This is a genomic window from Pseudomonas sp. ADAK13 (assembly GCF_012935715.1).
Lineage (GTDB): Bacteria > Pseudomonadota > Gammaproteobacteria > Pseudomonadales > Pseudomonadaceae > Aquipseudomonas.
Window position 1 is genome coordinate 3021931 of record NZ_CP052860.1, and the last position, 461373, is coordinate 3483303.

Annotated in this window: 410 protein-coding genes, 7 tRNA genes, 3 rRNA genes, 1 other RNA gene and 7 pseudogenes (2 of these 428 cut by a window edge); 239 read left to right on the forward strand and 189 right to left on the reverse strand. The window is 60.2% G+C overall.

Features of this window, described 5'->3' with window-relative positions:
- The 4 genes from HKK54_RS13945 to HKK54_RS13960 form a co-directional block, all read right to left on the reverse strand.
- A protein-coding gene (locus HKK54_RS13945; RefSeq protein WP_169387033.1) for an ArnT family glycosyltransferase crosses the window boundary here: on the reverse strand, positions 1 to 1322 show its 5' portion. The gene continues 136 nt to the left of window position 1, outside the view; only the first 1322 of its 1458 coding nucleotides appear in the window; it begins with the start codon at positions 1320 to 1322; its stop codon lies off the left edge, out of view.
- Between the two features lie 111 nt (positions 1323 to 1433).
- Positions 1434 to 1982 (reverse strand): nucleotidyltransferase family protein, encoded by a 549-nt coding sequence (locus HKK54_RS13950; RefSeq protein WP_169387034.1) that lies wholly within the window; start codon positions 1980 to 1982, stop codon positions 1434 to 1436.
- Positions 1979 to 2488, reverse strand: a complete 510-nt coding sequence (locus HKK54_RS13955; protein WP_169387035.1) for a hypothetical protein — start codon at positions 2486 to 2488, stop codon at positions 1979 to 1981. The genes HKK54_RS13950 and HKK54_RS13955 overlap by 4 nt, the downstream gene beginning before the upstream one ends.
- Positions 2489 to 2598: 110 nt before the next feature.
- A complete protein-coding gene (locus HKK54_RS13960) occupies positions 2599 to 2886 on the reverse strand; it encodes a DUF6124 family protein (RefSeq protein WP_169387036.1) in 288 nt (95 codons plus the stop codon).
- Positions 2887 to 3735: 849 nt separating this feature from the next.
- On the opposite strand from HKK54_RS13960, the gene HKK54_RS13965 reads away from it, so the two are divergent.
- Positions 3736 to 4602: a hypothetical protein gene (locus HKK54_RS13965; protein ID WP_169387037.1), complete on the forward strand. Its 867-nt coding sequence runs from the start codon at positions 3736 to 3738 to the stop codon at positions 4600 to 4602.
- Entirely contained in the window at positions 4580 to 5002 is a 423-nt protein-coding gene (locus tag HKK54_RS13970) for a hypothetical protein (protein ID WP_169387038.1), read from the forward strand. The genes HKK54_RS13965 and HKK54_RS13970 overlap by 23 nt, the downstream gene beginning before the upstream one ends.
- 899 nt (positions 5003 to 5901) lie before the next feature.
- Here HKK54_RS13970 and HKK54_RS13975 read toward each other — a convergent pair.
- The 4 genes from HKK54_RS13975 to HKK54_RS13990 form a co-directional block, all read right to left on the reverse strand.
- On the reverse strand, positions 5902 to 11769 hold the full coding sequence (locus HKK54_RS13975; RefSeq protein ID WP_169387039.1) for a DEAD/DEAH box helicase: 5868 nt from the start codon (positions 11767 to 11769) through the stop codon (positions 5902 to 5904).
- Between the two features lie 12 nt (positions 11770 to 11781).
- On the reverse strand, positions 11782 to 13818 hold the full coding sequence (locus HKK54_RS13980; RefSeq protein ID WP_237151062.1) for a hypothetical protein: 2037 nt from the start codon (positions 13816 to 13818) through the stop codon (positions 11782 to 11784).
- Between the two features lie 81 nt (positions 13819 to 13899).
- Positions 13900 to 16440, reverse strand: coding sequence for a hypothetical protein (locus HKK54_RS13985; protein WP_169387040.1), 2541 nt, complete (start codon positions 16438 to 16440; stop codon positions 13900 to 13902).
- A 262-nt stretch (positions 16441 to 16702) separates the two neighbouring features.
- Positions 16703 to 17923 carry a DNA cytosine methyltransferase gene (locus HKK54_RS13990; protein WP_169387041.1) on the reverse strand — a complete coding sequence of 407 codons (1221 nt, stop codon included), beginning with the start codon at positions 17921 to 17923 and terminating at the stop codon, positions 16703 to 16705.
- Between the two features lie 594 nt (positions 17924 to 18517).
- On the opposite strand from HKK54_RS13990, the gene HKK54_RS13995 reads away from it, so the two are divergent.
- The 11 genes from HKK54_RS13995 to HKK54_RS14040 all read left to right on the forward strand — a co-directional run bounded on the left by HKK54_RS13995 (position 18518) and on the right by HKK54_RS14040 (position 31154).
- Entirely contained in the window at positions 18518 to 19054 is a 537-nt protein-coding gene (locus HKK54_RS13995; RefSeq protein WP_169387042.1) for a LasR-specific antiactivator QslA, read from the forward strand.
- Positions 19055 to 20121: 1067 nt separating this feature from the next.
- Positions 20122 to 21522: a YfjI family protein gene (locus HKK54_RS14000; protein WP_169387043.1), complete on the forward strand. Its 1401-nt coding sequence runs from the start codon at positions 20122 to 20124 to the stop codon at positions 21520 to 21522.
- The gene (locus HKK54_RS14005) at positions 21515 to 21868 is read left to right on the forward strand and encodes a hypothetical protein (RefSeq protein ID WP_169387044.1); all 354 of its coding nucleotides are present in this window, start codon (positions 21515 to 21517) and stop codon (positions 21866 to 21868) included. Before HKK54_RS14000 ends, HKK54_RS14005 begins: the two co-directional genes overlap by 8 nt.
- Entirely contained in the window at positions 21852 to 22832 is a 981-nt protein-coding gene (locus HKK54_RS14010) for an integrase domain-containing protein (protein WP_169387045.1), read from the forward strand. Before HKK54_RS14005 ends, HKK54_RS14010 begins: the two co-directional genes overlap by 17 nt.
- On the forward strand, positions 22829 to 23119 hold the full coding sequence (locus HKK54_RS33600; RefSeq protein WP_237151063.1) for a hypothetical protein: 291 nt from the start codon (positions 22829 to 22831) through the stop codon (positions 23117 to 23119). The genes HKK54_RS14010 and HKK54_RS33600 overlap by 4 nt, the downstream gene beginning before the upstream one ends.
- Before the next feature lie 439 nt (positions 23120 to 23558).
- The gene (locus HKK54_RS14015; protein WP_178120983.1) at positions 23559 to 25016 is read left to right on the forward strand and encodes a 4-hydroxyphenylacetate 3-hydroxylase family protein; all 1458 of its coding nucleotides are present in this window, start codon (positions 23559 to 23561) and stop codon (positions 25014 to 25016) included.
- A 112-nt stretch (positions 25017 to 25128) separates the two neighbouring features.
- Positions 25129 to 26349 (forward strand): M24 family metallopeptidase, encoded by a 1221-nt coding sequence (locus tag HKK54_RS14020; RefSeq protein WP_169387046.1) that lies wholly within the window; start codon positions 25129 to 25131, stop codon positions 26347 to 26349.
- A gap of 20 nt (positions 26350 to 26369) precedes the next feature.
- Positions 26370 to 27401, forward strand: coding sequence for a pyridoxal-phosphate dependent enzyme (locus tag HKK54_RS14025; RefSeq protein ID WP_169387047.1), 1032 nt, complete (start codon positions 26370 to 26372; stop codon positions 27399 to 27401).
- A 54-nt stretch (positions 27402 to 27455) separates the two neighbouring features.
- Positions 27456 to 27962 (forward strand): flavin reductase, encoded by a 507-nt coding sequence (locus HKK54_RS14030; RefSeq protein ID WP_169387048.1) that lies wholly within the window; start codon positions 27456 to 27458, stop codon positions 27960 to 27962.
- Positions 27963 to 28027: 65 nt separating this feature from the next.
- Positions 28028 to 29884 (forward strand): asparagine synthase (glutamine-hydrolyzing), encoded by a 1857-nt coding sequence (gene asnB, locus HKK54_RS14035; RefSeq protein WP_169387049.1) that lies wholly within the window; start codon positions 28028 to 28030, stop codon positions 29882 to 29884.
- A 136-nt stretch (positions 29885 to 30020) separates the two neighbouring features.
- On the forward strand, positions 30021 to 31154 hold the full coding sequence (locus tag HKK54_RS14040; protein WP_237151064.1) for an MFS transporter: 1134 nt from the start codon (positions 30021 to 30023) through the stop codon (positions 31152 to 31154).
- A gap of 367 nt (positions 31155 to 31521) precedes the next feature.
- On the opposite strand, the gene HKK54_RS14045 is transcribed toward HKK54_RS14040, so the two are convergent.
- The 5 genes from HKK54_RS14045 to HKK54_RS14065 form a co-directional block, all read right to left on the reverse strand.
- Positions 31522 to 32778 (reverse strand): integrase domain-containing protein, encoded by a 1257-nt coding sequence (locus tag HKK54_RS14045; protein ID WP_169387051.1) that lies wholly within the window; start codon positions 32776 to 32778, stop codon positions 31522 to 31524.
- Positions 32779 to 32965: 187 nt separating this feature from the next.
- Positions 32966 to 33359: a transfer-messenger RNA gene (gene ssrA / locus HKK54_RS14050) on the reverse strand.
- A 103-nt stretch (positions 33360 to 33462) separates the two neighbouring features.
- A complete protein-coding gene (locus tag HKK54_RS14055; RefSeq protein ID WP_008436825.1) occupies positions 33463 to 33747 on the reverse strand; it encodes a hypothetical protein in 285 nt (94 codons plus the stop codon).
- Positions 33748 to 33933: 186 nt separating this feature from the next.
- The gene (locus HKK54_RS14060; RefSeq protein ID WP_169387052.1) at positions 33934 to 36744 is read right to left on the reverse strand and encodes an FAD-binding and (Fe-S)-binding domain-containing protein; all 2811 of its coding nucleotides are present in this window, start codon (positions 36742 to 36744) and stop codon (positions 33934 to 33936) included.
- Between the two features lie 70 nt (positions 36745 to 36814).
- Entirely contained in the window at positions 36815 to 38509 is a 1695-nt protein-coding gene (locus tag HKK54_RS14065; RefSeq protein WP_010174290.1) for a lactate permease LctP family transporter, read from the reverse strand.
- A gap of 261 nt (positions 38510 to 38770) precedes the next feature.
- Between HKK54_RS14065 and HKK54_RS14070 the strand changes: the two genes are divergently transcribed.
- Positions 38771 to 39538, forward strand: coding sequence for an FCD domain-containing protein (locus HKK54_RS14070; protein ID WP_010174292.1), 768 nt, complete (start codon positions 38771 to 38773; stop codon positions 39536 to 39538).
- Positions 39539 to 39593: 55 nt separating this feature from the next.
- Here the strand turns inward: HKK54_RS14070 and smpB are convergent, their stop codons facing one another.
- Entirely contained in the window at positions 39594 to 40076 is a 483-nt protein-coding gene (gene smpB, locus HKK54_RS14075) for an SsrA-binding protein SmpB (RefSeq protein ID WP_169387053.1), read from the reverse strand.
- Positions 40077 to 40244: 168 nt separating this feature from the next.
- Here smpB and HKK54_RS14080 point away from each other — a divergent pair, with 168 nt between their 5' ends.
- Together HKK54_RS14080 and HKK54_RS14085 are read left to right on the forward strand one after the other, a co-directional pair.
- Positions 40245 to 40679 (forward strand): type II toxin-antitoxin system RatA family toxin, encoded by a 435-nt coding sequence (locus HKK54_RS14080; RefSeq protein ID WP_003212236.1) that lies wholly within the window; start codon positions 40245 to 40247, stop codon positions 40677 to 40679.
- A complete protein-coding gene (locus HKK54_RS14085) occupies positions 40672 to 40986 on the forward strand; it encodes an RnfH family protein (RefSeq protein WP_169387054.1) in 315 nt (104 codons plus the stop codon). Before HKK54_RS14080 ends, HKK54_RS14085 begins: the two co-directional genes overlap by 8 nt.
- Before the next feature lie 62 nt (positions 40987 to 41048).
- Here HKK54_RS14085 and HKK54_RS14090 read toward each other — a convergent pair whose 3' ends face one another.
- Positions 41049 to 41576: an outer membrane protein assembly factor BamE gene (locus HKK54_RS14090; RefSeq protein WP_010174297.1), complete on the reverse strand. Its 528-nt coding sequence runs from the start codon at positions 41574 to 41576 to the stop codon at positions 41049 to 41051.
- A gap of 98 nt (positions 41577 to 41674) precedes the next feature.
- Here HKK54_RS14090 and fur point away from each other — a divergent pair, with 98 nt between their 5' ends.
- Positions 41675 to 42079: a ferric iron uptake transcriptional regulator gene (gene fur / locus HKK54_RS14095; RefSeq protein WP_010174299.1), complete on the forward strand. Its 405-nt coding sequence runs from the start codon at positions 41675 to 41677 to the stop codon at positions 42077 to 42079.
- Between the two features lie 98 nt (positions 42080 to 42177).
- Here the strand turns inward: fur and recN are convergent, their stop codons facing one another.
- On the reverse strand, positions 42178 to 43851 hold the full coding sequence (gene recN / locus HKK54_RS14100; RefSeq protein ID WP_169387055.1) for a DNA repair protein RecN: 1674 nt from the start codon (positions 43849 to 43851) through the stop codon (positions 42178 to 42180).
- A gap of 253 nt (positions 43852 to 44104) precedes the next feature.
- On the opposite strand from recN, the gene grpE reads away from it, so the two are divergent.
- The 8 genes from grpE (at position 44105) to HKK54_RS14140 (ending at position 54571) form a co-directional block, all read left to right on the forward strand.
- Positions 44105 to 44665, forward strand: a complete 561-nt coding sequence (gene grpE, locus HKK54_RS14105) for a nucleotide exchange factor GrpE (RefSeq protein ID WP_003212224.1) — start codon at positions 44105 to 44107, stop codon at positions 44663 to 44665.
- Between the two features lie 102 nt (positions 44666 to 44767).
- On the forward strand, positions 44768 to 46684 hold the full coding sequence (gene dnaK / locus HKK54_RS14110; RefSeq protein WP_003212222.1) for a molecular chaperone DnaK: 1917 nt from the start codon (positions 44768 to 44770) through the stop codon (positions 46682 to 46684).
- A gap of 316 nt (positions 46685 to 47000) precedes the next feature.
- A complete protein-coding gene (gene dnaJ, locus HKK54_RS14115) occupies positions 47001 to 48125 on the forward strand; it encodes a molecular chaperone DnaJ (protein WP_010174305.1) in 1125 nt (374 codons plus the stop codon).
- Between the two features lie 10 nt (positions 48126 to 48135).
- Positions 48136 to 48942: a 4-hydroxy-tetrahydrodipicolinate reductase gene (gene dapB, locus HKK54_RS14120; RefSeq protein WP_010174307.1), complete on the forward strand. Its 807-nt coding sequence runs from the start codon at positions 48136 to 48138 to the stop codon at positions 48940 to 48942.
- Between the two features lie 259 nt (positions 48943 to 49201).
- Positions 49202 to 50338 carry a glutamine-hydrolyzing carbamoyl-phosphate synthase small subunit gene (carA, locus tag HKK54_RS14125; RefSeq protein ID WP_169387056.1) on the forward strand — a complete coding sequence of 379 codons (1137 nt, stop codon included), beginning with the start codon at positions 49202 to 49204 and terminating at the stop codon, positions 50336 to 50338.
- 105 nt (positions 50339 to 50443) lie between these two features.
- Positions 50444 to 53665 carry a carbamoyl-phosphate synthase large subunit gene (gene carB / locus HKK54_RS14130; protein ID WP_010174311.1) on the forward strand — a complete coding sequence of 1074 codons (3222 nt, stop codon included), beginning with the start codon at positions 50444 to 50446 and terminating at the stop codon, positions 53663 to 53665.
- The gene (greA, locus tag HKK54_RS14135; RefSeq protein WP_010174313.1) at positions 53662 to 54138 is read left to right on the forward strand and encodes a transcription elongation factor GreA; all 477 of its coding nucleotides are present in this window, start codon (positions 53662 to 53664) and stop codon (positions 54136 to 54138) included. Before carB ends, greA begins: the two co-directional genes overlap by 4 nt.
- A 28-nt stretch (positions 54139 to 54166) precedes the next feature.
- A complete protein-coding gene (locus HKK54_RS14140) occupies positions 54167 to 54571 on the forward strand; it encodes a hypothetical protein (protein ID WP_010174315.1) in 405 nt (134 codons plus the stop codon).
- Between the two features lie 8 nt (positions 54572 to 54579).
- On the opposite strand, the gene HKK54_RS14145 is transcribed toward HKK54_RS14140, so the two are convergent.
- Complete coding sequence (locus HKK54_RS14145) at positions 54580 to 54888, reverse strand: YhbY family RNA-binding protein (protein ID WP_010174318.1); 309 nt, start codon at positions 54886 to 54888, stop codon at positions 54580 to 54582.
- Positions 54889 to 54993: 105 nt separating this feature from the next.
- Between HKK54_RS14145 and rlmE the strand changes: the two genes are divergently transcribed.
- From rlmE to HKK54_RS14225, 16 genes are all read left to right on the forward strand, one after another.
- Positions 54994 to 55644 (forward strand): 23S rRNA (uridine(2552)-2'-O)-methyltransferase RlmE, encoded by a 651-nt coding sequence (gene rlmE / locus HKK54_RS14150; RefSeq protein WP_003212203.1) that lies wholly within the window; start codon positions 54994 to 54996, stop codon positions 55642 to 55644.
- A gap of 200 nt (positions 55645 to 55844) precedes the next feature.
- On the forward strand, positions 55845 to 57755 hold the full coding sequence (gene ftsH, locus HKK54_RS14155) for an ATP-dependent zinc metalloprotease FtsH (protein ID WP_010174320.1): 1911 nt from the start codon (positions 55845 to 55847) through the stop codon (positions 57753 to 57755).
- Between the two features lie 8 nt (positions 57756 to 57763).
- Complete coding sequence (folP, locus tag HKK54_RS14160) at positions 57764 to 58615, forward strand: dihydropteroate synthase (protein ID WP_169387057.1); 852 nt, start codon at positions 57764 to 57766, stop codon at positions 58613 to 58615.
- Between the two features lie 16 nt (positions 58616 to 58631).
- Entirely contained in the window at positions 58632 to 59969 is a 1338-nt protein-coding gene (glmM, locus tag HKK54_RS14165; RefSeq protein WP_010174324.1) for a phosphoglucosamine mutase, read from the forward strand.
- Positions 59970 to 60035: 66 nt separating this feature from the next.
- Entirely contained in the window at positions 60036 to 60791 is a 756-nt protein-coding gene (gene tpiA, locus HKK54_RS14170) for a triose-phosphate isomerase (protein WP_010174326.1), read from the forward strand.
- 4 nt (positions 60792 to 60795) lie between these two features.
- Complete coding sequence (gene secG, locus HKK54_RS14175; RefSeq protein ID WP_026078118.1) at positions 60796 to 61179, forward strand: preprotein translocase subunit SecG; 384 nt, start codon at positions 60796 to 60798, stop codon at positions 61177 to 61179.
- A gap of 21 nt (positions 61180 to 61200) precedes the next feature.
- A tRNA-Leu gene (locus HKK54_RS14180) sits at positions 61201 to 61286 on the forward strand.
- 96 nt (positions 61287 to 61382) lie between these two features.
- Positions 61383 to 61459: transfer RNA gene (locus HKK54_RS14185), tRNA-Met, on the forward strand.
- Positions 61460 to 61599: 140 nt separating this feature from the next.
- Complete coding sequence (gene rimP, locus HKK54_RS14190) at positions 61600 to 62058, forward strand: ribosome maturation factor RimP (RefSeq protein ID WP_003235029.1); 459 nt, start codon at positions 61600 to 61602, stop codon at positions 62056 to 62058.
- A 47-nt stretch (positions 62059 to 62105) separates the two neighbouring features.
- Entirely contained in the window at positions 62106 to 63587 is a 1482-nt protein-coding gene (nusA, locus tag HKK54_RS14195; protein WP_003212187.1) for a transcription termination factor NusA, read from the forward strand.
- A 27-nt stretch (positions 63588 to 63614) separates the two neighbouring features.
- Complete coding sequence (infB, locus tag HKK54_RS14200) at positions 63615 to 66137, forward strand: translation initiation factor IF-2 (protein ID WP_010174338.1); 2523 nt, start codon at positions 63615 to 63617, stop codon at positions 66135 to 66137.
- 159 nt (positions 66138 to 66296) lie between these two features.
- Positions 66297 to 66698, forward strand: a complete 402-nt coding sequence (rbfA, locus tag HKK54_RS14205) for a 30S ribosome-binding factor RbfA (RefSeq protein ID WP_003212184.1) — start codon at positions 66297 to 66299, stop codon at positions 66696 to 66698.
- A 3-nt stretch (positions 66699 to 66701) separates the two neighbouring features.
- Positions 66702 to 67619: a tRNA pseudouridine(55) synthase TruB gene (gene truB / locus HKK54_RS14210; protein WP_003212182.1), complete on the forward strand. Its 918-nt coding sequence runs from the start codon at positions 66702 to 66704 to the stop codon at positions 67617 to 67619.
- Positions 67620 to 67734: 115 nt separating this feature from the next.
- Positions 67735 to 68004, forward strand: coding sequence for a 30S ribosomal protein S15 (gene rpsO, locus HKK54_RS14215; RefSeq protein ID WP_003177875.1), 270 nt, complete (start codon positions 67735 to 67737; stop codon positions 68002 to 68004).
- 194 nt (positions 68005 to 68198) lie between these two features.
- A complete protein-coding gene (gene pnp, locus HKK54_RS14220; RefSeq protein ID WP_010174346.1) occupies positions 68199 to 70304 on the forward strand; it encodes a polyribonucleotide nucleotidyltransferase in 2106 nt (701 codons plus the stop codon).
- Positions 70305 to 70600: 296 nt separating this feature from the next.
- A complete protein-coding gene (locus HKK54_RS14225) occupies positions 70601 to 70948 on the forward strand; it encodes a BON domain-containing protein (RefSeq protein ID WP_010174348.1) in 348 nt (115 codons plus the stop codon).
- Between the two features lie 273 nt (positions 70949 to 71221).
- Here the strand turns inward: HKK54_RS14225 and HKK54_RS14230 are convergent, their stop codons facing one another.
- The 14 genes from HKK54_RS14230 to dksA all read right to left on the reverse strand — a co-directional run bounded on the left by HKK54_RS14230 (position 71222) and on the right by dksA (position 90665).
- Complete coding sequence (locus HKK54_RS14230) at positions 71222 to 74155, reverse strand: DUF748 domain-containing protein (protein ID WP_169387058.1); 2934 nt, start codon at positions 74153 to 74155, stop codon at positions 71222 to 71224.
- A gap of 108 nt (positions 74156 to 74263) precedes the next feature.
- Positions 74264 to 75280 (reverse strand): class I SAM-dependent rRNA methyltransferase, encoded by a 1017-nt coding sequence (locus HKK54_RS14235; RefSeq protein WP_169387059.1) that lies wholly within the window; start codon positions 75278 to 75280, stop codon positions 74264 to 74266.
- A 43-nt stretch (positions 75281 to 75323) separates the two neighbouring features.
- A complete protein-coding gene (locus tag HKK54_RS14240; RefSeq protein WP_169387060.1) occupies positions 75324 to 76199 on the reverse strand; it encodes an oxygenase MpaB family protein in 876 nt (291 codons plus the stop codon).
- 6 nt (positions 76200 to 76205) lie between these two features.
- Entirely contained in the window at positions 76206 to 78143 is a 1938-nt protein-coding gene (gene acs, locus HKK54_RS14245) for an acetate--CoA ligase (RefSeq protein ID WP_169387061.1), read from the reverse strand.
- Positions 78144 to 78248: 105 nt separating this feature from the next.
- On the reverse strand, positions 78249 to 79913 hold the full coding sequence (gene pgi / locus HKK54_RS14250) for a glucose-6-phosphate isomerase (RefSeq protein ID WP_010174359.1): 1665 nt from the start codon (positions 79911 to 79913) through the stop codon (positions 78249 to 78251).
- Between the two features lie 225 nt (positions 79914 to 80138).
- Entirely contained in the window at positions 80139 to 80990 is an 852-nt protein-coding gene (gene panC, locus HKK54_RS14255; protein ID WP_169387062.1) for a pantoate--beta-alanine ligase, read from the reverse strand.
- Positions 80987 to 81787: a 3-methyl-2-oxobutanoate hydroxymethyltransferase gene (gene panB / locus HKK54_RS14260; protein WP_010174364.1), complete on the reverse strand. Its 801-nt coding sequence runs from the start codon at positions 81785 to 81787 to the stop codon at positions 80987 to 80989. Before panB ends, panC begins: the two co-directional genes overlap by 4 nt.
- A 215-nt stretch (positions 81788 to 82002) precedes the next feature.
- Positions 82003 to 82500, reverse strand: coding sequence for a 2-amino-4-hydroxy-6-hydroxymethyldihydropteridine diphosphokinase (gene folK, locus HKK54_RS14265; protein WP_010174366.1), 498 nt, complete (start codon positions 82498 to 82500; stop codon positions 82003 to 82005).
- Between the two features lie 4 nt (positions 82501 to 82504).
- Entirely contained in the window at positions 82505 to 83911 is a 1407-nt protein-coding gene (locus HKK54_RS14270) for a polynucleotide adenylyltransferase PcnB (RefSeq protein WP_010174368.1), read from the reverse strand.
- A 711-nt stretch (positions 83912 to 84622) separates the two neighbouring features.
- Entirely contained in the window at positions 84623 to 86059 is a 1437-nt protein-coding gene (locus HKK54_RS14275) for a sigma-54-dependent transcriptional regulator (protein ID WP_010174370.1), read from the reverse strand.
- A 22-nt stretch (positions 86060 to 86081) separates the two neighbouring features.
- The gene (locus HKK54_RS14280) at positions 86082 to 89036 is read right to left on the reverse strand and encodes a sensor histidine kinase (protein ID WP_029616058.1); all 2955 of its coding nucleotides are present in this window, start codon (positions 89034 to 89036) and stop codon (positions 86082 to 86084) included.
- Entirely contained in the window at positions 89020 to 89196 is a 177-nt protein-coding gene (locus HKK54_RS14285) for a hypothetical protein (protein ID WP_003176118.1), read from the reverse strand. Before HKK54_RS14285 ends, HKK54_RS14280 begins: the two co-directional genes overlap by 17 nt.
- Positions 89197 to 89258: 62 nt before the next feature.
- Positions 89259 to 90146: a tRNA glutamyl-Q(34) synthetase GluQRS gene (gene gluQRS, locus HKK54_RS14290; RefSeq protein ID WP_169387063.1), complete on the reverse strand. Its 888-nt coding sequence runs from the start codon at positions 90144 to 90146 to the stop codon at positions 89259 to 89261.
- An 84-nt stretch (positions 90147 to 90230) separates the two neighbouring features.
- The gene (gene dksA, locus HKK54_RS14295) at positions 90231 to 90665 is read right to left on the reverse strand and encodes an RNA polymerase-binding protein DksA (RefSeq protein ID WP_010174401.1); all 435 of its coding nucleotides are present in this window, start codon (positions 90663 to 90665) and stop codon (positions 90231 to 90233) included.
- Positions 90666 to 90986: 321 nt separating this feature from the next.
- Between dksA and HKK54_RS14300 the strand changes: the two genes are divergently transcribed.
- The gene (locus HKK54_RS14300; RefSeq protein WP_169387064.1) at positions 90987 to 92159 is read left to right on the forward strand and encodes a pyridoxal phosphate-dependent aminotransferase; all 1173 of its coding nucleotides are present in this window, start codon (positions 90987 to 90989) and stop codon (positions 92157 to 92159) included.
- Positions 92159 to 92872, forward strand: coding sequence for a DNA/RNA nuclease SfsA (sfsA, locus tag HKK54_RS14305; protein WP_010174405.1), 714 nt, complete (start codon positions 92159 to 92161; stop codon positions 92870 to 92872). Before HKK54_RS14300 ends, sfsA begins: the two co-directional genes overlap by 1 nt.
- Here the strand turns inward: sfsA and HKK54_RS14310 are convergent.
- Positions 92869 to 93186 carry a Rieske (2Fe-2S) protein gene (locus HKK54_RS14310; RefSeq protein ID WP_010174407.1) on the reverse strand — a complete coding sequence of 106 codons (318 nt, stop codon included), beginning with the start codon at positions 93184 to 93186 and terminating at the stop codon, positions 92869 to 92871. The two genes, sfsA and HKK54_RS14310, sit on opposite strands and share 4 nt — an antisense overlap.
- 206 nt (positions 93187 to 93392) lie before the next feature.
- On the opposite strand from HKK54_RS14310, the gene HKK54_RS14315 reads away from it, so the two are divergent.
- From HKK54_RS14315 to HKK54_RS14325, 3 genes are read left to right on the forward strand one after another with little or no spacing between them, the layout of a single operon-like run.
- The gene (locus HKK54_RS14315; RefSeq protein WP_169387065.1) at positions 93393 to 94271 is read left to right on the forward strand and encodes a heme/hemin ABC transporter substrate-binding protein; all 879 of its coding nucleotides are present in this window, start codon (positions 93393 to 93395) and stop codon (positions 94269 to 94271) included.
- A 50-nt stretch (positions 94272 to 94321) separates the two neighbouring features.
- Entirely contained in the window at positions 94322 to 95305 is a 984-nt protein-coding gene (locus tag HKK54_RS14320) for a FecCD family ABC transporter permease (RefSeq protein ID WP_177325012.1), read from the forward strand.
- Positions 95305 to 96072: a heme ABC transporter ATP-binding protein gene (locus HKK54_RS14325; RefSeq protein ID WP_169387066.1), complete on the forward strand. Its 768-nt coding sequence runs from the start codon at positions 95305 to 95307 to the stop codon at positions 96070 to 96072. The genes HKK54_RS14320 and HKK54_RS14325 overlap by 1 nt, the downstream gene beginning before the upstream one ends.
- A gap of 247 nt (positions 96073 to 96319) precedes the next feature.
- On the opposite strand, the gene HKK54_RS14330 is transcribed toward HKK54_RS14325, so the two are convergent.
- From HKK54_RS14330 to HKK54_RS14340, 3 genes are all read right to left on the reverse strand, one after another.
- Positions 96320 to 96592, reverse strand: a complete 273-nt coding sequence (locus HKK54_RS14330) for a TfoX/Sxy family protein (RefSeq protein WP_010174414.1) — start codon at positions 96590 to 96592, stop codon at positions 96320 to 96322.
- 197 nt (positions 96593 to 96789) lie between these two features.
- Positions 96790 to 97134 carry a pentapeptide repeat-containing protein gene (locus HKK54_RS14335; protein ID WP_169387067.1) on the reverse strand — a complete coding sequence of 115 codons (345 nt, stop codon included), beginning with the start codon at positions 97132 to 97134 and terminating at the stop codon, positions 96790 to 96792.
- 94 nt (positions 97135 to 97228) lie between these two features.
- Positions 97229 to 98785: a bifunctional aminoglycoside phosphotransferase/ATP-binding protein gene (locus HKK54_RS14340; protein ID WP_169387068.1), complete on the reverse strand. Its 1557-nt coding sequence runs from the start codon at positions 98783 to 98785 to the stop codon at positions 97229 to 97231.
- 118 nt (positions 98786 to 98903) lie between these two features.
- On the opposite strand from HKK54_RS14340, the gene mrcB reads away from it, so the two are divergent.
- The 17 genes from mrcB (at position 98904) to HKK54_RS14425 (ending at position 118231) form a co-directional block, all read left to right on the forward strand.
- Entirely contained in the window at positions 98904 to 101228 is a 2325-nt protein-coding gene (gene mrcB / locus HKK54_RS14345) for a penicillin-binding protein 1B (protein WP_169387069.1), read from the forward strand.
- 16 nt (positions 101229 to 101244) lie between these two features.
- Entirely contained in the window at positions 101245 to 101985 is a 741-nt protein-coding gene (locus HKK54_RS14350) for a tetratricopeptide repeat protein (protein WP_010174422.1), read from the forward strand.
- Positions 101985 to 102314 (forward strand): YqcC family protein, encoded by a 330-nt coding sequence (locus HKK54_RS14355; protein WP_169387070.1) that lies wholly within the window; start codon positions 101985 to 101987, stop codon positions 102312 to 102314. The genes HKK54_RS14350 and HKK54_RS14355 overlap by 1 nt, the downstream gene beginning before the upstream one ends.
- 431 nt (positions 102315 to 102745) lie before the next feature.
- Positions 102746 to 104470 carry an acetolactate synthase 3 large subunit gene (locus HKK54_RS14360; protein ID WP_010174427.1) on the forward strand — a complete coding sequence of 575 codons (1725 nt, stop codon included), beginning with the start codon at positions 102746 to 102748 and terminating at the stop codon, positions 104468 to 104470.
- 2 nt (positions 104471 to 104472) lie between these two features.
- Positions 104473 to 104964 (forward strand): acetolactate synthase small subunit, encoded by a 492-nt coding sequence (gene ilvN, locus HKK54_RS14365; RefSeq protein ID WP_003176102.1) that lies wholly within the window; start codon positions 104473 to 104475, stop codon positions 104962 to 104964.
- 50 nt (positions 104965 to 105014) lie between these two features.
- Positions 105015 to 106031: a ketol-acid reductoisomerase gene (gene ilvC, locus HKK54_RS14370; RefSeq protein WP_003212125.1), complete on the forward strand. Its 1017-nt coding sequence runs from the start codon at positions 105015 to 105017 to the stop codon at positions 106029 to 106031.
- 144 nt (positions 106032 to 106175) lie between these two features.
- Complete coding sequence (pssA, locus tag HKK54_RS14375; RefSeq protein ID WP_003212123.1) at positions 106176 to 107033, forward strand: CDP-diacylglycerol--serine O-phosphatidyltransferase; 858 nt, start codon at positions 106176 to 106178, stop codon at positions 107031 to 107033.
- Between the two features lie 64 nt (positions 107034 to 107097).
- Positions 107098 to 108111: a protein-methionine-sulfoxide reductase catalytic subunit MsrP gene (gene msrP / locus HKK54_RS14380; protein WP_010174439.1), complete on the forward strand. Its 1014-nt coding sequence runs from the start codon at positions 107098 to 107100 to the stop codon at positions 108109 to 108111.
- Positions 108111 to 108731, forward strand: a complete 621-nt coding sequence (gene msrQ, locus HKK54_RS14385) for a protein-methionine-sulfoxide reductase heme-binding subunit MsrQ (RefSeq protein WP_169387071.1) — start codon at positions 108111 to 108113, stop codon at positions 108729 to 108731. Before msrP ends, msrQ begins: the two co-directional genes overlap by 1 nt.
- 544 nt (positions 108732 to 109275) lie before the next feature.
- Positions 109276 to 110812, forward strand: a 16S ribosomal RNA gene (locus HKK54_RS14390).
- A gap of 83 nt (positions 110813 to 110895) precedes the next feature.
- Positions 110896 to 110972: transfer RNA gene (locus HKK54_RS14395), tRNA-Ile, on the forward strand.
- Between the two features lie 30 nt (positions 110973 to 111002).
- Positions 111003 to 111078: transfer RNA gene (locus tag HKK54_RS14400), tRNA-Ala, on the forward strand.
- A 246-nt stretch (positions 111079 to 111324) separates the two neighbouring features.
- Positions 111325 to 114218: ribosomal RNA gene (locus tag HKK54_RS14405) — 23S ribosomal RNA — on the forward strand.
- Between the two features lie 156 nt (positions 114219 to 114374).
- A 5S ribosomal RNA gene (rrf, locus tag HKK54_RS14410) occupies positions 114375 to 114490 on the forward strand.
- Together the 16S, 23S and 5S rRNA genes with 2 tRNA genes alongside form the textbook arrangement of a ribosomal RNA operon.
- Before the next feature lie 175 nt (positions 114491 to 114665).
- A complete protein-coding gene (locus HKK54_RS14415; RefSeq protein ID WP_010177104.1) occupies positions 114666 to 115325 on the forward strand; it encodes a paraquat-inducible protein A in 660 nt (219 codons plus the stop codon).
- Complete coding sequence (locus HKK54_RS14420) at positions 115312 to 115935, forward strand: paraquat-inducible protein A (RefSeq protein WP_010177103.1); 624 nt, start codon at positions 115312 to 115314, stop codon at positions 115933 to 115935. The genes HKK54_RS14415 and HKK54_RS14420 overlap by 14 nt, the downstream gene beginning before the upstream one ends.
- On the forward strand, positions 115928 to 118231 hold the full coding sequence (locus HKK54_RS14425; RefSeq protein ID WP_010177102.1) for a PqiB family protein: 2304 nt from the start codon (positions 115928 to 115930) through the stop codon (positions 118229 to 118231). Before HKK54_RS14420 ends, HKK54_RS14425 begins: the two co-directional genes overlap by 8 nt.
- Positions 118232 to 118418: 187 nt before the next feature.
- Here the strand turns inward: HKK54_RS14425 and mksF are convergent, their stop codons facing one another.
- From mksF to mksB, 3 genes are read right to left on the reverse strand one after another with little or no spacing between them, the layout of a single operon-like run.
- Positions 118419 to 121259, reverse strand: a complete 2841-nt coding sequence (gene mksF, locus HKK54_RS14430; RefSeq protein ID WP_169387072.1) for an Mks condensin complex protein MksF — start codon at positions 121257 to 121259, stop codon at positions 118419 to 118421.
- A complete protein-coding gene (mksE, locus tag HKK54_RS14435) occupies positions 121256 to 121963 on the reverse strand; it encodes an Mks condensin complex protein MksE (RefSeq protein WP_169387073.1) in 708 nt (235 codons plus the stop codon). Before mksE ends, mksF begins: the two co-directional genes overlap by 4 nt.
- Complete coding sequence (gene mksB, locus HKK54_RS14440; protein WP_169387074.1) at positions 121953 to 123230, reverse strand: Mks condensin complex protein MksB; 1278 nt, start codon at positions 123228 to 123230, stop codon at positions 121953 to 121955. The genes mksE and mksB overlap by 11 nt, the downstream gene beginning before the upstream one ends.
- 206 nt (positions 123231 to 123436) lie before the next feature.
- Between mksB and HKK54_RS14445 the strand changes: the two genes are divergently transcribed.
- Both HKK54_RS14445 and rimI read left to right on the forward strand, forming a co-directional pair.
- Positions 123437 to 124174: a hypothetical protein gene (locus HKK54_RS14445; RefSeq protein ID WP_050543234.1), complete on the forward strand. Its 738-nt coding sequence runs from the start codon at positions 123437 to 123439 to the stop codon at positions 124172 to 124174.
- Positions 124167 to 124619, forward strand: a complete 453-nt coding sequence (rimI, locus tag HKK54_RS14450) for a ribosomal protein S18-alanine N-acetyltransferase (RefSeq protein WP_003214382.1) — start codon at positions 124167 to 124169, stop codon at positions 124617 to 124619. The genes HKK54_RS14445 and rimI overlap by 8 nt, the downstream gene beginning before the upstream one ends.
- A 9-nt stretch (positions 124620 to 124628) precedes the next feature.
- Here rimI and HKK54_RS14455 read toward each other — a convergent pair whose 3' ends face one another.
- Positions 124629 to 125033, reverse strand: a complete 405-nt coding sequence (locus HKK54_RS14455; protein ID WP_010177096.1) for a hypothetical protein — start codon at positions 125031 to 125033, stop codon at positions 124629 to 124631.
- 151 nt (positions 125034 to 125184) lie between these two features.
- Here HKK54_RS14455 and can point away from each other — a divergent pair, with 151 nt between their 5' ends.
- The gene (gene can, locus HKK54_RS14460) at positions 125185 to 125829 is read left to right on the forward strand and encodes a carbonate dehydratase (protein ID WP_003214385.1); all 645 of its coding nucleotides are present in this window, start codon (positions 125185 to 125187) and stop codon (positions 125827 to 125829) included.
- Here can and HKK54_RS14465 read toward each other — a convergent pair.
- The 5 genes from HKK54_RS14465 to HKK54_RS14485 form a co-directional block, all read right to left on the reverse strand.
- Positions 125826 to 126350 carry an SET domain-containing protein-lysine N-methyltransferase gene (locus HKK54_RS14465; protein ID WP_169387075.1) on the reverse strand — a complete coding sequence of 175 codons (525 nt, stop codon included), beginning with the start codon at positions 126348 to 126350 and terminating at the stop codon, positions 125826 to 125828. The genes can and HKK54_RS14465 overlap by 4 nt on opposite strands.
- 171 nt (positions 126351 to 126521) lie before the next feature.
- Positions 126522 to 127691 (reverse strand): hypothetical protein, encoded by a 1170-nt coding sequence (locus HKK54_RS14470; RefSeq protein ID WP_169387076.1) that lies wholly within the window; start codon positions 127689 to 127691, stop codon positions 126522 to 126524.
- A 122-nt stretch (positions 127692 to 127813) separates the two neighbouring features.
- On the reverse strand, positions 127814 to 129514 hold the full coding sequence (gene acpA / locus HKK54_RS14475) for an acid phosphatase (protein WP_010177092.1): 1701 nt from the start codon (positions 129512 to 129514) through the stop codon (positions 127814 to 127816).
- 101 nt (positions 129515 to 129615) lie between these two features.
- Positions 129616 to 129936, reverse strand: coding sequence for a hypothetical protein (locus HKK54_RS14480; RefSeq protein WP_010177091.1), 321 nt, complete (start codon positions 129934 to 129936; stop codon positions 129616 to 129618).
- 138 nt (positions 129937 to 130074) lie between these two features.
- Complete coding sequence (locus HKK54_RS14485) at positions 130075 to 131493, reverse strand: short-chain fatty acid transporter (RefSeq protein ID WP_169387077.1); 1419 nt, start codon at positions 131491 to 131493, stop codon at positions 130075 to 130077.
- A 188-nt stretch (positions 131494 to 131681) separates the two neighbouring features.
- On the opposite strand from HKK54_RS14485, the gene HKK54_RS14490 reads away from it, so the two are divergent.
- Positions 131682 to 132965, forward strand: a complete 1284-nt coding sequence (locus tag HKK54_RS14490) for an MFS transporter (protein ID WP_169387078.1) — start codon at positions 131682 to 131684, stop codon at positions 132963 to 132965.
- 114 nt (positions 132966 to 133079) lie between these two features.
- On the opposite strand, the gene HKK54_RS14495 is transcribed toward HKK54_RS14490, so the two are convergent.
- Complete coding sequence (locus HKK54_RS14495) at positions 133080 to 134450, reverse strand: GntT/GntP/DsdX family permease (protein ID WP_008437508.1); 1371 nt, start codon at positions 134448 to 134450, stop codon at positions 133080 to 133082.
- Positions 134451 to 134667: 217 nt separating this feature from the next.
- Between HKK54_RS14495 and HKK54_RS14500 the strand changes: the two genes are divergently transcribed.
- The gene (locus tag HKK54_RS14500; protein ID WP_169387079.1) at positions 134668 to 135573 is read left to right on the forward strand and encodes a cation diffusion facilitator family transporter; all 906 of its coding nucleotides are present in this window, start codon (positions 134668 to 134670) and stop codon (positions 135571 to 135573) included.
- A 3-nt stretch (positions 135574 to 135576) separates the two neighbouring features.
- Here HKK54_RS14500 and HKK54_RS14505 read toward each other — a convergent pair whose 3' ends face one another.
- Positions 135577 to 136251: a heavy metal response regulator transcription factor gene (locus tag HKK54_RS14505; RefSeq protein ID WP_010177086.1), complete on the reverse strand. Its 675-nt coding sequence runs from the start codon at positions 136249 to 136251 to the stop codon at positions 135577 to 135579.
- A gap of 161 nt (positions 136252 to 136412) precedes the next feature.
- Between HKK54_RS14505 and HKK54_RS14510 the strand changes: the two genes are divergently transcribed.
- From HKK54_RS14510 to HKK54_RS14520, 3 genes are read left to right on the forward strand one after another with little or no spacing between them, the layout of a single operon-like run.
- Positions 136413 to 137657 (forward strand): TolC family protein, encoded by a 1245-nt coding sequence (locus HKK54_RS14510; RefSeq protein WP_169387080.1) that lies wholly within the window; start codon positions 136413 to 136415, stop codon positions 137655 to 137657.
- An 18-nt stretch (positions 137658 to 137675) separates the two neighbouring features.
- A complete protein-coding gene (locus tag HKK54_RS14515; protein WP_169387081.1) occupies positions 137676 to 138788 on the forward strand; it encodes an efflux RND transporter periplasmic adaptor subunit in 1113 nt (370 codons plus the stop codon).
- A gap of 18 nt (positions 138789 to 138806) precedes the next feature.
- Positions 138807 to 141959, forward strand: a complete 3153-nt coding sequence (locus HKK54_RS14520; RefSeq protein ID WP_169387082.1) for a CusA/CzcA family heavy metal efflux RND transporter — start codon at positions 138807 to 138809, stop codon at positions 141957 to 141959.
- A 168-nt stretch (positions 141960 to 142127) separates the two neighbouring features.
- On the opposite strand, the gene HKK54_RS14525 is transcribed toward HKK54_RS14520, so the two are convergent.
- From HKK54_RS14525 to HKK54_RS14540, 4 genes are all read right to left on the reverse strand, one after another.
- A complete protein-coding gene (locus HKK54_RS14525) occupies positions 142128 to 143510 on the reverse strand; it encodes a heavy metal sensor histidine kinase (protein WP_169387083.1) in 1383 nt (460 codons plus the stop codon).
- On the reverse strand, positions 143507 to 144181 hold the full coding sequence (locus HKK54_RS14530; protein WP_169387084.1) for a heavy metal response regulator transcription factor: 675 nt from the start codon (positions 144179 to 144181) through the stop codon (positions 143507 to 143509). The genes HKK54_RS14525 and HKK54_RS14530 overlap by 4 nt, the downstream gene beginning before the upstream one ends.
- A 218-nt stretch (positions 144182 to 144399) precedes the next feature.
- Positions 144400 to 144585 (reverse strand): hypothetical protein, encoded by a 186-nt coding sequence (locus tag HKK54_RS14535; protein WP_010177080.1) that lies wholly within the window; start codon positions 144583 to 144585, stop codon positions 144400 to 144402.
- A gap of 160 nt (positions 144586 to 144745) precedes the next feature.
- Entirely contained in the window at positions 144746 to 146074 is a 1329-nt protein-coding gene (locus HKK54_RS14540) for an OprD family porin (RefSeq protein WP_169387085.1), read from the reverse strand.
- 238 nt (positions 146075 to 146312) lie between these two features.
- On the opposite strand from HKK54_RS14540, the gene HKK54_RS14545 reads away from it, so the two are divergent.
- From HKK54_RS14545 to HKK54_RS14555, 4 genes and pseudogenes are all read left to right on the forward strand, one after another.
- The gene (locus HKK54_RS14545) at positions 146313 to 146645 is read left to right on the forward strand and encodes a DUF2790 domain-containing protein (protein WP_010177078.1); all 333 of its coding nucleotides are present in this window, start codon (positions 146313 to 146315) and stop codon (positions 146643 to 146645) included.
- A gap of 198 nt (positions 146646 to 146843) precedes the next feature.
- Positions 146844 to 147527, forward strand: a pseudogene (locus tag HKK54_RS33995) (PAS domain-containing protein); the annotation flags it as partial.
- A 108-nt stretch (positions 147528 to 147635) separates the two neighbouring features.
- Positions 147636 to 148067 (forward strand): annotated as a pseudogene (locus tag HKK54_RS34000) (methyl-accepting chemotaxis protein); the annotation flags it as partial.
- 53 nt (positions 148068 to 148120) lie between these two features.
- Positions 148121 to 148699 (forward strand): flavin reductase family protein, encoded by a 579-nt coding sequence (locus HKK54_RS14555; RefSeq protein WP_010177076.1) that lies wholly within the window; start codon positions 148121 to 148123, stop codon positions 148697 to 148699.
- A gap of 240 nt (positions 148700 to 148939) precedes the next feature.
- Here the strand turns inward: HKK54_RS14555 and HKK54_RS14560 are convergent, their stop codons facing one another.
- Entirely contained in the window at positions 148940 to 149824 is an 885-nt protein-coding gene (locus HKK54_RS14560; RefSeq protein ID WP_169387086.1) for a LysR family transcriptional regulator, read from the reverse strand.
- A 121-nt stretch (positions 149825 to 149945) separates the two neighbouring features.
- Here HKK54_RS14560 and HKK54_RS14565 point away from each other — a divergent pair, with 121 nt between their 5' ends.
- Positions 149946 to 151316 carry an MFS transporter gene (locus HKK54_RS14565; protein ID WP_169389288.1) on the forward strand — a complete coding sequence of 457 codons (1371 nt, stop codon included), beginning with the start codon at positions 149946 to 149948 and terminating at the stop codon, positions 151314 to 151316.
- 177 nt (positions 151317 to 151493) lie between these two features.
- Here the strand turns inward: HKK54_RS14565 and HKK54_RS14570 are convergent, their stop codons facing one another.
- A complete protein-coding gene (locus tag HKK54_RS14570) occupies positions 151494 to 152297 on the reverse strand; it encodes an AraC family transcriptional regulator (RefSeq protein WP_169387087.1) in 804 nt (267 codons plus the stop codon).
- Between the two features lie 204 nt (positions 152298 to 152501).
- On the opposite strand from HKK54_RS14570, the gene HKK54_RS14575 reads away from it, so the two are divergent.
- Genes HKK54_RS14575 through ddlA form a run of 4 tightly spaced genes read left to right on the forward strand, consistent with a single transcriptional unit; the run spans position 152502 to position 155097 of the window.
- Positions 152502 to 153056, forward strand: a complete 555-nt coding sequence (locus HKK54_RS14575; protein ID WP_010177072.1) for a DUF2975 domain-containing protein — start codon at positions 152502 to 152504, stop codon at positions 153054 to 153056.
- Positions 153057 to 153063: 7 nt separating this feature from the next.
- The gene (locus HKK54_RS14580; RefSeq protein ID WP_010177071.1) at positions 153064 to 153279 is read left to right on the forward strand and encodes a helix-turn-helix domain-containing protein; all 216 of its coding nucleotides are present in this window, start codon (positions 153064 to 153066) and stop codon (positions 153277 to 153279) included.
- A 41-nt stretch (positions 153280 to 153320) separates the two neighbouring features.
- Entirely contained in the window at positions 153321 to 153959 is a 639-nt protein-coding gene (locus HKK54_RS14585; RefSeq protein ID WP_010177070.1) for a LysE family transporter, read from the forward strand.
- A gap of 43 nt (positions 153960 to 154002) precedes the next feature.
- Complete coding sequence (gene ddlA, locus HKK54_RS14590) at positions 154003 to 155097, forward strand: D-alanine--D-alanine ligase (protein ID WP_010177069.1); 1095 nt, start codon at positions 154003 to 154005, stop codon at positions 155095 to 155097.
- Positions 155098 to 155110: 13 nt separating this feature from the next.
- On the opposite strand, the gene HKK54_RS14595 is transcribed toward ddlA, so the two are convergent.
- The 4 genes from HKK54_RS14595 to ggt form a co-directional block, all read right to left on the reverse strand.
- Complete coding sequence (locus HKK54_RS14595; protein ID WP_010177068.1) at positions 155111 to 155425, reverse strand: helix-turn-helix domain-containing protein; 315 nt, start codon at positions 155423 to 155425, stop codon at positions 155111 to 155113.
- Positions 155412 to 155732 carry a transcriptional regulator gene (locus tag HKK54_RS14600; protein WP_169387088.1) on the reverse strand — a complete coding sequence of 107 codons (321 nt, stop codon included), beginning with the start codon at positions 155730 to 155732 and terminating at the stop codon, positions 155412 to 155414. Before HKK54_RS14600 ends, HKK54_RS14595 begins: the two co-directional genes overlap by 14 nt.
- 158 nt (positions 155733 to 155890) lie before the next feature.
- Positions 155891 to 156613, reverse strand: coding sequence for a polyphenol oxidase family protein (locus HKK54_RS14605; RefSeq protein ID WP_169387089.1), 723 nt, complete (start codon positions 156611 to 156613; stop codon positions 155891 to 155893).
- Positions 156614 to 156636: 23 nt separating this feature from the next.
- Positions 156637 to 158463 carry a gamma-glutamyltransferase gene (ggt, locus tag HKK54_RS14610; protein WP_169387090.1) on the reverse strand — a complete coding sequence of 609 codons (1827 nt, stop codon included), beginning with the start codon at positions 158461 to 158463 and terminating at the stop codon, positions 156637 to 156639.
- Positions 158464 to 158658: 195 nt separating this feature from the next.
- Here ggt and HKK54_RS14615 point away from each other — a divergent pair, with 195 nt between their 5' ends.
- On the forward strand, positions 158659 to 159549 hold the full coding sequence (locus HKK54_RS14615; protein ID WP_237151083.1) for a bifunctional helix-turn-helix transcriptional regulator/GNAT family N-acetyltransferase: 891 nt from the start codon (positions 158659 to 158661) through the stop codon (positions 159547 to 159549).
- Positions 159550 to 159593: 44 nt separating this feature from the next.
- Here the strand turns inward: HKK54_RS14615 and fabI are convergent.
- Positions 159594 to 159866: pseudogene (fabI, locus tag HKK54_RS14620) on the reverse strand (enoyl-ACP reductase FabI); the annotation flags it as partial.
- 164 nt (positions 159867 to 160030) lie between these two features.
- On the opposite strand from fabI, the gene HKK54_RS14625 reads away from it, so the two are divergent.
- On the forward strand, positions 160031 to 160582 hold the full coding sequence (locus tag HKK54_RS14625; RefSeq protein WP_169387092.1) for a hypothetical protein: 552 nt from the start codon (positions 160031 to 160033) through the stop codon (positions 160580 to 160582).
- 35 nt (positions 160583 to 160617) lie between these two features.
- Positions 160618 to 161229, forward strand: a complete 612-nt coding sequence (locus HKK54_RS14630) for a hypothetical protein (RefSeq protein WP_169387093.1) — start codon at positions 160618 to 160620, stop codon at positions 161227 to 161229.
- Between the two features lie 5 nt (positions 161230 to 161234).
- On the opposite strand, the gene rimJ is transcribed toward HKK54_RS14630, so the two are convergent.
- The 3 genes from rimJ to HKK54_RS14645 all read right to left on the reverse strand — a co-directional run bounded on the left by rimJ (position 161235) and on the right by HKK54_RS14645 (position 162524).
- Entirely contained in the window at positions 161235 to 161789 is a 555-nt protein-coding gene (gene rimJ, locus HKK54_RS14635) for a ribosomal protein S5-alanine N-acetyltransferase (protein WP_169387094.1), read from the reverse strand.
- Between the two features lie 84 nt (positions 161790 to 161873).
- Positions 161874 to 161950: transfer RNA gene (locus HKK54_RS14640), tRNA-Met, on the reverse strand.
- A gap of 253 nt (positions 161951 to 162203) precedes the next feature.
- Positions 162204 to 162524: a DUF6124 family protein gene (locus HKK54_RS14645; RefSeq protein WP_010177056.1), complete on the reverse strand. Its 321-nt coding sequence runs from the start codon at positions 162522 to 162524 to the stop codon at positions 162204 to 162206.
- Positions 162525 to 162950: 426 nt separating this feature from the next.
- On the opposite strand from HKK54_RS14645, the gene HKK54_RS14650 reads away from it, so the two are divergent.
- Positions 162951 to 164168, forward strand: a complete 1218-nt coding sequence (locus tag HKK54_RS14650; RefSeq protein WP_169387095.1) for an MFS transporter — start codon at positions 162951 to 162953, stop codon at positions 164166 to 164168.
- A gap of 108 nt (positions 164169 to 164276) precedes the next feature.
- Here the strand turns inward: HKK54_RS14650 and HKK54_RS33605 are convergent.
- Positions 164277 to 164396: pseudogene (locus HKK54_RS33605) on the reverse strand (sigma factor-like helix-turn-helix DNA-binding protein); the annotation flags it as partial.
- Positions 164397 to 164520: 124 nt separating this feature from the next.
- On the opposite strand from HKK54_RS33605, the gene HKK54_RS14660 reads away from it, so the two are divergent.
- On the forward strand, positions 164521 to 164745 hold the full coding sequence (locus tag HKK54_RS14660; RefSeq protein WP_169387096.1) for a hypothetical protein: 225 nt from the start codon (positions 164521 to 164523) through the stop codon (positions 164743 to 164745).
- A gap of 367 nt (positions 164746 to 165112) precedes the next feature.
- On the opposite strand, the gene ychF is transcribed toward HKK54_RS14660, so the two are convergent.
- From ychF to HKK54_RS14700, 8 genes are all read right to left on the reverse strand, one after another.
- Positions 165113 to 166213, reverse strand: a complete 1101-nt coding sequence (gene ychF, locus HKK54_RS14665; RefSeq protein WP_010177033.1) for a redox-regulated ATPase YchF — start codon at positions 166211 to 166213, stop codon at positions 165113 to 165115.
- 23 nt (positions 166214 to 166236) lie between these two features.
- On the reverse strand, positions 166237 to 166821 hold the full coding sequence (gene pth, locus HKK54_RS14670) for an aminoacyl-tRNA hydrolase (RefSeq protein WP_003208389.1): 585 nt from the start codon (positions 166819 to 166821) through the stop codon (positions 166237 to 166239).
- A gap of 165 nt (positions 166822 to 166986) precedes the next feature.
- Positions 166987 to 167586, reverse strand: a complete 600-nt coding sequence (locus HKK54_RS14675) for a 50S ribosomal protein L25/general stress protein Ctc (RefSeq protein ID WP_010177032.1) — start codon at positions 167584 to 167586, stop codon at positions 166987 to 166989.
- Positions 167587 to 167724: 138 nt separating this feature from the next.
- Positions 167725 to 168666, reverse strand: a complete 942-nt coding sequence (locus tag HKK54_RS14680; RefSeq protein ID WP_003208392.1) for a ribose-phosphate pyrophosphokinase — start codon at positions 168664 to 168666, stop codon at positions 167725 to 167727.
- Positions 168667 to 168711: 45 nt separating this feature from the next.
- Positions 168712 to 168786: transfer RNA gene (locus tag HKK54_RS14685), tRNA-Gln, on the reverse strand.
- A 36-nt stretch (positions 168787 to 168822) separates the two neighbouring features.
- Positions 168823 to 169674, reverse strand: a complete 852-nt coding sequence (ispE, locus tag HKK54_RS14690; RefSeq protein ID WP_169387097.1) for a 4-(cytidine 5'-diphospho)-2-C-methyl-D-erythritol kinase — start codon at positions 169672 to 169674, stop codon at positions 168823 to 168825.
- A gap of 1 nt (position 169675) precedes the next feature.
- Complete coding sequence (gene lolB / locus HKK54_RS14695; protein WP_008432261.1) at positions 169676 to 170293, reverse strand: lipoprotein insertase outer membrane protein LolB; 618 nt, start codon at positions 170291 to 170293, stop codon at positions 169676 to 169678.
- A gap of 4 nt (positions 170294 to 170297) precedes the next feature.
- On the reverse strand, positions 170298 to 172022 hold the full coding sequence (locus tag HKK54_RS14700; protein ID WP_169387098.1) for a tetratricopeptide repeat protein: 1725 nt from the start codon (positions 172020 to 172022) through the stop codon (positions 170298 to 170300).
- A 274-nt stretch (positions 172023 to 172296) separates the two neighbouring features.
- Here HKK54_RS14700 and hemA point away from each other — a divergent pair, with 274 nt between their 5' ends.
- The 6 genes from hemA to HKK54_RS14730 all read left to right on the forward strand — a co-directional run bounded on the left by hemA (position 172297) and on the right by HKK54_RS14730 (position 177662).
- Positions 172297 to 173586, forward strand: coding sequence for a glutamyl-tRNA reductase (hemA, locus tag HKK54_RS14705; RefSeq protein WP_008432265.1), 1290 nt, complete (start codon positions 172297 to 172299; stop codon positions 173584 to 173586).
- The gene (gene prfA, locus HKK54_RS14710; protein WP_169387099.1) at positions 173583 to 174665 is read left to right on the forward strand and encodes a peptide chain release factor 1; all 1083 of its coding nucleotides are present in this window, start codon (positions 173583 to 173585) and stop codon (positions 174663 to 174665) included. The genes hemA and prfA overlap by 4 nt, the downstream gene beginning before the upstream one ends.
- The gene (prmC, locus tag HKK54_RS14715) at positions 174666 to 175493 is read left to right on the forward strand and encodes a peptide chain release factor N(5)-glutamine methyltransferase (RefSeq protein WP_169387100.1); all 828 of its coding nucleotides are present in this window, start codon (positions 174666 to 174668) and stop codon (positions 175491 to 175493) included.
- Positions 175490 to 176245 carry a molybdopterin-synthase adenylyltransferase MoeB gene (locus HKK54_RS14720; protein WP_169387101.1) on the forward strand — a complete coding sequence of 252 codons (756 nt, stop codon included), beginning with the start codon at positions 175490 to 175492 and terminating at the stop codon, positions 176243 to 176245. Before prmC ends, HKK54_RS14720 begins: the two co-directional genes overlap by 4 nt.
- Entirely contained in the window at positions 176238 to 177032 is a 795-nt protein-coding gene (murI, locus tag HKK54_RS14725; RefSeq protein ID WP_169387102.1) for a glutamate racemase, read from the forward strand. The genes HKK54_RS14720 and murI overlap by 8 nt, the downstream gene beginning before the upstream one ends.
- 111 nt (positions 177033 to 177143) lie before the next feature.
- Positions 177144 to 177662: an acyloxyacyl hydrolase gene (locus HKK54_RS14730; protein ID WP_169387103.1), complete on the forward strand. Its 519-nt coding sequence runs from the start codon at positions 177144 to 177146 to the stop codon at positions 177660 to 177662.
- A gap of 134 nt (positions 177663 to 177796) precedes the next feature.
- Here HKK54_RS14730 and HKK54_RS14735 read toward each other — a convergent pair whose 3' ends face one another.
- From HKK54_RS14735 to HKK54_RS14790, 12 genes are all read right to left on the reverse strand, one after another.
- Positions 177797 to 178102 carry a YkgJ family cysteine cluster protein gene (locus HKK54_RS14735; RefSeq protein ID WP_003208416.1) on the reverse strand — a complete coding sequence of 102 codons (306 nt, stop codon included), beginning with the start codon at positions 178100 to 178102 and terminating at the stop codon, positions 177797 to 177799.
- Between the two features lie 54 nt (positions 178103 to 178156).
- Positions 178157 to 178648, reverse strand: a complete 492-nt coding sequence (locus tag HKK54_RS14740; RefSeq protein WP_010177021.1) for a DUF2878 domain-containing protein — start codon at positions 178646 to 178648, stop codon at positions 178157 to 178159.
- Complete coding sequence (locus HKK54_RS14745) at positions 178641 to 179912, reverse strand: SAM-dependent methyltransferase (RefSeq protein WP_010177020.1); 1272 nt, start codon at positions 179910 to 179912, stop codon at positions 178641 to 178643. Before HKK54_RS14745 ends, HKK54_RS14740 begins: the two co-directional genes overlap by 8 nt.
- Complete coding sequence (locus HKK54_RS14750) at positions 179899 to 180705, reverse strand: DUF1365 domain-containing protein (RefSeq protein WP_010177019.1); 807 nt, start codon at positions 180703 to 180705, stop codon at positions 179899 to 179901. The genes HKK54_RS14745 and HKK54_RS14750 overlap by 14 nt, the downstream gene beginning before the upstream one ends.
- Complete coding sequence (locus tag HKK54_RS14755; RefSeq protein ID WP_010177018.1) at positions 180702 to 181949, reverse strand: NAD(P)/FAD-dependent oxidoreductase; 1248 nt, start codon at positions 181947 to 181949, stop codon at positions 180702 to 180704. Before HKK54_RS14755 ends, HKK54_RS14750 begins: the two co-directional genes overlap by 4 nt.
- Entirely contained in the window at positions 181946 to 182728 is a 783-nt protein-coding gene (locus tag HKK54_RS14760; protein WP_010177017.1) for an SDR family NAD(P)-dependent oxidoreductase, read from the reverse strand. The genes HKK54_RS14755 and HKK54_RS14760 overlap by 4 nt, the downstream gene beginning before the upstream one ends.
- The gene (locus HKK54_RS14765; RefSeq protein WP_169387104.1) at positions 182725 to 183147 is read right to left on the reverse strand and encodes a nuclear transport factor 2 family protein; all 423 of its coding nucleotides are present in this window, start codon (positions 183145 to 183147) and stop codon (positions 182725 to 182727) included. The genes HKK54_RS14760 and HKK54_RS14765 overlap by 4 nt, the downstream gene beginning before the upstream one ends.
- Positions 183140 to 184585, reverse strand: coding sequence for a deoxyribodipyrimidine photo-lyase (phrB, locus tag HKK54_RS14770; RefSeq protein ID WP_169387105.1), 1446 nt, complete (start codon positions 184583 to 184585; stop codon positions 183140 to 183142). Before phrB ends, HKK54_RS14765 begins: the two co-directional genes overlap by 8 nt.
- Positions 184586 to 185524, reverse strand: a complete 939-nt coding sequence (locus HKK54_RS14775; RefSeq protein ID WP_010177013.1) for a MerR family transcriptional regulator — start codon at positions 185522 to 185524, stop codon at positions 184586 to 184588. It abuts the gene before it with no gap.
- Between the two features lie 3 nt (positions 185525 to 185527).
- Positions 185528 to 186499: a YbgA family protein gene (locus tag HKK54_RS14780; RefSeq protein ID WP_237151065.1), complete on the reverse strand. Its 972-nt coding sequence runs from the start codon at positions 186497 to 186499 to the stop codon at positions 185528 to 185530.
- 113 nt (positions 186500 to 186612) lie between these two features.
- The gene (locus HKK54_RS14785) at positions 186613 to 186828 is read right to left on the reverse strand and encodes a TIGR02450 family Trp-rich protein (protein ID WP_010177011.1); all 216 of its coding nucleotides are present in this window, start codon (positions 186826 to 186828) and stop codon (positions 186613 to 186615) included.
- Positions 186825 to 187811, reverse strand: coding sequence for an NAD(P)/FAD-dependent oxidoreductase (locus tag HKK54_RS14790; RefSeq protein ID WP_010177010.1), 987 nt, complete (start codon positions 187809 to 187811; stop codon positions 186825 to 186827). The genes HKK54_RS14785 and HKK54_RS14790 overlap by 4 nt, the downstream gene beginning before the upstream one ends.
- A 209-nt stretch (positions 187812 to 188020) precedes the next feature.
- Here HKK54_RS14790 and HKK54_RS14795 point away from each other — a divergent pair, with 209 nt between their 5' ends.
- Together HKK54_RS14795 and hemH are read left to right on the forward strand one after the other, a co-directional pair.
- Positions 188021 to 188920, forward strand: coding sequence for a TIGR01777 family oxidoreductase (locus HKK54_RS14795; protein WP_169387106.1), 900 nt, complete (start codon positions 188021 to 188023; stop codon positions 188918 to 188920).
- Between the two features lie 14 nt (positions 188921 to 188934).
- The gene (gene hemH, locus HKK54_RS14800) at positions 188935 to 189960 is read left to right on the forward strand and encodes a ferrochelatase (protein WP_010177008.1); all 1026 of its coding nucleotides are present in this window, start codon (positions 188935 to 188937) and stop codon (positions 189958 to 189960) included.
- Between the two features lie 133 nt (positions 189961 to 190093).
- Here the strand turns inward: hemH and HKK54_RS14805 are convergent, their stop codons facing one another.
- The 3 genes from HKK54_RS14805 to algW all read right to left on the reverse strand — a co-directional run bounded on the left by HKK54_RS14805 (position 190094) and on the right by algW (position 194201).
- Positions 190094 to 190813 (reverse strand): DUF4198 domain-containing protein, encoded by a 720-nt coding sequence (locus HKK54_RS14805; protein ID WP_169387107.1) that lies wholly within the window; start codon positions 190811 to 190813, stop codon positions 190094 to 190096.
- 13 nt (positions 190814 to 190826) lie between these two features.
- Positions 190827 to 192938 (reverse strand): TonB-dependent siderophore receptor, encoded by a 2112-nt coding sequence (locus tag HKK54_RS14810; protein ID WP_169387108.1) that lies wholly within the window; start codon positions 192936 to 192938, stop codon positions 190827 to 190829.
- A 108-nt stretch (positions 192939 to 193046) separates the two neighbouring features.
- Positions 193047 to 194201 carry a Do family serine endopeptidase AlgW gene (gene algW, locus HKK54_RS14815; RefSeq protein ID WP_010177003.1) on the reverse strand — a complete coding sequence of 385 codons (1155 nt, stop codon included), beginning with the start codon at positions 194199 to 194201 and terminating at the stop codon, positions 193047 to 193049.
- Between the two features lie 103 nt (positions 194202 to 194304).
- Between algW and HKK54_RS14820 the strand changes: the two genes are divergently transcribed.
- The 3 genes from HKK54_RS14820 to cysN all read left to right on the forward strand — a co-directional run bounded on the left by HKK54_RS14820 (position 194305) and on the right by cysN (position 198072).
- Positions 194305 to 195063 (forward strand): Nif3-like dinuclear metal center hexameric protein, encoded by a 759-nt coding sequence (locus tag HKK54_RS14820; protein WP_010177002.1) that lies wholly within the window; start codon positions 194305 to 194307, stop codon positions 195061 to 195063.
- Positions 195064 to 195246: 183 nt separating this feature from the next.
- Positions 195247 to 196164 (forward strand): sulfate adenylyltransferase subunit CysD, encoded by a 918-nt coding sequence (cysD, locus tag HKK54_RS14825; protein WP_005784641.1) that lies wholly within the window; start codon positions 195247 to 195249, stop codon positions 196162 to 196164.
- 9 nt (positions 196165 to 196173) lie between these two features.
- Positions 196174 to 198072, forward strand: a complete 1899-nt coding sequence (gene cysN / locus HKK54_RS14830; RefSeq protein WP_169387109.1) for a sulfate adenylyltransferase subunit CysN — start codon at positions 196174 to 196176, stop codon at positions 198070 to 198072.
- Positions 198073 to 198180: 108 nt separating this feature from the next.
- Here cysN and HKK54_RS14835 read toward each other — a convergent pair whose 3' ends face one another.
- Genes HKK54_RS14835 through HKK54_RS14845 form a run of 3 tightly spaced genes read right to left on the reverse strand, consistent with a single transcriptional unit; the run spans position 198181 to position 201579 of the window.
- Positions 198181 to 199080: an acyltransferase gene (locus HKK54_RS14835; RefSeq protein ID WP_169387110.1), complete on the reverse strand. Its 900-nt coding sequence runs from the start codon at positions 199078 to 199080 to the stop codon at positions 198181 to 198183.
- Positions 199081 to 201180, reverse strand: a complete 2100-nt coding sequence (gene pta, locus HKK54_RS14840) for a phosphate acetyltransferase (protein ID WP_010176998.1) — start codon at positions 201178 to 201180, stop codon at positions 199081 to 199083.
- Positions 201181 to 201240: 60 nt separating this feature from the next.
- Positions 201241 to 201579, reverse strand: a complete 339-nt coding sequence (locus HKK54_RS14845) for a DUF3565 domain-containing protein (RefSeq protein WP_003208456.1) — start codon at positions 201577 to 201579, stop codon at positions 201241 to 201243.
- Between HKK54_RS14845 and HKK54_RS14850 the strand changes: the two genes are divergently transcribed.
- The 3 genes from HKK54_RS14850 to HKK54_RS14860 all read left to right on the forward strand — a co-directional run bounded on the left by HKK54_RS14850 (position 201548) and on the right by HKK54_RS14860 (position 204040).
- On the forward strand, positions 201548 to 202033 hold the full coding sequence (locus HKK54_RS14850; RefSeq protein ID WP_003208457.1) for an FKBP-type peptidyl-prolyl cis-trans isomerase: 486 nt from the start codon (positions 201548 to 201550) through the stop codon (positions 202031 to 202033). The two genes, HKK54_RS14845 and HKK54_RS14850, sit on opposite strands and share 32 nt — an antisense overlap.
- Positions 202034 to 202168: 135 nt before the next feature.
- Entirely contained in the window at positions 202169 to 202651 is a 483-nt protein-coding gene (locus HKK54_RS14855) for a glutathione peroxidase (protein ID WP_010176997.1), read from the forward strand.
- A 285-nt stretch (positions 202652 to 202936) separates the two neighbouring features.
- Positions 202937 to 204040, forward strand: a complete 1104-nt coding sequence (locus HKK54_RS14860) for an NADH:flavin oxidoreductase (RefSeq protein ID WP_010176996.1) — start codon at positions 202937 to 202939, stop codon at positions 204038 to 204040.
- On the opposite strand, the gene HKK54_RS14865 is transcribed toward HKK54_RS14860, so the two are convergent.
- Together HKK54_RS14865 and cysZ are read right to left on the reverse strand one after the other, a co-directional pair.
- The gene (locus tag HKK54_RS14865) at positions 204009 to 205211 is read right to left on the reverse strand and encodes a glycosyltransferase family 4 protein (RefSeq protein ID WP_169387111.1); all 1203 of its coding nucleotides are present in this window, start codon (positions 205209 to 205211) and stop codon (positions 204009 to 204011) included. The genes HKK54_RS14860 and HKK54_RS14865 overlap by 32 nt on opposite strands.
- A 64-nt stretch (positions 205212 to 205275) precedes the next feature.
- Positions 205276 to 206031 carry a sulfate transporter CysZ gene (gene cysZ, locus HKK54_RS14870; protein ID WP_010176994.1) on the reverse strand — a complete coding sequence of 252 codons (756 nt, stop codon included), beginning with the start codon at positions 206029 to 206031 and terminating at the stop codon, positions 205276 to 205278.
- A 293-nt stretch (positions 206032 to 206324) separates the two neighbouring features.
- Here cysZ and trxB point away from each other — a divergent pair, with 293 nt between their 5' ends.
- Complete coding sequence (gene trxB, locus HKK54_RS14875) at positions 206325 to 207287, forward strand: thioredoxin-disulfide reductase (protein ID WP_010176992.1); 963 nt, start codon at positions 206325 to 206327, stop codon at positions 207285 to 207287.
- Positions 207288 to 207473: 186 nt separating this feature from the next.
- Here the strand turns inward: trxB and HKK54_RS14880 are convergent, their stop codons facing one another.
- The 6 genes from HKK54_RS14880 to HKK54_RS14905 are packed head-to-tail and all read right to left on the reverse strand — an operon-like array spanning position 207474 to position 210410.
- Positions 207474 to 207812 (reverse strand): HopJ type III effector protein, encoded by a 339-nt coding sequence (locus tag HKK54_RS14880; RefSeq protein WP_169387112.1) that lies wholly within the window; start codon positions 207810 to 207812, stop codon positions 207474 to 207476.
- Positions 207805 to 208101 (reverse strand): DUF1244 domain-containing protein, encoded by a 297-nt coding sequence (locus HKK54_RS14885; RefSeq protein ID WP_010176990.1) that lies wholly within the window; start codon positions 208099 to 208101, stop codon positions 207805 to 207807. Before HKK54_RS14885 ends, HKK54_RS14880 begins: the two co-directional genes overlap by 8 nt.
- A gap of 25 nt (positions 208102 to 208126) precedes the next feature.
- Complete coding sequence (gene folX / locus HKK54_RS14890) at positions 208127 to 208498, reverse strand: dihydroneopterin triphosphate 2'-epimerase (RefSeq protein ID WP_010176989.1); 372 nt, start codon at positions 208496 to 208498, stop codon at positions 208127 to 208129.
- 2 nt (positions 208499 to 208500) lie between these two features.
- Positions 208501 to 209061: a GTP cyclohydrolase I FolE gene (folE, locus tag HKK54_RS14895; protein ID WP_010176988.1), complete on the reverse strand. Its 561-nt coding sequence runs from the start codon at positions 209059 to 209061 to the stop codon at positions 208501 to 208503.
- A 20-nt stretch (positions 209062 to 209081) separates the two neighbouring features.
- A complete protein-coding gene (gene folM, locus HKK54_RS14900; RefSeq protein WP_010176987.1) occupies positions 209082 to 209792 on the reverse strand; it encodes a dihydromonapterin reductase in 711 nt (236 codons plus the stop codon).
- Between the two features lie 57 nt (positions 209793 to 209849).
- Positions 209850 to 210410 carry an antibiotic biosynthesis monooxygenase gene (locus HKK54_RS14905; RefSeq protein WP_010176986.1) on the reverse strand — a complete coding sequence of 187 codons (561 nt, stop codon included), beginning with the start codon at positions 210408 to 210410 and terminating at the stop codon, positions 209850 to 209852.
- Between the two features lie 215 nt (positions 210411 to 210625).
- Between HKK54_RS14905 and HKK54_RS14910 the strand changes: the two genes are divergently transcribed.
- Positions 210626 to 211582, forward strand: a complete 957-nt coding sequence (locus HKK54_RS14910; RefSeq protein ID WP_029616184.1) for a MerR family transcriptional regulator — start codon at positions 210626 to 210628, stop codon at positions 211580 to 211582.
- Between the two features lie 2 nt (positions 211583 to 211584).
- Here the strand turns inward: HKK54_RS14910 and HKK54_RS14915 are convergent, their stop codons facing one another.
- Both HKK54_RS14915 and HKK54_RS14920 read right to left on the reverse strand, forming a co-directional pair.
- A complete protein-coding gene (locus HKK54_RS14915; RefSeq protein WP_010176983.1) occupies positions 211585 to 212190 on the reverse strand; it encodes a hypothetical protein in 606 nt (201 codons plus the stop codon).
- Positions 212191 to 212248: 58 nt separating this feature from the next.
- Entirely contained in the window at positions 212249 to 212716 is a 468-nt protein-coding gene (locus tag HKK54_RS14920; RefSeq protein ID WP_010176982.1) for a PAS domain-containing protein, read from the reverse strand.
- Between the two features lie 113 nt (positions 212717 to 212829).
- On the opposite strand from HKK54_RS14920, the gene HKK54_RS14925 reads away from it, so the two are divergent.
- Positions 212830 to 213285: a flavodoxin gene (locus tag HKK54_RS14925; RefSeq protein WP_003208486.1), complete on the forward strand. Its 456-nt coding sequence runs from the start codon at positions 212830 to 212832 to the stop codon at positions 213283 to 213285.
- Here the strand turns inward: HKK54_RS14925 and HKK54_RS14930 are convergent.
- A complete protein-coding gene (locus HKK54_RS14930) occupies positions 213266 to 214162 on the reverse strand; it encodes a LysR family transcriptional regulator (RefSeq protein WP_010176980.1) in 897 nt (298 codons plus the stop codon). The two genes, HKK54_RS14925 and HKK54_RS14930, sit on opposite strands and share 20 nt — an antisense overlap.
- Before the next feature lie 99 nt (positions 214163 to 214261).
- Here HKK54_RS14930 and HKK54_RS14935 point away from each other — a divergent pair, with 99 nt between their 5' ends.
- The 8 genes from HKK54_RS14935 to HKK54_RS14970 all read left to right on the forward strand — a co-directional run bounded on the left by HKK54_RS14935 (position 214262) and on the right by HKK54_RS14970 (position 225489).
- The gene (locus HKK54_RS14935) at positions 214262 to 214648 is read left to right on the forward strand and encodes a CidA/LrgA family protein (protein WP_010176979.1); all 387 of its coding nucleotides are present in this window, start codon (positions 214262 to 214264) and stop codon (positions 214646 to 214648) included.
- Positions 214638 to 215324: an LrgB family protein gene (locus HKK54_RS14940; protein ID WP_010176978.1), complete on the forward strand. Its 687-nt coding sequence runs from the start codon at positions 214638 to 214640 to the stop codon at positions 215322 to 215324. The genes HKK54_RS14935 and HKK54_RS14940 overlap by 11 nt, the downstream gene beginning before the upstream one ends.
- Positions 215325 to 215489: 165 nt before the next feature.
- Complete coding sequence (locus HKK54_RS14945; protein ID WP_169387113.1) at positions 215490 to 216272, forward strand: class II aldolase/adducin family protein; 783 nt, start codon at positions 215490 to 215492, stop codon at positions 216270 to 216272.
- Positions 216272 to 217174 carry an alpha/beta fold hydrolase gene (locus HKK54_RS14950; protein WP_010176976.1) on the forward strand — a complete coding sequence of 301 codons (903 nt, stop codon included), beginning with the start codon at positions 216272 to 216274 and terminating at the stop codon, positions 217172 to 217174. The genes HKK54_RS14945 and HKK54_RS14950 overlap by 1 nt, the downstream gene beginning before the upstream one ends.
- Positions 217175 to 218144: 970 nt before the next feature.
- Entirely contained in the window at positions 218145 to 219056 is a 912-nt protein-coding gene (locus tag HKK54_RS14955) for an SDR family oxidoreductase (RefSeq protein WP_169387114.1), read from the forward strand.
- 484 nt (positions 219057 to 219540) lie between these two features.
- Positions 219541 to 221331, forward strand: a complete 1791-nt coding sequence (locus HKK54_RS14960) for a DUF1302 domain-containing protein (RefSeq protein ID WP_029616183.1) — start codon at positions 219541 to 219543, stop codon at positions 221329 to 221331.
- A gap of 26 nt (positions 221332 to 221357) precedes the next feature.
- A complete protein-coding gene (locus tag HKK54_RS14965; RefSeq protein ID WP_010176972.1) occupies positions 221358 to 222725 on the forward strand; it encodes a DUF1329 domain-containing protein in 1368 nt (455 codons plus the stop codon).
- A 274-nt stretch (positions 222726 to 222999) separates the two neighbouring features.
- On the forward strand, positions 223000 to 225489 hold the full coding sequence (locus HKK54_RS14970) for a LuxR C-terminal-related transcriptional regulator (RefSeq protein WP_169387115.1): 2490 nt from the start codon (positions 223000 to 223002) through the stop codon (positions 225487 to 225489).
- A 135-nt stretch (positions 225490 to 225624) separates the two neighbouring features.
- On the opposite strand, the gene HKK54_RS14975 is transcribed toward HKK54_RS14970, so the two are convergent.
- Positions 225625 to 226416 (reverse strand): IclR family transcriptional regulator, encoded by a 792-nt coding sequence (locus HKK54_RS14975; RefSeq protein ID WP_169387116.1) that lies wholly within the window; start codon positions 226414 to 226416, stop codon positions 225625 to 225627.
- Between the two features lie 119 nt (positions 226417 to 226535).
- On the opposite strand from HKK54_RS14975, the gene hmgA reads away from it, so the two are divergent.
- From hmgA to HKK54_RS14995, 4 genes are all read left to right on the forward strand, one after another.
- Positions 226536 to 227819, forward strand: a complete 1284-nt coding sequence (gene hmgA, locus HKK54_RS14980; RefSeq protein ID WP_169387117.1) for a homogentisate 1,2-dioxygenase — start codon at positions 226536 to 226538, stop codon at positions 227817 to 227819.
- 3 nt (positions 227820 to 227822) lie between these two features.
- The gene (gene fahA, locus HKK54_RS14985) at positions 227823 to 229109 is read left to right on the forward strand and encodes a fumarylacetoacetase (protein WP_169387118.1); all 1287 of its coding nucleotides are present in this window, start codon (positions 227823 to 227825) and stop codon (positions 229107 to 229109) included.
- A gap of 12 nt (positions 229110 to 229121) precedes the next feature.
- Positions 229122 to 229766: a maleylacetoacetate isomerase gene (gene maiA, locus HKK54_RS14990; protein WP_010176967.1), complete on the forward strand. Its 645-nt coding sequence runs from the start codon at positions 229122 to 229124 to the stop codon at positions 229764 to 229766.
- 146 nt (positions 229767 to 229912) lie between these two features.
- Positions 229913 to 231280, forward strand: coding sequence for an MFS transporter (locus HKK54_RS14995; protein WP_169387119.1), 1368 nt, complete (start codon positions 229913 to 229915; stop codon positions 231278 to 231280).
- On the opposite strand, the gene HKK54_RS15000 is transcribed toward HKK54_RS14995, so the two are convergent.
- Positions 231251 to 232075: a class I SAM-dependent methyltransferase gene (locus HKK54_RS15000; protein ID WP_169387120.1), complete on the reverse strand. Its 825-nt coding sequence runs from the start codon at positions 232073 to 232075 to the stop codon at positions 231251 to 231253. The genes HKK54_RS14995 and HKK54_RS15000 overlap by 30 nt on opposite strands.
- A 42-nt stretch (positions 232076 to 232117) precedes the next feature.
- Complete coding sequence (locus tag HKK54_RS15005; protein WP_010176964.1) at positions 232118 to 232921, reverse strand: SirB1 family protein; 804 nt, start codon at positions 232919 to 232921, stop codon at positions 232118 to 232120.
- Between the two features lie 186 nt (positions 232922 to 233107).
- On the opposite strand from HKK54_RS15005, the gene HKK54_RS15010 reads away from it, so the two are divergent.
- Positions 233108 to 234127 (forward strand): Leu/Phe/Val dehydrogenase, encoded by a 1020-nt coding sequence (locus HKK54_RS15010; protein ID WP_010176963.1) that lies wholly within the window; start codon positions 233108 to 233110, stop codon positions 234125 to 234127.
- A gap of 6 nt (positions 234128 to 234133) precedes the next feature.
- Here HKK54_RS15010 and HKK54_RS15015 read toward each other — a convergent pair whose 3' ends face one another.
- On the reverse strand, positions 234134 to 235441 hold the full coding sequence (locus HKK54_RS15015; protein WP_169387121.1) for an acetamidase/formamidase family protein: 1308 nt from the start codon (positions 235439 to 235441) through the stop codon (positions 234134 to 234136).
- A 204-nt stretch (positions 235442 to 235645) separates the two neighbouring features.
- Between HKK54_RS15015 and HKK54_RS15020 the strand changes: the two genes are divergently transcribed.
- Positions 235646 to 236365 (forward strand): dienelactone hydrolase family protein, encoded by a 720-nt coding sequence (locus tag HKK54_RS15020; RefSeq protein ID WP_010176961.1) that lies wholly within the window; start codon positions 235646 to 235648, stop codon positions 236363 to 236365.
- Between the two features lie 268 nt (positions 236366 to 236633).
- Here the strand turns inward: HKK54_RS15020 and HKK54_RS15025 are convergent, their stop codons facing one another.
- Entirely contained in the window at positions 236634 to 236894 is a 261-nt protein-coding gene (locus HKK54_RS15025; protein WP_169387122.1) for a YebG family protein, read from the reverse strand.
- Positions 236895 to 237200: 306 nt separating this feature from the next.
- Here HKK54_RS15025 and HKK54_RS15030 point away from each other — a divergent pair, with 306 nt between their 5' ends.
- Together HKK54_RS15030 and HKK54_RS15040 are read left to right on the forward strand one after the other, a co-directional pair.
- Positions 237201 to 237458 carry a DUF6124 family protein gene (locus tag HKK54_RS15030; RefSeq protein WP_169387123.1) on the forward strand — a complete coding sequence of 86 codons (258 nt, stop codon included), beginning with the start codon at positions 237201 to 237203 and terminating at the stop codon, positions 237456 to 237458.
- A gap of 300 nt (positions 237459 to 237758) precedes the next feature.
- Positions 237759 to 238247, forward strand: a complete 489-nt coding sequence (locus HKK54_RS15040; RefSeq protein WP_003212783.1) for a phosphate-starvation-inducible protein PsiE — start codon at positions 237759 to 237761, stop codon at positions 238245 to 238247.
- On the opposite strand, the gene HKK54_RS15045 is transcribed toward HKK54_RS15040, so the two are convergent.
- From HKK54_RS15045 to HKK54_RS15055, 3 genes are all read right to left on the reverse strand, one after another.
- The gene (locus tag HKK54_RS15045) at positions 238244 to 238561 is read right to left on the reverse strand and encodes a DUF3509 domain-containing protein (protein WP_010176956.1); all 318 of its coding nucleotides are present in this window, start codon (positions 238559 to 238561) and stop codon (positions 238244 to 238246) included. The genes HKK54_RS15040 and HKK54_RS15045 overlap by 4 nt on opposite strands.
- Positions 238562 to 238867: 306 nt before the next feature.
- Positions 238868 to 240163: a serine/threonine transporter gene (locus HKK54_RS15050; protein ID WP_169387124.1), complete on the reverse strand. Its 1296-nt coding sequence runs from the start codon at positions 240161 to 240163 to the stop codon at positions 238868 to 238870.
- A gap of 60 nt (positions 240164 to 240223) precedes the next feature.
- Positions 240224 to 241600: an L-serine ammonia-lyase gene (locus HKK54_RS15055; RefSeq protein WP_169387125.1), complete on the reverse strand. Its 1377-nt coding sequence runs from the start codon at positions 241598 to 241600 to the stop codon at positions 240224 to 240226.
- 137 nt (positions 241601 to 241737) lie between these two features.
- Between HKK54_RS15055 and HKK54_RS15060 the strand changes: the two genes are divergently transcribed.
- Together HKK54_RS15060 and HKK54_RS15065 are read left to right on the forward strand one after the other, a co-directional pair.
- The gene (locus HKK54_RS15060; protein ID WP_010176953.1) at positions 241738 to 242685 is read left to right on the forward strand and encodes a LysR substrate-binding domain-containing protein; all 948 of its coding nucleotides are present in this window, start codon (positions 241738 to 241740) and stop codon (positions 242683 to 242685) included.
- A gap of 211 nt (positions 242686 to 242896) precedes the next feature.
- A complete protein-coding gene (locus HKK54_RS15065; RefSeq protein WP_010176952.1) occupies positions 242897 to 243307 on the forward strand; it encodes an HPF/RaiA family ribosome-associated protein in 411 nt (136 codons plus the stop codon).
- A 71-nt stretch (positions 243308 to 243378) separates the two neighbouring features.
- Here the strand turns inward: HKK54_RS15065 and HKK54_RS15070 are convergent, their stop codons facing one another.
- Complete coding sequence (locus HKK54_RS15070; RefSeq protein ID WP_169387126.1) at positions 243379 to 244887, reverse strand: MFS transporter; 1509 nt, start codon at positions 244885 to 244887, stop codon at positions 243379 to 243381.
- A 104-nt stretch (positions 244888 to 244991) separates the two neighbouring features.
- On the opposite strand from HKK54_RS15070, the gene HKK54_RS15075 reads away from it, so the two are divergent.
- Positions 244992 to 245864 carry a LysR family transcriptional regulator gene (locus HKK54_RS15075; protein WP_169387127.1) on the forward strand — a complete coding sequence of 291 codons (873 nt, stop codon included), beginning with the start codon at positions 244992 to 244994 and terminating at the stop codon, positions 245862 to 245864.
- Here HKK54_RS15075 and fecA read toward each other — a convergent pair whose 3' ends face one another.
- From fecA to HKK54_RS15090, 3 genes are all read right to left on the reverse strand, one after another.
- A complete protein-coding gene (gene fecA, locus HKK54_RS15080; protein WP_169387128.1) occupies positions 245865 to 248210 on the reverse strand; it encodes a TonB-dependent Fe(3+) dicitrate receptor FecA in 2346 nt (781 codons plus the stop codon).
- A 90-nt stretch (positions 248211 to 248300) separates the two neighbouring features.
- Complete coding sequence (locus HKK54_RS15085) at positions 248301 to 249242, reverse strand: FecR domain-containing protein (protein ID WP_169387129.1); 942 nt, start codon at positions 249240 to 249242, stop codon at positions 248301 to 248303.
- Positions 249239 to 249727 carry a sigma-70 family RNA polymerase sigma factor gene (locus tag HKK54_RS15090; protein ID WP_169387130.1) on the reverse strand — a complete coding sequence of 163 codons (489 nt, stop codon included), beginning with the start codon at positions 249725 to 249727 and terminating at the stop codon, positions 249239 to 249241. The genes HKK54_RS15085 and HKK54_RS15090 overlap by 4 nt, the downstream gene beginning before the upstream one ends.
- Before the next feature lie 159 nt (positions 249728 to 249886).
- On the opposite strand from HKK54_RS15090, the gene HKK54_RS15095 reads away from it, so the two are divergent.
- From HKK54_RS15095 to HKK54_RS15120, 6 genes are all read left to right on the forward strand, one after another.
- Entirely contained in the window at positions 249887 to 250189 is a 303-nt protein-coding gene (locus tag HKK54_RS15095) for a DUF3649 domain-containing protein (protein WP_010176946.1), read from the forward strand.
- The gene (locus tag HKK54_RS15100; protein ID WP_169387131.1) at positions 250186 to 251760 is read left to right on the forward strand and encodes a PepSY-associated TM helix domain-containing protein; all 1575 of its coding nucleotides are present in this window, start codon (positions 250186 to 250188) and stop codon (positions 251758 to 251760) included. The genes HKK54_RS15095 and HKK54_RS15100 overlap by 4 nt, the downstream gene beginning before the upstream one ends.
- Positions 251761 to 252087 (forward strand): DUF3325 domain-containing protein, encoded by a 327-nt coding sequence (locus HKK54_RS15105; protein WP_169387132.1) that lies wholly within the window; start codon positions 251761 to 251763, stop codon positions 252085 to 252087.
- Positions 252088 to 252095: 8 nt separating this feature from the next.
- A complete protein-coding gene (locus HKK54_RS15110) occupies positions 252096 to 252659 on the forward strand; it encodes an RNA polymerase sigma factor (RefSeq protein WP_442962324.1) in 564 nt (187 codons plus the stop codon).
- Positions 252656 to 253645 carry a FecR family protein gene (locus HKK54_RS15115; RefSeq protein WP_169387134.1) on the forward strand — a complete coding sequence of 330 codons (990 nt, stop codon included), beginning with the start codon at positions 252656 to 252658 and terminating at the stop codon, positions 253643 to 253645. The genes HKK54_RS15110 and HKK54_RS15115 overlap by 4 nt, the downstream gene beginning before the upstream one ends.
- 273 nt (positions 253646 to 253918) lie before the next feature.
- Positions 253919 to 256159 carry a TonB-dependent receptor gene (locus HKK54_RS15120; RefSeq protein WP_010176941.1) on the forward strand — a complete coding sequence of 747 codons (2241 nt, stop codon included), beginning with the start codon at positions 253919 to 253921 and terminating at the stop codon, positions 256157 to 256159.
- 151 nt (positions 256160 to 256310) lie between these two features.
- Here HKK54_RS15120 and HKK54_RS15125 read toward each other — a convergent pair whose 3' ends face one another.
- Both HKK54_RS15125 and yejK read right to left on the reverse strand, forming a co-directional pair.
- A complete protein-coding gene (locus HKK54_RS15125) occupies positions 256311 to 256661 on the reverse strand; it encodes a glutaredoxin family protein (protein WP_169387135.1) in 351 nt (116 codons plus the stop codon).
- Positions 256661 to 257665: a nucleoid-associated protein YejK gene (gene yejK / locus HKK54_RS15130; RefSeq protein WP_010176940.1), complete on the reverse strand. Its 1005-nt coding sequence runs from the start codon at positions 257663 to 257665 to the stop codon at positions 256661 to 256663. Before yejK ends, HKK54_RS15125 begins: the two co-directional genes overlap by 1 nt.
- A 397-nt stretch (positions 257666 to 258062) precedes the next feature.
- On the opposite strand from yejK, the gene HKK54_RS15135 reads away from it, so the two are divergent.
- The gene (locus HKK54_RS15135; protein WP_003212743.1) at positions 258063 to 258344 is read left to right on the forward strand and encodes an HU family DNA-binding protein; all 282 of its coding nucleotides are present in this window, start codon (positions 258063 to 258065) and stop codon (positions 258342 to 258344) included.
- A gap of 65 nt (positions 258345 to 258409) precedes the next feature.
- On the opposite strand, the gene rlmF is transcribed toward HKK54_RS15135, so the two are convergent.
- From rlmF to HKK54_RS15160, 5 genes are all read right to left on the reverse strand, one after another.
- Entirely contained in the window at positions 258410 to 259432 is a 1023-nt protein-coding gene (gene rlmF / locus HKK54_RS15140; RefSeq protein WP_010176939.1) for a 23S rRNA (adenine(1618)-N(6))-methyltransferase RlmF, read from the reverse strand.
- Positions 259433 to 259679: 247 nt separating this feature from the next.
- Positions 259680 to 262526 (reverse strand): valine--tRNA ligase, encoded by a 2847-nt coding sequence (locus HKK54_RS15145; protein WP_169387136.1) that lies wholly within the window; start codon positions 262524 to 262526, stop codon positions 259680 to 259682.
- Positions 262527 to 262629: 103 nt separating this feature from the next.
- Positions 262630 to 263034 (reverse strand): DNA polymerase III subunit chi, encoded by a 405-nt coding sequence (locus HKK54_RS15150; protein WP_169389291.1) that lies wholly within the window; start codon positions 263032 to 263034, stop codon positions 262630 to 262632.
- Positions 263035 to 263041: 7 nt separating this feature from the next.
- Positions 263042 to 263470 carry a DNA polymerase III subunit chi gene (locus HKK54_RS15155; protein WP_169387137.1) on the reverse strand — a complete coding sequence of 143 codons (429 nt, stop codon included), beginning with the start codon at positions 263468 to 263470 and terminating at the stop codon, positions 263042 to 263044.
- Positions 263471 to 263596: 126 nt separating this feature from the next.
- Positions 263597 to 265087 (reverse strand): leucyl aminopeptidase, encoded by a 1491-nt coding sequence (locus HKK54_RS15160; RefSeq protein WP_010176935.1) that lies wholly within the window; start codon positions 265085 to 265087, stop codon positions 263597 to 263599.
- Positions 265088 to 265369: 282 nt separating this feature from the next.
- On the opposite strand from HKK54_RS15160, the gene lptF reads away from it, so the two are divergent.
- The 11 genes from lptF (at position 265370) to tadA (ending at position 277075) form a co-directional block, all read left to right on the forward strand.
- Entirely contained in the window at positions 265370 to 266488 is a 1119-nt protein-coding gene (lptF, locus tag HKK54_RS15165) for an LPS export ABC transporter permease LptF (RefSeq protein WP_010176934.1), read from the forward strand.
- A complete protein-coding gene (gene lptG, locus HKK54_RS15170) occupies positions 266481 to 267560 on the forward strand; it encodes an LPS export ABC transporter permease LptG (RefSeq protein ID WP_169387138.1) in 1080 nt (359 codons plus the stop codon). Before lptF ends, lptG begins: the two co-directional genes overlap by 8 nt.
- 152 nt (positions 267561 to 267712) lie before the next feature.
- Positions 267713 to 269512 (forward strand): translation elongation factor 4, encoded by a 1800-nt coding sequence (gene lepA, locus HKK54_RS15175; RefSeq protein WP_029616179.1) that lies wholly within the window; start codon positions 267713 to 267715, stop codon positions 269510 to 269512.
- Between the two features lie 5 nt (positions 269513 to 269517).
- On the forward strand, positions 269518 to 270372 hold the full coding sequence (gene lepB / locus HKK54_RS15180; protein ID WP_003210437.1) for a signal peptidase I: 855 nt from the start codon (positions 269518 to 269520) through the stop codon (positions 270370 to 270372).
- A 147-nt stretch (positions 270373 to 270519) separates the two neighbouring features.
- A complete protein-coding gene (gene rnc, locus HKK54_RS15185; RefSeq protein WP_003210434.1) occupies positions 270520 to 271209 on the forward strand; it encodes a ribonuclease III in 690 nt (229 codons plus the stop codon).
- The gene (era, locus tag HKK54_RS15190; RefSeq protein ID WP_003210432.1) at positions 271202 to 272104 is read left to right on the forward strand and encodes a GTPase Era; all 903 of its coding nucleotides are present in this window, start codon (positions 271202 to 271204) and stop codon (positions 272102 to 272104) included. The genes rnc and era overlap by 8 nt, the downstream gene beginning before the upstream one ends.
- A gap of 184 nt (positions 272105 to 272288) precedes the next feature.
- The gene (gene recO / locus HKK54_RS15195) at positions 272289 to 272978 is read left to right on the forward strand and encodes a DNA repair protein RecO (RefSeq protein ID WP_010176931.1); all 690 of its coding nucleotides are present in this window, start codon (positions 272289 to 272291) and stop codon (positions 272976 to 272978) included.
- A 52-nt stretch (positions 272979 to 273030) separates the two neighbouring features.
- Positions 273031 to 273774, forward strand: a complete 744-nt coding sequence (gene pdxJ, locus HKK54_RS15200; RefSeq protein ID WP_010176930.1) for a pyridoxine 5'-phosphate synthase — start codon at positions 273031 to 273033, stop codon at positions 273772 to 273774.
- Positions 273775 to 274110: 336 nt separating this feature from the next.
- Positions 274111 to 275058, forward strand: a complete 948-nt coding sequence (locus tag HKK54_RS15205) for an IS110 family transposase (protein WP_169387139.1) — start codon at positions 274111 to 274113, stop codon at positions 275056 to 275058.
- Between the two features lie 143 nt (positions 275059 to 275201).
- Entirely contained in the window at positions 275202 to 276584 is a 1383-nt protein-coding gene (locus HKK54_RS15210; RefSeq protein ID WP_169387140.1) for a multicopper oxidase family protein, read from the forward strand.
- Entirely contained in the window at positions 276584 to 277075 is a 492-nt protein-coding gene (gene tadA, locus HKK54_RS15215; RefSeq protein WP_010176928.1) for a tRNA adenosine(34) deaminase TadA, read from the forward strand. The genes HKK54_RS15210 and tadA overlap by 1 nt, the downstream gene beginning before the upstream one ends.
- Positions 277076 to 277213: 138 nt before the next feature.
- Here the strand turns inward: tadA and cmoB are convergent, their stop codons facing one another.
- From cmoB to HKK54_RS15245, 6 genes are all read right to left on the reverse strand, one after another.
- On the reverse strand, positions 277214 to 278170 hold the full coding sequence (gene cmoB, locus HKK54_RS15220; protein ID WP_010176927.1) for a tRNA 5-methoxyuridine(34)/uridine 5-oxyacetic acid(34) synthase CmoB: 957 nt from the start codon (positions 278168 to 278170) through the stop codon (positions 277214 to 277216).
- Positions 278167 to 278910, reverse strand: coding sequence for a carboxy-S-adenosyl-L-methionine synthase CmoA (gene cmoA, locus HKK54_RS15225; protein ID WP_010176926.1), 744 nt, complete (start codon positions 278908 to 278910; stop codon positions 278167 to 278169). Before cmoA ends, cmoB begins: the two co-directional genes overlap by 4 nt.
- 36 nt (positions 278911 to 278946) lie before the next feature.
- Positions 278947 to 279603, reverse strand: a complete 657-nt coding sequence (locus HKK54_RS15230) for a lysoplasmalogenase (protein WP_029616177.1) — start codon at positions 279601 to 279603, stop codon at positions 278947 to 278949.
- 1 nt (position 279604) lies between these two features.
- The gene (locus HKK54_RS15235; protein WP_010176924.1) at positions 279605 to 279997 is read right to left on the reverse strand and encodes a protease inhibitor I42 family protein; all 393 of its coding nucleotides are present in this window, start codon (positions 279995 to 279997) and stop codon (positions 279605 to 279607) included.
- Positions 279998 to 280156: 159 nt separating this feature from the next.
- A complete protein-coding gene (lon, locus tag HKK54_RS15240; protein WP_010176923.1) occupies positions 280157 to 282577 on the reverse strand; it encodes an endopeptidase La in 2421 nt (806 codons plus the stop codon).
- A 130-nt stretch (positions 282578 to 282707) separates the two neighbouring features.
- The gene (locus tag HKK54_RS15245; protein ID WP_010176922.1) at positions 282708 to 283697 is read right to left on the reverse strand and encodes a GntR family transcriptional regulator; all 990 of its coding nucleotides are present in this window, start codon (positions 283695 to 283697) and stop codon (positions 282708 to 282710) included.
- Positions 283698 to 284033: 336 nt separating this feature from the next.
- Here HKK54_RS15245 and HKK54_RS15250 point away from each other — a divergent pair, with 336 nt between their 5' ends.
- The 10 genes and pseudogenes from HKK54_RS15250 to HKK54_RS15295 all read left to right on the forward strand — a co-directional run bounded on the left by HKK54_RS15250 (position 284034) and on the right by HKK54_RS15295 (position 294768).
- Positions 284034 to 285377, forward strand: coding sequence for an amidase (locus HKK54_RS15250; protein ID WP_169387141.1), 1344 nt, complete (start codon positions 284034 to 284036; stop codon positions 285375 to 285377).
- An 11-nt stretch (positions 285378 to 285388) separates the two neighbouring features.
- Positions 285389 to 286267: a polysaccharide deacetylase family protein gene (locus HKK54_RS15255; RefSeq protein WP_010176920.1), complete on the forward strand. Its 879-nt coding sequence runs from the start codon at positions 285389 to 285391 to the stop codon at positions 286265 to 286267.
- 42 nt (positions 286268 to 286309) lie between these two features.
- A complete protein-coding gene (locus tag HKK54_RS15260) occupies positions 286310 to 287650 on the forward strand; it encodes an MFS transporter (RefSeq protein WP_010176919.1) in 1341 nt (446 codons plus the stop codon).
- Between the two features lie 11 nt (positions 287651 to 287661).
- Entirely contained in the window at positions 287662 to 288423 is a 762-nt protein-coding gene (locus HKK54_RS15265; protein ID WP_010176918.1) for an SDR family NAD(P)-dependent oxidoreductase, read from the forward strand.
- A gap of 169 nt (positions 288424 to 288592) precedes the next feature.
- Positions 288593 to 288889: pseudogene (locus HKK54_RS15270) on the forward strand (SDR family NAD(P)-dependent oxidoreductase); the annotation flags it as partial.
- A 53-nt stretch (positions 288890 to 288942) separates the two neighbouring features.
- Positions 288943 to 289692, forward strand: coding sequence for an SDR family NAD(P)-dependent oxidoreductase (locus tag HKK54_RS15275; protein ID WP_010176917.1), 750 nt, complete (start codon positions 288943 to 288945; stop codon positions 289690 to 289692).
- A 13-nt stretch (positions 289693 to 289705) separates the two neighbouring features.
- Entirely contained in the window at positions 289706 to 289999 is a 294-nt protein-coding gene (locus HKK54_RS15280) for a hypothetical protein (protein ID WP_169387142.1), read from the forward strand.
- An 85-nt stretch (positions 290000 to 290084) separates the two neighbouring features.
- On the forward strand, positions 290085 to 291059 hold the full coding sequence (locus HKK54_RS15285; RefSeq protein WP_169387143.1) for a CobW family GTP-binding protein: 975 nt from the start codon (positions 290085 to 290087) through the stop codon (positions 291057 to 291059).
- Positions 291056 to 292228: an ABC transporter substrate-binding protein gene (locus tag HKK54_RS15290; RefSeq protein WP_010176914.1), complete on the forward strand. Its 1173-nt coding sequence runs from the start codon at positions 291056 to 291058 to the stop codon at positions 292226 to 292228. Before HKK54_RS15285 ends, HKK54_RS15290 begins: the two co-directional genes overlap by 4 nt.
- 203 nt (positions 292229 to 292431) lie before the next feature.
- A complete protein-coding gene (locus HKK54_RS15295; RefSeq protein ID WP_010176913.1) occupies positions 292432 to 294768 on the forward strand; it encodes a putative bifunctional diguanylate cyclase/phosphodiesterase in 2337 nt (778 codons plus the stop codon).
- A 31-nt stretch (positions 294769 to 294799) separates the two neighbouring features.
- Here HKK54_RS15295 and HKK54_RS15300 read toward each other — a convergent pair whose 3' ends face one another.
- The 4 genes from HKK54_RS15300 to HKK54_RS15315 form a co-directional block, all read right to left on the reverse strand.
- Positions 294800 to 296224 carry a pyridoxal phosphate-dependent decarboxylase family protein gene (locus HKK54_RS15300; RefSeq protein ID WP_169387144.1) on the reverse strand — a complete coding sequence of 475 codons (1425 nt, stop codon included), beginning with the start codon at positions 296222 to 296224 and terminating at the stop codon, positions 294800 to 294802.
- Between the two features lie 33 nt (positions 296225 to 296257).
- Positions 296258 to 297115, reverse strand: a complete 858-nt coding sequence (locus HKK54_RS15305; protein ID WP_169387145.1) for a 2OG-Fe(II) oxygenase — start codon at positions 297113 to 297115, stop codon at positions 296258 to 296260.
- Positions 297116 to 297325: 210 nt separating this feature from the next.
- Entirely contained in the window at positions 297326 to 299743 is a 2418-nt protein-coding gene (locus HKK54_RS15310) for a glucose/quinate/shikimate family membrane-bound PQQ-dependent dehydrogenase (protein ID WP_169387146.1), read from the reverse strand.
- A gap of 101 nt (positions 299744 to 299844) precedes the next feature.
- Complete coding sequence (locus tag HKK54_RS15315; RefSeq protein WP_169387147.1) at positions 299845 to 301182, reverse strand: carbohydrate porin; 1338 nt, start codon at positions 301180 to 301182, stop codon at positions 299845 to 299847.
- Between HKK54_RS15315 and HKK54_RS33610 the strand changes: the two genes are divergently transcribed.
- The gene (locus HKK54_RS33610; protein ID WP_237151066.1) at positions 301168 to 301863 is read left to right on the forward strand and encodes a CCDC90 family protein; all 696 of its coding nucleotides are present in this window, start codon (positions 301168 to 301170) and stop codon (positions 301861 to 301863) included. The two genes, HKK54_RS15315 and HKK54_RS33610, sit on opposite strands and share 15 nt — an antisense overlap.
- 44 nt (positions 301864 to 301907) lie before the next feature.
- On the opposite strand, the gene HKK54_RS15325 is transcribed toward HKK54_RS33610, so the two are convergent.
- The gene (locus HKK54_RS15325; protein WP_010176909.1) at positions 301908 to 303158 is read right to left on the reverse strand and encodes a 2-aminoadipate transaminase; all 1251 of its coding nucleotides are present in this window, start codon (positions 303156 to 303158) and stop codon (positions 301908 to 301910) included.
- 89 nt (positions 303159 to 303247) lie between these two features.
- Complete coding sequence (locus tag HKK54_RS15330; protein ID WP_207201799.1) at positions 303248 to 304114, reverse strand: LysR substrate-binding domain-containing protein; 867 nt, start codon at positions 304112 to 304114, stop codon at positions 303248 to 303250.
- 195 nt (positions 304115 to 304309) lie between these two features.
- On the opposite strand from HKK54_RS15330, the gene HKK54_RS15335 reads away from it, so the two are divergent.
- Positions 304310 to 305338 carry an amino acid ABC transporter substrate-binding protein gene (locus HKK54_RS15335; protein ID WP_010176907.1) on the forward strand — a complete coding sequence of 343 codons (1029 nt, stop codon included), beginning with the start codon at positions 304310 to 304312 and terminating at the stop codon, positions 305336 to 305338.
- A 4-nt stretch (positions 305339 to 305342) separates the two neighbouring features.
- Here the strand turns inward: HKK54_RS15335 and HKK54_RS15340 are convergent, their stop codons facing one another.
- From HKK54_RS15340 to HKK54_RS15360, 5 genes are all read right to left on the reverse strand, one after another.
- A complete protein-coding gene (locus HKK54_RS15340; RefSeq protein ID WP_029616175.1) occupies positions 305343 to 306356 on the reverse strand; it encodes a sensor domain-containing diguanylate cyclase in 1014 nt (337 codons plus the stop codon).
- A 182-nt stretch (positions 306357 to 306538) separates the two neighbouring features.
- Complete coding sequence (locus HKK54_RS15345) at positions 306539 to 306847, reverse strand: helix-turn-helix domain-containing protein (RefSeq protein ID WP_010176905.1); 309 nt, start codon at positions 306845 to 306847, stop codon at positions 306539 to 306541.
- 320 nt (positions 306848 to 307167) lie between these two features.
- Positions 307168 to 309066: an alkaline phosphatase D family protein gene (locus HKK54_RS15350; RefSeq protein ID WP_169389292.1), complete on the reverse strand. Its 1899-nt coding sequence runs from the start codon at positions 309064 to 309066 to the stop codon at positions 307168 to 307170.
- A 137-nt stretch (positions 309067 to 309203) separates the two neighbouring features.
- Positions 309204 to 309449, reverse strand: a complete 246-nt coding sequence (locus HKK54_RS15355) for a hypothetical protein (protein ID WP_169387148.1) — start codon at positions 309447 to 309449, stop codon at positions 309204 to 309206.
- The gene (locus tag HKK54_RS15360) at positions 309439 to 310227 is read right to left on the reverse strand and encodes an MlaA family lipoprotein (RefSeq protein WP_010176902.1); all 789 of its coding nucleotides are present in this window, start codon (positions 310225 to 310227) and stop codon (positions 309439 to 309441) included. The genes HKK54_RS15355 and HKK54_RS15360 overlap by 11 nt, the downstream gene beginning before the upstream one ends.
- A 164-nt stretch (positions 310228 to 310391) precedes the next feature.
- Between HKK54_RS15360 and HKK54_RS15365 the strand changes: the two genes are divergently transcribed.
- A complete protein-coding gene (locus HKK54_RS15365) occupies positions 310392 to 311102 on the forward strand; it encodes a response regulator (RefSeq protein WP_029616173.1) in 711 nt (236 codons plus the stop codon).
- Positions 311099 to 312418 carry an ATP-binding protein gene (locus HKK54_RS15370; protein WP_010176900.1) on the forward strand — a complete coding sequence of 440 codons (1320 nt, stop codon included), beginning with the start codon at positions 311099 to 311101 and terminating at the stop codon, positions 312416 to 312418. Before HKK54_RS15365 ends, HKK54_RS15370 begins: the two co-directional genes overlap by 4 nt.
- A gap of 14 nt (positions 312419 to 312432) precedes the next feature.
- Here HKK54_RS15370 and HKK54_RS15375 read toward each other — a convergent pair whose 3' ends face one another.
- The 4 genes from HKK54_RS15375 to HKK54_RS15390 all read right to left on the reverse strand — a co-directional run bounded on the left by HKK54_RS15375 (position 312433) and on the right by HKK54_RS15390 (position 316067).
- The gene (locus HKK54_RS15375) at positions 312433 to 312609 is read right to left on the reverse strand and encodes a hypothetical protein (RefSeq protein WP_169387149.1); all 177 of its coding nucleotides are present in this window, start codon (positions 312607 to 312609) and stop codon (positions 312433 to 312435) included.
- A gap of 139 nt (positions 312610 to 312748) precedes the next feature.
- A complete protein-coding gene (locus HKK54_RS15380; RefSeq protein WP_169387150.1) occupies positions 312749 to 314977 on the reverse strand; it encodes an ATP-binding protein in 2229 nt (742 codons plus the stop codon).
- Positions 314974 to 315588, reverse strand: coding sequence for a biliverdin-producing heme oxygenase (locus HKK54_RS15385; RefSeq protein ID WP_169387151.1), 615 nt, complete (start codon positions 315586 to 315588; stop codon positions 314974 to 314976). Before HKK54_RS15385 ends, HKK54_RS15380 begins: the two co-directional genes overlap by 4 nt.
- A 101-nt stretch (positions 315589 to 315689) precedes the next feature.
- Complete coding sequence (locus HKK54_RS15390) at positions 315690 to 316067, reverse strand: response regulator (RefSeq protein ID WP_169387152.1); 378 nt, start codon at positions 316065 to 316067, stop codon at positions 315690 to 315692.
- A 164-nt stretch (positions 316068 to 316231) separates the two neighbouring features.
- On the opposite strand from HKK54_RS15390, the gene HKK54_RS15395 reads away from it, so the two are divergent.
- From HKK54_RS15395 to HKK54_RS15405, 3 genes are read left to right on the forward strand one after another with little or no spacing between them, the layout of a single operon-like run.
- Positions 316232 to 316756: a demethoxyubiquinone hydroxylase family protein gene (locus HKK54_RS15395; protein WP_237151067.1), complete on the forward strand. Its 525-nt coding sequence runs from the start codon at positions 316232 to 316234 to the stop codon at positions 316754 to 316756.
- Between the two features lie 14 nt (positions 316757 to 316770).
- Complete coding sequence (locus HKK54_RS15400) at positions 316771 to 317292, forward strand: GNAT family N-acetyltransferase (RefSeq protein ID WP_169389293.1); 522 nt, start codon at positions 316771 to 316773, stop codon at positions 317290 to 317292.
- Between the two features lie 27 nt (positions 317293 to 317319).
- Positions 317320 to 317703: a c-type cytochrome gene (locus HKK54_RS15405; protein ID WP_169387153.1), complete on the forward strand. Its 384-nt coding sequence runs from the start codon at positions 317320 to 317322 to the stop codon at positions 317701 to 317703.
- Here HKK54_RS15405 and HKK54_RS15410 read toward each other — a convergent pair.
- Positions 317642 to 318625, reverse strand: coding sequence for an AraC family transcriptional regulator (locus HKK54_RS15410; protein ID WP_202026892.1), 984 nt, complete (start codon positions 318623 to 318625; stop codon positions 317642 to 317644). The genes HKK54_RS15405 and HKK54_RS15410 overlap by 62 nt on opposite strands.
- 97 nt (positions 318626 to 318722) lie before the next feature.
- On the opposite strand from HKK54_RS15410, the gene HKK54_RS15415 reads away from it, so the two are divergent.
- The gene (locus HKK54_RS15415) at positions 318723 to 319688 is read left to right on the forward strand and encodes an oxidoreductase (protein ID WP_169387154.1); all 966 of its coding nucleotides are present in this window, start codon (positions 318723 to 318725) and stop codon (positions 319686 to 319688) included.
- 39 nt (positions 319689 to 319727) lie between these two features.
- Here the strand turns inward: HKK54_RS15415 and phnX are convergent, their stop codons facing one another.
- The 9 genes from phnX to HKK54_RS15460 all read right to left on the reverse strand — a co-directional run bounded on the left by phnX (position 319728) and on the right by HKK54_RS15460 (position 328879).
- Positions 319728 to 320555, reverse strand: coding sequence for a phosphonoacetaldehyde hydrolase (gene phnX / locus HKK54_RS15420; RefSeq protein ID WP_169387155.1), 828 nt, complete (start codon positions 320553 to 320555; stop codon positions 319728 to 319730).
- Positions 320556 to 320643: 88 nt separating this feature from the next.
- Entirely contained in the window at positions 320644 to 321516 is an 873-nt protein-coding gene (locus HKK54_RS15425) for a LysR substrate-binding domain-containing protein (RefSeq protein WP_169387156.1), read from the reverse strand.
- A gap of 36 nt (positions 321517 to 321552) precedes the next feature.
- Complete coding sequence (locus tag HKK54_RS15430) at positions 321553 to 322848, reverse strand: MFS transporter (protein ID WP_010176888.1); 1296 nt, start codon at positions 322846 to 322848, stop codon at positions 321553 to 321555.
- Positions 322849 to 322941: 93 nt separating this feature from the next.
- Positions 322942 to 324033, reverse strand: a complete 1092-nt coding sequence (gene psrA / locus HKK54_RS15435) for an iron-containing alcohol dehydrogenase PsrA (RefSeq protein ID WP_169387157.1) — start codon at positions 324031 to 324033, stop codon at positions 322942 to 322944.
- A gap of 126 nt (positions 324034 to 324159) precedes the next feature.
- Complete coding sequence (locus HKK54_RS15440; RefSeq protein ID WP_169387158.1) at positions 324160 to 326178, reverse strand: LTA synthase family protein; 2019 nt, start codon at positions 326176 to 326178, stop codon at positions 324160 to 324162.
- A complete protein-coding gene (locus HKK54_RS15445) occupies positions 326178 to 326777 on the reverse strand; it encodes a hypothetical protein (protein ID WP_169387159.1) in 600 nt (199 codons plus the stop codon). Before HKK54_RS15445 ends, HKK54_RS15440 begins: the two co-directional genes overlap by 1 nt.
- Entirely contained in the window at positions 326777 to 328030 is a 1254-nt protein-coding gene (locus HKK54_RS15450; protein ID WP_178121024.1) for a sialidase family protein, read from the reverse strand. The genes HKK54_RS15445 and HKK54_RS15450 overlap by 1 nt, the downstream gene beginning before the upstream one ends.
- 37 nt (positions 328031 to 328067) lie before the next feature.
- Positions 328068 to 328613 (reverse strand): cytochrome b/b6 domain-containing protein, encoded by a 546-nt coding sequence (locus HKK54_RS15455; protein WP_169387161.1) that lies wholly within the window; start codon positions 328611 to 328613, stop codon positions 328068 to 328070.
- Positions 328613 to 328879, reverse strand: coding sequence for a PepSY domain-containing protein (locus tag HKK54_RS15460; RefSeq protein ID WP_010176882.1), 267 nt, complete (start codon positions 328877 to 328879; stop codon positions 328613 to 328615). The genes HKK54_RS15455 and HKK54_RS15460 overlap by 1 nt, the downstream gene beginning before the upstream one ends.
- A gap of 146 nt (positions 328880 to 329025) precedes the next feature.
- On the opposite strand from HKK54_RS15460, the gene HKK54_RS15465 reads away from it, so the two are divergent.
- Positions 329026 to 329688, forward strand: coding sequence for a response regulator (locus HKK54_RS15465; RefSeq protein ID WP_010176881.1), 663 nt, complete (start codon positions 329026 to 329028; stop codon positions 329686 to 329688).
- Entirely contained in the window at positions 329685 to 331082 is a 1398-nt protein-coding gene (locus HKK54_RS15470; RefSeq protein ID WP_169387162.1) for a sensor histidine kinase, read from the forward strand. The genes HKK54_RS15465 and HKK54_RS15470 overlap by 4 nt, the downstream gene beginning before the upstream one ends.
- Here the strand turns inward: HKK54_RS15470 and HKK54_RS15475 are convergent.
- The 5 genes from HKK54_RS15475 to HKK54_RS15495 form a co-directional block, all read right to left on the reverse strand.
- The gene (locus tag HKK54_RS15475; protein WP_169387163.1) at positions 331039 to 331509 is read right to left on the reverse strand and encodes a hypothetical protein; all 471 of its coding nucleotides are present in this window, start codon (positions 331507 to 331509) and stop codon (positions 331039 to 331041) included. The two genes, HKK54_RS15470 and HKK54_RS15475, sit on opposite strands and share 44 nt — an antisense overlap.
- Positions 331510 to 331518: 9 nt before the next feature.
- Positions 331519 to 331797, reverse strand: a complete 279-nt coding sequence (locus tag HKK54_RS15480) for a colicin E3-like toxin immunity protein (protein ID WP_169387164.1) — start codon at positions 331795 to 331797, stop codon at positions 331519 to 331521.
- Between the two features lie 13 nt (positions 331798 to 331810).
- Positions 331811 to 332974, reverse strand: a complete 1164-nt coding sequence (locus tag HKK54_RS15485; protein ID WP_169387165.1) for an S-type pyocin domain-containing protein — start codon at positions 332972 to 332974, stop codon at positions 331811 to 331813.
- Positions 332975 to 333099: 125 nt separating this feature from the next.
- Positions 333100 to 333420 carry a DUF6966 domain-containing protein gene (locus HKK54_RS15490; protein ID WP_169387166.1) on the reverse strand — a complete coding sequence of 107 codons (321 nt, stop codon included), beginning with the start codon at positions 333418 to 333420 and terminating at the stop codon, positions 333100 to 333102.
- 37 nt (positions 333421 to 333457) lie between these two features.
- Complete coding sequence (locus HKK54_RS15495; RefSeq protein ID WP_010176876.1) at positions 333458 to 333826, reverse strand: PH domain-containing protein; 369 nt, start codon at positions 333824 to 333826, stop codon at positions 333458 to 333460.
- Positions 333827 to 333971: 145 nt separating this feature from the next.
- Between HKK54_RS15495 and HKK54_RS15500 the strand changes: the two genes are divergently transcribed.
- Positions 333972 to 334607, forward strand: a complete 636-nt coding sequence (locus HKK54_RS15500) for a LysE family translocator (RefSeq protein ID WP_003210319.1) — start codon at positions 333972 to 333974, stop codon at positions 334605 to 334607.
- On the opposite strand, the gene HKK54_RS15505 is transcribed toward HKK54_RS15500, so the two are convergent.
- A complete protein-coding gene (locus tag HKK54_RS15505) occupies positions 334604 to 334933 on the reverse strand; it encodes a hypothetical protein (protein ID WP_010176875.1) in 330 nt (109 codons plus the stop codon). The genes HKK54_RS15500 and HKK54_RS15505 overlap by 4 nt on opposite strands.
- A gap of 94 nt (positions 334934 to 335027) precedes the next feature.
- Positions 335028 to 335112 (reverse strand) — tRNA-Leu (locus HKK54_RS15510).
- 108 nt (positions 335113 to 335220) lie between these two features.
- Between HKK54_RS15510 and queA the strand changes: the two genes are divergently transcribed.
- The 6 genes from queA (at position 335221) to HKK54_RS15540 (ending at position 341300) form a co-directional block, all read left to right on the forward strand.
- Entirely contained in the window at positions 335221 to 336270 is a 1050-nt protein-coding gene (gene queA / locus HKK54_RS15515; protein WP_169387167.1) for a tRNA preQ1(34) S-adenosylmethionine ribosyltransferase-isomerase QueA, read from the forward strand.
- Positions 336271 to 336275: 5 nt separating this feature from the next.
- Positions 336276 to 337391: a tRNA guanosine(34) transglycosylase Tgt gene (tgt, locus tag HKK54_RS15520; RefSeq protein ID WP_010176873.1), complete on the forward strand. Its 1116-nt coding sequence runs from the start codon at positions 336276 to 336278 to the stop codon at positions 337389 to 337391.
- Between the two features lie 43 nt (positions 337392 to 337434).
- Positions 337435 to 337773: a preprotein translocase subunit YajC gene (gene yajC / locus HKK54_RS15525; RefSeq protein WP_003175975.1), complete on the forward strand. Its 339-nt coding sequence runs from the start codon at positions 337435 to 337437 to the stop codon at positions 337771 to 337773.
- 62 nt (positions 337774 to 337835) lie between these two features.
- Positions 337836 to 339704: a protein translocase subunit SecD gene (gene secD / locus HKK54_RS15530; RefSeq protein ID WP_010176872.1), complete on the forward strand. Its 1869-nt coding sequence runs from the start codon at positions 337836 to 337838 to the stop codon at positions 339702 to 339704.
- Positions 339705 to 339713: 9 nt separating this feature from the next.
- Complete coding sequence (gene secF / locus HKK54_RS15535) at positions 339714 to 340628, forward strand: protein translocase subunit SecF (RefSeq protein ID WP_003210311.1); 915 nt, start codon at positions 339714 to 339716, stop codon at positions 340626 to 340628.
- A gap of 123 nt (positions 340629 to 340751) precedes the next feature.
- Complete coding sequence (locus tag HKK54_RS15540; protein WP_003210309.1) at positions 340752 to 341300, forward strand: glycine zipper 2TM domain-containing protein; 549 nt, start codon at positions 340752 to 340754, stop codon at positions 341298 to 341300.
- A gap of 51 nt (positions 341301 to 341351) precedes the next feature.
- Here HKK54_RS15540 and suhB read toward each other — a convergent pair whose 3' ends face one another.
- The gene (suhB, locus tag HKK54_RS15545; protein ID WP_003175971.1) at positions 341352 to 342167 is read right to left on the reverse strand and encodes a type III secretion system regulator SuhB; all 816 of its coding nucleotides are present in this window, start codon (positions 342165 to 342167) and stop codon (positions 341352 to 341354) included.
- Positions 342168 to 342312: 145 nt separating this feature from the next.
- On the opposite strand from suhB, the gene trmJ reads away from it, so the two are divergent.
- From trmJ to HKK54_RS15650, 21 genes are all read left to right on the forward strand, one after another.
- Positions 342313 to 343083, forward strand: coding sequence for a tRNA (cytosine(32)/uridine(32)-2'-O)-methyltransferase TrmJ (gene trmJ / locus HKK54_RS15550; protein WP_122720278.1), 771 nt, complete (start codon positions 342313 to 342315; stop codon positions 343081 to 343083).
- A gap of 2 nt (positions 343084 to 343085) precedes the next feature.
- On the forward strand, positions 343086 to 343868 hold the full coding sequence (gene cysE, locus HKK54_RS15555) for a serine O-acetyltransferase (protein ID WP_010176870.1): 783 nt from the start codon (positions 343086 to 343088) through the stop codon (positions 343866 to 343868).
- Between the two features lie 298 nt (positions 343869 to 344166).
- Positions 344167 to 344658 carry a Fe-S cluster assembly transcriptional regulator IscR gene (iscR, locus tag HKK54_RS15560; protein WP_003210305.1) on the forward strand — a complete coding sequence of 164 codons (492 nt, stop codon included), beginning with the start codon at positions 344167 to 344169 and terminating at the stop codon, positions 344656 to 344658.
- 50 nt (positions 344659 to 344708) lie between these two features.
- Entirely contained in the window at positions 344709 to 345923 is a 1215-nt protein-coding gene (locus HKK54_RS15565) for an IscS subfamily cysteine desulfurase (RefSeq protein WP_008438290.1), read from the forward strand.
- Between the two features lie 102 nt (positions 345924 to 346025).
- The gene (gene iscU, locus HKK54_RS15570) at positions 346026 to 346412 is read left to right on the forward strand and encodes a Fe-S cluster assembly scaffold IscU (protein ID WP_003175965.1); all 387 of its coding nucleotides are present in this window, start codon (positions 346026 to 346028) and stop codon (positions 346410 to 346412) included.
- Between the two features lie 28 nt (positions 346413 to 346440).
- Positions 346441 to 346764 carry an iron-sulfur cluster assembly protein IscA gene (gene iscA / locus HKK54_RS15575; protein WP_003209680.1) on the forward strand — a complete coding sequence of 108 codons (324 nt, stop codon included), beginning with the start codon at positions 346441 to 346443 and terminating at the stop codon, positions 346762 to 346764.
- An 8-nt stretch (positions 346765 to 346772) separates the two neighbouring features.
- A complete protein-coding gene (gene hscB, locus HKK54_RS15580; RefSeq protein WP_010176869.1) occupies positions 346773 to 347294 on the forward strand; it encodes a co-chaperone HscB in 522 nt (173 codons plus the stop codon).
- 51 nt (positions 347295 to 347345) lie between these two features.
- A complete protein-coding gene (gene hscA, locus HKK54_RS15585) occupies positions 347346 to 349208 on the forward strand; it encodes a Fe-S protein assembly chaperone HscA (protein ID WP_169387168.1) in 1863 nt (620 codons plus the stop codon).
- 3 nt (positions 349209 to 349211) lie between these two features.
- A complete protein-coding gene (gene fdx, locus HKK54_RS15590) occupies positions 349212 to 349553 on the forward strand; it encodes an ISC system 2Fe-2S type ferredoxin (RefSeq protein ID WP_010176867.1) in 342 nt (113 codons plus the stop codon).
- 14 nt (positions 349554 to 349567) lie between these two features.
- Positions 349568 to 349768: a Fe-S cluster assembly protein IscX gene (iscX, locus tag HKK54_RS15595; protein WP_010176866.1), complete on the forward strand. Its 201-nt coding sequence runs from the start codon at positions 349568 to 349570 to the stop codon at positions 349766 to 349768.
- A 90-nt stretch (positions 349769 to 349858) separates the two neighbouring features.
- Entirely contained in the window at positions 349859 to 350284 is a 426-nt protein-coding gene (ndk, locus tag HKK54_RS15600; RefSeq protein WP_003175956.1) for a nucleoside-diphosphate kinase, read from the forward strand.
- 30 nt (positions 350285 to 350314) lie between these two features.
- Complete coding sequence (rlmN, locus tag HKK54_RS15605) at positions 350315 to 351463, forward strand: 23S rRNA (adenine(2503)-C(2))-methyltransferase RlmN (protein ID WP_003209670.1); 1149 nt, start codon at positions 350315 to 350317, stop codon at positions 351461 to 351463.
- 12 nt (positions 351464 to 351475) lie between these two features.
- Positions 351476 to 352234 carry a type IV pilus biogenesis/stability protein PilW gene (gene pilW / locus HKK54_RS15610; protein WP_169387169.1) on the forward strand — a complete coding sequence of 253 codons (759 nt, stop codon included), beginning with the start codon at positions 351476 to 351478 and terminating at the stop codon, positions 352232 to 352234.
- Entirely contained in the window at positions 352234 to 353247 is a 1014-nt protein-coding gene (locus HKK54_RS15615; protein WP_169387170.1) for a RodZ domain-containing protein, read from the forward strand. The genes pilW and HKK54_RS15615 overlap by 1 nt, the downstream gene beginning before the upstream one ends.
- 4 nt (positions 353248 to 353251) lie before the next feature.
- On the forward strand, positions 353252 to 354361 hold the full coding sequence (ispG, locus tag HKK54_RS15620) for a flavodoxin-dependent (E)-4-hydroxy-3-methylbut-2-enyl-diphosphate synthase (protein WP_003209666.1): 1110 nt from the start codon (positions 353252 to 353254) through the stop codon (positions 354359 to 354361).
- A gap of 23 nt (positions 354362 to 354384) precedes the next feature.
- The gene (gene hisS, locus HKK54_RS15625; RefSeq protein WP_169387171.1) at positions 354385 to 355674 is read left to right on the forward strand and encodes a histidine--tRNA ligase; all 1290 of its coding nucleotides are present in this window, start codon (positions 354385 to 354387) and stop codon (positions 355672 to 355674) included.
- Between the two features lie 40 nt (positions 355675 to 355714).
- Positions 355715 to 356356 carry a YfgM family protein gene (locus tag HKK54_RS15630; protein WP_010176862.1) on the forward strand — a complete coding sequence of 214 codons (642 nt, stop codon included), beginning with the start codon at positions 355715 to 355717 and terminating at the stop codon, positions 356354 to 356356.
- Positions 356349 to 357500 (forward strand): outer membrane protein assembly factor BamB, encoded by a 1152-nt coding sequence (gene bamB / locus HKK54_RS15635; protein ID WP_029616169.1) that lies wholly within the window; start codon positions 356349 to 356351, stop codon positions 357498 to 357500. The genes HKK54_RS15630 and bamB overlap by 8 nt, the downstream gene beginning before the upstream one ends.
- A 139-nt stretch (positions 357501 to 357639) precedes the next feature.
- Entirely contained in the window at positions 357640 to 359109 is a 1470-nt protein-coding gene (gene der / locus HKK54_RS15640; RefSeq protein ID WP_003209661.1) for a ribosome biogenesis GTPase Der, read from the forward strand.
- A gap of 108 nt (positions 359110 to 359217) precedes the next feature.
- Positions 359218 to 360366 carry a pyridoxal phosphate-dependent aminotransferase gene (locus HKK54_RS15645; RefSeq protein ID WP_010176860.1) on the forward strand — a complete coding sequence of 383 codons (1149 nt, stop codon included), beginning with the start codon at positions 359218 to 359220 and terminating at the stop codon, positions 360364 to 360366.
- A complete protein-coding gene (locus HKK54_RS15650) occupies positions 360354 to 361145 on the forward strand; it encodes an amidohydrolase (RefSeq protein WP_010176859.1) in 792 nt (263 codons plus the stop codon). The genes HKK54_RS15645 and HKK54_RS15650 overlap by 13 nt, the downstream gene beginning before the upstream one ends.
- Before the next feature lie 202 nt (positions 361146 to 361347).
- Here the strand turns inward: HKK54_RS15650 and leuA are convergent, their stop codons facing one another.
- The 5 genes from leuA to HKK54_RS15675 all read right to left on the reverse strand — a co-directional run bounded on the left by leuA (position 361348) and on the right by HKK54_RS15675 (position 370717).
- On the reverse strand, positions 361348 to 363027 hold the full coding sequence (leuA, locus tag HKK54_RS15655; RefSeq protein ID WP_010176858.1) for a 2-isopropylmalate synthase: 1680 nt from the start codon (positions 363025 to 363027) through the stop codon (positions 361348 to 361350).
- Positions 363028 to 363401: 374 nt separating this feature from the next.
- On the reverse strand, positions 363402 to 367313 hold the full coding sequence (locus HKK54_RS15660) for a membrane-targeted effector domain-containing toxin (RefSeq protein WP_237151068.1): 3912 nt from the start codon (positions 367311 to 367313) through the stop codon (positions 363402 to 363404).
- A gap of 298 nt (positions 367314 to 367611) precedes the next feature.
- Positions 367612 to 368433: a peptidoglycan DD-metalloendopeptidase family protein gene (locus HKK54_RS15665; protein WP_010176856.1), complete on the reverse strand. Its 822-nt coding sequence runs from the start codon at positions 368431 to 368433 to the stop codon at positions 367612 to 367614.
- A 3-nt stretch (positions 368434 to 368436) separates the two neighbouring features.
- Positions 368437 to 369816: an exodeoxyribonuclease VII large subunit gene (gene xseA, locus HKK54_RS15670; RefSeq protein ID WP_169387173.1), complete on the reverse strand. Its 1380-nt coding sequence runs from the start codon at positions 369814 to 369816 to the stop codon at positions 368437 to 368439.
- A 10-nt stretch (positions 369817 to 369826) separates the two neighbouring features.
- Positions 369827 to 370717, reverse strand: a complete 891-nt coding sequence (locus HKK54_RS15675; protein ID WP_010176854.1) for a LysR family transcriptional regulator — start codon at positions 370715 to 370717, stop codon at positions 369827 to 369829.
- Positions 370718 to 370816: 99 nt separating this feature from the next.
- Between HKK54_RS15675 and HKK54_RS15680 the strand changes: the two genes are divergently transcribed.
- The 4 genes from HKK54_RS15680 (at position 370817) to guaA (ending at position 375566) form a co-directional block, all read left to right on the forward strand.
- The gene (locus tag HKK54_RS15680) at positions 370817 to 371584 is read left to right on the forward strand and encodes a sulfite exporter TauE/SafE family protein (RefSeq protein WP_169387174.1); all 768 of its coding nucleotides are present in this window, start codon (positions 370817 to 370819) and stop codon (positions 371582 to 371584) included.
- 144 nt (positions 371585 to 371728) lie between these two features.
- Positions 371729 to 372277 (forward strand): hypothetical protein, encoded by a 549-nt coding sequence (locus tag HKK54_RS15685; protein WP_003209647.1) that lies wholly within the window; start codon positions 371729 to 371731, stop codon positions 372275 to 372277.
- Between the two features lie 160 nt (positions 372278 to 372437).
- Entirely contained in the window at positions 372438 to 373907 is a 1470-nt protein-coding gene (guaB, locus tag HKK54_RS15690; protein ID WP_010176852.1) for an IMP dehydrogenase, read from the forward strand.
- An 81-nt stretch (positions 373908 to 373988) separates the two neighbouring features.
- On the forward strand, positions 373989 to 375566 hold the full coding sequence (gene guaA, locus HKK54_RS15695) for a glutamine-hydrolyzing GMP synthase (protein ID WP_017134673.1): 1578 nt from the start codon (positions 373989 to 373991) through the stop codon (positions 375564 to 375566).
- A gap of 74 nt (positions 375567 to 375640) precedes the next feature.
- Here the strand turns inward: guaA and treR are convergent, their stop codons facing one another.
- A complete protein-coding gene (treR, locus tag HKK54_RS15700; protein ID WP_169387175.1) occupies positions 375641 to 376345 on the reverse strand; it encodes a trehalose operon repressor in 705 nt (234 codons plus the stop codon).
- A gap of 318 nt (positions 376346 to 376663) precedes the next feature.
- Here treR and treP point away from each other — a divergent pair, with 318 nt between their 5' ends.
- From treP to HKK54_RS15725, 5 genes are all read left to right on the forward strand, one after another.
- On the forward strand, positions 376664 to 378106 hold the full coding sequence (gene treP / locus HKK54_RS15705) for a PTS system trehalose-specific EIIBC component (RefSeq protein ID WP_169387176.1): 1443 nt from the start codon (positions 376664 to 376666) through the stop codon (positions 378104 to 378106).
- Positions 378107 to 378171: 65 nt separating this feature from the next.
- Complete coding sequence (gene treC, locus HKK54_RS15710) at positions 378172 to 379818, forward strand: alpha,alpha-phosphotrehalase (RefSeq protein ID WP_169387177.1); 1647 nt, start codon at positions 378172 to 378174, stop codon at positions 379816 to 379818.
- A 75-nt stretch (positions 379819 to 379893) separates the two neighbouring features.
- Positions 379894 to 381114: a maltoporin gene (locus HKK54_RS15715; RefSeq protein WP_169387178.1), complete on the forward strand. Its 1221-nt coding sequence runs from the start codon at positions 379894 to 379896 to the stop codon at positions 381112 to 381114.
- A gap of 129 nt (positions 381115 to 381243) precedes the next feature.
- Entirely contained in the window at positions 381244 to 383775 is a 2532-nt protein-coding gene (gene ptsP, locus HKK54_RS15720) for a phosphoenolpyruvate--protein phosphotransferase (RefSeq protein ID WP_169387179.1), read from the forward strand.
- A gap of 1 nt (position 383776) precedes the next feature.
- Positions 383777 to 384061, forward strand: coding sequence for a PTS transporter subunit EIIB (locus tag HKK54_RS15725; RefSeq protein WP_169387180.1), 285 nt, complete (start codon positions 383777 to 383779; stop codon positions 384059 to 384061).
- A 166-nt stretch (positions 384062 to 384227) separates the two neighbouring features.
- Here the strand turns inward: HKK54_RS15725 and mltF are convergent, their stop codons facing one another.
- Entirely contained in the window at positions 384228 to 385688 is a 1461-nt protein-coding gene (mltF, locus tag HKK54_RS15730) for a membrane-bound lytic murein transglycosylase MltF (protein WP_169387181.1), read from the reverse strand.
- Positions 385689 to 385975: 287 nt separating this feature from the next.
- Between mltF and purL the strand changes: the two genes are divergently transcribed.
- The 3 genes and pseudogenes from purL to HKK54_RS15745 form a co-directional block, all read left to right on the forward strand.
- On the forward strand, positions 385976 to 389872 hold the full coding sequence (gene purL, locus HKK54_RS15735; protein WP_169387182.1) for a phosphoribosylformylglycinamidine synthase: 3897 nt from the start codon (positions 385976 to 385978) through the stop codon (positions 389870 to 389872).
- A gap of 4 nt (positions 389873 to 389876) precedes the next feature.
- Positions 389877 to 390188, forward strand: coding sequence for an NGG1p interacting factor NIF3 (locus HKK54_RS15740; protein ID WP_169387183.1), 312 nt, complete (start codon positions 389877 to 389879; stop codon positions 390186 to 390188).
- A gap of 108 nt (positions 390189 to 390296) precedes the next feature.
- Positions 390297 to 390482, forward strand: a pseudogene (locus HKK54_RS15745) (DUF6124 family protein); the annotation flags it as partial.
- Positions 390483 to 390670: 188 nt separating this feature from the next.
- Here HKK54_RS15745 and HKK54_RS15750 read toward each other — a convergent pair.
- The 6 genes and pseudogenes from HKK54_RS15750 to HKK54_RS15775 form a co-directional block, all read right to left on the reverse strand.
- Positions 390671 to 390853, reverse strand: a pseudogene (locus HKK54_RS15750) (PTS N-acetyl-D-glucosamine transporter); the annotation flags it as partial.
- A gap of 224 nt (positions 390854 to 391077) precedes the next feature.
- On the reverse strand, positions 391078 to 392736 hold the full coding sequence (gene nagE / locus HKK54_RS15755) for an N-acetylglucosamine-specific PTS transporter subunit IIBC (protein WP_442962336.1): 1659 nt from the start codon (positions 392734 to 392736) through the stop codon (positions 391078 to 391080).
- Positions 392737 to 392810: 74 nt separating this feature from the next.
- Complete coding sequence (gene ptsP / locus HKK54_RS15760) at positions 392811 to 395318, reverse strand: phosphoenolpyruvate--protein phosphotransferase (protein WP_169387185.1); 2508 nt, start codon at positions 395316 to 395318, stop codon at positions 392811 to 392813.
- Between the two features lie 36 nt (positions 395319 to 395354).
- On the reverse strand, positions 395355 to 396377 hold the full coding sequence (locus tag HKK54_RS15765; RefSeq protein ID WP_029616167.1) for an SIS domain-containing protein: 1023 nt from the start codon (positions 396375 to 396377) through the stop codon (positions 395355 to 395357).
- Complete coding sequence (nagA, locus tag HKK54_RS15770; RefSeq protein WP_169387186.1) at positions 396358 to 397464, reverse strand: N-acetylglucosamine-6-phosphate deacetylase; 1107 nt, start codon at positions 397462 to 397464, stop codon at positions 396358 to 396360. Before nagA ends, HKK54_RS15765 begins: the two co-directional genes overlap by 20 nt.
- Positions 397465 to 397474: 10 nt before the next feature.
- Entirely contained in the window at positions 397475 to 398233 is a 759-nt protein-coding gene (locus HKK54_RS15775; protein ID WP_010176837.1) for a GntR family transcriptional regulator, read from the reverse strand.
- Position 398234: 1 nt separating this feature from the next.
- Between HKK54_RS15775 and HKK54_RS15780 the strand changes: the two genes are divergently transcribed.
- Positions 398235 to 398606, forward strand: coding sequence for a hypothetical protein (locus tag HKK54_RS15780; RefSeq protein ID WP_169387187.1), 372 nt, complete (start codon positions 398235 to 398237; stop codon positions 398604 to 398606).
- A gap of 28 nt (positions 398607 to 398634) precedes the next feature.
- Here the strand turns inward: HKK54_RS15780 and HKK54_RS15785 are convergent, their stop codons facing one another.
- The 3 genes from HKK54_RS15785 to HKK54_RS15795 form a co-directional block, all read right to left on the reverse strand.
- Positions 398635 to 399879 carry a YncE family protein gene (locus tag HKK54_RS15785; RefSeq protein ID WP_169387188.1) on the reverse strand — a complete coding sequence of 415 codons (1245 nt, stop codon included), beginning with the start codon at positions 399877 to 399879 and terminating at the stop codon, positions 398635 to 398637.
- Between the two features lie 129 nt (positions 399880 to 400008).
- Entirely contained in the window at positions 400009 to 400512 is a 504-nt protein-coding gene (locus HKK54_RS15790) for a L,D-transpeptidase family protein (protein WP_010176835.1), read from the reverse strand.
- Positions 400513 to 400555: 43 nt separating this feature from the next.
- On the reverse strand, positions 400556 to 401104 hold the full coding sequence (locus HKK54_RS15795) for an NUDIX hydrolase (RefSeq protein WP_003209606.1): 549 nt from the start codon (positions 401102 to 401104) through the stop codon (positions 400556 to 400558).
- Positions 401105 to 401250: 146 nt separating this feature from the next.
- Between HKK54_RS15795 and HKK54_RS15800 the strand changes: the two genes are divergently transcribed.
- From HKK54_RS15800 to purT, 5 genes are all read left to right on the forward strand, one after another.
- On the forward strand, positions 401251 to 401853 hold the full coding sequence (locus tag HKK54_RS15800) for a CoA pyrophosphatase (RefSeq protein ID WP_010176834.1): 603 nt from the start codon (positions 401251 to 401253) through the stop codon (positions 401851 to 401853).
- Between the two features lie 39 nt (positions 401854 to 401892).
- On the forward strand, positions 401893 to 402417 hold the full coding sequence (locus HKK54_RS15805; RefSeq protein ID WP_010176833.1) for a gamma carbonic anhydrase family protein: 525 nt from the start codon (positions 401893 to 401895) through the stop codon (positions 402415 to 402417).
- Positions 402414 to 402629, forward strand: coding sequence for a DUF1289 domain-containing protein (locus HKK54_RS15810; protein WP_169387189.1), 216 nt, complete (start codon positions 402414 to 402416; stop codon positions 402627 to 402629). Before HKK54_RS15805 ends, HKK54_RS15810 begins: the two co-directional genes overlap by 4 nt.
- Positions 402630 to 402816: 187 nt before the next feature.
- Complete coding sequence (locus HKK54_RS15815; RefSeq protein WP_003209599.1) at positions 402817 to 403284, forward strand: hypothetical protein; 468 nt, start codon at positions 402817 to 402819, stop codon at positions 403282 to 403284.
- Positions 403285 to 403354: 70 nt separating this feature from the next.
- Positions 403355 to 404536, forward strand: a complete 1182-nt coding sequence (gene purT, locus HKK54_RS15820; RefSeq protein ID WP_169387190.1) for a formate-dependent phosphoribosylglycinamide formyltransferase — start codon at positions 403355 to 403357, stop codon at positions 404534 to 404536.
- A gap of 95 nt (positions 404537 to 404631) precedes the next feature.
- On the opposite strand, the gene HKK54_RS15825 is transcribed toward purT, so the two are convergent.
- The 3 genes from HKK54_RS15825 to HKK54_RS15835 all read right to left on the reverse strand — a co-directional run bounded on the left by HKK54_RS15825 (position 404632) and on the right by HKK54_RS15835 (position 408228).
- Complete coding sequence (locus tag HKK54_RS15825; RefSeq protein WP_010176830.1) at positions 404632 to 405942, reverse strand: MFS transporter; 1311 nt, start codon at positions 405940 to 405942, stop codon at positions 404632 to 404634.
- 222 nt (positions 405943 to 406164) lie between these two features.
- The gene (locus tag HKK54_RS15830) at positions 406165 to 407403 is read right to left on the reverse strand and encodes a transporter associated domain-containing protein (protein WP_169387191.1); all 1239 of its coding nucleotides are present in this window, start codon (positions 407401 to 407403) and stop codon (positions 406165 to 406167) included.
- 12 nt (positions 407404 to 407415) lie between these two features.
- Complete coding sequence (locus tag HKK54_RS15835; RefSeq protein WP_010176828.1) at positions 407416 to 408228, reverse strand: cytochrome C assembly family protein; 813 nt, start codon at positions 408226 to 408228, stop codon at positions 407416 to 407418.
- A 234-nt stretch (positions 408229 to 408462) separates the two neighbouring features.
- Here HKK54_RS15835 and ffh point away from each other — a divergent pair, with 234 nt between their 5' ends.
- The 11 genes from ffh to HKK54_RS15890 all read left to right on the forward strand — a co-directional run bounded on the left by ffh (position 408463) and on the right by HKK54_RS15890 (position 421845).
- Positions 408463 to 409839: a signal recognition particle protein gene (gene ffh / locus HKK54_RS15840; protein WP_003209589.1), complete on the forward strand. Its 1377-nt coding sequence runs from the start codon at positions 408463 to 408465 to the stop codon at positions 409837 to 409839.
- A gap of 250 nt (positions 409840 to 410089) precedes the next feature.
- Positions 410090 to 410341, forward strand: coding sequence for a 30S ribosomal protein S16 (rpsP, locus tag HKK54_RS15845; RefSeq protein WP_003209587.1), 252 nt, complete (start codon positions 410090 to 410092; stop codon positions 410339 to 410341).
- Positions 410342 to 410346: 5 nt separating this feature from the next.
- Entirely contained in the window at positions 410347 to 410883 is a 537-nt protein-coding gene (gene rimM, locus HKK54_RS15850) for a ribosome maturation factor RimM (RefSeq protein WP_003175898.1), read from the forward strand.
- 43 nt (positions 410884 to 410926) lie between these two features.
- Complete coding sequence (gene trmD, locus HKK54_RS15855; RefSeq protein ID WP_237151084.1) at positions 410927 to 411637, forward strand: tRNA (guanosine(37)-N1)-methyltransferase TrmD; 711 nt, start codon at positions 410927 to 410929, stop codon at positions 411635 to 411637.
- A 45-nt stretch (positions 411638 to 411682) separates the two neighbouring features.
- Positions 411683 to 412033, forward strand: a complete 351-nt coding sequence (gene rplS, locus HKK54_RS15860) for a 50S ribosomal protein L19 (protein WP_003175895.1) — start codon at positions 411683 to 411685, stop codon at positions 412031 to 412033.
- A gap of 111 nt (positions 412034 to 412144) precedes the next feature.
- Positions 412145 to 413041 carry a site-specific tyrosine recombinase XerD gene (xerD, locus tag HKK54_RS15865; RefSeq protein WP_010176826.1) on the forward strand — a complete coding sequence of 299 codons (897 nt, stop codon included), beginning with the start codon at positions 412145 to 412147 and terminating at the stop codon, positions 413039 to 413041.
- Between the two features lie 154 nt (positions 413042 to 413195).
- A complete protein-coding gene (gene dsbC, locus HKK54_RS15870; RefSeq protein ID WP_003209582.1) occupies positions 413196 to 413927 on the forward strand; it encodes a bifunctional protein-disulfide isomerase/oxidoreductase DsbC in 732 nt (243 codons plus the stop codon).
- Between the two features lie 127 nt (positions 413928 to 414054).
- Positions 414055 to 415359, forward strand: coding sequence for a homoserine dehydrogenase (locus HKK54_RS15875; RefSeq protein WP_010176825.1), 1305 nt, complete (start codon positions 414055 to 414057; stop codon positions 415357 to 415359).
- A gap of 67 nt (positions 415360 to 415426) precedes the next feature.
- Positions 415427 to 416836 carry a threonine synthase gene (gene thrC / locus HKK54_RS15880; protein ID WP_169387192.1) on the forward strand — a complete coding sequence of 470 codons (1410 nt, stop codon included), beginning with the start codon at positions 415427 to 415429 and terminating at the stop codon, positions 416834 to 416836.
- 142 nt (positions 416837 to 416978) lie between these two features.
- Positions 416979 to 420527, forward strand: coding sequence for a transporter substrate-binding domain-containing protein (locus tag HKK54_RS15885; protein WP_237151070.1), 3549 nt, complete (start codon positions 416979 to 416981; stop codon positions 420525 to 420527).
- A gap of 73 nt (positions 420528 to 420600) precedes the next feature.
- Positions 420601 to 421845 (forward strand): EAL domain-containing response regulator, encoded by a 1245-nt coding sequence (locus HKK54_RS15890; RefSeq protein WP_169387194.1) that lies wholly within the window; start codon positions 420601 to 420603, stop codon positions 421843 to 421845.
- On the opposite strand, the gene HKK54_RS15895 is transcribed toward HKK54_RS15890, so the two are convergent.
- Positions 421814 to 422467: a response regulator transcription factor gene (locus HKK54_RS15895; RefSeq protein WP_169387195.1), complete on the reverse strand. Its 654-nt coding sequence runs from the start codon at positions 422465 to 422467 to the stop codon at positions 421814 to 421816. The genes HKK54_RS15890 and HKK54_RS15895 overlap by 32 nt on opposite strands.
- Before the next feature lie 148 nt (positions 422468 to 422615).
- Positions 422616 to 422816: a hypothetical protein gene (locus HKK54_RS15900; RefSeq protein WP_010176820.1), complete on the reverse strand. Its 201-nt coding sequence runs from the start codon at positions 422814 to 422816 to the stop codon at positions 422616 to 422618.
- Between the two features lie 293 nt (positions 422817 to 423109).
- Here HKK54_RS15900 and HKK54_RS15905 point away from each other — a divergent pair, with 293 nt between their 5' ends.
- Complete coding sequence (locus HKK54_RS15905) at positions 423110 to 423394, forward strand: DUF3509 domain-containing protein (protein WP_010176819.1); 285 nt, start codon at positions 423110 to 423112, stop codon at positions 423392 to 423394.
- 171 nt (positions 423395 to 423565) lie between these two features.
- On the opposite strand, the gene HKK54_RS15910 is transcribed toward HKK54_RS15905, so the two are convergent.
- On the reverse strand, positions 423566 to 424444 hold the full coding sequence (locus HKK54_RS15910) for a TIGR02285 family protein (RefSeq protein ID WP_169387196.1): 879 nt from the start codon (positions 424442 to 424444) through the stop codon (positions 423566 to 423568).
- On the reverse strand, positions 424444 to 425643 hold the full coding sequence (locus tag HKK54_RS15915) for a CaiB/BaiF CoA transferase family protein (protein WP_169387197.1): 1200 nt from the start codon (positions 425641 to 425643) through the stop codon (positions 424444 to 424446). Before HKK54_RS15915 ends, HKK54_RS15910 begins: the two co-directional genes overlap by 1 nt.
- A gap of 148 nt (positions 425644 to 425791) precedes the next feature.
- On the opposite strand from HKK54_RS15915, the gene HKK54_RS15920 reads away from it, so the two are divergent.
- The 6 genes from HKK54_RS15920 (at position 425792) to HKK54_RS15945 (ending at position 430994) form a co-directional block, all read left to right on the forward strand.
- Complete coding sequence (locus HKK54_RS15920; protein WP_003209567.1) at positions 425792 to 426334, forward strand: YaeQ family protein; 543 nt, start codon at positions 425792 to 425794, stop codon at positions 426332 to 426334.
- Positions 426335 to 426537: 203 nt separating this feature from the next.
- Positions 426538 to 428247, forward strand: coding sequence for a single-stranded-DNA-specific exonuclease RecJ (gene recJ / locus HKK54_RS15925; RefSeq protein ID WP_010176816.1), 1710 nt, complete (start codon positions 426538 to 426540; stop codon positions 428245 to 428247).
- Positions 428248 to 428398: 151 nt separating this feature from the next.
- On the forward strand, positions 428399 to 429505 hold the full coding sequence (locus HKK54_RS15930; protein WP_169387198.1) for an NADH:flavin oxidoreductase/NADH oxidase: 1107 nt from the start codon (positions 428399 to 428401) through the stop codon (positions 429503 to 429505).
- An 81-nt stretch (positions 429506 to 429586) separates the two neighbouring features.
- A complete protein-coding gene (locus tag HKK54_RS15935) occupies positions 429587 to 430087 on the forward strand; it encodes an AAA family ATPase (RefSeq protein ID WP_010176814.1) in 501 nt (166 codons plus the stop codon).
- Complete coding sequence (locus tag HKK54_RS15940; protein ID WP_010176813.1) at positions 430071 to 430607, forward strand: GNAT family N-acetyltransferase; 537 nt, start codon at positions 430071 to 430073, stop codon at positions 430605 to 430607. Before HKK54_RS15935 ends, HKK54_RS15940 begins: the two co-directional genes overlap by 17 nt.
- Before the next feature lie 201 nt (positions 430608 to 430808).
- A complete protein-coding gene (locus tag HKK54_RS15945) occupies positions 430809 to 430994 on the forward strand; it encodes a hypothetical protein (RefSeq protein ID WP_029616165.1) in 186 nt (61 codons plus the stop codon).
- Between the two features lie 45 nt (positions 430995 to 431039).
- On the opposite strand, the gene HKK54_RS15950 is transcribed toward HKK54_RS15945, so the two are convergent.
- The 9 genes from HKK54_RS15950 to HKK54_RS15990 form a co-directional block, all read right to left on the reverse strand.
- Positions 431040 to 432665: a glucan biosynthesis protein D gene (locus HKK54_RS15950; protein WP_010176811.1), complete on the reverse strand. Its 1626-nt coding sequence runs from the start codon at positions 432663 to 432665 to the stop codon at positions 431040 to 431042.
- A 384-nt stretch (positions 432666 to 433049) separates the two neighbouring features.
- The gene (locus tag HKK54_RS15955; protein WP_169387199.1) at positions 433050 to 434912 is read right to left on the reverse strand and encodes an NAD(P)-binding protein; all 1863 of its coding nucleotides are present in this window, start codon (positions 434910 to 434912) and stop codon (positions 433050 to 433052) included.
- Positions 434913 to 435003: 91 nt separating this feature from the next.
- On the reverse strand, positions 435004 to 436428 hold the full coding sequence (locus HKK54_RS15960; RefSeq protein ID WP_010176809.1) for a gamma-aminobutyraldehyde dehydrogenase: 1425 nt from the start codon (positions 436426 to 436428) through the stop codon (positions 435004 to 435006).
- Between the two features lie 21 nt (positions 436429 to 436449).
- Positions 436450 to 437259, reverse strand: a complete 810-nt coding sequence (locus HKK54_RS15965) for an ABC transporter permease (RefSeq protein ID WP_003209553.1) — start codon at positions 437257 to 437259, stop codon at positions 436450 to 436452.
- On the reverse strand, positions 437249 to 438178 hold the full coding sequence (locus tag HKK54_RS15970; protein ID WP_003209552.1) for an ABC transporter permease: 930 nt from the start codon (positions 438176 to 438178) through the stop codon (positions 437249 to 437251). Before HKK54_RS15970 ends, HKK54_RS15965 begins: the two co-directional genes overlap by 11 nt.
- 1 nt (position 438179) lies before the next feature.
- Positions 438180 to 439214 carry an ABC transporter ATP-binding protein gene (locus HKK54_RS15975; RefSeq protein WP_169387200.1) on the reverse strand — a complete coding sequence of 345 codons (1035 nt, stop codon included), beginning with the start codon at positions 439212 to 439214 and terminating at the stop codon, positions 438180 to 438182.
- 179 nt (positions 439215 to 439393) lie between these two features.
- Positions 439394 to 440545, reverse strand: coding sequence for a putative ABC transporter substrate-binding protein YdcS (gene ydcS / locus HKK54_RS15980; RefSeq protein ID WP_003209550.1), 1152 nt, complete (start codon positions 440543 to 440545; stop codon positions 439394 to 439396).
- A 72-nt stretch (positions 440546 to 440617) separates the two neighbouring features.
- The gene (locus HKK54_RS15985) at positions 440618 to 442075 is read right to left on the reverse strand and encodes a gamma-aminobutyraldehyde dehydrogenase (protein WP_178120984.1); all 1458 of its coding nucleotides are present in this window, start codon (positions 442073 to 442075) and stop codon (positions 440618 to 440620) included.
- 133 nt (positions 442076 to 442208) lie between these two features.
- Positions 442209 to 443120, reverse strand: a complete 912-nt coding sequence (locus HKK54_RS15990; protein ID WP_003209548.1) for a LysR family transcriptional regulator — start codon at positions 443118 to 443120, stop codon at positions 442209 to 442211.
- Positions 443121 to 443288: 168 nt separating this feature from the next.
- On the opposite strand from HKK54_RS15990, the gene HKK54_RS15995 reads away from it, so the two are divergent.
- From HKK54_RS15995 to HKK54_RS16070, 16 genes are all read left to right on the forward strand, one after another.
- Complete coding sequence (locus HKK54_RS15995; RefSeq protein WP_010176804.1) at positions 443289 to 444002, forward strand: tellurite resistance TerB family protein; 714 nt, start codon at positions 443289 to 443291, stop codon at positions 444000 to 444002.
- A gap of 924 nt (positions 444003 to 444926) precedes the next feature.
- A complete protein-coding gene (locus HKK54_RS16000) occupies positions 444927 to 446549 on the forward strand; it encodes a methyl-accepting chemotaxis protein (RefSeq protein WP_169387202.1) in 1623 nt (540 codons plus the stop codon).
- Positions 446549 to 447061 (forward strand): chemotaxis protein CheW, encoded by a 513-nt coding sequence (locus tag HKK54_RS16005; protein WP_169387203.1) that lies wholly within the window; start codon positions 446549 to 446551, stop codon positions 447059 to 447061. The genes HKK54_RS16000 and HKK54_RS16005 overlap by 1 nt, the downstream gene beginning before the upstream one ends.
- On the forward strand, positions 447061 to 448323 hold the full coding sequence (locus HKK54_RS16010; RefSeq protein WP_169387204.1) for a CheR family methyltransferase: 1263 nt from the start codon (positions 447061 to 447063) through the stop codon (positions 448321 to 448323). The genes HKK54_RS16005 and HKK54_RS16010 overlap by 1 nt, the downstream gene beginning before the upstream one ends.
- Positions 448320 to 449006 (forward strand): chemotaxis protein CheW, encoded by a 687-nt coding sequence (locus tag HKK54_RS16015; protein WP_010176800.1) that lies wholly within the window; start codon positions 448320 to 448322, stop codon positions 449004 to 449006. Before HKK54_RS16010 ends, HKK54_RS16015 begins: the two co-directional genes overlap by 4 nt.
- Entirely contained in the window at positions 449003 to 451300 is a 2298-nt protein-coding gene (locus HKK54_RS16020; protein WP_169387205.1) for a hybrid sensor histidine kinase/response regulator, read from the forward strand. The genes HKK54_RS16015 and HKK54_RS16020 overlap by 4 nt, the downstream gene beginning before the upstream one ends.
- Positions 451297 to 452307, forward strand: coding sequence for a chemotaxis response regulator protein-glutamate methylesterase (locus HKK54_RS16025; RefSeq protein WP_169387206.1), 1011 nt, complete (start codon positions 451297 to 451299; stop codon positions 452305 to 452307). Before HKK54_RS16020 ends, HKK54_RS16025 begins: the two co-directional genes overlap by 4 nt.
- A 51-nt stretch (positions 452308 to 452358) precedes the next feature.
- A complete protein-coding gene (locus HKK54_RS16030) occupies positions 452359 to 453360 on the forward strand; it encodes a diguanylate cyclase (RefSeq protein ID WP_169387207.1) in 1002 nt (333 codons plus the stop codon).
- Between the two features lie 291 nt (positions 453361 to 453651).
- Positions 453652 to 454747 (forward strand): peptide chain release factor 2 gene (gene prfB / locus HKK54_RS16035; protein ID WP_141629576.1). Its coding sequence is split into 2 segments (ribosomal slippage): positions 453652 to 453723 and positions 453725 to 454747, totalling 1095 coding nucleotides; the frame shifts between segments, so codons are not numbered across the junction.
- 76 nt (positions 454748 to 454823) lie between these two features.
- Entirely contained in the window at positions 454824 to 456323 is a 1500-nt protein-coding gene (gene lysS, locus HKK54_RS16040; protein ID WP_010176794.1) for a lysine--tRNA ligase, read from the forward strand.
- Between the two features lie 152 nt (positions 456324 to 456475).
- On the forward strand, positions 456476 to 457192 hold the full coding sequence (locus tag HKK54_RS16045) for a TetR/AcrR family transcriptional regulator (RefSeq protein WP_023659125.1): 717 nt from the start codon (positions 456476 to 456478) through the stop codon (positions 457190 to 457192).
- Positions 457193 to 457208: 16 nt separating this feature from the next.
- The gene (locus HKK54_RS16050) at positions 457209 to 457757 is read left to right on the forward strand and encodes a hypothetical protein (protein WP_169387208.1); all 549 of its coding nucleotides are present in this window, start codon (positions 457209 to 457211) and stop codon (positions 457755 to 457757) included.
- Positions 457758 to 457778: 21 nt separating this feature from the next.
- Positions 457779 to 459056, forward strand: coding sequence for a flavohemoglobin expression-modulating QEGLA motif protein (locus HKK54_RS16055; RefSeq protein ID WP_010176791.1), 1278 nt, complete (start codon positions 457779 to 457781; stop codon positions 459054 to 459056).
- A 157-nt stretch (positions 459057 to 459213) separates the two neighbouring features.
- Positions 459214 to 460119, forward strand: a complete 906-nt coding sequence (locus HKK54_RS16060) for an alpha/beta hydrolase (RefSeq protein ID WP_169387209.1) — start codon at positions 459214 to 459216, stop codon at positions 460117 to 460119.
- Complete coding sequence (locus HKK54_RS16065; RefSeq protein WP_003219233.1) at positions 460116 to 460442, forward strand: hypothetical protein; 327 nt, start codon at positions 460116 to 460118, stop codon at positions 460440 to 460442. Before HKK54_RS16060 ends, HKK54_RS16065 begins: the two co-directional genes overlap by 4 nt.
- Positions 460443 to 460544: 102 nt before the next feature.
- Entirely contained in the window at positions 460545 to 460790 is a 246-nt protein-coding gene (locus HKK54_RS16070; RefSeq protein WP_141629575.1) for a hypothetical protein, read from the forward strand.
- Positions 460791 to 460886: 96 nt separating this feature from the next.
- On the opposite strand, the gene HKK54_RS16075 is transcribed toward HKK54_RS16070, so the two are convergent.
- A protein-coding gene (locus HKK54_RS16075) for an OmpA family protein (protein WP_169387210.1) crosses the window boundary here: on the reverse strand, positions 460887 to 461373 show its 3' portion. The gene runs 299 nt beyond the window's last position; the window shows 487 of its 786 coding nt (coding positions 300–786); the start codon falls outside the window, past its right edge; its stop codon occupies positions 460887 to 460889.

A 461373-nucleotide genomic window follows, 5' to 3' on the forward strand; every position in this document is an offset into this window, starting at 1 on the left:
TCCGGCGTCTGCAGAATCGTCAAATAGGCCTGCATGTAGAACACCCCGGCGCCGGCGATTCGCTCGTTGGCCTGATACAGCACCACTTCCTTGCCTTGCGCCTGCATCGCCTGGATCTGGCTGATCACCGGTACAAACGACTGGCGCTTATCGGCCTTTGGCGCGTACCAGAAAGCAGCGATCAGGTAGCAGGCAATCACCACGACGAAAAAGCCACCTACCAGGCCACGGCGATGTTCATAAACATGTTCGGCGACGTGGGAGACCTGTCCGCGACTTTTCAGCCAGCCCAGCAGCACGCCGCCATACTCGGCGGCCAGCACCGCAGCAGCGGGTGTCAGCGCCATCAGGTAAACCGTGCGCTTGCTGGAGGCCAACGTCAGCAAGGTGAATTGCGCTACCAGCCACACGCAGAAAAACAGCCGGTAGCGGTTACGCACCAGGCTTTTGCGGAAGTGCCACAGCCCCAGGTACACCAGGATGTTCCACGGCAAAAACGCTTCGGGCAACTTGACGATGTAGTAATAGAACGGCTCGTAGTGACCGGCTTCGACAAACGAGCCGCTGAAACGCCCGACGCTGTTGGTCAGCAGCACTTCACGTACCGCTTGCAGCCCGTCGCGCTGGTACAGGAAACCCAGCCAGATCATCAGCGGCACCAGCGCCAGCAGCGTGAACAGCCCGGGTTTGATCCAGTCGCCCAGCTTGAATCGTTTGTCCATCAGGCTGGTGCTGGCCAAATAAACAAAGATCACGATGCCCGGCATGGCCAGGCCCAGCACACCTTTGCTCAACGTAGCGATCACCATCCCCAGACTGAACAGCAACCAGGTGCCCAGGTTGGAACTGTCGCGCTCCGACTCGGGGCGGTTCGCCTGATAGAACGCCAGCAGGGCCGTGGTGACCCCGAGGGTGAGCAGCGAGTCTTCACCCACGCCGCGCACGTTGCTCCAGTAACTGGCCATGGTCGCCAGCATCAACGCCGCGATAAACGCCAGGGTCTTGGGCCGGCCAAACTTGCGCAGCATCCCGTACAGCAGCATCACACTGAACAGCCCGGCAAACGCCGACGCCAGGCGCACCGCCCAGGTGGTGCCGCCAAACAGACGGATCGCCCCGGCGTCGAGCCACAGACTCAGCGGTGGTTTCTCAAGGAACGGTTCACGAAACAATCGCGGCACCACCCAGTCGTTATCCAGATGCATGGCCATGGCAATCCCCGCCACACGGGCCTCGGTCGAGCCTTGCAACTCGTGATTGCCAAGGGCAAAGAAAAACAACAGCGCAGCAAGCAGGAGCAGCAGAGGAGCGGAACGCGTCATGGATTCTGGCTACCGGGGCAGGGGACCGTTCGGGGGAACAGTCCGGGCGATCGGTGAGTATACGAGGGCGATTCTTAATAATTCGTGAATGAATGTGAGGTTTTCGCAAGGTCAGGGCTGTTTCAGCAGTGGCCAGCGGGTTAGCCAGCGTTTGGAGGCGATGCGTTGTTGGTAAATGGCGTGTTTTTCTTGGGTGAAGCGGTGTGTGGGGTTGAGTTGGAGGTTGAACAGGTCATCCAGGCCGAGAGGGGCTGATACTTCGCACAGGTCTTCTGCGCTTCTTCTGACGGCTACGGCGGTGGCCGTCTCTGGCCAGAAGCGCATGGCGTCGCTGGCGTTGCAGTAGGGCGCGTCGCCGTTGCGCAGGTGCATGCGGGCCTGGTTTTTGACTGACCAGTCGATAGAGGGTTCTGCTGCGCATAACAGCGCTTCGAGGCGGCGGTCTTCGGCGGGGTCGGTGCAGGTGGCGTCGAACCACAGTACGTCGACGTCGCCGGTCAGTGGTGACAGGGGGCGACCGTGCAGGTGATCCCACACGGCGTTGCGTACGAAGCCGGCGCCGATCCAGCAGTCGGGGAGGGCGAGGGAGCGGACGACGGCCAGTAAGTGCCAGCGTAAAGGATCGCTGCTGATCAGTGTCTGGAGGGCTTTCTCGCTCAAAGGATTACGGCCTCTTTTACAACGATCCCCAGGTCATTGCTGACTTTCACCACTCTTACTTCATCGCGATGACCGATCCACGTGGGGCGGCAGATTTTAATCGTCTTATTCAGCTCAGCATCGAAGACCGTGATTCCGCTGCAGCTTTTACTTCCGCCCGACGAATATTCGTAGTGAGCCGTATAGCTGCTGCGGGTGCCGCCTGAACATAAAATGGCCAACGAAAACAGCGTCACCGATAACAGCGTGCATAGGATGAACATCCCGGCAAACGCCTTAAACAGGGTCCATTTTTTTTCGAGCTGCAGCTGAGGTTTTCTTACACGCCAGACAATCACGGACGCAGCCAGGGTCAGGACGAGCGATACGGATAAACAGGCTTTCCCAGCGATCGGCTTGAAGTGGATGGCCGGCGAAATGCTGAACTGCCATATAAAGAGCAGGGCCAAAAGAAGCTGTACGCCCAGCACGACAGGTATCAGGTAGGCGTAGGAATTCTTGTTCACTGCGGCACACATCCTTATGTTTCAACAAAGGTGGGGCTTATCTTAAAAGAAAATAGACCCTCACCTTTTTCTTGCTGTTGGGGTACTCAAGCGGATCGCTATGTTCCCTGTCAGGAAACGGTCCTTTCCGCAGCTACTGAATCTGCCGTTGGCGCAAGAATGTCCAGTGCGCGCGTCACCAGCAACTCACCCAGAACGCTCAATTGCTGGGTGGCCAGAAGTTTATGGCGAAAGGCGCCATCAAGCTCGAAAGCCAGGTCGGTCGTGAGCGCGTTCAGTGAGGCGAGGGTTTCGCAGGCTTGTACCAGCAGGGTTTCGGGGTCGATGTTTTGGGCGATACAGAAGATATCTGTGCCGGATTGGCTCGGGCATGGGGGGTTGGGGCTGTGCTTTATCATGACTGCAACTCCTTGATTGGTGGAGTCGCCAGACATCGCTGCTAAACGAAAAGGGTGGCGACTGTGCACGGGTTAGCAGACCAGGAATCAAGGAACCCAGCGCACTCGAAAGTGCCCCACGCACAGCCGCCATAACGCGGACTAGCGAACGCGGATGCTCGCTTGAACGGATGGTGGCATTGCATGCCTTGATATTAACCGAGCTGCTAAACCCGGTCGCTGATTTTGCAGCGACGTTTCAAGGCTAGTCGTGTCGATTGATGAGCACCAGTTCACCAAGGGCGCGATGTCTTGCGGGAAAAATCCGAAGGCTCATTCGGCGGTGTGTTTTCAGGAGCCCAGAAACAACAAAACCCGTACAAGGCGGGTTTTGGTGGTGCTTCGTATATGGTGGGCCGGGGTAAGTTGAATTGTTATTACAACTTATTGATATTACTGCTGAAAAAATTATTTTTTATATTTATGGAATACCATTTGGAATACCCCTTTTCCGAGTAGAGGTGCGTCTCCGTCTGTTCACAACTCACATTCTTCGGGACTCATATGTCTCGAGCCAGCACATTAATTTTTTCTAATGATTTCTGCATAGTGCATCAGAGTCTGCCAGCTGACACATATTGCAGATGAGGTTGAAATGATCGATACTGTTATTATGTACAGTGTTTCAGCGCTGACGACTCTTTGTGCTGGGCTCTAGGGCAGTCGGCAAGGATGATGCGAGATTTGAGCTTCCCTGACGCTGGTGGGGACATTTTGCCACTATCGGCGGTAGAGGTTATCCTCCCCGACCCGCTTGATCGTACCGCCTATTTGGTAGACGTTTTCCCATCCTCAAGGAAGTAGTTAGGAATGCACGAGACGCTAAGAATAAAAATTGACTTTTTGAAGGAGCGCCAACGGCCAGCTGAAATTTTCCAGGCTATGAGTAGTTATATTGAGGCCTACGAAGCGATAGGCCAAGTCATGGTCGGAAGCCTTGGTGTGCAGGGAGAATTCGCTCTTCGGCTCGAAGATGTCGAGACCGGTTCAGTTGCTAGTGTGCTCAAGGCCGTTCCTGGACGTCTTAAGGGATGGTTCGAGACTGCTGTTTTTGAATCAAGCATGAAGTTAGCGGAAGACCTAGCCGGTCTCGAAAGTACTACTACTGAAGAGGAGGTTGATCAGCTAGCTTCAGGAGTTGAAGCTGAGCTATCTAAGTTTAATGATGAACAGCTGTTTGCCCCAAAAATTGATCGAAAAGCTTTTGCACACGCATTGAATAAATTGTCAGAAGCAAATAAGAGGCTGCTTCCTGAGGAGAGCGCTTCGGCCAGCATCGTTGAGTCGGAAAATATCACAGCTATCAATACCCACTGGCGTTTTAACGCCAATCCCAAAGAGATGTTTCAAGGAACGACTGAAACTAAAGGCTGCGTGGATAAACTTTACGTCAGAGCGCCAGTAAACATCGGTAAAGGAGCTTGGGCTATGCTCAGCGCCAGTACGAATAATCGCTACAATGCCAAGATCACTGACATGCTGTGGCTTGAGCAGTACCAGGATGGCTCTATAGCACCTATTGGTCCCAGAGACGTTATGGAGGCTGAGGTTTCAATTGAGATTTACTCTCCGCCTCCGGGGAAAGGTAAACCCTTCATTTCGGGTGCGAAAGTCGTAAGAGTTTTGCAAATTCACCGCGATGTTGGATTACAGCATGAAACAAAACCTCTCTTCTAAAAAACGAAATACGATGTGGGCGGAGCTTTTTTCCGAGTACATCTTCATAGTTACACCTTTTGTCTTTCTTGTGGCGATTAAGCTGTATACATCGTCTTGGAAAGATATTTTACTAGCGCCTGATTGGTCGTTAGTGTCCTGTATTATTTTTGGCCAGATTGCGGTGAGAATGTCTCGATCTGCAATTAAATATCGCACCGCGGATGACACGCAGTTTGGACTTTATTCGGCGAAGCGATTTTTCTTAGTTGCAATGTCTTTGCTGTTTTACTTTGGGATGGTGGCGCAGCCCACGATATATCTTGGATGGGGGCAGCTGGTTTTATTTTTAATGGCTAGCTATTTTCATTTTAAAGACGGTCTTGCCGCTCGAATTCTTGAGGGACGTGTCAAAATTTAGTTTTTATCTTGGGAGCGTCGAAGTGCGGGCTGATTATGGCTAGGATGAATAAGGCCACAAGCGAATCGTTGGTACTAAATTAACTTGCGTCGGCGTATATCACTAATTTGACGAATCATGTTCGGATCGTTCCCGGTCCAAATAGACAGCTGGAAACAGTACCGGATCGTAAAAAATGGCGTCCAGCACGTCGATTCCATATTCTACATAAACATATTTGCCGAGCTGTGTCAGGGCTAAGGTCTTAATTCGACGGATATGTTCTGATATGCACCAGTATTCGTCATGGGCGAGCAAGTCGCGTAGGTAGTGATTCGCAGCGCGAATTGCAATCTTGACCCGCACTGATTCCCGGTGCGGTCGATCCTGCCAGTACGCGAATAGCTTAAACAAACGCACCTTCAGGCATGTGATTGGGGTCGATGACGGCGACCTGCACACCTTCGATCATAAATATTTTCTTTGCTTTAAATCGAATAGCAATTGGAAAACATCAGAAATAGACGTCCATTAATCTCACGGTTGAATAGCATCCGTGCAGTGACCTTCTGTGGTAGGCAGTGTCCGCTGACTGTAGACACGAGAAGTGTGCCTACGGTTAGCAACGTCTGAGGATTTCTAGGAGTGGGCCCACTCAAATTCAGGAAGATGGAATCAGACCATCACCCTCGACGTTCCAATTCGCTATGGGGCGGGGGATTGAGATGTCTTTTCGTGTGTCTATGCCAGAGTGTTACATAGCAATGAACTGGATACGAGATGGTGGCAGCCTCCCATATTCTTAGAAAATACAGCCGCTTCCGGTCACTAGGGAAGCGGCTATTTTTATGATGGGCGCAGACATGGTGTCATGTCACATCTGCTTTTCGCGCTTTCCCGATGGAAAGGGCCTAAATATCTCAGCGAGCTTTCATCCAACTGGCCATGGCTTTGAGAGGGCGTCGCTCTAAGTTGAAAGTATCAACGAAGCGTAACTCTGGCGACCAGTCATTTCCCAGTAGGTCAGATAGCGCGCTAGTCTCTAAACTCCAAAGTGGGTGAACAATCACGTATCGGGTTTCACCGCTGCCTTTACGTTCCAGCAGGAAAGGTAGCCCCGAATGGCTCAGTTTGCCGGGAGTTAAGACCCCGGGGCGCATCTGAGCAATGTTTTCTGCTAACCATTCGGCTCGTTCACGCCAGCCTAGGATCTCTGGATAGGCCGCATCCCGCGCGTCTAGGCCACATGAGTAATCCGGCGTGACCATTGAACGTAGATAGGATAATCCCAAGCGCCAATCAAGAAGACCATGATATCGGCGGTTACCAAATCGCTGAATACAACGGTAGCACGACGTATGGCATTGAGCTGAGTGATCCCCATCTGCCGACATACTAAGAAAATCTAGAAGCGGCCATTGATCGTGTTTTTCCAAGGCATCGTGAAGTATATCTAGAATTTTCGGTCGCGAGCCGCCAGGAACCGTTTCACCTAAACGGCGGCAGAGGCCTGATCCATTGATTAGCGTGTCGGCGATCTGTAGGAGAGGTTTTCCGGAACGCACGCGCGGTTCCAGCGCCTCAAACTCATCGGCAGAAACGTCGAGTTCTAGTGCAGCCTTTTGGACTAGTATTTGCGTCGCACTAATCGCAGCAGCTCGGATTGAAAGACGATCATATTTACCTCGTCGCGCTACGTGTGCCAGATCAAGCCGAAAATCAAACCGCCCCAATTCAAGCTGAACAGATTCTGTCTGCTTGCATGAGATCAATCCAAATCGAGGTAATGGATTTCCGATATTTCCCCAGCGAGCCAGTCCTCCACTTGTGCCGCGAGCATTTCCGAGCCAGCCGGCCTCATAAGCCTGGAGCTCACCATCAATTTTAGGGGGCTTTGTGCTGCCCGACGGTATAGTGACCCTCAGATCTGAAGCTTCCTGAACAAGGAAGCCTTCCCCATCTCCATCAATATTTGCGACCCCGTCGTTCATCTGCATGATCGTTATGCCGGCACCGTGCATTACAGTTATGTTCCCATGTTCCAGTCGATCACCTGGACTCACTAAGGTAGCCATGCTGCGAACGGACATTCGCCCAACGTCTTCTTCGCCGTCTTTTGGATTAAAGTCAGTCCGAAATCCAGAGGGAGTTACATATCGTTTCAGTTCTTCAGGAAGAATTTCCGCTTGGCAGTCATCACACCTAAGCGATGCTTGTGGTATCAAATCTCTCCTTGTTGCTGAGCCGCAGTCTTTACAAATAGCTACCCAAGTTTCAGTCTCATACCAACGGGAAAGCGCCCTTATCGATAGATCATTTTTTTTGAAACCCTGAGGAGTAGATAGACTCCCAGTAAAGCCGACAACACGATGCTTCTGCTTATCTTTGACTAGCACCGCACCTGGTGCATACTCGAATACAGCAAGATCAAGGTCACGATCCATAGTGGACCACTCGTAATCCTCTGTAGCGCCTACTTTTATAGAACGAAGGCCCAGGTATAGGTTACGAACACGCGTAGGCATACCATACATAGGTAATAATCCCCACTCAGCCAAGAAGCGTGCAAGTCCCATCTCCGAATTTGGTGCGTACGCTTTAAGGTCGTCGATTTCTTTAATCAGAATATTGACGTCAGATTTGTTTTTGAGGCGATTTTGCTGTTCTGGATCAAAGGATGCTGTTGTAATAAAACTATTACGTTCAGTGATGGTTGTGGTAAGTGCATTATGCAGGCGCCGAGGCCAGTTCGCCGCGGTATTATGAAAATAATCTTGAGTTGATATATATTCACCGTGAACATCAGGCGGCATTACTAGATCGCCTGGATATAGATCGCCAGCTTTTGCACACTCATTACGTAAGTATTTGAATGCGGCACGCAACCAGTTCTTGCGTACTAAACGCAGAGGAATGGGGTCGTGACCAGTAGCAAGGAAAGGTGGGGGCGGTGCGTCGCCAGTAATCGCACGTGGGTGCGCGAAATAATACGCGTCATGACTTCGACCGCGACAGAAGGTAATGACCAGTGAGAATGCTTGACCTCGGCGGCCAGCACGACCAACTCGCTGTTGATAATTGAATCTCTGTGGAGGCATGTTAGCCTGATATACACTCTGCAAGGCTCCTATGTCGATTCCAACCTCCATAGTGGTCGTGACAGATAGCATGTCGATCTCTTGAGCTCGCTTTTGTATTTCACTTTCGCCATCAACAAAGATCCCTTTGAACTTGCGTAGGCGATCCGAAAAATCATCCGTTTGCCCTGTCAGCTCTTCCACGCGCAGACGGAATCGGGCAACTTTTTCTTGTTGCCCACGAACAATCCGGCGACCTAGAAAATTATTACGCCACAACTCTCCTGCTTGCCCCGTCGCCTGCTCGGCAAGTCCTTCTCCGCAGCGAGTACACCTTCCCGGTCCACGGTGAAGATGTACTCGCTCGCAATTGCTGCAGCGCCAATAAGGGTCGTCTTCCTTCGCTATTTTAAGAAATAACTTTCCGACATGGATTATGCCGCTTGGATACCCTAAATTTGAGAACTCATTGAGAATGCTACTAAGGCCATCGATTGAACCGCCTGGAAATACAACCTGGGCAAATCGATGTACTCGTTTATTCTTTATGTCAGTGCCTGAAAGCCATTCTACTACGTCATCGCCTTTAACAAATTTATTATCCAAAACACGATAGGCCCCAGCAAAAACCCGTAACCACGCATCGAGCCGGTCAGCTTTTTCATCATTTCCGTCCATGATGGACGGATATGCCAATCCGGTTTCCTCCAATGCAAAAAAAGTGTTTGCAAAAATTACGTCGTCGATAAGTTCGTATTGGCCTTTAAGTATGTCAGCGTTAAGATCAGCTTTTTGAACGTCGTTTAACTTATGGGAGTAAGCTGATTTCCCTTCGTGCTGAACAAACAAATCGTGCCAAATTTTCCCTTGGAAATGTTTCTTTCCCAAACGATCAAATGGATGGACGCCGAGAGAGACAAAGTCGGATGTAAGGGCCCCAAGACTAGAGTCAGAGCTGCACTGAAGGAGTTTACTGAGGGAAACCCTGTCGCTGTTTTTCTGCGTTCCTGAGGTTATTTGCTTGGTAAACTTTTCGGCAAGCAATTCCATTTCCGACTGCTTCGTAACAAGCGACTGCATAAGCTGCCCAAATTCGAGTGGATCGATCCATTCTTCTTTCGACTTCTTAACCATTTCTCTCGCTGCATTTACTAAGACTTCACGCCGTAGATCTCGCAGATGCAGAGTCTCGATCTCTAACGCCTGATTAGCTGCATCCTGTCGGCTGTCAGAAAAAACAATACCTTTTGGTTCAGCCCCAATCGCGTGCAATAATTCGAAAAGCTCGGTAGCAACCAGTTGAGAGGTTTTAGTCACACCTGTTCTGAATGCTCGAATTGGCGAACGTGAGCGGCTGAAAATCGGGCGGTTGGAGTAATCGGTGCCACATTTCGGACAGCAGAACGGCTGGGCCATTAGAGGTCCCGTGATTTTACCGTTACGACCTTTCACTGCTGTCTCTTGCTGACGATATAAATAACCTCCAATGTGTCCGGAGGGAACATCTGGTTTAATAGACACCAGTCCTGTTTCTGGATTTAAACTTGCAGCCTCCCAGTCATCATAATCTCGATCCGAGGCCGCCCACTGCACCCTGCGAGGCCAAAATACGGCAAACTCATCAAGTGTCATTTTGTCGTAGTATTCAGAACCTACCTTCTCAGGCATATTGTCTAAGTCTGCCGCAGAAGGAAGAAGCTCTGTCTCTATACCGTCTGCGACTTTTTGACCTCGTTGGCCGCCGATCAAAAGATCCCCACAGGCCTCACAGTACAGCAACTCAAACAATCGGCGGCCTCGCCCTCCGTCTATTCGAGGCTTCGCGTGGGTTACGCCACGCTCCACGGTAAAGTCCTCGAACACTGGGGTAATACCGTCAAGCGTGACTGAAGCGAAAAGTCCTTCAATATTTCGGATAAACGTGTGCACGCGAAAGGCTGTAGTGGTGGGAGAAACACTCGAATCCCACGCACCTGATTCCGGGAGCGCGCGAGCCAATAGTAGTCCTCGCAATGCCTTGTCTTCATCACCGGAATCGGGGAGGAAGATACGACTGCCCAAATCTTTCGCTGACGTAGCGCGAACGTCGCTTCCTTCACGGCAGGCTTGCGTCAATACAGCGGCAGCTAACTCGGCTAATGCTTTGACTCGGTCGGCAGCTCCACCTGAGGTACTCCCCAAAGCTCTAGCTGCGTGCTCCACAGCGGGGTTGAGCGCTTCAGCATTAGAAATTCTAGCGACGAACCCGTCTTTGCCTCTTAACGCGGCTTCGAATAAATCAACAAAGGGCTGAGCTTTGATCAACCCTCCAGAAAACTCCGGTAAGTGTGGAGTACCCACGACAATACAGTCTCGCCAGAACTCAGGATCAATGGCACCCGGATCATTTGCGTTTTGGCTCGTACCATATGGAGCGAATAGATCGCGCAGATAAACAAGCGACTGTGCTCCAAGACTCCCGTCTATTGGCATAGACGCGGAGGAGGCGAGTAAGCGCAATTTGTATCGATGAGCTGGTTGGTCAAGTCCCAATCGTTGAATAAGCGTCTTAACTAAAAATGCTGTCTCGGTACCTGCTGAGCCGCGAATTAAGTGCAATTCATCGAATACAAGATAAAAGTAAGAGTCATCATTACTCAACAGCCAGTCTCGCGTCTTAGTGAAAACAGATTCCTCTACTTCTCGCGAGAGCATTGTGCCAAGCATGGAGGCGTTCGTAACCAGAATATCTGGTGGATCTGCCTGCATGTCCCAACGCGAAAGCATTTCACCACCGTCCACGGAAGGGAAGATGTAACGAGTCTTATCTGAAGCCTTTTTCCCCTCTTCGTTAGTTAACTCTGCCTGGCAGTCAAAGGCGAGCGCAGCATCCTGATCACGCTTGAAACCCTGCATAGCATCTCGCAGCCGCGTAATGCGCCGGGTGCGACGCTGTTTCTCCTCTTTATTGTCGGCAATGCGCGGATGACACTCAAAGCCGGTAACAGGCGTGGAGCTGGTGTACTGGCCGAAGTAAAGTCGATTGCCTTTGAAGCGCTCTTGCATCACCTCTCTTGCATCGTCAGAGTCTAGTGTTTTTCGGAGGCGTTGCATTTGGTCCTCTACCAAGGCGTTCATCGGGTAGATCACCAAAGCTCTGACCGCACTTGGACGATTTTCACCATGTCTCCGGGCGGACCACTGCCCTTTATCTTCCAGCCACCAATTTTTCTTTAGATACTCGCTGTCAGGGGCAGCCCAAGACACTGCCTCATTAGTAATTGCAGCTAGTACCGGCAACATGAAGCTTTCTGTTTTTCCGCTGCCGGTACGAGATGTTACGATACCGGGCTTGCCCGGCAGCAATCCGCGCCTTAGCATTTCGACCTGATGGTCGTAAGGTGCAAATAAGGATTTTCGTCTAATCTCGCCCTCGCAACGCGCACCTTGGAATAGCCCGGAAAGCGCTAGCTCGACGAAGGCTCGCCTGCCGTCTTTACTGATCGGCGCGAGCGGACCATCATCCAACTGTGCAAGCTGCTCAAGATTCTTTGAGTGCGACTGATAGCGCAGTACCGGCTCGATAAATGGATCGGTAGCCAACACGTCGACCGTCATCAGAAGCTTCCGACGCGCCTCCGCTGCCGCTTTATTAGAAATGCGGAAACTTGTCTCAACATAGTTGATGACAAAATCTTGGATTCGACGGAAACCACCAATTGGGTCTAACACAGACTCATCTCCTTATGACTTTGATTTCATGCGCCCAGACTGGCCAGACTGATTAATGAAAAATTCGGCAAGAGCTAATGGAATTTGTTCGTATTGATTTCCTGGGTTCAAACGGATCCACTCCGTTGCCGCTCGGGCTAGTCGCAATGAACTTGCCAGTGTGAGCTGGTTTGCAAACCGCGCAACCGTCACCATCGCTGGAGAGACATCCCCGCTACGCGCTCCCGGATCAAGCTGTCGAATATTGCTGGGTGCGAAAACAACCAGCGCCAAGGCCGCCCCCGAAGGAGTAATCGCCCCACTGACGTCGATCCAGGGCGCTTGGCTCCGAATTGCCTGAGCCTCTTCACATTCATCGTCTTCAACCGTTGTGCAAACAAGAAAGCGCCTTGGCAATTCACCCCGACGGCAGCGGTCCGAGAGCGCCGGTAGCCAGAAACGGGCACCAGATCGCTCAGCATGTTCGATAATGGCAAGTACAGTTGTAGGTGACTGTCCGCAGGTGAGTTCTAGTCCATGAGTTAGGCTTGTCGGGAGCTGTGTGCCTGCTCGAAGCCAAAGATCTTCAAAGGTAATTACAGTTGGGTCGGCCTCCAGGCGCATCGATCGTCCGGAAGACAGTAACGTCTCGGCAGTAAGAAGAAAATCCTGCGCTTCCAGTCCATGAATTACCGGCACTTCACCGGCCAGCATCAATGCAAGAAACTGGGACATTCGCTCTTTACCTACAGGCGTAAGTAGCATGCAGCTCGTGATGGCTTGTTGCATGTCCCCGACGCTGAGGATCGGAACGGTCTGCGGCGGATTGAAGCGCAGCACAGACTCAAGCTTGACACTCTTCGGCACCTGGATAGAGGCAGCCTGCTCTTGGAGCGTAGTAATCTCCAGGACTGCTTTAGACTCAAGCAATCGAAGGTCCGACAGGGTAGTTTGGCTGTCCTCTATTTGGGTGCTTAGTGTTCTCAGTTCTCCGAGTGTCGTCTCGCGTTGTGCCGCAAGGATGTCCAAGCCTTGCTGCAGGTTACCGCGCTGCATCTCGAGTTCGCCCTCCATTTCCGCTTGGCGAGCGGCAATCCCGTCGCTCATTGCCAGCAAATTGGAAGTCATATCTTGATTGAGTTGAAGACTCAGTGCGTCGCGCTGCTCAGCCTCAAGCAACTTCAACTCAGAATCAACTGCCAACAAACGCTGTTCGCGTAGTGCGTTAATCTCCCTCTCTAGCTTAATCGAGAGGGAGGCAAAGATGGATCCTCGCTCCTGCTCGGCGATCAATTGAGTTTCGCTTTCAAGACGAGAGCGCAACCGTGGATCAGCCAAAAGCGCTTCAGTCAGTTCCCCAAGTAGTTCTTTGTCAGCCAATAAGCGCTTAGCTAGCTCACCTGATCTCGCGTTTTGTTGGGCTGCAAGGCGATCTACCAGACCGGTCCCTACTTGGCCGGTTGCCTCGTCAGCATGGCGCTTCAACCAATCTATGACTGTGTCAGCACGTGAGTCGTGCACAGCTGCCATAGCGCGCACAATTCGCTTAATGTAATCCTCGTCAGATGCCCAATCTAATTCCTCAAGGCATTCTCCGCCTCTTTTTAGCTCGTAGAGTCCAACATCAGCACCATCTGACGGCACGCTATGCAAATACTCGGGTTCGTAGGCATAGACATTGAAACTGCCGCCAGTCGCCATACGGTACCGATTGTCTGATGAGCGCATGAGGCCGAGCATGAGGATGCGATCTCCGGCATAGCGAATCACCCAATTGCCGCTATGACTTGGTCCATCTAAGCCATCCACAGTCAAACGACTACGCAGTACTTCAAGACTGCCGATATCCTGGAGGTCAAAAAAGGGTATCAGGTGGCGGTAGGTCGAAGCCTTCCATTTCCCACGTGGCTCTCTTTGAGCTACCTGAAAGATAATCCAATCATTTATATGGTGTTCTGAGATGTTCTTTAAGCGAACTTCCACCTCGCCCATTTTTGGAAAAAGCTTTTGTGGATTATCGAGAAGCGACCATCCTTCTTCTGACCTAATGGCAACCACTTTCACTGCCATATTGACATCATGTCGTTTTACGCATTGCCCGATATACCACGCCAAGTTTGCCGCCATGGTGAACCTGATTCCAAATAAATACTAAATTGAGGTTGAACCGTTACGCCACTGTAGACGCAAACGACCTGAGGAGCGACGAGTGACGCCAATAAGGCTCAGCTTAGCCTGCTGCGGGCCATGGAATGAACCGCCAATGCAACCGGGAAGTAGCCTATCTAGCCAGCACACCATCTCGCGATTCGCGGGATATATATATTCCCAGCTAGAAGGCCCCCCATTGCGTAGCATTCGCCGGCGCGTTTCTGCAGCTAGTGCGTCGGGAAGTCCGCCCTCGCGCGTTGTAAGGACGATTAGGTCTTGTTCGGGACTCCATTTAAACAATGGCTTTCGGGCCAGAGCATAGGCCGAGACGATGGCTGCTGTATGCGAGAAATAGTGACGTATGAGCCCATTATGTTCGACGCTGTATACATCGTGGTCACGCTTGCCGGTATGAGTCAGGCGCACTAGACGAACGCTCTCTTGAGTTTCGTCAATAGATACAAAACGACCTTTCGTCCAAGACCAGGCTCTAGTCTGTTCGTAGTGCAGGGCCTGATGCGGTGTTTCCACAAACGCTAGCGGTTTCTCAGATGGCGATAAAGATTCGCTATCGAAGCGCCATCCAAGACGCTTGGCAATGGCTTGACCTTGAACGTTCTGCGCACCGAATAGAGGCACGGCCCAATCTGTAACGCCTAAACGTCGGAAGGGAATCCCGCCCAGTCCTTCAGCAGCTAGCTTGAAGTCGTCAACCATTCGCGTGCAAAGTGCACCTTCCACCAGCACTAAAGTCCTCCCATCGAGATGAACCTCGATGATCACTGGTTCCCTTAATGTCCAAACTCGTCCTTTCCAGCCGCTACGTAGACGCGGCTCAACAATGCCCGCATCTCTGAGGCTACGCAAAAGCAGCCAAGGACTCATAACATCGTCGGCACATCTGAGGAGCGCAATAATCTGCGCCTCCTCCCATCCGCTTTGTCCGCTTGCGTAGACCGCCTCAAGAAGATCTACACAGGCGGGCTCACCCAACTCCCAGCCCAATATGTCCTGAGTACTAACATCGACAGGAAGGCTCTGCTCCGAAATCCAGTCCTTTAATGGCGATAATTTGTAGCGTGCGCCGTCGAGCATCGGGTGAACAAAAGCATTGCGGACGAATTGCAGGCGAATATTCCATGGGGCTTGTTCTTCACCGCGAAGCTTTACAGGATGAATGAAGAAGGCGCCATCAATTGATTTAGGGGCTCTGAGCTGCCCCTTCTCAATTTTCAGCAAACAGCCCGATCCTCGTGGCAATGCATCCCGTATTACATAGTCACAGGTATCGGAATCGAGACTTGGGAAGAAACGAGGACGGCCCAGCCATATACCACCGCTACGAATGCCGCCAGACAGACACGGTCGTACGATCAACTCCTTCTTGGAAGGAAACAGGTTTGCTTGTTTAAGCGCATCCTTGAGCACTTCAAAAGACAGAGGATTAGTTGTGACCGCCCAATCACCACTAGTTGCAAGGGGCCCCAGTCGATCACCTATTTTTCGTTTATGCCTATCAGCAATAGCGATATGCAACCCGAACGCTGAATCGCGTGCCTCGGGCTCTGCTCGCCAACGGCCCGCACCGATCAAGCGGAAGAACACTATCCCCAATGAGCCGGCTGTCGACAAGTTCTCGCTATTTTCAGCGCCGACTGCAACCAGCGCACTATTTAGAGTAGTGAAAGGCGCAACCTCGCTGTGCTCATCACGATAGGCAAAAAAAAGCGCGCACTTATCTGCGTCAAAAAGCATCTCGATCGTGACAGTACTGCGTGCCGGACGACCAATAAGGGTGGAAGCACGCTCCAGGAGTCGCCAGAAGCGAAGGTCGCCCAAGGCGCGGCGTTGCAAATAGTAAGCGCCACGAAACTCTTCAAACGCGTTGCGAAGCCCCCAAGAGGCACGATCATCCACCAGTTCTCTCGGAAACGCTGCGATGCTGATGTGCAGATCTCTATTTGCTCCTGGATGACCCTGACAGAAGTTGGTTACAAGCTTCAGATCTGCCTTGCTCGGAAAGGACAGGCGACGTGTATAACCTATATGTGTCCAATTGCCGGGGTCTGGCAAGACTAGGCGGCGAAACGGTTCGCCTGCTTGAATGCGCTTGTCCAGCCATCGCTCCAAACCCTCCCACATCAGAGCAATGCCTCGCAGGTTGTAGACAGTAGTATTAACCCCAAGCCATTTCACAAGCTTATGACGATATTCACCGCTCTGCGGTGCATTCCCCTCTAGCAGATTGTCGATCAGCAACGTGAATGCCAGGTAGGAAAAGCAGTTGGGCACATTGTTATTTTCAAACCGCTGAGCACCGTCGCGAAGCGAATCCATCAATAGAGGATCACGCGACAGCATTTTGCGGAAGAGCTCTTCAACCGTTGCTTCGTTGCCGCGCTCGGCACCGCAAGCGAGGGTCAACGTGCTCGAGGTGACTTCAAAGGCCCGGATTGGGCTAGCATCGCCATTTGGGCCAATCGCCAGAAAATAATCGACGAGACGCTTCTCCCAAGCGTCAAAAGTACCTGGCAAATCCACTTGATTTCATCCTTGTCGAAATGTAAAACCCAGCTGAATTGAGAACAGCATTTCCATAGGTCTGCCAGATTTTTTGTAACACGAATTTCTACGACGTTCGATTGCTGTCATCGGAACATATTAGGACAGTACAAACTGTACGCCATCTGCCACGATTTAAAAACGCCGTCTACTCATTTTTGAGCATAAGTAACTGAATGTTGCGGCAAGAGGGTCTTGCCGGATTTGTAACCCCCTTATTTCAGAGATCCCATTGAATCAGTCAGGCGAATGCGGCCGCCTGCTTTGCGGCTCCTTCAAAATCGCGCACAATGTCTTCCCGAGCAGCCAGAATTAGAGGCTCAAGCAGTCGCTCAGCGAGAAATCGCACAGGGGGGACAGCGACACCATCCCCTATAACTTTAAAAGCATGTTGATAAGCTTCAGGCAATACGTAGGTATCTTCTAGTCCCATCAACGCTGCGGCCTCCTGAATTGAAAGCAGGCGAGTTCTAACTTGACCATTTCCTGCCACAATTATCCTTGAACGTGAGCCACCACCTCTCGGCGTTCTTAGGCAACCCAAGACGTCAGAGAAAGTTATCTCCGCGCGCTGCTTATTGATGTCCCCCTCTCTTCGCATTCGATAATAAAGGCTACCAACGCTGACATTTTTAGCAGCCATAGCTTTCTCAAGACGTGCTACATGAATGGGAGTCATCCTACTTATTATTTTTGTGGTTTCCTCAGGTGTATGCCAATCAATTCCTTCAAGTTTAACAATGCTCTGTAGAGCATTTTTCTTTAGAGTTGGAACTAATCCCAAATCCCACCAAACCCAGTCTGCATGTATCTGCGGAGATAATGATCTGTATGCACGCATCAAAGTCGGCGTATGCCAAGACTCCGTTGCCATTTCACGATAAAGGTGGCGCGGAGTGTCAATGTTACGTAGCACAGCAATAATGAACACCCGAGGGCGAGATTGGGGCAAAAAGTGTCTGGTATCAATAACTACGGCGCCGTAGCGGTATCCAATTTCACCAAGGCGTGAGCAAATCGCGGAAAAGTCACGCCCACCCTCAAGAGACAGCAAGCCTACGACATTTTCTAATACTAATAGTCGGGGTTGACGTGACTCTTGGCGGAGCCCATCAATCAACTCAAGAAAGGGCCATAAGGCACCAGATCTTGTAACTCCCTCGCTACCAGTATTTCCAATGCCTAAACCATTTCCAGCTACAGATAAATCCTGACAAGGAAATGATGCCCAAGCTAAGTCGACGTGGACTTTCAAGTCCTCAATTTTAACTTCGTGAATATCACGGTTATCAAAATGACTATCTCCCCAGTTTTTTTTATATGTTGTAGCTTTGATCCGATCCATGTCGTTGGCAAACATGCACTCCCACTCGTCACCAAGACCCGATCGAGCCATTCCTCCGCCTGCGAAAAATTCAAAGAAACTATATTTTTCGCTTGTTTTGTCACTGGTATCTAACATCGATCTGGATCTCAGCCTGCCAATTTTATCTGGAAAATAATCTGTTGCTTTTTAGAAGCAGCGCATAGCGTGCAGCTTTATATCGTTCGCCACCAGCTAAGTCGACTCTATCAGCGTGGACGGAATTTGTAGTCGCTACTTTAGACCTGATGCGGTAGATCTGCCATCCGCCAGTAAACGTTAGCTTCTTGCCATCAGATTTCATTCGGTTTCTGAGCTTATTGGTGCCGCACTATTGTTTTGTTCCGGCTTCACATTTACGCTTTGCTCCGTCGCGGTCAATCCCGTGGCCGGGTGTCAGAACCTGAATTGTTCGAGGCGCATAGCGCCATAGCCAGCGATTAAGTGCTTACAGAGGCTTAGCTGCTGCTTTTCTATGGCGGTCCGTGCGGGGCAGGCTTCGGCCTGGCCGGTTCCCTCGGACGCCGGTTTCTGACCCCCGTACGGTCCGCCACCCATTTCGTGTCAGAACGGCTGGGTGGTCGGCTCCTTAACTGTCCGAGGAGATAAGGAAAATGACCTGTCCCCCTTTTAAGCTCGTGCGCCGCCTTTGCCGTTTTTTTAGTACCGCAAACTATCTCGGAGTATTTCGTGATGTTTGATCTCTCGCTTCTCATAGGCCTCCCCAAACCCAACAGCATCGATACCGCGTTGCTTACCCCTGAAGATGCCGCGATTAAACTACGGCAGGCTGCAACTCTTCGGCTTAATGGAGCCCAGAGTATCCTGCTTCATTTTCCGCAAGACGTTGAGTTGGCGGTAGAGTTGTTGGATGACGCGGCAGTGCTGTTCGACAAAGCATTCCGATACCTGTCGGGTATCCCTGCTCAGCGCGTTCATCAACAGATTGGTGAATACGTCTCTGTCTCGTCCGCTGAAGGCTGTCCCGGTATCCGAACACCATGGGGCAATGAATTTCGCCCGATGATTGAGGATGGCGTTCGATGCGCTGAGGCCTGGCTCGATGGCTCATCGTTGCCGCTGTGGTGGGCACTGGCGCAAAACCGAAAGCATCATCGTGCAGGTGATCCCCAAGAAGCATTTGAAGCAGGCTTTCTGCTGCGATTGCAGCAGACGCTGACCATGCGACGTGAAGCCGTCACCTCTCAATCAACCAGCTTTGATGCCTGAGTCTGTAATTGACGTTTGAGATTTTCTTTTCCCGTCAAACCCACCGGTCAAGCGATCTTTGATCGCGCTGATCGGAGGGTTCACTCGCTTTTTTTGAAGCCACGTCGTGCCACCGTCTCATTTTGATATCTGATTAGCGCCACACATTCTTTTACCGTCGTTAATCGCCCGCGATTCTACTAAGCGCAGCGCCGTTTAAGTGTCAGGACGGATCGTTTCTTCGAGGCGTGGATCTAGGTGTAGCGACATCGGCGACACCGGCGACAACCCATGCAGACCGGGCCTGGAGCGTGGCGACACAAGTGGCGACAGTCGCCACTTTCTGAGCGCATTGGCCGGGACGCTTGACCGCCTTTTCGAGTGGGTATAAAAATTGGTGCACGGATCGCTGTCGTTGACAGCACCTGCCCAGGTAGCCAGAACCTTTAAGGCTACGCCCCTCGCGTGGTGGTTCTTCCCCAAGTGCGATTAGCGTCCGGCGGCTCGCACGGTCACTCCCCAAGAGTGATGGATGCCTACTCGACCAATCTGCCCGCTGCGGCAGACGATGGATCTACCTCGCTGCATTGCAGCAACCTCACCTCTTGGCACACTTCGCTGCGCCAGACCGCGCCCGTCTCTTTCTCTTGGAAAGAGACGGGCGCTCGTACCACTGCTGCAAGCCACGTCTTACAAGGCATTGCCGCAACTCTCCTCGTGACAATCGGCCTGACAAATTCGATTCGTCGCCATCCGCAACGACACAGCCACCGGTGCCGCAGCCCATGGAAAGGCTGCACCTGACTGACAGTCAGGCATGCCCCAGGCGTCGATGTTGTTGCCTTCTCCCGCTCAGGATCTCTAGGTGCCGAACTCGTCAGTCGGTACAGCCTTCACCCGCCCGCATCTTCGGAAGCGTCTAAGGAGGCCAGATTCATGGGGTCATGCCCTTGCTCCCGGTCGTAAGGAGTCGTTCGTTCCACGTCAGTGAACACCTCACAGGCCGCAGGGGCCTTGATCCCTGATAACACTCAACAGTCGTGGCGGGACTACGTGAGGATAACCAGCAATGAACGAGGAGAGGGCCCATGCAGCAGTTAGATCCGAAGCTTGAACTACCACGACCACCTCGACCGCTGATCGAGTCGAATCCCTTATCCCAGCCTTATCCGTTGCAGGCACTGGGTGGGATTCTTGGGCCTGCGGTGGAGCGCATGGCCGAGGTTATCGGTGTGCCCCAGGCATTGGCTGCACAATCGGTGTTGGCTGCCTCGGCGCTGGCCACCCAAGGACATGCGGGCTTACAACTCGACGGGAGAAACTATCCCCTGTCGCTGTACCTGATCACAGTGGCCGCATCCGGTGATCGCAAGACCGCGGCAGATCGATGTGCATTGCTGCCTGCACGGCAATGGGAGCGTGAGCAGTGGCAGCGCTACCGCGAACAGCTTGCTCGGTACCGTGCCGCACAGCGACAAGCGCAGCGTATCAATCCTGCCGATCCCGCCCCCACAAACAGCGTACCGCTTGAAGCGGAGCCTTCGGCCCCTCGGCTGATCACCACAGATCCGACGATTGAGGCCCTGATCAAGGGGCTCTGTCACGACCTGCCCAGCATGGGCCTGTTCTGTGACGAAGGCGGGCAGTTCCTAGGCAGCAGCACCATGAGTCGGGACAACCGTTTAAAAGCGGTCACGACCTTGTCGTCACTCTGGGACGGTAGCCCGATTGATCGCGCGCGCTCCATGGCCGGCGAAAGCCTACGGGCTTATGAGCGGCGCTTGAGCCTGCACCTGATGCTGCAACCGTATTTGGCCATGCAGTTACTCAGTGATCCGTTGCTGCAGGGGCAAGGCATTCTCGGACGCTGCCTGATGACCTGGCCCACCAGCCTGGCCGGGCAACGTAGCTACCAGGCTGTCGACTTGTCCAAAGACGCCGCCCTCAAGCGCTATCATCACCGCCTTTCGGCTCTGTTTTATCAGCCTTGGTCACTTTCCGCTGACGGAGCCCTGCAGCTGTCAAAGCTGGTTCTCAGTCCTCTGGCGCGTCGTCGCTGGATTGATTTGCATGATGCTATCGAAGCTCAACTGGGGGAGTTTGGCGAGCTGGCCAGCGTACGGCCCAGCGGATCAAAGGCCGCCGATAACCTGCTGCGCGTCGCCGGCATTCTTGCAGTTGTGGAGGAGAGCAGTGTCGTGGAGGTCGACCATATCCAGCGGGCCTCGGCCTTAGTTGGCTACTACCTCACCGAGATCCAGCGCCTGACCGAGCAGGAGCCGGTGTGCCGGGTAAAAGAAGAGGCGGACCGGCTGTTGCGTTGGCTGCAGGTCAAGGATTGGAAACGCTTCAGTATTCGAGATCTGAATCGCAACGGTCCCCGCTTTGCCCGCAAGAGCAGTCGTCATGCCGCAAAGCTGCTGGTCGAGTTGATTGATCATCAGTGGTTGATCTCCGATGGCCACACCTTTGAGGTGCGCCATGTTTAATCTTGATGAAGCGTTGCGCAACCATCTGGCTCAGCGTCAAAAGGAGCCCAAAGCGCGATTTGTCGCCGCTACTGTCGCCACTTTGTCGCCACGCTCAAAACTAGGCAGGACAAGGGTTGTCGCCGCTGTCGCCAGTGTCGCCACCACCCATAAAGCTATCGCCTCTACGACAGCCATTATTCAATGGTTGAAAGAGGAGGGTGCGCATCTTTACGTCACCGACAACACGCTGTGTTTTCGCCCGACTGATTGGGCTCAGTTCGCGATTGTAAGTGCGCACTGGCGAGCCCTTTTGCATGATCTCGCGGCAGTCGATCAAGAACAGAAAAATGGCTCGGGTCGGTAAGCGAGCGGGGCGCAATTTCGGCTTCGGTCGCCAGCTTAGCTATGCTGGACCGCAAGCACTGAAAGACCTGTTTGGCGACGGCCATTTTGCTACCGTCAAAGCCCACAGTGATCGCTGGCAGGCGTTCGTGCATTGGTGTCGATCCGATGAAGGACCGAGGGTCAACGACGCGCGCCAGATAGATCGCGAGATCCTCATGCGGTACGCCGTCCACGTGCGGGAGCAGGTTGATCAGGGCAACGTCGGCATTGCCACCGCGCAGAACCGACTGTCCAGCGTGAACCGAACGATGGCCGCACTGCGCGGTGATCAGTACGTCAAAATCCCGAGTCCGAGTAAGGCGCTGGGCTTGCAGCGCTCAAGTGTGCGTAGTGAGGCTCCGCAAGGCCAAGACCGTACGCAGGTCAAGTTGATCGCCCGGGCGCTGTCAGATCGTCAGCAATCGAGGGTGAGTGCCATTGTGCTCCTCGCCCGTGAGACTGGTATGCGCCTGCGCGAAGCGATCCTGGCCGATCTGCCCCGACTGCAACGTGAGGTTCGGCAACTGGGCAAGATCAACATCCAGGATGGCACCAAAGGTGGTCGATCAGGGGCCTCGGCACCGCGCTGGATTACGGTAACGGATCAAGTTCGCGATGCCCTGGATTGGGCCAGCGCGACCTCACCCAGTGGCAGCCGGAATTTGTTGGCGCCCGACGAAAGCTACAAAGACTTTATGCAGGCAGTTGTGCGACCGGCACGGGACATCCTGCATGAGCATGGATTGAAAGGTTTTCATGAACTGCGGGCGGCTTATGCCTGTGAGCGCTATGAGCAATTGACCGGTTTCCCTGCACCCGTTAATGGCGCGGGTGGTCATCAAAAAGATCGAGAGCTTGATCAGCGTGCACGACAGCAGATCAGCCACGAATTGGGACATAACCGCATCGATGTGGTGAGTGCCTACATCGGAGGTCGGCGATGACGGCCGAGTTCGACATAGCGTTGTTCCTGCGCCCCGTGCTCAAAGGTGCACATGCCACGCAGCAGCGGCACATCAGGCAAGCAGAAAGGATGCACGAGGTGATTCGTGAGCGCTGGGGCTGTGCGACTCCTTGGTCCTGGAAGGAAAAGCACGTGAGATGGTTTCTGAAGCACTACCTGCGAAGCTCAGCACCAGCGACCGTCTACTACTATGAATTAACAGCAGGGTTGATTCGCTGCAGAAGGCACGAGCTTGATTGGTTGAATAGAATGCCAGCGCCTCTTTGAAATGGTGCCGCACCTTTTTGGGGGGGCGATGATCTTTATATGGATATTATTGGTGCGCCCATTGGGTGCCACCGCTATCGAGATGTGACTCGGAGAATAACCTAATTTAAGGTGGCTCTGCATTAATGCAGTTTGACAGTGCCTTTGAGCGTTCTACGAAAAAATACGAAATACTTCAAAGAACTTTCCTTGTTCTGCGCTTAAATGGTGCAAATCCTGACCTCAGGATGCACCAATAGGGTGAAAAAAGTGCGTAAATGATGTGAGTGCTCAAAGAGATTCTTTCAAAAAAAGGAGTGAGATTTTAATCGCTGCTGAATCGATTTTTTGTCAATGTAAATCAATGTCTTAAATGAGCGGGTTGAAGGTTCACAGTGTTAACTGAGTCCTAAGTGTTCTTTGGGGGGTTTACAGACGATCCAAATCTCAGTAGCTTTTTATGCATGAGATTTTAATGACAGGGAAAGTTATGAGTAATCCTAGGGATGCATATCTCAAGCGTTTGGTCGCACCTCGAAACATTTGGTTGAATGGTAGGAAAGTAAATAATGTTCTCCAAGAGCCTGCGTTTCAGGGGGCTATTGACATTACACTGTCCTATTACGATATGTTGGAAGGTCCAGACTTTCACTTCGATTACAAGGGCAGTCCTGCCGCAATAAGCTTGATGGTTCCAAATACTGTCGATGATCTAGCACGCAAACGTAATGCTTATAAAAAAGTGGCTGATAGTTCATTCGGGATGTTGGGGCGAACTCCCGATTTTATCAATGCCGGGTTGAGCGCTATGTGTTCTCATGCGACGTTCTTCGGGCGTGATGAATATGCGGATTACTCAGCCAATGTTATTGATTTCTATGACCGTTGCGCCAAAGAGCATTTGTTCGTCGGTCACGGTGCTATCAACCCGCAGATTGATCGTTCCAAGCCCATGGGGCTTCAGTCCAACCTGTACGCTGGCGTCAAATGCGTAAACGTCAGTGATCAGGGGATCGAAGTCAGCGGTGCCAAAATGATTGTGACCCTTGCTCCCATCGCTGATCAATTACTGATCTTCAACATGCCCGGACTGACTGAGCATGACGCCGATTATGCGCTGGCTTTCGCTGTCCCGACCGACGCGCATGGCTTGAAGATTATTTGTCGCAAGAGCCTAGTACATCCCGAATCTTCTGAGTTCGATTATCCGCTGTCGAGCAAAATGGATGAGATAGACGCCTATCTGGTGTTTGATCAGGTGCGTATTTCTTGGTCTGATGTGTTCATCTTTCGCGACATTGCCAAATCCAATCAATTCTACGACGTGACTCGCACTCGCCATCATACTGGTCACCAAGGGGTTGTCCGGGGGCTAGCCAAGGCCGAGCTGCTGATTGGCGTTGCGGACAGTCTTGCTCGCAACCTAGGTCTTTCCTCCTACATTAATGTCCAGGAACAACTGGGGGAACTCACCACCGCCTATGAGCTTATCCGCGGTGCCGTAATACTCTCTGAACTCGAAGCTCAAGTTGACGCCGAAGGCGTGTGTAACCCAAGTATTCACGCGATCCAGGCAATTCGCTGTCATTTTCCGAAGTGGTACCAGAAAATGTTGCAGACAGTTCAGTCCCTAGCGGCGGGCTCAATGCTGGCCGTGCCTCACGGTGATGACTTTCATAATGAGAACGAAGCATGCCTGCAACAGGCGTTGCAAAATCCGTTTTTGTCACCGTTGGACAGGGGCAAGCTACTCAACTTGGCCTGGGATGTAAGCGGCGATGGTTTTGGTCAGCGTCAAATGATCTATGAAACCTACCATGCTGGCGATCCCATGCGTATTGCTGCTGCGCACTACAGCAACTACAACAAGCAAGCCATGTCGGACTCGGTGGAGCGTGCGCTTAAAGGCAATCACTAGCTCGTATATATAGGTGGTCGGCCTGGTACGTAATATTATATTAAGTTTTCAGTTTTATGTGTGCCTGTGTCGTCGGTTGCATGATATTTGAAGTCAAAGGAGCTGACTGTTCGTGATTTATAATCTTGGCAAACTCTCCAGTGTCTTGGATTCGCAAGATATTGATATGTTGTTAGTGTCCACTCGCGAAAATATCAACTACTTCACGGGTGTCAGGCCCGTGATCAAGGAATTGAATCCCTATTATGGCGAATGCTACCTCGTCATTTGTCGGCAGCGTCCAGATGTTGTGCATATCGTGCATTCTTGTGGAGAGTGCGATCAGATTACCGAGTCTAAAACCCCCATAGGCCTTGTTCGCACCTACGGTACTTTCTATCGCGAGTTACCCGATGCCAGCGTATTGCGCGGGGACGAAGTCGCCATTCATACATGGACCAGCAACTCGGCTCGTCACTCGAATGCCCAACAGGCGCTTTTTTCTCTGTTGCAAGAATTGGGTCTCACACCGTCGACCCGGGTCGGTTGTGACGAGGACGGCATTGCCCACTCCACCCTGACCTCAATGCAGGAACAGTTCGGTCGAGACACTCTCGTTCTGGCATCAGCACTGATCCGACAGATACGCCGAGTCAAGACCCCTTATGAGGTCGAGATGCTGACCTTGGCGGCCCGCTGTAACGAAGCGGCGATCAAACAGGTGACAGACGCGGTGCATGTGGGCATCAGCGAGGTGCAAATCGGCAAGATCTTCGAGTCCGCCGTAGTCGACCTTGGCGGCCGCCCTGAGCTAACGATGATTAAGATTGGTCGTGACGCTGTCGGCGGGCAGCGCCAACAGAGGGCAGACATTACCTTGCAGCGTGGCGACCTGCTCTGGTTCGACTCCAACACTCGATATCAAGGGTTCTGGGCAGACTTGGCGAGGGTCTACGCCTATGGTGACGTCACCGATGCGACAGCTCGGCGCTATGTCGCGTTGCGTGAAGGGATGCTCCACGCAGAGCGGTTGATCAGGCCCGGGATGTCCGGCAAGGACGTCTTCAACATGACCATGGAATGCGTGAGAAGCAACGGATTTCCTGAATACAGGCGTCATCACGTCGGGCATGGCATAGGCCACGAGGCCTATGAGCGGCCGATCCTGGCCCCTGGCGAAGACGCGCTGGTTGAGCAGGGCATGGTGATCTCGGTAGAGACGCCTTATTACGAGTTCGGCCTAGGAGCCTTGCACCTTGAGGATCCATTACTCATCGGTGTCGAGGGCAACACTTTTCTGACCATGGATCCGTGTCCCGAGCTTGGGATTATCGCTACGTCATCGTTTCGATAGGAAATGAAGGGAGTCGCCTTGTGAAGAGCATTTTGGAAACCATTGGATCGTGTCCAGTCCTTGAGCTTTCCCACTCGCTGGTGCCCAGCGGCAAGAAGCTCTATTTGAAGCTGGAGCAATTTAACCCCAACCACAGCATCAAGGATCGGACCGCCTTGGGCCTAGTGCTGGCAGCCCTGGAGTCCGGTCTTCTGGCGCCTGGTGGCACCTTGATCGAATCCACCTCCGGCAATCTCGGCAAATCCCTGGCGATGATCGGCGCGGCGATGGGCTTGAAAGTGATCGTGGTGGTCGACCCTAAGGTTAGCTCTAGTGCGATCAATTGGTACAAAGCCTATGGCGCGCAGGTTGACTTGGTGACAGCGCCGGACGGTCAGGGAGGCTATCAACGCGCGCGGATCGAAAGGGTCCAGCAACTACTGCACGAGTACCCCGGTGCCTACTGGCCCAACCAGTATGACAATCCGCATAACCCGGCTTATCACGAGAAGGTCTCGGCCAAGGAGTTCGCCAGTCTCGATTACGACGTGTTAGCCGGCTGCGTCAGCACGGGTGGGCATCTGTCCGGTATCGCCAGGGGGATCAAGATCGAACGCCCGCAGGTCAAGGTCCTGGCGTGCGATGTGGTGGGGTCTGCGGTTCTGGGTGGGGCATTTTCGCCTTACTTGCTCAATGGTGTCGGCCTGGCCTGGCGCTCGGCCAATACCCACCTGGATTGCTTTGACTACCACAGCTTGATTGATGATCACCATGCGATCTCGATGTGCCGGATTCTGGCCCGTGAAAACGGTTTGCTGCTGGGCGGTTCGGCAGGGCTGGTGGCCTACGGCGCGCTGCAATGCCTGTATGGCTCCTCGGCGAAAAGTGTCCTGGCAATTATGCCTGACAGCGGCACGAACTACCTCGATACGCTGTATGACGACCGTTGGGTGGACGAAAAACAGATCAAGTTGTACGGCGTCGAGGCAATGCGCCAAGACCTGCAGGCCAGCGATTTCAAAAGGTCCAGGCCGGGAGTGGATGCCGAGCATTTGGCTTCAATGAGCTATTGAGGCGCGACACCTCCATTTGCGTTTCGTTTGCCTGTTCGTCCATGAGGATGCTGCATGTTTGACTTCATTCAAACCGAGGCCATACCCCGGCAGGATTATCACGACGGCATGGCTAGGCTCGCGGCAGGCGTCTGCATCATCACTACGCGCGTCAATGGTCGTCCTGAAGGCATGACCGCCACGTCCGTCTGCAGCGTATCGGATACTCCGCCGACGTTGTTGGTATGCCTCAATCAACGGTCGAGCACTTTCCAGGCGTGTCTGCAGAGCGAAATATTGAGCGTCAATGTACTGGGCCCCCATGCCGCTGAGCTGAGCGAGATATTCGCCAAACCCCGCAGCGCTGTCGAAAAGTTCTCTTTTGGCCAATGGCATACCGGGACCACAGGCTCGCCCTTACTCACGGATGCATTGGTGACTTTTGATTGCCGGATTGTCGCCACTCACCGTGTTCACTCCCACGGAGTGCTGTTCTGCGAGCCGGTGAGTGTGCAGGTAGGTAGTACACAGGAGGGGTTGGGCTACTTCAACCGGCGCTTCATTCGCCTGGCGGCGCTATGAGCCGGCATGCGCTTTTTTAATTGTTCGATGCTTAACGAGTTTCCCTAACACCAGGAGATAACACTATGTGCGGAATGGCGGGTTGGCTTTCTTACTCAAGGGATCTGAGGCAGCACCGGGACACTGTCCAGCGAATGACCGATACCATGTCCCTGCGCGGTCCTGACGGTGAAGGCTTGTGGATCGAGGGGCCAATTGCCCTGGGCCATCGACGTTTGTCGGTGATCGATCTGGAGGGAGGCAGGCAACCCATGGCTGCCAACCAGCCGGGTCACGACAACGATGTAGCGGTCATCAGCTATGTTGGTGAGGTCTACAATTTTCGCGAGTTGCGTGCTGAGTTGGTGAGTAAAGGGCATCATTTCAAAACCAACAGTGATACCGAAGTGGTGTTGCGGGCCTATGTCGAATGGGGAGAACAGTTTGCCGAGCGCCTGAATGGCATGTACGGTTTTGCCTTGTGGGATATACGCAAACAAGAGCTGCTGTTGGTCCGTGACCGGATGGGCGTTAAGCCGCTGTTCTACTTTCCTACCGCTGATGGCGTGATCTTCGGCTCGGAGCCCAAGGCCATCCTGGCCAACGCCCTGGTGCCCCGGCGAATCCAGGCCGACGGCATGCGCGAGCTGTTGGAACTGGTCAAGACGCCGGGGCAGGCGATCTTCGCGGGCATGCGAGAGGTGCTGCCCGGTGAGATTGTCAAGGTCAACCGCGATGGCATCAAGACTCGCCGTTATTGGCAACTAGAAGCCCGCGAGCACGGTGATTCGCTGCAGCAAACCATCCAGCATACCCGTGATTTGCTCGAAGACATTGTAGATCGCCAGATGATCACCGATGTGCCTCTGTGCGTGCTGCTGTCGGGCGGTCTGGATTCTTCGACCATCACATCCCTGGCCTCCAAAAAGCTGTTGGCCCAGGGCAAGGAAAATGTGCGTACGTTCTCCCTCGACTTCAAAGACCACGGTGAAGAGTTCGTTAGTGATGGCTTCCGCCTGACCCCCGACACACCCTTTGTCTGGGACTTGGTCAAGTGGGTGGACTCCAATCACGGCCAGATCATCCTAGACAGCCGAGAGTTGGCCGATCCGGCATTGCGTCTTGCCGTCGTCCGCGCGCTTGACTTGCCGCCGGCCTATTGGGGGGACCTTTATCCTTCGCTTTACCGCCTTTTTGAGGAAGTGCGTAAACAATCCACGGTTGCACTGTCTGGCGAGGCCGCAGACGAGGTCTTCGGTGGGTACCGCTGGTTCCATGACCCGGCTGCCATTCCCGCCGATACCTTCCCGTGGATGTCCATGGCGACGGTCAAGTTGTTCGACGGCAAGAACCTGTTTGATCAGGGCTTGCTGACGAAACTGGATATGCCCGCTTTCGTGCAAGACAGCTACCGTCAAGCACTCGATGCGGTGCCGGAATTGCCGGGAGAGGACGCTACCAACCGGCGGATGCGCCAGATCACCCATATTCACCTGACTCGTTACGTGCAGTCCCTGCTGGACCGCAAGGACCGTATGAGCATGGCGGTGGGGCTCGAACTTCGGGTGCCGTTCTGTGATCACCGGTTGGTTGAGTATGCCTTCAATATTCCCTGGGAAATGAAAACCTTCGACGGCCGGGAGAAGAGTATCTTGCGTGCGGCGGCACGGGACTTGCTTCCGGATTCCATCGTGCAACGAATCAAAAACCCTTATCCGGCAACCCAGGATCCGGCCTACGAAAAAGAATTGCGTTCGGCCATGTCCAGTATCGCGGCGGACCCGAATGCACCGGTGCGCCAGCTATTGGATCTGGGCCGAGTCAAGGACACGCTGGGCAGGGAGGCGGGGAAAGTCTCCCCGTTGCACGAACGCATGGGCATGGAGCGGGTGGTTGGCATGAACAGCTGGCTCGCCGAGTATGATGTGTCCGTGGATATCTAACGCAGAAGGTTTGGAACCCACCCGCGCAGCGCCGGCGACGCGAGTGGGTTCACGATGACTCAGCAGTGAACAGGGATGGACATTACCAATGGTCAGCTCAGCCTTGCGGATATGGTGTGCAGTTAGTGTGTTGTGTATGGCCTCGTTCACGATGGTGACGTCCGAGTTCGCCCCCATTGGTTTGTTGTCGCAGATATCATCCGACCTGGGTCAAACCCCGTCCACCGTCGGGTTGACGGTGACGCTGTACGCATGGATCGGGGCTGCCAGTGGCTTGTTATCCAACTGGCTGAACCGCTGGATTCCCCGCAAGACGCTGCTGATCGCGTTGATGCTGATACTGGCCGTATCCAACGGCCTGGCGGCGTTATCCCCCGAATTTTCGACGCTGCTAGGCGCTCGCGCCTTCGGCGCATTGGCTCATGGTGTGTTTTGGGCAATCGTGGCTGCCACTGCCGCGCATATTGTGCCCCTGCATCGCATGGGGCTAGCCACTTCGATCGTGTTGGGCGGCATTACGATCGCCACGGTCATGGGCGTTCCGTTGATCAATCTGGTGGGCCAATACGATGGTTGGCGCACGGCCTTTGTTTGCCTGGCGTTGATGTGTGTTGCCAGCGCTGGTGCGATAGCACTGGTGCTTCCCTCCATGCAGATTCATTCGCTTGCCAGGGGGGTAGGTTTTGCATCGGTACTGCGGCGGAAGGACCTGTTGATCACTTACGTCATCACCGGGTTGACTGCGGCTGCGCATTTTGGTGCCTACACTTTCGTCGAGCCGTTTATTGGCCAGGTACCTGGGATTACGACGTACTTGATTGCTGTCTTGCTATTCGCCTTCGGGGCCGCAGGTTTCCTGGGTAATCTGCTTAGTGCGCTCTTTATTGATCGCTACTTGAGCGCTTTCATTCTGATAGCGTTGATTGCGATGGCATTGGCCTTGGTTACCTTGGGCATTTACGGTCCTCTTCTGGGTATCGCGCCGGTGGTTGTCTTGCTGGTGATCTGGGGGGTGGCCATTTCCGCTTTGTTTACCGGCCTGCAGACCTGGGTCTTGAGGATTGCCGGTGATCACACGGTACCGGCCACAGCAATCCATACAGCTGTACTGAATAGCGCGATCGGGCTGGGTGTGATTATCGGCGGAGAAGCGCTGAATGTGGCCGGCTTCAAGGGGGCGATGCTATCGGCCAGCGTGGTGATTGTCCCTGCCATCGTCCTGATGGTTGCCGCAGGAGTCCGCGCTCGGACAGAACCCGTGTTCTTGTGAAACGGGAGGACGCTGATATCTCAGTTGCAAAGGCTTAGACGGGCAGATTAGATCGCCCCTTCAAAACGGTCACCCGCCTGCAAGTGGCCACCGGCGTGTTCTTAGGTATCATCTGGGCTATTAAAACCGTGATCGCGGGATCCTCGAGCTGGAACAGTTGGGTCATCGGCGGAGGGTGGAAATTGCTCTCTTGAGGTGAGTACGGCCTTTACAATAGGTTAGATGTTTAGCCGTTCGCCGTCTTTTAAAAGTGAGCCCCTGCACACGGGAATGCGGAGCCTTCCCGTGTGCAGGGGCTTGGCATGAGTAGCACAGCAAGCAGACGATTTGGCGACAGTCGCCAACTCTATCGCCGTCCAGTGATCCCTCAGCGTATCGGGACGACATTGTGATCCCTGATTTGATTGATGGCAGATGCCGACAGGCTGCCGGTGGCCGCCTTCTGGATATGTTCACTCCACCAAGCCATCATTGGGCGCCGGCGTTCGATGTAATCCGCCCGGTTATAAGCGCTTCGAACTTCGTCCTTATCGACATGCGCCAGCGCGACTTCGATTAGCTCCGGATCCCATCCATGCTCGTTGAGGATTGTGCTGGCCATGGAGCGCATGCCGTGGCTGACCAAACGGTCCTGAAAGCCCATTCGTTTCAACGCCATGTTTGCTGTTTGGCTATTCGCGTGGGTGCGCGGGTTCCTATCTGACGGGAACACATATTCCCTGTGGCCGCTATGGGACTTAAGCGTCTCCAATAACGAGAGTGCATGTTCGGTAAGCGGGATTATGTGCGGACGACGCTTTTTCATTCGCTCCGCAGGGATTGTCCAGATGCATTTGTCGAAGTCGATATCTGCCCATCGGGTGGTCGCCGCTTCGGAGGGGCGGGTCATGGTATGAAGCTGCCATTCGATCAGGCAGCGGGTGGTCCGCTTGATGCTGGCGTTCGCGATTTCCATCATGAGTTCCGGAAGCTCGTCAGGTGCTAGCGCGGCCATATTCTCTTTCTTGGGTTTCTTGAAAACCGCCCGAATGCCGCTGAGGGGGTTGGCAAAGATCATCCCGGAATTGACTCCATAGGTCATGATCTCGTTAAGGCGTTGGCTCACTCGCTTAACCGTCTCGAGGCTGCCTTTTGCCTCAATTGGGCGAAGGAGCTTAATGACCATCGGAGCATTCACTTCCGATAACGGCGTTGATCTCATGGTTGGAAATACATGCAGTGTGAGCGAGCGCCAGATGTCTTCGGCATACGCTGGCGTGACCGAGTCCTTCTTCAGTTCGAACCAGGCGGTAGCGACGTTCTCGAACGTGTGCTCCGTTTCCGCTCGTTTGGCTTCTAGCAGCTCATTGCGTTGAGCTTTGGGGTCGATGCCTTGCGCAAGCAGCTCTCTGGCCTCAACGGTTTTCTTTCGCGCTTGCGCAAGAGAAACCTCGGGATAAGAGCCGAGTGCCATGTTGATTCGATTCTTGGTGACGGGGTGCCGGTAGTTGAAATTCCACTGCATTGAGCGATTGACCCTGACTCGCAGCTGGAGCCCGTCGCCATCGGTGAGGACGTAATCCTTGTCTTTCGGTTTGACCGCCTTGAGCTGGCGGTCGGAGAGGCGGGTGGTTTGAGCGCACATGAGAAGTACTCCATGACACCTTTTGGTATTCCCAAGATTAGCTCCGGGTAGCCGGGAATACCATTGGGAATACCAAACCGCCTGGAACTCAAAAAACCTGGAAAGCCCCCCGCAGCCCTGAAACCCCCGTATTCACTGGATTTCAGGCACAAAAAAAGACGTCCGTGGACGTCTTTAGATGATCAAGTGGTGGAGCCGGGGGGATTTGAACCCCCGTCCGCCAGTACTCCGCTGTCGGTACTACATGCGTAGCCGTTTCTATTAAGTTAACCCTCAGCGACCCGAAGGGCAGGGTGCTTTGGGCGAGTTGTGTAAGTTTTAGCCGCTTCGTCCACAACGTACTGCACGGCGATTCTGTTCTATATGACAATCACTTTGGGTTTACAGACATCCCCTGGTGATTGCTGGACCCGAAGGTACCAGGAGGGAAGGGCTAAGGCTGCTTACGCAGCGAGAGCGTATTCCCCGTAGGTTTCGTCATTGGCAACTATAAGAAGTTGCAACAGTGGATTTACGAGTTCTGTTACCAACTCGGCATGCACCTAAAGTTTCGCAACCGGCGTCGAATCCTAAACGGCCCCGTGCTTGTAACTCGTTGTTTCTTAGTGAGTGACAAGCCTGTGCAGTGTACGTCAATCGGTCACAGAAGGCCAACCCGAAGGTTGGCCTTGGGCAATCAGCGAGTTACTGATTGCCGCCTTTGTCCGAGTCTTGCAGGCTTTGCAGGGCCTTGGAGGTGATCTCGATGCATTTCTTGTCATCGCCTGCGGCATGGGCCGCTTTGGCTTGGGAAACGGCGGTGTCGATTTCGCCAGATTTGCCGCTGGTGTCGGTGGCGAGCAACGCTTTACCGTTGTTGATTTTGTCCAGGTTGATTTGGCACAGATCGTCTTTTGTTCCGGCTGCAAACGCGGGGGACGCCAGCATCGCAGCGGTAATGAACAAACCAGCAAGAGCGGAACGCTTCATGGGTATCTCCTTGTGCAAATAGGGCTCGATGCTGCCGGTTTTCCGTGCAGCCAGCGAGGTCACTGATGAGCCTCGTGTGTCGAGGCCTATGCAGATGACTACGCCGGCGCGCAGGGGTTCTGTTTTGTCGCTGGATTAGTCGAAAAACCCCGAAATCATTAGGTTTTGCACCCAAAGAGGGCGGCCCTAGTGGGCGCGCGCCTGGGTTACTCGATCCACCAGGTACACCAGGCCGTGGTAATCAATTCCACCGTGTTGTGTCAGGCCAATCTCACATGTACGGCTGGTGGAGATGCCTTCGCTGCAATATTGCACGGCGTCTTTGAGGCTGCGCAGGGAGTGGGCGTTCAGCTCCGGTGTAGTGAAGCCCTTGTCGCCGGCAAAACCGCAGCAGTGAATGCCTTCGGGGATTACCACGGTTTTGCTGCAACGCCTGGCCAGGTCGATCAGCGCCTGGCTTTCTCCCAGGTGCTGGGTGCTGCAGGTGACGTGCACGGCGATTGGGGCTTCCTGGGGGGTGAAGTCGAGGCGGTCCATCAGGTGGGTGCGGATAAAACGCACGGGGTCGTAGAGGTCGAGGCGGGTTTCGGCCAGGTCCTGGACCAGGCGCAGGGTGCACGGGCTGGTGTCGCAGTAGATCGGGTCAAGTCCGCCACGGCTGGCGTGGAGCAGGGCGCCGATCAGTTCCTGGCGTTTGTGTTCGGCTTGCTCGGCGTAGCCTTTGGACGCGAAAGGCTGGCCGCAGCAGAGGTTGTCCTGATTGTCGGGAAAGACGACCTGGTAACCGGCTTTTTCCAGCAGGCCACGGGTTTTGTCGTACAGCGACATCTGTTCGTTGTCGCCGGCTGCCGGGCCCATCGCGCGTGAGACGCAGGCGGCGAGGTACACCACACGGGGGCGCTCATCGCTCACGGCGGGGCTGAAGCGGATGGCTTTTTCCGGTTGCGGCATGGCGTTGGTCCATTGGGGGATTTGCCCCTTGGACAGCCGGGTCACCGTGGCCGAGAGCTTCGTCAGTCGCGGCGCGCCCAGCAGCATGCGCGCCCCGTTGGCCACGTGCAGGGTGAAGCGCGCGCCTTGCAAGGCGGTGGCGAAATGCGTCGACAGCCATTCGGCGGTTTTCGTACGGTCGGCGTCGCGGCTGCGCAGCTTTTTCACCAGGTCGCCGGTATTGATTCCTACCGGGCAGCGCTGGGCGCAAAGCCCGGTGGCCGCACAGGTATCGATGCCTTGGTATTGATAGGCCGCTTCAAGTTCGGTGGTGTCGATACCTGCGCGCTTTTTGGCCTGGATGTCGCGCCAGATCACAATGCGCTGGCGTGGGCTCAGGGTCAGCCCCTTCGACGGGCAAACCGGCTCGCAGAAGCCACACTCGATGCACTTATCCACAAGCTCGTCGGCGGCAGGCAGCGGCTTGAGGTGCTTGAGGTGGATTTGCGGGTCTTCGCTGAGCACCACGTCGGGGTTGAGAATGCCGTTGGGGTCGAGCAAGCGCTTGAGTTGCCACATCAACTGATAGGCATCGCTGCCCCATTCCAGTTCGACGAAGGGCGCCATGTTGCGACCGGTGCCGTGTTCGGCCTTCAGCGAACCGCCAAACTCCACCGCCACCAACTGGGCGACGTCGTCCATGAACGCCTGGTAGCGTGCGACTTCTTGCGCGCTGTTGAAGCCTTGGGTGAACACGAAGTGCAGATTGCCTTCCAGGGCGTGTCCGAAAAGGATGGCCTCGTCGTAGTGATGTTTGTCGAACAACTCGATCAGGCGATTGACGCCGATGGCCAGTTGTTCCACCGGGAAGGTCACGTCTTCGATGATCACGGTGGTGCCGGTTTTACGCACGGCGCCCACGGCGGGGAAGGTGTCTTTGCGGATTGCCCACAGGCGGGCGTTTTCCACCGGGTCTTCGGTGAAGTCGACTTGTTTCTCCACCGGGAAGCGGGCCAGTGAGGCCATGATCAGCGCCAATTGCTCATGCAGCAACGAAGGCGAGGCTGCGCGGGATTCGATCAGCAGGGCGCAGGCATTTTCCGATAGCTGTTGTACGAAAGCCGGCATGCCGGGTTTGTCCTGCACCGAACGCATGCTGCGGCGGTCCAGCAGTTCGACCGCTGAAACCGGTTGGGTTTTGAGTACAGTCACGGCGTTGCAGCAGGTTTCCACATCCGGGAACACGATCAGGGCCGAGGCTTTGTTCGGGTGATCGATCACCGTGTCGTAGGTCACTGCGCTGATAAAGCCCAGGGTGCCTTCGGAGCCCACCAGCAGGTGGCTGAGGATATCCAGCGGCTCGTCGAAATCGACCAGGGCGTTGAGTGACAAGCCGGTGGTGTTTTTCAGACGGTATTTGTGGCGGATTTTTGCAGCCAATTCGGCGTTTGCCCGCGTCTCGCGACCCAGTGTTGCCAGGCGTTCAAGCAGGTCGCTGTGAAGCTGGCGAAAGGCCGAAACGCTGGCCGGGTCTTCTGTGTCCAGGCGGCTGCCATCGGCCAGTACCAGGCGAATCCCCGCCAGGGTGTGATAAGTGTTCTGGGCCGTGCCACAGCACATGCCGCTGGCATTGTTGGCGACGATGCCGCCGATCTTGCAGGCGTTGATCGATGCCGGGTCCGGTCCGATCTTGCGCCCGAAAGGCGCCAGCCAGGCGTTGGCCTGGGCGCCGATCACGCCGGGTTGCAGGCGGATTTGTGTGCCCTGGCCGCGAATCTCGCGCCCGTTCCAATTGTCCCCCAACACAATCAATACCGAGTCGCTGATGGCCTGCCCGGAAAGGCTGGTGCCCGCCGCGCGAAAGGTCACCGGGACGCGGTCGCGCTGGGCCAGTTGCAGCAGCGCCACTACTTCATCTTCCGATTCAACGCGGATCACCAACTGTGGGATCAGTCGGTAAAAGCTGGCGTCGGTGCCGAAGGCGAGGGTGGAAAGTGGATCGTCGAAACGACGATCTTTCGGGATCAGTTGTGCGGCGTCGCTCAGAAAAGCAGCAGGCAGGCTCATCGGTCCTCCAGAAATAGCAGACGCCGGAATCGCTGTCCGGCGTCGGTTCTTACCCTATTACACGCAGGACTCAGTGCACCAGCATGCCGGTGAACCAGTAGGCCTGGGCCAAGGTGATCAGCCCGACAATCGTCGCGAAAAACAGGCTGTGCTTGAGGGTGAAGCGGAACAGGTCGGATTCCTTGCCCACCAGGCCAGTGGCGGCGCACGCCACGGCGATCGACTGCGGCGAGATCATCTTGCCGGTCACGCCGCCGCTGGTGTTCGCGGCCACCAGCAAGGTGTCGTTGACGCCGATCTGGTGCGCGGTGGTCGCTTGGAGTGAGCTGAACAGGGCGTTGGATGAGGTGTCGGAGCCGGTCAGAAACACCCCTAGCCAGCCGAGGAATGGCGAGAAGAACGGGAATGCCGCGCCGGTAGCCGCCAGTACCAGGGCCATGGTCGATGACATGCCCGAGTAGTTGGTGACGAAGGCAAAGGCCAGCACCATGCCGATGGACAGGATCGGCCAGCGCAGCTCATAGAAGGTTTCTTTTAAGGTGGTCAGACCAGTTTTGAAGTCGATTTTCAAGACCAGCATCGACACCAAGGCGGAGAAGAAAATCGCCGTGCCGGTCGCGGAAATCGGGTCAAGCTTGAACACCGCCGGGATCGCGGTAGGCGCAGCAACGATTGGCGCAACCTTGATCACCAATTGATCCAGGTGCGGGATCGCGAAATTGAACACCGAGCTGTACATCGCGCCCCCCGCGGCGAACATCGCCTTGAAGGGCTTGAGGGTCCAGATGGTGACCAATACGGTCAGGATCAGGAACGGCGACCAGGCCTTGAAAATTTCCCCCAGGCTGTAAGGCGAAGCCAGGGTGTTGCGAGGCAGGCCGAAACCACCGGCGCTGGCAGTGACGGCGGTGCCGGACGTTGCGCCAGCGATTTGCGCATTGGCGCTGCGCTTGGGCTGCCAGACCTTCAGGAACAGGGTCAGGGAAATCAGGCTGGCCAGGGCCGAGGTGATGTCCGGCAGTTCCGGGCCGATGAAGTTCGAGGTGAAGAACTGCGTGACGGCAAAGCTCAGGCCCGCAACCAGTGCGGCTGGCCAGGTTTCTTTGACGCCGCGCAGGCCGTCCATCATGAACACCAGCCAGAACGGCACGAACAAAGACAGCAGCGGCAGTTGGCGACCGGCCATGGCGCCGATCTTGAATGCGTCGATGCCGGTCACCTGGCCGGCCACGATGATTGGAATCCCGAGTGCGCCGAACGCTACAGGTGCGGTGTTGGCAATCAGGCACAGGCCGGCGGCGTACAGCGGGTTGAAGCCCAGTCCTACCAGCAGTGCAGCAGTAATCGCCACAGGTGCTCCGAAACCGGCGGCCCCTTCGAGGAAGGCGCCGAAGCAGAAGCCGATCAGCAGCACTTGCAGGCGTTGGTCATCGGTAATCGACAGCACAGAGCTGCGGATGATTTCGAACTGGCCGCTCTTGACCGTCAATTTGTAGAGGAATACCGCGGCGACGATGATCCAGGCGATTGGCCACAAACCGTAGGCAAAGCCGTAACCGGCGGCGGCGAGCGCCATGTCCACCGGCATCTGGAAGGCAAAGATCGCCACCAGGATCGACAGTGCCAACGTGATGCTGCCCGCAACGTGGCCTTTGAGGCGAAACACGGCCAGGGCCAGGAAGAAAAATACGATGGGAATAACGGCGGCCAGTGCGGACAGGCCGAGGCTGCCGAGCGGGCTGTAGAGCTGTTGCCAGGTTTGCATGTGGGGTGGCCCCTAATTGTTGTTGGTCAGGCACTGCTTGGGTGATTTGGGTAATTGGTATTACCAATTTACAATCACTGTTGGCTAGGTTAAAAGCCTTCAGGGGGATGTGTCAATTTGCCGCTTGTGAATCTTTGGTCGTAGGTCGGCGTGAGCGGGGTCTGATTGGCTGAAACGAGGGTGTTCTGATAGGTGCCGGATGCGCGGCGATAGGCCAGAATAGGGGCCCCGGCGAGTGGTCGGGATGGTGGAGAGTGAGTTATGGGGTTTGATCAGGTGCGTCAGCGCCGTTTGTCTGACGATATCGTCGAGCAGCTTGAGGGCATGATCCTTGAGGGCACGCTGAAGTCGGGCGAGCGCTTGCCGGCCGAGCGCGCACTGGCCGAGCAGTTCGGGGTGTCGCGTCCGTCGCTGCGTGAGGCGATCCAGAAGCTGGCGGCCAAAGGCTTGCTGGTCAGTCGTCAGGGTGGCGGCAATTATGTGGTGGAATCGCTGGGTTCAACCTTCAGTGATCCGCTGCTGCATCTGCTGGAAAATAATCCCGAGGCCCAGCGCGACCTTCTGGAGTTTCGTCAGACCCTGGAAGCCTCGTGCGCGTATTACGCTGCGCTGCGCGCCACTGAAGTGGATCGTGAGCGGCTGACCGCCGCTTTCGAAGAATTGCAGGATTGCTACACGCGGTCAGATGAAGTGAGCCGGGCGGAAGAGGGCGCGGCGGATGCGAAGTTTCACCTGGCCATCGCCGAGGCCAGTCATAACGCGGTACTGCTGCACACCATTCGTGGCCTGTTCGACCTGCTCAAGCGCAACGTGGTGACCAACATTGGCGGCATGTACCAGCAGCGTACCGAGACCCGGGACATGCTGATCAATCAGCATCGTGATTTGTACCTGGCGATTATCGAGGGGCGTGCGGAGCAGGCACGGGAAGTCTCAACACGTCACCTGCTGTATGTGCAGGAAGTGCTGGAGGAAGTGCGTCAGGAGGTTCAGCGCATGGCCCGGGCGGAACGGCGCAAGGGGATGTAGCGATGGTTGTGGCTGAGGGAGTGGGCTCCCTCGGCCACATCAAGTCACAAGAAAGTCAGTCTTCCTTGCCCTTGTTACGCACGGCGCGCTGCAATTCCCGGTTGGAATCGCGCTCGCGCTCGGTGTCACGCTTGTCGTATTCCTTCTTGCCCTTGCCCAGCGCGATCTCGCACTTGACCAGGTGCTTGCTCCAGTACCACGACAGGCAGACACAGGCGTAGCCCTTTTGCTGCACGGCGGCGTGGAGCTTTTCCAGCTCGCGGGCATTGAGCAGCAGCTTGCGCGTACGTACCGGGTCGGCGATCACGTGGGTGCTGGCGGTCATCAGCGGCGTGATATGACTGCCGAGCAGCCATGCCTCACCGTCTTTGAGCAGCACGTAACTGTCGATCAGTTGCAGCTTGCTGGCACGCAGACTTTTTACTTCCCAGCCGGCCAGGACCAGACCAGCCTCGAACCGATGTTCGATGAAGTAATCGTGTCGCGCCTTTTTATTTTGCGCGATGGTCCCTGTTGGGTGTTTCTTTTGTTTAGCCATAGGGGCGGCATTATAGGGAGTTGCGAGCGCGTCGGCTACGGTCAACCTGCGTGCTTGAGCGTGTTGAGTGAATCCCGGACAATGCAGGCTGATTTTTGATTTTTTTCTTTCGCGAATCCTGTTGCCCTTTCGCGATGTTTGCCGCTCAGCTGTGGAAATAACGCTCACATGACGACGCATATTCAACGTTCGGCCCTGCTGCCTTACCCGGCACAGGCGCTCTATGACCTGGTCAACGACGTGGCGCGTTACCCGGAGTTCCTGCCTTGGTGTTCAACTGCCGAGGTGTTGGAGAGCAGTGATGAGCACATGGTCGCCAGCGTGGGAGTCGCGAAGGGCGGCTTGAGCCAGCACTTTGTCACGCGCAACACGCTGGTGCCCGGACAGTCCATCGAGATGAACCTCGAAGAAGGCCCGTTCACTCAGTTGCACGGTGTGTGGGTGTTCAAGGCGTTGAACGAGAAGGCGTGCAAGATCAGCCTGGACCTGTCGTTCGATTATGCTGGCCCTATCGTGCGTGCCACCTTGGGCCCGCTGTTCAATCAAGCGGCTAATACCCTGGTGGACGCGTTCTGCCAACGCGCCAAGCAAATGCATGGCTGAGCCATTGGTTGAGGTTGAGGTGGTGTACGCCGCGGTGGATCGTCAGGTGCTGATGAGTCTGGCAGTAGCGCCGGGCTCGAGCCTGCGGGCGGCAGTGTTGGGCTCGGGAATGGCTGCGCAGTTTCCGGAGCTGGATCTGCAGAGTTGTCCCTTGGGGATCTTCGGCAAAGTGGTGGCGGATGCGGATGTTCGTGCTGTGCGCGCCGGAGACCGAATCGAGATCTATCGGCCATTGCTGGCCGATCCGATGGAGATAAGGCGCTTGCGTGCGGCCAAGGCTGCCAAGGCAAAACAGCAGAGTTCTTAGCTTGCGAAATGGCAGGCAACAAAAAGCCCGGCATGCCGGGCTTTTTATCGAGGGTTACAAACTTATTGCGGGCTCGCGTCCAGAGGTTCTGGAGTCGGCACCGGAACGGTTTGTACGCCGTCGACGCCTTTCTGGATCTGATCGAGCAACGAGCCAGGCTTGGCCGGTACTTCGGACTGGGGCTTCTCCTCGTTCTGCGCGGGCGCAGGCGTGGTGGTGCCGCTGTCCTTGCCCAGCAAGGCTTCATCGCGGCTTACGCCCGGTTTGAAGTCCCCCGACAGGCTGACGAGCTGGTCATTGCCATTGAAGATGACGCTGACCCGCTCCTGCTGACGTTCACCGCCACCAGGTTGGATGCTATAGAGATAATCCCAGCGATCGGCATGGAATGTGTCGGTCAGCAGGGGATTGCCCATGATAAACCGTACTTGCCGTCGGGTCATTCCCGGGCGTAACTGGTCTATCATGTCCTGCGTGACGACATTGCCCTGCTGGATGTCGATTTTGTAAACCCCGGGGAATGAACAACCGGCGAGTGCGAGCAGTCCCACAAAGGTGAAACTGGTTAGCAAGAGCTTGGTGTTTTGCATCGGTGGGCGACTTCCACTATCTTGGCTGGGACAACGTAAACGCCGATCATACCCGTATTAAGAGAAGCTGCGAAGCAGCATCCGCGAGAAAGCTAACCATGGTTGAAAATAGCGAACTACGCAAAGCCGGTCTTAAAGTGACTCTGCCACGAGTCAAGATTCTACAAATGCTCGATTCTGCTGAGCAGCGCCACATGAGTGCCGAGGATGTATACAAGGCACTGATGGAGTCTAACGAGGACGTCGGCCTGGCCACGGTTTACCGTGTACTGACCCAGTTTGAAGCAGCAGGACTGGTGGTTCGTCATAATTTCGACGGCGGTCATGCAGTCTTCGAACTGGCCGACAGCGGCCACCACGACCACATGGTCGATGTGGAAACTGGCGAAGTGGTCGAGTTCGTCAGCCCGGAAATCGAGAAGCTCCAGAAGGCGATCGCCGAAGAGCACGGAGTCGAATTGGTGGATCACAATTTGGTTCTGTACATACGTAAGAAAAAGTAAGAAAGCTACGCAGATTCGCTCTGCGAAACGATCGAAGGCGACCCTAGGGTCGCCTTCGTGCTTTCTATAGAAAGAAAAGGGTCAGTAAGCCGAGCGTTTCAGACCTTCGCAGTCACCACCATTTTCTTCGCGTGAGCCAGGGACTCCTTGGTCAGGTCGATGCCTCCCAGCATTCGCGCCACTTCTTCTACCCGTTCGGTCTTGTTCAGCTTGGACACCGCAGTATGGGTCGCATCACTGCCCCGCACCTTGTGCACGAACAAGTGTTGATGCCCTTGGGCGGCCACTTGTGGCAAATGGGTGACGGTCAGCACCTGGCCGCGATCGCCCAGCCGGCGCAACAGCTGGCCAACGATCTCGGCAGTCGGGCCGCCGATCCCGACGTCCACTTCATCGAATACCAGCGTTGGCACACGGGAGGTCTGCGCGGTGATCACCTGGATCGCGAGGCTGATCCGTGACAGCTCGCCACCGGACGCTACTTTAGCCAATGCCTTGAGGGGTTGGCCCGGGTTCGCACTGACCAGCAGTTCTACCTGTTCAAGGCCGTTGGGCAGAAGCTCGTTGCTGGTGTTGGTGTGCAGCTCGATGGTGAAGCGCCCGCCGGGCATGCCCAGCCGCTGGATTTCCTGTTCCACTGCGCTGGCCAGGCCGGTTGCTGCCTGATGGCGCAGGTCGCTCAGCTCCCGGGCCTTCTCATGATAATGGCGAGCAAAGGAGGCCAACTCTTCACCCAGTCGCTCGATGGATTCATCGTTGGCATTCAGGGTTTCGATCTCATCCAGCAGCTTTTGCTGCAGGGTCGCGACTTCGGTCGGCTGGATCCGGTGTTTGCGCGCCAGGGTGTAGATGGTGTCCAGGCGCTCTTCTATATCTTGCAGGCGAGCCGGGTCGGCATCGAAGTGATCAAGAAAACGGTTCAGCTCGCCCACGGCTTCTTCAACCTGGATTTGCGCGCTGGTCAGCAGCGTAGTGGCTTCATTCAGCGAACCTGAGGCGTTATTCACGCTGGACAGTCGGTTCAGGCTAGCAGTCAGCGCGTTGAGCACATTCCCGGAATCACTTTCGCTGCACTGTTCCACCACTTGCCGGCAGATACCCAGCAGGGTCTCGGCGTTGGTCAGGTTCTTGTGTTCCTGTTCCAGTTGCTCCAGTTCGGTCTCGCCGAGCCCCAGGCTTTCGAGTTCTTCCAGTTGATAGCTGAGCAACTGGTGGCGGGCGCGCTGCTCGTCGCCGGAATTGGAGAGGCGCTCCAGTTCCTGGCGCGTTTGGCGCCAACGCTGGGCGGCCAATTGCACCTGGCGCGCCAGGTCGGTGGCACCGGCGTATTCGTCGAGCAGCCGGCGATGGGTGTCGGTTTTCAGCAGGGATTGGTGTTCATGCTGGCTGTGGATGTCGATCAGCAGCTCGCCCAGGGCTTTCAAATCACCGAGCGGGCAGGGCGTACCGTTTATATAGCCGCGGGAGCGCCCTTCGGCAGTGATCACCCGGCGCAGGATGCACGGCCCGTCATTATTAAGGTCGCGCTCGGCAAGCCAGGCTTCGGCTTCCGGGATGTCAGCCAGGTCAAAGGTGGCGAGGATGTCGGCCTTGTCGGCGCCGGGGCGAACCACGCCGCTGTCGGCGCGGTCGCCGAGGGTCAGCCCCAGGGCGTCGAGCATGATCGACTTGCCGGCGCCGGTTTCGCCTGTGATTACGCTCATCCCGCGATCCAGTTCAAGATCCAGATGTTCAACGATGGCGTAGTTATGTACGGACAGGTGCACCAGCATGACGGCCGCTCCCAGGCTTTAGGTCTGGTTATTTATACAGTGTTTTGTTTGAGGGTGACAATCCTGATGCTTAGTCCGATTTGCTTGAATGAATGTCTTTTTAAGTGCGACGAGGAATGACCGGCGGGAATTGATCCAGGACAAGTGAAAGACTTTTGGTAACGCCTCAACCCTTGAACCTGAAAATTGTGGCCCCATATACCGGAACAGAAGCGCGAGTCGAGTTCGCGCATGATTTTGAAAGGAGAAATCTATGGCTGACGAACAGACGCAGGATACGCAAAATCCAGACGCCAATCAGGCAGCAGGTGAAGACCTTGCCGCTCGTGTGCAAGTGCTCGAAGAGCAATTGGCCGGCGCACAGGATCAATCGTTGCGTGTTGCCGCCGATCTGCAGAACGTCCGCCGCCGCGCCGAGCAGGATGTAGAAAAAGCTCACAAGTTCGCCCTGGAAAAATTTGCCGGTGATCTGTTGCCGATCATCGACAGCCTGGAGCGTGGCCTTGAGCTGTCCAACCCGGACGACGAAAACATCCGCCCAATGCGCGAAGGGATCGAACTGACCCTGAAAATGTTCCAGGACACCCTGAAACGTTATCAGCTGGAAGCCATCGATCCGCAAGGCGGTGAGCCGTTCAATGCCGAGCATCACCAGGCGATGGCGATGCAGGAAAACGCTGATCTTGAGCCGAACAGCGTATTGAAGGTGTTCCAGAAGGGTTACCAGCTCAACGGTCGCCTTCTGCGCCCCGCAATGGTTGTGGTGAGCAAGGCTCCTGCACCGGTTGCACCTTCGATTGATGAGCAGGCTTGAAATAAGTCGTAACGGCCCCATCTATAAGTCAAGCGTTTAAGTACTGCCGCAGTTAGCCACCACTGCTGCGGCAACAAAATCTAAGTTTCGGGAGAGTAAATCATGGGCAAAATTATCGGTATCGACCTGGGGACTACCAACTCCTGCGTCTCCGTGCTGGAAAACGGCGTATCCAAAGTTATTGAAAACGCCGAAGGCGCACGTACCACCCCGTCCATCGTGGCCTATGCCAACGACGGCGAAATCCTGGTGGGCCAGTCCGCCAAGCGTCAAGCTGTGACCAATCCGCATAACACCCTGTACGCGGTGAAGCGTCTGATCGGTCGTAAGTTCGACGAAGAAGTCGTACAGAAAGACATCAAGATGGTCCCGTACAAAATCGCCAAGGCTGACAACGGTGACGCCTGGGTTGAAGTGAACGGCCAAAAAATGTCGCCGCCACAAATCTCGGCTGAAATCTTGAAAAAGATGAAGAAAACCGCCGAAGACTACCTCGGTGAAGCAGTGACTGAAGCGGTGATCACCGTTCCGGCCTACTTCAACGACAGCCAGCGCCAGGCGACCAAAGACGCCGGCCGTATTGCTGGCCTGGACGTAAAACGTATCATCAACGAACCAACCGCAGCCGCTCTGGCCTACGGTATGGACAAGGCCAAGGGCGACCACACCGTGATCGTTTACGACCTGGGTGGCGGTACCTTCGACGTTTCCGTGATCGAAATCGCTGAAGTCGATGGCGAGCACCAGTTTGAAGTGTTGGCCACCAACGGTGACACGTTCCTGGGCGGTGAAGACTTTGACATTCGTCTGATCGACTACCTCGTTGACGAATTCAAGAAAGAAAGCGGCATGAACCTCAAAGGTGACCCGCTGGCCATGCAGCGCCTGAAAGAAGCCGCCGAGAAAGCCAAGATCGAACTGTCTTCGAGCAATTCGACCGACGTGAACCTGCCGTACATCACTGCAGACGCTACCGGTCCTAAGCACTTGAACGTGAAAATCTCCCGCGCCAAGCTGGAAGCGCTGGTAGAAGACCTGGTTCAACGCACCATCGAGCCTTGCCGCATTGCGCTGAAAGACTCGGGTATCGACGTTGGCGCGATCAACGACGTGATCCTGGTAGGCGGTCAGACCCGTATGCCGCTGGTTCAGAAGCTGGTTACCGAGTTCTTCGGTAAAGAAGCGCGTAAAGACGTGAACCCGGACGAAGCTGTTGCCATGGGTGCTGCCATCCAGGGCGCGGTATTGGCCGGCGACGTGAAAGACGTTCTGCTGCTGGACGTAAGCCCGCTGACCCTGGGTATCGAAACCATGGGCGGCGTGATGACCGCGCTGATCGAGAAAAACACCACGATTCCTACCAAGAAATCGCAAGTGTTCTCGACTGCCGACGACAACCAGGGCGCAGTGACCATTCACGTGCTGCAAGGTGAGCGTAAGCAAGCGGGTCAGAACAAGTCCCTGGGCAAGTTCGACCTGGCCGAGATTCCACCAGCACCACGTGGCGTGCCACAAATTGAAGTGACCTTCGACATCGACGCCAACGGCATTCTGCACGTAGGCGCCAAAGACAAGGCCACTGGCAAGACTCAGTCGATCGTGATCAAGGCTAACTCGGGTCTGTCCGAGGAAGAAATCCAGCAGATGATCCGTGATGCTGAAGCCAACGCCGACGAAGACCGCAAGTTCGAAGAGCTGGCCGCAGCCCGCAACCAAGGCGACGCGCTGGTTCACTCGACTCGCAAAATGATCGCTGACGCTGGCGACAAAGTGACTGCCGAAGAGAAAACTGCAATCGAAGCCGCAGTAGTTGCGCTGGAAGCCGCCGTTAAAGGTGACGACAAGGCCGCTATCGAAGCCAAGGTTGAAGAGCTGTCGAAAGTCTCTGCGCCAGTTGCTCAGAAAATGTACGCCGAGCAAGGCCAGCCGGCTGACGGTGCTGCACACCAGGCAGAACCTGAAGCCAAGCACGACGATGTTGTCGATGCCGAGTTCGAAGAAGTTAAAGACCAGAAGTAACTTGGTCGCCCGGTTGACCGCTCATAAGCGGTGACTGGTAGGATGTCGCCGCGCGGGAGCTTGCTCCCGCGTTGGCGTGTCTGGGGTACGCGAATTTTTACAGCATGCGACAACGCTCGGATGCTGGCGGTGTGATCGGGAATGCTCCTGCTTTCCGGACGACATTCACCGCGTTTTTGGCCGGTTGCCGGCTGAAAGCAGTAACGACCAGGATCGTTGAATTGACGTGAGTTGGGTCCGGGCCTGTATTGGGGCTCAACGAGTTTGGCAAGGCTCAGGAGGGTTTTGCCGGACGTCCTTAAGAGTGCAAAGACTTATGGCAAAGCGTGACTATTACGAAGTGTTGGGTGTGGAGCGCGGCTCCAGCGAGGCGGACCTGAAAAAGGCTTACCGTCGCCTGGCAATGAAGCACCACCCGGACCGTAATCCGGATAACAAAGAATCCGAAGACCTGTTCAAAGAGGCCAACGAGGCCTACGAATGCCTGTGTGATCCAAACAAGCGAGCCGCTTACGATCAGTACGGCCATGCCGGCGTCGACCCGAGCATGGGTGGCGGCGGTGCCGGTTTTGGTGGCCAGAACTTCTCCGATATTTTCGGCGACGTGTTCAGCGACTTCTTTGGCGGCGGCCGCGGTGGTCAGCGTGGCGGTGCCCAGCGTGGCAGCGACCTGCGCTATACCCTGGAGCTGAACCTGGAAGAAGCGGTGCGCGGCACCAGCGTTAATATCCGGGTTCCGACGCTGGTCAACTGCAAGCCGTGCGACGGTTCGGGCGCCAAGAAAGGCTCCTCGCCGATCACCTGCCCGACGTGCGGCGGTATCGGCCAGGTACGCATGCAGCAAGGCTTCTTCTCGGTGCAGCAAACCTGCCCGCGTTGCCATGGCCAGGGCAAGATCATTTCCGACCCGTGCGACTCGTGCCATGGCGAAGGGCGTGTCGAAGAGTACAAGACCCTCTCGGTGAAAGTACCGGCGGGTGTTGATACCGGTGACCGCATTCGTCTGTCGGGCGAAGGCGAGGCGGGCACTCAGGGCGGACCGACGGGGGACCTGTACGTGGTGATCAATGTGCGTGAGCACTCGATCTTCCAGCGCGACGGCAAGCATCTGTTCTGTGAAGTGCCGATCAGCTTTGTTGATGCAGCCTTGGGTGGCGAGCTTGAAATCCCGACGCTCGACGGCCGGGTCAAGCTGAAGATTCCTGAGGGCACGCAGACCGGCAAGCAGTTCCGTATCCGTGGCAAAGGCGTTGCGCCGGTGCGCGGTGGCGGTGCTGGCGACTTGATGTGCCGTGTGGCGGTAGAGACGCCGGTGAACCTGGGGCGTCGTCAGCGCGAACTGTTGGAAGAGTTCCGCAGTTCCCTGGCGGGCGACGACACTCATTCGCCCAAAACCACTGGCTGGTTCGAAGGCGTGAAGCGCTTCTTCGGCGACCTGTAAGGAATTGAGTATGCGACGTATCGCGGTGATGGGCGCTGCCGGGCGCATGGGCAAGACCCTGGTCGAGGCCGTACAGGCGCGCTCGCCGGCGTCCGGGCTGACAGCGGCGATTGTTCGTCCCGGCAGCACCTTGATTGGTGCAGATGCGGGTGAGTTGGCGTCCCTGGGGCGGATCGGTGTTTCGTTGTGCGGCAACCTGGAGCAGGTCGCCGACGAGTTCGACGTGCTGATCGACTTTACCCTGCCGGAAGTGATGCTGAAGAACCTGGCGTTCTGCCGCAAGGCGGGCAAGGCCATGGTGATCGGTACGACCGGTCTGAATGCCGAGCAGAAGCAACTGCTGGTGGAGGCGGGCAAGGACATTCCTATCGTGTTCGCGGCCAACTTCAGTGTCGGCGTCAACCTGTCGCTGAAGCTGCTCGACATGGCGGCGCGGGTGATGGGTGATGAGGCTGACATCGAGATCATCGAGACTCATCACCGGCACAAGATCGATGCGCCGTCGGGTACGGCGTTGCGCATGGGCGAGGCGATTGCCGATGCCCTTGGGCGGGATCTGTCGAAGGTCGCGGTGTATGGTCGTGAAGGCCACACTGGCGCTCGTGCTCACGACACCATCGGCTTTGCCACTGTTCGCGGCGGTGACGTGGTGGGCGACCACACGGTGCTGTTCGCAACCGAGGGCGAGCGTCTCGAGATTACTCACAAGGCGTCGAGCCGCATGACATTCGCCAAGGGTGCCGTACGTGCGGCCCTTTGGCTGGAGGGTCGTACGCCGGCCCTGTACGACATGCGTGACGTGCTGGATCTGCATTAAGAAGTAGCTAAAACGGGGCCTCAGGACTATTCTAGGGCCCCGTTTTTACCCGCTAGGCGACGTCCTGTCGCATTCCCCTGCCTTTAAGGCTCATTAGCGGTGGACCAAAAAAGCCTTTTTCTGTAAGCTACAGCTTTAGTGTGTCCACTAAAAGCGCGCAGAATAATTCGGTGAAGAAGCGGGGTGACGTGTCCATACGTCACTCCGCTTTTTTACAACCTGCGATCGCCCTTTCAGGCTTTATTTACGGGAGGTCTTCTTGACTAAGCCAGCCATACTCGCCCTTGCTGATGGCAGCATTTTTCGCGGCGAAGCCATTGGAGCCGACGGTCAGACCGTTGGAGAGGTGGTGTTCAACACCGCCATGACCGGCTATCAGGAAATCCTTACCGATCCTTCCTACGCCCAACAGATCGTTACCCTGACCTATCCGCACATCGGTAACACCGGTACTACACCGGAAGACGCCGAGTCTGATCGTGTCTGGTCGGCGGGTCTGGTAATTCGTGACCTGCCACTGGTTGCGAGCAACTGGCGTAACACGATGTCCCTGTCCGATTACCTGAAAGCCAACAACGTTGTGGCGATCGCCGGTATCGATACGCGTCGCCTGACACGCATCCTGCGTGAAAAAGGTTCGCAGAACGGCTGCATCATGGCCGGTGACAACATCTCCGAAGAAGCGGCGATTGCAGCGGCCCAAGGTTTCCCTGGCCTGAAAGGCATGGACCTGGCGAAAGTCGTCAGCACCAAGGAACAGTACGAGTGGCGCTCCACTGTCTGGGACTTGAAGACCGACAGCCACGCGACTATCGAAGCTTTCGAGTTGCCTTACCACGTCGTGGCATACGACTACGGTATCAAGCACAACATCCTGCGCATGCTGGTCGAGCGCGGTTGCCGCGTGACCGTGGTGCCTGCACAAGCCCCGGCCAGCGATGTGCTGGCCCTGCAGCCGGATGGCGTGTTCCTGTCCAACGGCCCGGGTGACCCTGAGCCTTGCGACTACGCCATCAAGGCGATCAAGGAAGTGCTGGAAACCGAGATCCCGGTATTCGGCATCTGCCTCGGCCACCAACTGCTGGCCCTGGCCTCCGGCGCCAAGACCCTGAAAATGGGTCACGGCCACCACGGTGCCAACCACCCTGTGCAGGATCTGGACACTGGCGTCGTAATGATCACCAGCCAGAACCACGGTTTTGCGGTGGATGAAGCGACTCTGCCGGGCAACGTCCGGGCGATTCACAAGTCGCTGTTCGACGGTTCCCTGCAAGGCATCGAGCGCACCGACAAGAGCGCGTTCAGCTTCCAGGGCCACCCTGAAGCAAGCCCGGGCCCGAACGACGTAGCGCCGCTGTTCGACCGTTTCATCAATGAGATGGCCAAGCGACGCTAACTGAGCGGCCTGAGGGTGGCCCGGGAAACCGGCGGCCCCCTCAGGCTCTTCAAAGATTGTTCAAGACGGCTTGCCGACTGACCTGCGGATTTGAGTGACAAACCCATGCCAAAACGTACAGACATAAAAAGCATCCTGATTCTCGGCGCTGGCCCGATCGTGATCGGCCAGGCCTGCGAATTCGACTACTCCGGCGCCCAGGCCTGTAAAGCCCTGCGCGAAGAGGGTTACCGCGTCATCCTGGTTAACTCCAACCCGGCCACGATCATGACCGACCCGGACATGGCCGACGCCACCTACATCGAGCCGATCAAGTGGCAGACCGTTGCCAAGATCATCGAGAAAGAGCGTCCGGACGCGCTGCTGCCAACCATGGGTGGCCAGACCGCCCTGAACTGCGCACTGGACCTGGAGCGCGAAGGCGTCCTGGAGAAGTTCGGCGTAGAAATGATCGGCGCCAATGCCGACACCATCGACAAGGCTGAAGACCGCTCGCGTTTCGACAAGGCGATGAAATCCATCGGCCTTGACTGCCCGCGCTCGGGTATCGCCCACAGCATGGAAGAGGCCAATGCGGTCCTGGAACGTCTGGGCTTCCCGTGCATCATCCGTCCGTCCTTCACCATGGGCGGCACCGGCGGCGGTATCGCTTACAACCGTGAAGAGTTCGAAGAAATCTGCGCCCGCGGCCTGGACCTGTCTCCGACCAAAGAGCTGCTGATCGACGAATCCCTGATCGGCTGGAAAGAATATGAGATGGAGGTTGTCCGCGATAAGAAGGACAACTGCATCATCGTTTGCTCCATCGAAAACTTTGACCCGATGGGCGTGCACACCGGTGACTCGATCACCGTTGCGCCTGCACAGACCCTGACGGACAAGGAATACCAGATCATGCGTAACGCCTCTTTGGCGGTGCTGCGTGAGATCGGCGTGGAAACCGGTGGCTCCAACGTCCAGTTCGGCATCTGCCCGGACACTGGCCGCATGGTTGTGATCGAGATGAACCCGCGTGTATCGCGTTCTTCGGCGCTGGCATCGAAAGCTACCGGCTTCCCGATTGCGCGCATCGCTGCCAAGCTGGCGATCGGTTACACACTGGACGAGCTGCAGAACGAAATCACTGGCGGCGCAACACCTGCATCCTTCGAGCCGTCGATCGACTACGTCGTCACCAAGCTGCCACGCTTTGCTTTCGAGAAATTCCCGAAAGCCGACGCCCGCCTGACCACGCAGATGAAGTCGGTCGGTGAAGTCATGGCCATCGGCCGGACCTTCCAGGAGTCCTTGCAGAAAGCCCTGCGTGGCCTGGAAGTAGGTGTTTGCGGCCTGGACGAGAAGCTCGACCTGAGCAACCCGGAAAGCATGAGCGTGCTCAAGCGCGAGCTGACCGTGCCGGGTGCCGAGCGTATCTGGTACGTGGCCGATGCTTTCCGCGCCGGCATGACCGTCGAAGACATCTTCGGCATGAACATGATCGACCCGTGGTTCCTGGTGCAGATCGAAGATCTGATCAAGGAAGAAGAGAAGGTCAAGACCCTGGGTCTGTCCTCTATCGATCGCGACCTGATGTTCCGCCTCAAGCGCAAAGGCTTCTCCGACATGCGCCTGGCCAAGCTGCTGGGTGTGACCGAGAAGAACCTGCGCACGCATCGCCACAAGCTGGATATCTTCCCGGTCTACAAGCGCGTTGATACCTGCGCGGCCGAGTTCGCCACCGACACCGCGTATATGTACTCCACCTACGAGGAAGAGTGCGAAGCCGCGCCGTCGGGCCGCGACAAAATCATGATCCTGGGTGGCGGTCCAAACCGTATCGGCCAAGGCATCGAGTTCGATTATTGCTGCGTACACGCCGCTCTCGCCCTGCGCGAAGACGGGTACGAGACCATCATGGTCAACTGCAACCCGGAAACTGTTTCCACCGACTACGACACGTCCGACCGTCTGTACTTCGAGCCGGTAACGCTGGAAGACGTACTGGAAATCTGTCGCGTCGAGAAGCCAAAAGGCGTGATCGTCCAGTACGGCGGCCAAACCCCGTTGAAACTGGCTCGCGCACTCGAAGCTGCTGGCGTGCCGATCATCGGTACCAGCCCTGACGCTATCGACCGTGCCGAAGACCGTGAGCGCTTCCAGCAGATGGTTGAGCGCCTGAACCTGCGTCAGCCGCCAAACGCCACCGTGCGCAGCGAAGACGAAGCGATCCGCGCAGCCAGCAAGATTGGTTACCCGCTGGTGGTGCGTCCGTCCTACGTATTGGGCGGCCGGGCGATGGAAATCGTCTACGAAGAAGAAGAGCTCAAGCGCTACCTGCGTGACGCGGTGAAAGTGTCCAACGACAGCCCGGTGCTGCTGGACCACTTCCTCAACTGCGCCATCGAGATGGACGTGGATGCGGTCTGCGACGGCACCGACGTCGTGATCGGCGCGATCATGCAGCACATCGAACAGGCTGGCGTTCACTCCGGTGACTCCGCTTGCTCGCTGCCGCCTTACTCGCTGCCGGCGCACATCCAGGACGAGATGCGCGAACAGGTCAAGAAAATGGCCCTGGAACTGGGTGTGGTCGGCCTGATGAACGTACAGTTGGCGCTGCAAGGCGAAGACATCTACGTCATCGAAGTCAACCCGCGCGCTTCGCGTACCGTGCCATTTGTTTCCAAGTGCATCGGTGTTTCCCTGGCGATGATTGCCGCTCGTGTGATGGCCGGTAAGACCCTGAAGGAAATCGGCTTCACCAAGGAAATCATTCCGAACTTCTACAGTGTGAAAGAGGCGGTGTTCCCATTCGCCAAATTCCCTGGCGTGGACCCGATCCTGGGCCCAGAGATGAAGTCCACTGGTGAAGTGATGGGCGTGGGCGATACCTTCGGTGAAGCGTTCGCCAAGGCCCAGATGGGCGCCAGCGAAGTGCTGCCGACCGGCGGTACTGCGTTCATCAGCGTGCGTGATGATGACAAGCCACTGGTTGCAGGCGTGGCCCGTGATCTGATCAACTTGGGCTTCGAAGTCGTGGCTACTGCCGGGACCGCCAAGCTGATCGAGGCTGCCGGCCTGAAAGTACGTCGCGTGAACAAGGTGACGGAAGGCCGTCCGCACGTGGTCGACATGATCAAGAATGACGAAGTCACCCTGATCATCAACACCACCGAAGGTCGCCAGTCGATCGCGGACTCCTACTCCATTCGTCGTAACGCCTTGCAGCACAAGATCTACTGCACCACCACCATTGCTGCTGGCGAAGCTATCTGCGAAGCGCTCAAGTTCGGTCCTGAAAAAACCGTGCGCCGCTTGCAGGATCTACACGCAGGATTGAAGGCATGATCAAATACCCAATGACCGTCCAGGGCGCAAAAGCCCTGGAAGAAGAGCACGCCCACCTGACCAAGGTCGTCCGTCCGAAGCTGAGCCAGGACATCGGTACGGCCCGGGAATTGGGTGACCTGAAGGAAAACGCCGAATACCATGCTGCTCGCGAGCAGCAAGGTATGGTCGAGGCGCGGATCCGTGACATCGAAGGCCGCCTGCAGAACTCGGTGGTTATCGACGTCACCACCATCCCGAAGACTGGCAAGGTGATTTTCGGCACCACCGTGGAAATCGCCAACGTCGAGACTGACGAAAGCGTGGTTTACCACATCGTGGGTGAGGACGAGGCCGACTTCAAACTCGGCAAGATCTCTGTCGGTTCGCCGCTGGCCCGCGCCTTGATTGCCAAGGAAGAGGGCGATGTGGTGGCCGTCAAGACGCCTGGTGGCGTGATCGAGTACGAGATTGTCGAAGTTCGTCACATCTGAAAGACGGCGCCCGCTTCATGCGGGCGCCATGCTTTGGCAGTTTGCCCAGATGCTTTGGGTTGGCGGCCTATGGCTGTTACATATTGGTGTACTGCCGGCGCTGGGCCTGATTGGCCTGGCACCGTTGCTGATCGATGAGGTCGGCGGATTATTAAGTGCGTTGCTGGTGGGTTTTGCAGCGGCGTGCGTGACGCTTCAAGCGCTGGTGCTGATCAAGGCCGAAGGCTTGGGGAGTTTGTGGCGGGATATTCGCGGGCAACTGCTGTTGATGGCGCTGTATGCGTGCGCGATGTTTTGCGTGGTGCGCATCTTTCTGCCGGAAGCGTTGCGCTGGCAGTTGTTCAGCTATCTTGTGCTAGGGTTTTCCGGGTTGGTGCTGGTTGTACAGCCGGCGCCAGGATGGAGTGGCAGGGCGCGCGAAGCACGCCCGTGACCCTTGTTTCACTTGAAGCGGTGTACGTTCGACAATTGCTTGTTGACGCTGAAGTTCTTGCGATACAGCAGCGCCATCTTGCCGATGACCTGAACCAGGTCCGCTTTGCCAACCTTGCACAGTTCTGCAATGGCTGCCAGGCGCGCCTCGCGATCAAGGATGCTGACCTTGATCTTAATCAGCTCATGATCGCCCAATGCGCGTTCAAGTTCGGCTAACACACCTTCAGTCAAACCATTGTCTGCCACAATCAAAACTGGTTTCAGATGGTGGCCAATGGATTTGTACTGTTTCTTCTGCTCTTGAGTGAGCGGCATAATCTGACCCCTGCGTCTGATCTTGTAAAAAGCGGCGGCCAGTTTACCCGAGCGAGTCCGGGACCGCCCAGTTAATCACGACCCGTTTTATTTTCGAGGTGGCCCGTGGCCCGTTCCAAAACTAGCCTTAAGTGGCTGCAAGAGCATTTCAACGACCCTTACGTCAAAATGGCGCAAAAGGATGGCTACCGTTCCCGGGCCAGCTACAAGCTGCTGGAGATCCAGGAAAAGGACAAGTTGATCCGTCCTGGCATGAGCGTTATCGACCTTGGTGCCGCCCCGGGTGGCTGGTCCCAGGTGACCAGTCGTCTGATTGGTGGGCAAGGTCGTTTGATCGCTTCCGACATCCTGGAAATGGACAGCATCCCGGATGTGACCTTTGTTCACGGCGATTTTACCCAGGATGAAGTGTTGGCACAGATCCTGGAGGCGGTCGGAAATTCGCAGGTAGACCTTGTGATTTCCGATATGGCCCCCAATATGAGTGGATTACCCGCTGTTGATATGCCGCGGGCCATGTTCCTCTGTGAATTGGCATTGGATCTGGCGGGACGGGTACTGCGTCCGGGTGGTGACTTTCTGGTCAAGGTCTTCCAGGGTGAAGGCTTCGACGAGTATCACAAGAACATCCGCAAGCTGTTCGACAAGGTACAGACACGCAAGCCTGACTCTTCCCGGGACAGGTCTCGCGAGCAGTATTTGCTGGGTCGCGGTTTCCGTGGCATTGAAGGCGCTGCCAGTGAAGAGCGTTTTTGAGAAATTTGACGGAGGCGATAGGTTTTTTTATATCGCTTTCGTCACGAAGCTTTACGAATATTGTGTAGTCAAAGTTTCACAAAGGGTTACAGACGGCGCCTGCCAGAGTTGTAGGTAATGTAGTAAGTTAGGCCGGTGAATATCATGCGAAGCACGCGCCAGTAGCGGAGCTTGCTTCAGAGGGTAGTTAATTGAACGATATGGCAAAGAATCTGATCCTGTGGTTGATCATCGCGGCTGTCCTCGTGACGGTGATGAACAACTTCTCCAGCCCTAACGAGCCGCAGACCCTCAACTATTCCGACTTCATCCAGCAAGTTAAGGATGGCAAGGTCGAGCGCGTAGCAGTTGATGGCTACGTGATTACCGGCAAGCGCAACGATGGTGACAGCTTCAAGACCATCCGTCCGGCAATCCAGGACAATGGCCTGATCGGCGACCTGGTGGATAACCACGTGGTTGTTGAAGGCAAGCAGCCTGAGCAGCAGAGCATCTGGACCCAGTTGCTGGTGGCCAGCTTCCCGATATTGGTGATTATCGCCGTGTTCATGTTCTTCATGCGCCAGATGCAAGGTGGTGCGGGAGGCAAGGGCGGGCCGATGAGCTTCGGCAAGAGCAAGGCACGCCTGCTTTCCGAAGATCAGGTGAAAACCACCCTGGCTGACGTCGCCGGTTGCGACGAAGCCAAGGAAGAAGTAGGCGAGCTGGTTGAATTCCTGCGCGATCCGGGCAAGTTCCAGCGCCTGGGTGGTCGTATTCCTCGCGGCGTGCTGATGGTTGGCCCGCCAGGTACCGGTAAAACCCTGTTGGCGAAGGCCATTGCGGGCGAAGCCAAAGTGCCGTTTTTCACCATTTCCGGTTCCGACTTCGTCGAAATGTTCGTCGGTGTGGGTGCCAGCCGTGTTCGCGATATGTTCGAGCAGGCCAAGAAGCACGCGCCATGCATCATCTTCATCGATGAAATCGACGCCGTTGGTCGCCATCGTGGCGCTGGCATGGGCGGCGGTCATGATGAGCGTGAGCAGACTCTCAACCAGTTGCTGGTTGAGATGGACGGCTTTGAAATGAATGACGGCATCATCGTGATCGCTGCGACCAACCGTCCTGACGTGCTTGACCCTGCGCTGCTGCGTCCGGGCCGTTTTGACCGTCAGGTTGTGGTGGGTCTGCCGGACATTCGTGGTCGCGAACAGATTCTGAAAGTGCACATGCGCAAAGTGCCAATGGGTGACGACGTGGCTCCGGCCGTGATTGCCCGCGGTACTCCAGGCTTTTCCGGTGCCGACCTTGCCAACCTGGTGAACGAAGCTTCGCTGTTCGCTGCCCGTACCGGCAAGCGCATCGTTGAAATGAAAGAGTTTGAGCTGGCGAAAGACAAGATCATGATGGGCGCCGAGCGCAAATCCATGGTCATGTCCGAGAAAGAGAAGCAGAACACCGCTTATCACGAAGCGGGTCACGCCATTGTTGGTCGCGTTGTGCCTGAGCATGACCCGGTCTACAAAGTGTCGATCATTCCACGTGGTCGGGCGCTGGGCGTCACCATGTTCCTGCCGGAAGAGGACCGTTACAGCCTCTCCAAACGTGCGCTGATCAGCCAGATCTGCTCGCTGTATGGCGGCCGGATCGCTGAGGAGATGACCCTGGGCTTCGACGGCGTCACTACCGGTGCCTCCAACGACATCATGCGCGCCAGCCAGATTGCGCGGAACATGGTGACCAAATGGGGTCTGTCGGAAAAACTCGGTCCTTTGATGTACGCCGAGGAAGAAGGCGAAGTGTTCCTGGGGCGCGGTGGTGGCGGTCAAGCTGCCAGCTTCTCCGGTGAGACGGCCAAGTTGATCGACTCGGAAGTGCGCAGCATCATTGATCAATGCTACGGCACGGCCAAGCAGATCCTTACCGACAACCGTGACAAGCTCGACGCCATGGCTGATGCCCTGATGAAGTACGAGACCATTGATGCCGAGCAGATCGACGACATCATGGCTGGTCGTACGCCTCGCGAGCCTCGTGATTGGGAAGGGGGGTCGGGTACTTCGGGCACGCCGCCGGTGGTACAGAACGAACGCCCTGAAACCCCGATCGGCGGCCCGGCTGCTGACCATTAAGGTTTGAAATGACTTCTGCGTTGTCCTTGACCCGGTTGCCTTGCGGCAGCCGGGTTCTTGATTTGGCCCATACACACGTTATGGGCATTCTTAATGTAACCCCTGATTCCTTTTCCGACGGTGGCCGCTTCAGTCAGCTGGATGCTGCGTTGCGTCATGCGGAAGCGATGGTGGCTGCCGGGGCGACCCTGATAGACGTCGGTGGTGAATCGACTCGTCCTGGTGCGCGCGCGGTTTCTCCTCTGGAGGAGTTGGAACGGGTTGCGCCGATTGTCGAGCGCATCCATCGAGAGTTGGACGTCATCATCTCTGTCGACACCTCGACTCCTGCCGTCATGCGCGAAACTGCGCGACTTGGCGCGGGGTTGATCAACGATGTGCGCTCTCTGCAGCGCGACGGCGCCCTTGATGCGGCCGCCGCCACGGGTCTGCCCGTTTGCCTGATGCACATGCTTGGTGAGCCGGGCACGATGCAGGACGATCCGCATTACGACAATCTGGTCGGTGAAGTGAAAGGCTTTCTAGCCGAACGCATGGCTCAATGCGCTGCTGTGGGGATTGCCCCCGAGCGGATCATCCTTGATCCGGGATTTGGTTTTGCCAAGACCCTGCAGCACAATTTGAGCCTGTTCAAGCATATGGAATCCCTGCATGCCCTTGGTCGGCCCCTTTTGGTTGGGGTTTCGCGCAAGAGCATGATAGGTCTGGCGTTGAATCGTCCGGTGGGTGAGCGGCTGCATGGCGGCCTGGCACTCGCGGCACTTGCCGTAGTCAAAGGCGCGCGTATCTTGCGCGTGCATGACGTGGCCGAGACGGTCGATGTCGTGCGAATGATCGCAGCGGTTGAATCAGCCGAATAAGAATGATGGAGCACTTATGACTAAAAAATATTTTGGCACCGATGGCATCCGCGGTCGGGTCGGCGAATTCCCGATTACCCCAGATTTCATGCTCAAGTTGGGTTGGGCCGCCGGTATGGCGTTCCGCAGCATGGGTGCGTGTCGCATCCTGGTGGGCAAGGACACCCGTATCTCGGGTTACATGTTTGAGTCCGCGCTGGAGGCTGGGTTGTCCGCCGCCGGTGCTGATGTGATGCTGCTGGGGCCGATGCCTACGCCGGCGATCGCTTATCTGACGCGTACCTTTCACGCTGAAGCCGGTATCGTGATCAGCGCTTCGCACAATCCTCACGATGACAACGGCATCAAGTTCTTCTCGGGCCAGGGCACCAAGCTGCCGGACGAGATCGAGCACATGATCGAAGAGTTGCTGGATGCGCCGATGACCGTCGTCGAATCGAGCAAGCTGGGCAAGGTGTCGCGGATTAACGACGCTTCCGGCCGTTACATCGAGTTCTGCAAAAGCAGCGTGCCGAGCAGTACCAATTTTGCGGGGCTGAAAGTCGTCATCGACTGTGCGCACGGCGCGACCTACAAGGTTGCGCCAAGCGTGTTCAAAGAGTTGGGCGCGCAGGTGACCGTGCTGTCGGCCCAGCCCAATGGCTTGAATATCAACGACAACTGCGGCTCCACCCATATGGGCCAGTTGCAGGCAGCGGTCCTGGCCGAACATGCTGACCTGGGCATCGCGTTTGATGGCGATGGCGATCGGGTATTGATGGTCGATCACACCGGTGCAATTGTTGATGGCGACGACCTGTTGTTCATCATCGCCCGTGATTTGCACGAACGTAACAAGCTGCAAGGCGGTGTTGTCGGCACCCTGATGAGTAATCTCGGCCTGGAACTGGCCCTGGCAGATCTGGGCATTCCGTTTGTGCGCGCCAATGTCGGTGACCGCTACGTGATCGCTGAGCTGCTGGAGCGCAATTGGCAAGTGGGTGGCGAAAATTCCGGGCATGTCGTCTGCTTCCAGCACACAACTACCGGCGATGCGATCATTGCGGCGCTGCAGGTGCTGTTGGCGCTGCGTCGTCGCGAAGAAAGCCTCGCCCAGGCACGCCAAGCGCTGCGCAAGTGCCCGCAGGTACTGCTGAACGTGCGCTTTGCGGGCGGTGATAACCCTATCGAGCATCCGGCCGTCAAAGAGGCCAGCGAGCGCGTCACTGTGGCCATGGCGGGCCGTGGCCGGGTCTTGCTGCGCAAGTCGGGCACCGAGCCTTTGGTGCGCGTAATGGTCGAAGGCGAGGACGAAACACAGGTTCGCGGCTATGCCGAAGAGCTGGCAAAACTGGTAACTGAAGTTTGCGCCTGAATTCGGCTTGCCAGTGATGATGTGGTTGGGTAACATCTGCGCCCACTTTGACCGACGAGGTACAGCATGCGTCGCACTATGGTAGCTGGTAACTGGAAGATGCACGGTACCCGCGCCAGTGTCGCTGAGCTGATCAACGGCCTTCGTCATTTGGCCTTGCCTGGCGGTGTTGATGTCGCGGTATTCCCACCTTGCTTGTATATCAATCAAGTGATTGATGGCTTGAAAGGCAAGTCGATTCAGGTCGGCGCGCAGAACTCTGCGGTGGAATCCATGCAAGGTGCATTGACCGGTGAGATTGCACCGAGTCAGTTGGTTGATGCGGGTTGTTCCCTGGTGCTTGTTGGGCACTCCGAGCGTCGCCAGATCATGGGTGAGCGCGATGGGACACTCAATCGCAAATTCGCGGCGGCACAGGCTTGCGGCTTGATTCCGGTGTTGTGCATAGGGGAGACCCTTGAGCAGCGTGAGTCCGGTAAAACTCTTGAGGTTGTCGGGCGTCAGCTGGGCAGCATCATCGAGGAGCTGGGAGTCGGTGCCTTTGCAAATGCAGTAATTGCTTACGAGCCGGTCTGGGCCATTGGTACCGGGCTGACTGCTTCGCCGCAACAGGCGCAGGATGTGCACGCAGCCATCCGCGCGCAGTTGGCGGCAGAGAATTCTGAAGTCGCACGAGGTGTGCGGCTTCTATACGGCGGCAGCGTGAAGGCGGCCAATGCGGTCGAACTGTTCGGCATGCCGGATATCGATGGGGGGCTCATTGGTGGAGCTTCCCTGAATGCAGATGAGTTCGGTGCGATTTGTCGCGCCGCGGGAAACTGAAAAAATGCTGGAAACAGTCATCGTTGTTTTTCATCTGCTGGGTGCACTGGGCGTAGTTGCTCTGGTTTTGCTGCAGCAGGGTAAAGGTGCGGACGCTGGTGCGTCTTTCGGGGCAGGTGCTTCAAATACTGTGTTCGGAAGCCAAGGTTCCTCTACCTTTCTTAGTAAGTTTACTGCTATACTTGCCGCCGGTTTCTTCATAACCAGCTTGGGGTTAGGTTACTTTGCTAAAGAGAAAGCTCATGTGCTGACTCAAGTAGGTCTCCCAAATCCAGCAGTGTTGGAAGTTCCAAAAGCAAAACCGGCTTCTGATGATGTCCCGGTGCTTCAAGAGCAAAAGTCGGCTACTCCAGCGACTGACGTACCTCCAGCTCAAGAGCAGAAGTAAGAAGGTTGTAAACGCTGTATTGCCGAGGTGGTGGAATTGGTAGACACGCAACCTTGAGGTGGTTGTGCCCATAGGGTGTAGGGGTTCGAGTCCCCTTCTCGGTACCAATTATCAGGAGAGCCCGCTGTTGCGGGCTTTCTTGTAGGTGGAAGGTTACATTGACCCTGTAAGGGATCGGTCGTATACTTCCGCCCCAGCTTTGTCGCGGGGTGGAGCAGTCTGGTAGCTCGTCGGGCTCATAACCCGAAGGTCGTCGGTTCAAATCCGGCCCCCGCAACCAGTTTTAGCGGAGCCCCTTTTAAGGGGCTTTTTGTTAGCTGGACACTTTCAACGCCGCTGTTCGACGGCGTTTCAAGGATGGGCGTTTCGCCCATTTTTTTATTTTGCACAGCATGCACATACATGCACGAGGGGGTTCAGGTGTCGAGCAAGCTAGAAGAGTTGCAGGCCTTGTTGGCCCCGGTGGTCGTGGCCCTAGGCTATGAATGCTGGGGTATTGAGTTTTCGGCTCAAGGTCGCCACTCAATGTTGCGCGTTTATATCGATAAAGAGGGCGGCGTGCTGGTGGACGATTGTGCCATTGTCAGCCGTCAGATCAGCGGTGTCCTGGATGTTGAAGATCCGATCTCCGTTGAATACACCCTCGAAGTTTCCTCGCCTGGCATGGAACGCCCACTGTTCACTATTGATCAGTTTGCAAAATTTGCCGGTGAACAAGTGAAGATCAAGCTGCGTTCTCCCTTTGAAGGGCGACGCAACTTTCAGGGCCTTCTGCGCGGTGTAGAAGAGCAGGACGTCGTGGTGCAGGTAGAAGACCATGAGTTCCTGTTGCCGATCGATATGATCGACAAGGCCAACATTATTCCCAGTTTTGACTGAGACGCGGATCCCGCGGATCCAATGGCTTGCGAAAGGCGAGGCGTACGATGAGCAAAGAAGTACTGCTGGTTGTTGAGTCGGTATCCAATGAAAAGGGCGTACCGGCAAACGTGATTTTTGAAGCGCTGGAGCTGGCCCTGGCCACTGCTACCAAAAAGCGTTTTGAAGACGAAGTTGATCTGCGTGTGGAAATCAACCGCCACACCGGTGCCTACGAGACTTTCCGTCGCTGGACGGTCGTCGAAGAAGCCGATCTTGATGATCCGGCCATCGAAACCTGGCCGAGCAAGGTTGCTGAAACGCACCCGGGCGCCCAGGTCGGTGATGTCGTCGAAGAAAAGATCGAATCCATCGAGTTCGGCCGCATCGCTGCACAGACTGCCAAGCAAGTCATTGTGCAGAAGGTCCGCGAAGCCGAGCGCGCTCAAGTCGTTGACGCCTATCGCGAGCGCCTGGGGGAAATCATCTCCGGCACCGTGAAAAAAGTCACCCGCGATAACGTGATCGTCGACCTGGGCAACAACGCTGAAGCGTTGCTGGCTCGCGAGGACATCATTTCCCGCGAAACTTTCCGGGTTGGCGTGCGTTTGCGTGCGCTGCTCAAGGAAATCCGCACCGAGAACCGCGGCCCTCAGTTGATCCTGTCGCGTACCGCGCCGGAAATGTTGATTGAATTGTTCCGCATCGAAGTGCCGGAAATTGCCGAAGGCCTGATCGAAGTCATGGCTGCGTCCCGCGACCCGGGTTCGCGCGCCAAGATCGCGGTCCGCTCCAAGGACAAACGCATCGACCCGCAAGGTGCTTGCATTGGTATGCGCGGTTCGCGCGTCCAGGCAGTGTCGGGCGAATTGGGCGGTGAGCGTGTGGACATCGTCCTGTGGGACGATAACCCGGCGCAGTTCGTGATCAACGCAATGTCGCCTGCTGAAGTGGCGGCAATTATCGTTGACGAGGATGCCCATGCAATGGACATCGCCGTTGGCGCAGACAATCTGGCTCAGGCCATCGGTCGCGGTGGTCAGAACGTACGTTTGGCCAGCCAGTTGACCGGCTGGACCCTGAACGTGATGACCGAATCGGACATCCAGGCTAAGCAGCAAGCAGAAACCGGTGACATCCTGCGCAACTTCATCGACGAGCTGGAAGTCGACGAAGACCTGGCGCAGGTGCTGGTAGATGAAGGCTTCACCAGCCTGGAAGAGATTGCCTACGTACCGTTGGAAGAAATGCTCAACATCGACGGCTTTGACGAAGACACCGTCAACGAGCTTCGCGCTCGGGCCAAGGATCGTTTGTTGACTAAAGCCATCGCTACTGAGGAAAAGCTGGCAGACGCCCATCCGGCCGAAGACCTGCTCTCGCTTGAGGGTATGGACAAGGATTTGGCGATGGAACTGGCGGTGCGCGGCGTAATTACCCGCGAAGACCTGGCCGAGCAGTCTATTGACGACCTGCTCGACATCGACGGCATTGACGATGATCGTGCCGGCAAGTTGATCATGGCCGCCCGAGCCCATTGGTTCGAGTAATTAGGCGCGGCCTGAGGAGAGAAGTGCATGACGCAAGTCACGGTGAAACAACTGGCCGATGAGGTCAAAACACCGGTAGAGCGCCTGTTGCAGCAGATGCGTGAGGCAGGTCTGCCGCACACCGCCGCCGATGAAGGTGTGAGCGATAGTGAGAAGCAGTCTTTGCTGACTCACTTGAAGAGCAGCCACAAGGCGAAAGTGGAAGAACCGCGCAAGATTACATTGCAGCGCAAAACCACCAGCACCCTGCGTGTTGCTGGTAGCAAGAGCATCAGCGTTGAAGTACGCAAGAAGAAAGTCTTCGTACAGCGCAGCCCGGAAGAAATCGAAGCCGAGCGCAAACGCGAACTGGAAGAACGTCGCGCAGTAGAAAATGCTGCTCGTCAGAAGGCTGAAGAAGAAGCCAAGCGTCGCGCCGAAGAAGAAGCGCGTCGCCAGCCTGCTGCTGCGCAACCTGCTAACACTGAGGCCGTTGCTGCGCCTAGCGCGCCTGTAGAAGCTGTTCGTGAGGCCACTCCGGTTGCCGCCGCGCCTGCTCCTGCAGCCGACGCTCGCAAACGCGAAGAACCTCGTCGCCCGGACAAACCACGTGCCGACGATAACAATCGTCGTGGCAGTGGCGATGGTGAGCGCAAAAACGCTCCGCATCGTGCTTCGGTCAAAGAGAAGGCGCCAGCGCCACGCGTTGCTCCACGTACTACCGACGAAGAAAGCGACAGCTTCCGTCGCGGTGGTCGCGGCAAGGCCAAGCTGAAGAAGCGCAACGCCCACGGTTTCCAGAGCCCAACCGGCCCTGTCGTGCGTGATGTGCAGATCGGCGAGACCATCACTGTTGGCGATCTCGCCAATCAGATGTCGGTCAAGGCTGCTGAAATCATCAAGTTCATGTTCAAACTGGGTACTCCAGCCACCATCAACCAGGTACTGGATCAGGAAACTGCCCAACTGGTTGCTGAAGAGCTGGGCCACAAAGTGACCCTGGTCAGCGACACCGCCCTGGAAGATTCCCTGGCCGAGTCCCTGAAGTTTGAAGGCGAGACCTTCTCCCGTGCGCCAGTCGTGACCGTAATGGGCCACGTTGACCATGGTAAGACCTCGCTGCTCGACTACATCCGTCGTGCCAAGGTAGCTGCAGGCGAAGCCGGCGGCATCACCCAGCACATCGGTGCGTACCACGTTGAAACCGAACGCGGCATGGTCACCTTCCTCGACACCCCAGGTCACGCCGCGTTTACCGCAATGCGTGCCCGTGGTGCCAAGGCGACTGACATCGTGATCCTGGTAGTTGCAGCGGACGACGGCGTCATGCCGCAGACCATTGAAGCTGTCCAGCACGCCAAGGCCGCTGGTGTTCCACTGGTAGTTGCAGTGAACAAAATCGACAAGCCGGGCGCCGATCTCGATCGCATCCGTAGCGAGTTGTCGGTTCACGGCGTGACGTCCGAAGAGTGGGGCGGTGATACGCCGTTCGTTTCGGTTTCGGCGAAAGTCGGTACCGGTGTAGACGAACTGCTTGAAGCTGTTCTGCTGCAAGCCGAAGTACTCGAACTGAAAGCAACCCCATCGGCCCCGGGTCGTGGTGTTGTGGTTGAATCGCGTCTCGACAAAGGTCGTGGCCCGGTTGCAACCGTTCTGGTTCAAGACGGTACCCTGCGCCAAGGCGACATGGTCCTGGTCGGTTCGAACTACGGCCGTGTGCGTGCCATGCTCGACGAGAACGGCAAGCCAATCAAGGAAGCCGGTCCTTCCATCCCTGTCGAGATCCTCGGCCTGGACGGTACCCCGGACGCTGGCGACGAGATGAGCGTGCTGTCGGACGAGAAGAAAGCCCGTGAAGTGGCTCTGTTCCGTCAAGGCAAGTTCCGCGAAGTCAAGCTGGCCCGTGCTCACGCCGGCAAGCTGGAAAACATCTTCGAGAACATGGGCCAGGCAGAGAAGAAGACGCTTAACATCGTCCTCAAATCTGACGTTCGTGGTTCCCTCGAAGCGTTGAACGGCGCCTTGAACGGCCTGGGTAACGACGAAGTGCAAGTGCGTGTTGTCGGTGGCGGTGTCGGTGGTATCACCGAATCCGACGCCAACCTGGCACTGGCTTCCAACGCTGTACTGTTCGGCTTCAACGTGCGTGCCGATGCTGGCGCACGGAAGATCGTCGAGCAGGAAGGCCTGGACATGCGTTACTACAACGTCATCTACGACATCATCGAAGACGTCAAGAAGGCCCTCACCGGCATGCTTGGCAGCGACGTCCGGGAGAACATCCTGGGTGTGGCTGAGGTGCGTGACGTGTTCCGCTCTCCGAAATTCGGCGCGATCGCCGGTTGCATGGTTATCGAAGGTGTTGTGCACCGTAACCGTCCAATCCGTGTACTGCGTGAAGACATCGTTATCTTCGAAGGCGAGCTGGAATCCCTGCGCCGCTTCAAGGATGACGCTTCCGAAGTACGTGCCGGCATGGAATGCGGTATCGGCGTCAAGAGCTACAACGACGTCAAGGCTGGCGACAAGATCGAAGTCTACGAGAAGGTCCAGGTTGCTCGCAGCCTCTAACTCGCGCACTTCAAGGGCCACGCGGCGCCCAGGCATGCAAATGCCGGGCGCAGCGTCCGGACTCTAAACGCAACGCCCGGTCTGGCTTTTGTCAGGCCGGGCGTTTGCCGCTTTCAGACCCCACGGGTTTCACCGTGTGGCAGTAACAGGTAACAAGACATGGCAAAAGAATACAGCCGTACCCAACGTATCGGCGATCAGATGCAGCGCGAGCTCGCACAGCTGATCCGTCGTGAAGTAAAAGACCCACGTGTTGGCCTCGTCACCATCACCGCCGTTGAAGTCAGCCGTGACGTTGGTCACGCCAAGATCTTCATCACCGTGATGGGCCAGGACAACAGCGAAGAAATCGCGCAAAGCATCAAGGTGCTCAACTCTGCCGCAGGCTTCCTGCGCATGCAGCTGGCCCGCGAAATGAAGCTGCGCAGCGTTCCACAGTTGCACTTCCACTACGACGAAAGCGTCGTGCGTGGCGCGCACCTGTCGGCACTGATCGAGCGGGCCGTGGCTGAAGACAATCAGCACCCGGAATCCGCCACGCCTGAAGACGCCAAGGAGTAATCGGTGGCTCAGGTCAAACGTATCCGTCGTAACGTCAGCGGCATCATTCTGCTCGACAAGCCCATCGGCTTTACCTCCAATGCGGCGTTGCAGAAGGTCCGCTGGCTGCTCAATGCCGAGAAGGCAGGGCACACCGGCAGCCTCGATCCGCTGGCCACCGGCGTGTTGCCGTTGTGTTTTGGCGAGGCCACCAAGTTTTCGCAATACCTGCTCGATTCCGACAAGGGTTACGAAACCCTGATGCAACTGGGCAAGACCACCACCACGGCAGACGCCGAAGGTGATGTTTTGCAGGTTCGCGAGGTGACCGTTGGTCGTGCTGATATCGAAGCTGCCTTACCCGCTTTTCGTGGGCAAATCAGTCAGATACCGCCGATGTACTCGGCTCTCAAGCGTGATGGCCAGCCTCTTTACAAGCTGGCACGTGCAGGTGAAGTGGTGGAGCGCGAACCGCGTTCTGTTACTATTGCGCGCTTGGAATTGCTCGCCGCCGAAGGCGACACTGCCCGGTTGGCGGTGGACTGCAGCAAAGGCACCTATATCCGTACCCTGGTGGAGGATATTGGTGAGCAACTAGGCTGTGGCGCATACGTTGCAGAACTGCGACGCACCCAGGCAGGCCCTTTCACCCTGGCCCAGACGGTCACGCTGGAAGAGCTGGAGGCGGTACATGCCGAAGGCGGCAATGAAGCGGTTGATCGCTTCCTGATGCCATCGGACAGCGGTTTGCTGGATTGGCCACTGCTGCACTTCTCGGAGCACAGCGCGTTCTACTGGCTTAACGGCCAGCCGGTACGTGCACCGGATGCCCCGAAGTTCGGCATGGTGCGGGTACAAGATCACAACGGTCGCTTCATCGGTATCGGTGAAGTGAGCGAAGACGGGCGCATCGCGCCGCGTCGACTGATTCGGTCAGAATGACCGAACGAGGGTGGCTGTTAACAGGCACGGTCACTACTCATTTTTAGATACAGGGATTTGTCCCTGGCCTGTTGAAACCGTCCTTTGGATGGTTTCCTGAAAAAAGGATTGCCTCATGGCTCTCGACGTTCAAGAAAAAGCTCAAATCGTAGCTGACTACCAGCAAGCTGTTGGTGACACTGGTTCGCCAGAAGTGCAAGTTGCACTGCTGACCCACAACATCAACAAGCTGCAAGGTCACTTCAAGGCCAACGGTAAAGATCACCACTCCCGTCGTGGTCTGATCCGCATGGTAAACCAGCGTCGTAAGCTGCTGGACTACCTGAAAGGCAAGGATCTGGGTCGTTATCAGACTCTGATCGGTCGCCTGGGTCTGCGTCGCTAATAAGCGATTGCGCTAGAGGTTGGTTGGCTGTCGTGTGTCAGTGGGTTTCCCGCTGGCCCATGGCAGGCTTCCAGCCTCAAGTTTTATCTGGATACACGTTTTACCCTGGACAGGCGTTGGGCCGATTCCCGACATTGCCCAAGAATTTCGCAAGAAGACAAGTTCCCCAAGAGCCACAAAGAAGGTAGGACACCGTGAACCCGGTTATCAAAAAATTCCAGTTCGGTCAGTCGACCGTTACCCTCGAGACAGGCCGTATTGCCCGTCAAGCCTCCGGCGCAGTGCTGGTCACCGTTGACGACGACGTCACCGTATTGGTGACCGTTGTTGGCGCCAAGACCGCTGACCCGAGCAAAGGCTTTTTCCCTCTTTCCGTTCACTACCAGGAAAAGACTTACGCTGCCGGTAAGATCCCTGGCGGTTTCTTCAAGCGTGAAGGCCGTCCTTCCGAGAAAGAAACCCTGACTTCCCGACTGATCGACCGTCCGATCCGTCCGCTGTTCCCAGAAGGCTTCATGAACGAAGTGCAGGTTGTCTGCACCGTCGTTTCCACCAGCAAGAAGACCGATCCGGACATCGCTGCGATGATCGGTACCTCGGCTGCCCTGGCCATCTCCGGTATTCCTTTCGATGGCCCGATCGGCGCTGCCCGTGTTGCGTTCCACGAAAGCACCGGCTACCTGCTGAACCCGACTTACGAACAACAGAAAGCTTCGAGCCTGGACATGGTCGTTGCCGGTACTTCGGAAGCCGTGTTGATGGTTGAATCGGAAGCCAAAGAGCTGACCGAAGACCAGATGCTGGGCGCGGTACTGTTTGCTCACGACGAGTTCCAGGTTGTGATCAACGCTGTTAAAGAACTGGCTGCTGAAGCTGCCAAGCCAACCTGGACCTGGGCTCCTGCGCCTGAAGCGACTGAACTGCTGGGCGCTATCCGCTCCGAGTTCGGCACCGCCATCTCCGACGCCTACACCATCACCATCAAGGCCGACCGTTACGCTCGCCTGGGTGAGCTGAAGGACCAGGTTGTTGCCAAGCTGTCCGGTGAAGAAGGCCAGCCTTCTTCCAGCGAAGTCAAAGCAGCATTCGGCGAAATCGAATACCGCACCGTTCGCGAAAACATCGTAAACGGCAAGCCACGTATCGACGGTCGCGACACTCGCACCGTACGCCCACTGAACATCGAAGTCGGCGTTCTGCCAAAAACCCACGGCTCGGCCCTGTTCACCCGTGGCGAAACCCAGGCCCTGGTTGTTGCAACACTGGGGACTGCCCGTGACGCACAGCTGCTGGACACCCTGGAAGGCGAGAAAAAAGACCCGTTCATGCTGCACTACAACTTCCCTCCGTTCTCGGTAGGTGAGTGTGGTCGCATGGGTGGCGCTGGTCGTCGCGAAATCGGTCACGGCCGTCTGGCCCGTCGTTCGATTTCGGCCATGCTGCCTGCCGCCGACGTGTTCCCGTACACCATTCGTGTTGTGTCGGAAATCACCGAGTCCAACGGTTCCAGCTCCATGGCTTCGGTCTGCGGTGCTTCCCTGGCGCTGATGGACGCTGGTGTTCCGATGAAGGCACCGGTTGCCGGTATCGCTATGGGTCTGGTTAAAGAAGGCGAGAAGTTCGCCATCCTGACCGACATCCTGGGCGACGAAGACCACCTGGGCGACATGGACTTCAAAGTAGCCGGTACCGCCAAAGGTGTTACCGCGCTGCAGATGGACATCAAGATCAAGGGCATCACCGAAGAAATCATGGAAATCGCTCTGGGCCAAGCCCTGGAAGCGCGCCTGAACATTCTCGGTCAGATGAACCAGATCATTGGTCAGTCCCGTACCGAACTGTCGGAAAATGCTCCGACCATGATCGCGATGAAAATCGACACCGACAAAATCCGTGATGTTATCGGTAAAGGCGGCGCGACCATTCGTGCGATCTGTGAAGAGACCAAGGCTTCGATCGACATCGAAGACGACGGCTCGATCAAGATCTTCGGCGAAACCAAGGAAGCGGCTGAGGCTGCACGCCAGCGCGTTCTGGGTATCACCGCTGAGGCAGAGATCGGCAAGATCTACGTCGGTAAGGTTGAGCGCATCGTCGACTTCGGCGCATTCGTCAACATCCTGCCAGGCAAGGACGGTCTGGTTCACATCTCCATGCTGAGCGACGCTCGCGTTGAGAAAGTGACCGACATCCTGAAAGAAGGCCAGGAAGTGGAAGTGCTGGTACTGGACGTGGACAACCGCGGCCGTATCAAGCTGTCCATCAAGGACGTAGCAGCAGCCAAGGCTTCGGGCGTTTAATCACCCCGTCGCTGCCAGCTGAAAAAAGGGACTCTTCGGAGTCCTTTTTTTATGCCTGTGGGAAAGTGTCGCGAAATCAGGCGTTTAGCCATACCCAAAAGCCGCAACTTGCATGCAGGCACGATCGCCTTCATGCAAGTTGCACGATTTCGAAAATTGGGTATTTTTATAAGGTATTGATTTATAAGGTTTTTATTGGAAATAAAAACTTGGCACAGCGCCTGCAATAGTACTGATAGCCCTGCAGCTTTAACGTTTACACGCTGCAGACTTTTGATAAAACAGGAGTTACTCGTATGAAAAAGTTCGCTATCGCTGCTGCAACTGCCACCGCTCTGACCCTGACCATGGCCAACGTGGCCTTCGCTCAAACTTCCCAGGCGCCTATGGTTGTAGCGGCCGGTGAAGTGACCAAAGCCAAGGAAGCGACCTCCGATACCTGGATCACTACCAAAGTGAAAAGTGACCTGGTTACCGAGAAAGGCATTCCTGGTACCGACATCAAAGTCGAAACCAACAAAGGCGTAGTGTCCCTGTCGTCGACCGTAGCTATCACCGAAGCTCAGAAAACGACTGCTGTTGCCATCGCCAAGAAAATCAAAGGCGTTAAAGCTGTATCGGCCGACGGCCTGAAAGCAGAGTAACGCTTAACGAATCGCCTGAACTAGGCAGAGGCGGCCACGAGCGAGTCAAGACATCCGCTCAATGCACCTCACAGGTTCATGCGACCGGCCACACGGATGTGGTCATTACAGGCCCCGGCACTTGTGCCGGGGCCTGTTCTATTGCGCAAGGGAACTGTAGGAGCGAGCTTGCTCGCGAAAAACCTCAGAACACCGCGTCAATTCAGAAAGTCCGCGTTATCGTTGACGTTCTTCGCGAGCAAGCTCGCTCCTACAGGGGGGCCAGCGTTTGGGTTACTCGGCATCCAGATGCATCGGCGTCACCACCCGACCATCCTTCTCGGCTTCACCCAGGTTTGCATCGATAAAGTAAACCCGGTCATCTTCCAGCTGGCCCTTGTCCACCAGGTAGTCCTTGATCGCGCTGGCGCGGTCCTGGCCCAGTTGGCGTAGCAGCACGTCGCTGCCGCTCCAGAACTTGATCACACCGTCCCGCAGCTTGGCAGTGCGCTCATCGCTGCTCAGGTCCTTCCACTCGGGAGGCGGCTGCAGTTTCAAGCGGGTGCGGTAGATGCCTTCCAGCAGTGGCGCCTTTTCCTTTTCAGGGACTTCAAGCAGCGACGCCTGTGCCGGGACTTTATCGCCACGGCGCTGGAGGATCTTGTAGTAGTTGTACTGGTATTCGCGTTCCAGTCGTTGTGCGGCCAAAAGCGGGCCGTCACTGCTGGCAGCGGCGGTACCTTCGATTTCCAGGCGCAGGGCAGGGCGCTCCTTGAGTGCCTTGGCGAGGCTGTCCAGCGCTGACTCGGAGTCCTTGCTCAGCTCGCTGGAACCCGCCGCAAACGACACGTTGCCGAGGTCCTGGGCGCCGCCACCGCTGATCAGGCCGCCAATAAACTTGAACGGTGCCGTGGCTGCACGTACCACCAGGTTACGCAGGGTCTGCCAGACAATCGGCATCACGCTGAATTGCGGGTTGTTCAAGTCACCGGTTACCGGCAGCTCAATGGAGATCTTGCCGTCGGAATCCTTGAGCAGGGCAATCGCCAGGCGAATCGGCAGGTCCACGGCGTCGGCACTGTCGACCTTCTCACCCAGTTGCAACTGCTCGACCACCACTTTGTTCTCGGCCTTCAACTGGCCCTTGGTGATGACGTAATGCAGGTCCAGGTTGAGCCGGCCCTTGCGGATACGGAACCCGGCGAATTTGCCCGAGTACGGTGTGAGTGTGGTCAGTTCGACACGTTTGAAGCTGGTGGCGATATCCAGTGCGGCCATCGGATCAAACGGATTGACGCTGCCCTTGATGGTGACCGGCGCATAACGGTCAACCTTGCCCTTGACGTCAACGCTCGCCGGTTTCGCCTGGCGACTGTCGATGGTGCCGATCTGGCCGTTAAGCTGTTGAATGGCGGTGGCGAAGTTCGGGGTCAGGCTGAAGTCGGCGAAATTGGCCGAGCCGTCGTTGATCGCAATTTGACCCACGCGGATGCCCAAGGGCTTTTCCTTACCGGCCGCAGGTTTCGCGGCCGACTTGCTGCCGCTGTTGGCCGGCTGCGGAATCAGCAAGTCATCGATGTTGGTGGTGCGGTCATCATTGATCATGAAGCGCACGTAGGGCTGCAACAGGTTGACCTTGTCGATCGACAGGCTGTCGCCGTGTTGATAGTTCACGCCTTCCAGTACCAACCGCTGCCACTTCAGGAAGTCGCGGGTTTTCAGGGTGTCCAGGGTGTGCAACTGGTCGACCTGTGCCCGGCCAGTCACCTGGAACGCCAGGGGCTCGGTACTTTTCAGGTTTACATCCAGGTTGCTGCCGAGCATGCCGCTACGCAGTTCCAGGCGGATAAACGGGCTGATGTAGGACTGCGCGACACGCAGGTCGATGTCTTTGGTATCCACTTTCAGCTTGGCGCTGACCGGGCTCAGGTTGACCTGGCCGGTGGCCTGGAGCTTGCCTTGCTTGCCTACGCCGGTATCGAGCTTGAGGGTAAACGGGCTCTGGTTAAGGCTGTCGAAATCCTGCAGGTCAAGGTTCAGCGGGCCGACTTCCAGGGCCACTGCCGGTTTGGCCGAGCGGTCCGCCAGATGCACTTGATAGTTGCGCAGTTGCACGTCCTTGAGCAGCACTTGCCAAGGCTTGCTCGGCGCGGCCGGCGCAGGTTTTGGCGAGTCGGCAGTGGCGGGGGCGGCAGCGGGTTCGGGCGCGGCTGCCGGTTTGCTCGGCTGGCTGGCGAACAGCTTTTGCCAATCCAGCTGGCCGTCGGCTTCGAGGGCCGCCCAGGTTTCGAGTTTATTGCTACGGATCTTGCCGACGATCACTTGCTGCTTGGCCAGGTCGACGGTGGTTTCGCTGACGTCCAGTTTCTCCAGGCGCGCGAGCGGCCGGCCATCCGGTGCCTTGATCGCAAACGGCGCGACACTCAGGGCGACGTTGGTCAGGTTCAGCTCGGTTTCTTTCGCCAGGCTCAGCTTGTAGTCGGTGCTGAAGTTGAGGACACCGTCTTCCAGAACCAGCGGCACCGCGTCACGCACATACGGCCACCAGACTTTCATCTTGCCGTCGGTAACCTTGAGTTTGCCTTCGGAGGCAATCGGGATAAGGCTGAAATTGCCGGTCCAGTCGATCTGGCCGCCTTCCGGTCCGGCTGCCACCAACGTCATGTCGGCATTGTCTTCGGGCAGGGTGCTGAGGTTTTTCAGCTCGAAATCCAGTTTGTCGTAGAGAAACTCGATCGGCTCGCTAGGGCGCAAATCCTGGAAGTGCACATAGCCGCCCGCCAGCTTGATGTTATCGATGCGCAGGGGGAACGGTTTGGCGTTCGGATCGGTTGGGGTCGGCTCGCTGGCCGGCAATTTGAACAGCTGTGCCAGGTTGAGCTGGCCGGACTTGTCGAACAGCAGCTCGGTCTTTGGCTTGTCGAGTTGGACGTCAGCCAGGTGCAGGGCGCGTGTCCACAAACTGTCGATCTGCAGGTTGGCATAGAGGCGTTCAAAGGCCACTTGCTCCTTGCCGGGCTCACCGATATTCAGGCCCCACACGGTCAATTCGAGACTGAACGGGTTGAGCTCGATACGCTGGATATGCGCCGGCACGGTGGCGTAATTGGCCAACTGTTGATTGGCCACACGAAGGGCAATGCCGGGGAGAATAAGGAAGCCCAGCAAGCTGTACAGGGCAAGGGCGGTCAGCAAGGCGCCGGCGGCGCGAATCAATCCTTTGGGCATATGTGACGCCATCTATGTCGATCAAGAGTGCCTTGGAGTATGGCACGGGTTTACGGTTCCGAAGAACCGGGCCTTTATTACTGAGCCCGGGCCCTTTTGGGACAAGTCTTACAGCTGCAGGATCAGGGTCTTCAGCGGTGGCTGTTGGTCCAGCGACGGGAAGTCTGCGCCGGGTGTCATGACCTGCCAGTCGCGTACCGGGCGACCGGCCTTTTCGGCGCAGCGCAGGACCTGGTCGCGCCAGTCGTCCATGCTGACTTTTGCCAGGTTGTTGCAGCAGATCAGCACACCGTCATCGGCAGTGGCCAGCAGCGCAGGCTTGAGCAGGCTCTGGTAGTCGCGCAGCAGGTCGACGGTGCCGAAAGCGCTCTTGGCCCAGGCGGGAGGGTCGAGCAGCACCAGGTCGTACTGGCGTTGATCCAGGCGTGGATAGCTCGGCAGTTTCTGACCGCGGCGCTGGCTGATGGGCAGGCCCGCCAGTTGGCGGATTGCCGGGAAATAATCCGACTGCACGAATTCCATCGTCGGCAATTGCGGGTTGAGTTGACCGTTTTCGCGACCGACCGCCAGGTTGCCCTCGGCAAAGTCCAGGTTGCACACCTCGCGGGCGCCACCGGCAGCGGCGCTCAGGCCTACGCCGCAGGTGTAGGCAAACAGGTTCAGCACGCTTTTGCCGGCACTGTGTGCCTTGACCCAGCCACGGGTGTTGCGCAGGTCCAGGAACAGCAGCGGGTCTTGCCCGGCGTGCCGCCCGCGTACGCGGTAATTGAGGCCCCATTCGTGGCCGATCAAGTCTTCCAGGGCCGCAGGTTCCGCGCGGTACACCGTGTCTTCACGGTCGATGCGCGAGTTGCCCCGGGAGCGATCGTTGTAGACCAGCAGCAGCTCCAGCCCCAGGTGCTGGTTGATCGCCTGGTGCAATTTCAGCAGGTCTTCACTTTCCAGCGACTGGTGAAAGCTCTGCACCAGCAGTTGCGGGCCATAGCGGTCGATGGTCAGGCCGCCAGCGCCTTCCTGGCTGCCGTGGAACAGGCGATAGCAATCGGTGCCTTGGGCATGCAGCTCGGCAAGCAAGTCCTGGCGATGATCGAGGGCGGCGCGCAGCGCCTGATTCAAGGGAGACATAGTGCGCGCCTTGCAGGGTAATTGGGGCGCGGGAGTTTAACAGTTATGGCTCCAGCAGGCCCATTCGCCTGTGGGCCCGTTGCACCGAACCATTGCGCATGGCCCAGCGCAACAACGGCGCGCTGCGCCTGACCCCGGCACGGATCATCTGGCGCTGGATCGGGCTTTGCTTCTGCCCGAGCATGTCGCTGGCCCAGTCCGGCAGCAGGTCGATGCCGGCCTGCATCATCAACGAGCCAAACGGCTTGGCCAAGGTGCTGGGAGACGGCGCATTAAGCAGCAGGCGCAGGACTTCGTGGCTGCGTTCATCACACAGCAGTTGCGGGCGAATACGCTCAAGGTAATCGGAAACTTCCTGACGTGAGCGCGGCACATGGCGCGCGCCCAATTGCTCGGCCACCAGGGCGATTTCGCTGTAGTACCGGTCTTGATCCCTGGGGGATAAATCCGGGTTGCGATAACGCAGGTGGGCCGCGAGAAAGTTGCTGACCTCTGCCACATGCACCCAGGTCAGCAGTTCGGGGTCACTGGCCGCATACGGTCGTCCGTCCGGGGCATGGCCGACCACTTGCAGGTGAATGGTGCGCACTTTCTCGATCAGCCATTCGGCATCACGCCGCGAACCGAACGTGGTCCCGGAAATAAACTGCGAGGTGCGTCGTAAACGCCCCAGCATGTCCTGCCGAAAGTTCGAGTGGTCCCACACGCCGGCCAGCGCCAGCGGGTGTAATGCCTGCAACATCAATGCGCTGATGCCGCCAATCAACATGCTGCTGAAGTCGCCATGGACCTTCCAGCTCACCGAGTTCGGTCCAAAGAGACCTGGATCGCCCTTGGGGTTTTCCAGGTCGAGTTGGCCCAGCGACAAACCGGTCAGGCTCATCAGCTGGTTTTCGATGCGGCTGCGAATGAATTCCATGGGTTCCTATCGGTTGAGGCGCTTGTCGATCAGGCCGTCCACCACGCTCGGGTCGGCGAGGGTGGAAGTATCCCCCAGGCTGTCCAGTTCGTTGCAGGCAATCTTGCGCAAAATCCGCCGCATGATCTTGCCTGAGCGGGTTTTCGGCAAGGCCGGCGCCCATTGAATCAACTCGGGCTTGGCGAAGCTGCCGATTTCCTTGCTCACCAGGTCCAGCAGGTGCTTTTTCAACGCATCGTCGGGTTCGACGCCATTCATGGGCGTGACGAAGGCATAGATGCCCTGGCCTTTGACGTCGTGGGGATAGCCCACCACCGCAGCCTCGGCGACCTGATCATGCAGCACCAGGGCACTTTCCACCTCGGCGGTGCCGATACGGTGCCCGGACACGTTGATCACATCATCGATGCGCCCGGTGATCCAGTAATCGCCGTCCTCGTCACGCCGAGCACCGTCGCCGGTGAAGTAGTAGCCGGGGTAGGGTTTGAAATAGGTGTCGATCATCCGCTGGGGATCGCCGTACACGCTGCGGATCTGCCCTGGCCAACTGGATTTGATCGCCAGTACGCCGCTGCCGGCGCCGCTGATTTCCTTGCCTTGCTCATCGAGCAGTACCGGCACCACGCCAAACATTGGCTGGGTGGCGCAGCCGGGCTTGATGCGCTGGGCGCTGACCAGCGGGCTGAGCATGATGCCGCCGGTTTCGGTCTGCCACCAGGTGTCGACAATCGGGCAGCGTTGTTCGCCGACCGCGTTGAAGTACCAGTCCCAGGCTTCCGGGTTGATCGGCTCGCCGACGCTGCCCAGCAGGCGCAGGCTGGCGCGGGAAGTGTTTTCCAGCGGGCCATGCCCTTCACGCATCAGCGCGCGCAGGGCGGTGGGTGCGGTGTAGAAGATGTTGACCTGATGTTTGTCGATCACCTGCCAGAAGCGCGAGCTGTCGGGGTAGCTCGGCACGCCTTCGAACATCAGCGAGGTGGCGCCATTGGCCAGCGGGCCGTAGACGATATAGCTGTGGCCGGTCACCCAGCCCACATCGGCAGTGCACCAGAACACTTCGCCGTCGCGGTAGTCGAGCACGTATTTAAAGGTCATTGCAGCTTGCAGCAGGTAGCCGCCGGTGGTGTGCAGCACACCTTTGGGTTTTCCGGTGCTGCCGGAGGTGTAGAGGATAAACAGCGGGTCTTCGGCGTCCATCGGCTCGGGCGGGCAGTCGTCGCTGGCCGCGTCCAGGGCCTGTTGATAGTTGAGGTCGCGCCCTTCAGTCCAACTGACCGCCGCACCGGTGCGCTGCACCACCAGTACCGTGCTGACGCCCGGGCAACTGGCCAGGGCCTTGTCGACATTCTGTTTAAGCGCCACTGGCTTGCCACCGCGCACGCCTTCATCGGCGGTGATCACCGTGTGGCAGTCGGCGTCGAGAATGCGGTCGCGCAGGGCGTCCGGCGAGAATCCACCAAACACCACCGAATGCACCGCACCGATCCGCGTGCAGGCCAGCATCGCGTAGGCCGCCTCGGGAATCATTGGCATGTAGATGCACACGCGGTCGCCTTTCTTCACACCACGGCTTTTCAGCACATTGGCCAGGCGGCTGACGTTTTGGTGGAGTTGGCGGTAGGTGATTTTGGAAGACTTTGCAGGATCATCGCCTTCCCAGATGAAGGCCGGTTGATCGGCGCGTTGTGCCAGGTGACGGTCGATGCAGTTGAAGCTGACGTTCAGTTGGCCGCCGTCAAACCATTGGGCGGCGCCGGTCTTGATGTCGGACTTCTGGACGGTGTGCCAAGGCGTGGTCCAGTCGAGAAAGCGCTTGGCCTGTTCGGCCCAGAACGTGTCGGGTTGCTCGACGGATTGGCGGTAGAGGCGCAGGTAGTCCTCTTGACTGAGTTGCGCAGCCCGGCGGACGGCATCGGCGGTGGGGAACGTGCTGATATCGAACATGAGGGATCCTTATTCTTGTTTTTGCGACAAGCAATAAAGATGCACCCTGTGGCAGGCGGGTTCAAGGCCAACGTCCAAACAGACGTTGGCCTTGCAGGCATACCCTCAACCGCGGTGACGACCGCGGAAGTAGTTGATCAACCCTTGGGTGGATGCATCGTCCGCAGGCTGTTCTTCAGTGCCGGTAAGGCGGTTGTAGACGCCTTTGCCCAGCTCCTTGCCCAGCTCCACGCCCCATTGGTCGAAGGCATTGATGCCCCAGATGACGCTCTGCACGAACACTTTGTGCTCATACATCGCCACCAGCGCGCCGAGGCGGCGAGGGCTGATGCGTTCAACCACAATGGTGTTGCTCGGGCGGTTACCCGGGATCACCTTGTGCGGTGCAAGTTTCTGCACTTCGGCTTCGGCCATGCCTTTTTCGCGCAGTTCGGCTTCAGCTTCGGCGCGGGTCTTGCCCAGCATCAGTGCCTGGCTCTGGGACAGGCAGTTGGCGTACAGCCACTGATGGTGGTCGGAAACCGGGTTGAAGCTGACGATCGGCACGATGAAATCGGCCGGGATCAGTTGGGTGCCTTGGTGCAGCAGTTGGTGATAAGCGTGCTGGCCGTTGCAGCCTACGCCGCCCCAGATAACCGGGCCGGTGTCGGTGGAAACCGGCGTACCGTCCTGGCGCACGCTCTTGCCGTTGGATTCCATGTCCAGCTGTTGCAAGTGCTTGGTGATGTTCCGCAGGTAGTGGTCGTACGGCAGGATCGCATGGCTCTGTGCGCCCCAGAAGTTGCCGTACCACACGCCCAACAGGCCCAGCAGCACCGGCATGTTCGCCTCGAACGGCGCGGTCTGGAAATGCTGGTCCATGGTATAGGCACCGGACAGCAGTTCCTTGAAGTTGGACATGCCGATGGCCAGCGCAATCGGCAGGCCGATGGCCGACCACAGCGAGTAACGACCGCCGACCCAGTCCCACATCGGGAAGATGTTTTCTTCGCGGATACCGAAGGCCACGGCGGCCGCGTTGTTGCTCGATACGGCGATGAAGTGGCGATACAGCTCGGCTTCCGAACCACCCTGGGCCAGGTACCAGGCGCGGGCGGCCTGGGCGTTCTTCAGGGTTTCGAGGGTGTTGAAGGATTTGGACGAGACGATGAACAGCGTGGTCTCGGCGCGCAGCTTCATGGTCAGCTCGTGGAACTCGCTGCCGTCGATGTTCGCCAGGTAATGGCAGCGCACGCCTTTGTGGGCGTAGGACAACAGCGCTTCGGAGACCAGCTCCGGGCCGAGGAACGAGCCACCGATACCGATGTTCACCACGTCGGTGATCGGCTTCTCGGTGTAGCCACGCCACAGGCCGTCGTGGATGCGGCCGACCAGGTCAGTGATCTGGTTCAGCACCTTGTGCACGTCCGGCATGATGTTCACGCCGTTGACCGACAGCTTGTCACCCACCGGACGACGCAGCGCGGTGTGCAGCGCCGGGCGGCCTTCTGAAGAGTTGACCGGCTCGCCGTTGAACAACGACTTGATCGCGCCTTGAAGGTCGACTTCCTTGGCCAGGCCCACCAGCAGGTCGCGGGTTTCGCTGGTGATCAGGTTTTTCGAGTAATCGAGGAAAAGTCCGCAGCTGCTCAAGGTGAACTGGGTAAAGCGCTGGGGATCGGCATTAAAGGCTTCGCGCATGCTGAAATCCTGCATGGCTTGGCGATGTTGATTGAGCGCTTGCCAGGCGGGCAGAGCGGTAACGTCATGAGGAGTGCGGTAGTACGCCATCGCTGCGGGTTTCCTTTTTATTGCTGGGACTGCTTGTAGGACACTTTAAAGCCGGGAATGTCCTGTCTTTGTGAAGATGACAGGCTCCGGTCGACGCCAACGAATAGCGTAGGGCGAATACATTAAACCTAGCGTGTCGATCTGTCTTGGCTTTGTCTGCGCTGTGGCCGGTACTTTTTTATACCGGCCGATCAGGCAGTGCAACAGGCGGGGTGTGTCGCGGGGTCAGTTCAGCTGCAAATGCAGGTTGTCGATCAGGCGGGTGGCGCCGAGGTAGGCAGCGACCAGAATCACCACGTCCCGGTCTTCAGCGGTGGCCGGACGCAGGTGCACGCCCTGGCGGACCTCCAGGTAATCCAGGCGAAAGCCTGCGGCTTCGATCTGCCGGATCTGTGCGGCGCGCAGTGTGGCGAAGTCGCGATCGCCGGCTTCAATCGCCGTCGCAATCTGGCTGAGGCTGCGGTACAGCACCGGTGCGATGGCTCGCTGCTCCTCGGTGAGGTAACCGTTACGCGATGACAGTGCCAGGCCATCATCGGCCCGTACGGTGGGCTCGCCGATAATCTGGATCGGCATGTTCAGGTCATGGACCATGGCGCGAATGACCGCCAGTTGCTGGTAGTCCTTCTGGCCAAAGATCGCCAGGTCGGGCTGGACCATGTTGAACAGCTTGCTGACCACCGTGGCCACACCTTCAAAATGCCCCGGACGGCTGGTGCCGCACAGGCCTTCGGACAGTTGCGGCACGCTGACGCGCGTCTGGCCGGCCATGCCGTCGGGGTACATCTCGTCAACGGTGGGGGCGAACAGCAGGTTGCAGCCGGCCTGCAGAAGTTTCTCCTGGTCGGCAGCGAGGGTACGCGGGTACTTGTCGAGGTCTTCGCCAGCGCCAAATTGCAGCGGGTTGACGAAAATGCTCGCGACCACGAAGTCCGCTTGTTGCGCGGCCTTGGTGACCAGCGTGGCATGGCCGCTGTGCAGGTTGCCCATGGTGGGCACGAAGCCGATGCGTTTGCCCGCACTGCGGGCATGGGCGACGGCGGCGCGCAGTTCGCGCACGGTCTTGACGGTGTTCATGCAGAGAATCCGTGTTCGGCGCCCGGGAAGGTGACGGCTTTGACTTCGCTGACGTAGGCGGCGATTGCCGATTGGATGCTGTCCTGGCCGGTCATGAAGTTTTTCACGAACTTGGGCACGCGGCCGGTGAGGGACAGGCCCAGCATGTCGTGCAGTACCAGAACCTGGCCATCGGTGTCAGCGCCTGCGCCGATACCGATCACCGGTACCTTGACCGCCTGGGTGATTTCCGCTGCCAGCTCGCTGGGTACGCATTCCAGCAAAATCATGCACGCACCGGCCTGTTCCAGGGCGATGGCATCGGCGCGCATCTGGCGCGCCTGAGCTTCGCCGCGGCCTTGCACCTTGTAGCCGCCGAGGATATTGACCGACTGTGGCGTCAGGCCCATGTGCGCGCAAACCGGCACGCCACGCTCGGCCAACAGGCGGATCGACTCGGCAAGCCAGGCGGCACCTTCAACCTTGATCATGTGCGCACCGGCACGCATCAGTTGAGCGCTGTTGGTCAGCGTCTGTTCGATGGTGGCATCGGCCATGAAGGGCAGGTCGGCAATGATGAAGGCGCCCTCGTTGCCGCGTTTGACGCAGGCCGTGTGGTAGGCGATTTCATCGTTTGTCACGGGCAGGGTGCTGTCATTCCCTTGTAGAACCATGCCCAGGGAATCCCCCACCAGCAACACTTCAACTCCTGCCTGGCTGCTGGCCTGGGCAAAAGTGGCGTCGTAACAGGTCAGCATGGTGATCTTTTCACCTTTGAGCTTGAGGCTCTGCAAGGTGCTCAGGGTAACGTTTGGCATGAAAAGGGTCCTCATTCAGGCGCTTGGAAACAGCGAGTAACGCGCGTGAGTCTTCGTTTATACAGGCGCACTTTCTTAAGGATCAGTGCTTATAAGGCCTGGATTGCGCCCTTTAGCGCCGGGTAGGCGGCAGCGGGACGCCTATAGTCGTGAGGAGAACTCTGGAAGTCAATTGGATGTGTTACCGCATTGTTACGGCGGTGGTGTTACCGCTGTTACTGATGCGATTCAGCAGGCGCGAGACGTTCCAGGCCGACAAACGGGCAGGCGTCCAGCAGGTCACTAAGCAAGCGGCCATCGGCCAGTTGCAGGCCGGCGGGGGCGAGTTCTGCCAGCGGGTACAGCACGAATGCCCGCAGGTGCATTTGATAGTGCGGCACCTTCAGGCGTGGCTCATCGATCAGCCGGTCGCCAAACACCAGGATGTCCAGGTCGAGGGTGCGCGGACCCCAGCGCTCAAGACGCTCGCGGCCCTGGTCATTCTCGATGGCTTGCAGCGCATCGAGCAGTTCCAGTGGCGCAAGGGCGCTGTCCAGGGCCGCGACCGCATTGGTGTAGCGCGGTTGGCCCGGGAGCAGGGAATCACTTTGATAGAAGGCAGAGACGCCCGCCAGCGTGGTGTCCGGCAATTGCGCCAAGGCCTCGACGGCATGGCGCAATTGTTGTTCAGGGGCCGCCAGATTGCTGCCCATGCCGATGTAGATACGTTCCACGGGCTTACTCGCCAGACGCGCTCGAGGCGTCGCCAGCGCTGCGTTTGCGCTTGCTGCCACTGCTGCGGCGACGCTTTTTCGGGCCATCGCCAGTGGCTTCGCCTTTGCTGCTGAGCTCTTTGATCATCTCGCGGCGCTGGCTGTCGTTGGCGTCCTGGTAGTCAGTCCACCATTCGCCCAGGCCGTCGGTCTGCTCGCCGGCGCTTTCGCGCAGCAGCAGGAAGTCGTAGCCGGCACGGAAGCGCGGGTTGTCCAGCAGCAGGTCGGCGCGTTTGCCGCTGCGGCGTGGCAGGCGCTCCTGCATGTCCCAGATCTCGCGGATCGGCATGGTGAAGCGTTTCGGGATGGCGATGCGCTGGCATTGCTCGGCGATCAGCTCGTGAGCGGCCTCCTGCATGGCAGGAATTGCCGGCATGCCACGGTCTTGCAGGCGCATGACGCGTTTTGGAAGCGCTGGCCACAACAGGGCGGCAAACAGGAACGCCGGGGTGACCGGTTTGTTCTGCTTGATGCGCAGGTCGGTGTTGATCAAGGCTTCGCTGATCAGCGTGTGGGTGTAGGTCGGGTTGTACTCCAGTGCTTCGGCGCTGGCCGGGAACAAGGGGTCGAACAACTGCAGGTCCACCAGCATTTCGAAGGTGTCGGCGGCATAACCGGAGAGGAACAGCTTGAGCACCTCTTCGAACAACCGGGCCGAGGGGATTTCCCGCAGCATCGGTGCCAGGTCGCGAATCGGCGCGGCCGTGTGCTTCTCGATCCCGAAGTTCAGCTTCGCGGCAAAACGCACCGCCCGCAGCATGCGCACCGGGTCTTCCTGGTAGCGTTGCGTCGGGTCGCCGATCAGGCGCAGCAGGTTATTGCGGATGTCGTGTACGCCATTGGCGTAATCGAGAATGCGCTCGCTGACCGGGTCGTAATACAAGGCATTGATGGTGAAGTCGCGGCGTTGCGCGTCTTCTTCCAGCGTGCCGTAGACATTGTCCCGCAGGATGCGTCCGCTTTCATTGCGGGAAGACTGGTTAGTGTCTTCTTCTTCATCGTTTTGCGGGTGGTTGGCGCGGAAGGTCGCGACCTCGATGATCTCGCGACCAAAGTGGATATGCACCAACTTGAAGCGCCGGCCGATGATCCGCGCATTGCGGAATTCGGCACGCACCTGTTCCGGCGTGGCGCTGGTGGCGACGTCGAAATCCTTGGGAGTGATATTGAGCAGCATGTCGCGCACGCAACCGCCAACCAGGTAAGCCTGGTAGCCGGCGTTCTGCAAACGTTCGACGATGTTCACCGCATAACGGCTGAACTGGGCGCGTTGCAGCGAATGCTGGCTGCTGTTGAGCACTTCAGGCGTGCTGCGTTTGTGTTGCGTACGACGCAAGGGAGAACGGAATGACTGGAACAACTTCTTCAGCATGGGATGCACTGTTTGAAGGAATGTTCGGCCATAACGAAGAATGACCGCATGATGGGCGGGGATTCTAGCATTTAGTCAGGGGATGGTGTAGGAACTAGCTGCAAGGCTTGAGCCAGAAGCTTAAAAGAAGGGTGGCAAGCGCCAAATCGCGGAAACTACAAGGGGAGCCGAAGCTCCCCCAGAAGTAGTTGCGTGCTCTATTTTTATTATTGGTTTCGGGCTTCTTGTTTTTGTTGATCGCCCTCGCCATGAAGTTTCACCTTCATGACACTCCCAATCGGGAGCCAAGAGCAAACGGATTGCTTTGGTCGCTGTGTTGCTGATCTACGATCCAACCAGTTCAGGCTCTGCCTTAGGGCAGTTTTTGTTGTTCTCGGCCTGGTTGCGGGGCAAGCCCCAAATGCAACGCCTCTCCAAAAGAATCAGTTAGCTGCGCCTCCGCCGTGTTGTTTTTGTTATGCGTGAGTCGATTCGTCTTATTTTTATTGTCTTGTACATTTGCTTGTTATTGTTTTTGTACTAAGCATATAGCAGGGTGCGTGCCAACTTTTGCGAGGCCCAGCAAAATAAGGGGTTCGAGGCGTTTTCGGCTTTTCTGAGGGCGAAAAAAAGCCGGGGCTTCGTTACCGTAAGCCCCGGCTTTTGTTACGTGAAAAATCAGCGGTAACAGTTTTTTCACATCTGAGGGTGTTACCTGTGGGGGCGATCCACTCAGCTTTCGCTGGCAACCCCGGTTTTACGCCGCGGGATACCCAGGCGCTGGCGCCGTTCCCACAGGCATTTACGGCTGACGCCCAGTTTGCGTGCCAGTTCGGTCTCGGTCATGTGGTCCTGGTGCTCGAGGACGAAATGCTGGAAGTAATCTTCCAGTGACAAATCTTCCGTCGGCTCGTGGCTGTTGTTACTGCCACCCTGCTGCGGCGGCAGGCCGATGAAGTCGTCGTCATCCAGGTCGCTGAGTTCGATATCGATCCCCAGCAGCTCGGCGGAAATTTCCGGGCTCTCCGACAGAATCACCGCGCGCTCTACCGCGTTCTCCAGCTCCCGCACGTTACCGGGCCAGGAGTAGTGGCGGATAGCCTGTTCGGCATCGGCGGCAAACTTCAGGTCGGTTCGGTTGATGCGCGCACTCTGGCGCGCCAGGAAGGCGGTGGCGATCTCGTTGACGTCGGCGCCGCGTTCACGCAGGGCCGGCAGTTTGAGTGCGATCACGTGCAGGCGGTAATAAAGGTCTTCACGGAACTGGCCGATCTTGGCCAGGCTTTTCAGGTCACGGTGTGTGGCCGCGATCAGTCGTACATCGACCTTCTGCGACTGAACCGAGCCGACGCGGCGGATTTCACCTTCCTGGAGTACCCGCAGCAAGCGTGCCTGGGCTTCCAGTGGCAGTTCGCCAATTTCGTCGAGGAACAACGTGCCGCCGTCGGCGGCTTCAACCAAACCCGCGCGGCCAGCGCTGGCGCCGGTAAAAGCGCCTTTTTCATGGCCGAACAATTCGGATTCGATCAGGGATTCCGGGATCGCCGCGCAGTTCACCGAGATCATCGGTGCCTTCGCGCGCTTGGACAGGTTGTGCAGGGCGCGGGCCACCAGTTCTTTACCGGTACCCGACTCGCCCTGGATCAATACATTGGAGTCGGTTGGCGCCACTTTGCGGATCTTGCTGTACAGGTCCTGCATCGGTGGGCAGGAGCCGATGATGCCGATTTCGCCATTACTGTTATCAACGCCGGGCTTTTCAGCACCGTTGACGGCCTTGCCCGCTGCCGGGCGCTCAGCCGGTGCGCTGCTGGCGGATTGGCGGTCACGCAGGATACGGGCCACGGCCTGGAGCATTTCGTCGTGGTCGAAAGGCTTGGCGATGTAGTCCACCGCGCCCATCTTCATCGAATCCACAGCAGAACGCAGGCTGGCGTAGCTGGTCATGATCAGCACCGGGGTGCCTTGGCCGAGTTTGATCAACTCGGTGCCAGGGGCGCCCGGCAAACGTAGGTCACTGACGATCAGGTCGAACGTGGGAATGCTGAAACGCTCTTGGGCTTCCTGCACCGAGCCGGCTTCGCTGACCTGGTACTGATTACGTTCAAGCAGGCGACGCAAGGCAGAGCGGATAATGGTTTCGTCTTCGACGATCAAAATGTGCGGCATTGATTCAACTCTCTCGACGGTCTCAGTTCACAGCGGACGTCGCTTCGACATGACGCGGCAAGGTCACCCGAATACGGGTGCCGCGTTGGCTTTCGGTGTCAGCCGGGCTGTCGATGGTGATTTGTCCATAATGCTCTTCAACGATGGAATAGACCAGTGCAAGGCCCAGACCGGTACCTTCACCCGGATCCTTGGTGGTGAAGAAGGGTTCGAACAATCGATCCATGATGTTCTGTGGAATGCCGCTGCCTTCGTCCTCCACGATCAAATCGACCGTGTGCTCGAAAGCCTCGCTCTTGACCCGTACTGCGCTGCCGGCCGGCGATGCGTCGCGGGCGTTGGACAGCAGGTTGATCAGCACCTGGGCCAGGCGTTGTGAGTCACCGTCGACCCAGTGTTCCGGATCGCACAGGTTGAAGAACTGTACTTCGAAATTGCGCCGGTTCAAGGCCAGCAGCCCAATGGCATCCTGGGCGACTTCAGCCAGGCACACGGCTTCGTCGTGATTCTGGTGGGCGCCCGCGTGGGCAAAGCTCATCAGCGACTGCACGATGCGGGAAACGCGCTTGGTCTGCTCGAGAATCTGCCCGCTGATTTCGGTGATCTCGCCGTCTTCTTCGCGCTCTTCCCGCAGGTTTTGCGCGAGGCAGGCGATACCGGTGATCGGATTGCCGATTTCATGGGCCACGCCGGCAGCCAAGCGCCCGATGCTGGCCAGGCGCTCGGAGTGCACCAGCTTGTCTTCGAGCATCTGGGTTTCGGTCAGGTCTTCCACCAGCAGCACCAGGCCGCTGTTACCGGGCGCCAGGGGCTCGTCGATGGCGGCCTTGTGCAGGTTGAGCCAGCGGGTCTGGCCGTCGAGGGCCAAGTGCTGTTTGTGCAAGTGCTCGTCGGGCAGGTTGATGAAGCCCTGGAGCAATTCTTTCCACGGGTCGCCAATGGTGTTCAGGCGCGAGCCCACCACGCGCTGGGCGGCGATGCCGGTGAGTTCTTCCATGGCCTTGTTCCACATCAGGATCTCTTGATCCTTGGCCAGGGAGCAGACGCCCATCGGCAGTTCCTGCAACGTCTGGCGGTGATAGCGGCGCAGGGCGTCGAGTTCGGCGGCAAGGCCGGTGAGGCGGGAGTGGTAGTCCTCCAGTCGGCTCTCGATGAAGTGGATGTCTTCGGTCACGTAGTTTTCGCCGCCAGCCTTGTAGGGCAGGAAGGTCTCGACCATGTCCTGGGACACGCTTGGGCCCATCAAGCCGGAAAGGTTGGCTTCGATGCGGTCCCGCAGGCGGCGCAACGCGTAAGGCCGGCGCTCGTCGAACGGCAGGTAGAGATCGCGCAGGGCCTGTTCGACTTCCTTTTGCGCAGCCTTGGCGCCCAGCGGCTTGGCCAGTTGCGTGGCAAATTCCTGAGGGGAGGCGGCGTGCAGTTCGCGGCGTTGCGGGCGGCGTACGTTGTCTACCGCGCAGGCTTCGGCCGCGCTGGTTTCTTCAGGGCTGGCGTTGGTAAACAGCGAGATCAGGGTGAACATCAGCACGTTGGCCGCCAAGGAAGCAATCGCCGCCATGTGCCAACTGGTGTCATCCAGCACGTAGATCATGTTCAACAGCGGGATGTAGAAGCCCTGCAAGTTGCCCACCAGCGGCAACAGCATGGTCACGGTCCACACCAGGATCCCGGCCAGCAGCCCGGCGATAAACCCACGGCGGTTGGCGGTCGGCCAGTACAGCACCGACAGCACGCCCGGCAGGAACTGCAACGTGGCCACAAAGGCGACGATGCCCAGGTTGGCCAAGTCTTGCTCGGCACCCAGCAACAGGTAGAAGCCATACCCGGCCATGATGATCGCGACGATCAGGGCCCGGCGGGTCCATTTCAGCCAGCGGTAGATATTGCCTTCGGCCGGCGGCTGGTAGAGCGGCAGCACCAGGTGATTGAGCGCCATCCCCGACAGCGCCAGGGTGCTGACGATGATCAGCCCGCTGGAGGCTGATAACCCGCCGACATACGCCAGCAGCGCCAGGGACTTGCTGTTCGCGGCAATGCCGACACCCAGGGTGAAGTATTCCGGATTAGTGGTGGCGCCAAGCTTCAGGCCGGCCCACAGGATCAGCGGCACCGCCAGGCTCATCAGCAGCAGGAACAGCGGCAAGCCCCAACTGGCGCTGACCAGCGAGCGCGGGTTGAGGTTTTCGGTGAAGGTCATGTGGTACATGTGCGGCATCACGATGGCCGAGGCGAAAAACACCAGCAGCAGCGTGCGCCATGGGCCTTCCTGCAATGGTGTGTGCAGCGCGGCCAGGGCCGTCTGGTTTTGCAGCAGCCAGAGTTCCAGCTGTTGCGGGCCGTCGAATACGCCATAGAGCGCGTACAGGCCGACGCCGCCAATGGCGATCAGCTTGATCACCGATTCAAATGCGATGGCGAACACCAGGCCTTCATGTTTCTCACGGGTGGCGATATGCCGTGAGCCGAAGAAGATCGTGAACAGGGTAATCAGCGCGCAGAAGCTCAATGCAACCCGGTGCTGCACCGGCTCGCGGGTCAGGATGCTGATGGAGTCGGCCACGGCCTGAATCTGCAAGGCCAGCAACGGCAGCACGCCAATCAGCATGAAAATTGTGGTCAGCGCACCGGCCCAGGTGCTGCGAAAACGGAACGCAAACAGGTCGGCCAGGGACGACAGCTGATAGGTGCGGGTGATTTTCAGGATCGGATACAAGAGCACCGGCGCCAGTAAAAACGCCCCCGACACCCCGAGATAACTGGAAAGAAAGCCGTAACCGTACTGATAGGCCAGGCCCACCGTGCCATAAAACGCCCAGGCGCTGGCGTACACGCCCAGCGACAAGGTGTAGGTCAACGGATGGCGAATGATCGCCCGCGGAATCATTCCACGTTCACTGATCCAGGCCACCCCGAACAGCGCGGCCAGGTAGGCGGCGCTGATCAGCAGCATCTCGGTCAGGCTAAAGCTCATCGGCATCTTTTTGGCTCTGCAGGATGAAAGTCACGACGATCAGAATCAGCCAAAGCAGATAGGGCCGGTACCAGGCGCCTGTGGCGTCGATCCACCAATCCATGATGGCGGGAGAAAACAGGTAGATCCCGACGACCAGCAGCAGGACCAATCGATAGATGTACATGTTGGCCTCTGATTGAAAAACTGCGGCGATGGTAACGGATGGCTCACAAGCTGCAAGCGCCTTCAGCGCAATTGCGCTTCTGCCAGCGTGAGTGTGCGCGGGATCTGTGCGGCGTCCCAGTGTCGAATGCCCCAATCCAGCAGTTCCCGTGGGCTGGCGTGGTTCAGTTCGTTGCCCGCTTGCTGGCCCAGGGCACGCAGCGCTCTTAACAGCAAAGGCGTGGCTTGGTCGGTGGTCAAGGGCGGTGAGCGGTAGGATTTGCCCAGTTTGTTACCGTCTGGCTGGACGATCAGCGGTACGTGCAGGTAGCGCGGTTGGCGCAGGCCGAGCAGCTCTTGCAGGTACAGCTGACGCGGTGTGGAGTCGAGCAGGTCGGCACCACGCACGATGTCGGTCACCCCTTGCCAGGCATCATCGAGGACTACCGCCAGTTGGTAGGCATACAGGCCGTCCCGGCGGCGGATGATGAAGTCGCCTGCGTCGCGGCCCAGATGCTGTCGGAATTCGCCTTGTACACGGTCGGTGAAATGATATTCCAGCTCCGGTACCCGCAGGCGGATGGCGGCATCTTGCTGGCCATGGCCGGCATTGCGGCACAGTCCCGGATAAATCCCGTTGTAGGGTTCCAGTCGCTTGCGCGAACAGGTGCAGGCGTAGGCCAGGCCATGATTGAACAGGCGATTGAGCACCTCGGCGTAGGCATCGTGACGTTCGCTTTGTCGGACCAGTTCCCCGTCCCATTCGAAGCCGTAGCTTTCCAGGGCATTGAGGATGGCTGCCTGGGCGCCAGGCTCTTCCCGAGGCGGATCGAGGTCTTCCATGCGCATCAGCCAGCGGCCTTGATTGGCGCGGGCGTCGAGATAGGAGGCGAGGGCGGCGACCAGGGAACCGAAATGCAGGTGTCCGCTGGGCGTGGGGGCGAAACGCCCGATATAGGAGGAGGCAGTCATGGGCCGGATATTACTGGAAAACCGGCAAACGCCAGAAACAAAAATGAGGCGTTCGCACGCCCCATTTGTTCAGCCCGGCAATGATTATTTGCCGACCTGTTTTTCCTTGATTTCAGCCAAGGTCTTGCAGTCCACGCACAGGTCGGCGGTAGGACGCGCTTCCAGGCGACGAATACCGATCTCGACGCCGCAAGACTCGCACCAGCCATACTCTTCGTCTTCGATGAGTTGCAGGGTCTTGTCGATTTTCTTGATCAGCTTGCGCTCGCGATCACGGGCGCGCAGTTCAAGGGCGAACTCTTCTTCCTGGCTGGCACGGTCTGCCGGGTCCGGGAAGTTGGCCGCTTCGTCCTTCATATGGTCAACGGTACGGTCAACCTCTTGCATCAAGTCCTGTTTCCACTGCTTCAGGATCTTGGAGAAGTGTTCGCGCATGGGCTTGCCCATGTATTCCTCACCCTTCGATTCGACGTAGGGTTGGAAGCCGCTGATGCTCTGTTGCTTTGCTTGGGTGGGCATGAATGGACCGCCTCTCACTCTTCTAATCCATTGCGCAGGATTGCAACATCACCGACACCTGCCGGCCCTGCGGCTGCAAGCGGGCGAACTTACCAGATAGATTCGGGGTGCGCCACTCCCGGTTGTCGAGGTCCCGTCTCCTGAGGGTTGCAAACCGCCGCAGGCCCCAGCAGGGCGGGCTTGTACGGTCTCGAATGTAGATTTTAGCTGTTTTGCAGGTAGTTGCCCGCGGCGCTTGCTACATCTCTTGCGGCAATAGAGCGGGTTTTACGCGGCGGGTTGGGTAGAATCGGGGTTTGTCCTCACAGTTAAGGAAGGCTAATGGCTCAGCCCTACAGTGCGCGCAGCCGCGCTATCGAACCTTTCCATGTCATGGCGTTGCTGGCGCGGGCCAATGAGTTGCAGGCCGCCGGCCATGACGTGATTCACCTGGAAATCGGCGAGCCGGACTTCACCACCGCCGAGCCCATCATCAAGGCCGGGCAGGCGGCGCTGGCCAACGGCAAGACCCGCTATACCGCGGCCCGCGGGCTGCCGGAGTTGCGTGAAGCCATCAGCGGTTTCTACCAGCAGCGCTATGGGTTGAGCGTCGATCCTGAGCGAATTCTGATCACCCCCGGCGGCTCCGGTGCTCTGCTGCTGGCGAGCAGTTTGCTGGTGGATCCTGGCAAGCACTGGCTGCTGGCGGACCCCGGCTACCCGTGCAACCGGCACTTCCTGCGACTGGTGGAAGGCGCGGCCCAACTGGTTCCGGTCGGCCCCGACGTGCGTTATCAATTGACCGCCGACCTGGTTGCGCGCCATTGGGACCAGGACAGTGTGGGCGCGTTGGTTGCCTCGCCCGCGAACCCGACTGGCACCATCCTGACGCGGGATGAGTTGGCGGGGTTGTCGAGCGCCATCAAGGCGCGCAACGGGCACCTGGTGGTGGACGAGATCTATCACGGCCTGACCTACGGCACCGATGCCGCCAGTGTGCTGGAGGTCGACGATGAAGCCTTCGTTCTAAATAGTTTTTCGAAGTATTTCGGAATGACCGGCTGGCGCCTGGGCTGGCTGGTAGCGCCGCCTGCAGCGGTCGGTGAATTGGAGAAGCTCGCGCAGAATCTCTACATCAGTGCGCCGAGCATGGCCCAGCATGCGGCCCTGGCCTGTTTTACCCCGGAAACGTTGAACATTCTTGAGGATCGCCGGGCCGAGTTTGGTCGGCGCCGCGACTTCCTGCTGCCCGCCTTGCGGGAGCTGGGGTTTGGTATCGCCGTTGAGCCGGAAGGTGCGTTCTACCTGTATGCCGATATCAGCGCATTCGGCGGAGATGCCTTCGCTTTTTGCCGGCACTTCCTCGAAACCGAGCACGTGGCGTTCACGCCGGGCCTGGATTTCGGCCGTTATCAAGCCGGTCACCATGTGCGTTTTGCCTACACCCAAAACCTTGATCGCCTACAGGAGGCCGTTGAGCGGATTGCCCGTGGCTTGCGGAGCTGGCAAGGCTGATGCGCTTTAATCCTCCCCTCGAAGAAGGCCGGCTGATCCGCCGTTACAAGCGTTTTCTCGCCGATATCGAAACCGTTACCGGCGAGTTGCTGACCATTCACTGCCCGAACACCGGCTCGATGTTCAACTGCATGGTGGAAGGTGGCCAGGTCTGGTTCAGCCGCTCCAATGACCCCAAGCGCAAGCTGCCCGGCACTTGGGAAATCAGCGAAACCCCTCAAGGGCGCCTGGCGTGTGTGAACACGGCGCGGGCCAATCAGTTGGTGGAAGAAGCGCTGCGGGCCGGGCTGATCACCGAACTCAATGGCTTTACGGCGCTCAAGCGTGAAGTGCCTTACGGTCAGGAAAACAGCCGGATCGACTTCCGCCTGGATTACCCGACGGGCGCGGCGTATGTCGAGGTAAAAAGCGTCACCCTCGGGTTTGACGGGACTTCGACTGCGGCGTTTCCCGATGCCGTGACCCAGCGTGGAGCCAAGCATCTACGGGAGTTGGCACACCTGGCGCGTGAAGGCGTGCGGGCGGTGCAACTGTATTGCGTCAACCTCTCGGGGATCGACTCGGTGCGTCCTGCCGAAGAAATTGATGCCGGTTATGCGGCGGCGTTGCGGGAAGCCAAGGCGGCAGGTGTTGAGGTGTTGGCGTATGGCGTGCGGGTGACGTCAGAGGAAATCTGCGTCGATCGTCGCCTGGAAGTGCTGCTCGGCGACTAGATTTGCACCCACAGGCCCTGTTCGTCCTCGCGGCCGGGCAGGGCGGTCAGGCTCTGTCCGGCGCAAGGTCCGGCAACGCACTCACCGCTCTCGATCAAGAACAGCGCACCATGGGTGGCGCACTGGATCAGGCTGGCGCTGGGGTCGAGAAACTGGTGCGGCTGCCATTCCAGCGGTACCCCGCGATGTGGGCAACGGTTGATATAGAAGTAGGCAACGCCTTCACGGCGCACTGCCAACAACTTGCGGCCGTCGATATCGAAGCCGAGGCTCGCGTTGGGGGCGAGTTCGCTGGAGGCGCAGAGAAACTTCATATAGGTCCTTAAGTGCCGCCGTTTGCGGGCTGCAAGGCTATCCTGGTTTTGCCGGAGAGCCCGGTGCTTGACGTGCAAATGCAAACAATTATCAAATGCCGGCTTCGCCCATAAGCTGACTGGGCGCTCTGTACGATGTCGGGCAGCCTGGATCTGTCACATTGCGAGTGTTTCAGCGGGCCCACCCCTTGGAAGGAAACCCTTTTATGCGCCTGAGTGCCAGTGCTATTGCGCTCGTTGTCGGACTGCTGGTCAACGCAGGGGCCCAGGCCTCTGAACTGCCACAACGCTGGGTCAGTGCCGGTGGTGCGTTGTCGGAGTGGGTGACGGCCCTGGGCGGTGAGTCAAAGTTGGTGGGCGTGGATACCACCAGTCAGCACCCTGAATCCCTCAAGGCGCTGCCGAGCATCGGTTATCAGCGTCAGTTATCGGCGGAAGGCATTCTCAGCCTGCGTCCGCAAATCCTGGTGGGCACCGAGGAAATGGGCCCGCCGCCGGTTCTGGCGCAAATCCGCAATGCCGGTGTGAAAGTGGAGCTGTTTTCGGCCGAGCCGGACCTGCCGACTCTGCAAGGCAACCTTCAGCATTTGGGCAAATTGCTGGGCAGTGAGGCCAAGGCTGCGGAGCTGTTCAGCGACTATCAGCAACAGTTGGATCAACAAAAGACCTGGGTGACCAAGGCCCAGGCGACTCAAAAGGCGCCTGGCGTGCTGTTGTTGCTGGGGCATGCAGGTGGCAAGCCGCTGATTGCGGGTAAAGACACGGCGGCTGACTGGATGCTGCAACAGGCCGGCGGCCATAACCTGGCGACCCACAGTGGTTACAAACCGTTTTCCGTGGAGTCCCTGGCGGGGCTCAATCCTGAAGTGTTGGTGTTTGCCGACCGTGCGCTGACGGGCGATGCGGCCCGCGCGGCGCTGTTCAAGGAGAACCCGATCCTGGCGTCAACGCCGGCGGCCAAGAACGGTCGCGTCTATGAGCTGGACCCCACGTTGCTGGTCGGCGGGCTTGGGCCGCGTCTGCCACAAAGCCTGGTCAAGCTGTCTGCCGGGTTCTATCCGTCCCAGGCTAAAACCGCCCCATGACCACTCTGGTTAAACCGCGCACCCTGTTTATCGGCTTGAGCCTGTTGTGTGTGTTGGCGATCTGGTTGTCACTGGCGCTGGGGCCCGTCAGCTTGCCGTTGATGGACACACTGCGGGCAGCCCTGCGCTTGCTGGGTGTGCCGATCGAGGCTCAGGGGCTGGAACAGGCTGAGCTGATTCTCGGGCAGATTCGCCTGCCCCGCACGCTGTTGGGTCTGGCTGTGGGAGGCGTGTTGGCGCTTTCGGGCGTGGCCATGCAGGGGCTGTTTCGCAACCCCTTGGCCGACCCCGGCCTGGTCGGGGTTTCCAGTGGTGCGGCGCTGGGCGCGGCGATTGCGATTGTCGGCGGATCATTCTTTGGAGGTTTGCCGGATGCCTTCGGGCCTTACTTGTTGTCGCTGTGCGCCTTTCTCGGCGGCCTGGGAGTGACGGCGCTGGTCTATCGCCTGGGGCGGCGCAACGGCCAAACCAATGTCGCGACCATGCTGCTGGCCGGTATTGCCCTGACGGCCCTCGCCAGTTCGGCGGTGGGCCTGTTCACCTACCTGGCAGACGACGCCACCTTGCGCACCCTGACGTTCTGGAACCTGGGCAGCCTGAATGGCGCCAGTTATTCGCGCTTATGGCCGCTGCTGCTGGTGAGCGCCGCCGTCGCCCTGTGGCTGCCGCGCCGGGCCAAGGCGCTGAATGCGCTGCTGCTGGGCGAGTCGGAAGCGAGCCACTTGGGCATTGATGTTGAGGGTCTCAAGCGCGAACTGGTGTTCTGCACCGCGCTGGGTGTGGGCGCCGCCGTGGCGGCGGCGGGGATGATCGGCTTTGTCGGGCTGGTGGTGCCGCATCTGGTCCGCCTGTTGGCGGGGCCTGATCATCGGGTATTGCTGCCGGCTTCCGTGCTGGCGGGGGCGAGTTTGCTGTTGTTTGCCGATCTGGTGGCACGCCTGGCCTTGGCGCCGGCGGAGTTGCCGATCGGCATTGTTACCGCGTTTATCGGTGCGCCGTTTTTTCTCTACCTGTTATTGCGAGGGCGCGCCTGATGCTGCGAGTAGAAGAGCTGCAGATTCGCCGAGGGCGCAAAACCGTATTGGCGGACGTCACCCTGGATCTGCTGCCGGGTGAAGTGCTCGGTGTATTGGGTCCCAACGGTGCGGGAAAAAGTACCTTGCTCGGTGCGTTATGCGGCGAGCTGCAGCCTGATCAGGGTCGTGTGTGGCTGGATCAGCGCGAGTTGAAGGACTGGGGCGGCGCACAACGTGCCCAGCGCCTGGCGGTCCTGCCGCAGACCTCGACCCTGGATTTTGCCTTTCGTGTCGAAGAGGTTGTCGGCATGGGCCGCTTGCCCCATCAAACCGGCCGTGTGCGTGACGACGAAATCATCGACGCCGCCCTGCAGGCCGCCGATGTCGGACACCTGAGCGGGCGCAGCTACCTGGCGTTGTCGGGCGGCGAGCGCCAGCGCGTGCACCTGGCGCGGGTGCTGGCGCAGCTGTGGCCGGGGGAAGCAGGGCAGACCCTGTTGCTGGATGAGCCGACGTCGATGCTTGATCCGCTGCACCAGCACACCACGTTGCAAGCGATACGCACCTTTGCCGACCGTGGCGCGGCAGTGCTGGTGATCCTTCACGACCTGAACCTGGCGGCGCGCTACTGTGATCGCATTCTGTTGCTGGAGGATGGGCGACCCCATGCGCTGGATACACCTGCGCAGGTCTTGCGTCCGGAGCCGCTCAAGGCAGTGTTCGGGCTGGATGTGTTGGTGCAGCCGCATCCGGAGCGCGGGCATCCGTTGATCATTGCACGCTGAAAATCACCGCTTTTTTACGGGCAAAAAAAGACCCGGCAAGAGCCGGGTCAAATAACCGTGATTAGCCTGATGAGGAGATAATCTGAGAGTCCGAACCAATGGTCTTTCAGTTATCGGCTGATCTCGCGATCAGTTGTGATAATCATAACGATTCTCATTTGAGAGTCAACATTTGTTTTTGCCGGCTTTTTGAATTTCCTCAAACATGTGTTCGGAATCCCCGGAAACGCGGGGGGAAATTGCCGTCTCAATTCTTTTGGCGAGCGGAAAGAGCGTCCAGCTGACGGTTCAATGCCTCCTTGCGCTCAACGGGAATGTCATTCCAGTGCACATCCATCAGTGCGCCTTCAATCGCATACAGCAGCACTTTGGATGCCCTGAAGCCACGGGTGCGTACAGCACGGTAAGCGTCGACTGCCCCCAGGCGGCGTAGATCAGAGGCGCTGTGGATGCCCACCGCATGCAGCCATTGCGCCGATGTCTTGCCAAGGTTTTTCAGGTGTTGCAACTCATCATTCATCAAGCCTCCTTGCGACGGCCGAATGGTTCGGTGGGTATCGTGACCAGGCAAGCCTGAAAGGAGTGTAGCGCTCAGTAGGAAAAGCGTAGTTCTTTGGTCGGCAACGACCTAAAAGCTTCTAAGGCGGGCGGGGATTCTGGCGTAGGAAAGGGTGATGCCCCCGGTACGCTTTGCGCGTAGCCGGGGGCAGATGCTACTTACCGTGTGCGATAGCGCAAACGTGTGCCGAAGTTGACGGACATCAGGATCTCGTCGGCGCTCAACTCGGGTGGGAAGTAAGCACCGGAGATCTGTGCGTGCGCCAGGCTCGCACCTTCCAGCGGGCACCCACGCAAATCCAGGCCGCGCAAGTCGGCGGAGCGGAAATAAGCGTCGGTAAAGTCCACACCTTCGGCATTCAGGTCGCGCAGGTCCAGGCCGCGAAAGTCGCCGCCACGCATATCGATAGTGCCGCCTTTAGGGCGCTCCTGGTTGAAGCCGCGGATGTCATCTTTATGCAGAAGCGCGTAAAGCGGGGTATCAAGTAGCTTCGGCTGGCTCACAATGGCGACTCCCGTGTTGGAATTATGACGCCATTATAGTGCCACTATTGCTTGATCGTGAGCCCCGGAAGGCTACACGACCAAGAAATATTTCTTACAGGCCCGGCAAGCGCTGGCGAATATGTGCCACCAGTGCGTCCAGGGTCCCGCTTTCGTTGGTCTCCACGCGCTTGCTAAGCAGCAGCTCTTCGGCGCTGAGTGGGTCACGGGTGGCCTGTTGCTCTTCGATGATGGTCAGGGTGGCGTCGGATGGATCGTTCTTGTCCGCCTGACGTTGTGCCAACCACGCGGCGATAACGGCCTGTGGCGCATTGCAATCGAGGATCAGGAACGGCGCGCCGGTGGCCTCGGCGATTTTGGCCGCAGCATCGCGTTGCTCGCGCTTGAGGAAGGTGGCATCCAGTACCACCGGGAAACCAGCGCGCAGTACAGTGTCGGCGATTTCGTTCAAGCGCGCGTAGGTCGCGGCGCTGGCATCTGCTGCGTAGATTCCGGCCTGCGGGGTGTTCTCGACCTTCTGCTCACCGAACAAGCGCTTGCGCTCTACGTCCGACCGCAGGCGAATTGCCCCCAGTGCTTCTACCAGGCGCATGGACACATGGCTTTTGCCGACGGCCGATACGCCGTGGGTGATGGCCAGGAAACGCGACGGGATGGTGCTGTAGCTTTCCGCCAGGTTGGCGTAGTTGCGGTATTGGCGCAGGGTGGTCGCGCGCTGCACTGCGTCCGCTTCGGAAGGCATGCTGAACAGGGCGACCTTGGCGCGTACCAGCGCGCGATAGGCTTTGTAGAAGTTCAGCACCTCCAGGCCCTGATAGTCGCCGGTCAGCTCCAGGTACTGGCTGATGAAACGTCGCGCCAGGCTCTTGAGGCCACGGTCTTCCAGGTCCATCGCCAGAAAGCCGGTGTCGGCATACACGTCGGTAAAACGGAACGGTTCGTTGAACTCGATGCAGTCGAAGATCACCACGTGGCCATCAATCATCGTGGCGTTGCCCAAGTGGATATCACCGTGGCATTCGCGAGTGAAGCCATTGAGCTTGCGTTGTTCGAACAATGGTTTCAGGCGCTCGAAGCTGCTTTCGGCCCAGGCCTGCAGGGCTTCCAGTTGTGCCAGGTCGGCCTTGTCGCTGAGGAACGGGCGGATCTGCTCGAAGTTCTGCAGCACCGGTGCCATGACATCGTGCGGTGTGCCGGCGGAGTGGGTGGCAGGCACTTTGGGGGCATTCAGGTGAAAGTGCGCAATCTGCCTGGCCATTTCGTCGATGTGCGCGCTGGTCAGCTCGCCGTTGGCTTGCAGGGTGCTAAGCAGCTGGCTTTGCGGGAACTGGCGCATCTTCAGCACATAGTCGAGCACCGGGCCGTCGCCGCCCACTTGCGGTGCTTCGGCACTGCCGGTGATTGGCAACACTTCCAGATACAAATCGTCGGTCAGACGCTGGTTGAGGCGAAGCTCTTCATTGCAGAAGTGGCCGCGGGCTTCCAGGGAGGTGAAATCGAGGAAGCCGAAATTGACCGGTTTCTTCATTTTATAGGCGTAGTCACCCGTGAGCAGAACCCAGGAAATATGGGTTTCGATGACTTGGAACTTATCCACAGGATGGGGAAACAGGGCCGGGTTTTGTAGGGCTGCAATCAGGGACTGGCTCACGGGCGATCCTTCAGAGTCTGGGAAAATTCATGGCGGGCATTATGGCTCCTACAAGCGGTCGTGCAAACCGCTGTCCGGCTCATGTTGGTCATCAATAAAGTGCGTATAATCCGCCGCCATGACTCGTACCCGATCTCCCCGTTCCCGTAAAAAACCTCCTTCCCGCGGCCTGCGCCCATGGCTGGGCTGGGCGCTTAAGCTCAGTCTGGTAGGGCTTGTAGTGATCGCCGGCTTCGCGGTTTACCTTGATGCTGTGGTCCAGGAGAAGTTCTCTGGCAAGCGCTGGACCATTCCGGCCAAGGTCTATGCACGCCCGCTGGAGCTGTTCACCGGCCAGAAGCTGAGCAAGGATGACTTCCTCACCGAGCTCGATGCCCTGGGCTATCGCCGCGAGGCCGTGAGCAATGGCCCCGGCGCCGCAGCCGTTACCGGCAACACCGTCGACTTGAACACCCGCGGCTTCCAGTTCTATGAAGGCCTGGAAAAACCCCAGCCGGTCCGCGTGCGTTTCTCTGGCGACTATGTGGCCGAACTGTCCTCGCTCAACGGCTCGAAACTGCCGGTGGTGCGACTGGAACCCTTATTGATCGGTGGGATTTATCCTAAAAACCTGGAAGACCGCATTCTGATCAAGATCGATCAGGTGCCGCCTTACCTGCTGGATACCCTGATCGCAGTGGAAGACCGGGACTACTACAGCCACTGGGGTGTATCGCCCAAATCCATCGCGCGTGCCATTTGGGTCAACACCTCTGGCGGCAAGATGACCCAGGGCGGCAGTACGCTGACGCAACAATTGGTCAAGAACTTCTACCTGACCAACGAACGCAGCCTGACCCGTAAACTCACCGAAGCCATGATGGCGATGCTGCTGGAGTTGCATTACAGCAAGCAGGAAATTCTTGAGGCCTACCTCAACGAAGTGTTCGTCGGTCAGGACGGTCAGCGTGCCGTGCACGGTTTCGGTCTGGCCAGCCAGTTCTTCTTCGGCCAGCCGTTGTCCGAGCTGAAGTTGCATCAGGTGGCGTTGCTGGTGGGCATGGTCAAGGGGCCTTCCTACTACAATCCGCGCCGCAACCCGGAGCGTGCGCTGGAGCGGCGCAACCTGGTGCTCGACGTGCTTGAACAGCAAGGTGTCGCCACCCCTGAGCAAGTGGCTGCCGCGAAGAAAATGCCACTGGGTGTAACCACCCGTGGCAAGCTTGCCGACAGTTCCTTCCCCGGCTTTATCGACCTGGTCAAACGCCAGTTGCGTGACGACTACCGCGACGAAGATTTGACCGAAGAGGGCCTGCGAATTTTCACCAGTTTCGACCCGATCCTGCAGATGAAAGCCGAAGCCTCGGTCAATGACACCTTCAAACGCCTGGCGGGCCGTAAAGGCGCTGATGACGTCGAGGCGGCGATGGTGGTGACCAATCCGGAAACCGGTGAAGTCCAGGCCATGATCGGCAGCCGGCAGGCCAGCTTTGCCGGGTTCAACCGGGCGCTGGACGCGGTGCGGCCGATCGGCTCGCTGGTCAAGCCGGCGGTGTACCTGACCGCGCTGGAAAAACCGAGCAAGTACACGCTGACCAGTTGGCTGTCCGATGACCCATTGTCGGTCAAAGGTGCCGATGGCCAGATGTGGACGCCGCATAACTTTGATCGTCGTTCCCACGGTACGATTTTCCTGTACCAGGGGTTGGCGCATTCCTACAACATTTCGACTTCCCGCCTCGGCCTTGAGCTGGGTGTGCCGAATGTCCTCAAGACGCTCGGCCGTTTGGGCATCACTCGCGAGTTCCCGGCGTTCCCGTCGATGCTGCTGGGCGCTGGCGCGATGAGCCCGATGGAAGTGGCCACCATGTACCAGACCCTGGCCAACGGTGGTTTCAATACACCGATGCGCGGGATCCGTAGCGTACTGACGGCTGAGGGCGAACCCCTCAAGCGTTATCCGTTCCAGATTCAGCAACGCTTTGACCCTGCCTCGATCTATCTGATCCAGAACGCCATGCAGCGCGTGATGCGTGAGGGTACCGGGCGCTCGGCCTACAACGTGCTGCCGGCCAACCTGACGCTGGCAGGCAAGAGCGGCACCAGTAACGATTCCCGCGACAGCTGGTTCGCCGGTTTCAGTCAGGACCTGCTGGCGGTGGTTTGGCTGGGGCGTGATGACAACGGCAAGACACCCTTCACCGGTGCCACCGGCGCGTTGCAGGTATGGACCAGTTTCATGAAGAAGGCCGATCCACTGCCGTTGAACATGCCGCAGCCGGACAATATCGTTCAGGCCTGGATTGATCCGCATACGGGGCAGGGCTCCGATGCCAACTGTCCGGGCGCGGTGCAGATGCCGTATATTCGCGGCAGCGAACCACCTCCCGGTGCAGCGTGCGGCGCCAGTGCGCCTGCCAGCGCTGAATCGGTGATGGATTGGGTCAAGGGCTGGATGAATTAAGCAAAGAGGGTTTCACGTGAACAAGTTGTTGATTCCAGCTATTACAGTTTTGGCTTTGCTCGGTGGTTGCGCCAGTGTGGAGCGGGGTTCTATCCCGGTGGTGGACTCCAGTACAACGGTGTCCAACAACGACCGGATCTCGGCCAACGGCGGCTTCCGTCAAACCGTCACCAACCGTCCAACTCAGGCCCGCGCTCAGGCGCAGGCCGTGCCTCAGGATTCGGGTGTAGTGGTAATGATCCCGGGCGGTGGTGCGGCCACCTCCGCACCGATCAGTACTCAGCCATGGACTCCAGGCCCAAGCACCTCGGGTCCGATCGACACCACGCCGGTTCAAGCGGCACCGATCAACCAGGGCACCTACAACATGCCGTCGACGCCAAGCGGGATTCCGTCTGCCAGCAGCGCTGGTGGCTTGTCGGCTGATGAGCAACTGGATGGCCCGGTGCTGGCCTTGCTGACTACTGCTCAGCAGCAGCAGTCTGGCGGCGACTTAAACGGTGCATCGTCGAGCCTTGAGCGCGCCCAGCGTGTGGCGCCTCGTGAGCCGCAAGTGCTTTACCGCCTGGCTCAGGTTCGCATGGCCCAGGGCGATGCCCCGCAAGCTGAACAATTTGCACGTCGCGGCCTGACCCTGGCCAATGGCCGTCCTGATCTGCAGGCCAGCCTGTGGAGCCTGATCGGTGATGCCCGTGAGAAACAGGGCGATGCCGCCGGTGCTGCCCAGGCTCGGCAAAAAGCCAAGGTAAGCCTCTGATGGATGCACGCTTTCCGGCGATTGCCGAACAGTTGTTGTTGATCGAGCGCGAACTGCGCCTGCAGGGCTGGTGGGACGAAGTCTCCCCCAGCGCTGAAGTCTTGAGCAGCGTTGAACCCTTTTCCGTCGACACCCTGGACTTTCACCAGTGGCTGCAATGGATATTCCTGACAAGGATGAAGCAAATCCTTGAGCAGGACCTGCCGCTGCCCAATGCGTCGGGGATTCTGGAGATGGCCGAGATGGTATACGCCGATCGGCCGCTTGAGAGCCTCGGCCTGCGGACTGCGCTGAAAAAGTTCGATCAACTGATCGTCGACGCTCGTTAATTGCCTGGCTGCCGGTTTTTCCGGCAGTCTTGCGCATATTTCTACCGCTTTGCGCCATTCAGGCGAGTTTTATCCCTCCTCAAGCCCCTTTCTTCTACGTTCTCATGCGCTTAGTTGGAAAAAAGCGCAATTATTGCTTGACTTGGAGAGGCTGAAACAGAAGAATCCAAAGTCCGCTGTAGAGGGACTGCCAGAAGCAGACCCACTCAGCAGATCATGAGGCGCACACCCGCGCCGACCTGTTACACCCGCAACGCGTTACCTCGCGCTGGGTGGGAAAATCCCGCAACACTTGGGACGCTCCCAATACTTGCTCAGTCAGTGCTGACGTAGTCGGCGACCACCGTCGCTCATGCTCTGCTGAGAAGTAAACCTATTAAGACCCGTCGGTTTTTAACGGACGGTATTCTGGCGTTTTAGAGGTGAACAACGTGGAGCTTTTATCTGGCGGTGAGATGCTCGTCCGCTTTTTGCGTGACGAAGGCGTCGACTATATCTACGGGTACCCAGGTGGTGCTCTGCTGCATGTCTACGACGCACTGTTCAAGGAACCGGCTGTTACCCACATCCTGGTTCGCCACGAACAAGCTGCTACCCATATGGCTGACGGTTACGCCCGTGCCACCGGTAAAGCCGGTGTGGTACTGGTGACTTCCGGCCCTGGCGCGACCAATGCCATCACCGGCATCGCGACGGCCTATATGGACTCCATTCCGATGGTGATCATTTCTGGCCAGGTGGCGAGCACCATGGTCGGTACCGATGCATTTCAGGAAACCGACATGATCGGTATCTCCCGGCCGATCGTGAAACACAGCTTCATGATCAAGCATGCGTCGGAAATCCCGGAAGTCATGAAGAAGGCGTTCTACCTCGCACAGTCCGGTCGCCCGGGCCCTGTCGTGGTCGATATCCCGAAAGACATGACCAACCCGGCTGAGAAATTCGAATACGTCTTCCCGAAGAAAGCCAAGCTGCGTTCCTACAGCCCGGCCGTTCGCGGGCACTCGGGGCAAATCCGCAAGGCGGCAGAAATGCTGTTGGCGGCCAAGCGTCCGGTGCTCTACTCGGGCGGTGGGGTGATTCTGGGCGGCGGTTCCGCACCGTTGACCGAACTGGCCAAGATGCTCAACCTGCCGGTAACCAACACCTTGATGGGCCTCGGCGCGTTTCCGGGTTCGGATCGTCAGTTCGTCGGCATGCTCGGCATGCACGGCAGCTACACCGCCAACCTGGCCATGCACCACGCTGACGTGATCCTCGCCGTCGGTGCGCGGTTCGATGACCGGGTGATCAACGGCGCGAGCAAATTCTGCCCGAATGCCAAGATCATCCACATCGATATCGACCCGGCGTCCATCTCCAAGACCATCAAGGCCGACGTGCCTATCGTAGGTCCGGTGGAAAGCGTGTTGACCGAAATGGTCGCTGCGCTCAAGGAAATCGGCGAAGCCCCGAACAAGGACTCCGTTGCCAGTTGGTGGAAGCAGATCGACGAGTGGCGCGGTGACCGCGGCCTGTTCCCTTACGACAAGGGCGACGGCAGCGTCATCAAGCCGCAAACCGTGATCGAAACCCTGTGCGAAGTGACCAAGGGCGACGCCTTTGTGACCTCCGACGTGGGCCAGCACCAGATGTTCGCGGCGCAGTACTACAAGTTCGACAAGCCTAACCGCTGGATCAACTCCGGTGGCCTGGGCACGATGGGCTTTGGTTTCCCTGCGGCGATGGGTGTGAAGCTGAGCTTCCCGGATACCGACGTTGCGTGCGTCACCGGCGAAGGCAGTATCCAGATGAACATCCAGGAGCTGTCGACCTGCCTGCAATATGGTTTGCCGGTGAAGATCGTCTGCCTGAACAACGGTGTACTGGGCATGGTTCGCCAGTGGCAGGACATGAGCTACGGTAGCCGTCACTCGCACTCCTACATGGAATCTCTGCCCGATTTCGTCAAGTTGGTTGAAGCCTATGGCCATGTCGGCATGCGCATCACCGATTTGAAGGATTTGAAGCCGATGATGGAAGAGGCGTTCGCCATGAAGGACCGCCTGGTGTTCCTCGATATTCAGGTCGACACCAGCGAGCACGTCTACCCGATGCAGATCAAAGACGGCTCCATGCGCGATATGTGGCTGAACAAGACGGAGCGGACCTAATCATGCGGCACATTATCTCCCTGCTTCTGGAGAACGAACCGGGTGCTCTGTCACGTGTGGTCGGTCTGTTTTCGCAACGCAACTACAACATCGAAAGCCTGACCGTGGCGCCAACCGAAGACCCGACCCTGTCGCGCCTGACGTTGACTACCGTTGGCCATGATGAGGTGATCGAGCAGATCACCAAAAACCTCAACAAGCTGATCGAAGTGGTCAAGCTGGTCGACTTGTCGGAAAGTGCCCACATCGAGCGTGAGCTGATGCTGGTAAAAGTGAAGGCTACGGGTGCACAACGGGCCGAGATCAAGCGCACTACCGACATTTATCGCGGGCAGATCGTCGATGTGAGCGCCAGTGTTTATACCGTTCAATTGACCGGTACAAGCGACAAGCTGGACAGCTTCATCCAGTCGATCGGGACGGCCTCGATTCTGGAAACTGTACGCAGTGGCGTCACCGGGATTGCTCGTGGCGACAAAGTACTCAGCATCTAACTCAAATTTAGCGAATGGCCTTAAACGGCCTGGATATATAGAGGAACCTCATGAAAGTTTATTACGATAAAGATTGTGACCTGTCGATCATCCAGGGCAAAAAAGTCGCCATCATCGGCTACGGTTCCCAGGGCCACGCTCAAGCGTGCAACCTGAAAGATTCCGGCGTTGACGTGACTGTTGGCCTGCGCAAAGGCTCGGCTACTGTTGCCAAGGCTGAAGCTCACGGTCTGAAAGTAACTGACGTGGCTTCCGCTGTTGCTGCTGCCGACCTGGTCATGATCCTGACCCCGGACGAGTTCCAGTCCGCGCTGTACAAGAACGAAATCGAGCCGAACATCAAGAAGGGCGCCACCCTGGCCTTCTCCCACGGCTTCGCGATCCACTACAACCAGGTTGTGCCGCGCGCTGACCTCGACGTGATCATGATCGCGCCGAAAGCACCGGGCCACACCGTGCGTTCCGAGTTCGTCAAAGGCGGCGGTATTCCTGACCTGATCGCGATCTACCAGGACGCCTCGGGCAACGCCAAAAACGTTGCGCTGTCCTACGCTGCCGGCGTTGGTGGCGGTCGTACCGGCATCATCGAAACCACCTTCAAGGACGAGACTGAAACCGACCTGTTCGGCGAACAAGCCGTACTGTGCGGCGGTACCGTTGAGCTGGTTAAAGCTGGTTTCGAAACTCTGGTTGAAGCTGGCTACGCGCCAGAAATGGCCTACTTCGAATGCTTGCACGAACTGAAGCTGATCGTTGACCTCATGTACGAAGGCGGTATCGCCAACATGAACTACTCGATCTCCAACAACGCCGAATACGGCGAGTACGTGACTGGCCCGGAAGTGATCAACGCCGAGTCCCGTCAGGCCATGCGCAACGCCCTGAAACGTATTCAGGACGGCGAGTACGCCAAAATGTTCATCAGCGAAGGCGCAACCGGCTACCCTTCGATGACCGCCAAGCGTCGTAACAACGCCGCTCACGGTATCGAGATCATCGGCGAGCAACTGCGCTCCATGATGCCGTGGATCGGTGCCAACAAGATCGTCGACAAAGCCAAAAACTAAGTCGTACGTATCAAGGGAAAACGCGGCTTAGGCCGCGTTTTTTCGTTTGCGGGGCAGGTTCTGGTATAAAGCTGCATCGTTTGCGGGCGAACACTCGCCGCAAGTTTCTGTCGAAATTTTTCACACCGTTGCAAGGTAAAGTCCATGAGCGAACGTCCCGAAGAGCCAAACCAGGCCTCTGACGCCGAAAGCCTGCTACCGATCGATGAACATGTCGAAGAAGGGCATGATGCTGAAGGCCGTAAAGTCCGGCATCGTGGTATCTACCTCCTGCCCAATTTGTTCACCACAGCGAACCTGTTCGCAGGGTTCTATTCCATCATCAACTCGATGAGTGCCCAGAGCGCGCTGGCGGCCGGCGATGCTGCCGGGGCGAGCAAGTATTTTGGTTTTGCCGCGATTGCGATTTTTGTCGCCATGGTCCTTGATGGCCTGGACGGACGGGTGGCGCGCATGACCAACACCCAGAGTGCCTTCGGCGCCGAATATGACTCGCTGTCGGATATGGTGGCCTTTGGTGTGGCGCCGGCGTTGCTCGCATTTGCGTGGGCGCTGGGAGATATGGGCAAGGTCGGCTGGATGGTTGCCTTCATCTATGTGGCGGGTGCGGCATTGCGCCTGGCACGTTTCAATACCCAGGTGGGGACTGCTGACAAGCGTTACTTCATTGGCCTGGCCAGCCCGGCTGCGGCGGGGGTAGTGGCCGGTATTGTCTGGGCGTTCAGTGACTACGGCATACAGGGCTCCAAGATGTCGTTCCTGGTGGCCTTGATGGTCGCGGCGGCCGGCATGCTGATGGTCAGCAACATCAAGTACAACAGCTTCAAGGAGCTGGACCTCAAGGGGCGTGTACCGTTTGTGGCTATCCTGGCAGTGGTGCTGGTGTTCGCCGTGGTCTTCAGCGACCCGCCGCGAATCCTGCTGCTGGCGTTCCTCGTCTATGCCGCGTCAGGCCCGGTGCAGTATTTGCTGCATCTTCGTCAGCGCAAAACGTTGCCTTAATGTAATTTCCCCCATACTCCGCAGTCTATTGGTGCATCTGTTCTCCAAAAGCTGCGGAGTTGCCATGTTAATCAAGTTCCCCAAAGCGTCTGATTGCAAAGAATCGGACGTTACGCCTGAATCCCTCTATTTCTCTCGCCGCAGCTTGCTCGGCGGTGCGCTTGCCGGCATGGCTGCCAGCAGTCTGCCGCGTTGGGCCAGTGCGGATGATGCTGCGCGTTATGCGGATGTCGAGCCGGGCAAGGCGCCCGGATGGTTTGCCGAAAAGTTGCCGGGTACGAAATGGCAGGCGGTAACCGTCAAGGATGAGGCGATCACTCCATTCAAGGACGCGACTCACTACAACAACTTCTACGAGTTTGGTACGGACAAGGGCGACCCGGCGGCCAATGCCGGGTCTCTGAAGACTGAGCCGTGGAGTGTGGTGATTGATGGTGAGGTTGCCAAACCAGGGCGCTATGCGCTTGAAGACTTCATGAAGCCCTATCAGCTGGAGGAGCGAATCTATCGTCTGCGCTGTGTGGAGGCGTGGTCGATGGTCATTCCCTGGATAGGTTTCCCTATTTCTGAATTGCTCAAGCACGTTGAGCCAACATCCAATGCCAAGTACATCCGTTTCGAAACCCTGCAAGATCCCAAGAGCATGCCGGGGCAGCGGTCCAACTTCGCCTTGATCGACTGGCCTTATGTCGAAGGACTGCGACTGGATGAAGCGATGAATCCCTTGGCGATCCTGGCTGTGGGGATGTATGGCCGGGAGCTGCCAAACCAGAATGGCGCTCCGCTGCGGTTGGTGGTGCCGTGGAAATATGGGTTCAAGAGCGTCAAGTCGATCGTGCGCATCAGTCTTGTCAGCGAGCAGCCTAAAACCACCTGGCAAAGCATTGCGGCGAGTGAGTATGGGTTTTATGCGAACGTGAATCCTACCGTCGACCATCCGCGCTGGACCCAGGCACGCGAGCGGCGCCTGCCTAGTGGTTTGTTCAGTCCCAATGTACGTGAGACGCAAATGTTCAACGGCTACTCCGATGAAGTCGCCTCTCTCTATACGGGCCTCGATCTGCGGAAGAACTATTGATGCGCTACCCGATCTGGCGCGTCGGCGTCTTTATAGCAGCGGCGGTGTGGCCGCTGTTCTGGTTATACGAGGCCTGGAGCTTTGCGCTGGGGCCTGACCCGGGCAAAGTGCTGATGGATCGGCTGGGACTTGGCACCTTGATTCTGTTGTTGATCACCCTGGGCATGACGCCGCTGCAGAAACTCAGTGGTTGGGCGGGGTGGATCGCTGTGCGACGGCAGCTGGGGTTGTGGTGCTTCGCGTATGTTGTTTTGCATCTTGCGGCTTACTGTGTGTTCATCCTTGGGTTGGACTGGTCGCAGTTGGGTGTCGAGCTGCGTAAGCGGCCCTACATTATAGTGGGGGCCCTGGGCTTCCTTTCTTTGTTGGTACTGGCGGTAACTTCCAATCGATACAGTCAGCGACGCCTTGGTTCGCGCTGGAAGAAGCTGCATCGGTTGGTTTACGTGATCCTCGGGCTTGGTTTGCTGCATATGTTGTGGATCGTGCGGGCTGATCTGAAGGAGTGGGCTATCTATGCATCTATAGGGGCGCTGCTTCTGGTGCTGCGTGTACCGCCTGTGATGCGCCGAATTCCTCGTCTTATTGCTAAAAAACCATCATCTGCAACAAAAGCGTAATTAACCCTTGACGGCAGATTCTGGAAGTCTATAATTCGCCCCACTTCCGGCGCAGTCGAAACGGAAAACTCCTTGGTAAACAAAGAGTTATGTAGGTTTCGACAGCGAGCTGCTTCAGATCATCGAAGCCTGGAAGGAGTTGATAGAGCGGTGTAGTTTGGCTCTGTTAACGGTTCGATCTTCTCGGTCGAAAGCGGAGAAAAAGAGGTGTTGACAGCAGCGTGTAACGCTGTAGAATTCGCCTCCCGCTAACGAGAGATCGGAAGCGCAAGTGGTTGAAGTTACAAAGGAAACTTTGAAAACTTCTGAAAATAATCACTTGACAGCAAATGAGGCTGCTGTAGAATGCGCGCCTCGGTTGAGACGAAAGATCTTAACCAACCGCTCTTTAACAACTGAATCAAGCAATTCGTGTGGGTGCTTGTGGAGTCAGACTGATAGTCAGCAAGATTATCAGCATCACAAGTTACTCCGCGAGAAATCAAAGATGTAACCAACGATTGCTGAGCCAAGTTTAGGGTTTCTTAAAAACCCAAAGATGTTTGAACTGAAGAGTTTGATCATGGCTCAGATTGAACGCTGGCGGCAGGCCTAACACATGCAAGTCGAGCGGTAGAGAGAAGCTTGCTTCTCTTGAGAGCGGCGGACGGGTGAGTAATGCCTAGGAATCTGCCTGGTAGTGGGGGATAACGTCCGGAAACGGACGCTAATACCGCATACGTCCTACGGGAGAAAGCAGGGGACCTTCGGGCCTTGCGCTATCAGATGAGCCTAGGTCGGATTAGCTAGTTGGTGGGGTAATGGCTCACCAAGGCGACGATCCGTAACTGGTCTGAGAGGATGATCAGTCACACTGGAACTGAGACACGGTCCAGACTCCTACGGGAGGCAGCAGTGGGGAATATTGGACAATGGGCGAAAGCCTGATCCAGCCATGCCGCGTGTGTGAAGAAGGTCTTCGGATTGTAAAGCACTTTAAGTTGGGAGGAAGGGCAGTAAATTAATACTTTGCTGTTTTGACGTTACCGACAGAATAAGCACCGGCTAACTCTGTGCCAGCAGCCGCGGTAATACAGAGGGTGCAAGCGTTAATCGGAATTACTGGGCGTAAAGCGCGCGTAGGTGGTTCGTTAAGTTGGATGTGAAATCCCCGGGCTCAACCTGGGAACTGCATTCAAAACTGACGAGCTAGAGTATGGTAGAGGGTGGTGGAATTTCCTGTGTAGCGGTGAAATGCGTAGATATAGGAAGGAACACCAGTGGCGAAGGCGACCACCTGGACTGATACTGACACTGAGGTGCGAAAGCGTGGGGAGCAAACAGGATTAGATACCCTGGTAGTCCACGCCGTAAACGATGTCAACTAGCCGTTGGGAGCCTTGAGCTCTTAGTGGCGCAGCTAACGCATTAAGTTGACCGCCTGGGGAGTACGGCCGCAAGGTTAAAACTCAAATGAATTGACGGGGGCCCGCACAAGCGGTGGAGCATGTGGTTTAATTCGAAGCAACGCGAAGAACCTTACCAGGCCTTGACATCCAATGAACTTTCTAGAGATAGATTGGTGCCTTCGGGAACATTGAGACAGGTGCTGCATGGCTGTCGTCAGCTCGTGTCGTGAGATGTTGGGTTAAGTCCCGTAACGAGCGCAACCCTTGTCCTTAATTACCAGCACGTAATGGTGGGCACTCTAAGGAGACTGCCGGTGACAAACCGGAGGAAGGTGGGGATGACGTCAAGTCATCATGGCCCTTACGGCCTGGGCTACACACGTGCTACAATGGTCGGTACAGAGGGTTGCCAAGCCGCGAGGTGGAGCTAATCCCAGAAAACCGATCGTAGTCCGGATCGCAGTCTGCAACTCGACTGCGTGAAGTCGGAATCGCTAGTAATCGCGAATCAGAATGTCGCGGTGAATACGTTCCCGGGCCTTGTACACACCGCCCGTCACACCATGGGAGTGGGTTGCACCAGAAGTAGCTAGTCTAACCTTCGGGAGGACGGTTACCACGGTGTGATTCATGACTGGGGTGAAGTCGTAACAAGGTAGCCGTAGGGGAACCTGCGGCTGGATCACCTCCTTAATCGACGACATCAGCTGCTCCATAAGTTCCCACACGAATTGCTTGATTCATTGAAGAAGACGATAAAGAAGCAGCCCGAAATTGGGTCTGTAGCTCAGTTGGTTAGAGCGCACCCCTGATAAGGGTGAGGTCGGCAGTTCGAATCTGCCCAGACCCACCAATTTTGTGTGGGAAACGCCTGTAGAAATACGGGGCCATAGCTCAGCTGGGAGAGCGCCTGCCTTGCACGCAGGAGGTCAACGGTTCGATCCCGTTTGGCTCCACCACTAACTGCTTCTGTCATGAAAGCTTAGAAATGAGCATTCCATCAATGCGATGGTGAATGTTGATTTCTAGTCTTTGATTAGATCGTTCTTTAAAAATTTGGGTATGTGATAGAAAGATAGACTGAACGTTACTTTCACTGGTAACGGATCAGGCTAAGGTAAAATTTGTGAGTTCTCTTAGTTGAGAAATTCGAATTTTCGGCGAATGTCGTCTTCACAGTATAACCAGATTGCTTGGGGTTATATGGTCAAGTGAAGAAGCGCATACGGTGGATGCCTTGGCAGTCAGAGGCGATGAAAGACGTGGTAGCCTGCGAAAAGCTTCGGGGAGTCGGCAAACAGACTTTGATCCGGAGATGTCTGAATGGGGGAACCCAGCCATCATAAGATGGTTACCTTACACTGAATACATAGGTGTATGGAGCGAACCAGGGGAACTGAAACATCTAAGTACCCTGAGGAAAAGAAATCAACCGAGATTCCCTTAGTAGTGGCGAGCGAACGGGGACTAGCCCTTAAGTGGCTTTGAGATTAGCGGAACGCTCTGGAAAGTGCGGCCATAGTGGGTGATAGCCCTGTACGCGAAAATCTCTTAGTCATGAAATCGAGTAGGACGGAGCACGAGAAACTTTGTCTGAATATGGGGGGACCATCCTCCAAGGCTAAATACTACTGACTGACCGATAGTGAACTAGTACCGTGAGGGAAAGGCGAAAAGAACCCCGGAGAGGGGAGTGAAATAGATCCTGAAACCGTATGCGTACAAGCAGTGGGAGCAGACTTTGTTCTGTGACTGCGTACCTTTTGTATAATGGGTCAGCGACTTATTTTCAGTGGCGAGCTTAACCGAATAGGGGAGGCGTAGCGAAAGCGAGTCTTAATAGGGCGTCTAGTCGCTGGGAATAGACCCGAAACCGGGCGATCTATCCATGGGCAGGTTGAAGGTTGGGTAACACTAACTGGAGGACCGAACCGACTACCGTTGAAAAGTTAGCGGATGACCTGTGGATCGGAGTGAAAGGCTAATCAAGCTCGGAGATAGCTGGTTCTCCTCGAAAGCTATTTAGGTAGCGCCTCATGTATCACTGTAGGGGGTAGAGCACTGTTTCGGCTAGGGGGTCATCCCGACTTACCAAACCGATGCAAACTCCGAATACCTACAAGTGCCGAGCATGGGAGACACACGGCGGGTGCTAACGTCCGTCGTGAAAAGGGAAACAACCCAGACCGTCAGCTAAGGTCCCAAAGTTATGGTTAAGTGGGAAACGATGTGGGAAGGCTTAGACAGCTAGGAGGTTGGCTTAGAAGCAGCCACCCTTTAAAGAAAGCGTAATAGCTCACTAGTCGAGTCGGCCTGCGCGGAAGATGTAACGGGGCTCAAACCATACACCGAAGCTACGGGTATCATCTTCGGATGATGCGGTAGAGGAGCGTTCTGTAAGCCTGTGAAGGTGAGTTGAGAAGCTTGCTGGAGGTATCAGAAGTGCGAATGCTGACATGAGTAACGATAATGGGTGTGAAAAACACCCACGCCGAAAGACCAAGGTTTCCTGCGCAACGTTAATCGACGCAGGGTTAGTCGGTCCCTAAGGCGAGGCTGAAAAGCGTAGTCGATGGAAAACAGGTTAATATTCCTGTACTTCTGGTTATTGCGATGGAGGGACGGAGAAGGCTAGGCCAGCTTGGCGTTGGTTGTCCAAGTTTAAGGTGGTAGGCTGGAATCTTAGGTAAATCCGGGATTCTAAGGCCGAGAGCTGATGACGAGTTAACTTTTAGTTAACGAAGTGGTTGATGCCATGCTTCCAAGAAAAGCTTCTAAGCTTCAGGTAACCAGGAACCGTACCCCAAACCGACACAGGTGGTTGGGTAGAGAATACCAAGGCGCTTGAGAGAACTCGGGTGAAGGAACTAGGCAAAATGGCACCGTAACTTCGGGAGAAGGTGCGCCGGTGAGGGTGAAGGACTTGCTCCGTAAGCTCATGCCGGTCGAAGATACCAGGCCGCTGCGACTGTTTATTAAAAACACAGCACTCTGCAAACACGAAAGTGGACGTATAGGGTGTGACGCCTGCCCGGTGCCGGAAGGTTAATTGATGGGGTTAGCTAACGCGAAGCTCTTGATCGAAGCCCCGGTAAACGGCGGCCGTAACTATAACGGTCCTAAGGTAGCGAAATTCCTTGTCGGGTAAGTTCCGACCTGCACGAATGGCGTAACGATGGCGGCGCTGTCTCCACCCGAGACTCAGTGAAATTGAAATCGCTGTGAAGATGCAGTGTATCCGCGGCTAGACGGAAAGACCCCGTGAACCTTTACTATAGCTTTGCACTGGACTTTGAATTTGCTTGTGTAGGATAGGTGGGAGGCTTTGAAGCGTGGACGCCAGTTCGCGTGGAGCCAACCTTGAAATACCACCCTGGCAACTTTGAGGTTCTAACTCAGGTCCGTTATCCGGATCGAGGACAGTGTATGGTGGGTAGTTTGACTGGGGCGGTCTCCTCCTAAAGAGTAACGGAGGAGTACGAAGGTGCGCTCAGACCGGTCGGAAATCGGTCGTAGAGTATAAAGGCAAAAGCGCGCTTGACTGCGAGACAGACACGTCGAGCAGGTACGAAAGTAGGTCTTAGTGATCCGGTGGTTCTGTATGGAAGGGCCATCGCTCAACGGATAAAAGGTACTCCGGGGATAACAGGCTGATACCGCCCAAGAGTTCATATCGACGGCGGTGTTTGGCACCTCGATGTCGGCTCATCACATCCTGGGGCTGAAGCCGGTCCCAAGGGTATGGCTGTTCGCCATTTAAAGTGGTACGCGAGCTGGGTTTAGAACGTCGTGAGACAGTTCGGTCCCTATCTGCCGTGGACGTTTGAGATTTGAGAGGGGCTGCTCCTAGTACGAGAGGACCGGAGTGGACGAACCTCTGGTGTTCCGGTTGTCACGCCAGTGGCATTGCCGGGTAGCTATGTTCGGAATAGATAACCGCTGAAAGCATCTAAGCGGGAAACTAGCCTCAAGATGAGATCTCACTGGAACCTTGAGTTCCCTGAAGGGCCGTCGAAGACTACGACGTTGATAGGTTGGGTGTGTAAGCGCTGTGAGGCGTTGAGCTAACCAATACTAATTGCCCGTGAGGCTTGACCATATAACACCCAAGCAATTTGCTGACCTGAAAAGGCACCAGATTGCGGTGTGTGAAGACGAAATGAACCGAAAGTTCGATTCTTGCAAATACCGAAAGCTGTCACATACCCAATTTGCTGAAGCGAGGCCAGCTGGCCACGACTCAGTACCCGAATTTCTTGACGACCATAGAGCATTGGAACCACCTGATCCCATCCCGAACTCAGCAGTGAAACGATGCATCGCCGATGGTAGTGTGGGGTTTCCCCATGTGAGAGTAGGTCATCGTCAAGATTAAATTCCAGAACCCCTGATTGCTAACGCGATCAGGGGTTTTGTTTTGGGCGGTCGAAAAGTTACACGTAGCACCATGCTTGATCTGCAGCGGCGCCCCGACAAATTTGCACAGTTATTTCTGAACCAGAACACTAGAATAGGCACCTAATCTTTTTTAGAGTCCGAGCCCTATATGCCCGACCCGGTTGATACCCTCGAGGTGTCAGACTTACCGCTGGACGAACTGGTGGCATGCCATGAGTGTGACTTGCTGATGCGTAAGCCAGAGCTTGCCCGTGGTGAAAAGGCCCAATGCCCACGCTGCGGTTACGAGTTGTACGCGCACCGCCACAACGTCGTGGAGCGGAGCCTGGCTTTAGTGCTTGCCGCGCTGTTGTTGTACGTCCCCGCGAACTTTTTACCCATCATGCAGCTCAATCTACTCGGGCAGTCTTCGCAGGACACCGTATGGACCGGCGTTGTCGGCCTGTTCGACACCGGCATGCAAGGCGTCGCCGTGGTGGTGTTCCTCTGCAGCATGGGCATTCCATTGCTCAAGCTCCTGTGCCAACTGGCGGTATTGCTAAGCATCCGCTGGAACATTGGCCGCAGTTACGGCTTGTTGTTTTATCGCATCTACCACCACCTGAAGGACTGGGGAATGCTCGAGGTCTACCTGATGGGGGTGCTGGTGGCGATCGTAAAACTGGCTGACATGGCCTCCATCACCGTCGGGCTGGGCCTGGCCTGCTTCGTAAGTCTGTTAATGGTCCAGGTTCTGCTGGAAGTGGTGATGTCACCTCACCAGATCTGGGAAGCGCTGTCAGGAGAGGATGCTCATGCGGGCGATTGATGCGGGCATTCTGATTTGTACTGAATGCCACGAGTTGAACAAACAAGACCCGGACGCCGACGAGCAAACCTGCACCCGTTGCGGTGCGTTGGTCCACGCTCGCCGTCCGAACAGCCTGACACGCACTTGGGCGTTGCTGGTCACTGCGGCCATCTTGTACATCCCGGCCAACCTGTTGCCGATCATGACCGTCAGCTCCCTGGGGCAGGGCGATCCGAGCACCATCATGTCCGGCGTGATCCAATTGATGCAGCACGGCATGTTCCCCATCGCTGCGGTGGTGTTTATTGCGAGCATCCTGGTGCCAACCTTCAAGCTGGTGGGCATCGGCCTGCTGCTGTTTTCAGTGCAACGTCACCAGCCACTTTCCGCGCAACAACGCATTATCATGTACCGCTTTATCGAGTTCATTGGCCGCTGGTCCATGCTGGATATCTTCGTGATCGCCATCCTGGTGGCGGTTGTAAATTTTGGGCGACTTGCCAGTGTCGAGGCCAATCTCGGCGCCGTGGCGTTCGCCAGTGTGGTGATCTTGACGATGCTTGCCGCAGTAACTTTTGATCCCCGACTGATTTGGGATAACACGGAGTCGGACGACGACCATGAGTGATTTGCCTAAGGCTAAAACCCGCCCAGCTTCCAACTGGTCGGCCATTTGGGTGCTGCCCCTGATTGCCCTGATCATCGGCGGCTGGCTGGGATGGCGTGCCTACAACCAGCAAGGTATCGAGATTCAAGTTCGCTTTGAAAGCGGCGAAGGTATCCAGGCCAACAAGACCGAAGTGGTCTACAAAGGCATGTCCGTGGGCAAGGTCAAAGCCCTGGCCCTGGACGACGAAGGTAACAATCGCGGGGTGATTGCCACCATCGAGATGAACAAGGACGTCGAGCAATACCTCAAGACCAACACCCGCTTCTGGCTGGTTAAACCGAGTGTCAGCCTGGCCGGTATCACTGGCCTGGAAACCCTGGTTTCCGGCAACTACATCGCCGCCAGCCCGGGCGATGGTGAACCCACACGCAAGTTCAAAGCCCTGTCCGAAGAACCGCCTTTATCCGACGCCAAGCCCGGCCTGCACCTGACCATCAAAGCTGATCGCCTCGGCTCGCTGAATCGTGGCAGCCCGGTGTTCTACAAACAGATCCAGGTGGGCCAGGTCAAAAGCTACCTGCTCTCCGAAGACCAGACCACCGTTGAGATCAAGGTCTACATCGAACCGACCTACGCCAGCCTGGTGCGCAAACACACGCGTTTCTGGAACGCCAGTGGCATCAGCATCGACGCCAACCTCTCCGGCGTAAAAGTCCGCAGTGAGTCCTTGGCCAGCATCGTTGCCGGCGGTATCGCCTTCGCCACGCCAGAGAACCGCAAGGACAGCCCGCCGACCGACCCAAGCCTGCCGTTCCGCCTGTACGAAGACTTCGATGCCGCCGCCGCGGGCATCAAGGTCAAGGTCAAACTCACCGACTTCGAAGGCCTCCAGGCTGGCCGCACGCCAGTGATGTACAAAGGCATCCAGGTCGGCAGCCTGAAAACCCTGAAGATCGACCCGGACCTGTCCAGCGCCAATGCCGAGCTGACCCTCGACCCGCTGGCCGAAGACTACCTGGTTCAGGACACCCAATTCTGGGTGGTCAAACCGTCCATTTCCCTGGCCGGCATCACCGGGCTGGAAGCCCTGGTGAAAGGTAACTACATCGCGATCCGCCCCGGCGACAAGGGCAGTGCGCCACAACGGGAATTCGTGGCTCGGGCCAAGGCGCCACCACTGGACCTGCGTTCCCCAGGCCTGCACATGGTGCTGTTCACCGACAACCTCGGTTCCCTGGATGTGGGCAGCCCAATCCTCTACAAGCAGGTCAAGGTGGGCTCCGTGCAGAGCTACCAGTTCTCCCGCAAGTCCAAGCAACTGGTGATCGGTGTCCACATCGAGAAGGAATACGAAGGGTTGGTCAACGGTTCGACGCGTTTCTGGAATGCCAGCGGCGTGACCCTGACGGGTGGACTGACTGGCGGTATCCAGGTGAAAAGCGAATCGTTGGCCAGTCTGATGGCAGGCGGTATCGCCTTCGAAACCCCGGAGCAGAATGTGCCGCTGAAAAAGCGTATTCCGCGTTTCCGCTTGTTCGCGGATCGTGAGGCCGCCAACCAGCACGGTACGCTGGTGACCATCAAGGTCGACCGCGCCGATGGCTTGCGCCCAGGTACGCCGGTGCGCTTCAAGGGCCTGGACGTCGGCAAGATCGAAAGCGTCGACCTGAGTGCCGACATGCAATCGGTACTGCTCAGCGCGCGCATCACTCAAGTGGCCGACCGCATCGCCCGGGCCGGCAGTCAGTTCTGGGTGGTCAAGCCTGAGCTGGGCCTGATGAAAACCTCCAACCTGGAAACCCTGGTGACCGGCCAGTACATCGAAGTACAGCCGTCAGCGAAAAACGCCGGCCCACAAAAGAGCTTTGTCGCGTTGGACAAGCCACCAGAGGCTGTACATCAGGAGGAAGGCCTCAGCCTGGTACTCAGCGCCGCACGCCGCGGCTCGTTGAAGGAAGGTGTGCCGGTCACTTACCGCGAAGTCACCGTAGGCAAGGTCACAGGCTACGAACTGGGCCAGACCGCCGACCGCGTGCTGATCCACATCCTGATCGAGCCCAAGTACGCGCCGCTGGTGCGCAGCGGCAGCCGGTTCTGGAACACCAGCGGCTTCGGTCTCGACTTCGGCCTGTTCAAGGGCGCGACGGTGCGTACCGAGTCCCTGGAGACCCTGGTCGCCGGCGGTATCGCCTTTGCTACGCCAGACGGCGAGCGTATGGGCAACGCCGCTCGACCGCAGCAAACCTTCCCGCTGTTCGATAAGTTTGAAGACGAATGGCTGACCTGGGCCCCTAAAATCCCACTCGGCAAATAGACCGAGGCGCGTCCATCGCGGGCAAGCCCGGCTCCCACATTAGAGATGCATTGTCAGGAAGAATGCATTCCAAGTGTAGGAGCCGGGCTTGCCCGCGATGAGGCCCTCGGCAGCCCCACACAATCCAAGCCACAAAAAAGGCCGCGATCCAAAAGATCGCGGCCTTTTTGCATTTCAGCGGGGCAGGTTAAACCTCATCCAGCTCCGGCTCATCCGCCTGCACATTCACGGTCGCTTTCACCACATCGTGACGGCGAATGTACTTCCAGTCCGCCTCATCGATGTAGATCCCGTTCGGCCCACTTCCGCCTTCCAGGTCAATTGCCACCTGGGCGGACACCTGCGGCTTCACACTGGCCAGAATCGGCACGAAGCCCAACTGCAAGCTGGTCTCCAGCAACGCTGCCTGGTTCTTCTCGTCGATGTCCGCGGCCTCGTCGAGGTAGTACGGCAAGCGCACGCGCCCGGCCTGGTCGCGGTCCATCAAGTGCAGCAACAAGTACATGTTGGTCAGCGCCTTGATGGTCATGGTGGTGCCGTTGGAGGCGGCGCCATCGATGTCGGTGTGAATGATCGGCTGGCCGTTGACCTTGGTGATCTCGAACGCCAGCTCGAACAAGTCCTTGAGGCCCAACTGGTTGTGGTTGGCCGCTACCAGGCGCGCCAGGTACTCCTTGGCTTCCTCGTTCTTGTTGTCCTGCTCGGCACTTTGGCTGAGGTCGAACACCGAGAGGGTTTCGCCTTCTTCATATTGGCCGGCACTGTGGATGATCTGGTCGATATGCTTGAGGGCTTCCTTGTTCGGCGCGAGCACGATGCGGAAGCTTTGCAGGTTGGACACCTGGCGCTTGTTGATCTCGCGGTTGAACAACGCCAGCTGGTGCTCAAGGCTGTCGTAGTCACTGCGGATATTGCGCAAGGTGCGCGCGATATCGGTAACCGCCGCACGCCGTGCCTTGCCCAGGGTCAGGGCTTCATCGGTACGGTGCGCGTACGCGTTGATCAGCAGGTGCAGGCGACGCTCCATATCGTCTTCGCTGTCGAACTTGGCCACGCCCTTGAGGCGTACCTGTGCATACAGTGCATCGATCTGACCATCCGCGCGCAGCAAACCCTGCCAGCTGTCCTGATAGTCATTGAGCAGCGGCAGCAGGTTTTCCATGGAGTCGTCGACCGGGTCCATGAATGGCGTGCCAAACGGCAAGTCCGCCGGCAGCAACTGACGACGACGCAACGCGTCATCCAGCGTGCGCTGCTTGGCTTCCATGTCGCCAATCTGGCGGCCCACCAGTTGCAGCTTGGCCGACAGTTGCTGGACGCGTTCGGTGAACGCATCACTGGAGCGTTTCAACTCGTCCTGGGCGGCTTCCATCTGCGCCAGGTTTTCCAGCTTCTCGCCTTCCTCGGCGCTCAGGGTTTGTGCACGACGGAAATCTTCCAGCGCCTTTTGCGCGTCCAGTACCTGTTGGTACAACGCTTCGGTCTGGGTCTTGCTCGCCGCGCGGTCGGCCGCCACGGCTTGCTGGGTTTTCAGTTGCTTGAGTTCTTTTTCCAGGCGCTCTTTCTGGTCGCGCAATGCGGCGCGGTCAGCCAGCGCCTGCAACGCCGGCGGCTCGATGTGCGAGATATCGATGGCCAGCCCTGGTACTTCAAAGCGTTCGCCCTTGAAGCCATCGAGGATCTGCTCCAGTGACTTCACCCACAGGCCGTCCTCGTCCAGCGTGATACCATGCTCACCCAGCGGCAAGCTGAACAGCGAACTGTTGAACAGGCGCATCAGACGCTCGACATCCTGCTGCGAGAATTCTTCCCGCAGCTTGGCGTAGCTGTTGTTGTCGGCGTGATCGAGTTGCTGCTTCACCGACTTCAGGCGTTTTTCCAGGTCACGCAGACGCTCGTCCAGATCCTCGGCGCTGAACTGACGCGACTGCGCCAAGGCGCCGGCCAATTCATCGTGAGCATCCTTGGCCGCCAGCAGTTGCTGCTCCAGCACCTTGACGTCATCCACCAGCGCGAAGCGATGCTTGAGCACCGATAACTCACCGAGCCAACGCTGAATGCCGCTGATTTCCCGCTCCAGGCGCATCAGCTCCTGAGTGCCGCCGCGCTGGTCGTTCTGCAGCGCGTCTTGCTCGTTGCGGTAATGCTCGGCCTGGATCGTCAGCTCTTCCTTGCGCGCACTGGCGTAGTCCGACCAGGTGCCCAGCAGCGAATCCAGCAGCGGCGACAGGCGATGCAGTTTGCCGCGCAGAATTTCCCGCTGTTTCACGCCATTGGAAAGCGCTTCCACCAATGGCCCGGCGGCCACCAGCGAGTTGTAGTCTTGCTCCATGCGTCGTACATCACGGAAGGCTTCTTCGCACGCCGCGATGTAATCGACACTGCCGGAACGCAGGCTGTGTTCGAACGCATCCAGAAACAGCTGCTTCAACTTGGCGGCGGTAATTTCCCGCATGTGCAGCAAGTTGATAAACAGCGCGCGGAAGGTCTTCAGGCTCTGCTCGCTGGTGGAGCGCAGCGGAATCAGGGTCAGGTCCAGCGGGATCGACGTGTGGCCACCCACCAGCAAACGGCGCAGTTCATCGGGCTTCAGCTCATAGGCTTTCAGGCCTTCGCGCTCAAGGTTGGTGAACAGCTCTTTCTGGCGCAGGCAGGTGTCGTTCTTCTGGTAGTGCGCCAGGTCCAGCTTGCCGGCGTAGGCAAAGAACTGGTGACCGAAACCACCGCCCGGGCCACGCCCGACCACGCCGATCACGTGCGGGCCGTGGGGCAGCGCGACTTCCACCAGGATGTAGCTGGTGTCGGTGGCAAAGTAGAAGCGCCGGGATTGTTCCAGGGTGTACTTGCCGAAACTCATGTCCGACATGCGCGCCAGAATCGGGAATTGCAAGGCGTTGATCGAAGCCGATTTACCGAGGTTGTTCGCGCCATACACCGACAGCGGTTCTTCCAGCGGGAACAACCCCAGGCTGTAACCGGCCGTGTTCAAAAGGGCGAAGCGGCGAATGCCGTAGCGTTCCTTGCTCATGCGTCGGTCTCCTGTTCTTCGGCAATGGCACGGGCCAGGGCGTCTTCTTCGCTCTCATCAGAGAAGTCACTGAGATCGAGCGGGTCATCGGTCTTCAGCAGTTTTTCATCGCTGTCTTCGTCGATGATCACCGGGGCCGGCAGCGGCAATACGCTGTGGATGCTCGCGGCGAGATCACGGTCCTGCTGGACCGAGAGGCACACATCGAGGAAACGGTGCATCGGCGGCAGGAAGCGGTAGATACCGGTCTCTTCACTGGCAAAACCCAGCTGCGTCATACGACGCATGATTTTTTCTTCCAGCTCCTCAACGGTCTGCACTTCGGCCTGGATAAACAGGTCGCGGTACTTTTCCAGCAGGGAGGGCAACTCGTCACGGCCCAGGCTGCCACCGTCGAGCACGGCGATCGGGTCGCGGCCCTGGTCGGCCAGGTGCTCGACGATGATGAAGGTGAACAACGCCAGGCGCTGGGCGGTCTTGTTGACCTGCGCGGCGGCCACGGCCGAGTCCGGCACGAAGTAGTAGAAACCCCGGGTGTCGCACACCAGCTCAAAGCCCAGGGCCTTGAACAGCGTGCGGTACTGGTCCTGGAAGTTCGACAGTTGGGCGTACAGCTCCGGGTCGCGGCGGCTGACGTGGTAACCCTTGAACAGCTCGCGAAAGATCGGCGCCAGCTGGGACAGTTCGGATAGATCAAGATGCATTAGGTGTGCTCGCAGAATTCCCGTGCGCATCAACGCTGGCCGGGAGCAGGGCGAATGAGCGCAGGCTGACCTGATGCTCGTGAGTGTGGTAATCCCGTCGTTCCAGGCGTTCACGCTTGAAGCGTTTCTCCCGCGACAGGCGTGAAAACCAATACAGCAACTCGTCGGTTGCGCCGTCCGGCTCCTGCTCCAGCAGCCAGGTCATCAGGTCGGGCATCGGCAGTGCGTCTTCGCAGCGCTCGAGCATTTCCTTGACCGTGCGCGGGGCGCGAGGGGCTTCGCCCTTGTGGGATTTGTGCGCCTTGGGGAAACGCGCCGGCTTCGGTTCGAAGTTGGCCAGGGCGTACACATAGGCTTCGACCTGGCTGGCACTGCCGAGGAAGGTGCTTTGCGGCCGGGTAAACATCGGCATCGCCGCTTGTGGCACCGCGTCCAGGCCTTTGCGGCGAATCGCCGACAGGGCCAGGGCCGCGCCACGGGTCACGGCGTTGTGCCGGCGCGCTTCTTCACGCAGTGGCAGCAGCAGTTCACGGGCGTGACGCAAGGTCAACTGGGCGCTGGTCTGCATTTCGAGGATGCGCGCGTGGGTGCGCAGCAGCATGTCGTCGTCCACCAGGTGGCCGAGGCGCTGCTGCTCGGTGAGCATGCGCAGCAACACGTTTTCGACCTTGCGCACGCCTTGTTCGAAGGCGCCGTCGGCGTTCACCAGCTGGATCATCGGCTCGACGTATTCGTCCCACGTCGCCAGTACTTCGGCGTAGCGCTGGCGCAACGGGATCTGCCGGTCGCTGGTCTTGGCGCGGTCGGCCACGGCCGCGAGGGCTTGCTCGTCGTTGGCGAGTTTTTTCAGCACGTCGCGCACGCGCATGTCCAGCAGGCGCAGTTGGCGCGCCAGGTCATGGCCGTCACGGATGTCGAAGGCGTCCTGGATATAACCCGCCAGGCGCTCAAGGTGGCGCAGGTAGGCTTCGATTTCCAGGCACAGGCCTAGCCGGTGCTCCTTGCGAAGATAAGCCAGGAAGTCGTGGATCTGTGCGTTGAGCTCGAAACGGTTCGGGCTCTTGGCGACAGGCACCAGGATATCCAGGCGAATCCACACGTCCAGCAGGCTGGTGATGTCCTGTGGCGTGCTGTCCAGTTGTTGGGCGGCCAGTTGCGCGCGCAATTCGCTGAGGCTCAGGGTGCCTTGGTCGAAGTGTTCGCACAGTGGCTCAAGCAGGGCCCAGTGTTCGGCGAGGGCGCGCAAGACGCGCTTGGGTTCGATCATCGGAATGGCCGGCTGGTTAGCGATTAAAAGCAGCGATTGTACTGCATCGGTGCCGGGATTTATCCACAGCCGGTCGTGAGGCGCTCGGCAAAACGATCAACTGCGGGCGATCTTCGTCGAAGGGCGGTAGAATCCCTGTTCTTTAGTTATCCACAAGTGGCCGACCTTTGCTTATCGAGTCCCGACGTCGCGCTTACTTGACCGCCATGCAGGTGGTCAACTGGCTGCCGCGCACTGAATTACCGTTCGCCGCACCCTCGCGGCCCGAGCTGCTGGAGGCCCCGGAACCGTTCGAGGCCTTCGAGCCTTCGGGTGAGGAGGCGGCTGCGCCGGTGCCTCTGGTCAAACCCGTGGCAGACGCCCCAGCGGTTCGGCCAAAAGTCGAAGTCCCGCGCCCGTCGCCGGTGGCCAAGCCGGTCGTCGCCGAGGAGGCGCCTGCCGTGGCCAAGGCCCCGGTGGTACCGCCGCCGCGCTTCGCCCTGCAACTGCTGCGGGCCGGGCGTTGCCTGTTGCTGGTAGAGCTGCCCACCGGCGAGCGCTTCCAGAGCCGCGACCCCGCGTATTTGTTGCTTAAAGACATGCTGCGCGCCGCCGGCCTGCCCGACAGCCCGCAAATTGTCGGCGAACCGGTGCGCTGGCCACTGCTGGTCCGGGGCACGATGGACCAGGGCCCGGAAGCCGCGCGGGATTTTGTGCAAGGTTTTGTGTCGGCGCGCCTGGAAGACGAACCCTGTGTGTGCCTGTGGCTGATCGGCCTGCCCGCGGTGCGGTTTGCCGGCGAAGCCAACGCCGAAGCCTGGTACCGCGAACTGCAGGTCGAGGGCCTCGGCTCCGTCTGGGCCCTGCCGGGCCTGGAACTATTAATGGAAGAGCCACAGCGTAAGGCTGATGTCTGGCAAGCCATGCGCCGGCTGATGGCGCGCTGGAAAAGTACCGATGAGTGAAGCTTTATCCTTCCGCCCGATGACCGAGGCGGACCTCGACGCCGTACTGAAGATCGAATACGCAGCGTTCAGCCACCCCTGGACCCGCGGGATTTTTCTCGACGGGCTGGGCAAGTACCAGATCTGGCTGATGTTCGAAGGAGAGCAGCAGGTGGGCCACGGAGTGGTGCAGATCATCCTTGATGAAGCCCATTTGCTGAACATCACCGTCAAGCCGGAAAACCAGGGCCGTGGCCTGGGTTTGAGCTTGCTGGAGCACCTGATGTCGCGGGCCTACGAGGCCAAGGCGCGGGAATGTTTCCTGGAAGTGCGCGATAGCAACACCGGCGCGTTCCGGCTCTATGAGCGTTATGGTTTCAACGAAATTGGCCGCCGGCGGGATTATTACCCCGCCGTCGGTGGTCGCGAAGATGCGGTCGTGATGGCCTGCACCCTGGTGGATTAACGCGTTGGCCTAGCGGTTTCCGTCCACCGGATCCCGCTCCGCCAGCTCGGCCTCATCCAGGCCATTGCCGCCGCCAATCTCATCTTCATCGACGATGCTCAGGTCCCAGTCGGCCGGTTCACCTTCACCTTCTTCCCGTGCGTCCCGTGCGCCATCCTCGCGGATCAGCGTTTCCGGGCTCATGTCATCATCGGTTGATTCATGATCATCGGTGGACGCCCCGGTCATCCCGGCCTCGCGCACCCGTTCGTCGGGCATCAGATGCTCGCGCTCGCGGGGCGGAATCTCGTCGCCGATTTCCGCCGTGGGCTCTTCCTCGTCAAAATCCAGTTCCCGCATCGAACCCATGCGGTCTTCGTTGTCATCAATCGGCTCCGGTTGGGTGGCGCCGAAAGGACGTCGTGAATCAGTCATGGCGATTCCTCATACTGTGGGGCTTATAGTGTGTGGACAGGCATGGCCCCCCAAGATTCAAGTAATTGCCCGCCGGCTATCTTTATTCCCGGCGTGACCCGGACGGGCGGTCGAGTGTCAAAACTGCGCATCATTCCTGAGGCTTTCCCTGATGAACGAACTACAAGACCTGCTTGATAACAACGAACGCTGGGCAGATGCGATCAAACAGGAAGATCCCGAATTCTTCGCCAAGCTCGCCCGCCAGCAAACCCCGGAATACCTGTGGATCGGCTGTTCCGACGCTCGCGTACCGGCCAACGAGATCGTCGGCATGCTGCCGGGCGACCTGTTTGTACACCGCAACGTGGCCAACGTAGTGCTGCACACCGACCTCAATTGCCTGTCGGTGATCCAGTACGCCGTCGACGTGCTCAAGGTCAAACACATCCTCGTCACCGGCCACTACGGCTGTGGCGGCGTGCGCGCCTCGATGCAGGACAACCAGTTGGGCCTGATCGACGGCTGGCTGCGCACCATCCGTGACCTGTACTACGAAAACCGCGACGTGCTGGCCCAGTTGCCCACCGAAGAAGAACGCGTCGACCGCCTGTGTGAGCTGAACGTGATCCAGCAAGTGGCCAACGTCGGCCATACCAGCATTGTGCAAAACGCCTGGCATCGCGGGCAGAGCCTGTCGGTTCACGGCTGCATCTACGGGATCAAGGACGGTCGCTGGAAAAGCCTGAACACCACCATCAGTGGTTTCGAGCAGTTGCCGCCGCAATACCGCCTGCGCCCGCTGGGTGCGGTCTAAGGGCTTTTGCGCTGGCGCCACTGCTCCATGAACTGCTGACCTTCGGTGTTCAGAGGCTCGTTCATGCCGGTGATCCAGCCCCGACAGTTGAGCTCGCCACATTGGCAGCGAAACTGTCGGAACAACACGTCCTCGGTGTGGGCGTAATCCATGGTCAGCAGGGCGCCGGCGGCAACGGATTGAACCGACCACAGTTCCAGGTACGTCATGTCGAGGAACACGTTCGGGTTGCATGAGTGCGACAGCAGGCCGCTGAACCATGGGTCGTACAAGTGGATGCGCGAGGACATCTGCAACGTATGCAGGCGTCGTTCGCTCAGCGCATAGCCGGACACCTTGGCAATGCACAGGCGGCTGTCAAAGGCGACGCGGGTCTTGATCCCTTCGCCTGAACCGTCCCGTGTACGCACCACCTCGTAATCGCGGGTGGACGGGTAGCCGTGTTCGCCCTGCAACATCACAAACGGGTAAAGGCAGTCATTCACGCAGGCGTTAGCCTTATCCATGGCTTGAGTTTTCATGACTCTCCAAGGGGGGCTGCATCGACCTGTCGGTGGTGGCTGGACTGCCAGTCTTGCAGCGGATGGGCGCGGCTCAAGACTCGCTGAAGTGGGATCCAATTTCTACTGTCAAATATGACAGTAGAAATTGGCTATCTTTCATGTAGGAAAATGTCCTGTCTGCAGCTCGGGTCAAGGTGCCGGTGCATCTACCGACGGTGCTGGCACTGCGCTTTTCAATTGCCTCAACTGGGTTTTGATCGCCGGTTGGGCGCACTTGGCGTTCGCTTGTTCGGGCGTCAGTTCACGGATCGACGTATAGAACAGCTCGCAGGTCTGCTCCTTGCGCGTCACCTGCCAGGTGTTCATGCAGCCTTTGAGCTGCACATTCGGATCACTGGCCGGCTTCTGGCCCATCGCGGCCTGCCAGCAGGCGGCGCTCAAATCCTGGCCCATCACCTTTAAACCGGCCTCATCGGCCTTTTGCTCGTCACCGTCATACGTGTCGGGGTTGGCGGCATACCAGATGTAGCTCGGGTGGTTGGCCCCCAGCACCGCGACCTGGCTCCCGGCGGCCGGGCTGATCTGCGCCAGGCCCAGTACGGCCACGGTTTGCCCGTATTGCTGCTTGATCCAGCTGCGCACCGGCGCCCCGAAGGCCACCATCGGCAGCGCGCCGCCCGCGTGCAGGCTCAGTTCCTTGACCATGCGTGTCTGGTAGTCGGTGAAATAGCTGTAGACGCCTTCCAGGTCCTTGCCCGCCGTGGCGGGGGCGGCGATCGGGGCGATGTCGATGATGGTCTGGTATTCCGGCGTCTGGGTCGCCGGGATGCCGTTGGCGGTGAGCAAGGTCGCCCAGCGGTCGGTGGTGGCCGACTCCAGGTAATCCTGGAAATGGGTCAGGGAGTAATCCGGCGGAAAGTGCAGCAGTTCGATGCTCTTGCGGTTCTCCAGGGCCATGCCCAGCGGCAGGAACAGGTACCAGTTGAACTGCCATTTGCCATCACTGTTGAGTTTGCTGGCGCCCTGGTAAGCCAGGTCGGCCGTGTCGAGCAAGGTGGTCAACGGCTGGCCATAACCGTCCGGTACCCCGCTGAAGGTGGCAAGCACTTGGTCATGGTCGGTCTTGACGCTGACTTTGCCCCGGCTGTAACCGTCTCGCTGCAGGCTCTGGTTCAGGTAGTGCTCGACGGTCTGTTCCAGCGTCCAGGGACGAAAACAGATGACGTTGCAATTGTTCGGGTAAGCGAACAACTGGGTGACCCGTTGCGGGGTACCCAGCGGTATGGTGATGTCAGCCTGAACGACCGCACTCAAGGTCAGTGCGGCCAGGGTGAAAGACAACCTGGAGAGTTTGAACATGGATGGTTCCCTGTCAGCGAAAGCCCGTCTGCGCGGGGTGAATGCCCACCTTCACACAGTAGCGGTTGACCGGGAAAAGCGCGTAGAAAAACTGCGCGCTTGTCGCTTTTGAGTAAGTGCGTCTACACCGGGAAGTGCAGGGCGTTGCTCAAATCCCCCATGGGCTTTTGGCCGCGCGCGGTCATGGCGTCGTCACGCTGCTTGAGCCCGTCGAGGGTTTCCAGCTGGAACACCCGGGTGATCAGACGCAGGATCGACGCGGTGTCGTAGACGGTATGGTCCACCGTGCCCTTGCGCGCGAACGGCGAGACCACCAGTGCCGGAATCCGCGTGCCCGGGCCCCAACGATCGCCTTTTGGCGGTGCAACGTGGTCCCACCAGCCGCCGTTTTCATCGACCGTGACGATCACCACCATGTTCTTCCATTGCGGGCTTTCCTGCAGCACCTTCAAGGCGCGGGTGATATGCCGGTCGCCCGAAGCGACGTCGGCGTAACCGGCGTGCATATTCAGGTTGCCCTGGGGTTTGTAGAAGGTCACCGCAGGCAGCTTGCCGGCCTGGGCATCGGCGAAGAACTTGTTGGTGCTGGCGTCATCCCCCAGGCCGCCATCGCGCAGGCGTTTATTGCGCTCAGCCGGGTTTTCCGGGCCTTGCTGCTTGAAGTAGTTGAAGGGCTGGTGGTGGTACTGGAAATTCGGAATCTTCGGAATGCCGCCCGAGTCCTTGAACTGATCCAGGGTTGCTTGCCACGCACCGGCGTACCAGGCCCAGTCGACGTTCTTTTTCGACAGTTTGTCGCCGATGTGCTCGTGGGTTTGTGGCACCAGCACGTTAGGCAAGTCGGGCTTGGAGTAATCCGGGCGCTCGGGGTCGCGAATCCAGGTCGGCCAGTAAGGCGGGGCCAGGGTGTTCACGCCGAAACCGTCCGGGGTCAGTGCGCTGGGGCCGAATTGCGGCGGGCCGGTCATGGCGCTGGCCGGGGATTTGTCCAGAGGCTTGAGGCGCGGGTCGGTCGGGTCGTCACTTTGCAGCGTGGCGATCTGTGCCTTGGCCACCGATTGCGCAGCGTTTGGGTACACCGGCGGGGTGGCGCTGATCAGGTATTGGTGGTTGAGGAACGATCCGCCAAACGCGCCCTGGAAGAAGTTATCGCAGAGCACAAACTCCTTCGCCACGTCCCACAAGCGCAGGGCGTAACGACTCTGGGCGTAATGGCCCATCAGCAGGCCGCCGGAGTCGCCCCAGGCGACGAACGCATCGTTTTTACCGCCATTGATCTGCATCTGGTTCTGATAGAACACGTGCCACAAATCCCGGGTGACCAGGCTCAGCGGCTGGTCTTCGCCGTTCGGGCCCTTCAGGGCGTAGGGGGCGTTGGGCAGGTTTTCCTGGTATTGCACTTCGCTGGGGTACGTCACGCCGTCCACGGTCTGCGGGCCGATTTGCAACACGCCGCCCCAGGTCGGGGGCAGCGTGCTCAGCAGGCTGCCGTCGCGGTCGCGTTGTTGATACTCAGCGGCGGTCAGGGCCGACAGGGGTTTCTCGACGCCGGGGAAATCAGCAAACAGGTTGTTGAAACTGCGGTTTTCGGCGTAGATCACCACCACGGTTTTAACCTGTTCGTGCAGGGCCTTGTCCAGCTCTTGCGGCGTCAGCGGGCGCTCCACCGGCTTGCCGGGTGCCTCGCTGGTATTGCCGCAGGCACTCAGGGTCGCACCCACGCCCAGCACGGCCGCGCCTCCCAGGAAGCGCCGCCGGCTGGTGTCGACTGGCGGTTTGGCTTCAATGTCTTGGGAAGGGCGGTCTTCGTGCTCGTCGCTCATTGCTGGGAGTCCCTGCTGGTTGAATGTTGCAAGATATTTCGCAGGACGGTAGCAATGCAATGTGACGGAACGAAGACAGTGCCTTGAACGCTACAGGCCACTCATAACAAGCGCAGTGCCAATTGGCTGCCGGCGCGCAAGTATTCTACCTGGGACGCCAGCGCATCCTTGACGATGGCCTCGCCCGTGTCAGTCAGCTTGGCTTTCTTGGCATCGATGACGCAGGACTGCAGCAGTTGCATGGCCACGTCCATGGCTTTCTGGAACGCCGTCACGTTGTTGTGCAGGCCAAACTCCTTGATAACCGTGGCCATGCGGCAATCGGCATTGTCGCGCAGGCCCTGGTACTCAACGAACGACACGTTGCCGTCCTTGTAAATAGCATTGATCAACTCTTCCAGCGATTTGGATAGGGGCGTCATCGGATTTTCCTTGGGGGGGTGTGAGGCGTTATCCGAATCAGGTTAATCAAAGGCGTTGGCGGTAGATATCAGGGGTTGCCACCGTAGTGAGTGGGACAACCCCGACGCGTTTGATCAGAAAGGTTACTGGCAGCTGCCCTATGGCATCACTGGCGGCAAATATTTAAGCGTCGTGCCCAGCGCCCACAGCAAAAACAGCACCAGCGGCGTGTGCACCAGCAGCTGCACAAACGAAAAGCCGATCAAATCCCGCGCCTTCAACCCCAGTACCCCCAGCAGCGGCAACATATAGAACGGGTTGATCAGGTTCGGCAGCGCCTCGGCAGCGTTGTAGATCTGCACCGCCCAGCCCAGGTGGTATTCCAGGTCATTGGCGACCTGCATCACGTACGGCGCCTCGATGATCCACTTGCCGCCGCCCGACGGGATAAAGAAGCCCAGCACCGCCGAATACACGCCCATCATCAGCGCGTAGGTGTCATGGGATGCGATGGAGGTGAAGAAGGTCGAGATATGGTGAGCCAATGTCTGACCGTCGCCGCCTTTCACCACCGTCATCAACGCCGCAATCGAGCCATACAACGGGAACTGGATCAGCACCCCGGTGGTGGTCGGCACCGCGCGGGCCACGGCGTCGAGGAAGCTGCGCGGGCGCCAGTGCAGCAATGCGCCCACCATCAGGAACAGGAAGTTGTAGGTGTTGAGCCCCGAGATCGCGCTGATCGCCGGCTTGGTCGAGAATTCATGGAACAGCCACCCTGCGGCCAGCAACGCCAGCAGGATAGTCAGCAGCGGGCTGTGTTCCAGCCACTCGCCCGGGCGGTTCGGCGGCTGTGGCTTGGGCAGGTTGAAGGCCGGGTCGACACCGCAGGCCTTGGCATCACGGGCGGAGTTCGGCCCGGGTGCAGTGGCGTAGGCGATGATCAGCGAGACCACGATCAGTGCCAGCAACAGCACGCCGGATTGCCACAGGAAGATGGTGTCGGTAAACGGGATCATCCCGGTGATCGACAAAATCGACGGCGGCAAACTCGCCGGGTTGGCCTGCAACTGCGCCGCCGACGACGACAGCCCCAGCGCCCATACCGCGCCCAGGCCCAGATAGGCCGCAGCACCGGCCGCGCGGTAATCCATACGCAAATCCGTACGACGGGCCAGTGCCCGCACCAGCAAGCCGCCGAACACCAGGGACAAGCCCCAGTTGAGCAACGAGGCGACCATCGAAATCAGCGCCACCCAGGCCACGGCAGAACGGCCGTTTTTCGGGATGCGTGCGAGGCGATCGATCAATTTCACAGCGGGCGGGGAGCTGGCGACCACATAACCGCCAATCACCACGAAGGCCATTTGCATGGTGAACGGGATCAAACTCCAGAACCCGTCACCAAACGCCTTGGCGGCCTCGGTCGGCGCGGCGCCCATGCCCAGGGTCGCCACGGCGACGATGATCACGGCGAGGGCGGCAAACACCCAGGAGTCCGGGAACCAGCGCTCGGCGAAGTTGGAACAACGCAGGGCAAATCGGGCGTAGCGGCTTTCTTCGATAGCATCGGCCACGTTCAGTACCTCTATTTGTATTTATTATGGGGGCGGCAGTTTTGCTGCATGTTCCTCTACGGTTATTCATTTGGGAATGTAGTTATCTTCATTGATCAATGAGTAAAGCAAATATATCCAGCGTGATTGCCATCACCCGGCCCAGCTCATAACCTGCAGGCCATTTTGTTTGTCTGCCGAGCTTGCACATGACTGCCACCTCTTATCCACAGGCGCAGCGTTTCTCCCGCTCCGACTACAAAACCCTGGGCCTGGCTGCCTTGGGCGGGGCCCTGGAAATCTACGACTTCATCATCTTCGTGTTTTTCGCGCTGACCCTGAGCCAACTGTTCTTCCCGCCGGAAATGCCCGAATGGCTGCGCCTGCTGCAAAGCTTCGGCATCTTCGTCACCGGCTACCTCGCGCGCCCGCTGGGCGGGATCCTGATGGCGCATTTCGCCGATCACTTGGGCCGCAAACGGGTGTTCAGCCTGAGCATCCTGATGATGGCGCTGCCGTGCCTGCTGATCGGGATCATGCCCACCTACGCACACATTGGTTATTTCGCGCCCTTGATCCTGCTGGCGTTGCGCATCCTCCAGGGCGCGGCGGTGGGTGGGGAAGTGCCCAGCGCCTGGGTATTTGTCGCCGAGCACGCCCCGGACAACCATCGCGGTTACGCCTTGGGCTTCCTGCAGGCCGGGCTGACCTTCGGCTACCTGCTCGGCGCGCTGACCGCGACGTTGCTGGCGCAAGTCTTCACCCCGGAAGAAATCCTCGACTACGCCTGGCGCTTCCCGTTCCTGCTCGGCGGCGTGTTTGGCGTGATCGGCGTCTGGCTGCGGCGCTGGCTCAGCGAAACCCCGGTGTTCCTGCAGATGCAGGCCCGCCGCCAGGCTGGCGCCGAATTACCCCTGCGCACCGTCCTGCGGGAACACCGCAACGCGCTGCTGCCGGCCATGATCCTCACCTGCGTGCTCACCTCAGCCGTGGTGGTATTGGTCGTTATCACCCCGACCATGATGCAGAAAACCTTCGGCATGAGCCCCAGCCACACCTTCGCCCTGAGTGCGTTGGGCATCGTGTTCCTGAACATCGGTTGCGTGCTGGCCGGCCTGCTGGTGGACCGCATCGGCGCGTGGCGCGCGGTGTTGGTTTACAGCCTGTTGCTGCCGGTGGGGATTGCCGTGCTGTATGCCAGCCTGATTGCGGGCGGCGTGTGGCTGGGCGCGGCGTATGCGATTGCCGGTTTGAGTTGCGGGGTGGTGGGGGCTGTGCCGTCGGTGATGGTCAGCCTGTTCCCGGCGCAGGTGCGCGTGTCGGGGATTTCCTTCACCTACAACATTGCGTATGCGCTGTGGGCGAGTACCACGCCGTTGATGTTGATCGCGTTGATGCCTGCCAGCCCGTGGATCTGCGTGGTGTATTGCGTGGTGATGGGCGCGGTGGGCGCAGTGAGTGCGGCGCATTTTGGCAAGCGCCAACCCACCTGATCGTTCCTACGCTCAGCGTGGGAACGCCTCACTGGACGCTCCGCGTCGGCTCTGGTGACGCGGAGCGTCACGGGCTGCATTCCCACGCGGAGCGTGGGAACGATCATCAGATCCTCAGGTGAGGAAGTGCCACATCAGCAGTGTGCCGACCAGGCCGACCACCGACACGATGGTCTGCAACACCGACCACACCCAAATCGTCTGCTTCAGCTGCAAGCCGAAGTACTCACGCACCATCCAGAAGCCCGCGTCGTTGACGTGGCAGAAGAACACCGAGCCGGCACCAATCGCCAGGGCCACCAGTGAGCTTTGCGTCGCCGCCAGACCCGCCATCATCGGCGCCAGAATGCCCGCCGTTGTCGTCGTGGCAACGGTCGCCGAACCGGTGGCCTGACGCAGCGCCACGGCAATCAGCCAAGCCAGCAACAGGTACGGCATGTGCGCGCCTTCGGCCACTTTGCTGATGGTCTGGCTCACGCCGGCATCCAGCAACGTTTGCTTCAACCCGCCACCCGCGCCGATGGTCAGCAGCAGTACCGCGATCGGCGCCAGCGCTTTACGCAAGGTATTGCCCACATCGGCCCGCGGCATGCCGCTGGCCCAACCCAGGCAAATCACCGCCGCAATCACCGCCAGGCCCAGCGCGATCAGTGGCTCACCGAGGAACTTCAAGGTCAGCGCCACCGGGCTTTCCGGCGACATGGCGACCTTGGCCAGGGTGCTGCCGAGCATCAGGATCACCGGCAACAGAATGATCAGCAGCGACACACCAAAACTCGGCTGGCGTGGCGCCTTGGGCGGTGCACTGAACAGTGCGCCAATATCGGCCGGCTCATCCACGTGCATGCGCTTGGACAGCCAGTTGCCGTACAACGGGCCGGCCAGAATCACGGCCGGCACGGCGAGGCAAAAGCCCAGCAACATGGTCAGGCCCAGGTCGGCGTGCAAGGCGCTGACTGCAATCAACGGCCCTGGATGCGGAGGCATCAGGGCGTGCAGGGTGGTCATGCCCGCCAGCGCCGGGATCGCGATTTTCAGCAGCGGCTGGTTCGAGCGCTTGGCCATCACAAAGATGATCGGCACCATCATCACCAGGCCCACTTCGAAGAACAGCGGCAAGCCAATCACCATTGCCACCAGCGCCATCACCCAGGGCAACGACTTGCCCTTGCCCAGGCCGAGCAGGGTAGTGGCGATACGGTCGGCAGCCCCGGACTCGGCCATCAACGCGCCGAGCATCGAGCCCAGGGCAATGATGATCCCGGCTTCACCGAGGATCGCCCCGGCGCCTTTGCTGAACGCCTTGGCCACTTCTTCCGGCGGCAAGCCCGCGCCGACACCGGCGATAAACGTGCCGATCAGGATCGACAGGAACGGCGGCAGCTTGGTGGCGCTGATCAACACAATGATGCTGGCGATGGCCAGCAGAACGCAGAACATGAGGCGGGTGTCGTGAACCATCCACGCGGCAGTCGATAACTCCAAAACGGGGCTCCTTATCGAACAGGTTGGCTAATATGTTTCTTTTTGTTTCCTGCTCGAAAAGCATACCTGATAGAACGGTTCCAGAGCGTTCATGTTCAATTTTGGTGCGCACCGCTTAACGCCTGCCTGACGAGGTGATGACAATTTCGTAACCCATGCCGGTGGTTTTGGCCTATAGCTCTATGATCAACCGGACGACGACCCACGAGGACATTTCATGAGCGCAGGACACAGCCACGCCCAAGTACGCGCCGGCCACGAACGCAAGTTATGGATCGCCCTGGGGCTGACCTCGAGTTTCATGATTGCCGAGGTGATCGGTGCCTTTATCACCGGCAGCCTGGCGCTGTTGTCCGACGCCGCCCACATGATGACCGACGCCCTGGCCCTGGCAATTTCCCTGGTGGCGATCCAGGTGGCCAAGCGCCCCGCCGACCGCAAGCGCACCTTTGGCTATGCGCGTTTCGAGATTCTGGCGGCGGCGTTTAACGCGCTGCTGCTGTTCGCCGTGGCGTTCTACATCCTTTATGAGGCGTATCAACGGCTGCAGGCGCCCGCCGAGATCCAGTCCACCGGCATGCTGGTGATCGCCGTGCTGGGGCTGATCGTTAACCTGATTTCCATGCGGTTGCTGAGTGCGGCCAGCGGCGAAAGCCTCAACGTGAAGGGCGCTTACCTGGAGGTCTGGAGCGACATGCTCGGCTCCATCGGCGTGATCATCGCGGCGCTGGTGATCATGTTCACCGGCTGGGGCTGGGTCGATTCGGTGGTGGCTGCGGCGATTGGCTTCTGGGTGTTGCCACGCACCTGGACCCTGCTCAAGGAAAGCATGAACGTGCTGCTGCAAGGTGTGCCGGATGGCATCGATATCGACAAGGTCGAGCAGGCGCTTCGTGGTGTGCCCGGAGTAAAGGACGTACACGATCTGCATATCTGGGCGCTCACCAGCGGCAAGAATGTGCTGAGTACTCACTTGGTGGCGGATTCGGCGCAAGGCTCCGAGCAACAGATCCTCAGCCAGGTGACGGAATTACTGCATGAACAATTCGATATCTCCCACGCCACCATTCAGGTGGAGGGCGACGGCTTTCACCACGATGAGCATGACGAGGTGCACGCCTGAGGACTACTCACGGTCTTCCAGCACATAACCCACGCCGCGCAGGGTGTGGATCAACTTGCGTTCGAACGGGTCATCAATCTTCGCCCGCAGGCGGCGGATCGACACTTCCACCACATTGGTGTCGCAATCAAAATTCATGTCCCACACGAACGAGATAATTTGCGTGCGGGACAGCACCACGCCGCTCTGGCGCATCAGCAAATGCAGCAGGGCGAATTCCTTGGTGGTCAGGTCGATGCGCTGCAAGCCGCGAAATGCCCGGTGGCGGCCCTGATCCAGTTCCAGGTCGGCCACCCGCAACACATCCGGCACCGGCGAGTGCGTGCTGCGGCGCATCAAGGTGCGCACCCGCGCCAGTAATTCGGGGAATTCAAACGGCTTGACCAGGTAATCATCGGCGCCCAGGTCCAGGCCCTTGATCCGGTCGGCGAGGCGGCCCTGGGCGGTCAACATCATGATGCGCGTGCTGCTGTTCTGGCGGATGCGCTGCAGCACGTCCCAGCCATCCATCAACGGCAGGTTTACGTCCAACATCACCAGGTCGTAGGCGTGCTGGCGGGACAAATGCAAGCCGTCGGCACCGGTGGCGGCACAGTCGACGATATAGCCACTTTCGCTCAACCCCTGATGTAAGTAATCGGCGGTTTTAGGTTCGTCTTCGATAACCAGAATACGCATGTCGAGGATCCAGCCGGGCAGTGGAAAAGTTGGCCGCAGCTTAAAGCAAAAGCCCGGGGCAGAGCCGTTGCTAACGGATTTGTAATGTTCTGGCCACTCCTCTGATAAGTACCGAAAGTTACATTGCCCACCTGTTAATTCATGGGCATGGAACTCTTGTTATGCCAACGTTCATACGCAAATTACTGTGGGTGGCAGGCGCCTTGTCGACTGTCTTTTTATTGGCCACTGCGACGGTTCAAGAGGCGTCGGCGCAAACCCTGACCCTCGAATCGGCCCTGCAAACCGCCTTCGCCAATAACCCGGAGATGGCCGCCGCCCAATGGGAAATCGACATCGCCCAGGGCGGTCGCCAGCAGGCTGGGTTGATCCCCAACCCGGTCGCTTCCTGGGATGCCGAAGACACCCGCCGCAACTCGCGCACCACCACCGTCAAACTGAGCCAAACCCTGGAGTTGGGTGGCAAGCGCGGCGCCCGGATTGACGTGGCCACCCGCGCCCAGGAAGCCGCCGCATTGACCCTGGAACAGCGCCGCAACGTGCTGCGGGCAGAGGTCATCGACGGTTACTACGGCGCGCTTCGGGCCCAGGAACGCCTCGACCTGGCCCAACGCTCACTGGCACTGGCCGAGCGCGGCCTGGTGGTTGCCAACGGTCGCGTTACCGCCGGTAAATCGTCCCCGGTGGAAGCCACACGCGCCCAGGTGCAGCTCTCGGAAATTCGCCTGGAATTCAACCGCGCGCAAATGGGCCTGACCGACGCCTATCGTCGCCTCGCCGCCAGCACCGGCGCGGCCAGCACCGACTTCCAGGCCGTGGCCGCCCAGTCCCAGGCGGCGCCGACATTACCGTCGCCCGCGCAGTTGCTGGGGCGGCTGGAACAAACTGCCGAACTGCGCCTGGCCGAACTGCAAATCGTCCAGGGCGAGGCGGCCCTGGGCCTGGAAAAAGCCCAGCGCATTCCCGACCTCGACGTGTCCATCGGCAGCCAATACGACGCCAGCGTACGTGAGCGGGTCAACGTGGTGGGGGTGTCGATGCCGATCCCGCTGTTCAACCGCAACCAGGGCAATGTGCTCGCCGCCAGCCGCCGCGCCGACCAGGCCCGCGACCTGCGCAACGCCGCCGAGCTGCGCCTGCGCACCGAGACTCGCCAGGCCCTGGACCTGTGGCAAACCGCGAATACCGAAGTGCGCTCGTTCAACCAACAGATCCTGCCCGCCGCCCAAAGCGCGGTGGACAGCGCCACCCGTGGCTTCGAAATGGGCAAGTTCAATTTCCTCGACGTGCTCGACGCCCAGCGCACCTTGATTGCGGCCCGTACCCAATACCTCACGGCCACCGCTCAGGCGACTGACGCCTGGGTGCGCATCGAACGGATTTACGGCGACCTCGCCCGGTTTTGATTTTTTCAGGAGCGTTCCATGAACCATAAACACAGGATGGCGCTGGCCGTTGCGCTGATGCTGGCGTGGCCGACCCTCAGCGGTGCGGCAGAGGCGGAAGAAGAAGGCAAACTTGAGTTGACCGACCAGCAAATCCAGGCCGCCGGCATTCAACTCGCGCCCGCCCAATCCCGGCAGATCAGCACCGTGCTGTCACTGCCGGGCGAGGTGCGTTTCGACGAAGACCGTACCTCCCACATCGTGCCGCGTGCCGCCGGCGTGGTGGAGTCGGTGAAGGTCAACCTCGGGCAATCAGTGAAGAAGGGCGAGCTGCTGGCGGTGATCGCCAGCCAGCAGATTTCCGATCAGCGCAGCGAACTGGCGGCCAGCCAGCGCCGGGTCGAACTCGCCCGCACCACCTTCCAGCGCGAGCGCCAGTTGTGGCAGGACAAGATCTCCGCCGAACAGGATTACCTGCTGGCGCGCCAGGCGCTGCAAGAGGCCGAAATCGCCCTGAACAACGCCCGGCAAAAGATGAACGCCCTGAGCGGCAGCGCCGTATTGGTGGGCGGCAATCGCTACGAACTGCGTGCGCCGTTCGACGGCGTGGTGGTGGAAAAACACCTCGGCGTCGGCGAGGTGGTGAGCGAGACCAGCAACGCCTTCACCCTGTCGGACCTGTCCCAGGTGTGGGTCACCTTCGGCGTGTTTCCCAAAGACTTGAACAAGGTCCAGGTCGGCAAGCCGGTGAAGGTCACCTCCTCGGAAATGGGCACCGAAGTGCTCGGCACCGTGGCCTATGTCGGCAACTTGCTGGGGGAGCAGACCCGCACCGCCACCGTGCGCGTCACGGTGCAGAACCCTGACGACTCGTGGCGCCCAGGCTTGTTCGTCGCCGTGCAGGTCGCTACCGATACATATCAGGCCAAGGTGACGGTGCCGCAGGAAGCAATCCAGACCGTCGAGGACAAACCCTCGGTGTTTGTGCGAACCCCCGACGGCTTCATGACGCGCCATCTCGAATTGGGCGTCAGCGAAAACGGTTTTGTCGAAGTGCGCCAGGGCCTCGACGCCGGAGCGCAGGTGGCCACGGTCGGCAGCTTCATCCTCAAGTCCGAATTGGGCAAGGCCTCGGCCGAGCACGCCCATTGATCCTGCGAGTGATTTCCCATGTTTGAGCGCCTTATCCAATTCGCTATCGAGCAGCGCATCATCGTGCTGTTGGCGGTGCTGTTGATGGCCGGTGTCGGCATCGCCAGCTATCAGAAACTGCCCATCGACGCGGTGCCCGACATCACCAACGTGCAGGTGCAGATCAACTCGGCGGCGGCGGGGTTTTCGCCGCTGGAAACCGAGCAGCGCATCACCTTTCCGATTGAAACCGCCATGGCCGGGCTGCCGGGTTTACAGCAGACCCGCTCGCTGTCGCGCTCGGGTTTGTCCCAGGTCACGGTGATTTTCAAGGACGGCACCGACCTGTTCTTCGCCCGCCAACTGGTCAACGAGCGCTTGCAGGTGGCCCGCGAGCAACTGCCGGATGGCATCGAAACCATGATGGGGCCGATTTCCACCGGGCTCGGGGAAATTTTCCTGTGGACCGTGGAAGCGAAAGACGGCGCGCGCAAGGAAGACGGCTCAGCCTACACGCCGACCGATCTGCGGGTGATCCAGGACTGGATCATCAAGCCGCAACTGCGCAACGTGCCGGGCGTGGCCGAGATCAATACCATCGGCGGCTTTGCCAAGGAATACCAGATCGCTCCGGACCCCAAGCGGCTGGCGGCCTATAACCTGACATTGAGTGACCTGGTCACTGCGCTGGAGCGCAACAACGCCAACGTCGGCGCCGGCTACATCGAACGCAGCGGCGAGCAATTGCTGATCCGCGCGCCGGGGCAAGTCGGGTCCATCGACGACATTGCCAACATTGTGATCACCACGTCCGACGGTACGCCGATTCGGGTGCGCAACGTCGCGCAAGTCGATATCGGCCGTGAGTTGCGTACCGGCGCCGCCACCGAAAATGGCCGCGAAGTGGTGCTGGGTACGGTGTTCATGTTGATCGGCGAAAACAGCCGCACCGTGTCCCTGGCGGTCGCGAAAAAACTCGAAGAGATCAACCGCTCACTGCCGGAAGGCGTGGTCGCCGTCACCGTCTACGACCGCACCAACCTGGTGGAAAAAGCCATCAGCACGGTGAAGAAAAACCTCTTCGAAGGGGCGCTGCTGGTGGTGGCGGTGCTGTTTCTGTTCCTCGGCAATATCCGCGCCGCGCTGATCACCGCGATGGTGATTCCCCTGGCCATGTTGTTCACCTTTACCGGGATGTTCACCAACAAGGTCAGCGCCAACCTGATGAGCCTCGGCGCCCTGGATTTCGGGATTATCGTCGACGGCGCAGTGGTGATCGTCGAGAACGCCATCCGCCGCCTGGCCCACGCCCAGCAGCGCCATGGGCGGTTGTTGACCCGCAGCGAGCGCCTGCATGAAGTGTTTGCGGCGGCCAAGGAAGCGCGGCGTGCGCTGATCTTCGGGCAGTTGATCATCATGGTGGTGTACCTGCCGATCTTTGCCCTTACCGGCGTTGCCGGGAAGATGTTCCACCCGATGGCCTTCACCGTGGTGATCGCGCTGCTGGGGGCGATGATTCTGTCTGTCACCTTTGTGCCGGCGGCGATTGCGTTGTTCGTGACCGGCAAGGTCAAGGAAGAAGAAAACCTGGTGATGCGCACCGCACGGCGTGTCTACGCGCCAGTGTTGGATTGGGTGATGACGCGCCGGCCGCTGGTGTTCGGCCTGGCGGTGTTGACCATCGTTGCGTCGGGCCTGGTGGCCAGTCGCATGGGCAGCGAATTTATTCCCAGCCTCAGCGAAGGTGACTTCGCCCAACAAGCGTTGCGCGTGCCGGGCACCAGCCTGACGCAATCGGTGCACATGCAGCAGCAACTGGAAAAAACCTTGATGGCCGAGGTGCCGGAAATCGAACGGGTATTTGCCCGCACCGGCACCGCGGAAATCGCCTCCGATCCGATGCCGCCAAACATCTCCGACAGCTACGTGATGCTCAAACCCAAGGACCAGTGGCCCGACCCGAAGAAGTCCCGCGAGGCAATCATCGCCGACATCCAGCGCGCCAGTGCGATTGTGCCGGGCAGCGTGTATGAGTTGTCGCAACCGATCCAGTTGCGCTTCAACGAGCTGATTTCCGGGGTGCGCAGTGACGTGGCGGTGAAGGTGTTTGGTGACGACATGGCGGTGCTCAACAAGACCGCCGGGGAAATTGCCGAGACCTTGCAAACCCTCCAGGGCGCCTCGGAAGTGAAGGTGGAACAGACCTCCGGCCTGCCGGTGCTGACCATCAATATCGACCGCGACAAGGCCGCGCGTTTTGGCCTGAATGTGGGCGATGTGCAAGACACGATTGCCGTTGCCGTGGGTGGGCGCCAGGCCGGGACGATGTACGAAGGCGACCGGCGTTTCGACATGGTCGTGCGGTTGTCCGACGCGCTGCGCACCGACATCGAAGGCTTGTCGCGGTTGCTGATCCCGATTCCGGCGCTGGCGAACAACGCGGCGGGGCAGTTGGGGTTTATCGCACTGTCGGAAGTCGCCAGCCTGGACCTGGTGCTCGGCCCCAACCAGATCAGCCGCGAAAACGGCAAGCGCCTGGTGATCGTCAGCGCCAACGTGCGTGGGCGGGACATCGGTTCGTTTGTCGAGGAGGCCGGGGCTGCCATCGACACCCAGGTGAAAATCCCTGCGGGTTACTGGACCACCTGGGGCGGCCAGTTCGAACAGTTGAAGGAAGCCTCCGAGCGCTTGCGCATCGTGGTGCCGGTGGCGTTGCTGCTGGTGTTCGGGCTGCTGTTCATGATGTTCAACAACCTCAAGGACGGGCTGCTGGTGTTCACCGGGATTCCCTTCGCGTTGACCGGCGGGATCATGGCGCTGTGGCTGCGGGACATTCCGCTGTCGATCTCGGCGGGTGTGGGCTTTATCGCGCTGTCGGGGGTGGCGGTGCTGAACGGGCTGGTGATGATTGCCTTCATTCGCAACCTGCGGGAAGAGGGCCGCTCATTGTCGGTAGCGATCAACGAAGGCGCCCTGACGCGCTTGCGCCCGGTGTTGATGACGGCGTTGGTGGCGTCGCTGGGGTTTATCCCCATGGCCCTGGCCACCGGCACCGGCGCCGAAGTGCAGCGCCCGTTGGCGACGGTGGTGATTGGCGGGATTATCTCCTCGACGCTGCTGACCCTGCTGGTATTGCCGGCGCTGTATCACTGGGCACATCGGCGTGAAGAGTTTCAGGATCCTGGCGAATAACCTGTGGCTGAGGGGATTGTCCTGTGGACCAAGAGGCTTGTCCTGTGGCGAGGGGGCTTGTCCCCCGTTGGAGTGCGTAGCACTCCTGCTTTTTTTAGGGCCGCTACGCAGCCCAACGGGGGACAAGCCCCCTCGCCACAGAAGTTCCTGCCACAACAGGCAGGTCCACTACAGGGGAAACACCAACCGAAACACAGTGAAATCTCCGGGCTCGCTGCTGACTTCTGCCCGGCCTTGATGCAGGGTCATGATCGACCGCACGATGGCCAGACCCAGCCCGGTCCCCCCTTCGGAGCGGGCGCGGCTGCTGTCGACGCGGTAGAAACGCTCGAACAGGTTCGGCAGGTGGTGCGCTTCAATCCCCGGGCCCGGGTTGCCCACCGACAGCGACACCTGCTGCCCGTGGGTTTCCACCTGCAACGACACCGTGGAAGCGTGCCGGGTATGCCGGATGGCATTGGACAACAAGTTGGAAATCGCCCGCTGAATCATCAGGCGGTCGCCATGCACCGAGGCATCGCCGTTGAGGCTCAGGGTCAGGTGCTTGTCTTCGGCACTCAAGGCAAACAATTCCATGACCCGGCGCGCTTCGTCGGCCAGGGACACCGGCGCAAACGAAACCCGCGCCGCCGGGTGGCTGACCTGCGCCAGAAACAGCATGTCGGAGACGATCCGTGCCAGGCGTTCCATCTCCTCGGTGCTGGATTCCAGCACCGCCTTGTACTCCTGAGGCGGTCGCTCACGGGACAACGTCACCTGCGCCTTGCCCATCAAGTTGGTCAGCGGCGCACGGAGTTCATGGGCCAGGTCATCGGAGAACTGCGACAACTGCTGCACCCCGCCGTCCAGGCGCTGCAGCATGAAGTTGATGCCTTGCGCCAGCTCGCCCAGCTCCTTGGGCAAGTTATCCACAGCCAGCCGATGAGTCAGGTCCTGAGTGGTGACCTTGGCGGCGACGCGGCTGAACTGTTGCAGCGGCGCCAGCCCGCGTTGCACCACCCACCAGGCGCCAATGCCGATCAGCAGCAACAGCAGCGGCAGGGCGATCACCGTGGAGCGCAGGTAAGCACTGAGCAAGGCCTGATCGTCCATGCGGTCGAGCGACAGCAACACCCGCACGCGTTCGCCGCTGGCCAGGCGCATCAGGCTGGAGGCACTCAGCACTTGGTTGCCGTTGCTGTCGTCCCAGTTCAGGTAGCCGAGGTTTTGCCGCGGGGCGAAGTCGGTCAGCAACGGTTCCTGGGGCTTGGCGCCGACACTGAGCAGCACCGCGTCATCGGGCGCGGTGGCGACGATGGTCAGGTAAAAATTGTCATGCCCCATGACCAGGTCCATCAGCGAGTGCGGGCGGGCCCGGATGGCGCGGGTGTCCAGGCCCAGGGCCAGGCTGTGCTGGATCTGCTCCATCTTGCTTTCCAGGCCCTTGCGCGCCAGGTTCTCAAGCTCGTGGGTCAGCGCCAGGTACGCCAGCGTCGCGAGCAACACCACCAGGCCCGCGCCCATCAGGCTCACCGTCAGCCCCAGGCGCATCGACAGGCTGCTGGATCTCATTGGCGGGCCTCCAGCACATAGCCCACGCCACGAATGGTGTGGATCAGCTTGACGTCACTCTGGTCATCGACCTTGGCCCGCAAGCGGCTGATGGAGACTTCCACCACGTTGGTGTCGCAGTCGAAATTCATGTCCCAGACCAGGGAAATAATCTGCGTGCGGGTCAGCACTTCGCCGGACTGGCGCATCAACACATGCAGCAGGGCGAACTCTTTGGTGGTCAGGTCGATGCGCCGAGTGCCGCGGTACGCGCGGTGGCGGCGCGGGTCCAGTTCCAGGTCCGACACACGAAATACGTCCGGCACCGGTATGTGTTCACTGCGACGCAACAGGGTACGCACGCGGGCCAGCAGCTCGGGAAACTCGAAGGGTTTGACCAGGTAATCGTCGGCGCCCATGTCCAGGCCCTTGATCTTGTCGGTCAGCCGGCCACGCGCGGTCAGCATCATCACCCGTTGGTTGCTGTCGCGGCGCAGCTGCTCCAGCACGTCCCAGCCGTCCCTGGCCGGCAGGTTTACATCGAGAATCACCAGTTCATAGGCGTGTTGCCCGGCCAGGTGCAGGCCGTCCACGCCGCTGGCCGCACAGTCGACCACGTAACCGCTTTCGGTCAGGCCTTGCTGCAGGTAGGCAGCAGTCTTTTGCTCGTCCTCAACCACAAGGATACGCATGGGGATTTACCTTTTATTGATAGAGAGAGGCTGGGATTGGAATTTTCGGAAGCCTGAAGGCTGAAGTAGCTTCAGGGTCAATCAACCAGTTTGTGACTGGTTGTTGCGCTGCAATCCTGCGGACAAAAAAAACGCCCCATCCGGGGCGTTAAAAATTCATCTCTTTCCAAAGGAGCTACACAAAAGCTTCAGAGATGAATGTGCTCGGTGTGCGCCGTTCAGATCGACTGCTTCTGTGCGTCGGCGGGCGCGGCCTCGGCCACGGACTGTTCGCCGTGGACCTGCTGCTGTTGCTGGCGGAACTCGGCGAGAAATTGCCGGGAACGGTCGGCACCGTCGTCGGCCAGGGCGACGGTGGATGTAGCGCCGAGAAAGCTGATCAATAACACGTAAGATGGCTTCATGACTGTTCTCCAATTAAGGCGTGTGCCGTTAGTTGGGTCCAGTATATGAAGTTCAACTTAACGAGAAGGTGAGGCGCATATTACAGTTCTGACAGACTTCAAATTGTGAACAGATGTTAGTCAACGGCAAGTGAATGTAAGCACCTGCCGTTGTGACGGTTTAAAGGATCGCCAGCGGATACTCCACAATCAACCGGACTTCTTCCAGGTCTGACTCAAACGCACTTGAACGAACGGTCGCCTGACGCAACCGCAGCGACAGGTCTTTCAAGTTGCCGCCCTGCACCACGTACTTGGCCTCGATATCCCGTTCCCAGCGGCGTTGATCGGTCAGCGGGTCGCCGGCCGCGTCCCGGCGCATGTACACCGCGTTGGCGTTGCTGTAGTCGGCGCCGGTGCCTTTGCCGTAGCGGGTCATGAACGAAAGGCCGGGAATGCCGAAGGGCTGCATGTCGAGGTTATAGGTGAGCATCCACGAGCGTTCCTTGGGCGAGTTGAAGTCGCTGTACTGGATCGAGTTGTTGAGGAAGATCGAGTCGGACATGCGCAGGTAGTCAAAGTCGTCATCCCCGTTGTTGCGCTGGTGGGACAAGGCCAGGCTGTGGGCGCCCACCTTGACCCCGAGCCTCGCGCTCCAGATGTTGTTATCGAACTCGCCCAGGCGTTTTTTGCCCTCGTCCACGGCCTTGTAATAGTTGAAGTCGCCAAACAGTGACACGTCATCGTTCAGCGGGTAGCTGGCGGCGCTGCCGAAGTAGTACTGGTCCCAGGCATCCTTCAGGCGGCTGGTGTACAGGCTGAGGCTGAGGTGCTTGTTCACCTGGTAGTCGCCACCGGCATAGCCGATCCAGGGTGAATCCACCTTGCCCGCATAAAAGGTCGCAAAGCCTTTGTCCATGCCGCTCTGGGTCGGCTGGCTCATGCCGTTCAGGTGCCCGGCCTGCAAGCTCAGGCCCTCGATACTGGTGTTTTGCGCGGTGACGCCGCGAAAGCTTTGCGGCAATACGCGCGCGTCGCCGTAGGCCACCACCGGGGTCAGCGGGAACACATCACCGGCCTTGATCACGGTATCCAGCAGGCGCACTTTTACCGCGCCACCGAGCTTGCTGTAGCCGTCTTCGGGGTGATTGTCGCTGTCCACCGGCAGCACGCCGAACGAGCCCTTGCCGCCGCTGCGGCCGGTGCCGGAGTCGAGTTTCAGGCCATACATCGCAAAGGCGTCCAGGCCGAAACCCACCGACCCCTGGGTAAAACCGGACTCGAATTTGCCGATAAACCCCTGGGCCCAGGCTTCGGAGTAGCCATTGCCGGTGGGGCTCGACTGGCCTTTGCGGTCGTCACGGTTGAAATAGAAGTTACGGGCCAGCACGTTCACCGTGCTGCCTTCGATAAAACCTTCGGGTTTGTCTTCCACGGCCATGCCTGAAAGCGGTGCAAGGCCCGCCAGGGCGGCAATCATGGAAACGGAAAGTGTGCGGTTAGTGCTCATGTAGCGCTCCTCGGTTTTGGCAGCTATTAGCTTCTTATCGATGGGGCATTCTTGTTGTGGTGTTGCCCAAGCAGATAGTTGCAAACACGAGATAACGACGAGGTGGCGCACAGATTACAATTTTGGAATTTCAATAAAACATAACCAATAAGTAATCTTTCGGTGAACTTTACGACAGGCTTGGTTAGTTACCCTTGCTCTGAACTTTTAATTCAATAAGTCAGACGAGGAAGCCCTCATGAACACCCTGAAAACCACGGTTGCGGCACTGGCCCTGATCTTTTCCGTCGGCGCGATGGCTGAAGGCGGAGGTGATCGCACCTTCGCCCAGATGATGCAAAACAACGAGCAGGCGATGGCCGCCTACGCCGCGAAAAAGGGCCTGCCTGCGCCCGTCGTCCAGAGCTATCGCTACGGCATGAAGCTGGACATTGCCAAGGTGGTCAACGTGACGCCGCCGATCCGCTCGTGCACCGCAGTGCCGTCGCGCATGACCTATGAAGACTCCACCGGCAAACTCAATACGCTCCAGTATCAGGTCATGGGTATCTGCCGTAACAACGGCAGTTGAGGTCTCGAAAAATATAATTGAGCAACGGGCTAAAGCGCTCTTAAGAAAACGCCGGTAGCGCCGATGCAGGTCAGATCCCGTCCTCATTTGCCCACCGGTGCCTCCATGTTCAACACCCGTCTCAAGCAGGAGCTGTCTGCTCTTCGCGAAGAATTATCAAGCCTGCAGCAGGTCAAGGAGAGCCTGGACAGTGAAATGATGACCCTGACACTGGATCCCGAAGGGCGCATCGAGTCGGTCAATGCCATCTTTCTTCAGGAGATGGGTTACCAGGCAAGCCAACTGCAAGGTCGCTTGATCGACGATATGGTGCCGGCGCACGTCAAGCAGGACACGTTTCAACTGCGTTTCAAAAACGCCCTGGTGCGTGGCGAGCACTTCGCCGGTACCGTGCGCCTGAACCGGGGCAACGGCGACGAGGCGTGGCTGCGCTCCATCGTGCAGCCGGTGCGCAGTTCGGACGGACGCATCAAGCATTTTTCGGTGTACTCCAGCGACCTGACGCGCACCATCGAGGCGTCTCGTGAACACGAAAACCTGATCACTGCGCTGGTGCGCTCCACGGCGGTGATCGAGTTTGACCTCAACGGTAATGTGTTGACGGCCAATGACCGTTTCCTCAACGGCATGGGTTACAGCCTGGCGCAGATCCAGGGCAAGCATCACCGGATATTCTGTGAGTCGCAGGACGCCAACAGCGTCGAGTACCAACAGTTCTGGAAGCGCCTGAACGCCGGCGAATTCGTCGCCGGCCGCTTCAAGCGTATCGACAGTCATGGCCGCACCGTGTGGCTGGAGGCTTCCTACAACCCGGTACTCGACGCCAATGAGCGGCTGTACAAAGTGGTCAAGTTCGCCACGGTGATCACCGACCAGGTCAACCAGGAGCAGGCCGTGGCCGACGCGGCCAACATCGCCTACAGCACCTCGCTGCAAACCGACAGCAGCGCCCAGCGCGGCACCACCGTGGTCACCCAGGCGGTGGACGTGATGCGCGACCTGGCCAAGCACATGCAACAGGCGGGCGAGGGCATCGAAGCGCTGAACGCCCAGTCCCAGGTGATCGGCAGCATCGTCAAGACCATCAGCGGCATCGCCGAACAGACCAACCTGCTGGCCCTCAACGCCGCCATCGAAGCCGCCCGCGCCGGTGAACAAGGCCGTGGTTTTGCGGTGGTGGCCGATGAGGTTCGGCAACTGGCGTCGCGCACCAGCAAGGCCACCGAGGAAATCGTCGGCGTGGTGCGCCAGAACCAGGACATGGCCCGCGACGCCGTGGCGCTGATGACCGATGGCCGCCTGCAAGCCGAACAAGGCCTGGCCCTGGCGGCCGAGGCGGGCACGGTGATCGTGGAGATCCAGGACGGTGCGCAGAAAGTGGTCAGCGCAGTAGGGCAATTCGCCAATCAACTGAGCAGCTAGTCACCGGGGCTCATGCTTGAGGTATCGTAGGTTTTTTTCCGAGCCTTTCGTCCATGAGCCCAAACCATCGCCGTCCCGTCCCGCTGTCCAAGGCCTACCGCTTGCTCAACCACGGCCCGACCGTGCTGGTCAGCGCCGCGCACAACGGCCAGCGCAACATCATGGCGGCCGCGTGGGCCATGCCGCTGGATTTCGAACCGCCCAAAGTTGCCGTCGTGCTGGACAAGGCCACCTGGACCCGGCAACTGCTGGAAGGCGCCGGCACCTTTGTGCTCAACGTGCCGTGTGCGGCCCAGGCCGATATCGTGCAGACGGTGGGCAACACCACCGGCAGCGAGACCGACAAGTTCGCAGCGTATGGCTTGCAGACGTTCAGTGGTGAACACACTGATGCGCCGATGCTCGAAGGCTGCGTAGCGTGGCTGGAGTGCCGGTTGCTGCCGGAGCCGCATAACCAGCAGACCTACGATTTGTTCCTCGCCGAAGTGGTAGCGGCCGAGGCGGATGAGCGGGTGTTCAGTGATGGCCGCTGGCATTTCGAAGGGCAGGATGCGCTGCGTACCTTGCACCATGTGGCGGGTGGGCATTTCTTGACGATTGGCGAGCCGCTGGAAGGCAAGAACCTGGCGTGAGGCTGTACATCAAACCCTGTGGCTAGCGGGCTTGTCCTGTGGCTATGGGGGTTGTCCTGTGGTGAGGGGCTGTCCTGTGGTGAGGGGGGCTTGTCCTGTGGTGAGGGGGCTTGTCCCCCGCTGGAGTGCGTAGCGCTCCCGCTTTTTTTGGGGCCGCTACGCAGCCCAGCGGGGGACAAGCCCCCTCACCACAGACAAGCCTCCCTGCAACAGGACAGCCCCCTCACCACAATGGGTGTGTTACCACTGCGCCTTGTTGAGTGCCTCGGCAAACGCCATCAACTTCGGCGAGTACTGCCGCGACGGCGGATACACCAGCGATATCGCCCGGCTGCGCCCGGCAAAATCCTCCAGCAAGGGCACCAGGCGCCCGGCCGCCAGATCGTCTCTCACCGCAAAATCCATCACCTGGGCGATGCCAAACCCACCCACTGCACCGTCCACCAGCGCGTCGCCGATATCAAAGATCAGCCTTCCTTCGACGCTTACGTCCTGCACCTTGCCATCGAGCATGAATTGCCAGTCCACCAGCCGGCTGGTGCGCAAGTTGCGCACGGTCAGGCAGTTGTGGTCCTTGAGTTCATCGACGGTCTGCGGTGCTCCAAAACGCGCAAGGTACGCCGGGGCGGCAACGGTGACCCAGCGCAGCGGCGGCAGCGCCCGGGCGATCAGGCGCTGATCCTGGATATCGCCGGTGCGCAGCAAGGCGTCAAAGCCTTCATCGACGATGTCCACCAGGCGGTCGGTCATTACCGCTTCGATGCGCAGGTCGGGGTATTGCAGGGTCAATTCGCCGATTACCGGCATCACCACCTTGCGACCGAACAACGACGGCGTGCTGATTTTCAGCAGGCCGGACGGCGAACTGCGGCGGTCGAGCATCTGCTGCTCGGCTTCGGCCAGTTCCGCCAGCAGCGGCGCGCTGCGTTCATAGAGCATTTGCCCGTCGGGCGTGAGGCTGACGCTGCGGGTGTTGCGTTGCAGCAGGCGCACGCCCAACTGGTTTTCCAGCCGGGAAATGGCCCGGGACAATCCGGATTGAGTCAGCCCCAGGTCCCCGGCGGCGCGGGTGAAGCTGCGGGTTTCGGCGACCCGCACCAGCAGGCGAACAGCGTTCAGGTCCATGATTAAAGTCATTACTGAAAGAGTGATAAGGCTATTTATCATCTGTTGAGCATGAAAGACACTGGCGCCTCTCATTTTCTGGCAGGACGCTGTGATGTCTCTCTCTCGACCCTCAGGCTGGATGCTGTTGCTGCTGGCGACCGCGCAATTGATCATCGCCCTGGACGCGACCATCGTGTTTGTCGCGCTGCCGCAGATCGGCAGCCACCTGGGTTTTTCCGCCCAGCAATTGCAGTGGGTGGTCAGCGCCTACAGCGTGGCGTTCGGCGGCTTCCTGCTGCTGGGCGGCCGGGCGGCCGACCTGTTGGGCAAGCGGCGCTTGTACATCCTCGGCCAGTCGCTGTACGCGCTGTCATCCCTGGCGGCGGTGCTCGGTGGCAGCGCATTGTTGCTGGTGCTGGCCCGGGCGGTGCAGGGCGTGGGCGGGGCGCTGTTGTTCCCGGCCACGTTGGCGCTGATCAACACTCACTACGCCGAAGGCCCGGCCCGCAACCGTGCGTTTGCGGTATGGAGCGCGGCGTCGGCGGCGGGCCTGGCCTTGGGTGCGTTGCTCGGCGGCGTGCTGACCCAGGCCTGGGGCTGGGAAGCGGTCTTCCTGGTGAACGTGCCATTGGCCGGCGCCTGCGCTTTGGCGGCGCGCTACTGGATCCCCGCCGATGGCGAGCGGGCCCGTGGGCGCAATTTTGATATCAGCGGCGCGTTGACCGTGACGCTGGGCGGCACGTTGCTGGTGTTCGCCCTGGTGCAAGGGCCGGAGTGGGGCTGGGCGGCGCCGTCGACCCTCGGCTGCATGGCCGTGGCGTTGGCGCTGCTGGGGTTGTTCGCCTGGATCGAACACCGGGGCCGTGACCCCTTGATGCCGCTGCGGCTGCTGGGCTATCGCGAGTTGCGCATGGCCATGGTGTTGACCGCGGTATTCATGAGCAGCTTTGGCGTGCAGTACTACTTTCTGGCGGTGTATTACCAGCAGGTCTACGGCTACAGCGTGTTGCAGGCGGGGTTGGCATTTTTGCCGGCGACCCTGGTGTGCACCGGCGGTATCTGGCTGGCTGAACGATCATTGGCGCGCCTGGGCTTGCGCACCACCCTGGTCAGCGGCCTGTTGGCGGGGGCGGTGGGCATCGCCATGGTGTGCGTGGCGTTGCCGACGGGGGCGGGGTTCTGGTCGCTGCTGCCGGGGATTTTCATCCTGAGTATCGGCCAGGGCATGACCTGGACGGCAATGTGGGTGGCTGCCGGCCTGGGCATCCGGCCAGGAGAGCAGGGCGTGGCGGCGGGCATGGCGTCCACCAGCCAGCAGATTGGCGGCGCATTGGGGCTGGCGTTGCTGGTGTCGTTGGCGAATGCCGGCGGGTCGACGGGTGCGGCACAGGCGGGTGGGATCGAACTGGCGTTGTGGTGGAGTGCGGCGATTGCCCTGGCGGGAGCGGTGCTGGCGTTGGCCCTTAAAGAACGAGCTCCAGCGTCGAATACGATTTCGGCAGCGACATAGTTCAATGGTAGGAGCTGGCTTGCTGTGGTGAGGGGGCTTGCCCCCCCGACGGGTTCACCACAGATTGATGGGGCTGCTTCGCAGCCCAACGCGGGGCAAGCCCGCTCGCCACAACAAGCCCGCTCACCACAGCAAGCCCGCTCCCACGTTTTTGGTTGTATTCCAAAGGCGGGATTTTCAGCGCCCGAGCATCTTCACCCAGCGCGACGGCGGCATGCCGAAGGTGCTGCGAAACTGGCGGGTCATGTGGCTCTGGTCGGTGAAGCCCGCAGTCAGCGCCGCATCCACCAGTAACTGGCCCTGGCCCAGCAGGCTGCGCACCAGGTCCAGGCGACGCATGGTCAGGTAGCGATAAGGGCTGGTACCAAACAACAATCGAAAATCCCGCGACAACGCCCAGCGGTCGCGGTTGGCGTATTCCGCCATTTCATCGAGGGTGATCGGGCGGCCGAGCGCGCTGTGGATAAATTCCCGCGCGCGCTCGGCGGCGCGGTAGTCGAAGGTCTTGCGGTTCACCGTGATGCCCGACGCATTGTTCAGCGCCTGGGCCAGGTCAAACATCGCATCCTGTTCCTGCAACGGATCAATCGGGCAATCCAGGCTTTGCAGCAACACTTCGCTGGCGCGGTACAGCCACGGGTCGCTGGACAGCCCGCCGGGAATAAACGGCAACGGCTTGCCGCCGAGCACCTGCTGGATCAGCGCCGGCTCCACGTAAATCATCCGGTATTTGAAGCCTTCCTCGCTGCCGGCCCAACCGTCATGCACTTCGTCGGGATGGATCACCATGGTCCGCCCCGGCAGGCTATGGGTCATGCCGCCGCGATAGTGAAAGCTCTGCACGCCAAACAGGGTGCGGCCGATGGCGTAGGTGTCGTGGCGATGGGGGTCGAAGCCAAACCCGGCAAAATACGCCTCGATACGCTCCAGGCCACTGGCGTGGGGCGCGCGGTGCAGCCAGTCGAGAGAGGGTTTGGTCATGGTGAAAGCCGCAAGTCGGGACGCAAATACGTTAACCCAGTGTGACCGGGCTGTCTGCCGTGGTCTTGAACGATTGTGCCAGCACCGGAACGACGGCGGCAGGGATTCGGTTTATGCGTTGATATCGCAGTTCATTAAAAAATGATTGTTTTACGATAAGTTATCGTTTATTTTTCGCCTCACATTAACCCCCGAGGCTTACCCATGAATTCCCAACGTCTTGCCCAGCTTAGCCAGCGCATGGCACTGCTCACCCTGCTGTTGATTGTCGCGATGCTGCTGCTCAATACCACCGCGTGGCTTTACCCGGTACAAAGCGCTTCGGTCGGGTTTGGTTTCGCCTTGAGTGCTCAACAGATCGAGGGGCGGGCCGAGATGGTGGCGGCGTTCCCTTGGTGGCAGACCCTGGGCGGTGTCCTGCTCTCCAGCATTCCCCTGATGGCGCTGGTGTCGGGCTTGAATCATTTGCGCCAGCTGTTTCAGAACTATGCCCGTGGCGAGTATTTTTCCAGCGCCGCCGCCCAGCACTTGGGTAAAGTAGGCCGGGCCGTGGCACTGTGGGTGTTGCTGGATTTTCTGTGCGAGCCATTGCTCAGTGTCTGGGTCACGATGAATGAGCCGGTTGGCCAGCGGCTGCTCACCTTGAGTTTTACCCCGCCCAGCATCGTTGCGCTGTTTCTCGCCGGCTGCATCTCGGTGATCGCGCGTATCCTGTGGCAGGCCAGTGAAGTGGATTCTGAAAACCGCACGTTTGTTTGAGAACAGCATGTCTATTGTCATTGAGTTGGACGTTATGCTCGCCCGGCGCAAGGTCAAGTCCAAGGACCTGGCCGCCGCCATTGGTATCACCGAACAAAACCTGTCATTGCTCAAGCAAGGCAAGGTCAAGGGCATACGGCTGGCGACCCTGGACGCAATCTGCAAGTATCTGGAGTGTCAGCCGGGCGACCTGTTGGTGCACGAACCCGAACCTGAGCTGTAAACGGCAAGGCTCTTTTAATTCCCTTAAGGATGGATCAATCGATGCTTTTCCCCAGCCTGCCGTATGCCGCGCCGTTGTTGTCGCTGGCCTTGCTCTGGACCGTCGCGGTGGTGACGCCCGGCCCGAACTTCTTCAACACCGCGCAACTGGCCGCCAGTTGTTCACGCCGCCATGGCGTGGTGGCGTCGGCTGGCGTGGCCACCGGCACCGTGATGTGGGGCCTGGCAGGCGGCTTGGGGATCAAGTCGTTGTTCACTGCCGCGCCCATGTTGTACCTGGCGTTCAAGATCATCGGCGGCTGCTACCTGATTTACCTGGGGTTGAAGCTGTTCAAACGCTCGGCACCGTCGATGGCCCAGAACCTGTTGCCCGACGAACCGCGTCGCTCGTTGTTCTCCGCCTGGCGCCTGGGTCTGCTGGGCAACCTGTCCAACCCCAAGGCGGCGTTGTTCGTCGCGACGATCTTTGCGTCTACCATGCCGCAGTCACCGTCGCCGATGCTGTTGACCCTGGCTGTGATCACCATGGCGACGCTGTCGTTCAGTTGGTATTCCTGCGTGGCGCTGGTGTTTTCCAGTGAGCGGATGGCCAACGTCTACAGCCGCTCGCGCAAGTGGCTGGACCGGTTTGCCGGTGGTTGTTATGTGCTGTTCGGGGCCACGCTGGTAGCGAATCGCTGACGGCTCATGGTAAGAAGCCTTACTTTCAAACGTGAGGCCGATCATGAGCAAGCTGCGGGTAGGGATTATTTTTGGTGGCCGTTCGGCCGAGCACGAAGTGTCGCTGCAATCGGCGCGCAACATCGTCGATGCACTGGACCGTTCGCGCTTCGAGCCGATCCTGATCGGCATCGACAAGGCCGGCCACTGGCACCTCAACGACACCTCGGGCTTTTTGCTCAACGAGGAAAACCCGGCGCTGATCGCCCTCAATCAATCCAACCGCGAACTGGCCGTGGTGCCGGGCAAGGCCAGCCAGCAGCTGGTGGAAACGGCCAGCCAGGCCACCCTGGAACATGTCGACGTGATCTTCCCGATCGTCCACGGCACCCTCGGCGAAGATGGCTGCCTGCAAGGCCTGCTGCGCATGGCGGACTTGCCGTTTGTCGGCTCCGATGTGCTGGGGTCGGCCGTGTGCATGGACAAGGACATCAGCAAACGCCTGCTGCGCGATGCCGGGATTGCCGTGACACCGTTCATCACCCTCAACCGTCGCACGGCGGCGCGAACCACCTTCGAGCAAGCCCGGCAGAAACTCGGAGTGCCGATGTTCGTGAAACCCGCGAACCAGGGTTCATCCGTGGGCGTGAGCAAGGTGAGCAGCGAGGCTGAATATCAGGCCGCCGTAGAACTGGCCCTCGGGTTTGATGAAAAGGTGCTGGTGGAGTCGGCGGTAAAAGGCCGGGAAATCGAATGCGCCGTGTTGGGCAACGAGAATCCCATCGCCAGTGGTTGCGGCGAGATCGTGGTACGGGACGGTTTCTACTCCTACGACAGCAAATACATCGATGACCAGGCGGCCCAGGTGGTGGTGCCGGCGGACATCAGTGTTGAAGACAGCGAGCGCATTCGCGCCTTGGCTATCGAAGCGTTTGAGACGTTGGGCTGTGCCGGGCTGGCGCGGGTGGATGTGTTTCTGACGGACGAGGGCGAGGTGCTGATCAACGAGATCAACTCGTTGCCGGGTTTTACCCGCATCAGCATGTACCCCAAGTTGTGGCAGGCGGCGGGCATGAGCTACAGCGAGCTGGTGAGCCGATTGATCGAGCTGGCGCTGGAGCGGCATGCGGGGCGTAAGGGGTTGAAGATCAGCCGGTAGCCCAGGAATGCCATCAGGCGTTACTGAGGACTTCTCGAAAAACGTCCGGCCTGATGGCTGCTATATGCAGCAATGAACGTGCTGCGCCGGACGGAGAGCGGCGGCCTTGCTCCCATTCTTGAAGCGTTCGTACAGAGACTCCCAGCAATTCGGCGAACTTGGGTTGCGACAGCCCAGTTTTACTTCGGGCCTCGGCGGCTTGGGTGATTTCGACGTGATGGACCTGGCCATGACGGCCTTCCTTGACATCAATAACGGCAGCCAGCAATTCCTCGCCGATGTTGCGTTTGGCGTCACGTTCCTTAAGTTGTTTCTCAGTGAGTGGCATGGTTCATTTCCTTGGCGATTTTGTAGAGGACATGCGCGGGAATATTCTCGGTGGCACCTTTGCCATAAATCAGCAGGGCAACCAGTGCACCACACGCCAATTGTGTTGTGTAGATGATCCGCACTGAGCTGCTCTTGCCTCGGCCTTCAAGGCTCCAGCGTACTTTTCGGCAACCACCAGAGCCTGGAATGATAGTTCCTGAGCCGGGGTGGTTGGCGAGAAAAGCCATAAAAATACCCCGTTCTTCTTCGGTCCAGTAATCGGGCCATAGCTTGCTGAATAGTGGCGACTCGATGATCGTTAACACGCAAAATTCTACGTCTTTGACGTAGCCTCTGGCAAGGAATGGCGGGGCCAGAAAATGTCAGCGGATGAAGTGGTATTCAAGAAGCGTTGTATCGCAAAAGATGACAGCCTATGGGCTCCCCAAGGCTAGTAGCTACGAGAACTGTAGGGGGCTTCCCATCACTCTGCGCGAGCAATCCACGAATACAACAACGTCTTGCGCTCCGTACTGTCATGCGTCCTTCGGCGATAACTCGCAAACGCCGGCGAGGTGCAATACGTGCACACCTCGCTCACCTCGACCTGCTCACGCTTTATGCCGGCGGCCTCCAGCAAGATCAGCGCATAACGACTCAAATCAAACCACGCACTCAAGGCCTGCCTGGGTTCTGGCGGCTGAATCTCCGGTGCCAACAACGGCCCCGGCTGCTCGAACGTCCACGGCGCATTTCCGTCCGGCCATAAGTGACCCTGACTCGCCTGCAACTGCGCGACAAACTCGCCGCTCACCTCATAGCAACACGGCTTGATCGACGGCCCGATCGCAACCCGCAATTGGTCCAGCGCCACTCCCTCGGCGCTGAACCGTTGCATGGCATTGGCGATGATCCCGCCTTGCAGCCCCTTCCAGCCGCCATGAATTGCCGCGACAAAATCTCCGCTCTCCGAAGCCATCAGCAGCGGCAAACAGTCGGCCGTGATCACCGCGATCGGCTGCACATCCCGGCTGAAAACCCCATCGGCCTCAACCGTATTGGCCGTAAGCTCCGCGCTCCATTCAATGGTCGTGGCGCTGTGCACCTGCTTGCAGATGAACACGTCGTCAGGCCGCAATGGATCGTCAATCGAACAGAACCCATGATCGACGCCAACCAGGGCGCCGAGGTTATTTGCCTTGTGCACGCGCAGCTCTCCAGTGAGTCACATCAGTCCCCGAGGGCCTCGCCTTCACGGCGTGGGTCCGCACCGCCGACCAACGATACCTTGCCCTGGGCATCACGCACCCGAACGATTGCCTGGGCGCCGCTGGTCATGTCGATTTCACTCAGGGCGTGGCCCTTGTCCTTCAGCGCCTGTTTCAACGGCGCACTGAACAAGCCGGCTTCCAGTTCGGTCGCCCCGTTGCGGCTGCCGAAGTTGGGCAGGCCGACGGCGGCTTGCGGGTCGAGGTTCCAGTCGAGCATGGCCACCAGGGCTTTGCTCACGTATTCGATGATCTGCGAACCGCCCGGGGAACCGACCGTGGCCACCAGCTCGCCGCTCTGGCGATCAAACACCAGCGTCGGTGCCATCGACGAACGCGGGCGTTTGCCGGGCTCAATCCGGTTGGCCACCGGCTGGCCGTTCTCTTCGGGGATGAACGAGAAGTCGGTCATCTGGTTGTTCAGCAAAAAGCCCTGGACCATCACATGGGAGCCGAATGCCGACTCCACGGTAGTGGTCATCGACACCGCGCCACCCACGTCATCCACCGCCACCACTTGCGAGGTGGAAATGCGCAGTGGCGAGCGATCCGGCGCGTAGGCCACCTGAATGCCCGCAGGCTTGCCCGGCTTGGCGACGCCCATGCTGCGCTCACCAATCAGCGCGGCACGGCCGGCCAGGTAATCCGGCGCCACCAGCCCGGCAACCGGCACCGGCACGTAGTCCGAGTCGGCCACGTATTGGGCGCGGTCGGCATAGGCCAGGCGGTCGGCTTCAGCGATCAGGTGCACCGCGTCGGGTACCGGCTCCAGGCCTGCGGGAGAGTCGTTCTTCACCGGCTTCAATAGCGCCAGCGTCATACGCGGGTCGCGGGCTTCCAGGGCCTGCAACGTACCGAGGATCTGCGCGATGGCGATCCCGCCCGACGACGGTGGCGGCATGCCGCAGACTTTCCAGCGCTTGTAGTCGGTGCACAGCGGCGCCCGCTCAACCGCGCTGTAGCCCTTGAGGTCAGTCAGGGTCAGGCTGCCGGCGTTGCTGTTGCCCTGCACCTTGCGGGAGATTTCTTCGGCAATCGGGCCGTAGTACAGCGCGTCCGGCCCTTCCTTGGCGATGCGCTTGAAGACGTTGGCCAGCGCCGGGTTTTTCAGCAGCGTGCCGGTGGCCTTGGGGCTGCCGTCGGCGTTCAGGAAGTAGGCGGTCATTTCCGGCGAGCGGCTCATGTAACGGTCGGCGGCGATCAGGCTGTGCAGGCGCGCCGAGATCGGGAAGCCCTGTTCGGCCAGGCGAATGGCCGGCTCGAACAGCGTTGCCCACTGCAGGTGACCGGTCTTTTTGTGGGCCATTTCCAGGGCGCGCAACACGCCCGGGGTGGCCACCGAGCGCCCGCCAATCTGTGCCTGCGGGAACGCCATCGGCGTGCCGTCGGCGTTGAGGAACAACCGCTCGGTAGCGCCCGCCGGTGCGGTTTCGCGACCGTCATAGGCCTGCACCTTTTTGCCGTCCCACAGCATGATAAACGCGCCGCCGCCGATTCCGGACGACTGCGGCTCCACCAGGGTCAGCACGGCTTGCATGGCAATCGCTGCGTCGATGGCCGAGCCGCCCTTGCGCAGGATCTCGCGCCCGGCTTCAGCCGCCAGCGGGTTGGCGGCCGCCGCCATATGGCGCTCGGCGTGGCGGGTGCTCATGTCGGTGCGATAGCCCGAGCCGAGTTCCGGGGCGGGCGGCAGTTCGGGCGCGGTGGCGCTGTGGCAGGCGGCGAGGGTGAGGGCAGTGGTAATCAGTGAGAGGGCGGTAAGGCGTTGACGGTGGAAAATCGAAAACACGCGATGACTCCGTTCATTTGAGAATGATCTGTTGTCCGTGGGGAGGGAATGTACCTCAGCGGTTTGCGAGAGGGGAGATTGATCTGTATTTGGTTGTGCGGTACAACTATATACCTCTTCAATCGGGCAAGAGGTTTTCCCGTGAACCGTTCCAGGCCAGACCTTATCGATCAGATCCGCTCTGCCTCGCGCCTGATGGTGCGAGAGCTGGGCTTTATGCAGCCGAAGTTGGCGGCCAGCAGTTATCCACCATCATCGGTGCACACGATTGTTGAAATTGGCGAGCGCGGCGCGCTGACGGCGGCGGAACTGGTCACCTTGCTGGGGCTGGAAAAGTCGTCCGTGAGCCGTATGGTGCGCAAGCTGATCGAGGCGGGCGAACTGGAAGAGTTTGCCAACGAGGACGATGCCCGCTCGAAAAAACTGCGGCTCACCGCGCGAGGCCAAAAGACGCTGGGCGAGATCGAAGCGTTTGCCCGGCGCCAGGTGGGCGATGCGATTGCCGACCTGTCCAGCGAGCAGCAACAGGCCGTCAGCCGGGGGCTGGATCAATACGCCGGCGCCCTGCAAACCCAGCGCACCGGCGCCCGGCAACCCCGGCACTACCGCATTGCCCGTGGCTACCGGCCGGGCGTGATCGGGCGCATCGCGCAGATGCATGCCGAGTACTACGCCAAACACGCCAATTTTGGCCAGCCATTCGAAAGCCTGGTGGCGGCGGACATGGCCGAGCTGATGGGGCGCCTGGCCAACCCGCGCAACGAAGTGTGGACGGTGCTGGATGGCGCGCAGATCGTCGGCTCGATTGCCATTGATGGCGAGGGCGAAAACGGCGAGGCGATCCTGCGCTGCTTTATTTTGGACCCGTCGGCCCATGGTCAGGGGTTGGGTAAACGGCTGCTGAAAGCAGCGCTGGATTTCTGTGATGAACACCGGTTCCCGGCGGTGCGGTTGTGGACATTCAAGGGCCTGGACGTGGCGCGCAAGCTGTATGAAAACGCGGGCTTTGTGCTGGTGTCGGAGCAGGAAGGGCAGCAGTGGGGCAAGTCGGTGGTGGAGCAGTGTTTTGTGCGGCAAGGGGGTTGATGCAACAGCGCCCCAGTCAGCGGGGCACCGTTGCGGTCTGAAGATCACTCGTCGAGATTGCCCATGGCGGTGGTATTAAAACCGCCGTCCACGTACATGATTTCCCCACTGATGCCCGACGCCAGGTCCGAGCACAGGAAGGCGCCCGCGTTGCCGACCTCCTCAATGGCGACGTTACGCCGCAACGGCGTTTGCGCCTCGTTGGCCGCCAGCATCTTGCGGAAATTCTTGATGCCGGAAGCGGCGAGGGTGCGAATCGGCCCGGCAGACACCGCGTTAACCCGCGTACCTTCAGGGCCCAGGGAACCGGCGAGAAAACCCATGTGTAGCTCCTTTTTTCAGGTTGTTCGGCAGTAGTGGAATTTCGGCGGCGGGGGAATATTGCGAGGCACATGGGCGGGAAGCGATACTTTGCGGGGTGATGGCATTAAGCTATCCAGCACTTAACCTTCATGGCATTTAACAGAGTCTGAATTTATCTATGGGTCGCTCCTTTGCTTGGGTCCTTGCGTTGTGTCTGGTGGCTGTTTTTGGAGCGGGTTGTTCTTCTCATAAAGGCCCGCCCCCGGCCAAACCCAAGCCGGTCGTACTGACGGCAGACGACCACCATGCGAAAGTCATTTTCAGAATGCTCAGCACTGAATCACAGGTGCATTTCAGCGTTGGCCCGGCGGGAAACCTGAGCAGCGTGGGGAATGTTTACAATGATGCCCAAGAGCAACAAATGCCGGCGTTTGCCCGCGGGTTGTACAAGGGGCTGGCCCACGGGCTCTATCAGGTCCGGCCGTTCCGGGAGACGCTGGTGCCGGCGGATCAGGTGACCGTGGTAGAGGGCGTTGCGAACTGGCGCAACGATCGCGGCACGTCCTATACCCTGGAAAAGTGCGGACCGTTATCCCGCAGCTTCCTGCCGAAGGCTAACAAAACCTATCTGGTGGAGTTTGATTTGCAGGGCTTCTCGGTGTGCAGCGAGAAGATTTATGACGTGACAGTGGAAGGGCAAAAGGACCTGGTTTTACCGGTAGAGATTTAATGGATTGCCACGCCTCATCTTTTTTTGGAGTTTTCATGCGTACTTTACCGCTGGTTTTCGTCGTTGCCGCACTGCTGTTGAGCGGCTGCAGCATCCCCTACCAAACCCCTGAAGCCCGCGCGCAGATACAGCAGGACCTGGGCGTTTCCGGCAGTGACATCATCGACATCTCCTACACCAACTTCTGCAAACTGAAGTATGGCGACGAGGCGATCTGCCATGCCGAGCAAGGCATAGCGGTGCTGACCCGCAAAGGGCTGATCCTGAGCAAGTACCAAAGCAGCCGGTACGTGCCGGCCTACACCCTGAAAACCGCCGAAGTGCTGTGCGGCCATACCGCCACCTCCCGGGAAGCGGCGGAAGCGCTGAACATGTTCACGGCGGACTCCAACTTCGTGTTGCTGCCGCTGAATGCCGACAAGCAATGGAACGGCGCGATGCACCGAGAGATGGTGGATTATTTGCTGGCGGATGGTCAGCCGTTGTTGATCGGTGCCGGCGCGAAAGCAGTCAGGCCGAGCGGCAAGAAGAAGTACGGCGGAGGGATGATCCCGGGGACAAAGATTCCGTACTTCACGGAGTTTGAGTATTCGGAGTTGGTGAATCCTTGTCCGGGTGCACCAAGCGATGCCGCCCACAGCGACTGAGTGGTTTAAATATCGTTGGGGTTGATCAGGGCGGTCAGTACATGGTCCGCCCAAACCCCGTTGATCTTGAGATACGCCCGCGCTTCACCCTCGCGTTCAAACCCCAGCCGCGCCAGCAGGCGCGCGCTGCGCTCATTCTCTGGCCGGTAGTTGGCCATGATGCGGTGCAACTGCATTGCGTCGAACACGTGAGCAATCGCCGCCGTCAGCGCTTCATGCATCAGGCCCTCGCCTTGGGCGGACTCGCTCAGCGCGTAACCCAGGTGACAGGCCTGGAACGCACCGCGTACGACATTGCTGAAGTTACAGGCGCCGATGATGTTGCCGTGGCTGAATATCAGCAGGTGCAACGCTTCACCGCTGGCGGTTTTGTCGGCCAGGGTTTCGAGGCGTTCGGTGATGGCGGCCAGTTCGAAAAAGGCGTCATCACGCGATGGCTCCCAAGGCTGGAGGAAATCGCGGTTTTGCAGCAGGTACGCTTGCACGGCGCGTGCGTGGGAAGGGTGGGCGGGGAGCAGTAAAAGCCGGTCGGTGTGGATGCCGGTGGCGGGGAATGTCATGCGTCACCTCCATGTGGTGGGGCAGTGTACTTTTCTTCAGGCATAAAAAAACGGCCTACCTTTCGGTAAGCCGTTTTTAGTACTTGGTGGCTACACAGGGACTTGAACCCCGGACCCCAGCATTATGAATGCTATGCTCTAACCAACTGAGCTATGTAGCCAAGTGGCGCGCATTATTCGCGGAGAACGGGAATGCGTCAAGCGCTTTTTTTGAAAATTTATCTACGCTATCAACTGTTTAACGGGAAACACCGGGTTTGGTGACGAGCGGTTGGGGTTTGCGTGGGTCCCGGCCTCACAAAAATCTTCTGTAGGAGCTGGCTTGCCGGCGATACAGGCACCTCGGTGTATCCCTGATACCGAGGTGATGTTATCGCCGGCAAGCCGGCTCCTACATTTGTTCGGTGTTAGTCGTCAGGTTTTGCGCGGGTGCAGGCACTCTATCGAGCGGTCGACCATGGCCTTGGCGATTTCCAGCAGGTGCCACACGGCGAGGACTTTCGCACGCTCGGGGCTTTGCAGCTGTTCGCCGCAGTCGAGCGCGGTGGCCGAGGCGCTGTGCAGCAGGTCGGCGGTGTAGAGCAGGGAGTCTTCGAAGCTGATGTCGTCGCTGATGGCGTAGAAGTTCGTCGACGGTTGCGGCGGGTCGGTCGGCAAGTAGTGGTCGAGCGCTCGGTTGAAGGCGGCGCGGTCTTTGGCTTGGTCACGGGGTGGATCGGGGACAATTTTAAACATGGCATAGCTCCTGATTAACTGGGAGCCGTACCGTTCGCGACTAAACGAAGGGTGGCGGCTGTACGCAGGTTAGTCGACCGGCTAATCAGGAAAACCCGGCGCACCCGAAGGTGCCCTGCGCACAGCCACCATGAAACCTCATGAGAGCATGCGCCTGATATAAGTCCGGGCGACTAAACCCGATCACTGAAAACCAGCGACGGACCGAAGACTAGCCACCGACTCCCCCAGGCACAAGGCCGAAAGATTCTCTAGGAAACGTCCCGCAAATTAAAGGGATTCATCTTGCTGGCCCTTTACAAACCATGACCGCTGCATCGATTCATCTAGTCGTTAGCCTGCTAACGGGATAGCCTTCCTGCCCCCAAAAGTGGCACATTGTCGCACCTGCACCTGTGCATCCATCTGCTGTACGGAAAACCTCCCATGGCTCTGAGCAATTCCCAGCCCTCCGTGGCTACGACGCCTGCTGCCGGGCAAACCAGCCCGTTGGTGATGCGTGTGATCGGCGCGGTGGCGCTGGCGCATTTGATCAATGACTTGATCCAGTCGGTACTGCCCTCGATCTACCCGATGCTCAAGGCCAATTACGGCCTGACGTTCACCCAGGTCGGCCTGATCACCCTCACGTTCCAGCTCACCGCATCCCTGTTGCAGCCATGGGTGGGTTATTACACCGACCGCCATCCCAAGCCGTACCTGTTGCCCTGCGGGATGATCTGCACACTGGTGGGCATCTTGATGATGTCCCAGGTGGGCAGCTTCCCGTTGATCCTGCTGGCGGCGGGGTTGATTGGTATCGGGTCGTCGACCTTCCACCCGGAAGCCTCCCGCGTGGCGCGCCTGGCGTCGGGCGGTCGTTATGGTCTGGCGCAGTCGACCTTCCAGGTGGGCGGTAACGCCGGCTCGGCCTTTGGTCCGTTGCTGGCGGCGGCGATCATCATTCCGTTCGGCCAGGGCAATGTGGCCTGGTTCGGCCTGTTCGCGGTGTTTGCGTTGTTTGTGCTGTATGCGATCAGCCGTTGGTACGCCAATCACTTGAACCTGTTCAAGCTCAAGCAAGGCCAGGCGGCCACTCATGGCCTGTCTAAGGGGCGGGTGCTGAGTGCGCTGGTGGTGCTGGGCCTGCTGGTGTTTTCCAAGTACTTCTACATGGCCAGTTTCACCAGTTACTTCACCTTCTACTTGATCGAGAAGTTCGACCTGTCGGTGGCCAGTTCCCAGCTGCATCTGTTCCTGTTCCTGGGCGCGGTGGCGGCCGGGACGTTCTTTGGCGGGCCGATTGGCGACAAGATCGGCCGTAAGGCGGTGATCTGGTTCTCGATTCTCGGCGTTGCACCGTTCACCCTGATCTTGCCCCATGTGGACCTGTTCTGGACGAGCATCCTGAGTGTGGTGATCGGCTTTATCCTGGCCTCGGCGTTCTCGGCGATTGTGGTGTACGCGCAGGAGCTGGTGCCGGGCAATGTGGGGATGATCGCCGGGGTGTTCTTCGGCTTGATGTTCGGTTTTGGCGGGATTGGTGCGGCGCTGCTGGGGCACCTGGCAGACATCCACGGCATCGAGTACGTGTACACGCTGTGCTCGTTCCTGCCGCTGTTCGGGGTGTTGGCGATTCTGTTGCCGCGTACCAAAAAGGCCTGACTTCTAGCCAATCGAGTCGGGCAGATATCCTTGCTGCCCAACGCTTGCATCAAACGGGTAAATCAGTTGCTCCTGCAAAGGGTATCGGCGTTACGTCGGTGCCCTGATTTACGGCTGCAGTGGGTTGTAGGTGGCCCGCTTCAGTTGTTCGCGCGCCCGGGACAACCGTGAGCGCACGGTGCCAGTGGGGATGTCCATGGCGTCGGCGGTGTCTTGGGCGTTTCCATCGGCAAGTGCTTGTTGCTCTACTACGTCAGCAGGTTTCAGCCGCCGGTAGACATGCTTTTCATGAGGGTGATTCCGAGTGATTGAGGCGTCGGTGCTACGCTTCCTCAAAACACGGAGAGCCGCCATGACGGATACCAAACTGATTGCTAGCTTGTTTGATCGCATTAATCAGAACCAACTCGCCCTAGGCGCTGCTGTAGAGGAGCTTTCCAAGTGGGTCGAACAACGTGGGTCGGCAGAAATTGCCAACAACGTGCGCGGTGCGCTCGAAACACTGGATGAGAACCTTGTGTTTATTCGTCAGGGAATTGCTGAGCTAACAGTCACAGGGAGTTTAGGAAAGCGGTGATGGTCTAGAGCAGCAGAAGATCCGGCTATCTAACATCGAGGTAAGTAGTCCGATTCCGCCCAGACGCCGTCGTTAGCAATAAGGGCAGGGTAGGGCTCTACTAGCTTACAACGACGCCCTATCGCCGGGAGGCGCTTCCTCAGCGGCATGCGCACGTAGGTGGCGTGCTGGACTGCGTACCGGGCTGGTGATTTTTCATATCTACTGAATCGAATTCTGAAGTTGTCGCTACTAATTTTAGAGATGGGACTGGCCCTAACAATATTGAACACCGAAGTTTTTATCGGTGGAGGGGAAGTGAGCGCCCACAAAAAAGCCGATGCACTGCATCGGCTTTTTGTTTTGCGGCATGGGCCGCAGATGACGCTTAGACGTTGAAACGGAAGTGCATCACGTCGCCATCCTTGACGATGTATTCCTTGCCTTCCAGGCGCCATTTACCGGCTTCCTTGGCACCGGCTTCACCCTTGAACTGGATGAAGTCGTTGTAGGCGATGACTTCGGCGCGGATAAAGCCTTTTTCGAAGTCGGTGTGGATCACGCCAGCCGCTTGCGGGGCAGTGGCACCGACCTTGACGGTCCAGGCGCGTACTTCTTCAACACCGGCGGTGAAGTAGGTCTGCAGGTGCAGCATTTCGTAGCCGGCACGGATCACGCGGTTCAGGCCAGGCTCTTCCAGGCCCAGGGCCTCAAGGAACATGTCTTTCTCTTCGCCGTCTTCCAGCTCGGCGATTTCCGCTTCGATCTTGTTGCACACCGGAACAACCATCGCGCCTTCTTCTTCGGCAATGGCCATGACCACGTCGAGCAGCGGGTTGTTCTCGAAACCGTCTTCAGCCACGTTGGCGATGTACATCACCGGCTTGGTGGTCAGCAGGTGGAAGCCCTTGATCACCGCCTTTTCGTCGGTGCTCATGTTCTTCATCAGGCTGCGTGCCGGCTTGCCCAGGGTGAAGTGAGCAATCAACTGCTCCAGCAAGGCTTTCTGGACCACTGCGTCCTTGTCGCCGCCCTTGGCGTTACGCGTGACCTTTTGCAGTTGCTTCTCGCAGCTGTCGAGGTCGGCGAAGATCAGTTCCAGGTCGATGATCTCGATGTCGCGTTTCGGGTCGACGCTGTTGGAGACGTGAATCACGTTCTCGTCTTCGAAGCAGCGGACCACGTGAGCGATGGCATCGGTCTCACGGATGTTGGCGAGGAACTTGTTGCCCAGGCCTTCACCTTTCGACGCGCCGGCTACCAGGCCTGCGATGTCGACGAACTCCATGGTGGTCGGCAGGATGCGCTTTGGATTCACGATGGCCGCCAGGGCGTCCAGGCGTGTATCGGGCATCGGCACGATACCGGTGTTCGGTTCGATGGTGCAGAAGGGGAAGTTCTCCGCCGCAATGCCGGACTTGGTCAGGGCGTTGAACAGGGTGGACTTGCCGACGTTAGGTAGGCCGACGATGCCGCAATTGAATCCCATGGTGTTTCCCCTCGGGTAAAGAGTCAGGCCTTCTGGCTGTGCAGGTTTTTCATCGCACGGTTCCATTCACCGGCGAAGATATCCGGCAGCACGCCGAGGGCAAAATCGATGCTGGCATCGAGTTTTTCCTGTTCGGCGCGTGGCGCACGACCCAGGACGAAATTTGAAACCATACTGGCAACGCCCGGGTGGCCAATGCCAAGCCGCAAGCGGTAGAACGTATTCTGATTGCCCAACTGCGCGATGATGTCGCGCAGGCCATTATGCCCGCCATGGCCGCCGCCTTGCTTGAGCTTGGCAACGCCGGGTGGCAGGTCAAGTTCGTCATGGGCCACCAGGATTTCTTCGGGTTTGATCCGGAAGAAGCCCGCAAGCGCCGCGACAGCCTGGCCGCTGCGGTTCATGTAGGTGGTGGGAATCAACAGACGAACATCCTGACCCTGGTGCGAAAAGCGCCCGGTCAGGCCGAAATATTTGCGATCGGCCACAAGATTGACGCCTTGGGCGTGGGCGATACGCTCAACAAAAAGGGCCCCCGCGTTATGCCGGGTCTGTTCGTATTCGGCGCCTGGATTTCCCAGGCCAACGATCAGTTTAATGGCAGTCACGACAGGGGCCCTTCCTTTGGAGTTGTGGATAACATCGCCGTTGGTGCGGCGAAAGTGGACGACAAACGCTGATTAACCGTTAGAGGCCAACTTCGCATTCTCGCCCGCTTTCTCGCTACGTTCCGGTCCGCGATGTTTCCTCAAGCTCCGGCATTACAGAGTGAATTACTCTGCAGCGCCTTCTTCAGCTTCTGGTGCAACGCGTGGAGCGTGTACGTTTGCAACAGCTTTGTCATCACCGTGAGCCAGTGCAACAAACTCAACGCCTTTAGGGGCTTTGAGGTCGGACAGGTGGATGATGTCGCCGATTTCAGCAGCCGACAGGTCGACTTCGATGAACTCAGGCAGGTCTTTCGGCAGGCAGGTCACTTCGATCTCGGCTACAACGTGCGAAATTTCGCCGCCTTTCTTGATCGGAGCAGCTTCGCCAACGAAGTGCACAGGCACGACAGCGGTCAGTTTCTGACCGGCAACTACGCGAACGAAGTCAGCGTGCAGCACGTGGCCTTTAGCTGGGTGACGTTGCAGTGCCTTGATGATGACGTTCTGCTTGGTGCCACCAACGTTCAGCTCGATGATGTGGCTGTAGGCCGCATCGTTTTCGAGCAGTTTGGCGATTTCTTTAGCCAGCATGCTGATGGATTCAGGGGCTTTTTCGCCACCGTAAACTACAGCTGGAACCAGGCTTGCGAGACGACGCAGGCGGCGGCTCGCACCTTTCCCCAGGTCGGAACGCAGTTCAGCATTCAAAGTAAAATCGTTCATGTTGTATCTCCAAAATAACCACATTCGCCCTAGCGTTTGCGACCAGCGCTAAAGGCGATATGGGCAAAAAAGCCCCGCCCCAACAGAATGCTGGGGCGGGGCGCTTTTCGTCAGGTTGATGTCGCTAAGGTCTGACCCTTAACGGAACATCGCGCTGATCGATTCTTCGTTGCTGATGCGGCGAACCGCTTCGGCAACTACCGGTGCGATATCCAGTTGACGGATACGCGAACAGGCTTGAGCTGCAGCGGACAACGGGATGGTGTTGGTCACCACCAGTTCGTCCAGCATTGAGTTCTCGATGTTCTCGATCGCTCGGCCCGACAGCACAGGGTGTGTGCAGTAGGCGAAGACTTTTGCTGCACCGTGCTCTTTCAGGGCTTTCGCCGCGTGGCACAGGGTGCCGGCGGTGTCGACCATGTCATCAACCAGAATACAGGTACGCCCTTCGACATCACCGATGATATGCATCACTTCAGAGTGATTGGCTTTCTCACGGCGTTTGTCGATGATCCCGAGATCTACGCCCAGGGATTTGGCAACAGCCCGTGCACGCACGACGCCACCAATGTCCGGGGACACGATCATCAGGTTTTCAAAGCGCTGGTCTTCGATGTCATCCACCAGGACGGGGGAGCCGTAGATGTTATCTACCGGAATATCGAAGAACCCCTGGATTTGGTCAGCGTGCAGGTCAACCGTGAGAACACGGTCGATGCCTACCACGGTCAGCATGTCAGCAACGACTTTCGCGCTGATAGCCACACGTGCGGAACGCGGACGGCGATCCTGACGGGCATAACCAAAGTAAGGGATTACAGCTGTGATTCGAGTCGCTGAGGAGCGGCGGAAGGCATCAGCCATCACGACGAGTTCCATCAGGTTATCGTTGGTCGGAGCGCAAGTCGGCTGAATAATGAAGACGTCTTTACCGCGGACGTTTTCATTGATCTCGGCTGTAATTTCGCCGTCGGAGAACTTACCGACAGAGATGTCACCGAGAGGGATATGCAGCTGACGTACAACACGCCGAGCCAGATCGGGGTTAGCATTCCCCGTAAAGACCATCATCTTGGACACGCGCAGTACCTAGAGGCTGAGGGTAACCTGGATGAGTATAGAAAATGGCAGGGGCGGCTGGATTCGAACCAACGCATGGCAGGATCAAAACCTGCTGCCTTACCGCTTGGCGACGCCCCTGTATCTGTTGCAACGAGTACCCAGTACTCGGTTCCTTTAGAGCAGACTTTGCAGCTTGCGATGCAACATCGAAACGTTGCTTCCCTTTGCTACAAACCCTGTAAGGGTCTCTGTAAGAAGGGCCGAGACTTTATCAGCTTCAGCTTTGCTTGGGAAGCCCCCAAACACACAACTTCCAGTTCCGGTTAATTTTGCTTCGGTAAAATTACCTAACAAATTCAAAGCGTTACGTACATCTGGATAACGCCTTGCTACAACCGGTAAGCAGTCATTTCGACTGTTTCCCTTGGGAACGGGGCGCACTTTAATGGGAGGAGAGTTACGTGTCAACAGTGGATCTGAAAAAATTTCTGCTGTACTTACAGATACTTGCGGAACAAGCACGACATACCACGGCTCTTCGGGGTCTACAGGGGTGAGTTTCTCCCCCACGCCCTCGGCAAAAGCGGCGTGCCCACGCACGAAAACCGGGACGTCGGCGCCGAGCGTCAGGCCCAGCGCGGCCAGGCGATCGTGGTCCCAGCCCAGCTGCCACAAGTGATTCAGGCCGAGCAACGTCGTCGCGGCATTCGAGCTGCCGCCGCCGATGCCGCCGCCCATGGGCAGGATTTTTTCGATCCAGATGTCGATGCCCAGCGGGCAACCGGATTGTTCCTGAAGTTTTTTCGCGGCCTTCACAATCAGGTTGCTGTCGTGAGGCACGCCTTCGAATTCGGTGTGCAGTCGGATCACGCCGTCATCGCGAACGGCGAAGGTCAGCTCATCGCCGTAGTCGAGAAACTGAAAAATCGTCTGCAACTCGTGATAGCCGTCCTCACGGCGACCGAGAATGTGCAGCATCAGATTGAGTTTGGCCGGGGAGGGCAGGGTCAAGCGTTGCACGGTCATGTCACTGCCCCAGTTTGCGAGGTTGCCAGTCCTTGATCACCAGCGTGACGTCAAGGTCGGTGCCATGCAGCTTGATGCGCTCGGGCAGCCAGTAACCGTTCTGTTGCACATAACTCAGGTACTCGACCTGCCAGCCATCCTGTTCCAGCGAGGCCAGGCGGCTGTCGCCGTTGAGGCTCAGGCGGCTCTTGCTGTCCGGTGCGGGCAGGCCACGTACCCACCACACCAGGTGCGAGACGGGCAGTTTCCAACCCATCTGTTCTTCCAGCAGGGCTTCCGGCGTCGGGGCTTCATAGCGGCCCTGATTGGCCACTTCCAGGCTGACTTGCCCCGGTCGGCCGGTCAGGCGTGCCGCACCGCGGCCCAGCGGGCCAGACAGGCGAATATCGTAATAGTCCTGGCGTTGCAGCCAGAACAAGGTGCCGCTGCCCGAATCCTTCGGGGCGCGAATGCCGACCTTGCCTTCAATCTGCCAGCCATCGAGGCTGCTCAGTTGATCCTTGTGTTGCTGCCATTGCGCCGGGTTGCCCGGGCCTTCGACAGATTCACGGGTGCCAAGGCCCGAACAGCCGGCGAGCAGGGCGATAAAGCTGAAAACGATGACGTGGCGCAAAAACATAAAATTAAAGGGTCTCGGATCCGGTCAGGCGCTTGATGGTGCTGCGCAGGATTGGGCTTTCGGGTTGTTCCTTGAGGAACTTCTCCCAGATTTGTCGTGCTTCGCGTTGCTTGCCATTGGCCCAGAGCACTTCGCCCAGGTGCGCGGCCACTTCCTGATCGGGAAAGCGTTCCAGCGCCTGGCGCAGCAAGCGTTCGGCTTCATCCAGGTTGCCCAGGCGGTAGTTCACCCAGCCGAGGCTGTCGAGTACGGCCGGGTCTTCCGGGTTGAGCTGGTGAGCCTTTTCAATCAGCTCCTTGGCTTCGGCGTAACGCGTTGTACGGTCGGACAAGGTGTAACCCAGGGCGTTCAGTGCCATGGCGTTGTCCGGGTCGCGCTTGATGATCAGGCGCAGGTCTTTTTCCATCTGCGCCAGGTCATTGCGTTTTTCAGCCTGCATGGCGCGGGTGTACAGCAGGTTCAAGTCGTCCGGGTATTGCAGCAAGGCTTGCTGCAGGATTTTCCAGGCGCGATCACCCTGCTTGTTGGCCGACAAGGTCTCGGCCTGGATCAGGTACAGCTGGATCGCGTAGTCCGGTTCGGCATCCCGTGCGGCGGCCAGGCGTTTTTCGGCCTCGTCGGTGCGGCCGTTGTTCATCAGGATATCGGCCTGGCGCAGCTGCGCCGGCAGGTAGTCGTTGCCGGGACCAACCTGGGCGTACTCCAGCAGCGCGGCTTGCGGATCGTTGCGCTCTTCAGCGATACGGCCCAGGTTCAGGTGCGCCGAATCAACGTGGCTTTCGCGGGCGATCAGGTCTTCCAGGTAACCCTTGGCTTCATCCCACGCCTTGGCTTCCAGGCACACCAGCGCCAGGGAGTAACGCAATTCGTCGTCGTCCGGGTATTGCTGGACGAGGTTGGCGAACTGCACCTTGGCGTCTTCCATGCGGTCCTGTTCGACCAGCGTGCGCGCATAGGTCAGCAGCAGACGCTTGTCGCCCGGGTACTTCTTGATGCTTTTTTCCAGCAGCGGAACCGCTTCCTTGCCGCGGTTGAGGTTTTGCAGCAGGCGCGCACGCAGCAGGATCGGCGCTATCTCGCCGTCTTCCGGCGGGTGTTGCTCCAGCAGCTTCAAGGCTGCCTCGGGCTCATCATCCTGTTGCAGCAACAGCGCCTTGCCGAAAATCAGCTGGCTGTTGTTCGGGTGTTTTTGCAGCAGGCGGTCGAAACTCTTCATCAGGCCGTTGCGGGTGTCCTGATCGGTGTCCGCGGCCGACAGCGCGAGGAAGTCGAAATGCGTGTCGCCCTTGCCCTGCAGGACTTTCTCCATATACACCATGGAGTCGTCATAGCGCCCGGCGCGAGCCAGTTGAATGGCCGCTGCCCGTTGCGCTTCGAGATCGTCCGGGGCGTTTTTCGCCCAGATCAGCGAGGTGTCCAGGGCCGCCTGATCGGCGCCCAGGTACTCGGCGATGCGAAACGCCCGCTCCGAAATCCCCGGATCCTGAGTATTGATGGCCTGGGTCACGTAGTTGTCCAGGGCAATGTCGAAACGATTGCGCTGGCCGGCCAGCTCCGCGCTCAGCAGACTGAAGACCGTCTCTTCACTGAACGAGGAATAAACCTTGGGCTTTTCAGGGGCGGGGGTGCTGTCTTCTACCGGCGGCGTACCGTCCGGCGACACGGGTGCCAAGGCCTGGCAGCCGCTGAGGAAGACAAAAGCAAGGAGCAACGCGGAAGATCTATTCATATAGGAAGAGGACGACTAACCTGCGGTCGGATCATCATGACACAAGCCTTCGGCCAAACATAACCGTGTAGGAGCGAGCTTGCTCGCGAAGAACCAGAGGACAACGCGTTTTATCCCGTAAGCCAGCGTTATCGTTAACGACCATCGCGAGCAAGCTCGCTCCTACAGATGGCCTTTATAGGCGTAAGCTACTAGGACAATAGCCTACGGTGGTTGTTCTGAATCATTCGAAGTAGGACAATTGTCGGCTTCCCGACATCATCAGCGATATTGAATGGCCTTCCTTGCACTCGGTATTAACCACAAGACTGCTTCTGTAGACGTCCGCGAGCGCGTGGCTTTTACTCCAGAGCAGTTGGTTGAGGCCTTGCAGCAGCTCTGCCGGCTTACCGACAGTCGCGAAGCTGCGATCCTTTCGACCTGCAATCGCAGCGAGCTCTATATAGAGCAGGAACATCTTTCAGCGGATGTGGTGCTGCGCTGGCTGGCCGATTACCACCATTTGAGCCTCGATGAGCTGCGCCAAAGCTCATATGTGCACGAAGAGGATGCGGCAGTTCGTCACATGATGCGCGTCGCTTCCGGGCTCGACTCGCTGGTGTTGGGCGAACCGCAGATCCTCGGCCAGATGAAGTCGGCCTACGCCGTGGCTCGCGAGGCCGGCACCATCGGCCCGTTGCTGGGGCGCCTGTTCCAGGCCACCTTCAATTCGGCCAAACAGGTGCGCACCGACACCGCCATCGGTGAAAACCCGGTGTCCGTGGCGTTTGCCGCCGTCAGTCTGGCCAAACAGATTTTCAGTGACTTGCAACGCAGCCAGGCCCTGCTGATCGGCGCCGGCGAGACCATCACCCTGGTCGCCCGCCATCTGCACGAGCTGGGGGTGAAGCGCATCGTCGTCGCCAACCGTACCCTGGAGCGTGCGAGCATCCTTGCCGAGCAGTTCGGGGCCCACGCGGTGTTGCTCTCCGACATCCCGGCAGAACTGGTGCGCAGCGACATCGTCATCAGTTCCACCGCCAGCCAGTTGCCGATCCTGGGTAAAGGCGCGGTGGAAAGCGCCCTTAAACTGCGCAAGCACAAGCCGATCTTCATGGTGGACATCGCCGTTCCCCGGGATATCGAGCCTGAAGTCGGCGAGTTGGACGACGTTTACCTCTACAGCGTCGACGACCTGCACGAAGTGGTCGCCGAAAACCTCAAGAGTCGCCAGGGTGCAGCCCAGGCCGCCGAGGAAATGGTCAGCACCGGTGCCGACGATTTCATGGTGCGCCTGCGTGAACTGGCGGCGGTGGACGTGCTCAAGGCCTATCGTCAGCAGGGCGAACGCTTGCGGGACGAGGAATTGATCAAGGCCCAGCGTATGCTCGCCAACGGCAGCAGCGCCGAAGACGTGCTGATGCAACTGGCGCGCGGCCTGACCAACAAATTGCTGCATGCCCCCAGTGTTCAGTTGAAAAAGCTTACCGCCGAAGGCCGCCTCGATGCGCTGGCCATGGCCCAGGAACTCTTTGCCCTCGGTGAGGGCGCGACAGAAAGCTCTTCGGATAAAAAACCGCAATGAAAGCGTCACTGCTCAATAAACTGGACGTCCTTCAGGACCGTTTCGAAGAACTGACCGCCTTGCTCGGCGACGGCGAGGTCATCTCCGATCAGACCAAGTTCCGCACCTATTCCAAGGAGTACGCGGAAGTTGAACCGATTGTGGCCACCTATACACAGTTGCTCAAGGTTCAGGCTGACCTCGAAGGCGCCCAGGCGCTGCTCAAGGACAGTGACCCGGACATGCGCGAAATGGCCGTTGAAGAAGTGCGTGAAGCCAAGGACAAGCTGATCGAACTGGAAGGCGACCTGCAACGCATGCTGCTGCCCAAGGACCCCAACGACGGGCGCAACGTGTTCCTTGAAATCCGCGCCGGCACTGGCGGTGACGAGGCGGCGATTTTCTCCGGCGACCTGTTCCGCATGTACTCGCGCTATGCCGAACGTCGTGGCTGGCGGGTCGAGATCCTGTCCGAGAACGAAGGCGAACACGGCGGCTATAAAGAAGTCATCGCCCGGGTCGAAGGCGAGAATGTCTACGGCAAGCTGAAGTTCGAGTCTGGCGTACACCGCGTGCAGCGGGTGCCGGCCACCGAATCCCAGGGCCGTATCCACACCTCCGCGTGCACCGTGGCCGTGTTGCCCGAGCCGGACGAACAGGAAGCCATCGAGATCAACCCGGCAGACCTGCGGGTCGACACCTACCGTTCATCGGGCGCCGGTGGCCAGCACGTCAACAAGACCGACTCGGCGATTCGCATCACCCACTTGCCTTCGGGCATCGTGGTGGAGTGCCAGGAAGAACGTTCCCAGCACAAGAACCGTGCGCGGGCCATGTCCTGGCTGTCGGCCAAGCTCAACGACCAACAGACCAGCGCCGCCGCCAACGCAATTGCCAGCGAGCGTAAATTGCTGGTGGGCTCGGGCGACCGTTCCGAGCGTATCCGTACCTACAACTTTGCCCAGGGCCGGGTCACCGACCACCGCGTCAACCTGACGCTGTACTCCCTGGATGAAATCCTTGCCGGTGGCGTTGATGCGGTGATCGAGCCGTTGTTGGCCGAGTACCAGGCCGACCAGTTGGCGGCGATAGGTGAATAAATGACCATTATTGCCAGCCTGTTACGCGCCGCCGACCTGCCGGACTCGCCCACTGCGCGCCTGGATGTGGAATTGTTGCTGGCCGCGGCCCTGGGCAAGTCCCGCAGCTACCTGCACACCTGGCCGGAAAAAATCGTCAGCAGCGAAGACGCACTGACCTTTGCCGACTACCTGCAACGCCGCCGCACCGGCGAGCCCGTGGCCTACATCCTCGGCCAGCAAGGCTTCTGGAAGCTCGACCTGGAAGTGGCTCCGCACACGCTGATCCCGCGTCCGGAAACCGAGATGCTGGTGGAAGCCGCCCTGGAATTGCTGCCGGCCACCCCGGCCAAGGTCCTCGACCTGGGTACCGGCAGCGGCGCGATTGCCCTGGCCCTGGCCAGCGAACGCCCGGCTTGGCAAGTCACCGCCGTCGACCGCGTGCTGGAAGCCGTCGCGCTGGCCGAGCGCAACCGTCAGCGCCTGCACCTGAACAACGCCACCGTGCTGAACAGCCACTGGTTCAGCGCCCTCGAAGGCCGCACCTACAACCTGATCATCAGCAACCCGCCTTATATAGCCGACACCGACCCCCATCTGGTGGCCGGTGATGTGCGCTTTGAACCCGCCAGTGCGCTGGTGGCCGGGCACGATGGCCTGGACGACCTGCGGTTGATCATCGCCCAGGCGCCTGCGCACCTCGACGCCGCGGGCTGGTTGCTGCTGGAACACGGTTACGACCAGGCGCCCGCCGTGCGCGACCTGCTGCTGGGCGAAGGTTTCGAAGACGTCCATAGCCGCATCGACCTGGGTGGCCACGGACGCATCACTCTGGGACGCCGGCCGTGATGAATGATCAGGAGCTGTTGCGCTATAGCCGGCAGATTCTGTTGCAGCATGTCGACATTGAAGGCCAGTTGCGCCTGAAAAACAGCCGCGCGCTGATCGTCGGGCTCGGTGGCCTCGGTTCCCCGGTGGCGCTGTACCTGGCAGCGGCGGGCGTGGGTGAGCTGCATTTGGCGGACTTCGACAGCGTCGACCTGACCAACCTGCAACGCCAGATCATCCATGACACCGACAGTGTCGGCCTGAGCAAGGTCGACTCGGCGATTCGCCGCCTGAGCGCGATCAATCCTGAAATACAGTTGGTTGCCCATCGCAGCGCGCTGGATGAGGATTCTCTCGCGGCCGCCGTGACGGCGGTCGACGTCGTACTGGATTGCAGCGATAACTTCTCCACCCGCGAAGCGGTCAATGCTGCGTGTGTCGCCGCCGGCAAACCGCTGGTCAGCGGCGCCGCGATTCGCCTGGAAGGCCAGTTGTCGGTGTTCGACCCGCGCCGCGCCGAAAGCCCGTGCTACCACTGTTTATACGGGCACGGCAGCGAGGCCGAACTGACCTGCAGCGAAGCCGGCGTCATCGGCCCGCTGGTGGGGTTGGTGGGAAGCCTGCAAGCCCTGGAAGCCTTGAAATTGCTGGCCGGTTTCGGCGAGCCACTGGTGGGGCGGCTGTTGTTGATCGACGCCCTGACCACGCGTTTTCGCGAGTTGCGGGTCAAGCGCGATCCCGGTTGCAGCGTCTGCGGTAGCCAACATGGTTAAGGACGCGCCCATTGGTGTGTTCGACTCCGGTGTCGGCGGCCTGTCGGTGCTGGACGAAATCCAGCGGCTGCTGCCCCATGAGTCGCTGCTGTACGTGGCGGATGGCGGGAATATCCCCTACGGCGAGAAAACCCCGGCATTTATCCTTGATCGTTCGCGACGGGTGGCGGAGTTTTTTCGTGAGAAGGGCGCCAAGGCCTTTGTGATTGCCTGCAACACGGCGACCGTCGCCGCCGTCGCCGATTTGCGCCAGGACTATCCCGACTGGCCATTGGTGGGCATGGAGCCTGCGGTTAAACCCGCCGCCGCCGCGACCCGCAGTGGCGTGGTCGGCGTGCTGGCGACCACCGGCACCCTGCAAAGCGCCAAGTTCGCCGCCTTGCTCGACCGTTTCGCCACCGATGTGCGTGTGATCACCCAGCCGTGCCCAGGCCTGGTGGAGCTGATCGAAACCGGCGACTTGAACAGCCCGGCGTTGCGCCTGCTGTTGCAGGGCTATGTCGAACCGCTGATTGCGGCCGGTTGCGACACCATCATCCTTGGCTGCACCCACTATCCCTTCCTCAAGCCATTGCTCGCCGAGATGCTCCCGCCGACGATCATTCTGATCGACACCGGCGCTGCGGTAGCGCGTCAATTGCAGCGCCTTTTGGGCGAGCGCGAGCTGCTGGCCTCCGGCAATCCCGAGCCTGCGCAGTTCTGGACCAGCGGCGATCCAGAGCACTTCAGAAATATCCTACCGACCCTATGGAAATCCCCCGGCGTTGTGCGTAATTTTGGCATGTGAAAAAAACGTGAAATAGCTCGTTTTTCGCTGAACTTCCGCGTGTGCGACAGCTTCTATAGCGAGTTAGCCTGTACAAAATCATACAACTTCGTTCGGAAAGGATGTTTCTATATGAAGCGCTTGTTCTGTTTGGCTGCGATTGCGGCCGCAATGTTGGGGCACTCTTTTTCTGCGCAGGCCGCGGGCCTGGAATTTGGAGTGGGGAGTACCAGCGATTCGACCATGACCTATCGGTTGGGGCTGACCTCGGATTGGGATAAAAGCTGGTGGCAGACCGATACGGGCCGCGTGACCGGTTACTGGAGCGGCGCCTACACCTACTGGGACGGTGACAAGCGCGCCAGTGTCAGCAGCTTGTCGTTCTCGCCGGTGTTTGTGTATGAGTTTGCCGGGGAGAAGGTGAAGCCGTACATCGAGGCTGGGGTTGGCGTGGCGGTGTTCTCCCGCACGCGGGTTGAAGACAACAACATCGGCCAGGCTTTCCAGTTTGAAGACCGACTGGGCTTTGGCTTGCGCTTTGTCGGTGGGAGCGAAGTGGGCATTCGGGCCACCCATTACTCCAATGCCGGGATCAGCAGCAATAACGATGGTGTCGAGAGCTATTCGCTGCACTACACGATGCCGTTGTAATTCTCAAGAACACCGCAAAACCCCTGTAGGAGCTGGCTAGCCAGCGATGCAGGCACCTCGGTGCATCAGTTACACCGAGTTGACGCTATCGCAGGCGAGCCAGCTCCCACAGTTGATCTGTATCGGTTTCAAAATCAGCGATACACCGTCGCAATCCCCTGGCGCTCATCAATGCACTCCGGCGCGCCCATCTCGAATTCCCGGCAGATCAGCGGCCGCTTCTCATAAATCGTGCACATCATCGTGTCGCGATCCAGCGCCGCGCACCAGCCGTCATCCAGGCGCAGCATGACTTCGCCGCCCCAATCGTCGGTATCGATAAAGCGATCAGGCACGCCGGTGTCGGTGATCAGCATGACTTCCAACTGGCAGCAGCATGCGGCGCAGGTGGAGCAGGTGACGGCAGGTTCGGCGATTTGGGTGTGGGGGATGTTGGTCATAGGCGCGCAGTGTAAGGCAAGCGGCTTATGCGTGTGTGAAAGGCCTGACGGACGTCAGTGTGCCAACTGCCTGGCGACCCAGTGCAGCCATGGAAAGATCATGCCCCAAAGCAACGCCAGCCCGAGGAGGGTCGCCACGGTGCCATAGCCGAAACTGACCCCGGCCAACTGGCTGCCGGCGTAATAAGACAATGGCCCGCCCACCGCGCCCAGCAGGCTTGCACGCCACCAGGGCTGTGCGCTCCAGGCCAGGCAATGGCGCAGCGTGGTCGCCAGCAATGCCCACAACAGGATCAGCCACACCGGCGCCAACGGCCCGGGCAGGCTGAAGTGAAACACGCCAAACGCGCGCAGCGCGGTGTCGATCACCGTGCCCAGCAGGGTGACGGCCAGGACCACCTGGCCTTCCTCGGACCACGAACTTATCCACAGCAGGTGGACCGCCAGCACGGCCACTCCCACCAATAGCCACAGGCTGTCGCCGCCCAGCACACAGGCAAACCAGCCGCACTGGAACAGTACGGCATTCGCCAGCGGTTTAAGCATCAAAACGCCCGAGCAGCGGCTGGGTCAGCGCCGCCGGCTTGGCCAGCAGCATCTGTGCGGTGCCGATGGTGCGCTCCATAAAACCGCCTTCGCAGTAGCACAGGTAAAACTCCCACAGCCGCAGGAAGTATTCGTCGTAGCCCATTTCCGTCAGGCGGCTGTGGGCGCGGCGAAAGTTCTCATGCCACAGGCGCAGGGTTCGCGCGTAGTGCAGGCCGAAATCCTCCATGTGCAGCAGGTTCATGTCGGTGTCGCGGCTGACGATCTCGAGCATCTTCTGCACGCAGGGCAGGGCGCCGCCGGGGAAGATGTAGCGCTGGATAAAGTCCACGCTGCTCTTGGCCTGTTCGTAGCGTTGTTCACGAATGGTGATGGCTTGCAGCAACATCAGGCCGTTGCCCTTGAGCAACTGCGCGCACTGCTTGAAATAGGTCGGCAGGAAGCGATGGCCCACCGCTTCGATCATCTCGATGGACACCAGCTTGTCGTACTGCCCGGTCAGGTCGCGGTAGTCCTCCAGCAGCAGCGTCACCTGGTTCTGCAAACCCAGGGCCTCGATGCGTTTTTCAGTGTAGGCAAACTGCTCCTTGGACAAGGTCGTGGTGGTGACCTTGCAGCCATATTGCTGCGCCGCATAAATCGCCATGCTGCCCCAGCCGGTGCCGATTTCCAGCAGGTGATCGGACGGTTTCAGCGCGAGTTTCTGGCAGATGCGTTCCAGTTTGTTCAACTGGGCCTGTTCCAGGGTGTCGTCGGCGGTGAGGAATTGTGCGGCCGAATACATCATGGTCGGGTCGAGGAATTCCTCGAACAGGTCGTTGCCCAGGTCGTAATGGGCGGCGATGTTTTTCTGCGAGCCCTTGCGCGTATTGCGGTTGAGCCAGTGCAGGCTTTGGGTGAAGGGCCGCGCGAGTTTGGCCAGACCACCTTCCAGCGCATCGAGCACGTCGAGGTTACTGACCATCACCCGCACCACGGCGGTGAGGTCCGGGCTGCTCCAGTAACCATGAATAAACGCCTCGCCCGCGCCGATGGAACCGTTGGCCGCCACCAGCCCCCACACCGCCGAGTCGAGGATCTGGATTTCCCCCAGCAGGTGCGCTTCCCGTGCGCCGAAGACTTGCCGTTCGCCGTCCTCAATCACCACCAACTGGCCGTGGCGCAGTTGGCCGAGCTGGCGCAGCACCGCTTTACGCAGCAGTGCGGCGGTCATGCCGTTGACGTTCAAGCGGTTGGATTTGACCGATAAGCTAGGGGATTTCATGGCGGCGATCCTTGGTGTACCCGACTGCGGTGCGAGAAGCGCCTTCGGCGGCGTGATGGGAAAAAATCGGCGTGCGTTTAAGTAAAAGGCGCAGGGCCTGCCAGTAAATGGCCAGGCAAGTCTTGGCGGTCATCCACGGGAAGCGCCACAGGTAACGGTGCAGGCTGGCCCGGTTCAAAGCTTCGCGTTGCAGGCTCAACGTGGCGTCGAAGACTTTCAGCTCGCCCTGCCAGTCGGCCATGTGCACGCCGAGTTTCGCGGCGGGCGGGCTGAAGCTCATGCGGTATTCCAGGTCCCGGGGCAAAAACGGCGACACATGAAACGCCTTGGCCACGGCGAAGTGCTGGTGCTCGTCGGCAGGCAACGCCTGGGCCGGCAGTACGTAGTGATAGCGCTCGCGCCACGGGGTGTTGGTCACTTCACAGAGGATCGCGGCCAGTGTTCCATCGGCCTCGAAGCAGTAGAAGAAACTCACCGGATTAAAAGCCAGGCCCCAACTGCGAGCCTGGGTCAGCAGGCAGATTGCGCCCAGGGGTATGCGCCCCAGGGCCTTGCCGACTTCTTGGCGTACGGCATCGGTCAAGCTCATGCCGTGACGGGTCAATTCACGCAGGTAATCCTGCTGGCGAAACGCGAACGGCGCCCAGCGCTCGCCCGCCAGTGGCGACAAACCGAACACTTCGTGCTGTTCGCTGAGGTCCAGGTACAGCAGGCCGATCCGGTAGCGAAAGGCATGGCCCTTGGGCGTAAACCGCCGATGGGCGATCCAGCCGCTGTAGAGGGCGCTGTTCACAGGATTTCCCCAAACGCCTTGGCTACACGCAACGCGCTGACCACGCCGTCTTCGTGGAAACCGTTGGCCCAGTAGGCACCGCAATAGTAGGTGTGCTGCGCGCCGTGCAGTTCTTCCCAGCGCGCTTGTGCGGCCACGGCGGCCAGGCTGTATTGCGGGTGGGCGTAGGTGTAGCGGGCAAGGACTTTGAGCGGGTTGATCATCGCTGTCTGGTTGAGGCTCACGCAAAAAGTCGTGGCGCTGTCGATGCCCTGCAGGATGTTCATGTCGTAGGTCACGGCAGCCTGTTTTTGCGCGCTGCCGTCGAGGCGATAGTTCCAGCTGGCCCAGGCCAGTCTGCGGTCGGGCAGCAAACGGGTGTCGGTGTGCAGGACCACGTCGTTGTCGGCGTAGGGCAGGGCGCCGAGGATCTGTTGCTCGGCCGGGCTCGCGTCGCCCAGCAGCGCCAGGGCCTGGTCGCTGTGGCAGGCGAACACCACCTTGTCGAAAACCTCGCTGCCGGCGGCGCTGTGGATAACCACGCCGATCGCTGAGCGTTCAACCCGGGTAACCGGGCAATTGAGGCGAATTTTTTCGCGGAAGGACTGGGTCAGCGGCTCGATATAGCGGCTGGAGCCGCCTTCGATCACGCACCATTGCGGCCGGTTACTCACCGACAACAAACCATGGTTCTTGAAGAACCGTACGAAGAATTGCAGGGGAAACCCGAGCATGTCCGCCAGGGACATCGACCAGATCGCCGCCCCCATCGGCACGATGTAGTGCTGGATAAACCGCTGGCCGTAGCCGCCGGCTTGCAGGTATTCACCCAGGGTCATCTCGGCGCTGATGCGTTGCTCTTGCAGGTCCAGCGGCGCCTGGCGGTTGAAGCGCAGGATGTCGCGCAACATGCCCCAGAAACCCGGCGATAGAATGTTGCGGCGCTGGGCGAACAGGCTGTTGAGGTTGTTGCCGTTGTATTCGAACCCGGCGCTCGGGTCGCACACCGAAAAGCTCATCTCGGTGGGTTTGAACGTCACGCCGATCTGCCCCAGCAGCTTGATGAAGTTGGGGTAGGTCCAGTTGTTGAACACGATAAAGCCGGTGTCCACCGCATAGCTTTTGCCCTCCACCGTGACATTGGCTGTATGGGTGTGCCCGCCAATGCAGTCGCTCGCTTCGAACAACGTGATGTCATGGCGGCGACTGAGCAGATAAGCACTGGTCAGCCCGGCGATGCCGCTGCCGATGATGGCGATCTTCACAGGTCGTCCTTCCTCGGTGGCGGGCTGCGCAGCATGCGTTTGCCGATGATCAGCTTGGCGCGGTTCGGCAGTTTCGACAGCGGCCACAGTGCAGCAATGAACAGCGCCGGGAAGGCGATTTCCAGTGGACGGTTTTGCAGCTTGGCGAAGATATGCCGCGCGGCCTTGTCTGCGGGCCAGCTCAGGGGCATCGGGAAATCGTTGCGGGCGGTCAGCGGCGTGTCGACAAACCCCGGGCTGACCACGGTCACATCGATGCCTTCGGGCGACAGGTCGATACGTAGGGATTCAAACAGGTAGCGCAGGCCGGCCTTGGAGGCGCCGTAGGCTTCCGCCCGGGGCATCGGCAGGTACGTCACGGCACTGGCCACGCCGACCAGGTGCGGGCTATGACCGGCGCGCAACAGCGGCAGGGCGGCCTCGATGCAGTAACTGCTGGCCAACAGGTTGGTGCGCACCACGTGTTCGATGATCGAGGCGTCGAACTGTTTGGCATCCACGTATTCGCAGGTGCCGGCGTTGAGGATCACCGTGTCCAGCGAGCCCCAGACCACGGCGATGTGCTCACCGATTTCGCGCACGGTCTGGCTGTTGGTCAGGTCGCCTGCCACCACCAGCACTTGCCCCGGATATTGCTGGGCGAGTTGCTCCAGCGGCGCCTTGGAGCGGGAGCTGACGGCCACATGGGCGCCGCTGTCGAGCAGCGCTTTGGCCAGTTCGGCACCGATGCCACTGCTGGCACCGGTCAACCAATAACGACGGGGCGGCACAAGGTTCATCCCATTCTCCTTTTCAGCCAACGGACCACGCCGCCGAGGACCGGCACGTGCTCATACAGCAGTGCACCTGCGTCGAAATAATCTCGATGCTGGTACACCTTGTCGCGCCACAGCAGGTGCGAGCAGCCTTCGACGCGAATCACTTCGCCCTTGGCCAGGCGCGGGTGGCAGAAGCTCATTTTCCAGCGCAGGTAGCCTTCGCCTTCAGCCACTTGATCGAAGCCATGGAAGTCAAAGCGCAGCTGGGTGACGTTGTCGTACAGCTCGGCGAAGTAACGGTGCAGCGCCGTCAGCCCATGCACCTCGTGCAGCGGGTCGGTGAAGCTGATGTCCTTGCTGTACAGGCTGTCGAGCAGGTGCAGGTTGTGCTTGTCCACACTGGCAAAGGCCTGGGCGAAGCGGCGCAGGAAATCACTCATAGCTGCCTCCAGCCGCCTGGCGTGGCGGCAGGCTACGGAAGGCGGCGAGGGCGCGGTCGCGGGATTTTTTCAAATCGACGATAGGACGAGGATAGTCCGCCACGCCAAACAGGCCGCCCACGGCGTCGGGGTTGTGCACTTCTTTTTTGTTCAGCGCCGCCAGCTGCGGCAGCCAGTGCTTGATAAACACGCCTTCGCCGTCGAATTTTTCCGACTGGCTCAAGGGGCTGAAAATCCGGAAGTACGGCGCCGAATCGGTGCCGGTGGACGAGCTCCACTGCCAGCCGCCGTTGTTGGCCGCCAGGTCACCGTCGATCAGGTGGCGCATGAAAAAACGCTCGCCTTCACGCCAGTCGATCAGCAGGTTTTTGGTCAGGAACATCGCCACCACCATGCGCAGGCGGTTGTGCATCCAGCCGGTTTCCAGCAATTGGCGCATGGCCGCATCGATGATCGGCAGGCCGGTGCGGGCTTCCTGCCAGGCCTTCAAGTCTTCGGGGCTGTTGCGCCAGGCCACGGCTTCGGTCTCGGGGCGGAAGGCGCGGTGGCGGGAGACCCGTGGGTAGCCCACCAGGATATGTTTGTAGAACTCGCGCCACAGCAGCTCGTTGATCCAGGTGATGGCGCCAATGTCGCCGCTTTCGAATTCGCCCTGGTTGCTTTGCAGCGCGGCGTGCAGGCACTGGCGCGGCGAAACCACACCGGCGGCCAGGTAAGCCGAGAGCTGGCTGGTGCCGGGCTTGGCCGGGAAGTCGCGTTCGTCCTTGTAGTAGCTGATTTGTGCGTCGGCAAACTGGTCGAGACGGCGCCGGGCTTCGGTTTCACCGGCAGGCCACAGCGCGCGCAAGGCTTCGCTCGGGGTAACAAAACCGTCGACCTGATCGGGGATCGGGTCACTTTTGAGTTTGAGCGGCGCCTGCGCCTTGGGGGCGGCGATCAGGCGGGGAAGCGCGCCGTGCAAGCGGCTGTAGCAGACCTTGCGAAACTGGCTGAACACCTGGAAGTACGTGCCGGTCTTGGTCAGTACGCTGCCGGGCTGGAACAGCAATTGGTCCAGGTAATTGTGGAAGGTCACGCCCTGGGCTTCGAGGGCCGTGGCCACCGCTGCGTCGCGACGCTCTTCGTGGATGCCGTATTCGTCATTGACGTGCACCGACTCCACCGACAGTTCCTGGCACAGGTCTGCCAGGGCTTGCGGTGCCTGGTCCCAGGTCGAGGCATGGCGGATCAACAGCGGAATGTTCAGCTCGCCCAGTGCCACGCTCAAGCTCTGCAGATTGCGCAGCCAGAAGTCGACTTTGCACGGCGCGTCATCGTGGGCCAGCCATTGCCCGGGGCTGATCAGGTAGACAGCCGCTGTCGGGCCGCGCTGTGCAGCGGCGGCGAGGGCGGTGTTGTCATGTAGGCGCAGGTCGGTGCGCAGCCAGATCAAGTGCATTTAAATAAGTCCACGCTGGATCAGTACCTGATGGGCCGACAACGGGTCTTCGGCCAGGAGCAGTTCAGGAATGTCTTGGGTTAATACGGACAGCTCGGCCTGGTGGATGCATACCGTTGGTCCGGTTATCAGTTTTGGGCAACTGAAACCGCTCAACAGTTTGCCCAGCGCCGGCACATGCAGGGCCTTGCTCGAATACAGCAACACCGCGCGGGGTTGCAGGTGCTCGACGGCCAGGGCCAGTTCGCCGGCCGGCAAGGGCCAGTCGAAGACTTCCACCGGGCAATCAGCGCTGCTGGCCAGCCAGGCGGTGAGCCACAGGTGCGGCTCCAGCGGCAGGTCGGAATGATTGACCAGCAGCAACGGCGCACCGTTGAGCTGGCGGTTGTTGTGATACATCCGCGCACCGAATTTGCTGCGCAGCCAGGAATAGAAAAACACCCGTTCCATCTGCGCGCCGAATTGGCCTTGCCAGCGCAGTTCAAGCTCCTTGAGCAACGGCAGCAGAAGTTGCTCGCACAGGGTGCGCGGCGGGTACAGCGCCATGGCCTGGTTGAAGGCGTCATCCACCCGGCGCTCGGCCAGTTCGCTGATGGCCTGCAACAGCTGCTGGCGCCGGTTGTGCCATTCGTTTTCCACCGGCGGTTCGCTGGTGCTGTGCGCGGTGTCGATCAGGCCCTTGACCTGGCTGACCGGCACACCGCGGTTTAGCCAGGTCAGGATGGTATGGATGCGCTGCACGTGCTCGGCGGAAAACAGCCGGTGCCCCTTGGGCGTGCGCTGGGGCACGATCAGGCCGTAACGCCGTTCCCAGGCGCGCAGGGTCACCGCGTTGACGCCGGTCTGGCGCGCCACTTCGCGGATCGGCAGCCAGCCTTCTTGCAGGGCTTGGGCGAAATCTTCGCCGGGGTCATTGTCGTCTTGCAGGGAAACATTCATGGGTTAAATCGCATTACGCAGGCTGAGGTTTTCCGGGTGCGGTTGCAGGTAGGCCTGCTGCGCGATGTAGCGGTCCGGATGCTGGCGAAAGTGGTGCTTGAGCAGGGTCAGCGGCACCACCAGCGGCACGATGCCCTGGCGGTATTGGCCTATGAGGGTCTGCACTTCCTGTTTGTCTTCGGCGCTGATGGCTTGCTTGAGGTAGCCGCTGATGTGTTGCAGCACGTTGGTGTGGGTGCCGCGCGTGGCGCACTTGCTGAGGGCCGTCATCAATTCGCTGAAATAGCCGGTGGCCAGGGCATCGAGGTCGACGTCCTTGCGCATGCCGCCCAGCAGGTTGCCGAGGCTTTTGTAATGCACCGGGCTGTGGGCCATCAGCAGGTATTTGTAGCGGGAGTGAAATTCCAGCAGGCGGTGACGGGTCAGGCCTTCGGCGAGCAGGTGCTGCCAGGTGGCGTAGACGAACACCCGGGTCAGGAAATTTTCCCGTAGCACCGGGTCGTTCAGCCGACCGTCTTCTTCCACGGGCAGGTTGGGGTGGCGTGCGCAAAACGCCTGGGCGTAGATGCCGCGCCCGCCGCCGTCGATGGGCATGCCGTTGTCTTGATAGACCTTGACCCGCTCCAGGCCGCAGGACGGGGATTTCTGCATGAAGATGTAGCCGCAGAGGTCGGTGTGTTCAGCGGCCATTTGTTGGCCGTAATCGTCCAGCGGCCGGGTCACGTTGAGTTCGCGGTGCACGGTGCCGACGGCCTGAGGGTTCAGCGGGTCGCCCACCAGGCGGATGGGCTCGCGGGGAATGCCCAGGCCGATGGCGACTTCAGGGCACAGCGGCACGAAATCGAAGTACTCGGCGAGGGTCTGGCTGCACAGCTGGGATTGTTTATGCCCGCCGTTGAAGCGCACGTTCTCGCCCAGCAGGCAGGCGCTGATGGCGATTTTCGGTTTGCCGGTGGCGGGCAGGGTGCTGGGCATGGCCAAACCTCTATGAAAAATCCTGTACAGAGTTAAATTCCTGTACAACTTAATCTCATCATAGGTTTGAAGCTGTACAAGTCAAATAATTTGTACAGGTATTTTCGGAATGGCTATTTCCAGCCGATTTTCCAGTCTTCGGCGTTTTGCAGGGTTTGCCAAGGCAGGCGCTGCACGCGATGGCTGATCACGGCTTCCAGCTCGATTTCCTGCACATCGCCTTCGTCGTCGCGCAGCAACTGGGTCACCAGGAAGTGTTTTTCCTTGTGCTGCGGGCGGGCTGCTGTCCACTTCGACAGCAGCAATTTGGCGGGATTGATGCGGTTCACTGCAGGTGCTCGATCAATCGCCGTGCCGCTTCCTGGCCGCTGAGCCAGGCGCCCTCCACACGGCCCGACAGGCACCAGTCACCGCACACGTACAAGCCCAGGTCGGCGTCGGCCAGCACGCCAAATTCGTGGCTGGTGGACGGCCGCGCATACAGCCAGCGGTGGGCGAGGGTGAAGGACGGCGCCGGCATGGCGCTGTGCAGCAGTTCGGCGAAGGCACCGTGCAGGTGTTCGATCACCGCTTCCTTGGACAGGTCCAGGTGTTGCTTGCTCCAGGTGCTGGTGGCGTGCAGCACCCAGGTGTCGAGGGTGGTGTCGCGCCCGGGTTTGCTGCGGTTGCGGGCCAGCCAGTCCAGCGGGCTGTCTTGCACGAAGCAGCCTTCCATGGGGGTGTCCAACGGCTTGTCGAAGGCCAGCGCGATGGCCCAGGTCGGGTCCATCTTCACCCCGGCGGCGGCACTTGCCAGCTTGGGCGCGGCGGCCAGCAAAGCGGTGGCTTGCGGCGCCGGGGTGGCGATGATCACGTGGCTGAACGGGCCGTGGTTTTCACCGTCGGCGTCCAGCAGGTTCCAGTGGTGTTTGCCCTGAAACACTTCGGTGATGCGGCAACCGAAGTGCACCGGCAAGTCATCCAGCAGGGCGCGGGTGATCGCGCTCATGCGCGGCGTGCCGACCCAGCGGATCTGTTCATCGGGGGAGGGCGTGAGTTGCCCGGACTTGAAGTTGTACAGCTGCGGTTTCCATTGCTCGGCGCAACCCTGGGCCTGCCAGCGTTGCACTTCGTTGACGAAGCGCCGGTCGCGGGCGGTGAAGTACTGCGCGCCCATGTCCAGTGCCCCGGCATCGCTGCGCTTGCTGGACATGCGACCGCCACTGCCGCGGCTTTTATCGAAGAGTTGTACAGCGTGCCCCGCGTCTTTTAACGCTCGGGCGGCGGAGAGACCGGCGATGCCGGTGCCAATGATCGCGATGGGAACAGTCATGGGAGGCCTCGTTTTACCGTTGGGTACAGACTACGCCGACACCAATAGCTGTACAATATTGTTTTTTGGTATAAGTTTTGGCGTACCTGATCGTTTGGCGTGACCTATGGTTAAACCTGAAGGTTTAACCAGCGTTGCGCCCGATTAAAACATCCCTGTCTATAAAATAGACTAACGGTGGTCGGCGAACGTTACACGAGGAACAACTCATGCACATTTTGCTGACCGGCGGTACGGGTTTGATCGGCCGTCAACTCTGCCAATACTGGCTTGCCCAGGGCCATCGCCTTACGGTCTGGAGCCGCCATCCCGAACAAGTGGCTAAATTGTGCGGTGCCCAGGTGCACGGCATTGCCCGCCTGCAAGATGTAAACGAGCCGGTGGATGCCGTGGTCAACCTGGCCGGCGCGCCGATTGCCGACCGCCCCTGGACCCATAAACGCAAGGCGCTGCTGTGGAGCAGCCGTATCGGTCTCACCGAAACGTTGTTGGCCTGGCTTGAGGGCCTTGAGCAAAAACCGGCGGTGTTGATCTCCGGCTCTGCGGTGGGTTGGTACGGCGACGGCGGCGAGCGTGAGCTGACCGAAGACAGTGGCCCGGTGCAGGACGACTTTGGCAGCCAGTTATCGATCGCCTGGGAAGAAACGGCCCAGCGCGCCGAAGCATTGGGGATCCGTGTGGTACTGGTGCGAACCGGGTTGGTGCTGGCAGCCGAGGGCGGCTTTTTGTCGCGGCTGTTGCTGCCGTTCAAACTGGCGCTGGGCGGGCCTATCGGCAATGGTCGGCAGTGGATGCCGTGGGTCCATATAAAGGATCAAATCGCCCTGATTGATTTTCTTCTGCACAAGGAAGGCGCCAGCGGTCCTTATAATGCCTGCGCGCCACACCCGGTGCGCAACCTTGAGTTCGCCAAGACCCTGGGCAAGGTGCTGCACCGCCCGGCGTTCATGCCCATGCCGGCGTTTGCCTTGCGCATCGGCCTGGGTGAGTTGTCGGGCTTGTTGCTGGGTGGCCAGCGGGCGTTGCCGCAGCGGCTGTTGGCAGCCGGTTTCACTTTCCAGTTCACTGAGTTGCACGCGGCCCTGGACGACTTGTCCAGCCGCCTCTAGAAATAGGATGTTGCATGACGGATCACGCGTTGTTATTGGTCAACCTGGGTTCACCGGCGTCCACTTCGGTGGCGGATGTGCGCAGCTACCTTAATCAATTCCTGATGGACCCTTACGTCATCGACCTGCCGTGGCCGGTGCGGCGTTTGCTGGTGTCGCTGATCCTGATCAAGCGCCCCGAGCAGTCGGCCCACGCCTACGCCTCGATCTGGTGGGACGAAGGCTCGCCGCTGGTGGTCCTCAGCCGTCGCCTGCAACAACAAATGACTTCGCAATGGACCCAGGGCCCGGTGGAACTGGCGATGCGTTATGGCGAACCGTCGATTGAAACGGTGCTTGTGCGATTGGCCGGCCAGGGCATCAGGAAAGTCACCCTGGCGCCGTTGTACCCACAGTTTGCCGACAGCACCGTGACCACGGTGATTGAAGAAGCCCGGCGCGTGGTGCGGGACAAAAAGCTGGCGATCGAATTTTCGATTCTGCAGCCGTTTTACGATCAGCCGGAATACCTTGATGCGCTGGCCAACAGTGCCAGGGCCTACGTGGAGCAGGATTTCGATCATCTGCTGCTGAGTTTCCACGGCTTGCCCGAGCGTCACCTGAAAAAGCTCGACCCTACCGGGCAACACTGTTTCAAGGACGCCAACTGTTGCCAGAACGCCTCTCCCGAGGTGCTTGCCACCTGCTATCGCGCCCAATGCTTCAGCGTTGCGCGGGATTTTGCCGAGCGCCTGGGCTTGCCGGAGGGCAAGTGGTCGGTGGCGTTCCAGTCGCGATTGGGGCGGGCCAAGTGGATCGAACCCTACACCGAGGCACGCCTTGAAGCGTTGGCTCAACAAGGCGTTAAGAAGCTGCTGGTGATGTGCCCGGCGTTTGTCGCGGACTGCATCGAGACGCTGGAAGAGATTGGTGACCGCGGGCTGGAACAGTTCCGCGAGGCGGGGGGCGAGGAGTTGGTGTTGGTGCCTTGCTTGAATGACGACCCGCAGTGGGCGGTGGCGCTCAATACCTTGTGTGAAAGAGCGCCGGTTGCACTGTGATCCGATTGTCGAAACGATAGAGATCAAATGTGGGAGCCGGGCTTGCCCGCGATAGCGGTGGATCAGTCACCAGATGCCTCGACTGAAAAATCGCCATCGCGGGCAAGCCCGGCTCCTACATTGTTTTGCGGGGTTATTCGTGATGCGGCTCGCCCAGGAAGGTCAGTGAACTGAACAGTTCGCGAGTCGCTACATCAGCATTGTCCTTCAGCGGGATCTCCACCTGCGCCGCAATCACGTTCAGCCCTTCATTCCTCACCAGCACCTGGGCGCGGCCGTCCTTATCGGTCTCTGTGCTCAAGGTGTTCGGTGCATTGCGATAATCCCCAATCAATTTGATCCCCGCCGCCGGCTTGCCATCCAGCAGCACCCGCACCGGCAGTGACTTGCCCGGTCCTACGGTCAGCGGATCAACTTCCGGCAAGATCAGCAGCTTGATCTGTTCCAGCTTCGGCAACTTCGCCCCCGGCTGGTAAATCGCCAGGCTGTACTTGAAGGTTTGGGTCGACTCGATCGCCCCCGGCACTTTGCTGCGGCCTTGGTTGATCCACTTCTTGTCAGCAGTCTGCGACCACATTCCGTTATCCAGCGCCACGGCCAAGACGGCCGGCGACTTGAGCGGCTTCAGGCGCGCATGGTCGGGCAGGCGTTCCACGGTCACCGGGATCATTTTGCCGCTGGCGTCATAAGCCCAGGCGCCGCTGATTTTCTGCGCCTTGAACGCATTGTCTTCGGCACCGTGGCCGTAGATCACTTCGATATTGCCGCGTCGTTGTTCGGTCCACAGGCCGTGGGCCGAGACCTGGGTGGCAAACAGCAGGCCGAGCACGGCCAGGGATTTGAAGGCTTGCATGGGTGACGTCCTTTTACAGGTTGAGGGTCAGGCTGACGGTGAAATTGCGCGGCTCACCGGGATTGACCCAGTAATTGCTGTAGGAGCGCTCGTAGTACTTTTCATCGAACAGGTTGTTGAGGTTCAGGCCCACGGTGACGTTATCGCTGGCCTTGTAGTGAGCCAGCAGGTCAACGGTGTGGTAAGCCGGTAACTCAAAGCGCCCACCGGCTTCACCCGAGCGATCGCCCACGTAGGTAAAGGCCGCGCCAAGGTCTGAGCCACGCAGCAGGCCATCTTGGAATTCATACACCCCCAGCAAGCTGGCGCTGCGTTTGGCCACGCCGAGAATCCGGCTGCCGGTGGGGATGACTTTGTCGCCTTTGGTCACTTCGGCGTCGATGTAGGCAAAGGCGCCGATCACCCGTACGGCGTCGGTCACTTGCCCGGTCAGTTGCAGGTCAAAGCCCTGGCTGCGGGCCTTGCCCATGGCGCGCTGGGTGTCGGTGGCCGGGTCCAGGGCCAGGACATTTTCCTTCTCGATATGGAAGGCGGCGAGGGTGGTGCTCAGGCGGTCGTCGAACAGTTCGCTCTTGATCCCGATTTCATAGCCCACGCCTTCTTCCGGCTTGAAGGATTTGCCGCCGGCGTCCAGGCCGTTGTTGGGTTTGAACGAAGTGGAGGCATTGGCGAATAGGCCCACCTCAGGCGTCAGCTGGTAGAGCAGGCCGGCGCGTTGGGTCAGGGCGTCGTGGGTTTGCCGGCTTTTCGCATGGTTGCGGGCGAAGTCGTCGGTGTGTTGCTCAACGTGTTCGAAACGCGCGCCAATCATCCCGCGCAGGCGGTCGGTGAAGACGATCTGGTCCTGCAGGTTCAGCGCCTGGCTTTTCACCTGTTCGAAGAAGTCGGTGCCTGAGCGTTTGCCGTTGGGTTTTGGCTGGCCGTAGACCGGGTTATAGAGGTCGACGGCATAGGGACCGCCGGCGATGGTGGTTACCCGTTCTTTCTTGCGGTAGTCCTCGTACTCGGTGCCGATCAGCAACTCATGCTGCCAGCTGCCGATGTCGAACCGCCCGCGCAGTTCGAGTTGGGTGATGCTGTCGTGCCAACCGGTGGAGCGTTCCCGGTAGCGGCGGCTGAGGGTGTGGCCATCGGCATCCAGCGGGCGGTTTTCCGAAGCATCGCCCCACAGGCTGCCTTGTTTGTAATGACTGGCCAGGCGCAGTTGCCAGGCATCGTTGAGGTGGTGTTCGAGGGTGGCTTGCAGGCGGTTGTTGTGGTTGCGGATATCGCCGTCGTTGGGTTCGCCGAGGAAGGTCGAACGGGAGACGCCGCTCCAGTGGTTATTCGGGGCGACGATGCCACGGTCGAAAGTGGAACGGTGGCGCACGAATTCGCTTTCCACCAGCAGGCGGGTGTCCGGGTCCAGTTGCCAGCTGATGGAGGGCGCGACGAACACCCGCTTGGCCTGCACGTGGTCGCGGAAGCTGTGGTTGTCTTCCACCGCCAGGTTGACCCGCGACAAGACGTTACCCTCGCTGTCCAGCGGTGTGTTCACGTCCAGCGCGGTGCGATAGCGGTCCCAGCTGCCGGCGCTGGTCTGCACGGTGGTGAAGGCCTCGGGCTGCGGCTTTTTGCTGACAATGTTCACCGTGCCGCCCGGATCGCCCCGGCCATACAGGCTGGCGGCGGGGCCTTTGAGCACTTCGATGCGTTCGATATTGGCCGTGTCCGGCGTGCTCGGGTAACCGCGGTTGGCGCTGAAACCGTCCACGTAGAACTCTGACGTGGTGAAGCCGCGAACGCTGTATTCGTAAAGCGTCAGGCCGCCGAAGTTGTTCTGTTTGGACACGCCACCGGCAAACTCCAGGGCACGCTCGACGTGGGTGCTGCCCAGGTCCTTGAGCACCGAGGCGGGAATCACGCTGATGGACTGTGGGATATCGCGCAGGGCGGTGTCGGTCTTGGTAGCGCTGGCGGAGCGGGTGGCGCGATAGCCCTTGACCGGGCCGGTGGCCGATTCGTACGCCTCGCTGGTGATGCGGGTGGCGTCCAGTTCAAGCGGGGTGTTGTCTTCGGCGTAGGCTGGTTCTACCAGTAAACCCAAGGCGATTCCGGCCAGTGGGGCAAATCTTCGAGACGGCATTATAGAGCGTTCCAATAGCGATATTGAAACAATATAACATCTCTAATGAGAATAATTTTCTTCTGAAATATTAGGTAACAGGAGCCCGCGAGCGGGCTCCCGAAGCCGTTATTCTTCTTCTTTCACCGGCGCAGGCGGCGGACGCAGGCCCACTTCTGCCTGCAGCTTGATTTCCTTGCCATTGCGCATCACCTGGATCGCCACCTTGTCGGTCGGCTTGATCCGCGCCACCTGGTTCATCGACTTGCGGCCATCGCCGGCCGGTTCGCCGTCGATGCTGAGGATCACGTCACCCAGTTGCAGGCCGGCTTTCTGCGCCGGGCCGTCGCGGAAGATCCCGGCGACCACGATGCCAGGGCGCCCGGTCAGGCCAAACGACTCGGCCAGTTCCTTGGTCAGCGGCTGCACTTCAATCCCCAGCCAGCCGCGAATCACCTGGCCATGCTCGATGATCGACTTCATCACCTCAGTGGCCAGCTTCACCGGGATGGCGAAGCCGATCCCCTGGGAGCCGCCGGACTTGGAGAAGATCGCGGTGTTGATGCCCGTCAGGTTGCCGTTGGCATCCACCAGCGCGCCGCCGGAGTTGCCCGGGTTGATCGCCGCGTCGGTCTGGATAAAGTCTTCGTAGCTGTTGAGGCCCAGCTGGTTACGCCCGGTGGCGCTGATGATGCCCATGGTCACCGTCTGGCCGACGCCGAACGGGTTGCCGATGGCCAGTGCCACGTCACCCACGCGCAGCCCTTCGGAGCGGCCGATGGTGATCGAAGGCAGGCCTTTCAAATCGATTTTCAGTACCGCGAGGTCGGTTTCCGGGTCGCTGCCGACCACACGGGCCAGGGTTTCCCGGCCATCGCGCAGGGCCACCACGATCTGGTCCGCGCCGGTGGTCACGTGGTTGTTGGTGAGGATGTAGCCTTCCGGGCTCATGATCACGCCGGAGCCGAGGCTGGATTCCATGCGCCGCTGCTTGGGCCCGTTGTCGCCGAAATAGCGGCGAAATTGCGGGTCTTCAAACAGCGGGTGCGCCGGCTTGTTGATGACTTTGGTGGTGTACAGGTTGACCACGGCGGGCGCGGCGATCACCACCGCGTCGGCGTAAGTCACCGGGCCCTGTACCACCGCGCTGGTTTGTGGTGCCTGTTGCAGGTTGACATCGAAAGTCGGCAGGCCGACCAGTTGTGGATAACGCTGAATAATCAGCATCGCGATCAGCACGCCAGCCAACAATGGCCATCCAAAAAAACGCAGTGCCTTGAGCATTAAGAAAAATCCTGACAGGTTGCAGGGGACGGGAGAGCGCCCATAATGTCGCGCATTATACGAGGCCGTGAGCGCCTCTGAACGGGATATTTAGGAGTCTTTTATGGCCGTAGCCCTGAGCACCTTAGTCGAGGAAGCGGACCGCTACCTTAATAGTGCAAAAATCGCCGATTACTGCCCCAACGGCCTGCAGGTCGAGGGTCGGCCGCAGGTGCTGCGCATCGTCAGCGGCGTGACCGCCAGCCAGGCATTGCTGGACGCGGCGGTCGAAGCCCAGGCCGACCTGGTGCTGGTGCACCACGGTTATTTCTGGAAAGGCGAAAGCCCCTGCATCACCGGCATGAAGCAGCGCCGCCTGAAAACCCTGCTCAAGCACGACATCAGCCTGCTGGCCTACCACTTGCCCCTGGACCTGCACCCGGAAGTCGGCAACAACGTGCAACTGGCCCGGCAACTGGACATCACCGTCGAAGGCCCGCTGGACCCGGACAACCTCAAGGTCGTCGGGCTGGTGGGTTCCCTGGCCGAGCCGGTGTCGCCCCGCGACTTTGCCCGCCGTGTGCAGGAAGCCATGGGCCGCGAGCCCCTGCTGATCGAAGGCAGCGAGATGATCCGCCGCGTCGGCTGGTGCACCGGGGGTGGCCAGGGGTATATCGACCAGGCGGTACTGGCCGGGGTGGACTTGTACCTGAGTGGCGAAGCGTCGGAGCAGACGTTCCACAGTGCCCGGGAAAACGACATCAGCTTTATCGCGGCCGGGCATCACGCCACTGAGCGATATGGTGTGCAGGCGCTGGGTGACTATCTGGCGCGGCGTTTTGCCCTGGAACATCTGTTCATTGATTGCCCTAACCCGATCTGACAAACACCACCAAACAATGGGGAATCTCCAATCCTTGTGGGAGCTGTGCCCCAAACCCCGGGGCATATTCATATACCGTTTCGATCTAGCTGGCTCCCTCAATAGAATCAGGCGCTGTGCTAGCATGCCCCGCTCGAACACGGCCCGCTGGCCGTCCATAAGATCGTTTTTCCGTGAGTAACCATGGTCGACAAACTGACGCATCTGAAACAGCTGGAGGCGGAAAGCATCCACATCATCCGCGAGGTCGCCGCCGAGTTCGATAACCCGGTGATGCTCTACTCGATCGGTAAAGACTCCGCCGTGATGCTGCACCTGGCGCGCAAGGCATTTTTCCCGGGCAAGCTGCCGTTTCCGGTGATGCACGTCGACACCCGCTGGAAATTCCAGGAGATGTACAAGTTCCGCGACAAAATGGTCGAAGAGCTGGGCCTGGACCTGATCACCCACGTGAACCCGGACGGTGTGGCGCAGGGCATCAACCCGTTCACCCACGGCAGCGCCAAGCACACCGACATCATGAAGACCGAGGGCCTGAAACAGGCGCTCGACAAGCATGGTTTCGACGCTGCATTCGGCGGTGCCCGTCGTGATGAAGAGAAGTCCCGCGCCAAAGAGCGCGTGTACTCGTTCCGCGACAGCAAGCACCGCTGGGACCCGAAGAACCAGCGCCCGGAGCTGTGGAACGTCTACAACGGCAACGTCAACAAGGGCGAGTCGATCCGTGTGTTCCCGCTGTCCAACTGGACCGAGCTGGACATCTGGCAGTACATCTACCTGGAAGGTATCCCGATTGTTCCGCTGTACTTCGCCGCCGAACGCGAAGTGATCGAGAAGAACGGCACGTTGATCATGATCGACGACGACCGGATCCTCGAGCACCTGTCCGACGAAGACAAAGCCCGAATCGTCAAAAAGAAAGTACGTTTCCGTACCCTTGGCTGCTACCCGTTGACGGGCGCGGTGGAGTCCGAAGCCGAGACGCTGACGGACATCATTCAGGAAATGCTCCTGACGCGAACTTCCGAGCGCCAGGGCCGTGTCATCGACCACGATGGTGCAGGCTCGATGGAAGATAAAAAACGTCAAGGCTATTTCTAAGGGGCTGTCATGTCGCATCAATCTGATTTGATCAGCGAGGACATCCTCGCCTACCTGGGCCAGCACGAGCGCAAGGAAATGTTGCGCTTCCTGACCTGTGGCAACGTCGACGACGGCAAGAGCACCCTGATCGGGCGCCTGCTGCACGACTCCAAGATGATCTACGAAGACCATCTGGAAGCCATCACCCGCGATTCGAAGAAATCCGGCACCACTGGCGACGATATCGACCTGGCTTTGCTGGTCGACGGCCTGCAGGCCGAGCGTGAGCAGGGCATCACCATCGATGTTGCCTACCGCTACTTCTCCACCGCCAAGCGCAAATTCATCATCGCCGACACCCCCGGCCATGAGCAGTACACCCGCAACATGGCCACCGGTGCGTCTACCTGTGACCTGGCGATCATCCTGATCGACGCCCGCTACGGCGTGCAGACCCAGACCCGTCGCCACAGCTTTATCGCTTCGTTGCTGGGCATCAAACACATCGTGGTGGCCATCAACAAGATGGACATCAACGGCTTTGACCAAAGCGTGTTCGAGTCGATCAAGGCCGATTACCTGAAGTTCGCCGACGGTATCGCGTTCAAGCCGAGCACCCTGGCCTTCGTACCCATGTCGGCGCTCAAGGGCGACAACGTGGTGAACAAGAGCGAGCGTTCGCCCTGGTACACCGGCCAGTCGCTGATGGAAATCCTCGAGACCGTCGAGATCGCCAACGACCGCAACTACACCGACCTGCGTTTCCCGGTGCAATACGTCAACCGTCCGAACCTGAACTTCCGTGGTTTCGCCGGCACCCTGGCCAGCGGCATCGTGCACAAGGGCGACGAAGTCGTGGTGCTGCCGTCGGGCAAGAGCAGCCGCGTCAAATCCATCGTCACCTTTGAAGGTGAACTGGAAAACGCAGGTCCTGGCCAGGCCGTGACCCTGACCATGGAAGACGAGATCGACATTTCCCGTGGCGACCTGTTGGTACACGCCGACAACGTGCCGCAAGTGACCGACGCCTTCGACGCCATGCTGGTGTGGATGGCTGAAGAACCGATGCTGCCGGGCAAGAAATACGACATCAAGCGCGCCACCAGCTACGTGCCGGGTTCCATCACCAGCATCGTGCATCGCGTGGACGTGAACACCCTGGAAGAAGGCCCGGCGAGCGCCTTGCAGTTGAACGAGATCGGCCGGGTGAAGGTCAGCCTCGACGCTGTCATCGCCCTGGACGGTTACGCGAGCAACCGCACCACCGGTTCGTTCATCGTCATCGACCGTTTGACCAACGGCACTGTGGCCGCGGGCATGATCATCGCGCCGCCGGTGACCCATGGCAGCGCGGCTCAGCATGGCAAGCTGGCCCACGTGGCCACCGAAGAACGTGCCCAGCGCTTCGGCCAGCAACCGGCGACCGTGTTGTTCAGCGGTTTGTCGGGCGCCGGCAAAAGCACCCTGGCCTACGCGGTCGAGCGCAAGCTGTTCGACATGGGCCGTGCGGTGTTTGTGCTGGATGGCCAGAACCTGCGCCATGACCTGAACAAGGGCCTGCCGCAGGACCGTTCCGGGCGTACCGAGAACTGGCGTCGTGCCGCGCACGTGGCGCGTCAGTTCAACGAAGCGGGCTTGCTGACCCTGGCTGCGTTCGTTGCCCCGGATGCCGAAGGCCGTGAGCAGGCCAAGGCACTGATCGGCGGTGATCGTCTGCTGACCGTGTACGTGCAGGCTTCGCCGCTGGTGTGTGCCGAGCGCGATCCGCAAGGCTTGTACGCGGCGGGCGGGGATAACATCCCGGGCGAGTCCTTCCCGTATGACGTGCCGTTGAACGCCGATTTGGTGATCGACACCCAGGCCCTGTCGCTGGAAGACAGCGTCAAGCAAGTGCTGGAGCTGCTGCGTCAGCGCGGCGCGATCTAAGCTTTAGATCTGCACAAAAAAGCCCGCCACGTTGGCGGGCTTTTTTATGGGGTCTTGAAAACAACTCGGTCAAATGTGGGCGCGAGCAAGCCCGCTCCCACAGGTTGATCAGTGACTGGCGGGATAATCTGTGTGCAATTTGGCGAGCAATTCGTCCTTCTCTTCCCACAACCGGTTGATCCAGCCCTGGAACGCCAACCGATACTCCCCATCCTGCTCATAATTCTTGCCGATAAAACCGGCCGGAATCTGCACCTCTTCAAACTGCACGACAACGTCCTTCACATTGCCGCAGAGCAAAGCCCAATAACCCGGGCGCCCGGCAGGGTAGTGAATGGTCACGTTCACCAGCGACTTCAACTGCTCGCCCATGGCATCCAGCACAAACGCAATGCCGCCCGCCTTGGGCTTGAGCAGATAACGAAACGGTGACTTCTGCTGCGCATGCTTGCCGGGGGTAAATCGCGTGCCTTCGGCAAAGTTGAAGATGCCCACCGGGTTGTGGCGAAACTTCGCGCAGGTCTTGCGGGTGGTTTCCAGGTCTTTGCCTTTCTTGTCCGGGTGCTTTTCCAGGTACGCCTTGGTGTAGCGCTTCATGAACGGGAAGCCCAGGGCCCACCACGCCAGGCCGATCACCGGGACCCAGATCAGCTCTTGCTTGAGGAAAAACTTCAGCGGGCGAATACGCCGGTTGAGCACGTATTGGAGCACCATGATATCGACCCAGCTCTGGTGGTTACTGGTCACCAGGTACGAGTGCTGGTAGTCCAGGCCTTCGAGGCCCTTGATGTGCCAGCGGGTGCGGCGCACCAGGTTCATCCAGGCCTTGTTGTTGCTGATCCAGGCCTCGTGGGTCTGGTTCATCAGCCACTCGCTGAAGCGCTTGGCAAACGGCAACGCCTTGAACAGCGCCACGATAAACAGGAACGAGCACAGCAGGATCGTGTTCAACGCCAGCAACAGCGAGGCGATCACCCCGCGCACGGCGGCAGGTAGAAAATCCAGCATTTAGACATCCATAGGTCGGTTGGCGGCTTGAATCGCGGTCAATGCGATCGTGTACACGATGTCGTCCACCTGCGCCCCTCGGGGCAGGTCGTTGACCGGTTTGCGCAGGCCTTGCAGCATCGGCCCGAGGCTCACGCAATCGGCGCTGCGCTGCACCGCCTTGTGGGTGGTGTTGCCGGTGTTCAGGTCGGGGAACACGAACACCGTGGCCTTGCCCGCCACCAGGCTGTTGGGCGCCAGTTGCCGGGCCACGGTTTCGTTGGCGGCGGCGTCGTATTGCAACGGGCCGTCGATCAGCAGCGAACTTTGGGCTTCGTGGGCGAGCAGCGTGGCTTCGCGGACCTTCTCGACTTCTTCACCCGTGGCGGAGTCACCACTGGAATAACTGATCATCGCCACTCGCGGCGTGATACCGAATGCGGCGGCCGAGTCGGCGCTTTGCAGGGCGATTTCCGCCAGCTCTGCCGCGCTGGGGTGCGGGTTCATCACGCAGTCGCCGTACACCAGCACTTGCTCCGGGAACAGCATGAAGAACACCGACGAAACCAGGGTGCAGCCCGGCGCCGTCTTGATCAGCTGCAAGGCCGGGCGAATGGTGTTGGCGGTGGAGTGGATGACGCCGGAGACCAGGCCGTCGACTTCATCCAGCGCAAGCATCATGGTGGCGATCACCACGGTGTCTTCCAGTTGCTGCTCGGCCATCGGCGCGTTGAGGCTTTTGGTTTTGCGCAGAGCTACCATCGGTTCGACGTAGCGCTGGCGAATCAGGTCGGGGTCGAGAATCTCCAGGCCTTCGGGCAGCTCGATGCCATGGGCGCGGGCCACGGCTTCCACGTCGGCCGGCTTGGCCAGCAGCACGCAACGGGCAATCCCGCGTGCCTGGCAGATGGCCGCGGCCTGCACGGTCAGCGGCTCGCTGCCTTCGGGCAACACGATGCGCTTGTTGGCAGCCTGGGCGCGCTGGATCAGTTGATAACGGAACACCGCCGGCGACAGGCGCATTTCCCGCGGCGTGCCGCAGCGTTGGTGCAGCCAGCGGGCGTCGAGGTGGCTGGCGACGAAATCGGTGATGATCTCTGCACGTTCGCGGTCATCAATCGGGATTTCCTTGTTCAGGCTGTTGAGCTGGTTGGCGGTGTCGTAGGAGCCGGTGCTCACCGACAACACTGGCAGCCCAGCCTGGAACGCGCCCCGGCACAGGTCCATGATCCGTGGGTCGGGCAGGGTGTCACTGGTCAGTAGCAAACCGGCCAGCGGCACGCCGTTGATGGCGGCCAGGCTGACGGCGAGGATGATGTCGTCGCGGTCGCCGGGCGTCACGACCAATACGCCGGGTTTGAGCAGCTCCACGGTATTGCGCATGGTGCGCGCACAGATGATGATTTTGGTCATGCGCCGGCTTTCGTAATCACCGGCGTTGAGGATCTGCGCGCCCATCAGGTCGGCCACGTCGCGGGTGCGCGGGGCGTTGAGTTCCGGCTGGTACGGGATGCAGCCCAACAGGCGGAAATCGCCGCTGCGCAACAACGGCGAATGCTCTTTGAGCCGCGCCGAGAACGCTTCCATGCTTTCGTCGGTGCGCACCTTGTTGAGGATCACCCCCAGCACTTTTGGATCTTTCGGGCCGCCGAACAGCTGGGCCTGCAGTTCCACGCGGCCGGAGAGTTCGGTGAGCACTTCGTTTTCCGGGGCCGAGACCAGGATCACTTCGGCGTCCAGGCTCTTGGCCAGGTGCAGGTTGACCCGGGCCGCATAGCTGGCGCTGCGGGTCGGCACCATGCCTTCGACGATCAACACGTCCTTGCCCACGGCGGCTTGCTGGTAAAGGGTGATGATTTCTTCCAGCAGCTCATCCAGCTGGCCGTCGCCGAGCATCCGCTCTACATGGGCCAGGCCCAGGGGTTGGGGCGGTTTGAGGCCGTGGGTACGGGCCACCAGCTCGGTGGAGCGCTCGGGGCCGGTGTCGCCGGGGTGCGGCTGGGCAATCGGTTTGAAGAAGCCGACTTTCAGCCCGGCCCGTTCAAGGGTACGCACCAGCCCAAGGCTGATGGAGGTCAGACCCACACCAAAATCGGTGGGCGCGATAAAAAAAGTCTGCATGCGAATTCTCTGGAGGTGCATGGCTTCGGTGGCGGCCTATGGCTGGCTGCCTACCGGGAATCAGGTGCCAAGGTTATCTTTATCTGAGCCTTGCGCACACCAGCCGCACGTAAAGGGCTTGTCTATTTTTTCAAGGCGTTGCGCCGGGTCCGTGACCCAGGCCCGGGATTGCCACGGTGGCTGGTGGCGCAGGTGCTGGGTGTGGCCGCAGGAAAGCTCGACGACCCAGTGCCGGTCTTCGTCCTGGTGAAATCCGACGACCGTCGGGTCAGTTGTTCGACCCCGTCCGTCCGGGTTGTGTTCGCTTTCGGGCAAATCCTTGTTTAGACTTGTCCGTTCTTCATTCTTCTGCAAAAGGTCTCGCCCCATGCCGATCGCCGCCAATAAGGCTGTCTCCATTGACTATACCCTGACCAACGACGCTGGTGAGGTCATCGACAGTTCTGCCGGCGGCGCGCCGCTGGTCTACCTGCAAGGTGCAGGTAACATCATCCCGGGCCTGGAAAAGGCCCTGGAAGGCAAAGAGGTCGGTGACGAACTGACCGTTGCCGTAGAACCTGAAGATGCCTACGGCGAATACGCTGCCGAACTGGTCAGCACCCTGAGCCGCAGCATGTTCGAAGGCGTCGACGAGCTGGAAGTGGGCATGCAGTTCCACGCTTCCGCTCCGGACGGCCAGATGCAAATCGTCACCATCCGTGACCTGGACGGCGACGACGTGACCGTCGACGGCAACCACCCGCTGGCTGGCCAGCGCCTGAACTTCCAGGTGAAGATCGTCGCTATCCGTGACGCTTCCCAGGAAGAAGTGGCCCACGGCCACGTGCACGGCGAAGGTGGTCACCACCATTAATTGACTGAGCGACGCTCTGTCAGTTGGAAAAAGGCGCCTTCGGGCGCCTTTTTCATTTGGCGGCTATTCTTGCCGACTTGGCGGCTGTAATCTCGAATGGCCGTTACGAAGAACATGGGATATCTGGAGTTCGTCATGAGTGCTTTCCACGACCTTAAACTCAAAGCCCTGGATGGTCAGGAGCTGCCTCTGGCGCCCTTCAAGGGGCAAGTCGTGCTGGTGGTCAACGTCGCCTCCAAATGTGGTTTGACACCACAGTACGCAGCGCTGGAAAACCTCTATCAGCAATACAAAGCCCAGGGTTTTACCGTACTGGGGCTGCCGTGCAATCAATTTGCCGGGCAGGAACCGGGCACCGAAGAAGAAATTCAGGAATTTTGCAGCCTCAACTATGGCGTGACCTTTCCCCTGGGCAGCAAGCTTGAGGTGAATGGCCACGATCGCCACCAGCTGTATCGGTTGCTGGCGGGCGAGGGCGCGGAGTTTCCAGGGGACATCACCTGGAACTTTGAAAAATTCCTGCTGGGCAAAGACGGCCGGGTATTGGCGCGTTTCTCGCCGCGTACGCCGCCGGATGACCCTGCCATCATCCAGGCGATCGAAAAAGCCTTGAGCTGATACACGCTCTCTTGTTGTGAGAGAGCTTGTTGTGGCGAGGGGGCTTGTCCCCCGTTGGGCTGCGCAGCAGCCCTAAAACCTGACACTGATCTCTATCTGGCTATCCTCTTGGCATTGCTGGGGCCGCTACGCAGCCTAACGGGGGACAAGCCCCTTGCCACAAAAGCCAGTCACCAAAGTCTTCCCGCTTTTACCCCTTAATCACCCTAATCAATAGTGCTATCCAGCACGCTGCACACTCCATATTATCCACATCATAAATTCCTTTTCTTATGGAGTGCTCCCATGCCTGTCCAAGCCTTGTTCAAACCGTTCCAGCTCGGCGCACTGCAACTGCCGACCCGTGTGGTCATGGCGCCGATGACCCGTTCGTTCTCCCCGGGTGGCGTACCTAATTCCAAGGTGATCGAGTACTACCGCCGCCGCGCCGCCGCCGGTGTAGGCCTGATCATCACCGAAGGCACTGTGGTCGGGCACCCGGCTTCCAACGGCTACCCGAACGTCCCGCATTTCTACGGTGAAGCCGCCCTGGCCGGCTGGAAGAAAGTGGTCGACGCGGTGCACGCCGAAGGCGGCAAGATCGTCCCGCAACTGTGGCACGTGGGCAGCGTACGGCGCATCGGCACCGAGCCGGATGCCAGCGTGCCGGCCTACGGCCCCACCGAAAAACTCAAGGACGGCAACGTCGTCGTCCACGGCATGACCGTGCAAGACATCAAGGACGTGATCGCCGCCTTCGCCCAAGCCGCCAAGGATGCCCAGAGCATCGGCATGGACGGCGTGGAAATCCACGGCGCCCACGGCTACCTGGTGGACCAGTTCTTCTGGGAAGGCACCAACCAGCGCACCGACGAATACGGCGGCAGCCTGGCCAACCGTTCGCGTTTTGCCATCGAATTGATCCAGGCCATCCGCGCCGCCGTTGGGCCGGACTTCCCGATCATCCTGCGTTTCTCCCAGTGGAAGCAGCAGGACTACACCGCGCGCCTGGTGCAAACCCCCGAAGCGCTGGGTGAATTCCTCAAGCCGTTGTCTGACGCCGGCGTGGATATATTCCACTGCTCCACCCGTCGTTTCTGGGAGCCGGAGTTCGACGGCTCCGAACTCAACCTGGCCGGCTGGACCCGCAAGCTCACTGGCAAACCGACCATCACCGTGGGCAGCGTCGGCCTGGATGGCGAGTTCCTGCAGTTCATGGTCAACACCGATAAGGTCGCGCAACCGGCCAGCCTGGAAAAACTGCTGGAGCGCCTGAACAACGACGAGTTTGACCTGGTCGCCGTGGGCCGTGCGCTGTTGGTGGATCCGGATTGGGCGCTGAAGGTTCGCGAAGGCCGTGAAGGCGACATCCTGCCGTTCAGTCGTGAGGCGTTGACGACGTTGGTGTAAGGGGCGACAGGGCGGGCACCGGTTGCTCGTCCTCGCACACCCCGCGTAACTGCCGCTCAAACTGCTCGATAATCGCCGGCCAACCCTGACGGCTGGCGTGTTGCCGGGCATTGAGCCGCACCCGGCGCAAGCTCTCGCGCTCTTCCAGCAGCCAATTGGCTGCATCGCAAAACGCCTCCTCATCCCCCGGCATCGCCAGCACACCGCTATAGCCATGGCGAATATGCTGGGTCGCGGCTGCCTGGTCGTACGCCACCACACCCAATCCGGACGCCATGGCCTCCAGCACCACGTTGCCGAAGGTTTCAGTCAGGCTGGGGAACAGGAACAGGTCCCCGGACGCATAGTGCCTGGCCAGTTCTTCGCCGCGCAGGGTGCCGCAGAAAATCGCCTCCGGCAGTTCCTTCTCCAGCATTGCCCGTTGCGGGCCGTCACCGACGATGATCAGTTTCATCTGGCGCAGTGGATAGGTTTCCTGCAGCGTTTCGAAACAGCGCTTGAGTAACCCGAGGTTTTTTTCCTGGGCCAGGCGGCCGACATGCAGCACGGCAGTTTGCTCACTGGTCAGTGCCCAACTTTCACGCAACGCATTGTCGCGTTTGGCCGGGTGAAACAGCTGGCTGTCGACACCGCGTGCGAGCATGCCCAGACGCTCGAAATGACGCCGCTCCAGCTCCAGGCGCTGGCTGGCGCTGGGCACCAGGGTCAGGGTGGAGCGGTTATGGAACCAGCGCAGATAGTGGGTCAGCACCCGGCTCAGCATGCCCAGGCCGTACTGGTTGGAATACTGCTGGAAGTTGGTATGAAAGCCACTCACCACGCTGATCCCCAGGCGCCGCGCCGCCCGCAACGCCGACAGACCCAGCGGGCCTTCCGTGGCGATATACAGCACATCCGGACGCTGGCGGGTCCAGCGCCGCAACAGCTTGTGCATCGACGACTGGCCCCATTGCAGCCCCGGATAACCCGGCAATGGCCAGCCGCGGCACAGCATCAGGCCGTCGTCGCTGGGCCGGCTCTGGTCGCTGCCCTGGCGCGGGCGAACCAGTTCGACTTGATGCCCGCGCGCGCGCAAACCATCACACAGGCGGCCAAGGGTATTGGCCACCCCGTTGATCTCTGGCGGGAAGGTTTCGGTGATCAGGGTGATGTGGAGCGAAGCTGTCGTCATGACCCACAGTGTCGGCGCGGGCCATGTCGTCATTGTGTCTTTTGGATGATGGATTTGTGACGGCTCAGGGCTTTTTAACGAGCATCGCCTCGGCGCCCTGTTCACGCACCCAGAACAGCGTGGCCCCGGCCACCGCTGCCGGCATCATCAGCAGGTTGACCACCGGCACCAGCAACACCAGGTAGACGATCCCGCCAAAGCTCATACTCTGCCAGCGCTTCTGGCGCAGCCAGGCGAGCATTTCGTTCCAGCCCAGCTTGTGGTTGTCGGCCGGGTAGTCGATGTACTGGATCGCCATCATCCACACGCCAAACAACAGCCACAGCGGCGCAGCCACCAGGTTGACCACCGGAATGAACGACAGGATAAACAGGCCGATGGCCCGGGGCAGGAAGTAGCCCAGCTTGCGCATTTCCCGGGCCAGGGTACGCGGCACCATGGCCGCCAACTCAGCCCAGCTGAACGCCGGGAAATCATCGGTGCCGCGTACCACGACTTCGACCTTTTCCGACAGAAAGCCGTTGAACGGCGCGGCAATGATGTTGGCAAGCATGGTGAAGGTGAAAAACACCATCAGCACCACCAGCACCACGAACAAAGGCCACAACAGATAATTGAGGAAGCTCAGCCAGCTCGGCAAGGTGGGCATCAGCGTGTCGACCCACAGGCTGAACTGATGGCCGGCGAAGTAGATCAACCCGACGAACAGTATCAGATTGATTGCCAGCGGCAGCAGGACGAACAGGCGCAGGCCGGGGCTGAGCACCAGTTTGAGGCCTTCGCGCAGGTATTGTGGGCCTGAAAGAACGGGGGCGGGCATGGATAACTCCGGGCAATGGGGGCGAACGCGCCGACCTTACCGGCTTTGCGAAGACCGGGAAAGCACGGCCCGCATCACGACATTAACGGTAACAAAGGTGTCGATTAATAGAGGGCACGGGATAGAGACCACCTATGAGCTGGATTGTTATTCCGTATTTCCTTAATCTTGCCTCCCTCTATACGCTGCACCCATTATTTTCAGGATCTGCGAGTTCAAGCCTTCCCCAAGTGCTTCGCGGTCCTTTTTTATTCCAGCCGTTCTGTAGTCCGGGCGGTCGATAGGAGTGAGTCATGTCTGATACCCGTCATTCGCGAGTGATTATTCTCGGTTCCGGCCCTGCCGGTTACAGCGCTGCCGTCTACGCTGCCCGGGCCAACCTCAAGCCGTTGCTGATCACCGGCATGCAAGCGGGCGGTCAGTTGACCACCACCACCGAAGTCGACAACTGGCCGGGCGACGTCCACGGCCTGACCGGCCCGGTGCTGATGGAACGCATGAAAGAACACGCCGAGCGTTTCGAAACCGAAATCGTGTTTGATCACATCAACAAGGTCGACTTCTCCAAGAAGCCTTACAGCCTGACCGGCGACAGCGGCGTGTACACCTGTGACGCGCTGATCATCGCCACCGGCGCCAGCGCTCGTTACCTGGGCCTGCCGTCGGAAGAAGCGTTCATGGGCAAGGGCGTTTCTGCCTGCGCGACCTGCGACGGTTTCTTCTACCGCAACAAGCCGGTGGCTGTGGTCGGTGGCGGCAACACCGCCGTGGAAGAGGCGCTGTACCTGGCCAACATCGCCAGCACCGTGACCCTGGTTCACCGCCGCGAGACTTTCCGCGCCGAGAAGATCCTGATCGACAAGCTGCATGCCCGCGTGGCCGAAGGCAAGATCATCCTCAAGCTCAACGCCACCCTGGATGAAGTCCTGGGCGACAACATGGGCGTGACCGGTGCTCGCCTGAAAAACAACGACGGCAGCTTCGACGAGCTGAAAGTCGACGGCGTGTTCATCGCCATCGGCCACACCCCGAACACCTCGTTGTTCGAAGGCGTGCTGGATGCCAAAGACGGCTACCTGATCGTGCAGGGCGGCCGTGAAGGCAACGCGACGGCCACCAACATCGAAGGCATCTTCGCTGCCGGTGACGTGGCTGACCACGTGTACCGTCAGGCGATCACCTCCGCCGGCGCTGGCTGCATGGCGGCACTGGATGCCGAGCGTTACCTCGACGGTTTGAAGGACGCTGCGTTCTAAACCGTAGAAACAAAAAAACCGGCTGCGAGGCCGGTTTTTTTATGCGCGCGATGTATGCCGCACCGCAGTCCAGAAGTGTTAACCCAATCACTGTGGGAGCTGGCTTGCCTGCGATAGCGGCGTTGGCTGACACACCGCTATCGCAGGCAAGCCAGCTCCCACATTAAACCGGGTTATCCAATTGAATCAGCGGCGGGTCAGTGGCTGCCGAGTGAACTTCACACCCGCCAACCCATGCTCAATCAGCGCACGAATATTGCCGTGGTCACTGCCCTCAGGCGTGGCCTGCACCGAACGGTAATGCTCACCGAACGCCAACAGCGCTTCCTGGTCATTCAAGCCTTCCAGCAACGCCAGGCCGAGGGTCTTGCACGAACCTTCGTTCTGCCCGGCGGCGTTTTCCACGCTGCCGTTGGTGAAGGCTTGTGGCTGGTAGTCATAACCGGCGGCAACAAAGGCCAGGGTGTCGGCGAAGACGTGTTCGCCGCTGTTGAGGCTGGCGCGCAGGGTGTTCAGGTCAGTCATGTTTTTTTCCTTTGGCGAATGCCGCTTGCTGTTCGGCACTGGCTTCTTGCTGGTATTGGGCTTTCCACTCGGCGTACGGCATGCCGTACACCACTTCACGGGCGTCATCGAGGCTGAGCTCGATCTGGCGCTCGTCGGCCTCGGCCTTGTACCACTTGGACAAGCAGTTGCGGCAGAAGCCCGAGAGGTTCATCAGGTCGATGTTCTGCACATCCTTGCGGCTGTCCAGGTGTGCCACCAGCCGGCGGAAGGCGGCGGCTTCGAGTTCGAGGCGTTGTTGATCAGTCATGGGGCTCACTACGGATTCAATAGGGTTAGCGGCTCGCCGCAAGGGTGATCGACACCGATTCGGCAAAACGCAACGCATGGGGTTTATCGACTTCGACTTCGGCGTACAGCACCGACGCATTGCCCATCACCAGGTCGAGGATTTCCTGGGTCAGGCGCTCCAGCAGGGCAAAGCGGTTGCCTTCCACATGAGCGATGATGGCCTTGGTGATGGTGCGGTAGTTCAGCGCGTGGTCGATGTCGTTGTCGCGTACGGCTTCCTGGGCGGCATACAGGATGGTCAGGTTGATCAACACATCCTGCTTGTTGAGGATTTCATCCTCGTTGATCCCGATAAACGTGCGCAGGCACAGGTCTTTGACCCGGATGCGCGCCATGCCTGGCTGAAGTTGTGGCATTGCTACTTGCTCCGTCCAATCAGTTGCAGGAACTCCATGCGCGTGGTGTTCGACTCGCGGAAGGCGCCGAGCATCACCGAGGTGTTCATGGTTGAATTCTGTTTTTCGACACCGCGCATCATCATGCACATGTGCCTGGCTTCGATCACCACGGCCACGCCGGCGGCCTGGGTCACGGTCTGGATGGCGTCGGCGATTTCCCGCGTGAGGTTTTCCTGGATCTGCAGGCGCCGGGCGAACATGTCGACGATACGCGCCAGCTTCGACAGGCCGAGCACCTTGCCGGTCGGAATATAGGCCACATGGGCTTTGCCGATAAAGGGCAGCAGGTGATGCTCGCACAGCGAATACAACTCGATGTCCTTGAGGATCACCATCTCGTCGTTGTCGGAGGCAAACAGCGCACCGTTGACGATTTCTTCCAGGTTCTGCTCGTAGCCATGACACAGGTACTGCATGGCCTTGGCGGCCCGCTTTGGTGTGTCGAGCAACCCTTCGCGCTCCGGGTCTTCACCCAGGCCCTTGAGAATCTCGCGGTAGTGGTGGGGCAGGGATAAAGTCATACAACATCCTCGCAAACGGCTTACTTGATATGCCGCCCGCCGTTGACGGTCAGGGTGGTACCGGTGACATAAGGGTTATCCAGCAGGTAACGCACGCTCTGGTAAATCACCTCGGGGCCGGGTTCGATGCCCAGTGCCGCCTTGGCCAGGACCTTGGCGCGGTAGGCCGCGTCGTCGCCCTCGTTGAACATCACCATCGCCGGGGCAATGCCGTTCACCTTGATATCCGGTGCAAGCTGCGCGGCAAACGACAAGGTCAGGCTGTCGAGCCCGGCCTTGGTGGCGCAGTAGGCAATGTGCTGGCGGCTGCCCTTTCGGGTCACGTCGTCACTGATGTGCACGATATCCGCAGGCGTGGAGCGTTGCAGCAAGTGCGCACAATGCAGGTTGATCAGGTACGGCGCAAGCATGTGCACGCTGAACATGTCGGCAAAGGCGCGGCTCTCGTCGCCGGGCGTTTCCGCTTCCCAGGCCGAGGCATTATGGATGATCGCCCGCAGGCTTTGGGTGTGCTTTTGCAGTTCGTCGATGAAGCCGAGAATGCCGGCCTCGGAAGAAAAATCGGCAAACACGCCAATCGCGCCGCGCTCGCGCAAGGTCTGCACGCCGGGACGGTCGCTGCGGTAGCTGAAAATCACCGGCTGCCCTTCGTCCAGCAGGCGCAGGGCGCAATGCAGGCCGACACGCTGGCCGGCACCGGTGATCAGGATCGGGGCGGGAGTGGAAGACATGGGAGGCTCGGGTCGCTGGCAGGCTAAAACTATACCAGCGAGCGGCCTCCCTTGTACTCAAGCGGTGGCTTCGGTGGCCTTTACCCGGGCCGGAGCCGGATGCAACCAGCCGGCCAGCAGGTGGGTCGACAACGGGATAAAGAAGTAAACCATCAGCGGTGTGAGCGCCAGGGTGCTGACCAGCACGCGGCTCAACAAACCCAGCTCGCTGAGCAGCGGCTCAAGGCCGAAATTGAACAGCAGCGACACCGGGAAAAATGCCAGCCAGATGGCCACGGCCTGCTTCCAGCGCGGTGGTCGTGCGGCGGCGGCGCCAAACCAGCCGTCTATGCCGCGTACGCGATGTTCCGACGGCGCGGCAAACAGTTCGCTGCCACGACCGAGCCATGCACCACGGGATGCGGAAAACTCCCACGCATGCAGGGTCTTTTCGTCGGCGAAGCGGAAAATAATCTGGAATTCATCATCGTTGGGCGGCGGTGCAAGCACGCCGGAGCCCAGGTAACCGGGGAAGTCTGTGGCCAATTGCTCGCCTTCGCGCAGCCAGGCCATCAACTCTTCATAACGACCCTTGGCCACGCGGCGCGCAACCATCAGGGTGACAGGGGAGGTAGACATTGTGTATCTCCATAAGGATCAGGTGCGCCGGGCCGGGTAGGGGGCGCACGAACGAAGCTGCGGGGTAAGCAGCCACGTTGAAAAAACAGGCAAGGATTATTCCTGTTTTGAAAAAATACGCCAGCGGCATTGGTCGGCTCGCCGCAGAACTTGAAACAGACAGCTGTATGGGCGTTAAATGGGATCCAACTTCTCATCGATGATTCAGTGCCCAGATGTCCGTAATGACTGCTCCCTCTCCTGATATGGCGCTTGGCAACCCCGCTGATTCCGATGAACTGTTTCCGATTCGCGAAGTGGCAAGATTGACAGGCATCAACCCGGTCACGCTGCGTGCGTGGGAGCGTCGTTACGGGCTGATCCAGCCGGTTCGCACCGAAAGTGGGCACCGCCTGTATTCGCGCACCGATATCGAGACCGTTCATCGCATTCTTGACTGGATCGAGCGTGGCGTTGCGGTGAGCAAGGTCGGGAAAATCCTGGCCCGTGATGATCAGCCAGTGGAAGTGGCTGCCGCTGTGCCGACAGGCGCTGAACATGAATGGAATCAGTGGCAGCAGCAATTGCGAACGGCCGTCGGAGCCTTCGACGACCGGCAGCTGGACCGGTTGTATGGCCAGATTTTCGCGGCCTATCCAGTCTCGGTGGTTTTCCAGGACATCCTGATGCCTCTCTGGCAGCAGCTGTTGCGGCACCAGGGGCTTTTTGGCCAAGCCAGTGAATGGCTGTTTTTTGATGGCTTCCTGCGCAGCCGCACCTGGAAGCGCCTGCAGACAGGCTGTGCCTCAGCCGCACCGCGGGTGTTGCTGGCGGCCATCGCCGGGGAATGCCGAGAGCTGGAGTTGCTTGTCGCAGGCCTGCTGATGAGCGGTGACGACTTGGCGGTCAAGGTCCTGGCCGTGGGGCAGCCGATGGATGAATTGACACTGATCTGCGAAAAAACCAGACCACAGGCCCTCGTGGTGTTCTCCAACCACTCGCCTACCCAGGAATTGCCCCGGCGCCTTGAGCGGCTGGCCTTGACCCTGGATTGCCCGCTCTTGCTGGCGGGCGATGCGGCGGAGTTGGCGCAGGAGCAATTGAGGGGGTCGACCGTCGGTTGCCTGGGCAACGAAGGCCGACTGATGCAGCGCCGCCTGCAGCAGTTTCTGCGCGGCAGCCTGGATACCTGACTTCAGGCGTGGACTTCGGGGTGAAACAAGCGGTGTTGCTGCAGGATAAACTGGCGCAGGCGCTCGGTTTCATCCACATCACTCTGGCTTAAACGGTAGGCGAACAACCCTCGGGCATTTTCCCGTTCCAGGGTGCCGCGCACCGAGATGCGCTCGTAGCCGGAAGGGCTGAACCACAGGGAAAAGGTTTTTGGGGCCTTGATCCGCCCGCGGATTTCCACCAGCAACCCCTTGAACGACACCTCATGCACCCACAGTGCTCCGGGCTGCCCTTTGATATTTTCCAGCGCGACCGGCTCTTCAAGCGCCAGGCGCCACGGTCGAATCATCGGCCCGTCTTCGAAAATGCTCGGTACACCCAGCCGCAAATGCACGGCATGAAACTCGTCTTCCACCAATTGCAGCGGAAAGGTCATTTGCTGGTTGTCGAATTGTGCCTGGAGGGTGACATGGTCATGGGCGGCCAAGCGGGTGAGCAGATCACGAATCTGCGCACCGCCGTTGACCGTCAGGCTCGACGACGCATCCCGCACGTTGAGCTGCGGGTTATGGTGCATGGTCTGAATAAAATCCAGCTCGTCCTGCGTCAAAAGCGCGTCGCGTTGCATTGATCTTGCTCAAGGGAGAGGTATTAAAACGCCATTATCTCTCTAAAGACCGCGTTTTCTAGTTTTTGTTAGATCCGCTCGTCGCCTTGAGTGCTGCAAGCTCCGCCCTGAGGTCTGCCAATTGGCCTTCCAATTGCGCCACACGCTGCTGAGCCTTGACCTGTACCGTCACGTCTTTTTGCACGCCGACGAAATAGGTCTGCTTGTCGGCCTGGTTATAAACCGTCGATAACGACAGCTCGTTCCAGAAATGCGTGCCGTCCTTGCGGTAGTTGCGCAGGATTTCCCGGCAGGCGCCGCCGCTGTCCAGGGCTTCGCGAATCGCCATCAGCCCCGGCTGGTCACGGTCACCCGATTGCAGGAAGCGGCAGTCCTGGTAGAGGATTTCGTCGAGGGTGTAGCCGGTCAGCCGTTCGAAGGCCGGGTTTACGTAGATCAGTGGCTTGTCCTTGCCTTCGCGCTCGGCAACCACGATGCCGTCGTTGGAAGCGTTGATCACCAGTTGCATCAGCTTGGCGTTAATCATTGAGCGGTCCATGGCTTATTGTTGGAGTTTGCAGTTTAAGACATGCCGGCCGCCTGTCCACTTGCCCCAGCTGTTAATATCCCAGGCTTTTAGTCAGCTACAGGATCAGATTGATGAAAGTCGCCATCCTTTCCGGCTCGGTTTACGGCACCGCTGAAGAAGTCGCCCGTCACGCTGCCAGCATCCTCAACGCGGCCGGCTTCGACGCCTGGCACAACCCGCGTGCAACCCTCGCCGACGTACAGGGCTTTGCCCCTGAAGCCTTTTTGGCCGTGACCTCCACCACCGGCATGGGCGAACTGCCCGACAACCTGCAGCCGCTGTATTCGACCATTCGCGACCAACTGCCGGCCGCCTGGCGCGGGCTGCCTGGCGCGGTGATCGGCCTGGGCGACGCCAGCTATGGCGACACTTTCTGCGGCGGCGGCGAGCAAATGCGCGAGCTGTTTGCGGAGTTGGGCGTACATGAAGTGCTGCCGATGCTGCGCCTGGACGCCAGCGAAAGCGTGACCCCGGAAGCCGACGCCGAACCGTGGCTGGCCGAGTTGGTCACTGCACTGCGCGGTTGACCGGGAATTCGCGTAGCAATGCCAGCCAGGCCTGGGCGGCTTTCGACAGATAGGCGCCCTCACGCCAGATAAAGGCAATGTCCCAGCGCAGGTATTCCGGCGCCTTGAGCGTGAGGCGCACCACCCCGGGCCGCACCAGGCCCCGGGCCACCACGCTGGGCAACAACACCACGCCTTGGCCGGCGGCCACCAGGGCCGCGAGAAAATCTGCTTGGCCGCTGCGCCCGCTTTCCTTCGGGGTGAACCCCAGTTGCTGACAGGCCTGTAGCAGGCGGTCGTTCAACACAAAACTGCGTTGGTACATCAGGAACGGCGTGTCAGCCAATTCCTCCAGGCGGATCTGCGCGTTCTCGGCCAGCGGATGGTCCATCGGCAGCAGGGCGTCGAGCGGCTCATCGCAGAAGGCTTGCCAGGCGAATGCCGGGTCACTGGGCATCAGGCTGCCACCCACTTCCAGCTCCCCGCTCAAGATCGCCTGCTCGATGTTGCGACTGCCGCCTTCCAGCAACTGGATGGTGACGTTCGGGTAGCGCCGCCGGTATTCGGCAAACAGCCCGGCGAACAGCGTGTCGCCGCCCAATTGCGGCAGGCCCATGCGCAGCTCGCCACGAGTCAACTGATTCAAGTCATCCAGCTCACTGAGCAACTCGGCTTGCTGGCGCAGCATCGCCTCTGCCCGCTGCAACACCACCTGCCCGGCAGCCGTCAGGCGAATCTGCGAACCCAGGCGATCCAGCAGCGGCGTGCCCAGGCTTTGCTCCAGTTGGGCCACCTGCTTGCTCACGGCGGACTGGCTGATGTGCAGGGTTTTGCCGGCCTGGGTAAAACCGCCCCGGTGGATGACTTCGACAAAGCTGCGCAGCTGTTTAAATTCCATCGACCTGATTCCAGTTTGGAATAGCTTGCAGTCTAACAATTCGCTGTGGGGATGCCAGGGGCCTCTTTAAAATGGGAGCCCTGCGAGGACCCAAAGCTCATGAAACGTTTCACCTTCAAACTCGTCGGTCGGTTGCTGGCTGAACTGATCGTCCTGCTGGCCATTTACTTCCTGGGGTGCCAATTGGCGGCCTGGCTGAGCTGGCCTATTCCTGGCGGTGTGGTCGGCCTGGGCTTGTTGTTGCTGACCTTCGCCACTGGCCTGGTGAAACCGGCGGCCCTGCAACTGGGCGCCGGCGTGCTGATGGCGGAGATGCTGCTGTTCTTTATTCCTGCATTGATGAGCCTCCTGGACTACGGCGGCCTGGTGCGCCATGACGGTTGGCGGATCATGCTGGTGATCGGCTTCAGCACCTTGTCGGTGATGCTGGTGACGGCCTTTACCGTGGAATTCGTGTGCCGCTGGAAGCTGCGCCATGAAGCTTGAGCTGATGCCGATGTTCTGGTTGGCGCTGACCCTGGGGGCCTACGGCTTCAGCCGCTGGATCTATCGGCGCACCGGGCGTTACCTGCTGTCACCGCTGATTCTGGTCCCGGCACTGTTGCTGGCGGTGGCCGTGCCGATGAAAACCGCCTACGCCGAATACTCCACCGACACCCACTGGCTGATGCTGGTGCTGGGCCCGGTGACGGTGGCGTTTGCCATTCCGATCTGGCAACAGCGCCAATTGTTGATGCGCCATTGGTCTGCCCTGTTGCTGGGGATGGTGGCGGGCAGTGTGGCGTCTATCGCCACCTCCTATGGCCTGGCCAGGGCCCTGGCGCTGGACAGTTCGGTCACGATGTCGCTGGTGCCCCGTTCCATCACCACGCCGTTCGCCATGCCGGTGTCTTCCGACCTGGGCGGCGTGCCGGAACTGACGGCCGTGTTCGTGATGTTTACCGGTGTGTTCGGTGCCATGCTCGGCGGAGTACTGCTCAAGTGGTTGCCGCTGCGCACGCCGTTGGCACGCGGTGCGTTATTCGGCGTGGGCGCCCATGGCGCGGGCGTCAGCCGGGCCCATGAAGTGGGCGGCGAGGAAGGCTCTGTGGCGGGGCTGGTGATGGTACTGACCGGGTTGCTCAACCTGTTTGCCGCGCCTTTATTGGCGTCGCTTCTCTGACACGCACAGAACAAAATCGAACTATCCTCAGGACTGACCCGCTCGGTCATCAAGCTGGCTGCCAATGCAACTACGGCGGCCTCGAGGTCTGACTAGACTGCCTCTTCTGCCTGGATTGCCCCTTCACTTAAAAAAATAATAAAACGCGCCAAGGAGGTCATTGCCGTGAGCCTAGCCACAGTTCAATCGACACACAGCGTAAAAGATCAGGTCAGTGCGGCCGAATGGCAGGCCCGCGTCGACCTCGCCGCGTGCTACCGGCTGGTAGCGATGCATGGCTGGGACGACCTGATTTTCACCCACATCTCGGCCAAGGTGCCGGGCACCGAAGATTTCCTGATCAACCCCTACGGGTTGATGTTTCACGAGATCACCGCATCCAGCCTGGTGAAGGTCGACCAGGCGGGCAACAAGCTGATGGACAGCCCCTACGAGGTCAACCCGGCCGGCTACACCATCCACAGCGCGGTCCACGAAGTACGCCACGACGTGGTCTGCGTACTGCACACCCACACCGCTTCCGGCATCGCCGTTTCCGCGCAGAAGCAGGGCGTGCTGCCCATCAGCCAGCAATCCTTGTTCGTGCTCTCCAGCCTGGCCTATCACGCCTACGAAGGGGTGGCGCTGAACCACGAGGAAAAGGCCCGCTTGCAGGCCGACCTTGGGCAAAACAATTTCCTGATGCTGCACAACCACGGTCTGTTGACCTGTGGCGCCAGCATCGCCGACACCTTCCTGATGATGTTCATCTTCCAGCGCACCTGCGACATCCAGGTGATGGCGCAGAGCGGTGGCGCCGAATTGATCAGCATCGCTCCACCGATACTGGCCGGTGCCCGGGCGATGATCGCCGGGGTCACCAAAAGCGCCCAAGGCATGGGCGGCGCGCTGGCATGGCCGGCGTTGCTGCGCAAACTCGATGCACTCGACCCCGGGTATAAAAGCTGATGCCACTCGCCGAGATCCCACTGCGTATCTGGCGCCAGCGCGCCCAGAGTTTCGAGTTCCGCGGCCGCACCATTCGTTACTGGGTGGCGGGGCAGGGCGAGCCGTTGCTGCTGATCCATGGGTTCCCCACGGCCAGCTGGGACTGGCATTACCTGTGGCAGCCGCTGGCCCAACGTTACCAGGTGATTGCCTGCGACATGCTGGGGTTTGGCGATTCGGCCAAGCCGCTGGATCACACCTATTGCCTGCTGGAGCAGGCGGATTTGCAGCAGGCGCTGCTTGAGCATCTCTGGGTGCAGCAGCCGGTGCATGTGCTGGCCCATGATTACGGTGACAGCGTTGCGCAGGAGTTGTTGGCGCGGCATTACGAAGGTCGGTTTCAGATGGCCAGTGGTGTGTTTCTCAACGGTGGGTTGTTTCCGGAGACGCATCGTCCGGCGTTGGTGCAGAAGCTGTTGCTGAGCCCGTTGGGCTGGATGATCGGGCGTACGTTTGGGCGTAATGCATTGGCCAACAGTTTTGGGCAAATTTTCGGGCCGGCGACTCGGCCCAGTGAAAGTGCGCTGGATGATTTCTGGAGTTTGATTGAGAGCCAGGATGGGCCACGGATTTTGCACAAGTTGATTGCGTACATTCCTCAGCGTCGGCAGCAACGGGATCGCTGGGTGGCTGCGATGCAGCGGGGGGAGGTGCCGTTGCGGGTGATTGATGGGGAGGTTGATCCGATTTCCGGTGGGCATATGGTGGAGCGATATCGTGAGTTGGTGCCGCATGCGGATACGGTGGTGTTGGCGAATATTGGGCACTACCCGCAGATTGAGGCGCCGGTGCAGGTGTTGAAGCATTACTTGGCGTTTCGGGAGGGGCTTGGGGTAGGGGTTTCCCGAGTGGCTTATTCTTGATTTTGGTTTGAGTGCATATCCGTTATTTAGGTAACGGCTACTTATGGTTTCGCTCTTACAGCGACTCACTTTGGAAAAGCCCCAAAGTAAGCAAAGGGCTCTGCCCCGCCTGTCGGCACCTCGCCTAGGCTCGGTGTTCCCTCACTCCGGCATTGCTCCGCGGGCCGCCGCGACGGGGCGTCCCTGCCCCGTCGCGGCTAAACCGGCGTCCTGCCGGTTTACCCGCTCCTCAATCCCTGCGTTCGGCCTCGGGCTGAGTGGGGCAGTCAGAGCCAGATCAAGATCAAAAGCAAGAGCACAGCGGCCTACAGGCCGGCTTGAGTGGTAGAAGCCAGATCAAAAGCGAAAGCCAAATCTGAAACTGATGCAGCTCTGCTTTTCTGTGGGAGCTGGCTTGCCTGCGATGCAGACACCTCGGTTTTTCAGATGCACCGAGGCGAGGCCATCGCAGGCAAGCCAGCTCCTACAGTTGGACCGTGCCCGCTGTAGCTTTTGATCTTGATGTTGCCTTTGCTTCACACCACTCAAGCCGGCCTGTAGGCCGCTGTGCTGTTGATCTGCTTTTGATCTTGATCTTAGGCGCCCCGTTAAACCACGCTGGCCGAACGCAGGTAGTACGGAGCGGGTAAACCGGCAGGACGCCGGTTTAGCCGCGACGGGGCAGGGACGCCCCGTCGCGGCGGCCCGCGGAGTAGTACCGGAGTGAGGGCACACCGAGCATTAGCGAGGTGCCGAGTGGTGGGGCAAGAGCCTTTTGGTTACTTTTGGGCTCCTTTCAAAAGTGACCCGCTGTAAGAGCGGAACCCATACCAGCCATCACCCAAATAACGGATATGTACCCACCCCCAGGCAACACCAATCATCCCCCAGCCTTATCGCACACCATTCACCCCCAACCGTATTTATTGTGACCAAAAGCCCCGTGCCTGACACTCCACTCATCTATCCCTAACCGCCCCTGGAGTTCCCAATGAGTGAGCCTGTGCAGTTCCAAGACAAGGTCGTGATCGTCACCGGCGCCGGCGGCGGATTGGGTCGCGCCCACGCACTGCTGTTCGCCAAACACGGCGCCAAAGTGCTGGTGAATGATCTTGGCGGCTCAACCCAGGGCGAAGGCGCCAACGCCTCGGCGGCCGATCGCGTGGTGGCCGAAATCCGTGAGGCCGGCGGTATCGCCGAGGCCAACCACGACTCCGTCACCGACGGTGACAAAATCGTCCAGAACGCCCTCGACGCCTTCGGTCGCATCGACGTCGTCGTCAATAACGCCGGGATCCTGCGGGACAAAACCTTCCACAAGATGGAAGACAGCGACTGGGACCTGGTTTACCGCGTGCACGTCGAAGGCGCCTACAAAGTCACTCGCGCCGCCTGGCCCCACCTGCGCGAACAAGCCTACGGCCGGGTGATCTTCACCGCCTCCACCTCGGGCATCTACGGTAACTTCGGCCAGTCCAACTACGGCATGGCCAAGCTCGGCCTGTACGGCCTGACCCGCACCCTGGCGCTGGAAGGCCGCAAGAACAACATCCTGGTCAACGCCATCGCCCCCACCGGCGGTACACGCATGACCGAGGGCTTGATCCCGCCGCAAGTCTTCGAGCGCCTCAAACCGGAACTGATCAGCCCGCTGGTGGTGTACCTGGGCAGCGAAGCGTGCCAGGAAACCTCCGGGCTGTTTGAGGTGGGCGGTGGCTGGATCGGCAAGACCCGCTGGGAGCGCAGCCTGGGAGTGGGGTTCGACCCTGAAGCCGGTTTCTCGCCGGATGATGTCGCCGCTCACTGGCAGCAAATCTGCGACTTTGAAGGGGCCGCTCACCCCAAGGACACTATCGAGGCATTGAAGGAGATGATGGCCAACCTGCAGAAGTACAGCCTCTGATCGTTGCATGAAAAAGTTTTAATCAACCCGGGGCGCCATGGCGCCCCGCTTTATTTCGGGCAAAAAAAAGCCACTGCAAAGGCAGCGGCTGAAGTAAGACGTTTGATCAAGGAGCAATAAATCAACGTCAGTGAACACCGGTAACAGATTGAAAACAGTGATCAATCCATAAAATCTGGCTGTTCTTCCCGGGAGGGGAAGCGGGCGGTTTGCCCTGAAAGCCAAGCAAGAATAGGCTTTTGTTACAGAATGAAAAATAGCGATTCAGGACAAGGACTGTTACCAAACCGGCAACAGTGACGTTAGCGCTTCATCCATCCTCCTGATAACCCTTCATCCATCTCGTCCATGCCCCCGCCAATACCCCGCCCAGAGCGGCCCGTCATCCTTTCGGGCGACAACACGAATACCTCCTTGGTGCGCTTATCGCTCCTGATGGCGGGCAGTAGGGTGGGGCCTTCTGTCACACCACCGGGGAAGACGCATGACAAGAACAACAATGCGCGCCATCTTCAGGCCACAGGCGCTGGCCGCTGCGGTTGCTTTGGGTTGCTGTGCCCAGGCGCAGGCTGTTTCATTCAACATCGGCGAGATCGAAGGGCAATTCGACTCCTCGCTGTCGGTCGGTGCCAGCTGGGGCATGCGCGACGCCGACAAAAAGCTGGTGGGCATTCCCAACGGCGGCACGGGGCAAGCCTCAACCGGTGATGACGGTCGCCTGAACTTCAAGAAGGGCGAGACGTTCTCCAAAATCTTCAAGGGCATCCACGACCTGGAGCTCAAGTACGGCGACAGCGGCGTGTTCGTGCGCGGCAAGTACTGGTACGACTTCGAACTGCAGGACGAAGACCGCGAATTCAAGCAGATCAGCAACAACCACCGCGACGAGGGCGCGCGCTCTTCCGGTTACGAGTTGCTGGATGCGTTCGTCTACCACAACTATTCCATCGGTGATTTGCCGGGCAACGTGCGTGTCGGCAAACAGGTGGTCAGCTGGGGCGAAAGTACGTTCATCGGCAACTCCATCAACAGCATCAACCCGATTGACGTCTCAGCCTTTCGCCGGCCCGGTGCCGAGATCAAGGAAGGCCTGATTCCGGTCAACATGGTGTTTGCATCCCAGAGCCTCACCAACCAACTGAGCGTGGAAGGCTTCTACCAGTTGAACTGGGAAAACACCGTGGTGGATAACTGCGGCACCTTCTTCGGTAACGACGTGGTGGCCCACGGTTGTAACGGTAACTACACCGTTGGCAGCCCGGCAATTGCACCGTTGCAACCCGTGGCGGCGGCGTTTGGCCAGGGCTTCCAGGTCACCAACGAAGGCGTGGTGGTTCAGCGTGCAAAAGACCGCGAGGCACGCGATGGCGGCCAGTTCGGGATGGCCTTGCGCTGGCTGGGCGATGACACGGAGTACGGCCTGTACTTCATGAACTATCACAGTCGCACGCCCACGGTCGGTACCATCACCGCCAACACCAACCTGGCAACCATTGGCCGCATCGTCAACGCGGCCAATGGTATCGCCCCGGGCTCCGGCTCCGGCCTGGCGCAAAGCACGATGCTCGGCCGTGGCCAGTATTACCTCGACTACCCGGAAAATATCCGCCTGTTCGGCGCCAGCTTTTCCACCACCTTGCCCACCGGCACGGCCTGGACCGGCGAAATCAGCTACCGCCCGAATGCGCCCGTACAGCTCAACACCACCGACCTGACGCTGGCCCTGGTCAACCCGATTGCCGGGAACGCCGCCTCACCGATCAGCAGTTCCTTCGGTGCCGATAACGCTGGCTACCGCCGCAAGGAAATCACCCAGATCCAGAGCACCATGACCCAGTTCTTCGACCAGGTCCTGGGCGCTGAACGCCTGACGTTGGTGGGCGAAGCGGCCTTCGTGCATGTCGGCGGGCTGGAGGCGAAATCCAAGCTGCGTTACGGCCGCGATTCGGTCTACGGCCAATACGGCTTCGGCGGCGACACCGACGGTTTTGTCACGGCCAATTCCTGGGGTTATCGCGCCCGGGCCATCCTCGATTACAACAACGTGTTTGCCGGGGTCAACCTCAAGCCCAACGTGTCGTGGTCCCAGGACGTCAGCGGCTACGGGCCCAACGGCCTGTTCAACGAAGGGGCCAAGGCCATCAGCGTGGGCGTGGATGCGGACTACCGCAACACCTACACCGCGAGCCTGAGCTACACCGACTTTTTTGGCGGGGACTACAACACCCTCACCGACCGCGACTTCATCGCCCTGAGTTTTGGCGTGAACTTCTGATTTGGCTTAAAGAAGGACAAGAGACTATGCGCAAGATGATTCTGCAATGCGGCGTATTGGCACTGAGCCTGTTGGCGGCCAACGTGATGGCCGCGGTGTCGCCGGAAGAAGCGGCCAAGCTGGGCACCACCCTGACCCCGGTAGGCGCCGAGAAGGCCGGCAACGCCGACGGTTCGATCCCTCCATGGACCGGCGGCATTCCGAAAAACGCCGGCGCAGTGGACAGCAAGGGCTTCCTCGCCGACCCGTTCGCCAATGAAAAACCGCTGTTCGTGATCACCGCGGCCACGGTCGACAAGTACAAGGACAAGCTCTCCGAAGGCCAGGTGGCGATGTTCAAGCGCTACCCCGAGACTTACAAAATCCCGGTCTACCCGACCCACCGCACGGTCAACCTGCCGCCGGAAATCTATGACTCGATCAAGCGCAGCGCGCTCAACGTGCATGCGATCAACGACGGCAACGGCCTGGAGAATTTCACCGGCAATCGCTACTACGCCTTCCCGATTCCGAAGAACGGCGTGGAGGTGCTGTGGAACCACATCACCCGTTACCACGGGGGCAACCTGCGGCGCATCATTACCCAGGCTACGCCGCAGACCAACGGGAGCTACACGCCGATCCGTTTCGAAGAAGAAGTGGCCGTGCCGCAACTGATCCCGGACATGGACCCGGTCAAGGGCGCCAACGTCCTGACCTTCTTCAAACAATCGGTGACTGCCCCGGCACGCCTGGCGGGCAACGTACTGCTGGTGCATGAAACCCTCGACCAGGTGAAGGAACCGCGCCTGGCCTGGGTGTACAACGCGGGCCAGCGTCGGGTGCGCCGTGCGCCGCAAGTGGCCTATGACGGTCCCGGCACCGCGGCCGACGGCCTGCGTACCTCGGACAACTTCGACATGTTCTCCGGCGCCCCCGATCGCTACGACTGGAAGCTGGTGGGCAAGAAGGAAATGTACATTCCCTACAACAGCTACAAGCTCGACTCGCCGACCCTCAAGTACGACGACATCATCAAGGCCGGGCACATCAACCAGGATTTGACCCGCTACGAGCTGCACCGGGTCTGGGAAGTGATCGGTACCGTCAAGCCAAGCGAGCGGCACATCTACGCCAAGCGCCACATGTACATCGACGAAGACAGCTGGCAAGTCGCGCTGGTGGATCACTACGACGGTCGCGGCCAACTGTGGCGCGTCGCCGAAGGGCATGCGCAGTTCTACTATGACCACCAAGTGCCGGCCTACACCGTCGAGACCCTGTACGACATCATCGCCGGGCGCTACATCGCGCTGGGCATGAAGAACGAAGAGAAGAGCAGCTTCGTGTTCGGCTTTGCGGCCAAGGCGGCCGACTACACGCCGGCAGCCTTGCGCTCTGAAGGCGTGCGCTAAAAGCTGATTGAGATGCGCTCAAACTGTGGGAGCGGGCTTGCCTGCGATAGCGGTGTATCAGTAACAGATACCTGACCTGACACACCGCTATCGCAGGCAAGCCAGCTCCCACACGGGAACGCATTTCAACGCTGAGTCTCATGCCGGGTGGCCGTTTGCGCTCCCGGCTTTTTTATGCCCGGCAATCAGCCTGCTGAATACTCCTCAACAACCGCCAACCACAGGACTAGGGTAGGGGGCACGCCGCCTAATAATAAAAAACAGGGACGCAGTAATGACCGCCATGACCCGTTGTCTGGATCGTCCTGGATTCATGCCACGCTTGTCGCCCCATCACCTGTTGCGCCCACGCCTGGCCGGGCCATTGCTCAGCGCTCCCGCGCGGGTGAAGTTGCTCTGCGCCCCGGCTGGCAGTGGCAAGAGTGCGCTGCTCGCCGAGTGCGCGTTGCAAGCGCCTGCGGATTGCCAGGTGCATTGGTTGCCGTTGAACGGCGCGGCCCTGGATTTATGTCAGCGCCTGGCCCAAAGCCTCGGCCTCGATTTTGTCGATGAACCCACGCTGCTGCTGGCCCTGAACCGCTGGCAAGCACCTGCCTGGCTGTTTCTCGATGACTTTTGCCGGGCGCCGGCGCCTGAACTGGATGCGTTACTCGATCGCATCCTGGCGGCCAGCAGTCCCGTTTTAACCTGGTGGATCGGCGCGCGGCGGCGCCCGGCGTGTAACTGGCCCCGGCTGTTGCTCGACGATGAACTGTGGGAATGCAGCGCGGCCGAGTTGGCGTTTGACCACACCGAGCTCCAGCACCTGGCCGGGCCCCGCGCCGACAAGGTGCTGGCGTTCAGCGCCGGCTGGTGCGCCGGTGTGCGTATCGCCTTGCTTGAAAGCGACGGGCACCCCGACAAAACCTTGCTCGACTACCTGCAACACGAGCTGTTCAGTGGCCTGGCCCCGGAACTGGCCGAAGCCTGGCGCGTGCTTGCGCACCTGCCACGTTTCAACCCGAGCCTGTGCGACCACCTGTTCGGTTTTGGCGACGGGGGCGCCTACCTGCGTGACTTGCAGACGTTGGGCGCCTTTATCGAGCCCTGGGAAGACGCCACCGACTGGCTGCAAATTTTCCCGCCGCTGGCGCAACTGCTGCGCGACGAACCCTGGCCGGCCAAGCGCTCCTGGCACCGTCGCGCCTGCCAATGGTTTACCGCCGCCGAGGACTGGCAGGCGGCGTTTGAACAGGCGCTGCTGGCCGAAGAGTACGAAGTGGCCGTGAGCCTGTTGCAGCATTTCAGTTTCGAAGACCTGTTCCGCCAGCAAAACGCCGTGCTCTTGTTGCGCCTGCATGAGCAACATGGCGATGAATTGATGCTGGGTTCGGCGCAACTGGTGGGCTTGGTGACGGCGGCGTTGTTGTTTGCCGGGCGCTTCGATCAGGCGGCGTTGTGCATCGATCAACTGGCACGTTTCACCCCGCAACCGACCGCGCACCTGCAGCGCTACCTGTTGGCCCGCTGGCAGGCGCAATGGGGTTGGCTGCTGCATCTGGGCGGCGAAGCTGTGCGGGCCCGCGAGCATTTTCTCGAAGCCCTGCAAGACTTGCCCGAGAGCGCCTGGACCTCGCGCCTGATGTGCCTGTCGGGCTTGACCCAGCAGGCTCTGCTGCGTGGCGAACTGGACGTGGCCCAGGCGCTGAACCGCGAGGCATTGTGCCTGGCGCGGTCCCATGGCTCATTGCTGCTGGAGGCGTTGCTGGAGCTGGATCATGCGCAGTTGCTGGAGCAACGTGGCGCACCCTATCGGGCCCAGAGCCTGTTGGAAAACGTGCAACGGATGCTGGTGCAACAGCGGCTCAAGGCCGGGCCGTTGGTAGGCCGGATTTCGTTGCGACGTGGTCACTTGGCCCTGCGCCAGGGGCACGATGCGGTGGCCGCCGAATGCTTCGAATCCGGCCTGGGCATGTGCCTGCACAGCCAGGACAAACGCGTGCTCTATGGCTACCTCGGCCTGGCGTTATTGGCGGCCAACAAGGGCGATTACGCCGAGGCCTTTATCCAGTTGCGGGACGCCGAGCGCCTGATGCAACAACGCCAGGTGCCCGACACCGTGTACCGCGCTGTGCTGCTATTGCTCAGCGGGCATTTCTGGCTGCAACAGGGCCGCGCCGAGCTGACCCTGGAAGCAGTGACCCGCGTGCTGCGCCACTACCGAGGGCCCAAGGCCAAACAGGCGCCGCCGGCCACCCTTGAATTGATCCCGCGCCTTGAGTATTTGCAGGTGTTGGCCGAAGTGAAATTGCGCCGCGCCGAAGAACCCGTCGCCCGCCTGAGCGCGTTACTGGAGACCGCCCGGCAGCGGGGCATGCTGTGCCTGGAGGCGGAGTTGCAGTTGGTGCTGGGGGAAGTGGCCTGGCAAGTCGGTGATCGACCGTTGGCCGTGCGCTCGCTGGAAGCCGGGTTGGAACTCGCGGGGCGTTGCCAGGTGCAGCAGGCGATTCGCGAGTTGCGGCTCAGGCAACCGGGGTTGTTGAGCGCGTTGGGGCTGGAGCCGCAGGAATGCCCGGCGGCGGCGGGGGAAAATCCCCTTAGCCAGCGTGAGCTTGAGGTGCTGCAGTTGATTGCCCAGGGCAATTCCAATCTGGAAATTGCCGGCCAATTGTTTATCTCGCTGCACACGGTGAAGACCCATGCGCGGCGCATTCACAGCAAGTTGGGCGTAGAGCGGCGCACCCAGGCAGTGGCCAAGGCCAAGACGCTGGGATTGATGGCTTGAACTCTAATCTCGAAATCAACGCAGGCTAATGTGGGAGCCGGGCTTGCCCGCGATGACGGTGTGTCAGTGGCAGATAGCTAACCTGATGCACCGCTATCGCAGGCAAGCCAGCTCCCACAGTTGAACGGCGTTGTGTCAGGGAAGCTGATAACCCATGCGCCAACTCACCGCCTGGGTCGCCGCCAACAAACGCTTCGCCGCCGGCCCGTCTTCATCGGCATGGAACAACGACGTCGGCCCCACCACGGTCAACACCGCCGCCACTTGCCCGACCGCGTTAAACACCGGCGCCGACAACGCGTCCACGCCGGGCATCAGCAAACCGTGCACAAAATGCAGGCCGCGCTGGCGGATCTGCGCGCAGGTGGTGGCGTACGCCTGGTCATCCGCCAACGCATGGGCGACGCCCGCCTGAATCTCCCGCTCACGCAACTCCACGGTTTCCCGCGACGGCAGGAAGGCGCTGAACACCAAGCCGGTGGACGAACTGAGCAACGGCAACACCGACCCCAATTGCGTGACTACCGTCACCGCGCGCACTGCCGGCTCGATATGCACCACCGTTGCGCCCTGGTTGCCCCAGACGGCCAGGAAGCAGGTTTCATTCAGTTCATCCCGCAGTTCCGCCAGGGGCAGGGCGGCGACTTTCAGCACGTCCATGCTGCCCAGCGCGGCCAGCCCCACACGCAAGGCTTCGCGGCCCAGCCCGTAATGGTTGGTGGCGGTGTTCTGTTCGGCAAAGCCTGAGGCAATCAGCGCCTGCAAGTAGCGGTGGACCTTGCTCGCCGGCATTTGCACATGCTCGGCCAGGCGCGACAACGAGGTGGCCGGCGACATTTCAGCCAGGGCCTTGAGGATGTCGGTGCCCACTTCAGCCGAGCGGACTTTCTGTTTACCGGTGTCGCGGGGAGCGGGCGGCTTTTCCATGGAGGGCATGAATCCGAAAGACGAATGGGCGTCTTTATAGCTTGACGGTCAACAGGTATCAAATTACGTTATGCGTAACTGGATTACGATAAAAACAACTTCCGCTCAGAGGATGATCCATGACCCTCGAATACCAATCGGGTTTTGGCAATGAATTTGCCACTGAAGCCTTGCCCGGTGCATTGCCCGTCGGCCAGAACGCCCCGCAAAAAGCGCCCTACGGGCTGTACACCGAACTCTTCTCCGGCACCGCCTTCACGATGGCCCGCAGCGAAGCCCGGCGCACCTGGCTGTATCGTATCCAGCCGTCGGCCAATCACCCGGCGTTCGTCAAGCTGGAGCGGCAACTGGCCGGTGGCCCGCTGGGCGCCGTGACGCCCAATCGCTTGCGCTGGAACCCGCTGGATATTCCGGATGAGCCGACAGACTTCATCGACGGGCTTGTCGGCATGGTCGCCAACGCCGGGTCGGAAAAAACCTCAGGCATCAGTATCTACACCTACCGCGCCAACCGCTCCATGGACCGCGTGTTCTTCAACGCCGACGGCGAACTGTTGATCGTTCCCGAGCAGGGCCGCCTGCGCATCGCCACTGAACTGGGCGTGCTGGACGTGGAGCCGCTGGAAATTGTCGTGCTGCCACGCGGCCTGAAATTCCGCATCGAGCTGCTGGATACCCAGGCCCGCGGCTACGTCGCCGAAAACCACGGCGCACCGCTGCGCCTGCCGGACCTCGGCCCGATCGGCAGCAATGGCCTGGCCAACCCACGGGATTTCCTCACGCCCGTCGCCCATTACGAAGACCTCAAGCAACCGACCACACTGGTGCAGAAATTCCTCGGCGAACTGTGGGGCTGCGAGCTGGATCATTCACCGCTGAACGTGGTGGCGTGGCACGGTAACAACGTGCCGTACAAATATGACCTGCGCCGCTTCAACACCATTGGCACCGTGAGTTTCGATCACCCCGACCCGTCGATCTTCACCGTATTGACCTCGCCCACCAGCGTGCACGGCCTGGCCAACCTCGACTTCGTGATTTTCCCGCCCCGCTGGATGGTCGCCGAAAACACCTTCCGGCCACCGTGGTTCCACCGCAACCTGATGAACGAATACATGGGCCTGATCCAGGGCGCCTACGACGCCAAGGCCGAAGGCTTCCTGCCCGGCGGCGCGTCGCTGCACAGTTGCATGAGCGCCCATGGCCCGGATGGCGAGACCTGCACCAAGGCCATCAACGCGACGCTTGAACCCCACAAGATTGATAACACCATGGCGTTCATGTTCGAGACCAGCCAGGTGCTGCGTCCTACACAGTTCGCGCTGGAATGCCCGCAACTGCAACCTTCCTACGACGCTTGCTGGGCCTCGCTGCCTGCAACCTTCAACCCGAATCGGAGATAACCCATGACTCAGCCTAATCTCACCCGCAGTTGGGTGGCCTCCGCCAACGGTCACCGGGATTTCCCGCTGCAAAACCTGCCGCTGGGTGTGTTCAGCCTCAACGGTTCGGCACCGCGCAGTGGCGTGGCGATTGGCGAGCAGATTCTTGATCTGCAGGCCGCTGTGGAATGCTTTGAGGGCGAAGCCCGGCGTGCCGTTGAAGCCACTGCTGGCGGTCAACTGAATGCGTTTTTCGAACTCGGCCGTGGCCCGCGCGTGGCCCTGCGTGAGCGCCTGTTGGAACTGCTGGCAGAAGGCAGCAGCCTGCAAGGCAAACTGGAAAGTGCGCTGCACCTGGCGGCCGATTGCGAGATGCACCTGCCAGCCAAAATCAACGATTACACCGACTTCTACGTGGGCATCGAGCACGCGCAAAACGTCGGCAAACTGTTCCGTCCCGACAACCCGCTGCTGCCCAACTACAAGTACGTGCCGATCGGCTACCACGGGCGCGCGTCGACGATTCGCCCGTCGGGCAGCGACGTCCGCCGCCCGAAAGGCCAGACCCTGCCAGCCGGTCAAACCGAGCCGACCTTCGGCCCCTGCGCCCGCCTGGATTACGAACTGGAACTGGGCATCTGGATCGGCCAGGGCAATGCCATGGGCGACTCGATTGCCATCGGCGACGCCGCTGATCACATCGCCGGTTTCTGCCTGCTCAACGACTGGTCGGCGCGGGATATCCAGGCCTGGGAATACCAGCCGCTGGGCCCGTTCCTGTCCAAGAGTTTTATCACCAGCATTTCACCTTGGGTGGTGACGGCTGAAGCCCTGGAGCCGTTCCGCAAGGCACAACCGGCGCGCCCTGAAGGCGACCCGCAACCGCTGCCCTACCTGCTGGACAAGCGCGACCAGGCTGCCGGTGGTTTTGATATCGAACTGGAAGTGCTGCTGACCACCGCCTCGATGCGTGAGCAGAACCTGCCGGCCCATCGCCTGACCCTCAGCAACACCCAACACATGTACTGGACCGTGGCGCAAATGGTGGCGCACCACAGCGTCAACGGCTGCCAGTTGCAGGCCGGCGACCTGTTTGGTTCGGGCACCTTGTCGGGGCCAGAGGCGGGTCAGTTTGGCAGCCTGCTGGAGATCACCGAAGGCGGTAAAAAACCGATCGAGCTGGCCTCCGGTGAAGTGCGTAAATTCCTCGAAGACGGCGACGAAATCATCCTGCGTGCCCGCTGCACCCGCGACGGGTTTGCCTCCATCGGCTTCGGCGAATGCCGGGGCACCGTGGTCGCGGCGCGCTGAGAGGGCAGGGCCATGGAACTCTATACCTACTACCGCTCCACTTCGTCGTACCGGGTGCGCATCGCGTTGGCCTTGAAGGGCCTGGATTTCACCGCGGTGCCGGTCAACCTGCTGGTGCCCAAGGGCGGCGCCAATCACCAGCCGGAGTACCTGGCGATCAACCCCCAGGGTCGCGTGCCGGCCTTGCGTACCGATGACGGCGATGTGCTGATTCAGTCGCCGGCGATCATCGAGTACCTGGAGGAACGTTATCCACAGGTGCCGCTGCTTTCCAGGGACCTGGCGACCCGTGCCCATGAGCGCGCGGTGGCGTCGATTATCGGTTGCGACATTCATCCGCTGCACAACTCCAGCACCCAGAACTTGCTCAAGCAATGGGGGCACGATGAAGCGCAGGTGCTGGAGTGGATCGGGCACTGGATCAGCCAGGGCCTGGCGGCGGTGGAGCAGTTGATCGGTGATCAGGGCTATTGCTTTGGCGACCAGCCGGGGATGGCGGATACGTTTTTGATTCCGCAGTTGTATGCGGCGGAGCGGTTCAAGGTGTCGTTGGCGGCGTATCCGCGCATTCAGCGGGTGGCGGCCTTGGCGGCGCAGCATCCGGCGTTCATGCAGGCACATCCGGCGAATCAACCCGATACCCCTGACACGCCATAAATCAATGTGGGAGCTGGCTTGCCTGCGATAGCGATGTGTCAGGTTAGGTATCTGTTACTGATACACCGCCATCGCAGGCAAGCCAGCTCCCACAGTTGATCTACAGCGTGTCCAAAAAAATATAAAAACAACACAGGTCCCTTGCGATGCACAATCAGATTGCCAGCTTTCGTGCGGCACTCGACGCCCGTCCGGTGTCGCGCTATCAGTGGTTGATTCTCTTGTTGCTGGCTCTGTTGCTGGTCACCGACGGCTACGACGCCCAGGTCCTGGGCTACGTGGTCCCGGCGCTGGCCAAGGACTGGGGCCTGGAAAAAGCCGCGTTCGGCCCGGTGTTCAGCGCCAACCTGTTGGGGCTGACCCTCGGTTCCCTGGCCGTCACGCCACTGGCGGATCGTTTTGGTGTGCGGCGCATCCTGCTGTGCTGCGTGCTGATCTACGCCAGCCTCACGGTGCTGATGGTGTTCGCCAATTCCCTGAATACCTTGATGGCCGCCCGCTTTATCTGCGGCATCGGCATGGGCGGCGCGATGCCCAGCGCCATGGCCTTGATGTCGGAATATTCGCCCCCGCGCCTGCGCACGTTGATGGTGACGCTCGCGGCCTGTGGTTTCTCCTTTGGCGGCGCGGCGGGCGGTTTCGTGGCCGCCGGGTTTATCGACAGCTTTGGCTGGCAGGCGGTGTTCCTGGCCGGCGGCGTGACGCCGTTGTTGCTGTTCCCGTTTCTCGCCTGGATGTTGCCCGAATCCCTGCCGCGCCTGCTGCGTGACGCACCGCCGTATACGCGCCTGCAAAAAGTCACCGCGCGGATGTTGCCGGGCTGGCAACCGCCGCCAGCGAGCGAGGCAGAAAACCGACAGGAGCAAGGTAGCAAACTGACGGTGGTGGAGCTGTTCCGCCATGGTTACGCACGCCCGACCTTGCTGCTGTGGGCGACGTTTTTTGTCAGCCTGATCCTGCTGTATTTCATGATCAGCTGGCTGCCTTCGCTGTTGCTGGAAAGCGGCCTGGGCCTGAACGAAGCCAACCTCGTGACCTCGATGTTCCTGTTCGCCGGGACCTTGGGCGCCATCGGCATGGCCTGGTTTGCCGACCGGCTGAAAAGCAAAGTGCGCCTGCTGTCCGGCGTGCTCGCGGCGGCCGCGGTGTGCACCATTCTGTTGGGCCTGAACCACGACAATCCGCGCTATCTGGTGGCCTGCGTGTTCGCGGCGGGTTTCTGCATCATCGGCGGCCAACTGACCCTGAATGCGTTCGCCAGTAACTTCTACCCGGCTCACGTGCGAGCGACCGGTACCGGTTGGGCATTGGGCGTCGGCCGGTTTGGTTCGATCCTGGGGCCGCTGTTTGGCAGCCTGCTGCTGGCGATGCACATTCCGGTGCAGCAGATTTTCTTCTTCTGTGCGATTCCGGCGGTGATTGCTGCGTTGTTGATTATCCAGGTGCGCTCGCCAAAGAGCACGGTGTCACAAGGCGCTGATGCGTTAGCGGCGCCGGGCGCTGATCACGCGTAACCCCCACCCGGTGGACACGCTGCCATCACGCTGCCGAAGGTGGGTGATGGTGGCCAGGAAACGCTCTTTCAGGCGGGCCTTGGCGGGCGGTGTCAGCCGGTCGATATCGTAGGTTTCTTTTAATGACGTCCATAGTTCCTCTGGCTGAGGCTGCCAATGGACGTCGATATCTTCGACGCTGAGGTCGCTGAAGTGGTCTTCCAGCAACGTGTGCCAGCCGGCTTCATTGCGGGTGCGCGGGTCGCCCATCGGCAGGTTGGGCAGGCGGTCTTCCTCGGCGATTGGACGAAAGGCTTCCAGAAACGCCACGCCGACTGGGCCCAGTAGAAAGCTTCTGCCAATCAGCACTGCCAATGTGCCACTGCTGCGCAGGACTCGCTGCACCTCTTGCAGCACCTGGTCGAGGTCATCCATCAGCATGATCGCCATGTGCGACAGCAGCACGTCGACACTGGCTGTAGCCACACTCAATGATTGGGCGCGTTCCTTGAGCAGGGTGACCTCAACTGGAAGACGCTCGCGGGCGGCGTCGAGTTCTGCCTGGCTCATGTCGACACCGATCAGTTGCAAGCCGGGTTGCTGACGGTCGGCCAGCAGCTTGAGCAGATAACCATCGCCGCAGGCCAGGTCCAGGACGGTGAGTGGGCTGTGTGTTGCCGGCACGTGCGCCGTCAACGCGGCATAGGAAGAGCTGTATTTCACCGCCCTCAGTTCGGCGAACGCCGCGCTGGTGGTGCCGGGCTGGCGCTGGTGGAAATCTTCGAGGTAACGTTCGGCGGGGGAGCGCAGGGGCATGACAACCTCATCCATGGGGCGGTACAGCTTACGCCAAGCCGGTCAATGCACCACAGAGTTAGGCGGCAAATGCCCCAGCCGCTCGGTCAGGCGCAGGCGCTGGATCGGGTCTTCGCTGAGCATCAATGCATGCTCAAGGTCAAAACGCTCGGCATTCGGGCAATCCAGGCGCTGATACAAACTGGCCCGGGCCAGGTAATCGGCGGCGCTGGCATTGCCCAGCTCCAGCACCCGCTCGGCATCCACCAGCGCAGCCAAGTGCTCGTCGTTGGACAGGTGCAACTGGCGCAGATTGCGTGACAGCCGTTGCAGGATCGAACGCGGTTCTGCGGTGTGCAGGTGGTCGGCCTGCAATTTGAGATTGGGCCCGTACTGGCGAGTCAGCAGTTCGCGGCAGTCGTTGGGGTACAGCCGTCGGCCGCCGCAGGGGTCGAGCAGATGATCGGCCCCCGGTACGCGCAACAGGAAGTGTCCCGGAAAGTTGACGCCCACCAGGGGAATGTCCAGGCGTCGGGCCAGTTCCAGGGCAATCAGCCCCAATGCCAGAGGCTGCCCGCGCTTGCGCTTCAACACCTTGTCCAGCAGGGCGGCGGCGGGGCGCAGTGGCGTGTGGTCATCCTGGGCAAACCCCAGGTCGTTCATGCGCCGTAGCAGTGGTTGCCCCAGTTCATCCGGCGGCAGCATCGGCATGCTGAGGCTGACCAACTGTTGCAACACCTTGAAGTCCTGCAGGATGGCCAAAGGATCGACTGCCGGGTCGTGCTCGGCCGCCATCCACAGCGCAGCTTCAAACAGCGCGGGCGGTGACCGTTCCAGGCAGGCGAAAAAGGCTTTGCGGGGATTCATTGGGTTCTCCGGCGGATGTCTCGTTTTAGCCTTGCTGTGCACTTTCGTCCAGTACCTTGAGAAACGCCCTGCCTGTTTATGTCGCAAACCCTTTAAAACCGGTGGCCTTATTCCTGCGCGCTTCAGCAGGCTTTCGCTGGCAGTCCTATACTTGGCGCCTACAAGAAGTGATTCGGGAGCTCGACGATGTTTGCGCTCATGCACAGCACCCGCCTTGAATCGCTGCACCTGAGCGTCGACCCGGCCACCGGGTTGAAGGCGGTCATTGCCATCCACAACAGCCGCCTGGGCCCCGCCCTCGGAGGTTGCCGCTACCTCTCTTACCCCGACGATGAAAGTGCCGTGGCGGATGCCGCGCGCCTGGCCCAAGGCATGAGCTACAAGGCTGCCCTGGCCGGTTTGCCGGTGGGTGGCGGCAACGCGGTGATCATCCGCCCCGCCCATGTCGAAAGCCGCGCCGCGCTGTTTGAAGCCTTTGGGCGCTGCATCGAGCAGCTTGATGGCCGCTACATCACCGCCATCGACAGCGGCACCTCCGTGGCCGACATGGATTGCATCGCCCAGCAGACCCGCTATGTCACCAGCACCACAGCGGCCGGCGACCCGTCGCCTCACGCCGCCATGGGGGTATTCGCCGGCATCCGCACCACCGCCATGGCCCGCCTGGGCAGCGATAATCTTGAAGGTTTGCGCGTGGCGATCCAGGGCCTGGGCAACGTCGGTTATGCCCTGGCCGAGCAACTGCACGCCGCCGGGGCCGAATTGCTGGTGAGCGACATCGACCACGGCAAGGTGCAACTGGCCATGGAACAACTGGGCGCGCACCCGATTGCCAACGAAGCCTTGCTCAGCACCCCGTGCGACATCCTTGCGCCCTGTGGCGTGGGCGCGGTGTTCAACCGCTACACGGTCGCGCAGTTGCGCTGCGCGGCGGTAGCCGGCTCTGCGAGTGCGCAACTGACCAACCTGCAAGTGGCCGATCAACTGGAAGGGCGTGGGATTCTTTACGCGCCGGACTACGTGATCAACTCCGGCGGCCTGATCTACGTCGCCCTCAAGCACGGTGGCGCAGAGCTGGAAACCATCACCGCGCACCTGTCGAACATCGGCACCCGCCTGACCGAAATCTTCGCCCACGCCCAGGCGGAAAAACGCTCACCCGCGCGGGTGGCGGATGAGCTGGCGGAGCGGTTGCTGTACCGCTGAAGCGGGTCAACGCTGATATTTCTCCCGGGCCAATTGGCCCACGCCCATACGATCAAGGATGTGCATCGGGCACAGAATCGTGACCCGCACGGTTCCCGGCAGGCGACTGATTTCGATGGAACCGTTGATGGTCGCGCGGTTGCGCACTTCGTCGATCGGCAGCCCGGTCACGGCGGCGGCGCGTTCCAGTCCGTTTTCTGTCGCGACATTAAGATTTGTCCCACTGCCGATAAAGGTGATGGGGGCGTTCTCCTCGATCTCCACCTGGCCCCAGCGCTCGCCCAATGCCTTCACCCGCAGGCGTTGTTCCGCGTTCATCGGGCGCGCCATGGGCGGCAGGTCATCGAGGTTTTGCAGCAGGATCGGACCGTCCAGGCTCAGGCCTTTGATCACGTGCACCGTCAGTTCGGTTTCTCCCGACACATCGGTGGCATGCCCGGCAATTTCGCCGTTGCCCTGCTGGGCATGCATATCACCCATGTACACCCCGGCGCCGGGGACTTTCACCGGGCAGATCAGGATGCAGCCCTCGCGCACCGAATTGGTGTCCATGTGGCCATCGGTTTTCGCGGCGTGCAGTTCTTCGTGGGTCATGCTGTAGCGATGGGGCGCGCCCACCAGGTACTGGCCGAAGTCGCCGCAGTTGTGGGAGTCCGGCAGATCCCGTGAAGGCGTGGTGCCGATATTGCCCAGGAACGGGCGCATATGCGCAGCCAGGCCGGGGATGTCGGCGCGCGCCAGGGACAGGATCGAATGCTGGGCCGACAGTTCGGGCAGCGCCGACAGGTCCGAGGCCTTGCCGGCCAGGCGGTCTGCCACGGCCTGGTTGACCGTCAAACTCACCTGATGCTCGGCATCCAGGACGATCACGTAGCCATTGCTGAAGCGGAATGCACTGACTTCGGCGCCGCAGGCATTGCAGCGGATAGCGTCTTCGCCAATGCCTTCGACGTGGCTGGCGGGGTGCTCTTGCCCGCAGTTGGAGCAGAACTTCGCGACAAACGGGTCGCCGTGGTAGCGCCCCTCGACAAAACTCATGACCCCCGAGGACGTGGCCAGGGAGGTGACCCGCATGCGTGTGATCTTCAGCGCCACCGCGTCCCCAACTTCTGCCCCGGCGATGAACACCGGCTGGGTGACTTCATGGCCGCCCTCGAAGGCCGGGGTGATCATCGGGCCCCAGCAGCCGGGCGGGGTGCCGGTGATCAAGGTGCCCCCGTCGGCCAGTGGCCCGAGCATTTTCTGGCTGGGGCCGAGCAGGCCGTTGGTGTAGGACGTGACGCTGAGGCGGTCGACAGCTGGGAGGTTATTCATTTTGTTTTCCTGGCCCTGGGTGATTGAATGTTCAACAGGCTTCATCACTTAACCGCCGGTGTGTATCTGTCGTGTGTCGCGCTGCCGCGATTGCCGGTCCGTGTGTATCTGAGGCGCATCCATACACACTCTGATACACCCGCAGTGGCGGACACGGGCAAATACAGATATCTCTGTTATCAAACCCATCAGAACGAGGTTGGCATGTCCAAACAAACAGCAGGGCGCTCCAGCGGGCGCATGATCACCTTCAAACGTCCGGATGGCGGGGACGTCAACGGCTACTTGGCCAGCCCGGCAGTACTCGAAGGCGCGCCGGCGATCGTGGTGATCCAGGAGTGGTGGGGCGTCAACGATCAGATCAAGGGCGTGGCCAACCGCTTGGCGGAATGCGGTTACCGGGTGCTGGTGCCGGACCTTTATCGCGGCGCCTCCACGGTGGAAGAGGAAGAAGCTCACCACCTGATGGATGGTCTGGATTTTGGCGATGCGGTTTCCCAGGACATCAAGGGCGCTGTGCAGTACCTGCAGGCAGACTCGAAAAAAGTCGGCGTGACCGGTTACTGCATGGGCGGGGCGTTGACGTTGTTGGCGCTGAACGCAATTGCGGAAGTGGCTGCGGGCGTGGTGTGGTACGGCTTCCCGCCGCTGGAGTATCTGGATGCGTCGAAAATCAAGGCGCCGCTGATTGGGCACTGGGGCACGCAGGATGCCTTCTTCAACATTGACACCGTGGCTGAGCTGGAGTCAAAACTGCACGCAGCGGGTGTGGACGCGACTTTCCATCGCTACCTGGCGCGCCATGCGTTTGCCAACGAGACGGCGATTGGTGATGGTCGGATTGCAGACACGCAATACGATGCCGCCTGGTCGCAACTGGCGTGGGACCGCACGTTGACGTTCTTTGGCAAGACCTTGTGGTAGGCATAAAACACGCTTTACCGGCCTACACATAACCCTGTGGTGAGGGCTTTCTATGGTGAAAGGGCTGGTCCTGTGGTGAGGGGGCTTGTCCCCCGCTGGGCTGCGAAGCGGCCCCAAAACAAGCAATGGTGTACCTGCTGAAGGAATGCGGTGCTCTTACTGGGGCTGCTGCGCAGCCCAGCGGGGGACAAGCCCCCTCACCACAGGACAAGCCCCCTCACCACAATAAACTCCAGCTACAACAATCCCGCTGACAAACGGCAACGCATCACTCAGCCTCTGGCTGCCCAATCTCGGCCAATACACTCGCATTGTTCTTGAACGCCGCCGCAAACGCCGCGCGGTTCTTGGCCATGAAAATACCGGCATCTTCAGCCTGCTTCTCGCTCAAGCCTTCGACGTTTTTCAGCAGCACTTCCATCAGGGACTCTGCCAGTTCAAGCATCTGGTCGTGTGCGTCGGCAAGTTTGCGATCCACGAATGTAGTCTCCAGGTCACGGGTACTGCGATACAGGGTTTCAACAGCCATTTTTCGGCCTCGTCATCGGTGCAGTATTGAAGGGAGTTGCCCTTGGTTCGGGTGTCGCCAAGTGTTCTCGCGACTACTGTATTTATATACAGCTAAAAGCATAAGCCAATCCATGGGCTTTGGGTAGTGGCTTTTTAATGTAGCTGGCAAATGCTGGTTTGCCCTATCGGAAACTTCTCACAGGTTGCTGGGGTTGCAGGGGCGTCGTTCAGTGGCTTACCTTCTCCGGGCTTCGCTTATGCGGTACACGAGTTTGGCGGCTCGAATTTAAGGAGCAAACATCTTGTAAATCCAAGGAATTGCACCATGGTAAAAATGACTGCCTGTTTTTCTGAATCGCCTCTAAAACCGCCTACCGCGCTTTTCGCTGTGACCCCAAATACTGACACCGAAACGTTACTCGCCAACGCCAGCGAAACGTTGAACAGTGCCCGTGAAATGGCCAGCAGTTTGGCTTTTGAGCTTGAGGGTCCACAGCGAAGTTTGCTTCTGGCGATCCATCAACTGCTGGAAATGAGTGGTTTATTGGTCGATCAAGCGTTGGATCAAGTCGCCCCGACCTGACCTAAATCCCCCGGTCACCGGGATCGTTGGATCGTTCCCACGCTCTGCGTGGGAATGCATACCGTGACGCTCCGCGTCACCTCTGCGCGAAACCATGGGGCATGGGACGCGGAGCGTCCGGGGCGGCATTCCCACGCAGAGCGTGGGAACGATCATCACACCCGGCAAGCAGCAAGATAAGTGCCTAATGTCACCCCGCCACCATCTCACTCCCTGTTCCCTGGCCTTTTTTCTGCATGCAGAGAAACCGTCACGTCCAACCCGCATTATCCGGTCGAGCCGACCTAAGGAAGCATCATCGTGAAAATCAACTGGGCTGAAAACCTGCGCAAGACCGTGCACCAACTGGCCGAGTCCTTGGGAAATCTGTTCGTCGAGACCTTCCACTACCTGGCGCTGTTCGCCATTGGTGCGGTGACCGCCTATGCAGCGGTGATGGAATTTCTGGGGATGCTGGAAACGGGGCACATCAAGATCGATGACATCTTGCTGCTGTTCATCTACCTGGAACTGGGGGCGATGGTCGGGATTTACTTCAAGACCAACCACATGCCGGTGCGCTTCCTGATCTACGTGGCGATCACCGCGCTGACCCGCCTGCTGATCTCCAACGTGTCCCACCACAACCCGCCCGACATCGGCATCATCTACCTGTGCGGTGGGATTCTGCTGTTGGCGTTCGCGATTCTGGTGGTGCGGTATGCATCGTCGGCGTTTCCGTCGGTGAAGGTCGAAGGCCCGCGCCGCAAGGGCGAGGCGAGCCTTGAAACAGAGAAAGGCGAGCTTTAAAGCCCGGCACTCAGCGGCGGCCGGCTGACCGGCGGCCGCTGCAACACTTTGTGGCTGTCCCCGTCGGTCATCACCGCCAATATCTCAATCGCGCTGTGCCCCTGCTCAATCGCAATCCCGAACTGCACACTTTGCACCAGCCGTTTCAGCCGCTGCGGGTCGTTGCGTTGTTCGGCGCTGATCATGCGTTTGGCCACTACGCCGTCTTCGTCGGACAGGGTCAGCATGATGCTGCCGTCCAGCCGTTGGATGCTCAAGTTGACCCGGTATTTCGGGGCGAAGGTGTCGGTGATGATCTGAAAAGGATTGTCCATGGTGCGTTACCGCCTGATAAGAACATGCAGTCATTGACGACCGGTGTCGGGATTAGTTCGCGTTTCCTGACCACCGGCCATTCTCTCGCTGAGGTTTTCACAAGGTCCGTTTTCCTCAGTAGCTGTACAGCAAGGGGCGTGCCGTACAAGCGTTCAGCATTGCCTTGAATTAACTGTGGGAGCTGGCTTGCCTGCGATTGCGGAGGATCAGCCGGCATTTATACCCACTGATCCACCGCCATCGCGGGCAAGCCCGGCTCCCACAGGGTGCGGCGTTCACTCAAGTCGTGGTGAGTGTGTCCTGTTTCAGGGCATGACCGAAAAAACGATCGCAGACAGCGCAATCAAGCCGATCAATACCACAAACACGTTGGACACCTGGCCCGAGTACTGGCGTAAAGATGGCACTCGACGGATGGCGTACATCGGCATCAGGAACAACAGGCAGGCGATGATCGGCCCGCCCATGGTTTCGATCATGCCCAGGATGCTCGGGTTGAACGTGGCCACGGCCCAGCAGGTGAGCACCATGAACAGTGCGGTGCAGCGCTCCAGCCACTTGGCCGACATGCTGCGGTTGCGCCCGCGCAGGGATTTGACGATCAGGCCCTGGAAGCCCTCGCTGGCGCCGATGTAGTGGCCCAGGAAGGATTTGGTGATGGCCACCAGCGCGATCAACGGTGCCGCGTAGGCAATCACCGGCGTTTGGAAATGGTTGGCCAGGTACGACAGGATCGAGATGTTCTGCGCCTTGGCTGCTGCCAGGTCAGCCGGCGACAGAGCCAGTACGCAGCTGAAGCAGAAGAACATCACCGTCAGCACCATCATGCTGTGGGCCATGGCCAGGATGCCGCTGCTTTTGCGCTCGGCCTGCGGGCCGTACACGCGTTTTTGATCGACGGCGAAGGCGGAGATGATCGGCGAGTGGTTGAAGGAAAACACCATCACCGGGATCGCCAGCCACAAGGTCTTGAAGAACACCGGCAGGGGCATGCCTTCGCTGGCGGAGGCGAAGAAGGCGCCGTTCCAGTTGGGGATCAGGCTTACCGCCAACAGCAGCAGGGCGGCGACGAACGGGTACACCAGCACGCTCATGGCCTTGACGATCACGCCCTGGCCGCAGCGCACGATGGCCATCAGGCCGAGGATCAGCACCAGCGACAAGATCGCCCGGGGCGGCGCTGCCATGTGCAGTTGGTGTTCCATGAAGCTGGTCAGGGTGTTGGTCAGCGCCACGCTGTACACCAGCAAAATCGGGAAGATCGCGAAGAAGTACAGCAAGGTGATCAGCTTGCCGGCGCCGATGCCGAAATGTTCTTCCACTACATCGGTGATGTCGCCGGATTTGCCCGACAACACAAAGCGCGTCAGCCCACGGTGGGCGAAGAAGGTCATCGGGAAGGCCAGCAACGCCAGCACGATCAACGGCCAGAAGCCGCCGACGCCGGCGTTGATCGGCAGGAACAAGGTGCCGGCACCGATGGCGGTGCCGTAGAGGCCCAGCATCCAGGTGGTGTCGTGTTTGTTCCAGCCGGTTGTTACGGTGGTCGTGGTCAGGTCTACAGCGGGATTTTCGGCAGCAGGTGTACGTACATCGGTCATCGTTATTGCCTCGTTATTATTTTTGCGCGGGCTCACGTTGGGACGGTCAGGGAATGCTCCTCAGCATTCCACCCAGCTAACGGCCAGGCCGCCCCGTGAAGTTTCTTTGTATTTGTCGTGCATGTCGGCGCCGGTGTCGCGCATGGTGCGGATCACCCGGTCCAGGGAGATGAAGTGTTTGCCGTCGCCGCGCAGGGCCATTTGCGTGGCGTTGATTGCCTTGACCGCCGCGATGGCATTGCGCTCGATGCACGGCACCTGAACCAGCCCGCCGACCGGGTCGCAGGTCAGGCCCAGGTTATGCTCCAGTCCGATTTCGGCGGCGTTTTCCAGTTGCTCCGGGGTCGCACCCAGCACGTCGGCCAGGCCCGCAGCAGCCATGGCGCAGGCGGAACCGACTTCGCCCTGGCAGCCGACTTCGGCGCCGGAGATCGAGGCGTTTTTCTTGCAGAGGATGCCGACGGCGGCGGCAGCCAGGAAGAAATTCACTACGTCATCGTCGGACGCGTCCGGGTTGAACTTCATGTAGTAGTGCAACACCGCCGGGATGATCCCCGCCGCGCCATTGGTAGGTGCGGTGACCATGCGCCCGCCGGCCGCGTTTTCTTCGTTGACGGCGAGGGCGAACAGGTTGACCCATTCCATGGCCGACAAGGTTGAAGTGATGACGTTGGGTTTGCCGATTTCCAACAGGCTGCGGTGCAATTTCGCCGCGCGCCGTGGCACATCCAGGCCGCCGGGCAGGATGCCTTCGTGGCGCAGGCCTTGTTCGACGCATTCACGCATCACCGACCAGATATGCAGCAGGCCGTTACGGATCTCGGCATCGCTGCGCCAAGCCCGCTCGTTGGCCATCATCAATTCGGAAACCCGCAGGCCGTGTTTGTTGCACAAGGCCAGCAGTTCGACGGCGCTGGAGAAGTCGTAGGGCAATTGCACTTCGCTGGTAGGCGCAATGCCGGATTCAGCTTCCGCCGCTTCGATGATGAACCCGCCGCCCACCGAGTAGTACGTCTGTTCGCTCAACAGGCCGTTTTTGCCGTAGGCGTGCAGGGACATGGCGTTGGGGTGGTAGGGCAGGCTTTCGTCCAGCAGCAGGAGGTCGTGTTGCCAGTTGAAGGCAATCGAGTGGCGGCCGGCGAGCAGCAATTGGCCGGACTCGCGAAGTTGATGGATGCGTGGGCCGATGCTGGTGGGGTCGATGCTGTCTGGCCATTCGCCCATCAGGCCCATTACGCAGGCGCGGTCGGTGGCATGGCCGACGCCGGTGGCGGACAGCGAGCCGTACAAACGCACTTCGACGCGACGGGTTTCGTCGAGCAATTGCTGGTCGGTCAGCGCCTGGACGAAGGTCGCCGCCGCCCGCATTGGGCCGACGGTATGGGAGCTGGAAGGACCAATGCCCACCTTGAATAGATCGAAAACACTGATAGCCATGCTAAACCCTTACAAGCAATGGAGTAGGAATCGCTGCCATCTTTTGTAGGACAAGCGGAATTGGCGCGATACTGAGCCTCTGGATCGGCACTGACCAACGAATTATCCTAAGACACCCTTTAGCAGGACTAAACCCTATGGCTCGCCCGCTTCATGGCCAGACTTACGTCTGGTTGCACGTTTTTTCCTGCGCCGCGCGGCATTTGTCGTTCACCCGCTGCGCCGAAGAACTGCACATCACCCCGGGCGCGGTCAGCCAGCAAATCCGCCAGTTGGAAGAGCGTTTGGGCTTCCGGCTGTTCCACCGACGCGCACGCGGGGTTGAGCTGAGTGCAGAGGGCCAGCGGCTGGCGATCACCGTGGGCGAGGCCTATGGCAGCATCGATGCCGAGTTGCAGCGGCTGGATGCGGGGATGATCAGCGGTACGTTGCGCCTGCGCTCGATTCCGTCGTTTCTCGGCAAATGGCTGACCCCGCGCCTGCCGCGTTTGCAGCAGCGCTTCCCGGATATTCAACTGCGCATGGTGGCCGAAGACAGCAGCATCGCCCTGCACGAGGGCGACTTCGACCTGGCCATCGACCTGAACGACGGCAGCTACCCCGGGTTGTTATCCACAGCCCTGTTGGACGAGCAGATCTTCCCGGTGTGCGCACCCAGCCTGTTGCGCGGGAGACCGCCGCTGCATGGCCCCGCTGACCTGGTGCATTTCCCGCTGTTGCACGACATTACCGCCTGGCGTGGGAGTTATGAGTACGCAGAGTGGGAGTTTTACCTGAATGCCATCGGCTACGACGCTGCCGACGTGCGGCGCGGGCATACCTTCAACCGTAACCACCTGACCATCGAAGCGGCGATTGCCGGCATGGGTGTGGCGATTGCCCGGCGCACCTTGCTCAATGACGAACTGGAGCGTGGCACGTTGATCGTGCCGTTCGGCCTGGCGGTGCCTAATCACAAACGGTATGTGCTGCTGTATGCGCCGGGCGCGCTGAGCCATCCGGGCGTGCGGGCGGTGCATGACTGGCTGGTGGAGGAAGCCGGGATTTTTCGCGGATTGCACCCGTTGGGAGAGGGGCAATTGTAAGGAAGTTGGCGGTAAGAAGATGTAACCAACTCCCCACCCTAACAGCGTTTTTGGTTGTAGTCAGGGTTAATTTGTAATGTGGGATTTATCTTTGCAAAGGGCTTGAAATGTTCCTCTGTCTGCTCAATTGTGTAATCAGGAGGTCATGGTTTTCACCCATCCGGTGAAGCAGGAATGGCCTTCCGCGAGCTAGCTGAAATAAGGGAAAACTATGCAAATCCAAGTCAATAGCGATAACCATATTGAAAGCAGCATCCGACTGGAGGAGTGGGTACGTACCACCATTGAGAGCACGCTCGAACGTTATGAAGAAGATCTGACCCGCGTCGAGGTTTATCTGCGGGACGAAAACGGTGACAAGCCCGGTCCACATGATCTGAGTTGCCGACTGGAAGCACGGCCAAAAGGCCATCAACCGATTTCGGTCCTCCATAAAGCCGATACGCTGGAACAGGCGATCGATGGTGCGGCCACCAAGCTGGAGCATGCGCTGGAGCATCTGTACGGCAAACTGCGCGGCAAACCACGCGCCGCGGGTCAAAGCCTGCCCAATACCAAGGCTGACGAGGCCGAGCTTGAAGAGGAATTCCTGGAAAACGAACAGGCTGCGCTTAACGGCTGATAGCTGATACTTTTTCAACCCCACTGAAAACGGGCCTGCAGATGCAGGCCCGTTTTTTTATGCGCAAAAGGTCAGCGCGAGCTGCGTCGGAAAAAGCTGCGGCTCAAGACCGCCAGTGCGCACGCACCCAAACCGGCGTACACCATGGCCCAACCGGCACCGTTGCGCAGCGCGGCCTGGGCGATCACCTGGCCCTGGGGCAACACCTCCAGCTTGCCGGCGGCGATGTCCTGGCTGAGGGTGGCCAGTTGTGCGGTGTCGGGCAATGCGCCCGCCAGGTAATGAGCGATCCCGAGGATCAATACCAATCCCATCAATGCGATATTGAGCGCCAGGGTGATCAGCCGCGCACTGAAGTCGATGCCCGAGGCCATGCCCGCGCGGTCGGACGACACCGAGCCGGTGGTGGTGTTGGTGGTGGGCGAGTTGGTCAGCGCCAAGCCGCTGCCAGCAATCCCACAGGCGATCAGGATCAATACCACACTGGGCTGGTCGCTATGGTTGATCGCGGCCATGGCCATAAACCCCACGCCCATCAAGCCCAGGCCCAACGGGATGATGCGTTCGGCGCCGTAGCGCAGGGCCAGGCGTTCGGCCAGCGGCGGTACCACCAGCGTGGGTAGGGTGTAGGCGAGCAGGGCGAGCCCGGTGAGCATTGTGTCGTAACCCAGGCCGGCCTGGAAATACAGTGGCAGGTAGATCATGAAGGGCCAGAAGCTGAAGTTCATGCCGATCGAGCCCATCAGAGCGCCGTTGAAGTGCGGGATGCGAAACACCGAGAAGTCGAACATTGGGTGCGGGCTGCGCCGCTCAATCACCACGAACAACAGCAAGCCAGCCACCGACAGTCCGGCCCAACCCAGCATGGCCGGTGTGGCAAAGCCGCTCGCGGTGCCTTGGGTGATGAAGTAGACCAGGGCAAACACCGCCAGGGTCAGGGTGGTCATGCCGGCGATGTCGAGGCGATGGGACGCTGGGTCACGGGATTCCTGCACGCTGATGCGCAGCAAGGCCAGGGTGACCAACGTGAGCGGCACATGCACCAGGAACACCCAGCGCCAATCCGCGACGGCCAGAATCAACGCGCCCACCATCGGCCCGAAACCCAGGCCCACACCGGCGATCACGCCCCACACCGCAAACGCCCGTGCCCGCGCCGCCGGCTCGCTGAACTGGTGTGACAGGATCGCGAACTGGCAGATCATCATGGCCCCGGCACCCACGCCCTGGACAAAACGCGCCGCAATCAGCGTGGAGGCGTCGTTGGCCAGCCCGCAGGCCAGCGACGCCAGCCCGAATACCCACAGGCACAGCACCAGCATGCGTCGGCGGCCAAAACGATCGGCCAATGTGCCGGCGGCCATCAGCACGCTGGTGCAGGCCAGGGTGTAGGCGTTCATGATCCATTGGGCGTCCTGGAAGCCGGTGCCCAATTGCTGTTCAAGGGTGGGCAGGATGACCGGCACGCTGGAAATCTCCAGCCCGAACATCAGCGCCACCAGGCACACGGCGGTGAGCGCGAGGCCGTCCCTGGCGGTACGCGGCGGGCTGATGGCGGATACAACGGCGTCGGATGGCATGGCCTCTTCCTTTCGATGGGGGAAGGTGTCATTTTTACGGGAATAGGATTCTTTATTGGCGATACTTCTTCCTGTAATAAGGGAATTAAGGGCGACAAACTACGATGGCTACCCCGCGCTTTGATGGTGTTGAACTGTTTTTGCAGATCGTCGAAAGCGGCAATCTGACGGAGGCCGCCGAACGGCTGAACCTCACGCGCTCGGCGGTGGGCAAGGGCCTGGCTCGCCTGGAGGCGCGGCTGGGCACGTCTTTATTGCAACGCTCGACCCGGCGCCAGCGTTTGACCGAAGACGGGCAGGCCTATTACGAGCATTGCCTGCGTGCGCTGGCCGAGCTGGAAGCCGCCGAATCCGTGCTGGAAAGCGGCCGCCAGCAACCCCGTGGACGGTTGCGTGCGAGCTTGCCGCTGGCGTTCGGTCACCATTATGCGGCGCCGGCGTTGTGGGGGCTGATGGACCGTTTTCCGCAGTTGGAGATCGAGATTTCCTTCTCCGACCGGCTGATCGACCTGGCCCAGGAAGGCTTCGACCTGGCGGTACGCATCGGCGCGTTGCCCGACACCGACCGCCTGAGCGCCCGCCGCCTGGGCGAACAGGCGATTGCCCTTGCGGCGTCACCCGCGTACTTGCAGCGCACACCCAGAATCGACTCCATCGACGACCTGGCCGGGCACCGGGGCATTGCCTATCGCAGCAATGCCTCGCACCGGGAGCGGGTGGCCTCGCCGTTGATCCTCGATGACCTGCAGGCCGTGGCCGATGCCGCCATTGCCGGGGTCGGCCTGGCCTGGTTGCCCAGTTGGCTGATCGCCCACTACGTGTTGCGCGGGCAACTGCAGGCGGTACTGCCGGGCCACCGCGAGCAGCCGATGCCGATCCATGTCATCTGGCCCACGGCGACGCACATGCCGGCCAAGACCCGCTGTGCCATCGACGCGTTGGTGGCCGGCACACCGTCGTGCCTGGCGGGCAGTTGATCAGAACGCGATGGACGTCTGCAGATACAGCGTGCGCGGCTCACCGACGTATTTGCCCTTGTTGTTGTCGTCAAACGAGCGGGTGTAGTACTGCTTGTTGAAGATGTTTTTCACACCGACCGCCACGTTCAAGTCCGACAGCTGCGGGCCAAAGTCGTACGCCGCGCGGCTGCTGAACAGCATGTAGCCAGGGATGCGTCCGGTGCTGCCATCGGCACTTTCCGCTTCAGTGTTGGCGTTGTCGGCGAACTGGCTGCTCTGGTAGCTGCTGTCCACATTCAACTTCCAGCGACCTTCGGTGTAACCCACGCCCAGCGTGCCTTTGTGCCTGGAAGAGAAGGGCACGCGGTTGCCTTTGTTCGGGCCGTCTTCGCGGATGGTGGCGTCGACGTAGGCGTAGGTGGCGTACACATCAAAACCGGCGAGCGCGGGGCTCAAGCCGTCGAGGGCATAATTGATGCTGGACTCGATGCCCTGGTGACGGGTCTCGCCACGGGCGATCACGGTGTCGTTGGTCTGGTTGCTGTCGTACTGGTTGTCGAAGTTGATCAGGAATGCGCCGATTTCCGCGCGCAAGGTGCCGTTGTCATAGCGCGTGCCGAGTTCCCAGGTACGGGCCTTTTCCGGCTTCACTTCGCCGCTGGTCACGCGGTTGGGCATCTGGCTGTACTGCACGCTGCCGAACGAACCTTCGGTATTGGCGTAGAGGTTCCAGTCATCGGTCAGGTGGTAGAGCACGTTCAACGCCGGCAGGGCAGTGTTGTAGTCACCCTTGTATTTGACGTTGCTGAGGTTGTTGGTCTGCTGGGACTCGATCATCTCGTAGCGGATGCCCGGGGTGATGGTCCACTTGCCGATATCAATCCGGTCGTCGACGAAGAATGCGTTGGCTTCGGTGCTGCCCCGGGTGTCGCGGTCGTTGCGGCTGTCGGTGGTGGGCAGTTGCTGGTTGGCGGCAATCGGCGTGCGGTAGCGCAGTTCGTGGCCGGCTTCGTTGATGTAGCGGTAGCCCACGCCCACTTCGTGGCTGGTTGGGCCGAGGTCGAAGCCTTGGGCAAAGCGGGTTTCGAGGCCGCGTACCCAATACTCGCGGGGCGACAGGGAGAGGAAGCTGCCCTGGTCCAGGTAACCACTGCGCAGGGTGGTGGTGAAGAAGCTGTTGACGGTGAATTCCCGGCGGTCTTCCTGGTAGCGATAGCCCGCGTTGAACATCGTGCGGCGGCCCCAGAACTGGTCGTAGGGGCGGGTGGACTGATACGGGTCGGCCTTGTAGGCCGCGGTGCTCAAACCACCGGGCATATCGGCCTTGCCTTCGTAGTACTGCGCCATGGCGTTGAAGCTGTTGGCGTCGTCCAGCTGGTATTTGCCCTTGAGGATCAGGTCGTCGATGCGGGTGTCGCTGTTTTCGCGCCAGTCACCGCCACGGGTGCCGGAATACAGGATCGCGCCGCCCAGGCCGTTGTCTGCCGTGCCGCCGGCCAGCAGGTTGCCGGTGGTTTTGAAGCCGTCGTGGCTGGAAGACGGGCTGGTTTCGGTCTGCAGGCCACCTTTCACCGTCGGCGCATCGGGAATCGCGCGGGTGACGAAGTTGACGATGCCGCCGACGTTCTGTGGGCCATAACGCACGGCGCCGCCGCCGCGCACCACGTCCACCGCGTCCATGTTGCCCATGCTGATGGGCGCGAACGACAACTGTGGCTGGCCATACGGCGCGAACGGCACCGGGATGCCGTCCATCAAGACCGTGGAGCGCGAGGCCAGGCGAGGATTGAGCCCGCGAATGCCGAAGTTCAGCGCCATGTCGTGGCTGCCGGTGCCGTTGTTTTCCGGGGCGTTGACCCCGGGAATGCGGTTGAGCACGTCGCGGGCCTGGGTGGCGCCCTGGCGTTCGAATTCTTCGCGGCGGATCACGTCCCGTGCGCCCGGGTGTTCGAAGACGTTGGTTTGTGCCGCATCTCCCAGCCAGTCACCCACCACGTTGGAGGTGCCCAGCTCAAGGGTGGCCGGGGCATTGGCCGGTTGCAGACTGAAGGCATTGTTGCCCTCGGCGCGGGCTTGCAGGCCGCTGCCTTTGAGCAAGGCGTTCAAGCCTTCCTCGGCGGTGTAGTTGCCCGACAGGCCGTGGCTTTGCACACCGGCCGTCACGTCCGAGCCAAACGAAATCAGTACGCCGGCTTCCCGGCCAAATTGATTCAATGCCGCTTCCAGCGACGTGGGGGCGATGCGGTAGGGCTTGGCATCAGCCGCCATCACGTAGGGCACGGCGCTGAAACTGAGGCTGGCCCCCAGCAACAAGTGGCGCAGGGTGCGGGCGAGGGGCGTCAGGCGGGTCGGTTGCTGGGGCATGAAGTGCGGTCCTGAGAAGGAAGGATCAAGGGGGCTTTCCTTCTCTGTCACGCGAGGGCTGGAAAACGGCTCACGGGTTTTGAAAATAATTCAGGCACGGGCTTCGACGGTCACCCAGTAGCGGGTAAACCGCCGGACCTTGACCGGCAGGCTGACCTGCAGCAGGTCCAGAATCCGCTCGCTGTCGTCCAGCGGGTAACTGCCGGAGATCAGCAGGTTGGCCACTTGCGGGTCGCAGTTGAGCTGGCCACGGCGATAACGGCTCAGTTCGGCGAGGAAATCTTCCAGGCGCATGTGGGCTGCCACGAGCATGCCATCGGCCCAGGCACCGCTGCCGGCATCCGTGGAGCGGGCGGTATCCCAGCCTTTGCGGGTGAAATTGACCTGATGGGCCTTCTCCACCGACAGCGGCAAACCGCTATAGGTGTTGGGCATCACGTCAACGTGCCCATCAAACACCGCCAGCTGCGTGTGATCGTTGAACTGCCGCACGTTCAGCCGCGCGGCCTGGGCGCTGAGCAAGCCCTGGGTCGTGATCACCCGCAGCGGGGTGTTGCCGGGTTTGGCGGTCAGCAGGATTTCGCCTTCGAGCAAGCGGATCAAGCGTTGCTGGCCATCAAAGTGCACATCCACCGCGCTGCCGGTGTTGAGCTGCAACTGGCTGCCATCGGCCAACTGGAACTTGCGCCGCTGGCCGATGGGGCTGCGGTAATCGGCGCTCAACGGCGGCAGGATATGTTGCTGGCGCAGGCCCCAGGCCGCTGCCGAGCCGGCGCCGAGGATCAGCAACAGTTTCAGCGCCTGACGGCGGCTGCCGGATTTCGGCGCATTCAACGCGGCGTGAGCCAGGGGCGAGGGCATCCCGCGCAACCGCTGGTTGACCCGCTGGATTTGCTCCCAGGCCCGCTGATGTTCGCTGTGGGCGTCCAGCCATTGTTGCCAGGCTGCCTGTTTGCGCGGGTTGAGCGGGCCCTGCTGCATTTCCATCAGCCAGTGCACCGCTTGTTCGGCGACGTGGGTAGAGAAGCTCATAAGGCGAAGTAGCAGCGCATGGCCGCTTTATTCAGGTGGCGCTTGACCGTGGCGATGGAGATCCCCAGTTCCGCGCCGATTTGCGCGTAGGTCAGGCCGTCGAGCTGGGACAGCAGGAACGCGCGTTTAACCACGGGCGCCAGGCCATCCAGCAGTTGGTCCAGCTCCATCAGGGTTTGCAGGATGATTGCTCGCTCTTCCTCCGACGGCGCCACGTGCTCGGGCATTTGCGCCAGGGCGTCGAGGTAGGCGCGCTCCAGGTCCTGGCGGCGATAATGGTTGAACAGCACGCGCTTGGCGATGGTGGTGAGGAAGGCGCGGGGTTCGATCAGCGTCGGGGTTTCCCGTGCTGTGAGCACGCGAATGAAGGTGTCCTGGGCCAGGTCGGCGGCGCTTTCCGGGCAGCCGAGCTTGCGTCGCAACCAGCCGGTGAGCCAGTGGTGATGGTCTTGGTACAGGACTTCGACGGTGTTGGACGGCTGCAACGCGAACACTCCGGCAGCATGCGCATGCTTTAGAGAACAAGAATTGTTCGCATTGTAGGGCGAGTAGGACGGTTCGGCAATTGCCAGGGATGCGTTCTCTTTTGCTTATGAGAATATTTATCATTAATATTGCGCACTGACGATCCTGGCGCCCTGTGCATGAAACGCAAAACCTCACTTCCCGTGTCCTACCGTCTGGCCGTGACTTCGCGCGTGCTGGCGGCGGTGGTCGGCGGTTACCTGCTGGCCTCGCTGGCCAGCGTGTGCATGACGTTGTGGCTGCCCACCGGCCGCGCCGATGCAGTGATCAGCGGCATGCTCAGTTCGTTTGTCTTCTATCTGTTGGCGGTGATCTGGTGTTTTGCCTGCCGTACCGCCTGGCGCGCCTGGTTTGGCGTGTTGCTGCCCAGCGCTATTCTGGCCACATTCGCCGGGTTGACGTATTGGATGGCGCGCACATGAAAGAGGGCTTTCGCCAGGCCATGGCCTGGTTGCACACCTGGGCCGGGCTGATTTTTGGCTGGCTGCTGTTTGCGATTTTTCTGACGGGCACCTTGTCGTATTTCAAAGACGAAATTACCCACTGGATGCAGCCCGAAGTGCAGGCGCATCCCGTCGACGACGCCCGTAGCCTGGCCGCCGCCCAAACGTATTTGCAGCAACAGGCGCCCAACGCCGCGCGCTGGTTTATTACCTTGCCGAGCAGCCGTGAGCCGGGTTTGTCGGTGATGTGGCAAGACAAGGTCGACCCAGGCAAGCGCGGCAACTTCGTCGAAAAACTCCTCGATCCCGTCAGCGGCCAGCAGGTCCAGGCCCGGGAAAGCAGGGGTGGCGAATTCTTCTACCGCTTCCACTTCCAGTTGCAAATGCCGTATCCGTGGGGTCGCTGGCTGTCGACTATTGCGGCGATGGTGATGTTGGTGGCGTTGATCACCGGGATCATCACCCACAAGAAAATCTTCAAGGACTTCTTCACCTTCCGCCCGCGCAAGGGCCAGCGCTCCTGGCTCGACGGCCACAACGCCGTGGGTGTGCTGGTGCTGCCATTCCACTTGATGATCACCTACAGCAGCCTGGTGATTTTCATGAGCATGGTGATGCCGGCGAGCATCCTCGCTTCTTACGGCAACGACACCCGGGCGTTCTTCAATGATGTGTTCCCGGCCACCGACAATGCGCCGGCCCTTGGCCAGCCGGGGCAGTTATTGCCGCTGGGCCCGATGTACGAACAGGCGCGCGAGCAGTGGGCCGGCGGCCATGTCGGACGGCTGGTGGTGAATAACCCAAGCGACGTGAATGCCTCGGTCAATGTGTTCCGCGCCGGGTCGGATCGCGTGGTGCACGACTTTGGCAGCACCGTCTCATTCAACGGCACCACCGGCGAGCTGTTGCGGGTCAGCGGCGAGCAGTCGTTGCCGGCGGCGATCGGCGGCAGCTTCTACGGCTTGCACATGGGCCATTTCGCTGGCCCGGTATTGCGCTGGTTGTATTTCATCTGCGGCCTGGCGGGCACGGCGATGATCGGCACCGGGCTGGTGATGTGGCTGGGCAAGCGTCAGCTCAAACACACCAAAACCGGGGTGATGCCGTTTGAACTGCGGCTGGTGGAAGTGCTGAACATCGCCAGCATGTCGGGCTTGATGATCGCCATCGCGGTGTTTTTCTGGGCCAATCGTCTGTTGCCGGCAAGCTTTGTCGGGCGCTCGGACTGGGAAGTAAACGCGTTCTTTATTGCCTGGGGCTTGAGCGTTTTGCACGCCATTGTCCGCCAGGGGCGCCGTGGTTGGATCGAGCAATTGAGCGTGGGCGCGATGTTGTTTATCGGTGTGCCGGTGCTCAACGCATTGACCACATCGCAGCACTTGGGTGTGTCGCTGGCCAACGGCGACTGGGCCATGGCCGGCTTCGACCTGACGTGCCTGGGCAGCGGCGTGTTCCTCGCGTGGGCTGCCTGGAAAATGCAGCACCGACGCGCCCCTCAGCCCAAGGCCGAACGTGCCCGGCCGTTGACCCTCAAGGGCGAGGTGAACTGAATGCTGTTGGCGCTGCTGCTGTGTTACGCAGGGTTTACCACGTTGTGCCTGTCCATGGACCGCCACCATGGCGAACTGCTGCACAGTAAACCCTCGCCCCGTCGGCGTCTGGGTTTGCGCGTGGGCGGCTGGCTGCTGCTGATCGTCTCGATCTGGCCGGCGGTGCTCGCGGCCGGTTGGAGCCAGGGTTTGGTGGAGTGGTGCGCGGTACTGATGCTCAGCGGGTTGCTGCTGGTGTTGCTGTTGCCGTATCGGCCAAGGCTGGCCTTGATTCTGGCGGGCGTCGGCCTGCTGGCCAGCCCGGTTGCGGCCTTCGCCACCCTTTGAGTTCATCCTTGATGATCACCACGCCACCCGAACCCAACGAACAGCACGCAGACGCGGCAGGCGGGCGGGCGCATTTTCTGCAGGTGTTCCTGTCCCAGCGTTCGCAGATGGAAGCCTTGGTCAGCCGTCGCGTGGGTTGCCGTGCGACGGCGGCGGACCTGGTGCAGGATTTGTTCCTGCGTTTCTGGCGCCGGCCGCTGGTGCAGGTCGAGGAACTCAGCACCTACTTGCTGCGCTGCGCGGGCAATATCGCCATCGACCACCTGCGCAGCGAAGGCGCCCGGGTGCGCAGCAGTGAAGGCTGGCTGCCCGAGCAGCAGGATAACCAGGGTTCCGAACCCCAGGCTGCGCTGGAAGCGGGCAATGACTTGCGCCATGTCGAAGCAGCCTTGCGCAGCCTGCCGGAACGGACCCGGCAGATTTTCCTGCTCAACCGCATCCATGGCCGCAAGTACGCGGAAATCGCCAAGGCCATGGGGCTGTCCCAAAGTGCCGTGGAAAAACATATGATGCGTGCCCTCGAAGCCTGCAAGGCCAGCCTTCGTGACCCATCGCCAAGGAAAGCACCGTGAATTCCACTGCCAGCGTCACCCCGACGCCCGACCAGGAACAGGCCGCACTGGCGTGGCTGAGTCTGTTGCACGACCAGCCCTGCAGCGGCGACCAGGCCACCTTCAGCCGTTGGCTGCGGGCCGACCCGGCGCACGTGGAGGCCTACGCCCAGGCCCAGGTGCTGTGGGAACTGAGTGAAGTGCCGGCGAGAAAGTTGGCCGGTGAGGACGCCTTGGCGTTGCAAGGCTACTTGAGCGCGATGAACACCTCGAAGCGCTCCAGCGTGCGGCGTTGGTCCGGCGCGCTGGCGATGGCCGCCTGCCTGCTTGTGATGCTCTCGATGGGGGCCGGGTGGCAGCCGTCGCGCTGGGTCGATGACTTCGGTGCCGATTACGTCACCGCGCCGGGGGAGGTGAAGACCGTCACCCTGGCCGACCAAAGCCAGGTCACTCTGGACGCGGACAGCGCCATCGCCGTGGATTTCAAGCATGGCGAGCGCCATGTCCAGTTGCGCCGTGGCGCCGGCTTTTTCAGCGTGACCCACACCGGCGAGTCCTTTGTGGTCGAGGCCGGCAGTGGCGAAGCGCGGGTGCTGGGCACGCAATTCGAAGTGCGCCTGCAGCCGGCGGGCGCCCAGGTGACGGTGTTGTCCGGGCGGGTCGGCGTGACGCCGTCCAAAGATGGCCAGCAACAGATTCTGACGGCCGGCCAGCAAGTGGCCTACGCCGATGGTGTCGCCGATGAGCTGCACGCGGTCGACAGCGAATCGCGACTGACCTGGCGTGACGGTTGGCTCAATTATTACAAGGCGCCCCTGGCCGATGTGGTGCAAGACCTCGGTCGTTACTACCCCGGGCGTATTCTCCTGCTCAATGACGACCTCGCCGCCCGGCGTGTCAGCGGCAGTTTCCCGAGCAAGGACCCCCAGGCGGTGCTCAATGCCCTGCAGGCGGTGTTGGGGTTCGAACAACACTCGCTGCTCGGTCGGATGATCGTATTGCGCTAGGTACAGAGCGCTACGCTGCAATGGCGTAGCGCTGTCATTACTTGCACCGATTTCCCTTGAAAGTCCCCCAGCCTTGGCACATCCGTGTTTGCGGACCTTTCATTTAACCTTCATCGCAATCGCCAAAACCTGTAACCAAATCGTTACGTGATGCACGGATGATCCTCGGATTCCTGAGCAGGTGGTCAGGAAGATTGGCGGCGCTGTTCACCCGGCCGAAATCGCCAATACCTCCCCCATAACAACAGATAGATGCATGTAAGGGATCTACTCGTGACCTACAACAAACTCTATGCCCTGCTTTTAGCATCGGGCCTGGGCGGCTTTGCGCCGCTGGTTTTGGCAGACGACTCCCAGGACGTCGGTTCGGTGCACGTCGCCGGCGAACGTACCCTGGGTACCGGCCACATGATTCAGGAAGAAAGTGCCAAGGCCCGGTCCACCGTGACCAAGGAAGCCATGGACGAAATGTCCCCGACGGCCAACGCCATCGACAAGCTCAAGTACACGCCAGGCATCAACGTTTCCAACGATGACGCCAGCGGCATGAGCGGCACCAGCTTCACCATGCGCGGCATGAACTCCGACCAGGTCGGGGTTTCCATGGACGGCGTACCGATCAACGACTCCGGCAGTTATGGCGTGTACGCCAACCAGTTGGGCGACCCGGAAAACGTCGGCGAAGTGTTTGTCACCCAAGGCTCCTCTGAAGCGGACGGCCCGCACATCGGTTCCAGCGGCGGCAACATCGGCATGGTCACGATCCGGCCGACCAAAGAGCCAGGGTTATTCGTCAAGCAGTCCATGGGCTCGAACAACCTGACAAAGTCCTTCGCCCGCATCAACACCGGCGACCTGGGCGGCTTCAAGACCTGGGTGTCGGCCTCTCACACCGAGGGCGACAAGTGGCGCGGCAAGGGCACCCTGCGCGGCGACAAGGTGGAGTGGAGCACGCTGTTCGAAGACGACAACGGCAACACCAGCAACTTCACCATGAAGTACAACACCCAGGAAAACTACAACTACAACACCCTGAGCAAGAGCCAGTTCCAGCAACAGGGTCGCCGTCTGGATTACGCGGAAACGCCGGTCTACAAGAACGGCTTGCTGTCGTCCTCCTACAAGCTCAACCGCAACCCGTTCGAAAGTGTCATGACCACCTTCACCCAGCGTTGGCGCCTGCGTGATGACCTGGCCCTGACGGTTGCGCCTTACTACTACTGGGGCAACGGCGGCAGCTTCAGCGGCCAGACCGCGACCAACCTGGGGCCGAAGTCCGACAAGGCCGGCAACTACGACCTGAGCAATCTCAAGTCGGCCAACTACTATCGCCCTTCATGGACCGAGACCTGGCGCCCTGGCGTTACCGTCAAAATGAAATGGGACATCAACGAGGAGCACAGCCTGGACTACGGCTACTGGTACGAGCGCGCTCGCCAGCGCCAGACCCAGCCGTATATCGGGATCAACAGCGAGGGGGCACCGGACGACGTCTGGGGCGATTACAACAGCGGCGGCCAGGTGGTCGACAAGAACGGCAAGACTGTCCAGGGTCGTCATCAATACACCGTCACCCCGGCCCAGAAACTGTGGGTGCAGGACAGCTGGCAAGCCACGCCAGACCTGAGCTTTGTCGGCGGCCTGGCGTACCAGTACGTCGAGCGTGACGGCGACAACCTCGGCAGCCTGTACGACAAGCCGGAAAAACGTAACGCCCGCTACCATCAGTTCCTGCCGAACTTCAGTGCCAAGTACCAGGTCGACGAGAGCAACCAGGCGTTCTACAACGTCACCCGCAACATGCGTACCCCGCAGAACTACGTGCTGTACAACAAGGGTGACTCCCTCAACCTCAACCCCGAGTTGAGCTGGAACCAGGAGCTGGGCTGGCGCTACACCGAAGAGAAAATGGCCCTGAGCGCCACCCTGTTCTACATCACCTTCAAGGACCGTCAGCTGTCGACCACCGACTTGAACGGTGACTACGTGATGGCCAACGTGGGTGACGTGACCAACAAAGGCCTGGAGCTGGAGTGGAGCGGCCTGCTTCCGTACAACTTCAACTATTACGCGTCGTACACCTACACCAAGTCCGAGCAGCAAGACGACTTTGTCAGCAAGAACGTACTGTTGCCGACCAAGGGCAACCAGTTGGCCAACGTCCCGGAGAACATGTTGAACCTGGTATTCGGGTATGACGACAAGCGCTACTACGGCAACATTGCCGGCAAGTACGTCGGTGCGTTCTACGGCGACTTGACCAACAACGAGAAAATCTCCGGGCGCACGGTGTTTGACCTCAACGCCGGTATTTACCTGCCGGTGGACAAAAAGGTCTTCAAGTCGGCCGCGCTGCGGTTCTCGATGCTCAACGTGTTCGACAAGGAATACCTGAGCTCGGCGCGTACCGTGTCGTTCAACTCGGCGCCGGTGAATGGCCTGGCGGCCAGTTCGGCGTACTACAACGTGGGCGAAGAGCGTACGGCGATGGTTTCCCTGGAGGCCAATTTCTAAGCCACACACCTTCCTGGGTGGGAATGGGCTTTTGTGGGAGCCGGGCTTGCCCGCGATGCAGGCGCCTCGGTCAGTCAGTTGCACTGAGGTGATGCTATCGCAGGCAAGCCAGCTCCCACACAAGCCTGTTCCCACACTGGGTGGGGCTGGATTACTTCAGGGCCGCCATGATCGCTTCCGGGTTGTAGTCCCGAATCAGCGTGCCGTTCACGTCCACGAACGGAATCCCGCCACCCCCCAACGCCTCGTACGTCTTGCGCGCCTGGGCGTCCTTCTCGATATCAAACGCCTGGTAGGGAATCCCTTTGGAATCCAGAAAGCGCCGGATCTGTTTGCAGTAGCCGCACCACTCGGTGGAATACAGCACCACGCGCGCCGCTGCGCGTGTCTGCTCCGGCACCACCTGGGAGGGGTTGAACAACCGCTCGATCTTGCCCCAGTTCTGGAAAACCACCACCACCAGCAATACCAGCAGGACTTTCTTCAGAACCCCGCCCAGCATCAGTTGCGACGCTTGAGCTGATCGGTCAACTGGGTCGGCAGGCCCTTGATGATCAAGGTGCCGGCAGCTTCGTCGTATTCGATCTTGTCGCCCAGCAGGTGCGCTTCAAAGCTGATGGACAGGCCTTCGGCGCGCCCGGTGAAGCGGCGGAACTGGTTCAGGGTGCGTTTATCCGCCGGGATTTCCGGCGACAGGCCGTAATCCTTGTTGCGGATGTGGTCGTAGAAGGCTTTTGGCCGCTCTTCGTCGATCAGCCCCGACAGCTCTTCCAGGCCCATTGGCTCGCCGAGCTTGGCCTGGCTGCTGGCGTAGTCCACCAGGGTCTTGGTTTTTTCGCGGGCCGACTCGTCCGGCAGGTCTTCGCTTTCCACAAAGTCGCTGAAGGCCTTGAGCAGGGTGCGGGTCTCGCCCGGGCCGTCGACGCCTTCCTGGCAGCCGATAAAGTCACGGAAGTACTCCGAGACCTTCTTGCCGTTCTTGCCCTTGATAAACGAGATGTACTGCTTGGACTGCTTGTTGTTCTGCCACTCGGAGACGTTGATCCGCGCGGCGAGGTGCAACTGGCCCAGGTCCAGGTGGCGCGACGGGGTCACGTCCAGCTGGTCGGTCACCGCCACGCCTTCGCTGTGGTGCAGCAGGGCGATCGCCAGGTAATCGGTCATGCCCTGTTGGTAGTGGGCAAACAGCACGTGGCCGCCGGTGGAGAGGTTGGACTCTTCCATCAGCTTTTGCAGGTGTTCCACCGCGATGCGGCTGAAGGCGGTGAAATCCTTGCCGCCGTCGAAATATTCCTTCAACCAGCCGCTGAACGGGTGCGCGCCGGACTCGGCATGGAAAAAGCCCCAGGCCTTGCCTTGTTTGGCGTTATAGCTCTCGTTGAGGTCGGCAAGCATGTTCTCGATCGCAGCCGACTCGGCAAGCTCGGAGTCGCGGGCGTGGAGAACTGCGGGTGTGCCGTCGGGTTTTTTGTCGATCAGGTGGACGATGCAATGACGGATCGGCATGGGCTTCTCGGCTGGTTGAAGGGGAGTGGTGAGGCTCCCGGAAAAAGTCGCCAGTGTACCGCACCCGCTGGGGATGGCGCTGTTCGGAGGGCATTTTGGGCACCCTCCGACGGTCCATATGCCTTTTTTTCACGGTTTAGAGCGATAAAGCTGACCAAATGGGTATGTTGAGGCGGATATTTCCCCGTCTCTGTGCTAGTTTTGCCCCGTCTTACGCGCAGTCTGGGCGTTAAGCGTGCATTCAGCATTTGTCAGGTCGAACCAAACCCGGTTTCAGGTATCTATAACCCCGATCTTCGTGGTTATAGCCCTTGGGTGCCAGGCCTTGATGGCAGGGCTCGATGGCTGACACTGCACTCTGCAATCCAAATGAATTTGATAGGGAAGGAACACCACAATGGCTATTACTAAAGACCAACTGATCGCTGATCTGGCTGAAGCTGTAGACGCACCGAAAACCACCGTGCGCGCTCTGCTGGACCAACTGAGCCAGATCGTTGCTGATCAGCTGGAAAACGGCGGCGAAATCACTCTGCCAGGCGTTGGCAAACTGAAAGTGACCGAGCGTCCTGCCCGTACTGGCCGTAACCCTTCGACTGGCGCCGCCATCGAAATCGCTGCCAAGAAAGTTATCAAGCTGGTTGTGGCCAAAGGCCTGACCGACGCTGTTAACAAGTAAGACGCAGCAAAAAAAAACCGCGCTCCGGAGTGATCCGGGCGCGGTTTTTTGTTGCCCGCGATTTATCAGTCTTTACGCGCCCAACGCTGGCGCCACACCTGTTGCTCGCTCGGGGTCTGGAAGGTCCAGGCGACGAAGCGGCTTTGCTTCTGGCCCTGGGACATCTCCACCACCTGGCTCTCCAGCACACCGGCTTTTTTCAGCGCAGTCTGGATCGCCGGCAGGTTCGACGCCTTTGACACCAGGGTGCTGAACCACAGCACTTTATGCTGGAAATGCGCGCTTTCAGCGATCAGCTGGGTCACAAACCGCGCTTCACCGCCTTCACACCACAATTCGGCCGACTGGCCACCGAAGTTCAGCACCGGCAACTTGCGTTTCGGATCCGCCTTGCCCAGTGCACGCCATTTGCGCTCGCTGCCCTTGGTCGCTTCATCCATCGAGGCGTGGAAGGGCGGGTTGCACATGGTCAGGTCAAACCGCTCGCCCGGCTCCAGCAGGCCCAGCAGGATCTGCTTGGGGTTGGTTTGCTGGCGTAACTGGATGGCCTTGTTCAGCCCGTTGGACTGCACGATCGCCTTGGCGGCGGCCACGGCGGTGGGGTCGACTTCCGACCCGAGGAAGTGCCAGCGGTATTCGCTGTAGCCGATCAACGGGTAGACGCAGTTGGCGCCCATGCCGATGTCCAGCACCTTCACCGGCGCACCACGAGGGATCACGCCTTCGTTGACGCTGGCCAGCAGGTCGGCAAGGAAGTGCACGTAGTCGGCACGGCCCGGGACCGGTGGGCACAGGTAGTCAGCCGGGATGTCCCAGTGATTGATGCCATAGAACGCCTTGAGCAACGCCCGGTTGAACACCCGTACCGCGTCGGGGCTGGCGAAGTCGATGCTTTCCTTGCCGTACGGGTTGATGATCACGAATTGCGCCAGTTCTGGCGTGGTCTTGATCAGCGCCGGGAAGTCGTAACGGCCCTGGTGGCGGTTACGCGGGTGCAAGGTGGCCTCTTTCCGCGGAACGACGGGCTTGGCCGGGGTCGTGGATTTTGGCTTCTTGCGCGGTGCTTTGGGTGTGCTGGGGGCGGTCATGGGCTGCGTCGATTCTGGGGTTGTTTCAAAAGTGGCGGGTATTGTCACACATTCCTTGGTCGAACTCGGTCAAATGTGGGAGCTGGCTTGCCTGCGATGCAGGCGACGCGGTGTACCTGTCGGACCGAGGCGACGCCATCGCAGGCAAGCCAGCTCCCACAATGATCGGGTTTCCAAAGAGAAATAGCAGTGTTCTGCGGGCAAAAAAAAGAGACCCGAAGGTCTCTTTTTTCACACGGGCTGCCCCTTACAGGCTGGAAATCCGTGCGTGCTGCTCGGCCAGCTTGCCCAAAGCCTGTTCAGCTTCGGCCAGTTTGGCGCGTTCTTTCTCGATGACTTCAGCCGGGGCCTTGTCGACGAACGCGGCGTTGGACAGCTTGCCGCCCACCCGCTGCACTTCGCCTTGCAGGCGCAGGATTTCCTTGTCCAGGCGCGCCAGCTCGGCACCTTTGTCGATCAGGCCGGCCATCGGCACCAGCACTTCCATCTCGCCCACCAGAGCGGTAGCGGACAGCGGTGCTTCGGCGTCTGCGGCCAATACAGTGATCGACTCCAGCTTCGCCAGCTTCTTGAGCAGCGCATCGTTCTCGGTGAGACGGCGCTGGTCTTCGCTGCTGGCGTTCTTCACGAACACCGCCAATGGCTTGCCCGGACCGATGTTCATCTCGGCGCGGATGTTGCGCGTGCCGAGCATCAAGGTCTTGAGCCATTCGATGTCGCTTTCGGCGGCCTCATCGATGCGCGCTTCGTTGGCCACTGGCCAGGGTTGCAGCATGATGGTCTTGCCGTCTTTGCCAGCCAGCGGCGCGAGGCGCTGCCAGATTTCTTCGGTGATGAACGGCATGAACGGGTGCGCCAGGCGCAGGGCCACTTCCAGCACGCGGACCAGGGTGTGACGGGTGCCGCGCTGGCGTTCGATCGGCGCGTTTTCGTCCCACAGCACCGGCTTGGACAGTTCCAGGTACCAGTCGCAATACTGGTTCCAGATGAACTCGTACAGGGCCTGTGCTGCCAGGTCGAAGCGGAACTGGTCGAGTTGACGGGTCACTTCGGCTTCGGTGCGCTGCAACTGGGAGATGATCCAGCGGTCCGCCAGGGACAACTCGATGGCCTCGCCGTTCTGGCCGCAGTCTTCGCCTTTATCCAGCACGTAGCGCGCGGCGTTCCAGATCTTGTTGCAGAAGTTGCGATAGCCTTCGACGCGGCCCATGTCGAACTTGATGTCGCGACCGGTGGACGCCAGCGAGCAGAAGGTGAAGCGCAGGGCGTCGGTGCCGTAGCTGGCGATGCCGTCGGCGAATTCGTCGCGGGTCTGCTTCTCGATCTTCTTCGCCAGTTTCGGCTGCATCAGGCCCGAGGTGCGTTTCTGCACCAGGGTTTCCAGGTCGATGCCGTCGATTATGTCCAGCGGGTCCAGGACGTTGCCTTTGGACTTGGACATCTTCTGGCCCTGGCCATCACGTACCAGGCCGTGCACGTACACGGTCTTGAACGGAACCTGCGGGGTGCCGTCGTCGTTTTTCACCAAGTGCATGGTGAGCATGATCATCCGGGCAACCCAGAAGAAAATGATGTCGAAGCCGGTCACCAGCACGTCAGTCGGGTGGAATTTCTCGAGGAACTCGGTTTTTTCCGGCCAGCCCAAGGTGGAGAACGTCCACAGGCCCGAGCTGAACCAGGTGTCCAGTACGTCGTTATCCTGTTGCAGCGCCACGTCCGGGCCGAGGTTGTGCTTGGCACGCACTTCGGCTTCATCGCGGCCAACGTAGACCTTGCCCGACTCGTCGTACCAGGCCGGGATCCGGTGGCCCCACCACAGCTGACGGCTGATGCACCAATCCTGGATGTCGCGCATCCACGAGAAGTACATGTTTTCGTACTGTTTCGGCACGAACGCGATGCGGCCGTCTTCCACGGCAGCAATCGCCGGCTCGGCCAGAGGTTTGGTGGACACGTACCACTGGTCGGTCAGCCAAGGCTCGATGACGGTGCCGGAGCGGTCGCCTTTCGGTACTTTCAGGCCGTGGTCGTCAACGCTCACCAGCAGATCGGCAGCGTCGAAGGCAGCAACGATCTGCTTGCGCGCTTCAAAACGGTCGAGGCCGGCGTATTCGGCCGGGATCTTGCCGTCGATGCTTTCGTTCAGCGTGCCGTCGAGGTTGAACACTTGGCAGGCCGGCAGAACGGCGGCGTTCTTGTCGAAAATGTTCAGCAGCGGCAGGTTGTGGCGCTTGCCGACTTCATAGTCGTTGAAATCGTGGGCCGGGGTGATCTTCACGCAGCCGGTGCCGAATTCAGGGTCGCAGTAGTCGTCTGCAATGATCGGAATGCGGCGGCCGACCAGCGGCAGCTCAACGAACTTGCCGATCAGCGCCTGGTAGCGCTCATCGTTCGGGTTAACCGCGACAGCGGCGTCGCCGAGCATGGTTTCCGGGCGGGTGGTGGCGACGATCAGGTAATCGTTGCCTTCGGCGGTCTTGGCGCCGTCAGCCAGCGGGTATTTCAGGTTCCACAGGAAACCTTTCTCGTCGTGGTTTTCCACTTCAAGGTCGGAAATCGCCGTGTGCAGCTTGGTGTCCCAGTTGACCAGGCGCTTGCCGCGGTAGATCAGGCCGTCTTCATGCAGGCGCACGAAGGCTTCTTTCACGGCTTCCGACAGGCCGTCGTCCATGGTGAAGCGCTCGCGGCTCCAGTCGACGGACGAACCCAGGCGACGGATCTGACGGCTGATGTTGCCGCCGGACTGATCCTTCCATTCCCAGATTTTCTCGAGGAATTTCTCGCGACCCAGGTCGTGACGGTTCTGGCCGGTGGCTTCCAGTTGGCGTTCCACCAGCATCTGGGTGGCGATACCGGCGTGGTCGGTGCCTGGCTGCCACAGGGTGTTGCGACCCTGCATGCGGCGGAAACGAATCAGGGCATCCATGATCGCATTGTTGAAGCCATGGCCCATGTGCAGGCTGCCAGTGACGTTCGGTGGCGGAATCATGATGGTGTAGGAATCGCCCGCGCCTTGCGGAGCGAAATAATTCTCGGACTCCCAGGTCTGGTACCAGGAAGTTTCAATAGCGTGCGGCTGGTAGGTCTTATCCATGCGCGGCGGGACCCTAGTTGGCATTAATTCAGGAAAGCCGGCAAGTATAGCGGGGGAGGGAGCGCAGGGGTAGGAGCGAGAAAGCCCGCTCCTTTATGGAAGCTCAGTTCTGGTACTGGCTCAACAACCGCTCCATGCGCGCATCCAGCCGGCGCTTGATCTCGGTTTCGATATGCGGGGCAAAATCGTCGATCACGTCTTGCATGATCAGTTGCGCGGCGGCGCGCAGTTCGTTGTCTAGGTGCAGCAGCAGGGCGTCGGGGGCTTTTTCGGCGGCAGGTACGGCAACAGCCACAGCGGGCACAGCTTGCACCACGGGCGTTTCGACAGGTTCCGGCGCCACGGGCTTGCCACCGACCATATCGAATAGCAAAGGAATTTGGACGTCACCGTTGACCGCATCGGTCAGCAGCGGTGGTTGCAGGTCATCATCACCGAGCAGCTTGCGGATCGACTCAAGGTCATCCAGCAGGTGGTCAGAGTCTTTTAGCGGGTTTGGAGTATCCATCATGTGCTCAAAGTCGTTGTAGCCGGTGATCTTGCAGAGAATAGCCCTGTTCGCGGTAGAAACGGAAACTCTCCCGCGCGGCCTGACGAATAGCCGGATCTTCCACCACCACTTCCGCCACACGGGCGAAACCTTTGGCGAAGGCCGGTACTTTCAGGTCGAGGTTGACCAGCAGGTCGGTGTGATCGCCACAGCTGTCGCCCAAACCCAGCACCACTAGGCCTTCCGGCTCTGATTCAGCGGGGCCGTGTGGCACGAAGCTTTCGCCCTTGAAGCGCCAGAGGCGGGTGTCGAGGTCGTCACGCTGGGCAGCGTCGCTGCAATGCAGGTAGATGCGATGGCCCATGCGCCAGGCTTTTTCGGTGAGCTTGCAGGCAAAGTCCAGGCGCGCGGAAGGATCGGCGCTGGGCAAGATATAGAAGTCGACTTGGGTCATTGCGGTTCCTGAGTAGCCGCACCCGCCTGTGTAGGGGCCGGCTTGCCGGCGATGGCGTCCGTGGGATCAGCGCAGGGCTGACGGGCCTCATCGCCGGCAAGCCGGCTCCTACAAGGGGCGGGGCGTTTAGGCTTTGGCGCGGTCCAGCAGGTACTGGGTCAGCAATGGAACCGGACGGCCAGTGGCGCCCTTGTCCTTGCCGCCGCTGGTCCAGGCAGTGCCGGCGATGTCCAGGTGAGCCCAGTTGAAGTTCTTGGCAAAACGCGACAGGAAGCAGGCCGCCGTGATGGTGCCGGCTTTCGGGCCGCCAATGTTGGCGATGTCGGCGAACGGGCTGTCCAGCTGTTCCTGGTACTCATCGAACAGCGGCAGTTGCCAGGCGCGATCGTCAGCCGCCTGGCCGGCGCTGAGCAGTTGGCCGATCAGTTCGTCGTTGTTGCCCAGCAGGCCCGACGTATGGGCGCCCAGGGCGACCACGCAGGCACCGGTCAGGGTGGCGATGTCGATCACGGCTTGCGGCTTGAAGCGTTCGGCGTAGGTCAGGGCGTCGCACAGCACCAGGCGGCCTTCGGCGTCGGTGTTGAGGATTTCCACGGTCTGGCCGCTGAGGGTGGTGACGATGTCGCCCGGACGGGTCGCGCCGCCGCTTGGCATGTTCTCGGCGCAGGCCAGGATGCACACCAGGTTGATCGGCAGCTTGAGTTCCAGCACGGCACGCAGGGTACCGAAGACACTGGCGGCGCCGCCCATGTCGTACTTCATCTCGTCCATGCCCAGGCCCGGCTTGAGGCTGATGCCGCCGGTGTCGAAGGTGATGCCTTTGCCGACCAGGGCAAAGGGCTTCTCGGACTTCTTGCCGCCGTTGTATTGCATCACGATCAGGCGTGGCGGCTGGTCGCTGCCCTGGCCCACGGCATAGAACGAGCCCATGCCCAGTTCCTTGATCTTCTTCTCATCCAGGACTTCGACTTTCAGGCCCTTGAACTCCTTGCCCAGCGCCTTGGCTTGTTCGCCCAGGTAGGTGGGGTGGCAGATGTTCGGTGGCAGGTTGCCCAAGTCACGGGTGAACGCCATGCCGCCGGCGATGGCCTGGGCGTGGGTCACGGCGCGTTCGACTTCAGCCTGGGCGGCCTTGATGGTCAGCAGGGTAACTTTCTTCAGGGCGCGGGGTTCGGCTTTGGTGCTCTTGAACTGGTCGAAGACGTATTCGCCGTCCAGCAGGCTTTCGGCCAGCAGGCGGGTCTTGCCGTAGCTGTCGCGGCCCTTGACCACGATTTCGTCCAGTGCCAGGGCTGCATCGGTGCCGCCCAGGCCCTTGAGGGTGTTGAGGATGCCGCTGATGATCTTGCGGAACGGGCGGTCGCCCAGTTCGGCGTCCTTGCCCACGCCCACCAGCAATACGCGGTCGGCTTTAAGGTTAGGCAGGCTTTGCAGCAGCAGGCTCTGGCCCACTTTGCCGGCCAGGTCGCCGCGCTTGAGGACCGCGCTGATGGCGCCGCCGCTCAGTTCGTCCAGTTGCTTGGCGGCAACGCCCAGCTTGCGGCCTTCGCCGACAGCGACCACGAGGGTGGCGGTTTTCAACGTTTCGGGGCTAACGCTTTTTACAACCAGTTCCATTTTCGGGTCCCTTATAAAGGTCAGTGAGCCAGGAGTCTGTACTCCGGCTTGTAAGCTTGGCAGCCTGTAGGCCGCCCGCGACAAAGGCCGCAGTTTGAACCTCGCCGGCCGAGCCTGACAACCCTTGCGGACAGCTTTGTGCACGCGTATGAGCAAGCTCCGTGACAGGTGCGGTCAATCACAGGATAATGCGGCATCTTTTTAGCCGGCCTGCAGCAATGGGTCGACTCGATATGCTTGCTTGTTTGGCCGCCTTAGCCTGACAACCCTGGAGTGTCTGGTTTGATCGTCTTCCGTTATCTGTCCCGCGAAGTCCTGTTGACCCTGAGTGCCGTGAGTGCGGTATTGCTGGTCATCATCATGAGTGGTCGCTTCGTCAAATACCTCGCCCAGGCTGCCTCGGGCGCCCTGGATCCGGGCTCGCTGTTCCTGATCATGGGCTTTCGCCTGCCAGGTTTCTTGCAACTGATCCTGCCATTGGGCCTGTTTCTCGGGATCCTGCTGGCTTATGGTCGCTTGTACCTCGAAAGCGAAATGACCGTACTGTCGGCCACCGGCATGAGCCAGCAACGTTTGCTGGCCATGACCATGGTTCCTGCCACCGGTATCGCGCTGGTCGTGGCCTGGTTGAGCCTGAGCCTGGCACCCCAGGGAGCCTTGCAGTTCCAGCTGGTGCTCAATAAACAGGACGCCATGACCGAATTCGACACCCTGGAGCCGGGCCGCTTTCAAGCGCTCAACGACGGCACCCGGGTGACGTACACCGAACAACTGTCGGATGACCGTGCCAACCTGGGCGGTGTGTTCATCTCCCAGAAAAACCTCGGTCAGAACCAGAAAGACCGTGGCATTTCGATCTTGGTGGCCGACAGCGGCCGGCAGGAAGTGCGTCCGGACGGCAGCCGTTACCTGATCCTGGAAAACGGCTATCGCTATGACGGCAGCCCCGGGCAGGCCGATTACCGCGCAATCAAATACGACACTTATGGCGTGATGCTGGCCCGGCCGGATGTCAGCGACGAAGTCACCGACCGTGACGCGATCCCGACGCCAGACCTGATCGGCAGCAAGGAACTGCGCTCGATTGCCGAGCTGCAATGGCGGATTTCCCTGCCGCTGCTGGTGTTTATCGTGACCTTGATGGCCGTGCCGCTGTCCCGGGTCAACCCGCGCCAGGGCCGCTTCCTCAAGCTGTTGCCGGCGATCCTGCTTTATATGGCTTACCTGACCATCCTGATTTCCGCCCGCGGCTCCCTGGAGAAGGGCAAGCTGCCGCCGGCCCTTGGGCTGTGGTGGGTCCACGGGATCTTCCTGGCGATTGGCCTGGGCCTGCTTTATTGGGAACCGTTGCGCTTGAAGATGCAGAGTCGTCGCAGCATGAAGGAGATGGCTCGTGGTTAAGCTCGACCGCTACATTGGTAGCAGCGTCCTGGTCGCAATCCTTGCGGTATTGGGCATTATTCTGGGTTTGGCCTCGTTGTTCGCCTTCATTGATGAGGTCGGCAACGTCAGTGATACCTACACCGTCACCGACGTTCTGAGCTACGTGGCGCTGACCGCGCCCCGTCGTCTCTACGACATGATGCCGATGGCTGCGCTGATCGGTTGCCTGATCGGCCTGGGCAGCCTGGCCAGCAACAGCGAACTGACCATCATGCGTGCGGCGGGTGTTTCCATCGGCCGCATCGTGTGGGCGGTCATGAAGCCCATGCTGTTGCTGATGCTGGTCAGCGTGCTGATCGGTGAATACGTGGCGCCTCCGGCCGAATCCACGGCCCAGGCCAATCGTGCCCTGGCCCAGGGCTCGGGTGATGCGCAGAGTTCCAAGCATGGCTTGTGGCACCGTCAGGGTGGTGAATTCATCCACATCAACGCCGTGCAACCGGGCGGCCTGTTGATCGGTGTCACCCGTTACCACTTCGATAAGGAACGTCACCTGCTGTCGTCCAGCTTCGCCAAACGTGCGCAGTACGCCGACGAAAAGTGGCAACTGAGCGAGGTGAGCACCACCTATTTCCGCGATATCGGCAAGGGCGCGGCGTCGAGCACTGAAGTGATCAATGTGCCGACGGAGCAGTGGGATATTTCCCTCAAGCCTGAATTGCTGAACACCGTGGTGATGATCCCCGAAAGCCTGCCGATCTCCGGCCTGTGGGGTTATATCCACTACCTCAAGGACCAGGGCTTGAACAACGGTCGTTACTGGCTGGCGTTTTGGGTCAAGGTGTTGCAGCCGGTGGTGACCGCTGCGCTGGTACTGATGGCGATCTCGTTCATCTTCGGCCCGCTGCGCTCGGTAACCCTCGGCCAGCGCGTGTTTACCGGCGTATTGGTGGGGTTCACCTTCCGTATTGCCCAGGACTTGCTGGGGCCATCCAGCCTGGTATTCGGCTTCTCGCCGCTGTTTGCGGTGCTGGTGCCGACCGCGATCTGCGCCGTGGCCGGCTTCTGGCTGTTGCGCCGGGCAGGTTGAGCCCGCGCTTATGAACAAAAAATGCCCCGCTCGAACGATCGGGGCATTTTTGTTCTTGGTCACCATGGATGACGTCTGGTCTGCGCATCAGGTACAATTCCCGGCTATTTTTCAGCGGGCAGTCTGCCTGCAGCCTTTTTGAGTGTTGATCCGTGAGTGATTTGAGTCATATCCGCAATTTCTCCATCATCGCCCACATTGACCATGGCAAGTCGACGCTGGCCGATCGATTCATCCAGATGTGCGGCGGCCTTGCCGAGCGTGAAATGGAAGCCCAGGTGCTGGACTCCATGGACCTCGAGCGCGAGCGCGGGATCACCATCAAGGCCCACAGCGTTACTCTGTATTACACCGCCAAAGACGGTATCAAGTACCAGCTCAACTTCATTGACACCCCGGGCCACGTCGACTTCACCTATGAAGTCAGCCGTTCGCTTGCGGCCTGTGAAGGTGCGTTGCTGGTGGTGGACGCGGGCCAGGGTGTTGAAGCCCAGTCTGTAGCCAACTGCTACACCGCCATCGAGCAAGGCCTGGAAGTGATGCCGGTGCTGAACAAGATCGACCTGCCACAGGCCGATCCGGACCGCGTCAAGGAAGAGATCGAGAAGATCATCGGCATTGACGCCACCGACGCCGTCGAGTGCAGCGCCAAGACCGGCCTGGGTGTCGACGAAGTGCTCGAGCGCCTGGTCAAGACCATTCCAGCCCCCACCGGCAACTACGAAGATCCGCTGCAAGCGTTGATCATCGACTCCTGGTTCGACAACTACCTGGGCGTTGTTTCCCTGGTACGCGTGCGCCACGGCCGTGTGAAGAAGGGCGACAAGATCCTGGTCAAATCCACCGGCAAGATCCACCTGGTGGACAGCGTCGGTGTTTTCAACCCGAAGCACACCGCAACCGCTGATCTGAAAGCCGGTGAAGTGGGCTTCATCATCGCCGGTATCAAGGACATCCACGGTGCACCGGTAGGTGACACCCTGACCTTGAGCTCCACCCCTGACGTCGACGTGCTGCCGGGCTTCAAACGCATCCAGCCGCAGGTTTACGCCGGCCTGTTCCCGGTCAGCTCCGACGACTTCGAGGATTTCCGCGAAGCCCTGCAGAAGCTGACCCTCAACGACTCGTCGTTGCAGTACACCCCGGAAAGCTCCGACGCCCTGGGCTTCGGCTTCCGCTGTGGTTTCCTGGGCATGCTGCACATGGAAATCATCCAGGAGCGCCTCGAGCGCGAATACGACCTGGACCTGATCACCACCGCGCCGACGGTTATTTTTGAGCTGGCGCTGAAAACCGGTGAAACGATTTACGTCGACAACCCGTCCAAGCTTCCGGATCTGTCTTCCATCGAGGACATGCGCGAACCGATCGTGCGGGCCAATATTCTTGTGCCGCAAGAGCACCTGGGCAACGTCATTACCCTGTGTATTGAAAAGCGTGGCGTACAACACGACATGCTCTTCCTCGGTACCCAGGTGCAAGTGACCTACGATTTGCCGATGAACGAAGTGGTCCTCGACTTCTTTGACCGTCTCAAATCCACCAGCCGCGGCTATGCTTCGCTGGATTACCATTTTGATCGTTACCAATCAGCTAATCTGGTGAAGCTGGATGTGCTGATCAACGGCGACAAGGTGGATGCCTTGGCGCTGATCGTGCACAAGGACAACGCGCACTACAAAGGTCGCCAGTTGACCGAAAAGATGAAAGAACTGATTCCGCGCCAGATGTTCGACGTCGCGATCCAGGCCGCCATTGGCGGGCAGATCATTGCACGGACCTCCGTCAAGGCACTCAGAAAGAACGTACTGGCCAAATGCTATGGCGGCGACGTCAGCCGTAAGCGCAAGCTGCTCGAGAAGCAAAAGGCCGGTAAAAAACGCATGAAGCAAGTGGGCAACGTGGAAATTCCACAAGAAGCCTTCCTTGCGGTGCTCAGGTTGGATAGTTAGGTCCTATGTCACTAAATTTCCCGCTGTTGCTGGTCATCGCCGTTGCCGTTTGCGGTCTATTGGCGTTGCTCGATCTGGTGTTCTTCGCCCCGCGTCGCCGGGCAGCCATCGCGTCCTATCAGGGCAGCGTCAGCCAGCCCGATGTGGCGGTGATCGAGAAACTGAACAAAGAGCCAATGCTGGTTGAATACGGCAAGTCGTTCTTCCCGGTGTTGTTCATCGTGCTGGTGTTGCGTTCGTTCCTGGTGGAGCCGTTTCAGATCCCGTCGGGCTCGATGAAACCTACCCTGGACGTGGGCGACTTCATCCTGGTGAACAAGTTTTCTTACGGGATCCGCTTGCCGGTGATCGACAAGAAAGTGATCGAGATCGGTGACCCGCAGCGCGGCGATGTGATGGTGTTTCGCTACCCAAGCGACCCGAACGTCAACTACATCAAGCGTGTAGTGGGCCTGCCGGGCGACGTGATTCGCTACACCAGCGACAAGCGCCTGTTCGTCAACGGCGAGTCGGTGGCAGAAAAACTGATCGGTTCCGAGCCGAACACCCTGGGCAGCGCCGAGCTGTACCAGGAGAAACTCGGAGCGGTAGAGCACGAAATCCGCAAGGAAATGAGCCGCTACCGTTCGCCGCCTGACAACCAGTGGACAGTGCCTGCCGGGCACTACTTCATGATGGGCGACAACCGCGACAACTCCAATGACAGCCGCTACTGGGATGACCCCAATATTCCCAAGGACCTGCTGGGCATGGTCCCCGACCAGAATATCGTCGGCAAGGCCTTCGCGGTCTGGATGAGTTGGCCGGAACCCAAGCTCAGCCACCTGCCGAACTTCTCGCGGGTCGGGCTGATCAAGTAATCCATGCGGCGCTGTGAACACAGCGCCGAATGCTTTTCTGGGGCTTGGACAAAGTCCGGCTCCATGCAGCAACCACCAGGATTTGAATTTGAACACAGCGTTAATCGTCGCAGGCCACCGGTGCCTCGAACTGAATGTGGGTAAACCGTGAGCGTTTCTCTAAGCCGTCTCGAGCGTCAGCTCGGCTACACCTTCAAGGATCAGGAATTGATGATCCTTGCCCTTACACACCGCAGTTTTGCCGGGCGTAACAACGAGCGCCTGGAATTCCTCGGTGATGCCATCCTCAATTTCGTCGCCGGTGAAGCCCTGTTCAATCGCTTCCCCCTGGCCCGCGAAGGCCAGTTGTCGCGCTTGCGTGCGCGCCTGGTGAAAGGTGAGACCCTGGCCGTACTGGCCCGTGGTTTCGACCTGGGTGATTACCTGCGCCTGGGCTCCGGCGAGTTGAAGAGCGGCGGTTTCCGTCGCGAGTCGATCCTGGCCGACGCCCTTGAAGCGCTGATCGGCGCGATCTACCTCGATGCGGGCATGGAAGCGGCCAAAGAGCGCGTCGTCGCCTGGCTGTCGACCGAGATCGAAAGCCTGACGCTGGTAGACACCAACAAAGATCCCAAGACCCGCCTGCAGGAATTCCTGCAGTCCCGTGGTTGCGACCTGCCGCGTTACGAAGTGGTGGATATCCAGGGTGAGCCGCATTGCCGAGTCTTCTTCGTCGAATGTGAAATCACCTTACTGAATGAAAAAAGCCGAGGTCAGGGTGTGAGCCGTCGTATTGCCGAACAGGTAGCGGCCGCTGCAGCACTGATTGCCCTGGGCGTGGAGAATGGCCATGACTGATTCAACCGCAACTCGCTGTGGCTATGTTGCCATCGTCGGCCGTCCGAACGTGGGCAAGTCCACGTTGCTGAACCACATCCTGGGACAGAAGCTGGCGATCACTTCGCGCAAGCCTCAGACCACCCGCCACAACATGCTGGGCATCAAGACCGAAGGCGCCGTCCAGGCGGTGTACGTTGATACCCCGGGCATGCACAAAGGCGGCGAAAAGGCCCTTAACCGCTACATGAACAAAACCGCTTCGGCGGCGTTGAAAGACGTCGACGTGGTGATCTTCGTGGTCGACCGCACCAAGTGGACCGACGAAGACCAGATGGTTCTGGAGCGCGTGCAGTACGTCACCGGCCCGTTGATCGTCGCGTTGAACAAGACCGACCGTATCGAAGACAAAGCCGAGCTGATGCCGCACCTGAGCTGGCTGCAGGAACAACTGCCGAACGCCCAGATCATGCCGATCTCGGCCCAGCACGGGCACAACCTCGAAGCCCTGGAGCGCGTGATCGCCGGTTACCTGCCGGAGAACGAGCACTTCTTCCCGGAAGACCAGATCACCGACCGCAGCAGCCGTTTCCTCGCCGCCGAACTGGTACGCGAGAAAATCATGCGCCAGATGGGCGCCGAGCTGCCGTACCAGATCACCGTCGAAATCGAAGAGTTCAAGCAGCAGGGCAAGACCTTGCACATCCACGCGCTGATCCTCGTTGAACGTGACGGCCAGAAGAAAATCATCATTGGCGACAAGGGCGAGCGCATCAAGCGCATCGGCACCGAAGCGCGCAAGGACATGGAATTGCTGTTCGATTCCAAGATCATGCTCAACCTGTGGGTGAAGGTTAAGGGTGGTTGGTCCGATGATGAGCGTGCGTTGCGTTCGTTGGGTTACGGCGACCTGTAAGCCCTGACCGGATTTGTGGGTGAGGGGCTTGTTGTGGCGAGGGGGCTTGTCCCCCGTTGGGCTGCGAAGCAGCCCTAAAAGCAAACAATGAGGTCTTTCTGAAAGACTGCAGCTACTTTGTTTGGGGCTGCTGCGCAGCCCAACGGGGGACAAGCCCCCTCGCCACAGGAAAAGCTCCCGTCTCATGTCCTCCACCCCACCCACCGGCCAACCCGCCTACGTCTTGCACAGCCGCGCCTACCGCGAGACCAGCGCCCTGGTGGACTTCCTCACACCCCAAGGCCGTCTGCGCGCGGTCTTGCGCAGTGCGCGCGGCAAGGCCGGCACCCTGGCGCGGCCCTTTGTGGCCCTGGAAGTGGAGTTTCGCGGACGCGGTGAGCTGAAGAACGTCGGCCGCATGGAAGCCGCCGGTGCCTCCAATTGGCTCAACGGTGAGGCGCTGTTCAGCGGCCTCTACCTCAACGAATTGCTGATTCGCCTGCTCCCCGCCGAAGACCCGCACCCCGGCGTCTTCGATCATTACGCCGCCACTTTGCTCGCCCTCGCCGAAGGCCGCCCTTTGGAGCCGCTGTTGCGCGCGTTCGAATGGCGCCTGCTGGACGACCTCGGCTACGGCTTCGAATTGAGCAACGACTTGCACGGCGACCCCATCGCCGCCGACGGCATGTACCGCCTGCAAGTCGACGCGGGCCTGGAGCGTGTCTACCTGCTGCAACCCGGCCTGTTCCAGGGCACCGAGTTGCTGGCCATGAGCGAAGCCGACTGGACCGCCCCCGGCGCGTTGTCCGCCGCCAAGCGCCTGATGCGCCAGGCCCTGGCCGTGCATTTGGGCGGTCGGCCATTGGTCAGTCGCGAGTTGTTTCGAAAGCCCTGACATCCCCGTGTATGCTGTGCAGCGATTCCTTCCCTCTTCAGGAGCGCTTTTCGTGACCACCAGCAATCGCATTCTTCTCGGCGTGAACATCGACCACGTAGCCACCCTGCGCCAGGCCCGGGGCACCCGTTACCCGGACCCGGTCAAGGCCGCGCTGGACGCCGAAGAAGCGGGTGCCGACGGCATTACCGTGCACCTGCGCGAAGACCGCCGCCACATCCAGGAACGCGACGTACTGCTGCTCAAGGACGTGCTGCAAACCCGCATGAACTTCGAAATGGGCGTCACCGAAGAAATGATGGCGTTCGCCGAGCGTATCCGCCCGGCGCATATCTGCCTGGTGCCGGAAACCCGCCAGGAACTGACCACCGAAGGCGGCCTCGATGTGGCCGGCCAGGAAGCGCGGATCAAGGCCGCGGTGGAGCGCCTGTCGAAGATCGGCAGTGAAGTCTCGCTGTTCATCGACGCCGACGAGCGCCAGATCGAAGCCTCGCGCCGTGTCGGTGCCCCGGCCATCGAACTGCACACTGGCCGTTACGCCGACGCCACCACGCCGACCGAAGTCGCTGATGAATTGCAGCGCATCATCGACGGCGTCAAATGCGGCCTGGGCGAAGGCCTGATCGTCAACGCCGGCCACGGTCTGCACTACCACAACGTCGAAGCCGTGGCCGCGATCAAGGGCATCAATGAGCTGAACATCGGCCATGCGCTGGTGGCCCATGCGCTGTTCGTCGGATTCAAAGGTGCCGTCGCCGAGATGAAAGCCTTGATTCTGGCTGCTGCCAAACATTAAAAAAGCGCTGAAGATCCAATGTGGGAGCGGGCTGTGGTGAGGGGGCTTGTCCCCCGTCGGGTTCACCACCGATTGATGGGGCTGCTTCGCAGCCCAACGCGGGGCAAGCCCGCTCACCACAGCAAGCCCGCTTGTATGCTAGGACTTGAAGGGAGGAGGAGGGACAAAGCCCGATTCTGACTGTTGGCGCAGTACAGACCGTGGGAGATTTCGCCCCTCCTCCTTTCACCCAAGCGCCGATAAAGAATGCATCTGGCTATGACCGACGATAGGAACAAGCCTGCGCCTCTGGGTGAGCCCTTCAAGTGCTCAAAACCATAGCCCGGAGGAAGTCCCATGGCAATGCCAGTTCCTGTCTCAAAGCCGATCATTGGCGTCGATGTTGCTAAAAATGAGCTGGTGATTTACCACGCCGAGCTCGACCTGTTGGAAGTGATCCCCAACAACAAAACCGCCATTAAAAAATGGCTGAAAGCCCTGCCGGGCGCTGTGTCCGTTGCGATTGAAGCGACCAACATATATCACCTGGAGTTCGCTGACCTGGCCTATGAAGCTGGTTGCGTGATCTACATGGTGGGCGGTTATGAGCTCAGCCATTATCGTAAAGGTGTGAATATCCGGGCTAAGACCGACGCCCAGGATGCCAAGTTGCTTGCTCGCTATCTAAAAAACGAAGCCGATGAACTTCGCCCCTGGACGCCGCCATCTCCCCTGTATCGCCAGCTTTTGAGTCTTTTTCGTCGCCGGGCGGCGCTGGTTCAGGCACGCGTCAGCCTGACTCAAAGTTGGGCGAATGAGCCGTTGCTGAAGGCCTCTTTTGCCGAGCAAATGAAGTCGATGCAAAAGCTAGAAAGCCTGATTGAAAAGATGATCGCTGATCGGCTGAAAGAAGCTGGACTATCGGATCAACTAAAGCGTTGCCTGAAAGTTGAAGGTATCGGCTTTTTGACTGGAGCCCGTTTGGTTACCAGCTTCCAACGCGGTGATTTTAGAAACGCGGACGCGTTTATCGCTTTCTTGGGTATGGATTTACGCGTTTCTAAGTCAGGACAGAAAGATAATCGTCGCAGCTTGAGCAAGCGTGGCGACTCAGAAGCGCGTCGTCTTTTGCACAACGCAGCAATGGCGGCCAGCCGAACGGCTGCATGGAAGGAGTTTTATCAAGCACAACGGGCGCGGGGTTATAGCACCACTCAGGTACTGGTAATGCTGGCCCGTAAGCTTGCTCGAGTGGTATTTGCATTGCTGAAAGGACAAAGCGAATACCAACCAAAGGTTGGTTGAAGGTTGCCCCTCAACCATAGAATCTCCCACACAACCCTCGTTCCCCACATGTGGCAATGCGAACCCTTACTGTTTAGGTGATGCCGGTGTATGGTATCTGCCCTTTGCGGGTCTCGGACCCGCGGCAGATACGTGAGGTTGTTGTGTCCCAATCGTTTTCCCGTCGACAAATCCTGGGTGGTCTTGCCGGTCTTGCCGTGGTGGGCGTCGGTGCCGGTGGCGCCTACCGCTATTGGCTGGGTAAAGTCACCGATGCCGAGGCGGGGCACGATTACGAGTTGATCGCCGCACCGCTGGACGTGGAATTGGTGCCGGGGCACAAGACCCAAGCCTGGGCATTCGGCCCATCGGCGCCGGGCACCGAGCTGCGGGTGCGCCAGGGTGAGTGGCTGCGGGTGCGGTTTATCAACCACCTGCCGGTGGCCACCACCATCCATTGGCACGGCATTCGCCTGCCGCTGGAAATGGACGGCGTGCCGTACGTCTCGCAGCTGCCGGTGCTGCCGGGCGAATACTTCGACTACAAATTCCGCGTGCCCGATGCCGGCAGCTACTGGTATCACCCCCACGTGAACAGCAGCGAAGAGCTGGGCCGTGGCCTGGTGGGCCCGCTGATCATCGAAGAGCGCGACCCCACCGGTTTCAAACACGAACGCACCCTGAGCCTGAAAAGCTGGCACGTGGACGAAGAGGGCGCCTTTGTCGCCTTCAGCATTCCCCGCGAAGCAGCCCGGGGCGGCACCGCCGGGCGCCTGTCGACCATCAATGGCGTGTCCCAGGCGGTGATCGATTTGCCGGCCGGGCAGATCACCCGGGTGCGCCTGCTCAACCTCGATAACACCCTGACCTATCGCATCAACATCCCCGACGTTGAAGCGCAGATCTATGCCCTGGACGGCAATCCCGTGGAGCCGCGCCCGTTGGGCAAAGAATACTGGCTGGGCCCGGGCATGCGCATTTGCCTGGCGATCAAGGCGCCTCCCGTCGGTGAAGAATTGTCGATCCGCAACGGACCGGTGCGCCTGGGCACCTTCCGCTCGGTGGCCAGCACCGACGCGCCCACCGAGTGGCCGCCTGCGCTGCCCGCCAACCCGATTGCCGAGCCGGACCTGGCCAATGCCGAGAAACTCAACTTCAATTTCGAATGGGTTGGATCGGTCTCGGTGAACGTGGACAATGGCAAGCCACCGAGCCTGTGGCAGATCAACGGCCAGGCCTGGGACATCACCGACAAGACCTGCGCCGACCGCCCGATCGCCAAGCTTGAAAAGGGCAAGAGCTACATTTTCGAATTGAAGAACATGACCCAGTACCAACACCCGATCCACCTGCACGGCATGAGTTTCAAGGTCATCGCCTCGAACCGCCACAAGGTGATTCCGTACTTCACCGACACCTACCTGCTGGGCAAGAACGAACGTGCCCGGGTGGCGCTGGTGGCGGATAACCCGGGTGTCTGGATGTTCCACTGCCATGTGATCGACCACATGGAAACCGGCCTGATGGCCGCCATCGAGGTGGCGTAATGCGCCAGTTTCGCCCCACGGCGATTATCGACCGCAGCCGCGATCAGGACTTCATGCGTGAAGCGCTGGCCCTGGCTGCCCAAGGCGCGGCATTGGGTGAAGTGCCGGTGGGCGCGGTACTGGTGCAGGATGGAGAGATCATCGGGCGCGGCTTTAACTGCCCCATCAGTGGCAACGACCCCAGTGCGCATGCCGAGATGGTCGCGATCCGCGCGGCCGCCCAGGCCGTGAGCAATTACCGGCTGCCGGGCAGTACGCTGTACGTCACGCTGGAACCGTGCAGCATGTGCGCCGGGCTGATCGTGCATTCACGAATTGCCCGGGTGGTGTACGGCGCGCTGGAGCCGAAGGCGGGGATCGTGCAAAGCCAGGGGCAGTTTTTTACCCAGGGCTTTCTCAATCATCGGGTGCTGTATGAAGGCGGGGTGCTGGCCGAAGAGTGCGGGACGGTGTTGAGCGAGTTCTTCAAGGCACGTCGCGCCAAAGGCTGACGCGATACCCTGTGGCGAGGGAGCTTGCTCCCGTTGGGCTGCGTAGCGGCCCCAAAATCTGGGGAGCGCTGCGCACTCCAGCGGGAGCAAGCTCCCTCGCCACAACAGCAGTCTTATTTCTTCAACACAACAGCAGTCTTATTTCTTCGCGACAATCACCGCACGCATCGGCGCCGGCAGCCCTTCGACGGTCTTGCTGTGATCCTCAGGGTCCAGGAAGTCGCTGAGGGACTGGTACTTCATCCACTCCGTGCCGCGCTGTTCCTCGACCGTGGTCACGCTCACATCCACACAGCGCACATCGCTGAAGCCGGCACGGCGCAGCCACAGCATCAGCGCCGGCACCGACGGCAGGAACCACACGTTGCGCATCTGCGCGTAGCGGTCTTCCGGCACCAGCACTTGTTGCTGATCGCCCTCAACCACCAACGTTTCCAACACCAGTTCGCCACCCTTTACCAGGCAATCCTTCAGCGCCAGCAAATGCTCGATGGGCGAACGACGGTGATAAAACACGCCCATGGAAAATACCGTGTCGAAGCCTTCCATGTTCGGCGGCAGGTCTTCAAACGGGAACGGCAGGTGCCAGGCCTTCGGTGCGGACAGGTAGCGTTGCACCGCCTGGAACTGGCAGAAGAACAGCCAGTTCGGGTCGACGCCAATCACGCTGTCGGCCCCGGCGCCGAGCATGCGCCACATGTAGTAACCGTTGCCGCAACCCACATCGAGAATGCGCTTGCCCTTGAGGTCCAGGTGCGGCGCGACCCGTGACCACTTCCAGTCCGAGCGCCATTCGGTGTCGACGTGCACGCCGAACAGATCGAACGGGCCCTTGCGCCACGGGCACAGGCCCATCAGCGCGGTACGCATTTGTGCGCGAGTGTCGTCGTCGCAATCGGTGTCGAGCACCAGGCCGTTCAGCAGGTCGATTTCGCTGGGCATGATCTTCGGCAGCGCGTCCAGCGCGCTTTGCCAGCGTTCCAAGTCGCCGTGACCCTTTTCCATCTTTGCATCGAGTTGCGCTTGCAGGCCCTGGGCCCATACGGCCAGGGGAGTGCCGACCAGATGGCGGGCGAGGGGAGACAGATCAATCATGGCAAGGCAATCAACGAGGCAAAGTTAAGACACTGGAACCACGGCACGACTTTCGAGAACCCGGCCGCCAGCAGGCGTTCGCGGTGTTCTTCGAGGCTGTCGGGCTTCATGACGTTTTCGATGGCGCTGCGCTTCTGGGCGATTTCCAGTTCGCTGTAGCCGTTGGCGCGTTTGAAGGCGATGTGCAAATCGGTGAGCAGTGCGTGTTCTTCCGAATCATTGAAGCGCAGCTTTTCCGAAAGGATCAACGCGCCGCCCGGCAGCAGTGACTGACGAATGCGCGAGAGCAAAGCCAGGCGCTGTTCGGGGGCGATGAATTGCAGGGTGAAGTTCAGCGCCACCACGGACGCCGGCTGGAATTGCAGGGCGAGGATATCGCCCTCGATGACGTCTACCGGCAGCAACTCCTGGAACATCGAGTCCTGGCCGTTGAGGTATTCGCGGCAACGCTCGACCATCGCCGCCGAGTTATCCACCGCGATCACCCGGCAACCGTCGGTGCGCACGTGACGGCGCAGGGCCTGGGTCACGGCGCCGAGGGAGGAACCGAGGTCGTAGAGCACGCTATTGGGCTGGGCAAACTGCGCCGCGAGCACGCCGAGGTTTTCGACGATGGTCGGGTAACCGGGCACCGAGCGCTTGATCATGTCCGGGAAAACCCGCACCACGTCTTCGTTGAAGGCGAAGTCCGGCACCTGGGGCAGGGGCTGGGCGAATAGGCGATCGGGTTCTTTGCTCACGGCTGTTCCGGTGACGAGGGGGAAAAGGCCGGCATTTTAGCCAAATTGGCCTTCGGATGCGCGGGTTGTCTGATGGAACGCCGATGCGGTAATGCCCCACTGCCCGAGCCAATAGCTGACGATCAGCAAATACGGCGCCGCTTCAAACGCCACCACAAACCGATTGATCCCAATCAGCGTGTCGGAAAACACAAACGACACCGCGCCTGCCGCCGCCAGGTACGCCGAGCGCTTGGGCACTGCGCTGCCCAACCGTGCCAGCGCTCGCCAGAGCATCGCGCTGATCACCAGCGCATACACCACCACCGGCACCAGCAATGGGCCCAGGCCATGGGAAATCAGGATGCTCAGCAAGATCGCGCCCACCACCAGCGCCAGTACCAGCGGCAAAATCGCCGGGCGGCGGCAGTCGCTCAAGTAGGCTTTCAGGTACGCCAGGTGCGCGAACAAAAACGCACCGAGGCCGAAGATGAACAAGTCGCCGGGCCAGGCCAGCAGCACGTCGCCCACCAGGGAAAAAATCAGCCCGAGGCTGATCCAGCGTCGATAGTCGGTGGGCGGCGCATCATGCAGCCACCCCAGCAGCGCCAGCACCGGCAACGGCTTTACCAACAGGCAGAGCAGGGTGGCGTGGGTGCTCAGGCCGTAGATAAAGGTCACCGCCCCCATCAACGCAAGGATCATCCATGGCATATCAGTTCACCGTAATGGCGCAGTCGAAGGTTTCGGCCGGTTCTGCTTCCGGCTCCCAGGGTTGTTGTGAGGTGAGGCGCAAGCGGCCCTGGCCCGCGTTGAAGGCCTGGAAACGCCAGGTGGATTGACCGCCACTGCCGACCACGCCGGTGTCTTCGGTGTTGCTGTAGACCTCGGGGCTCAGGCTGCGCAGCACGCCGCCCGCCGAGTCCTGGATGGCCCAGCGGTAACCGGTGGTGGGGTTGCTGGGCAGGGTCAGGATCAGGTTTTGCCCGGTTTTGAGTTGCAGGGGGCAAGCGCTCTGTTTTTCCACGGTGACGTTTTGCTTCGGCGCACTGGCACAGGCGGCGAGCAGGCAAAGGCTCAGGGGGAGAAGCAGGCGGGCAGCGGTCATGGGGGCTCCGTTGTTTGGCGACGAAGGGCGAGCATAACCGAAGATGAGACAAGGTGTGACAGGAAGGCAAACACCACTTAATAGTGGTGAGCGGGCTTGCTTGTGGTGAGCGGGGCAAGCCCGCTCACCACAGGGGCCAGTTCAGGCGCTACATAACGGTCAGAACAACACCTTCGCCACATCCGCAAAGCGCTTGGCAAAGTGCACCGTCATCCCTTCCTTCAGGTACTCAGGTAACTCCTCAAAACTCCCGCGATTGGGCTCCGGCAAGATCAACTCGTGAATCTTCTGGCGCCGCGCCGCAATCACCTTCTCGCGCACCCCGCCAATCGGCAGTACATGCCCGGTCAACGTCAGTTCGCCGGTCATGGCCACGCCTTTTTTCGGCGGCTGGTTACGCGCCAGCGACAGCAGCGCACTGGCCATGGTCACGCCCGCGCTCGGGCCGTCTTTCGGTGTGGCGCCTTCCGGCACGTGCAGGTGCACGAAGGCTTCGTCGAAGAACTTCGGGTCACCGCCAAACGACTTCAGGTTCGAGCTGATGTAGCTGTAGGCAATCTCGGCCGACTCCTTCATCACGTCGCCCAGTTGCCCGGTGAGCTTGAAGCCCCGGTTGAGCGTGTGAATGCGCGTCGCCTCGATCGGCAAGGTCGCGCCGCCCATGCTGGTCCAGGCCAGGCCGGTAATCACACCGGTGCCCGACAGTACCTGTTCGTTACGGAACACCGGCATGCCCAGGGAAGCTTCCAGGTCCTTGTTGCCGATCTTGATCACCGAGTCCGGCTCATCCAGCAGCTTGACCACGGCCTTGCGCACCAGTTTGCCCAGCTGTTTTTCCAACTGGCGCACACCGGCTTCGCGAGCGTAACCATCGATCAGGGCGCGCAGGGCGCCGTCGCTGATGGACAGGCTGTTTTTCGACACGCCGGCTTTTTCCAACTGCTTGGGCCACAGGTGGCGCTTGGCGATGGCGACTTTTTCTTCGGTGATATAGCCCGACAGGCGAATCACTTCCATCCGGTCCAGCAACGGGCCGGGGATTGAGTCCAGGGTGTTGGCGGTGCACACGAACAGCACTTTGGACAGGTCCAGACGCAGGTCCAGATAGTGGTCGAGGAATTCGACGTTCTGTTCCGGGTCCAGGGTTTCGAGCAGCGCCGAGGCCGGGTCGCCCTGGTAGCTCTGGCCCATCTTGTCGATCTCGTCGAGCATGATCACCGGGTTCATCACTTCCACGTCTTTGAGCGCTTGCACCAGCTTGCCCGGCATGGCGCCGATGTAGGTGCGGCGATGGCCCTTGATCTCGGCCTCGTCACGCATGCCGCCGACGCTGAAACGGTAGAACGGCCGGCCAAGGGACTCGGCAATCGATTTGCCCACGCTGGTCTTGCCTACGCCCGGCGGGCCTACCAGCAACACGATGGAGCCGGCGACTTCGCCTTTATAGGCGCCCACCGCGAGGAATTCGAGGATGCGACTCTTGATGTCGTCCAGGCCGGCGTGGTGTTTGTCGAGCACCTTGCGGGCGTGCTTGAGGTCGAGCTTGTCCTCGCCATACACGCCCCACGGCACCGAGGTAGCCCAGTCCAGGTAGTTGCGGGTGACCGCGTACTCCGGCGAACCCGTCTCCAGGATCGACAGCTTGTTCATTTCTTCGGTGATGCGTTTCTGCGCCTGGGTCGGCAGCACCTTGTCCACCAGGCGTTGTTCGAACTGCTCGACGTCGGCGCTGCGGTCGTCCTTGGTCAGCCCCAGTTCTTGCTGGATGACCTTGAGTTGTTCCTTGAGGAAGAACTCGCGCTGGTGCTCGCCGATCTTGCGGTTCACTTCGGCGGAGATTTCTTTTTGCAGGCGCGCGACTTCGACTTCCTTGCGCAGCATCGGCAGGACTTTTTCCATGCGCTTGAGCATGGGCACGCAGTCCAGCACTTGCTGCAGCTCGGTGCCGGTGGCCGAGGTGAGGGCGGCGGCGAAGTCGGTCAGCGGCGACGGGTCGTTGGGGCTGAAGCGGTTGAGGTAGTTCTTCAGCTCTTCGCTGTACAGCGGGTTGAGCGGCAGCAGTTCCTTGATCGCATTGATCAGCGCCATGCCGTAGGCCTTGACCTCGTCGGTCGGCTGAGTCGGCTGGTGCGGGTATTCGACCTCCACCAGGTACGGTGGGCGGTGATGCTTGAGCCAGGTCTTGATCCGCACGCGGGTCAGGCCCTGGGCGACGAATTGCAGCTTGCCGTTTTCACGGCTGGCGTGATGCACCTTCACCAGGGTGCCGTACAGCGGCAGGCTGGAGGTGTCGAAGTGGCGCGGGTCTTCAGGAGGCGTCTCCATGAAGAACAGGGCAAGGGAGTGGTGCTCGGATTTGCTCACCAGTTCCAGGGTTTCGGCCCACGGCTCTTCATTGACGATCACCGGCAACACTTGCGCCGGGAAGAAAGGCCGGTTGTGGATCGGGATGATGTAGACCTTGTCGGGCAGGTTTTGCCCAGGCAGCGCCAATCCAGTGTTGGCGGAAGTGTGTTCAGCGTTTTCCGGGTCGGCGTAGTCGTCGAGGTCGATGTCCGGGAATTCTTGCTGGTCGCTCATGGGGCACCTGCATCAGGAAGTATGCAGGTTAGATGGGGCGGGTCGGCAGTGGTTTCAATGGGCGAGGGCGGTTAGCAACAAATTGCACACTATTTTCGAAACGCTGCTGGACCAATGTGGGAGCGTTTCGTCAGCTGAGTTTGTGCAGGTAGGCCGGCAACGGCTGTTCGGGCAATACCGACAGCACCTTCAACCGTTGCAACATGCGCTGCCGGGCCCGTTGCAGGTGCTCGCGCAGGTTCAGCGCGGCGGCGTCGAAGGCGCCGTGCAGCAACAGCTCCAGGATCAACCGATGCTCGGCCAGCATCGCCGGATCGGCGCCGATACCCAGCAGTCGGTAGAAAATCCTGCTGATGATCATCGGGCTTTGCCCCTGGCGGATCAGCGCGGCGATCTTGCGGTTTTGCAGGCCCGCGAGGCAGTGCTGGTGCAGGTCTTCCTCGATCTGCTCGATCTCTTCCAGGCTGCAGTGGGCGCTGTTCTGCGCGTCGAGCACGCGCTGCAACATGGCTTGCAGCAGGTCGCGGTCGAGGTTCGGTGCGCTCTGGCGCAGGGCTTCGGGCTCCAGGCAGGCGCGCAGTTCGTAGTCTTCGGTGACTTCCCGGGCGGTCAGCGGCCCGGCCAGCCATTGGGAATAGGGTTCTTTTTCTACCAGGCCACGGTCCCGCAGGCGCATCAGGGCTTCACGCACCACCGCGCGGCTGACGTTGTAGTGCTCGGCGGCGGCCTGTTCGTCGAGGCGGTAATGGCCGAAAGCGATGCAGGTCGACAGCGCTGCGCCGATTTCCTCGACAATGCGCTCCCCGAGTGGCCGGGTGTCCACCAGCTCATCTTCACCGTTGAGGCCCAGGTGTGCATGGCTCAAGGGCAGTCGCAGCGGCTCCAGGTCGAGGCCTTCGGGGTTGATCAGGTAGCCCCGGCCATCGAAGCGGCAAATCAGGCCTTCGTCATGCAACAGGTTCAGGGCCTTGCGCACCGGCACCCGGCTGGTGCCGAACAGCTCGGCCAGCGGCGCTTCCAGCAACACCAGGCCATGACGGGCAGTGCCGTGGGTGATGGCGTCGCGCAAAACCTGGTGAATCATCGCGTAACGGGAAGCCGAGGCTGACACTGCTTTCATCGGGTTCTCTGGAGCAAACGGGTCGGTGGCCGGGGATTCTCTCATAGTTGCGCCTGTCACTCTGCGCCACGTCGGTGGCACTTTTTTGGGGCCTTCAGAGGGTGGTTGTTACTTTTCTGCACCAAAATGTATTTATTAATAAAAGATACATTATTTCATTGTGGGCGAGTATTGAACGCCGCCGAATATTTCTTTTGATGTCAACAACCCATCTATCCCGTGGGTCTGACCCAAAGTGCCAGATGCTTCAAACATCACCCCTGAGAGACTGGCACGAAAGCTGCCTTTGTAAAATGTACATTTTATTAATATGTACGTTTTCAGAAGGTCATTCCCATGTCAGACGCCACTTCACTGGCCGAGGATTTCGCCAGCGGTCGCAGCGACCCGGTGCACGCCCTCGAACAGGCACTCGCTCGCGCGAGCCAGGCCCCCAGCGTATTCATCTCCCTGACCGCCGAGCGCGCTCGGCGTGAGGCCGAAGCGTCGGCTGCCCGCTGGCGTGCCGGCCAGCCATTGAGCGTGTTCGATGGCGTGCCCCTGGCCTGGAAAGACCTGTTTGATGTGGCCGGCAGCATTACCACGGCAGGCGCGGCCCATCGTCGCGACGCGCCGGCGGCTTTGCTGGACGCGCCGAGTGTAGGTCTGTTGTGCCGCGCCGGGATGGTCAGCGTGGGCAAGACCAACCTCAGCGAGCTGGCGTACTCCGGCCTTGGGCTGAACCCGCACTTCGGCACCCCGCACAATCCGCGCGGCATCGATCAACCGCGGATCCCCGGTGGCTCGTCGTCGGGGTCGGCGGTCGCCGTGGCGGCCGATATCGTGCCGATCGCCATGGGCACCGACACCGCGGGCTCTATCCGTATTCCTGCGGCACTGAATGGCGTGGTGGGTTATCGCAGCAGTTGCCGGCGTTACAGCCGCGATGGCGTTTTCCCGCTGGCCCATACCCTCGACAGCCTCGGCCCGCTGACCCGCAGCGTGCGCGATGCGCTGGCCATTGATGATTTGCTCAACGGTCGCGACCAGCGCCAGCCACGCCAGGCCCGCAGCCTCAATGGCCAGCGTTTTTGGGTTGAACAAAGTGTGCTGGAAGACGCCCGCGTCGAGCCCGGCGTGCGCAACAACCTGCTGTATTGCGTGGACCGATTGAAAGCCGAAGGCGCGCTGATTGATGTGCGCCCCTCGAAGACCTTCCAGGCCACCCTCGACCTGATCCAGCACCAGGGCTGGCTCGGCTCCTTCGAAGCCTTCGCGCTCCACGAAGCCCTGCTCGACAGCCCCGAAGCCAGCCAGCTCGACCCTCGGGTACGCCGTCGCCTTGAAGCGGCCCGCACGCTGCCGGCCAGCCAACTGCTGGCGTTGTACGAAGCGCGCCGGCGCCTGCAACAGCAGCTTGTCGACGAGCTCGACGGCGCGATTCTCATCACCCCCACCGTGGCCCACGTGGCCCCGGCCCTGGCGCCACTGGAAGCCGACGATCAACTGTTCGTCAGCACCAACCTCGCCACCCTGCGCCTGACCATGCCCGGCAGCTTGCTGGACATGCCCGGCGTCAGCCTGCCCAGCGGCCGCGATGCCCTGGGCCTGCCCACCGGCCTGCTGCTCAGCGCCCCCAGCGGCGAAGACGCGCGCCTGCTTCGGGCTGCCCTGTCAGCCGAAACAGCACTCATTTTTTAAGGAGACACATCATGGCTAAAGACATCCTCTGTGCATTTGGCGTCGACGTTGACGCGGTCGCCGGCTGGCTCGGTTCCTATGGCGGCGAAGACTCCCCGGACGACATTTCCCGTGGCCTGTTCGCCGGTGAAATCGGTGCGCCGCGCCTGCTCAAACTGTTCGAGCGCTATGGCCTGCGCACCACCTGGTTTATCCCCGGCCACTCGATGGAAACCTTCCCCGAGCAAATGAAGGCGGTCGCCGACGCCGGCCACGAAATCGGTGTGCACGGCTACAGCCACGAAAACCCGATTGCGATGACGGCCGAGCAGGAAGAAATCGTTCTCGACAAGTCCATCGAACTGATCACCAACGTCACCGGCAAACGCCCCACCGGCTACGTCGCGCCATGGTGGGAATTCAGCAAGGTCACCAACGAGCTGCTGCTGAAAAAAGGCATCAAGTACGACCACAGCCTGATGCACAACGACTTCCACCCCTACTACGTACGCAAGGGCGACAGCTGGACCAAGATCGACTACAGCCAGCACCCCGACACCTGGATGAAACCCTTGGTGCGCGGCGAAGAAACCGACTTGGTGGAGATCCCGGCCAACTGGTACCTCGACGACCTGCCGCCAATGATGTTCATCAAGAAAGCCCCCAACAGCCACGGCTTCGTCAACCCGCGTCACCTGGAAGAAATGTGGCGCGACCAGTTCGACTGGGTCTACCGCGAGCACGAGCACGCGGTGTTCACCATGACCATCCACCCCGACGTGTCCGGCCGCCCGCAAGTACTGCTGATGCTTGAGCGCCTGATCGAACACATCCAGAGCCATGCCGGCGTGCGCTTCGTCACCTTCGACGAAATCGCCGATGACTTTATCCGCCGCCAACCGCGTACCTGATACCTGTAACCAACCCCTGGCCAACCTCCCGAGGCGCGATTCATGTCTATCTACAACAAGCTTGATCTGACTGGCTGGAAACCCCGGCAACTGACGCCCAAGGAAGTGCGTTTCGCCACCTGGATCGCGTTTTTCGCCTGGGTGTTTGCGGTGTATGACTTCATTCTTTTCGGCACCTTGCTGCCGGAAATCGGGCGGCACTTTAACTGGGGTGAAGTGGAGCAAGCGGAGATTGCGACATGGGTGGCGGTAGGCACCGCCGTAGTCGCGCTGGCCATCGGTCCGATCGTGGACAAACTGGGCCGGCGCAAAGGGATTATTTTCACCGTGGCCGGTTCGGCGATCTGCTCGGCGCTGACCGCCATTGGCGGCGCGTGGGGCAAGTCGTCGCTGATCCTGATCCGTTCGCTGGGCGGCCTGGGGTATGCCGAGGAAACCGTCAACGCGACCTATCTGAGCGAGCTGTACGCCGCCTCCGATGACCCGAAACTGGCCAAGCGTCGCGGCTTTATCTACAGCCTGGTGCAGGGCGGCTGGCCGGTGGGCGCGCTGATTGCGGCGGGGTTGACCGCGCTGTTGCTGCCGGTGATTGGCTGGCAGGGCTGCTTTGTGTTTGCGGCGATTCCGGCGATTGTCATTGCGGTCATGGCGCGCAAGCTCAAGGAGAGCCCGCAGTTCCAGATTCACCAGCGCATCAGCGAGCTGCGCAAAAGCGGCTCGGTGAAAGAAGCGCAGAACGTCGCCGTGACCTACGGCGTGGACTATGACGAACACAGCAAGGCCGGCCTCAAGGCCGCGTTCCGTGGCCCGGCCCGCCGTGCAACCCTGGTGATTGGTGCGGCGCTGCTGCTCAACTGGGCGGCGATCCAGGTGTTCAGCGTGCTGGGTACATCGGTGATCGTCAGCGTGCACCACATCTCGTTCGAGAACTCGCTGATCATCCTGGTGCTGTCGAACCTGGTGGGTTACTGCGGTTACCTCAGCCACGGCTGGATGGGCGACAAGATCGGTCGGCGCAACGTGATCGGCCTGGGCTGGATGCTCGGCGGGCTGTCGTTTGCCGGGATGCTGTTTGGCCCGAGCAACATGGCGATGGTGGTCGGGCTCTATAGCCTGGGCCTGTTCTTCCTGATCGGGCCGTACTCGGCGGCGCTGTTTTTCATCAGCGAAAGTTTTCCCACCAGCATCCGTGCCACCGGCGGCGCGATCATTCATGCCATGGGGCCGATTGGTGCGGTAGTCGCCGGGTTTGGCGCGACCCAAGTGTTGTCGGCCGGCAGTGACTGGCAGACCGCCGCGCTGTGGTTTGGCGCAGTGCCGTGCTTTTTGTCCGGTGCGCTGATGTTTGCCGCACGCCATGTGCGTCCGGAAACCGTCCAGTAAGGAGTCAGTTGATGAGTCGTAAAGTTGCGTTGATTACCGGTGCCGCCAGCGGCATCGGCCAGGCCCTGGCGGTGGCGTATGCCCGCAGCGGCGTGGCGGTGGTGGGCGGCTATTACCCGGCCGATCCCCACGACCCGCACCACACCGTTTTACTAGTGGAAGAAGCCGGCGGTGAATGCCTGATGCTGCCGCTGGACGTGGGCGACACCGCCTCTGTGGATAACCTGGCCGCGCAGGCGATCCAGCATTTTGGTCGCCTCGATTACGCGGTGGCCAACGCAGGGTTGTTGCGGCGTGCGCCGTTGCTGGAGATGACCGACGAGCTGTGGAACGAGATGCTCAACGTCGACCTCACTGGGGTGATGCGCACCTTCCGGGCGGCGACCCGGCACATGCAGGAAGGCGGCGCGCTGGTGGCGATTTCATCTATTGCCGGTGGCGTGTATGGCTGGCAGGACCACGCGCACTACGCAGCGGCCAAGGCCGGTGTGCCGGGGTTGTGCCGGTCGCTGGCGGTGGAATTGGCGCCGCTGGGGATTCGCTGCAATGCGGTGATTCCGGGGTTGATCGAGACGCCGCAGTCGCTGGATGCGAAGAACTCACTCGGCCCGGAAGGGCTGGCGAAAGCCGCGCGGGCGATTCCGCTGGGCCGGGTAGGGCGGGCGGATGAAGTGGCGTCCCTGGTGCGGTTCTTGACCAGTGAGGAATCGAGTTACCTGACCGGGCAGAGCATTGTGATTGATGGTGGGTTGACCGTGCGCTGGCCGGACTGACCCACGCAGCGTGGAAATGAAGGCTTAAGCGGTGAGGGCTTGTTGTGGCGAGGGGGCTTGTCCCCCGTTGGAGTGCGCAGCGCTCCCGCTTTTTTGGGGCGGCTGCGCAGCCCAACGGGGGACAAGCCCCCTCACCACAGGTCCAGTGTTGTCATCAGGAGTTTTTTGTATGTCCCAACTGCATAACCGCCGCGCCGTGATCACCGGCGCCGGCAGCGGCATCGGTGCCGCCATCGCCCGCGCCTACGCCGTCGAAGGCGTGCGTCTGTTATTGGCCGACCGCGACGCCGCAACCCTCGCCGAAACCGCCATCACCTGCCGCAACCTCGGCGTCGAAGTCCTCGAATGCGTGGCCGACGTCGGCACCGTCGACGGCGCCCGGGCCAGCGTCGATGCCTGCGTCGCCCACTACGGCGGCATTGATATTCTGGTCAACAACGCCGGCATGCTGACCCAGGCCCGTTGCGGGGGACAAGCCCCCTCACCACAGGTCCAGTGTTGTCATCAGGAGTTTTTTGTATGTCCCAACTGCATAACCGCCGCGCCGTGATCACCGGCGCCGGCAGCGGCATCGGTGCCGCCATCGCCCGCGCCTACGCCGTCGAAGGCGTGCGTCTGTTATTGGCCGACCGCGACGCCGCAACCCTCGCCGAAACCGCCATCACCTGCCGCAACCTCGGCGTCGAAGTCCTCGAATGCGTGGCCGACGTCGGCACCGTCGACGGCGCCCGGGCCAGCGTCGATGCCTGCGTCGCCCACTACGGCGGCATTGATATTCTGGTCAACAACGCCGGCATGCTGACCCAGGCCCGTTGCGTCGACCTGACCATCGATATGTGGAACGACATGCTGCGCGTCGACCTCACCAGTGTGTTCGTCGCCAGCCAGCGTGCGTTGCCCCACATGATCGCCCAGCGCTGGGGCCGGATCATCAACGTCGCCTCGCAACTGGGCATCAAGGGCGGCGCCGAGCTGACGCACTATGCGGCGGCCAAGGCCGGCGTCATCGGCTTCACAAAATCCCTGGCGCTGGAAGTGGCCAAGGACAACGTGCTGGTCAACGCCATTGCGCCCGGGCCGATTGAGACGCCATTGGTAGGCGGCATCAGCGACACCTGGAAACGCGCCAAGGCCGCCGAGTTGCCCCTGGGCCGTTTCGGCCTGGCAGACGAAGTGGCGCCCACCGCCGTGCTGTTGGCCAGTGAGCCCGGCGGTAATCTGTTCGTTGGCCAGACCCTCGGCCCGAACTCCGGCGATGTCATGCCATGAGCGGGCACTAAGCATGTGCGGACTCTGCGGCCTGCTGGGCGAAGACTTGCATTGGAGCGATCCGCTGGACGATGAACTGCCGCGCCGGCGCGAACGCCTGCGCCGAATCGCGGCGATCAATCAGGTGCTGGCGGTGTTCCGGCTCAAGGTCGAAGACTTCCAGGGCGCGTCCTATCTGCTGCTGGGTGCCACCGGCAAACAGGAACTGGCCAGCGGCCTGGATCAACTGTGGCGGGCGGCGGAGGCCATGCTCGGTCGGCCGCTGGATCCGTTGGACCCGCGCCTGCTGGATCATCTGGAACTGTAGGAGCCCGGCTTGCCGGCGATGGCGTCCTTCATATCGTCATCGCCGGCAAGCCGGGCTCCCACAGGGGCATCATTGAGGTAGAAATATGAGCATCGCTCTAAACGTGATCACTGGCTTCCTCGGCAGCGGCAAGACCACCTTGCTCAAGCGCCTGCTGCAAGGCGAAAGCCTCGGCGATACGGCGTTGCTGATCAACGAATTCGGCGACGTTGGCATCGACCATCTGTTGGTGGAAGAAGTGGCGCCGGACACGGTGCTGCTGCCCAGCGGTTGCGTTTGCTGTTCGATTCGCGGCGAGTTGAAAGACGCCTTGCTCGGCCTGTTGCAGCGCCGCGAGCGCGGCGAGATTCCCGCCTTCAAGCGGGTGATCCTGGAAACCACCGGCCTGGCCGACCCGGCGCCGATCCTTGCCACCTTGAACAACGACGTTCAACTGCGCGGGCGCTTTCATATCGGCCTGGTGGTGACACTGGTAGACGCCAGTCACGCTGCCTTGCAAGAACGCCTGCACCCGGAATGGCTGGCGCAGGTGGCCGCCGCCGATCGCCTGCTGTTGAGCAAGACCGACCTCGTCGAAGACTGCGACTCGCTGCGGGCGCACTTGCAGGCGCTGAACGCCGGTACGCCGATCCTCAATACCTGCGATATCGACAGCGGTGAACAACTGCTGCTCGGCGAGGGCCTGCGCAGCACCGAACCGGCGGCTGAAGTCAGACGCTGGAAACTCCATCAAACCACCGCCGCCAACCATGGCGCGGCGCAGGTCTGCTGCCTGACCTTCGATCAGCCGCTGGATTGGGTCGGCTTCGGGGTCTGGTTATCGATGCTGTTAAGATGCCACGGCGAACGTATTCTTCGCGTCAAAGGACTGCTCAACGTGAACGCAAGTTTGGCTCCCATCGTTATCCATGGCGTGCAGCATTGCTTGCATGCACCGGTTCACCTGCCTGCCTGGCCGGGTACCGACCGGCAATCGCGCCTGGTGTTTATCCTGCGTGGCCTCGACCCCGCGTTGCTGCGCCGCTCCTTTGAAGTGTTCTCCAGAAGGTTCGCCGCATGATCACGCTTCGCGTCCTCGGCACGTCGGTGACCTTGCTGGAAACCTTGCGTGTGCGCGCCGAACAGGAGCTGGGCATTCGCCTGGTGTACCAGGTGCACGATGTCGAGCAGGCGCAGCGCATCGCGGTGATGCAGCCCGACAGCTACGACCTCTACGACCAGTGGTTTCACAACGTCGACTTCGTGTGGCCGGCGCGGGCGATCCAGCCGATCGACACCCGGCGCATCGCGCTGTGGCACGAGATCAACGACCTGCCCAAGCGCGGCCGCCTGTCTGCCAACGACCGCCTGGGCAGCGGCAGTGTGCCCAGCGAGCGCTTGTTCGTGCAGCACGACGGCAGCCTCGGCAGCACCGTCACCGAACGCATCAGCATGCTGCCCCTGACCCACAACGCCGACAGTTTTGCCTACCGTCCCGAGCGCCTGCCTGAGGGGTTCAACCGCGCCAACGAGAGCTGGGGCTGGCTGCTGGACCCGGCCTGGGGGGCGCGTACCGCGCTGCAAAGTGACGCCGCCATCGGTGCCCTCGACGCCGCGCTGGCGGTGCAGGGCGCGGGGCTGGCGAGCTTCAAGGACATCGGCAACATGAGCATCGAAGAGATCGATGTGCTGGCCGATATCCTGGTGCGCAAGCAGAAGGAAGGGCACTTCGCGGCGTTCTGGTCCGACGACGAAGAAGCGGCGCAACTGATGCTCAGCCCGAGCATCGACATCCAGAGTTTGTGGTCTCCGACCTTGATGCGCCTGCACCGGGCCGGGGTCAAATACCGCCTGGCGGTGCCCCGTGAAGGCTATCGCGCCTGGTTCGGCGGGTTGTCGTTGTCGCGCCATGCCAAGGGCCCGGTGCTGGACGCGGCCTATGCCTACCTCAACTGGTGGCTGTCCGGCTGGCCCGGCGCGGTGATGGCGCGCCAGGGGTATTACATTGGCAACCCGGCCCGTAGCCGCGATCACCTGAGCAGTGCCGAATGGGACTACTGGTACGCCGGCCTGCCTGCGCGGGAGGAACTGTTGGGCAGCGACGGCTTGCCGCTGATCGATGTGGGCGAGGTGCGTGACGGCGGCTCCTATGAGCAGCGCATGGGGCATATCGCGGTGTGGAACTCGGTGATGGACGAGCACAACTACCTGGTGCGGCGCTGGGGCGACTTCATGCGGGCGCGGACGTAAGTACAGCGCTATGTCGCCAAATTAATGGCACTTAAGCTCCCGTATTTATTGGGTGCACTTCTGCTCTTGCACAGCTAATCTGGATAATTCAAATATCCCTTCAAAAAGGATATTTATTTGACGCCGGTCAGCTATCGCGAGGGACGCGCATGACGAAGGGACGTTTCGGCTGGAGGGGGCAGGCGCTGCCAGAGGGCAACAAAATGAGGTGGCGCCATACGTTTCAAACCCGGATCGCCGGGGTGCTGGCGCTGCTGTTGCTGGTGGTCGTGGCCGCGGTGTATTTCGCGGTGAAGACCGCGACCAACCGCGCCGTGGAAAACCAGGCCCAGGTGCAACTGGAAACCGGCAGCCAGGTGTTCGAACGTTTGCTCGACCTGCGGGGCCGGCGCCTGCAATACGGCTTGAACTGGCTGACGGCAGACTTGCCCTTCCGCCAGTCGGTCACCGAGGGCGAGCCCGCCGCGATTCTCGCTGCCCTGCGCCGGCACGGCACCGGCCTGACGTCCAGTGAAGTGTTTGTGCTGGGCCTCGACGGCCAGGTGATGATCAGCACGTTACAGGCGCTGACGCCCGGCCAGGCCTTTCCCTACAACGATGCCTTGCGCCAGGCCCGGCGCAGTGGCCTGCAAATGTTGATCGTGGCCCTCGATGGCCGGCCTTTTCTGCTGGTGCAGCAGGAAGTGGTCGATCTGGCACCGATTGCCCGTGTCGCCATGGGCTTTCCCATGGACGAAGTGTTTGCCAGTGAATTGCGCTCCATGAGCAACCTGGAAGTCTCGTTCATCAGTGTGCAGCAGGGCCAGCCCGGCGAATTGTTCAGCACCCAGCCCGAGGCGTTCCAGGCCTCGATTGCCAGCGACTTGCAGGCCCCGTACATCAACCCTGTGCCGCAACTGAACCTGTTTCACGGCCAGCGTTATCTCAGCCAGGTACTGCCCCTGGGCAACACCGCAGACGGCGGTGAAGTGCGGGTGCTTCTGCAAAGTCCGCTGGACCACGCCCTCGAATCCTTCGCGCCGCTGGACCGGCAGTTTCTCGCGATCGCCCTGGTGGTGCTGCTGGTGTCACTGGCGGGCGCGTTGTTTCTGGCACGGCGGGTGTCGCGCCCGCTCAATGCGCTGGTCGAGGCGGCCGAACGTATCGGCGCCGGTGACTACCGCACGCCGGTGCGGGTTCGCAGCCATGATGAGTTCGGCCTGCTGGCCCAGGCCTTCAACGCCATGCAAACCGGGATCGCCGTGCGCGAGCGGCAACTGGCCCACAACGCCCTGCACGACCCGCTTACCGGCCTGCCCAACCGCGCGCTGGCCATGGAGCGCCTGGGCAGCGCTATCAGCGCGGGCCGGCCCGTGGTGTTGCTGTACCTGGGCATTGAAAACTACCGGGTGATCAACGAAGGCTATGGCCCGGAAGGCGTGGAAGAGATGCTCCGCGAAGCCAGCCGCTGCCTGCTGTCGAGCCTGTCGGCCAGCGACACCGCCGCACGCATCACCGGCAGCGAGTTCTTGCTGCTGCTGGAAAACACCGAGATCGACCGTGTCGTGGCCCTGGCTGACCGCTTGTATGGGCTGCTGACCGAGCCCCAGCGCATCGGCGGCGATGAACTGCGCCACGAAGTGAGCATCGGCATCGCCGCTTACCCGGCCGACGGCCAGCAGGTTGAAGAACTGATCAGCCGCGCCGCTATTGCCCGTCACGATGCAGCGGCGTTGCCGGGCTATTTGCAGATCTACCAACAGGACCGCGACCTCGCTCACCAACGCCAGATCAGCCTGATCCGCGACCTGCGCCGGGCGGCGGCGGAGGGCGAGTTGTACCTGTGTTATCAGCCCAAGCTCGACCTGACCCACGGCCATGTGCGCCAGGCCGAAGCGCTGCTGCGCTGGCAGCATCCGACCCTCGGGCTGGTGTCGCCCGCCGAATTCATTCCCCTGGCCGAGCGCACCGGCAGCATGGGCAGCCTGACCCACTGGGTGATCGAAGAAGCCATTCGGCAACTGGCCGAGTGGGAGGTGCGCGGATTGCAGGTGCAGTTGTCGGTGAACATCTCGGTGGACGACCTGGCCGATGACGGCCTGGCCCTGCGGGTGACTGAGTTGTTGGCACACTACCGCGTATCGGCCCGGCAACTGATTTTCGAAATCACCGAAAGCGCGATCATGCACAACCCGGCCCAGGCCCTCAGCGTGCTCGAGCAACTTCGCGGCTGTGGCATCAGCCTGTCGGTGGACGACTTCGGCACCGGCTATTCATCGCTGGCGCAACTGCAACGCCTGCCGGTGCAGGAGCTGAAGATCGACCAGTCGTTCGTGCGCAACCTCGACAGCACCTCCGGCGACGGCGTTATCGTGCGTTCGACCATCGAGATGAGCCACAACCTGGGGCTCAAGGTGGTGGCCGAAGGTGTGGAGTTCGAGCCGAGCCTCAAGCTGCTCAAGCTCTGGAAGTGCGACACGGCACAGGGTTATCTGATCAGCCGGCCGCTGAATGCCATGGCGTTTGAAATGTGGATGCGCCGCGAGCGGGTGCCGGTTTAGAGCGTCGGCGGTTACACCGACGCAGGTGCTGTCAACGCTGGGCCGTTTCATCGACCAGGGTTTGCAACAGTTCCCACAAGCCTTCGATGTGGTGGCGCTCCGTCCCCAGCGCGCCGATGGACACGCGTACCATCCAGCGCTCGCCCAGAATGGCGGGGGTGACGTAGGCTTTGCCTGATTGATTGAGTTTTTCCGCCCAGGCGCGGGTGTGGTTGTCCAGCGCCTCACCACCAAGGCCTGGCGGCTCGTGCCGGATGCACAGCGTTTGCAGGGCGACGGCGGCCACCAGTTTCCAGTGCTTGCTGCCTTCAATCTGTTCTGCCAGCCAGCGGGCATTGGCGAGGTCACGTCGCAGCCGGGCCTGCAGGCCGCTGACGCCTTGCTCGCGGATCAGGAACCACAGCTTCAGGGCGCGGAAGCGGCTGCCCAGGGAGATTCGCCAGTCGCGGTAGTTTCTGACCTGGCCATCAGCCTTGGACTGCAGATAGCTGGGGTTGGTGGTCATGATGCGAATCAGGTGCTCGGGGTCGCGTACGAAGTACACCGAGCAATCAAACGCTGCCCCTAGCCATTTGTGAGGGTTGAGGACCAGCGAGTCGGCTTTCTCGATGCCGCTCCACAGAGCCCGGCATTCCGGGAGGATCATCGCGGCACCGGCCATGGCCGAGTCGACATGCAGCCAGAGGCCGTGACGCTGAGTCAGGGCGCCGATGGCTTCCAGAGGGTCGATGGCCATGGCTGCCGTTGTGCCGGTGGTCGCAATCACCACACAGGGTCTGTTCCCGGCAGTCAGGTCTTGTTCGATGGCCTGCTCCAATGCCTGCGGTGACATCGCATTGTGTTCGTCGGTGGCCACGATACGGATATTGTTCTGGCCGAACCCGGCCAGGATGGCGGCTTTGTTCACTGAACTATGGGCGTGGGCCGAGGTGTAGACGATGAGTGGTGCGCCGCTGTTTTGCAGGCCATCGTGCATCAGCGCGTAGTTGGAACTGCGTTCGCGAGCGCTGATCAGCGCCACCAGGGTGGAGGTCGAGGCCGAATCCTGGATCACTCCGCTCCAGTTGGCGCTCAGGCCGATCATGTCGCGCAGCCAATCGGTGGTGACTTCCTCGATTTCGGTCAGGGCCGGGCTCGATTGCCACGACAATCCCACCACGCCCAGGCCGGTACTCAAGCAATCGCCGAGGACGGAGGACAGTTCCACATTGGACGGGAAAAAACCGAAGAAGCTCGGATGCTGCCAGTGCAACAGACCGGGCATGATCAGTTTTTCGACGTCGCCCATGATCTGTTCGAACGGTTCGGCTGTTTCAGGCGGGCTGGCCGGCAGGGCGGATTTGATTTCGCCGGGGGTCGTGGTGGGTTGCACACCGCGCTGCTCGATGTTTTGTCGATAGTCTGCAATCAGGTCGATCATGGCGTGGCCATGTTGGCGGAATTCTTCAGGTGTCATATAAGAGTGTCCATCAGGAAAAAAATAAGGGCGTTAGCACCAGAAGTAAAACGGCTCACCAGTGGTATAGCCGATAAACGATTGGATACTGATGCGTTTGCCTGAATCGAATCCGCAAATGGCGTGAGGGCGGCGGGTATTGATGATGATCAGTTCGTTTTTTCGCGGCTGGATGTGCAGTGGCTTTTGCAAGCGGTCTTCGGGAAGTAGTGCGCCTTCAAAGCGCTCGACGTCTTCGTAGGCAAACGCTTCGGTATCCCAGATGATCAACTCTCCTCCCGAAGGTGGAGTATCAATGTAAATGTTGGCGCTGAATTGATGTTCCAGTTTGGCAATGGAAATAGGCAGGCAATCAACATGGGGCACGGTTTCCGAGAGGTGAGCTGTCTCCGGGAACATGGCGCGGATAATACCGCAGAACATTGGCTGGCCCTGGAATGCGGCGGTGGTCGCACCTTCTGGCCAAACCTGCTGCAGGTGCTCCATCAGCAGGTGGATGGGCGGCTTCTGCGGGGCGCATAGGCTGTCGATCAAGCCGCGCATATGGGCTGCGTCGGCATAGTATTGCTGTTGGGCGTCACTGCCTGCGCTCTTGCCGTAGGTAGAGTTGAACGGTGTTCCCCAGCGATGGACACCATAGAATTGCTGGACAACTTTCCCGCTCTCATAGGTTTCGTGGTTGTACTCCTGAAGAATCGCCGTTTCGTCTATATATTTATTTAATACTGCGCTGGTTTGTTCATTCGCAAAATCAGCTATTCGAATGGCGAGTACTTCACCCGTGATGAGCTTTTTTAAGCTGGCTGCATCGAGTTGTGTGAGCTCTAAGATGGCAGGTGTTTTGATTTGCAATGCGGCGGGCGTTAGTTCGCTGTTGTTCAGGTCCGTCATAATGAATAACTCCATGTTGAATATTGTGGGTAACGTTTAATTGAACGGGATTTGCCCGGTACTAAAGTAGAGTGAAATATTTGGAGGGTGGTATAGGACTTTTCTTAGTGTTTATTTAAGTGCATAGGCCGTCTCGCTTTACTTTATTGCCCACATAAAAAAAGGCGGCTACCCATGAGGTAGCCGCCTTTTTCTTACCGCCGGTTTTACTTAATCCGGCAGTTTGAACGCCATCACATAGTCACCCTGCTTGGTGCCCAGGGAACCATGACCGCCGGCCATGACCAGCACGTACTGCTTGCCGTCCTTGCCGGTGTAGGTCATCGGTGTGGTTTGCGCGCCTGCTGGCAGGCGGCCTTCCCACAACTGCTTGCCGTTTTTCACGTCATAGGCACGCAGGTACTGGTCAAGGGTACCGCTGAGGAAGGACACGCCACCGGCAGTGGTGAAGGTCCCGCCCAGGCTTGGTACGCCCATGGTCAGTGGGATCGGAACCGGCGAGCTGTCACGCACGGTGCCGTTTTTGTGCATCCAGATGGTCTGGTGGTTGGTCAGATCGACCGCGGCCACATAACCCCACGCCGGCGCCTGGCACGGCAGGCCCAGTGGCGACAGCATGGCTTCGAGGATCACACCGTAAGGCGCGCCTTTGTTTGGCTGCACGCCTTCGGTTTCGCTGACACGCGGACCTTGCTTGGCAATGTCGGCGGCCGGGATCAGTTTCGATTTGAACGCCATGTAGCTCGGGTTCACGAAGGCAATCTGGCGAACCGGGTCGACCGAAATGCCGCCCCAATCGAACACACCGAAGTTACCCGGGTAAACGATCGAACCTTGCAGCGATGGCGGAGTGAACGGACCGTCGTAGCGCATGGATTTGAAGTCAATCCGGCACAGCATCTGGTCGAACGGCGTCACGCCCCACATGTCACGCTCCTTGAGGGGCGGTGGCATGAAGTTCAGGTCGGATTTCGGTTGGGTCGGTGCGGTGTGATCGCCAGCCACTGCGCCTTGCGGTACAGGGATTTCATTGATCGGCACTACAGGCTGACCGTTCGAACGGTCGATCACATAGATGCTGCCTTGTTTGGTCGACGCCATTACCGCTTGCTTCACGCCGTCAGCGGTCTTGATGTCGATCAGCGAAGGCTGGCCGCCCACGTCCATGTCCCACAGGTCATGGTGAGTGAACTGGAAGGTCCACTTCACGTGGCCACTGTCGATGTCCAGGGCGGTGAGGCCGGCGCTGTACTTCTCGGAGTCCGGAGTCCGGTCGCCGCCGTACTGGTCGGGCATCTGGTTACCCATCGGCAGGTAGAGCATGCCGAGTTTTTCGTCGACCGCGAACATCGACCACATGTTGGGCGAGTTGCGGGTGTAGGTCTTGCCCTCGGCCAACGGGGTGGTGTCGTCCGGGTTGCCGCTGTCCCAGTTCCACACCAGCTTGCCGGTGTGCACGTCGAACGCGCGGATCACGCCGCTAGGCTCGTCGGTGGAGACGTTGTCGGTCACGTGACCGCCGATCACCACCAGGTTCTTGGTAACGGCCGGTGGCGAGGTGGAGTAGTAACCGCCCGGGGCGAAGGTGCCGATGTTGGCACGCAGGTCGATCTGGCCTTTATCACCGAAGTCTTCGCACATCTTGCCGGTGTCGGCGTTCAGGGCGATCAGACGGGTGTCGGCGGTCGGTACGAAGATGCGTTTCGGGCAGGCATTCGGCGCGGCGGCCGGGCTGGCGCTGCCAGTCGGGCTCTGCTCGGAAGCGTAGACCGCGTCATCGTGATACGACACGCCACGGCAGGTCATGTGCGCCCAACCCTTGAAGTTGGCAGCCCCTTCGCTGCTGATCTTCGGGTCGAAACGCCAGATTTCCTTGCCGGTGTCCGGGTCCAGGGCAATCACCTGGCTGTGCGGGGTGCACACGTAGAGCATGCCGTTGACTTTCAGCGGGGTGTTTTCCGCGGTGGTTTCACCGGGATCGCCTGGGCCAGGAATGTCGCCCGTACGGTACGTCCAGGCTGGCACCAGCTTGTGGGCGTTTTCCGGGGTGATCTGCGCCAGAGGCGAGTAGCGATCACCAAAGGCCGAGCGGCCATAAGAGTTCCAGTCACCATCAGCCTGGGCGGGAGCAGCGCTCGCCATGCCCGGTACCGCGTCGCGGTCCAGTTGGCCTTTCTTGACCAGTGCACCCGGGTCGGTGAATTGGCTGGCCAAGGCAGCGGCGCCTGCCAGCACGACAGCGACGCTCAGGGCGCCAGTGCCCAGCGGCGCGGCTTGGCCACGCAGCAACGGACGGCGGAACCACGGGAGCAGCATGACGATGCCGAGGGCGAACAGCAGGGCCAGGCGCGGCACCAGTTGCCACCAGTCCAGGCCGACTTCCCACAGCGCCCAGACGGTGCTGGCAAACAGCACCAGTGCGTACAAGCCCAGCGCCGCGCGGCGTGTCGCCAGCAGCAACAGGCCTGTAACGGTGATGCCGAGACCGGCCAGCAGGTAATACAGCGACCCGCCGAGCATGCTCAGCTTGATCCCCCCGGCCAACAAGGCCAGGCCCATTATCAGCAGCAAGATCCCCAGCAGCCTGGGCAGCAGGCGACTTGGACTTGAAGCACCATCAGTGCTCATAGTGTGGTTCTCCGTTACGTTTTGAATTGATTGCGCACAGTTCACTGTAGATGACGTTCCGGCGCAGGCATGGTTCAGGGCAAATAAGGTTTATTCAGAAATCAGAAGGAACTTTGCAGCTTGATCCCGCCGATCAGCGCGTCATCCACCTGGGCCACGGCCCCGGGATGACGGATGTATTGCAGGTTCGGGCGCACCGTCAGCCAGTTCGTGACGTGCACGCCGTAATAGAGTTCGGCGCTGTATTCGGTGTGTTGCAGGGGCAGGTAGGCCGGGTCATCGAAGTTGAAGACGGCGCGGGCCTGGTTGCTGGCCTCGGCGTTCTTGCGATAGGCCGGGTTGACGTGCACCCGCGCCACGGCAAAGCCGATATCGTCCTTCGCGCGGGCGTCGAACAGGCCCTTGTAGACCACGCCGGCCTGCACGTAGTTATCCACAGCGTTGGTTTTCTTGTCGTGCATCGTGCCGTTGGCGAACACGCTCAGGCCCCGCGAGTGGTCGCTGGCCAGGCTGGTGACTTGCTGCTGCACGCCCAGCCACACCCCGTGCTTGCTGGAGGCGCTGCGGTAGGCTTCGCCGCTGAGGGCCGCCGGCTGGTCGTTGCGGTCTTTATAGACATCGCTGGCCTTGGCGCTGCTGTAGTAGTACCCGGCGCGGTATTCGCCGGGCAGGCCGTTGAGCGTGGGGGTCCACACCAGTTCAACCGGGAGCAGGGTGCCCTGGGTGCCGCTGCCACTGAGCTTGAAGCCATTGCCGCGATCCAGGTTGGACGGGTTCTGTTCATAGGCGCCGACCTGGGCGTAAAGCTCGGGCGTCAGGTGATATTTGACCCGCAGTGCCCACTGGCTCACCGGCCAGTTGTACCAGATGCTGCCCACCCAGTTGCCGACCTGCGAGCCGCAGAACGCCAGGTTCTGGAAGTCGCAGGGGAAGCTGTTGAAGTCTTCGCCTTCGCCAAAACGGCCGGCCTTGATGTCGAGCTTCTGGTCGAAGAATTTCTGCTGGTACCACATCTGCGTCAGGCGCCAGGTCTGGCCGCGCCCCCAGACTTCCTGGGACGAGGTGAACCCGCCCACACGTGGATCGTTGACCCGGTCATTGGTGATGTTGTTGCCGCTGCGCTCGGTCACCGTCAACTGGAACTCGGCGTCGTGCCAGCCGAGGATTTTCTGCAGGTCCAGGTGCGTGCCCAGGCCGAACTGATCGCTGTAGCGTGCGGTGCGGTCATGGTTCGAGCCGCCGTGCAGGTTGCTGCCCATCTCGCCGGTGTAGTCGAATTTGAAGTCGTAGCCCTGTTGAGACAGCGCTGTCCGGGTGCCGCCGAAATCACCCAGCATCCACGGTGATTCAGCGTCAAAGGCAGGTGCAGCCTGGGCACAGGTGGCCAGACCGAAAGGCAGCAGCGCAGCGCACAGGCGCAGATTTTGGAAAGCAGGCATAGGCAAAATGGGGTCTTAATATTTTATGGTTTTGAAACGCAAACAGCGGCCTGGCGCGTTCGCACAAAGGCGCTGGACGCGGGCAGTCGATGGTTGGATGAGAATGATGAAACGTTTCAGTTTGTTACTGACAAGGATAATGCCCCGACGCGGGGAGAGAAAGGGCTAAACGGAAGATGGATTCTTTCGGATTTGGTAATAGTGGGCTGGGTTGTTGGATTTGGTATCAAACTGTTCATTGGTTTGGGGTTGATAGCGTGGTTATCTGCGTCACCAAAACGGATGGGGGCGACATGGATGCGAAAGCAACACGGGGTGAACAAGGGGCATATTCGTCATGAGTATCGGCAAGCCTCGTTACCCGAGAATATCCACAAAGGCAGAGGAGGAAACGACTTGGAAAAGCGTATTGATACGATTGAAAAAGCACTCCCTGATATACGTGATCGGCTTTCGCGAGTAGAGACGAAGCTCGATGGCATAAAAGAACAGATGGTGACCAAGGCTGACCTGATCGCCACAAGGGCCGACTTTCGTGAAGACACATCAGGGCTGCGTCTTGAGATCTCCAATTTCAGGACAGACATGCAATCAATGGAAACCCGTGTCCTCAAATGGTTTGTCGGAACCGCTGGCGTTCTGTCTGCCATTGCATTTGGCGTCGCTCGACTTGTCCACTGACGCTTTCCTTTTGAAGCCGGGCTCCCTGCCGGGCTTTTTGGTTGCTAAGCCAACTTCACCAAACACCCCTCAAGAATATCCAGCCCTTCCTCCAGCACTGCCGCCTCAATGGTCAACGGCGCCAGCAGCCGAATGATGTGCCGCGATTTGCCACTGGGCATCAGCAGCAAACCCGCGTCGCGAGCGAGGGCCAGCAGTTGGGTGAGTTGTTGTGGCGCCGGGCTGCCGTCGGCATTGGCCAGCTCGATGCCGCGCATGGCACCGACACCCGTCAATCGACCGAGATACGGGGAGAGTTTTTTCGAACGCCACGCTTCATATCGGCTGACGATGGCTTCTTCCTGTTGCGCGCCCCAATTTTGCAGGTGCTCGTCAGTCATTTCATCCAGGGTGGCCAACGCCGCCGCGCAGGCGATAGGGTTGCCGGAGTAGGTGCCGCCCAGGCCGCCTTTGGGCAGGTTGTCGAGCAACGATTTGCGCCCGACCACCGCGCCCAGTGGTACGCCGCCGGCGATGCTTTTGCCCAGTAGGATCAGGTCCGGCTCGATGCCCAGGCGAGAGAAGGCAAAACGCTGGCCGGTACGACCGAAGCCGGACTGGATTTCATCGGCAATCAGCAGGATGTTTTTCTCGTCGCAGAAGCGTCGCAGGGCCTGGGCGAATTCCACGTCCAGGGTCAGGAAGCCGCCTTCACCCTGCACCGGCTCGATGATGAAACACGCCACATCGTTGACGTCGATTTCCACGCTGAACAGCCGGTCCATCGCCTTGAGTGCTTCGTTGCAGGTCACGCCGTTGTCGCGGCTGGGGTAGGGCAGATGGAACACCGGCCCCGGCAGCACGCCGACTTTTTGCTTGTAGGGCGCGACCTTGCCATTGAGGTTCAAGGTGGCCAGTGTGCGCCCGTGAAACGCACCGTCAAAGGCAATCACAGCGGTCCGGCCCGTGGCGCCCCGGACTATTTTCAAGGCGTTTTCCGCAGCTTCCGCCCCACTGTTGGTGAGCATGCCGCTGACTGGGTAATCCACCGGGATGAAGGCAGTGAGGCGATCCATCAGTTCGATGTACGGCGCGTGAGGCACAGCGTTGAAGGCGTAGTGGGTGAGCTTGGTCGCCTGCTCGCGAATCGCCTCGACCACACGCGGGTTGCAGTGGCCGAGGTTGAGCACGCCGATGCCGCCGATGAAATCGATGAAGCGCTTGCCGGTGGTGTCCCAGACTTCGGCGTTCTTGCCATGGCTGAGGCTGATGGGGTGGACGATGGAAATCGACTGGCTGATGGTTTCGCGGCTCATGGATCCGGGACTCAAGAAGGGGATGCGTCCTTTTATCTAAGCCGTGAGCCGCCTCGCCCCGCAAACGAAATAAAGTCGCCGGGTCATTATTAAAAGTCGGGATGTGCTGTGGCGTACTCCACCATCCAGTTCAAAAACGCCTTCACTTTCGGGATCTCCCCGGCATGTTCGGCGTGGGCGATAAAGTGCGCGCCGGCGCTGGGCATCGTGTAGTCCCAGGGGATCATCAGGCTGCCGTTCGCCAATTCCTCGGCCACCAGGTACTGCGGCACCAACGCCACGCCATACCCGGATTGCGCCGCGCGGATGCACATGTAGAACGTGTCAAAACGCGGCCCGTGGTAGCTGTTCTGCGAGTGCAGGCCTTGTTCCAGAAACCACGCGTGCCAGGCCTCGGGACGCGAGGTGCATTGCAGCAACGTGTGGCGGGAGGAGGCGTCGCTGCCGGCGGCGACAAACCCGGGGGCGCACACCGGCACCACGGCTTCGCGAAACAACTCGATGCAGGTCGCCCCCGGCCACGATCCCTGGCCGAAGAAAAACGCGATATCCGCCTTGGCCTGCAACACGTCGAAGGGCTCCAGTTCGTTGCGCACGTCCAGGTGGATAGTGGGATGGCGCGCAGCGAAGTCCTTGAGCTTGGGCACCAGCCAGCGGTCACCGAAGGTCGGCTGGGTGGCGATCCGCAGCACTTCGGTCTCGCCACCGTAGGTCAGGATGTAGCGGCTGGAAATATCCACCTGGTTCAGGATCTTGCGCACTTCTTCCAGGTACAGCGAGCCCGCCGGCGACAGGTACAAACGCTGGCGAACCCGCTGGAACAGCGGATGGCAGAGCATCTCTTCCAGCTGCGCCACCTGTTTGCTCACCGCACTCTGGGTCAGGTGCAGTTCTTCGGCGGCGCGGGTGAAACTCAGGTGGCGGGCGGCGGCTTCGAAGCACTGCAGGGCCGTCATCGAAGGGGTCAAGCGTTTGGATATCACGGGATCGCAGATCCTTTTAAATAGCCGAGTTCATTCCAAATCGGAAGGAGCCTAAGCCTAAACGTCGTTTGTGGCCAAGGTGTAAAGCCGTTGATACTGACCGGCAACACTATAAACCGGCGCGGGTTTTTGGCGCCGAATAATAAAGATCGACAGGGAGTGCCTTGCATGAAGAACGTGAAATCCACTTTGGCGGCATTCACCGCCGCCGCCGTATTGGGCCTGACCGGGACTGCTCACGCAGGGGCGACCCTGGACGCGATCCAGAAGAAAGGGTTTATCCAGTGCGGCGTCAGCGACGGCTTGCCGGGCTTCGGCGTGCCGGACGCCAATGGCAAGATGACCGGCATCGATGTGGACGTGTGCCACGCCGTCGCCGCCGCGCTGTTCGGTGATGCGTCGAAAGTGAAGTTCAGCCAGTTGACCGCCAAGGAGCGGTTCACTGCGCTGCAGTCCGGCGAGATCGACCTGATTTCCCGTAACACCACCTGGACCAGTTCCCGCGACGCCGGCATGGGCATGGTGTTCACTGGCGTAACCTACTACGACGGCATCGGGTTTCTGGTGAACACCAAACTCGGCGTGAAGAGTGCCAAGGACCTGGACGGCGCGACCATCTGCATCCAGGCCGGTACCACCACCGAGCTGAACGTCTCGGACTACTTCCGCTCCAACGGCCTGAAGTACACGCCGATCACCTTCGACACCGCCGACGAAAGCGCCAAGGGCCTCGAAGCCGGCCGCTGCGACGTGCTCACCACTGACCAGTCGGGCCTGTACGCCCAGCGGATCAAGATGGCTCACCCGGATGAGTTCGTCGTATTGCCGGAAGTCATTTCCAAGGAGCCGCTGGGGCCACTGGTGCGTAAAGGCGATGACGAGTGGTTCAGCATCGTCAAGTGGACCTTGTTCGCCATGCTCAATGCCGAGGAAATGGGCATCACCTCGCAGAACGTCGAGGAGCAGGCCAAGTCCAGCAAGAACCCGGACGTCGCCCGCCTGCTGGGTGCAGACGGTGACTACGGCAAGGACCTGAAACTGCGCAAGGACTGGGTGGTGCAGATCGTCAAGCAAGTGGGCAACTACAGCGAAGTGTTCGAGCGCAATATCGGCCAGGGTAGCGTGCTGAAGATCAAGCGTGGTCTGAACGCCTTGTGGAGTAACGGCGGGATCCAGTACGCGCCGCCGGTTCGTTGAGGCGTCACGAAGACACGGTGTCTTTACCCGCCGCCTTGGAGCGATACAACGCCTGATCGGCCCTGGCCATCAGGCTTGTGGTTGACTCATCGGTGCGCCGTTCCACCACGCCCTGGCTCAACGTCACCTTGAAGCTGCCCACGGCGGGCAGCGCCTTGAGTGCCGTGCGCAACTGCTCGGCCAGTTCCCGGGCAGTTTCCAGCGTGCTTTTGGGGGCGATCACCATAAACTCATCGCCTCCCCAGCGTGCCAGCAAGTCGCCGGGACGCAGGCAGGCTTCGAGGCATTCCACTACATGCACCAGGGCTTCATCGCCGACGGCGTGGCCGTGCTGGTCGTTGATGGGTTTGAAGTCATCAATGTCCATGGCGATCAGCGACAGCGGCAGGCGAAACCGTTGGGCCCGATCGCATTCTTCCACCAGGGCCCGCTCCAGGCGGTAACGATTGGCCACACGGGTCAGGGCGTCGCGTTCGGCCAGGGAGCGGTTTTCATCCAGTTGCAACTGCAGTTGTTGATTGACCCGCGACAGCTCGCGCGTGCGCTCGGCCACCAGGGCTTCCAGGGATTGGTTACGTCGCTCCAGCTGTTCGATGGACTGCTTGCGTGCCTGGATGCTGCGGTGGGCGCCGAGCATACGGGCCACCGAGCCATCATCGTTACGTGCAATCACGTAGCCCCGGTCTTCTATCCACAGGTAGGAGCCGTCTTTCTTGCGGCAGCGATATTCGGCTTGATAGTGAGTGGTGCGGCGGTTGATGTAGTCATCAAACAGCACCATCACATTCGGATAGTCCTCGGGGTGAATCACGTTTTCCCAGGTAAACACGCTGTTTTCCAGGGAGTGATGGGCGTAGCCGAGCATTTCGTACCAGCCGGGGTTGCGGTAGACGAACCCGGTGTTGGCGTTCCAGTCCCAGATCCCGTCGCTGACCAACTCCATGATTGCGTGCAGCATGTCGGCGTTAAGGTCGCAAAAGTCTTTCCTTGACGGTCCGCTGGCGGATGTATCGTCCATTGCGCACTCCCTGCGTGGACTGGCCCCCATGGCCAGCCTAAGTTGACGCCGATACTCCGTGGCTGGCGGTACTGTACAACGGCGCTTTGGCGCTTAGAAGGGGGGCTTTGGTCTAGGCTGGAAGGTGGCTATGAGCCACTATTTTTTGCTGTTTAGTCTGTAGTTCTACGAACTGGCAGTGTTCAAATTATTGCCGGCGCTGCGTCCGGATTCGGCACAAGACGCACTTCAACCCGTTGCCCCAACGCTCGTGCTGCGCTTGCCAGGGTGGCAAGTGTCATGCCTGCATCGTTCTGATCCAGGGCTCTGTCCACTGCCGTACGACTGGTGTGCATACGCTCAGCCAGTGCCTTTTTGCTGATGTGCTGGGCTTTCATGGCCTCTGCCAGTTGCCAGGCGATCACTCGCTTCAGCGCTGCGGCGGAAACCTCCTCAATGAGTCCTTGTTCGTTAAGGAATTCATCAAAGTCGGAACCGATATGTTTTTTCATGAATTGTTCCTCAAAGTTTGGCTTTGCGTCGCTTTGGGCAGTTCCATCAACCACTCACGAACAGGCTCATTTCCGGCATCTGTGCGAAAAAAACTTACGTTTAGTACAAGAGGAATGTCGTTCACAGGCGAGTGTACCAAAAAAGGTTCATCTGACAATCGGCGATTAAAGAGGCTTTTTTCGAAAAAGCCGACCAAAGCGTCGCACGTTGTTCTGTGAGCGAAAGGGACTGAAATATTGCCAAAAATGGCGCGAGAAACTGCGTGTTAAGCAGCTTCCTCAAATTACATGGGAAGGTTGTTTGGCATGAGTAGGAAAGCTTACTTCGGTGCCACCATCCTCGTCCGTGGCGCCCCATTCGCATTGTGCTGATAAATCGCCTCAGGCTGCCCTTGCTGATTAAAAAACACCTGCCCGATACCGGCAGAATTCCACAACCGCTCACCCGCTTCGGCGTGTTCCGGAATATGCGGCACCACCTGCATGGGACGGCGTCGAGTCAGCCAGTTCAGGGGGGAGCGCGGCGAATAGAGCCAGCGATTGAGGCGGTCGAACCATTCCAGCAGGCGCGGGGGGAATTCGTTCTTGATGCCGCTGCTGGTGATCTGCCAGATCTTCGGGCCCGCGTTGCGGTGGCGGATCAGCACTTCGTAGACGAACGAGTAGTGCACGTCCCCCGACAGGATCACGTAGTTGCCCGGGGTGCGGGAGTGGCGAAAAATGTTGAGGATCACCTGTGCCGCGCCGCGGTGGGCCATCCAGTTTTCCGCGTCCACCAGCAGCGGGTAGCCGCACCAGCTGAAGGCTTTCTGTACGGTCTCGATCAGCTTGACGCCGAAGATCGGTGCCGGCGACACGATGATTGCCGATGGGTGATCCAGCAGTTCCTGTTGCAGTTCGCTCAAGCCTTCCCAGTCCAGCAGGCCGGACGGTTGCTTGAGGGTGAATTCACTGCGCCAGCGTCGGGTGCGGGTGTCGATCACCACCAGCGCGGGTGTGGTGGGCAGCACGTAATGCCAGTGCTGGAACTTCAGCAGTTCATCCACCAGTTCATCCTGGGCCACGGCATCCAGAGAGTTGCCATGGGCTTGCGTAGTCAGCGCCAGGGTGTTGCCCAACACGGTGCCAAACGCATCCGGGTTGTTGCCCCAGCCCTGGCAGAGCATGTAGGCCAGCAGGGCGTTGCCGATGATGCGCTTGGAGAACGGGTGGCCATAGGCGGTTTCCTCCCACTGGGCGCTGAGGTTCCAGTCGTCGGTGATGTCGTGATCATCGAAGATCATCAGGCAGGAAAGGTGGGCAAACACCCGGGCCACGCCGCCCAGGCCGTCACGAAACTTGTCGATCTGCACCTGCTCGTGTGCATAGCGTACGTGCTCTTCGGCACGCAGTTGCGGTGCTTGCGGGGTGATCAGTTGCCACGGTGTGGGTGACCAGGCCAGCAGGTACATCGCCATGACTTCGGCGAAGGTCACCAGGTGGTTGTCGGCGCTGCTGCTGGTGAAAATCGGCTTCTTCACGCCGCCAAAAAAACGCTCACGCAGGGTCTCGTTGCTTTCCAGGGCGGGCAACAGATCGGCCCGATGGTAGTAGCTGGCGGCGTGCTCGTAGAGTGCTGCGCTGTTGTCGACGACGGCACCGTCGAGGTGCTCGTCGAACAGGCCGAGGCGGCTGATCAACGCATGAATGGCCCGCAGCATCGGCCCCGCGACATCGTCGGCGTAGACCTGGTCGCCGCTCATCATCAACAAGGCCGGGCGGTCTTCGACCGTGGTCGACTCGGCCAGCAGCCGGTCGACACACAACAACCCTTCGTCGGCGCTGTGGTGGGGTTTGCGGCACGAGCCGTGTACCAACTGGTGGATGCGGCTGTGCAGGACAAAGTTCGGGCCTTGGGCGCCGGGGTACAGCAGATGGGGCGCCCACTCGGCGATACTGGCACTCTCGACCAGCAGGTCGTAGCCGATGCTCACGTCCTGGGGCAGGGCGTGCGCCAGTTCAACGTCGATCAGGTGGATAAACGCCTGGCGCCCGACGGGCACGACCTGGCAGCGGCTCGCGTCCAGTTCGATGTCGAACGCCTCGCCTTGGGCGGGTTGCAGTCTCAGGGTCAATGCCAGGGCGCGACTTCCCACCAGCCACATCACCAGGCGCCGGGGTTCCAGGCGTCGCAGCAACGGGCCGGCGAGTACAGCGGGAAGTGTGTCGGGGTGCGGCATCAAGGCAACGGCTCTGGGCAGGGTTGGGCCGAAAAGGTAACGCATTGAATGTCAGCGTTTTGTTAAGGCGCGATACCCGGGCGAGCCGCAAATTACCCGGCACCTGCGAGCCCTGGCTATACACCTTTCATCTCAAATCATGACCGGCTGGCCGTGGGTTCACCTTCAGCGATCATCCAGCGCAGTACTTCGCCCAGCGCCACGCTGTGCTGCCGCTCAACCCAGCGCACGCCCTGCGGGCTGTACTGTTCGACGTAGCGGCTGAGTACCAGGCGGCCCTGCTCCGACGACAGGCTCAAGCGGATTTCCCGGCAGAGCAGGGCGTGGGCTCCGCGTTTACGCACCTGATGTTGCAAAACCAGTGAGCCTGAATCAGAAATCATCGCCGGCTCCCTGTGCGCAACTATCGGCCTGGGGCGACGTCGCTCCCTGTTTGCCTTCCAGTACAAAGGCCGCACGGTGTTCGGCCACCACATTACGCAGGGCGCTGTAGTAGTCCGGCAACTTTTGCAGGCTGTCGGTCAGTGGCAGCAACGACGCCCGGGTATCGACGGTACCGCCCACCAGGCTGATGGTGCCCAGGGTCTGCACGGTGTCGCTGTCGCCCAGCGGCGCCACCAGGAAGTTCAGGACTTTGCCTGCCGCATCGCGGCTGTTGCCGGTGCCCAGCAACGGCAGCTCGACAATCGGCCCGTTGCCAATCCCCCACACGCCAAAGGTCTGGCCGAAGTCGGCGGTGTGGCGAGGGATGCCCAGCGGGTCCGAAACATCGATCAGCCCGACAATCCCCACGGTGGTGTTCACCGCAAAGCGTCCCAGGGTATTGATCGAACGCCGTGGGTTGCCTTGCAGCAGGTCGTTGATAAATACCTTGGGCTCGCTGAAGTTGCTGGCGAAGTTATGCACACCCTGCTGGAAAAAATCCGGCAGGTATCGGTAACCACGAGCCACAGGCGCCAGGGCATAGTCATCGACGGCGCGGTTGAAGGCGAACACGCCCCGGTTGACCGGCTCGGCGGGGTCATACACCGGGTAGGAAACCTGTGCGCAGCGTGTCGTACTCGTCACGTTGGCCGGGCTCGCGCAGCCTGTGAGGTAAGACACGGTCAGCAGCAACACGGCCTGGCGAGCCAGGTGCTGGGGGTACGTCAGCGAGCGCATAGGGTCAGTCTCCGGGAAAAGGAGGCCGATGCTGGCAGCCGCAGCTTGCGCAAAGATGTCTGCTTTATTGCGCCGTTGACGCTTTATTGCACGATTGAAATATATGACGGGCCGCGTCGAATGGTTTTAGATGGCGCATCGACAAGACCAAGTGATGCCCGCCGGTGAGCCATCTTTTAATCGTGGACGATGACCTTGAGGTCCTCGCCCTGCTGAAGAAATTTTTTCTGCAACATGGCTACACGGTCGAGACCGCCGCCAATGGCACCGAACTGTGGGCGGCCATGGAGCGTACGCCTGCCGACCTGATTATCCTCGACCTGATGCTGCCGGGGGATAACGGCCTGTTGCTGTGCCAACGCCTGCGCCAGCAATACGCAACGCCGGTGATCATGCTGACCGCCATGGGCGAGTTGAGTGATCGCGTGGTGGGCCTGGAAATGGGCGCCGACGATTACTTGAGCAAGCCCTTCGACGCCCGTGAGTTACTCGCCCGGGTGCGCGCAGTACTGCGCCGGGCCGGAGAAAACCGGCCAACCCTGGGTGACGCTTCGCGCCCGCTGATCCGCTTTGCCGGCTGGCAGCTGGACCTGACGCGCCGCGAGCTGCGCTCGCCGGATCAGGTGATGATCCCGTTGTCGTCCGGGGAGTTTGACCTGCTGCTGGTGTTCGTCGAGCACCCGCAACGGGTGCTGACCCGCGAGCAATTGCTCAACCTGGCGCGGGGTCATAGCCATGACGCGTTCGACCGCAGCATCGACGTGCAAGTCAGCCGCCTGCGACGCAAGCTGGAGTTTGACACCAAGCGCCCGGCGATGATTCGCACGGTGCGCAACGGTGGTTACCAGTTCACCGTCGCCGTGACCCGCTCATGAGTCGCTTCAAACCCCGGGACACCGTGGCCCGCTGGATCGCCCTGACCATCCTGATTGCGATGCTCACGGCGCTGGCCTTCAACGCGCTGTTTGTGCAACTGGCGGGCGTTTGGGCCAGGCCGCCGCTGGGTGAGACCGGCCTGCTGGAAAAAGTGGCGGTGATCGTGCGGATGATTGAGGCGGCAGAGCCGTCACAGCGAGCACAGCTGACGCAGGCAGTGGGCGATGACAGTTTCAGTGTGAGTTGGTCGGCCACCCGTGGGGGCATTGATGTGCCGATTCTGGAAGACCCGGGTTTTCATTCCGATCAGGTGTTCAAACAACTGCTCAAGGGACCGGAACGGCGAATGGAAGCCTACGAACCGTCCGACTGGCCAGGCCCCGGCGGGCACTATGCGCTGGTGGTGCAACTGGTTGACCAGTCCTGGCTGATGTTCAGTGCACCGTCGCGCAGTTGGGGCCTGGCGGAAGGCCCGCGAAGCCTGGTGGTGCTGATGCTGGTGCTGGTCTCGACTGCGCTGGTCACGCTGATCGCCACCCGGCGCCTGGCCCGGCCGCTTCAACATTTCGCCCAGGGTGTGCGGCGCTTCGGCGCTGACTTTCGTGCGCCGCCCATCGAACCGGTCGGCCCCCACGAAATCCGCCAGGCGATCCTCGCGTTCAACGGCATGCAGGCGCAGTTGCAGCACTTCATCCAGGACCGTACCCAGATGCTTGCCGCGATTTCCCATGACCTGCGGGCGCCGCTGACCCGCCTGCGCCTGCGGGGAGAATTCATCGAGGATGCCGACCAGCAGCACCGCCTGTTCCGGGATGTCGATGAGATGCAGGCGATGATCAACACCGCGCTGGAATTCTTCCGCGACGATGCACGCCTGGAGCAGGCCACCCAACTGGACCTCGCCGAGTTGCTGCAAACCTTGATTGATGACTACCGTGACCAGTCCATCGACATCACCTTCAACGGCCCGCCGCGGCTGGTTTACTTCGGCCGACCGCTGGGGCTCAAACGGGTGATGACCAACCTTGTGGACAACGCGATTCACTACGGGCTGGCGCCGGAAGTTGAACTGCAACAGAGTCCAGGAAGGGTGACGGTGCGGGTGCTGGACCGCGGCCCCGGCATCCCGGTGGAGCAGCACGAACAGGTGTTCCTGCCGTTCTTCCGGCTGGAGGGCTCACGCAATAAAAGTACGGGCGGTGTCGGTTTGGGGCTCTCCACGGCACGGGCGATTGTGCTGGAACACGGTGGGACGCTGACCTTGGAAAATCGCCCGTGCGGCGGGTTGGCCGCCGTGGTGGTGTTGCCGGTTTAGGAGGGCTTAAGCGGTCATGGCAGCTTGCCGTTTCCCAGGTTGCTCAAAGAGCCGCCATTCGACTGGGCGTGTTGTTGATTGAAGCCGTCACGCGATGGCTCCTCCTTCGGTTTGGACGCAGGTTGAACAGGCTGGACGGGTTGAAGTGCCTGGATCAGGTTTTGGGTATGAAAAACGCTGCCGATCATCATGGATGTACCTCTCGTTCAATAGGAAGTTTGCCGTGCGCATCAACTCCCTCTGAGTGCGTCCTGATCAGTGGCTTTGGCCCGGTCCAGCGTTCCGGGCCATCGGGTTTCCATTTGCTTCGCCGTCTCAACAGGGCCGGTTTCAAGCCGGCTTGGGCACCGTAAACCGAAACTCGCTGCCCCGGCCCAACTCACTTTCAGCCTCGATCCGCCCGCCGTGGGCCTGCACGATGCCTTGGGTGATGTACAGCCCGAGGCCGCTGCCGGTGGGGTTGTTTTCGGTCTGGGTCCAGTAGCGATCAAACACGTGGGGCAATTGTTCAGGCGCAATTCCTTCGCCGGAATCCCGCACCGAAAACACAATCTCTTCGCCGGTACTCATCGCACTGATGCCGATATTGCCCTGGCGTGGCGTGAACTTGATGGCGTTGCCGATCAGGTTCGACAACACCTGGAACAGCCGCTCCGGGTCCGCATTGATTTGCAGCCCGGGTTCGGCGTTGAACGACAAATCGATGCCCTTTTCCATCGCCAGGGGCGCCAGCAATGAATAGGCCTCCTCGAACATCTGGCTCACGTCCAGGGCTACCGGCTTGACGGTGTAGCGCCCGGCCTCAATCTTCGAGGTGTCGAGCAAATCCTCCAGCAGTACATTCATGCGCCCGGCGGCTTGTTGCATGGTGTCGATGGCCGAGGAAATCCGCCGCGAGGTGTGCGGGCCGTCGGAGCTGAAGGCCTTTTGCATCATGCCGCAGAGCATCGAGATGACCGTCATCGGGTTGCGCAGGTCGTGGGAAACCACCGCCACCAGTTCATCCCGGGCGCGCACCGCTTGTTGCTCACGCAGCACCTGGCGGGCCAGGTCATTTTCCAGGGCCGAGCGACGCAGGTCGTTGGCGGCAAAGTGGTCGCCGTGGCTCCATTTAGTGGAAATGCCGGCCATTTCGACCTTCCAGATTTCAAACGAGGTGCGTGGGCGCAGGCGCAGGCCTGCGTCGGAAGTTTCCAGGTTCAGTGGTTTATTGGGATCGCCGCTCCAGTTGATGTTTTCCTTGGCCTCGGGGCGAAACCACAGCACGCCGTTATCCACCGGCTTGGGCAAGTTCATGGCCAGCACGCCACTGGCTACGTGCTGGTACTCCGCCGCCGGCGGGTACACCGACGCCAGGTGATGGCTGGCAAATACCGGCTGCCCGGTCTCTTGCAGCCACTTGTGCAGGGCACGGATTTGCCCGGGTTCCGGGCAGTTGCCATAGCGGTGCAGTTGCTTGTCTTCGATGATCGCCACACCGCAGGCCTGGGTCAGGTCCATCAGCAGTTGCGGACGTTGCGCCAGGCCGTCGAAAACATTGGCGGGCGAGGCCTGCATGGCCTGGCTGAGGAGGGCCAGGGCCTCGACCTTTTCTTCGCGCTGGCGGCTCAGGTCCAGGGCCTCCATGGCGCTGATCTGCAACGACAGCACCTGGCCGATGGTCTGGCAGGCCGTGCGCAACTCATTGGGCACCATCAGCGGCTGGCGGTTGCCGCAACTGATCAGGCCCCAGAGTTTGTCGCCGGCCATCAGGGAAATGCTCATGGACGACAGCACGCCCATGTTCTGCATGTACTGGCAGTGAATCGGCGACACGCTGCGCAGGGTGGCGAAGCTCAGGTCCAGGGGCTGGCCGGTGTCCGGGCGCAATCTGGGCACCAGTGGTACCGGCTCATAATCGGCGTTGGGGATGATCCGCAGCCAGTTGGTGCGATACAGCTCCCGGGCTTGTTCGGGGATGTCGGAGGCGGGGAAGAACAGGCCGTTGAACAGTTCCATCGACGGCGCGGACGCTTCGGCGATCACCTGGCCGTGGCCTTCTTCCTCGAAGCGATAAATCAGCACGCGGTCGTAGCCGGTCATGGCCTGGATTTCGTTGACGCTGATTTCATACAAGGCCTGCAGGGTTTTCGCCGCTTGCAGACGTTGCAGCATCTTGCCCAGGTTGCTGGTCCGGCCATTGAGCGCCTTGGGCTGAAAATCCTTGAGGCGCGGCTCGAACTCCAGCACCAGCACACCCTGATGGCGGTGAAGCAACCCTTCGAACTCGGCGCCGTTGAGCGTCACGTGCAAGGGTGGGGCGTCGAAAAAACTATTGTGCGTGACCATGGCCTGGACGGCTTCGGCATGTTCCGTGCCGATCAATGTGTGCAGTGGCTGGCCCAGCAGGGACTCGGGCGCGTGATTGAACAGCCCGGCCACGTTGGCGCTGACCTGCACGATATGCAGGCCTGGCTCAGACAAGGTCAGCAGCGCGCCGTGGGGCTGGATGGCCCCCGGGAAGCGGATGGGCTCGTCCGCACAGTTGGCAAGCAGTTCTTCAAAGTCATCGGGTTTCATAGCAGTACCTCCTGGCTGTCGAGCCATTGCTCAAAGCAGCTGAATGTTGAGCGGGCCGCGTTTACAGCGCGCAGTTTGGCGTGCGCGTCGAGGGGCACATGGCTCAGGTAATCGAGAAAGTCTTTCCAGCGCCGGCCGGTTTCGGCGCCATACACGTTGAGAAACGCACCACCGTTGTCGGCGTCCAGCCCCAGGCGCTGCGCCATTTCCCTGCGCAGAATTTGCCCGCCCAGGGTGGCGCCCTCCAGCACGTACAGCGCACCCAGGCAGGCGGCAGGTGTGTCGAGGGGCGGTAGCGACGTGCAGCGGGGAAGGGCGGTAATGGCCGGATCGTCCAGGCCCAGGGCGTGGAGGTCTGTCAGCAAGGTAGGCGTTTTCAGACGCAGTGCCTGATCGAATCCTACCGGGATCAAGCCGCTGTCGTTCAGCGTTGCTTCCAGAGGGTCGTAGAACCCGTAGTAGGCCTGGAGCAGGCGTCGGTACCCGTCGTGATCCAGCTGCGGGGAGAAAAACGGCAAGCGTTTTTCCAGGGCGACGTGCAGTAAAGCGGTACCTGAGCGCAGGGCTTCAAGCACGGGGGGCGCACCAACGTCATGGGCCTGTGAATGCATTCAGTAAACTCGAACTGGGGGCCTGCTGGCCATGTAGGGTTGCCTGATCATTGACCGCAGGAGCTGTCGCGAAGTTCGCTGCAGCTGATGTCGCGACGCTATCAATGCATGGGCGGGCCCTGTACCAGCGCCGATTGCACGCAATCGAGCAAGCGCTCGGCGCTCCACGGTTTGGGCAAGAAGCGCACCGTGCCGCCCAGTTGCGACGCCATTGCGGTATTGCCCGAGGTCAGCAGCACCGGCAGCGACGGCCAGCGATGGGCGACCACCTTGCTCAAGTCGTACCCATTGAGCAGGCCGGGCATCTGGATATCGCTCACGATCAGGTCCACCGGATCATTGGCCCGTTCAAGAAAAATCATCCCTTCGTCTGCGGAGGGAAACGAGGTCACCACCGCACCGAAATCCTCCAGTACATCCACCATCAACGCGCGAATGATTTCGTCGTCTTCCAGCACCAATATCGATGGCTGAGCCATGATCACCACTCCACCATCCGGGATAAGTAAGGTGGAGTGGACGGCGGTTGATTAGGTTCGATTGGATGTTTTTTTTGCGATGGGTGGTCATTTGGTGGGTGTGCTTGCGAGTAACGGGCGGGATACGTCACGATGCCGTCCCCCACGCTATGGAAGGCAATCCCGTGTTGAGCACGACCGATATCGGTGGCCGCATGATCAAGGTCGACCACGCCGGCGAACATGGCGCGATCTGCATCTACAGCGGCCAACTGTTCATGGCACGCCTGGTTGCCCCTGGCCTGGTAGAGGAACTCAGGGAGCTGCGTTCCCACGAGTTGCGCCATCGCGCAGTGTTCCAGTCCGAATTGCAGCGCCGTGGCCGGCGGCGTTGCCGCAGCTACTGGCTATGCGGCCTCGGCGGCCTGGTATTGGGGTTGGTGACCGGGCTTTGCGGGCGCAAGGCGATCCTGGCCACCACCGTCGCGGTCGAAAGCGTGGTGCTCAAGCATTTGGCCCATCAACTTCACGTTTTACGCGACAGCGACCCGCAAGCGGTGGTGGCGATTGCCTCGATTGTGGAAGAAGAGCAGCAGCACCATGACCAGTCGGCGGCGCAGATCGACCCGCGCGATCCGTGGAGCCGGGCGTTGAACCCGGTGGTGACGGCCTGGACAGAGGCGGTGATCTGGATGGGCATGCGTTCGTGAGTAACTGCAGTCTCATCTCTGTCGTTATTAGGACCGCTATCTCTGAGGATGCAGCGTTTTTGCCTGCGATAGAAGCATCTGCGGCCCAATCCTTCCGCACCATCGAATCGTTGGGCTGGCTTGCCGATGCCGAGCTCATGAGTGTTGGGCGCCATCTGCAGGTCATCGCGTTGGGTACGTGTTGGGTGGCGGTGGATGCTACTGGCCAACTCCAGGGGTTCCTCAGTGCAGAGGTATTTGATGATGACCTGCACATCCATGAACTGTCAGTGGCGCAGGCCATGCAAGGCCGTGGCGCAGGGCGGCAATTGCTTGAAACCGTGATGAATGAAGCACGTTCGCGCCAGTTGCGGGGCGTCACCCTCACCACGTTTCGCGATGTGCCCTGGAACGCCCCGTTTTACCAGCGGCTGGGATTTCGGCAAGAGCACTCCCTGGCGCCGGATCATCGTTTGGCAGAGGCTTTGCGTGAGGAGTATCGTCACGGTTTTGCGCCGGGCAGTCGTTGCGCCATGTCGTGGCAAATCACCACCTGAACCGGCACACCGGATGGAACGCTAGTTATGAAGCACGTTGTTTTACTCACCCTTGCCTTGATGTCCGGTTTTGTCAGTGCCCAGGCAATGGCGGAAGGCGACGCCGAAGCCGGTGGAAAGTTATTCAGTAAAACCTGCGGCGGTTGCCATAGCGTCGGCGAAAACGCCCGGGGCGGTTTTGGACCTCAGCTCAACGGCATCATTGGCCGTCCGGCCGGGACCACCACTGACTATCAGTATTCAGATGCGATGAAGAACTCCGGCGTGGTCTGGACGCGGGACAAACTGGCCGCCTATATCGAGGCGCCGAAAAAGGTGGTGAGCGGCACCCGGATGATTTTCTGGGGGATCAGTGACCAGGAGAAGATCGATAACTTGTTGGCGTATCTTGCGACGTTTCAGGCGCAGTAATGCAGGTTGATTGACGGCACGCATCCCGATAATGCCTCGGTGCCTTCCCAATCACTCGCTTGAAGGCATTGCTGAACGCGCTTTCAGACCCGTACCCCAATGACTGCGCCAAGACCCCAACGGAAAGATTCCCCTCGCGCAACGCCCGTTGCGCAAGGCGCATGCGCCATTCGGTCAAGTACGTCAGCGGTGGCACGCCGGCGACGTTCTTGAAGTGTTGCGAAAAGGTGGTGCGCGACATTGCAGCGGCGGCAGCCAAGGCTTCCAGCGACCAGGCATTCCCCGGCTCGCTGTGCATCAAGCGCAGCGCGGGCGCCAGGCGCTTGTCGCTGACCGTGCGCAGCCAGCCTTCGGGTAATGCGCCCGAGGTTTCGACGTAAGCCCGCAGGATCTGGATAAACATCAACTGCGCCAGATGCGCCGATGCCAGGCTCGCCCCCAGCAAATTGGATTCGCCCTCATGAGCCAACTGGCCAAGCAGCCATTGCACGATTGCCGCTTGCGGCGCCGTGGCCCGCACGTGGATCAGGGGCGGGAGTGCATTGGCCAACAGCCCGCCACTTTCCGGGTCCAGGCGCACGTAGCCGCCGATTTGCACACAGCCCTGGCCGTCACCGATTTGCGGGAAGCGGCCGGCGTCAGCGAATAATTGCCGCGCTTCCAAAGGCGCTACCGACACATCGCCTGCAAGCACAAACGGGCGTTGCGCACTCAGCAGGAACACATCTCCCGCTTCAATCAATACCGGCGCTGGCTCGCCCTCGAGCCACAACCAGCACTGTCCTTTCACCACACCGAAAAACTTGATCTTGTCTGGCGCCGGAAAACGCAGGGCCCAGGCGCCGCCCGCGCTGAAACCGCCAGTCATCACCGATTGGGCGTTCACGAAGGTGAGTATCTCGGAAAACGGATCGCTGTGCATATTCGTACTTTCACGCAGGTAAACGGGATGTTCGAGTATTCAGAGTACGGCTTTCGGGGCGTAGCGTGGTAACCACACGTCTAATGGAGACTTTGTCATGCCCACTGCACAAAACCCCATCCATAGCGGCTACGGCGCGGCGACTACCGCCGCCGAAGTGATCCGAGGTGCCGACCTTTCCGGCAAGGTGGCGATTGTCACGGGCGGTTACTCCGGCATTGGCCTGGTCACCGCCCGCACGCTGGCTGCCGCTGGCGCCCACGTGATCGTCCCGGCCCGTGACCCGGCCAAGGCTCGCGCTGCACTCAACGCTTATCCACAGCTGCAACTTGAATCCCTGGACCTGATGGATGCCGGTTCCATCGACCAGTTTGCCGAGCGCGTTCTGGCGACAGGCCGCCCGTTGCACCTGCTGATCAACAACGCGGGCATCATGGCGCCACCGCTGAGCCGCAATGCACAGGGTTACGAGTCCCAGTTCGCCACTAATCACCTCGGGCATTTTCAGCTTACCCAGCGCCTGTGGCCAGCCCTGCAACGTGCCGAAGGTGCGCGGGTGGTGGCGTTGTCTTCACGGGGCCACGTACACGGCGCTGTCGATTTTGATGACTGGAACTTCGAGCGTCAGGCCTACGATCCATGGAAGGCCTACGGTCAGTCAAAAACCGCTAACGCGCTGTTCGCCGTGCATCTGGACACACTCGGCGCAGCCAGCGGTGTGAGGGCTTTTGCGGTTCATCCCGGCGGAATCATTACTGACCTTGTGCGGCACATGAAGGCAGAAGTCTTGCAGGCATCAGGCTACGTAGACGAGCACGGGCAACCGGTGATCGACCCCGAACGGAATATGAAAACCCCGGAGCAAGGCGCAGCCACCAGTGTGTGGTGTGCGGTGAGCGAGCAGTTAGCGGGAATGGGCGGGGTGTATTGCGAGAACTGTGATGTGGCAGTTGCGGTGAGCGCGGAATCAGAAGAACAGCTGGGTGTCAGGCCGTGGGCGGTGGATGCCGAGTTGGCGCAACGGTTGTGGACGTTAAGTGAACAATTGATCGGCGAACGCTAGGCCGCAGTGTGGGGTCAGCTCACTGACCCCATCGGCCCATCAAGAACCCTGCGGCGTTTCCCCGCGCGCCAAACGCGCATTGATATCGTCTATCACCGCCGGCAGTTCGACGATGGTATCGATCAGGTAATGCGGCCGGGAGCCTTCGAACATCTGGGCGATGCGCGCACGCTCCAGCGCCAACTCTGCAGCGGGCAGCGCCTTGTATTGCTCGTAGGTCAAGCCCAGAGCGTTGCCCGAACAGGTCAACGCCACCGTCCACATGCCAGCGCTGCGGCCTTCCAGAATCCCGGGCCAGGTGTCGTCGACCTTCACGCAGGCGGCCACATCACTGATGCCCAGCGCAATCACGTTGGCCAACGCCTGCGCCGGATGCGGACGCCCGTTGGGCACTTCGTCAGTCGCCACCACATGGTCGGCGACGTAGCCATTCTGCCGTGCCAGCTCGACCACCTTGGCCATCACCACCGCCGGATAGCCCGAGCAGGAGCCAATCTTCAAGCCTTGGCCACGCAGGGTTTTGATTGCCTCAAGAGCACCGGGAATGACCGCTGAATGCAGCGCGATTTTCTCGATCTGCAACGGCATGAAGCGTTCGTAGAGGGCCGTGACGTCCTCGTCGGTGGGCAGTCGATCAAACACCGCCCGATAACGCTCGGCAATATGCGGCAGGTTGCACAAGGTGCGGATGTGATCCCACTTGCCCATGCCCATCGGGCCGCGTGCTTCCTCCAGGGACACGGCAACGCCGAACTCGCCGAACGCCTCGACAAAAATCTGCGTGGGGGCGAAGGAGCCGAAGTCGACAACGGTGCCGGCCCAATCCAGGACCACGGCTTGCAGCTTGGAAGGTTGTTGGTAGTGCATGGCAAGTCTCCATTTTCAGGTGTGAGCAGGCCGTCCCTCTGCCGAAGAAGAGGTAAGCGCCTGGTGAGGGTTTAAACGGGTAAGGCGATCAGGTGGCCGGGATCGGGCTGGCCTCGAACAGCTCCGCGATCATCGGTCGGTTGCGCCGGATGCCCAGGCAACACAAGTGGTAGTCGATGAAAAGCGGATGGTCGACGAAGGTGATCGGCGTGGTGCCCGGGGTTTCGGCGTATTCCACGGCGGACACAAAGCCGATGCCGATGCCCTTGGTGATGGCGTGCACGATGGCTTCACGACTGTTCAACTGCATCACGCAGTTCACGGCAATTCCCTGGCGCTTGCAGCTTTCTTCCACCAGTTGCCGGGTGCGTGAGCTTTTCTCGCGCATCACCCACTTTTCGCGGCTGATCTGTTCCACGTGCACCTCTTTCTGTTGCGCCCATGGGTGGTCATCGCGCACCACCGCAATAATCGGATAGCGCCGGTACAGCTGGGTATCGAAGCGCTGGTCGAACTCCGAGAGGGCCAGGATTGCCACGTCGATATCGAAGTTGAAGAGCCGGTCCAGGGTTTCCTTTTCCGGGGAAAACGAGGTTTCCAGTTCGATGTCCGGGTGGCGCTGCATCAGTTCGTAAGTCAGGTTCATCGCAATCGGCGGCGACACCGCGCCCAGGCGCAACAACCCTGTCTTGCGCTGCTTGAAACTCTGCAACAGTTGCATGGCTTCATCCTCCTGGCCGAACAGCCCCTGGGTGATCCCGTAAAGGGCGTGCCCGGCCGCACTCATCTCGATAAACCGCCCGCGACGGTGGAACAACTCCACCGAGAACTGCTTCTCCAAACCGTTGACCTGCTCGCTGACCGTCGGCTGGCCGACGCTCAGGTACTCGGCGGCGAGGGTGAAACTGCCGGTCTTCGCCACCGCATGAAACGAGCGCAGCCACTTGTGGTACTGGTACATAAAAAGTCCTGTTCCTGAGGTCCGCCGGGCCGGTCATCAACGTCGGATAAACAACGCCACCGCCGCGCTGCACAGGCAGGCCGAGGTCACGACGATGAAGATCAGCGAGGTATTGCCGGTACTGTCGAGCATACTGCCGATCAGCGGTTCCGCCAGGCCGGCGAACAGATAGGATGAGAAGTTCATCACGCCGGTGGCCGTACCCGCACGCTTGGCGCCGACCAGGTCCGGGCACAGCGCCCAGAAACTCGATGCCGGCCCGTACACAAAGAACCCGCAAAGGAACAATGCCACCAGGCCGATTGCGCTGTGGGGTGGCAGGCTCCACATCCACAGGCTGGTGGCGGCACCGAGGAACATGTAGAGCATGATCGCCAGGTAGCGTTTGGAGCCGAACAGCTTGTCCGAGACCCAACCATTGCTCAGGGCGCCGATGGCCATGCCCACCGGCAGGGCCACGGTGATCCACTTCGGATCGATCATGCTGTCGCCGCTTTTCCAGTTGGCGCCCAGGAAGTGCACCGGCACCCAGACGATCAGCCCGTAGCGGGCAGCGTTCTGGAAGCCCAGGGAGAGGGCGGCGATGATCAGGCGCGGGTTTTTCAGGACAGCCTTGTAGCGCTGTGCCGAGGTTTCGACTTCGCCGTGGGCCACTTCATGATTCTTGTCTTCGGCGTTGGCCACGCCGGTATCGGCCAGGGGTTCGAAGCCCAGGTCCTGAGGCCGTTCCCGGGCTACCAGATAGAAGATGATGCCGCCTGCCAGCATCAAGAGTACCGGCAGGCGGAAGATCCAGCGCCACTCCAGTTGAAACACTTCCAGCACCACGATCGAGGTCACATACGACAGGACCGAGGCGCAGCCGGCGGCGAACACATAAAAGCCGTACACCTTGCCGCGCTCACCGGCGCTCCACCAATTGGAAATCAGCCGGCTGCCGGGCGCCCAACCGAGGGCCTGGAAGTAACCGTTGATGCCCCACGGCAGGATCAACCCGGCAAAGCCGCTGGCGAAACTGGTGACCCAGTTGGCCCCGCAGGACAGCACCGCGCCCAGGGTCATGATGCGCCGCCCGCCGAACTTGTCGGCGAGGTTGCCGTTGATGGCCTGTCCAATCGCATAGGCCCAGAGCATGGCGGCCGAGGCCCAGCCGAGGGTTTCCTTGGTCAGGCCGAACTCGGCCTGGATCCCGGGGATGGCAAAACCGAAGGTCTGGCGACCGGTATAGAAAAACAGATAACAAAACATCGCCGCCAGCAGCATGCGCCACTGGGCAACACGGAAAGACGAGGTACGGACGGCAGGAACAGGCAGCACGTGTGCACGATTCATGATGTTTTCCTTATTGTTATTCGCCCCGGCGACCGCAGCCGCAGGGGGGCACTCTTGATAGGTGCAACAGGAAACGACCGAATTACGGTGAGTCTAGGCCGCTTGCGCGCCGATGAAGTTCTTGCCGCGTGCGCCTTGCAGGGCGAAGCGGATCATCGCTTCGGCTTCGCTGGCATTCACGCCGTAGTCGGCAAATTCGGTCTTCACGTCCAGGCTGTGGAGGAAGTCGCGCAACTGCGCCTGGGCCTGGTGCAGGTCGGTGCCGAATACCCGTTGCAGGGTGCGGTCCCGCGCGGCGTCATGCCCCCACGCCAGGCCCAGCACCAGCGGCAAGGTGAAGGAACAGGCGATGCCGTGGGGCAGGCCGTGGTGCAGGGTCATCTCGTAGGAGATGGAGTGGGCGAGGGCGGTCTTGGTATTGGAAAAGGCCAGGCCGGCTTTCAGTGCCGCCAACGCCATCCGTGAGCGTAATTCCTGATTGCCGAGATCACGCCGCAAGCGCGGCAGGCATTCCAGGATGTCTTCGATGGCGGAGATGGCGAAGGTGTCCGAGACCGGGTTGGCGTTGATATTCCAGATCGACTCCAGTGCATGGGACAAGGCATCCAGGCCGGTAGAGACGGTGACGCCACCCGGTACCGTCAGCATCAACTGCGGGTCGATGATCGCCACTTTCGGCCAGGTGCAGTCCAGGTGCAGCGAGTATTTCTTGAGGCTGGCGGAATCCCAGATCGTCGCCCATGGCGTGACTTCGCTGCCGGTGCCGGCGGTGGTCGGTGCGGCAATCAATTGCTTGTGGCGGGCCGGCACGAAAGGTTTGCCGGTGGCCAGCAGCGCCAGCAATTCGTCGAAATCCCCCGACTCGGTGCCGACGATCAGCGCCTTGGCCGTATCGATCGCACTGCCGCCGCCAACGGCGACCACCACCTGACAATCACCGGCCTGCTCCCAGAAGTGCTCGTACGTGTCGCGCAGTTGGGCCACGTCGGGGTTGGGTTGCACATCTTCGATCACATACACGAGGCGGTCACCCAGCAGGGTCTGGATGCGGTCTACCAAACCGAGCCCACGGGCTTCGGGGAAGGTCACGAGGGCGACGCGCTGGCCTTCGGTGAGGGCGGCAAGTTCTTGCAGGCAGCCCCAGCCGAAGCGGGTGTCTACCGGGTTGTGGAATCGGGCAGTCATGGCGGGTTCCTGGTTTTTGTTATTGGAAGTGGCGCCATAGTCGGGGACGGTGAGAGGGACCTCAAATCGATAGATTGGGGGGATGGATTGGCTGGGCCGATAGTAAGGCCCAGCCGCGGGGTACCTTTAACGAACGTTTCTGAACAACATCAACCGTGCACTTTCATGCAACCCCCGAGTCAGCCCCTGCAACCGCTGAAACTCCTCGGGGTACTGCTGAGCCACATCGTCCCTCGGCGTTTGCGACGCCAGGTCGTGCAGGGTCGGCGAACTGCCGTCGTGTTCCATCTGCAGCAGGAAGTCTTTGGTCACGCCGCCGATCAGCGGGAACGTGCCCTCGCGCAGTACCAGCGGCACCACCCGCTCGCCTTCCGGCGCAGGCTGCTGGATATCGCGGCCCATGGCGCCATTGTGGAACGCAATGCCCGCCATGCCGGCGACCGTGGGCAGCAAGTCCGCCAGGCCGACCGCTTCTTCGATCACCCGGGGTTCCAGGCCGGGTGCATGGATCATCATCGGTACGTTGTTGCTTTCCAAGCCGAGCTGTTCGAACGCTGGCGCCATGTGCGGGATCTGGCTGATGCGGGTGTTGTGGTCGCCGAAGAACACGAAGATGGTGTTGTCGTAGTAACCCCCGGCCTTGGCGATTTCCATCAGGCGGCCGATGTTGAAATCCAGCAGGCGCACGGCGTTGTATTGCTCGACGCTGCGACTGCCTGCAGCCTGGACTTGCTCCACGGTGAGGTCATGCACCACGAAGCCGTCGTTGTTCTTGGGGATGGTGAACGGGCGGTGGTTGCCGGAGGTTTGCAGGTAGGCGAAAAACGGCTGGTCCTTGGGAATGGCGCGCAGCAGTTCGTCGCCTTCCTTGAACAGGTCCAGGTCGGACACGCCCCACACGTCCACCCGTGGCGAGCGCCAGTGGCTTTCGTCGTAGAGTTTCACGCCATCGATGCTCTGGCGGATCAGCGCGTTGATGTTCGCCCAGCCGGCATTGCCGCCAATCATGTAGAGCTTCTGATAATTCTCGAAGGAGTTGATCAGCGTGTGTTGCCGGGTGATCAGCGGGTTGCGGGTGGCGGTCTCCCGGCGGGTGACGTCGGGCACGCCGGTGATGCTCGCCCACACGGTCTTGGCGGTGCCGGTAACGGGCACGTAGAAGTGTTTGAAAAACCAGCTTTCTTGCGCCAGCTTGTCGAGATTCGGCGTGGGGTTCAGCGGGTTGCCGTAGGCGCCCACGGCGCTGGTGCCGAGGGATTCGAGCATCACAAAGATCACGTTTGGCGGGCGATCGCCTTTAAGCCGGTAAGGCTGCACGGCTTGTTCGCGGGCGAAGCTCAGTTGTTCGGGATCGGGTTGGCTGACCCCCAGGTAATTCGCGACTTGCGGGTAGTGCTCACGCACCTTGCCTTCATCGAACTGCGACTGGCCGACCTTGAGGGTGTCGTACAAAAACAGCACCGGGTTGAGGCCCACGGCGGCGATCTGGTTATTGCCGGAAAAGAACGCATCGCTCCAGCGCAGGGGCACCGGGTTTTCGAGATTGAGGTTGGCCACGCGGCCGAGCAAGGCGAGCAAGACCACAATCACACCGACAGTGGCCACTGATGCAAGGGCCAGCTTGCCGAAGGGTTTGTGTTCGCCGTCCAGGGTGATGCGTTCGAGGCGAACCAGGGCGTAGGTCCACAGGCTGACGGCCGTAAGCCAACTCAAGGTTATCCACAGCACCGGGTAGGTTTCCCACACCATCTGCTGGGAAATCTGCGCATCCTCCAGGTAACGCAGCACCGTGGCGTTGATGCGCACACCGAGGTAGGCGTAGTGGCCGAAGTCGATGATGTACACCAGCCCGACGACGGCCAGCGCCACCAGCAGATAACCCCGCGCGAGCCAGCGCAAGGCGGGGACGGTCAGCAGGTTCCAGCGCGGTAGCCAGGCGAGCAGGGCCAGGGGCAACAGGATCAGCACCGCCAGGCGCAGGTCGAAACGCAGGCCGATCCCGAAGGTTTCCAGCAGTGCGGGTTCCTTGAGGTCGACCCCGGAAAACCCGAGTACAAACACCAGCCGCAGTGCCGCCAGCAACGCAAATACCAAACCGATCGCGCCCACGCCGTAGCGTAGGCGGCGCGAGTGCAGCCATCCCATCATTGACCTCTGTGCAGTTTTATAAGAGGGCGCCAGGCGGCCATCGCCAGCATCCACAACCCGGCCACCAGGCAGTAGCCTGTCAGCAGTGGGTCGATCAGATAGTCCCAGTAGTTTTCCGAGGCCTTGAGCCGCAGCGCGAACGCCAGGGTGCCCGCCGCAAGCATCCACACGGCCAAGGTATTACGCAGCCAGAGCATCAGCAGTGCGGCGATGCCTATCAGCACAATCATCGGCCGAGGGTTGAAACCCCAACGGTAGGGGTCGAAATACGTCAGGCCCATCGTCGCCGGGTAAAGCACCAGGCTCAGGGCACCAAACATCAGCAACACCTGGAGCTTCTGCGGGTGCTGGAGTGGCTGCACCACGCCCAGACGGCACAGGCTGACCCACGCCAACAGCACCAGGGTGCTGATGGCCAAGTCATCAGTGAAGCTGCGCACATAGGCCGCCAACGGCAGTTCGTTGACCGGGATAAAACTCACCACCACCAACACCGGCAGCAGCCATGGGCGCCAGGGCGCCGTCACGCGTAACAGGCTGAGCAGTACAAAACCCAACAGCACAAAACTCAAATGCGCTTGCCATTCAGAAACCATCACATGCGCTCCGACAGCCAGGCTTCGTTGAAGCTGACGTGTTTGATGAACGTGTTGTTCCACGAGTACACCAGGTGGTACATGCCGTCCGGGCTGCGGCTGAAGTACGGGTACTCGTATTCGAAATCGCAGCCACGGGGTTTGCACACCCGGTAATCCAGGCTGCTGAGGAAGCGTTGTTCCAGCGGCAGACGGCGGGCGCCGCTGGATTCGCGGAAGCCTTCGCCGATGATTTCCTTGTAGGCCTCGGGGGAGAAGGGTTGGCCCAGCGGGTCGGGGGACTGGTCCAGTTCCACCACGGTGCGCCACTGGTTGAGGTTGGCATCGGTGCCGTACAGGCTCAGCTTGAAGCGCCCGTCCTGCAGGTCGTTGAGTGCCACCAGCAAACCGTCGCCCTCAGTGCTGACGGCCGCCAACGAGGAGTTGGGGTTGGACGGCTCCAGCGGGTAAGGCTCGCTCCAGGTTTGCCCGGCGTCTTCGGTGCGGCTGGCGAGCACTCGGTGATGAGTTTCGCCGGCGTAACGCAGCATGGCGATGGCGCGCTGGCCGTCCTGCGGGACGATGGTCGGTTGCAGCGAATTTTTCCCACGACTGATACGGAATTTGTCGACCACCGCACCGTCGGCGCTCAAGTACAGGTACTCGGCGAATTTGCCCATGAACTCGTGGTACACCGGCAGGCCGATGGAACCGTCGGCATGGAACACCGGCGCAGCGCGCACCAGGGTGCTGATGTTGAAAAACGGTGAAGTGATCAACTGCCGAGGCGCCGACCAGTGGGTGCCGAGGTCGTCCGAGACCATCACATTGATCGCACTGGTGGCCCAGCCGCCTACCGACACCGAGACGTAAAACATCCACAGGCGGTTGTCCGGCGCCAGGGCGATCACCGGGTTGCCCAGTTTGCGGATGTAACGGTGGGTGCCGTCGCGCGTGCTTTCGCGGGTGGCGAGTACCTGCTCCGGGCCCCACTCGGCGCTTTTCGCGTCAAAGCGCGCGGTGCGCACCTGCACATCGGCGGCGCCTTCGCGGGAGCCGGCAAACCACACGGCCATCAGGTCGCCGCCGGGCAGGGCGGTGACCGAGGAGGAGTGCACGAAGTCATTGAGCTGCGAGGAGACAAAGCGGCTGCTGTATTGCGGGGTGGCCGCTGCCTGGGACGTGTCCTTGGCGGGCAGGGCAAACGGCGCCAACACGTGGGGCGGATGACTTTGCCAGGCGGCGAAAAATACCACTAGCAGGCTGCAGATCATGAATAGCGGGCGCATAGAGAACCTGTCGGGAAAAGGATTACTGCGCACGGTCATCCGGCAGGCGCCTCCTGCGGCCGGTGAGCATGGATAACGGCAGGTTGTCCCGCACCTGGATACTTTCAAACACCGCCGCCAGCACATGCACGCCAACCAGACCCGCCAGCACATTGGCGGCGGTTTCGTGCAACAGCAGCGGCCAATCGGCGCCCCACAGGGCATCGACTTCCTGCATCAAAAAGCCGCTGACGCCGATCGTCAGCAGCGCCAGCAACATCAGAATCATCACCAGCGCACCAATGGGCGAGTGGCCCAGGCGGTGCTGCGGTCGGCGGTTGAGCAATGAACGCACATGGCTTTTGAGTCGTTCCGACGTCGGCCAAAAATCTGCCCAGCGTGCGCTGCGCGGCCCTGCAAATCCCCACACCAACCGCACCAGCAACCAGGCCATGGCGTAATAGCCCAGCCACACATGCCAGTCGTCGCCTGCTTCGTTGAAGAAGTAATTGGCCACAAAGACGCCGGCGATGGAGAGGTGAAACACCCTGACCACCGGGTCCCAGAGGCGCAGGGAGGTTGCTGGCATCAGCCCTTGATCTCAGTCTTCACGGCCTTGCCGGTGACTGGATCGTGGTAGATCTCGACCTTGCGTTTGTCCTTGTCAAAGCCGTAGATCTCGTAGCAGTTGCCATCGGTGACCTTGAACTTGCTGATCTCGTAGCCTTGGGCTTTGAGTTGGTCCTGAAAGGCCTTCTGGTCCTGCCATTGCGAGCGCTCGGCAGTGGTGCATTGCGGGCCGGCAATGGCCAGGGGGCTGGCGATAATCAGCGACAGCAGGAGAATTTTACGCATGGAAACGCTCTCAGCAGATGTGGGAGATTTCACTGTGCAAAACCAACCTTAGCGAAAGCTTAGTTGGCAACGGCCCGTAACATCTTTCTCGAAATAGCCTCGGCGGTTACACGGCATCATGCCGCCGTTACTCCAGAGAATCAGCTATGCGCCTGCTCCTTGTCGAAGATGACCGTGCCCTCGGCCAAGGGATTCGCGTGGCCCTCAGCGCCGAAGGCTACACCTTGGACTGGCTGCAAGACGGCGTCAGTGCCCTGCATGCGTTGCGCAGCGAAAGCTTCGACCTGCTGCTGCTCGACCTCGGCCTGCCGCGCCTCGACGGCCTGACACTCCTGCAAACCCTGCGCGCCGAGCAATACGACCTGCCAGTGATGATCCTCACCGCGCGCGACGACACTGCCGAACGTATCGCCGGCCTGGATGCCGGCGCCGACGACTACCTGGTCAAACCCTTTGACGTCGAAGAATTCAAGGCTCGTGTGCGCGCCTTGTTGCGTCGCAGCCAGGGCCGCGCGCAGCCAATGCTGGAGCATGCGGGCGTGAGCCTCGACCCGGCGACCCAACAAGTCAGTTATCAGGGCCAGGACATCGTGGTGACGCCGATGGAATATCAACTGCTCCATCAACTGATGGTGCGCCCCGGCAAAGTCGTCACCCGCGAACGCTTGTCCCGCGCGCTTTACGGCTGGCAGGACCGCGTCGAAAGCAACACCCTCGAAGTCCTTATCCACAACCTGCGCAAAAAACTCTCCACCGATCTGATCCGCACCGTGCGCGGCGTGGGCTACGTGGTGGAGCTCAAGCCATGAACTCGGTTCGCGCGCGCATCCTCATCCCGGTGCTGGTGCTGATCCTGCTGGGTGATGGACTGATCAGTTGGCTGGTGCTGCGGGACAGTCACCACGAAATCGAAGAAGTCTACGACGCCCAACTCGCCCAAAGCGCCCGTTTGCTGCAAGGCGTACTGCGTCAGCGCGACCCCGGCGATGCCGACTGGGACCGCCTCTATCAGGCTTTCGACCAGGCCATGAGCCGCGTCGGCGAAGACGGCGCCGCGCACCCTTATGAGACCCGCCTGACCTTTCAGGTATGGCGCCCCGATGGTCAACTGCTCGTACGTTCCACTGATGCACCGATCCTCAACACACCGCCCACCACACTCGGGCCCCACGACCTGACGGAAAACGGCAACGACTGGTGCGCGTTCATGCTTGCCGACATGCAACAAGGCCTGCTCATTTGGGTGGGCGAGCGCGACGACATTCGCCAGGACGTGATCCAGCGCATCATCCGCCATACCCTCTGGCCCATCCTGATTGGCGTACCGCTGCTGGCGTTGTTGATCTGGCTGACCATCGGCTGGGGCCTCAAACCCCTGCGCGCGATGGCCCAGGCCATTCGCGGGCGGGACAGCAATACGTTGCGACCGCTGCAGCTTGAGCCATTGCCCACGGACCTGGAACCGATGCAAACCGCGCTGAACCGCTTGCTGGTGCAGGTGGACGACCTGCTGGAGCGGGAGCGTCGGTTTATTGCGGACGCGGCGCATGAACTGCGCACGCCGTTGGCGATATTGCGCATTCATGCACAGAACGCCCAGAGCGCGGAAACCGAGGAACAGCGGCGAGAGGCGTTGGACTTCCTGGTCAACGGCGTGGACCGGGCGACGCGTATTGGCAGCCAACTGCTGACCATGGCGCGCATCGAGCCGCAGTTGAACAACACCGTACGAGTGCGTGTGCAGTTGACGGAGTTGGTGCGCGAAGAACTTGCGGAACTGACGCCCCTGGCGATGGAGAAAGGCGTTGAGTTGGTGCTGGAAGGGGATGAGGAATGCTGGATTGAAACGGACCCGATAGCGTTGGCGATTGCGCTGCAGAACCTGGTGACCAATGCGCTGAATTTCTCGCCGGCGGGGAGTGAAGTGAGGGTGATGGTGCGGAGGACGGATTCGGGCGTGGTGCAGCTGTGTGTGGAGGATGCGGGGCCGGGGATTGATGAAGGGGAAATTGGAAGGTTGTTCGAGCGGTTTTATAGTCGCGGGAATGCGAATGGGGCGGGGTTGGGGCTGGCGATTGTGCAGATGATCGTGGGGAGGATTGGGGGGCGGTTGGAGTTGTATAACCGGGAGGTGGGTGGGTTGTGTGCGCGGTTGAGTTTTAGCTCCTGCGTGCTGAAACCGGTGGGAATACCACACCGTTGAAGGTGTGGGTGCAGCAGTTGCAAAACGGCTTCATGAACGCGGGTGTCAATTGCGGGTTAACCTTTTGTAGCAAGCCCGCCTCGTCGACGTATAAGCCGCTGTAATAGGTGGACTCGCCGATTCGCACGTACTCGTTTTTGTCGCTTTCACACACGGCAACCATCCAGAACACAGGTTCCGGGCGATCCAGGCGGGCATTGGCCTCGCTGAAAACTTCATCCCACCGATGACCGACCTTGGACAGGAGAAACCGGAATAATGGTGTGTAATCGAAGCCGTGCCGGTGATGGCTGTGCATCGAGCCACGGCTTAGGGTGGAGTTCTTTTCGCTTTTGCTATGGCGTTGTTGCCTATAGGTGCGGCAACTTCCGTGATGCACGTTGTACGTGCGGGTGTTGACTGAGCGATAGAGAGGGGGCTTTTTCATTAGGGTCCTTTATGGCTGCCTGGACGCTTGAGGTGGCCATGTACCTTGGTAACTGAAAGAAATTTGGAAATCGAAAAGCGTTGGATTGATCACCTGCTTGAAGTGGGGTTGGAGGGTCCCAATCCAACTTGGGAGAATGTCGAAGCCTCCGGCATAAATTTGGGGCTCTTCGTCTAAACCGAGTGCGATAAGGATGCTTTTGTCGTCCTCGAAATTTATCGAGTACTCATCGGCTTCCAGGTTTTCGGTTCGCTTGTCGTACCATGCCAATCTGATTTTCATAACCATAAAATATCTCCACTTATTTGTTTGTGCGGCGCTTATCTTTTGCCTCGCCCCTACGATCGCCGGTATAGGGGTCAAAAGAACCTAGGTGGCTTAGGTCATTGCTGCGGTAGGTTTCCAGTTCGCCCTTCTCGTAATCCCATTCGTAAATTGTTCTTCCCTTGGCGTCTTTCCAACGTTTACGGAGACCACCTCCGCCTCGTCTTTGAGTTTTCCCCTTTTGTTCTATCAAGCCAGGGAAACCGGTGATGTCTTCAGTTCTAGGAGCAGGAAAATAATCATGATCTGAGTTTCTCAAACCCTTCCTGGGCTCGCTAACCACCACATACAGCGGCCGAACCCCCGACTCCACCGGAAACACCAGAATAAAATCCCGATACTCCGGCGGATAAATCGGGTTCACCAGAATCTGTTTGGCCGCTTCCGTCGGCGGATAAATCCACATCACCGGCGCTTGTGGCGCAGCCTCCAATGCCGGTATGCCAAGGGTGTCGCCAGGATCAATGGCCGGCGTCCAAATCAGCTCCACACCCTCGCCAAGATCCGCCACATACTGGCTGTCACGACTCTGAAACTGCACCACATCGATCATCTGCCAGTCAGCGTTTTTGCCGGTATAAAACCCATACCCCTTCAGCGTCCCGTCGGCGCGTTGCTCGATATGCAACCGCATCCGCGAGCGGGCTTTTTGCAGGTGACGAAGCTGCTCTTCGCTATAGAGCGCACTGTCGCCAAGCTCCGATGGCCATGCCAGCGCCACCAGCCCTGCCAGCAAACCCCCAGCGGCGGCACCGACCGCCGCAGCCGCGGACTCCAATGCCGCAGTACGCAATACGAGCTGGCCAAGCCCCACGGGCAGGGCACTGCCACTGATTTTCCTGAGGGACACGCCGCCGTGGCTGTCCACCTCCCGCCCGCCTAACAGCGTGAAATGACCGTAGTCCTTGATCAGCTCAAGCGGCACATAACCGGTGGGGTTGTTGTAGCTGACTATCCCGTCGGGCAGTTGGCACGACTTGGCGAATACCTGGCCTGGAATCCTTGCAGGTTCAGGCGATGGCACAGGAGGCGCTTCATACAAATCAATGAACGGTGAATACGGAATCTGCTTAGGCTGCGGAGCCAGAATTCGCCGCTTCAGCTGCTCTTCTTCGGTAATCGGATACGCGCGCTCTGTCATGACGACTCACTTCCCTGTGCAAGGAAGCGAGCCTATGAGAGCTGAGAAGAACCTGAAATTCTCGTTGTTCGATGGGAGGTGTGGGAAATGTCACTTTATCAATCGCTACATTGAGCCAAGTACACTTACTCTCGTTGAGAGCGCTGTATCCCCGTGCTCAATTGAGCAGCTTTGTTGCGTAACTCGTCCAACCGGTCGTTTAACTCTTTGTATCCCGGCTTCCAGGAAAAAACGCCGCCTTCGCTGCTTTGTCCAAGAACGAGGTCATTGAACGAACCCATTCCGCCGTATGCAGAGCGCAAATAGGTGATTCCGGAGTAATCGGATGCTTGCAATAAGGTTTTGGCCTTACGCATCCAGTGGCTCCAGTGATTGTCCCCGTCGCTTTCCAGCAGGGTGGCAAGATCCCCAAGCACATCGATTAGCTCTGCGGTTTTCGGGCCCATAGTGGGAAGTCCTTACAAGCGGAGTTTTCGTATTGGCTCAAAGCACATGCCTGGAAATCACCTTCGATATCTCCACAATCGACGTCTTCCCCGTGAACTCGAACTTCACTTTCCCCACCGCCGAAAAGTAAATCTCCAGCTCCGAATCCAGGTCAAACGTCCCGGACGTTTCCACCGAATACGCGACGATGTTTTTGTACGGCAGGGACGTGAAGTCTTTCTTGCTGCCGGTAATCCCTTGCACGTTCACCGCGATGATGCGCTTGGTGGTGAACACCACGCCGTCGCGCATGGCCTTGTAGGAATCGATCACCTGCTCATCATCCAGCAACAGGGACGATACGCGTTCGGCGTATTCGTTGTTTTGCTTGAGCTTGAAGAAGCCTTTGTTGTTGAAGTCGATAATGTGCCTTTCCTTGGGTGGGTGGTGCGCTAAACGCCCGCGCCGGTGTATGACGTTTTGCTCGCGGATCTGTATCTAACGGCTTGTCTTTTATCGCCCTACCATGGCGCCAATAACGCCGCCCGAACAAAACTCAAGGAGCCACACCATGCCCGAACTGTCCAGCCTGCTTGCCTATGGCCTGATCTCGCTCGGGATGGTGCTGACGCCCGGTCCGAACATGATTTACCTCATTTCGCGGTCGATCTGCCAGGGGCGAGTGGCCGGGCTGATTTCCTTGGGCGGCGTTGCGATGGGTTTTGTCGTCTATATGTTCTGCGCGGCATTGGGTATCACCGCGTTGGTGATGGCGGTTCCCTATGCCTACGACGCGCTGCGGCTCGGCGGGGCGTTGTATCTGGTGTACCTCGCCTGGCAGGCGGTCAAGCCGGGTGGTCGCTCGCCGTTTCAGGTGCGGGATTTGCCAAAGGACAGCCCACGCAAGCTGTTCATGATGGGCTTTGTCACCAACCTGCTGAATCCCAAAGTGGCGGTGATGTATTTGTCGTTGCTGCCTCAGTTCATTGACCCTAACGGCCACGCCAGCGTGCTCTCGCAATCCCTGGTGCTGGGCTTTACGCAGATCATGATCAGTGTGAGCGTCAACGGGCTGATCGCTCTTATGGCGGGCTCGATCGCGGGATTTTTCATCCGCAAACCGGTCTGGCAAACCGTACAGCGCTGGTTGATGGGCTCGGTGCTGATGGGCCTGGCCGTACGCATGGCGGTCGAAGGCAGGCGTTAAAGGATCGCCTTCAGGTAATCCTTGAGTGCGTTTAGCGGGGCATTGAGTGCTTCGAGTGTCGTCGCTTGGCGCACATCCACCGCGAGCCGTTGCAGCTCGCGGCCCATCACGGTGTGAGCGCCGCCCAGGGATTCGAGGGCCAACGCCAGGCACTCGTCGATCTTCTGCTGGATAGCGCTCACATCGCCCTGGCGCACCAGCAAGCCAAACACTTCCCGTTCATAGCCGTCCATGACCAGGTCGTCCCGCAGAATCGGGCTCGCGCCTTCTGTCTCATACACCAACTTGAGAGCAAAAAGCGCTACAGCTTCCAGCGTCAGTTCCACGGTCAGGGTTCCTCTTTTCTCGCGTTCGCCCGCCCATCATCACTTTCCTGCAGGCGAAAAAAAAGACCTTGAATTTCAAGGTCTTTTTTTAAGATGGTGCCCCGAGGGAGACTCGAACTCCCACTCCTTTCGAAAACGGATTTTGAATCCGCCGCGTCTACCAATTCCGCCATCAGGGCTCAATGGCGGCGAAGTATAGAGATGAGATTACCGTTGGTCAATCACGTTTCATGGTCAATTTTCACTATTTCCGCTAGACTTCCCGGCCCTGCTAGACGAACCCCATCATGCGCGTTGCTGACTTTACTTTTGAGCTCCCTGATTCGCTGATCGCTCGCCATCCTTTGGCCGAGCGTCGCGCCAGTCGACTGCTGACCCTGGACGGGGTCAGTGGTGCCCTCGCACACCGTCAATTCACTGATTTGCTTGAGCATTTACGCCCGGGCGACTTGATGGTGTTTAACAATACCCGGGTGATTCCGGCTCGCCTTTTTGGCCAGAAAGCCTCCGGCGGCAAGCTGGAAATTCTGGTGGAGCGGGTGCTGGACAGCCATCGCGTGCTGGCCCATGTGCGCTCCAGCAAGTCGCCGAAACCGGGTTCGAAGATTCTCATTGATGGCGGTGGCGAAGCTGAGATGCTCGCCCGTCACGATGCGTTGTTCGAGCTGGGCTTTGCCGAGGAAGTGTTGCCGCTGCTGGAGCGCGTCGGCCACATGCCGTTGCCTCCTTATATAGACCGCCCGGACGAAGACTCGGACCGCGAGCGCTACCAGACGGTGTATTCCGAGCGCCTGGGCGCCGTGGCCGCACCGACGGCGGGGCTGCATTTCGATCAGCCGCTGCTGGAAGCGATTGCCGCCAAGGGCATCGAATCGGCCTTTGTGACCCTGCACGTGGGGGCCGGCACGTTTCAGCCGGTGCGTGTGGATAACATCGAAGACCATCACATGCACAGCGAATGGCTGGAAGTCAGCCAGGAAGTGGTGGATGCGGTCAATGCGTGCAAGGCGCGCGGCGGGCGTGTGGTGGCGGTCGGTACCACCAGCGTGCGTTCGCTGGAAAGCGCGGCGCGCGATGGCGTGCTCAAGCCGTTCAGTGGCGACACCGATATCTTTATCTACCCGGGCCGGCCGTTCCATGTGGTCGATTGCCTGGTCACCAATTTCCATTTGCCGGAATCCACGCTGTTGATGCTGGTGTCGGCGTTCGCAGGTTATCCCGAAGCCATGGCCGCCTATAAAGCCGCTATCGAGCATGGATACCGTTTTTTCAGCTACGGTGATGCGATGTTTATCACCCGTAATCCGGCGCCGCGCGGCCCAGAGGAACAATCATGAGTCGTATGTCGTTTGAATTGCTGGCCACGGATGGTAAAGCTCGCCGCGGCCGTTTGACTTTCCCTCGCGGTACCGTCGAGACCCCGGCCTTTATGCCGGTCGGCACCTACGGCACCGTAAAAGGCATGCTGCCGCGCGACATCGTCGCCACTGGCGCCGAGATCATCCTGGGTAACACCTTCCACCTGTGGCTGCGCCCGGGCACGGAAGTGATCAAGAAGCACGGCGACCTGCACGATTTCATGCAGTGGAAAGGCCCGATCCTGACCGACTCCGGTGGCTTCCAGGTGTTCAGCCTGGGCGCCATGCGCAAGATCAAGGAGGAGGGCGTGACCTTCGCCTCCCCGGTCGACGGCGCCAAGGTGTTCATGGGCCCGGAAGAATCGATGCAGGTCCAGCGCGACCTGGGCTCCGACATCGTGATGATTTTCGACGAATGCACGCCGTACCCGGCCGATGAAGACGTGGCACGGGTGTCGATGGAGCTTTCGTTGCGTTGGGCCCAGCGCTCAAAAAATGCCCATGGCGATAACACCGCTGCCCTGTTCGGTATCGTGCAGGGCGGCATGCATGAAAGCTTGCGCAAGCGCTCGCTGGAAGGTCTGGACAAGATCGGCTTCGACGGCCTGGCCATCGGCGGTTTGTCGGTGGGCGAGCCCAAGCACGAGATGATCAAAGTGCTGGACTACCTGCCGGGCCTGATGCCGGCTGACAAACCTCGTTACCTTATGGGCGTTGGCAAACCGGAAGATCTCGTAGAGGGTGTGCGCCGCGGTGTGGACATGTTCGATTGCGTGATGCCAACCCGTAATGCCCGCAATGGGCATCTGTTCATCGATACAGGCGTGCTGAAGATCCGTAACGCGTTCCATCGCCATGATGAATCGCCGCTGGATCCCACCTGTGACTGCTACACCTGCCAGAACTTCTCGCGCGCTTATCTGCATCATCTGGACAAGTGTGGGGAAATGCTGGGTAGCATGTTGAATACCATCCACAATTTGCGTCACTACCAAGTCCTGATGGCTGGTTTGCGCGAGGCTATTCAACAGGGTACATTGGCCGCCTTCGTCGATGCCTTCTATGCCAAGCGCGGGCTGCCTGTGCCGCCCTTGGACTGAGTTTTCCGACCCTAAGATTCACTATTTGCAACTGGAGTGCTAAATGAGCTTTTTTATCTCTAATGCCATGGCTGATGCCGCTGCACCGGCCGCTGCCGGTCCTATGGGCGGTGGTTTTGAGTGGATTTTCCTGGTCGGCTTCCTGGTCATCTTCTACTTGATGATCTGGCGTCCACAGGCCAAGCGCGCCAAAGAGCAGAAGAACCTGCTGGGCAGCTTGCAGAAAGGCGACGAAGTCGTGACCACTGGCGGCATCGCCGGCAAGATCACTAAAGTGTCCGACGCTTTCGTGGTTCTGGAAGTCTCCGACACCGTAGAAATGAAGTTCCAGAAGGGCGCCATCGCCGCCACGCTGCCAAAAGGCACGCTCAAAGCGATCTGAGTAACAACCTTTACCAATCGACGGGGCGCGCAAGGCGCCCCGCGTTATAAGCGGGCGGCGTGATGCTGAACAAATACCCTCTGTGGAAATACGTACTGATCCTGGCGGTGCTGGCGATCGGTTTTATTTATTCCGCTCCCAATCTCTATCCTGATGACCCGGCGATCCAGATCACTGGCGCCAGCACTGCGCTGCAGGTCAATCAGGCTGATCTGGACCGTGCGAGCAAAGCGCTCACCGACGCGGGGATCCAGGTTAAAGCGGCAAGTTTGGCTGCTGATGCGAAGGGCGGCTTGTTGCGCCTGACCAAGCAAGAAGACCAATTGCCGGCCAAAGACGTTGTGCGCAAGGTCATGGGTGATGACTACGTCGTCGCGCTGAACCTGGCACAGACCACGCCAAAATGGCTGCGCGCGATTGGCGCACACCCGATGAAGCTGGGTCTGGACCTGTCCGGTGGTGTGCACTTCCTGCTGGAAGTGGACATGGACAAGGCCCTCGACGCTCGCCTGAAAGTCTACGAAGGCGATGTGAAGAGCCTGCTGCGTAAAGAGCGCCTGCGTTATCGCAGCCTGCCGCAGCTCAACGGTGCCATCCAGTTGGGTTTTGCTGACGAAGCAACCCGCGAACAGGCCCGTGCACTGATCCGCAAGAACTTCAACGATTTCGACATTGTTCCGGCCGACCTCAATGGTCAGGCGGTACTGCGTCTAGCGATGACCCCGGCCAAGCTGGCGGAAATCCGTGAGTACTCCATCAAGCAGAACTTGACCACGGTACGTAACCGCGTCAACGAGCTGGGTGTGGCCGAGCCGATCGTTCAGCGTCAGGGTGCCAACCGCATCGTGGTTGAACTGCCGGGCGTGCAGGACACCGCTGAAGCCAAGCGTATCCTGGGTAAAACCGCCAACCTGGAATTCCGTCTGGCGGCTGAGCCGGGTGCTACCCGCGCCACTGCCGAAGAGTTCGAGTTCCGTGAAGGCAACCGTCCGCCTGCACTGATCGAGCGTGGCTTGATCATCACCGGTGACCAGGTGACCGACGCCAAGGCCGGTTTCGGCGAGCACGGTACGCCTGAAGTGAACATCCGCCTGGATGGCCACGGCGGCGAACTGATGAGCCGCGCAACCCGCAGCAACGTCGGTCGCAGCATGGCGGTGATCTTCATCGAACAACGTCCGGTCACCACCTACACCAAGCAAGTGGTCGACGGCGTCGAGAAAGACGTTCCGGTACAAACCTTTAAAGAAGAGAAGAAGATCATCAGCCTGGCGACTATCCAGTCGCCGCTGGGTGCTCAATTCCGCATCACTGGCCTGAACGGCCAGGGTGAGTCGTCCGAACTGGCGCTGCTGCTGCGTGCCGGTGGCCTGGCGGCCCCGATGTACTTCGCTGAAGAACGCACCATCGGCCCGAGCCTGGGTGCTGACAACATCACCAAGGGTATCGACGCTGCACTGTGGGGCATGCTGTTCGTTTCCCTGTTCATCATCGCCATCTACCGCTTCTTCGGCATCATCGCTACCGTCGCGCTGGCGGGCAACATGGTGATGCTGTTGGCCCTGATGTCGCTGCTGGGTGCAACGCTGACCCTGCCAGGTATCGCGGGTATCGTACTCACCATGGGTATGGCGGTAGACGCCAACGTACTGATCTTCTCGCGGATTCGTGAAGAGATCGCGGCGGGCATGACCGTGCAACGGGCAATCAACGAAGGCTTCGGCCGGGCATTTACCGCGATTCTCGACTCCAACCTGACCACTCTGTTGGTCGGCGGGATTCTCTTTGCCATGGGCACCGGCCCGGTCAAAGGGTTTGCGGTGACCATGTCCCTCGGTATCTTTACCTCGATGTTCACGGCCATCATGGTGACCCGCGCAATGGTCAACCTGATCTTTGGCGGACGTGACTTCAAGAAGTTGTGGATTTAAGGGGCTGCCATGTTACGTACAATCAACTTCATGGGCGTTCGCAACGTTGCGTTCGGCTTCACCATGCTCCTTACCGTTCTGGCGTTGTTCAGCTGGTTCCATAAGGGCTTGAACTACGGTCTGGACTTCACCGGCGGTACGCTCATCGAGCTGACCTACGAGAAACCGGCCGACGTTAGCCTGGTGCGCAACGAGCTGGTCAAGGCCGGCTATCACGAAGCCATCGTGCAGAGCTTTGGTGCAACCACCGATCTGCTGGTGCGGATGCCGGGCGAAGACCCGCAACTGGGTCACCAGGTAGCCGAGGCCTTGCAGAAGGTCGGCGGTGACAACCCTGCGTCGGTCAAGCGCGTCGAGTTCGTGGGCCCGCAAGTAGGTGAAGAGCTGCGCGACCAGGGCGGCCTCGGCATGCTGATGGCGCTGGTCGGCATCATGATCTACCTGGCTTTCCGCTTTCAGTGGAAGTTCGGTGTCGGCGCCATTGTGTCGCTGATCCACGACGTGATCGTGACCGTGGGCATCCTGGCCTACTTCCAGATCACCTTCGACCTGACGGTATTGGCGGCGGTGCTGGCGATCATTGGTTACTCCCTCAACGACACCATCGTGGTATTCGACCGGGTTCGTGAGAACTTCCGGGTACTGCGCAAGGCGACGTTGATCGAGAACATCAACATCTCCACCACTCAGACCCTGCTGCGCACCATGGCGACCTCGATCTCCACCTTGCTGGCGATTGCCGCGCTGATGGTGTTCGGTGGCGACAACCTGTGGGGCTTCTCGCTGTCGCTGTTCATCGGCGTACTGGCGGGTACTTACTCGTCGATCTACATCGCCAACGTGGTACTGATCTGGCTGAACCTCAACAGCGAAGACCTGATCCCTCCTGCCAGCACCGGCAAGGAGGTCGACGACCGCCCTTGATGGGTGTTTGTTGATCTGCTGTTACAAAGAAGGCGCGAGTATTGAACTCGCGCCTTTTTTTTTGCTCCAAGGCTGGGTATAGCGCGGATCGTTCGGTCCGTTTGTGATGGTCAGGAGGTTCACGTGAACAAGTCGTTACTGGTTGGTGCGGTATTGGGTGCTGTCGGTGTGACTGCCGGGGGTGCTGTTGCCACCTACAGCCTGGTAAAAAGCGGCCCTGAGTATGCGCAAGTGCTGGCGGTGCAGCCGGTGAAAACCCAGATTAAAACCCCGCGTGAAGTCTGCAAGGACGTTGCCGTAACCCGGCAGAAGCCTGTGCAGGATCAGCATCAGATCGTCGGTACGGTGGTCGGTGCGCTGGCGGGCGGCCTGTTGGGTAATCAGGTCGGCGGCGGTAATGGCAAGAAGCTGGCAACGGTGGCCGGTGCGGTCGGCGGCGGTTATGCCGGTAACAAGGTTCAGGAAGGTATGCAGAACCGCGATACCTACACCACCACGCAAACCCGCTGTAACACCGTTAACGACATCAGCGACAAGGTTGTCGGGTACGACGTGCGTTACACCCTGGACGGCAAGGAAGGCTCTGTGCGCATGGATCGCGATCCAGGCAACCAGATCCCGGTCGACAAGGAAGGGCGTCTGGTTATTGGTCAGAACCAGCCGCAGCAGTAATTTCAGGTACAAAAAAAGCACCCCTAGGGGTGCTTTTTTTTGCTCGCTCGCTTAGCGCTTCAGCGAAGCCGGCAGGTGCGGCTGGATCGCCGTCAGTACTGCCTTGAAGCATTTGGTGTTGCCGGCAACCACATGGCCTTTCTCAAGGAAGTCGTGACCACCGGTGAAGTCGCTCACCAGGCCGCCGGCTTCTTGAATCAGCAGTGCGCCTGCAGCCATGTCCCACTCGGACAGGCCCGACTCCCAGAACGCATCAAAGCGGCCGGCAGCGACATAGGCCAGGTCCAGGCTGGCTGCGCCGGCGCGGCGGATGCCGGCGGTCTGGCCAACCAGGGCGCGGAACATGCCCAGGTAGTTTTCCAGGTTGTCCATCTGGTCGTCACGGAACGGGAAGCCGGTACCCAGCAGGGCGCCGTCGAGGCTGGTGCGACCGCTGACACGCAGGCGGCGACCGTTCAGTTGGGCTCCACGGCCACGGCTGGCGGTGAATTCTTCCTGGCGAACCGGGTCCAGAACAACGGCGTGCTCCAGGCGGCCACGGTATTTGCAGGCAATGCTCACGGCAAAGTGCGGGATGCCGCGCAGGAAGTTGGTGGTGCCATCCAGCGGGTCGATGATCCACAGGTAGTCTTCGCCTTCGCCGCTACCTTTGTGCAGGCCGGTTTCTTCACCGAGGATGCCGTGGGTAGGGTAGGCCTTGCGCAGCGCGTCGATGATTTTCTGCTCGGCGGCGCGATCCACCTCGGATACGTAATCCTTGGCGTCTTTTTCGTCGACCTTGATGGTATCCAGGCGCTCGATGGAGCGGAAGATCAATTCACTGGCGCTGCGGGCGGCGCGCAGCGCGATATTCAGCATGGGCTGCATGGATGTGTCACCTAAGGTTGTTAAAGAAAGCCGAGCATTCTAGCAGAAACTTTCTTCAGGTGAAGGACGACGTTACCTTTCATGGCATAACCTTAGGCTGTTCTGTAAGATTTGCTCCCCTTTCCCGTGTCCGAGAGCGCCTCCCTTGCTGCAAAACATCCGTGTCGTCCTCGTCAATACCAGTCATCCCGGCAATATCGGCGGGGTGGCGCGAGCCATGAAGAACATGGGGCTGACGCGCCTGGTGCTGGTGGAGCCGCGTGTGTTTCCGCACCACGAGGCCGATGCCCGCGCGTCCGGCGCCAATGACATTCTCGAAAAAGCCCAGGTCGTCGCCACTCTGGAAGACGCTCTGGTCGGCTGCAACCTGGTGCTCGGCACCAGCGCTCGCGACCGTCGAATCCCTTGGCCGCTGCTGGATCCTCGCGAATGCGGGACCAAAGTCGTGGAAGAGGCTGCCGGCGGCGCTGAAATCGCTTTGGTGTTCGGCCGTGAAGATTCCGGCCTGACCAATGACGAGTTGCAGCGATGTCATTATCACGTGCACATCCCATCAGACCCGGAATTCAGTTCGCTGAACCTCGGGGCAGCGGTGCAGGTGTTGAGTTATGAAGTGCGCATGGCCTGGCTGGCCGCAGAAGGACAGCCAAGCAAGGTAGAGAAGGACGAGGTTGCGTCGACCAAGAGTGGCGAACTGGCCACCATGGACGAGCTGGAACGATTCTATGAGCACCTGGAGCAAACCCTGGTGGCCATCGAATTCCTCGATCCGGAAAAACCGCGGCACTTGATGGCGCGCCTGCGCCGGTTATACGGACGCAGCTCGGTCAGCCGGGCAGAAATGAATATATTGCGTGGCATCCTCACGGAAACCCAGAAAGCGGCCCGTGGCGAGCTTCTTAAGCGGAAGGATTAAAAATGTTCGAGCGTTTGCGAGAAGATATCCAGAGTGTTTTCCACCGTGATCCGGCGGCGCGCAACGCCTTTGAAGTGCTGACCTGCTACCCGGGTATGCACGCGATCTGGATCCATCGCCTGTCTGGCGCCTTGTGGAATATGGGCTGGAAATGGCTGGCGCGGTTGGTGTCGAACTTTGGCCGCTGGTTGACCGGGATCGAGATTCATCCGGGCGCCAAGGTCGGCCGCCGCTTCTTTATCGACCACGGCATGGGCATCGTTATTGGTGAAACTGCCGAGATTGGTGATGACGTAACCCTGTATCAGGGTGTGACCCTGGGCGGTACCACCTGGAACAAGGGTAAGCGCCATCCAACACTGGAAGATGGCGTTGTCGTGGGGGCGGGTGCCAAGGTGCTCGGTCCGTTTACCGTGGGTGCGGGTGCCAAGGTCGGCTCCAACGCCGTGGTGACCAAGGCTGTGCCGCCTGGCGCAACCGTTGTCGGCATTCCGGGGCGGATCATCGTCAAGCCGGAAGTCGGTGATGAGCAGGAGGCCAAGCGCAAGGCCATGGCCGAGAAGATTGGCTTCGATGCCTATGGCGTCAGCGAAGACATGCCCGACCCGGTGGCGCGTGCCATCGGCCAGTTGCTCGACCACCTGCAGGCGGTGGATGGCAAGCTGGACGGCATGTGTGGCGCCTTGAAAGACCTGGGCAGCAGCTACTGCGCCAAGGACCTGCCTGAGTTGCGCACCGAAGACTTCGCCGAGATCAAGAGCGAAAGCGCTACCAAAGCCGGCTGACTTTGAGCCGGTCGCGATCCCTGTGGGAGCTGGCTTGCCTGCGATGGCGGCGAGTCAGTGCCGGATAGGCTGGCTGGCAAACCGCCATCGCAGGCAAGCCAGCTCCCACATTTGATCTCCATTGGTCTTGAGGTTGGGGGCTTGACCCTGTTCCCGCTGTTCCATCCGCCCCCGTCCTGCTATCATTCGCGCGCCCTTTTTGCGGGTATTCCTGACTAAAGTACTAGGTCTTATAGTTGACTTAAATACTCGGGAATCGCATACTTGCTCCCATTCTGAAACACCTTGGTACTTGTCCATGAGACTGACTACAAAAGGCCGATACGCGGTGACCGCCATGCTTGATCTGGCCTTGCACGCGCAAAATGGGCCGGTGTCCCTGGCCGATATCTCCGAGCGCCAAGGCATTTCCCTGTCCTACCTCGAGCAGTTGTTCGCCAAATTGCGCCGCAGCAATCTGGTTTCCAGCGTTCGTGGTCCAGGCGGCGGCTATCAACTGTCCCGCGACATGCAGGGCATCCAGGTAGCCCAGGTGATCGACGCGGTGAACGAATCCGTCGATGCCACCAAATGCCAGGGCCTGGGTGATTGCCACGCCGGCGACACCTGCCTGACGCACCACTTGTGGTGTGACCTGAGCCTGCAGATCCATGAGTTTTTGAGTGGTATCAGCTTGGCTGATCTTGTGACTCGCCGTGAGGTGCAAGAAGTAGCCCAGCGTCAGGACCAGCGCCGTTGCAACACCAAGGCGCCGCGTCTGGACAAGATTGAAGCGTCCGCCGTCGAGTGACAGCCGAAGAGCTAACGGCACGCCAGCCAGCCTGATTTAGGAGAAAGTCCATGAAATTGCCGATTTACCTTGATTACTCAGCGACCACCCCGGTTGATCCGCGTGTCGCGCAAAAGATGAGCGAGTGCCTGCTGGTTGACGGAAACTTCGGCAACCCGGCGTCACGTTCCCACGTGTTCGGCTGGAAAGCTGAAGAAGCCGTGGAAAACGCTCGTCGCCAGGTCGCTGACCTGGTGAATGCCGACCCGCGCGAAATCGTCTGGACCTCCGGTGCCACCGAGTCCGACAACCTGGCAATCAAGGGTGCGGCGCATTTCTACGCGACCAAGGGCAAGCACCTGATCACCACCAAGATTGAGCACAAGGCTGTCCTCGACACCATGCGCCAACTGGAACGTGAAGGGTTTGAGGTCACCTACCTCGAACCAACCACCGACGGTATCGTGACCCCTGCAATGATCGAAGCGGCGATGCGTGAAGACACCATCCTGGTTTCCGTCATCCACGTGAACAACGAAATCGGCACCATCAACGACATCGCCGCCATCGGCGAGCTGACCCGCTCCAAGGGCGTGTTGCTGCACGTCGATGCGGCTCAGTCCACTGGCAAGGTCGACATCGACCTGTCGAAGCTGAAAGTCGACCTGATGTCGTTCTCTGCCCACAAGACCTACGGTCCTAAAGGCATTGGCGCGCTCTACGTGAGCCGCAAGCCTCGCGTGCGTATCGAAGCCACCATGCACGGCGGCGGTCACGAGCGCGGCATGCGTTCGGGTACCCTGGCGACCCACCAGATCGTCGGCATCGGCGAAGCATTCCGTGTGGCGAAGGAAGACATGGCTGCCGAAAACGTGCGCATCAAGGCCCTGAGCGATCGCTTCTACAAGCAGGTCGAGCACCTTGAAGAGCTGTACATCAACGGCAGCATGACCGCCCGTGTACCGCACAACCTGAATTTGAGCTTCAACTACGTCGAAGGCGAGTCGCTGATCATGGCGCTCAAGGATCTGGCGGTTTCGTCCGGTTCGGCCTGCACCTCGGCTTCCCTTGAGCCGTCCTACGTCCTGCGCGCCCTGGGCCGCAACGACGAACTGGCTCACAGCTCGATCCGCTTTACGTTCGGCCGTTTCACCACCGAAGAAGAAGTCGACTACGCCGCGCAGAAAGTCTGCGAGGCCGTCACCAAGCTGCGTACCTTGTCCCCGCTGTGGGACATGTACAAGGACGGTGTCGACATTTCCAAGATCGAGTGGGCGGCACACTAAATATAGAAGCCGCCACCCAAAAGGCTCTGTAAAGACGTGGCGGAAAACGCAGGCGTGTTTACAGGGTTCCAGAGCGGCCCTGATGAGTGAGGATTCAGTACCATGGCTTACAGCGAAAAGGTCATCGACCACTACGAAAACCCGCGCAACGTCGGCAAGATGAACGCGGAAGACCCTGATGTCGGCACCGGCATGGTCGGCGCTCCGGCGTGCGGCGACGTTATGCGCCTGCAGATCAAGGTCAACGACGCTGGCGTTATCGAAGACGCCAAGTTCAAGACTTACGGTTGCGGTTCGGCCATCGCCTCCAGCTCCCTGGCGACCGAATGGATGAAAGGCAAGACCCTGGATGAGGCTGTGACTATCAGCAACACCCAGCTGGCCGAAGAACTGGCCTTGCCGCCAGTGAAAATCCACTGCTCGGTACTCGCAGAAGACGCCATCAAGGCGGCCGTTCGCGACTACAAGCAGAAGAAAGGCTTGATCTAAGCAATTTGGCGACGAGTAAGGAGTCACGATGGCTATCAGCATGACAGAAGCGGCTGCGCAGCACATTCGCCGCTCCCTGAATGGGCGCGGTAAAGGTGAGGGGATTCGTCTGGGTGTTCGCACCACGGGCTGTTCCGGCCTTGCCTACGTGCTGGAGTTTGTCGACGAGGTGGTCGAGGAAGATCAGGTGTTCGAAAGTCACGGCGAAAAAGTGATCATCGACCCGAAAAGCCTGACTTACCTGGACGGCACCGAACTCGATTTCGTCAAGGAAGGGTTGAACGAAGGCTTCAAGTTCAACAACCCCAACGTACGCGGTGAATGTGGCTGCGGCGAAAGCTTCAACATCTGAGGCTGATTGTGGGTACTCCTTGTCATTTCGCCTTGTTCGAGCTGCAGCCGAGTTTTCGACTGGACCTTGAACAGCTTGCCACGCGCTACCGTGAACTGGCGCGTGGGGTGCATCCGGACCGCTTCGCTGACGCTTCCGAGCGTGAGCAACGCCTGGCGCTGGAGCAATCAGCCAGCCTCAACGAAGCCTATCAGACGCTCAAGAACCCTCCCAAACGCGCGCGCTACCTGCTCGCCATGGGCGGTCGCGAGCTGCCGCTTGAAGTCACGGTCCAGGACCCTGATTTCCTGATGCAGCAGATGCAATGGCGCGAAGAGCTGGAAGAACTGCAGGACGAAGCCGATCTGGCCGGAATCGCAGTCTTCAAGCGCCGTCTGAAAGTGGCCCAGGATGAACTCAACGAAAGCTTCGCAGCCTGTTGGGATGATGCAGCGCAACGTGAGCAGGCCGAACGCCTGATGCGGCGCATGCAGTTCCTCGACAAGCTCACCTACGAAGTGCGCCAGTTAGAAGAGCGCCTCGACGATTAACCCAGTGCCGCCCAGGTTGCACGCCTGATATACAGATAAGTCCTGATTACCATGGCCCTACTGCAGATCGCCGAACCCGGTCAAAGTCCTCAACCGCACCAGCGTCGTCTGGCGGTCGGGATTGACTTGGGCACTACCAATTCGCTGGTCGCTGCATTGCGCAGCGGCCTTTCCGAGCCGCTGCCCGACGCTGATGGCCAAGTCATCCTGCCGTCTGCCGTGCGCTATCACGCCGACCGCACCGAAGTGGGCGAGTCGGCCAAGCTGGCGGCGTCTACCGATCCCCTGAACACCGTGCTGTCGGTCAAGCGCTTGATGGGTCGTGGTCTGTCCGACGTCAAGCAACTGGGCGACCAGCTGCCGTACCGCTTTGTCGGCGGCGAATCCCATATGCCGTTCATCGACACCATCCAGGGCCCGAAAAGCCCGGTGGAAGTGTCGGCCGATATCCTCAAAGTGCTGCGTCAGCGCGCAGAAACCACCCTGGGCGGCGAACTGGTGGGGGCGGTGATTACTGTTCCTGCGTATTTCGATGACGCTCAGCGCCAGGCCACCAAGGATGCGGCGAAACTGGCCGGCCTGAACGTACTGCGCCTGCTCAACGAGCCGACCGCGGCCGCTGTGGCTTACGGCCTGGATCAGCACGCCGAAGGCCTGGTCGCTATTTACGACCTGGGCGGCGGCACCTTTGATATTTCGATCCTGCGCCTGACCGGCGGTGTCTTCGAAGTGCTGGCTACCGGTGGCGACACCGCCCTGGGTGGCGATGACTTCGATCACGCCATTGCTGGCTGGATCATCACCAGCGCCGGCTTGTCTGCCGACCTGGATCCGGGCGCGCAACGTAACCTGCTGCAAACCGCTTGCGCCGCTAAAGAAGCCCTGACTGATGCTGCATCGGTTGAAGTTTCCTACGGTAGTTGGTCTGCTCAGCTGACCCGCGAAGCCTTTGATTCGTTGATCGAACCGATGGTCGCCCGCAGTCTGAAAGCCTGCCGTCGCGCGGTGCGTGACTCGGGTGTCGAGCTGGAAGACGTGGCTGCCGTGGTCATGGTGGGTGGTTCGACCCGCGTGCCACGTGTCCGCGAAGCTGTTGCTGAAGCCTTTGGTCGCCAACCGCTGACCGAAATCGACCCGGATCAAGTGGTGGCCATTGGTGCCGCGATCCAGGCCGATACCCTCGCCGGTAACAAACGCGATGGTGGCGAACTGCTGCTGCTCGACGTGATTCCGTTGTCCCTGGGGTTGGAAACCATGGGTGGCCTGATGGAGAAGGTGATTCCACGCAACACCACCATCCCCGTTGCTCGCGCCCAGGACTTCACCACCTACAAAGACGGCCAGACGGCCATGATGATTCATGTGCTGCAAGGCGAGCGTGAACTGATCAGCGACTGCCGTTCCCTGGCGCGCTTTGAGTTGCGCGGCATTCCGGCGATGGTGGCCGGTGCGGCGAAGATTCGCGTGACCTTCCAGGTCGACGCCGACGGTTTGCTCAGCGTTGCTGCCCGCGAATTGGCCTCCGGCGTCGAAGCCAGCATCCAGGTCAAGCCGTCCTACGGCCTGACCGACGGCGAAATCGCCAAGATGCTCAAGGATTCGTTCCAGTACGCCGGTGACGACAAGGTCGCCCGCGTGTTGCGTGAGCAGCAAGTTGACGCCCAGCGCCTGCTTGAAGCGGTGCAGGGCGCCCTTGATGCCGACGGTGAGCGTCTTCTGGATGCCGAAGAGCGCATGGTCATCGACCTGCAAATGCAGGAACTGGCTGAATTGATGAAAGGCACCGATGGTTACGCCATCGAGCAACAGACCAAGCGCCTGTCGCAAGTGACCGATGCCTTTGCCGCCCGTCGTATGGACCAGACGGTGAAAGCCGCCCTGGCGGGCCGCAACTTGAACGAACTTGAGGATTAACTGATGCCGCAGATCATTTTTCTGCCACACGCCGAGCATTGCCCGGACGGTATGGTTGTGGAGGCTGAGACCGGCAAGTCCATTCTCGAAGTCGCTCACGACAACCACATCGAGATCGAAAGCGCCTGCGGCGGCGTCAACGCCTGTACCACCTGCCACTGCATCGTCCGCGAAGGTTTCAACAGCCTCGAAGAGGCTGATGAGCTGGAAGAGGACTATCTTGATAGGGCGTGGGGCCTTGAGCCGACATCGCGCTTGAGCTGTCAGGCAAAAGTGGGAACAGAAGACCTTACCGTCGAGATCCCGAAATACTCGCTCAACCATGCCGCCGAAGCGCCGCACTGATTCAAGGAAGCGTCATGAGTCTTAAATGGGTTGAAGTGCAAGAAATTGCTATTCAGTTGGCGGACAAATACCCGGATACGGATCCCTATTCGGTGAACTTCGTCAAATTGCGTCAGATGGTCATGGAACTGCCCGAATTCGATGATATTCCTGATCGAGGCGGCGAGAAGGTGCTGGAAGCTATCCAGACAGCCTGGAACGATGAGCGGGACTAGGACCATTTTACGCAGTTAGGCAATACCCAAGAACCCGCGTATAATTCGCGGGTTTAATTTTTCGCAAATTACCGTTTCTGGAGTTACACCATGGCTGTTCAACGTACTTTCTCCATCATCAAGCCTGACGCTGTTGCAAAAAACGTCATCGGCGAGATCACCACTCGTTTCGAAAAAGCCGGCCTGAAGGTTGTAGCTTCGAAACTCAAGCAACTGTCCAAGGCTGAAGCTGAAGGCTTCTACGCTGAGCACAGCGCTCGTGGTTTCTTCGGCGACCTGGTTGCCTTCATGATCTCCGGTCCTGTTGTTGTTCAGGTTCTGGAAGGCGAAAACGCTATCGCTCTGAACCGTGAGCTGATGGGCGCTACCAACCCTAAAGAAGCTGCTGCCGGCACCATCCGTGCTGACTTCGCTGAATCGATCGACGCCAACGCCGTTCACGGTTCGGACTCCGAAGCCGCTGCTGCCCGCGAAATCTCGTACTTTTTCGCTGCTACTGAAGTAACCGCTCGCTAAGCATTGGCTTAAAAGAGCGAAGGTGAATCCATGACTACATTGACTGCAAAAACCAACCTGCTGGGTCTGACTCAACAGGAAATGGAAAAATTCTTCGACTCAATCGGGGAGAAGCGTTTTCGTGCCGCTCAGGTAATGAAGTGGATTCACCATCTTGGCGTCGATGATTTCGACGCCATGACGAACGTCAGCAAGGCCCTGCGCGACAAGCTCAAGGCCATTGCCGAAGTTCGCGGCCCCGAAGTGGTCAGCGAGGACATTTCCACCGACGGCACCCGTAAGTGGGTGGTGCGCGTGGCGTCCGGCAGCTGCGTCGAGACCGTGTACATTCCCCAGGGCAAACGCGGCACGCTGTGCGTTTCGTCCCAGGCAGGCTGTGCCCTGGATTGCAGTTTCTGCTCCACCGGCAAGCAAGGTTTCAACAGCAACCTCACCGCCGCCGAAGTCATCGGCCAGGTGTGGATTGCCAATAAATCGTTTGGCAGCATCCCGGCAACCGCCGACCGTGCCATCACCAACGTGGTGATGATGGGCATGGGCGAACCGCTGCTGAACTTCGACAACGTGGTTGCGGCCATGCACCTGATGATGGACGACCTGGGCTACGGCATCTCCAAGCGCCGTGTGACCCTGTCGACCTCCGGCGTGGTACCGATGATTGATGAGCTGGCCAAGCACATCGACGTCTCCCTTGCGTTGTCGCTGCACGCACCGAATGACGCATTGCGTAACCAATTGGTGCCGATCAACAAGAAGTATCCGCTTAAGATGCTGCTCGAATCTTGCCAGCGCTACATGGCGACCTTGGGCGAAAAACGTGTGTTGACCATTGAGTACACCATGCTCAAGGACATCAACGACAAGGTCGAGCACGCGGTCGAGATGATCGAGCTGCTCAAGAATGTACCGTGCAAGATCAACCTGATTCCGTTTAACCCGTTTCCCCATTCTGGCTACGAGCGGCCGAGCAACAACGCCATCCGCCGTTTCCAGGATCAACTGCACCATGCAGGCTTCAATGTCACCGTGCGCACCACCCGCGGCGAAGACATCGATGCAGCATGTGGCCAATTGGTAGGACAGGTGCTGGATCGCACCCGTCGCAGCGAACGTTATATCGCCGTGCGTGAATTGAGTGCCGCCGACGATATGCCGCAAAGTGCCGCGACTCGAACCTGAGAGAGGATCTCTATGCCCTTGCGCCTTGCGCTGCTTTTGCTTGTTGCCAGCCTCTCGGCTGGCTGTGTTTCATCGGGTCATGACAGCCCGTTGCAAACCGGCAAGGGCCGTGACGAAGCGCGTGCTGCCTATGTGCAGCTGGGCTTGGGGTACTTGCAGCAAGGGATGGCCGAACAGGCCAAGCTGCCGCTGAAGAAGGCCCTTGAGCTGGACGCCAGCGACGCTGACACCAATGCTGCATTGGCCTTGGTGTTCCAGGCCCAGGCCGAGCCCGAACTGGCCGATCAATATTTCCACAAGGCCCTGGCCATTCGTCCTGGCGACCCGAGACTGCTGAACAATTACGGCAGTTTTCTGTTTGCGCAGAAACGTTATGACCAGGCGTCCGAATATTTCCAGCAGGCTGCGGCCGATACCCTCTATCCTGAGCGCTCGCGGGTTTTCGAGAACCTTGGGGTGACCTCAGTGCTTCTTGGCCAGCGCGACACCGCCCGCCAGCAACTGGAAAAAGCCCTGCACCTGAACCAGCGCCAGCCACGAGCATTGCTCGAAATGGCTGAGTTGTCCTTCGAAGACAGGCATTATGTGCCGGCACGTGACTATTACGAGCGTTTTAGCCTGCTGAGCGGGCAAAATGCACGTAGTCTATTGCTCGGTGTGCGCCTGGCGACGGTTCATGAAGAACGCGACAAGGCCGCACGTTTTGGCCAGCAACTCGAACGACTCTATCCCGGTACGCCGGAATATCAGCAATACCTGTCGGAGCAATGATGAAAGCGGCGCACCCGGAAGTTGTAGCAGCTAATCGTGGAAACCCAGGCGAGACCTTGCGTCAGGCCCGCGAAAGCAATGGTTGGTCGCTGGCAGAAGTGGCCCTCAAGCTCAATTTGACCACGACTTCATTGGGCAACCTTGAAGCTGGCGCGTTCGACAAGCTGCCAGGGCATACCTTTGCCCGCGGCTATATCCGCGCCTACGCCAAGTTGCTCGGTATCGACCAGGCCGCATTGGTCCAGGAATTCGACCAGATCACCGGCACCGATTCCCAAGGCAGCAATGTCCATGGCCTGGGCCGCATAGAAGAGCCTGTGCGGGTTTCCCACACTATTTTGCGAATTGTCAGCCTGTTGCTGCTGATCGCCGTGATCGGCGGTGGCTTTGTATGGTGGCAGGACCAGACCTCCCAGCGCGGCAAGGACCTGTCCAGCAACGCCATGGAGCACGTCGAAGTCGAAAGCGCCGACGGCACCACCCAGATTCATCCGCTGGACGAGCCGGAAGACCAGGCCGTAGCCCAGGGCCAGGCCGCGCCTGAGGCCGAGCCTGGTGCCGAGCAACCTGCGCCGGAAGCCGGGGCTGCCCCTGCCGCTCCTGCCGTCGCACCCGCTCCAGCGGTTGCAACGACGCCTGTTGCTCCGGCTCACACGCCAGCCGCTCCGGCCCATGCCCCGGCTGTGCCTGCGCCGGCTCCGGCGACAACGGCTCCGGTCACCCCGGCAGCCCCGGCGATTTCCGCGCCAACCACGCCGGTGCTTATCGCCGGTGATGGCCGAGTACAAATTACCTACGTCGCTGACTGCTGGACGCAAGTCTCCGATGGCAACGGCAAGGTGCTGTTCAGTGGTCTGAAGCGTAAGGGAGATACACTTGACCAGGGCGGCAAGCCTCCTTTGACGCTGCGTCTGGGCTTCGCCCGTGGCGCGCAAGTGGCCTACAACGGCCAGCCTGTGGACGTGGCGCCGTTCACCAGTGGCGAGACTGCTCGCCTCAAGTTGGGACAATAAAGTCATGCACGGCGAATCTCCAATCAAACGTCGCGTATCGCGCAAGATCTGGGTCGGCTCGGTGCCGGTGGGCGGCGATGCCCCCATCGCTGTACAGAGCATGACCAACAGCGACACCAATGATGTGGCGGCCACCGTTGCCCAGATCAATCGTCTGGAAGCGGCTGGCGTCGATATCGTGCGGGTGTCCGTGCCGGACATGGACGCTGCCGAAGCCTTCGGCCGCATCAAGCAACTGGTCAAGGTGCCGCTGGTCGCCGATATCCACTTCGACTACAAGATCGCGTTGCGCGTGGCCGAACTGGGCGTCGATTGCCTGCGGATCAACCCGGGCAACATCGGTCGTGAAGACCGGGTTCGCGCCGTGGTGGATGCTGCCCGTGATCGCGGGATTCCAATCCGCATCGGCGTCAATGCCGGTTCCCTGGAAAAAGACCTGCAAAAGAAATACGGCGAGCCGACTCCGGCCGCATTGGTCGAGTCCGCGTTGCGCCACGTTGAACACCTTGAGCGCCTGAATTTCCAGGACTTCAAGGTCAGCGTAAAGGCTTCCGACGTGTTCATGGCGGTAGAAGCGTACCGCCTGCTGGCCAAGGAAATCGTCCAGCCATTGCACCTGGGTATCACCGAAGCCGGCGGTTTACGCTCAGGCACAGTGAAATCTGCGGTGGGTCTCGGTATGCTGCTGGCCGACGGGATTGGCGATACTATTCGCATCTCCCTCGCGGCAGACCCGGTAGAGGAAGTGAAAGTCGGCTACGACATTCTCAAATCCCTGCATTTGCGTTCCCGTGGCATCAACTTCATTGCCTGCCCGAGTTGCTCGCGGCAGAACTTCGACGTGGTGAAAACCATGAACGAACTGGAAGTACGCCTCGAGGACCTGCTGGTGCCGCTGGATGTTGCGGTGATTGGTTGTGTGGTCAACGGGCCGGGTGAGGCCAAAGAGGCCCATGTGGGCCTGACCGGTGGTACGCCAAACCTGATTTACATCGACGGCAAGCCGTCGCAGAAACTGACGAATGACAATCTGGTGGATGAGCTGGAACGGCTGATCCGCCAGAAAGCGGCCGAAAAGGTCGAAGCTGACGCAGCGGTTATCGCGCGCGGCTGATCGAACGAATTTAAGGATTTGATGTGAGCAAGTCTCTGCAAGCCATTCGTGGCATGAACGACATCCTGCCTGAGCAGACGCCCCTGTGGCGCTACTTCGAGGGCACTGTCGCGCGCCTGCTGGATAACTACGGTTACAAGCAGATCCGCATGCCGATCGTCGAGTTCACCGAGCTGTTCAAACGCTCCATCGGTGAAGTGACCGACATCGTCGAAAAAGAGATGTACACCTTCGAAGACCGCAACGGCGACTCCCTGACCCTGCGTCCCGAAGGTACTGCCGCGTGCGTGCGTGCGGTGCTGGAACATGGCCTCACCGGCGGTGGCCAGCCGCAGAAGCTTTGGTACATCGGCCCGATGTTCCGCCACGAACGTCCGCAAAAAGGCCGTTATCGCCAGTTCCACCAGATCGGCCTGGAAGTGTTCAACCTCGACGGTCCGGACATCGACGCCGAGCTGATCGTACTGACCTGGCGCCTGTGGGGCATGCTGGGCATCCGTGACGCGGTGAAGCTTGAGCTCAACAGTCTGGGCACCAGCGAATCCCGAGGTCGCTACCGCGAAGCCCTGGTCGAATTCCTGTCGGCTCACCTGGACAAGCTGGACGAAGACAGCCAGCGCCGTCTGAAAACCAACCCGCTGCGGGTACTGGACACCAAGAACGCCGAGACCCAGGCCGTACTCGTGGACGCGCCAAAAATGGCCGACTACCTGGACGACGAATCCCGTATCCACTTCGAGGGCCTCAAGGCTCGCCTGGATGCGGCCGGTATTCCTTACGTCATCAACCCTAAATTGGTGCGTGGTCTCGATTACTACAGCAAGACCGTGTTCGAGTGGGTCACCGACAAGCTCGGCGCCCAGGGCACCGTGTGTGCCGGTGGCCGTTACGACGGCCTGGTCGAGCAGATGGGCGGCAAGCCGACCACCGGTGTCGGTTTCGCCATGGGCATCGAGCGGCTGATCCTGCTGCTGGAAACCCTGGAGCAGGTTCCCGATGAAATCTCCCGTCAGGTGGACGTGTACTTCTGTGCCTTTGGCGAGGCGGCTGAACTGGCTGCCCTGGCCCTGAGCGAGAATTTGCGCGACCAACTGCCGAACCTGCGCCTGCAAGTCAATGCCGGCGCCGGCAGCTTCAAAAGCCAGTTCAAGAAAGCCGACAAGAGCGGTGCACTGTATGCACTGATCCTGGGTGATGATGAGTTGGCCCAGCAAGTGGTAAGTTTCAAACCCCTGCGTGGTCAGGGTGAACAACAAAGCATTGCCTTTGATGCGCTTGCAGCGCACCTGGCCACCTGCATCGTGCAGGGTTGAAGCTGTCAAACAGCCGATTTAGCGATTAAGGAGTATTGGGGTGTCGAGTACTGATGATGACCAGCTGGCCGAGTTCAAAGACTGGTGGCAGCGCAACGGCAAGCCCCTGGTCACTGGCGGTTTGCTGGCTTTAGTAGTGGTGTTCGGCTGGCAAGCCTGGCACAAGTATCAGGCTAACCAGTCGCAAGGCGCCTCGATTATCTATCAGCAATTGCTGGAAACCACGCTGACGCCAAACGGCAAGCCGGACCTCGCCCAAGTGGCAGACCTGGCTGGCAAGCTGAAGAGCGAATTCGGCGGTAGCACCTACGCGCAATACGGCAGCCTGTTCGTCGCAAAAGTTGCGGTCGACAACGGCAAGCTGGATGACGCAGCCTCCGAGCTGAAAGCCATCACCGACAAGCCGGCCAACCCGACACTGGGTGAAATCGCACGTCAGCGTCTGGCTCAGGTACTGGCGGCACAGAACAAGGCCGACGACGCACTGAAACTGCTCGACGGCGATGCTGACAAGGCATTCCTGGCTACTCGTGAAGAGCTCAAGGGCGACCTGCTGGTCCAATTGGGTCGTACCGACGAAGCCAATGCTGCGTACCAAAAAGCCAAGGCGGCGCTGTCTGATGAAGCGGCGGTCGGTGGCTTACAAATCAAGCTCGACGACTTGGCCAAAGGGGATGCGTGACGTGATCCGTTGGAAACATGCAGCATTGCTGGCTCTGGCCGTTTTGGCCGCGGGTTGCAGCAGCAACAGCAAAAAAGAACTGCCTCCGGCCGAGCTGACCAGCTTCAAGGAAGAAGTGGTCCTGCAAAAGCAGTGGAGCCGCTCCATTGGTGACGGTCAGGGCGATCTTTACAACCTGATGGTCCCGGCGATCGACGGTGACACCATCTTCGCCGCTGACTCCACCGGCGTTGTGGTCTCCATGGATCGCATGAACGGCGACGTCAAGTGGAAGAAAGACCTCGAACTGCCTGTGTCCGGCGCCGTTGGCGTGGGTTCTGGCATGGTGATGCTCGGCACGCTGAAAGGCGACGTCGTGGCGCTGGATTCGAGCACCGGTGAAGAGAAATGGCGCGCTCGCGTGACCAGTGAAGTGCTCTCGCCACCGGCTACCAACGGTGACGTGGTTGTCGTCCAGACCCAGGATGACCGTGTGATCGGCCTCGACGCCGCCACCGGTAACCAGCGCTGGTTGTACGACAGCACGCCGGCGGTCCTGACCTTGCGCGGTACCAGCGGTCCGGTTGTGACCAGCAACCTGGCACTGGCAGGCCTGTCGACCGGTAAAGTGGTCGCCCTGGACACCCAGAACGGCGTGCCGGCCTGGGAAACCCGGGTCGCGATCCCTCAAGGTCGTTCGGAACTGGACCGCGTAGTGGACATCGACGGTGGCTTGCTGCTGTCGGGTGATACCCTCTACGTCGCCACTTATCAGGGCCGTGTTGCGGCACTGGACGTGCAAAGCGGCCGGATCAACTGGCAGCGTGATGCTTCCAGCTACGCCGGTGTCGCCCAAGGGTTTGGCAGCGTCTACGTAAGCCTGGCGTCCGGCACCGTTGAAAGTGTCGACGAGCGTTCCACCACTGCATTGTGGAGCAACGACTCCCTGGCCCGCCGTCAACTGTCGGCACCGGAAGTGTTCTCCAGCTACGTAGCGGTAGGTGACTTTGAAGGTTACCTGCACCTGCTGAGCCAGGTAGACGGTCGCTTCGTCGGTCGCGAACGCATCGACAGCGACGGCCTGCGTGCCCGTCCGCTGGTGGTAGGTAACATGCTTTACGTGTATGGCAACAGCGGCAAACTGGAAGCGCTGACCATCAAGTAATGGTTTGACTATGCTTGGGGTAATTCCCAGGCGGCCCTGCTTCGGCAGGGCATGCGGCGCTTCCGAGCGCTGCCCCGAGCACCAGCCGCTGCCTTGCAGCGGCTTTTGTATTTTCTGAAATAACGAAGTGGAGAGCCGCATGGTTCCCGTAATCGCCCTGGTGGGCCGACCGAACGTCGGCAAGTCCACCTTGTTCAACCGCCTGACCAGGACTCGCGACGCCATCGTCGGCGACTTGTCCGGTCTGACCCGTGATCGCCAATACGGTGAGGCAAAGTGGCAAGGGCGCTCCTACATTATTGTCGACACCGGTGGTATCTCCGGTGACGAGCATGGCATGGACGAAAAGATGGCCGAGCAGTCGCTGCTGGCCATTGAAGAAGCCGATGTCGTGTTGTTCCTGGTGGACGCCCGCGCGGGCTACACCGCCGCTGACCAAATGATTGGCGAGCACCTGCGCAAGCGCAACAAGCGTTCCTACGTGGTGGCCAACAAGATCGACAACATCGATCCTGAAATGGCCCGCGCCGAATTCAGCCCGATGGGCCTGGGCGACGCGATCCCGATCGCCGGTGCTCACGGTCGTGGCATCACCCAGATGCTGGAAATCGCCCTGCGCGATTTCCCGCGTGATGACGTGGATGAAGTCGAAGGCGAAGAAGAGATCGTTGCCGAAGGCGAGGAAGCCAAGCGCATTCCTGGCCCAAGCGAAAAAGACGGTATCAAGATCGCGATCATCGGTCGCCCGAACGTCGGCAAGTCGACCCTGGTCAACCGTATGCTCGGTGAAGACCGGGTCATCGTCTATGACGAGCCCGGCACCACCCGCGACAGTATCTACATCCCGTTCGAGCGTAACGACGAGAAGTACACGCTGATCGACACCGCCGGTGTGCGCAAGCGCGGCAAGATCCACGAGGAAGTTGAAAAGTTCTCCGTGGTGAAAACCCTGCAGGCGATCAAAGACGCCAACGTGGTGATCTTCGTCATGGACGCCCGCGAAGGCGTGGTAGACCACGACCTGAACTTGCTGGGCTTTGCCCTGGAAGCCGGTCGCGCCCTGGTGATTGCGATCAACAAGTGGGATGGCATGACGCCAAGCGAGCGCGACTACGTCAAGGTCGAGCTGCAGCGTCGTCTGTTCTTCGTCGAGTTCGCCGATATTCACTTTATCTCGGCACTGCACGGTACCGGCGTGGGCAACCTCTACGCGTCGGTGCAGAACTCGTTCAAGTCCGCGGTTACCCGCTGGCCGACTAACCGCCTGACCCAGATTCTTGAAGATGCGGTCAGCGAGCACGCGCCACCGATGGTCAATAACCGTCGGATCAAGCTGCGCTACGCCCACTTGGGTGGCGCCAACCCGCCGATTATCGTGATCCACGGTAACCAGTTGGAGAAAGTGCCGAAGTCCTACGTGCGTTACCTGGAAAATACCTATCGCCGTGTCTTGAAACTGGTCGGTACGCCGATCCGTATCGAGTTCAAGGGTGGCGAGAACCCGTACGAAGGTAACAAGAACAGCCTCACCGACCGCCAGGTAAACAAAAAGCGCCGGATGATGACGCACCACAAGAAAGCCGACAAAAAGCGCCGCGACAAGCGCTGATCCTGATCGGTTAAAAAAGGGCTCTTTCAGAGCCCTTTTTTGTGCCTGGCGGTTGACCCTTCGCGGCATGCAGCTTAAAACTTGGGGCTCACCGCAAGGGGCGCACCGATGATCACCAGCAAGCTGCCGAATGTCGGCACCACCATCTTCACCACCATGTCGCAACTCGCCGCCGAAACCGGTGCGCTCAACCTGTCCCAAGGTTTTCCCGACTTCAATGGGCCGCAAGGTTTGCTCGATGCGGTGGGCAAGCACATTGCCCTCGGCCATAACCAATACGCGCCCATGACCGGCCTGCCGGTGCTGCGCCAGCAAGTGGCGGCCAAGATTGCCCGCAGCTATGGCGCCACGGTGAATGCCGACAGCGAAGTGACCATCACCCCTGGCGCCACCGAGGCGATCTTCTGTGCGATCCAGGCGGTGATTCGCAGCGGTGATGAAGTCATCGTGTTCGATCCTGCCTACGACAGCTACGAGCCGTCGGTAGAACTGGCAGGCGGTCGCTGCGTGCATGTGCAACTGGGCCTGGCTGACTTCGCCCTGGACTTCGAGCAACTGCGTGCCGCGCTGTCACCGCGCACCCGCATGATCATCCTCAACAGCCCCCACAACCCCACCGGCGCCCTGATCAGCCGTGCCGAGCTGGACCAGTTGGCCGAGTTGATCCGCGACCGCGATATCTACCTGGTCAGCGATGAGGTCTACGAGCACCTGGTATTTGACGGTGTGCCCCACGTCAGCGTGCTGGCCCACGAAGAGCTGTACCAGCGTGCCTTTGTGGTCAGCTCCTTCGGCAAGACCTACCACGTCACCGGCTGGAAAACCGGCTATGTGGTCGCGCCCCCGGCCCTCAGCGCCGAGCTGCGCAAGGTGCATCAATATGTCAACTTTTGCGGCGTGACCCCGTTGCAGTACGCTTTGGCAGACTTCATGGCCGAACACCCGGAACACGTCGAAGAACTGCCGGCGTTTTATCAAGCCAAGCGCGACCTGTTCTGCGACCTGCTGGAACCGTCGCGTTTCAGCTTTAGCCGGGTGGCCGGTACTTACTTCCAACTGGTGGATTACTCACAGATTCGCCCGGACCTGGATGACGTCGCCATGTCACTGTGGATGACCCGCGAACATGGCGTGGCGACGATCCCGGTCTCGGTGTTCTACCAGAACCCACCGCAAGGCCAGCGCCTGGTGCGACTGTGCTTTGCCAAACGCGAGGAGACGCTGCGTCAAGCAGCCGAGAAACTATGCGTGATCTGAGTGCACTGCCCAACCTGAACATTGCTTTGGTGCAAACCACCCTGGCCTGGCACGACCGCCAGGCGAACCTGGAGCATTTCGAACTGCTGCTGGAGCAGGCAAGCGGCGCCGACCTGATCGTGCTGCCGGAGATGTTCACCACCGGTTTCTCGATGGAATCGCAAACCCTTGCCGAACCTGAAAACGGTCCCACCCATCAATGGCTGCAGGCTCAGGCGAAGAAGTACAACGCCGTGATCACCGGCAGCGTGATCATCCAGGCCGCTGACCGCAGCCACCGCAACCGCCTGCTGTGGGCGCGCCCGGATGGCGAGGTGTTGCACTACGACAAGCGGCACCTGTTCCGCATGGCCGGTGAGCATGACCACTACACCCCCGGCGAGCGCCAGGTGCAGTTCGAACTCAAGGGCTGGCGGATTCGTCCGCTGATCTGCTACGACCTGCGCTTCCCGGTATGGAGCCGTGATGCCCAGGACACGGACCTGCTGCTGTACACCGCCAACTGGCCGGGTGCACGACGCCAGCACTGGAACCGCCTGCTGCCGGCCCGGGCCATCGAAAACCTGTGCTACGTGGCGGCGGTGAATCGAGTGGGCACTGACGGGAAAGGTTTTGCCTACACCGGTGACAGCCAGGTCGTGGACTTCCAGGGAGAAAGCCTGCTGAGTGCAGGGGAGGCGGACGGGGTGTTCCAGGTGTGCCTGGATGCGGCGGAATTGGCAGCGTACCGCACACGCTTCCCGGCGAACCTGGATGCGGACAGCTTCGCGTTTGTCTGAAGGACCTCCATTGCCAGGGAGATCGCTATCGCGGGCAAGCCCGGCTCCCACAGTTGATCTGAGTTGTCTGGAGGAATGCATTCCCCTGTGGGAGCCGGGCTTGCCCGCGATGAGGCCCTGACAGTCACCACAAATTTCGAACTCCACAAAAAAGGCCCCTGGATTCTCATCCCGGGGCCTTTTGCATTTCAGCGATCAGTAGTTACGCCGCCTTGGCTTCCTGATGGCTCAACGAGCGGTTCAGCGCGCTGAACAGTGCCTTGAAGCTTGCCGTGGTGATGTTTTCATCAATGCCCACGCCGTGCACCGGACGCTCACCGTTCACTCGCAGCTCAATGTAGGCCGCCGCCTTGGCATTGGTGCCGGCGCCAATCGCGTGTTCGTTGTAGTCCATGATCTCCACGCCAATCGGCAGCCCGGCCACCAGTGCTTCCAGGGCGCCGTTGCCTTTACCGTGCCAGCGCAGGTTAGTTTCGCCCTGGCCCTTGCCGGAGACTTCAACTTCCACCGAGCTGTTGCCGTTCTCTTCCTGCAGGCGATGGCTCACCAGCGCGTACGGCGTGTTGGCTTGCAGGTATTCACGCTGCAACAAGCTGTAGATCTGCGCGGCAGTCATCTCCAGGCCCACACGGTCGGTTTCGGCCTGTACCACCTGGCTGAACTCGATCTGCATGCGGCGCGGCAAGCTGATGCCGTATTCCTGCTCCAGCAGATAGGCGATACCGCCTTTGCCCGACTGGCTGTTGACGCGGATCACCGCCTCGTAGCTGCGGCCGATGTCGGCCGGGTCGATCGGCAAGTACGGCACCTCCCACAGGGCGTCGTCTTTCTGCTGGGTGAAGCCCTTGCGGATCGCGTCCTGGTGGGAGCCGGAGAAGGCGGTGTGAACCAGGTCGCCAACATACGGGTGACGTGGGTGCACCGGGATCTGGTTGCACTCTTCGACGACCTTGCGGATGCCGTCGATGTCGGAGAAGTCCAACTGCGGGTCGAGGCCCTGGGTGTACATGTTCAACGCCACCGTCACCAGGTCGACGTTACCGGTACGCTCGCCGTTGCCGAACAGGCAGCCTTCGACGCGATCAGCGCCGGCCATCAGGCCCAGCTCGGTGGCGGCGACGCCAGTGCCACGGTCGTTGTGGGTGTGCAGGCTGATGATCACGCTGTCGCGACGGTTGATATGGCGACCGAACCACTCGATCTGGTCGGCATAGATGTTCGGGGTGGCACATTCCACGGTAGCCGGCAGGTTGAGGATCACCTTGTGCTCGGGCGTCGGGTTCCAGACCTCGATCACCGCGTCACAGACTTCCTTGGCGAACTCCAGCTCAGTGGCGCTGAAGGTCTCTGGCGAGTACTCGAAGGTCCACTGGGTTTCCGGCTGCTGGGCGGCGTATTTGACGAACAGCTTGGCCGCGTTGACCGCGATGGCCTTGATGCCGTCCTTGTCCTGGTTGAACACGATGCGGCGGAACGACGGCGAGGTGGCGTTGTACAAGTGAACGATGGCTTTCTTCGCGCCGCGCAGGGATTCGAAGGTGCGCGCGATCAAGTCTTCACGGCCCTGGGTCAGCACCTGGATGGTGGTGTCCGCGGGGATGTGGTTGTCTTCGATCAGGGTACGCACGAAGTCGAAGTCGGTTTGCGAGGCGGCCGGGAAGGAGGCTTCGATTTCCTTCACGCCGACGGCGACCAGGGTCTTCCAGAAGCGCAGCTTTTTCACCGCGTCCATCGGTTCGATCAGAGACTGGTTGCCGTCGCGCAAGTCGGAACTGCACCAGATCGGCGCGGCGGTGATGGTCTTCGACGGCCAGGTACGGTCCGGGATATCAATGGTCGGGAACGCGCGGTACTTCGAAGACGGGTCTTTGAGCATGCTCATCGGGAAATCCTTTGTTTAGGGGCCGAGAAGAGGCGGCCTGCCGTAAAACTGTTATTGGGGATAAAGCAAAAGACGAGGCAGATCGATTCAGCCTGGCAGTCGTGCGCTGACGAGGCACAAGCTGCGGTGCTGGCGGAGCTGAATGAGGGTGTGAGAGGTTTTCATAGGTCCAACCCTAACCGTGAGGCGTTAAGATGGCAAGCCGTGAAAAAAAATTGAGATAATTCCTAAGTTATTCCTGGTTTACGATTTTTTATTGTGTCTTTTATTTGGATTGTTTGTTTTTATTGCTGTTCATTTTGCTGGTGCGCAATTGAGTGGTGGGCTGCGCCGCTACGGGCGGCGCAACCCTGGTCGGCTATCCGGTAAGAAACCTACAAGGTGATCTTGTCGATGTTGTAGTCAATATGAATGTCGCCGATTGGCTCAGGGATGCTGGTGCCGTGCAGCAGCTTGAGCGGAGGTGGAGGGGTATGCGGCGGCTGGCTGATGATAGTCGGCACGCCTTTTGGTGTTGGGCTGATCGAGACGCTTACGCCTGCGGTTAACTCCGAGATACCGGGAATATTGTCATAGGTATTCATGTGCGCCTTGCCGACAACCGCGACGTATTTCTCACCCGCCGGAGTCTGATTGATAAGCTGGGTAGCGGCATAATTGAACTCTTGCAAGCGGTCATCGTAGTAGCGTGAATTGGTTAACCTGCCAATCCTGTTGTCGCTACGCAATGTCAGCTCTCTATGCTCGAGGCCTATGACCTTGATACCGTTTTTTTCCGCCGCCTCAATAACATCCGACACTGTGGGGCTCTTTGATGAGTAGGCGCCGTCGTAGTCTCTTGGCGATGCATAAATGGCTTCTGATGGCGTATAGGCGCCTGCGCCAAACCCGGGCCCTTTCTGAAGAAAGAGTGCGCCTTCCATGTAAAGAGTGGTCACTCCACTGTTTTTGAATGTCTGCATTTGGTCAATCAGGAGTTGAAACGTGGCTGGTTCGTCGTGCATCTCTCCGAATACCAGCCCCCTCACATCCGGCTGTGCCAGGGCACTTTGAACGGCGCTCTTGGGCGTAGCATTAATGTCTACCGGCGCTAGCCGAGGGCGAACAGGCATCTGCCCGTTGGCCATGCTGGTGTAGAAGTCTTGCATGTCCCGTTTGAACCAGCGCCTGATGTGCCCAACCGTTGCACCGCTGGCATCAGTAAAGTCATTCGCACCCTTTCCGGTAATGATCCGGTCCATATATTCATCAGGCGGCGGCGTGGGTCTTCCCCGGTGGCGACTGCCTCCCGGCAATTCGCTCAGGCGCCATTCCCCGTTACCGGCAGACTGCAGGGAAGCCTTGATTCGGCTGCTTTTCGGGGCGCTCAGCGGTGCATTGGGATCGACGATATTGACCTGCCCGTTACGCGCATGGAACGCTGAATCGATCTGATAAACATCGTGGGTCCCTCTGCTGTTGGTATAGCGAATGTACCAATTGTCGCCAACGTTATAGGTACCGTCCGGTCTCAAGGGGTGACCCTTGATCGCGCTGTCGGGTACGGTGTAAGCGCTGAGGTCGCGGCTCGGTAGCCTGGGTGAGGAGTGGGGGGCCGTGCCGGTTGAAGTACCTGCAGGCAATGAGCCTGGCGCTTGCGTCAAGGCTCGCTGGGCAAAGGGTATTTTACTGCCTCCAGCGATTGCCATCGAAGCCTTGTTTACCGGCCGCAGCGGCGCACTGCGAAACAGCGGGATGCCCGCCGCGGAGGTTGTAAAATCAGTGTAGATCGCACGTCCCAGGCCAGGGTTCTTGAGCAGCGCAGGCAGTACCTTGGCGTTTGCCCGCAGGGCCGCCACGCCTGCTTTGCCTAGTCGCAGGCCCGTCGACAGGCCTTTACCAACTACCGGCAACAGGTCCACGAATATAGAGGCTACCTCAATGCCGAATTGAATCTTGTTGGTTGTTGATTGTGTCGCGACTTCCGCGCTGCTGACGGACTGGTAATCCGCCTTGTCTATCAGCATTTGGACCTGATGTTTGTACAGCTCATCCTGCACGTTTCCGGTGATGGGGTGGAGTGTGGCGCCGCCCTTGAGCTTCGCAGCGCCGAGCAAGAGCTCCAGGGAGGACAAAGGGTTAGTCAGCAGGTTGAGCGGATTCGATTTTATTTTTTGTGTGTATTTATCGATGTCGCTCTGCTCGACTGGCGACTTCCGGCCTGCGGTGTAGAGTTTCCATTGTGGCTTTTCGAGCAAGGTGCTCAGTGCATTCTGGTCCGCCACCTCTCGAAAGGCCACGCCGTCAGGCGCGTTCGGGGTGTACAACACCAGCGAAGCGTCGATCTGGTTGCTGATGACCATGACGCCTTGCACCGTTAAGCCATGTTGGACGAGCGTGTTGGTGATGATGGCTTTTCCATCCACCGTGGGGCGGTTTGCCGGCTCGGGATGATCAAGTACCGCGCGAACCCACTGTGCGCCACGTTTGGTAGTGGTCTCGGTGGTGGCGTTGGCGGTATAGGCATCGGGGTTGAGGTCTGCGAGAAAAGCCTCTTTTTCCATCACGTCGGCCAGGGTGGCTTTCCAGGTGTTGCGTATCACGCCCGCAGGCCCTGAGTCTGCATCTGTGGCCAGCCGTTGGTTGAGCAGCTTGGTGTATTCGCCACCGACATCGGCGGTATTGACCAGTGTTTTGAGCTGGTCTGTGCCCAGAACCACCGGTTTGCCGGCAGCGTCCAGAATCGGTTTGCCTTGGGTATCGTTCAAGGGCAGCGTGAAGGTGATCTGGGTATGGGTTGCGCTCTCGCCGGCTGGAAACTCAGTAGGGTTCTTCAACCCCAGGTCAGTCAGTGATAGCTGCGCGTTGTTTACTGAGCGTGACTCGTGACCGCTGGGACGGCCTGTATGAGTGCTGGTTTTGCTTTGCACCTGAACCCTCAATTGGTCAGCATTCACCTGAGCGGTTGGGTACAGTTTTCTGATCGCCTCATTCATCTTGTCCCGGGAAAACTCGGTCAATGAGGGAATGCTTTCCAGCAGTGGAGTCAACCTGTCCTGGCTTTTTTCCTCGGCATGTTCCAACTTTTTGAACAGTTCGTCGTGAACCGGCTGCAAGTTTTTCAGCCATTCGGGTTGCAGTTTGTCGGCCAGTTTCTGGTTGCGTGCCTGCATGGCATTGCTGCCATCAAGCAGGTATGACCAGTCGGCAGCCTCATCAATGGCTTGGTGTAATGGCGTGGTGGATTGGGGGGATATATTGGCAAAGCCCGTATTGATTTCGGCCTGCTGGCGCTTGAGCATCCCAGGCAAAGCTTCGGCCAGCACATCCCCGGCCAGAGGCTCGGCGCTGAGCATCAGGTCGTCCCCGGTGGGTGGGTTCGACCGGTTTTGCAACGATAGCGGTAGCGTCTGCAACAGCAGCTCGGCGCCTGTTCCGCCTTGATCCAGGCGTTGCGCCAACGCCTCACGTGCCTGGGCGGGGGTTGCGAACTCTTCGAATCCCTCGCCGGGTGTATAGAGTACGACCGGGTCATTGGCATCATTGAGCGCCAGGGATCTGCCTTTAGGCCAGGTTGGCGGAGTGGCGAAGGACCCGTCAGTCTGAGTGATGAGAAAGCTGCCCGCGAGTAAAGCACCACGCTCGGTGCCGTCATCCAGGGTGAGCGGATACACACCCGGACGGGCGCCATCGGCAAAGACTTTCTCCCGTTCGGCGAGAGTGGGGTATTGCAGCGCGGCGTCGATCAGTTGTTTGCCTGCCGGGCTCAGGGTGCCGTCGCTTGCGCGCAGTGCCGCCAGTGTCGACAGTTGGCGCTTGTGCAGGGTCAACAATTCGTCCTGCGGCGCCTTCAGTACCGGCGGGTTTGTTTTCGACGGGCGCGGTGTTGTCCAGAAGGCGAGTGACGCCTCGGGATATTGTGTGGTGATGCGTTGGGCGATGGTGTTTAACGAGTGCGTTGTGTCGATGAGTGCCGGCGATTGGCTGGCTGTGCCTTGGCTGAATACGCCCGACTGCACGCCGGCGCCTTCGTCATTGTTCCTCCCAGGCTGGCTCGACAGTTCTGCAATCTTTTTATCCAGTGCCTCCAGAAGAGGTTGCTCAGAGAGCGTTCTGATACTGCCATCGCTCTGTCTGATCCAGCGCCTGAAGGTCAGCTCTGCTGGATTGAGATGGGGTTGGTCGGCAAGCATCGTTGCCACTTGCTGCAACAGGAAATCCTTGAAGTTCGGCTGCTGGCTCTGCAGCCGTTGCATCGCGTGCGTGAGTGAGTCGTGTTGAGTGATGAAGGCTTGCTGATCGCTCACGTTGAAATGGTCTGCGAGTGCTGAGCGTTGCTCCGGTGGTATTCCTGGCGAGTCGGGCAACAGGCCAGGTGGGCTGGTGCTGACGATGGGTGTTGGAAGGGCGGGAGGTAGGGCCGGGGGCTGGATCGAGGTACGCTGCATCGACGTTTGAGCGAGAGCAAACATAGGGAAACCTCAAAGTATTTGAATGTTGTTACGCTCCTTGTAAGTCGTCAGGTAGGTGAGTATTCACGGTGGGTTGGTTCCTGCAGGAAATGTAAGCAAACTGCGCTGCACCGGCGTCGATGCAGCGCAGAACTCAGGGCTGAAACGCCCCGATAAAAATCGCCGGGTCCACCCGCGCATCGTTCAGGCTGATGTTCCAGTGCATGTGTGGCCCGGTCGCCCGGCCGGTGGAACCGACCTTGCCCACCACGGCACCGCGTGCCAGTTGCTGGCCCACGCTCACATCAATCTTCGACATATGGCAGAACATGCTGATAAAGCCTTGGCCATGGTCGACAAACACGGTGTTGCCGTTGAAGAAGTAGTTACCGGTGAGAATCACCTTGCCCGCCGCCGGGGTCTTGATCGGCGTACCGGCGCCCACGGCAAAGTCCAGGCCCGAATGCGGATTACGCTCCTCACCATTAAAGAAACGTCGTACGCCGAACTTACTCGACAACGGCCCGTTCACCGGCTTGTCCAGCAACAGGTTGCTCGGCGTGTTCGGGCTGAAGCTGCGGTACGCCTTGAGCTGGACCGCCAACTCGCCTTCGATGCGTTTGAGTTGCGCCGGGTCGGGGTTCACCTGGCTTTTATTCTTCAAGGTGATGTGCTGTTCGGGGTATTTCTTGAAGCCCACGATAAACGGCAGGTTCTGGCTGCCGCTGGTGATGCGCTGGGTGCCGGGTTTGACCGTCAGCGGGATGCCGACAATCGCCAGCCAGTTGTTCTGCTCCTTCACCACCAACACCGGTCTGTTCAGGTAAGTGGCCTTGGGCGCCGTGGCGGACGTGCCGAGGTCGATCACCGCGACGCCACCGGGCACCGGCTTGTTCAGCAGCCGGGTGATGTAGCTGTCGGCGTGGGCATTGAAGGTCAGGCACAGCAACATCAACACACTTAAAAAACGTGGCATCAATCAATCCAGTAACGAGAGGGTGACGGGCGTCAGGTGGTTGTCTTCCACCCGCACCTGCAATTGGCCTTCACCGAGGCGCGCTGTGAGGCGCTGGCCGGTATGGGTTTGTGCGGCGTTGCGAATTGCCTGGCCGCGCTCGTCGAGCAAGATGCTATAGCCGCGGCCGAGGGTGGCCAGCGGGCTGACCACGTGCAGTGTCTGCACCTGGCTTTGCAGTTGCAGGCGGCGTGCCTTGAGGCCTTCGCGCATGGCGCGGGGCAGGCGTTCGGCGAGGCTGTCCAGGCGCTGGCGCAGCAGGGCCAGTTGGCGGCCGGGGTGTTGGCCGGCGAGGCGGGTTTCGAGGCGGATCAGGCGTTCACGACGGGTATTCAGGCTGCGCTCGAAGGCCCGGCGCAGGCGCATGTCCAGGTCGTCAAGGCGCTGGGCTTGCTGGCGCAGGCGTTCGCCCGGGTGACGCAGGCGACGGGCCATGCCTTCCAGGCGCAGGCGGGCGTGGCTCAGGCGGTTGCGCATCAGCATCACCAGGCGGCGGTGCAGGTTTTCTACTTGGCGAGTCAGGTGACTGGAGTCCGGCGCTAACAGTTCGGCAGCGGCGGAAGGAGTCGGCGCACGCACGTCGGCGACAAAGTCACTGATGGACACGTCGGTCTCGTGGCCGACTGCACTGACGATGGGCGTCACGCAGGCGTCCACCGCACGCGCTACGGCTTCTTCGTTGAAACACCAGAGGTCTTCCAGCGAGCCGCCGCCACGCGCCAGGATCAACGCGTCAAAGCCGCGGGCATCGGCCAGCTTCAGGGCGCGGACGATTTGCGCCACGGCCTCACGGCCTTGCACGGCCGTCGGGATCAACGTCAGTTCGACGTTGGGCGCCCGGCGGCGGAATACGCTGATGATGTCGCGAATCACCGCGCCGGTAGGCGAGCTGATAATCCCGATGCGCCTTGGGTGGGCGGGCAGCGGCACCTTGCGTTCGGCACTGAACAAACCTTCGGCGCTGAGTTTTTCCTTCAGCGCGTCGAAGGCCAGGCGCAACGCGCCATCACCGGCCGGCTCCACCGTGTCGAGAATCAACTGATAGTCGCCACGGCCTTCAAACAGCGAGACCTTGCCCCGTACCTTTACCGCCAGACCGTCTTTCAACGCCTGGCGCACCCGCGCGGCGTTCTGCCGGAACAGCGCGCAACGCACCTGGGCGCCGCTGTCCTTGAGGGTGAAATACACGTGGCCGGACGCCGGGCGGGCGAGGTTGGAGATCTCGCCTTCAACCCAGATATTGGTGAACACGTCTTCCAGCAACACCCGCGCGCGGCCGTTGAGCTGGCTGACAGTCAGGACTTCGCGGTCCAGGCCCAGACGGGCAAAGGGATCTTTAATCATGGGTGGCAGTTTATAGGCATTCGTGCAGGGTTTGACAGAACTGCTCCACCAGCGCACTCGGCGTTTGCTGGCAGGCGAGGGCGACGGTGCTTTGGCAGTCGGGATCGGCCAGGGGCAAAAAGTGAATATTGGCCGGTGCGATGTCTTGCATCGACTCCGGCAGCAGGGCGATTCCGAATCCGGCCTGAATCAGCTGCAATTGCGTGGTCTTGCGCGACATTACCCGGGCGGCCTTGGGAAAAAATCCCGCACGCATGCACAACTCGGCTGACAGGTAACTCAGCCCTCCGCGCTGGGGGTGAGGGATCGAAATAAACGCTTCGTTTTTCAGTTGCGCCAAATCGATACCGGATGTGTGCCCGGCCAACCGATGATTCGGCGGCACCGCCAATAACAACCGCTCGCTGTATAAAGGCACGATGCGCACGCCTTCGCGCTGGCGCAACACCGGCAGGCGCAACATCCCGACGTCCAGCCGACCGTCGGCGATTTCCTCCAACTGCGCTTCGGAGGACAGTTTGGCGATGTCCATCGACACGCCCGGGCACTGTTCCAGCCAGGCACCGATGCCCCGCAGCAGGCGGCCACTCATCGGCACCGTGCTTGAATGGCTCATACGCAACGTGCCGAGTTGGCCATTGCCCACCTGCGTCGCCATTTCACTGGCCTTGAGCAGTTCGCCCAGCAGGTTGCGTGCCCGTGGATAAAACGCCTCACCCGCAGCCGTCAGCCTGGGCTGGCGTGCGGTGCGCTCAAACAGTGGCGTTTGCAGCAGGTTTTCCAGCTCCTTGATCTGCCGGCTCAGGGCGGATTGCGCCACAAACAGCCGTTCGGCTGCCGCGCTGAAGCTGCCGCTGTCGGCGATTTCGACGAAGTAACGCAACTGCCGGGTGGAAATCACAAGTCATGCCTTTTCGAGATGAGTGACGGGCTTTGAAGATATTAGTCGCAACGCTCGCCAATGGCTAAAGTGATGGCCATCTTCGATAAGGAATACTTCATGAACCCGGTCGAACTGTTGAGTCACTGGTCGTTTGGCGGTGTGGACTGGCTGGTGATCGGCGTGGCGATTGCCCTGGCCTATATCGTGTTCGGCATTGCGGGTTTTGGTACCGCACTGGTGGCGGGGCCGATCCTGATTCTGTTCATGCCGCTGTCGAAAATTATCCCGCTGCTGGTGCTGCTGGACTTTGTCGCCGCCTTCGGCAACCTCCTGCAATCGCGACGGGATGTGGTGAAACCGGAATTGCTGCGGCTGCTGCCGTGCATGGCAATTGGCTGCACCCTTGGGGTGATCTTCCTGCTTAACCTGCACTCTGATTTATTGCTGCTGTTGATGGGGCTGTTTATCAGCGCCTATGCGATCTACAGCCTGGCGGTGAAGGCCAAGCCCACGCAGATGGCGGCGGGTTGGGCGATTCCCATGGGGGTTGTCGGCGGGCTGTTTGGGGCGTTGTTCGGTAGTGGCGGCTTTTTATATGCGATCTACCTCAACAGCCGCTTGCCCAAGGAGGGCGCGCGGGCGACCCAAAGCGCGTTGATCAGTTGCAGCACGGTGGTGCGCCTGAGCCTGTTTTTGATCGCGGGCGTGTATGCCGAGCTACCCTTGTTGATGTTGGCGGTGTGCCTGTTGCCGGCCATGGCGCTCGGGTTGTGGGCGGGGCGGCGGCTGACCCTGCGCATGTCCCGAGAGGCGTTCGTGCGGTTAGTGACCTGGCTGGTGCTGGCCAGCGGCATTGCCTTGATTGCCCGGTACTTGAGTACTTGACCTGTGGGTGTCAGGGATTAAGCTGCCGTGCTCTAGGGCACCATCGCGGGCAAGCCCGGCTCCCACAGTTGATCGCATTCCAATGTGGGAGCCGGGCTTGCCCGTGATGAGGCCAGAAGCCACACCGCAGGACACCCAGGCACCATGAACTCCCAAAGCATCCTTGTCCCCAAGATCTCCACCTTGCCCGTCCACGAACCCCGCGCCCGGGCGATCGTGCGCTGGCTGGTGCGCAAGAACATCGTCAAGGAAGAACTCACCACCTGCGGGCGCACCGGCAATCGCATGGGCTACGCCCTGGCCGACGGTGCCCGCGCCGTGGTGCTGCACCCCGACGCACTGCCGTTCAACGAGCCGATCAACGGCCTGGAGATCATCTACAAGCGCTGCATCTACACCCCGGCCAAGGGCTTCCTCGAAGAAGCCGGCTGCCCCGAGTGCCTCAAGGAAGTCGGCGAAGCCCTGTTCGAAAGCCTGGAAGACTGGATGCCCGGCCATACCGACAACTTCACCTGCCCGCTGTGTGGGCATGAAGACGACATCAACGGCTTTCTGTTCCTGCAGGAATGCGGCTTCTCCAACCTGGGATTCATCTTCAATAACTGGGCGGAGGCGGGGTTCAAGCAGAGTTTTATCGACGAATTTGCCGACTGGCTGGACCAGAAGATGAGTTGGGTCAAAGTCGAGCTTTAACCCGATGTGATCGCTCCCACGCTCCCGCGTGGGAGCGATCAGTGCTGAAAGAATCATCCTTCTATCAGTATTACCAAGTTTGTCAGAGTTTTACATTGAACCCGAGGGGGTGTCTGACTATAATGGCGCGCTTCCATTTTCCCGCTCGGGAGCCCCCGCGATGCTGCGTATCAGCCAAGAAGCTCTGACATTCGACGACATTCTCCTAGTGCCCGGTTATTCCGAGGTGCTTCCTAACGAAGTCAGTCTCAAGACCCGCCTAACCCGTGGCATCGAGCTGAATATTCCTCTGGTTTCCGCTGCCATGGACACCGTCACCGAAGCCCGTTTGGCAATCGCCATGGCTCAGGAAGGCGGCATCGGCATCATCCACAAGAACATGACCATCGAGCAGCAAGCTGCCGAAGTTCGCAAGGTCAAGCGTTACGAAGCCGGTGTGGTCAAGGACCCGATCACCATCGAGGCCGATGCCACCGTTCGTGACCTGTTCGACCTGACCCGCCTGCACAACATCTCCGGCGTTCCGGTACTGCACGATGGCGACCTGGTCGGCATCGTCACTTCCCGTGACGTGCGTTTCGAGAACCGTCTTGAAGTCACCGTCCGTGAAGTGATGACGCCTAAAGAGCGCCTCGTGACTGTCAAGGAAGGCGCCGACAAGAACGACGTTCGCGAGCTGTTGCACAAGCACCGCATCGAACGCGTACTGATCGTCGACGACAAATTCGCCCTCAAGGGCATGATGACCGTCAACGACATCGAAAAAGCCAAGGCTTACCCGCTGGCGAGCAAGGACGACCAAGGTCGCCTGCGCGTTGGCGCTGCGGTCGGCACCGGCAAGGACACCGGCGAGCGCGTCTCGGCTCTGGTAGCGGCCGGCGTTGACGTGGTGGTGGTCGACACTGCCCACGGTCACTCCAAAGGTGTGATCGACCGCGTGCGTTGGGTCAAAGAGAATTTCCCTGAAGTGCAAGTGATCGGCGGCAACATTGCCACCGGCGCTGCCGCCAAGGCCCTGGTTGCCGCGGGCGCAGATGCGGTCAAGGTCGGTATCGGCCCTGGCTCGATCTGCACCACCCGTATCGTTGCCGGTGTAGGCGTGCCGCAAATCAGCGCCATCGCCAACGTCGCCGCGGCCCTTGAAGGCACTGGCGTACCGTTGATCGCCGACGGCGGCATCCGTTTCTCGGGTGACCTGTCCAAGGCCATCGTGGCCGGTGCTTCCTGCGTGATGATGGGCTCGATGTTCGCCGGTACTGAAGAAGCGCCAGGCGAGATCGAACTGTTCCAGGGGCGTTCGTACAAGGCTTACCGTGGCATGGGTTCCCTGGGCGCCATGTCCCAGGCTCAAGGTTCTTCCGACCGTTACTTCCAGGACTCCTCCGCGGGCGCCGAGAAGCTGGTACCGGAAGGCATTGAAGGGCGTGTTCCGTACAAGGGCACCCTGAGCGCCATCATCCATCAACTGATGGGCGGCCTGCGTTCCTCGATGGGCTACACCGGCAGCGCCGACATCGAAGAAATGCGCACCAAGCCTGAGTTCGTGCGGATCACCGGTGCCGGCATGGCCGAGTCCCACGTCCACGACGTACAGATCACCAAGGAAGCGCCAAACTACCGCGTAGGTTGATGCTTCCAGCAAAACGTTAAGTAACCGGGGCTGTTCTTCAGCCCCGAGTTGTTTCTGAATTACATAGACGAGACTGACTCCATGGCCCTCGACATTCACGCCCACCGCATCCTGATCCTCGACTTCGGTTCCCAGTACACCCAGCTGATCGCCCGCCGCGTGCGTGAAATCGGCGTGTACTGCGAACTGCATCCGTTCGACATGGACGACGAAGCGATTCGCGAATTCGCTCCAAAAGGCGTCATTCTCGCCGGCGGCCCCGAGTCCGTGCACGAAGCCAACAGCCCGCGTTGCCCGCAGGCAGTGTTTGACCTGGGCGTGCCGGTCTTCGGTATCTGCTACGGCATGCAGACCATGGCCGAGCAACTGGGCGGCAAGGTTGAAGGTTCCGAGCTGCGTGAATTCGGTTACGCCCGTGTCGACGTGGTCGGCAAGAGCCGCCTGCTGGACGGCATCGAAGACCACATCGACGCCGACGGCCTGTTCGGCCTCGACGTATGGATGAGCCACGGTGACAAAGTCACCAAGATGCCGGAAGACTTCCACATCCTGGCCAGCACCCCGAGCTGCCCGATTGCCGGCATGTTCAACGACGAGCGCGGCTACTACGGCGTGCAGTTCCACCCGGAAGTGACCCACACCAAGCAAGGCGGTCGCATCCTGTCGCGCTTCATCCTCGACATCTGCCAGTGCGAAGCCCTGTGGACCCCGTCGAAGATCGCTGAAGACGCCATCGCCAACGTACGTGCCCAGGTCGGCACCGACAACGTCCTGCTGGGCCTGTCCGGTGGCGTTGACTCCTCCGTGGTCGCGGCCCTGCTGCACAAGGCCATCGGCGACCAACTGACCTGCGTCTTCGTCGACAACGGCCTGCTGCGCCTGCACGAAGGCGAGCAAGTGATGGCCATGTTCGCCGAGAACATGGGCGTCAAGGTGATCCGCGCCAACGCTGAAGACCAGTTCCTGAACAACCTGGCCGGCGAGTCCGACCCGGAGAAGAAGCGCAAGATCATCGGCCGCACCTTCATCGACGTATTCGATGCCCAGTCCAACAAACTGGACAACATCAAGTACCTCGCCCAGGGCACCATCTACCCGGACGTGATCGAGTCGGCTGGCGCCAAGAGCGGCAAGGCCCACGTGATCAAGTCCCACCACAACGTGGGTGGCCTGCCTGAGGAAATGAACCTCAAGCTGGTAGAACCGCTGCGCGAACTGTTCAAGGATGAAGTGCGTCGCCTGGGCCTGGAACTTGGTCTGCCGTACGACATGGTCTACCGCCACCCATTCCCGGGCCCGGGCCTGGGCGTGCGGATCCTCGGTGAAGTGAAGAAGGAATACGCCGACCTGCTGCGTCGCGCCGACCACATCTTCATCGAAGAACTGCGCAAGGCCGACTGGTACCACAAAGTCAGCCAGGCGTTCGTGGTGTTCCAGCCAGTCAAGTCGGTGGGTGTTGTAGGCGATGGCCGTCGTTACGCCTGGGTTGTTGCCTTGCGTGCGGTGGAAACCATCGATTTCATGACCGCCCGTTGGGCACACCTGCCGTACGAACTGCTGGAAACCGTCAGCGGTCGTATCATCAATGAGATCGAAGGTATTTCGCGCGTGACGTACGACGTGTCGAGCAAGCCGCCGGCGACGATTGAGTGGGAATGATCCTGCGGTAGCAGGTGAGCGCTGAATAACAAAACCCCGGCCTAGTGCCGGGGTTTTGTGTTTCCGGCGTTTGTTTACCGCCGCGCAATATCCGAAAAGTAAAACTTATCCAGCGTATGCCGCGACTCGGTGTACTCGAACTGCCGTCCATCCTGCAAAAACGTCTGGTTGCTCACCACGATCACATGGCTTTGCCCATCCAGGTCCAGGTGCAGTTGATCGTCCTTGCCCCGGGGCAGCGCTTCGATGGTGCGCTGGGCATAGCTGATCTGCAGCTGCAGCGTCTGCTCGATAAACGCATAGATCGACTGCTCGGCAATCTCTCGATCGAGCCCCGGAATCAGGTCGGCGACGAAGTGGTTGATGTCGAGGATCACCCGTTTGCCCGCGATGCGCCGTACCCGTTTGACTCGGGTAATCAGGCTGCCGGCTTCGGCTTCGATATGTTGCAGCAGCGAGCCTTCCAGCGGGAACTGGCTGAACTCCACCACTTCGGTGCTGACATCGTCTCCCAGCGCGGCATGGGTTTCGCGAAAGCTGACAATCCCGCCCAGTTGGAACTCGATGGGGTTGGGTGAGAGCACGAAGGTGCCCTTGCCATGGATCTTTTGCGCGAAGCCGCGCTCCTGCAATTGCTCGATTGCCCGGCGCACCGTGCCACGGCTGGCCTGGTAGGCGTCCATCAGTTCTGTTTCGGAGGGCAGGCGCGTGCCGCGTTGCAGGCGTTCGGTGGTGATGCTGGCAAGCAGATCGGTATAGATCTGGTTGTATTTGCTCATGGAGGAGGGCTCTGTGCCGCGATTGCATTCAAGGCACGAACCTTAGTGGCAGAGGTAAGGTTTGTCCATTCGACCCTTGGATATTCGTGCCTTCTGTAGGAGCGAGCGTGCTCGCGAAGGTCGTTAACGATCACGTTGGCCTCCTGATGTTACGCGGTGCTCTCAGGTTCTTCGCGAGCAAGCTCGCTCCTACAGGGAACAAGCAATTTTAAACTCGTACAGACGAGTTGTTGCTTTAACTCGTACAGACGAGTACTTTTGCCCTCGGCGTGCTGCCTCTGACCGCCCCCAATAAAAAAAACCAAGTGGATACCAAGCATGAGCCACGACTATCCGAATATTGCCCGCGAGATTCTCGAGAACCTCGGTGGCAGCGACAACCTTGAGCAAGCTGCCCACTGCGTGACGCGTCTGCGCCTGGCCCTCAAGGACCCGAGCCTGGCCAACAGCGGCGAGTTGAACCAGGTCGACCTGGTCAAGGGCTCGTTCTTCACCGGCGGCCTGTTCCAGATCGTGATCGGCCCCGGCGAAGTGGAAAAGGTCTACGCTGCCCTGCGCGAACAGACCGGCCTCGCCGCGTCGACCATCGCGGACGTGAAACAGAAAAGCGTCGAAAAAATAAACCCCATGCAGCGCCTGGTGCGGGTGTTCTCCGACGTGTTCATGCCGATTCTGCCGGCGCTGATCATTGCCGGTTTGCTCATGGGGGTGAACAACCTGATGGGCGCCAAGGGCATGTTCATCGAGGGCAAGACACTGCTCGATGCCTATCCGAACCTGGATGGTGTGTGGAGCCTGATCAATCTGATGGCCAACACCTCGTTTGTGTTCCTGCCGGCGCTGGTGGGCTGGTCGGCGGCCAAGCGGTTTGGTGGCAGTGAAATCCTCGGCATCGTCCTCGGCCTGATGCTGGTGCACCCCGATTTGCTCAACGCCTGGAACTACGGCAAGGCCGTCGCCGGCCTCGACGGCCAGAGCCTGCCGTACTTCGATATTTTCGGCTGGTTCAAGATCGAGAAGGTCGGCTACCAGGGGCAAATCCTGCCGATCCTGCTGGCCGCCTACGTGATGAGCGTGATTGAAAAATGGCTGCGGGCGCGGGTGCCGAATGCGATTCAATTGCTGGTGGTGCCGATCACCACCATCGTCGTCACCGGCGTGCTGGCGCTGGCGATCATCGGCCCGGTGACCCGTCACCTCGGCATCCTGATCACCGAAGGCGTGGTCACCCTGTTTGACCTGGCGCCCATGGTCGGCGGCGCGATTTTCGGACTGCTGTATGCGCCATTGGTGATCACCGGTATGCACCACATGTTCCTCGCGGTGGACCTGCAACTGATCTCCACCCAGGGCGGCACCTTTATCTGGCCGATGATCGTCATGTCCAACCTGGCCCAGGGCAGCGCGGCGCTCGGTGTGTTCTACATGAGCCGCAATGCGCGGGACAAAAGCATGGCGTCCACTTCGGCGATTTCCGCCTACTTCGGCATCACTGAACCGGCGATGTTCGGGGTCAACCTGCGCTTCAAGTTTCCGTTCTACGCCGCCCTGACCGGCTCGGCCCTGGGCAGCATTTTCCTGTCGCTGAACAAGGTCCAGGCCTCGGCCATTGGCGTCGGTGGCTTGCCCGGGTTCATCTCGATCATCCCGCAGTACATCCCAAGCTTTGTCATCGGCATGGCCGTCGCGATTGTCGTGCCGTTTGTTTTGACCTGTGCGCTGAGCATGAAGATCGTGCGGCCTGGATACAGGGTCGCCTGATCTGGCGCCATCGCAGGCAAGCCAGCTCCCACAGTTGATCGCATTTCAAATTGAAGGAAACCACCATGCAAGACTGGCAACACTCGGTGATCTACCAGATCTACCCCAAAAGCTTCCACAGCCACGCGGGTAACGCCACCGGTGACCTGCTGGGCATCGTGGACAAGCTCGATTACCTGAAGTGGCTGGGCGTCGACTGCCTGTGGATCACCCCGTTCCTGCGTTCGCCTCAGCGCGATAACGGCTATGACATCAGTGACTACTACGCCATCGACCCCAGCTACGGGACCATGGCCGATTGCGACCTGCTGATCAGCGAAGCGGCCAAGCGCGGCATCACGCTGATGCTCGACATCGTGGTCAACCACACCTCCATCGAGCACGAGTGGTTCCAGCAGGCGCGCAGCAGCCTTGATAACCCGTACCGCGACTTCTACATCTGGCGCGACCAACCCAACAACTGGGAGTCCAAGTTCGGCGGTTCGGCCTGGGAGTACGAGGCGCAAACCGGCCAGTACTTTCTGCACCTGTTCGACCACACCCAGGCCGACCTGAATTGGGACAACCCCAAAGTGCGCGCCGAAGTGTTCAAGTTGATGCGCTTCTGGCGCGACAAAGGCGTGGGCGGCTTCCGCCTGGACGTGATCAACCTGATCTCCAAGCCGGCGGATTTCCCGGAAGACAACACCGACGGTCGGCGCTTCTACACCGACGGCCCGAACGTGCATGAGTACCTGCAGGAAATGCACCGCGAAGTGTTCGAGGGGCATGACCTGATCAACGTCGGCGAGATGTCGTCCACCAGCCTTGAACACTGCATTCGTTATTCGAATCCGCAGTCGAAAGAGCTGTCGATGACCTTCAACTTTCACCACCTGAAAGTCGATTACCCGAACCTGCAAAAGTGGGTCGCGGCCGACTTCGACTTCCTGCAACTCAAGCAGATTTTGTCTGACTGGCAACTCGGCATGCAGGCCGGTGGCGGCTGGAATGCGCTGTTCTGGTGTAACCACGACCAGCCGCGGGTGGTCTCGCGTTTTGGGGATGACGGCGAGCACCGTGTGGTCTCGGCGAAGATGCTCGCCACGGCGCTGCACTTCCTCCAGGGCACGCCGTTTGTGTACCAGGGCGAAGAGCTGGGCATGACCAATCCGGGCTTCGACACCATCGACCAATACCGGGATGTCGAGACCCTGAACATCTACCGGCTCAAGCGCGAGGCTGGTGAGTCCGAGGCGTCGAGCATGGCGGCGATCATGCAGAAATCCCGCGACAACGGGCGCACGCCGATGCAATGGAATGCCGATAAAAATGCCGGCTTCAGCAGCGGTGAACCGTGGATCGGCATCCCGGCCAACGCGGCGCAGATCAACGTGCAAAGCCAGCTGGATGACCCGCAATCGGTGCTGCATCACTACCGCGCCCTGATCGAACTGCGTCGTCACGAGCCGCTGATTCAGGAAGGCGTTTACCGCCAACTGCTGCCACAGCACACCCAGGTTTGGGCGTATCTGCGGGAGGGGCAGGGCGAGCGCCTGCTGGTGCTGAACAACTTTTACGGCACGCCATGCGAAATCGAATTGCCCGATGGCCTGCTGACTGAGGCGCACGAGCAACGCCTGCTGATCAGCAACTACGACGACTGCCCACCGCGTTCGAGCCAGGTCTCGTTGCGCCCGTATGAATCGTTTGTGCTGCACCTCAAGGACTGAGAACCCCGCTTTACCCCCGGTGTGGGAGCGCCGGGGGGGCTTTAAAAAAACATAATAAAAATATCGGAGTGCTTCATGAAAACAACAATAAAGCTGGGCCTCGTTGCATCCTGTCTGACGTTGCCGATGGCCGCCCAGGCATTGGAATTTGCCGGGTATTTGCGTAGCGGTGCGGGGACTTCAACCGGCAGCGGCAAGCAGCAGTGCTTCCAGTTGCCGGGTGCACAATCGAAGTACCGCCTGGGCAACGAATGCGAGCAGTACGCCGAACTCGAGTTGCGCCAGGACCTGCTGACCCTCGACGACGGTTCGGTATTCAGCGTCGACGCCATGGCCTCGCTGTACAACAAGTACGACCGGGCGCTGAAGTTCCAGGGTGAAGACAACGGCTCGGCGCGCATGCCGCAGATGTATGCACAGTGGTCGAACCTGCCCAGCCTCAACGGCGGTTCGCTGTGGGCCGGCCGGCGTTACTACAAACGAAACGACATCCATATCTCCGACTTCTACTACTGGAACCAGAGCGCCACGGGCGGCGGTATCGAGGACGTGAAAATCGGCGACCTGAAATACAGCTATGCGCTTTCCCGCAAGGACAACCTGTACCAGAAGGAATACGCCACCCGGCACGACTTCAACGTGGCGGGCTTCAAGACCAACCCCGGCGGCGAGCTGGAGCTGGGCCTGAGCTACATCGAAAAAGCCGGTGGCCGCGACACCAACAGCGGCTGGGCCATTACCGCCCAGCACGTGCAGAAACCCTTCCTCGGCGGGCGCAACAAGTTCGCCTTGCAGTACGGTGAAGGCCCCGGCACCGGCCTCGGCTACACCGGCGATACGCTCCTCGATAAAAGCAGCAAGAGCTACCGCGCGGTGGAGTTCTTCGATTGGCAAGTGACCCCGCGTTTTGGCGGGCAGATCGAGGCCGTGTACCAGAAAGACATTCGGCCGGGCAGCCAGGATCAAACCTGGATGTCGGTGGGCGTACGCCCGGCCTATGCGATCTCTGAACAATTCAAGCTGGTCACCGAACTCGGTCATGATCAGGTCGAGGCCACCGGTGGCACGCGCAAGCTGAGCAAATTTACCTTTGCCCCGACCTGGTCGCCCAAAGGCCCGGATTTCTGGGCGCGGCCGGAAGTGCGCTTGTATTACACCTACGCGACCTGGAACGAAGCGGCCAAGCGTGCAGCCAATGAACTGGCGGCAGGTTCGGCGTTGTCCGACACCGGCAGCTACGGCTCGGCGTTGCATGGTTCCAACTTTGGTGTGCAAGTCGAATATTGGTGGAAATAACACAATCCCTGTAGGAGCCCGGCTTGCCTGCGATGGCGTCCTTGAAATCATCGCACTATCGACCGACCTCATCGCCGGCAAGCCGGCTCCTACAGGTGTTTTTTACAGAACAAAACAGCAGGTGAAGTCATGACCACAACCCAATCCCTGGAATTGCTGGCGCCATTGTCCGGGGTGCTGCTCGCCCTGGACCAAGTGCCTGATCCGGTGTTCTCCAGTCGCCTGATCGGCGATGGCCTGTGCATCGATCCGACCTCGCAGACCCTCTGCGCGCCGCTGGCCGGGGTGATCAGCAATATCCAGGACAGTGGTCATGCGGTGAGCGTCACCGATGACAACGGCGTCCAGGTGCTGATGCACATTGGCCTGGACACCGTGAATCTGGCGGGCCAGGGGTTCACCCGATTGGTCGAGGAAGGCCAGCGGGTGGACGCCGGGCAGCCGCTGATCGAATTCGATGCCGACTACGTGGCGCTCAACGCCCGTAGTTTGCTGACCCTGATGCTGGTGGTCAGTGGCGAGCCCTTCAAGCTGCTGACCCCGGAGCAGGGCCTGGTGGACGTGGGGCAACCGTTGCTGCGGGTAACGCCTGAGGCGGGCGCGGCCGAGGTCGAGGAAGAGCAGGGCGAGGCACTGTTTTCCAAGCCGCTGACGTTGCCCAATGCCAACGGCCTGCACGCTCGCCCGGCGGCGGTGTTTGCCCAGGCAGCCAAGGGTTTCAATGCGAGCATTTACCTGCACAAGCAAACCCAGAGCGCCAACGCCAAGTCCCTGGTGGCGATCATGGCGTTGCAAACCGTGCAGGGCGATACCGTGCAGGTGAGTGCGGCGGGCGACGATGCCGAGGCGGCGATCACGGCCCTGGTTGCCTTGCTGGCAGACGGCTGCGGAGAGACGGTGGCGGTGCAGGTCGAGGACGTTGAGCCGGCGGCGCCGGTGTCATCGGCAAGCCTGCTGCGCGGTGTGTGTGCTTCGCCGGGTTCGGCGTTCGGCCAGGTGGTTCAGGTGGCCGAGCCGGATCTGAATATCACTGAAGCCGGTGCCGGTGAAGCGGTCGAGCGTGCGACGCTGGAACGTGGCCTGCGCGAAGCGACCGAGGCACTGCAAGCCTTGCAGGCCACGGCGGTCGGCGGTGCCCAGGCGGAGATTTTCCGCGCTCATCAAGAGTTGCTGGAAGACCCGACGTTGCTGGAACAGGCCCATGAATCACTGGCTCAGGGCAAGAGTGCAGCGTTTGCCTGGAACAGTGCGACCGTCGCCACCGCCACGCTGTTCCAGGGCTTGGGCAACGCCTTGCTCGCCGAGCGCGCGGCGGACCTGGCCGACGTCGGCCAACGGGTGCTGAAGCTGATCCTCGGGATCAAGGACAGCGCCTGGGACTTGCCGGAGCAGGCGATCCTGATTGCCGAACAACTCACCCCTTCGCAAACCGCCAGCCTCGATACGCGCAAGGTGTTGGGCTTCGTCACGGTGGGCGGCGGTGCTACCAGCCACGTTGCGATCCTGGCCCGTGCCCTGGGCTTGCCGGCGATCTGCGGCGTGCCCGTGCAGGTGCTGGACCTGGCCAACGGCAAGCAAGTGCTGCTGGATGCCGACAAGGGCGAGTTGCACCTGGAGCCGAACCTGGCCGAGATCGAGCAACTGCAAGCCACCCGCCAACAACACGTACTGCGCCGCCAGCGCGAAGTGGAGCAGGCGTCATTGCCCGCCACCACCCGCGACGGTCATCACGTCGAGGTGACGGCCAACGTCGCGTCCCTGCAAGAAGTGGAACAAGCGTTGTCCCTGGGCGGAGAAGGCGTCGGTTTGCTGCGTTCCGAATTCCTCTACCTGGACCGCAACCGCGCACCGAGTCCCGAAGAACAGGCGGGCACCTACAGCGCCATTGCCCGTGCGTTGGGCCCCGAGCGCAATCTGGTGGTGCGCACCCTGGACGTCGGTGGCGACAAGCCGCTGGCCTATGTGCCGATGGACGCAGAGACCAATCCGTTCCTGGGCCTGCGTGGAATTCGCCTGTGCCTGGAGCGCCCGGAACTGCTGCGTGAACAGTTCCGCGCGATTCTCGCCAGTGCCGGTTTCGCCCGTCTGCACATCATGTTGCCGATGGTCAGCCTGCTCTCGGAACTGCGCCTGGCGCGGCAGATTCTTGAAGAGGAAGCGCTGGCCCTGGGGCTGACGGAATTGCCGAAGCTGGGAATCATGATAGAAGTGCCGTCGGCGGCGCTGATGGCGGATGTGTTTGCGCCGGAGGTGGATTTCTTCTCTATCGGCACCAACGACCTGACCCAATACACCCTGGCCATGGACCGCGATCACCCGCGCCTCGCCAGCCAGGCCGACAGCTTCCACCCGGCAGTGCTGCGTCTGATCGCCACCACCGTCAAGGCCGCCCATGCCCATGGCAAGTGGGTGGGGGTGTGCGGCGCCCTGGCGTCTGAAGCGCTGGCGGTGCCGGTGTTGATCGGGCTGGGGGTGGATGAGTTGTCGGTCAGCGTGCCGCTGATCCCGAGCATCAAGGCCACTGTGCGCGAGCTGGACCTGACGGACTGCCAATCCATCGCCCGCCAGGTGCTGGGCCTGGAAGAAGCGTCACAGGTGCGCGAAGCGTTGCGCCTGTATCACGCGGCTACCGTTGAAACCTCATTGGTTGTGGAGAACTGACATGTTCGAGAAATTTCAGCGGGCGTTCTGGAAGGCCCTGACCCCGGATTTGATTCTTGAGACGCCGCAGGCGGCTCCGGTGAGCGAATCACTATTGGCACCGGGGGTGTTGAATGCGCTGGGCGGCGCGGAGAATCTCAAGTCGCAGCAACGGGTGGCACTGACCCGGGTGCGGGTGCAGTTGAAGGAGGCGGGGCGGCTGGATGAGAAGGCGTTGAAGGCGGCGGGTGTGCCGGGTGTGATGGTGTTGGCGGGTGGGGTGGTGCACCTGATTACCGGCCTTTAAAGATCAAATCAGGTGGGGAGATTACTTTTGTGGTGAGGAGCTTGTCTGTGGCGAGGGGGCTTGTCCCCCGTTGGAGTGCGCAGCGCTCCGGCTTTTTGGGGCTGCTTCGCAACCCAACGGGGGACAAGCCCCCTCGCCACAAAAGCTCGGCTCCATACGGAGTGAGTTACAGCTGCGGGGTTTCTTCCGTCGGCTTGGTCTTGTCCACGCCCGGCACATGCAGGTTGCCTTCCACCACCTGATTGCCTTCCAGCTGCGGCTGCGTCACCCACGTCAGGATGTCGTAGTAGCGCCGGATGTTCGCCACAAAGTGCACCGGCTCACCGCCGCGGGCATAGCCATAACGCGTCTTGCTGTACCACTGCTTCTGCGCCAGGCGCGGCAGCATCTTCTTCACGTCCAGCCACTTGTTCGGGTTCAGGCCTTCTTTCTTCGCCAGGATGCGTGCGTCATCCAGGTGGCCGGTGCCGACGTTGTACGCCGCCAGGGCAAACCAGGTGCGATCCGGCTCGGCAATCTTGTCGTCCAGCTCATCCTTGATCTTGGCCAGGTACTTGGCGCCGCCCATGATGCTTTGCTTGGCGTCCAGGCGGTTGGACACGCCCATGGCCTGCGCGGTGTTCTGGGTCAGCATCATCAGGCCGCGCACGCCGGTCTTGGAGGTGACCGCCGGCTGCCACAGTGATTCCTGATAACCGATGGCCGCCAACAGGCGCCAGTCGACCTTTTCTTCCTTGGCGTAGGCCCGGAAGTGTTTCTCGTATTTGGGCAGGCGCTGCTGCAGATGCTGGGCAAAGGTGTAGGCGCCGACATAGCCGAGTACATCGACGTGCCCGTAATAACGGTCTTTCAAGCGTTGCAGGGTGCCGTTCTTTTCAACCTTGTCGAGGTAGTTGTTGACCTCGTTGAGCAGGCTGTTGTCATCGCCCGCCGCCACGGCCCAGGCCTGGTTACTGGCGTCGCCGAGGTCAAAGGCCACCCGCACGTTGGGGAAGTACACTTGGTTCATCGCCACTTCGTTGGAGTCGACGAGGGTCAGGTCGATCTGGCCTTCGTCCACCATGCGCAGCAGGTCGACCACCTCAACGGCGTCGGACTCTTCGTATTCAATCCCGGGAAACTGTTTTTTCAGCGCTGCCAGTTGCTCGGCGTGGGTGCTGCCCTTGAGCACCATGATCTTCTTGCCCACCAGGTCTGCCGCGGTGGTGGGGCGGGACTGGCCGTTGCGGTAGATGATCTGCGGGGTGACTTCCAGGTACGGATGGGAGAAGCGCACCTCTTGGCGGCGCTGCTCGCTGCTCACCAGGCCGGCGGCGGCCAGGACCGGGCCGTTGGGTTTGCCGATCTGGGAAAACAGGTCGTCAAGGTTGTCGGCGGTCTGGATCTCCAGCTTTACACCCAGGTCGTCGGCAAAGCGCTTGACCAGTTCGTATTCGAAACCGGTTTCACCGTTTCGGTCCTGGAAATACGTGGCCGGGCTGTTTCGGGTGACCACCCGCAATACGCCATCCTCCTTGATTCGCTCGAGCGTGTTGGGTTTATCCACACAGGCGCTGAGCAGCAGGAAGAGTCCGGTGACGAGGAGCCATTTGGCGCCTCGCGGGCGTAAAGCAGTAGGGGAGAACATCTGCGCAGTATACGCAAAGGACCCTCGGCGCCATATCTCGACAGCGGGGCACTTGTCTGCTAGCGCCCGTAAACCTTGGCTGCAGCCCGCAGAAACGGGGCCTGGCAGCCGATTGTGACGGTTAAAATAACTGCCCAGAACAGCGGGTATGGCCATCTGATATCGTGCGATTTATGCCAACTGACGTCCGGCTGCGGCCACTGGTGCCGTTTCGGGTGCCGTTGGCGACGGTTTACGCTAGAATGCACGGCCTCAAAGCACACCCCCTTCCCGAGGCTGTCCCGAAGATGTTGATCCTGCGCGGCGCTCCTGCCCTTTCTGCCTTTCGCCACAGCAAACTCCTTGAGCAACTGAGCCAGAAGGTACCTTCTGTCAGTGGCTTGTATGCTGAATTTGCTCACTTCGCCGACGTTAACGGCGTTTTGACCGCCGACGAACAGCAAGTGCTGGCGCGCCTTCTGAAGTACGGTCCCAGCGTTCCTGTTCAAGAGCCTAACGGCCGCTTGTTCCTGGTCCTGCCACGGTTCGGCACCATCTCGCCCTGGTCGAGCAAGGCCAGCGACATCGCCCGCAACTGCGGCCTGGAAAAAATCCAGCGCCTGGAACGCGGGATCGCCTTCTATGTAGCAGGCCAGTTCAGCGACGCCGAGGCCGAGCTGATCGCCAGCAGCCTGCACGACCGCATGACCCAGATCATCGTGGGCCAGTTGGAACAGGCCGCCGGTCTGTTCAGCCACGCCGAGCCCAAGCCGCTGACCGCGATTGACGTGCTCGGTGGCGGTCGCGCCGCGCTGGAAACCGCCAACACCGAACTGGGCCTGGCCCTCGCCGAAGACGAAATTGACTACCTGGTCAACGCCTTCATCGGCCTGAAGCGCAACCCGCACGACATCGAACTGATGATGTTCGCCCAGGCGAACTCCGAGCACTGCCGTCACAAGATCTTCAACGCCAGTTGGGACATCGACGGCCAGAGCCAGGAAAAAAGCCTGTTCGGCATGATCAAGAACACCTACGTGATGCACAGCGAAGGCGTTCTGTCGGCTTATAAAGACAACGCCTCGGTGATCGTCGGCAGCGTGGCTGGTCGCTTCTTCCCGGACCCTGAAACCCGCCAGTACGGCGCGGTGCAGGAGCCGGTGCACATCCTGATGAAAGTCGAGACTCACAACCACCCGACCGCGATTGCCCCGTTCCCGGGCGCAGCCACCGGTTCCGGCGGCGAGATTCGCGACGAAGGTGCAACCGGTCGTGGCGCCAAGCCAAAGGCCGGCCTCACTGGCTTCACCGTATCCAACCTGCAGATCCCGGGCTTCGAACAGCCGTGGGAAGTGCCGTACGGCAAGCCTGAGCGCATCGTCACCGCGCTGGACATCATGATCGAAGGCCCGCTGGGCGGCGCTGCATTCAACAACGAATTCGGGCGTCCGGCCCTGACCGGTTACTTCCGTACCTTCGAACAATCCATCACCACCCCGCGTGGCGATGAAGTGCGCGGTTACCACAAGCCGATCATGTTGGCCGGCGGCATGGGCAACATCCGCGCCGAACACGTACAGAAAGGCGAGATTCTGGTCGGCTCCAAGCTGATCGTCCTCGGCGGCCCGGCCATGTTGATCGGCCTGGGCGGCGGCGCCGCTTCCTCCATGGCCACCGGCACCAGCTCGGCAGACCTGGACTTCGCGTCCGTACAGCGTGAAAACCCTGAAATGGAACGCCGTTGCCAGGAAGTCATCGACCGTTGCTGGCAGTTGGGTGACAAGAACCCGATCAGCTTCATCCACGACGTGGGCGCGGGCGGTTTGTCCAACGCCTTCCCGGAACTGGTCAACGATGGCGACCGTGGCGGCCGCTTCGAACTGCGCAACATTCCAAACGACGAGCCGGGCATGGCCCCGCACGAAATCTGGAGCAACGAATCCCAGGAACGCTATGTGTTGGCGGTGGGTCCTGCGGACTTCGAACGCTTCCAGGCGATCTGCGAACGCGAGCGCTGCCCGTTTGCCGTGGTCGGCGAAGCCACTGCCGAGCCGCAACTGACGGTCACCGACAGCCACTTCGGCAACAGCCCGGTAGACATGCCGCTGGAAGTGTTGCTGGGCAAGGCCCCACGCATGCACCGTTCGGCCGTGCGTGAAAACGAACTGGGCGACGATTTCGATCCGTCCACCCTGGCCATCGCCGACTGCGTGGAGCGCGTCCTGCACCACCCGGCCGTTGCCAGCAAAAGCTTCCTGATCACCATCGGCGACCGCACCATTACCGGTCTGGTTGCCCGTGATCAAATGGTCGGCCCGTGGCAGGTTCCGGTGGCAGACGTTGCCGTCACCGCCACCAGCTTCGACGTCTACACCGGTGAAGCCATGGCCATGGGCGAGCGTACTCCGCTGGCCCTGCTGGACGCTCCGGCGTCGGGCCGCATGGCTATTGGCGAAACCCTGACCAACATCGCCGCGTCGCGCATCGCCAAGATCTCCGACATCAAGCTGTCGGCCAACTGGATGTCCGCTGCCGGCCACCCGGGTGAAGATGCGCGCCTGTACGACACCGTGAAAGCAGTCGGCATGGAGCTGTGCCCTGAGCTGGGCATCACCATTCCGGTGGGCAAGGACTCCATGTCCATGGCCACCCGCTGGAACGATGAAGGCGTGGACAAGAGCGTTACCTCGCCGCTGTCGCTGATCGTTACCGGCTTTGCGCCAGTGACCGACATTCGCCAGACCCTGACCCCGCAACTGCGCATGGACAAGGGCACCACCGACCTGATCCTGATCGACCTCGGTCGCGGCCAGAACCGCATGGGCGCCTCGATCCTCGCCCAGGTGCACGGCAAGCTCGGCAAACAGGCTCCGGACGTCGACGACGCCGAAGACCTGAAAGCCTTCTTCGCGGTGATCCAGGGCCTGAACGCCGACGGTCACCTGCTGGCGTACCACGACCGTTCCGACGGTGGTTTGCTGACCAGCGCCGTGGAAATGGCCTTCGCCGGTCACTGCGGCCTGAGCCTGAACCTCGATGGCCTGGCGGAAACCTCTGCCGACATCGCCGCGATCCTGTTCAACGAAGAACTGGGCGCCGTGATCCAGGTTCGCCAGGACGCAACGCCAGACGTACTCGCACAATTCAGCGCTGCTGGCCTGGGCGACTGCGTGGCCGTAGTGGGCCAGCCGATCAACAACGGTGAAATCAACATCGTCTTCAACGGCGAAACCGTGTTTGAAGGCCAGCGCCGCCTGCTGCAACGCCAGTGGGCCGAGACCAGCTACCAGATCCAGCGCCTGCGTGACAACGCCGACTGCGCCGAGCAGGAATTCGACGTGATCCTGGAAGAAGACAACCCGGGCCTGAGCACCAAGCTCAGCTTCGACGTCAACCAGGACATCGCCGCGCCTTACATCAAGAAAGGCATCCGCCCACAAGTGGCCGTATTGCGTGAGCAGGGCGTCAACGGTCAGGTGGAAATGGCGGCAGCGTTCGATCGTGCCGGCTTCAATGCGATCGACGTGCACATGAGCGACATCCTCGCCGGTCGCGTTGACCTCAATGAGTTCAAAGGCCTGGTTGCCTGCGGCGGTTTCTCCTACGGCGACGTGCTGGGTGCCGGTGAAGGCTGGGCCAAATCGGCCCTGTTCAACAGCCGTGCCCGCGACGCGTTCCAGGGCTTCTTCGAGCGTAACGACAGCTTCACCCTGGGTGTGTGCAACGGTTGCCAGATGATGTCCAACCTCAGCGAACTGATCCCGGGCAGCGAGTTCTGGCCGCACTTCGTGCGTAACCGTTCCGAGCAGTTCGAAGCCCGTGTAGCGATGGTTCAGGTGCAGGAATCCAACTCGATCTTCCTGCAGGGCATGGCCGGTTCGCGCATGCCGATCGCCATTGCCCACGGTGAAGGCCATGCCGAGTTCTCCAGCGAAGAAGCACTGCTGGAAGCCGACCTGTCCGGTACTGTGGCCCTGCGTTTCGTCGACAACCACGGCAAGGTCACCGAAGGCTACCCGGCCAACCCGAACGGCTCGCCGCGCGGGATCACCGGCCTCACCAGCCGCGACGGTCGCGTCACCATCATGATGCCGCACCCGGAGCGTGTGTTCCGCGCCGTGCAGAACTCGTGGCGCCCGGAAGAGTGGAACGAAGACGGCGCGTGGATGCGCATGTTCCGTAACGCTCGTGTGTGGGTGAACTAAGACGGTGTACAAGCTCGCCTTCTTTGTGCCCGACAGCCATGTGGAGACGGTGAAAACCGCCGTCTTCGCAGCCGGTGGCGGGCGCATCGGCCACTACGACAACTGCGCCTGGCAGGTACTGGGCCAGGGCCAATTCCGCGCGATGGACGGCAGCCAGCCGTTTATCGGGCAGGTGGGCCAGGTTGAAGTGGTTGAGGAATGGAAGGTTGAGCTGGTGGTGGCGGATGAGTTGATCGTGGCTGTGGTGGCTGCGTTGAAACTGAGCCATCCGTACGAGACACCGGCGTATGAAGTGTGGCGGTTGGCGGATTTTTGATTCGTCGGCTGCAAAACAAGAAACCCGCTGGGCCAGTTTGGTCAGCGGGTTTTTTGTTGGCTGTGAGGGCCTCATCGCGGGCAAGCCCGGCTCCCATATTTGACTGCATTGCTGGCCAACGCCTCTCAGGATCTGGCCTCCGTGCAAGCGCTGGCAGTTCATCTGGCGTTTGAAGTCGACGGTTCCCACCGTGATGTGGCGCTGGGGATTTGTCGGGTGCTGGAGGGGATTCAAATGATGGTGGATCGGATGCTGGACTTGTATGAGTTGCCTGAACAGGCGGACCCAGCTTAGAAACATTTCTTCCCTATAGGCAGTAACCCTGTGGTGAGCGGGCTTGCCCCGCGCTGGGCTGCGCAGCGGCCCTAAAACCTGCCACAGGGTTCTGTCTGAAAAAATGCGGCGTTCTTATTGGGGCTGCTGCGCAGCCCAGCGCGGGGCAAGCCCGCTCACCACAAGCAAGCTCGCTCACCACAATTTTGCTAGGCGCCGGTTACGGCTTCGCGGCCGCTGACCAGCCGTTCCAGTGCCTCACCCAAGCCCGAAGCCTTGTCACCAATCAGCAAGTGCCAAACACCGCTCTCAAGTTGACTCACGCCCTGGCAACCCAGCGCCGTCAGTTGGGACTCGGACAGCACCGAACCATCCCCCAACTCCACCCGAACAGGCGGATCCGGTTTAGAAACATTTCTTCCCTATAGGCAGTAACCCTGTGGTGAGCGGGCTTGCCCCGCGCTGGGCTGCGCAGCGGCCCTAAAACCTGCCACAGGGTTCTGTCTGAAACAATGCGGCGTTCTTATTGGGGCTGCTGCGCAGCCCAGCGCGGGGCAAGCCCGCTCACCACAAGCAAGCTCGCTCACCACACGCAAGCTCGCTCACCACAATTTTGCTAGGCGCCGGTTACGGCTTCGCGGCCGCTGACCAGCCGTTCCAGTGCCTCACCCAAGCCAGAAGCCTTGTCACCAATCAGCAAGTGCCAAACACCGCTCTCAAGTTGACTCACGCCCTGGCAACCCAGTGCCGTCAGTTGGGACTCGGACAGCACCGAACCATCCCCCAACTCCACCCGTAGGCGCGTCATCGCCACCGCGTCCAGTTGCAGCACATTGGCCCGACCGCCCAGCGCACTCAGCCATTTCTCGGCCTCGTGCACATTCACCGGTACGCTCCTCTCAACAGGCGCAACCACCGCCGCAGGCGCCGCCACATACGAAGGCATCGCCAACCGAATCTCATCGGCAATGCTGTCCGCCATCGGCCCGACCACCACCTGCAGGCTCCCGCCATTACCCGGCCGAACCACAGCCATGGCGCCCAGCGCTTTCAAATCGGCATCCACCGCCTTGTTGCGATCCACCATGTCCAGCCGCAGGCGCGTCGTGCAGGCACCCACGCTCAGCAGATTCTCCGCACCACCCAGCGCCCGAATGTAAGCCCCGGCCCGCTGGTTATCGGTCATGGTCTCCGCCTGTACGACCTGAATATCCTCACGCCCCGGCGTCTTCAAGTTGAACCGGCGAATGCAGTAATTGAACACGCTGTAGTAGATCACCGCGTACGCCAGCCCAACCGGGAACACCAGCCAGCCGTTGGTGGATTTACCCCAACCCAGCACCATGTCAATAAACCCACCGGAGAAGGTAAAGCCCAGGTGGATGTTGAGCATGTTGGTGATCGCCATCGACAACCCGGTGAGCAGCGCATGCACCAGGTACAGGAACGGCGCGAGGAACATGAACGCGAACTCGATCGGTTCGGTCACGCCGGTGAGGAACGAGGTCAGCGCCATCGACAGGAAAATCCCGCCCATGATCTTGCGCCGTTCCGGCAGTGCATTGCGGTACATCGCCAGGCAGGCGGCGGGCAGGCCGAACAGCATGACCGGGAACATGCCGGTCATGAACTGGCCGCCTTTCGGGTCGCCTGCGAAGTAGCGGGTCAGGTCGCCGGTCACCACCGCGCCTGTCGTCGGGTCGGTAAAGGTGCCGAATACAAACCACGCCATGTTGTTGAGGATGTGGTGCAAGCCGGTGACGATCAGCAGGCGGTTGAACACGCCGAACACGAACGCACCGAAGCTGCCGCTTTCCATCAGCAGCACGCCGAAGCTGTTGATGCCTTGCTGCACCGGTGGCCAGATCAAACCAAAGATCACCCCCAGCGCCACTGCCGAAAACCCGGTGACGATCGGCACGAACCGTCGCCCCCCAAAGAACGCCAGGTACTCCGGCAGCTTGATGTCCTTGAAGCGGTTATACAGCGCGCCGGCCATCAAGCCGCTGGCGATGCCCGCGAGCATGCCCATGTTGATGCTGGCGTCCATCACCTTGAGGGTGGAGACCATCACCAGGTAACCAATGGCGCCTGCCAGGCCCGCCGTGCCGTTGTTGTCGCGGGCAAAACCCACGGCAATCCCGATGGCGAAGATCAGCGCCAGGTTGGCGAAGATCGCCTGCCCGGCGTCGTGCATCACCGCGATGTTCAGCAAGTCGGTGTCGCCCAGTCGCAGCAGGAGGCCGGCGATCGGCAAAATCGCGATCGGCAGCATCAGCGCACGGCCCAGGCGTTGCAGCCCTTCGATAAAATATTGGTACACGGCGTGTCTCCCTATTTTTGTTGTTTTCAGCTCAGCGGCCAGTGGTGTTGACAGGCTTGGCGAACGGCGTTGGCGCTGCTCAGGTTAAGCAGGCTTTGGCTCAGTTGCCGGCATTGGGCTGCGTCCAGGTGGCGGACACGGTCCTTGATTTCTCCGATTTGCGGCGGGCTCACGGACAGCTCGCTGATGCCCAGGCCGATCAGCACCGGCGTGGCCAGCGGGTCGGACGCCAGCGCACCGCACACACCGACCCAGCGGCCATGTTTGGCGGCGCCGGTGCAGGTCTGGGCGATCAGCCGCAGCAGCGCCGGGTGCAGGGCGTCGACCCGGGCGGCGAGGCCGGCGTGGTCGCGGTCCATGGCCAGGGTGTACTGGGAAAGGTCGTTGGTGCCGATGGACAAGAAGTCCGCGTGCTCGGCCAGTTGTTCGGCCATCAGCGCGGCGGCGGGCACTTCGATCATCACGCCCAGCTCCGGGCGTTGGGTCAGTTCCAGCTCGGCGCACAGCTCATCGAGGCGCTGGCGGATCTGTAGCAGTTCGTCGACTTCGCTGACCATCGGCAGCAGGATCCGGCAACGCTCCAACGGGCTTACCTGGAGGAGGGCGCGCAGTTGCTGGTCCAGCAGTTCCGGGCGCACCTGGGCCATGCGAATGCCCCGCAGGCCAAGCACCGGATTGGTCTCGAACGGCAGCGGCAGGTAGTCGAGCTGCTTGTCGCCGCCCACATCGATGGTGCGGATGATTACGGACTTGTCGCCCATGGCGTCCAGCACGGCTTGATAGGCCTGACGTTGCTCTTGCTCGTCGGGCGCAGTGCGGCGGTCGACGAAGAGGAATTCAGTGCGCAGCAGGCCGACGCCATCGGCGCCGTTCTCAAAGGCCAGTTGGGCTTCGGCGCTGGAGGCAACGTTCGCGGCCACTTCAATCCGCACGCCATCCTGGGTGCTGGCGGTGCCTTGGGCGTTGGCCTGTTGCTGTTGGCGGCGCAGTTTTTGTGCGTCGCGCAACTGGTGAACCTGGGCATGGCGCGCGTCATCCGGCGTCAGTTCCAGCCGGCCATTGGCGGCATCCAGCACCACACGTTGGCCTTGAGGTACATCAAGCAATTCAGTGCCCAGCGCAACCACACACGGCAAGCCTTTACCCCGCGCCAGAATCGCCACGTGAGAGGTTGCGCCGCCTTCGGCCATGCAGATACCCGCCGCGTGTTGTTGGCTCAGTTGCAGCAGATCCGAGGGGGTCAATTCTTGGGCCGAGACGATCGCCCCGGCCGGTAATTCGAAATGCCAGGCCTCGCCCAACAGCGCCCGCAGCACGCGTTGTTGCAAGTCCCGCAGGTCGTTGGCACGTTCGGCGAACAGCGGTTTGCCGAGGGCCAGCAGCACCGCGCACTGGGCCTGGATCGCGTCGCGCCAGGCGTGAGTGGCAGCGCTGCCGTGTTCGATGGCGGCGGTGGCGGCCTCCAGCAGCGTCGGGTCTTCCAGCAGCGCCAGGTGGGCAGCGAAGATTTCTTCTTCCTCCACATCCTTGCGCTGGCGGGCCTGGTCCAGGGTGTGGCGGATTTCACCGCGCACGTGTTCCAGGGCGGTGTCCAGGTGCTGCAGTTGCTCATCCGGGACGTTGTTGCCCAAGTCTGCCGGCAGCTCGATTCCGTTCAGGCGGAACAGCGGGCCGCAGACCAGGCCGGGCGCGGCGCAGACGCCCTGCAGTACACCGGCTTCGGTATTTGCACGGCGCGGGGCAATGACCACTGGCGCGTGATGTTCTTCGCCAACTGCCACCGACAGCGCGGCGACCAGTGCTTGCAGCGCCGCTTCACAATCCTTGCCCCGGCAGGTGACCTGCACCTCGTCCTGCTCGCCAATCCCCAATCCCATCAAGCCGATCAAACTGTCGCACGAGGCCGTCTTGCCGGCGAAGTGCAGCTGCGACTGGCTGCTGAATGCCTGCGCCGTCTTGCGCACCAAGGCAGCAGGGCGCGCATGCAGGCCGCCACGGTGGGTGATGCGAATCGTCGCGCTGGCTTCGGTGACCGACTCATCAATTACCTTCGCCGCCCCGGCCAACCGCGCAACCACGTGCAGCAGCGGCTCGCCCACCTTCACTGTCTTCAAGGTGATCGGCCGCAGCTCAAACAACTCGCTGTTGGTCAGGATGATCAGGCTGACCAGGCTTTTGCACTGGCGCGCGATCAGGTCCAGGTCAAACTGCACCAGCGCCTGGCCCTTGCTGACCCGCGCGCCTGGCTTGACCAGTAGCGCAAAACCTTCGCCATTCAGTTCCACCGTGTCGATGCCCAGGTGCATCAGCAACTCAGCGCCGTTATCCGCGCGAATGGTCAGCGCATGCCCGGTGCGGGCGACATGGATGATCACCCCATCGCACGGCGCATGCAGGCAATCGTTGAGCGGGTCGATGGCAATGCCGTCGCCCATGGCGCCACTGGCGAACACTTCGTCGGGAACGTTGCCCAGGGTCAGCACCGGCCCGCTGAGGGGGGCGCTGAGGGTAAGGTCTTTATTGTTGTTGGACATGGGCACGGTACTCATCAGGAAAACGCTGCAATCAACTCAGTGGGTACGGGTCACTTTGCTCAAGTGACGCGGTTGGTCCGGGTCCATGCCTCGGGCCTCTGCCAAACCGGCTGCCATCACATAGAAGCTCTGGATCGCCAGGATCGGGTCCAATGCCGGGTGTTCGGCGCGGCTCAGGGTCAGGTCGCGTTCGGCGATGTCGTCGGGGGCGGCCAGCAGCACGCGGGCACCGCGCTGGCGCATGTCGGCGGCCAGGCTCAGCAGGCCGGCTTGTTCAGCACCGCGCGGGGCAAAGACCAGCAGCGGGTAGTTGTCATCGATCAGGGCCATCGGGCCGTGGCGCACTTCGGCGCTGCTGAAGGCTTCGGCCTGGATCGCCGAGGTTTCCTTGAGCTTGAGCGCGGCTTCCTGGGCGATGGCAAAGCCGGCACCACGGCCGATCACCATCAGTTGCTGGCAGTCGCGCAGGGCGTTGATGGCCACGCTCCAGTCTTGTTTGGCGGCTTCACGCAAACCGTCGGGCAATGCCTTGCAGGCCTGGAGCAACTCGTCTTCCTGGTTCCAGTGGCCGATCAATTGGGCGCTGGCACTCAGGGTGGCGATAAAGCTTTTGGTGGCGGCAACGCTGCGTTCCGGCCCGGCGCACAGCGGCACGTGGAATTCGCAGGCGGCTTCCAGCGGTGAGTCTTCGGCGTTGACCATCGAGATGCTCAAGGCGCCACGTTTGCGCAACAGGCGCAGGCTGTTGACCAGGTCCGGGCTTTGCCCCGACTGGGAGAAGCCGAACGCCACTTGCCCGCTGACCTTGAGCGGCGATTGCAGCATGGTCACCACCGACATCGGCAACGACGCCACCGGAATCCCCAGGTGCTGCATGGTCAGGTAGGCGAAGTAGCTGGCGGCGTGGTCCGAGCTGCCGCGGGCGATGGTCATCGCCACTTGCGGCGGCTGGCGTCGCAGACGGCCGGCGACTTCCACCAGCAGCGGGTCCAGGCGTTGCAGTTGAGCCTCGACGGCCTCACAGGAGGCCAGGGCCTCTTCAAGCATTTTTGAAGTCAATGGTTTCTCCTTCGACCATTACGTCGGTGAGGTTCAGGGAGCGGTCCAGGCGCACGCAGTCGGCAAAGCTGCCGGGTTGCAGGCGACCGCGTTCTTCGAGGCCCAGGTAGTCCGCAGGAAATTGCGACAGGCGTTGTGAGGCTTCGCTGATCGGCAGGCCTATCTTCACCAGGTTGCGCAGCGCCTGGTCCATGGTCAGGGTGCTGCCGGCCAGCGTTCCATCGGCCAGGCGTACGCCGCCCAGGCATTTGGTCACGGTGTGGCTGCCCAGCTTGTATTCACCGTCGGGCATGCCGGCGGCGGCGGTGGAGTCGGTGACGCAGTACAGGCACGGGATCGAACGCAGGGCCACGCGCATGGCGCCGGGGTGCACGTGCAACAGGTCGGGAATCAGTTCGGCGTATTGGGCGTGGGCCAGCGCCGCGCCGACGATGCCGGGCTCGCGGTGATGCAGCGGGCTCATGGCGTTGTACAAGTGGGTGAAGCTGGTGGCGCCGGCGGCGAGGGCGGCGACGCCTTCTTCGTAGCTGCCCAGGGTGTGACCGATCTGCATGCGCACGCCGCGTTCGCTGAGGGCGCGGATCAGGCCGTCGTGGCCGGCGATTTCCGGGGCAATCGTGATCACCCGGATCGGCGCCAGGCGCAGGTATTCTTCGACTTCGGCCATCAACGCGGTGTGGGCGAAGTTCGGTTGTGCGCCGAGTTTTCCCGGATTGATGTAGGGGCCTTCCAAGTGCACGCCGAGCACGCGGGCGGTGCCGGTGGGGCGGCTTTCGCAGTAAGTGCCGATTTCGCCGAGCACGCGGGAAATTTCGTCCACCGGCGCGGTCATGGTGGTGGCCAGCAGGGAGGTGGTACCAAATCGTACGTGGGTGCGGGTAATGGTCTGAAAGGCGTCGCTGCCTTCCATGATGTCTTTGCCGCCACCGCCGTGTACGTGCAGGTCGATAAAGCCTGGCAGCAGGTAGGGCCGGTCGTTGTCAGCCGGGTCGCACGGGCTGCCTTCAATGGCAGTCACCTTGCCGTGCTGGTGCACCAGGCGGCCGCGAATCCAGCCGCTGGGCGTGAGGATGTTGTCTTCGGACATGGGCAGTTCTCTAAATTCGCAGTTCAGCGGAATAGTCGTGGCGGCGCAGTTCTGCGACGAAGTCGTAGTAGTCGTTGCGGCAGTAGGTGTCGGTGATTTCTATTGGCGTGTTGTCGGCGGTGTAGCCCACCCGGGTCATCAGCAGCATGGCGGTGCCGGGGGCGATGCCCACCAGGGCCGCGAACTCGTCCGAGGCGTTGATTGCCTGGATGTGTTGCAGGGCGCGCACGATGGGCTTGCCGATGCTTTCCAGGTATTCGTAGAGCGAATTGCCGATGGCCTGCGGGTGCGGGAGGACAGAGGCGGGCATGGCGGTCATTTCAATCGCCATCACCGTGTCGTCGGCCTTACGTAAACGCTTGAGGCGCGCGACCTTGTCGCTGGGCGACAGGCCCAGGCGGATCAATTCTTCATGGGTCGGCGGGGTGATCTCGCGCTCCAGCCACTGGGAAGTCGGCACAAACCCCTTGAGCCGGAGCATTTCGCTGAAGCCCGAGAGGCGCGACAGCGGCTGTTCCAGGCGTGGCGTGATAAAGGTTCCGGAGCCTTGGCTGCGACGGATCAGGCCTTGTTCGAACAGCACTTCCAGCGCCTTGCGGGCTGTGACTCGGGAAATGCTCAGTTGCTCGCTGAGGGCACGTTCCGAAGGCAATGCCTGCTCGGATTTCCATTGGCCGGCATGAATCGCGGCTTCCAGGTTGCGGGCCAGTTGCAGGTACAGCGGCGTCGATTGTTTGTCGTCGGGGCGCAGGGTCAGGATGGGGTTCATCGTGTCGGTTTCCGATGCGGTTATTGGAGTGTTGTCGCCCGGTAGTGATCGAAAGCTAATACCACTTAAATACCATGTCAATGCAGCGAAAACGGTGCAGACGAGTGTTTGCGGGCGCCTTAATAGTGCGCCAGATCAAGTGGTATTAGAGAGGTCTTTTTTATGGACGAAGGTTACAGCCCCCGGTGAGGGCGCCGTGACCGAAATGGTATTCACCCCGGAGGGGCTGACACGCGTTGAATTTTTTTTGAATAAATTTGGTATTACTACAAATTCTGCCTTTCAGAAGTCGATACGCGCGGGGCAACGGATGATGGACCGCGGCAAAAGCCACCCGGCACCGAAGGTGCGACGCCGGATGGTAGCTGGCTGAATAGTGCTCTCAGCGTGTTGTAGCAGGCTCAGTTGGGGAGTTTGATGGTAAGCACGTCCCTATCACGTTCTGATTGGGTATACAGCCAGCCACCGTCCGGACTTATTTCGAGAGTGCCTCGGCCGATATCGTTCGCGCCAATGTAGTGAATGTCGCCGCTGTTTATACGCAGGTCCAGAATAAAGCTGCCCAAAAGGTCATAGAGGTACAAACGCTCGGCGTTGGGGCTGATAGCGATCTCCTCCATTGAAAGATGCCCATGCTCTATTCTCTTTTCAACGGTGTTAGTTACCGTGGTGATCACTGCAACCCAGGACGTGAAGTCACCTACCCAAGGATTTTTTGCTCCGATAGCCGCGTACACTTTTTTTCCGTCAATACTGACGGCCATGCTGGTGGAGTAGCCTTCTAACGGAATGCTCTTTTCGATTTCATGGCGTGAGGTGTTAATCACCAAAACTACACTACCGTCCTCGTAAAGATCAGCGGAGTCGGCGACAGCATAGGCGTAACCATTTGCGTTAAAGGTAATAGCACGCACGAAACCGGGTGTGTCCAGGTTCTTGAGTACTTTGTTATGCTCGATATCAACGACGTTGATACCCGTGTCGGACGTGACATAGGCAATGTTTCCCGCAGGATTGATAGCGATCAGGAAAGGATAGGGGTGTGAGAGGGAGAGCGTCTTCTCAATAGTATTTGAGTGGGTATTGATCACGGCTACCGTAGAAATGTTGCCATTGCACACATACACGTGTTTACCATCCTGGCTGGCAGCTATGCCAAGAGGGCGCTCGAAGCCTTCAATTTCTTTAATGACCTCTTTTTTCTCAGTGTCGATTACAGATACATCTCCCTGGAAAGCGACTGCGTAGAAGTGCTTCCCGTCAGGACTGAATGTACCTGCGTAATAATCGCCGTCGATAGGGATGACTTGCTGTTGAACAACGATCTGAGCCCAGACTTTACTTCCCTGATACTCGGCAACCAGTGAGTGCGAGCCCACAGCAGCAGCGGTGTCGCATTGTGTGCCCTTTAACGTGAACCTGCCTTCACTATCGGCTTTAAAGCCATGTTGGCCGAACGTGCCGTCTGCATAGTGAAAACCTTTGGGTAAGGTGATGTTGATTGTGGCGTCTTTTGCGTGAGGGTGATGTATTTTTAACTTGATATCTTTCAGCGGTTTTCCGGGAGTGGCGTTATAGCGAACAACTTGATGAAAGTGCCCCTTCGGATCTTGGGGGTCTATAAAGCGCAGGTCGGTATTGGACATGGGATAACTCCTGTAATGGATGGTGAATGCCCCCGTATTAGGGACGTTCCATTCAGGTGTTTCTACTGTCAAACTTCACAGTTCTTGAGACGATATAGGAATAGAGTTATTAACTAAAACGTATAAACATCAAGGACGAATCTCGATCATCGTGCCGTCTTTCACCAGGTTCCAGACCTCGCGCATGTCGACATTGCGCATGCCGATGCAGCCGTCGGTCCAGTCCAGGGTGTGGAACAGCTCTTCGGGGTAGTCCTCGGCGTCGGGGGTGCCGTGGATCATGATCATGCTGCCGGGTTTTACCCCTTCGCGGCGGGCGCGGGCGGAGTCGCTGATGTTGGGGTAGGAAATGTGCATGGCCAGGTTGAAACGGTCGCTGGTCTTGCGCCAGTCGATCCAGTAGAAGCCTTCCGGGGTTCGACGGTCGCCTTCCATCAGCTTGGTGCCCTTGGGGTTTTTGCCCAGGGAAATTCGATAGGTCTTGAGGGGCTTGCCGTCGTTGATCAGTTGCAACTGATGGGCGGACTTGAGCACCAGGATTTTCTCGACGGGTTTGCCGCCCAGGATCAGTTGGGTGGAGGCTGGCGACAGCGTGGCAAACGACAGGCAGATCAGAGCAAGCAACCAACGCATTAAAACGGTATCCCCTGAGAAGACTACGTGCCGCCTGGAGTTGTTATTTGGCCAATTGGGTCAGTGGCGGCACCGACTCGCTGCGCACCGGATACGACTGTTGCCGGCGGTCAGCAAAAAAGCATTCTAAGGTACGCCCGACCGTGCGGAAAGCCAGCTCTGACCAAGGGATGTCGGCTTCATCGAATAAGCGCACTTCGAGGCTTTCGGGGCCTGCGGCAAAGTCCAGGTCGATCAGCTCGGCGCGGTAGAAGATGTGCACCTGACTGATGTGCGGCACGTCGATCAGGGTATAGATGCTCAGGTTGCGCACCCGGGCGCAGGCTTCTTCCAGGGTTTCGCGCATGGCGGCCTGCTCGACGGTCTCGCCGTTCTCCATGAAGCCGGCGGGCAGGGTCCAGAAGCCCAGGCGCGGCTCGATGGCGCGGCGGCACAGCAACACTTGATCGCCCCATACCGGCACGGTGCCCGCGACGATATTGGGGTTCTGATAGTGAATGGTCTGACAGTGATCGCAGACATAACGCAGGCGTGCGTCGCCTTCGGGAATGCGCTGGGTGACCGGTTTACCGCACTGGCTGCAGAAGTTCATGCTGGGGTTCCTGGAGAGTGCGCCTATCTTGGCGTGACCGGGTATGGGCTGCAAGTTGTCGTTTAGCGACATGGCCAGGGTTTTGGGGTTGGGCGTGCGCAAGGTTTGGTGCATGATGCAAGGTAGCCAACAGACCGAGATGACTCATGCTGGACGAGCTACTTCGCCGGGTAAGCAATCATACGCCCCACACGCTGGAGACCGACGGTCGTTTCCCGGAAGCGGCGGTACTGGTGCCGATCACCCGCAGCGACGAACCCGAGCTGATCCTGACCTTGCGCGCCAGCGGGTTATCCACCCATGGCGGCGAAGTGGCGTTCCCTGGCGGGCGCCGCGACCCCGACGATCCCGACCTGATATTCACCGCGCTACGTGAAGCCGAAGAAGAAATCGGCCTGCCGCCAGGGCTGGTGGAAGTCATCGGCCCGTTGAGCCCACTGATTTCCCTGCACGGTATCCGTGTCACGCCTTATGTAGGCGTTATCCCTGATTACGTTGAATACCTGGCGAATGACGCCGAGATCGCGGCTGTTTTCAGCGTGCCCCTGGAGTTTTTTCGCCAGGACCCGCGCGAACATACCCACCGTATCGATTACCAGGGCCGCAGTTGGTACGTGCCCAGTTATCGGTTTGGCGAATACAAGATCTGGGGCCTGACGGCGATCATGATTGTCGAGCTGATCAATCTGCTCTATGACGATGCCGACATCAGCCTGCACCGACCGCCGAAAAGCTTCATCAATACCTAAGAGCCAGATGGCCATCGTTTCCGCCGTGAGGAACCACCTATGAAATACCGCCTGGGCGACGCCCGAGTCGAAACCCATCCCGACAGCTGGGTGGCCCCCAATGCCACGCTGGTGGGCAAGGTCAAGCTGGAGGAGGGCGCCAACGTCTGGTTCAACGCGGTGTTGCGCGGCGACAACGAGCTGATCCTGATCGGCAAGAACAGCAACGTGCAGGACGGCAGCGTGATGCACACCGACATGGGCTACCCGCTGACACTGGGCACCGGCGTGACCATTGGCCATAACGCCATGCTGCATGGCTGCACCGTCGACGATTACAGCCTGATCGGCATCAATGCGGTCATCCTCAACGGGGCGAAGATCGGCAAGCACTGCATCATCGGCGCCAATTCGCTGATTGGCGAAGGCAAGGAAATTCCCGACGGTTCGCTGGTGATGGGCTCGCCGGGCAAGGTGGTGCGGGAACTGACTGACGTGCAGAAGAAGATGCTTGAGGCCAGCGCTGCGCACTATGTGCATAACGCCCGGCGTTATGCGCGTGACCTAGTTGAGCAGGAAGAATGAACCCGGTGGAACGCCCCGTCGCCTCGCCCTGCGTGAGCATTTGTGCGCTGGATGACGACGATATTTGCACCGGTTGCCAGCGCACGGTGGATGAAATCACCCGCTGGAGCCGCATGGACAACGCCGAGCGTCGGGTGGTGCTGGGGTTGTGTCATGAGCGGGCGAAGGCGAGTGGGCTGATGTGGATGATTCCGGGGAAGTCTAACGCTTGACCCTGTGGTGAGGGGGCTTGTCCCCCGTTGGGCTGCGAAGCGGCCCCAGTATAGCCACCGCATTTCTTCAGGCAGAACTTCATGGCAGGTTTTGGGGCTGCAACGCAGCCCAACGGGGGACAAGCCCCCTCGCCACAGGCTTTCATTGTGCAGTACCCTGTGCCCTTGTTCACAGGTCCCTCGCCCCATGTTCTTCCTGATTGCCTACATCAGCAGCGTCGTGCTGATCAACTTTGCCTTTTCCACCGCCCCGCACCTGGACGTCATCTGGTCTGCCTGGGGCGGCTTGGTGTTTGTATTGCGGGACATGGTGCAAACCCGCTTCGGCCATGGCGCGATCATCGCCATGCTCGCGGCGCTCGTGCTGTCCTACATCACGTCCGATCCATCCATCGCCCTGGCCAGCGCCACGGCGTTTGCGGTGTCGGAGTGCATCGACTGGCTGGTGTTCAGCATCACCAAGCGTCCGCTCCACGATCGCCTGTGGATAAGTTCGGCGCTGAGCATTCCCCTCGATACCTTTATCTTTTTCGGCCTGATCGGCGCGCTGACGCCTGCGGTGGCGGGCACTGCGCTGGTCTCGAAGTTCGCCGGCGTTACCGTGGTGTGGCTAGCCATGGCCTGGCGTTTGCGCCGGCAGCGCGTCGCCAACTGAAGCCAATCTTTACAGTTCATGTAAAATGCCGGCCTTTCTCCACCATGATCCGCTCCCCTGAGGACCTGAGATGACCCGAATCGGAACTCCATTGTCGCCAACCGCGACCCGCGTAATGCTGTGTGGCTGCGGTGAGCTGGGCAAGGAAGTGGTAATCGAACTGCAACGCCTGGGCGTTGAAGTGATTGCCGTGGATCGCTACGCCAACGCGCCGGCCATGCAGGTTGCGCACCGTAGCCACGTGATCAATATGCTCGATGGCGCCGCCCTGCGTGCCGTGATCGAAGCCGAAAAGCCGCACTTCATCGTGCCGGAAATCGAAGCGATCGCCACCGCGACCCTGGTTGAGCTGGAAGCCGAAGGCTTCACCGTGATCCCGACCGCCCGCGCGACGCTGCTGACCATGAACCGCGAAGGCATCCGTCGCCTGGCCGCCGAAGAGCTGGACCTGCCGACCTCGCCGTACCACTTCGCCGACACCTTCGAGGACTACAGCAAGGCCGTCACCGACCTGGGCTTCCCATGCGTTGTCAAGCCGGTGATGAGTTCGTCGGGCAAGGGTCAGAGCCTGCTGCGCAGCGCTGATGACGTGCAGAAAGCCTGGGACTACGCCCAGGAAGGCGGCCGTGCCGGCAAGGGCCGCGTGATCATCGAAGGCTTTATCGACTTCGACTACGAAATCACCCTGTTGACCGTGCGCCACATCGGCGGCACCACCTTCTGTGCGCCTGTCGGCCACCGTCAGGAGAAGGGCGACTACCAGGAATCCTGGCAGCCACAGGCCATGAGCCCGATTGCCCTGGCCGAATCCGAGCGTGTTGCCAAAGCGGTGACCGAGGCCTTGGGTGGTCGTGGTCTGTTTGGCGTCGAGCTGTTCATCAAAGGCGATCAAGTGTGGTTCAGCGAAGTCTCGCCACGCCCGCATGACACCGGCCTGGTGACCCTGATTTCCCAGGACTTGTCGCAGTTTGCCCTGCATGCGCGGGCGATTCTTGGCCTGCCGATCCCGTTGATCCGTCAGTTCGGGCCGTCGGCCTCGGCGGTGATCCTGGTGGAAGGGCAGTCGACCCAGACCGCGTTTGCCAACCTGGGTGCAGCCTTGAGCGAGCCGGATACGGCGTTGCGTCTGTTTGGCAAGCCGGAAGTGAACGGCCAGCGCCGCATGGGCGTGGCACTGGCACGGGATGAGTCGATTGAGGCTGCCCGGGCTAAAGCCACTCGTGCTTCGAAGGCAGTTGTTGTAGAGCTGTAACCGAGGCGCGCCCTTCGCGAGCAAGCCCGGCTCCCACAGTTTGATTTGTGAATACATTCAAATGTGGGAGGGGGCTTGCTCCCGAAAGCGGCCTATCAGGCGACCTTGTTCAAATCGTTATGGCGCGTCTCTTTCAGGCACAACACAGCAATCAAGCTGATGACCGCTGCCGCCGACACATACCCGCCGACATAACTCAAACCGCCCATCGCCACCAGCTTGGTCGCGAAGAACGGTGCCGCCGATGCACCCACGATCCCACCCAGGTTATACGCCGCCGAAGCGCCGGTATAACGCACGCGGGTCGGGAACAGTTCCGGCAACATCGCGCCCATCGGGGCAAACGTTACGCCCATCAAAAACAGCTCCAGCGCCAGGAACAGTGCCACGGCCCAGGTTGAACCGTGGGTCAGCAACGGTTCCATGGTGAAGCCGGAGAGGATGGTCAGGATCGCCCCCACAATCAGCACCGGCTTACGCCCGTAACGGTCGCTTGCCCACGCCGCCAGTGGCGTCGCCGCGCCCATGAACAGCACCGCGAAGCACAGCAACCCGAGGAAGGTTTCACGGCTGTAGCCCAGCGTGGACACACCGTAGCTGAGGGAAAACGCCGTGGTGATGTAGAACAGCGCATAACACACCACCATTGACGCCGCGCCCAGCAGCACCGGCAGCCAGTGCTGGCTGAACAGTTCCACCAGCGGCACCTTCACCGGCGCTTCTTTGGCCACGGCATTCGCGAACACCGGCGTTTCATGCAGTTTGAGCCGCGCATACAGGCCCACCATCACCAGTGCCGCGCTGAGGATGAACGGAATGCGCCAGCCCCAGCTACGGAACTGCTCGTCGCTCAGGCTCATGGCCAGGATCAGGAACAGCCCGTTGGCTGCCAGAAAGCCGATCGACGGACCCAGTTGCGGGAACATGCCGAACCAGGCGCGTTTGCCCTTCGGTGCGTTCTCGGTGGCCAGCAATGCTGCGCCGCCCCATTCGCCGCCTAGCCCGAGGCCTTGGCCAAAACGCAGCACGCAGAGCAGGATCGGCGCCCACGCCCCGATGCTGTCGTATCCGGGCAGCAAGCCGATCAGGGTGGTGCACACGCCCATCAGCAGCAGGGACGCAACCAGTGTGGACTTGCGGCCGATCCGGTCGCCAAAGTGGCCGAACAGCGCCGAACCCAGCGGCCGTGCGATAAACGCGATACCGAAGGTCAGGAACGAAGCCAGCATCTGCGCCGTGCCGGAAGTTTGCGGGAAGAACACCGGGCCGATCACCAGCGCCGCGGCGGTCGCGTAGATATAGAAGTCGTAGAACTCGATGGCGGTGCCGATGATGCTCGCGGTGGCGACCCGGGCCGTCGAATTGGTCGGGGCAGCGGTCGCCGCCTCGTTATAGGTGGTGCTCATGGAGGTATCCCTGACGGTCATTGCGCGTTTGGACGCGGATTATTATTGGTCGAACACCCATGGATCAGGGGTGTGCGCGGGGCGGCTCGGGATGGGAGCAAACACCGGTCAGACACGGTAAAGCGGTGCCTGGACACGCTCAGTGCGGGTAGCACGCGGTCGGGCGGGGCTTGGGTAAGCCGCCCCGATTATAGGAAGGGGTTTGCGGATCCAACAAGGGGCTTAAGCGGCGACCGGCACCGTGCTGGTGTGCCAGATCAGCACCTTGGCCACGCGGTTGTCCTCGGTTTCGAGGATTTCCAGGCGATAGCGGCCGATTTTCAGGCACACGGCGCAATCCGGGATGGTTTCCAGCGCTTCGGTCACCAGGCCGTTGAGGGTCTTGGGCCCGTCGCTGGGCAGGTGCCAGCCGAGGGTTTTGTTCAAGTCACGGATCGAGGCGGCGCCGTCGATCACGTAGCGACCATCCAGTTGCGGCTGGATGTGGGGGTTATCGAGGTGGTGCTCGCTTTCGAACTCACCGACGATTTCTTCAAGAATGTCTTCCAGGGTCACGATGCCCAGCACTTCGCCGTATTCATCCACCACCATGCCCAGGCGGCGCTGTTGCTTGTGGAAGTTCAGCAGTTGCAACTGCAGCGGCGTGCTTTCCGGGACGAAGTAGGGCTCGTGGCAGGCCGCCAGCAGCGCTTCCTTGGTCAGGCTGGCGTCGGGCAGCAGGTGGCGAATCTGCCGCGTGTTGAGCACGGCTTCGACCTGGTTGATATCGCTGTGGAACACCGGCAACCGGGTGCGCGTGGAAACCCGCAGTTGCTCGATGATTTCCTCGACCGGATCATCCAGGTTGATGCCGTCCACTTCGCTGCGGGGCACCAGGATGTCGTTGACGGTGATGTTGTCCAGCGCATGGATGCCTGGCATGCCGGGCGCGCGGTTATTGGGGATTTCGGCTTCCGGCTCGTCGTCCTGGTCCGGCTGTGGCTCGTCGCTCTTCTTGACCACGCCGGCCTTGCGGGCGAATGGGCGCAGCAGCATCAGGCTGACGCCGTTGAGCAGCCAGGCCAGCGGGTAAAGGATTTTCAGCGGCACGCTCAGCAGGGTGTTGCCAAAGCCGAGGATGGTTTGCGGGTGGCGAGTGGCCAGGGCGCGGGGCAGATAATCGGCCAGCACCAACAGGACGGCACTGGAGATGATCCAGCCGAGCCAAGGGCCGTTTTCCGCCCAGGCGTAGATCGCCAGCAACGTGCAGAGAATCACCACCACCGCACGGCATAGGGTGTTGCACAGGATCAGGCTGTTACGCGGGAAGTTCAGGCGGGCGGCGGCTTTGTCACCCTGGCGGGTGCCGGGGCGCAGGGCCAGCAAATGTTGCTGGGCGGCTTCGATGGCGGTAAACAGCGCCGACCATAAAACCAGCAAGGCTACTACCGCAAGCATCGGCCCCAGGGGCAAGTTGTCCATGTCGGCTGCCCGTCAGATATGCAGGATGTATTCGCGAACCAGCTTGCTGCCGAAATAGGCCAGCATCAGCAGGCAGAAACCGGCCAGGGTCCAGCGGATCGCCTTGTGCCCGCGCCAGCCGAGGCGGTTGCGGCCCCACAGCAGCACGCTGAACACCACCCAGGCCAGGCACGCCAGCAGGGTTTTGTGCACCAGGTGCTGGGCGAACAGGTTTTCGACGAACAGCCAGCCGGAGATCAGTGACAGCGACAACAGCGTCCAGCCGGCCCAGAGGAAGCCGAACAACAGGCTTTCCATGGTTTGCAGCGGCGGGAAGTTCTTGATCAGCCCGGACGGGTGCTTGTGCTTGAGCTGGTGGTCTTGCAACAGCAGCAGCAAGGCCTGGAACACCGCGATGGTGAACATGCCGTAGGCGAGGATCGACAGCAGGATGTGGGCGAGGATGCCCGGCTCTTCGTCAATGACCTGCACGGTGCCGGTCGGGGTGAATTGCGCCAGCAGCACCGTCAGCATGCCGAGGGGGAACAACAGCACCAGCAGGTTCTCCACCGGGATCCGGTAGCAGGCCATCAGGGTCAGCGCGATCACGGCGGCGGCGATCAGGCTGGCGGCGCTGAAGAAATCCAGGCCCAGGCCCACCGGCGTCATCAAATGCGTGAACAGGCTGGCGGCGTGAGCCAGCAGGGCGAGAACGCCAAGGCCTACCAACAGGCGTTTGTCGGCCTTGGCGCCTTGGGCCAGACGAGTGCCCTGATAGAGGGTCGCAGCGGCATACAAGATGGCGGCGGCGAGGCTGGGTAGCAAACTGGGTGACAAAGGGAGCATAAATCCTGTTAAGCAGGCCCGAAAGGCGCTGAGTTTGGCATACACCTGCGTAACACGAAAGACTCTCAGGCCAGACAGCGGGTGTGCATGGCGGCAGTCTTCGCTATAATCCGCGACCTGCCCACGCCGCAGGCTCGCCGAGCGCTGTTTTTAATAGCGATTTACCACAGCCTGGGCCGCCATTACCTCGGTCTACCAATGCATTTCGATGAATAGGGCCTGAAAGGATCGCGCATGTTTGAAAATCTGACTGACCGTCTCTCGCAGACGCTGCGCCATGTCACCGGCAAGGCCAAGCTGACCGAGGACAATATTAAAGACACCCTGCGTGAAGTGCGCATGGCGTTGCTGGAAGCCGACGTCGCCCTGCCGGTGGTGAAGGACTTCGTCAACTCGGTCAAAGAGCGCGCGGTGGGCACCGAAGTGTCCCGCAGCCTGACCCCGGGCCAGGCGTTTGTGAAGATCGTCCAGGCCGAACTCGAAAGCCTGATGGGCGCGGCCAACGAAGACTTGAACCTCAGCGCCGTACCGCCGGCCGTGGTGCTGATGGCCGGCCTGCAAGGTGCGGGCAAGACCACCACCGCCGGCAAACTGGCGCGCTTCCTTAAAGAGCGCAAGAAGAAGTCGGTGATGGTGGTGTCTGCGGACGTTTACCGTCCGGCCGCGATTAAACAGCTGGAAATGCTGGCAGGCGAAGTGGGCGTGACCTTCTTCCCGTCCGACCTGAGCCAGAAGCCGGTCGACATTGCCCAGGCCGCTATTAAAGAAGCCAAGCTTAAATTCATCGACGTGGTCATCGTCGATACCGCCGGTCGCCTGCACATCGATGAAGAGATGATGGGCGAGATCAAGGCGCTGCATGCCGCGATCAACCCGGTAGAAACCCTGTTCGTGGTCGACGCCATGACCGGCCAGGATGCGGCCAACACCGCCAAGGCCTTTGGTGATGCGCTGCCGCTGACCGGTGTGATCCTGACCAAGGTCGACGGCGACGCCCGTGGCGGCGCCGCGTTGTCGGTCCGCGCTATCACTGGCAAGCCGATCAAGTTCATCGGTATGGGCGAGAAGAGCGAAGCGCTCGAGCCGTTCCACCCTGAGCGGATCGCCTCGCGTATCCTCGGCATGGGCGACGTACTCAGCCTGATCGAGCAAGCCGAAGCGACCCTCGACAAGGACAAGGCCGATAAACTGGCCAAGAAGCTGAAGAAGGGCAAGGGCTTCGACCTCGAAGACTTCCGCGACCAGCTGCAACAGATGAAGAACATGGGCGGCCTCGGCGGCTTGATGGACAAGCTGCCGAACATCGGTGGCGTGAACCTGGCGCAAATGGGCAATGCCCAGGGCGCGGCAGAGAAGCAATTCAAGCAGATGGAAGCCATCATCAACTCCATGACCCCGGCCGAGCGCCGCGACCCTGAGCTGATCAGCGGTTCGCGCAAGCGTCGGATCGCCATGGGTTCCGGCACTCAGGTGCAGGACATCGGTCGCTTGATCAAGCAGCACAAGCAGATGCAGAAGATGATGAAGAAATTCTCCGCAAAAGGCGGAATGGCCAAGATGATGCGCGGCATGGGCGGTATGTTGCCCGGCGGCGGCATGCCGAAGATGTAAAGAATTCGAGCAAAAGCCCGCTTTTGCTCCGACCCACACGGATGTGGGATCTCCAGCAAACCCGCCGTTGGCGGGAGCTGACTTGCCGTTTTAACCGACGGCTCTATAGCAGATCTGAATGGCACGCTGATAGGCGCCAGAAAAAGACATTTGCAAAAGTCCGGATATTCCTTAGAATATGCGGCCTTTCGGGCACCTATGCCCGCTGTGCATTTAGATTTGCAGCACCGACTACAGGAACGATGTTCACATGCTAACAATCCGTCTTGCCCTTGGCGGCTCCAAAAAGCGCCCGTTTTACCACTTGACCGTAACTGACAGCCGCAACCCACGTGACGGCTCTCACAAGGAACAAGTAGGCTTCTTCAACCCGATCGCTCGTGGTCAAGAAGTCCGTCTGTCCGTGAACCAAGAGCGCGTAGCCTACTGGCTGAGCGTTGGTGCACAACCTTCTGAGCGCGTTGCTCAGTTGTTGAAGGATGCATCTAAGGCTGCGGCCTGAGCAATATGAACGCGACGCCAGCGGTTGCTGATGATTTGATCGTTATCGGCAAGATTTATTCTGTTCATGGCGTTCGCGGCGAAGTGAAGGTGTATTCCTTTACTGATCCGACTGAAAACCTGTTGCAGTACAAGACCTGGACGCTCAAGCGCGAAGGTAGTGTGAAACAGGTAGAGCTGGTCAGTGGACGCGGGAGCGACAAGTTCCTGGTCGCAAAGCTCAAGGGTCTTGATGATCGTGAAGAAGCTCGTCTTCTGGCCGGTTATGAGATCTGCGTGCCGCGCAACCTGTTCCCTGAATTGACCGACGGCGAGTACTACTGGTACCAACTGGAAGGTCTGAAGGTTATTGATCAACTCGGGCAACTGCTCGGGAAAATCGATCATCTTCTGGAAACCGGCGCCAATGATGTAATGGTGGTCAAGCCTTGCGCTGGCAGCCTGGATGATCGCGAACGCCTGTTGCCCTATACCGAGCAATGCGTGTTGGCCGTCGACCTGGCCGCGGGCGAGATGAAGGTGGAATGGGACGCGGACTTCTAACGTGGCTAACCTGCGCGTTGAAGTGATCAGTTTGTTTCCCGAGATGTTTTCCGCCATCAGCGAGTACGGCATCACCAGTCGGGCGGTGAAACAGGGGCTCTTGCAGCTCACCTGTTGGAACCCGCGAGACTACACGACGGATCGACATCACACTGTGGACGATCGCCCATTTGGCGGTGGCCCGGGCATGGTGATGAAGATCAAGCCCCTGGAAGATGCGTTGGTTCAGGCCAAGGCAGCCGCCGGGGAGAAGGCGAAGGTAATTTACCTGTCCCCTCAAGGCCGTCAGCTGAATCAGTCGGCGGTACGCGAGTTGGCGAATCTGGAAGCATTAATCCTGATTGCCGGTCGCTATGAAGGCATTGACGAGCGTTTTATTGATGCTCATGTCGATGAAGAGTGGTCGATTGGGGACTATGTCCTGTCTGGCGGCGAGCTGCCGGCGATGGTCCTGATAGATGCGGTTACACGACTGCTGCCTGGAGCTTTAGGGCATGCGGACTCCGCGGAGGAAGATTCCTTCACGGATGGTTTGCTGGATTGCCCGCACTACACCCGACCGGAGGTGTATGCGGATCAGCGTGTTCCCGACGTATTGCTAAGTGGCAATCACGCACACATCCGGCGTTGGCGTTTACAGCAGTCCCTCGGGCGGACCTATGAACGACGCGCCGATCTTCTGGAAAGCCGCTCGCTTTCTGGAGAAGAGAAGAAGCTGCTCGAGGAATACATCCTCGCGCGGGACGATAGTTAACAACGTATCGATGGTAGGTCCGACGACTTACCTTAGGAGCACAGCATGACTAACAAAATCATCCTTGCACTCGAAGCAGAGCAGATGACCAAAGAGATCCCTACCTTTGCCCCGGGCGACACCATTGTCGTTCAGGTGAAAGTGAAGGAAGGCGACCGTTCGCGTCTGCAAGCGTTCGAAGGCGTGGTAATTGCCAAGCGTAACCGTGGTGTGAACAGTGCTTTCACTGTTCGTAAAATCTCCAACGGTGTTGGCGTAGAGCGTACTTTCCAGACCTACAGCCCGCAAATCGACAGCATGGCCGTTAAACGTCGCGGTGACGTACGTAAAGCCAAGCTGTACTACCTGCGTGACCTGTCCGGTAAAGCAGCTCGCATCAAGGAAAAACTGGCTTAAGTCCAGCTTCCCGATGCAGAAAAAAGCAGCCTACGGGCTGCTTTTTTGTGCCCGCGATTTGAGTGGTCGCGATAGGATCTATCGACACCACCGTTTTCAGCCTGAGTTCTCATGCCTGCCATTGATCACCCCCAGATAGACCGCTTCCTCGACGCCCTCTGGCTGGAAAAAGGCCTGTCGGACAACACCCGTCAGGCGTACCGCAGCGACCTGGCGTTGTTCAATGGCTGGCTGCAGGAGAAAAACCTGGAGCTGCTCAACGCCGGTCGCGAGTTGATCCTCGACCACCTGTCCTGGCGCCTGGAGCAAAACTACAAACCCCGCTCCACTGCGCGGTTTCTTTCCGGCGTACGTGGCTTTTATCGCTATCTGCTGCGGGAGAAGCTGATTGCTATCGACCCAACCCTGCAAATCGATATGCCGCAACTGGGCCGGCCATTGCCCAAATCCCTGTCGGAAGCCGACGTGGAGGCTCTACTCGCTGCCCCAGACCTGAGCGAAGCCATCGGCCAGCGCGACCGCGCCATGCTGGAAGTGCTGTATGCCTGCGGCCTGCGTGTCACCGAGCTGATCAGCCTGACCCTCGAACAGGTCAACCTGCGCCAGGGCGTGTTGCGGGTGATGGGCAAGGGCAGCAAGGAGCGCCTGGTACCCATGGGCGAAGAGGCAATCGTGTGGATAGAGCGCTACATGCGCGACGCCCGCAGCGAGCTGCTCAACGGCCGCCCCAGCGATGTGTTGTTCCCCAGCCAGCGCGGCGAGCAAATGACCCGCCAGACCTTCTGGCATCGCATCAAGCACCAGGCCAAGGTCGCGGGCATCGGCAAGTCGCTGTCGCCCCACACGCTGCGCCATGCCTTCGCTACGCATTTGCTCAACCACGGCGCGGATTTGCGCGTGGTCCAAATGCTCCTGGGGCACAGCGACTTATCCACCACCCAGATCTACACCCATGTCGCGCGGGCACGTTTGCAGGACATGCACGCCAAGCATCATCCCCGCGGATGAAAATCACGCCGGAAAAAGCCCAATTTCCCCGCGACTGGCTGCCCTGCGGCCCAACTGTGGTAGGCTTTGCCGGTTCGCAAAGGGGACGGCCCAAACCCGTGTTTGAAGATCGGTGTTCCTGCTCCCGTCCCTGCATCTGCCTTCAGGAGTTCCCATGCGCTTGACCCAGATTTTTGCCATCGCAGCCATTGCGTTGGTCTCAACCTTTGCCGTCGCCGACGACGCCGCCGAGAAGACTATCCGCAAGAGCCTGGAAGCCCTCCAGCTCGACACTCCGATTGAAAGCATCAACGCCAGCCCGATGGCCGGCCTGTATGAAGTCAAGCTCAAGGGCAGCCGCGTCCTGTACGCCAGCGCCGATGGCCAGTACATCGTCCAGGGCTACCTGTTCCAGCTGAAGGACGGCAAGCCGGTGAACCTCACCGAAAAAGCCGAACGGTTGGGCGTGTCCAAGCTGATCAACGGCATTCCAGTGGCTGAAACCGTGGTGTACCCAGCCATTGGCGAGACCAAGACCCACATCACTGTGTTCACCGACACCACTTGCCCGTACTGCCACAAGCTGCACGCCGAAGTGCCTGAGCTGAACAAGCTCGGCGTTGAAGTGCGCTACGTGGCGTTCCCGCGCCAGGGCCTGGGTTCGCCGGGTGACGAGCAGTTGCAAGCCGTCTGGTGCTCGGCCGACAAGAAAGCCGCCATGGACAAGATGGTCGATGGCAAGGAAATCAAGGCCGCCAAGTGCGCCAACCCGGTTTCCAAGCAGTTCGCCCTCGGCCAGTCGATTGGTGTGAACGGCACGCCGGCCATCGTTTTGGCTGACGGTCAGGTGATTCCGGGCTACCAGCCTGCGCCGCAAGTTGCCAAACTGGCACTGAACGCAAAGTAAGCATTATCGTCGAGCCTTTGACGATCATGACTGGCCGACCATTCGGCGGGTCATTAATAGAGAGCCGCAGTTGTGCGGCTGTTTTCACGGCCGACCTAGAGTCGGCCGTTTCATGGGGAGTTCTTCAGTGAAACCGGTCAAAGTAGGCATCTGTGGGTTAGGGACCGTCGGTGGCGGCACCTTCAACGTACTTCAGCGTAACGCTGAAGAAATTTCCCGCCGTGCAGGGCGTGGGATTGAAGTGGCACAAATTGCCACGCGTACGCCAAAGCCTCAGTTCCAGACGACCGGTATTGCGATTACCAACGATGTCTTCGAAGTTGCCACCAACCCTGAAATCGATATCGTCATCGAGCTGGTGGGCGGCTACACCGTGGCCCGCGAACTGGTGCTCAAGGCCATCGAAAACGGCAAGCACGTGGTCACCGCCAACAAGGCGCTGATCGCCGTGCACGGTAACGAAATCTTCGCCAAGGCCCGCGAGAAGGGCGTGATCGTGGCGTTCGAAGCGGCCGTGGCCGGTGGCATCCCGGTGATCAAGGCGATCCGTGAAGGCCTGTCCGCCAACCGTATCAACTGGGTCGCCGGCATCATCAACGGCACCGGTAACTTCATCCTCACCGAAATGCGCGAGAAGGGCCGTACCTTCGAAGACGTGCTGGCTGAAGCCCAGGCGCTGGGTTACGCCGAAGCCGATCCGACCTTCGACGTGGAAGGCATCGACGCGGCCCACAAGCTGACCATCCTGGCGTCCATCGCCTTTGGTATCCCGCTGCAGTTCGACAAGGCCTACACCGAAGGCATCACCCAGCTGACCACCGCCGACGTGAACTACGCCGAAGCCCTGGGCTACCGCATCAAGCACCTCGGTGTGGCGCGCAGCACCCCGGCCGGCATCGAGCTGCGTGTGCACCCGACGCTGATCCCGGCCGACCGTCTGATCGCCAACGTCAATGGCGTGATGAACGCCGTGATGGTCAACGGTGACGCTGCCGGTTCCACCCTGTTCTACGGCGCCGGTGCCGGCATGGAGCCTACAGCCTCCTCGGTGATCGCCGACCTGGTGGACGTGGTTCGCGCCATGACCAGCGACCCGGAAAACCGCGTACCGCACCTGGCCTTCCAGCCGGATTCGCTGTCGGCCCACCCGATCCTGCCGATCGAAGCCTGCGAAAGTGCCTACTACCTGCGCATCCAGGCCAAGGATCACCCGGGCGTATTGGCCCAGGTGGCCAGCATCCTGTCGGAGCGCGGCATCAACATTGAATCGATCATGCAGAAGGAAGTCGAAGAACAAGACGGCCTGGTGCCCATGATCCTGCTGACCCACCGCGTGCTGGAACAGCACATCAACGATGCCATCGCCGCGCTTGAAGCGTTGCAGGGTGTGGTTGGCCCGGTGGTGCGGATTCGCGTCGAACACCTGAACTAATCGTTTTGCGCCAAGGGCCCCACGCGTTCGGCGGCCCTTGTTCAAGCATGCTCTAGAGGAGCCAGTCATGCGTTACATCAGCACCCGCGGCCAGGCACCGGCCCTGAATTTCGAAGACGTTTTGCTGGCCGGTCTGGCCACTGACGGCGGCCTGTATGTGCCGGAAAACCTGCCACGCTTCACCCAGGAAGAAATCGCTTCGTGGGCCGGCCTGCCGTACCACGAGCTGGCGTTCCGGGTCATGCGCCCGTTCGTCACCGGCAGCATCCCGGATGCGGATTTCAAGAAGATCCTGGAAGAAACCTACGGCGTGTTTTCCCACAGCGCCATCGCCCCGTTGCGCCAACTGAACGGCAACGAATGGGTCCTGGAGCTGTTCCACGGCCCGACCCTGGCGTTCAAGGATTTCGCCCTGCAACTGCTGGGTCGCCTGCTCGATTACGTGCTGGAAAAACGCGGCGAGCGCGTGGTGATCATCGGCGCCACCTCCGGTGATACCGGCTCGGCGGCGATCGAAGGTTGCAAGCATTGCGAAAACGTCGACATCTTCATCCTGCACCCGCACAACCGCGTGTCGGAAGTGCAGCGTCGCCAGATGACCACCATCTTCGGCGAGAACATCCACAACATCGCCATCGAAGGCAACTTCGATGACTGCCAGGAAATGGTCAAGGCGAGCTTCGCCGACCAGAGCTTCCTCAAGGGCACGCGCCTGGTGGCGGTGAACTCGATCAACTGGGCGCGGATCATGGCCCAGATCGTCTACTACTTCCATGCATCCCTGCAGTTGGGCGGCCCGGCGCGTTCGGTGTCGTTCTCGGTGCCAACCGGCAACTTCGGTGACATCTTCGCCGGTTACCTGGCGCGCAACATGGGCCTGCCGATCAACCAGTTGATCGTCGCCACCAACCGCAACGACATCCTGCACCGCTTCATGAGCGGCAACCAGTACGTCAAGGAAACCCTGCACGCCACGCTGTCGCCGTCGATGGACATCATGGTCTCGTCGAACTTCGAACGCCTGCTGTTCGACATGCACGGTCGCAACGGCGCGGCCCTGGCCGGCCTGATGGACAGCTTCAAGCAAGGTGGCGGCTTCAGCGTCGAGCAAGAGCGCTGGACCGAGACCCGCAAGCTGTTCGACTCCCTGGCCGTGGACGACGCCGAAACCTGCGAGACCATCGCCGAAGTCTACGCCCAGACCGGCGAGCTGCTGGACCCGCACACCGCCATTGGCGTCAAGGCCGCGCGCGAATGCCGCCGCAGCCTGGACATCCCGATGGTGATCCTCGGCACCGCGCACCCGGTCAAATTCCCGGAAGCGGTGGAGAAGGCGGGTGTTGGCAAGGCGCTGGAATTGCCACCGCACCTGGCTGACCTGTTTGAACGTGAAGAGCGTTGCACCGTATTGGCCAATGACCTGAAAGCTGTGCAGGCGTTTGTCAGCCAGCATGGCAATCGCGGCAAGCCACTCTGACCCAACGGCTTTACGTGGTAGCTCAAGCCCGTCCTCGTGACGGGCTTTTTCATTCTGGCGAGCCATACTTGCGCGGCGACCAACAAGAATAATCAAGGAAACCAACACGGTGTGTTTATCGACCCGAGGACGTGTGTGGCTGATGTGCGTGCTGTTGCTTGGCCATGGTTCGGCAAGCCTGGCTGCCGTCAGCCTGCCGTTCAAGCTGGTGCCGGCGTTCATTGCCCTGGAACCCATGCCCCTGACGTCCAGCGAGCAGCAATGGCTGGCGGCGCATCGGCCATTGAAGGTGGGCATCTCGATTGATGACTATCAGCCGATTGATATCACTCGCGACCGCAATCGCTACCAGGGCATCAGCGCCGATTACCTGAGCCTGATCGGCGCGCGCCTGAATGCGCCGATGCAGGTATTGGGTTTCGCCGAGCGGGCGCAGGCAGTGGAAGCCTTGCGTACCGGTGCCATTGATATTCTCACCAGCGCCAATGGTTATGAACGTGACGTGCCGGGCCTGCGTTTTACCGCAGACTACATGCCGGATCGTTCGGTGGTGGTTGTTCGCCGGGATGACACCACCCAGAACGAAGACCTCAAGGACAAGAAGGTGGTGCTGCTGGAGGGCTACGCCAACGTCAAGAATGTGCACCATGCCTATCCCGGCAGCCACATCATGCTGGCACCGAATCTCTACAGCGGCCTGGAAGCGCTGAAGCAAGGCGATGCCGATGCGTTTATCGGCAACGAAGTGATTGTGCGGGCCTACAAATCGCTGCGGCCCTACCTCGGCTTGCAGATCAAGGTGGAAAGCCGCCTGGCTCCCATCGGCTTTGCTTTCGCCACTCGCGAGGCCGACCCGCAGCTGGGCGCGATGATGGATCAGGCGCTGTCGAGTATCGATGACTCCGTGCGCCGGGAAATCCTCGCGCGCTGGACCACCGGACTCGGGGTGGGTATCGCCGCCGAGCGCATCGCCTTGTCGGCCCCGGAGCGGGCCTGGGTGCTCCAGCATCCCCACGTGGTAGTGGCGTCCCAGCAACTGTCGCCTTACGTATTCAAGGACAAGGACGGTCAGTGGGTGGGGCTGAATGTGGACCTGCTCAACCGCATTTCACGCATGACCGGCTTGCAGTTCGTCATGGAGGAAGTGTCTTCCACGGCACACACCCTGGCGCTGCTGGAAACCGGCAGGGCAGATATGAATACCACCCTGGCCGAGAATCAGGAGCGCCGGGCCTTTCTCAATTTCAGCCATGGTTTCGGGGGTTCCGCCTGGGTGTTCATCCAACGCGCCGACGCGCCGCCAGTGGCCAGCCTCAGTGACCTGTCAGGCGAGGTGCTGGCGTTGCCGGCGCGCCATGTCCTGGAAGGGTATATCCGTCGCGAGCACCCCGGGATCACGCTGCAATCGGTGGAGAGTTACGCCCAGGCCCGTGAACTGGTCACGCGAGGTGTGGCGGCGGCGACCATCCAGAGTGAAGTGGAAGTGCAGAGTTACCCGGCCGACGAGTTGCGCATCGGTCGCAGCGTCGAGGGCAAGTGGTCGGCCAACAGCCTCTCGGTGCGCAAGGACCAACCCGAACTGCTGAGCATCTTGAACAAGGCGTTGGAGGCGCTTCCGGTGGCGGAGCTGAGCGCCTTGCGCCTGCGTTGGCTGGGCGCCGTGCCGATCCCGGTGCCCGCCTGGCAGCGTGTGCCGCCATGGGCTTATTGGACGGTCGCCATGGCGCTGCTGTTTGTGCTGGTGTCCCTGGCCTGGAACAGCCGGCTCAAGCGCCAGATTCGCCAGCGACTGCAGGCCGAGCAGCGGCTCAACGACCAGTTGGCGTTCAAGCGCGCGCTGCTGGATGGCATGCCCAACCCGGTGTTCGTGCGCGATCTGGACGGCCGCCTGGTGACCTGCAACACCAGTTATGAACAACAGCTGAATACCCGGCGCGAGCAGATTCAGGGCCTGACGCTGATGGAAAGCCGGCTGATGCCCGACGCAACGGCCGCGCGCCTGCACGCCGGCCATATGGAACAGTTGGCGACGCAGCGGTCGTTGTTCGTCGACCGGCAGTTGGAGTTCAACGGCGGGTCTTTTCATGTCTATCAGTGGACGGTGCCGTTCTTTGATGCGAAGGGCCAACTGCAGGGTTTGCTCGGTGGCTGGATCGACATCCATGAGCGCAAGGTCCTGGAGAATCAGTTGATGGACGCCCGTCAGGCGGCTGACGAAGCGAACTACGCAAAAAGCGCATTTCTCTCGACCCTGAGCCACGAGATTCGCACACCGATGACCGCCATCATCGGTCTGCTTGAGCTTGAACAGGAGCGTGCCCTGGCTGAAGGCAACCCCGTGTCCGAAGCATTGCGGGTGGCCCATCGCTCGGCACGGGAGCTGATTGAGTTGATGGGCGACAGCCTTGATCTGGCCAAGATCGAAGCCGGTCATCTGCAACTGGCACCGCAGCCCACTGAGTTGAAAGGTTTCTTCGAGGGCATACAGCGCCTGTTTGAAACCATGGCGCAGAAAAAGGGCCTTCACTTGACCCTGGCATTCGACCCGGCCGCCCAGGGGTATTACTGGTTCGACCCGCTGCGTTTGCGTCAGGTCATCCATAACCTGTTGGGCAACGCGCTCAAATTCACCCCGCACGGTGAGGTTCGGGTCAGTGTCGCCCGCAAGCTTGACCGCGCGGGCGTCGAGTACTTGCACCTGTGCGTGGAAGACAGCGGCCCCGGCATCGGTATCGAACAACAGGCGCGGGTGTTCAAGCCGTTTATCCAGGTCAGCGCGCTGACCGCTGCCGAGCATGGCGGGACCGGTCTGGGCTTGAGCATCTGCCAGCAACTGGTGGAGTTGATGGGCGGCAGCATCAGCCTGAGCAGTGTTGTGGGGGAGGGCACGGTGGTGTGCATCGACCTGTACCTGGACCGGGTCGGCAGTGACGACGTGCCGGCGCAACCGGGTACGGCGCCGCTGGCCGCCAGCCGCAGCCTGTCGGTGTTGGTGGTGGATGACCTGCCGGCGAACCGGATGGTGCTGGTGCAACAGTTACAATTCCTCGGCCATCAGGTCGTGGCCGTCGACTCGGCGGAGGCGGCCCTGCAGCGTTGGCGCAACGAGGTGTTTGACGTGCTGGTCACCGATTGCAACATGCCGGGCATGTCCGGCTATGCCTTGAGCGAGGCCATACGCCGGATCGAAGCCCAGGAGCAAAGACCGCGCAGTGCGCTGGTGGGGTGCACGGCCAATGCCTTTGAGGATGAACAGCAGCGCTGCCGGGAGGCTGGAATGGATGAGCTGCTGGTCAAGCCCGTGACCCTGGAGCACTGGACGCGGGTGCTCACCCGCGTGGCGCCTTCGCGCTCGTTCAGTATCCAGACGCTGCGCACCATGACCCAGGCCGACGGGCCGGTTTTGCAGCGGATGTTGGAGGAACTGGCGAGGAGCCTTGAGCAGGAGCAACAGCTGCTGGCCGCTGCCAAGGCAGATCACGACCAGGCCCGGCTGGGGGCCTCGCTGCATCGCCTGAAGGGCATTTGCTGCCTGGTGGATGCGTTGCCGTTGGCCAAGGCTTGCGTGGCGCTTGAAGGCTGTATTCGCGAGCAGCGCAACGCTGAGATTGACGTGCACTGGTTGGCGCTGTGCGATGCATTGATCGAGTTCCGGTGCGAGCTTGAGGGCCATCTGAATCAGCACAAATAGGACATGTCCTATGGGGAAAGCGCGGGGTTTTGGCTAGTCTTCGCGCCCTCGTTTCTCCCCGGTAACGTTGTCCATGCGCTCCCTCAATGTCCTGATCCTCGAAGACAACCCGTTCCAGCTGATGGCCCTGCATCAGATGCTCAATGCCAATGGCGTATTCAATGTACGCACGGCTGAAAGTGTCGACGCCGCTCGCCAGTCCCTGGAGAGCAAGGGCGCGGTGGACATTGCGATTTGCGATCTGTACCTGGAGCAGGGGGATGCTCTGGAACTGATCCGAGAATTGGCTGAGCGTCGTCTGGCGCAAGTATTGATCCTGCTGAGCAACGCCGAGCCGGATGTGCTGGACGGTGTGGCGAATATGGCACGCCAGCTGGGGCTTAATGTGCTCGGCTGTTTGCCCAAACCGGCGTCGGCAAAGCTGATCGGGCAAGTCTTGACGGTGTGCCGGGAGCGCTTGCGGCCTGGGCCGCCGGTGATGTCCTGGGGGCGGGTGCGCCAGTTGCTGGGCTTGAGCGACATCGAGCAATTGCCGCCTTCGGCGGATGTGAGCCAAGCGGCTATCGCCCGTTGCGGCACTGTCTGGTATCAGCCCATCGTCAGCCAGGCGGGCGCGTTGCAAGGTGTCGAAGCGCTGGCACGTTGGCAACTGCCTGAAGGCGAACTGCTGTTGCCTGACGCGTTTCTGCCGGTGCTGGAGTTTGCCGGAATGGAAGAGGCATTTACCTGGCATGTGTTGGAGCAGGCGCTGGGCATGGCCGCACACGTCGTGCGCGAGAGCGGCCAGGTGCTGCCGGTGGCGGTGAACATCCCCGGACGTATGCTGGAACGCCCGCACTTTTCCCAGGTGCTGCAAGGCCTGCTGCAACTTCACGGTGTGCCCGCCCATGGCTTGACCCTGGAGTTGGTGGAAACCTCGCGCTTTAAGACGGACAGCGCCCACGTCACCGGCTTGCTGCGTGTACGGATGATGGGGTGCAAGCTGTCCATTGGGGATTTCGGCGTGGGCGGCACCAGCCTGCAACGCTTGCTGGAATTGCCCTTCAGCGAGCTGAAAATACCCCCGATGTTTGCCAGCGGGATGGCCAATGATGATCGCAAGGCGGCAGTGGTTGCCGGGGCCATGAGCATGGCCGGGCGCTTGGGCGTCGGAGTGGTGGTGACCGGGGTTGAAAGCGCTGCCGATTATCACGCGGTGAGTGAGTTGGGCGCGGCATGGTTGCAAGGCTGCTATATCGCCCGGCCCATGGACGGTGAGGCGCTGAAACAGTGGATCGCGTTTCAGGCTAGGCCAGTCCGTGTTCCTGCACATAGATAAACAGCGCGGCGTCGTTGCTCAGGCCCAGCTTGCGCATGGCGCTGACTTTCTGTGCGCTGACGGTCTGCTTGCTGCGGTGCAGATTTGCGGCAATCTCGCCTACCGTCAAACCGCCGGCCAGCAGGCGGATGACTTCCAGCTCACGGGGTGACAGCTGGTCCTGAGAGTGCACGCGCTCGACGCCTGCCAGGTTCAGTGACTGACTGATGGTCTGGGCCACATAACGTCGCTGCTGGCGCACCTGACGGATCGCCTCCGGCAATTCGTCCGCCAGACTGGCCTTGCTCAGCAAACCCATGACGCCCAACTCCAGGATGGCGTGAAACAACCCGGCGTTATTGAGCATGGTCACCACCACGATGGGCAGCGCCGGGTGATGCCGGCGCAGTTGTTCAATCAGGCGCAAGCCGTCGGCCTGGGGCTCGGCGGGCATCATGAAGTCGGTGACCACTACGTCACAGGCACAGTGTTGCAGCAGCTCGCCGAGGGCCTGGGGAGAATTGGCCTCACCGACGATGGTTAGCCGTTCATCACGCTCCAGGACCGCCCGCAGGCCGATGAGGAAAATCGGATGGTCGTCGGCGAGGACGATGCGCAATGGTTTTTCAGACGCTTCTTTCAATACAGGCTCCCAGGGTAATTCGGGGATTCTAGCCTGTTAATGGGAGGGATGACCGGAGGGGCGTTTTAACGATCTGCAAAAAACGCCGCTTTCCCTTCCTTGGGTTAGCGGCGTTTACGTTTTTGGCAGCCCTGGCCGTAGGGATCGTTTACGCGAGTAGTTTTTGCGCGATTGCCATGACGGTCCCCACAGCAGTGAAGAAGCCTATGGCGATACCAACGGGATACCAGAAATTCTCACGGGTTATCTTGTGGGATTCTGCGTTGAGCTTGCGTTGTTCGGCATAAATTCGTGATATGTCAGCGTGAATTTTCTCTAATACAGCCTGCTCTTTGTTGTGTTCCAGCATGGTCTTCATCCTTCGCAGTTGGGGCTTTTGATAGGCCTGTGTGGCAGCGTGACCAGTACCCACCGAGTATAGGATTCACCCTCGGCATCAGCGCCAAAACAGCGGCCCATTGAGTAAGCAGTTATGTGCCGCCGTTTTTTGCTTGTCATGTTGCAAGCGCATGCTGGACACGTCATCCCCGGCAACCCTTGAAAGACGAAAAAGCGAACTTTCCTACGAGACAAATAGTCACTTAGGATAGATGCAGCTCCCGTTTACACGATTGTTCCCGAACTATTTGAGTGGTGATCGAGATGGAAAGTATCAGCCTATTGCTCGGTGAAGCACTGAGCCCTTACCAGGTCACGCTGACCACCTCGGGTGTGCAGGGCGAATGCCTTGTGACCGTAAAGAATCCAGCCGGTGCGATTGTGGTCGAACGCGAAGTCGACCAGGCCCAATTGACCGATAAGCGTGCGTTGGTGGATGTGGTGGACTGTTTGCACCGCGACCTGATGATTGCCGAGGGACGCCTGGAACCCTCGGTCATAGCGGCCTTGCGCAATGCGGCCCTGACCCGGCCCATTGTCTGCGCATGAAGATTTATTTTTGTTGGGAACCTTCCTACGGCAAGGTGAGTCAGATTTTGTAACAGCGAGATCAAGCATTGTGCTCCGGTGCTTGTCGCTCGTTGTTACTGGTCTTTGTAGGCCCTTATTAACCCCGAGTTGTCTCCCCACTGCTCGGGGTTTCTTTTTGCCTGCGATTTGTCATGGGCCGGCGACATCCTGGAAAAACGTCGGGTTGTCGTTGAGGTATTGCGCACGCATGACCGGGTCGAGCCATGAGGCGTAAGACTGTCGCAGTTGCTCCTGCGGGATCTCGCGCAGCACCTGGTTGATCCGCTCGATGGCCTCGCGACCCGCCGGGGTGTCAGTGCAGGCAATCCGGGTCAGTTGATAGGGCGGGGTGCCTTTGATGGGGTAGAAGACCAGGTCCTGTGGATCGATGCCCTGTTGCAACGCTTGATAGCGAACTTCGGTCCAGTAACCCAGTACCGCCTCCAGCCGACCCTTTCGTTGCATTTGCAGCAGGCTGCCGAGGGCATCATTGCCGTAGTGCGGTGCCAGCTTGTGGGCACTGGCGTGCTTCAGCGCTTCATCGATGATGGCGCCATAGCTGCGTTCGGCGATGACGCCAAGGCGCGCATCCCTGGCACTCAAAAACGCCTCCAGGTCAAACAGGCCATCCTCCACAAACGGCGCCAGCGCCGCCCGCTGACTCTGGCGGATCGTCACGCCATTGCTCACGGTCGCAAAGGCCTGGGCGGAAAACACAATGGTTTTCGCGCGTTCTGCGGTCCACAGCAGGGACGGGTCGCAGGTCAGCGTGCTCGGGTCGCGGAGCATTTGCATGCCGCGCGCACGGTTCACGTGGAGGATCTGGTGCCGATACTCCGGCATGTGCTCGGCGAGTATCGGCAGCAGTTGGTCGAGGGCACCCTGGCCTTTTTGCGGGCCCTCGAAAATCGTCACCGGCGGCAGGTCACGCAACAGCCAGATCAAGGTGTCGTCGGCGTGGCTCGACAGCGGCCACCCCCCGAGCAGTGAACCCAGGAGGCAGAGTCGAATGATGAAGCGCCGGGCCATCAGATCGCGCCATCCTCGCGCAGTCGGGTAATGGCCGCCGTGTCGTAGCCCAGTTCGTTGAGCAGCACGCTGTTGTGCTCACCCAACTGCGGGCCGACCCACTCACAACTGCCGGGCGTGTCCGACAGTTTGGGCACGATGCCCGGCATCTTGAAGTCCTTGCCGCCGGGGAGCTGCGCCTTGAGGAACATCTCGCGGGCGAGAAACTGCGGGTCTCCCAGCATGTCTTCGGCGCTGTAGATGCGGCTGGCGGGCACTTCGGCCTTGTTCAGCTGTTCGACCACCTGCTCTAACGGCAGCGAATTGACCCAGCGATCAATCACCCCATACAGCTCATCGCGGCGGCTGTCGCGGCCATCGTTGCTGGCCAGGGCCGGGTCGTTGGCCAGGTCGTCCCGACCAATGGCCGACATGAAGCGCTTGAAGATCGCATCGCCATTGGCGCCGATTTGCACATGTTTGCCATCGGCGCTGGTGTGGATCGAGGAGGGTGTAATGCCGGGCATGATGTTACCGGTGCGCTCGCGGATAAAGCCGAAAACGTCGAACTCCGGGATCATGCTCTCCATCATCGCGAAGATCGCCTCATACAGCGCCACATCCACGACCTGGCCGAGCCCGCCATTCACTTCGCGATGACGCAAGGCCATCAGCGCCCCAATTACTGCCCACAACGCCGCGATCGAGTCGCCAATGGAAATCCCGGTGCGCACCGGAGGGCGGTCCTCGAAGCCGGTGATGTAGCGCAGGCCGCCCATCGACTCGCCCACCGCGCCAAACCCGGGCTGATCCTTCATCGGCCCGGTCTGGCCAAAACCCGAGAGGCGCACCATCACCAGCTTCGGGTTCAGGGCGTGCAAGGTTTCCCAGCCCAGGCCGAGCTTTTCCAGCACGCCAGGGCGAAAATTCTCGATCAGGATGTCTGCATCCGCCAACAGCTGCTTGAGGATCGCCAGGCCGTCCGGGTGTTTCAGGTTCAGGGTCAGGGATTTTTTGTTGCGCGCCTGCACAAACCACCACAGCGAGGTGCCCTCATACAGCTTGCGCCACTTGCGCAACGGGTCGCCGCCATCCGGGGATTCGACCTTGATCACCTCGGCGCCGAACTCGGCGCAGATGCGGGACGCGAACGGGCCGGCAATCAGGGTGCCGAGTTCGATGACTTTCAGGCCGGCAAGCGGTTTGGCGGTAAACGACATGAGGATCCTTTCAGGCGCGGTACGGGGATGTGATGCCTTTTAACATAGGCGAGTGGCGCAGTGATAAGGATGATGCAGCGCAGGATTCGTTGAATCACCTCGCCATCGGTTAGACTTGCCGCCTTTCCCTGTCTCTAGAAGTCCGTTCATGGCCCAGCCGTCCACGACCTACAAGTTTGAACTCAACCTCACCGACCTTGACCGTTCGGTGTACGAGAGCGTCAAGCAGACCATCGCCCGCCATCCTTCGGAAACCGAAGAGCGCATGACCGTGCGTTTGCTGGCCTACGCCCTTTTCTACAACGAGCAGTTGTCTTTTGGTCGTGGCCTGTCAGATGTAGACGAGCCGGCACTGTGGGAAAAAAGCCTGGATGATCGCGTCCTGCACTGGATCGAAGTCGGCCAGCCGGATGCGGACCGCCTGACCTGGTGTTCGCGCCGTACCGAACGCACCACCTTGCTGGCCTACGGCAGCTTGCGCGTCTGGGAAGGCAAAGTGGTACCGGTGGCGAAAAACCTGAAAAACGTGAGCATCGCCGCCGTACCCCAGGAAATCCTGGAAGTCCTGGCCAAGGACATGCCACGGGTGATCAAGTGGGACGTAATGATCAGCGAAGGCACGATCTTTGTGACCGATGACCGTGGCCAGCACGAAGTCCAGCTGGAGTGGCTGGCTGGCGAGCGCGGCTGAAACGTCGATAACTGATTGGACGCTGGTCGAGTGTGGGAGCTGTCGAGCTTTAGCGAGGCTGCGATGCAGGCGCTGCGGTCTGACAGGTACACCGAGGTGACCCTATCGCAGCCTCGCCGGGGCTCGACAGCTCCCACAAGGGATCACCGCTGTTTTCAGCATTAATTTTCAACGCTGTATTAATGAGAAGCTTCCGTCACCCCATGCGTATCGATCCTCGCCCGTTGCCTGCCGTCTTGCCATTCCTCGGTGAATTGCCACCGTTGTTGACCCGTCTCTACGCCGCACGCGGGGTGCAATCGGAAGCCGAGCTGGATAAAAGCCTGGCGCGGCTGATCCCGTATCAGCAGCTCAAGGGGATCGATGCCGCCGTGGACCTGCTGGTGACGGCCCTGGAACAGCGCCAGCGGATCCTGATCGTGGGGGACTTCGACGCCGACGGCGCCACCGCCAGCACCGTGGGCACCCTGGGCCTGCGCCTGCTGGGAGCTGCACACGTCGACTACCTGGTGCCCAACCGTTTCGAATACGGCTACGGCCTGACCCCGGAAATCGTTGCGGTGGCCCTGCAGCGCCAGCCCCAGCTGCTGATCACCGTGGACAATGGCATCTCCAGCGTCGAAGGCGTGGCAGCGGCGAAAGCGGCGGGGCTCAAGGTGCTGGTCACTGACCACCACTTGCCGGGCGACGAACTGCCGGCGGCCGACGCGATCGTCAACCCGAACCAGCCGGGCTGTGAATTCCCCAGCAAGGCCCTGGCCGGTGTTGGCGTGATCTTCTACGTGCTGATGGCCCTGCGCGCACGCTTGCGCAGTTTGGGTTGGTACGAGAACACGCCACAGCCGAACATCGGCGAACTGCTGGACCTGGTAGCCCTGGGCAGCGTCGCCGACGTGGTCCCGCTGGACGCCAACAACCGCATCCTGGTCTACCAGGGCCTGGAACGCATTCGCGCCGGTCGCGCCCGGCCGGGGATCAAGGCGATCCTCGAAGTGGCCAAGCGCGATCACGCTCGCATTACCTCCACCGACCTCGGTTTTATCCTCGGCCCGCGCCTGAACGCCGCCGGTCGCCTGGATGACATGAGCCTGGGCATCGAATGCCTGCTCACCACGGATTTTGCCGCCGCCCGGGAAATGGCCGCGCAGCTGGACGGCATGAACCAGGACCGCAAATCCATCGAACAAGGCATGCAGCGCGAGGCCCTGGCCCAGCTCAAGGACTTGCCGGTGGAGTCGATGCCGTATGGCTTGTGCCTGTTCGACCCGGAATGGCACCAGGGCGTCATCGGCATCCTCGCCTCGCGGATGAAAGAGCGCTACTTCCGCCCGACCATCGCCTTTGCCGATGCCGGTGACGGCCTGCTCAAGGGCTCCGGGCGTTCCGTGCCGGGCTTTCATATCCGGGACGCGCTGGCCGTGGTGGCCAGCCAGCATCCGACCCTGATCGCCAAGTACGGCGGCCACGCCATGGCCGCGGGTCTTACCTTGCCCGAGGCCAACTTCCCACTGTTCGCCGAGGCGTTTGACGCCGAAGTGCGTCGGCAACTGCGTGAAGAAGACCTGACGGGCCGACTACTGTCCGATGGCACCCTGGCGGTTGAAGAGTTTCACCTGGAACTGGCCCGCGCCCTGCGCAATGCCGGGCCGTGGGGGCAGCATTTTCCCGAGCCGTTGTTTCATGGGGTGTTCCAGTTGGTCGAGCAGCGCGTTGTCGGCGAGCGGCACCTGAAAGTGGTGCTCAAGAGCGAGTGTGGTTCGGTGAAACTGGATGGCATCGCGTTTGGTATCGACCGTGAAATCTGGCCCAACCCCACCATTCGCTGGGTGGAACTGGCCTACAAGCTCGACGTGAACGAGTTCCGGGGCCAGGAAACCGTGCAATTGATGATTGCCCACATCGAGCCGCGCTGAACCCTGTGCAATCCTCTGTTGTCGACTAGTCTCTAAGCACTGTGTGATCGGTCTTGTGACCTTGTCTTATTTCAGCCCGCCGGGGACGGGTTTTTCGTCGACCTTTCAAACAGAACCCTGGAGCCTGCCCACTGCATAAAAGAGGTGCCCCATGAGTCTGCTGCTTGAACCCTATACCCTGCGCCAACTGACCCTGCTCAACCGCATTGCCGTGTCGCCGATGTGCCAGTATTCCAGTGCCGATGGCCTGGCCAATGACTGGCACCTGGTGCACCTCGGCAGCCGTGCCGTCGGCGGCGCCGGGCTGATTTTTACCGAAGCCACCGCCGTCACCGCCGATGGTCGCATCACCGCCCAGGACCTGGGCCTGTGGAACGACGAACAGATCGAACCCCTGCAACGCATCACGCGCTTTATCAACGCCCAGGGCGCGGTGGCGGGTATTCAACTGGCCCATGCCGGGCGCAAGGCCAGTACCCACCGGCCGTGGATCGGCAAGCACGGCAGCGTCAAGCCGGAAGACGGCGGCTGGGTGCCGGTGGGCCCATCGCCGATTGCCTTTGACCCGCAGCACACCTCGCCCAAGCAACTGGATGAAGGGCAGATTCAGCAAGTGATTGCGGACTTTGTGGCCGCCGCCAAGCGCGCGTTGACCGCCGGTTTCAAAGTGGCGGAAATCCACGCCGCCCATGGCTACCTGTTGCATCAATTTCTCTCGCCCCTGAGCAATCAGCGCCAGGACCAGTACGGCGGCTCGTTCGAAAACCGCATCCGCCTGGTGCTGCAAGTGACCAAGGCGGTGCGCGAAACCTGGCCGCAGGACCTGCCCCTGTTTGTGCGGGTGTCGGCCACCGATTGGGTCGAAGACGGCTGGAACCCGGATGAAACCGTGGAACTGGCCCGCCGCCTGAAAGACCTGGGCGTGGACCTGATCGACGTCTCCTCCGGTGGCACCGCCGCCAATGCGGAAATTCCGACCGGCCCCGGTTACCAGACCCGCTTCGCCGAGCGTGTGCGCAAGGAGTCGGGCATCGCCACCGGCACCGTGGGCATGATTACCGAGCCCGCCCAGGCCGAGCACATTCTGCGCACCTGCCAGGCCGATATCATTTTCCTCGCCCGTGAACTGCTGCGTGATCCGTACTGGCCGCTGCATGCCGACGATGACCTGGGTGGGCGCAAGGCGACCTGGCCGGCGCAGTACCAGCGCGCAACCCATCGGGACCAGCCGATTCATGAGTCGGATCTGCGGGATTGATAGGTACAGGAATCGTGGTAAACATGAAAACCCGCCCTTGAACCGGCGGGTTTTTTATTGGCTTCAACACCGGAGAAACCCATGTTGCACCTGATCTGCGGCAAAATCGCGTCCGGCAAGTCGACCCTGACCCAGCAGTTGTCGCAGGCCCCCCAGGCGGTATTGATCAGCGAAGATGAGTGGCTGTCGCGCCTTTATCCCGGGCAGATCAACGCCCTTGGCGACTATGTACGCTGCACCGGCCAGCTGCGCGATGCGTTGACGGCGCATATCATTTCGTTGCTCAAGGCCGGTATCTCGGTGGTGCTGGATTTTCCCGCCAACACCTTGGCCAGTCGCCGCTGGATGCGTTCGTTGTTCGAGGGCGCGGGCGCTGACCACCAATTGCATTACCTGGACGTGCCGGACGAGGTCTGCAAGGCACGCCTGCGTGCGCGTAACGCCGCCGGCACCCACGCGTTCGAAACCAGCGACGCCCAGTTCGACCTGATCACGGGCTATTTCGAAGCGCCAACGCCTGCTGAAGGCTTCAATCTTGTTCACTATCAGCCATCGGAAACACAGCATGTTGATCAAGCGTGATCTCGCCGAAAAGGACCTGCCGCTGCTGGCGCTGATTGACCGCACCGAACGGGTCGAGGCGTGCTATCGGGTGGAACACGGCGAGTTGCTGCTGTACCCCGAATTCCACGACATGCGCGGCTGGCCCGAGGGCGAGGCCGAGCAGGACGCCGTGGCCCTGCATGCATGCCTCAAGCGCGGTGGTTGGCTGCACGGGGTGTTCGACGGTGAAAGGCTGCTGGCCGCCGTGGTGGTGGACAACCGGGTTATCCACACTCAGGGCCTGCAGATGCGCCAGCTCAAATTCCTGCATGTGAGCCACGGCGCCCGTGGCCTGGGCCTCGGTGGCCAGCTGTTTGCCCTGGCTTGTGGGCACGCCCGCGCAGCCGGCGCCGAGGCGTTATATGTATCGGCCACGGAGTCACGTAACACGGTGGAGTTCTATCTCAGGCACGGTTGCCGCCTGCTCAAACAGCCGGACCCCGAGCTGTATCAACAGGAACCGCACGACATCCATTTGTATCGTCCGCTTGTGGGATAGCGCTGTAGGTCATTGCCCCGTAAGCGTTTTTTTCAAGTGATTACTCTAAAAAGTCTCACGCCCGGCAAGATAGTTTCTACCCTTACGGTAAGTCTGATCTCTGGCCCAGGAAGTCAGTCGGTTGATCCTCGCAGGCATTGCGTGTCGGGGGATGAGGTGATGGGCAATCAGGAGCAGTCGATTGATACGAGGAGACAGTCCATGGCCAAGTCTTGTGGTGTTGCGGGTGTTGTGTCGTCTTTTCTGGCCCGCAGGATGTCGTTGCGTGGCAAACGCTTGAGTTCGGACGAGGAGCAATTGCTGGAACAGTACCGCGCCCTCACCGAGAGTGATCAGGTGGCGATGCGGTACTTGATCGGGGCGATGAAGAGTATTTCGCGGTTCTGAAAGCGCCGAAGGGGCGTTCCCACGCACGCGTGGGAACGTTCGGTATCAGGTGTACTTGCGCTTGTCTGGCGCAGGTGGGAAGTACTGGTACAGCCAGGTTTCACTCAAGGTACGGTCCTGGGTGCGGATGAACAGTCGCAGCTCAACCGGCTCCACACTGTCGCTGGTCGGGTACCAATCAAACAGGATCCGATAACCCTTGATGGCATCCAGCACCAATACGCTGAAGTCCTTGACCTCACCGTGGGAGCAGGTCACCACCGGTTCGATCCCGGTGCCTTCAGGCAAACGATCCAGCCCACCACCGTTGAAGTCCACGGCAAAGCGTCGCGCCCACACCTGCGGGTAATGCTCGCCCGGTGCCCAGCCTTCGGTGAAGCCGCCCATGCCCGAACGGGTAGCGTTAACCTGCGCCAGCGGCGTGCTGACCGGCGGCAGGGCGCTCCAGTAGAGCTTGTAGCCGTAGTTCAGGGACTCGCCGGCCGCCACGGGCTTTTTCGGGGTCCAGAAGGCCACGATGTTGTCCAGGGTCTCGCCGGTTGTAGGAATTTCCAGCAGGTCGATCGAGCCTTCGCCCCACGCAGTTGTAGGTTCTACCCACAGGCTTGGGCGCTTGCTGTACCAGTCGACCGTGTCCTGGTAGCTGGCGAACTCATGGTCGGTCTGCACCAGGCCGAAGCCTTTCGGGTCGGTGTCGGCAAAGGCGTTGAATTGCAGGGTGGCCGGGTTGTTCAGCGGGCGGCAGATCCACTCGCCATTGCCGCGCCACATGGCCAGGCGGTCCGAGTCGTGGATTTGCGGGTGGATGGTGTCGCACATCCGCCGTTCATGGGTGCCGCAGCTGAACATGCTGGTCATCGGTGCAATGCCCAGCTGTTCGATGGCGGTACGCGCATTGATATGGGCGTCGATCGCCATCACCACCTGGTTGGCCTGGCAGTCGATGTCGAAGCGGTAGGCACCGGTGGCGCTCGGCGAGTCCAGCAGGGCGTAGACCACGAAGCGGGTGCTGTCCTTGTCCGGGGTTTCGAACCAGAACTTGGTGAAGTCCGGGAACTCCTCGCGCTTTTTCGCGTAGGTGTCGATGGCCAGGCCGCGTGCGGAAAGGCCGTACTGGCCAGTGGAATCCACCGCCCGGAAGTAGCTGGCGCCGAGGAAGGACAGCACGTCATGGCGGTCCAGTTCCGGGGCCTTGAACAGCTTGAAACCGGAGAAACCCAGGTCGCCGGTCAGCTGTTTGGTGTCCACCGTGGTTTTTTCATAGTTGAACAGCGAAGGGCGGAAGTGCACTTCGCGGGCCTGGCGGGTTTTCGGATCGACGCTGTACATGCGCACCGGCGTCTTGAAACCCATGCCGACGTGGAAGAATTGCACGTCCAACTGGCCGTTCAGCTCCTTCCACAGGGAATGCTTGCCGTCGTAGCCGATGGCATTGAAATTCTGCGGGGTCATGGTCGCCAGGGTCGGCGGCAATACCTGCTTGGTGTCCTGGTAGCGATTGCTGGCCAGTTGCTTGGCCTGGATCTTCAGCGCCTCGAAATCGAAGGCCTGGGCCTCGCCATCGGCGGCGCGATTGCCCGCCCAGGCTTGAGCGGCCAGCAGGCCACTGGCCGACAGACCGGTGTAAGCCGCAATGGCCATGGACGCTTTGAGCAAATTCCTGCGGTGCATAAATACAACCTGTCGTGAACAATCCCGCGCCGTTCCTGGCACGTGCTGGATCAAGAAAAACGGTTCGGACATGCCTTCGGCCAAACGCAACGGACATTAAACAGATGCCAAATAGCTTAAGCGGTTCGGTGCGGAAGGAAAAATGATTGATGGCGGGTTGATGGCGTTGCATATGAAACAAGACGTTTCCATACAACGCTGGTGTCTGTGAAGATGGGATTTTCTGTGGCGAGGGGGCTTGTCCCCCGTTGGGCTGCGCAGCGGCCCCATTAAGGCCACCGCCCTTTCCAGGCAGGAATTCAAGTCAGCTTTTGGGGCTGCTACGCAGCCCAACGGGGGACAAGCCCCCTCGCCACAAAAGCCCTTCTGCTTGAAGAGCAGGGGTCAACCCACTTCACCTACCGCCCGATACGCCTCATCAATCGCCGCATGGGCATATGCACTCCACGCCGCGTCCGAGTTGGCGATGCTCACATGCCCCAGCGGTTTGCGCGCCAGGTCCTTCAGTTTTTCGCTTTCATCGGCATCGTCAAACAAGCTGTTGGAGAAGGTCGCATAGCCGTGTGACCAACGGTTTACAGTGATCGCCAGAATGTCGGTCTGGTGGTTGAAGCCGCCCGGGCCGAGCATGCGTTGCAGCTGATCCCGCAGTTGCGCTTCCAGTTGTTCAAACGTCTGCCCATACAACTTGCCCCGCCCGGCGCGGGCCTGGTCGCGGCCGTTCATGCCGCTGTTGGGGCTGGTGGGCACGTACACCATGTGCAGGCCAATCGGCTGCGTCGGGTCACGCGGGTGCTCGTAACCGCCCATGCTCACCGGGTAATCCAGCTTGATCCGGCTGTAGGGCTGGGTCGCCGCGTAGATCTCATGCACCCCCAGCTTCTGGAATGATGTCCAGTTGCGCACCACGACTTTGGTGTACACCAGCGGGTACTTCACGTTCTGGCTCAAGGCCTGGGCCTGCTGCTCCGGCAGGTCCCGCAGCAGGTACGGGATCATCATGTTGTAGCACGCCAGGATGCAGCGCTTGCCACGCACCTGTGCGAGTTGGCCACCACGGCTGTAGCCGATGTGCACGCCGTCACCGACGTTACGCACACTCACCGCCGTGCTGTTCAAGCGCACCCGCACCGGCGTCTTGGGTTGATCGAGTTTGGCGTAGTCAAACGGCGCCAGCACGATGTCTTCCATGGTGTGCCCGGGCGCCACGGCCGGAATCAGGCTGCGCACCAGCAGCCGCGCCAGCGAGGCGTTGCCGTCGGGGAAGTGGTAGATGTAGGGCTCTTCCATTTCTGCCGCGGCTTCTTCGCTGATGGGCGCGAGGTTCATTCCGGCGAAGCCCGGGAAACCCACGCTGTAGGCATCGGCCGAAGCCACGGCGTCGATGCTCAAGGCCATGAAGTCGTTGGTGCGGCTCTGGAAGTACTTCACCGCGCCTTCCGACAATCCCACGTCCTTGAGCAGGAAATCGCGGTAGCTCGTGGCGGCCAGGTAGTCGGCCTTTTCCTCGGCGGTCTTGCCCGGCAAGTAATCCCTGGGGGCGACATGCAGGGCAATCAAAGCCTCGCGATCAGCGTGCGGCAGCGGGAAGTCATTGATGAAGTCGCTGATGGAGCGCGCATGCAATTGGTCCGGGGCGATGTCGTCGGCGACCATCGGCGTCGGGTCGCCGGTGACCAGTTTGTCTTCGCCGAAGTTTTCCTTGTCGAAGAACACCCCGCGTGACAGGCCAAGGCCCGGGTAGAACTGACGGTCAAACGCGGTCTCGAAGCGCTTGATGTTCACCCCGAGTTTCTTCAACAGTCCGTTTACTTCTTTGCTGTAAAGATGATTCGGCGACTGGAACGCTTCGCTGCCGCCGTAGCCGATGATCATCCGGCCACCGGCCTGGAATTCGTTGCGCTTGGCGTGGCCGCCGAAGTCGTCGTGGTTTTCCAGGATCAGGATCTTCGCCTTCGGGTGCTTCTCACGGTAGAACCACGCCGCCGACAAACCGCTCAGGCCACCGCCGACCACCACCAGGTCATAGTCCTCGGTGATCGGCAATTTGTCGGTGTCGAACACCTTCTTTTCCCAGCCCATCTGGTGGGCGATTTCAAACGAGCCGACATGGCTGCCACGCAAGCCGGTGAGGGCGGGCGGGTAGTAACGGCCATCGGGAGCGGCCTGGAGGATTTGCAACGGCGTCATGCCGGCGGCAATAGTGATGGCGACGCCGTTGAGGAAGTCGCGGCGGGTGATGTCCATGGGAACCTGCGAATTATTTATTGTTATGAGGAGATCCCCTGTGGGAGCGGGCCGTTGTGGCGAGGGAGCTCGCTTCGACAGGGGTTATGGGTCAGTGCTTGAACATCACATGGCGAACGGTGGTGTAGTCCTCCAGGCCATACATGGACATGTCCTTGCCATAGCCGGACAGTTTCTGACCGCCATGAGGCATTTCGCTGACCAGCATGAAGTGGGTATTCACCCAGGTGCAGCCGTACTGCAAACGCGCCGCCAGGCGGTGGGCGCGGCCGACATCGGCGGTCCATACCGACGACGCCAGGCCGTAGTCCGAATCATTGGCCCAGCCCAATACCTGGGCTTCGTCATTAAACTTGGTCACCGACACCACTGGCCCGAACACCTCGCGGCGCACGATCTCGTCGTCCTGCTGCGCGTCGGCCAACACCGTCGGCTCAAAGAAGAACCCGTTGCCTTCCACGGCCTTGCCGCCGGTGATCAGGCGGATGTGGGATTGCGCCACGGCACGCTCCACAAACCCGGCCACACGGTCGCGATGCTGCGCGGTAATCAGCGGGCCCAACTCGGTGGCAGGGTCATCCTGCAAACCGTATTTGATGCTGGCGACCGCCGCGCCGAGCTTCTCGACGAACGCGTCGTAGATATCGGCCTGTGCATAAATCCGGCACGCCGCCGTGCAGTCCTGGCCCGCGTTGTAGAAGCCGAAGGTGCGAATGCCTTCCACGGCCGCGTCGATATCGGCGTCGTTGAAGATGATCACCGGTGCCTTGCCGCCCAGTTCCATGTGCATGCGTTTGACGCTGTCGGCGGTGCTGGAAATGATATTGGCGCCGGTGGCAATCGAACCCGTCAGCGAGACCATGCGCACTTTCGGGTGATTCACCAGCGGGCTGCCCACGGACGGCCCACGGCCAAACACCAGGTTGAGCACACCAGCCGGGAAAATTTCAGCGGCCAGCTCCACCAAACGCAAGGCGGTCAGCGGGGTTTGTTCCGACGGCTTGAGCACCACGGTATTACCGGCGGCCAGCGCCGGGGCGATTTTCCAGGCGACCATCATCAGCGGGTAGTTCCACGGCGCGATGGAAGCAATCACGCCCACCGGGTCGCGGCGGATCATCGAGGTGTGGCCCGGCAGGTATTCACCGCCGGCCGAGCCGCTCATGCAGCGGCTGGCACCGGCGAAGAAGCGGAACACGTCGGCCACCGCCGGGATCTCGTCGTTCAGCGCGGCGCTGTAGGGCTTGCCGCAGTTGTCCGACTCCAGCTTGGCCAGCTCTTCCCCGTGGGCTTCGATGGCGTCGGCGAGTTTGAGCAGCAGCAGCGAGCGGTCTTTGGGCGGGGTCTGGGACCAGCCTTCAAACGCGCTGTCGGCGGCGCGCACGGCGGCGTCGACCTGGGCTTCGCTGGCTTCCTTGATCTCTACCAGTACCCGGCCCAGTGCCGGGTTGAACACCGGCTGCGCCGGGCCTTCGCCTTCGACCAGTTGGCCGTTGATCAGCAGTTTGGTTTGCATGTTCGTGTCCTCTTCAAACAATTATTTACCGCCACTACCGGCCACGCTTTCGCCGCCGCGGGTCAGGTAATAGGCACCCAGAATCGGGAACATCGTCACGATCATCACCAGCATCGCCACCACGTTGGTCACCGGCACATCCCGTGGCCGGCTCAACTGGTTGAGCAGCCACAGCGGCAAGGTGCGCTCGTGGCCGGCGGTGAAGGTGGTGACGATGATTTCGTCGAACGACAGCGCAAACGCCAGCATGCCGCCGGCCAGCAACGCCGAGCCGAGGTTGGGCATGATGATGTAGCGGAAGGTCTGCCAGCCGTCGGCTCCGAGGTCCATCGAGGCTTCGATCAGGCTGTGGGAAGTGCGGCGCAAACGGGCGATCACGTTGTTGTAGACGATCACCACGCAGAAGGTCGCGTGGCCGACGATGATGGTGAACATCCCTGGCTCGATGCCCAACGTCTTGAAGGTCGCCAGCAACGCGATACCGGTGATGATCCCCGGCAGCGCAATCGGCAGGATCAGCATCAGCGAGATGCCCTGCTTGCCGAAGAACTCCCGGCGATACAACGCTGCCGAGGCCAGGGTGCCGAGCACCATCGCAATCAGCGTGGCGATGGCCGCGATTTGCAGCGACAGCTTGATCGCTTCCAGCACGTCCGGCCGCGAGAAGGCCACGCTGAACCACTTCAGGGTGAAGCCCTGGGGTGGAAAGCTGAACGCCGCCTCTTCGGTGTTGAAGGCGTAGAGGAAGATGATCAGGATCGGGAAGTGCAGGAAAACCAACCCACCCCAGGCCGCGATTTTTAAGCTCAGTGAGGCTTTTTCAGAGTGCATCGAAGGCCCCCAGACGTTTGACGATGGACAGGTAAACCGCGATCAGCACGATCGGCACCAGGGTGAACGCTGCGGCCATGGGCATGTTGCCGATGGCGCCTTGTTGCGCGTACACCATGCCGCCCACGAAGTAACCCGGCGGGCCCACCAGTTGCGGCACGATGAAGTCGCCCAGGGTCAGCGAGAACGTGAAGATCGAACCTGCTGCAATCCCCGGCACCGACAGCGGCAGAATCACTTGCATGAAGGTCTGGCGTGGCTTGGCGCCGAGGTCTGCCGAGGCTTGCAGCAACGACGGCGGCAAACGTTCCAGCGAGGCCTGGATCGGCAAAATCATGAACGGCAGCCAGATGTACACAAACACCATGAACCGCCCCAAATGCGAGGTGCTCAAGGTGCTGCCGCCCACGCCGGGAATGCCCATGATGAATTGCAACGCCGGCTCCAGGCCCAGGTGCTGCACGAACCACTGCGCTACGCCGCCCTTGGCCAGCAGCAAGGTCCAGGCGTAGGCCTTGACGATGTAGCTGGCCCACATCGGCATCATCACGGCGATGTAGAAAAACGCCTTGGTCTTGCCCGTGGTGTAGCGCGCCATGTAGTAGGCGATGGGGAACGCGACGATGGCGCTGGCAATGGACACCACGACCGCCATGCTCAAGGTGCGCACGATGATGTCGAAGTTCGACGGCTGGAACAGTGCGGCGAAGTTGGCCAGGGTCAGGTCCGGCGTGACCGCCATGGTGAAGTCGTCAAAGGTATAGAACCCTTGCCACAGCAGGGTCAGCAACGAACCCAGGTAGATTGCGCCGAACCAGATCAGCGGCGGCACCAGCAGCAGCGACAGGTACAGGTTGGGCTTCTTGTACAGCAGGTTGGAAAACCTGCGCATTGGGGGTTGGGACAGGGCCAGGCTCATGTCACACCTCGCCTGCGATGTCGGTCAACGGCGTCATGGCTTCCCGCGCCCAGCGCGCGGTGATGGACTGGCCGACCTGATGCCCGGCGGTGGTGTCCAGCCATTGGTTGTTGGCCTGGCTGATGTTCAGGGCCTGGCCGTTTTCCAGTTTCAGTTCATAGCGGGTGGCGCTGCCCTGGTACTGGATATCGTGCAGCAAGCCGCTGACTTCCACTTCACCGCTGCCCAGCGGGCCTTCGGCGAAACGCACATGTTCCGGGCGGATCGAGAATGGCTGCGGGCTGCCGCTCAAGCGTTGCGCCAGTTCGCCGCGAATCACGTTGGAGGTGCCGACGAATTCTGCGACGAACGTGGTGGCGGGCTTCATGTACAGGTTGCGCGGGGTGTCGACCTGTTCGATGCGGCCCTTGTTGAACACGGCCACGCGGTCGGACATCGACAGCGCTTCGGTCTGGTCGTGGGTCACGAAAATGAAGGTGATGCCGAGCTGGCGTTGCAGCTTCTTCAGCTCGCTTTGCATCTGTTCGCGCAGCTTCAGGTCGAGGGCGCCCAAGGGCTCATCGAGCAGCAGCACACGAGGGCGATTGACCAGTGCGCGAGCCAGGGCCACGCGTTGACGCTGGCCGCCGGAGAGTTGCACCGGCTTGCGGTCGCCGTAGCCGCCGAGGGCAACCATGCCCAGGGCTTCTTCGGCGCGGTTGAGGCGTTCGGTCTTGGCCACGCCTTTGACTTTCAGGCCGTAGGCCACGTTGTCCCGCACGTTCATGTGGGGGAACAGGGCGTAGTCCTGGAACACGGTGTTCACGTCGCGCTGATACGGTGGCAGGCCGGCGGCTTCTTCGCCGTGAATACGGATGGAGCCGGCACTCGGTTGTTCGAAACCGGCGATCAGGCGCAGGCACGTGGTTTTGCCCGAGCCGGAAGGGCCGAGCATGGAAAAGAACTCGCCGTCCTGGATATCGATGGAAACCCGGTCAACGGCTTTCACTTCGCCGAACTGACGGGAAACGTGGGTGAATTGGACTGCAAGCGTCATGGTGCGGTGCTCCAAAAAGGTACGGGTCGTCGCAGCGGCCCGGCCTGGACTTCTGAAAAATCTATCAATAGCGGTGAGAACCCTTGTAGGAGCCGGCTTGCCGGCGATGGCGGCCTTGAATACTGCAAAGAACTCAAGGGCCTCATCGCCGGCAAGCCGGCTCCTGCAGGAAGGCGGTGTCAGCGGCCGCCCATGATCGCGATGTAATCCTGGGTCCAGCGGCTGTACGGCACGAACTTGCCGCCTTCAGCCTGCGGGGTTTTCCAGAAGGCGATCTTCTCGAACTGGTCGAAGCCGTTGGTCTTGCAACCCTCTGCGCCCAGCAGTTCGCTTTCCTTGCACGCAGCAGGCACCGCCGGCAGCGAACCGAACCACGAGGCCACATCACCCTGGACCTTCGGCTGCAGCGACCAATCCATCCATTTGTAGGCACAGTTCGGGTGCTTGGCATCGGTGTGCAGCATGGTGGTATCCGCCCAGCCGGTGGCGCCTTCCTTTGGAATGGTCGAGGCAATCGGCTGCTTCTCGTTCACCAGGCCGTTGACCTGATACGGCCAGGCGCTGGAGGCCACCACGCCTTCGTTCTTGAAGTCACTCATTTGCACGGTGGTGTCGTGCCAGTAGCGGTGGATCAACGGTTGCTGGGCGCGCAACAGGTCGAGCACGGCCTTGTACTGGGTTTCGGTCAGCTCGTACGGGCTCTGGATGCCCAGTTCCGGCTTGGTGGCCTTGAGGTACAGCGCCGCGTCGGCGATGTAGATCGGGCCGTCATACGCCTGCACACGGCCTTTGTTCGGCTTGCCGTCCGGCAGGTTCTGCGCATCGAACACCACGTTCCAGCTGGTAGGCGCGGTCTTGAACACGTTGGTGTTGTACATCAACACGTTCGGGCCCCACTGGTACGGCGTGCCGTACGTCTGCTGGCCGACCACGTACCACGGCGCATCCTTGAGGCGCGGGTCGATGTTCTTCCAGTTGGGAATCAGCGACGTGTTGATCGGCTGCACACGCTTGCCGACGATCAGCCGCAAGGAGGCATCGCCTGACGCGGTGACCAGGTCGTAGCCGCCCTTGGCCATCAAGCTCACCATCTCGTCGGAGGTGGCGGCGGTCTTGACGTTGACCTTGCAGCCGGTCTCTTTCTCGAAGCCGGTGACCCAGTCGTAGTTCTTGTCGCTTTCGCCACGTTCGATATAGCCGGGCCAGGCGACGATATCCAGTTGGCCTTCACCGGCACCCACCGCCTTGAGCGGTTCGGCGGCCTGGATGCTGACACTGGCCAGCAGCGCGGTGGTCAGGGCACTGAGCAGTGCGGTCTTGTGCGCAGACATGGGGGTTCCCTCTTCTTTAATTATGGTCGGGGCAGTTTTTGCAGCAGGTGGTGCATGAGCGTAGTTGTTGTTTTAAAGATGCTGGCCGTGGCGCGCCATGATGTGTCGCACCACGCTGTAGTCCTGTAGCGAATCGCTGGACAGATCTTTCCCATACCCCGAGCGCTTCAAGCCGCCGTGGGGCATTTCGCTGACCAGCATGAAATGGCTGTTGATCCAGGTGCAGCCGTATTGCAGGCGCGACGCCACTTGCATCGCCTTGTCCAGGTTCTGGGTCCAGACGGAGGAGGCCAGGCCGTATTCCGAGTCGTTGGCCCAGTCCACGGCCTGTTCCAGCTCGTCGAAGCGGGTCACGGTGACCACCGGGCCGAACACTTCGCGCTGCACGATTTCATCATTCTGTTTACAACCGGCCAGCAACGTTGGCTGGTAGAAGAACCCGGCGCCGGAGTGCACGGCGGCACCGGTGATGCGTTCGATATGCGGCTGGCCGAGGGCGCGCTCGACAAAACTGGCCACGCGGTCGCGCTGGCGGGTGCTGATCAGCGGGCCGAGTTCGTTGTCGGCATCGCGCTTGCCGGCAAACCGCAGGCTGCTGACGGCGGCGCCGAGGTCGGCCACCAATTTGTCGTGGATGCCGGCCTGGGCGTAGATGCGGCACGCCGCGGTGCAGTCCTGGCCGGCGTTGTAATAACCGTAGGCGCGCACGCCTTCGACCACCGCTTGCAGGTCGGCGTCGTTGCACACGATCACCGGGGCTTTGCCGCCCAATTCAAGGTGAGTGCGCTTAAGCGTCTTGGACGCGGCCTGGAGGATTTTCTGCCCGGTGACGATATCGCCGGTCAACGACACCATGCGTACTTTCGGGTGGCTGACCAAATGGCTGCCGACGCCTTCGCCACCGCCACACAGAATGTTGATCACCCCGCGCGGCAACAGTTGGCTCAGTGCGGGCGCCAGGGCCAGGATCGACAGCGGCGTATGTTCCGACGGCTTGAACACCAGGGTATTACCGGCGGCCAGGGCCGGGGCGATTTTCCAGGCGGCCATCATCAGCGGGTAATTCCATGGCGCGATCGAGGCGACCACGCCAATCGGATCGCGGCGCACCATGCTGGTGTAGCCCGGCAGGTATTCGCCGCTCAGTTGCCCGGTCTGGCAGCGCACGGCGCCGGCGAAGAAGCGGAACACATCGACGGTGGCGCTCAAGTCATCCTGGCGCGCGAGGTGCAACGGCTTGCCGCAGTTCAGCGATTCCAGGCGCGCGAGGTAGTCGGCTTGTTTTTCGATGGCATCGGCGATGCCCAGGAGAATGTTCGAACGCTGCTGGGGCGTGGTCCGCGACCAGCCGGCAAAGGCGCGGTGGGCGGCGAGAATCGCAGCTTCAACCTGCTCGGTGCTGGCTTCGGCGATGTGGGTGAGGATTTCACCGGTGGCCGGGTTGATGATCGGCTCGACAAACCCCTGGCCCGGGACCAGTTCGCCGTCGATCAGCAACGCAGTGAGCAGCGGTGTGGGCGCGCCAGACATTTTTCGCGATCTCTTTTCTTGTGTGGTCATGGCTGTTCTCGTGCGAGGCGCCTGACCTTCTCTTAGGGGATGAGCAGAGACTAGAGGTCAGGCGCGAGGTCAACAAATACTAAATACTGAAAGCAGCATTCGATTAAATAGATGGCTTGCGCGGGTGCGGCTGTTCGCGGGCTACCGTCAGGAACGGGTCCACCAGCGCCGGGCGCGCCGTGCCCCGGCGCCAGGCCAGGCCCACGTCGAGGGTTTGGCTGAGGTCGGCAATCGGCCGGGCCTCGATGATGTCGCCTTCCAGGGACCAGGGGCGGTAGGTCATGTCTGGCTGAATCGACACGCCCAGGCCGGCGGCGACCAGGCTTCGCACGGCTTCCGTCGACGCGGTACGCAGCGTGACCCGGGGTTGTAGCCCGGCGCCGGTCCACATGCGCTGGGCGTTGTGGCCCATTTCATCGACGTTCAACTGAATCAGCGGCTCGCGCGCCACGTCGGCGAGGTTGATGCTGTCGTGTTCCAGCAGCGGGTGCTGGGCCGGCAGCCACAGGCGGTGGGGTGAGTGGGTCAGCACTTCGGTTTGCAGGGCGTGGCGGTCTTCGAGGTTGGAGAGGATCAACACGCCGACGTCGATTTCACCGCTGACCAGCAAGTGCTCGATGTAGGGGCGCTCGTCTTCCATCACGCGGATTTCCACATTGGGGTAGGCGCGCTGGAAGCGGGTGAGCAAATCCGCCAGGTAATAGCCGGCCACCAGGCTGGTTACGCCGATGATCAGTTGCCCGGCCACCTGGTCGGTGCTCTGTTGCAGGCTGCGTTTGGCGTTGTCGACGGTGGCGAGGATCAGGTGGGCCTGGCGCAGGAACTGATGGCCCTGGTGAGTCAGGGTCATGCCCTTGGCGTGGCGGTTGAACAGATTGACGCCGATTTCCTGTTCCAGTTGCTGGATTGCCAGGGTCAGGGTGGACTGGGAGATGAAGGCGGTCTGGGCGGCGGCGGAGATCGAGCCGGTCTCGGCCACGGCGATGAAGTGACGGATCTGACGCAAGGTCATCATGCTGGAATTACCAGTGGGGTGTTTTTATAGATTTGTTCGAGTGTATATCGTTTTAATTGAGGGGTAAGCGCGTTACATCTGGAAGCACTCTAGATCGGGGGTTTTTGGCACTTAGTTTTACGCTGGGGGCCTATTGGTCCTGTGACCCTGAGTTTCTGGAGGCTGTGAATGAATACCCGTGGATTGCTTGATCAACTGCTCAAATCCGGCCAGGACATGCTGCAGAACAAGGCTGGCGGGCAGCGTAAAGGTGAGGACAAAGGTGCCCTCGGTGGCTTGCTCGGCAGCGGCGGGCTGGGCAGTTTGCTCGGTGGTGCGGGTGGGGGTGCCCTGGCAGCCGGCGCTATGGGGCTTTTGTTGGGGAACAAGAAAGCTCGCCAGTTTGGTGGCAAGGCGCTGACCTACGGCGGGTTGGCTGCGTTGGGCGTGATTGCCTACAAGGCCTATGGCAATTGGCAGGCGCAGCAGGCCAGTGCGCCCCGGGGTGAGCCGCAGACTATTGATCGCTTGCCGGCCGCTCAGGTTGAGCTGCATAGCCAGGCGATTCTCAAGGCGCTGGTGGCGGCGGCCAAGGCGGATGGGCATGTGGATGAACGCGAGCGTGAGTTGATCGAAGGGGAGTTTGTGAAGCTGGACAACGACCGCGAGTTGCAGCAATGGCTGCATGCCGAGCTGAACAAGCCTCTGGATCCGGCAGATGTTGCCCGCGCGGCCAGTACGCCGGAGATGGCGGCTGAGATGTATATCGCCAGTGTGATGTTGGTGGATGAGGAGAACTTCATGGAGAAGTCTTATCTCGATGAGTTGGCGCGGCAGCTTAAGTTGGAGCCGGGGTTGAAGGCTGAGCTTGAGAAACAGGTGCGGCAGGTGGTGGCTGGTTGATTGTGTACATATCCGTTTTTTTGGTAACGGCTACTTAGGGTTCCGCTCTTACAGCGGGTCACTTTGCAAAAGCGGCAAAGTAACCAAAACGCTCTGCCCCGCCTGTCGGCACCTCGCTCAGGCTCGGTGTTCCCTCACTCCGGCGCTGCTCCGCGGGCCGCCGCGATGGGCCATCCTTGGCCCAGCGCGGCTAAACCGGCGTCCTGCCGGTTTACCCGCTCCGCACCACCTGCGTTCGGCCTCGGGCTTATTGGGGCAGTCAGAGCCAGATCAAAATCAAAAGCAAGAGCACAGCGGCCTACAGGCCGGCTTGAGTGGTAGAAGCCAAAGCAAAAGCCAGATCTGAAACTGATGCAGCTCTGCTTTTCTGTGGGAGCTGGCTTGCCTGCGATGCAGACACCTCGGTTTTTCAGATGCACCGAGGCGAGGCCATCGCAGGCAAGCCAGCTCCTACAGTGGGCCATGCCCGCTTTAGCTTTTGATTTGCTTCTACCACTCAAGCCGGCCTGTAGGCCGCTGTGCTCTTGATCTGCTTTTGATCTTGATCTTAGGCGCCCCGTTAAACCACGCTGGCCGAACGCAGGCTTTGGAGCGTGGGTAACCCGGCAGGACGCCGGGTTAGCCGCGCTGGGCCAAGGATGGCCCATCGCGGCGGCCCACGGTCCAAAGCCGGAGTGAGGGCACACCGAGCCTAGGCGAGGTGCCGAGTGGTGGGGCAAGAGCGTTTTGCTTACTTTTGCGCTGTTCAAAAGTGAGCCGCTGTAAGAGCGGAACCAATAGCCGCCCTGACCGCAGCAACGGATATGTCCCCCCCCCCAAAAAAAAATCCCCCACGGCGTGACCCAGATCCCACAACCCGTTGATTAATGATGCCACCCGCTCAGCTATACTCCCCTCCATTTGAATGGCCCTCGAGGAATTACTGTGAAGAACTGGACCTTGCGCCAACGGATTTTGGCGAGCTTTGCGGTCATCATCGCGATCATGCTGCTGATGGTAGTGGTCTCGTATTCACGCCTGCTGAAGATCGAACTCAGCGAAGAATCCGTCCGTGACGACGCAGTCCCCGGGGTGTACCTCAGCTCGATGATCCGCAGCGCCTGGGTCGACAGCTACCTGCAAACCCTCGACATCATTGGCCTGCGCGAAGACAAGGGCCTGACCGACGACGACAAGGCCGAATTCAAGTCGTTCGAAGCCCGCATCCTGACCCAGATGGCCAATTACAAAGCGACCATCAACGGCGGCGACGATCAGGCCGAGTTCGATAAATTCGAAGCCCTGCACCAGGCCTACAACAAGGCCTTGTCCGGCGTCCTCGACCGCCTGCAGAACCGTGACGTGGTCGCCGCCCGCAAGCAGTTCGACGCCGAGCTCACCCCGACCTGGACCGCAGGCCGCATGAAGCTCAATGACATCATCACCGAAAACAAAGACGTCGCCGACCGCGCCACCAACGCCATCGACGACGCGGTGTCCGCCGCAAAAATCAGCATGGGCGTCTCGCTGATCCTCGCGATCCTGGCCGCCGGCCTCTGCGGCCTGCTGCTGATGCGCGCGATCATGGCGCCGATGAAACGCATCGTCGACATCCTCGAAACCATGCGCACCGGTGACCTGAGCAAACGCCTGAACCTGGAACGCAAAGACGAATTCGGCGCGGTGGAAACCGGCTTCAACGACATGATGACCGAGCTCACTGCCCTGGTGTCCCAGGCCCAGCGGTCTTCGGTACAGGTCACCACCTCGGTCACCGAGATTGCCGCCACGTCAAAGCAACAACAGGCCACCGCCACTGAAACGGCGGCGACAACCACCGAGATCGGCGCCACTTCGCGGGAGATCGCGGCCACGTCCAAGGACCTGGTCCGCACCATGACCGAAGTCTCCACCGCTGCCGACCAGGCGTCGGTCGCCGCCGGTTCCGGCCAGCAAGGCCTGGCCCGTATGGAAGAAACCATGCACTCGGTGATGGGCGCGGCTGACCTGGTCAACGCCAAGCTGGCGATCCTCAATGAGAAGGCCGGCAACATCAACCAGGTGGTGGTCACCATCGTCAAGGTGGCCGACCAGACCAACCTGCTGTCCCTCAACGCCGCCATCGAGGCCGAGAAGGCCGGTGAGTACGGCCGCGGGTTTGCCGTGGTGGCCACCGAAGTGCGGCGCCTGGCCGACCAGACCGCCGTGGCCACTTACGACATCGAGCAGATGGTGCGCGAGATCCAGTCGGCGGTGTCGGCGGGGGTGATGGGCATGGACAAGTTCTCTGAAGAAGTGCGCCGTGGCATGTTTGAGGTGCAGCAGGTGGGCGAGCAGTTGTCGCAGATCATCCACCAGGTGCAGGCGCTGGCGCCGCGGGTGTTGATGGTCAACGAGGGCATGCAGGCCCAGGCGACCGGTGCCGAGCAGATCAACCATGCGCTGGTGCAGTTGGGCGACGCCAGCAGCCAGACCGTGGAGTCGTTGCGCCAGGCCAGCTTTGCCATCGATGAGCTGAGCCAGGTCGCGGTCGGCCTGCGCAGTGGCGTGTCGCGTTTCAAAGTCTGATGAGCGACCTCGCGGCTAAACGCGGTGCCGTTGTGGCAGTGAAAAAAGCGCTGTTCCTGGTGTTTCACATCGGCAACGAACGGTATGCCCTCAAGGCCACGGAGGTGGCCGAGGTGCTGCCGCGCCTGCCGCTCAAGCCCATCGCCCATGCGCCTGTCTGGGTGGCCGGGATCTTTGCCCATCGCGGGGCGATGGTGCCGGTCATCGACCTCAGTGCCTTGACCTTCGGCACACCGGCCCAGGCCCGCACCAGCACGCGCCTGGTGCTGGTCAATTACCAGCCGGATGCGCTCATCCCCGCACGCTGGCTGGGGCTGATCCTTGAACAGGCTACCGACACCCTGCGGTGCGATCCGGCAGAGTTTCAGCCTTATGGCCTGGACAACCGCCAGGCTCCGTACCTGGGCCCGGTGCGCGAAGACGAGCGCGGCTTGATGCAGTGGATCGGCGTGGCCGACCTGTTGACCGCCGACGTGCAGGCGCTGCTGTTTGCCGCGGGCGAGGAGGGCTGATGAGCAGTGATCAACGCTTCTTCGACTTTCTTAAAGAACGCATCGGCCTGGACGTTGCCTCGGTGGGCGAAGCGATCATCGAGCGCGCCGTACGCCAGCGCAGCCTGGCGCTCCATGCGCAGACGGCAGACGAATACTGGCAGCAGCTACTGGCCTGCACCGACGAGCAGCAAGCGCTGATCGAAGCGGTGATCGTCCCCGAAACCTGGTTTTTTCGTTATCCCGAATCCTTCGCCACCCTGGGCCGGCTGGCCCTGGCACGCCTGGCCGACATCAAGCAGATGCGTGCCCTGCGGATCCTCAGCCTGCCGTGCTCCACCGGCGAAGAACCCTATTCGATTGCGATGGCCTTGCTCGACGCCGGCCTGGCGCCGCATCAGTTCAAGGTGCAGGGCATGGACGTCAGCCCGCTGTCGGTGGAGCGCGCCCGGCGTGGGGTGTATGGCAAGAATTCGTTTCGCGGCCAGGACATCGAGTTCCGTGACCGCTACTTCAGCGAGCAAAGCGACGGTTACCTGATTGCCGAGCGGGTGCGCGAACAAGTGCGCCTGCAAGTGGGCAATCTGCTGGACCCCAGGCTGCTGGCCAACGAGCCCACCTACGATTTTGTGTTCTGCCGCAACCTGCTGATCTACTTCGACCAGCCGACGCAGAGGCAGGTGTTTGAAGTGCTCAAGGGCCTGACCCACGTCGACGGTGTGCTGTTTATCGGCCCCGCCGAAGGCAGCCTGCTCGGGCGCCTGGGCATGCGTTCGATTGGTGTGCCGCAGTCCTTTGCCTTCAGTCGCCACCCGTCACCTGCGCCTGAGCCGGTATTTGTGCCGATGCCCGCGCCGATCCCCCAGCGCAGCGCCGCGCCGATTCCGACCAGGCCACGGCCATTCAGCACGGTCAGCGCTCAGGTACTGCCGATCAAACCCCCGCCCGCACAGTCGGACGCCGCCGATCTGCTCAGTCAGATCGCGACCCTGGCCAATGAAGGCAAAAGCCTGGAAGCCCGTGCGGCCTGCGAGCGCTATTTGCAGAGCCACCCGCCGGCGGCTCAGGTGTTTTATTGGCTGGGTCTGCTCAGCGATGTGGCCGGCAGCGCCCTGGAAGCCCAGGGTTATTATCGAAAAGCCTTGTACCTGGAACCCCAGCACCCGCAGGCCTTGATGCACCTGGCCGCGTTGCTTGAGTCCCAGGGCGATGTCGCCGGTGCCCGCCGGTTGCAGGCCCGTGCCGCGCGCAGCGAGCGAGCTGACAGTGAGCGTAAATCATGACCCTGGATCCCGCGCTGAACCTGACCCTGGCCGACAACCAGGCCATCGACGACTGCTGGAATCGCATCGGTATTCACGGTGACAAATCCTGCCCGCTGCTGGCCGAACACATCCACTGTCGCAACTGTTCGGTGTATTCCGCCGCCGCCACGCGCCTGCTCGACCGCTATGCCTTGCAGCAGGACGATCACCGGCCGGTGGCGACGCCGGACGTCGAGGGCGATGTCGTCACCCGTTCACTGCTGATGTTCCGCCTCGGTGAGGAGTGGCTGGGCATCGCCACCCGTTGCCTGGTGGAAGTGGCGCCGCTGCAACCGATCCATTCCTTGCCGCACCAGCGTTCCCGCGCCTTGCTGGGCGTGGCCAACGTGCGCGGCGCCCTGGTGGCGTGCCTGTCTCTGGTGGAATTGCTCGGGCTGGACGGCACCAGCAACGGCCCAAGTGGCGGAAGAATCATGCCGCGCATGCTGATCATCGCGGCGCAGGACGGCCCGGTGGTGGTGCCGGTGGACGAAGTGGACGGTATCCATGCCATTGATGAACGTACCTTGAGCGCGGCATCCGCCTCCGGCACCCAGGCCAGCGCCCGCTACACCCAGGGCGTGTTGCAATGGAAAGGCCGCAGCCTGCGCTGGCTGGACGAGGCGCAATTGTTGTCTGCCGTGACCCGGAGCCTCACATGACCCCCGACCAGATGCGCGACGCCTCGCTGCTGGAACTGTTCAGCCTGGAAGCCGACGCCCAGACCCAAGTGCTCAGCGCCGGCCTGCTGGCCCTGGAGCGCAACCCGACCCAGGCCGACCAGCTCGAAGCCTGCATGCGCGCCGCCCATTCCCTGAAAGGCGCGGCACGCATTGTCGGGGTGGACGCCGGTGTCAGCGTCGCCCACGTGATGGAAGATTGCCTGGTCAGCGCCCAGGAAAGCCGGTTGTACCTGCTGCCGGAACATATCGACGCGTTGCTGCAAGGCACCGATTTGCTGATGCGCATCGCCACGCCGGGCAACACCGTGGGCCCGGCGGACATCGAAGCCTACGTGGCGCTGATGGAACGTTTGCTCGACCCGTCGCAAAAAGTCGCGCCGCCCGCTGCACCAATGCCACCGCCAACACCCGCGCCAGAACCTGAACTGTCGATGGAAGCGCTGCAGACCTTGCCGCCGGAGCCTGAACCCGCGCCAGCCGTCAGTGCCGAGCTGCCACGCCAGAACAAGCGCATGACCGAAGGCGGCGAGCGGGTGTTGCGGGTGACCGCCGAACGCTTGAACAGCCTGTTGGACCTGTCCAGCAAATCCCTGGTGGAAACCCAGCGGCTCAAGCCTTACCTCGCCAGTTTGCAGCGCCTCAAGCGCATCCAGAGCAACAGTGCCCGAGCCCTGGAAAACCTCGACGGCCACCTCAAAACCGTCGACTTGAGCCTGGAAGCCCAGGAAGCCCTGGCCGACACCCGCCGCCTGCTGAGCGAAGCCCAGGCGCTGCTCGCGGAAAAAACCGCCGAGATCGATGAGTTCGGCTGGCAGGCCGGGCAGCGTGCACAAGTCTTGTACGACACCGCGCTGGCGTGCCGCATGCGGCCATTTGCCGACGTGTTGGCCGGCCAGGTGCGGATGGTCCGCGACCTGGGCCGCAGCCTGGGTAAACAGGTACGCCTGGAAATTGAAGGCGAGAAAACCCAGGTCGACCGCGACGTGCTGGAAAAGCTCGAAGCGCCGCTGACCCATTTATTACGCAACGCCGTCGACCACGGCATCGAAATGCCCGAACAGCGCCTGTTGGCGGGCAAACCGGCTGAAGGTTTGATCCGTCTGCGGGCGTCGCACCAGGCCGGGTTGCTGGTGCTGGAATTGAGCGACGACGGCAACGGTGTCGACCTTGAGCGCCTGCGCGGCACCATCGTCGACCGGCATTTGTCACCGCTGGAAACCGCCCTGCGCCTGAGCGAAGAGGAACTGCTGACGTTCCTGTTCCTGCCGGGTTTCAGCCTGCGGGACAAGGTCACCGAGGTCTCCGGGCGCGGTGTGGGGCTGGACGCGGTGCAGCATATGGTGCGCCAGTTGCGCGGCGCCGTGGTGCTGGAGCAGACGGCGGGGCAGGGCAGCCGCTTCCACCTGGAAGTGCCATTGACCCTGTCGGTGGTGCGCAGCCTGGTGGTGGAAGTGGGCGAGGAGGCCTACGCCTTCCCGCTGGCCCACATCGAGCGCATGTGCGACCTGGAACCCGACGACATCGTGCAACTGGAAGGCCGCCAGCATTTCTGGCACGAAGGCCGGCACGTCGGGCTGGTGGCCGCCAGCCAGTTGCTGCAGCGCCCGCCCGGGCAGGGCAACCAGGAAACCCTCAAGGTCGTGGTGATCCGCGAGCGCGACGCGGTCTATGGAATTGCCGTGGAGCGGTTTATCGGCGAGCGCACGCTGGTGGTGCTGCCCCTGGATGACCGGCTGGGCAAGGTCCAGGACATCTCTGCCGGGGCGTTGCTGGATGACGGCTCGGTGGTGCTGATTGTCGATGTTGAAGACATGTTGCGTTCGGTGGACAAACTGCTGAATACCGGTCGTCTGGAGCGCATTGCCCGGCGCACCCAGCAAACCCTGGAAGCTCCGCGCAAGCGTATTCTGGTGGTGGATGACTCACTGACCGTGCGCGAGCTGCAACGCAAATTGTTACTTAATCGCGGTTATGAAGTGGCCGTGGCGGTCGATGGCATGGATGGCTGGAACGCGCTGCGCTCCGAAGACTTCGACCTGTTGATCACTGACATTGATATGCCTCGTATGGACGGTATTGAATTGGTCACACTCTTGCGCCGAGATACTCGCCTGCAATCGCTGCCGGTGATGGTTGTTTCCTACAAGGATCGTGAAGAAGACCGTCGCCGCGGTCTGGACGCCGGCGCCGACTATTATCTGGCCAAGGCCAGCTTCCATGACGACGCGCTGTTGGATGCGGTGGTGGAACTGATCGGAGGAGCCCGGGCATGAGGATTGCGATCGTCAATGACATGCCCATGGCCGTGGAGGCCTTGCGCCGGGCGTTGAGCCTTGAGCCGGCCCATGAAGTGGTGTGGGTCGCCAGCAACGGGCTCGAGGCCGTGCAACGTTGCGCCGAACTGACGCCCGACCTGATTCTGATGGACCTGATCATGCCGGTGATGGACGGCGTGGAAGCCACCCGGCAGATCATGGCCGAGAGCCCTTGCGCCATTCTGATTGTAACGGTCGACCGCCAGGCCAACGTCAGCCGCGTGTTCGAAGCCATGGGCCACGGCGCCCTGGACGTGGTCGACACGCCTGCGCTGGGCGTGGGCAATCCCAAGGACGCTGCGGCGCCGCTGCTGCGCAAGATCCTTAATATCGGCTGGCTGATCGGCCAGCGTGGCAATCGGGTGCGGGCCGAGCCTGCGCCCCAGCGGACCATGGGCAAGCGCCAGAGTCTGGTGGCCATCGGTTCGTCTGCCGGTGGTCCGGCTGCCCTGGAATCCCTGCTCAAGGGCTTGCCCCGGGACTTTTCGCCAGCCATTGTGCTGGTGCAGCATGTGGACCAGGTATTCGCCGCCGGCATGGCCGAATGGCTGAGCAGTGCCTCGGGCCTGCCGGTGCGCCTGGCCCGGGAAGGCGAGCCGCCACAAAGCGGCGTAGTGCTGCTGGCCGGCACCAACCATCACATTCGTTTGCTGAAGAACGGGACGCTGGCCTACACCGCCGAGCCCGTGAACGAGATTTACCGGCCGTCCATCGACGTGTTTTTCGAGAGCGTCGCCAGCTACTGGAGCGGCGATGCCGTCGGCGTGCTGCTGACCGGCATGGGCCGTGACGGCGCCCAGGGACTTAAAATGATGCGTCAGCAAGGCTACCTGACCATCGCGCAGGACCAGCAAAGCTGTGCTGTTTACGGCATGCCCAAAGCGGCAGCGGCGATCGACGCGGCTGTTGAAATTCGCCCATTGGACAGAATTGCGCCACGATTGCTGGAGGTGTTCGCAAAATGACCGATATCACACGCTGTCCTGGCCTGCAGGTAGTAATTCAGGTGACTGCAAATGAATGATTTACAGCTCGACGACTTCAAGACCGACGAAAACGCCGCCATGGTGTTGCTCGTCGACGACCAGGCCATGATCGGCGAAGCCGTACGCCGGGGCCTGGCCCATGAAGACAATATCGACTTCCACTTTTGTGCCGACCCGCACCAGGCCATTGCCCAGGCGATTCGTATCAAGCCGACGGTGATCCTGCAGGACCTGGTGATGCCGGGCCTCGACGGCCTGACCCTGGTGCGCGAATACCGCAATCACCCGGCGACGCAGAACATCCCGATCATCGTGCTCTCCACCAAGGACGACCCGCTGATCAAGAGCGCGGCGTTTGCCGCCGGGGCCAACGACTATCTGGTCAAGCTGCCGGATAACATCGAACTGGTGGCGCGCATCCGCTACCACTCGCGCTCCTACATGACCCTGTTGCAGCGGGACGCGGCCTACCGCGCGCTGCGGGTCAGCCAACAGCAGCTGCTGGACACCAACCTGGTGCTGCAACGGCTGATGAACTCCGACGGCTTGACCGGGCTGTCCAACCGCCGGCATTTCGACGAATACCTGGAACTGGAGTGGCGCCGTGCCATGCGTGACCAGACCCAACTGTCGTTGCTGATGATCGACGTGGACTTCTTCAAGACCTACAACGACAGTTTTGGCCACCTGGAAGGCGACGAAGCGTTGCGCAAGGTCGCTGCGACCATTCGTGACGCCAGCAGCCGTCCCTCGGACTTGCCGGCGCGTTACGGCGGTGAAGAGTTTGCCCTGGTGCTGCCCAACACCTCGCCGGGCGGTGCGCGGCTGGTGGCCGAGAAACTGCGCCAGGCGGTGGCCGCGCTGAAAATCCCGCACATCAGCCCGGCCGAAGGGGCGAGCCTGACCATCAGCATCGGCCTGTCGACCATGACCCCGGTGCAGGGCACCGATTGCCGGCAATTGATCTCGTCGGCGGACAAGGGCCTGTACCTGGCCAAGCACAATGGGCGCAATCAGGTGGGGATCGAATAATTCCTGCCACCCACTTTGTGGTTGAGGGGCTGTTGTGGCGAGGGGGCTTGTCCCCCGTTGGGCTGCGTAGCAGCCCCGTTTAAGAACGGCGTTTCCTCTCAGTTAGAACTCCATAGCCTGTATTGGGGCCGCTTCGCAGCCCAACGGGGGACAAGCCCCCTCGCCACAGGTGGGTGCTCGCAGCTCCAGGCAAGTGGCACATAGCACAATCGGCCAAGCGGACTGCCGTTATCAGCCGTTTGTCGTTATACTCGTCGGCTTTCAAAAGTTCGCCAACGAGTGCTGCCCGCCATGGAAATCAACCCGATCCTTAACACCATCAAGGACCTGTCCGAGCGCTCCGAAACTATTCGGGGGTATCTTTGACTACGATCAAAAGCATGAGCGTCTGACTGAAGTCAATCGCGAGCTTGAAGATCCGGCTGTCTGGAACAAACCTGAATACGCCCAGGAACTGGGCCGCGAGCGCGCTGCGCTGGCGCAGATCGTCGAGACCCTCGACGAATTGAACACCGGTCTGGGCGATTGCCGCGACCTGCTGGACATGGCCGTCGAGGAAGACGACGAAGGCGCAGTGGGCGATGTCGTCGCCGAGCTGGCCCGTCTCGAGGAAAACCTCGCCAAGCTTGAATTCCGCCGCATGTTCAGCCACGAAATGGACCCGAACAACGCCTACCTGGATATCCAGGCCGGTTCCGGCGGCACCGAAGCCCAGGACTGGGCCAACATCCTGTTGCGCATGTACCTGCGCTGGGCTGACAAACGCGGTTTCGACGCGACCATCATGGAGCTGTCGGCCGGTGAAGTCGCCGGTATCAAGGGCGCGACCGTGCACATCAAGGGCGAATACGCCTTTGGCTGGCTGCGTACCGAGATCGGCGTGCACCGTCTGGTGCGCAAGAGCCCGTTCGACTCCGGCAACCGTCGCCACACCTCGTTCTCCGCGGTGTTTGTCTCGCCAGAGATCGACGACAAGGTGGAAATCGAGATCAACCCGGCAGACCTGCGGATCGACACCTACCGTTCCTCCGGTGCCGGTGGTCAGCACGTAAACACCACCGACTCGGCCGTACGTATTACCCACGTACCGACCAACACCGTGGTCAGCTGCCAGAACGAACGCTCCCAGCACGCGAACAAGGACACCGCCATGAAAATGTTGCGGGCCAAGTTGTACGAGCAGGAAATGCAGAAGCGCAACGCAGCTTCCCAGGCGCTGGAAGACACCAAGTCGGATATCGGCTGGGGTCACCAGATCCGTTCGTATGTGCTCGATGCGTCGCGGATCAAGGATCTGCGCACCAACATCGAACGCAGTGACTGCGACAAGGTGCTCGACGGTGATATCGACGAATACCTGGAAGCCAGCCTGAAATCTGGCCTGTAACCCCTTGTAGGAGCCGGCTTGCCGGCGATCCCCGGCCGCAGGCCGGGGACAACGAACCTGATGGAAAATTAAAGACATGAGCGACCAACAACTCGACCAGGCCCTGCAACAGGAAGAAAACTCCCTGATCGCCCTGCGCAAGGAAAAGCTTGCTGCCGAGCGCGCCAAAGGCAACGCCTTCCCGAACGACTTCCGCCGCGAAAACTACTGCGATGCCTTGCAGAAACAGTACGCGGACAAGACCAAGGAAGAGCTGGCAGAGGCTGCAATCCCGGTCAAGGTTGCCGGTCGCATCATGCTCAACCGTGGCTCGTTCATGGTGATCCAGGACATGACCGGTCGCATTCAGGTCTACGTCAACCGTAAAACCCTGTCCGAAGAAACCCTGGCCTCGGTGAAAACCTGGGACATGGGCGACATCATTGCCGCCGAAGGCACCCTGGCCCGTTCCGGCAAGGGCGACCTGTACGTCGAAATGACCAACGTGCGCCTGCTGACCAAATCCCTGCGCCCGCTGCCGGACAAGCACCACGGCCTGACCGACACCGAGCAGCGCTATCGCCAGCGCTACGTTGACCTGATCGTCAACGAAGAAGTGCGCCAGACCTTCCGTGTGCGTTCGCAGGTCATTGCGCACATCCGCAGCTTCCTGATGAAGCGCGACTTCCTGGAAGTGGAAACGCCGATGCTGCAAACCATCCCGGGTGGTGCAGCAGCCAAGCCATTCGAAACCCACCACAACGCGCTGGACATGGAAATGTTCCTGCGTATCGCGCCTGAGCTGTACCTCAAGCGTCTTGTTGTCGGCGGCTTCGAAAAAGTGTTCGAGATCAACCGCAACTTCCGTAACGAAGGCGTTTCGACTCGTCACAACCCTGAATTCACCATGTTGGAGTTCTACCAGGCCTACGCCGACTACGAAGACAACATGGACCTGACCGAAGAGCTGTTCCGCGAGCTGGCGCAGCTGGTCCTGGGCTCCACCGACGTGCCGTACGGCGACAAGGTGTTCCACTTCGGCGAGCCGTTCGTGCGCCTGTCGGTGTTCGATTCGATCCTCAAGTACAACCCTGAGTTGACCGCTGACGACCTGAACGACATCGACAAGGCCCGTGCCATCGCCAAGAAGGCCGGTGCCAAGGTGCTGGGCTTCGAAGGCCTGGGCAAATTGCAGGTGATGATTTTCGAAGAACTGGTGGAGCACAAGCTGGAACAGCCGCACTTCATTACCCAGTACCCGTTCGAAGTGTCGCCGCTGGCCCGTCGCAACGATGACAACCCGAACGTCACCGACCGTTTCGAGCTATTCATTGGCGGCCGCGAAATCGCCAACGCCTACTCCGAGCTTAACGACGCGGAAGACCAGGCCGAGCGCTTCATGGCCCAGGTGGCTGACAAGGACGCCGGTGACGACGAGGCGATGCACTACGACGCCGACTTCGTTCGCGCTCTGGAGTACGGCATGCCCCCAACGGCCGGTGAAGGTATCGGCATCGACCGGTTGGTGATGTTGTTGACCAACTCGCCGTCGATCCGCGACGTGATCTTGTTCCCGCACATGCGGCCACAAGCGTAACCGTAGCGAAATCCGAAGCCGCCTTTTATAAGGCGGCTTTTTTATGTGGCGTTTATAAGCGTCAAGTAAACAGCGCCAGGTGATCGTTCCCACGTTCCGCGTGGGAATGCAGCCCGTGACGCTCCGCGTCACACTGTGGAGGAAGATCCGTCGTGAACCGCGTAATGGCTCAAAAGGGTGCCGCCGGCATTGCCGCTGCCGTGGCTGAAAGTGTTCAGTACCAGGGCCGCAAGGCCAGTCGCCGGGGCAGTGAGCAACGCAGGCAAGACATTCTCGATGCGGCGATGCGCATCGTGGTGCGTGAGGGTGTGCGTGCCGTGCGTCATCGCGCGGTGGCGGCAGAGGCCGGGGTACCGTTGTCGGCCACCACCTATTACTTCAAGGACATCGATGACCTGCTCACCGACACCTTCGCCCAATACGTGGAACGCAGCGCGGCGTTCATGGGCAAGTTGTGGGTGCGTAACGAGGGCCTGCTGCGGGAGATGGTCGCGTATGGCGACGGCAGCCCGCAGTCGCGCTCGCAACTGGCCGATGACATCGCGCGCCTGACCGCCGATTACGTGCAACGCCAATTGCTCAACCGTCGCGAGCACCTGATGGCCGAGCAGGCGTTTCGCCAGGAGGCGCTGCTGAACCCGCGCCTGGCCGAGTTGGTGCGTTCCCACCAGCAAATCCTGCTACAGGGCACTTGCCAGTTTTTCCAGGTATTGGGTTCACGCGAGCCGCAACAGGATGCCAAAGTGTTGACGGCGATTATCGGTCGGATGGAATATCAGGGCCTGCTGGGCGGGGCAGAGCCTCTGACCAGCGAAGAAATGCTTGAGATCCTCAAGCGTTACATGCATTTGGTGTTGGCTTCGGTCTGACACAGGGGATTGTCCAATGAAAGCCTGGCGTGTCGTCGTGATCGCCTTGTCGTTCCTGTTGCTCAGCGGTTGCCTGGTGACCTTCAAGGACCCGCTGCCGGCCAGCGAAGCGGCGCCTGATGCGCTGTTGGGCAAATGGGCCAGCAAAAATGCCTGGGGCGAGCCGCTCAACCTGCAAATCAGCCGCGTTGGCGAGCATCGCTACAAAGCCGTGAGCTACCCTAAAGCCAAACCGGGCCAGCGGGATGAATACCTGTTCACGGTTTCCCGGCATGGCAGCCGCTGGTATTTGTCGGCGCCGTTGCCGGCCAAATTCGGCGGGCATTACATCCTCGCCGGGTTCGAATTGAATGATGAACACGAACTGGTGGTCTACAACCTCGATCTGGATCAGGTCCACCAGGCTATCGGGCAGAAGGCCTTGAGCGGCAGCACTGTCGAAACCGTCGAAGGCGCCGGTGTGCTGGTCGATAGCCCCATGGCTCGGGTGTTTGACTACCTGGATGACCCGGCCAACGCCGACGTGTTCGTCGAAGCCGTGCGCTACCAGCGTGCGGGCAAATAACGTTTAAAGAGGAAGCACCGGGTGGACGATTACCAGCAGACGATACGCACCTTGTCCGATCGCATTGTGCTGGCGCAAACACCGATTCGCGTCCTCGACGCCGTGAAGTGGGACGAAAATATTCGCCAGGGATTCCTCAAGGGCAAGGGCAAGGAAATGCCCGCGGTGGACCGCGACTACTACCTGAACCGGCCGCTCTCGTTCGATTCCAGCGCGGTGAAGCTGGAATTCCAGAACATCGAGCGTGACATCACCCGCCAGCTTGGCCAGTTCAACCCGGTCGGGCAGATCATGCGGCGCATGTGCAAGGAATACCGCATGGTGGTGCGCATGCTCGAAGCGCGCGGCACCGAGGATTTCGGCCTGATCTCCCAGGAGCTGTACGGCGCCGCCTCCGATGCGTTCCACGCCGGTGACCCGACCCTGGCCGACCTCGGCCTGATGATGTCGGACTACCTGAACAATATCGACGGCCGTGGCGACCTCAAGGACGAAGCCAAGACCCTGACCGCCAAGGACGCCGTCAACCTGCTGCAAAGCCGCTTGAACAAGGTGTTCGGCGAGGCCGAGGAAACCATCCGGGTGTTCGAGTCCGACGGTATCGTGGCGGATGCGGCGGCAGGCGCCGACTACATCAAGATCCGCGCTGACGCGATGTTCAACGACCGTGACGTGCGCGCCCTGGAAGTCCATGAAGGCCTGGTGCATGTGGGCACCACCCTCAATGGCCAGAACCAGCCGATCTGCACCTTCCTGTCCAAGGGCCCGCCCTCGTCGACGGTGACCCAGGAAGGCCTGGCGATCCTGATGGAAATCATCACGTTCGCTTCCTACCCCAGCCGCTTGCGCAAACTGACCAACCGCACCCGTGCCATTCATATGGTGGAGCAGGGCGCCGACTTCCTGCAGGTGTTCGAATTCTTTCGCGAGCAGGGCTTTGAGATGGCGGAAAGCTACGGCAACGCCAGCCGGGTTTTCCGTGGGTCGACGCCGACGGGCCTGCCGTTTACCAAGGATTTGTCCTACCTCAAGGGCTTTATCATGGTTTACAACTACATTCAGTTGGCGGTGCGCAAAGGCAAGCTGGAACAAGTGCCGCTGCTGTTCTGCGGCAAGACCACGCTTGAAGACATGCGCACCCTGCGCCAACTGGTGGATGAAGGCCTGGTGGTGCCGCCCAAATACCTGCCGGACCAGTTCCGTGACATGAATGCGTTGGCGGCGTGGATGTGTTTCTCCAACTTCCTCAACCATTTGAGCCTGGACCGGATCGAGGCGGATTACTCCAATATCCTTTGAGGGATTTCCCTGAAAGAACTCGGTCAAAATGTGAGAGCTGGCTTGCCTGCGATGACGATGGTGAGTCCGACACCGTTATCGCAGGCAAGCCAGCTCCCACAGTTGATCTTCATCAGCCATGGGGCTCTGTTCCAACCCATTCACGAGGCTTCAACGGATGAGAATCCTCGGCATTCTGTGCCTGCTACTGACCCTGAACGGCTGCAGCTCCCTGCTGTTCTACCCGGAGCGCGGCTTGCCGTTCACCCCGGAAAAGGCCCGCCTGCACTACCGTGACGTCACGCTGACCACCGCCGATGGCCTCAAGCTGCACGCGTGGTGGCTGCCGGCCAAATCTGGCGTGCCGCTCAAGGGCACGGTGCTGCACCTGCACGGCAATGGCGGCAATCTCGCCTGGCACCTCGGTGGCAGTTGGTGGTTGCCGGAGCAGGGCTATCAAGTGCTGTTGGTGGACTATCGCGGTTACGGCCTGTCCGAAGGTGAACCTTCGCTGCCGGCGGTCTATCAGGACATCGACGCGGCCTTCAAGTGGATCGACAATGCCCCCGAAACCCAGGGCCAGCCGTTGATCGTGCTCGGCCAAAGCCTGGGCGGTGCGCTGGTGGTGCACTATCTGGCCGCCCATCCCGAGCGTCAGCCGCAGCTCAAGGCGCTGGTGCTGGACGGTGTGCCGGCCAGTTATCGTGACGTAGGACAATTTGCACTCAGCACCTCCTGGTTAACATGGCCGTTCCAGGTGCCGTTGTCGTGGCTGGTGCCGGACGCCGACAGTGCGATCAACGCCATGCCCCAACTGACCGGCGTGCCGAAACTGTTGTTCCACAGCCTCGATGACCCGATCGTGCCGTTGTCCAACGGCATTCGCCTGTATCAAGCTGCGCCGCCACCGAGGGTGCTGCAACTGACCCGGGGTGGCCATGTGCAGACCTTTGCCGACAAGACCTGGCAAACCGTGATGCTGCGCTACCTCGATGACCCGCAGCATTTCAACGGGCTGCGCCGCCTGGGGGAAATCCCCAATTACCCGACGGCCCCGAATTCCAACGCAGAGAACCCGCAATGAGCGAAGAACGCAACATGATCCCCCTGATCCTCACCGGTATCGGCACCATCATCGGCACCGTCGGCTGCCTGTGGTACTACGGCTATCTGCATTTCGCCAAGCCCGAGGATGCGTTGCTGCTCAGCGACTTCACCATGCTCAAGACTGTGCCGGGCGAGGACTACAAAATCTCCCTGACCCCGGCTGCGCAAGTGGCGCAATGTGTCGACGGCGTGCTGGTGCTGTTTGACACCGAACAGAAAGGCCTGACGGGCGTGCTGGTAAACAGCAAGAAACAGGCAGTGCGCTGCATGGGCCAGGAAACGCCGCAACTGGAGCAGTAAGACAGATTGTGTGAGAAACGCTGGAACTATTCCGGATTGATTACCACAGATTTCGAGCCGGTCAGCGTCGCTGATTCGGTTACTTAATGTGGAGTCATCTATATGCGAGTTAATGATTCATCCTATCCAGTCGGTGGCAATTTTGGCACTGAGGGTATTCAGGGTTCAGATCCTGCCCAGGCAGCGGCTAGCCAAGTCGCAGGCCAAGTCGGCGGCAGCCAGAGTGCAGGGGGAGATGATCTTCTGGAGTTGCTCAAAAAGATGCTGATGCAAGCCGAACAACAAGGCAGCCAGGGCCAAGGTTCACAGGCTGGCAATGGCGGCGGTGGCGGGCAGATTCAGTTTTGAGTGGGTAAAAGCCCTGGAGATATCGCGTTGCTCCACAGGTAACTCCAAACAAAAAACCCCGCCTATTGGCGGGGTTCTTTATGGCGCATCAGTCGATCAGTTGGCCATCGACGAACGTGGCTTGACCGGCTGGTTGTCGTTGGAGATGGTCACTTCAACGCGGCGGTTCATGGCACGGCCCGAAACGCTGCTGTTATCGGCAACCGGGTATTCCTTGCCATAGCCCTGGGTCACGATGCACGAGATATCCACACCCTGATTGGCCAGAGCACGTTGTACGGACGCGGCACGGCGCTCGGACAGGCTCTGGTTGTACGAGTCGGAACCGGTGCTGTCGGTGTAGCCTTCAACAATCACTTTGCGGTCCGGGTTGTCGCGCAGGAACTGCGCCAGCTTGGTGATGTTCACCAGGCCGCTGGATTTCAGGTCGGACTTGTTGGTGGCGAACAGCACGTCACCAAAGGTCACCAGGGTACCGCGATCGGTTTGCTTGGCGTTCAAGCTGTCTTGCAGTTGCTTGATCTGCGCGTCGCGGGCTTCCAGCAGGGCGCGGGCACGTTCGTCGCCGGCATTTTTCAGCTTG

Excerpts from the sequence above, each read along its gene's own strand:
- HKK54_RS16070 (WP_141629575.1), top strand. The coding sequence starts at position 460,545 with ATGCGAGTTAATGATTCATCCTATCCAGTCGGTGGCAATTTTGGCACT.
- HKK54_RS14575 (WP_010177072.1), top strand. The coding sequence starts at position 152,502 with ATGAATTCCCAACGTCTTGCCCAGCTTAGCCAGCGCATGGCACTGCTC.
- rimM (WP_003175898.1), top strand. The coding sequence starts at position 410,347 with ATGAACGCGACGCCAGCGGTTGCTGATGATTTGATCGTTATCGGCAAG.
- HKK54_RS15390 (WP_169387152.1), bottom strand. The coding sequence starts at position 316,067 with ATGGCTCAGCCATCGATATTGGTGCTGGAAGACGACGAAATCATTCGC.
- HKK54_RS14970 (WP_169387115.1), top strand. The coding sequence starts at position 223,000 with ATGACCGCCATGACCCGTTGTCTGGATCGTCCTGGATTCATGCCACGC.
- HKK54_RS14225 (WP_010174348.1), top strand. The coding sequence starts at position 70,601 with ATGAAAAAGTTCGCTATCGCTGCTGCAACTGCCACCGCTCTGACCCTG.
- HKK54_RS15025 (WP_169387122.1), bottom strand. The coding sequence starts at position 236,894 with ATGGCTGTTGAAACCCTGTATCGCAGTACCCGTGACCTGGAGACTACA.
- HKK54_RS13980 (WP_237151062.1), bottom strand. The coding sequence starts at position 13,818 with ATGGCAGTGAAAGTGGTTGCCATTAGGTCAGAAGAAGGATGGTCGCTT.
- HKK54_RS15010 (WP_010176963.1), top strand. The coding sequence starts at position 233,108 with ATGTTTGCGCTCATGCACAGCACCCGCCTTGAATCGCTGCACCTGAGC.
- iscA (WP_003209680.1), top strand. The coding sequence starts at position 346,441 with ATGGCTATCAGCATGACAGAAGCGGCTGCGCAGCACATTCGCCGCTCC.
- HKK54_RS14465 (WP_169387075.1), bottom strand. The coding sequence starts at position 126,350 with ATGAAAACTCAAGCCATGGATAAGGCTAACGCCTGCGTGAATGACTGC.
- HKK54_RS15900 (WP_010176820.1), bottom strand. The coding sequence starts at position 422,816 with ATGCTGGAACACAACAAAGAGCAGGCTGTATTAGAGAAAATTCACGCT.
- HKK54_RS14975 (WP_169387116.1), bottom strand. The coding sequence starts at position 226,416 with ATGGAAAAGCCGCCCGCTCCCCGCGACACCGGTAAACAGAAAGTCCGC.
- HKK54_RS15290 (WP_010176914.1), top strand. The coding sequence starts at position 291,056 with ATGATCACGCTTCGCGTCCTCGGCACGTCGGTGACCTTGCTGGAAACC.
- HKK54_RS15950 (WP_010176811.1), bottom strand. The coding sequence starts at position 432,665 with ATGCACCGCAGGAATTTGCTCAAAGCGTCCATGGCCATTGCGGCTTAC.
- ffh (WP_003209589.1), top strand. The coding sequence starts at position 408,463 with ATGTTTGAAAATCTGACTGACCGTCTCTCGCAGACGCTGCGCCATGTC.
- HKK54_RS15790 (WP_010176835.1), bottom strand. The coding sequence starts at position 400,512 with ATGCGTTGGTTGCTTGCTCTGATCTGCCTGTCGTTTGCCACGCTGTCG.
- HKK54_RS15445 (WP_169387159.1), bottom strand. The coding sequence starts at position 326,777 with ATGGTTTCTGAATGGCAAGCGCATTTGAGTTTTGTGCTGTTGGGTTTT.
- HKK54_RS15125 (WP_169387135.1), bottom strand. The coding sequence starts at position 256,661 with ATGCTGGGCGGGGTTCTGAAGAAAGTCCTGCTGGTATTGCTGGTGGTG.
- leuA (WP_010176858.1), bottom strand. The coding sequence starts at position 363,027 with ATGAGCATGCTCAAAGACCCGTCTTCGAAGTACCGCGCGTTCCCGACC.
- HKK54_RS14585 (WP_010177070.1), top strand. The coding sequence starts at position 153,321 with ATGCTTTTCCCCAGCCTGCCGTATGCCGCGCCGTTGTTGTCGCTGGCC.
- mltF (WP_169387181.1), bottom strand. The coding sequence starts at position 385,688 with ATGTTCTCCCCTACTGCTTTACGCCCGCGAGGCGCCAAATGGCTCCTC.
- HKK54_RS15945 (WP_029616165.1), top strand. The coding sequence starts at position 430,809 with ATGGCCAAGTCTTGTGGTGTTGCGGGTGTTGTGTCGTCTTTTCTGGCC.
- fdx (WP_010176867.1), top strand. The coding sequence starts at position 349,212 with ATGCCGCAGATCATTTTTCTGCCACACGCCGAGCATTGCCCGGACGGT.
- HKK54_RS15430 (WP_010176888.1), bottom strand. The coding sequence starts at position 322,848 with ATGAATCGTGCACACGTGCTGCCTGTTCCTGCCGTCCGTACCTCGTCT.
- HKK54_RS14805 (WP_169387107.1), bottom strand. The coding sequence starts at position 190,813 with ATGCAAGCCTTCAAATCCCTGGCCGTGCTCGGCCTGCTGTTTGCCACC.
- HKK54_RS14650 (WP_169387095.1), top strand. The coding sequence starts at position 162,951 with ATGGCTCTGAGCAATTCCCAGCCCTCCGTGGCTACGACGCCTGCTGCC.
- secD (WP_010176872.1), top strand. The coding sequence starts at position 337,836 with ATGCTGAACAAATACCCTCTGTGGAAATACGTACTGATCCTGGCGGTG.
- HKK54_RS15680 (WP_169387174.1), top strand. The coding sequence starts at position 370,817 with ATGAACCCGGTCGAACTGTTGAGTCACTGGTCGTTTGGCGGTGTGGAC.
- grpE (WP_003212224.1), top strand. The coding sequence starts at position 44,105 with ATGGCTGACGAACAGACGCAGGATACGCAAAATCCAGACGCCAATCAG.
- HKK54_RS15245 (WP_010176922.1), bottom strand. The coding sequence starts at position 283,697 with ATGAAAGCAGTGTCAGCCTCGGCTTCCCGTTACGCGATGATTCACCAG.
- ychF (WP_010177033.1), bottom strand. The coding sequence starts at position 166,213 with ATGGGATTCAATTGCGGCATCGTCGGCCTACCTAACGTCGGCAAGTCC.
- recJ (WP_010176816.1), top strand. The coding sequence starts at position 426,538 with ATGCGTATCGATCCTCGCCCGTTGCCTGCCGTCTTGCCATTCCTCGGT.
- HKK54_RS15830 (WP_169387191.1), bottom strand. The coding sequence starts at position 407,403 with ATGGACAACTTGCCCCTGGGGCCGATGCTTGCGGTAGTAGCCTTGCTG.
- HKK54_RS14445 (WP_050543234.1), top strand. The coding sequence starts at position 123,437 with ATGCAGGTGGTCAACTGGCTGCCGCGCACTGAATTACCGTTCGCCGCA.
- HKK54_RS15070 (WP_169387126.1), bottom strand. The coding sequence starts at position 244,887 with ATGCCATCCGACGCCGTTGTATCCGCCATCAGCCCGCCGCGTACCGCC.
- HKK54_RS15345 (WP_010176905.1), bottom strand. The coding sequence starts at position 306,847 with ATGAAAAAACATATCGGTTCCGACTTTGATGAATTCCTTAACGAACAA.
- treR (WP_169387175.1), bottom strand. The coding sequence starts at position 376,345 with ATGAGCAAATACAACCAGATCTATACCGATCTGCTTGCCAGCATCACC.
- hemA (WP_008432265.1), top strand. The coding sequence starts at position 172,297 with ATGGCCTTCCTTGCACTCGGTATTAACCACAAGACTGCTTCTGTAGAC.
- HKK54_RS15825 (WP_010176830.1), bottom strand. The coding sequence starts at position 405,942 with ATGAGCACCACCTATAACGAGGCGGCGACCGCTGCCCCGACCAATTCG.
- HKK54_RS15965 (WP_003209553.1), bottom strand. The coding sequence starts at position 437,259 with ATGCACTCTGAAAAAGCCTCACTGAGCTTAAAAATCGCGGCCTGGGGT.
- carB (WP_010174311.1), top strand. The coding sequence starts at position 50,444 with ATGCCAAAACGTACAGACATAAAAAGCATCCTGATTCTCGGCGCTGGC.
- folX (WP_010176989.1), bottom strand. The coding sequence starts at position 208,498 with ATGCCACAACTTCAGCCAGGCATGGCGCGCATCCGGGTCAAAGACCTG.
- HKK54_RS15955 (WP_169387199.1), bottom strand. The coding sequence starts at position 434,912 with ATGGACATCACCCGCCGCGACTTCCTCAACGGCGTCGCCATCACTATT.
- HKK54_RS14425 (WP_010177102.1), top strand. The coding sequence starts at position 115,928 with ATGAGTGATTTGCCTAAGGCTAAAACCCGCCCAGCTTCCAACTGGTCG.
- rbfA (WP_003212184.1), top strand. The coding sequence starts at position 66,297 with ATGGCAAAAGAATACAGCCGTACCCAACGTATCGGCGATCAGATGCAG.
- can (WP_003214385.1), top strand. The coding sequence starts at position 125,185 with ATGAACGAACTACAAGACCTGCTTGATAACAACGAACGCTGGGCAGAT.
- HKK54_RS14930 (WP_010176980.1), bottom strand. The coding sequence starts at position 214,162 with ATGGAATTTAAACAGCTGCGCAGCTTTGTCGAAGTCATCCACCGGGGC.
- fecA (WP_169387128.1), bottom strand. The coding sequence starts at position 248,210 with ATGCCCCAGCAACCGACCCGCCTGACGCCCCTCGCCCGCACCCTGCGC.
- HKK54_RS14280 (WP_029616058.1), bottom strand. The coding sequence starts at position 89,036 with ATGCCGATGAGCTTTAGCCTGACCGAGATGCTGCTGATCAGCGCCGCC.
- HKK54_RS15145 (WP_169387136.1), bottom strand. The coding sequence starts at position 262,526 with ATGGATAAGACCTACCAGCCGCACGCTATTGAAACTTCCTGGTACCAG.
- HKK54_RS15100 (WP_169387131.1), top strand. The coding sequence starts at position 250,186 with ATGAAAGAGGGCTTTCGCCAGGCCATGGCCTGGTTGCACACCTGGGCC.
- HKK54_RS14315 (WP_169387065.1), top strand. The coding sequence starts at position 93,393 with ATGCGCCTGAGTGCCAGTGCTATTGCGCTCGTTGTCGGACTGCTGGTC.
- folP (WP_169387057.1), top strand. The coding sequence starts at position 57,764 with ATGACTTCTGCGTTGTCCTTGACCCGGTTGCCTTGCGGCAGCCGGGTT.
- HKK54_RS15805 (WP_010176833.1), top strand. The coding sequence starts at position 401,893 with ATGAAATACCGCCTGGGCGACGCCCGAGTCGAAACCCATCCCGACAGC.
- secF (WP_003210311.1), top strand. The coding sequence starts at position 339,714 with ATGTTACGTACAATCAACTTCATGGGCGTTCGCAACGTTGCGTTCGGC.
- HKK54_RS15380 (WP_169387150.1), bottom strand. The coding sequence starts at position 314,977 with ATGAAACCCGATGACTTTGAAGAACTGCTTGCCAACTGTGCGGACGAG.
- trxB (WP_010176992.1), top strand. The coding sequence starts at position 206,325 with ATGTCTGATACCCGTCATTCGCGAGTGATTATTCTCGGTTCCGGCCCT.
- ilvN (WP_003176102.1), top strand. The coding sequence starts at position 104,473 with ATGCGGCACATTATCTCCCTGCTTCTGGAGAACGAACCGGGTGCTCTG.
- HKK54_RS14675 (WP_010177032.1), bottom strand. The coding sequence starts at position 167,586 with ATGAACGATTTTACTTTGAATGCTGAACTGCGTTCCGACCTGGGGAAA.
- HKK54_RS15960 (WP_010176809.1), bottom strand. The coding sequence starts at position 436,428 with ATGCAAACCAAACTGCTGATCAACGGCCAACTGGTCGAAGGCGAAGGC.
- HKK54_RS15065 (WP_010176952.1), top strand. The coding sequence starts at position 242,897 with ATGCAAATCCAAGTCAATAGCGATAACCATATTGAAAGCAGCATCCGA.
- HKK54_RS15105 (WP_169387132.1), top strand. The coding sequence starts at position 251,761 with ATGCTGTTGGCGCTGCTGCTGTGTTACGCAGGGTTTACCACGTTGTGC.
- HKK54_RS13995 (WP_169387042.1), top strand. The coding sequence starts at position 18,518 with ATGTTTGATCTCTCGCTTCTCATAGGCCTCCCCAAACCCAACAGCATC.
- der (WP_003209661.1), top strand. The coding sequence starts at position 357,640 with ATGGTTCCCGTAATCGCCCTGGTGGGCCGACCGAACGTCGGCAAGTCC.
- acpA (WP_010177092.1), bottom strand. The coding sequence starts at position 129,514 with ATGAGCGACGAGCACGAAGACCGCCCTTCCCAAGACATTGAAGCCAAA.
- HKK54_RS15005 (WP_010176964.1), bottom strand. The coding sequence starts at position 232,921 with ATGAATCCCCGCAAAGCCTTTTTCGCCTGCCTGGAACGGTCACCGCCC.
- HKK54_RS15940 (WP_010176813.1), top strand. The coding sequence starts at position 430,071 with ATGTTGATCAAGCGTGATCTCGCCGAAAAGGACCTGCCGCTGCTGGCG.
- HKK54_RS15470 (WP_169387162.1), top strand. The coding sequence starts at position 329,685 with ATGAACTCGGTTCGCGCGCGCATCCTCATCCCGGTGCTGGTGCTGATC.
- HKK54_RS15785 (WP_169387188.1), bottom strand. The coding sequence starts at position 399,879 with ATGTCCAATACCGACCTGCGCTTTATAGACCCCCAAGATCCGAAGGGG.
- fahA (WP_169387118.1), top strand. The coding sequence starts at position 227,823 with ATGACTCAGCCTAATCTCACCCGCAGTTGGGTGGCCTCCGCCAACGGT.
- murI (WP_169387102.1), top strand. The coding sequence starts at position 176,238 with ATGGTTAAGGACGCGCCCATTGGTGTGTTCGACTCCGGTGTCGGCGGC.
- HKK54_RS15335 (WP_010176907.1), top strand. The coding sequence starts at position 304,310 with ATGAAGAACGTGAAATCCACTTTGGCGGCATTCACCGCCGCCGCCGTA.
- HKK54_RS14070 (WP_010174292.1), top strand. The coding sequence starts at position 38,771 with ATGGGGTTTGATCAGGTGCGTCAGCGCCGTTTGTCTGACGATATCGTC.
- HKK54_RS15285 (WP_169387143.1), top strand. The coding sequence starts at position 290,085 with ATGAGCATCGCTCTAAACGTGATCACTGGCTTCCTCGGCAGCGGCAAG.
- HKK54_RS16010 (WP_169387204.1), top strand. The coding sequence starts at position 447,061 with ATGAGCAGTGATCAACGCTTCTTCGACTTTCTTAAAGAACGCATCGGC.
- HKK54_RS14790 (WP_010177010.1), bottom strand. The coding sequence starts at position 187,811 with ATGACTGTTCCCATCGCGATCATTGGCACCGGCATCGCCGGTCTCTCC.
- HKK54_RS33600 (WP_237151063.1), top strand. The coding sequence starts at position 22,829 with ATGACGGCCGAGTTCGACATAGCGTTGTTCCTGCGCCCCGTGCTCAAA.
- HKK54_RS15450 (WP_178121024.1), bottom strand. The coding sequence starts at position 328,030 with ATGATCTGCAGCCTGCTAGTGGTATTTTTCGCCGCCTGGCAAAGTCAT.
- HKK54_RS15265 (WP_010176918.1), top strand. The coding sequence starts at position 287,662 with ATGAGTCGTAAAGTTGCGTTGATTACCGGTGCCGCCAGCGGCATCGGC.
- HKK54_RS16050 (WP_169387208.1), top strand. The coding sequence starts at position 457,209 with ATGAAAGCCTGGCGTGTCGTCGTGATCGCCTTGTCGTTCCTGTTGCTC.
- HKK54_RS15135 (WP_003212743.1), top strand. The coding sequence starts at position 258,063 with ATGGCTATTACTAAAGACCAACTGATCGCTGATCTGGCTGAAGCTGTA.
- tpiA (WP_010174326.1), top strand. The coding sequence starts at position 60,036 with ATGCGTCGCACTATGGTAGCTGGTAACTGGAAGATGCACGGTACCCGC.
- purL (WP_169387182.1), top strand. The coding sequence starts at position 385,976 with ATGTTGATCCTGCGCGGCGCTCCTGCCCTTTCTGCCTTTCGCCACAGC.
- HKK54_RS15985 (WP_178120984.1), bottom strand. The coding sequence starts at position 442,075 with ATGTCTGGCGCGCCCACACCGCTGCTCACTGCGTTGCTGATCGACGGC.
- HKK54_RS14915 (WP_010176983.1), bottom strand. The coding sequence starts at position 212,190 with ATGCAACGCGACGCGCTTTTGACGCAGGACGAGCTGGATTTTATTCAG.
- dapB (WP_010174307.1), top strand. The coding sequence starts at position 48,136 with ATGCGACGTATCGCGGTGATGGGCGCTGCCGGGCGCATGGGCAAGACC.
- prfA (WP_169387099.1), top strand. The coding sequence starts at position 173,583 with ATGAAAGCGTCACTGCTCAATAAACTGGACGTCCTTCAGGACCGTTTC.
- mksE (WP_169387073.1), bottom strand. The coding sequence starts at position 121,963 with ATGCATCTTGATCTATCCGAACTGTCCCAGCTGGCGCCGATCTTTCGC.
- HKK54_RS14010 (WP_169387045.1), top strand. The coding sequence starts at position 21,852 with ATGGCTCGGGTCGGTAAGCGAGCGGGGCGCAATTTCGGCTTCGGTCGC.
- HKK54_RS15275 (WP_010176917.1), top strand. The coding sequence starts at position 288,943 with ATGTCCCAACTGCATAACCGCCGCGCCGTGATCACCGGCGCCGGCAGC.
- HKK54_RS15995 (WP_010176804.1), top strand. The coding sequence starts at position 443,289 with ATGAATACCCGTGGATTGCTTGATCAACTGCTCAAATCCGGCCAGGAC.
- HKK54_RS15150 (WP_169389291.1), bottom strand. The coding sequence starts at position 263,034 with ATGGATACTCCAAACCCGCTAAAAGACTCTGACCACCTGCTGGATGAC.
- HKK54_RS14065 (WP_010174290.1), bottom strand. The coding sequence starts at position 38,509 with ATGCAAACCTGGCAACAGCTCTACAGCCCGCTCGGCAGCCTCGGCCTG.
- HKK54_RS14910 (WP_029616184.1), top strand. The coding sequence starts at position 210,626 with ATGTCCGTAATGACTGCTCCCTCTCCTGATATGGCGCTTGGCAACCCC.
- xseA (WP_169387173.1), bottom strand. The coding sequence starts at position 369,816 with ATGATTAAAGATCCCTTTGCCCGTCTGGGCCTGGACCGCGAAGTCCTG.
- msrP (WP_010174439.1), top strand. The coding sequence starts at position 107,098 with ATGTTAATCAAGTTCCCCAAAGCGTCTGATTGCAAAGAATCGGACGTT.
- HKK54_RS15330 (WP_207201799.1), bottom strand. The coding sequence starts at position 304,114 with ATGACGGCCCTGCAGTGCTTCGAAGCCGCCGCCCGCCACCTGAGTTTC.
- HKK54_RS14285 (WP_003176118.1), bottom strand. The coding sequence starts at position 89,196 with ATGTACATCTATCGATTGGTCCTGCTGCTGGTCGTCGGGATCTACCTG.
- lolB (WP_008432261.1), bottom strand. The coding sequence starts at position 170,293 with ATGTTTTTGCGCCACGTCATCGTTTTCAGCTTTATCGCCCTGCTCGCC.
- HKK54_RS14565 (WP_169389288.1), top strand. The coding sequence starts at position 149,946 with ATGCTGTTGCTGCTGGCGACCGCGCAATTGATCATCGCCCTGGACGCG.
- HKK54_RS14535 (WP_010177080.1), bottom strand. The coding sequence starts at position 144,585 with ATGAAGCCATCTTACGTGTTATTGATCAGCTTTCTCGGCGCTACATCC.
- HKK54_RS15910 (WP_169387196.1), bottom strand. The coding sequence starts at position 424,444 with ATGGCCCGGCGCTTCATCATTCGACTCTGCCTCCTGGGTTCACTGCTC.
- HKK54_RS13960 (WP_169387036.1), bottom strand. The coding sequence starts at position 2,886 with ATGATAAAGCACAGCCCCAACCCCCCATGCCCGAGCCAATCCGGCACA.
- HKK54_RS14850 (WP_003208457.1), top strand. The coding sequence starts at position 201,548 with ATGCCGATCGCCGCCAATAAGGCTGTCTCCATTGACTATACCCTGACC.
- HKK54_RS14235 (WP_169387059.1), bottom strand. The coding sequence starts at position 75,280 with ATGTCTCCCTTGAATCAGGCGCTGCGCGCCGCCCTCGATCATCGCCAG.
- HKK54_RS14645 (WP_010177056.1), bottom strand. The coding sequence starts at position 162,524 with ATGTTTAAAATTGTCCCCGATCCACCCCGTGACCAAGCCAAAGACCGC.
- nagA (WP_169387186.1), bottom strand. The coding sequence starts at position 397,464 with ATGTCCGAAGACAACATCCTCACGCCCAGCGGCTGGATTCGCGGCCGC.
- HKK54_RS14780 (WP_237151065.1), bottom strand. The coding sequence starts at position 186,499 with ATGCCCAGCACCCTGCCCGCCACCGGCAAACCGAAAATCGCCATCAGC.
- HKK54_RS14030 (WP_169387048.1), top strand. The coding sequence starts at position 27,456 with ATGTTTGACTTCATTCAAACCGAGGCCATACCCCGGCAGGATTATCAC.
- HKK54_RS14960 (WP_029616183.1), top strand. The coding sequence starts at position 219,541 with ATGACAAGAACAACAATGCGCGCCATCTTCAGGCCACAGGCGCTGGCC.
- HKK54_RS15385 (WP_169387151.1), bottom strand. The coding sequence starts at position 315,588 with ATGCATTCACAGGCCCATGACGTTGGTGCGCCCCCCGTGCTTGAAGCC.
- HKK54_RS15440 (WP_169387158.1), bottom strand. The coding sequence starts at position 326,178 with ATGGGATGGCTGCACTCGCGCCGCCTACGCTACGGCGTGGGCGCGATC.
- yejK (WP_010176940.1), bottom strand. The coding sequence starts at position 257,665 with ATGCCGATCCGTCATTGCATCGTCCACCTGATCGACAAAAAACCCGAC.
- HKK54_RS14765 (WP_169387104.1), bottom strand. The coding sequence starts at position 183,147 with ATGAGTGATTTCCTGCGCCGCTTCGCCCAGGCCTTTGCCAGTGTGGAC.
- HKK54_RS14860 (WP_010176996.1), top strand. The coding sequence starts at position 202,937 with ATGCCTGTCCAAGCCTTGTTCAAACCGTTCCAGCTCGGCGCACTGCAA.
- HKK54_RS15615 (WP_169387170.1), top strand. The coding sequence starts at position 352,234 with ATGAAAGCGGCGCACCCGGAAGTTGTAGCAGCTAATCGTGGAAACCCA.
- cmoB (WP_010176927.1), bottom strand. The coding sequence starts at position 278,170 with ATGATTGATCTGTCTCCCCTCGCCCGCCATCTGGTCGGCACTCCCCTG.
- HKK54_RS13970 (WP_169387038.1), top strand. The coding sequence starts at position 4,580 with ATGAAACAAAACCTCTCTTCTAAAAAACGAAATACGATGTGGGCGGAG.
- rplS (WP_003175895.1), top strand. The coding sequence starts at position 411,683 with ATGACTAACAAAATCATCCTTGCACTCGAAGCAGAGCAGATGACCAAA.
- HKK54_RS14515 (WP_169387081.1), top strand. The coding sequence starts at position 137,676 with ATGAACCATAAACACAGGATGGCGCTGGCCGTTGCGCTGATGCTGGCG.
- gluQRS (WP_169387063.1), bottom strand. The coding sequence starts at position 90,146 with ATGACTGCCTCCTCCTATATCGGGCGTTTCGCCCCCACGCCCAGCGGA.
- cysD (WP_005784641.1), top strand. The coding sequence starts at position 195,247 with ATGGTCGACAAACTGACGCATCTGAAACAGCTGGAGGCGGAAAGCATC.
- guaA (WP_017134673.1), top strand. The coding sequence starts at position 373,989 with ATGGCCCTCGACATTCACGCCCACCGCATCCTGATCCTCGACTTCGGT.
- rimJ (WP_169387094.1), bottom strand. The coding sequence starts at position 161,789 with ATGACATTCCCCGCCACCGGCATCCACACCGACCGGCTTTTACTGCTC.
- panB (WP_010174364.1), bottom strand. The coding sequence starts at position 81,787 with ATGCCAAACGTTACCCTGAGCACCTTGCAGAGCCTCAAGCTCAAAGGT.
- HKK54_RS16015 (WP_010176800.1), top strand. The coding sequence starts at position 448,320 with ATGACCCTGGATCCCGCGCTGAACCTGACCCTGGCCGACAACCAGGCC.
- HKK54_RS15500 (WP_003210319.1), top strand. The coding sequence starts at position 333,972 with ATGCCCGAACTGTCCAGCCTGCTTGCCTATGGCCTGATCTCGCTCGGG.
- HKK54_RS16020 (WP_169387205.1), top strand. The coding sequence starts at position 449,003 with ATGACCCCCGACCAGATGCGCGACGCCTCGCTGCTGGAACTGTTCAGC.
- HKK54_RS14330 (WP_010174414.1), bottom strand. The coding sequence starts at position 96,592 with ATGAATGATGAGTTGCAACACCTGAAAAACCTTGGCAAGACATCGGCG.
- HKK54_RS14000 (WP_169387043.1), top strand. The coding sequence starts at position 20,122 with ATGCAGCAGTTAGATCCGAAGCTTGAACTACCACGACCACCTCGACCG.
- HKK54_RS14735 (WP_003208416.1), bottom strand. The coding sequence starts at position 178,102 with ATGACCAACATCCCCCACACCCAAATCGCCGAACCTGCCGTCACCTGC.
- HKK54_RS15350 (WP_169389292.1), bottom strand. The coding sequence starts at position 309,066 with ATGCCGCACCCCGACACACTTCCCGCTGTACTCGCCGGCCCGTTGCTG.
- HKK54_RS15375 (WP_169387149.1), bottom strand. The coding sequence starts at position 312,609 with ATGATGATCGGCAGCGTTTTTCATACCCAAAACCTGATCCAGGCACTT.
- HKK54_RS14270 (WP_010174368.1), bottom strand. The coding sequence starts at position 83,911 with ATGCTGAAGAAGTTGTTCCAGTCATTCCGTTCTCCCTTGCGTCGTACG.
- HKK54_RS14145 (WP_010174318.1), bottom strand. The coding sequence starts at position 54,888 with ATGCCGCTCACTCAAGAGCAGAAGAAACAGTACAAATCCATTGGCCAC.
- HKK54_RS14510 (WP_169387080.1), top strand. The coding sequence starts at position 136,413 with ATGCCAACGTTCATACGCAAATTACTGTGGGTGGCAGGCGCCTTGTCG.
- HKK54_RS15475 (WP_169387163.1), bottom strand. The coding sequence starts at position 331,509 with ATGAAAAAGCCCCCTCTCTATCGCTCAGTCAACACCCGCACGTACAAC.
- HKK54_RS14090 (WP_010174297.1), bottom strand. The coding sequence starts at position 41,576 with ATGCAAAACACCAAGCTCTTGCTAACCAGTTTCACCTTTGTGGGACTG.
- HKK54_RS14955 (WP_169387114.1), top strand. The coding sequence starts at position 218,145 with ATGAGTGAGCCTGTGCAGTTCCAAGACAAGGTCGTGATCGTCACCGGC.
- HKK54_RS15310 (WP_169387146.1), bottom strand. The coding sequence starts at position 299,743 with ATGAGCACTGATGGTGCTTCAAGTCCAAGTCGCCTGCTGCCCAGGCTG.
- HKK54_RS14845 (WP_003208456.1), bottom strand. The coding sequence starts at position 201,579 with ATGGAGACAGCCTTATTGGCGGCGATCGGCATGGGGCGAGACCTTTTG.
- rpsO (WP_003177875.1), top strand. The coding sequence starts at position 67,735 with ATGGCTCTCGACGTTCAAGAAAAAGCTCAAATCGTAGCTGACTACCAG.
- HKK54_RS14540 (WP_169387085.1), bottom strand. The coding sequence starts at position 146,074 with ATGAGCACTAACCGCACACTTTCCGTTTCCATGATTGCCGCCCTGGCG.
- HKK54_RS15810 (WP_169387189.1), top strand. The coding sequence starts at position 402,414 with ATGAACCCGGTGGAACGCCCCGTCGCCTCGCCCTGCGTGAGCATTTGT.
- dnaK (WP_003212222.1), top strand. The coding sequence starts at position 44,768 with ATGGGCAAAATTATCGGTATCGACCTGGGGACTACCAACTCCTGCGTC.
- HKK54_RS14595 (WP_010177068.1), bottom strand. The coding sequence starts at position 155,425 with ATGCCACTCACTGAGAAACAACTTAAGGAACGTGACGCCAAACGCAAC.
- dnaJ (WP_010174305.1), top strand. The coding sequence starts at position 47,001 with ATGGCAAAGCGTGACTATTACGAAGTGTTGGGTGTGGAGCGCGGCTCC.
- nusA (WP_003212187.1), top strand. The coding sequence starts at position 62,106 with ATGAGCAAAGAAGTACTGCTGGTTGTTGAGTCGGTATCCAATGAAAAG.
- HKK54_RS15055 (WP_169387125.1), bottom strand. The coding sequence starts at position 241,600 with ATGGCTATCAGTGTTTTCGATCTATTCAAGGTGGGCATTGGTCCTTCC.
- HKK54_RS14085 (WP_169387054.1), top strand. The coding sequence starts at position 40,672 with ATGGCTGAGCCATTGGTTGAGGTTGAGGTGGTGTACGCCGCGGTGGAT.
- HKK54_RS15155 (WP_169387137.1), bottom strand. The coding sequence starts at position 263,470 with ATGACCCAAGTCGACTTCTATATCTTGCCCAGCGCCGATCCTTCCGCG.
- HKK54_RS15340 (WP_029616175.1), bottom strand. The coding sequence starts at position 306,356 with ATGGACGATACATCCGCCAGCGGACCGTCAAGGAAAGACTTTTGCGAC.
- xerD (WP_010176826.1), top strand. The coding sequence starts at position 412,145 with ATGCCTGCCATTGATCACCCCCAGATAGACCGCTTCCTCGACGCCCTC.
- lon (WP_010176923.1), bottom strand. The coding sequence starts at position 282,577 with ATGAGCGACCAGCAAGAATTCCCGGACATCGACCTCGACGACTACGCC.
- HKK54_RS15905 (WP_010176819.1), top strand. The coding sequence starts at position 423,110 with ATGGAAAGTATCAGCCTATTGCTCGGTGAAGCACTGAGCCCTTACCAG.
- HKK54_RS14455 (WP_010177096.1), bottom strand. The coding sequence starts at position 125,033 with ATGACTGATTCACGACGTCCTTTCGGCGCCACCCAACCGGAGCCGATT.
- HKK54_RS14940 (WP_010176978.1), top strand. The coding sequence starts at position 214,638 with ATGAAGCTTGAGCTGATGCCGATGTTCTGGTTGGCGCTGACCCTGGGG.
- HKK54_RS15030 (WP_169387123.1), top strand. The coding sequence starts at position 237,201 with ATGGTAAAAATGACTGCCTGTTTTTCTGAATCGCCTCTAAAACCGCCT.
- ddlA (WP_010177069.1), top strand. The coding sequence starts at position 154,003 with ATGAGCAAGCTGCGGGTAGGGATTATTTTTGGTGGCCGTTCGGCCGAG.
- HKK54_RS15305 (WP_169387145.1), bottom strand. The coding sequence starts at position 297,115 with ATGACGGACCTGAACAACAGCGAACTAACGCCCGCCGCATTGCAAATC.
- pgi (WP_010174359.1), bottom strand. The coding sequence starts at position 79,913 with ATGGCGTACTACCGCACTCCTCATGACGTTACCGCTCTGCCCGCCTGG.
- HKK54_RS15930 (WP_169387198.1), top strand. The coding sequence starts at position 428,399 with ATGAGTCTGCTGCTTGAACCCTATACCCTGCGCCAACTGACCCTGCTC.
- dksA (WP_010174401.1), bottom strand. The coding sequence starts at position 90,665 with ATGCCCACCCAAGCAAAGCAACAGAGCATCAGCGGCTTCCAACCCTAC.
- sfsA (WP_010174405.1), top strand. The coding sequence starts at position 92,159 with ATGCGCTTTAATCCTCCCCTCGAAGAAGGCCGGCTGATCCGCCGTTAC.
- HKK54_RS15915 (WP_169387197.1), bottom strand. The coding sequence starts at position 425,643 with ATGTCGTTTACCGCCAAACCGCTTGCCGGCCTGAAAGTCATCGAACTC.
- secG (WP_026078118.1), top strand. The coding sequence starts at position 60,796 with ATGCTGGAAACAGTCATCGTTGTTTTTCATCTGCTGGGTGCACTGGGC.
- iscX (WP_010176866.1), top strand. The coding sequence starts at position 349,568 with ATGAGTCTTAAATGGGTTGAAGTGCAAGAAATTGCTATTCAGTTGGCG.
- HKK54_RS14630 (WP_169387093.1), top strand. The coding sequence starts at position 160,618 with ATGCGTACTTTACCGCTGGTTTTCGTCGTTGCCGCACTGCTGTTGAGC.
- pilW (WP_169387169.1), top strand. The coding sequence starts at position 351,476 with ATGCCCTTGCGCCTTGCGCTGCTTTTGCTTGTTGCCAGCCTCTCGGCT.
- HKK54_RS13990 (WP_169387041.1), bottom strand. The coding sequence starts at position 17,923 with ATGTTAGATACCAGTGACAAAACAAGCGAAAAATATAGTTTCTTTGAA.
- guaB (WP_010176852.1), top strand. The coding sequence starts at position 372,438 with ATGCTGCGTATCAGCCAAGAAGCTCTGACATTCGACGACATTCTCCTA.
- lysS (WP_010176794.1), top strand. The coding sequence starts at position 454,824 with ATGAGCGACCAACAACTCGACCAGGCCCTGCAACAGGAAGAAAACTCC.
- trmD (WP_237151084.1), top strand. The coding sequence starts at position 410,927 with ATGTTTTCCGCCATCAGCGAGTACGGCATCACCAGTCGGGCGGTGAAA.
- HKK54_RS16060 (WP_169387209.1), top strand. The coding sequence starts at position 459,214 with ATGAGAATCCTCGGCATTCTGTGCCTGCTACTGACCCTGAACGGCTGC.
- HKK54_RS14230 (WP_169387058.1), bottom strand. The coding sequence starts at position 74,155 with ATGCCCAAAGGATTGATTCGCGCCGCCGGCGCCTTGCTGACCGCCCTT.
- HKK54_RS14555 (WP_010177076.1), top strand. The coding sequence starts at position 148,121 with ATGAGCCCAAACCATCGCCGTCCCGTCCCGCTGTCCAAGGCCTACCGC.
- HKK54_RS14925 (WP_003208486.1), top strand. The coding sequence starts at position 212,830 with ATGAAAGTCGCCATCCTTTCCGGCTCGGTTTACGGCACCGCTGAAGAA.
- infB (WP_010174338.1), top strand. The coding sequence starts at position 63,615 with ATGACGCAAGTCACGGTGAAACAACTGGCCGATGAGGTCAAAACACCG.
- HKK54_RS15890 (WP_169387194.1), top strand. The coding sequence starts at position 420,601 with ATGCGCTCCCTCAATGTCCTGATCCTCGAAGACAACCCGTTCCAGCTG.
- HKK54_RS15460 (WP_010176882.1), bottom strand. The coding sequence starts at position 328,879 with ATGCGTAAAATTCTCCTGCTGTCGCTGATTATCGCCAGCCCCCTGGCC.
- treP (WP_169387176.1), top strand. The coding sequence starts at position 376,664 with ATGAGCCACGACTATCCGAATATTGCCCGCGAGATTCTCGAGAACCTC.
- HKK54_RS15405 (WP_169387153.1), top strand. The coding sequence starts at position 317,320 with ATGAAGCACGTTGTTTTACTCACCCTTGCCTTGATGTCCGGTTTTGTC.
- HKK54_RS15465 (WP_010176881.1), top strand. The coding sequence starts at position 329,026 with ATGCGCCTGCTCCTTGTCGAAGATGACCGTGCCCTCGGCCAAGGGATT.
- folE (WP_010176988.1), bottom strand. The coding sequence starts at position 209,061 with ATGACTTTATCCCTGCCCCACCACTACCGCGAGATTCTCAAGGGCCTG.
- rlmF (WP_010176939.1), bottom strand. The coding sequence starts at position 259,432 with ATGACCGCCCCCAGCACACCCAAAGCACCGCGCAAGAAGCCAAAATCC.
- HKK54_RS15885 (WP_237151070.1), top strand. The coding sequence starts at position 416,979 with ATGTGCGTGCTGTTGCTTGGCCATGGTTCGGCAAGCCTGGCTGCCGTC.
- HKK54_RS14615 (WP_237151083.1), top strand. The coding sequence starts at position 158,659 with ATGGTGCGAGAGCTGGGCTTTATGCAGCCGAAGTTGGCGGCCAGCAGT.
- bamB (WP_029616169.1), top strand. The coding sequence starts at position 356,349 with ATGCGTGACGTGATCCGTTGGAAACATGCAGCATTGCTGGCTCTGGCC.
- HKK54_RS15045 (WP_010176956.1), bottom strand. The coding sequence starts at position 238,561 with ATGGACAATCCTTTTCAGATCATCACCGACACCTTCGCCCCGAAATAC.
- tgt (WP_010176873.1), top strand. The coding sequence starts at position 336,276 with ATGTCGTTTGAATTGCTGGCCACGGATGGTAAAGCTCGCCGCGGCCGT.
- recN (WP_169387055.1), bottom strand. The coding sequence starts at position 43,851 with ATGCTGGTGCACCTGTCCGTACATAACTACGCCATCGTTGAACATCTG.
- HKK54_RS14580 (WP_010177071.1), top strand. The coding sequence starts at position 153,064 with ATGTCTATTGTCATTGAGTTGGACGTTATGCTCGCCCGGCGCAAGGTC.
- smpB (WP_169387053.1), bottom strand. The coding sequence starts at position 40,076 with ATGGCTAAACAAAAGAAACACCCAACAGGGACCATCGCGCAAAATAAA.
- HKK54_RS16005 (WP_169387203.1), top strand. The coding sequence starts at position 446,549 with ATGAGCGACCTCGCGGCTAAACGCGGTGCCGTTGTGGCAGTGAAAAAA.
- phrB (WP_169387105.1), bottom strand. The coding sequence starts at position 184,585 with ATGCACTTGATCTGGCTGCGCACCGACCTGCGCCTACATGACAACACC.
- HKK54_RS14080 (WP_003212236.1), top strand. The coding sequence starts at position 40,245 with ATGACGACGCATATTCAACGTTCGGCCCTGCTGCCTTACCCGGCACAG.
- HKK54_RS14760 (WP_010177017.1), bottom strand. The coding sequence starts at position 182,728 with ATGAACCTTGTGCCGCCCCGTCGTTATTGGTTGACCGGTGCCAGCAGT.
- era (WP_003210432.1), top strand. The coding sequence starts at position 271,202 with ATGACTGATTCAACCGCAACTCGCTGTGGCTATGTTGCCATCGTCGGC.
- HKK54_RS15920 (WP_003209567.1), top strand. The coding sequence starts at position 425,792 with ATGGCCCAGCCGTCCACGACCTACAAGTTTGAACTCAACCTCACCGAC.
- HKK54_RS13965 (WP_169387037.1), top strand. The coding sequence starts at position 3,736 with ATGCACGAGACGCTAAGAATAAAAATTGACTTTTTGAAGGAGCGCCAA.
- HKK54_RS14660 (WP_169387096.1), top strand. The coding sequence starts at position 164,521 with ATGACGGATACCAAACTGATTGCTAGCTTGTTTGATCGCATTAATCAG.
- HKK54_RS14570 (WP_169387087.1), bottom strand. The coding sequence starts at position 152,297 with ATGACCAAACCCTCTCTCGACTGGCTGCACCGCGCGCCCCACGCCAGT.
- HKK54_RS14795 (WP_169387106.1), top strand. The coding sequence starts at position 188,021 with ATGCACATTTTGCTGACCGGCGGTACGGGTTTGATCGGCCGTCAACTC.
- HKK54_RS15300 (WP_169387144.1), bottom strand. The coding sequence starts at position 296,224 with ATGACACCTGAAGAATTCCGCCAACATGGCCACGCCATGATCGACCTG.
- HKK54_RS15455 (WP_169387161.1), bottom strand. The coding sequence starts at position 328,613 with ATGCCAGCAACCTCCCTGCGCCTCTGGGACCCGGTGGTCAGGGTGTTT.
- HKK54_RS14415 (WP_010177104.1), top strand. The coding sequence starts at position 114,666 with ATGCCCGACCCGGTTGATACCCTCGAGGTGTCAGACTTACCGCTGGAC.
- HKK54_RS14355 (WP_169387070.1), top strand. The coding sequence starts at position 101,985 with ATGGATGCACGCTTTCCGGCGATTGCCGAACAGTTGTTGTTGATCGAG.
- HKK54_RS15015 (WP_169387121.1), bottom strand. The coding sequence starts at position 235,441 with ATGAATAACCTCCCAGCTGTCGACCGCCTCAGCGTCACGTCCTACACC.
- HKK54_RS16065 (WP_003219233.1), top strand. The coding sequence starts at position 460,116 with ATGAGCGAAGAACGCAACATGATCCCCCTGATCCTCACCGGTATCGGC.
- HKK54_RS15775 (WP_010176837.1), bottom strand. The coding sequence starts at position 398,233 with ATGAACCCCATCCTGACCCTGCGCCCCGACGACAAACAATCGACGCCG.
- treC (WP_169387177.1), top strand. The coding sequence starts at position 378,172 with ATGCAAGACTGGCAACACTCGGTGATCTACCAGATCTACCCCAAAAGC.
- glmM (WP_010174324.1), top strand. The coding sequence starts at position 58,632 with ATGACTAAAAAATATTTTGGCACCGATGGCATCCGCGGTCGGGTCGGC.
- thrC (WP_169387192.1), top strand. The coding sequence starts at position 415,427 with ATGCGTTACATCAGCACCCGCGGCCAGGCACCGGCCCTGAATTTCGAA.
- asnB (WP_169387049.1), top strand. The coding sequence starts at position 28,028 with ATGTGCGGAATGGCGGGTTGGCTTTCTTACTCAAGGGATCTGAGGCAG.
- HKK54_RS14950 (WP_010176976.1), top strand. The coding sequence starts at position 216,272 with ATGCCACTCGCCGAGATCCCACTGCGTATCTGGCGCCAGCGCGCCCAG.
- hmgA (WP_169387117.1), top strand. The coding sequence starts at position 226,536 with ATGACCCTCGAATACCAATCGGGTTTTGGCAATGAATTTGCCACTGAA.
- HKK54_RS15250 (WP_169387141.1), top strand. The coding sequence starts at position 284,034 with ATGTCAGACGCCACTTCACTGGCCGAGGATTTCGCCAGCGGTCGCAGC.
- HKK54_RS15565 (WP_008438290.1), top strand. The coding sequence starts at position 344,709 with ATGAAATTGCCGATTTACCTTGATTACTCAGCGACCACCCCGGTTGAT.
- ispE (WP_169387097.1), bottom strand. The coding sequence starts at position 169,674 with ATGACCGTGCAACGCTTGACCCTGCCCTCCCCGGCCAAACTCAATCTG.
- HKK54_RS14810 (WP_169387108.1), bottom strand. The coding sequence starts at position 192,938 with ATGCCGTCTCGAAGATTTGCCCCACTGGCCGGAATCGCCTTGGGTTTA.
- HKK54_RS15935 (WP_010176814.1), top strand. The coding sequence starts at position 429,587 with ATGTTGCACCTGATCTGCGGCAAAATCGCGTCCGGCAAGTCGACCCTG.
- HKK54_RS14500 (WP_169387079.1), top strand. The coding sequence starts at position 134,668 with ATGAGCGCAGGACACAGCCACGCCCAAGTACGCGCCGGCCACGAACGC.
- HKK54_RS14505 (WP_010177086.1), bottom strand. The coding sequence starts at position 136,251 with ATGCGTATTCTGGTTATCGAAGACGAACCTAAAACCGCCGATTACTTA.
- HKK54_RS14470 (WP_169387076.1), bottom strand. The coding sequence starts at position 127,691 with ATGTTCAAACTCTCCAGGTTGTCTTTCACCCTGGCCGCACTGACCTTG.
- HKK54_RS15485 (WP_169387165.1), bottom strand. The coding sequence starts at position 332,974 with ATGACAGAGCGCGCGTATCCGATTACCGAAGAAGAGCAGCTGAAGCGG.
- ndk (WP_003175956.1), top strand. The coding sequence starts at position 349,859 with ATGGCTGTTCAACGTACTTTCTCCATCATCAAGCCTGACGCTGTTGCA.
- HKK54_RS14300 (WP_169387064.1), top strand. The coding sequence starts at position 90,987 with ATGGCTCAGCCCTACAGTGCGCGCAGCCGCGCTATCGAACCTTTCCAT.
- pssA (WP_003212123.1), top strand. The coding sequence starts at position 106,176 with ATGAGCGAACGTCCCGAAGAGCCAAACCAGGCCTCTGACGCCGAAAGC.
- HKK54_RS15970 (WP_003209552.1), bottom strand. The coding sequence starts at position 438,178 with ATGAGCCTGGCCCTGTCCCAACCCCCAATGCGCAGGTTTTCCAACCTG.
- HKK54_RS15295 (WP_010176913.1), top strand. The coding sequence starts at position 292,432 with ATGAGGTGGCGCCATACGTTTCAAACCCGGATCGCCGGGGTGCTGGCG.
- iscR (WP_003210305.1), top strand. The coding sequence starts at position 344,167 with ATGAGACTGACTACAAAAGGCCGATACGCGGTGACCGCCATGCTTGAT.
- HKK54_RS14905 (WP_010176986.1), bottom strand. The coding sequence starts at position 210,410 with ATGTCTACCTCCCCTGTCACCCTGATGGTTGCGCGCCGCGTGGCCAAG.
- cysE (WP_010176870.1), top strand. The coding sequence starts at position 343,086 with ATGTTCGAGCGTTTGCGAGAAGATATCCAGAGTGTTTTCCACCGTGAT.
- purT (WP_169387190.1), top strand. The coding sequence starts at position 403,355 with ATGACCCGAATCGGAACTCCATTGTCGCCAACCGCGACCCGCGTAATG.
- HKK54_RS14560 (WP_169387086.1), bottom strand. The coding sequence starts at position 149,824 with ATGGACCTGAACGCTGTTCGCCTGCTGGTGCGGGTCGCCGAAACCCGC.
- HKK54_RS14325 (WP_169387066.1), top strand. The coding sequence starts at position 95,305 with ATGCTGCGAGTAGAAGAGCTGCAGATTCGCCGAGGGCGCAAAACCGTA.
- HKK54_RS14820 (WP_010177002.1), top strand. The coding sequence starts at position 194,305 with ATGGCCGTAGCCCTGAGCACCTTAGTCGAGGAAGCGGACCGCTACCTT.
- HKK54_RS15650 (WP_010176859.1), top strand. The coding sequence starts at position 360,354 with ATGCGTGATCTGAGTGCACTGCCCAACCTGAACATTGCTTTGGTGCAA.
- HKK54_RS15355 (WP_169387148.1), bottom strand. The coding sequence starts at position 309,449 with ATGATTTCTGATTCAGGCTCACTGGTTTTGCAACATCAGGTGCGTAAA.
- HKK54_RS15415 (WP_169387154.1), top strand. The coding sequence starts at position 318,723 with ATGCCCACTGCACAAAACCCCATCCATAGCGGCTACGGCGCGGCGACT.
- dsbC (WP_003209582.1), top strand. The coding sequence starts at position 413,196 with ATGCGCTTGACCCAGATTTTTGCCATCGCAGCCATTGCGTTGGTCTCA.
- HKK54_RS14045 (WP_169387051.1), bottom strand. The coding sequence starts at position 32,778 with ATGTGCGCTCAAACCACCCGCCTCTCCGACCGCCAGCTCAAGGCGGTC.
- HKK54_RS15235 (WP_010176924.1), bottom strand. The coding sequence starts at position 279,997 with ATGACCGCTGCCCGCCTGCTTCTCCCCCTGAGCCTTTGCCTGCTCGCC.
- HKK54_RS15665 (WP_010176856.1), bottom strand. The coding sequence starts at position 368,433 with ATGCCACGTTTTTTAAGTGTGTTGATGTTGCTGTGCCTGACCTTCAAT.
- queA (WP_169387167.1), top strand. The coding sequence starts at position 335,221 with ATGCGCGTTGCTGACTTTACTTTTGAGCTCCCTGATTCGCTGATCGCT.
- HKK54_RS14740 (WP_010177021.1), bottom strand. The coding sequence starts at position 178,648 with ATGCTTAAACCGCTGGCGAATGCCGTACTGTTCCAGTGCGGCTGGTTT.
- HKK54_RS15990 (WP_003209548.1), bottom strand. The coding sequence starts at position 443,120 with ATGATGACCTTGCGTCAGATCCGTCACTTCATCGCCGTGGCCGAGACC.
- tadA (WP_010176928.1), top strand. The coding sequence starts at position 276,584 with ATGCGCCAGTTTCGCCCCACGGCGATTATCGACCGCAGCCGCGATCAG.
- HKK54_RS15715 (WP_169387178.1), top strand. The coding sequence starts at position 379,894 with ATGAAAACAACAATAAAGCTGGGCCTCGTTGCATCCTGTCTGACGTTG.
- HKK54_RS14490 (WP_169387078.1), top strand. The coding sequence starts at position 131,682 with ATGACTGCCACCTCTTATCCACAGGCGCAGCGTTTCTCCCGCTCCGAC.
- mksB (WP_169387074.1), bottom strand. The coding sequence starts at position 123,230 with ATGATCGAACCCAAGCGCGTCTTGCGCGCCCTCGCCGAACACTGGGCC.
- greA (WP_010174313.1), top strand. The coding sequence starts at position 53,662 with ATGATCAAATACCCAATGACCGTCCAGGGCGCAAAAGCCCTGGAAGAA.
- hscA (WP_169387168.1), top strand. The coding sequence starts at position 347,346 with ATGGCCCTACTGCAGATCGCCGAACCCGGTCAAAGTCCTCAACCGCAC.
- HKK54_RS14920 (WP_010176982.1), bottom strand. The coding sequence starts at position 212,716 with ATGATTAACGCCAAGCTGATGCAACTGGTGATCAACGCTTCCAACGAC.
- HKK54_RS14935 (WP_010176979.1), top strand. The coding sequence starts at position 214,262 with ATGAAACGTTTCACCTTCAAACTCGTCGGTCGGTTGCTGGCTGAACTG.
- HKK54_RS15835 (WP_010176828.1), bottom strand. The coding sequence starts at position 408,228 with ATGCTCCCTTTGTCACCCAGTTTGCTACCCAGCCTCGCCGCCGCCATC.
- HKK54_RS14480 (WP_010177091.1), bottom strand. The coding sequence starts at position 129,936 with ATGACGCCCCTATCCAAATCGCTGGAAGAGTTGATCAATGCTATTTAC.
- ptsP (WP_169387179.1), top strand. The coding sequence starts at position 381,244 with ATGACCACAACCCAATCCCTGGAATTGCTGGCGCCATTGTCCGGGGTG.
- suhB (WP_003175971.1), bottom strand. The coding sequence starts at position 342,167 with ATGCAGCCCATGCTGAATATCGCGCTGCGCGCCGCCCGCAGCGCCAGT.
- HKK54_RS14625 (WP_169387092.1), top strand. The coding sequence starts at position 160,031 with ATGGGTCGCTCCTTTGCTTGGGTCCTTGCGTTGTGTCTGGTGGCTGTT.
- HKK54_RS14140 (WP_010174315.1), top strand. The coding sequence starts at position 54,167 with ATGCTTTGGCAGTTTGCCCAGATGCTTTGGGTTGGCGGCCTATGGCTG.
- HKK54_RS14420 (WP_010177103.1), top strand. The coding sequence starts at position 115,312 with ATGCGGGCGATTGATGCGGGCATTCTGATTTGTACTGAATGCCACGAG.
- HKK54_RS15085 (WP_169387129.1), bottom strand. The coding sequence starts at position 249,242 with ATGAGCTTCTCTACCCACGTCGCCGAACAAGCGGTGCACTGGCTGATG.
- HKK54_RS15725 (WP_169387180.1), top strand. The coding sequence starts at position 383,777 with ATGTTCGAGAAATTTCAGCGGGCGTTCTGGAAGGCCCTGACCCCGGAT.
- HKK54_RS15260 (WP_010176919.1), top strand. The coding sequence starts at position 286,310 with ATGTCTATCTACAACAAGCTTGATCTGACTGGCTGGAAACCCCGGCAA.
- maiA (WP_010176967.1), top strand. The coding sequence starts at position 229,122 with ATGGAACTCTATACCTACTACCGCTCCACTTCGTCGTACCGGGTGCGC.
- HKK54_RS15360 (WP_010176902.1), bottom strand. The coding sequence starts at position 310,227 with ATGCGCTCGCTGACGTACCCCCAGCACCTGGCTCGCCAGGCCGTGTTG.
- algW (WP_010177003.1), bottom strand. The coding sequence starts at position 194,201 with ATGCTCAAGGCACTGCGTTTTTTTGGATGGCCATTGTTGGCTGGCGTG.
- HKK54_RS14835 (WP_169387110.1), bottom strand. The coding sequence starts at position 199,080 with ATGCTGGATTTTCTACCTGCCGCCGTGCGCGGGGTGATCGCCTCGCTG.
- mksF (WP_169387072.1), bottom strand. The coding sequence starts at position 121,259 with ATGAGCAAGGAACGCTACGGCATTCGCCGCTTCGCCCTTTTGAACACG.
- mrcB (WP_169387069.1), top strand. The coding sequence starts at position 98,904 with ATGACTCGTACCCGATCTCCCCGTTCCCGTAAAAAACCTCCTTCCCGC.
- msrQ (WP_169387071.1), top strand. The coding sequence starts at position 108,111 with ATGCGCTACCCGATCTGGCGCGTCGGCGTCTTTATAGCAGCGGCGGTG.
- HKK54_RS14745 (WP_010177020.1), bottom strand. The coding sequence starts at position 179,912 with ATGAAATCCCCTAGCTTATCGGTCAAATCCAACCGCTTGAACGTCAAC.
- cysN (WP_169387109.1), top strand. The coding sequence starts at position 196,174 with ATGTCGCATCAATCTGATTTGATCAGCGAGGACATCCTCGCCTACCTG.
- HKK54_RS14700 (WP_169387098.1), bottom strand. The coding sequence starts at position 172,022 with ATGAATAGATCTTCCGCGTTGCTCCTTGCTTTTGTCTTCCTCAGCGGC.
- rpsP (WP_003209587.1), top strand. The coding sequence starts at position 410,090 with ATGCTAACAATCCGTCTTGCCCTTGGCGGCTCCAAAAAGCGCCCGTTT.
- HKK54_RS15050 (WP_169387124.1), bottom strand. The coding sequence starts at position 240,163 with ATGACCGATGTACGTACACCTGCTGCCGAAAATCCCGCTGTAGACCTG.
- ydcS (WP_003209550.1), bottom strand. The coding sequence starts at position 440,545 with ATGTCTGCGCACAAGACCGCACTGCTCAGTGCCCTGACCACCGCGCTG.
- HKK54_RS15230 (WP_029616177.1), bottom strand. The coding sequence starts at position 279,603 with ATGCCATGGATGATCCTTGCGTTGATGGGGGCGGTGACCTTTATCTAC.
- rlmN (WP_003209670.1), top strand. The coding sequence starts at position 350,315 with ATGACTACATTGACTGCAAAAACCAACCTGCTGGGTCTGACTCAACAG.
- yajC (WP_003175975.1), top strand. The coding sequence starts at position 337,435 with ATGAGCTTTTTTATCTCTAATGCCATGGCTGATGCCGCTGCACCGGCC.
- HKK54_RS15315 (WP_169387147.1), bottom strand. The coding sequence starts at position 301,182 with ATGCCTGCTTTCCAAAATCTGCGCCTGTGCGCTGCGCTGCTGCCTTTC.
- HKK54_RS15425 (WP_169387156.1), bottom strand. The coding sequence starts at position 321,516 with ATGTACCAGTACCACAAGTGGCTGCGCTCGTTTCATGCGGTGGCGAAG.
- HKK54_RS15020 (WP_010176961.1), top strand. The coding sequence starts at position 235,646 with ATGTCCAAACAAACAGCAGGGCGCTCCAGCGGGCGCATGATCACCTTC.
- HKK54_RS14240 (WP_169387060.1), bottom strand. The coding sequence starts at position 76,199 with ATGGAATTCATTCGCAGCCGCATCGAAAACCAGCTGATGAGCCTGACC.
- HKK54_RS15815 (WP_003209599.1), top strand. The coding sequence starts at position 402,817 with ATGTTCTTCCTGATTGCCTACATCAGCAGCGTCGTGCTGATCAACTTT.
- ptsP (WP_169387185.1), bottom strand. The coding sequence starts at position 395,318 with ATGTCCAACAACAATAAAGACCTTACCCTCAGCGCCCCCCTCAGCGGG.
- folM (WP_010176987.1), bottom strand. The coding sequence starts at position 209,792 with ATGTCTTCCACTCCCGCCCCGATCCTGATCACCGGTGCCGGCCAGCGT.
- panC (WP_169387062.1), bottom strand. The coding sequence starts at position 80,990 with ATGAACACCGTCAAGACCGTGCGCGAACTGCGCGCCGCCGTCGCCCAT.
- iscU (WP_003175965.1), top strand. The coding sequence starts at position 346,026 with ATGGCTTACAGCGAAAAGGTCATCGACCACTACGAAAACCCGCGCAAC.
- HKK54_RS15685 (WP_003209647.1), top strand. The coding sequence starts at position 371,729 with ATGAACTCCCAAAGCATCCTTGTCCCCAAGATCTCCACCTTGCCCGTC.
- recO (WP_010176931.1), top strand. The coding sequence starts at position 272,289 with ATGTCCTCCACCCCACCCACCGGCCAACCCGCCTACGTCTTGCACAGC.
- HKK54_RS14525 (WP_169387083.1), bottom strand. The coding sequence starts at position 143,510 with ATGAGATCCAGCAGCCTGTCGATGCGCCTGGGGCTGACGGTGAGCCTG.
- HKK54_RS14880 (WP_169387112.1), bottom strand. The coding sequence starts at position 207,812 with ATGACTGACCTGAACACCCTGCGCGCCAGCCTCAACAGCGGCGAACAC.
- HKK54_RS15160 (WP_010176935.1), bottom strand. The coding sequence starts at position 265,087 with ATGGAACTGGTTGTAAAAAGCGTTAGCCCCGAAACGTTGAAAACCGCC.
- HKK54_RS14855 (WP_010176997.1), top strand. The coding sequence starts at position 202,169 with ATGAGTGCTTTCCACGACCTTAAACTCAAAGCCCTGGATGGTCAGGAG.
- nagE (WP_442962336.1), bottom strand. The coding sequence starts at position 392,736 with ATGCTGCCGATCGCGATTTTGCCGATCGCCGGCCTCCTGCTGCGACTG.
- HKK54_RS15255 (WP_010176920.1), top strand. The coding sequence starts at position 285,389 with ATGGCTAAAGACATCCTCTGTGCATTTGGCGTCGACGTTGACGCGGTC.
- psrA (WP_169387157.1), bottom strand. The coding sequence starts at position 324,033 with ATGACTGCCCGATTCCACAACCCGGTAGACACCCGCTTCGGCTGGGGC.
- HKK54_RS14865 (WP_169387111.1), bottom strand. The coding sequence starts at position 205,211 with ATGACGACAGCTTCGCTCCACATCACCCTGATCACCGAAACCTTCCCG.
- phnX (WP_169387155.1), bottom strand. The coding sequence starts at position 320,555 with ATGCACTACCAACAACCTTCCAAGCTGCAAGCCGTGGTCCTGGATTGG.
- HKK54_RS15795 (WP_003209606.1), bottom strand. The coding sequence starts at position 401,104 with ATGAACTTCTGCAGCCAGTGCGGTAAACCGGTCACCCAGCGCATTCCC.
- HKK54_RS14530 (WP_169387084.1), bottom strand. The coding sequence starts at position 144,181 with ATGCGTATCCTTGTGGTTGAGGACGAGCAAAAGACTGCTGCCTACCTG.
- ftsH (WP_010174320.1), top strand. The coding sequence starts at position 55,845 with ATGGCAAAGAATCTGATCCTGTGGTTGATCATCGCGGCTGTCCTCGTG.
- HKK54_RS15000 (WP_169387120.1), bottom strand. The coding sequence starts at position 232,075 with ATGCCCCTGCGCTCCCCCGCCGAACGTTACCTCGAAGATTTCCACCAG.
- HKK54_RS14775 (WP_010177013.1), bottom strand. The coding sequence starts at position 185,524 with ATGAATGTTTCCCTGCAAGACGACAATGACCCCGGCGAAGATTTCGCC.
- HKK54_RS15325 (WP_010176909.1), bottom strand. The coding sequence starts at position 303,158 with ATGAGCCGCGAAACCATCAGCCAGTCGATTTCCATCGTCCACCCCATC.
- hemH (WP_010177008.1), top strand. The coding sequence starts at position 188,935 with ATGACGGATCACGCGTTGTTATTGGTCAACCTGGGTTCACCGGCGTCC.
- HKK54_RS14055 (WP_008436825.1), bottom strand. The coding sequence starts at position 33,747 with ATGAAGCGTTCCGCTCTTGCTGGTTTGTTCATTACCGCTGCGATGCTG.
- HKK54_RS14545 (WP_010177078.1), top strand. The coding sequence starts at position 146,313 with ATGAACACCCTGAAAACCACGGTTGCGGCACTGGCCCTGATCTTTTCC.
- HKK54_RS15205 (WP_169387139.1), top strand. The coding sequence starts at position 274,111 with ATGGCAATGCCAGTTCCTGTCTCAAAGCCGATCATTGGCGTCGATGTT.
- HKK54_RS15975 (WP_169387200.1), bottom strand. The coding sequence starts at position 439,214 with ATGACGCTTGCAGTCCAATTCACCCACGTTTCCCGTCAGTTCGGCGAA.
- HKK54_RS15095 (WP_010176946.1), top strand. The coding sequence starts at position 249,887 with ATGAAACGCAAAACCTCACTTCCCGTGTCCTACCGTCTGGCCGTGACT.
- HKK54_RS14965 (WP_010176972.1), top strand. The coding sequence starts at position 221,358 with ATGCGCAAGATGATTCTGCAATGCGGCGTATTGGCACTGAGCCTGTTG.
- HKK54_RS14005 (WP_169387044.1), top strand. The coding sequence starts at position 21,515 with ATGTTTAATCTTGATGAAGCGTTGCGCAACCATCTGGCTCAGCGTCAA.
- HKK54_RS14310 (WP_010174407.1), bottom strand. The coding sequence starts at position 93,186 with ATGAAGTTTCTCTGCGCCTCCAGCGAACTCGCCCCCAACGCGAGCCTC.
- HKK54_RS14885 (WP_010176990.1), bottom strand. The coding sequence starts at position 208,101 with ATGACTGATCAACAACGCCTCGAACTCGAAGCCGCCGCCTTCCGCCGG.
- pta (WP_010176998.1), bottom strand. The coding sequence starts at position 201,180 with ATGCAGACTTTTTTTATCGCGCCCACCGATTTTGGTGTGGGTCTGACC.
- HKK54_RS15800 (WP_010176834.1), top strand. The coding sequence starts at position 401,251 with ATGCTGGACGAGCTACTTCGCCGGGTAAGCAATCATACGCCCCACACG.
- ispG (WP_003209666.1), top strand. The coding sequence starts at position 353,252 with ATGCACGGCGAATCTCCAATCAAACGTCGCGTATCGCGCAAGATCTGG.
- HKK54_RS15410 (WP_202026892.1), bottom strand. The coding sequence starts at position 318,625 with ATGCACAGCGATCCGTTTTCCGAGATACTCACCTTCGTGAACGCCCAA.
- cysZ (WP_010176994.1), bottom strand. The coding sequence starts at position 206,031 with ATGCCCGCCCCCGTTCTTTCAGGCCCACAATACCTGCGCGAAGGCCTC.
- HKK54_RS14040 (WP_237151064.1), top strand. The coding sequence starts at position 30,021 with ATGGCCTCGTTCACGATGGTGACGTCCGAGTTCGCCCCCATTGGTTTG.
- HKK54_RS15280 (WP_169387142.1), top strand. The coding sequence starts at position 289,706 with ATGTGCGGACTCTGCGGCCTGCTGGGCGAAGACTTGCATTGGAGCGAT.
- HKK54_RS14995 (WP_169387119.1), top strand. The coding sequence starts at position 229,913 with ATGCACAATCAGATTGCCAGCTTTCGTGCGGCACTCGACGCCCGTCCG.
- HKK54_RS16025 (WP_169387206.1), top strand. The coding sequence starts at position 451,297 with ATGAGGATTGCGATCGTCAATGACATGCCCATGGCCGTGGAGGCCTTG.
- HKK54_RS14275 (WP_010174370.1), bottom strand. The coding sequence starts at position 86,059 with ATGCCGCACATTTTGATCGTCGAAGACGAAACCATTATCCGCTCTGCC.
- ilvC (WP_003212125.1), top strand. The coding sequence starts at position 105,015 with ATGAAAGTTTATTACGATAAAGATTGTGACCTGTCGATCATCCAGGGC.
- HKK54_RS14015 (WP_178120983.1), top strand. The coding sequence starts at position 23,559 with ATGCATGAGATTTTAATGACAGGGAAAGTTATGAGTAATCCTAGGGAT.
- fur (WP_010174299.1), top strand. The coding sequence starts at position 41,675 with ATGGTTGAAAATAGCGAACTACGCAAAGCCGGTCTTAAAGTGACTCTG.
- HKK54_RS16030 (WP_169387207.1), top strand. The coding sequence starts at position 452,359 with ATGAATGATTTACAGCTCGACGACTTCAAGACCGACGAAAACGCCGCC.
- HKK54_RS14730 (WP_169387103.1), top strand. The coding sequence starts at position 177,144 with ATGAAGCGCTTGTTCTGTTTGGCTGCGATTGCGGCCGCAATGTTGGGG.
- HKK54_RS14060 (WP_169387052.1), bottom strand. The coding sequence starts at position 36,744 with ATGAGCCTGCCTGCTGCTTTTCTGAGCGACGCCGCACAACTGATCCCG.
- HKK54_RS15490 (WP_169387166.1), bottom strand. The coding sequence starts at position 333,420 with ATGGGCCCGAAAACCGCAGAGCTAATCGATGTGCTTGGGGATCTTGCC.
- HKK54_RS15060 (WP_010176953.1), top strand. The coding sequence starts at position 241,738 with ATGGCTCGCCCGCTTCATGGCCAGACTTACGTCTGGTTGCACGTTTTT.
- HKK54_RS15480 (WP_169387164.1), bottom strand. The coding sequence starts at position 331,797 with ATGGTTATGAAAATCAGATTGGCATGGTACGACAAGCGAACCGAAAAC.
- rimI (WP_003214382.1), top strand. The coding sequence starts at position 124,167 with ATGAGTGAAGCTTTATCCTTCCGCCCGATGACCGAGGCGGACCTCGAC.
- HKK54_RS15370 (WP_010176900.1), top strand. The coding sequence starts at position 311,099 with ATGAGTCGCTTCAAACCCCGGGACACCGTGGCCCGCTGGATCGCCCTG.
- prmC (WP_169387100.1), top strand. The coding sequence starts at position 174,666 with ATGACCATTATTGCCAGCCTGTTACGCGCCGCCGACCTGCCGGACTCG.
- HKK54_RS14520 (WP_169387082.1), top strand. The coding sequence starts at position 138,807 with ATGTTTGAGCGCCTTATCCAATTCGCTATCGAGCAGCGCATCATCGTG.
- HKK54_RS15645 (WP_010176860.1), top strand. The coding sequence starts at position 359,218 with ATGATCACCAGCAAGCTGCCGAATGTCGGCACCACCATCTTCACCACC.
- HKK54_RS15075 (WP_169387127.1), top strand. The coding sequence starts at position 244,992 with ATGGCTACCCCGCGCTTTGATGGTGTTGAACTGTTTTTGCAGATCGTC.
- lepB (WP_003210437.1), top strand. The coding sequence starts at position 269,518 with ATGTCACTAAATTTCCCGCTGTTGCTGGTCATCGCCGTTGCCGTTTGC.
- acs (WP_169387061.1), bottom strand. The coding sequence starts at position 78,143 with ATGTTCGATATCAGCACGTTCCCCACCGCCGATGCCGTCCGCCGGGCT.